The sequence below is a fragment of the Cyanobium sp. ULC082 genome, assembly GCF_977927535.1.
The window spans coordinates 326048-764132 of record NZ_OZ376397.1; the positions used below are offsets into that span (position 1 = coordinate 326048).

A 438085-nucleotide genomic window follows, 5' to 3' on the forward strand; every position below is an offset into this window, starting at 1 on the left:
GCCCGCGCCAGACGCTGGCGGAAATCCAGCACCAGCGGCTGCTTCGCCTCCAGCTCGGCGAGCTGGGCGGCGGCGGCGGCGCGCCGGTCGAAGCGCTCCGCCAGCGCCTCGCGCCCGGATCGGGTGGCGCGGGCCGCCGTGAAGGCCGCATCGGCCTGAGCTCGGGCGGCGGCACTGGCCTCCACCACCGCAGCGATCCGCTCCACCAAAGCTTCCAGGCCAGCCTGATCGGTGGGAACAACAGGTGCTACGGGTGCGGCGAGCGCTGCAGGCTCGCCGAGGGCCCGAGGCGCTGGCACCCCATCAGCCCCATCAGCCTCAGCCACCCCCGCAAACTCAGCCACCCCCGCATACGGCAGCCAGGCGTGGCCGGCCTGGTCGCGTAGCACGGCCTGGGCGTCGTGTTGCTTCTGGACGGCCTGACGCGCGGCTTTGGCCTGGTCGTCGAGCCACCAGCCGGCCCGCTCGTAGAGAACGGTGTCGAAGAGGGTCTTGAGCAGGGCTTCGCGGTCGTCGGCCTTGGCGCGCAGCACTTCGGCGAAGCGGCCCTGGGGTAGCAGGATCACCTGGCGGAACTGGGCGGCGTTGAGGCCCACCAGCTGCTCCACCTCACGGGTCACCTCGGTGATTCGGGCCGCCACCGGCTGCTCCTCGCCGTTGGCGCCCAGCCGCAGCAGCAACGCCTGCGGCGGCTTGTCGGTGACGCCCTGGCCGCGGGCCTTCGGGGCGCTGTGCGCAGGGCTGCGCTCCACCCGGTAGCGGGCCTCGCCGCAGGAGAACGCCAGGCTCACGCGCGGCACGGCGCCAGGAGCGGCGTGATCGGAGCGCAGCCCCTTGACGCTGCGATCGCCCGATACCTCTCCATAGAGGGCGAAGCAGAGGGCATCGAGCAGGAAGGTCTTGCCGGCGCCGGTGGTGCCGTGGATCAGGAACAACCCTTCGGCGGCGAGCGCGTCGAAGTCGATCGCCACCGGATCGGCGTAGGGCCCGAAGGCCTCGATCACCAGCTGATGCGGCTTCAACGCTCCCCTCCCCGCAACGCCTGGGCCAGGGCCGCCTCCAGCAGTTCGGCTTCGGCGTCGCTGGGCGGCCGGCCCTGCTGGTCGGCGAAGAAGGCGGTGGCCAGGGCCAGGGGCGAGCTGGCCTGGCGCACCTGACGGTGGCGTTCGTCGCCACTGGCGCGAACCAGCTCCGGCGGCTCGTGGCGCAGCTCGGCGATGTGGGGGAAGCGGGCCCGCAGGCGGGCCATCGCCTGCAGCGGCAGGGTGTCGTCGGTGAGGATCGCCCGCACGCGGGCGGCTTCGGCAGGGGCGTGGGCGGGATCGTGGCAGAGCGCCTCGATCGGGCCGCGCAGGGTGCGCAGCGGCCGGCCCACCTGCAGCGGAATCACCTGCACCGCCGCCGGTTCGGGCGCGCCGGGGGCGGCGGCCAGCTCCACGATCCGCACCGATTTGATGTGGTCCTGCTCGGAGAACGAATAGGGCAGCGGCGTGCCGGAGTAGGCGATGCGCGGGCCGGCCAGCTGCTGGGAGCGGTGCAGATGGCCGAGCGCCACGTAGTCGAAGCCGGCGAAGGCCTCCACGCTGACGCGATCCACGTTGCCCACCGTGAGCTCCCGCTCCGACTCACAGCTTTCACCGCCGGCCACGAAGGTGTGGGCCACCAGCACGGCGCGGTGGCCGGGCCGCCCGCTCAGATCGGCGCGCAGGCGGGCGAGGGCCAACCGGGTGACCTGCTCATGGCGCAGGCGGCCGGGGTCGCCGGAGAGGGCGGGGCCATCGACCGCCGGCTCCAGGTAGGGCAGCGGGTAGATCGCCACCGGCGCACCGCCGCCCCTGGGGGTGAGCAGCACCGGCTGATCGGCGCGGCGCACGTCGCCGCGGATGGTGATGTTGAAGGCGGAGAGCAGCGGGTCGTACACCGACACCCGCACGTGCGAGTCGTGGTTGCCGGCGATCGCCACCACGGCGGTGCCGCCGGCGCTGAGCCGGGCCAGGGCGTCGTTGAACAGGGTCACCGCTTCGGCGGGGGGGATGGCGCGGTCGTAGAGGTCGCCGGCGATCAGCACCGCTTCAACCTCATGCTCCCGCGCCAGGGCCACGATCCGTGTGATCGCCGCCGCCTGCTCATCGAGCAGCGAGACGCCGTGGAAGCTGCGGCCCAGATGCCAGTCGGAGGTGTGCAGCAAGCGCATCGGGCCAAGGTAGGCAGGAGGAACGCCGCTGGCTGCCGCTGCGCCTGCCCCGCTCAGGGCGCCAGCCGCTCGATCAGCCAGGCGCTGGCCTCTGCCCCAGCGCCGCTGGTGGCCGCCGGTTCGCTGGGCCGGTAGCGGAAGCGATCGTGCAGGCGGTTCTGACGCCCCTGCCAGAACTCGAACTCCACCGGCACCACCCGCAGGCCGCCCCAGGCCGGCGGCAGCGGCACCTCACCACCGGCGAAGCGGCGCGCCATCGCTTCCCACTGGGCTTCCAGCAGCGAGCGGGAGCTGATCACGGCGCTCTGCTGCGACACCCAGGCCCCCAGCCGGCTGCCCACCGGACGCGAGAGGAAATAGGCGAGCGATTCGGCCGTGCTGATCCGCTCGGCCCGGCCGAGCACGATCACCTGCCGCTCCAGCCCGTACCAGGGAAACAGCAGGCTCACCTGGGGATGGGCGGCGATCTCGGTGGCCTTGCGGCTTTCGTAGTGGGTGAAGAACACGAAGCCGCGGACATCGAAGGCCTTGAGCAGCACGGTGCGGGCACTGGGGCGCGCGCCATCGCTGGTGCCCAGCACCATGGCGTTGGCTTCGCTCAGCTCGGCCGCCACCGCCTGATCGAACCAACGGCGGAACTGCGCCACCGGATCGGCGGCCAGATCAGCGCGCCGCAGGGCCTCGCGGCGGTAGTCGCGGCGCAGCTGGGCGGGATCGGTGGGGTGGCCGGGAGGATCGGTGGGATCGGGGGGGTTGCTCATGGCAGCGGATCGCAGCGGCGGTTCACGCCTTCGGGCTCCAGCTTCGGGCCCCGGCGGGGCGAGCTGGGCAGCCGCCGCTAGCGTTGCTGGCATCGGGGCATGGCGAGTCTCACGATCCGCAACCTCGACAACGCCACCAAGGCCCGACTGCGGCTTCAGGCGGCGCGCACGATCCTCAGGCAGGCGGTGGCGGCGTCGCCTGATGTGCCAGCCGGTCCAGGCCTGGGCAGCCGCATTCAGGCCCATTTCGCCTCATGCGGCGGGGTGGAACTCGATCTGCCGGCTCGCGTGTCGATGGCGCAAGCCGCTCGCTTCGCAGAAGAACAGGCTTGATCGTTCTGGGCGCCAACGTGATTGCGGAGCTGATGCGGCCCCGCCCCGAGCCCCTGGTGCTGGCCTGGGCCGATCGCCTGGAGCCCGCGATGGTGGGCCTTCGATCGGGAGGCCGCCCGTTGGTATGGGGAGTTGCTGTGGCAGAGGGAACGCCTGGGCCAGCCGATGAGCACGGCCGATGCGGTGATCGCCGGAATCACCCTGTCCCAGGGCGCCCAACTGGCCACCCGCAACGTGGCGGATTTCGCCGGCATCAGAATCGAGTTGATCAACCCCTGGCCCGCACCTTGAGAGGAGCTGGAGTCATGGTGCTGTTAAGCAACACAAGTCTCCTTTAGGATGCCTCCAGGCAACACTACTGCCATTGACCGCTGCTCATGGCCAAGGCCAGCCCCATCGTTCGACATCCCCCGGCGGCCCTGGAGCAGAGCCTGGAGCGCCTGGGCCGAAACATCCGCACGGCCCGGCTGCGGCGCCGCTGGCGCCTGGAGGATGTGGCCGAGCGCCTGGGTGTCACGCGTTACACGGTGGCCGATGTGGAGCGAGGCAAGCCAGGAACGTCCGTGGCGGCCTATCTGGGTGCGCTCTGGGTGCTGGGGCTGCTTGAGCAGATGGACGGGGTGGCCGATCCGGATCGGGATGAGGAGGGCAAAGCCCTGGAAGGCGCCCGCAGCCCGCAGCAGGCACCCCGCCGCCACCGCCGTCTCGATGACGACTTCTGACCATGGCGGCTGAAGCGGAGTGTTTTGTCTATGTCGTGCTGCCTGGCGACACCCAGTTCGTCACGGCCGGGCGGTTTGCGCTCCAGCAGGATCGCCAGGGCCGCGCGGTCGGAGCCTTCGTCTATGGCCGTCGCTATCGGGAGCGGCCTGAGGCCGTCGAACTCGACCCGGTGGAGCTGAGGCTGGGGGCACGCCCGTTTCAGACTGGCCGTATGGGGGGGTTCTTCGGGGCGCTGCGCGATGCGCTGCCGGATTTCTGGGGCCGGCAGGTTATTGCCCGCCACGGCGGATTGTGCGAACCCAGCGATTTCGAGCTGCTGCTGTTGGGTCCAGATGATCGCGCTGGCGCCCTCGGCTTCGGCCGCAACGTCGAACCGCCGGCACCGCAGCGGCGCTTCAACCGCACGCTCGATCTGGAGCGGATCCAGCAGGAGGCGGACGCGATCCTCACCGATCAACCTCACCGGGCGGGCTCGGCCCACGATCAGGTGGTCGAGCTGCTGCAGGGGGCCGGCACCTCCATGGGCGGAGCCCGACCAAAAACCACCGTGGAGCATGACGGTGCTCTCTGGCTCGCCAAGTTCCCGGCACCAAGAGATCGATGGAATCAGCCGAAGGTGGAGCATGCGCTGCTGCTTCTGGCACGGCAGTGCGGGCTGCAGGTGGCGGAAAGCCGGCTCACCCGGGTGGGGGAGGCCGATGTGCTGTTGGTGAAGCGCTTCGATCGCGACTGGAGCGGTGATGGATACCAGCGTCACCGGATGGTGAGTGCCCTCACCCTGTTGCAGGCGGAGGACAGCACCACGGACCGACAGACGTGGTCGTATCTGCTGTTGGCCGATGAACTTCGGCGCGTCAGCGCCAGCCCGGCTGAGGATCTGAGGGAACTGTTCACCCGCATCTGCTTCAACGCGGCGGTGTCAAACCTCGACGACCACCCCCGCAACCACGCCCTGCTGGCCCGCTCCCGACAGTGGCGCCTCAGCCCCGCCTACGACCTCACGCCCGGCACCATGCGCACGGAGACCCGCCGTGATCTGGCGATGGTCTGTGGCCTGGAGGGCCGCAGGCCCAGCCGCTGGGCCAATCGGGGCACGATCGTGGCGGGAGCAGGCCGCTTCCTGCTGGAGAAGGAGGAAGCGGAAGCGATTGCGGCCCGGGTGTTCACCACCGTGGCGGCGGAGTGGGAACGCCTGCTGCGCAGCGTTGGCGTCAGTCAGGCCGACTGCGAGATCATTCGGAGCGCTTTCCTCTATGGAGGATTGGAGTTGCCCGCCTGATCCCCCAAAACCGCCTCACTCCAGCCAGACTCCATCCAGCGAAGCCCCACCTGATCCCTCGATGCCCGATCAGGACCAGCTGAACGACTTCATCGAAGCCCTGGAAACGCTCGGCAACCCCGCCCTGCTGATCTTCACCAGGCACCTCTGCGATGGGTTCAACGACGAGTTGAAGCCCGAGCCCGGCATGGAGATCGGCAGCACGTTCAAGAATCCCCGAACCCGCAGCCAATCGGGCCACAGGCGAAGCCTCGATCGCGCAGCCAAGAGCTTCGCGCCATCCTTGCTTTGAACAACGCCATGGCATTGGAGAAGGCCGCTGTTGATCAACCCCAGAATCTGCCGTTTCCTGGCATCAGCGAGGAAGTGATTGAACGCGGCTTGATTGACAAGCTGCTAAGCCTGAAATACGACTATCGCCCTGAGATCAAAACCCGCTCCAACCTCGAAGCGAACTTCCGCACAAGATTCGAGGCCCTCAATCGCGTTCAGCTCACCGATGGCGAGTTTGTACGGCTGTTGGATGAGATCATCACGCCTGATGTTTTCATCGCCTCCAGGATCCTGCGAAGCATCAATGCCTTCACGCGTGACGACGGCACGCCGCTGAACTACACATTGGTGAACATCAAGGACTGGTGCAAAAATCACTTCGAGGTGATCAACCAGCTCCGCATCAATACAAACAACAGCCACCACCGCTACGACGTCATCCTTCTCGTCAACGGCGTGCCGGTGGTTCAGATTGAGTTGAAGACCCTCGGCGTGAATCCGCGACGGGCCATGGAGCAGATCGTTGAGTACAAGAACGATTCCGGCAACGGTTACACCAAAACGCTGCTGTGCTTCATGCAGCTCTTCATCGTGAGTAACCGCGATCGCACCTATTACTTCTCCAACAACAATGCTCGGCACTTCGCCTTCAATGCCGACGAGCGCTTCCTGCCCGTCTATGAATTCGCCGGCGAAGACAACAAGAAGATCACCCACCTCGATGATTTCTCCGGGCATTTTCTGAAGAAGTGCGACCTCGGCCGCACCATCAGCCGCTACATGGTGCTCCTCGCCGGTGAGCAGAAGCTGATGATCATGCGGCCCTATCAGGTGTATGCCGTGCAGCACCTGGTGAGCTGCATCGACGACGACAACGGCAACGGCTTCATCTGGCACACCACCGGCAGCGGCAAGACACTCACCTCCTTCAAGGCCTCCACCCTGCTCAAGGAAAACGAGCACATCCACAAATGTGTCTTCGTGGTGGATCGAAAAGACCTCGACCGCCAGACCCGCGAGGAGTTCAACCGCTTCCAGGACGGTTGCGTGGAAGAAAACACCAACACCGGCGCCCTGGTGCGCCGTCTGCGTTCTGAAGACTTTGCCGACAAGGTGATCGTCACCACGATCCAGAAGCTCGGCCTGGCGCTGGATGACAACAGCAAGCGCAACAAGCAGCGCAGCAGCAACGGCCAGAGCACCTACAAAGAGCAGCTCGCCGGCCTGAAGGACAAACGCATCGTCTTCATCTTCGACGAATGCCACCGCTCTCAGTTCGGCGACAACCACCGCGCGATCAAAGCGTTCTTCCCCAGGGCCCAGCTGTTCGGTTTCACCGGCACGCCGATCTTTGAGGCCAATGCCTCCTTGCAGAAGATCGAGAACACGCAGGCCTCGATGCGCACCACGGCAGACCTCTTCGAGAAGCAACTCCACGCCTACACCATCACCCATGCCATCGAGGATGGCAACGTTCTGCGCTTTCACATTGATTACTTCAAGCCCAAGCTCGGGGCCGAAGGCACCTCGCCCAGGCCCGGTGAGGCGCTATCGAAACGGGCCGTCATTGAGGCCATCCTGGCCAAGCACGATGCCGCCACCGCCGGCCGCCGCTTCAATGCGATTCTCGCCACCGCCTCGATCAATGACGCCATCGAGTACCACGGCCTACTCCAGGCCATGCAAGCGGAGAAGGCGTGCAGCGATCCCGGCTTCAAGCCGCTGACCATCGCCTGCGTGTTCTCCCCGCCTGCCGAGGGCGATGCTGATGTGAAGCAGATCCAGGAAGACCTGCCCCAGGAAGAGGCCGACAACGCGGTGGACCCCGAAGGCAAGAAAGCTGCGCTCAAGGCCATCCTCACTGACTACAACCGGCGCTATGGCACCAATCACCGCCTCAGCGAGTTTGATCTCTACTACCAGGATGTGCAGAAGCGCATCAAGGATCAGCAGTGGCCGAATGCCGACTATCCCCCAGCGCAGAAGATCGATATCACGATCGTGGTGGACATGCTGCTCACCGGCTTTGATTCCAAGTTTCTGAACACGCTCTACGTCGACAAGAACCTCAAGCACCACGGCTTGATCCAGGCCTTCTCGCGCACCAACCGCGTGCTCAATGGCACCAAGCCCTACGGCCACATCCTTGACTTCCGCCAGCAGCAAGACGCTGTGGATGCCGCCATCGCTCTTTTCTCCGGCGAAAGATCAAGCGAGCAGGCCCGCGAAATCTGGCTTGTGGAGAAGGCGCCCGTGGTGATTCAGAAGCTGGAGGCCGCCGTGCAGAAGCTCCATGGCTTCATGACCTCCCAGGGCCTGGCCTGCACCCCTTCGGCCGTGGCCAATTTGAAGGGCGATGCCGCCAAGGCGGCCTTCATCACGCACTTCAAGGAGGTGCAGCGGCTGAAAACCCAGCTCGACCAATACACCGACCTCACCGACGCCAATCAAGCCACCATTGAGCAGGTGCTGCCCAAGGACAACCTGCTGGGCTTCAAGGGCCAGTACCTGGAAACCGCCAAACAGCTCAAGGAGGTTCAGGGCAAGGGCGAAGACGAAAGCACCAGCACCAACCCCGTCGACCAACTCGACTTCGAGTTCGTGCTCTTTGCCTCCGCCGTGATTGATTACGACTACATCATGGGCCTGATCGCCGGCTTCTCGGCCAAGGAGCCGGGCAAGTCGAAGATGAGCCGCGAGGAACTCATCGGCCTGATCTGCGCCGATGCCAAGTTCATGAACGAGCGTGAGGCCATCGCCGAGTACATCGGCACACTCAAGGCCGGTGAGGGTTTAAGCGAACAAGCCATCCGCGACGGCTACAGCCGCTTCAAGCTGGAGAAATCGGCCGCCGAGCTCGCCACCATTGCCAGCCAGCACGGCCTCGACACGGCTGCCCTAAAAGCCTTCGTGGACGCCATCCTCGAGCGCATGATCTTCGATGGCGAACAGCTCAGCGACCTCCTGGCCCCGCTCAAGCTCGGCTGGAAAGCCCGCAGCCAGGCCGAACTCGCACTGATGGCCGACCTGCACCCCCTCCTCAACCAACGAGCCGGTGGCCGTGACATCTCAGGGCTTAGTGCGTATGCATGAGCCCCCGCTCACTGAAGCCGTGCTGCTGGAGCGCATCGCCCTGGGCGAACACACCCGCCAGCAGTTCAAGCGCAACGTCAACAACCCGGACGCCCTGGCCACCGAGTTGGCCGCCTTTGCCAACAGCGGGGGCGGCACGCTGCTCATTGGCGTGGACGACGATGGCACCATCGCCGGGCTGAGCACCGACGACATCCGCCACCTCAATCAAATGCTCAGCAACGCCAGCAGCCAGCATGTGCGTCCGCCCATTCACCCCCTCACCGAAAACGTCAAGACCCACGCAGGGCTGGTGATGGTGGTGATCGTGCCCCATGGCTTGGCCAAGCCCTACCTGGACCACCAAGGGCGCATCTGGGTCAAACAAGGCGCTGACAAACGCCATGTGACCGCCCGCGAAGAAATGCAGCGCATGTTTCAGAGTGGCGGCCTGGTCTACGCGGATGTCGTGCCCGTCGCGGGCACCTCCAGTGCAGACCTGGATGAGACCGCTTTTGGCCGTTACCTGGCCCAGCACTACAGCGCAGATCCCGCCCAAGCCGCGCTGTCGTTGGATGCCGTGTTGCAAAACCTGGGTCTGGGCGATGGCCGCGAACTGACCTTGGCTGGCCTCATGCTGTTTGGCCGCAACCCGCTGCGCTGGCGGCCGGCGTTCACGATCAAGGCCGTGGCCTTCTTCGGCAACAGCATTGCCGACAGCCACTACCAAGACAGCCAGGACTTCAGCGGCACCCTGGCTGCCCAGTACGCCGAGGCGCTGGCCTTCATCAAACGGAACCTGCGCCGCGTGCAGGGCGACCAGGGCTTCAACTCACCGGGCATCCTGGAGGTGCCAGAGGTGGCTCTCCAAGAGCTGCTGGTGAATGCCCTCGTGCACCGCGACTACTTCACCAGCGCGTCCATCCGCATTCTGGTGTTTCGCGACCGGATTGAGATCATCAGCCCAGGCCCCTTGCCCGACAGCCTGAGCATTGACGACATACGCCACGGCAAGAGCAATCGCCGCAACCCCACGCTGAGTGAACACGCCTTCCGCTTGCTGCCTTACCGCGGAATGGGCAGCGGCATCCCCCGGGCGCTGGGCGAGTGGCCCCAAATTGAACTGATCAGCGAGGACACCGGCAACCAATTCACCGCCAAGGTGCAGCGCCCCAATGCGACATGGGATGCCGCTGGCGAACAAGCCGAGGCCCCAGCTGCCGACCCAGTCACCGACCCAGTCACCGACCCAGTCCTCCGGCTTCTGCAAACCTTGGCGGATGGGCCATTGGCTCCGTCGGAGATTCAGCAACGGCTTGAGCTGAAACACCGCCCCACCTTCCGGACCAACTACCTGCGCCCGGCATTGGATCGGCATTGGATCGAACCCACCATCCCCGACAAAACCAACAGCCGCCTGCAGCAATACCGACTGACTGCACAAGGAAAGGCCTTGTTGAAATGACCACCCCGCATCAGCACACCGCAAGGCCGCGCGCAGCCACCAACCAAGACTTGCTCGCTGACCTGGAGACGACCATGGCCGAGCTGCAAACACTGCGCGAACTGGCCATCGAAGCACTAACGCCCACTGTGCAAGGCATGGTGCGCGGCGGCAGCCGCGATGTTCAGCGCATCGAGCACACACTCGACCAACTCTTGGACCACGCCTGCTTCCCGGAGGGCTTGGCACTCTTCAAAACTCTCTGCGGCCATTACTGGTCACTAGACCCCCAGGCCACCGCGAGCTATGTCCATGCCTACCGCGAGATGTGGGATGCCGATGACCAGAACCTCATCCACGAGGTGGCGCCATGAACCCCCAAACGCCAAGCCCCGTTCTGACGGCGGAGGCAATGCCCACGCTGGTGCCGAAACTGCGGTTTCCGGAGTTTAGTAATGCGGATAAGTGGCAGGCAGACAAACTCGGAAGTGTGGCAGATTTCGTTAACGAGAAAATCCCGCTCGAACGAATCGAACTCTCAAGCTATGTCAGCACCGAAAACATCCTCGCAGACTATGGCGGCGTGACCCGCGCTTCCAAGCTTCCCTCAACGGGCTCAGTTACTCGATATAGGCCGAATGACACATTGGTTTCCAATATCCGCCCCTATTTAAAAAAGGTCTGGGTCGCGAACAGAGAGGGTGGCGCATCGAATGATGTCATAGTCATTAGAGCTAAGCAGCGATTACTCCCTGAGTACTTCTCCTGCCTGCTTAGGAATGATGCCTTTATCGACTATGTGATGACTGGCGCAAAGGGCGTGAAGATGCCCAGAGGCGATATTGCCTCGATGAAGGAGTACCCTACCTTTTTCCCGCCAAAACCCGAACAACAAAAAATCGCCGAGTGCCTGAGTTCGGTAGACGAGTGGATGGCCGCCCAAGCCCGGAAAGTGGATGCGCTCAAGATCCATAAAAAAGGGCTGATGCAGCAGCTTTTCCCCCGCGAAGGCGAAACCCAACCATGTCGTCGCTTCCCTGAGTTCCGAAATTTTGGGGAGTGGGAGGTGAAGAAGCTCGGAGCCAAAGCGAATAAGGTCGGCAGCGGAATAACACCAACCGGCGGTGACAAGAACTACAAACAGTCTGGGCGGCCATTTGTCCGCAGTCAGAACGTCGGCTGGGGTGTTTTGTTGTTGGACGACGCTGCTTACATTGATGAAGAGACCCACGCCTCTTTCGATTCGAGCGAAATCAAAGTCCGTGACGTTTTGCTAAACATCACGGGAGCCTCAATAGGACGGAGTGCGGTAGCTGATGACAGAATTGCCGGAGGGAACGTAAACCAGCACGTCTGTATCATCCGCACCAAAACCTTCGAACTGAATCCCTTGTTTCTGAATCAGTTTCTCATCTCCCAACGCGGCCAGAAGCAGATCGACAGTTTCCAAGCAGGAGGAAACCGGCAGGGACTCAACTTTGCTCAGATAAGGTCATTCGGGATTCCTCTTCCTCCGGCACTTGCAGAACAACAACGCATCGCCGCCTGCCTGAGCAGCCTCGATGAGCTGATCACTGCCGAAACCCAAAAGCTCGAAGCCCTCAAGACCCACAAGCAAGGGCTGATGCAGCAGCTTTTCCCATCCCCGGTGGAGGTGGAAGCATGAGCGGGCAGTGTTCGTGGGCCATGGTCAGGGATCCCTTGAAAATTCAAGCGCGATCGGGCCATGAGGCAACCGTCAAGCCATCCTTGACAGTTGATGTTGAACCAGGCTGCGGGCCAACGACCGAGAAATCCTCGGTCGTTCAGAAGGAGCAAACATGAGCGAACTGACCCGCTTCCACACAGACATCAAGGCCGGCCCTGAGGCAGCATGATGACGAAAAAGATCATCATCATCGCTGGGCCAAACGGGGCGGTTAAAACGACCTTTGCCCGTTCGTTTCTGCCACAGGAGGCGCAATGTCCTCGCTTCATCAACGCGGACTTGATTGCGGCGGGGCTCTCGCCCTTCGCGCCAGAAGCAGCAGCGCTCAAAGCCGGGCGCCTGATGCTGGCAGAGATCGACGCGTGCGTTCGCAAAGGGGAGAGCTTCGCTTTTGAGACGACACTGGCCGGGCTTGCCTACGTGGGCCGTCTTCATCAATGGCGAGAGGCCGGCTACCACGTCAGCCTCTTCTTTTTGCACCTGCCCGATGCAGAGATGGCCATTGCGCGTGTGGCAGAGCGTGTGCGACAAGGCGGGCACCACATTGAAGAGGGGGTGATTCGCCGCCGGTTTGCGGCCGGCCGGCGCAACCTTGAGCGAGCCTACAAGCCCGTTGTGGACACTTGGGCAGAGTATGACAACGTTGGCGAGGAGCCGACCCTTTTGCAATGGGGAGAAAACCAATGAACGACAACGACATATCCAATGCCAAAGACCCTGACCTGCGAGCCTCCTTAGGTGCCTTGCGGCGGGCGGCCCAACAGGCACGCAAGACAGCCATCCAGACTCAGACGAACCTCGTGATCGTCAAGGATGGTCGTATGCAGCGCATCTCGGCAGATGAACTTCGCCAACAGGCAAAAGCCGAACAGAAGCCGCAGGTATGACCACCACCAACCAAAAGCAACTCGGCACCACTCTTTGGGCAATAGCCGATAAGTTGCGCGGAGCGATGAATGCGGACGACTTCCGCGATTACATGCTGTCGTTCCTGTTTCTGCGCTACCTGTCCGACAACTACGAGCTGGCAGCCCAAAAGGAGCTGGGAAACGATTACCCCCCGCTCGAGCCCGACAGCTATCTGGTGCCACTGAGCATCTGGTATCAATTCAACCCTGAGGATGTGGAAGCTTTCGAAAAGCAGATGCGCCGTAAGATCCATTATGTGATCCAGCCATCACACCTCTGGAAGAGCATTGCCCAGCTGGCACGCACCCAGGATGGTGAACTCCTGAACACTCTTCAGGCAGGCTTCAAATACATTGAAACCGAATCCTTTGAGAGTACCTTTCAAGGCCTCTTCTCAGAGATCAACCTTGCCTCTGACAAGCTGGGGCGCACCTATGCTGACCGCAACGCCAAGCTCTGCAGCGTTATCCAGAAAATTGCCGATGGGCTGGCGGAATTCTCCACCAACATCGATTCGCTCGGTGATGCGTACGAATACCTGATCGGGCAGTTTGCCGCTGGTTCGGGCAAGAAGGCGGGAGAGTTCTACACCCCTCAACAGATTTCAGACATCCTCTCCGGCATCGTCTCCCTCGACAGCCAGGAACCCAGAACTGGAACGAAGCAGCGGTTGGAGAGCGTGATGGATTTCGCCTGTGGCTCCGGCTCCTTGCTCCTCAACATCCGCACGCGGGTGAAAAAGGCGGGTGGCACCATCGGCAAGATCTTTGGCCAGGAAAACAACATCACCACTTACAACCTCGCCCGCATGAACATGCTGCTGCATGGGGTGAAAGACACGGAGTTTGAGATCTTTCATGGCGACACCTTGCTGAACGAATGGGACATGCTGCGCGAGCAGAACCCGGCCAGAAAACCCAGCTTTGATGCCATCGTCGCCAACCCGCCCTTCAGCTACCGCTGGGAGCCGACCGACGCCCTGGCCGATGACGTGCGCTTCAAAAGCCACGGCATGGCCCCGAAATCCGCCGCTGACTTTGCCTTTCTGCTGCACGGCTTTCACTACCTGAAGGATGAAGGCGTGATGGCCATCATCCTGCCCCACGGGGTGCTATTTCGTGGTGGTGCTGAAGAGCGCATCCGCACCAAGCTGCTCAAAGACGGCCACATCGACACCGTGATCGGCCTTCCTGCCAACCTCTTTTATTCAACCGGCATCCCGGTCTGCATTCTTGTGCTCAAGAAGTGCAAGAAGCCCGATGACGTGCTCTTCATCAATGCCGCTGTGCACTTCGTCAAGGGGAAGCGCCAGAACCAATTAACTCAGGAGCACATCAGCAAGATCCTCCACACCTATCAGCAGCGGGAGCCGGAACCTCGCTACTCCCGCCGGGTGGAGATGGCGGAGATTGAAAAGAACGACTTCAACCTGAACATCTCTCGCTACATCAGCACGGCCGTCGCCGAGGAGGAGATCGACCTGCTCAAAGTCAATGCCGAGCTGGCGTCCCTGGAGCAATCGATTCGAGATGCTCGAGACAAACACAATGGGTTCCTTGAGGAATTAGGCCTACCCCCCTTGCTGTGACGGCAAAGCTGAGCCATCCAGATGCCATGACCCCCGCCCGCCCCTTCGCCCTGCGCCTGTTCGTGCCCTCCGGCCAACCCGAGGGCATGCGCATCGTGGAGATAACAAATTGGAGAGGCATCGGCTTCCTGGAGGAGTTGCTGCTCTGTTGCCCGGTGCTGGGATTTCGCGCCTTCGAGCAGGCATCGGGTAAGCCGTCAGCCTCCATCCGCAGGCTGTTTCACCTCAAGGGTCCAGAGGCTTCCGGTCAGGGCTTTGAATCACCCGGTGGTTTCACGGTGCTCGCTGGCGCCAAGGCCCGCCGCGACTTCGCCGATTCCACCATGCCCGCCATGGAACCATCCACCTGGTGCCGATGATCGAAACCGAGGTGCAGATTCAGCGGCAGGGTGAGATCCGTTCCTTCCGTGGCCAGCTGCAGTGAGACGGCGACCTGGAAGCCCAGCGGCTCGATCAGCCCGATGCTCCGGGGTGATCGTCGTTGATTCATCGGTCTGGATCGACTTCTTCAACGGGGTCAGCACTCCTGAAGTGGAGCATCTGGGTCTGGAGTCTGCGACCTAAGCCGTGGGAGCTCCCATCCAGCCCATTGGCGTGAAGCCGCCCGGGCGCGACTCAGCGCGCCAGCAGGCCGATCGGCCCGAGCACCAGGAAGCCGCCGAACAGGGCCAGCAGCAGGGCCAGCTTGGTGGTCCAGTGGGCCGGCAGGCGCCTGAGCACCAGGTAGGTGCCTCCGCTCACCAGCAGGGAGCCGGCGAAGGCCCCCAGCCACCAGCTCGCCGCTGCCATGCCGGCGGGGGCTTCCTGGCCGTGGAGCATGGCGTGCACGGCGACGGCACCGGCGATCAGGGTGCCGCAGAAGCCAAGGGCCGGGGCAGCTCCGGAGCGGTGGCTGCGCAGCACCAGCACCGCCACGGCTGAAATCGCCAGGGCGGCGATCACCTCAGCGGCAGGCAGGCCGCCGCCCATCGCCCCGAAGATGCCGCCGCCGATGGCGCCGGCCAGGGCCCAGAGCAACAGCTGGCCGGAGATGTAGGAGGCGGCGGCGCCCACCCCGATCAGCAGGAGCAGGTGATCGGTGCCCAGCAGGGGATGCAGGAAGCCGGAGCTGAGGCCGCCATGGGCGATGCCGTGGGCCTGGGCCGGCTGGCCTGCCAGGACGATCGCCAGGGCCGAGAGGCAGAGGATCGGAGCCAGGCTGCGGCTGGCGGAAGTGGGGCTGGAAATCATCGAATGACCCGGTCCACGCCGGGATTGAAGGGAACAGGAAACGGCGAGCGTTCTGACTGAGGAGCGCGGACCCGGAGGGGCGCTCAATCACAGCTGCGGGACAGCGCCGGACTCGGTTCCTGGCTGAACCAGGTTCCCCACCGGACTTTCCTCGTTGCCTTTCGGGAGTGACCACCGAAAACCGATCCCAGCCATTCTGCGCTGAAACCGGCACGCTGCCCGGTTGTGTCGTAATGGTCAGACCACAGCGGCGCTCAGGCCAGTCGCAGTCCCTCGATCCCCTGCCAGGCGAGATAGGCGGCGAGCGCCAGGCTCAGGCCGCCCACCACCAGTTCGCCGCGGGCATAGAGGGCCTGCTTGCCCCGTTGCAGCAACGGCAGCATGCTCTGCCGCGCCAGGGCCACGGCCAGGAATGGCAACAGCAGCAGCAGACTGGCCGCCAGCGTGAAGGCGCCGGCCAGCAACAGTTCCTGAGCCCGATCCAGGTCGGCGGCGAGCAGGGCCGAGGCCCCCTTGGCCAGCAGGAACAGGTCGTCGGGGCTGATCACTTCGATCGCGGCGCTGACCCCGATCAGCAGCGGCAGGGGCAGGGCGCAGAAGCGATCCAGCTGGCGGATCCAGCCGGCCGGTTCACTGCCGGCCGCCTTGGTGGGCAGCAGATCGCGGATGCCCAGGGCCAGCAGGGCGCCGGCGCCCATCAGATCCAGGCCGGTGCGGTGGCTGCTGCCCTGCTCCATGCTCAGCAGCAGGCCATGGCCCACGGTGAGCAGCAGCGTCACCATCACGGCGATCGTCACCATCCAGCTGAGCACGAACAGGCCGCCGCGGCGCAGGGGATTCGGCCCCAGCAGCAGCAGCAGCAGCAGGCCGATGTGGATCGGGCTGAGGCTGATGCCACTGCCATAGGCCAGCAGTTCAGCCCAGAGGCGGGGATCGCTCATGCCGCCGGCCCGCTGGTCGGGGCATTCCAGCGCAGCACCACCCGTCGGTCCCGCTCGTGGCCCAGCACGCTGACCGTGCCGGTGTTCAGGGCCAGCAGTCCGCCGCCCCTGGCGCCGAGACCCAGCCAGCTGCCCCCCAGGGCTCTGAGGATGTGCCCATGGGCGAACAGGGCCACCCGGCCGTTCTCCGCCAGGGCCAGGGCCTGCTCGATCACCTGCTGGCAGCGGCGCTCCACCTGCTCGATGCTCTCTCCGCCCTCGCAGCCGTGGGTCCAGACGGTCCAGCCGGGGACCTCCTGGCGGATCTCCGGGGTGGTCAGGCCCTCGTAGGCGCCGTAATCCCATTCCCGCAGCTCCTCGCAGAGGCTGGCGCTCTGGGCCAGCCCGGCCAGCTCGCAGGTCTGGCGGGCCCGTTGCAGCGGACTGCAGAGCACCGCCGCGAAGCGAAGCTCCGCCAGCAGGGGTGCCAGGGCCCTCGCCTCCGCTTCCCCTTCCGGCAGCAGGGCCAGGTCGGTGTTGCCGGTGTGGCGGCCATCGCGGGCCCAGGCGGTGGCGCCGTGCCGCAGCAACCAGAGTTCCGGGGCTGGATTCGAGGACGTCACGGTGGGTGGGCTGGTTTACCGGTTGGATTGAACCATCACACGGCGGCGGCTGGGGTCAGCGGCCGCACCCGGGCGGCGGCGTCGCGCAGGCGACGGCAGATCTGCGGGCAGCCACTCCAGTGCAGGTGCAGCCAGCTGGCGTGCAGGCCGGGCCGGCTCCAGCCTTCCGGCCGGCTCGGCCAGCCCCAGCCTTCGAGCTGCCAGAGCGGCCCGCCGGGCGGGGCCGTGGCTGCCGCCGGATGCGGTTCCAGCTCCCAGCGATGAAATTCATGGCCGCAGACGGTTTCGCCCCGCCGCACCACCAGCCCGTCCGCCAGGGCCGTGGCCTGCCGATAGCCCAGCTGCAGGGCGCCGCGCCGCGCTGAGAACGGCAGCAGACCCGCCATCCGATGGGACACCCCGCTGCCATCCTCCAGCTCCTGGCCCAGCAGCAGCAGCCCGCCGCACTCGGCGTAGATCGGCAGGCCCGCCCCGGCGGCGCGGCGCAGGTCCGCCAGGCTGCGTTTGCTGGCGGCCAGGGCGGCGGCATGGAGCTCCGGAAATCCTCCCGGCAGGATCACCCCCTGACTGCCGGCGGGAAGCGGCTCGTCGGCCAGCGGTTGCCACGGCTGCACGCTCACGCCCAGGCCTTCGAGCAGGGCGCTGGCTTCCGGGTAGCGGAAGTGGAAGGCGGCGTCACTGGCGATCGCCAGGGTGACCGGAGCCGCCGGCCCGGGCCCGGGGCGATCGCCAGCCAGGCACCAGCGGATCGGATCGGGGCTGCTCGCCCCTGGCGGCGGCGGCGGCGCCAGCAGGGGCATCAGCGCCTCCAGATCGAGGTGACGTTCGGCCAGGGCCGCCCACTCCTCCAGGCAGCGGCCCAGGTCTTCGAGTTCATGGGCTGGCAGCAGGCCCAGGTGACGGGAGGGCAGGCTGAGGCTCGGGTGACGCGGCAGCACACCCAGCAGCGGCATGGCGATGGCGGCCAGGGCCTCACTGAGCAGGGCCTGGTGCCGCTCGGTGCTCACCCCGTTCAGCACAACACCGGCCAGCTCCAGGCCGGGTTGATGATCCCGGAAACCCCGCACCAGCGCCGCCACCGAACCGGCCTGGCGGCTGGCCTCCACCACCAGCACCACCGGCAGCCCCAGCAGCTGGGCCAGTTCCGCCGAGCTGCCGGCCAGGCCCGGCCCCCGGCCGTCGAACAGCCCCATCACCCCCTCCACCAGGCAGTGGTCGGCCTGGCTCCCCCACCAGGGGAAGCTGCGCCGCACCCAGCCCTCGCCGCAGAGCAGGGCATCGAGGTTGCGGCAGGGCCTGCCGCTGGTCCGGCTCAGCAGCTGGGGATCGAGATAATCCGGTCCCACCTTGAAGGTCTGGATCGTTTCGCCACGCCGGCGCACCAGGGCGGCAAGGCAGAGGCTGAGCAGGGTCTTGCCGCTGCCGCTGCAGGGTGCCGCAATCAAACAGGCCATGCCGACGCGCCCCTTCCCTGCCCGGTCAGTGCGGCAGCAGCCTGGCCGCCATCGGCGCGGCCGCCGCCAGCAGGGGGCTGGTGGTGTCGTGGCCGCCGGCCAGCAGGCGGGCCATCTCCATCTCCTCGCTTTCGTTGGAGATGCTCACCACCTCCTCGGCCAGCTCCATCGTGGCCACCCCGCCGGCCTCCAGCCGCATGCAGCCGCCCGATTCGGAGCAGAGGATCACGCAGAGCGGCTTGCGGCCTTCCGGGCAACAGATCAGGCGCAGGCCCACCAGGGCGCCGGGATGGCTCTTGGGAACCCCCACCGGCACCGACATCAGCCGGAACTGGACGATCTGGCCATCGCTGCGCTGGAACTCGGCGCCGATTCCCGCCTCGGTGCCATTGGCCGGGATGCGGTAGCTGTTCTGCAGGTGCCAGCCGAGCCGGTCGGCGATCCAGGCCGCCAGCAGCAGGCCCTGCACCGGGTGATCACCCTCCACGTCGATGTCGAGCTGCACCACGTGGGTGAGGGCATCGCGGCGGCCGGGCGGATCGAACACCATCGCCAGCGATTCGGTCCAGCTGCGCTGCCGCAACCAGTTGAGGTCGTTCACCGCCTGGTCGCTGGCGATGCGCTCCACCAGCACATCAAGGCAGCGGCGCGGGTCGCCGATCGAGCTGTCCAGCACCAGCCGCCGCGAGGGCAGGGCCAGGGCGGCGAGCAGGTCGGGGGATTCATCCAGGGAGCCGTTCCACCACACCCAGCAGGGCAGGTCGTCCGCCACCAGCGGATTGAGCATGGCGAGCCCCTGCTCGATCGCGCCCTTGCCGCCCCGCAGCACCACCACGTCGCCGCAGGCCGGCGCGCTGCCGCTGCGTTCCTCCGGCAGCGGGCAGTAGGCGGCCACCAGCGTTTCCAGGGGGTGGTCCTCGCGCAGGGTGGGGGCCAGGGTGATCAGCCGCCGGGGTCGATGGGCGCTGATCGCCTGATCAACGAACTGTCCGCGCAGGTCTTCGGCGGTGTGGCTGCCCGGTTGCTGGCCCAGGGCCCAGGCCAGCTCCGGTGCCATCGGAGCCGTGCAGAGCGGCAGGCCGCATTCCGCCGTGGCGGTACGGGCGGCATCGAAGAGATCCTCGTTGAGCAGGCCGCTGATCGGGCCGTCGATGTGACCGGTGCGGATCAGCTGCTGCTGCAGCCAGGAGGGTTCCCACACCACCAGCGTGAAGGTGGAGGCTCCGGTCGAAGCCTCCAGATCCTTTTCCCAGAGGCGATCCAGATAACCGGACACCTCGTTGGGAGAGAGGGCGAGGGGAGCCTGAAGCGTGAGCTGGGGGGACATCGGGACGGGCGTCGTGAAGGGCGAAGACGAAAAGGCGGGACGGTGGGCTGGGCCGGGAGCGGGGCTGGAGGTGCGGCAGAGGGCAGTGGATCAGGGGCGGCGCCACATCAGCCCGTCATTGGCCAGGAGGCTGTCGGCGGCTCCGGGGCCCCAGGTTCTGGCCTCGTAGGGCTGCACCGGCAGTTGCCAGGGGCTGTCCTCGATCAGCTCCAGCAGCGGCGTGTAGAGCCGCCAGGCCGCCTCCACCTCGTCGGCCCGGGTGTAGAGGGTGGGATCCCCCAGCATGGCGTCGGCCAGCAGGCGAACGTAACCCTCGTCGGAGGGTTCACCGAACGATTCGTCGTAGGAGAAGTGCATGTCCACCGGCCGGCTGCGCATGCCGGAGCCCGGAGCCTTCACATCGAAGACGAAGCCGGCACCTTCATCGGGCTGGATCCGCAGGATCAGCTGGTTGGCGGTGGGGCTGCCACCGGCCGCGTCGAACAGATGCACCGGCGCCTCCCGGAAGGTGAGCACCACCTCGGAGAGCCGCTTCGGCAGCCGCTTGCCGGTGCGCAGGTAGAAGGGCACCCCCTGCCAGCGCCAGTTGTCGATGAACAGCTTCATCGCCAGATAGGTTTCCGTGGTGCTGTTCGGGTTGACCCCAGGCTCCTCCCGGTAGCCCCGCAGCGGGTCGCTGATGCTCCCCCCGGCCGCGTACTGTCCGCGCACACAGCATTTCCACGGCTCCTCCTCATTGGCCAGCCGGGCCGCCTGCAGCACCTTCGCCTTCTCGTTGCGGATCGCTTCGGGATCGAAGCGGCCCGGCGCCTCCATGGTTGTGAGCGCCAGCATCTGGGTGAGGTGGTTCTGCACCATGTCCCGCAGGGCGCCGGAGCTTTCGTAGTAGCCGGCCCGCTCCTCCACCCCCACGGTTTCAGCGGCGGTGATCTGCACGCTGGAGATGAAGTTGCGGTTCCAGATCGGCTCGAAGATCGTGTTGGCGAAGCGCAGCACCAGGATGTTCTGGACCGTTTCCTTGCCCAGGTAGTGGTCGATCCGGAACACCTGGTTCTCCTGGGCGCAGGCCTGAACGATCCGGTTGAGCTGCTCGGCGCTGCCGTAGTCGCGGCCGAACGGCTTCTCGATCACCACCCGACTGCGCTTCGGGTCACTGAGCAGGCCGGCATCCGCCAGGGCCCGGCAGCCGCTGCCGTAGAAGTCGGGCGACACCGAGAGATAGAAGGTGCGGTTGGTGCGGGTGGCCCGCAGCCGGTCGATGACCTCCAGCCGCTGGGCCAGGCGCACCAGGTGCTCGCTCTGCTGCAGATCGACAGGCTCGTAGAACAGCCCGCTGGCGAACTGCTCCCAGGCGGTGGGGTGATCACGGATCGTCGGCGCCAGGGCCGCCGCCATCTTGTTGCGGAACTCCTCGTCGCTCCAGGGACGGCGGGCGCAACCGAGGATGGCGAACTCGCTGGGCAGGCGCCGCTGCCGGAACAGCTCGAACAGGGCGGGAATCAGCTTGCGGTGGGTGAGGTCGCCGCTGGCCCCGAAGATCACCAGACACTGGGGCGAAATCACCCTCTCCTGGCGCAGCCCGACCCGCAACGGATTGGTGAGAGTGGCGTTCATGCGCGAGGGGCCGATGGAGCTGGCCCCACCACGAAAGCGGGGAACCCCCCGCCTGCGGTGTGCGGCCCTCGATTTTGTGGTGGTTTCGGCAAAAAGAACGGCCGCTCAGCGGTGTTCAGTAGGTCTCCACATGCCAGCGCTCGGCCTTCTTGAGCTGCGGGCGCAACTCCGCCCAGTTCAGGCCCTTGGCCGCCGCCGCCGTGGTCATCGCCTCGTCGATGCCGGGCTCCATCCCCCTCAGTCCACACATGTAGACGTGGGTTCTGGGGTCTTCGATCCAGGCGAAGATCTCCTCGCCGTGCTCCGCCACGCGGTCCTGGATGTACATCCGCCCACCGCTGGGATTCTTTTCTTCCCGGCTGATCGCCTTGGTGTAGCGGAAGTTGTCCGGGAACTCGGCGAGGTAGCTCTGCAGGTCGTCTTCGTAGAGCAGGTTGGCCGTGGTGGGCACGCCCATGATCAGCCAGGCCTTGCCCCGGAACTGATAGCCGGGGTTCTTGGCCCGCTCGCCGGGATCGAACATCCGGCGCAGATAGGCGCGCATCGGCGCAATGCCGGTGCCGGTGGCCAGCATGATCACATTGGCCTCCTCATCGGGGGGCAGCAGCATCTCCTTGCCCACCGGGCCGGTGATCTTCACCTTGGCGCCGGGTTCGATGTCGCAGAGGAAGGTGGAGCAGACCCCGTAGATCGTTTCGCCCTCCTTCTCGTACTGGAGCTGGCGGACACACAGGGAGACGGTCTTGTCCTCGAGGTTGTCGCCATGGCGGGTGCTGGCGATCGAATACAGCCGCAGCTTGTTGGGTTTGCCGTTGGCATCGACGCCATCGGGAATGATGCCGATGCTCTGGCCTTCCACGTAGTGGAGATTGCCCTCGGAGAGATCGAAGCTGATGTGGTTCACCCGGCCGATCGCCCCTTCGGCCAGCAGGGAGTAGTTCCCCAGCACCGTGCCCATGTAGGGATCCTTCGGCTTGTAGAGATTGACCGGAGGAGCCTCGTGGCTGGGTGGGGTGCTGGTCACGGTGGGGGTGGTGGCGTCGGTGCTGGAAACGTCAGGGGCGCCGGCGGCTTCAGCGGGGGTTTCGGCAGCTGGCTCGCTGGCCGAGGGCGAAGCGCCGATCGGGGTGACCGAAACAATCCGGCCTCCCTGCTCGTTGATCATCCGCAGGGTGGCCTGCATCTGGGCGAGACTGAGATTGAAGCGTCTCACCGCGGTGCGCTCGGAAGGTCCGCTCAGTCCCTCCACAACGAGGCTGAACATGCGGGCATCGCCCTGGCGAAGCGCTGCGGTTGAGGTGCGCATCGGCCGCTGTATCCCAAAAATGCGTTGCGATCATAGGGAAGGCCGATCTCCGGAGCTCGGCGCCCGTCCCCACCCCAGCAACGAAACACAGGGTTTAGGTTGGGTTGCTGACATTGGGGTGTCGTGGCCCTCACCATGCCTTCCCCGAATTTGGTGATTCACCATTTGGCGCACCCTTCAGGCCTTGACATCGCTCCGGGCCCGGGTCCGGGTCTGGGGCTTCAGGTCTGCGCCCTCGACACCATCCAGCAGGACATGGAGCGGCTGCCCCAGGGGGTGCGGCGGCTGGCGGTCCAGTTGCGCCTGGGCCTCAGCCAGGACCTGATCTGGACGGTGATCACCGACTACGAGAACCTCAGCGGTTTCATCCCCAACCTCGCCTCCTCAAAGCTGCTCTGGCGTCAGGGGAACCAGGTGGGCCTGGAGCAGGTGGGTTGCCAGCAGTTCTGTGGGCTGCGCTTCAGCGCCCGGGTCGAGTTGGTGCTGGTGGAGCAGCGGGACGATGGGGTGCTGCGCTTCCGGATGACCCAGGGTGATTTCCGCCGCTTCGAAGGGGCCTGGACGGTCAGTCGCGATCCCCAGGGTGCCCGGCTGCTCTACGAACTCACCGTGCAGGGACGGCCGGGCATGCCGATCGGCCTGATCGAGCAACGCCTGCGTGAGGATCTCGCCGCCAATCTCCGCGCCGTGCAGCAGGAGGCGATGCAACGCTTTCAGGCCAGCTGATCGCGTTGAATTTGATTGCGTTGATTCTGATCGGGTTGATTCAAATTGGCTTGATTCTGATCGGCTTGATTCAGAGGAATGGCAGGATTCTGAATCAATGAAAAATCTGATCAATCAAAAATCTGATCAAAGAAAAATCTGATCAATGAAAACCCCGAAGCCGTGGGGTTGATCAGACCAGGACAAAGCGTTTCTGAGGGGTCAGAAGATGATTCCTGCCCGACAATCTGCTGTTCGGTTGCATACCCCCAAGGGGATTCGAACCCCTGTCGCCTCCGTGAAAGGGAGGTGTCCTAGGCCTCTAGACGATGGGGGCGAGGCCACGGGGCAAAGCGTTGATAGCCAGGCTTACCGATGGATGGACGCTACGGTTCGGAGTAGCCCTTCGTCAAGGAGGGTTCAGGCCCGGGGCGTGCTGGCCACTCCACATCGGAACGGTGAAATGGAAGCTGGCTCCTTCCCCCGGTTGGGAGACCACCCAGATCCGTCCGCCATGGGCCTCCGCGATCCGGCGGCACACCGAAAGGCCGATCCCGAACCCCGAGGTGGTGGCCGATGTCTGGGGAAGCCGCACGGAATCCAGGAAGATCCGTTCCTGTTCTCCCCTGGGAATGCCCGGGCCGGTGTCGCTGACGCTCACCTGCACCCACTGGCCGGTGCGGTGGAGCATCGAAAGTTCCACCCGCCCCCCGTCCGGGGTGAACTTCAGGGCATTTTCCAGCAGGTTGAGTAACACCTGCCGCATGCGCCGGTGGTCGGCGAACACGTTGGGCAGGTCGGCGGGAATGTCGGCGAGCAGTTGCAGGTCGCGGCTGACCCAGAGTTTTTCCAGCTCCAGCAGGGCCTCGGCGGCCACCGAGCCGAGGTCGAGCCGCTGGGGATTGAACAGGGTTTCCCACTGGGTCGTTCCCACCTCCAGCAGGTCCAGGGAGAGGTGCTCGATGTCATCAAGGCGGCGGTCGAGCACATCCCGGCAGCGGTTGGCGCCGATGTGGCCGAGCTGCAGGCTCTGGAGGGCCAGCTTTGCCGCCGTCAGGGGGGTGCGCAGCTCATGGGCCACCATCCGCAGCAGTCGCTCCTGGATCCCCAGCCGCTCGATCAGGGTGTCGTTTTCCTGGCGAAGCACCAGCAGCTGGTCTTCGAGCTGAAGTTCCCGCTGGCTGCGGCTGCCATCGATTTCCGCCGGCCGCAGGCTCATGCCCAGCCCGCTGACCACCTCCAGCTGCTGCCAGCGGGGCAGCCAGCCCTTCAACTGTTCGAGGATGGTGGTGCCCGCAAACACCTGGCGGGGGGCCGGCAGCAGTTTCACCACTGCTGGTGTGGCCACCAGGCGGTAGAGCTCGAGCAGCTCCGGCCGCAGGGCGGGATCGGCGATCTGGAGCTTCACCTCGAAGCCGTAGTCGCTGCTTTCGAGGAACCGGAGAACCCCCCGCAGATCCGTGGAGGCGAGATGGTGAGGGGCGGCCAGCACCAGCAGCGAGAGGACCCGGCGGGGGGAGGGGAGGGCAACCTCCTGGGCCGTTGTCGCAGAGAGTGATTCCCCCTTGGCGGGCACCGTGTCACGAAATCGAAACCTGATCCCCACCCTATGGGCTGGTCCCGGCCTGCGGAAGGCTCCGCTGGTCCAGCCTCGCCCCTGGCCGATTGATCCCCAGCGAGCGATGGGTCAGCATGGGGTTTGATGAATTCCTGTCCCTTGCGTCTCCTGCCCCGCTGGAGCACCCGCCTGCTGGCGGCCTCGCTGCTGCTTGTTCCGTTCACCCTTCTGCCCCAGGCAGCGCAGGCCGCACCGGCAACGGAAGCCGAGATGTCGCTCTACACCCGCATTGCCGCCGTCAACGTCTGCATCTCCCGCGGAGCGGCCGTGGAGTTCGACAAGGCGGTCGGGATTGCCGGTGAAACGATCGCCCAGGTGATTCAGGGTGTCCACGGCGGCCTGATCAAGCAGGTGGGGACCAAAGCGCTCACGATCGAGGAGCTGCGCCGTGGTTCCGTCAACTCCGCAGTGATCGGTGCTGTTGAGATCTGCCCGAATCAGGTGCCCGCCGATGTGGTGAAGAAGGTGCAGGACGCCATCAAGAAACAGGGCAGCGGCGCCAAACCTCCGGCGAAGTGAAGCCAGCAGCCACTTCTGATCTGTGACCCGGGTCGCATCCGGATGCAGACCGGGGTCGGCCCAGTTGCTGTTCATGCAGGTCCGGCGGTTTTGCTGAGGGCATCCCGAAGGGGATTCCCATCGCTGCAATCGTCATGTCGTTGGCTCGCTCGCTTCGCTTCCAGTCCCCGGTCAGCCTCGCTGCCGGTCTGATCGGCATGGCCCTGGCCATCCCCACGGCCGCCACCGCCCAGCCCTTCTACGGTTCAGGCCCGATCCCGGTCCAGGTGCAGACCATGGAGCGCCGGGTGGTCGGCTACCGCCAGGTGCCGGTCTACGGCCAGGTGCCCGTCGTGCGCACCCAATACGTTCAGTCGCCCGTCTATCAGGCCCCGATCGACCAGGACCGCTACTACCAGGCCAGGAACTTCCCGGCTCCCTACCAGGATTATCCGAATCGCCTGGCCAACCCCGGCTTCCAGCAGGCCCCCACCAGCTGGGAGGAAGCCCAGGCCCTGCAACGCCGCTGCTCGATCGGTCGTCTGGTCGGTGGCGTGCTCGGCGGAGGAATCGGTTATGCCGCCTCCCGCCAGGACGGTCGCACCTGGGCCGTGCCGCTCGGCGCCCTGCTCGGCTCCCAGGTGGGCTGCAACGCCGGCCAGGGTCGGGATCCCCTGCCCTGGTGAGCGTGAGCTGGGGGCCAGGATCGGAGCATCGTTCGTTCCTGGCCCCCATGAGCCTGGCCTCCGGCAACACCGTGCGGCTGGCCGACTACCGGCCCTTCCCCTACCGGCTTGATCGCACCGATCTGACCGTGCGGCTGTTTGATGACCACGCCCTGGTGGACGCCTCCCTCGCCTTTGCACCGGCCCCGGCCCCGGGCGATCCCCTCAGCGCTCCGGCCGGAGCGGAGCCCCTCCTCCTGCGGGGCGCCGCTCTGGAGCTGCTCGATCTGGCGATCGATGGCCTGCCCCTGGCCAGCCAGTCCTTCCGGCAGGACGACGACGGCCTCTGGATTCTGGAGCCGCCGCCTGGGCCGTTCGTGCTGAGCAGCCGGGTGCGGATTCACCCCCAGACCAACACCAGCCTGGAGGGGCTGTATGCCAGCGGCGGGATGTTCACCACCCAGTGCGAGGCGGAAGGGTTCCGGCGGATCAGCTTTCACCCCGACCGCCCCGACCTGCTCAGCCGTTTTCAGGTGCGGATCGAGGCTGACCAGGCCAGCTGCCCGGTGCTGCTCTCCAACGGCAACTGCCTGGAGCAGGGTGCGCTGCCGGGTGGCAGGCACTACGCCATCTGGGATGACCCCTTCCCCAAGCCGAGTTACCTCTTTGCGCTGGTGGCCGGCCGACTGGAGGAGGTGAGCGGCAGCTTCACCACCGCGTCCGGTCGCCCGGTGCGGCTCCGCCTGCACGTGGAGCCCGGTGATCGCCCCTACACCGCCCATGCCATGGAATCCCTGCAGCGCTCGATGGCGTGGGACGAGCGGGTTTATGGACTGGAGTACGACCTCGATGAGTTCAACATCGTGGCGGTGCGCCATTTCAACATGGGCGCGATGGAGAACAAAAGCCTCAACATCTTCAACTCCAAGTTGGTGCTGGCCGATGCGGTCACCGCCACCGACGGTGAGCTTGAGCGGATCGAGAGTGTGATTGCCCATGAGTATTTCCACAACTGGACGGGCAACCGCATCACCTGTCGCGACTGGTTTCAGCTCTCCTTGAAGGAGGGTCTCACCGTTTTTCGCGATCAGATGTTCACGGCTGATCTTCACTCCGCCGCCATCAAGAGGATCGAGGATGTTTCGATGCTCCGCAACACCCAGTTCCGCGAAGATGCAGGCCCCACAGCCCATCCCGTCCAGCCGGATCACTATCAGGCGATCGACAACTTCTACACCACCACCATCTACGAAAAGGGAGCTGAGCTGATCCGCATGCTCCACACGCTGCTGGGTGAGCGCACCTTCATGGCGGGCATGGCGCTCTATGTGCGGCGCCATGACGGCACCGCCGCCACCTGTGAGAACTTCGTGCAGGCGATGGAGGATGCCGCCTCCGAGGCCTCTCGGGCCGGTGCTGCCGGGGCCATGCGCTTCGACTTCGGCCGCTTCCGCCGCTGGTACCACCAGGCAGGAACCCCCGTGCTGCGGATCGAGCGCCACTGGGATGGCGAGGCCGGCGTGCTGGACCTGGTGGTGAGCCAGCAGACGCCCCCCACCCCCGGCCAGCCGCACAAGCAACCGTTGGTGATCCCCCTGGCCCTCGGGCTGCTTGATGCCGCCGGAGCGGAACTGCCGCTCGGCGACCGGGCGCTGCTGGTGATCGACCAGCCCGAGCAGCGGATCCGCTTCGATGGGCTGCCGCCGGCGGCCGAGCCTCCGGCCCTCTCGCTGCTGCGGGGGTTCTCGGCACCGGTGCGGCTGGAGATCAGTCGTCCGCGCCAGGAGCTGCTGCACCTGTTCGCCACCGACCCCGACCCCTTCGCCCGCTGGGACGCCGGCCAGACCCTGCTGCGGCAGGCGGTGCTGGCCAGGGCTGCCGGGCTGGCCGATGCCGCCCTGGAAGCCGGCCTGACGGCAGCGATGGCGGGCATCCTCGAAGACCCCGCTCTGCCCGAGGCGAACCGTGCCTGCCTGCTGGCCCTGCCGGGCATCGCCGAGCTGGAGCAGGCGATGGCGGAACCGGATCCCCCTGCGCTCCACGCCGCCCTGATCGGCCTGGAGCAGGCTTTCGGCACTGTTTTGGCCGCCCCCCTGGCTCTGGCCCTGGAGCGCTGCCGGTCCGAGTGGGAGCGGCCCTGGCCGGCGGGAAGCGGCGAGCGGCTGCTGACCGCCACGGCCTGGAGCTGGCGGGCGGCCGCCGGCGACCGCGCCGTGCTGGCGGCGGCGGTGGCTGCGGTCAGCGGGCCATCGATGACCCTGGCCCGCGCCGGGCTGCGGGCGCTGCAGCCCCTGGATGGCCCCGAGCGTTCAGAGGCGATGGCCGCCTTCTTCCACCGCTGGCAGGAGAAGCCGGTCATCCTCGATGCCTGGTTTGCCCTGGAGGCCAGTGCTCCGTTCGGAGACGGCCTGGAGCGGGTGCAACGTCTGCTGAACCATCCCCGCTTCGACCCGGCCGCGCCCAATTCGATCCGGGCGGTGCTGGGTGGCCTGGCGGGCAACCCGCCGGTGTTCCACGCCATCGATGGGTCGGGCTACCGGTTCATGGCGGATCGGATCGCCTGGCTCGATGGCCGCAATCCGATCACGGCCTCCCGTCTGGCCAAACTGTTCAGCCGGTGGCAGAGCTACGGAGCGGTGCGGGGGGAGCAGATGCGCCTGGCCGCCCTGCAACTCTCCGCCGGTGAGCTGTCAGCCAACACCCGGGAGGTGGTGAATCAGTGCCTCGGACTGGAGCGGCCGGGGTAGGGATCAAGGAAGGTGGCCTCATGCAGGCTGCGGAAGCCTGCCTGGCGGGCGGCCGCTCCCTCCGGCCCGGAATAGGTGCCCCAAAGCCCTTCCCAGTAGAAATAGATCACGCCCAGTCCCTTCTCGGCCGCCAGCTTCACCTTCTGGCTCAGCACCGGCATCGGCGTGGTGCGGCGGCCGAAGCCAGCCAGCAGGCCGATCTGCACCGGCATCCCCCAACGGCGCGCCTTGACCAGGGCCGGTTGGTTGAGATCCCTGGCAAAGCCGGCCACCGAATAGGCGTAGTTCTGCACCACCAGCTCATCAACAAGTTTGCCGAGCGCCCAGATCTCCCAGTCCTGCAGCCAGTGGTTGTAGGCGAAGCGGAACGGCCCCGGGGAAAGGCTCACAACGGCACCGCTCTGGGAACGCTTCATCTCACTGCGCAGCTCCCTGAGCAGGCTGGTGAGCTGCTGACGCCGCCAGGTCATCCATTCCCGGTTGTTGTAATCCTGGGGTGGCTCCCGTCCCTTCTCCTGGCGGAACAGGGCGCGGGTGTAGGGGTCGTAGCCCAGTTCCACCGGCCAGGCGAAGTGATCATCCAGCTGGATCCCATCCACGCCGCAGCGCCGCACGATCTCGCCGATCAGACCGATGAAGCGGGCCCGCACGCCTGGGTGGGCCGGGTTCAGCCAGACGCGCAGGTCCTTCAGTGGCGAGGTCTTGAGGTTGGCGCCATGCATGGCATAGAGCGTTGAACCATCGCTGCGCTGCAGCAGCCACTCCGGGTTGCGGCGCACCACCTCCGCGTCGGCGGGCTCCTTCAGGCCGTACTCAAACCAGGGGATCACCTTCATGCCCCGGCGATGGGCGGAGCGGGTGAGATGGCAGATCGGATCGAAGGAGGGATTGGCCTTCTGCAGGGCCGGCTCGATCGGGGCGAAGCGGCTGCGGTGGAAGGTGGCGCCCCTGCTCCAGACATTGGGGTAGAGCGTGTTGAAGCCGGCGGCGGCCAGCTCGTCCACGGCCTTGTCCAGCCGGCGGGGGTCGTAATACAGGGGGCTGGGGCTGTTGGTCAGCCACACCCCCACCCGATCGCTTGCGGCCAGGGCCGGCCGGGCGCCGATCCCCTGGAGACCGGCGGTCAGCAGGGTGGTGAGCAGGGCGGGCAGGGCCCGCTTCAGCCGCACCCTGAGCGGGAAGGATTCGAGGGGCCGCGGCTTGGCGGCGGGATCCGAAGCGGTGATCGGGTTGATGATCGAGGTGGCGCTCTCGGCCGGAGCGTATCCGGTTCGGGGCGCTGGCGCTAACGGAACATCGAACTCACCGAGCTTTCCTCATGAATGCGCCAGATCGCTTCGCCGAGCATGTTGGCGACCGAGAGAACCTGCAACTGGGGGAAGGCGCTGGACGCTGCGATCGGGATGCTGTTGGTGACCAGCACCTCCTCGAACAGGCCCGGTTCGGCGAGCCGCTCGAACGCCGGGGGTGAGAACACGGCGTGGGTGGCACAGGCCAGCACCCGGCTGGCGCCACGGTCGCGCAGCAGCCTGGCCCCCTGGCAGATCGTGCCGCCGGTGTCGATCATGTCGTCGATCAGGATGGCGGTCTTGCCGGCCACATCGCCGATCACCGTGAGGCTTTCGGCCACGTTGTGCCCGGAGCGGCGCTTGTCGATGATCGCCAGCGGGGCATCGTGCATCCGCTTGGCGAAGGCCCTGGCCCGGGCCACACCGCCCACATCCGGCGAGACCACCACCACTTCGCCGAGCTCGCGGGTGGAGAGGTAGTCCACCAGCACCGGCGAGCCGTAGATGTGGTCGCAGGGAATGTCGAAGTAGCCCTGGATCTGGGAGGAGTGCAGGTCCATCGCCAACACCCGGTCGACGCCTGATTTCACCAGCAGGTTGGCCACCAGCTTGGCGGTGATCGATTCGCGGCCGGCCGTTTTGCGGTCGGCGCGGGCATAGCCGTAGTAAGGGATCACGGCGGTGATCTGCCGGGCCGAAGCACGGCGGCAGGCATCCACCATGATCAGCAGCTCCATCAGGTGATCGTTCACCGGCGCGCAGGTGGGCTGGATCAGGAAGACATCGCAGCCGCGGATCGATTCCTGAATCTGGATGTACAGCTCGCCATCGGCGAAACGCTTGATCACCCGAGGGCCATTGGGGACGCCCAGGTAGGCGCCGATCTCCTGGGCCAGGGCCGGATTGGAGGTGCCGCTGAACAGCCGCAGACGCCGTGTTTCATGGAGAGCATGGCCCTGCTCCACCTGTTCAGCGGTCAAGAAACTGCTCACGGCGAGGGCGATGGAGCACGGCTGTGCATGGATGGTAGAAGCCTGACGCCGCTTGAACAGCAAACAACCATGGGAACTGCTGGTCCGTTGGAGTGCGAGAAGGTCATCGCCCCCGCCCAGCAGCTGGTGCTGGCCGGCGCCGGCTCGGACCCCGCCGCCATCGATGCCGCCGCTCAGCGGCTGGCCAGCCTGCTGGCTCTGCCGCTTGATGGCTGGCCAGGCAGCGGCAGCGCCACGGCTCGGCTGGCCTCACTTCTGGAACGACCCGCCCCCCGCCTGGTTCCCCTGCTGGACGATCCCGGGGCGTGGATCGAACCCGACGGCCGCTGGGCCGATGCCCTGGGGGCCTGGCGGCAGCCCACCCTGCTGCTGCTTGATGCCGCCGCCGTTACCGGAGGCCGCGCCGCCGCCTACAGCGCCCTGCTGGAGGGGGCCGCGGTGCCGCTGGTGGGACTGGTGCAGTGGGGTGGGTCTTTCGATCTCCAGGCCCGCCGCCGCGAGGGTCTCGCCTGGCTCGGTGCCCTGAGCGGGCCCAGCCAGCCGGCAGCTGGCTCCACCGAAGAGGAGCAGGAGCTCGCCCTCGTGCGGACCCTGCGATTGCGTTGGAGGCAGTTGCTCAGCTGAGAGCAGCAGCCGGCCTCATGGCTTCGGCCAGAGCGGCAGCGGGGCCGCAGCCGGGAGCTGGCGCAGGGCCTGGCCTGGCTTGGTGGGCGGGGTGAGCGGCAGCTGATCGAAGCGGATCGCCTCCGGCTTCCGGATCGCCGCGGTCAGCAGGCTCAGGCTTTCCCCTCTGGAAAGGTTGGTCTCCAGCTGGGGCATCAACCGCACCAGCAACTCCGGCAGCCGGGAGCCTTGCTCGGCCCGCGAGATCTGCTGCAGCATCGCCTGCAGAACGGTCTGCTGGCGGATCCGGCGCCCCTGTTCCCCCAGGGAAGGCTCCTTGAAGCGCACCATCTGCTCCACCTGCCTGCCGCTGAATTCCTGCAGGCCGGCCTGCAGGTCCACCGTGAAGTTCTGGGTCTTGTCGGTGGATCGAAGGGGCGTTTCCGGATTCAATTCCACGCCGCCCAGGCCATCGACCAGCTCCCGCAGGGCGCCGCGCGGCACGACCAGATAGCGCTCCGGCTGACCGGATTCGAGCCCCAGAAGTGCCGCGATGGCTGTGCCCGCCAGGGCGGCCCCCCCTTGCCGGTAAAGCGAGCCGAGTGATTGCAGCCCCTTGGCACCCGGCAGCTGCACAGCCAGGTCGGTGGGCAGGTTGAGCAGGCGCAGGGTGCCATCGGGATTGATCCGCGCCAGCAACAGCACATCGCTGTTGGCGGGACCGGAGGGGGCGGCTCCGTTGTTGGCCGCTCCGAGCCGGTCCGCGTCGCTGCCGATCAGCAGCACGGTGATCGGCCGACTGGGGGGTTCGGCCAGTTGGTTGGTGGTCTCGATGGTGGCCTGATCGGGATCCGCCGGCAGCCACAGCAGCTTGACCAGGGCGATCCCACCGGCGAGGCCGAGCGTCGCCACGGCCGCCAGCAGCAGCCTGCGCCCCCGGCCCCTGCCTGCCTTGATCCGGTTCTCCCCGCCGGCCATGGGCGTCGCTGCCGCTGAAGGTGCCCTCCACTCTCGCCCAGCCGCCGCCGTTGTCTGCCCGGCACGGGGATCAGGGCGGCCGATAGGTTGAGCCCGCCGATGCGCCTCCGCGGCAGGATCCGCCCGTGACCCCAGTCCCCCCCCTTCCCCACGAACGGGCCAGGCCGCTCGCCAAGGGAAGCGTCAAGCCGGCCCGGGATCTCTGCAGTGACTGCGGCCTCTGCGACAGCCGCTGGGTGGCCTACGTGCGAAACGCCTGTGCGTTCCTCAACCAGCAGTTCGAGCACCTGGAAACGAAGGCCCATGGCCGCAGCCGCGACCTCGACAACGAGGACGAGCTGTACTTCGGAGTTCATCAGCGCATGACCACGGGACGCCTGGTCGCCCCGATCGATGGCGCCCAGTGGACCGGCATCGTCAGCCGGATCGGCGTACGCGCCCTGGAGAGCGGCCTGGTGGATGCGGTGCTGTGCGTGCAGCAAAGTCCCGACGATCGCTTCACGCCGGTGCCGGTGCTGGCCCGCACCCCAGAGCAGGTGCTGGCGGCGCGGGTGAACAAGCCCACCCTCTCGCCCAATCTGGAGGTGCTGGAGCAACTGCCGGGCAGCGGCATCCGCCGCCTGCTGGCGATCGGGGTGGGCTGCCAGATCCAGGCTCTGCGGGCCGTGCAGGACACCCTGCCGCTCGACGAGCTCTACGTGCTGGGCATGCCCTGCGTCGACAACGTCAGCCGCAGCGGGCTGCAGACCTTTCTGGAGAGCGCCAGCCGCTCACCGGACACGGTGGTGCACTACGAGTTCATGCAGGACTTCCGCATCCATTTCCGCCACAGCGACGGCAGCGAGGAAACCGTGCCGTTCTTCGGGCTCGACACCCCCAATCTCAAGAGCGTCTTTGCCCCCAGCTGCCTGAGCTGCTTCGACTACACCAACGCCGGCGCCGACCTGGTGGTGGGTTACATGGGAGCCACCTTCGGCCGCCAGTGGCTGGTGGTGCGCAATCCGAAGGGTCAGCGGCTGCTCGATCTGGTCGAGGCCGAGCTCGACACCGCCCCGGTCACCAGCCAGGGGGACCGCCGCGCCGCGGTGCAGCAGGGGATCGAGGCCTATGACAAGGCCGTCAGGCTTCCCCTCTGGCTGGCGGAGCTGGTGGGCTTCTTCGTGCAGCGCTTCGGTCCGAAGGGATTGGAATACGGCCGCTTCTCGATCGATTCACACTTCACCCGCAACGCCCTCTGGGTGCGCCGCCATCACCCGGAGCTGGCCGAACGCCACATCCCCGCCTTCGCCAGCAAGATCATCAGCCGTTACCGGCTGCCCACTTCCTGACTTCCACCTCGTGATCCCCACCTCGTGATCTCCTCTGAGCGGCCTCGCCGCTGCGCCGTGCTGCTGCATCCTTCCGCCCTGCCGGGCAGCCCCGGTTGCGGCAGTTTCGGGGCGGCCGCCCACCAGTGGCTGGATCTGTTGGCCGACCAGGGCATCGCTGCCTGGCAGTTGCTGCCGCTGGCGCCCACCGATTCAACCGGTTCGCCCTACAGCTCCCCGAGCGGCTTCGCCCTCAATCCCTGGTTTCTCGATGCCGAGCAGCTGGTGGAGGAGGGCTTTCTGGATCCGGCGGACCTGAGCGGCCTCCCGGCCGGTCGCCGCGACCGCCTCGACCTGGAGGCCTGCCCAGTGCGGGCCGCTGCCCTGGGCAGCCTGCTGCTGCGGCGCTGGGACCATCAGCCGCCGGAGCAGCGGCAGGTCTTCGACGACTGGCGCCGCCAGCAGTCCGGCTGGCTCCGTGACCACAGCCAGTTCATGGTGCTGCGGGCGCTGCACGGGGAGCGCCCCTGGTGGGAGTGGCCCGCCCCCCTGGCCCGCCGCCAGCGCCGCGCCCTGGCTCGTCTGGAGCAAGACCATGCCGCCGCCCTGCTGCGGGAAGCCCTGCTCCAGTGGCACCTGCATCGCCAGTGGCAGGGGCTGCGCGACCACGCCCACCGTTGCGGCGTGCAGCTGATCGGCGATCTTCCCTTCTATGTGGCCCACGACAGCGCCGATGTCTGGGCCCATCGCCGGCTGTTTTCGGTGCGTGGCGATGGTTCGCTCACGGCCCAGAGTGGCGTGCCGCCCGATTACTTCGCGGCCACCGGCCAGCTCTGGGGCACACCGGTGTACCGCTGGTCCTGGCACCGGCTCACCGGCTTCCGCTGGTGGCTGCGGCGGTTGCAGGGGCAGCTGGAGCGGCTGGATCTGCTGCGGCTCGATCACTTCAGGGCCCTGGAGTCTTATTGGCGGGTGCCGGCCGACGCCGAGACGGCGGAGCATGGGGTCTGGCGACGTTCGCCCGGGGTGGCTCTGCTGCGGGCGCTGCGCCGCCGCTGTGGTGGCTCCTTGCCCCTGATCGCCGAAGATCTCGGCGTGATCACCCCGGCCGTGGAAGCCCTGCGGGATCGCTTCGCCTTGCCGGGCATGAAGATCCTCCAGTTCGCCTTCGATGGCAACACCGACAACGCCTACCTGCCTGAGAACTACAAGGGGGATCGCTGGGTGGTGTACACCGGCACCCACGACAACGCCACCTGCCTGGGTTGGTGGCAGAACCTCTCAGAAGATCAGCGCCGCCAGGTGGGGGAGCGGATCGGTCAGATCATCGACGCCCCGGGCTGGCAGCTGCTGGAGCTGGCGCTGGGCAGCAGGGCGGAGCTGGCTGTGGTGCCCCTCCAGGACCTCCTGCATCTCGACGACCGGGCCCGCTTCAACACCCCCGGCACGATCAGCGACAACTGGAGCTGGCGTCTGAGCGAGCCGATCGAAAGCTTGGGCGGAGCGATCGAGGGGCTGGGGGGACTGGCCCGGCGCTATGGCCGTGGGGCAGCCGGTGCCGGTGGGGAGCTGGCGGCGGGAGCAGCTGGGATCCGGAACCTGCCCCTCTGACCCGCCTGGGGGGAAACCGGCTGTCCGTCCCAGAAAACGGCAGGTCCGCTGGGCGCCGGTTCGAGCTGCAACCGGATCGGCGGCTGCATCTGCAGGACCAGCTCGCCGCTGACCCCCTCCAGTTCGCTGCGTTCGCCGGTCTCGCTGCTCAGGCTCACCCGGCTGGGGCTGAGCAGTTGCAGACGCAGGACCCCTGCCGGCAGCGTGTTGCGGGCCTCCCGTTCCCGCAGCCGCTGCATGGCCACCCCTTGCTCGGCCTGTTGCAGGGGCCTCAGATCCGGATAGGCCTTGAGCAGTTCTCCACTCGCGTCGGAGCGGGAGTCCGGCGCGCTGATCGGCAGGGGTGAAACGGGACGCAGGGTCAGCTGGTTGGCGGCAGCCAGCCTCTGCTGCTGAAGATTGATGCCGTAGATCAGGCCGGCGGTCACCACCGCGTAGAGCACCGTGCCCTGCCAGGTGGTGAACACCTCAATCGAGCCCGGGGTGAACCTGGCCAGCAGGGAGGGGCGTCTCGATCCCCAGTCGCTCTCGGGATCCGTTGGCTTCCGGGGCAGGGCCGGCTCCAGGGACCCCGGCGGCAATGCCAGGTGATGTTCGAGCAGCGGCAGCATTGTGCGCAGATAGGCCGCCTCGGGCAACCGGTCGCGCCAGCCCCGCTCAAGGGCCTCCAGAACCGGCGTGCTGATCCGCGTCTCGCTGGCGAGCTGGCGCAGGCTGAGGGCCCGCTCCTCCCGTTGTCGCCGCAACAGCTGCCCGACCCCGAGGAGGGGATCGACCTCCGGCGCGGCCGGGGTGGATGGGTGGCCCCGTTTTCGATCCAGCCAGCTCCTGAGCGGGGCAGAGAGTGTGGAGACGATCCTGGAGCGGGGCATGGTTCTGGGATCGGCTCGGTGCCGTCAGGCCTGATCGGGCCATTCTTGGCCAGCAAGGTGACGCCACTGCCCCTCCGGCAGGGTTCCCAGCTGGATCGGGCCGATCGCCACCCGCTGCAGGTCGAGAACGGGATGCCCCAGGGCTCTGGCCGTGCGCCGGATCTGGCGGTTTCGCCCCTCCCGCATCGTCAGTTCCAGCCAGCAGCCCTCGGCGCTGCGGTCAAGCGGCTGAATTCCCACCGGCAGGGCGGGCTGGCCATCGAGGGGATGCCCCCTCCGCCAGCGCTCCAGGCAGGCCGGGCTCGGCCGGCCGGCCAGCTGGACCCGATAGGTCTTGGTGTGGGCAAAGCGTGGATGGCTGAGCCGCAGGGTGAGGGCGCCGTCATTGGTGAGCAGCAGGGCGCCGCGGCTGTCGGCGTCGAGTCGGCCGACCGGGTGGAGCCCGGTCTGATCGGCGAGTTCCCTGGGCAGGAGGTCGAGCACCGTGGGGCGGCCCTGCGGGTCGTGGCAGGTGCAGAGCACCCCGGCCGGTTTGTTGAGCAGAAGCAGGATCGGAGCTGGCCGGCTGGGGAGCGCCTGGCCATCCAGTTCCACCCTGTCGTGATCGGGATCGGCCCGGTCACCGAGCTGGGCGAGCCTGCCATTGACCCGGACCCGCCCGGCGCTGATCAGCTCCTCGGCGCGGCGCCGGGAGCAGAGACCGGCCGCCGCCAGAAGTTTCTGAACACGCTCTGCCGGCATCCCCCTGGTCCGCGATCTCCCCGCCCTCTGCCGTCTGGACCGGACTGGTCAGAGGATGGTAATTTACGAAACACAAAAGTTTCCTAACTTGCGTACCGGCCCCATGCCTTCTCTCCCGATGGCCGCTTCCGATTCCTCCCATGGAATCCTTCCCAGCGGCGACCTGGTGCGTTCCTACCTGCGGGACATCGGCCGTGTGCCCCTGCTGAGCCATGAGCAGGAGATCACCCTGGGCCGCCAGGTGCAGGAGCTGATGCGTCTGGAGGAAACGGAGCTGGAACTTGAGATGCGCTCCGGTGGGGTGAAGCCCACCCTGGAGGTGCTGGCGGCGGCGCTGGAGCTGCCGGTGCCGGTGCTGAAGCGCAAGCTGATCAACGGCCGCCGGGCCAAGGAGCGGATGGTGGCGGCGAACCTGCGGCTGGTGGTGAGCGTGGCGAAGAAATACACCAAGCGGAACATGGAACTGCTGGACCTGATCCAGGAGGGCACGATCGGCCTGGTGCGGGGTGTGGAGAAGTTCGATCCCACCCGCGGCTACAAGTTCTCCACCTATGCGTATTGGTGGATCCGCCAGGGGATCACCCGGGCGATCGCCGAGAAGAGCCGCACGATCCGGCTGCCGATCCACATCACCGAAACGCTGAACAAGCTGAAGAAAGGCCAGCGGGAACTGAGCCAGGAGCTGGGCCGCACACCCACCCTGAGCGAGCTTGCTGTGGCTGTGGAGCTGCCGGAGGAGGAGGTGAAGGATCTGCTTTGTCGGGCGCGGCAACCGGTGAGCCTGGAAACGAAGGTGGGCGACGGCGAAGACACCGAACTGCTGGATCTGCTGCAGGGGGATGGCACGTTGCCGGAGGAGAACGTGGACAGCGAGTGCCTGCGGGGTGACATGCGGGCGCTGCTGGAGCAACTGCCGGAGCTGCAGCGTGATGTGCTGAAGATGCGCTACGGCATCGACGTGGAAGAGCCGATGAGCCTCACGTCGATTGCCAGAACCCTGGGCATGAGCCGCGACAAGACCCGCAACCTGGAGCGCCGCGCCCTGGACGGCATCCGCTCCCAGTCCCGCCGGCTGGAGGGTTATCTGGTCGCTTAGAAAAACTGATCGAAGTTATCGAAGTCCACGGCCCTGAAGCTGCCGTCCTGCACCTGGCCCATCAGCCGCTCCAGCTGGATCCAGAGGCCACCGGCTGTGAGCAACGACAGTAGAAATGCCACCAGAAGGGCGGTGCCACCCCCGAAGCCGAACACCTGCAGGCTGCCACCGATGAACAGGGTGACCCCCATGATGATGCCGGTGTAAGAGGCCACCGTTTCGGCCGTTCCCAGGGGAAGCAAGGCCAGGCGATCCTGCTTCCAGCCATCCAGCCGGTTCTGCACCAATCTGGAGAAGGTGAGGCCGCAGAGCAGGCTGATCAACAGTCCAACGCCGGCCAGAAAGAACGGCGGCTGGCCCACCGGCACGTATTGCAGCAGGATCTCCTGGGCGTCGAGATCGCCGAAGCCACCGCCCGCCAGCAGGCTGGCGGCCTCGCTCAGATCGATCGGCTCGGAGATCACGGCGAAGGCTGGCAAGGGTTGAAGCAGTGACCCTAGCGATCCTCTGCCTGGACCCCTGCCCCGGCTCAGGCGGCCGGCGCGAGGGGGTTGAGGCGCTGCAGCATGCCGCCTGCCAGCTTGAGGGGCGAGAAGGTGCGCCGCAGCAGCCCGAGCAGCGCCTGAAGATCCTCGGTGTGCAGATGGTTGTCACGCACCAGCATCAGCAGCAGGCGTTGACGCAGCCTCTCGCCGCGGCGCCCGAGCAGCAGCCGCAGCCCCGCACTGGCCACGGGAAGCAGATCGGCATTGGCTTCATCCTGCTCCACCACACTGAGCAGATTTTCCAGCCGCTCCAGCTGGAGCCTGCCCTGGCTGTCGAACAGCACCTCCAGCAGCTTCTCGCGCAGCTCGGCGGTGTCCCCAGCCAGCAGCCGCCTGGCCACGTAGGGGTAGGCGACCCGGATGATCCTGAAGCTCGGATCCAGCCGCAGCGCCAGGCCCTCCTGGCTCACCACCGCCCGGATGATCAGGGCGAAGCGGGCCGGCACCCGGAAGGGGTAGTCGAACATCAGCTCCGAGAAGCGGTCGGTGATCGCCTTGAAGTTGAAGGAGCCCACGTTCTCACCCAGCTGGCCACCGAGCACGGTTTCCAGCGCCGGCACGATCGGCGTGAGGTCGGCGGTTCTGCTCAGAAAGCCCAGCACCTGAAAATCCCTGGCCAGGGCTTCGAAATCACGGTTGATCAGATGCACCACCGCCGCTGTCAGGGTGAGACGGTCGGCGTTGCTGATCGAATCCATCATGCCGAAGTCGACATAGGCGACATGGCCCATCGGACCGGTTTTGCCGGGCAGGGCGAAGAGGTTGCCGGGATGGGGATCGGCATGGAAGTAGCCGAACTCCAGCAGTTGCTGCAGGCCCGCCATCACGCCGGTGCGGATCAGGGCTTCCGGGTCGAGATGGTGGGACTCCAGCTCCTGCCGGTCCTGCAGCTTGATGCCGTTGATCCAGCTGGTGGTGAGCACCCTGCGGCTGGAGAGGAGCCGCTCCACCGTCGGAACCGTGACGGCCGGATTGGTGGCGAACAGGGCGGCGAAGCGATCGGCGTTGTCGGCTTCGCGGCAGTAGTCGATTTCCTCGAACAGGCTGCGGCCGAATTCATCGATGATGTCGCCGAGGCCAAAACCGAGGTTGAGCGGCAGGAAGGGGGCGCCGAGCACGCCGATCAGGCGGATCAGCACCAGATCCCGTCGCAGCAGAAAGGCCAGGTTGGGCCGCTGCACCTTGACGGCCACCCAGTGGCCGCCGGCGATCTCAGCCTTGTAGACCTGGCCGAGGCTGGCTGCTGCCACCGGATAGGAGGGGAAGTGCTCGAAGAGTTGCTCGGCCGGTGCGCCCAGTTCGGCCTCGATCACCGCCAGGGCAACGGCGTGAGGGAAGGGGGGCAGGTTGTCCTGCAGCTGGCTGAGCTGGTCCAGCCAGTCGCGACGCACCAGGTCGGGACGGGTGGAGAGGGCCTGCCCCACCTTGATGAAGCAGGGGCCCAGACCCGAAAGGGTGGTGAGAATGCGTTTCCCCACCCGTTGCTGCACGGCCGGATCCCGGCTGTCCCCCTGCACGGCCAGGAGCACCGCCAGGCCGAGCAGTTGCCACAGCACCTCCACCAACCGGGCGATCAGGATCCAGGGCCGCAGCAGCAGCCAGCGGCGATCGGCCCGGGGGTCGTAGATGGGGCTCGGCTCCGGGGCCAGGGAGGCGAAGCGGGCCGGGGGTGACGAAACGCTTGTGGTGATGGTGGAAACTCCCGGGCAGCCACGGATCTGACCCCAGACTCTAGGAACATTCCCGCCCTGGCCATGCGCCTGCTGCACGCACTGCGCGCCCCGGGGCCTGGCCTGGCCCTGCATCTGCCGGCCCATGGCCGGGGCCGGGGTCTGGCGCCGGGACTGCGTCAGCTGCTGGCCGGCCCCCCGGGCCGCTGGGATCTGCCCGAGCTCCCCTGGATCGGCGGCCCCCTCGAAGCCGATGGCGCCGTGGCTGTGGCCCAGGGCGCTGCGGCGGCCCTCTGCGGCAGTGATCGCTGCTGGTTCGGCGTGAATGGTGCCAGCGGCCTGCTGCAGGCTGGCCTGCTGGCCCTGGCCCCGCCGGGCTCCAGGGTGCTGCTGCCCCGCAATCTGCACCGCAGCCTGTTGCACGGTTGCGTGCTGGCCCAGCTGCGGCCGGTGCTGTTCGATCTCCCCTTCGATGCCGCCACCGGCCTCTGGTTGCCGCCCACAGCGGCCCGGCTGGAGCGGGTCCTCGCCGCCGCCGGTTCTGTGGCTGCCCTGGTGCTGGTTCATCCCACCTACCAGGGCCTGGCCGCTGAACTGGCGGGGCTGATCGAGCTGGCCCACCAGCACGGCCTGCCGGTGCTGGTCGATGAGGCCCACGGCGCCCATTTCGGTGCCGCCGCCCTGCCCCCCGATCTCCTGCCGACTTCCGCGCTGGGCGCCGGCGCCGATCTGGTGGTCCAGTCGTTGCACAAGGCGGCCGGTGGGCTGGGCCAGAGCGCCGCGCTGCTGCTGCAGGGTGGCCGGGTCGCCGTTGCGGAGGTGGAGCGGGCGCTGCTCTGGCTGCAGACCACCAGCCCCAGCGCCCTGCTGCTGGCCTCCGCTGAAGCGGCCATCACCCAGCTCCACAGCCGTGAGGGTGGAGCGCAGCTGGCCCGTGCCCTGCGGATCGGCAGCCAGCTGCGGCGCAGCCTGGCGGCGGCGGGGCTGCCGCTGGTGGCCAACCAGGACCCGCTGCGGCTGGTGTTGCACACCGCGGCGTTGGGCATCAGTGGCCTGCAGGCCGATCAATGGCTGCTCGAGCGGGGCGTGATCGCCGAGCTGCCGGAACCCGGCTGCCTCACCTTCTGCCTGGGGCTGCATCCACCCCTCGGGCTGGGCTGGCGCCTGGGTCGTCGGCTGCAGCAGCTCAACGCCGCCCTCGGTGGCCAACCCCTGCCGGCGTTTCAGCCGCCTCCCCTGCCCCTGGTCGGCGAACCGGAGCTGCCGGTCGGGCAGGCCTGGCGGGCACCCTGCCAGGTCGTTCCCCTGGCCGCTGCAGCCGGCCGGGTGGCGGCGGAGCCGGTCTGCCCCTACCCGCCTGGCATTCCGCTGCTGATCCCCGGAGAGCGGATCGACCCGCCCCGGGCCGACTGGCTCCTGGAGCAGCGGCGTCTCTGGCCTGACCAGATCGCTGATAGCTTGAAGGTTGTGGCCTGAATGGCGCTGCGAATGGGCGCTTCCGGCGAGGACGGCAGTTCCGGGGCAACAGCCGGTGAAGGAACGGGTTCAGATTTCGCCTGGGACTTCGTCACCCCGGGCCTGCCGGATGGCGCCTTCGAGGACGCGCCGGGCTTCAGCCCGACGCCGATGGAGCTGCGGGTGATGCTGCTGGCGCACCTGCGGCCCCGGGCTGATTCGCTCGTCTGGGATGTGGGCGGCGGAACCGGGGCCCTCGCCCTGGAGATTGCCCGGCTGATGCCCGCCGGCGTGGTGCACACCCTCGAGCGGGATCCAGAGGCGATTGAACTGCTGGAGAAAAACCGGCGCCGCTTCGGGATCGCCAACCTGCACATCCACGCCGGGCAGGCTCCCGACGACCTTCACATCCTGCCGGGCCGGCCCGATCGGGTGCTGCTGGAGGTGGGCCGCCCGCTGCCCTCCGTGCTCAACGCCGTCTGGAGTGCGCTTCAACCCGGCGGCCGCCTTGTGATCAGCACGGCGAATCTGGAGGGGCTGGTGGATGCCACCGATACCCTCGGCCAGCTGGAAGCCCTGGATGTGCAGGTTGTGCAGGCGACGGTGCATCGCATGCAGCGGCGTGGCAGCCAGGCCCGCCTGGCGGCGGCCGAACCCCTCTTCCTGATCGCGGCAGAGCGGCACGGGTGAGCGAATCCACCAGAGCGCCAACCTCTCAACCGCGGGTGGTCAGTGGGCTGGCGGCAGGGGCGTTCGGTCTGCTGGTGGTTGGTCTGGGGGGTTGGTGGTTCACCCTGGCGGTCGGGGTGATCGTGCACCTGGCCCTGCTGGAGTTCTTTCGGCTGGCCCAGTTCAAGGGCATCAGGCCTGCCACCAAAACCACCCTGGTGGTCTGCCAGCTGCTGTTGATCGCCACCCAGTGGGCCAGCGGCGGCGGCATGGCGGCGGATCTGGCAGCGGCGGTGCTGCCGGTGTCAGGAGCGGCGATCTGCGCCTGGCTGCTTCTGCAGCCGGTCACCGGCACGATCGCCGACATCGCCGCCTCGATCTTCGGGCTGTTCTATCTCGGTTTTCTGCCCAGCCACTGGCTGCGCTTGCGCGATCTGAGCGCCGGCTCCCTGGCCCCCCACCTGGAGACGGCCGGCTGGGCCGTCAGCCCAGGGATGCTGCTCACCCTGCTGGCCTGCCTGCTGGTGGTCGCCACCGACATCGGCTCCTATGTGATCGGCCGCCGGCTGGGTCGGCATCCGCTCTCGCCGATTTCACCTGGCAAGACCGTGGAAGGGGCCCTGGGGGGGCTGGCCTGCTCCCTGCTGGTCGGTGGGCTCGGTGGGGTTGTGCTGGGCTGGCCCTGGGGCTGGGCGGTGGGCGGGCTGCTCGGTGGGCTGGTGTCGGTGTTCGCCCTGGTGGGTGATCTCACCGAATCGATGATGAAACGGGATGCGGGGGTGAAGGACTCCGGTGATGCCATCCCCGGCCATGGCGGCATCCTCGACCGGATCGACAGCTATCTGTTCACCCCGGCGGTGGTGTTCTATTACGTGACCCTGGTGTTGCCCTTGCTCGGCTGAGCGGCCGGCGGCAGTCAGGGGGTCACCTGTGCTTCGCCGTGCAGCTGGAGCATGCCCCCTTCGAGATTGGCGGTTTCGAGCCGGATGTTCGGATCCATCGGCAGGCGCAGCCTCAGGTCGCCGTCGAGGGAGAGGATGCCGAGGCTGCCGGCGATGGCCTCCGGCCTGGTTTCCAGTTCCATCAGACGGCTTTCCCCTGCCGCCTGGGCTGTGAAGACCAGGGTGTCTCGCACGATCCGCAGGCCCTTCAAAGGGCTCAGACCGAGCAGTTGCTCGCCGAGGAAATCGGCCAGGGCCTGCCAGCGCGGCCGGACCAGGGAGCCGCTGAGGCCGGCGGCGGTGAAGGCCACCTGGCCCCGCACCAGAAACGGGTGATCCAGTCGGATCGGCTCGCCCTTGAGAACCTGACCAAGCCGCAGCTGCAGCGGATCGCTGCGCAGCTGGACCAGCTCGATCTGGAGTTCCTGGTAGACCACGCGCCTGGCCATCAGGGTGATCCCCTCCAGCCGGCCGCGCAGCAGCTGGATGGCCGTGCCGTGCAACTGCAGCTCAAGGCTCTCCACCGCCTCGCACTGGCTGCGGATCCAGACCTGCAGCCCCGCTGCGATCAGTTGCAGCAGCGGGCCGCTTCCCTGGTGGATGGATGTGTCCGCAGGTTCGGAGCCGGCCATGCCAACAGCAGATGCTTGCCGTTCTCCTAACAGAGCCCGCCCAGCCCCCCACGGACAGACAGCTTGCTGAGTGGCCTTTTGCTGGCAGTGCAAGAAAGGGCGTGCTTAGAAAGAATTATCCAGGAAAACGTTTTCAATGAACAACTCCAGCCGCGCGGCCCTGCTATGGGGCGTTCTGCTCACGGCAGCCAGCACCTGTTTCGCCGTCCCGGCCCGTGCCATCGAGCCGGCCGCTGAGGCCGCTCCCGGCCGTGCCGCCCTGTTGAGCCCGGATGGCGCACCGATCGCGGCACTGCCCGCCACCGAACCGGGCATGAATCGGAATGGCACGGTTGCCCAGGCCTTCGGAACGCCTGAGTCGGTGGTCTACGAACAATCCACCGGCTGGTATGTCGGGATCGGTCTCGGCGCCGCCTGGCCCAGCGAGCTGGGCGTCCGCACCAGAAATCTGGACAATCAGGGTTTCGACAACGTCAACGGGGATGTGAGCTTTGGCGGCGGCTTCTCCGGTGATCTGGCCGTCGGCTACGACTTCGGTGCCATCCGGACGGAGCTCAGCTACGGCTACACCCGCGGCAGCGTCAACGATGTGAGCGTCTCGGACAACGGCAACGACTTCAACATCGGCTCCTCAGGCATCATCAACAAGAACGACATCTTCGCCAGCGCCTACTGGGACATCAACACCGGCAGCCGCTGGACTCCCTACCTCGGTGGAGGCATCGGCTATACCAACCTGAGCACCCCGAGGATCAGGCTTTCGGGCAACGGCAACAGCGTCTCCACCGGCAGCGACAACCAGGGCCTGTTCGGCTGGCAGGCCAAGTTGGGCGTGAGCTATGGGGTCAGCAACAACGCTGACGTGTATGTGGAAGGCACCTATTCCGGTGCCTCCGGCTTCGATGGCGACAACCTCCGCTACGACTCCTACAACGATTTCGGCGCCAAGCTCGGATTCCGCTACCGCTTCGGGCAGCCCGCCGCTGTGGTTGTTGTGGAGCCAGCCCCCGCTCCGGAGCCGATCATGCAGCCTGCTCCCGCCCCCGAACCCATCTTCCAGCCGGCTCCTGCACCTGAGCCCATCCGCGGTCTCTGGTGAACCCAGGGCCGCCTTCGGTTCACCAGGAGGCGGCCACTTTGCTGGGCTGATCCAGATGGGGAAGATGTCCGCAATCCCTGAGCTCCTGCACCCGATCGCCGAGCAGGGCCAGGGCCGCTCGCTTCAGCGGTGGCCGCAGGATCCTGTCGTCGGCGCCCCAGAGCACCTGCAGCGGTTGCGGCGGCAAGGGATCACCGCAGCCAGCGAAGCCCCCGCTGCGGGCAAAGCGCCCCAGCGCTTTGCCCCAGCCCGGCGTGCGCAGATGCAGAGAGGCGATCTCTTCTTCGGCCGGTCCCACGCTGGCTGACGGGTTCGCAAAAGCCTGGCGGCAGAGGCCCCGCCGCACCGCAGGCCGGCTCAGAAACCACACACCCAGGGCATCGAGCAGGGGTGGGATCGGCTGCGGACGGCCGGTCAGCCCCGCTGGGGCGAGCAGCAGCAGACGGCCGATCCGCTCCGGACTGCGGCGGGCCAGTTCCAGTGCCACGGCACCACCCATCGAGGCACCGATCAGACCCACGGGCCTTGCATCCAGGCTGGCGATGGCCGTCAGCACGGCATCGAGATGCCCCAGCACCCCGGCCGGGCCATCGGCGCCATCGGGTTGGCGGGGGCTGAATCCGAATCCGAACAGGTCGGGGATGAACAGCTGCGCCCGTTCGGCCAGCAGGGGCGCCAGCCGCCGGAACTCAAGCAGGGAGCTGTCGAAGCCGTGCAGCAGCAGGATCGGTTCCCCCTTGCCCAGCACGGCCACCGGCCAGCGATCCGGCCATCCCGGCAGCTCCCACCACTGCACGGCTGCGGCCAGCGACCGCCCCTGGGGGTCAGCCAGGGAGTGGGCGGCCCAGGCGAGCAGCTCCCGGCCGGAGGCGCCTGCCGCTGCTGGCTCGGGGCTCAAGAAACCGGCTCACGGCTGGCGGAGCGTTCCTCCGGGAGAAGCGCTCCGGCGGTGGTGCTCACCAGGGCGGCCAGCAGATCGGCTTCCGTCACCGGGAAGGGCAGACGGTGCAGGTCGGAGCCGGGCCGGCAGGCAAAGGCGCAGACCGCCTGCAGTTCGCCGAGCGTGGCGCCGGCCAGGCCCAGCTCGTCGAGACGGACCGGCAAGGCAAGGGAGCGGAACAGGCCGATCAGCTGACGCCGCGCCTGGGCGGCGAGCTGGCTGGAGCAGAGCAGTTCCTCCAGCCGCAGCTGCACCAGCACGCCGAAGCCCACCTTCTCGCCATGCAGGGCGCCATGGCTGGCCACCAGCTGGGTGAGGCCGTTATGGACGGCATGGGCGGCGACGGTGCGGCAGCCGGCACCACCGACCCCGCCGATCAGGCCGGCGGTGAGCGCGGCCGCTTCGGCCACCCTGACCCAGGCCTCACTGCCGGGGGAGGCGATCGCTTCCAGCCCATCGAGCAGCAGCTGGTCGCGCAGCACCCTGGCCTGCTGGACCGCCTGCTGGATCAGCCCATCGCTGCTGCCGCCACTGCTCACCGAGGCCTCGTACCACTTGGCCATCGCATCGGCGATGCCGCTGGCGAGGGTGCGGGCCGGAGCCTGGCGCACCAGTTCGTGGTCGAAGATCAGCAGATCTGGGCAGCGCTCCAGGGCCACATCCCCCTGAAAGGCACCGTTTGGTGTGTAGAGGTTGGCCAGAGCCGTCCAGCCGGCACAGGTTGCGGCGCTGCTGGGCACGGTGATGCAGGCCAGGCCGAGGCGGTGGGCGAGCAGTTTGCCGGCGTCCATCACCTTGCCGCCACCGACGGCGATCACGGCATCGACGGCGGCGCCCCGCTCGGCGGCCGCCAGGACCACCGCTGCCAGGCGGGCCAGATCCTCCTCACAACAGTCGTGTTGCAGTTCCGCCTGGAGCGGATCTAGTCCGGCGCCGCGCAGGTCGGCCAGCAGCCTGGCCCGCAGGGCGGCGGTGGCTGCGGAGCGGCCCAGCAGCAGCGGGCGGGCGCAGAGGGCGGCGATCCTGGGCAGGGATTCGGGCCAGGCCCCGGTGCCGCGCCGCACCTGGGCGGGGGCGATGGCGTGCTGGCTGACCGAGCTGCTCATGGCTTGAGGTGAGTGTCTGAATCTTAAAAGTTGCGACGGTCGGCGCGCAGATACCCCAGCGCCGAGCTGAGCGCCAGCAGCAGGGAGGGCCAGAACAGCCACCATCCCAGGCTGTGCAGGGCCTTGGCCACCTCAAGGCCCGCCGGGTTCCACTCGGCGGGCCAGAGCAGCAGCAGCAGGGAGCTGAACTGGAGGATGGTCTTGGCTTTCCCGGCGCGGGAGGCGGGGCCGCCGTCCCCCTGGCCGGACCGCCAGCCTGAGATCAGCAGCTCCCTGGCCAGCAGCAGCCACACCGCCCACAACGGCAGGCTGCCGCTGGAGCCGAGCCAGAGCAGCGGGGCGCTGATCAGGATCTTGTCGGTGAGGGGATCGAGGCGGGCCCCCCAGGCGGAGCCACCGCCGGCCCGACGGGCCAGGACGCCATCGGCCCAGTCGCTGAGGCCGCCGCTCAGCAGCAGGCCCCAGGCCAGCCCGCCCTGTCCGGCCAGCAGGGCCAGCAGCAGGGGCAGGCCGATCAGAGCGCGCGCCACGGTGAGCCCATCGGCGAGGGCCCTCGACCGGCTGGAAGCGACGGGTGGCCCTGCCTGCTGCATCGATCGGAGCGACACGGTCGATCACCGGCTGAGACCGCCAGTCTGATCGGGCAGCGGCGCCGTTCCCCCTGGATCGGCGGCGGAGCTTCTCGAACCGCGCCCCGCTGGCCTAGAACCCTTGCAGCCGCGCCGCGCCGATGACAACCGACTCCCCGTCCGCCGTTCGTGTGACGGATGCGATGACGACCCCCGTGTTCAGTGTCACCCCGGCGACCCCGCTCCAGGAGGCGGTGCAGCTCATGACCGACCACCACATCAGTGGCCTGCCGGTGGTGGATGGCAGCGGCGCCCTGGTCGGGGAACTCACCGAACAGAACCTGATGGTGAAGGAAAGCGGCTTCGATGCCGGCCCCTATGTGATGTTGCTCGATGCGGTGATCTATCTGCGCAACCCGCTCGACTGGGACAGGCAGGTGCACCAGGTGCTCGGCAGCACGGTGGGGGAGCTGATGCAGGAGCATCCCCACAGCTGCGAGGCGGATCTATCGCTGCCTGAGGCGGCCCGGCTGCTGCACGACCGCAGCACCCAGCGCCTGTTCGTGCTTGATGGCGGCAAGCTCGTCGGGGTGCTCACCCGGGGCGATGTGGTGCGTTCCCTGGCCGGCAGCCTCTAGTTCCCGCCCCTGGCCAGGCCACGATCGAACCATCGGCCACCAGCCAGCAGGGCTGGTGCGGATCGCAGGGGTGGCCGCCGGTCAGCTGACCGAAGGCCGGCAGCACCAGCCGTGGGACGGCTGGGTCCAGGCTGAAGCAGGGAAGCCGGAGCCGGTCAGCGCCGGAGCCCACCACCGCCACCGGGTGGAGATGGCCACAGAGATTGAGCCGCTCCACCCCGCCGGCCGGCGCCCGCTCCGGAGCATGGCTGAGCCAGAGCGGCCCCCTGGCGCCGCTGGGCCCGGCAGCCAATCCTTCCAGCCAGCTGCCCCGTTCGTGGTTGCCACCGATCAGGCTGAGCCGGCAGCCGAGCAGCTCCGGCAGGGCCGCCAGTTTCTGGCGCAGCTCAGCGGTGAGCCCCAGTCGGCTGTGGATCAGGTCGCCGAGCAGCACCACCTCGCGGGGACGCCAGTGATGGGCGAGCGCCAGCAGCGCATTGAGGGTGGCCAGATCGCCGTCGCTGGGCAGGGGAATGCCGTGGATCTGGAAGGTCTCCGCCTTGCCCAGATGCAGATCGGCCAGCAGCAGCAGGCCCTGGGCCGGATCCCAGATCGCCTTGGCTGCCAGCAGCTCAAGGCGATGACCGCGCCAGACGAAGGGATGGTGGCTGGGCATCCGATCGCTCAGCCCGTGGCCATCGCCGCCTGGTAGGCGGGGCGAGCCTGGGTGGCGGCGATGCAGCTCTGCACGTTCGGGTAGGGGCTGAGGTCGAGCTGGGGGAAGAAGACCGGCAGGTAGGCGAGATGGGCCTGGACGGCGCAATCCGCCACCCCCCAGGCCGTGCCCAGCAGGGGGGCGCCGCCTGCCAGCCGGTTGTTCAGGGCCGCCATCAAGCGGGGAAACTCCTTCTGGCGCGCCGATTCGACGAACAGGGCCGTGGCCAGCGTGGCGTTGGCGAACAGCACCCACTGCTCCGCCTCGGCCCGCTGGGCCGGGCTGCTGAACTCGTGACCGAAGCGATCGGCGAGGTAAAGGAGGATGGCACCGCTCTCGAACAGGCTGAGGCTGCCGCCATCGGCCGCCACCGCCTCGTCGTCGATCAGGAGAGGCACCTTGCCGAACGGGTTGAGCGCCAGGAACGGCTCCTGACGGTGCTCGCCGGCGGCCATGTCCAGCAGCGTCCACTGGAACGGGATTCCCTTTTCGGCCAGGTACCAGCGGGGCATCGAGGCCCGGCTGCGGGCGCCACCGTAAAGAGTCAGGGTCATCTGTCGATCATCCTGCAGACCGGCTTCAGACTGGCAGAGCCCACCTGCTCACCGGATCGCTCCCAGGTCACTGTGACGGCCATCGAACAGGAGAGACGGTGACAGATTCCGAGCCGCTCCACGTCCCCGAGCGCTTCCAGCGCCTGGCCCCCCACCTGGTCGGCCGGGCCCGGCGGGGCATCGTCGGCAGCAGCCGCTATGCCGCAGGGCTGAGGGAGCGGGTGCGGCAGGCCGCCGCCGACCCGGAGCGCCGGCCGGTGCTGATCGCCGGTGAGCCCGGGCTGGAGAAAGATGATGTGGCCGCCCTGATCCACTTCGGCTCCACCACCCGCCGCCACCTGATGGTGCAGCTGGATGGGGCCCTGCTGCGGGGCGATGGGGCGGAGCTGTTCGGCAGTGCCGGCAGTGATGGCGCCGGCTCGCTGCTCGATGACATCGGCGCCGGCAGCCTGCTGATCAACAAGCTCGACCGCGTCGATGCGGCCCTGCTGCCGGCCCTGCTCAGCCTGGCCCGCAGTGGCGACTGGAGGCCCCCCGGAGCCGGCTCCACGTCCCGCCGCTTCGCCGGCCGGTTGTTCTTCACCACCGAAACGACCCTGCCCGACTTTGATCGCTGCTGCTCGGTGATCCGGGTGCCACCGCTGCGGGTGCGGCGCCAGGACCTGGGCGAGTGGCTGCGCTACCTGCTGCGGCTGCGCAGCCGGGCGCTGGGCTGGTCGGTGTCGCCGGTCGTGGGTGAGGAAGTGATCCGCCGGCTGCAGATCCACGATTTCCCCGGCAATGTGCGGGAACTCGAAGGCCTGGTGGAGCGGGCGCTGCGGCAGGTGCCGGTCCCCAGCCTGCCTGAAGCCGAGCGGAACCCTCCGCTGCAGCTTCCCGAGGAGGTGTTCTGGCTGACGCCACGGCCCCAGCGGCTGCGCTTCGACCTCTGGCGCTGGAAGCCGCCGCTGCGTCAGTGGATGCGTTCGCCGCGGCTCTGGAACAGCCTGCTGTTCGGTCTGGTCAGCTGGGTGTTCGTGCTGGTCAACCTCTGGCTTTGGCTGGGGCCCCAGGACCGGGGCCACAACGGCGGGCTCAACATGTTCTGGGCCTGGTGGTGGCCGCTGATCCTGCTCAGTTATCCCCTGGTGGGGCGGCTCTGGTGCTCGTTCTGCCCGTTCATGGTCTGGGGTGAGATCGTCCAGCGGCTGGCACGGGCGCTCGGCTGGCAACCGGCCAGCTGGCCCCGGGGCAACACCGACGCCTGGGCGGCGCCGGCCCTGGCAGCTGGTTTTGCCGCGATTCTGCTCTGGGAGGAGCTGGCCGATCTGGAGAACAGCGCCCGGCTGAGCAGCGCCCTGCTGCTGCTGATCACGGCGGGCGCGGTGATCGGCTCGCTGCGCTTCGAGAAGCGCTTCTGGTGCCGCTATCTCTGCCCGGTGGGGGGAATGAATGGCCTGTTCGCCAAGCTTTCGATTCTGGAGTTGCGCGCCCAGCAGGGCACCTGCAGCGGTAGCTGCAGCACCTATGCCTGCTTCAAGGGCGGCCCTGCCGAGGGGGAGGGCCTGGCCACGGCCGGCTGCCCGCTCGGCACCCACCCCGCCCATCTGGCCGACAACCGCAATTGCGTGCTCTGCCTCACCTGCGTCCAGGCCTGCCCGCACCGCTCCGTGCAGCTGAGCCTGCGCCCACCCGCCGCCGATCTGCAGCGGGAGATGGCGCCACCCGATGGGGAGGCTGGTCTGATCCTGGTGCTCGCCGGCGGCGTCTGCCTGAAGTTCTGGGATCGGCTGCTGGGGGGTCTGCCCCTGGCCCCCGACAGCCTGCAGGCGGGCCCCTTGCTGCCGCGCCTGGCCTTCGCCGCCCTGGCCCTGGCGCTGCCTTCGGCCCTGGCCCTGCTTGCGCTTCGGATCGGGAGCTGGTTGGCACCGCCGGAGCGGGCTGCCCGGCGTCTGCGCCTCGGGCTCTATGGCGTGCTGCCCCTGCTCTGGGGGCTGTTGCTGGCGCGGCACCTGCCGGTGGGGATGGCGGAAGCGGGCCGGTTGCTGCCGGTCAGCTTCCAGCTGCCGCTGCCCAGCTGGAGCGCTGATCCCCACGTGATCGCCTTCTGCCAGAGCCTTGTGCTGCTGGTCGGTGGAGCGGGTTCCTGGCTGGTGCTGCGCCGCTTGCTCCTGCCAAGCCGCCGGCTGGTCTGGCTGGCCTGCCTGGGAGCCTTGGCGATCGGGGTCGGGGGACGCTGGTTGGTGGGTGTGACGCTCTGAGCGACTGGGATCCGGGCGGCAGCGCAGCTGGAAATGTGTTCGGTTGGCTACCGACAATCGCGGTCCATCAGGCAGGATCAGCACACCCACCGGGAGTTTCCCCGTGAGCCAACGTCGGTTTCAGCGCCAACTGCCCAGCGAAACCCGTCAGTGGATGGAGCGACGCCTGCACGGCCTTGAGCAGGTGGAACGCTTTGAAGATGCCTACGCCCTGCGCATGGAAATGGCGGAGTGGCTGCTCCAGATGGATACCGATCCGCCCTGCGCCAACCTCACGGTTTCCCGCCTGCTGCGCGAGCGTTGTCTGGATCCCCAGCCCCCTGTGGCGGAACAGGGTTGATCACAGCGGCGATAATCCGTCTGAACCGCCCCGTTTCTCGATGACTGTCGCCCTGCTGATTGCCTTGGTCGGCTCACTGGTGTTGATGAGCGTGATCATCAAGCGGCTGGAGAAGGCCTGAACCCCGGCTGTGTGCCGTCGGAGAGATCCGGCGATCAGGATGGGTCCGGCCCCCTCAGGGACCTTGGACCCCTGCTTCGATCCGCTTCCTGCCGGCCTCGGAAAGGGCATAGCCGAGAAAGGCTTTCGCCGCTGGATCGGCTGGCTGGCGATAGGCGTAGTACAGCGGACGCTGGAAGGCGTAGGTGGCTGCTTCCGGCGTGTTCCCGTCGATCGCCAGCACTCTCACGGTCTGCTGGTCAGCCACCTGGCCGTAGGTGGCATAGCCGATTCCGTCGCTTCCCAGCATGCGCAGCATCGGCGTCGTGGCGTCCCGGGCGAGGCTGGTGATGTTGGCGGTTGTGCCGAACGGCCTGCCTTCCAGAACGATCGCCTGGAAGGCGGTGTGGGTGCCGCTGACGCTCGGCCGGTTCAGCACCCGGATCGGCCGATCGACGCCCCCCAGGGTGGTCCAGCTGGTGATTTCGCCCTGGAAGATCTGCTGCACCTGGCGGCGCGAGAGCCCCCGGCGGAACGGGTTGTCCACTCCCACCACCAGGGCGATGCGATCACGGGTCACAGGGATGGCGGCCAGGCCGCGGCCCTGCTCCTCGGCGGTGAGCGGTCTGGAGATCGCCGCCAGGGTGATGCTGCCTCCCAGCAGTGCCTGGATGCCGTTGTCGGATCCGACCGCTGCCGTGCTGACCTCGGTGCCGGGGAAGGCGCTGACGAACCCCAGTTTGAGTGCTTCGTTGATCAGCACCATGCTGGTGGAGCCATCGATGCTGACGGTGGTGCCGGCCGGAACGCTTGCCGGCAGCGGAAAGAGCGCCGCCGGATCGCCCTGGCCGCCGCCGCCTGGTGAAGCCTGGGGAAGTCCGGGCAGGCTGGGGAACGGGGCTCCGGCCTTGAGCAGATTGGCCAGACGCGGCCGGTAGGTCCAGAGCGCCGCCAGTCCGACCAGAAGCAACAGGATGTAAATGATCGGGGGTGGCCCGCTGCGGGTGCTGCCGCCATCGTTGCTGCTCATGGTGGTGGGAGTTCCGGCAGGCGCCGCATCGGGGCAGGGTTCAGGGCACTGAGGCGTTGGGACACTTCCTCATCCAGGCTGAGCTGCTCGAGATCGGCAGCCATTTTCTCCTGGGGATTCTCGGAGAGTTCAGCGAGGGCGGTGCTGGTGAGGTGGCGGCCCTCCACGGCATTTCTGGCGGCCTCGAAGGAGGAGCGGGCAGAGCCGATGTCGAAATCGTTGTTGACCTTGGCAATCGATTCGAGCGCCGCGTTGACTTCAGCCAGATCCTTCATGTTCTGCATGTCGGATTTGTACTGTTCGAGCTTGAGGCGCTCGCGGTTCAATTTGTCCTTGGAGGCCTTCACGAACGCTTCGGCCTGCTGCACCTGCTCGCCGAGGGCGGGCAGCAGCTTCTCGATCTGGATGGCCCGGCCCATCGCCAACCGGGCAGCATCGATCTGATCGGAGTCCCTGGCCAGGCGGGCCTGGTGCTCATAGGTGCTGAGCTCGCGGGTTTTCTCCTGGTACTTGTTCCTGGCCCGCTCGTAGGAACCCACCTGCTGGGCCACGGCCCTGGCCAGCTTCTGCACGGATTCCTGCATCGATTGCAGCGACTCCTCGGCCACGGCCACAGCCACCTTGCCGCCGGATTCAACCGGCAGACCCCAGAGCCAGCGCCAGCTGCCGACGACCACCCGGCCGGCCCGATCGCCCATCAGCCAGTAGATGACCCTACGCACAAGTTGCTGATCAATCCAGATCAGATTAGGCGGGGATGTGGTTTTCAGCCCGCCTGGCCTCCGCCATCAGCCGCTCCAGCCGGCTCAGCACCGATTCGTTGCTCATGCGGTTGTTGAGCCGCTCCGCCAGCAGCGGGAAGGCGAACGGCCCCGGGCGCGGCGTGAGCTCCAGGCGCAGCTCGCTGGAGCGCAGGCGCGTGAGAGCCGCCTGCAGGCGGCCCAGCTCCAGCTGCTCGTCGAGCACCTCGCGGCGGGCCTGGGCCAGCAGCCGATGGCCGGGTTCGTGGCGCTGGAACACGTCGAACAGCAGTGAGGCGCTGATCTGCAGCTGGCCGCCGGTTTTGTTCTGGCCGGGAAAGCCGTTCAGCACCAGGCCGCTCACCTGGGCGATCGCGCGGAAGCGGCGGCGGCAGAGCTCGGAGAGGTTGATCGAAGCCTCGAGATCCTCCTGAAGGCGTTCGATGGCCAGCAGGGTGGGGGCCTCGCTCTCGAACAGCTCGGCGAAGGGATAGCCGCGCGGGGCCAGCAGCTCGAAGCCGTAGTCGTTCACCGACACCGTGATCGTGCCGGGCTGGATCCGGGCCAGGCGACCGGCCCAGAGAAAGCCGAGCCCCTCATGCACAAAGCGACCCTCGAAGGGATAGGCGTAGAGGTGGCTGCCCTCGCGGCTGCGGGTGATCTCCACCAGAAACTCATGGGCGCGCGGCAAGGCCGACAGCTCGTGCTGGCGGCGCAGCAGCGGCTCCAGGGCCCGCAGCTCGGGGGTGTCGAGCCTGGAAGTGCCCTCCTGTTCGTGGCTCCCGCTGCGGTCGCTGGCCGCCAGGGCCCGGGCGCAGCGATCGACCTCCTGACGCAGGTGTGCGCTGAGCAGATCGGAGAGGGCCATCTGGCCGCCCGCCCAGGCCGGTACCAGGCTGCTCTTGCGGCTGCTGGCCTTCACCAGGGCGGTCATCTCGCGCAGGCGTACGAATTCCAGCTGGCGGCCGGCGAAGAAGAACACATCGCCGGGCTTGAGCCGGCTCACGAATCCCTCCTCCACGTGGCCGAGCGTGGCGCCCCGCACCACCTTCACCGTGATCGAGCGGCTGGCGGTGATCGTGCCGATGTTGAGGCGGTGCAGGCGGGCGATGGCGGTCTCACGCACCCGGTAGCGGAACGGAGCGTCTGGAGGGTCCTGTTCTGGCGGAGTGCTTTCAGGCGCCGCCAACGCCTCGCGTTCGAGCTTGCGGTAGCGGGGATAGGCGCCGAGGCAGTCGCCGCCGTGCTCCAGGAAGCGGAGGCACCACTGCCAGTCGTCGTCGCTGAGCTGGCGGTAGCTCCAGGCGCTGCGCACGTTGGCCAGCTCCTGCTCAGGTTCGAAGCCCGGCCCGCAGGCCAGCGTGGTGAGGTGCTGCAACAGCACATCGAGCGGGGCCAGCGGTGGCCGCCGCACCTCCACCAGCCCCGCCGCCAGTCCGCGCCGCATCGCGCTCACCTCCAGCAGCTCCAGCGCGTTGGTGGGCATGAACAGCACCTGGGAGGTGCCGCCGGGGCAATGGGCGGAGCGGCCGGCCCGTTGCAGCAGACGCGCCAGGTTCTTGGCGGAGCCGATCTGCACCACCCGCTCCACCGGCTGGAAATCGACGCCCAGATCGAGCGAACTGGTGCACACCACCCAGCGGATCCCGCCCGCCTTCACCCCCGCTTCGATCGCCTCCCGCTCGGCCCGGTCGATCGAGCCGTGGTGCAGGGCCAGCGCTCCTTCCATCTCCGGGCAGGCATACCGCAGGCATTGATGCCACCGCTCCGACTGGTTGCGGGTGTTGGTGAACAGCAGTGTGGAGATGGCGGGATCGAGCGCCGCCACCAGCTCTTCGTACATGCGCAGGCCCAGGTGGCCGGCCCAGGGGAAGCCATCGATCTGCTCGGGCAGCAGGCTGCGGATCTCGGTGTGGCGGCGCAGCCTGGCGCTGACGATCAACGGCGCTGCGGCCTGCGCCCCCACCGCGGCGCGCGCCGCCTCCTCGAGATTGCCGATCGTGGCGCTGATCGCCCAGGTGCGCAGGGCGGGCCGGTGGCTGCGCAACCAGCTGAGGCAGAGCTCGCACTGGCTGCCGCGCTTGCTGCCCATCAGCTCGTGCCATTCGTCCAGCACCACCGTTTCGAGGCCGCCGAACAGCTCGGCGGCCTTCGGGCTCGCCAGCAGCACCGACAGCGATTCGGGCGTGGTGATCAGGATCTGGGGCGGCTGGCGCAGCTGGCGGCTGCGCTCAGCGCTGGCGGTGTCGCCGTTGCGGATGCCCACCCGCAGCGGCCAGCCCATCGCCTCGATCGGCGCGCGGATCGCCAGGGCCAGATCGCGGCTGAGTGCCCGCAGCGGCGTGAGATAAAGCAGGCGCACGCCCGGCCCGGGGCTTGCCAGCAGGCGGGCGATCGGCCCCATCACGGCGGCATAGGTTTTGCCGGCGCCGGTGGGCACCTGGATCAGGCCGTCGCGGCCCTCCAGGTAGGCCTTCCAGCACTGGCGCTGAAACGGCATCGGCCGCCAGCCCTGCTGGCGGAACCAGTCTTCGATCGGGCGGAGCGGGGCGCCGCTGCGGCTGGCCACGGGTCGCCGCCCGTCAGCTGGAGAGCACCGCCACCACCACGGCGGCGATCGCCAGGATCACGGCGCCGAGCACCACACCGGCGGCGGTGTTGCCCTTGCGGATCTCGTTGCGGTAGTCGATCGGCGAGAGGCGATCGAACAGCAGCAGGCCGCCGTAGATGAGGATGACGCCCAGAAACGTCCAGCCAACCGTCAGCAGCAACTGGAGCAGCGGTTTGACCATGACCCCGTCACACCTTCGCCGTCAGGGTAGGGACTCCCCGGCACCAGGCCGATCGGGCGGTGCGGCCGGTGACACCAGCGTGCGCTGGCCGCTGCTGGGCCTGCTGCTGCCGCTGCTGCCGCTCGCGGTGCTGGCGCTCTCGGCGCTCGAACCACCCCAGCGGCTCCTGCTGGTGACGACGGAGGAGCAACCGGCCCGCAGCGAGACATTCACGTTGCGCGATGGCTGGCTGGGCAGCCCACGGATTGCGCTGGAGGCGGAGCTCCCAGACAACAGCACGGTGGCGCTGGGGGTGCGCCTGCTGGATGCCACAGGCCGCCCGGTGCTGGAGCTGTTCAAGGACGGCTGGCGCGAAAGCGGCGTCTGGGTGGAAGGCGGCGAAAGCGGCAGCTGGCAGGAGCGGGACACAGCGCTGCAGCTGCAGCTGCGCCCCCAGGCCAGCGGACGCTTCCAGCTGGAGGTGACACTCGATGAGCTGCTCGGCGTGAGCGGCTTGCCGCTGCAGGCCCCAGTGACGCTGCGCGGCACGGTGCGCAACCACAGCGTGGACGCCGGCCTGTTGCTGTTCACGGCGGTGGTCAGCCAGGCGATCGTGCTCTGCCTGCTGGCGGCCGTGTACGGCGCGGCGCGCTCGCGACGCCTGCTGCGGGTGGAGGAGGGGGTGGCGGCCGTGCGGCTGCCGCTGGGCGGGCCGGGCCTGCTGAAGCTGGTGGTGCGTGCCCGCTGGGAGCTCCCCGATGGCGCCACACCCGAGCTGCCACCGCCCGCCCTGGCACCCTTCAGCCTCAGCCTCAGCGATGCCACCGGTGAGCGCCGCCTTGATCACCAGGCCACGCTGGCGGTGGTGAAGCACGCCAACGATGGCGACCACTGGCTCACCCTCACCCAGACCCACCACCTGCGCCTGCCGGAACCCGGCAGCTTCCGGCTGCGGGTGACGGTGCCGGAAGCCTTCGGCCCCCAGGACGACCCCTGGGAGATCGAGTGGCTGCAGCTGAGCGTGGAGGATGGGGTGAAGACGGCATTCCGGGTGCCGTTGCTGCCGCTGCGGCCGCGGGGCGCTCCAGCCTGAGATGCTCACAGGGTTGGGAGCCCGCCCGCCATGCCCCGCGAACACGCGGTGATCCTGCTGTTGGCCGTCAGCGCCGTGGGTGTGGGCACCACCGCGGCGATCCTGCAGCCCGCGCTGTTCCGGCTCGGCCAGGAGGGCACGCCGGCCAGCTTCAGCGGTGTGCGCTACGGCGGCAGTTACCGGGCGGGCCGCTGGGTGGCGGCGCCGGATCGCTCACGCAATTGGTCGGGCTTTCAGGGGCGCGGACCGGGCACCGCCAAGTGATCCCCCTCGCTCCCGCCGCCCCGCCGCTGCGCCCCCTGCAGGTGTGGGTGCTGCTGGCGGCGGCGGCGGTGTCCTCCAGCGTGAGCCTGGTGCTGGAGCTGATGCTCGCCACCCAGGCCAGCTACCTGCTGGGTGATCACACTCTCGCCACCGGCATCGTGGTGGGCACCTTCCTGGCGGCGATGGGCCTGGGGGCCTGGCTGAGCCAGTTCCTCGCCTGCGGCCCCAACCCGTTCGCCCGGCTGCTGCGGCTGTTCCTGCTGGTGGAGCTGCTGCTGAGCCCGCTCTGCCTGCTGGCGCCACTGGGGTTGTTCGCCCTGTTCGGCGCCGGTGGGCCGGTGTGGCTGGGGCTGGTGGTGCTCACCGTGCTGGTGGGGGTGTTGGGCGGCATGGAGGTGCCGCTGCTCACCCGCCTGCTGGAAACCCAGCAGCACCTGCGCACAGCGCTGGCGCGGGTGCTGGCGCTCGACTACCTGGGCGCCCTGGTGGGGGCGCTGCTGTTTCCGCTGGTGCTGCTGCCCTGGCTGGGTCTGCTGCCCACCGCCGGCCTGCTGGCGCTGGTGCCGCTGCTCAGCTGCCTGGTGATCTGCCGGGTGTTCCCGCTGGGTCGCCGCTGGCGCTGGCTGGTGGCCGGCGCGCTGCCGCTGGTGGCCCTGGTGGCCTGGGCCGTGCTGCCCCTGGGCGACAGGATCGAAGACAGCCTTTACGACGATCCGGTGGTGGGCCGGCTGCAGAGCCGCCACCAGCGCATCGTGCTGACCCGCCGCCGCGATGACCTGCGCCTGTTCCTCGACGGCAACCTGCAGTTCTCCAGCCTCGACGAATACCGCTACCACGAGGCGCTGGTGCATCCGGTGATGGCCTTTCACCCGCAGCCCCGCCGCGTGCTGCTGCTCGGGGCCGGCGATGGCCTGGCGTTGCGGGAGGTGCTGCGCTGGCCGGGCGTGCAGCGGGTGGATCTGGTGGAGCTGGATCCCGCCATGCTGCAGCTGGCCCGCCGCCACCCCTTCCTGCGGCGCCTCAACCAGGGCAGCCTCGACGACCCACGGGTGCACCTGCACAGCGGCGACGCCTTCGAGCGGGTGCGGCACCTGCCCGGCGCCTACGACGTGGTGATCGCCGATTTCCCTGATCCCGCCACCGCAGCGCTGGCGCGGCTTTATAGCGTCAGCTTCTACGGCCGGCTGCTGGAACTGCTGGCCCCGCACGGGCGGCTGGTGACCCAGGCCTCCACGCCCTTCTTCACGCCGAAGGTGCTGGCCTCGATCCAGGCCACCTTCGAGCAACTTCCGCTCACCACCCGCGCCTACAGCGTGGATGTGCCCAGCTTCGGCCCCTGGGGCTTCGTGATCGCCTACCGCGCGGGCCAGACCTTGATGGCCGCCCCGCTGCCGTTCACGGCCCGCTGGGCCGACGACGCCCAGATCGCTCGCCTGTTCCCCCTGCCACGGGATCTGCGCCTGCCGCCTGGCGAGCGGGTGCAACCGAACCGCCTGCTGCGCCCCGTGCTGGCTGAGTACCAACGCCAGAGCCGCTGGTCGGGGCCGTGAGAGCCGATCGGCGCTGCGTGGGAGCCAGGAGCTGACACTCCTAGGAGTGTCAGGCCTTCCAGTGACCGCCTGAGCAACCACAACACGTTGCCTTCCCCGTTCCGGTACCCGCTGCCCCACGGCCCCACGGCGACGACCCTGCCGGCCGCTCAATCCACACGCCAACGTCCTCTCCTTTGCCCGCAGCAATCGGCCAACGGCAAGATCACCCTCCACCTGCAGCACCATGGCTTCTGTGCAAGCGGCCAGAAGTTGCTGCGTCAAGGCCTGCCGCCGAATGGTCGTCGGAGCTGCTGGGGATCCCAGCAGAACGCTGGCGGCAGATCCAGGACGTCTGCACAATCGCGGTGATTGTGCTCCGCACCGATCGATGAAGGTTCGTCTTATTGCCTGCGGGGATTCAGAGTAGCGGGGAGGGAAGTGTTCTTCTGACTTTGGCAGAAACTAGGAGACACAGGCCGTTGGATCTGGATCGTGATGTTGAACTTCAGGGATAACAGCCGTCTCTTGATCGTTTCTGTAGATGCTGATGTAGACAAGGATGCCAAGCACTACGAACATAAGCTGCGCCGCAACTGATGCCCGGCCAAGCCAGGGGTAGGCATAGCCACCGGCTAGAAACGTCGTGACATCCCACAAACCATGCGCAACCATGGCCGGCCAGATCAGGCCACTGTAACGGCGGAACACATAGAGAATGATGCCGCTTAATGCCGCGAGGATGACTTGGAGTACGCCGATCAGCCCCATACCCATGAAAATGTTAGGTACATGGAAGAGACCGAAACAGATGCCGGTCCAGATCGCGGCTGCCGCTTCTGAGCGTCCTCCCTCACGCAAGCAACGCAGGAAGATGCCGCGGAACAACAGCTCCTCGGCGAAACCGACGCCGACCCCCGTCGCGATGATCGCCAGAAGGAGGGCCGGTGGTACCGAACTCCACGTGATGCCGACCATGCGGAAGGCGATCATCGCCACCCAGGCCAGCATCGAAATCTTCATGATGCCAGTGGCCCTCAGCCGGATGGGATCACGCCACACATGATCCCAGCGACACCAAAACGTCAACGCCAGCAAGACCAAGCCAGCAAGGGCCAGCGGGATGACTGCCGTCTGTACTGCATTGTCAGCGGTCTTGAACCACTGCGGATAGGGAATTCCAGTCTGAAACTGCAGAACACCAGCAAGGCCGCTGTACATGACCCACCCCGAAATCCCGATGGTGAGAGAAGGGCGGATACGCGCTCTGCAGCTGGTCGAGGCACTCTCTAAACCATCGGCCTTTAGGATCATGTCAATGGGGCCACGGAACGGAAGATCAATATAGGTGGATCGGAATGTATCCAGACCGTCTCAAGACGGAAGGATTGACACCGCCTTTGGGAGGCTGTGCCCCCGCGAGCTGAAACTGGGCCTCATTCAATGCATCCAAAGGATCTGAAGTCACTTGCCAGGACAGTCCATGCCCACTGATTAGGCGCAATGTCAGATCCCCCAGAGCCGGCCCGTAACCAAGACGGGGGGGGGGGGATCATGTAAAATCCCATCAAATCATGCATGCGCAATGACACGGCTCAAGATTCTCGCAGCCTCTCTTCTGAGTGTTGCAGCTGTAGCAGTCGCTTCCCCAGCACTGGCCGACACTGTCGATGCTCGCTGCGATGTTTTCCCCGCAGGAGACGACAAAGCCACCTCCTCGGGGCTGTGTACCTTTTCCCAGCGTCAGGGCTTCGTGAGCATTCAGCTCAAGGGCGGCCAGATGATCGAGCTCAAGCCCAACGAGAGCACGCCCAACGCCTTCTTTGATGAGCGTGGTGAGCCTGCCAAGCGCGAGATGCTGGAGGCCAATCGCGGACAGGTTTACCGGCTGGAAAAGCAGTCGATCTTCGTGTTCTGGGATACGGCCCCCTACGCCAAGGGCGCGAGCAGCGGCAGCGGGGCATCCACGGAAAATCCACCAGAGATTGTCCCCCTCCTGTTGGGCATCCATCAGGTGAAGTTTGAAGGAGCCTGTCGGGTCAATTTCAACAAGGCAGGGAACTACTTGAGCAAAACCTCTGCCTGTGACGCGGCCAAGGTCGGTATCGCAGAGGACGCCATTCAGCGCTACTTCCGCGAGCAGGGGGCAAAGACCCATTGATGGCGGCCCCAGCCGCGCGGGCCAGCTTCAGGGCGCCAGTATCGCGCTGGGCTCCACATCAGAACCAGCCCATGCTGCTGCATTGAGGCTGGCAGATGGATGTTTTGCTCACAAAAGCTTCTTGATGCCAGAGACAGATTCAAGCCATCGGCTGGGAGATTTGTATTCCGTTCTGCAGTGTCAAGTGAGCGGAGAGAGCTTTTCCGCTCAATCCTATTGGCCTGAACAGTGGGTGGATCCTTGAGGCATCTATCGTCATCAGCGCCCCAAACCCTTCATGCAAGGGCTGGGTGGGTGGCCATCGGGGTCGGGATCTGGTGGGCTGGGGTGGTGTTGGTTACCTATGGGTGCCGCAATGTGCTTGGCGCACTGGCACTCTTCGCCATTCCGATGGATCTGTCATCTGGGTCGGTGACTGCCAGAAAAGATGACGCCCCTGCCGCCAATCAGACGGCGATCGACAAAGTAGCCGGACCGTTGGCGTTTTCTGGAGGCGGTGGATTGATCCAGACCACCTCCGGTTGATGCCAGCTGCGGGTGCAGCGGCTCCAGCGGCGGGGGTGACACTGCCGGGCCTGCTCATAGACGCGGGAACGGTGGCGGCAGATTTCCTCGGCCTGACCGCTGTGGCGCTGGTGGGGCGTCACGAATCGGATGGCGCTGTGGCGGTGCTGGTGGTTGTACCAGCTCACGAACGTGGCCACCCAGGCGCAGGCGTCGTCCTTGCTTTGGAATGGCCGCCTGGGGTAGTCCGGTCGGTACTTGACCGTTCGGAACAGCGACTCCGAGTAGGGATTGTCGTTGCTGACCCTGGGCCTGGAGAAGGATCTGAGCACCCCCAGCTCCTCCAGCCGGGCTTCCAGGGTGGCAGCGCGCATGGCGTTGCCGTTGTCGGCATGGAGGACCAGCGGCTGGCGGCGGCCCTTACTGATCCGCTCCCGCAGACAGCCACGGCCGACCAGATCAGCGGCGATCTGGGCGTCTTCCCGCTCGGCCACATCCCAGGCCACCACCTTGCGACTCCAGACGTCGATCACCAGATAGAGGTACAGCCACACCCCCCGAACGCTGGTGGGCAGGTAGGTGATGTCCCAGCTCCACAGCTGATTCGGCCCCCTGGCCTGCAGCCGTGGCACCGGACGGGGCTCTTGGGGCGGACGGGCCCGCCCGCGGCGGTGGGCCTGGCCGTGGGCATGGAGCACCCGGTAGAAGCTCCGCTCCGAGCCGATATAGAGGCCCCGATCCGCCAGGACCGGCACGATCTGCCCCGGCGGCAGCGCCGCGAATTCCGTCTGGTTGCAGGTGAGCAGAATTCGCTGGCGCTCCTCCTCACTCAGGCGATGGGCCACATGGCGGGGGCTTCCTCTGCGGCGATCGCTGCCGTCCCCATCACCAGCGAACTGACGCCGCCAGCGCTGCAGGGTGGTGAGCCCCACACCAAGCAAAGCGGCCACCTCACGGGCCCGTGCGCCCGCGGCCATGCCGGCCTCGAGGATCCCCAGGGCCTTGCGGCGATCAGACGGTGAGGTCAGTCGCCCCCGTCCTCTCCCCAGAAGGCCTGGATCTTTTTTGAGGCCATCAGCAGCGCCGCCGCCTCCGCCAGGGCCTTGTCCTTGCGGCGCAGCTCCTGCTGCAGCCGCTTGATCTCCCGCTGATCGGCCTGGTGGCGCTTCTCCAGGTCCTTCTGCTCGGCCATCGTCACCAGCGGCTGTGCGTTGGCATCCTGGGCGGCCTGGCGCCAGCGATCCACCTGCTCGGGGAACAGACCCCGCTCGCGGCAGTAAGCGCCGAGTTCGGTGGCGTTGAACCCAGCAGTCTCCAGGACCACCGTGAACTTGTCAGTTGGGCCCCAACCCTCGGGGTCCTTCTGGGTAGCCGGCACCACCTCCCCCTGCAGACGCCAGGCCTTGCGCCATTTGTAGAGGGTGATCACGTGGATGCCCAGCTCCTGGGCGATCTCCGTCACGCTCTGGCGATGGGGAGGCCCCATCCGCCGGCGGACATCAGCTTTGACAGCCTCGCTGTAAGGGCGCATTGATCGGTTCCATCAGGCCCCCTGGTGGTGGAAATGGTCGAGATGGAGAGGCGTCAACTTTCCTGGCAGAGGGGGGGTCAGTGTGGTTATGGGGAGCCTGGTCGGTGACGGTTGTTGTCTTGGCTGGAGCGGGCAAGCTGGGAGCTCGCATCCTGCAGCGTCAGTGTCCTCAGATTCCTGCTCGGCAGTCAGCAGCACTGTTTCTGATCTCGGTCATTCTCGTGATCTTGCTACGCCCCGAACTGATGCCTGTTTCAGTGGAACCCCAAGACAGCACTCATGGACGGTCGATTGGATGGATTGTTTCTGCATCTGCAGTTGTATCTGGAGCCTGGCTCTCCGTGGGTGCAGTGAAACGTGGCCATCGTCCATGAACCAATGTGATCTGGATGGTGGAGTCTTCTCGATGGGAGAATTTGACTGTATGGTCTGATGATTACTCATCAAGCTGGCTGTAAAATACACAATTGCTGCTGTCCGAATGACAAACCATATCGAGGCAGCCATTCTTTCTTGCCCTTGCTGCAACTGAATCTATGGTATCCGCAATTTCCGATTCATCTCAAACCCTGTCAGCCGCCATCATAGCTCTGCAATCAATTTATCGAGCTCCTAGTCAAGCCGGTTTTGGCAGCGAAGTTTTTACTGATGCGATCAAGCCTGGGGCAGACCTGGAAACTATTGCTCGACACTATTATCAGCACTTTGTCGGGCCGATGTGGGAAGAGTATGGTGAGTCTGCGTGGATGAGTCAATGGAAACAGGTGTATTCCCGTCCTGATGAAGTTCAGCCAGATGTTGTGGCAGAGCTAAAAGCAATCGTGGATCCCCTTGCGTCTCATTTCATGCCGATTTTGCTCATGGCTGAAACGGATGACAAGGACAGAGCACAGCAGTCGCTTGCATCCGTCTTTAATGATCCCCTGATCACTGAGTTGAAAGTCTTCTCAATCGGCGACGGTGCAGCCATGTTCGGCTTGCTCCTGGCTGGCAGCAGCGCTACAGGCGTAACGACCATCCTTGTTTCACTCTTGGATTAGACATTCAGGGCTATCTCTCGTGAATCCATTGCTGGTTAGACTTTGTCAATTCACCATCTTGTCTGTTGCTCTTCTCAGTGGAAGCAGTAATCCAGCCAATGGGGCAACAGTTAATCGTGCCAGCTTTGGCCCAGCATGGAAAGCTGTTGATTGCAAAACTTTTGACGTACCCTCTTCCGTTGCTGAACTTTCGGATTGTGGATACGTTTCTGTCCCTGAACAGCACGGACAGCCGCAAGGGCCCTCCATTCAACTCGGCGTTGTACATACCCGGAGTACGGCCAATGTGCCTGCGCCGGATCCACTGTTCGTCGAACAGGGTGGTCCCGGCGGAACAACCATTGGTGTGTTTGTCAATCTTGCCCTGCCGAGCTATCCCAGCCTGAAAGCTATACTTCAGAGCCGCAACTTAATCTTCATGGAAGAGCGGGGAACGAAGTATGTCATTCCATACCTATCCTGTCCAGAGTTGAATGCTCACAATATTACTGTGGCCAAAAAGCAGAAAGAATATACTGATCCTGACTGGATCAAAGTGTGTCACGAGCGCATGAAGACCCATGGGGTAAATCCCAATGCTTTTAATACCCGCGAGAATGCCGCCGATATCTACTTTGTGGCCGATGCGCTGGGTTATGAGCAATTCAATTTCTATGGGGTTTCTTATGGCACTTTGTTGGGTTAATATGTGATCGCTCAGGCAGACAAGCACAAGTCGCAACTGCGGAGCGTGATCCTTGATGGAGTAGTCAGGCCAGATCTAGATTTTAATCTGGCATCAGGCCATGCAATCAGCTATGCCTTACGGAACGTATTCCATGCTTGTACCCAAGATCAGAAATGCAGTCGGGCTTATCCCAATCTAGAGCGTAACTTTCTTCCCCTTGTGGATCGCCTCAACCAGAAGCCGATCGACCTTGCCCTGACTATTCCTTCCAGTCAGATGAAGATCGCCTCCATGCTCGATGGCAATACCTTCGTCGACGGCATCATGCCCTATCTCTTAACAACGCCCCATGGCGGAGATTTGCCTAAGCAAATTCAGGCGGCAAGCCAAGGAGATTTTACTTGGATTGCCAAGAAACTGTCAGAGGCTTTGGAAAATGACAATGCGAAAGAGATGTACCACTCTGTCCTCTGTGCGCGTACCAAATCGCTGCAAGTCACGCCAGACCAGGTACTTCCAGCTCCCTATCCACAACTGCTGCCAATTGGCATCCGTGAAAGCCAAGCTGTGATTAAAGCCTGTCATCTTCTCCAGATCGAGCTGAAACCACCGTTTGTCCAACAAAATTCTGAGATTCCCACACTTATCTTCAATGGCGCATTTGATCCGGTTACGCCCCAGCCCTATGGGGAAGCCGTTGCCAAGAATCTGAAAACTGCTTATGTGTACACCTTCCCAGGCGTTGGCCATGGAGCGCTCATTGTGCCGGCCAATCTGCCTGCCGCAGCCTGTTCGACTCAAATCGCCGTCAACTTTCTTACCAACCCAAATAAGGAGCCCGATAGCAGCTGTCTCTCCCAGCTTCGTCCGGTTTTCTTGGTCGAATGATTATTTGTCACAGGATTCTACCTTGATCCAACATAGAGTTTGAAGCGAGGGGGGCTTCAACATGTGCAGGAAGTCGCTACGTCTGCAATAGACTCCTGTTTGATCACCTTCCACGAAAGTTACCGCAGCGACACGGTATTGATGTTTTCGCTAAGAATTGGGCCGTCGCCATTAAGCTGCTACGAATCAGAAGCTTTCGCTTGATCCAAGCAGTCTTTCAGGCGGTGGCCCAAAGATCAACTGGCTACTGGTGATGACGTGGCATAACCAGTAGCCCAGTCCCTGCTAATCCTCTGAATTGACCCTGAGATTATTTGCGACGGATCGGGCCAGTGGTCTGTGAATCAGAATCGAACCAGCTATTCTCATTCGTGAGGCGCGGGTCGCCTTGAATCGTGTATGTGATGAAGCCGGTCTTGAACACCAAGGCACCGTCACTGAGTTTGCTGGCAACAGACTTGCCGTCTACCATTACTTTGTTTTTGTTGTCGATGCGAATTGCGGAAACGGTTCGCCCGTCGATGTTCTTTGCAATCCACTGGCCGGCGTAGGGCGATGTGGCAGTGGCAGCGGTACCGAATCCGGCTTTGGCGTTTTCGGCTTTGGTCTTGTTGATATCGCAGCCTTTTAATTCGGTGACTTGGGTACAGCCAGACCGATCAAGCTTCTTGGCATAGGCAGGATCAATGGCATGGGAGGCGAGCGGCAAATACAGCCCGAATGCGGCTAGAGCGGTAGCGGCGGTAACGATGTGCTTGCCTGCTTTCATTTTGGATGCTTCTTTCGATTGGTTTAATGCTATGTAACTAGCATTAAAATAGATATAGCATGGCCAATGCAGCCCCGGTCATAGGTGGTCTTCAATCCCTCACTTCATCGATGACGCGGCAAGATAAAGTGCTTGCCTTGGGCTATCTTCTCACGATTGTATAATTGTTGACCATGACACTGTTGATCCTTGCTTCTTGTTTGGTGCCAAAGTGATGTTCCCGCCACGCTCGCTGGCAATGTCGCCGCCGCATGAATCCTTCTGGACCATGAGCAGGTGGCCGTTGCCAGTTCTTCCGCTGTTTTTGGCAGGGGTCTTAAGCACTCTCGGCGCCCAGGCGATCCCTCCACCGCCGGAGTCCTTCGATGGGGAGACGATCCGCTGTCAGCGCGCCGGCAGTGCTGCCACAGTATTGATCTGTCGGGATGCCGAGCTGACGGCCATCGACGTACAGCTGCGCCAGGCTTTTCGCCGCCTGCGGGACGATGCCTCGCTCAAGCAGCCAGAGCGCGTGGCCCTTATGGAGGATCAGCGCCGCTGGGTGGAAACCATGGACGAATGCTGGCGGGCTCAGGAGAGCCTGCGGACCTGCGTGAAGTCAAGTCAGCAGCAACGTCTGCGGCAGCTGGATTCGTTGGCGATGCCACTGCGGTTGATGCCCAGGAAGCAATGATGGGGAGAAGGGGTGTCATGGTTGACCAGGCCACCAGAATGGTCTGCGCGTTTGCCGCCATCACGAGCCTGATCATCGTTTGTGCTCGCACGTCTGGCTTTCAAGGCAACGATCTTCCATTTCTGGCCTTGGTTGTTGCCCCCTATCTGCTGCTTGGCTTGATGGCTGGATGGGTGAATGAGCGCAGCACTGACGCCAGAGTCCTTTTCATCGTCACACTGGTTCTTTCGCTGGGGGGTACACTCCTTCTGGGTCTTCATGCACCGCCTCCCAGCAAGGTGCCTGAGCCTGGGTTGGCGCAAAGCGTGGTAATGATCGGCGTACCGTTGCTGCAGTCCATGGCCGTAGTCCTGCTCGGCCTGATGCTCCTGCTAAGGCGACTCATGACTTCGTAGAGATGATCTGCAGGTGGCCTGATGTTGTCCACCGCTTTTGAGATTAGCGTTCTCAGCTGCGACATGATCCTCTCGCTGACGCCCAGGTCGTGTCTGGGAATGTCAACGAAGCGAGGGTCAATTACCTGATGGCTAACTACTAGCTTCTGGGCAATTGCTGCGTTCTGTTGTCCTGTGCTTTGGGACACGCATCCAACTTGTTTCCGAATTGTTTGGCGAATCACCTTCGATCACCACATCTTTTTCTCTGAACACGATCTGAGCCCGAATGGACCACGTAATGCCTCGCTATTGCAGCAACTCTGCAGCCCAGCCCTTGCCGCTTTTCATGTCTGCGGGACTGCAAATCACTGGTTGCTAGGAACCATTCAGTCGGCAGGGCTGCACACACCCCAGCAGCCTCGGTTGAGCTCACGGCCCGCTACCCCCTGGTGGTGCTCCTATCCCGGTGACTCAGGATCTTCTTGACCGTTCGGTTGTCACGGCCGCTCTGGTCTGGTCGGCTGGGAAGTGGGTGGCGCCGTTGGATGCAGTCAGGTGCCAGCCATGGGGCACCCCCCGGTGCCAATAGTCCCCACCAGCACCACACCCTTGGCCTCCCGGTGACTTGCTTGATGCTCTCCTTTCTGCATTGGCAGGCGCTGCCGCACTGCCTGCAGGCCATGATCGGTGATGTGGACGGGCGTGGCACTGATCTGGGTGTGTTCCTGCTCATCGCCGATCTGTTGGGGTTGCGCGATGGCGGCTGGACCTTCCGCGCCAACGTTCTGGGCCGAACGGCGGCCCTGCTGCTTCTGGGCTGCTTCGCACTGGCACTGGTGGCGCCGACCTTTGCAGATCGGTTCAGCCAACCCCTGATCCGTCTGGGGAGCCGTCTCTCGCTTCGGTCTGAGCAGTCAGGCAGAGCGGCTTCCGTCGCTGCCTCGGCTCTGCTGGGCTTGGCGATAGTCCTGCTCTTGGCGCACTGCGCCGTGCCGATCCACCACCTGGCTGCGGCATGCTCTCGGATAAACGGGCCTGGCTGAACGTTCCTGACAAAGGCCATCACACCCCGATCTTGACGGTGGGTCTCCCGCGCCTTGATTGCCACACTGGTTACCTCTGGATCAGCCAGCGTGGAGCCCCCCACAATCAGCCGCGCCACAGCTACTGCTAATGGAAGGACGACTTCAAGAAGTGGTGTCTCCGGTCCGGCACCACAGGCTTGGAGCATTCGCCCCCTCCGTCTTGTGGCCACTGCCCTGGCAGCGCTGTTGCTGGTGATTGTTCAGCCAGGACTTTCAGCGGAATCTCCCGGCCCACCAGCGCCTGAGGACAGCCAGCCCATGGCGGGCAGTTTTCGCCTCTCACAGGTGCGCATCCTTGGCGTGCCGGTGATCAACGTGGCGTCGTTGCGCGTGGCGGGCCCTGAGGCCGGACCCGACGCGGCCGAGCGGGCCCGGGTGATCGAGGGGAACCTTGATCTCCTCTACCGGCCAACGCAGCCATGCACGCCAGGAGAGCGAATCTGCGAGCTCCTGCTCGAGCGCTCTGGTGTGGGCGCGGTAGAGGCGGTGTGCGACCCCGATCATCTGGGGCTGCAGGGCGCACCAGAGGCCTTGCAGGTTGTTGTGACGCAGCGGCAGGCCGGTGGGCTGAACCAGCTGGCCGCTGTGGTTCCCGGACGTGCCACGCCCTTCCCACTGCTCACCGTGACTGCGGCCGATGCTCAGCTGAACGGCACGAGCGAGGCGGCGTTGGCGCAGCGCTGGCGCGGCCGGCTGCAACGACGGCTCCGCCGTGCTCGAGAGATCTATGGAGCACAGCAGATCTCAGAGCGACTGTGGGATGCAGCGCGGGTTGTCGTTGTGCTCGCTGCGCTCCTGGTGCTGGCTGTCTGGCTTTGGCGCCGGCTGCAACGCCAGCTGCCGCGGCAGCACCGCCAATGCGTCGAGGGAGCCGATCACTTCGCCGCTGCTCGCTTCCACCTGGCGCAGAGTCTCAGCCGGCTGCTGCTTGCCTCGGTGCTGGTGCTGGGCGTGGCCATCGGTGCCGTGGTGCTGCTGGCCACTCCCGGCCAGGTGGCACCGGCGATCGATGTGCTGTTCCAGCCGTTGGTGGTGCTGTTCAAAGCCCTGGCGATGGTGGTGGTGGCCGCACTGCTGCGGGCGCTGGTGGGGTTGCTGCTGAGTCAGTGGGCCAGCAACGTATTCGTGCCGGTGGCCTTCCAGGCGCGCCGCGACCAGCGCTACCGCAGCCTGCTGAGGGTGCTCAGACGCCTGGTCGACCTGGCCTGCCTGCTGTTGTTCGGCGTGTGGACAGTGGTGGGCATTCCCGTGCTGCGCGATCTTTCCAGCAATGCCCTTCTCGCCAGTGGTGCTGTGCTCGGTGCCCTGGCTCTGGTGTTCCAGGGATTGCTGCGGGATTTCGTGGCCGGGTTGGTGCTGCTGTTCGACGACCGGTACGCCATCGGCGACACCGTGGAGATCGGCGGGCGCCTCGGCGAGGTGATCGATGTGGGGGTGCTGAGTACCGAGCTGCGCTGCCAAGACCAACGGGTGGTGGTGGTGCCGAACAGCGGCTGTGAGCAGAGCGTTAACCACACCAAGCTGCGCTCGGGCGCGGAAGTGTCGTTGCTGTTGTCAAGGGATACGAATCTGGCAAGGGCGCTGGCCGTCATCACCGCCGAGCTGGCTGCCTTCGCAGCCGACCCCACCTGGCAGTCACTTTTGCTGAAGCCGCCCACGCTTCTGGGCGTGGACGCCATGACGGCCGATGGATTGCGAGTGACCGCTCTGCTGATCACCGAAGCAGGCCGGCAGGAGCAGGTACGCCGCGCCCTCTTGGAACGTCTGGCGCAGCGGCTTGAAGCCGTCGCAGCAGGAGAACCAGGCTGAACGCAATCGCGGCGACCGACTGAAACAACCGCACGCCGATCAGGATCACGCGCTTCGCAAGGCCAGGCTCTGGACGCTCCAGATGCCATCTACCCCACTTTGATCTCGCACTGATCCTGGCCGCGACGCTTCTCGAGCTCCTTCTGCTCGGCCATCGACAGCACCGGCTTGGCATTGGCATCCTGGGCTGCCTGCCGCCAGCGGCTCACCTGGTCGGAGAGGAGCCCGCGCTCCCGGCAGTAGGCGCTGAGCTCAGTGGCGTTGAACCCAGCCGTCTCAAGCACCAGAGTGAACTTGTCGGCAGCACTCCAGCCGTCATGGGCCTTCTCGGATGCCGGCACCACCTCTGCCTGCAACCGCCAGATCTTCCTCCATGTGTAGAGGGTGATCACCTGAATGCCCAGCTCTTCTGAAATCCGGGCCACGCTTTGCCGGTGTGGAGGGCTCATCCGCCTTCTCACATCAGCCCACTGCTTCGCAGAAGTCTTCGGCTAGACGGCCTCGCTGTATCCGCGCATTGGTCATCTCCTCAAGCCCCCGGGTGTACGTATGAGAGGGGTGACATCTTTCCTGAAACCGGGGGGGGGTGCCGCTCCAGCACGTTGGCAACAGAGGGCCGTGAGCTGAGCAATGGTGGCCCTGCTCCTGGCCGTCAGGGTGGTGCCGATAGGCTCCCCGCTACCCGCAGCAGTGGTCTGCCTTGCGATCGAGCCGATGACGGTGTGGATCTTCCTGCTGGGGCTGCTGGTGGCAGCCGTTGTGGTGCTGCAGCTGTGGCGCTGGCGCCGTCGCCCGGCTGCCTTGCCCCAGGACCGCACCCTGTTCAGCCTCTGCACCGGCGACATCGTGCAGTTCGAAGGGCGCGACTGGGTGGTGGAAGACCGGCTGCTGTACAGCGATGCAGGCTTCGAGTGGCTGGAGTATCTGCTGCGCGACGGCAACGACGGCCGCTGGTTGAGTGTGTGTGAAGACGACTGGCTGGAGGTGAGCTGGCTGGAGAGTGTCAGCAGCTCGGAGCTGGCACCGGCGTCGTTTGCCGGTTCCGGCGCGGGCCGCTTCCCAGCACGCCTGCAGCTCGATGGTGTCACCTATGCGCTCAAGGAGCAGGGCCAGGCTTCGATCAGCTCCAGCGCGCGGGTGATGAACCGGCGCCAGAGCGGCTGCCGCTACGCCGACTACACCGGCACCGGCGGCCTGGTGCTGTCACTGGAGCAGTGGGACCAGGCCGCCGCCGCTGCCAGTGGCGAGCCCCCCGACCCGCCCGAACTCACCGTGGGCCGCCTGATCGATCCCGCCCTGCTCACCCTGCTGCCCGGCGATGGGCGCTCGGTGTACCGCTGAGGCGAGAGGCAGGGCCGCCAGCAGGTAGCCGTCAGCTGTCATCGAGCAAGGCTTCGGCGGCCGCCAGGGTGTCGGCCTCGGCGGCCGGTTTGTCCTGGCGCCAGCGCAGGATGCGCGGAAAGCGCACGGCCACGCCGCTGCGGTGCCGGCCGGAGCGCTGGAGGCCTTCGAAGCCGAGCGTGAACACCTGCAGTGGCTCCACCGCCCGCACCGGCCCGAAGCGTTCCGTGGTGTGGCGGCGGATCCAGCGATCGAGCGCCGTGATCTCGGCATCATCCAGACCGGAATAGGCCTTGGCGAAGGTCACCAGCTGGCGCGGGCTGGCCTCTGCACCTGCCGCTTCCGGCGTTGCTGTGGTCCACAGCCCGAAGGTGTAATCGGTGAACAGGTTGGCGCGGCGGCCACTGCCCGCCTGGGCGTAGAGCAGCACCGCATCGAGCTCCATCGGCGCGAGCTTGTGCTTCCACCAGTGGCCCCGCTTGCGGCCCGCCAGATAGGGCGAATCCAGCCGTTTGAGCATCAAGCCCTCGGCGCCGGCCTGACGCGCCTGGCTGCGCAGCGACTCCAGCGCCTCCCAGCTCTGGAACGGCAGCTCGTACGAGAGGCGCAGGCGCCCCTTCAGTTCCTCCCCGACGGTTGTCCCCACCGCCGCGCTGAGCTGGCCCAGGGCCTGCAGCCGCGCCGCCAGGGGCTGTTGGCGCAGGTCGCAGCCGCCCTCCTCCAGCAGGTCGTAGGCCACGAAGGCGGCGGGGCAGTCTTGCCGCAGACGGCGGCTGACGCTGCGCCGCCCCAGGCGCCGTTGCAGGGCCGCAAAGCCGAGCGGGCGGTCCGCCTCCGCTTGCCACACGATCACCTCGCCATCAAGCACGGTGCCATCGGGCAAGGCATCGCCCAGGGCCACCAGCTCCGGGAAGCTTTCGTTCACCAGGTCTTCGCCGCGGCTCCAGAGAAAGGTGCTGCCGGCGCGGCGGATCAACTGGCCGCGGATGCCGTCCCATTTCCATTCGGCGCGCCACTGGGCGGGATCGTCCGCCTGCAGACGCTCCGGCTCCAGCGGAGCAGCCAGAAAAAAGGGATAGGGCCGGCTGATCGGCGCGGCCCCATTGCCGGCGGTGGGGCACAGCAGGGCGGTGAAGGCAGCGGCACTGGGCTCGAAGCCACCCATCAGCCGATGGGCCACCTCCGCCTCCTCCAGCTGGCTCATCACGGCCAGGGCGCGCGTGACCAGGCCGGTGGACACGCCCACCCGGAAGCCGCCACTCAGCAGCTTGTTGAAGACGAACACCTGCTGTGGCGGCAGCGCCGCCCAGATCTGCAGCACCGCCTGCGCCTGCTCCTCGTTCGCCAGCGCCGCCAGCGCCGGCAGCCGCTCCGCCATCCACACCGACAGCGGCAGCTCCAGTGGTTCAGCGGCCTGCAGCTCCAGCTGGGGCAACAGCAAGGTGATTGTTTCCGCCGAATCCCCTACCTGGGCGTGGCAGGCCTCGAACAGCCAGTCCGGCAGGGCCGCTGCTCCCTGACAGATCTCCCGCAAGCGCCGCCCGGTGAGCAGCCGCCGGCGCCGCTTGCCGAGCAGCAGCTGCAGGGCCCAGGCCGCATCGGCCGCCGGTGCCTCGCGGAAGTAGGCCGCCAGCGCCGCCACGCGCGCCTTGGTGCCCGTGCTCTGGTCCAGGCACTCATAAAGGTGGCAGAAGGCGTGCATCGGATCGGGTCAATCCGGACGGGGCGGAAGACGGAACAGAACACAGGTTCGGGTTGTCCATAACCTGGCGACTGAAGAGCCCGGTTCATCTTCAGGGTTTCGCTCCGTTCTGCGGGACTCGCTGGCCTGAGCTGAGAGGCAGGCCGATCTGCTTGAACAGTGTGATAGTTGATTTCTTCGGGTCGAAGCGTTGCAAAATTTGATCGTCTGTCTCGTCGAAGGCCTTGCAGTCGAAGGGTGATCTGGGCTGGTCAGCGCTCGCCGAGCAGAGCTGGAGCATCGGCATCCCATCGTCGGGCTCTTGCAGGCCCCAGGTAATCCGCTGACCGCGGAACAGTCCTTCGGGTCGCCGCGTCAGCAGCGGCATGATTACCCTAAGTTCTGCCGCCGCATAGCCCCTGGGGATGCGCACAAGGATTGTGCGACTCACGGAACCCCCAGGATCGATGAATTCGTCGTCAAACAACCGCCCGACGGCCAGCAACCGTCCTGGAAGGCTGATTACGCCGCGTTCGGCGTGCTGCAGCCCGACACGCTGAAGCGCAAGGACAGATTCCTGTTGGAAGCCAGTACTGCCGGGCACCGTCGCTGCAGGGCGAGATTCCCTTGTGATGCTGCTAAGGGACCACACATTGCTCAGGAGATAAACGCGTCGGCTGCTGGAATTGCTTCCCTTCAGATCGAGGGTCATCTCCAGACCTTCGGCTGTGGCGGGGCGATCGGAAACTGGCGTGAGGGAGGCCTCCAGGTTGAGGTGGGCGGGTTGCCAAGAGGGCACCAGGATGTCTTTCCAGACGAAGGTGTAGACCCCCCATGCGGCGGCAATCAGGATGCCACCGGAGCGGATCCATTCGTGCAGTACTTCGGAGCGCATCCATTGAGGCAATCGCAGAGAGGCCCCTGTCGGAGCCGCTCCCCGGCATTCCCTTTTTTGGGACCCCTTTACCCCTCGAGGTGAGCAGATCTGGGTAATCCGGCTTCACTCAGCGAGTTGTGCGGGAGGTGCTGATCGTGCGCGGGCAGGGCTTGCTCGGCCTCGGCTGACACTGGCTATTGATCGCGGCCATGAGGCTGCTGTGAGCCCGATCCGGGGGCGGAAGCTGCTCGATCTGTTGGAGCAGAGCGGGATCGGGGACAGAGCTCTGAGCCAGAGCCGCCATCTCGATGCTGGAGCAGGAGGTGGTGCCCGTGGCCCCAAGCCCGGACAGGAAGGCGTACCCTCTCTGGCTGGCGGTACCCACGGTACTGCTGTAGCGATCGCCGTAGGCCGCGCGAGCTGTGTTCAGCAAAGGTGTGGCATCCCCTGTGGACTGAATATCAGGACTTGCGCCGAGCAAGATCCCTCCCAGGCAGTTCGCCTGGAGAGTTCTAAGGGGCGTGGGCTGAGAGGTGCCTTCATCTGCCGGAAGTAGCCGTTCGGCCAGGGCCATAGCGATCCAGTAAGACACCTCGGAGCTTGCACCAAGCCGGAATGGAATGCGGGTGACGTCGGCGAGGAGATCCCTGTCGAGAAGCACCTCGTCATTCTTTGCACAATATGCAGCTGTTGGAGCCGGCCGGCGAGGTGGTGCCTTGGGGTTGCAAACCCCATCCACTGAGGCGCCTAGAGAAAGCAGACTGACCGCCGGGAATGGCATTGTAGCTGTCATGGGATCGGCCAACCAGGCTTGATGCAACCGCCCGCTTGCTGCGATGATGGCAGACTCCATGTCCATTTCGGCCGCAGAACTGGCGGTAGAAGAGAGGATGAGGGCCACCGTTGCCCAAAGGAGCTGCCGTATGACATTAGGGCTTTGAACCCACGGGCCGACCATGGCATAAAGAAAGCTTCAAGGCTAAGTATGCAGCTCTTCAGACTCCCGCGCGCTTATGACGCAAATATGGATCACCACCCCGTCATGGGCCTCCAATCGCCGATGAGTTGGAATGCTCCCCACACTCGGATGTCGTTGTAGGTGGAGTTTTTGTGGTCGCGAAACTCCGCCTGGGTGTTGCGGAGAGCATCAGCCCGACCCTCTCCAGCCTTTAGGCGGCTGTAAAACCTCTCCATGAAACGTACGATAAGTCCGTCGTCCACTTTCCAAAGGCTGAGGAGGGTGGAGCGGGCGCCCGCCACCGCCAGTGAACGCTGCAATCCATAAACACCTTCTCCGCTGCGCACGTCCCCTTGGCCCGTCTCGCAGGCCGAGAGGGTCACCAGTTCGGTGCCATCCAGATCCATGCCGGTGGCTTCCGCCGCCGTGAGGTAGCCGTCATCGGCCGGATCAGCTTCGGGTTGGTTGGCACCGGCGAACACAAGGCCACTGCGTTGCAGTGGGTCGCCTGCTGTTAGGGCTGTGATTGGCGATCCTGAGTTGCCTACGTCTGCTGCCAGGGCTTGATCGGCCAGGAAAAAGCCATGGGTGGCGATGTGGAGGATGCGCGGTGCCTTCAGCTGCAGCACCAGGGTGGAGGTGGCCTCGGGTCCGCTGATCACGGAATTGAGACGCAGTAGCGGGGCAAGTGCGCGAGCCTCATGCTCTGTGCCCGCCAGGGGCTGCCAAGGGTTGACATGTCGCACGCCTGGCGAGCGTTGTTGGGCGACTTGCTGGCGACCCCTAACAGGGCTCGTGTTGGGAGTGTTGGGCCCTTCGGACGACTTGGTGGTGGCGTTGAAATCTGGGTTGGCGAATAGCATTGCCGGCCCGCCCGTCTTGGCAGGTTGCTGGAGCCGTAGCAGATCTCGTCCAGTAGTAAGCAACCGCAACAACTTCATGTCTCCCAGGATGGGCCCATCGGCTGTCGTCCAGGGCAGCGCCGCGAATGGCAGCCGGTTCAGTTCCCCATCCAGAGACACAAACAGCTCCCGAACCTCCTGCAGTTCTTCCTGCAAAGGCGCCAGCACAAGCCGGCTCACCACCGCTAGTTTCTCCGGGGCCTCCGCTTGGCGCCTGGGATCGGCGCTAGCTGTTAGGGCTGCCGTCACGGCCGCGTCAATCGGCGCCGCTTCCCCTAACGGAATGGCCCGGGTTGAACCGTCGGGTTTGAGCAGAAGGGCGAGGTAGCGGGAAGATCCCCATTGCTCCCTACCAGGGCTGCTGCCGGAATAGGACTCGTACCGCTGAAACTCCACCAGCAGACCTCGAGTTGCCATTGTCTTGAGAGCAGACGCGATCTGAGTGGGCTCCACTAGGGCGGATTGAATTTGAGGCAATTGGTTATAGAGCTGCTGTTCCAGCTCTTCTTTGCGGGCCAGAAGCTGTTGCCGCTCCTCCTCCCTCGCGGCGACGCTGGCCAATTGGACGTTGAGTGCCTTGATCTGTTCAACTAGAGGCTGCAAGGAGCCACTTCTCGACAGCAGGGACTGGCTGCGCTGGAGGTCCTGTAGCAGTCCATGCCGGTTCAACCTGGTAAAAATGGCCTGTTGGGCTCCGGCCTCACCGGCACCTGCCGTGGAGAAGGGGATCTGCCAGCGATTGCCAAAGACCTCCAGCAGCTGCTTGCGCCGGCCTTCTGGCAGTAGCGGCAGCTCCCTCTGCAGGTAGCTCACCTCGGTGCTCACGCTCTCGTGAAGAAGCTGAAGAGCGGCCGGCATTTTGCCGAGTGCTATTGAGAGGGTGGCAAGGTTGTTCAGGGATCTGGCCAGATCGCTTTGGAAGGCGGGGTTGGTCTTCGCTAGTACGCGGTGCATTCCCACCGCTTCCTGCGTGGGCGCCAGCGCCTCTTGTCGGCGGCCCAGGTCGCTGTACTGGATGCCGAGGTTGCTTAGGGAGGTGGCCAGATCACCCAGGAAGGCGGGGTTGGTCTTTGCCAGCTCACGGCCCCCTCTGCCAGGAAAGTTGACGCCTCTCCATCTCGACCATTTCCACCACCAGGGGGCCTGATGGAACCGATCAATGCGCCCTTACAGCGAGGCTGTCAAAGCTGATGTCCGCCGGCGGATGGGGCCTCCCCATCGCCAGAGCGTGACGGAGATCGCCCAGGAGCTGGGCATCCACGTGATCACCCTCTACAAATGGCGCAAGGCCTGGCGTCTGCAGGGGGAGGTGGTGCCGGCTACCCAGAAGGACCCCGAGGGTTGGGGCCCAACTGACAAGTTCACGGTGGTCCTGGAGACTGCTGGGTTCAACGCCACCGAACTCGGCGCTTACTGCCGCGAGCGGGGTCTGTTCCCCGAGCAGGTGGATCGCTGGCGCCAGGCCGCCCAGGATGCCAACGCACAGCCGCTGGTGACGATGGCCGAGCAGAAGGACCTGGAGAAGCGCCACCAGGCCGATCAGCGGGAGATCAAGCGGCTGCAGCAGGAGCTGCGCCGCAAGGACAAGGCCCTGGCGGAGGCGGCGGCGCTGCTGATGGCCTCAAAAAAGATCCAGGCCTTCTGGGGAGAGGACGGGGGCGACTGACCTCACCGTCTGATCGCCGCAAGGCCCTGGGGATCCTCGAGGCCGGCATGGCCGCGGGCGCACGGGCCCGTGAGGTGGCCGCTTTGCTTGGTGTGGGGCTCACCACCCTGCAGCGCTGGCGGCGTCAGTTCGCTGGTGATGGGGACGGCAGCGATCGCCGCAGAGGAAGCCCCCGCCATGTGGCCCATCGCCTGAGTGAGGAGGAGCGCCAGCGAATTCTGCTCACCTGCAACCAGACGGAATTCGCGGCGCTGCCGCCGGGGCAGATCGTGCCGGTCCTGGCGGATCGGGGCCTCTATATCGGCTCGGAGCGGAGCTTCTACCGGGTGCTCCATGCCCACGGCCAGGCCCACCGCCGCGGGCGGGCCCGTCCGCCCCAAGAGCCCCGTCCGGTGCCACGGCTGCAGGCCAGGGGGCCGAATCAGCTGTGGAGCTGGGACATCACCTACCTGCCCACCAGCGTTCGGGGGGTGTGGCTGTACCTCTATCTGGTGATCGACGTCTGGAGTCGCAAGGTGGTGGCCTGGGATGTGGCCGAGCGGGAAGACGCCCAGATCGCCGCTGATCTGGTCGGCCGTGGCTGTCTGCGGGAGCGGATCAGTAAGGGCCGCCGCCAGCCGCTGGTCCTCCATGCCGACAACGGCAACGCCATGCGCGCTGCCACCCTGGAAGCCCGGCTGGAGGAGCTGGGGGTGCTCAGATCCTTCTCCAGGCCCAGGGTCAGCAACGACAATCCCTACTCGGAGTCGCTGTTCCGAACGGTCAAGTACCGACCGGACTACCCCAGGCGGCCATTCCAAAGCAAGGACGACGCCTGCGCCTGGGTGGCCACGTTCGTGAGCTGGTACAACCACCAGCACCGCCACAGCGCCATCCGATTCGTGACGCCCCACCAGCGCCACAGCGGTCAGGCCGAGGAAATCTGCCGCCACCGTTCCCGCGTCTATGAGCAGGCCCGGCAGTGTCACCCCCGCCGCTGGAGCCGCTCCACCCGCAGCTGGCATCAACCGGAGGTGGTCTGGATCAATCCACCGCCTCCAGAAAACGCCAACGGTCCGGCTACTTTGTCGATCGCCGTCTGATTGGCGGCAGGGGCGTCATCTTTTCTGGCAGTCACCGCGGCGGATTCCCACTGCTTGCAGCGTTGGTGAAAACGCTTCCTCGCGGCGGCCCATCTCGCTGAACCGGCCGCCAAGGTTGCTCAGGGAGGTGGCTAGATCGCCCAGAAAAGCGGGATTGGTCTTCGCTAGCTTGTTGTGAATCCCTACTGCTTCCTGCGTGGGGGCTAGCGCCTCCTGCCGGCGACCCAGTTCGCCGTACAGGATGCCGAGGTTGCTCAGGGAGGTGGCCAGATCGCCAAGGAAAGCGAGGTTGGTCTTCGCTATTTCGCGGTGTTTTTCCACCGCTTCCTGCGTGGGCGCTAGAGCCTCCTGTCGGCGGCCCAGCTCGCTGTACAGGATGCCTAGGTTGCTTAGGGAGGTGGCCAGATCACGCAGGTACGAGGGGTTGGTCATTGCCAGCTCGCGCCGGATGCCAACAGCTTCCTGTGTGAGCGCCAACGCCTCCTGTCGGCGGCCAAGCTCGCTGTATTGGATGCCGAGGTTGCTGAGGGAGGTGGCCACATCACCCAGAAAAACCGGGTTGGTCTTTGCCAGCTCTCGGCGGATCCCTATTGCTTCCTGCGTGGCCACCAGCGCCTCCTGGCGGCGGGCCAGATTGCCGTACTGGATGCCGAGGTTGCTGAGGGATCTGGCCAGGTCACCCAGGAAGGCGGGGTTGGTCTTCGCCAGCTCGCGACGGATCTCCACCGCTTCCAGCGTGGGTGCGAGCGCCTCCTGCCGGTGGCCCAGCTCGCTATACCGGCCCCCCAGGTTGTTCAGAGATCCGGCCAGATCGCGCAGGAATTCAGGATTGTTTTTCCCCAGTTCCCGGTAAATCTCCACCGCTTCATGCGTCGGCACAAGGGCTTACTGCTGGCGGCCCAAGTTGCTGAACTGGATTCCTAGATTGTTCAAAGCGTCGGCAAGATAGTTCAGGATTGCGGGGCTGCTGATTGGAAGCTTGCGCAAAATACTCACCGCTTCTTCTGTCTGTGCCAAAGCCTCCTGCCTTTGACCAGCTATCCCGAGAATTACCCCATAATTGATAAGGCTCTGGGCATGAAACAGGTCCACCTTGGGCAGGTTCCCTTGCACCCAACGCAGCACCTGCTGCATCAACCTCACCGCTTCCGTCGCATTGCCCTTTCTAGCGGCTTCCTGTGATGTATCGAACCAGCGCTGTAACTCCGCGGGAATCGCTTTTGCTTTCGTCAGAGGAGTCCCTTGAGCCAGCAAGCTGGCCACTGTCTTTATGCTGGAGGACGTCTCCGCTCGGGCTATGCTGATCTTATTCAGCCAGCCGAACCCCAGCAGTAACACTGTCCATAGTAATGATTGGCGGCGCAATGCAGCACGTCGAGCTTGGTTGGATGGCACGCAGGGCGATTGCATCGGTGATCCTTGCAGTCCCACCCATTGTTACTGACCCAGCGCAGAACCGATGTGCTTTCTTTGGGTCATGATTCTCGGCTTAGAAGGCTGTTGAAGCCCGAGCTCCTCATCGAGACAAATAACTTCCTGTCAGGCATCCAACCCCCGCTCCGCTGCGAAGTCGCCCAGCGGCTCGGCGCTGATGCCTTCCACCTCGCGCAGGTAGCGGGCCAGCACGTCGTCCTGGCCGTGGGTCACATACACCTGGCGGGCCTGGCTCTGGCGCACGGTGCTGAGCAGGCCGTTCCAGTCGGCATGGTCGCTGAGCACGAAGCCGCGCTCGTAGCCGCGCCGCCGCCGGGCACCGCGCACTGCCATCCAGCCGCTCACGAAGCCCGTCTGGGGTGCCTTGAACCGCTTCATCCACACCGAGCGGTGCGCCGACGGTGGCGCCAGCACCAACCGGCCCGCCAACGGCTCGCTGCGGGGCAGCTCACTCACGGGCCGGGTGGGCGGCATGGCGATGCCCTGCTCGCGGTAGGGGGCCATCAGGGTCTGCACGGCGCCGTGCAGCAGCACCTCTTCGCTCAGGCCCAGCTGGTGCAGCTCCGCCAGCAGGCGCTGCGCCTTGCCGAAGGCATAACAGAACAGAATCGAGGGGCGCTCCGGGGCACCCTTCCACCAGGTGGCGATCTCGGCGGCCACCTCCTGGCCCGGCCGCCAGCGGTACACCGGCAGGCCGAAGGTGGCCTCGGTGATCAGCACATCGGCGTGCACCGGCTCGAACGGCACGCAGCTGGGATCGGCATCGCGCTTGTAATCGCCGCTGATCAGCCAGGTTTCACCACCGGCGCTGATCCGCACCTGGGCCGAACCCAGCACGTGGCCGGCGCTGTGAAACGACACGGTGGCCTCACCGAGGCGCAGCTCCTGGCCATAGGCCACGCCGTGCAGCGTGATCGCCTGTCCCAGCCGCTGGCGCAGCACCCCCTCGCTGCTGGCCACCGCCCAGTATTCGCCACTGCCGGGCCGGGCGTGATCGGCGTGGGCGTGGGTGAGCAGGGCGCGCGGCACCGGCCGCCAGGGGTCGATCCAGGCGCCCGCGGCTGGGCAGTAGAGCCCCTGGGGGGTGTGCTGGATCAGGGCGCCCGGCGGCAGCAAGGGTCCTGGCTCAGCGGCTCATCTCCAGCATGCGCTGGATCGGCAGCAGTGCCCGGAGGCGCAGCGCTTCATCGAGCTCGATCGCCGGCTCCAGGTTGGCGAGGCACTGCCACAGCTTTTCGAGCGTGTTCAGCCGCATGTAGGGGCAGGCATTGCAGCTGCAGCCGTCCTGCCCGGGCACCTCATAAAAGGTTTTGTGGGGCAGCTTCAGGCGCATCTGGTGCAGGATGCCCGGCTCGGTGAGCACGATGAAAGCCGTGGCGTCGCTGGTTTCGGCGCGCTGCAGCAGCTTGCTGGTGGAACCGATGAAATCGGCCAGATCCAGCATGTTGGGCAGGCATTCCGGGTGGGCGATCACTTCGGCGCCGGGATGATCGAGCCGCAGCTTCAGCAGCGCCTGCTCACTGAAGGTTTCGTGCACGATGCAGCTGCCCGGCCAGAGGGTGAGTTCACGGCCGCTCTGGCGCGCCACCCAGCGGCCCAGGTTCTGATCCGGCGCGAACAGGATCGGCCGATCGGCCGGCAGCTGCTGCACCAGGCTCACGGCGTTGCTGCTGGTGCAGATCAGGTCGCTCTGCGCCTTCACCGCCGCCGAACAGTTGATGTAGCTCACCACGTAGTGGTGGGGGTGCTGGGCGCGGAAGGCGGCGAAAGCCTCGGCAGGGCAGGCATCGGCCAGGGAACAGCCCGCATCGAGATCGGGCAGCAGCACCGTTTTGCCCGGGTTGAGGATCTTGGCGGTTTCCGCCATGAAGCGAACCCCGCAGAACACGATCACCTCGGCGTCGGTGCTGGCGGCGCGGCGGGAGAGTTCGAGTGAATCGCCGATGAAATCAGCGATGTCCTGGATGTCAGCGTTCTGGTAGTAGTGCGCCAGGATCACGGCGTTACGCTCGCGCCGCAGGGTCTCGATCGCCGCTGCCAGCTGATGGCGTGGTGGTGGGGCCGTTGAACGGGCCGTTGGAATCGAGAGGGTTGGTGGAGCCGCGAAAACCAATCGGGGCCTCAATTGCGGCAGGATGCATCCAGCCTAGGGATTTGTGACGGCCCCGATTCGCCTTGCCATTGCCGGGGATCTGCACGGGCAGTGGGATCGGGAGGACGTGGCCCTGCTGCGCGTCCTGGCTCCTGATGCGGTTCTGGTGGTCGGTGATCTGAGCGATGGCCAGGAGCGGATCGCCGCCAGCCTGGCCAACGTGGAGCAGCCCCTGGCCTGCATTCTCGGCAACCATGACACCGGCAAGGACGACAGCGGCCGCAAGCTGCAGCGCCAGATCGACCTGCTCGGCAACCGCCATTGCGGTTGGCGGCGCTGTGACCTTCGTCCACCCGGTCTGGCCGTGGTGGGGGGGCGCCCGGCCAGTGCCGGTGGCGGTTATCGCCTTTCGATGGGGGTGAAGGCGCTGTGGGGGCCGGTCAGCTCGGAGGAGTCGGCGGGGCGGATCGCCGCCGCGGCGCTCGGGGCGGATCCGCTGATGCCGCTGGTGCTGCTGGCCCATTCCGGTCCGAGCGGACTGGGCAGCGAAGCCCATGACCCCTGCGGCCGCGACTGGAAGTCGCCGGCCCGCGACTGGGGAGACATGGATCTGGCCCTGGCGATCGATCGCATCCAGCGGCAGCGGCCGTTGCCGCTGGTGGCGTTCGGCCACATGCACCACCAGTTGCGGCGCGGCCGGGGTGAGCGGCGCAGCTTCGTGGTGGATCGGCGCGGCACCGCCTATCTCAATGCCGCCTGTGTGCCCCGCCACGGCATGGATGCCCAGGGACGGCAACTGCGCCACTTCTCCTGGGTGGAGCTGGATGGTCACCGGCTCGTGCATGCCAGTCACCGTTGGTACAGCCCCCAGGGGCGCCTGCTCTACGAGCAGACGCTGGTGGAGCAGGCCCAGGCCGTGCCGTGCTGATCTACGCCTGTGTCAGTGGCCACGGCTATGGCCATGGCTCGCGGGTGGCTTCGGTGCTGCTGGCCCTGGCGGCGCGGCAGCCCCACTGGCGGCTGGTGATCTCCTCTTCCCTGTCGGCCGAGTTCCTCTCCGGCGCCTTCGGGGCCGTGCCCTTCGAGCATCGCCGCTGCGGCTGGGATGTGGGCGCCGTCCAGGCCAATGCCCTCGGCATCGACGCCCCCGCCACCCTGCTGGCCCTGGCGGAGCTGGAGCGGCGGCTGCCGGATCAGATCGCCGCCGAGGCCAGCTGGTTGGCGGAGCAGGGCGGCCGGGCCCTGCTGCTGGGGGATGTGCCGCCGGCCGCCGCCAGCCTGGCGGCGGCGGCCGGGCTGCCCCTGGTCTGGATGGGCAACTTCGGCTGGGACGACATCTACGCCCCGATGGGCGGCGCTTTTCTGGCCTGGGCGGACCATTGCCGCTCCCTCTACCGGCGGGGCGACCACCTGATTCGCTGCCCTTTCTCGCTGGCGATGGACTGGGACCTGCCGCAGACCCGGGTCGGGCTGACAGCGGCGGCTCCCCGGCTGGATCCCGACTTGCTGCGCGAGCAGCTCGCCCTGCCGGAGCAACGGCAGCGCTGCGTTCTGGTGAGTTTCGGCGGCATGGGCTTCCCGCTCAGTCCAGGACTGTTCGATCGCTGGCCTCACTGGTGCTTCCTCAGCTCCGACCCCGGTAGCGCCACTGCCCCCAACGTGCGCCTGCTGCCCCCCGGGGTGCGCCCCCTGGAGCTGATGCCCCTGTGCGGGCGGATGATCAGCAAGGCCGGCTACAGCAGTTTCTGCGAGGCGCTCAGCCATGGGCTGGGCATCCATCTGGTGGAGCGCCAGGGTTTTGCCGAGGCGGCCGTGATGGAGTGGGAGCTGCAGCGCTGCGGCCCGCACCGGTTGCTGAGCCAGGCCCAGTTGCTTGCCGGCGACTGGCAGCTCGACCTTCCTCTGCTCCCGGCCAGCGGGGCGGCCCTGGAGCTGGGCGGGGCCGAACGGGCGGCTGAGGCGATTGAGAAGGTCGCGGCCCTGGCGTGCTGAATGGCGCTGCCACCCGGCGGCGCAGCCCTTCTGGTGTGATAGGCAACAGATCTAATCACACCAATCAGTAGTTCTGATCATCGGCAATGATGCCAGGCTGAGCATCAGAAATCCTTGTGACTGGCAGTGATGTGATCCTGGTGTGCCAGTTCTGATAATGAGTGGACGGTTGTGCGACTGTCACTTATCACAAGTTGAACGGGGGGATCTTTTGAGAAATTACCGCTGATTCAAGCCCGCCGCGATGTATCCATCCATCTCTCCGACGAGCCCACCAGTTTTCATTCCTCCTCTCTCTGTCTGTTGAGCTTGCGCGTTGAGCTTGCTCCTTGAGCGGATTGTTTGTTGCCCTGTTCGCTGATCAGTCTGAATTCCTGCTCAACAGGACCTCTGTTCAGCCCGATTTCTCTCGGCTCGGATCATCGGCCCTCGTTGGGTCGGTCTCGATCTTCTTTGCAGCATCCTGCAGCCTACCCGCGCTGAGTTTCTGTTTGGCTCGGGCATCCAGATCAGGCTTCATTCATCCGATTCCTCATTCATCCAGCCCTGATTCTTTTGTCGCCACGGCGACATCAACAGGCTTTTTTGTACGGCATGGTCCACGGGGTTGATCCTCGGGGATTCGGCCCACCGATCCGGCCCAGTGGCCCCTTCGACCCGTCCCTTCCCCCACCAGCAACGGTTTGCGCACCTTTTTCTCCCATTCCCTCAAGCTGCTCCTCCCTGCAGTGCTGTTCGGCCTGATGGGGCCTGCCCAGGCTTCCGTCTGGGACACCATCCGCCGCAACACCACTCCCAACGATTCCCTCGAACCCAACTCCGTCGCCGTGGTGGCGCCCGAGGAAGCGGTGGATCAACCCCGTTCCTTCGCGATCACTCCGGAGCGACGCGCCCTGCTCAACACGATCCGTTTCGCTGAGGGCACCTGGGCCAACGGCCACGATCAGGGTTACTGGATTCTGTTCGGCGGCTCCCTGATGGCCTCCCTGGATCGCCATCCCAACCGGGTGATGCGCACCACGGGCTATGCCAGTGCCGCCGCCGGGGCCTACCAGTTCATGCCTCCCACCTGGGCGATCGCCAGCAACAGGCTGGGTCTTCAGGGGTTCGGCCCGGATGTGCAGGACCAGGCGGCGATCTTCCTGATTCGCCATCGGGGCGCCCTTCACCTGGCCGATCGTGGCGAGATGACACCGGAACTGGCCGCCCGGCTGGCGCCCGAGTGGGCCTCCTTCCCCACCCTGGCCGGCCGCAGCTTCTATGGCCAGCCGGTGAAGCGTTTCGCCGAGCTCAAGCGTTTTTATGAGGCCAACCTGGCCAGCCTGCGGGCTGGCCTGAACAGCCGCCGCGCTGAAATCGCCAGCGCTCCCAAACCCCGCTCCGAGAGCTGCGAGCCCGGTTCCCTGGCCTGTGCCCTTCAGGAGGCCAGCCTCGCCACCCCCTGACCGGCGCCCTCGCCCCAGGCCAGCTCAGCCCTGACCGTCGCCGGCCAGGGGCGGCTTGCCCACCGTTCGCTGGGCCACCAGGTAGGCCAGCACCGCACAGGCCCCGAACCCCAGGCTGTTGCGCAGCACCGGCAGCAGGTCCGAGGTTCGGGTGACCACCGGCCCGAGCCCGAACACCAGGAACAGCATTCCCCAGAGGGGTGAGAGCAGCAGCACCCAGCTCCAGGCCACCCGGTCTCCCTCCTTGCGCGGGTAGGCGGCAAAACCCACGATCAGGCCGCCCAGCACCGAAGTGCAGAAGGTGAGCAGCCACTGTTCCTGGGGCAGGCCAGGCACCACCTGGCAGCCGCCCCGCTCCAGACAGCTTTCCACGGCCGTGAGGGCATCGACGATCGCCCCGTCCTCGCCGTGGTCGCGCACGTAGTACTGGTTGCCGTAGCGGGTCTGCAGCTCCACCCAGAAGGTGCGCGGCATCAGGGCGAACAGGGCATCGCCCACGTTGAAGTTGAGCAGGTTGCCGCCGCGGGGATCAGCCACCAGCACGAGGCTGCGCTCATCGAGCCCCCAGAACTGCTTCACCGCCAGTCCCGGCGTGCGCTCGTACTGGGTGAGAACCCGCAACTTCCAGCCGCTGCTGGCTTCGAAGGCATCCAGCTGGGTTTCCAGGCTGCTTCGCTGGCCGTCGGTGAGGGCCCGGGCCAGGTCGATCACGGGCGTGAGGTGATCGGGCAGCAGCGAGGGGTTGTCGGCAGCCCAGGCCGGGGAGCCCAGCGGCGTGACCAGCAGCAGCAGGCCGGCCACCAGGCCGAGCAGGCTGCCGATGGCGCCGCGGTGGCGGTGCGGTGATCCGGCGGCTTGACCCATGCGGCTGCTTCAGTGACCCTGCATTCTCCCCGACCCAGGGCGCCCACCGTGTCCGTTCCAGGCTGGTTGCAACAGCGCCTCACGGCGGCAGGCGGCCGCGTGCCCTTCGCCCTGTTCATGGAGTGGGCGCTGCATGACCCTGAGCACGGCGCCTATGGGGCGGGGCGGCTGCGGATCGGCACCCAGGCTGATTTCGTCACGGCGCCGTCGCTGGGCAGCGACTTCGCCGCCCTGCTTGCCCCCCAGATCGCCGAGTGGCTGCAGGAGCTGGCCTCGGCTGATCCGGCGGCAACCCTCTCCCTGGTGGAGGCTGGCCCCGGTGAGGGCGATCTGGCCCTCCAGCTGGCCACAGCCCTGGCCACCGGCTGGCCGGCGCTGGCGGCCCGCACCGAGCTGGTGCTGGTGGAACCCAACGCCGGCATGGTGAGGCGCCAGCGCCAGCGACTGCAGGCTTGTCCCCTGCCGATCCGCTGGAGCGGCTTCGATCAGCTGGCGGCCCGGCCCCTGCTGGGCGTGGTGCTGGCCCATGAGGTGCTCGATGCCCTGGCGGTGGAGCGGATCATCCGGGTCGGTGACGCCTGGCACCGCCAGTGCGTGGCTCTGCATCGGGGGATGTTGCGGCTGGAGCCGGGCGAGCCCCTGGAGCCGGCGGCGGTTGCGGCGCTGGAGCCGCTCGGACTGGAACCGGCCGGGGAGCAGCGGCCGGCCGGCTGGTGCACGGAGCTGCATCCGGGCCTGGCCCCCTGGCTGGCGGCCTGCGGCCAGGCGCTCGGGCGGGGGCGCCTGCTGGTGATCGACTACGCCCTGGAGGCCTGGCGCTACTACGCGCCCCAGCGTGCCAATGGCACCCTGATGGCCTACCGGGGCCAGCGGGCCAGCGCCGATCCCCTTGCCGAACCGGGAAGCTGGGACCTCACGGCCCACCTCTGCATCGACAGCCTGCTGGCCGCCGCCGCCGCCGGTGGCTGGAGCTTCCTCGGCCAGCGTCGCCAGGGGGAAGCCCTGCTGGCCCTCGGCTTGGCGGAGCGCCTGCATGGGCTGCAGCACCAGGGCGCGGCCGATCTGGCTGATCTGCTCAGCCGCCGTGAGGCGCTGCTGCGGCTGGTGGATCCGCTGGCCCTCGGTGATTTCCGCTGGCTGGCCTTTGGCCGCGGGACGGCCCACCAGCCCCTGTTTCTGGCCGATCCTGCGCCGGTGAGTGCTGCAACGGGCACAACCACTCCGCCCGCTGCGGCTTAGGACGACCCGACGACGGGTTGGTGGGGAGGTGGGCGATGGCGCCTGAACGGTTTTTTCTCGAACTCGAGCCCCCCGCCGCCGCCGAGCCCCACTGGCCCCATGTGGTGGTGGTGGGTGGCGGCTTCGCCGGGGTGCGGGTCTGCCAGGCCCTGGCCAACCGGCCGGTGCGGGTCACCCTGATCGACAAACGCAACTTCAATCTGTTCCAGCCTCTGCTGTATCAGGTGGCATCGGGGCTGGTCTCGGCGGCCGATGTGGCCTCGCCACTGCGGCAGATGGTCGGCCAGGCGCCGAATGTGCAGGTTCTGCTGGGGGAGGTCGTCGATCTCGATCTGGAGCGACGCGAGCTGCTGTTCAACGGTCACCACTACAGCTACGACCAGCTGGTGCTCGCCTGCGGCTCCGGCAGCGCCTACTTCGGCCACGAGGAATGGCGGCCGCTGGCGCCGCCGATGAAGATCCTCGAGCACGCCCAGGAGATCCGCCGCCGGCTGCTGATGTCCCTGGAGGAGGCCGAGCAGAGCACCGATCCGCAGCGTCGCCGCTTCCTGCAGACCGTGGTGGTGGTGGGGGCCGGACCGGCCGGCTGCGAGCTGGCCGGCTCCCTGATCGAGTTGATGCACAGCGCCATCCGCCGGGATTTCAAGCAACTGCGGGTGGAGGGTTGCCGGGTGGTGCTGGTCGATGCGGTGGAGCGGGTGCTGCCGACCATGCATGCCGAACTGGGGGAGGCGGCGGCGGGGTACCTGGAGCGAAACGGGGTGGAGCTGCGGCTGGGCACCTTGGTGGAGGCAATCGAGCCGGGCAAGGTGCTGCTGAAGGGAGATCAGGAGCCCCGCTTTCTGGAGGCCGCCACGATCTGCTGGACAGCCGGGGTGCGGGCTTCACGGCTGGGCAAGCTGCTGGCGGAGCGCAGCGGCTGCGATGTTGATCGATCCGGCCGGGTGCTGGTGGAAGCCGATTTCTCGGTGCCCGGCCACCCGGAAGTGCGGGTGGTGGGCGATCTCTGCTGCTACAGCCACACCGCCGATGGGGCACCGCTGCCGGGGATGGCCGGGCCGGCGGTGCAGATGGGGGCGTGGGTGGCGAGGGACATCCTGCTCGGCCTCGAAGGCGAGGCCAGCCCACCTTTCCGCTGGCTCGATCTCGGCAGCATGGCGGTGATCGGACCTCTGTATGCGGTGGCCGACCTGCGGGGCGTGCGGGTCACCGGTCTGCTCGGCTGGCTGCTCTGGGGGCTGGCCCACCTGGCCTTCATCCCCGCCACCGAGAACCGCATCACCCTGCTCACCCGCTGGCTGTGGCAGATCGCCACCCGCCAGCGCAGTGCCCTGCTGATCACCGGCCGCCCGAACCAGCACATCGGCGTCGATGTGGGCCTGGCCCGCGCCCCGGTGCGATCAGCCGGGCCGGCGCTGCAGGACCCGGCCCTGGCGGTTGATGAGCCGCTCCGGTAGGCGGCTCCTCTCCACCGGCCGCATCGTGCGCAGGTTGATCGTGGTGTCGACCGTGCGGCCGCTGCTCCAGGTGAGGTCGAGCACGGTGAGGGTCTGAAACGGGGCGGCTCCCCCCTGCAACAGCGCCCGCGGCCCGCTGCCGGCGGCGCCGAGCTGGAAGAGATCAAGCCGCCCCAGCCTGGCTGGGAAGTAGGCGTGCTGGTGGCCGCTGATGTAGGCCGAAACGTCGTGGCGTTCCATCAGCTGGCGCAGGGCATCGGCGCCGTTGAGCACGTTGCCGCCATCGTCGCGGCCCCGGGCCACGGCCTGGAGCGGCAGGTGGCCGAGCACCAGGCGCCTTCGGGCCGAGCGGGCGGCTGGCGAGGCGAGGCTGCGCTCGGCCCAGCGCACCTGCTCGGCCGGCACCAGCGCCGAGGAGGCGTCCCAGACCAGCAGGAACAGGCCGTCCTGCAGGACCGAATAGAAGAATGGAAAGCCGCTGGCATCGAGAAAATCGAGCCCCAGGCTGCTCTGGCGCCGTCGCCAGAAGCGCGCTGCCTCCTGCCGCTCGCGCTCGAATGTGTAGAGGCCGCCGGAGCGGCTGGCCGAGGCGTCGTGGTTGCCCATCGCCGGCGCGAAGGGAAGGCCGGCCCGGCGCAGTGGCGCAAGGATGAGCCGTCCGAACGACTCCCACATGGCGGTGAGCTGGGCGTTGCTGAGGCTGGTTTTCTGGCCGGCCACCATGTCACCGGCGCAGAGCACCAGATCGGCCTGCAGCGAGGGGATCAGGGCCACGGCCCGGCCCACCTCTGGGCTGTAGCTGGTGGATCCGTAGCTGGCGTTGAGGTCGGAGATCAGCACCAGCCGCAGGTCGGCGCGGGGTGGCAGGGTGAAGCCGGATCCGGATCCGAAGGCCGCCCTCCCCAGCCCACCTGTCCCCAGCACACCTGTTCCGATCGCGCCTGTCCCGATCGCCCCGGCTGTGAGGCCCAGGAAGCGGCGTCGGGAGAGCGGCGGCTGCATGGCCAGACCTTACCAACGGTCAGATCAAGGGCAAGGCAAAGGGAGTGCAGCCCTGGTTTCCTAGGCTGAGCGATCGGGGAGGCCGGGGTGTCGCCCACGGTGTTGATCCCGGTGTCGCCCACGGCTGCACCGTTCCCCTTCCTGCTCCCTGCACGACAACCCGATGACCGTCGATCACACCTCCCATGACAACCCGATGATCGACGACACCAGTGCTGAGGGCAAGTTCCAGTACGAACCGGTTGAGCGGTTCGGCGCCAGCATGACGGGTGATCTGCCCTGGAATGGCGCGGCCCTGGCCGGTGTGGAGCTGCTGAACGGGCGGGTGGCCATGCTGGGATTCCTGGCGGCGATCGTCGGGGAGCTGCTCACCGGTGAGGGGATCGTCGGTCAGTTGCGCCTGGCTCTGCTCTGGGTTCTGGGCTGAGCCGTTGCCCGGCCTGAGCCGTCGCCTGGCCTGCTTCACGCTTCGTTACATCGCTTGCCAGACTCGATGGGTTGCTTCTCAGTCCCTCCCTTGTCAACGCTTCTGCTCCTGGAACTGTTCACCGGCTTCATGGCCGCTGGCATGGCTCTCTGGTTCGTCGTTCTCAATCGCCCCTCGCCCCAGCCAGGCCAAGCCGGCTCCAGAGCTGTTCTCAGGGCGGAGCCGGCTGTCGGCAGTGCTGCGGTTCGCCGCCTGATCTCCCGCTACGTGCTCAAACAGGGCTGGGCCGTGAACACCGGTCTGCTGGTGCTGCGCCTGGCGATCGGCGTGCTGATGATTCATCACGGCCAGGAAAAGCTGGCGGATCCCCAGCAGTTCGCCAACACCTACGTGGCCTCCCTGCACCTGCCCTTCCCCCTCTTCTTCGCCTATGCAGCCGGGTTCTCCGAGCTGATCGGCAGCTGGCTGCTGATCCTGGGTCTGTTCACACCGGTCGGCGCCCTGGCGATCACCGGCACCATGACCGTCGCGGCCTACCAGCACATCCTCACCGCCGGTCTGAACATCTATATTCTGGAGCTCGTGGCCCTCTACCTGGGCGGCAGCCTCGCCCTGCTGTTGATCGGCCCCGGTCGTTTCTCCTTTGATGGCGGCATCGTGGCCGGTCTGACCAGCGAGCCGGTGGAGCAGGAGCCGGATGCCGGTGCTGCCCGGCAGGCGGCCCCGATCCTGGTGCGGGTGGCGGCCGAGGGCTCGCTCAACAGCTGAGCTTCTCCACCGCGTTTCACGGCTGAGGATGCTTCAACTGGTGCTTCCCGGCGGTGGGCCCGATGAAAGATTCAGTTTGTTGCGCCAGTCGCTGAGCGGCTTCTGCCAGCCTTCCTCCCAGCGCTGGGCGAACAGGGGCTGAGCCTGACGGCCCATCTCCAGACCGGTGCGAATCGCTTCGACCAGATCAGCCAGCTGCTCAGCTTCGAACAGGGTGGTTGAGAGCAGTGCCTGGGCTGTGAGCAGGCTGGCCAGGGGATAGGGGAACTGGCTGAGGTGGAAGGCCTGCAGACCGATCTCACCGTGCGTCGAGCTGTCGAAGCCGGTGATCAGGTGCCACAGGTCGTGGGTCTGACTCAGCCGCAGCTCGACATACTCGGCGTCGCTGTTCGGCACCATGCCGGCGTGCAGGTTGGGGTCATAGCCGAGGCGGGCAAGCTCAGCGGCATAGGCGTGGCCGAGCGTGTTGCTCGGCAGGGCAGCCAGGGCCTCCAGGTTCTGGGGCCCGGGGATGTAGCGCTCGCGGATCAGGGCCGCGCAGGCGGGATCGTGACCCAGGTGCTCGGCGGCCAGTGCATAGGACGGGGTGGCCAGCAGGGCGTCGGTGAGGGCCCCGACCAGCTCGAGGTCATCGTCGCCACCGGTCATGGCCAGGAAGGTGCCCAGCACACGGAAGGGGGAGGGCTCGGGAGCGGCAGGCCGGGCGGAGCCGACCCCGGCGTTGGGGAGAAAGGCCATCGAAGCAGGTGACGAGAAATGGGGCGGCCGGCGTCGGCCAGAGAACGCGAGGATTGCTCACCTTTATAAAGTATGAGCATCCCTCAGCTTTGTCAAGGGGGATGCGAGGATTGCTCGGATTACCTGGTTGTCCTGGGTCTTCCGCCCTGTCCGCCGGTGTCCACCGGTCTCCCGCCCCCTTCTCCCGTGAGCCTTGCCGGCGGATCTGCCCCGCTCCTGGATCCCGGCTCCGGCCTGCGGCGCCAGCCCCGCCAGGCCCGCAGCCAGGAGCGGCTGCGGCGAATCCTGGCTGCGGCCGAAACGCTGTTCGTGGCCGAGGGGGTCGGCGCCACCACCACCAACGCCATCGCGGCGCAGGCTGGGGTGCCGATCGGTTCGCTGTATCAGTTCTTCCCCGATAAGGGGGCGATCCTGCGCAGCCTTGCCCAGGGCTACGGGGAGCAGCTGCACGACGACCTCAGCCGTTTCGAGCGGGAGGAGGGCGCCTGCCTGGAGCTGGACGCCTACATCGAGGCGCTGGTGGCCCGCACGGCGCGGTTCTTCGACGAGCATCCCGGCTACGCCGCGATCTTCCTCGACGTGCAGAGCGCCACCCCGGATCTGGTGGCGATCGAGGAGGAGGCCGATGCCCGCCTGGTGGCTGAATGGGCGAGGGCACTCCTGGTGCGCAGCACGGCGGAAGGTGGAGAGTTCACGGCCGATGAGGCCGGCCTGATCGCCTATGTGCTGGTGAAGACGATCGGCAACCTGCTCTGGCTTTCGCTCGGCCATGGGCCGGTCCTGCGGGAGCGGCTGGTGCGGGAGGCAACGTTGTTGGCGATCGCTTATCTGCGTCGCCGGATGGCGGCAGGCTGATGGCCAGCTCCGGTCACGATCGCCAGTGGCAGCTCAATCGCCTCAATTTCGAGGGCCATTGGTGTGGCACCAGCCGCTGGTACGAGCGCAACACGGACGGGCGGCTGGATCTGGAGCGTGCTGCCGTTGAGATTCCCGGCACCTGTTATGCGATCAGCTTCTCCGATCCCGACACCGGCCTGTGGGATGGCAGCGGTCTGCGCTTCGCGCCGCAGGGACGCCGCCGCCTGCCGCTCAGCCGCGCCAGCTACAACCAGGCGGGGCAGTGCTGGCAGTTCCGCGGCGTGGCCGGCCAATCGAGCCTGGCGGTGGATGCCGGCCAGCCGCGCTTCGGCCACGAGCTGAACTTCTTCGCTGGGCGGGCCCGCTCGATGCTGGTGCTGCTCTACGAACCCTGCGGCTCGCTCTGGCGTCTCCAGACGCTGGGGGTGGTGCCGTTCCGCTGCAGCCTGGCGGCAGTGGTCGATCCCGAGCGGCCGCCGCGCGGTGATGCTCGGCAGCAACTGGCGGAGCTGGAGGGCTGGCCGGGCCAGATCGAGCGCCTCCTGCCGGGGCAGTGGCCCGCCGAGGATCCAGAGCCGCAGGCGTGCGAACCCTTCCGTGCCGCCACGTTCCGCAACGGCAACCCCGTCGCCGGTTTCGACGACGGACTTCTCTGCTCCCTGCCGGAACTGTTGCCGGCCGGTGCCTTCCAGCTGCAGGTGGGCTGCCGGCTCAGTGAGGGATGCTTTGATCAGCTGAGCCTTGGCTACGACAGCGAGCAACGGCTCACGGCCTGGGAGCGCCGCCGCTTCCAGCGGCCCTGAGCGGCCTGAGGCGGGGCTCGACCGCCTGGATCGGCTGGGAGCCGTGCTGGAGTGGTCGGGAAGCGGATCGACTTGGTCATGACGGAAGCCGGAGAGGCCACAGTGAACCGCGACCTGCTGCGGATTCTCTGCTGTGTCGCCTGGTCGGACGGGGAGCTCTCGGAGCAGGAACAGGAACTCCTCTTGCAGCTGGGAGCCGATCAGGCCCTCGCCGAGCAGGCCCCCGGGCTCGACGTGCTCGACAGACTGATCACCCGGCTCGGCTCCGGGGACGAGCGGCAGCTGGCGGCGAAGCTGGCCTACCAGGTGATCCGGATCAGCCGCCGGGCCGGCGACGGTTCGAGCATCAACCCGCAGGAGAAGGTGGCCTACCGCCGGTTGCTGGATGGCCTGGCCCTCGACGAGACGCAGATCCAGGAGGCCGAATGGGCCGTGGAGCAGGATCTTGGCGGTCAGATGAGCCTGCTCGGCTTCCTGGCCAGCCGCTTCAGGGGGCTGGGTGCCTGGCCCGATGACGCGCTGCTCGACGCACCCGGCGCGCCGAGGCTCTGAGCCTGCTCAGTGCCGGAAGTTCTCCGTGTGGCCAGGATCGTGGGGCAGCTTCGCCGCCAGACTTTCCAGAAAGGTGGTGGCACCGATCAGGTCCTGCAGGAACAGCTCGGCCAGATCCCGACCGAAGCCGTTGCGCACCACCACACGCAACCCTGAGACATCCGTGAGATGGTCGGGCAGGGAGTAAGCGGGCACCTGCCAGCCCCGCTCCCGCAGCTTGGCCGACAGATCGAACACGGTGTAGCGGACCACCTCCGGTTTGAGCCGGAAGAAGAACACCGGCAGCTCCGATCCATCGGAGAGCAACTGAAACGGGCCGATCCGGGCGATCTGCTCAGCCAGGAACATCGCCGTGTCCCGGCAGGCCTGCTGGATCGCTCGGTAGCCCTCGAACCCCAGCCGGATGAAGTTGTAGTACTGGGCGATCACCTGGGCACCGGGCCGGGAGAAGTTGAGCGCGAAGGTCGGCATGTCTCCGCCGAGGTAGTTGACGTGGAAGACCAGGTCGTCCGGCAGGTCGGCCGGGGTGCGCCAGATCACCCAGCCCACCCCGGGATACACCAGGCCGTACTTGTGGCCGGAGGCATTGATCGATCGCACCCTCGGCACCCGGAAGTCCCACTCCAGCTGGGGGTCGAGGAACGGGGCGATGAAGCCGCCCGAGGCCGCGTCCACATGGATCGGCACATCCGGCCCTCCTGAGGCCTGCAGTTGATCGAGGGCCTCGGAGATCTCCTTCACCGGTTCGTAGGAGCCATCGAAGGTGGAGCCGAGGATGGCCACCACGCCGATGCTGTTCTGATCCACCAGCTTGAGTGCCTCTTCGGCGTTGAGCTGCAACCGGCCGGCCTCGATGGGGGCGTAGCGGGGCTCCACATCCCAGTAGCGGCAGAACTTCTCCCAGACCACCTGAACATTGCTGCCCATCACCAGGTTCGGCCGGTCGGTGGGCAGAGCGGCCGCCGCGCGGCGTTGCCGCCACTTCCACTTCAAGGCCAGACCGCCGAGCATCACCGCCTCGCTGGAGCCGGTGGTGGAAGTGCCGGTGGCGTTCTCGTGATCGGGAGAATTCCACAGCGAGGAGAGAATCCTCACGCAGCGGCCCTCGATCGCCGCCGTCTGCGGATACTCATCCTTGTCGATCATGTTCTTGTCCGCCGACTGGGCGAAGAGTGCCGTCGCCTCGGGTTCCATGAACGTGGTCACGAAGGTGGCCAGGTTCTGGCGGGCGTTGCCATCGAGCAGCAGTTCATCGCTGATCAGGCTGGAGGCCACTTTCGGGTCCATGCCGTCGGCAGGCAGGGCGTCCTTCGGGATGCCCCTGGTGGCGCCGGGCCGGGCATACACAGGGGCGTTGATCAGGCGTTCGAAGTCGTTGAACAGGGAGGAATGAAGGGCCATCGGCAGGGTGAGCAGGCAGACCGGCGGGCGGCCTGGCGGGAGCACGTTCCATGCTGGCCTGATGGCATCCGCCTGGTTGAAGACAAGGGCTGCCGGAGAGGCCCCCGGACCAGGTACTGGTGGGTTCCCGGCAGGCGGGACCTCCCCTGGCCGTCGCTCACGCCTCGGCCGCCGGGCGCATCAGCAGGGCGTGGGCGGCCGGCACGTAGAAGAGCGCCAGGGCGGTGGCCCCCACCAGCCCGCCGGACACCGCGATCGCCAGGGGCGGCCAGAAGCCGGTGGGGTCGAGCATCAGCGGCAGGAAGCCGACCACGGTGGTGATCGTGGTGGCGAGCACGTGGCGGGTGGCGTGCAGCACCACGGCGGTGCTGGCGGCCGTATCGCCACGGGCGGCCGCCGGATCGGTGCGCAGGGCGTTGAGCACCACGATCGAATCGTTCACCGCCAGCCCGATCAGGCCGAGCGTGCCCAGGATCGCGGTGAAGCCGAACAGCGAGCCGCTGAGCTGCAGGGCCAGGGCCGCCAGGCCAACAGAGAGCACCGCCACCGAAGCGATCAGGGCCGCCAGCCGGAACGAGCGGAAGGAGAGCACCAGCGTGGCGGTCATCAGCACCATCAGCACGCCTGCCGTGGACAGCAGGCTGCCAACGGCATCGCCGCGGGCGTCGGCTTCGCCGCCGTAGCTGAGCTGCACCGCCGCCGGCAGTTGCCAGCCGTCGTGCTCCAGCTGGCGGCGGAACTCTGCCAGCACGGAACTGGGCAGGGTGCCGGCGGCGAGATAGGCGCGCACGGCGTTGATGCGCTGGCCGTCACGGCGGGTGATCGAGGCCAACTCCGGCTCCAGCTGCAGCGCGGCCAGGGCGTCGAGCGGGATCGTGCCGCCACCGCCGGGCGCCACCAGATCGAGGGCCGCCAGCTGGCCCGGACCGTCGCGCTGCGCGGCGGCCACCTGCACCCGCACCGGCAAGGTGGTGGTGCCTTCCTGGATCGAGCCGCCCACGGCGCCATCAAGGCCGGCCTGCAGCTGGCGGGCGATCGCCCGGTTGTCGAGGCCGGTGCGGCGGGCCTGCTCCTCATCCACCGCCAGGGCCAGCCGCGGCAGGGCCTCGCTCAAGCTGGCGCTGGTGTGGGTCACCGCCTCGATCTGGGCCAGCCGGCGGCGCAGGTCGTCGCCGATCCGGCGCAGTTGCTGCAGATCGGGGCCCTGCAGGCGCAGCTCGATCGGCGCCGCGAACGGTGGCCCCTGCTCCAGCTGCTTCACCAGGACCTGCGCGTCCGGGAAGCGGCGATCGAGGCTCTGCTGCAGGGAGCGGATCGTGTCGCGCAGGCCCTCGGCACTGCGCAGCTGCACCAGGCCCTGGGCGTAGTGGGGGGCGTTCTCCTGGTCGGCGATCACGTTGTAAAAAAACTGCGGCGCGCTTTCGCCCAGAAACCAGTGCACGTCTTCGACGCTGGGGTGGCGGCGGATCAGGCGTCGCGCCTCCAGGGCCAGCGCTTCGGTGCGGGCGATGGCGCTCTGCTGCGGCAGGCGCAGCTCGATCTGGAACTGGTCGCGGTTGGTGGGGGGGAAGAACTGCCGCTCCAGGCTGGCGAAACAGGCGAAGCCCAGCACCGGCAGCACCAGACACAGCGCCACGCCCTGCCAGGGATGGCGCAGCACGCGCTGCAGGCCGGCGCGGTAGGGGCCGGTGAGCGCGGGAATGGCCAGGCCCTGCTCCCACCAGCGAACGTTGGCCCCCAGCGGCTGCCAGCGGTGCAGCCGGGCAGCCACGGCCAGGATCACCGTGAGCGAGAGCAGCAGCGAGCAGGCCAGGGCCAGGATCACCGTGAGGCCGATCGTGCCGATGAATTCGCCTGTGGCCCCAGCGGAGGTGGCGATCGGCACGAAGGAAAGCACGGTGGTGAGCGTGGCGGCAAGCATCGGCACCAGCAGGTAGCGGCTGGTCTGCCGCACCGCCTCCCCGGGTGGTGTGCCGGCCCGCAGGCGTTGCTGCAGCTCTTCCACCACCACGATGGCGTTGTCGATCAGCAGGCCCAGGGCGATCACCAGGCCGGTTGCCGACATCTGATGAAGCGGCACCTCCAGCACCCGCAGGCAGCCGAGCACCATCAGCGCGGTGAGCGGCAGGGCTGCCCCCACCACCAGGGCGGCGCGGCCGCCGAGCATCAGCACCGACACGGCCACCACCAGCAGCGAGCCGGTGACCAGGTTGCTGATCACGCCATCGAGGCGTTCCTGCACGTAGCGGCTCTGGTCGAGCACGATGTGCAAGCCCAGCCCCTCGGGCAGGCTGGCGCGCACCTCCGCCAACCGCTGCCGCGCCTGCTGCGCCCAGTGGTCGATGCGCACGCTCGGGGCCACCGTGGCCGCCACCACCACGGCGGGCTGGCCGTGCACCAGCGCCAGCTGGGCGGCGGGCAGGCGCACCCCGCGGCTCACCTCGGCCACCTGGGCCAGGCGGGCACTGGCGCCATCGGCCCCCACTGTCAACGGGATGGAGCGGATCCGCTCGAGCGAATCGAGGGCGCCATCGAGCTGCAGCAGGAAGTCGCCGCGCTCGCTGCGCACCTGTCCAGCGGCTTCCTTGGCATCGCTGGCGGCGATGCGTTCGGAGAGGTCGCGGGCGGTGAGCCCCAGCCGGGCCAGCTCACGGGCACCGATCTCGACGCGGATCTCCTCCTCGGGTTCACCGCTGATCTCCACCTTGTTGGTGCCGGGGATGGCGCGCAGGCGGGTCTGGAGGTCGTCGGCCAGGCGGGAGAGCAGGCCCAGATCAGCCGGACCGGGCAGCTCCCAGGTGAGACCGACAATCAGGGCGCTGGCACCCACATTGCCGTCACGGAATTCCGGATCCGTGGCCTCTGGCGGCAGCAGGGGGGTGGCGTCGTCGATCTTGCTGCGCACCTTGCTCCAGGCCGGCGCCACCTGGCGCACGCCGTCCTTGAGCACCACCGCAATCACTGAACTGCCGGTGGAAGAGGTGGAGGAGAGTGCGTCCACCTCTTCCAGTTCCAGCAGGGCGTCTTCCAGGGGTTTGGTGATCAGCGCCTCCACCCGCTCCGGCGTGGCCCCCGGCAGGGTGGTGATCACCAGGGCGTTGCGCTGGGTGATCAACGGATCCTCCAGCCGCGGCAGGGTGAGCAGGGAACTGAGCCCCCACACCACCACCAGCAGCACGGTGAGCAGCAGCAGCTGCCGGTTGCGGTTGAACAGGTCGCCCATCAGTTCGCCTCCTGCACCCACACGCCCGGCACCAGGCGCTGGGTGCCGGCGGCGATCACGCGCTCGCCGGGGCGCAGGGTGCCGCGCACCAAGGAGCGCTCGCCGTCGCTGTGCACGATCTCCACCAGGCGGCGGGCCACCTGCTGCCCCTGCGCTGGCGCCTTGCTGTTGTCGGTGGAGCCGGAGCTGCCGCTGATCGCTCTGAGCCCATCAGTGCCGGCCGCAGCCTTCACCACGTACACCGACCACAGCCCCCCTTCGGCCGCCACCAGCGCCGTGGTGGGCAGCCAGAAGCCTTCGCCCCGCTCACTGCGCTGCAGGCTGAGCCGGGCGGTGGCCCCCACCGGCAGGTCGCTCACCGGCAGGCGCAGCACCACGGTGACGGTGCGGCTGGCGGCATCGAGCTCCGGCAGCAGGGCGCTGACGCTGGCGATCAGGCGGCGTTCCCCCACCTGAACCGGATGGTTCTCACCCAGCCGCAGGCCCTGCGCGGCTGAGGGAGGCACCCCCACCCGCAGCTCCTGGGGCGCGGCCTCCACCAGCGTGACCACCGCCTGGCTACCGCTCACCACCACGCCCTCATCGAGCAGCCGTCGGCTCACCGTGCCGGCGAAGGGGGCCACCAGCACGCTGCGGCCCAGATCCACATCGATCTGGCGCAGGCGGGCGCTGACGTCGTCCACCTGGCTCTCGGCCTGAAGCAGGCGGCTGCGCAGGGCGGCGCTGCCATGGATCTGCTGATCGAGATCCTCCCGGGCGATGGCGCCCTGGGCATGCAGCTGGCGGCGCCGTTCGCGCTGCAGCTCGGCCAGGATCAGTTGTTGGCGCACCTCCTCCACGCCGGCCAGCGCCACCCGCCGCTGGGCCGCCGCCTGCTGACGCTGGGCCTGCAGGCGGCGGCGATCGAGGCGGGCCAGCGGCTGCCCCTGGGCCACGCGGTCGCCTTCCTCCACCAGCACCTGCTCGATCGTGCCGGGCAGCTCGAAGCCGAGGCTGCTGCTGCGGCCGGCCACCACCTCACCGGTGTAGGCGCGGCTGGTGAGGAAGCTGCTCACCGGCACGGCCGTCACCACCGCCACCGGCAGGGGGCGGATCGCGGCGGGGCGAGGCCGCAAGCCGGGTGACAGGGCCAGGGCAATGGCGGCGGTGGCGGCCAGTGGCAGGCCCCAACGGACCCAGCGGGGCTCAAGGGACCCGCGCAACGCCTGCCGCAGCGCTGGGACTGGGGCGGCAGGCGGCTGTGCGGGGGCGGAATCCATGGGTGGAATCGGGTGAGCAGCGCTGGCAGGGCAGTTGCTGGCCGGGCAGTGACGGCTGGGCAGGGGTGGCCGGGCGCGTTGCTCCTCCAACTTGCTACACAACAGATTGAGTATGTGCATCAGTGTATGCACAACAAATTGAGTAGGTCAAGCGCCGGCGGTGGCGGCTGGGCCAGGATCAGCTGCCAAGCCGTTGCGACCTTTCCCCTGCCATGGCCCTGGCGCACACGATCCTCACGGTGCTCTGCGAGAAGGAGGCCAGCGGCTACGACATCAGCAAGCAGTTCGAGGAGTCGATGGCCTGCTACTGGACGGCCAGCCAGCAGCAGATCTACCGGGAGCTGGGGAGGATCGAGCAGAACGGCTGGGCCTGCTGCCAGGTGGTGCCGCAGCACGGCAAGCCCGATCGCAAGGTGTATGCGATCACCGAGGCGGGCCGCCAGGAGTTGCGCCAGTGGGCGGCCGAGCCCTCCCTGCCCACCCCGATCCGCGAAGACCTGCTGGTGAAGGTGCTCGGCGGCCCCTACGCCGAGCCCGAGCAGCTGCTGGCGGAAGTGCAACGCCGCCGCGCCGTGCATGCCGCCCAGCTCGCCTCCTATCAGGAGACAGAGGCGTTGGTGCTCAGCCAGGCCGGGCTGCCGCTGCAGGAGCAGTACCGCTATCTCACCTTGCGCCGCGGCATCCTGTTCGAGCAGGAATGGATCCGCTGGTGCGATGAGGTGATCGCCTTTCTGCACCAGCAGCACCCCCCTGCGTCGCCGCCATGAGCGCACCCGCGCCACAGCCGGGCCCTTCCTGCGAACCCAACGGCCTGCCCGCCGTTTCGCCGCCGTGGCTGATCACGGCTCACCGATGATCCCCTTGCAGATGACGCGCTGACAGCGATGGTGATCCGAATGGTGCCGCTGCCTGTGCGAGCGCGTGGCAATCCTCGCTGGCTCGACCAATCTGCGCGGCGCGTTCTTGGCGTTGTGCTCGCTGGTGGCCTGAGCGGAGCGGCGCCCGCCTTGGCCATGAACGCCAACGAGGGGCGCGCGGCGCCTTCCCCCCAGGCAGCCGCCATCCTGCGGATCGTGCGCCAGCGCATGGCTGCCGATCACCTGAGGGCGGTGATCGTGCGCGTCACGATCGACGGCAAGGAGGTGGTCACCGAGGCGATGGGCGAGTCGATCACGGGCGTGCCCGCCACCAGGGACATGCACTTCCGCAACGGGGCTGTGGCCATCTCCTACGTGGCGACGCTGCTGCTGCAACTGGTCGACGAGAACAAGGTGAGCCTCGACGACAAGCTCTCGCGCTGGCTGCCGGACATCCCGAACGCGGATCGCGTCACGCTCGGCCAGCTGGCCTGGATGACCTCCGGCTACCGCGATTACGTGATCGGCAATGAGGCCTTCGACAAGGTTCTGCTCGAGAACCCGTTCCGCCAGTTCGAGGTGCAGGATCTGCTCGCCTACGCGGATCTGCAGACGCTGCTGTACGAACCCGGCACGAGCTGGAACTACGCGCACACGAACTACATCCTGCTCGGCCTGGCGCTCGAAAAAATCACAGGCAAGACGATCCCTGTGCTGATGCAGGAGCGGATCTTCACACCCCTGAAGCTCCGCAACACCCTGGATCCCGGCGGTACGCCCGCAATCGCGCCGCCCGTTCTGCACGCCTTCTCCTCGGAGCGGCGGCAGTCGCTCGGCCTCAAAGCAGGAACGCGTTTCTATGAGGAGTCGACCTACTGGAACCCGTCGTGGACGCTCACACGCGGTGCGGTTCAGACCACCACCATCGACGACATGGCCACATCTGCTGAGGCGATCGGCACAGGACGGCTCCTGTCGCCGGAGAGCCACAGGCTGCAGATCGCTCCGAAGTTGCGGGGCTTCGGCAGGCCGATCGAGGGCTGCGCCACCTGCGCCACGCTCAGCGACTTCTACACCTACGGGATCGGGATCGTGCTCTCGGGCCCCTGGCTGCTGCAGAACCCGCTGTTCTCCGGGCAGGCCGGGGTGATGGCCTACCTGCCGTCGAAGAAGATCGCGATCGCCGTTGCGGTGACCTTCAACGAAGAGGCCTTCGATCCGAGCGGTGCGTACGGGAATTCAGCTGATGACATCTTCCGCGAGATCGGCGCTTACCTGGCGCCGGGTGAAGCTCCGCCCGTGAAGCCTCAAGCCAACACCCACTGAGCCGGGCAGAGGCGGGAACAGTGCGGCACCACAGACCCCTTGGGCCCTGTGCTGGATTTAATCTGCGCCATGCCGGGGACCTGTGACCCACTGCTCGCCACCTGCCTGTGCCTGTCTCCCTGCCCAGCCAGACCTGCGTGCTCGTGGTGGGGGCGGGCCCCACGGGCCTGCTGCTGGCGGGGGAGCTGCAGCGCCGTGGCGTGCCCACCCTGCTGATCGACGCCCGGGCTGAAGCCCTGCACTGGGACCGGGCCACGGTGATCCACCCGCTCTCGCTGGAGATCTTCGAGGCGCTGGGGCTGGTGGATCGGTTGCTCGAAGCCGGCTGCCGGCAGCGGCGGATCCTGATCCATGCCGACGGCCAGCGGCTGGGGGAACTGGATCTGGCCAGCTGCGGCAGCCGCTACGGCTTCAACCTCGGGCTCTCCGAAGAGGTGACCGAAGCGATCCTCACGGAGCATCTCGAGCGCGCGGGGGGCACCGTGCAGCGCGCCTGCCGGCTGGTGGGCCTCCAGCCCAGCGACGACGGGGTGACCGCCACGGTGAGCGGCGGCGAGCGTGAGCAATCCGTGCAGGCCCGCTGGGTGGTGGGCTGCGACGGCCTGCGCAGCACAACCCGCGAGCTGAGCGGCCTCCGCTTCGAGGGCCAGGCCATCACCCGCCCCTGGGCCGTGTTCGATGCGGCGGTGGAGGGCTGGGCCGACAGCCATGAGCTGAACGCGGCCTACCTCGACGCCTCGCCGCTGATCCTCACGGCCCTGCCCGAGCAGCGCTGGCGGGTGTATCTGCGGCCCGCTGATGAGCAGGGCGATCTGGTGGCGGAGGCCACCGCCGTGCTGCAGCGCTATCTGCCGGCGGCCCACTTCAGCGGTGTGGAGAACCCCAGCCGCTTCCACTGCCACAGCCGGGTGGCCAGCGCCTTCCGGGCCGGGCCGGTGTTCGTGGCCGGCGATGCCGCCCACGTGTGCTCGCCCGCCGAGGGTCACGGGATGAACTGCGGGCTGCAGGATGCCGCCAACCTGGCCTGGAAGCTGGCGCTGGTGCACCACGGCGCCGCCGCCCCTGCCCTGCTGGACAGCTACGAGCAGGAGCGGCGTCCGGTGGCGCAGCAGATCTGCCGCTCCGGCGAGGCCACCGAGCAGGCCCACGCCCTGCAGGAAGGCGAGGCGCGCGCCGCCCGCGACCGCTCGATCGCCACCATGCTGGCCAATCCGGTGGCCCGCCAGCAGGAGGTGGTGGCCGAAACCGAGCTGAACGTGAGCTACGCCGACTCGGCGATCAGCGGCGGCAGCGGCCAAGGCGGCCAACCATTCGCTGCCGGTCAGCGGCTGCCCACCACGATCGCGCTGCCGCCCGGGGCGGGAGCTGTCCTGCTGCACCAGCTCACCCACCGGCGCGGCCACACGCTGCTGCTGCTGTCTGGCCCGCAGGCACCGCCGGAGGCACTCGCCAGCCTGCAGGCAGAGCTGGAGGCCGAGCGGGCCAGCGGCATGGTTCCGCCGGCGCTGGTGGAGGCGGTGGTGTCGCTGCGGCTGGAGGAGGCGCCCAGCCTGGGCCTGGGACCCCTCACCCTGCTGGCCGTGCGGCCAGACGGCTTCATCGGCCTGCGGGCTGATGCGGATCACCGCAGCGCGGTGCGGCGGTATGCCGCGTTGGTGCTGGGCTGCTGAGTAGGCCAGCTCACCTGGGGGTGGGGCGCTGCCAGGGCGCGTCAGTCTTCAACTCAATGGTGATTCGACAGTTGCAGCTGGCTGCACGAGCGAGTGAACATCCGAGTGAACATCCAGGCTGGCTCGCCCAACCTGCGAGGCGCGTTCTTGGCAACGGAGCTGTTGCGATCTCCTACGTGGCGACCCTGCTGCTGCAGCTGGTCGACGAGAACAAGGTGAGCCTCAACGACAAGCTCTCGCGCTGGCTGCCGGACATCCCGAACGCGGATCGGGTCACGCTCGGCCAGCTCGCCCGGCTGACCTCCGGCTACCGCGGTGCAATCCAGACCACCAACATCCACGACATGGCGACGTCAGCTGAGGCGATCGGGATGGGGCCTTGGTTGGCGCGGTCATGGCGTGAGATGCCGAGAGAACGCCGCAAAGGACGCCGAAAGAAAAAACAGGAAGTCTGTTGTGGTGAAGGCCGGATGGCCACACTGCCTGGATCAGTCCGCCAGGGAAGATGACGGCGCCGGAGAATCGCCGTGGAGATATGAGCTCCCGGGCTTGAGCAAGCGGCCCGAAAGACGCACCACCAGCTGATCCGCCGTCGTGGCCGATGCGACGATCCTGTGGCCGCCTCCGGCAGGCGTGGCTTCAGGGATTCAGCGACTGGATCCGCTCCTTGCCCTGCATCGAAAAGCGGCTGATGGTGCTGGCGTTGAGATCCAGCTTCATCAGGTCCACCGAGCGGATCTGACTGTTCTCAAAGGTGCGGAAGAGAAAGCGCTTGCGGGCCAGGTCGTTGGCGCTGGTCCACAGGGTGTAGTCGGCGAGCACATTGCCGTGCTCATCCTTGTGGCCTTCACGGGCTGCCCCCTTGGGGATGTCGAAGTTGTTGAGCACATGGAACGCCTCGAGCACGGCGTCGTCGCCCGTCTTGCCCGGCTCGACGGAGGTGGAGAAGGCCACCGCCCGCACGAAGCGAGAGGGGGGCGTGAAATCCCCCGGCAGGCCCAGCATGCCGGCGCCCATGCCAAGGGGCTGCAGCTTCACGCCGCCGACCGTGACGGGAGCGGGGTTGGTGAGCGAAAAGTTCACGTAGTTGCGCAGGTTCGTCATGTGCCAGTCGAAGGACGGCGAATTCGCCATAACTCCCAGGGGATTGTCATGAACCTGAAGCTTGCCGCCGATGTATTCAATGACGATGCTTTTGCCGCTGGCATCATTGACGATGTAGTGAACGGGAGGGGTGAACCCCCAGGCCGGGAAGATCACATCCGCCACCACCACGTTGCCGATGTTGCGCCGCACCTCCTCCACGCTGGCGAAGCTCTCCAGAAGCCAGGAGCCGAGCTCCCAGGGGGCGAGGGTTCTGCCGGCACTGGCGGCGCTGAACTTCTGGAAGCCGGCGCTGCCGGGGAAGTAGAAAGTGCCCACCGCCAGGCCCTTCTCGTTGAGACCATCGAAGATGAAGGGCAGTTTCTCCCCGTTGGCACCGAGGGAGGCATAGCGGGATGTCCAGCGCATTCCCGCTTTGCCGCCGGGTGCGGTGCCGGTGCGCGCGAAGCCACGGGGCACCATGATCACTTCGGATTTGATGTCTGTCGCAAACTCCAGGGTGCGCGCGAAGACCACATCGCCGTTGCGGGCGATCAGCCGGATCCCCGTGCAGGCCTCGGCTGCCTGGGCAGTGAGCAGGGCGGCGACGGCCAGGGCATTCGCGAACAGGGTGCTCAGGCTGTGCTTCATCGGGGGCGTCGGTGCGGGGCAGGTGATGCCTTCAGGCATTGTGGACGCAAGGCTGCCTCCTTGCTGGCGCTGTAACACTGCTCATCGAGCTGATTGCAACCAGCCGTTGGAACCAGGCTGGCCTGGAAAGGCTGGATGCTGCAGAAGATCGGTTTGGAGTACAGCTGCCGCAGCAGATAGAAATCCGCCAGGGAGTAGTTGGCGAAGAAGTGATCGTCCAGCTGAATCCCATCGCCGTGGCGAGCCTCATGCACCAGGTCTTCGATGCGCAGTGAGCGGTACTGCGGAGACTGCACCAACACCACAGGCAGGAGCCCCTGCCGGCGTGCATCGCGTCGGACACCTTGTGGACGTCCAGGAACACCATCCGGTCGTTGCTGGCGCGGATCTGGGTCATGGTCGTGTCCAGCGACCGCTGGGAGGCGTAGTACCAGATCTGGGGCTGTGACAGCCAGGTGCCGTTGGGGGCCACAGTGAACCATCCGCTCTCGCTGGAGATCTTCGAGGCACTGGGGCTGCCGGGTGAACAGAACCGACCAACTCACCAGCCCGGTTGGCTGCTCAGTTCCGATGAGGGTGTGGCCATCCCATCCAGGATCGATTCGCTCATTCCAGGAATCGAGACCAGGTGCAGGGTTTCCTGGATGGTTCGCAAATCGTCTTCCGAGAGGAGCACGGCGTTGCCGCGCTTGCCGGTGATCTGGATCGGCTCATGGGATTGCCCCACCTCGTCGATGAGGGCGTACAGCCGCTTGCGGGCCTCGGTGGCGGAAAGGCTGCTCACTGACCCTCCAGAAGGCGTACGCCAAACCGTACTGCTCTCGGTTCTCGTCCGGGCTGGTTTCGTTGTGGCATCAGCAGGGGGAGAAGATGGCCTCAACGTCAGGGCCAGGCCCAAGGCAGCCCAACACCCGAGAGACCCGTGACGACAACAGTGACGACAACAGTGCCCGCAGGAGTGCCCGCAGCAGTTCTGACAACAACGTTCGCTGAGTTTGCCCAGCGGGCCGACTATTCGCTGCTGGATTCCCTGCAGGCGGACCCTCAGGCCAGCGGCGATGGCCACGATCACCGGCCCCGCCAGGTGTTCTCGGGTCATTACGTGCCGGTGACGCCCACGCCGCTGCCAGCGCCGGAGCTTGTGGCGCACAGCAGCACCCTGTTCCACGAGCTGGGCCTGAGCGAGGCGCTGGCTGGCGACGACCAATTCATCCAGCTGTTTTCCGGCGACATCAGCGTGGCCACAGCGCCGCTGCGACCGTTCGGCTGGGCCACCGGCTATGCCCTCTCGATCTACGGCAGCGAATACACCCAGCAGTGCCCGTTCGGCACCGGCAACGGCTACGGCGATGGCCGGGCCATTTCCGTGTTCGAAGGCGTCTTCAACGGCAAGCGCTGGGAGATGCAACTCAAAGGCGGTGGCCCCACGCCCTACTGCCGCGGCGCCGATGGCCGCGCCGTGCTGCGCTCCAGCGTGCGTGAGTTTCTGGCGCAGGAGTTCATGCACGCCCTGGGGGTGCCCACCTCCCGCTCGCTGACGCTGGTGATGTCCAGGTCTGAAACCGTGCGCCGGCCCTGGTACTCGCCGAACTCCCGCTCGTATGATCCCGACATCCTGGTGGACAACCCAGCGGCGATCACCACCCGGGTGGCGCCATCGTTTCTGCGGGTGGGCCAGCTGGAGCTGTTCGCCCGTCGCGCCCGCAGCGAGGCCCATCCGGGGGCACTGAACGAGCTGCGGATGATCGTTCAGCACCTGATCGAGCGGAACTACCGGCCGGAGATTGATCCGAGTCTGGATTTCAGCGATCAGGTGGTGGAGCTGGCGGAATTGTTTCGCGGGCGGCTCACCGCACTGGTGGCGAACTGGATGCGCGTGGGCTACTGCCAGGGCAATTTCAACAGCGACAACTGCGCCGCCGGTGGCTACACCCTCGACTACGGACCCTTCGGCTTCTGCGAACTGTTCGACCCCAGATTTCAGCCCTGGACCGGCGGCGGCGAGCATTTCTGCTTCTTCAACCAACCGGTGGCCGCTGAAGCCAATTACCAGATGTTCTGGTCCGCCATCAGGCCGCTGCTCGCCGGCAACACGCAGGCCCTGGCAAGGCTGGATCAGATCCAGGGCGGCTTCAGCGAAGCGATGCAGCAGGAGATCGAGGCGATGTGGGCCAGCAAGCTCGGCCTGATCAGCTACAACGCCACGCTGGTGAACGAGCTGCTGGAGCTGATGGTGCTCTCCAAGGTGGATTACACGATCTTCTTCCGCCGGCTCTCTGAGATTCCCGAGCAACTCTCCGCCTTGAAAGAGAGCTTCTACCTGCCGTGTTCGGAAGAGCTTGATGCGCAATGGACGCAGTGGCTGCAACGCTGGCGGGATCGCGTCACGGCAGGTGGCGACACCAAGGCGACATCCGAGGCGATGCAACGGGTGAATCCTGCGATCACCTGGCGCGAATGGCTGATCGCCCCGGCCTATGAACAGGCGGCGCAGGGGGATTTCAGCCTGGTCAGGGAGCTGCAGGAGGTGTTCCGCCATCCCTACGACGCGCTCGGTCCGGAGCTGGCGGCGACCTACGACCGCCTCAAGCCCAGGGACTTCTTCAACGCCGGTGGCGTGTCGCATTACAGCTGCTCATCGTGAGCGATTTCGGCCGATACTGAGCAGATCTCTCTGGCCCCATGAGCCTCGCCCTCGCCCAGCCGCAGCCACCTGGATCTGTTGGTGGAGTTCCAGCCGATCGAACCCGGAGACCTGGTGCGCGCTTGCTTCGGCCTGGAGCAACAACTTGCCTCGATCACAGGCAAGTCGGTGGATCTGGTGATGGCCGATGCCGTGCGCAATCCCTATGTGCGCCGCACGATCGAGGCGTCGAAGCAGCTGATTGATGAAGCGTGATCCTCGGGCCTTTCTCAGCGATCGCATCAGCCTCGACGACTACAGCAAGAGCCGCCTGATTCGCTCCGCTGTTGAGCGGGAGTTCACCATCAATGATCAGCTCGTCTGGGGCGTGATCCAGGGCAATCTGACAGCTCTTTTGGAGCAGTGCACCCAACTGCTCAGTGATCTCAATGGAGCCCGAAGGCCCGCTTCTAGATTGCATTGAAGGAGCTCACCTGGGCTTTGACCGAGCATCTGGAGGTACTCAATCGTGCTCCTGGCGGGAGCTGGAGGCGTTACGGAGGGGGCACTGGTGAGCGCAGCTACCCACGCCTTCCTTGGCCACCCGCGCCGTCTACACCTTCTCCGGCTTTCCCGGCGAACAGGATCACCACCTCTACCTCCACCACGACGGCTACCCGACCGGTGCCGCCTGGCGATTGAGCCAAGCCCTGCAACTCGGGGATGAGCCCTCGGCCTTCCTCCGCTCCTTTCGCAGCACCCAGGCCGCTGCAGAACCGTTGGCCCACCCAGAGCACTGCGGCGATGCCGAGTACCGCTACCACGTGCAGCTGATCAACAGCGCCGATCCCTCGATTCAGGTGCAGTGCTGGCGGCGGCTGCCGGAGGGAAAGAACTGGCACATGCGCTGCAACCCCATGCCGTTGGCCGCGTTCATCCAGCGGTTCCTACCCAGCGAGAGCCCGGCCTGAACGTCGATCAGCTGCAACAGGGATCAGCCGCAACAGGTGGAGCCCGAGGGCTTCATTGAGCCCGGCCAGGTCAACTCCCTCAGGCCGTAGCCGCTGCTTCGGTTGAGCCGATGCGTCTGCCGAGGCGTTCACACCACCCATCAAATCTGACCCACCATCAGCCTTTCGCCCTTGTCGCCCATGTCGCTGGCGGCCTCAGCCCTGATTCAGGATCGCGTCGATCTCGCGACGGATCTCCGGAAAGCGCTGGTAGGCCATCCATACCTCCTCAAAATCCACCACGTCGTAGGCGTGGATCAGCACATCGCGCATCCCTGCCATCGTCCGCCAGGGCACATCAGTGTGAAGCAATCTCAACTCAGGACTGAGACGCTTGGTGGCTTCGCCAAGAATCTCAAGACATCGAATGACGGCATCCTGGAGATAATCCTTCTCCCTGAAGGTCTCGGCATTTTCAATCGGGTAGCCCAGAGCCCGATCGAGAACAGACAGGTTATCGATCAGAGCCTGGCGATCCCGCGCGTCCATCACAGGGGAATGGCTTCGCCTTCCACAGTGGCTTTCAGATCAGGCTTGAGGTTGCGGCGGCGGATCAGATCCACCCGGGTGAGCAGCAGATCCTCCAGAGCGGATTTGAGTTCGGCCCGGTCGAACAGGCTGGCGCCGGCGGGAAGGTCCACGAGCAGATCCACATCACTGCTGGGCACGGCCTGATCCCGCGCCACGGAGCCGAACACCGCCGGATTGCTGGCGCCATGGCGGGCGAGCAGTTCATGGAGCTGTGGGGCCAGTTGTTGCAGCTCCGCGAGACGCATGGTCGCTCCAAGCCTGTTGTGCGCTGTGTGCATACCTGGTGACGCTAAATCGCCACCGCCAGCTCCGGATAGAAGGCCCCCGTGATCGCCCGCTGCAGCCGCCAGCGAATCGCCATCGGCCGCTCGCCTTCGTGGTTCACATAATCGGCAAAGCCCAGGCTCAGGAATGGCAGCGTGACGCCGCCCACGCCGGTTCTCATCTGCTGCGCAGAAGCCTTTGGCTACGCGGCCGGGGAAGGGGTGGGCTTCGTTCAGCAAGCCAAACGCCGCAAACACCTCAGCGAGCGCGGGAGCAGCGGCCGTGGAGCTTCAGGGGCACATGGCTGCGGCCACTACCCCAGAGCTGGGCCAGCAGCATCCGCCACTGACGCTCCGCATACAGATCCAACCCCGCCGGATCAGCTCCAACCGAGCCCTTCCAGGATCGCCGCCAGTCTCCGTTCGCCGGTGCAGTGGGCCAAGAGCCCAATGGCCTGCCCATGGAAGCTTCGCGATGATGGAGCCCATGACCACCACCCCGACACCTCTGGTGACCCGCGAGGCGCTGCTTGCTTTCACGCAGCGGCTGGTGGAGTGCTACGCCCCCGAGAAGGTGATCCTGTTCGGTTCTTTGGCTCGTGGAGTGGCGCGCTGGGATTCGGATGCCGACGTCCTGGTGGTGATGCCGTTTGAGGGACGCCACCTGGCCAAGATCCGTGAAATACGCCGACTCTGCCAGGTGCGATTCCCCCTCGATCTCCTGGTGCGGCGGCCAGAGGAGATTGAGGTTCGCTACCGGGGGGGCGATCCGGTTGTGCGCGAGGCGCTTGACCATGGCGAGCTGCTGCATGGCTGAACCCTGGTCGGCCGTTCCGGAGTGGATTGCCAAGGCCGAGGGCGATTGGGAAGTACTGGAGATCCTCCTGACCAGGAACACACCCGGCTTGCGCGATGCGGTGGTCTTTCACGCCCAGCAATGTGTGGAGAAACTGCTGAAGGCTCGGTTGATCCAGCTCGGGCATACGGTCGACAAGATCCATGACCCGGCCATCCTGTCTCGCCAACTGGAAGCTGTGGATGGACAATGGAGCTGGGATGGTGAGGAACTGGCTGATCTGTCCTCAGGAGCGGTGCTCGCTCGCTATCCGGGTTTTAAACCTCAGCCGAGGAACAGGCAGAACAGGTGGAATTGGCCAGCAATCTGAGGCAGGCCCTGCGGATTCTGCTTGGCTCAGAACAGCGGGAAGAGTGAACAAACTGACTGACGTGGTGGGTGCTCACAGCACCAACGTCATGGCCGGCAGCCACGCCCCCGGAATCGGCCGCTGCAGCCGCCAGCGAATCGCCGCTCTTCAACCAAAACGATCCGCTCGTCTTCGTGGCTCATGGATCCGGCAATGAGCAGGCACAGGAACGGCACGTGGAGCAGCCGCATCTCGAGTGATGGGGAGGACCAGGCCCATTCAGGCGTTGGATGCTTTCAAGTCGCTGGCTAAGGCATTGGGGCGTCATTGCTGAGTACATCCTGCAGAGAGGTTTTAAGGCCAGGGAGGTCATTCTGGATCGCATCCCAGAGAATCAGCTGATCCACGGTTTCGTAGACATGAATGATTCTGTTGCGGGTACCCACGATGCGGCGGAGATCGGGGATGACGTCAAGAACGCTGGGATCGGCATCCAGGGCCCGCTTGAGTGCCTCTCCGATGATTTCGAACTTACGTTCTACTGCTGATTGGATCAAATCATCGTCAAGGTAGTGATCAAGGGTGCAGTTCTCAATGAAGCGCTCAATCGCCTTGATGGCCTCAAAGGCGTCTAGCAGGCGTTTCAGCGCCTCCATTCGCATGTTCAGAGTTCCAGGAGAAGCCGCCGTGACGCGTCCACGTCTTTGCGGAAAAAGGGATTGTGGATCATGGATTCCGTCAGGAGATCCACTGGACGGCCGAAAAGTGCTTCCAATTCATCGGCGAAGGAACAGAAGCGCCGGGCATAGCCCGGTTCTCGTTGGCCCGTCATCTGCACGATGAAGTCCAGGTCACTGCTGGCCGGGTCAAACAGGCCCTTCGCCGCGGAGCCGAACACTTCAAGCCGATCCACGCCGTAGCGATCGCACAGGTGCCTGAGCGGCTCAAGCCGGTCGACCAGCAAGGGCAACAATGGGACAGCCGTGTCCATGGGGTCAGGTTAGTGGAGTCGTGGGTTCCCTCACACCGCCACCGCCAGCTCCGGATAGAAGCCCCCCGGAATCGGCCGCTGCAGCCGCCAGCGAATCGCCATCGGCCGCTCGCCTTCATGGCTCACGTCGTCGGCAAAGCCCAGGCACAGAAACGGCAGTGTGACGCTGCCGCGCTTGTTTTCCTCCCGCACGAACAAGCATCAGGCGACTGCCGCGGGCGCGGTGGTGGATGGTGCGCTGGCCGGTGGCTGAGGCTCTGGCTCTCCCAGTGGAACTCCAGCGGGGAGATGGCGACGTCGTTGGTGCGGGTGGTGGGGGAGAACAACCGCTCGGATTTTTTCAGGGTGATGAAGAACACGTCGCAACGCGTCGCCTCATCAAAGAACACCCCAACTGCTGCGCAGAAGCCTTCGGCTACGCGGCCGGGGAAGGGACGGGCTTCGGTCAATAAGCCAAACGCCGCAAATACCTCGGCGCGGAGGTTGGAGGTAGCCCAGAGCCACAACAGGCCTTCGGCCAGCAGCACGCGGCACTGGCGCTCCGCCTATCCTTATGGCATCTGAGCTTCAGGGCTGAGGAGAAGAAAGCCGGCCTCTGGGTGGGTCGCGAACGCTTCGATCGCCTCGAGATTGTTCAGAAGCAGAGCGGCTGTGGCTGCATTGCCGGCATTGCCGATCGCCAGGCAGATCACTTTTGGGGGAAAACCACGGGACACGCTGAGCCGGAGAAAATCCTCGTCCTTGGTCACCAACAGGACGTCCTCAGAGCGAGCCCGTTCCCAGATCGTCAGATCATCAGCTCCACCGAGGCCAAGCAGCCGAACATGTTGGGGATCTTCGAACCTTCCAGAAAGCAGAGGCAATAGACGCTCGGAGAGGTTTTCGTCGAGCAGCAGCCGCGGGGTCACGCCGCTGTGGAACGGATGACCAGGCGCCGTTCACGGTCGGCGGCATAGGCCAGGCAGGCCAGTACATCCTCGTGGTTGAGCTGCGGAAAATCCCCCAGAAGCTCGGCTTCCGTCATGCCGCTCGCCAACGCGCCAAGCACATCTCCCACCGTGAGACGGGTACCGCGAACGCAGGGCTTGCCGAAACGAACCGCCGAATTGATGGTGATCCGCTCTTGGTGATCCATGAACCAACGCTAAACCGCCACCGCCAGCTCCGGATAGAAGGCCCCCGGAATCGGCCGCTGCAGCCGCCAACGAATCGCCATCGGCCATTCGCCGCCGCAGAAGCTCAGCGTGGCTCGCGAATTTCGACCCAGGGTTCCCCTTCGCCAAGGCTGGCCACAGCCAGCTCAAGGGTGCGCAGCAGCACGGACTGAAGAGCCTGGTTGGAACTGTTCCCCACACGAAGCCAGATGACCTGGGGTGGTGGGCCCTGCTCGAAGAGGAGATGCAGGAAGTCACGATCCTTTGTCATCACCACTGCGCCTGCCGATCTGGCCTGGGCGAAGATCTCACGGTCATCCGCATTCCTGAGGCCGAGCTCTCTGACTGGCACCGCCTGGATCGGAGTGAATTGTGCTGTGATCCAACTCGCGAGGGCTGGTGACAACTGAGCATCAAGCCAGAGAATCACGCCACCAGAACAGGGTGGTTCAACTCGCGGGCGGCGTAGCTGAGGGCCGCATGGAGATCTTCCGGCTCAAGATCAGGAAGCTCGGAGAGGATCTGATCGGGGGAGAGCCCAGCGGCATAAAGATCGAGCACATCACTCACGCGGATCCGCATTCCTCTGATGCAGGGCTTCCCACCGCACTGGGCTGGGTTGTGGGTAATGCGCGAATGAGCCATTGCAACAGGCTAGCGGCTTCAGCCCCCCTCAAACCGCCAGCTCCGGATAGAAGCCCCCCGGAATCGCCCGCTGCAGCCGCCAGCGAATCGTCCTCCTGGCTCAGAGCAGCTCCCGGAACTCCTGAGGTGTGAGGCCGGCGTCACGGGCAATGGCACCCATGGTGATGGCATTCCGATCGCCAAGTTTCTGGAACACCTTCACTGCCTCCTTCTGGCTGATTCCCGGAAGCCTGGGCATTAAACGGCCAACTCCAGCGTTTCCACGCTCTTCACGCCGGCCTCCTCGGCCTCGACCTCAAGCCAAAGGGTGATGGCCTCGCGGATGTTGCTGAGAGCGTCCTCGCGGGTGTTGCCCTGGGAGTGACAGCCAGGCAGGTCGAGGCAACTCACAGCCCAGCCTTCTTCGGTTTCGAGCAGGCGGATGCGGTAGGTCATGGGCCAGCTCCTGGGTATGACCACTCTGGCCGGTCTCACACCGCCACCGCCAGCTCCGGATAGAAGCCACCCGGAATCGGCCGCTGCAGCTGCCAGCGAATCGCCATCGGGAGATCGTTCTCGTTGATGGTGACCCTTTGGTTCGCCTATCTTTGGTAGAAGCGGCTGGATGGATCTACGGCGAGAGCAGCAACTCCTCTGATTACCTGCACGCCGGGAATCCGAAGCGGCAAACCCTGTATTGCAGGCACCCGTATCAGTGTTTCGGATGTGTTGGAGTACCTGGCCAGCGGCATGAGTCAGGATGAAATCCTGGCCGATTTTCCTGACCTGCGGGTGGAGCATATTCAGGCTGTCTTGAGCTATGCGGCAGATCGTGAGAAGCGCCTGAGTGACCTCACGACAGCGTGATTGCTCCGATGGCTGGGCCCCTTCTGTTTGATGAAAATCTCAGCCCTCGTCTGGCATCTGCAATGGCTGGTTTCTTTCCAGGCAGCATCCACATTCGCGATGTGGGCCTAAAGGGTGCACCACCCAAGGTGCTGTGGCTGGTTGTAGGCAACACCAGCACTCAAAACATTTCCAGAATTCTGCTGACCAGGCGGGATGTGATCGTGGCGTTCATCAAGGAACTCAACACTTCACTGCTGACGTTGCGCTGAGGCTGAGTAGCAGAGCAGCTTCGCCGCCCCCTCTCACACCGCCACCGCCAGCCCAGGAGGAGATGCCACTGAGGCGGCCATCAATCGTGCGGGATCAAAGAACTCTGAGGAACTCACTGACGTCGACCGGAGCCTGGCGAAGAAGGCCTGCGAGGGTGCCCACCTTGACCGGTCGATGCAACGCAACCACGCAACCTCGGCTACCGCAGCGCATCACCACGTGGCTTCCGTTCTGCCGGACAGCGCTGAACCCAGGCGTCCAATGCCCGAATAACCTCCCGACCAGAAAGGTGCGGAAGTTCAGGAATGGGCAGGAATGCTGAACATCGTGACCAGTGGCTGGCCCGTCACAGCGAGTGGGAACTCCTCGAGATACAAGGATGTCGCCTCGCGCAGGTTTGCAAGTGCTTCATCAATGGAATCGCCCTGGCTTGCGGTGCCAGTTTCGGGGTTGTAGGCCACATAGCCGCCTTCTTCGGCTGGGCTGAGCACGGCTGTCAGTTCCATGAACCTACGGCTTTCACTCCATCCTGACAGGGCTGGCAGCGGTCGCCAGCTCCTGATAATCGGCCCCCTGAATCCGGTGCTGAAGCCGCCATCCATGAATGCTCACCCGCCATCATCAATTTGCCCACGTGGCTCTCGTAGCTAGCGTCGCCAAGACTCCGCAACGGCTTGGTGACACTGCCTTGCTTGCAGTACTCGCATGCATAGCCCTGGACGGAGTGAAGGAGCGGGATTCAACTTGCGCCGAGGCTGGCGAGAATCTTGCGTGCCAGCGGTTCCTTGATTTCATTGTGCCTGGGAACGGCTTCCTTCACACCAGTGGCTGGATTGATCCAGCCATGCGTAGCCGCAGTTCAAGATCGCGGCGTTTCATCCGATCTGCAAGGGCATGCGCACGGCATCAGCTGGAAGGCCACGGCTGACATCAGCCTCACGATCTTCGAGGAGAAGCTCAATGGCGGCCTGCAGATCATTCCTTGCTTCCTCCAAGGATTCTCCCTGGCCATTGGCGCCGGGAATCTCCAGGCAGATCGCCCAGAAGCCACCCTCCGGAGCAGGCTCGATCACAGCAGTGAGTTCCCCTTTCATCAGACCCGCCCCAACTACACGTTCGAATGATTTTAGGCGCAAAGAAGTTTGTCAACCGCCAGGGTTTGACCACGTGTCTTTTCTCTTGATGCGGTCGTGTCCATTCGACTGTCAGCTCAAACCGCCACCGCCAGCTCCGGGTAGAAGCCTCCCGGAATCGCCCTGTGCAGCCGCCAGCGAATCGCCATCGGCCGCTCGCCTTCGTGGCTCACATAATCCGCAAAGCCGAGGCACAGGAACGGCAGCGTGACGCCGCCGCGCCGGTTCTCCTCTCGCACAAACAACAGCACCCGGCTGCCGCGGGCGCGGTGGTGGATGTATCTCTGCCCGGTGGCGGAGGCTTGGCGGGTGAGGCTCTGGCTCTCCCAGTGGAACTCAGTTCGGGAAATGGCGTAATCGTCGTAGCGGGTGGTGGGGGAGAACAACTGCTCACTTTTCTTCAGGGTGATGAAGAACACGTCGCAACGCGACGCCTCATCAAAGAACACCCCCTCGCGGCCGGGGAAGGGGCGGGCTTCGTTCAATAACCCAAACGCCGCGAACACCTCGGCGCGGGAATAGCGGCCGTGGAGCTTCAGGGGCACCGGCGGGGCTGGCTCGCCTTCGGGCAGAAACGGCCAATCGAGCGGCGCCACCAGATGGGTTGTGCGCTCCAGCAGGAGCCCGAACAGCTCCACCAGCTCGGCGCGGATGGCAGAGGCGGCCCAGAGCCGCACCAGGGCTTCGGCCAGGGGCAGGTGCTGGCGGCCACTGCCCCAGAGCTGGGCCAGCAGCATCCGCCACTGGCGCTCCGCACACAGATCCAACCCCGCCGGATCGGGCGCCAGCGGCCGCTGCAGCTGATCCACCAGCCAGCGCAGGCGCTCGGGGTCGTCGAGATGCAGCAGGCCGCCGGCGATCCCCGCCCCAACCGCTCTTCATCCGCCGTGGGCTCCCGGAGGCCGCCGCCGCCGCCCCCACCCCAGCTCCCGCTGCAGCAACGCCCAACACCCCGCCACCCGATAGAACTCCCCAGCTCCATGCCGAGCCCATCGAGCAGCGCCGCCAGCGAGCAGGCCCCGAGGCGGCGGCATTCGGCGAGCAGCTGGGGCCGGCGGCTGGGCAGCGACTCGCGCAGATTGGAAAGCACCCGCTCCGTGGAGACGCGATCGAGCTGGAGGCTGCAGCCGGCGGGGAGGAAGGGGAAGCCGGCTTCGATCTGCTGGCGCAGCTGGTCGCGGGTGCCGCCGAGCAGGGCGCGGTAGCGAAGGTCGTGGCGGAAGCGGCGGTGGGCCTGGCCGATGAAGTCGAGAACGGTGAGGCAGCTCTTGCCCGGGCAGAGGCGCAGACCGCGGCCGAGCTGCTGCAGGAACACGATCGCGCTCTCGGTGGGCCGCAGGAACAGCACGGTGTCGATCTCGGGGATGTCGAGCCCTTCGTTGAACAGATCCACCGCGAAGAGGATCTGCAGCTCACCGGACCTGAGGCGGCGGATCTGCTCGGCGCGCTCGTCGCGGGAGCTGGAGGCATCGAGGGAAGCGGCGCGCAGGCCGGCGCCTGCGAACTTGCGGGCCATCCAGCCGGCGTGCTCCACGCTCACGCAGAAGCCCAGGGCCCGCATCGTGTGCAGGTTGGTGACCTTGCCTTCGAGTTCGCGCAGGATCAGGCGCAGGCGGGCGTCGTCGGCGGTGTAGAGGTTGGAGAGGGCGCCGCTGTCGTAGCCGTTGCGGCGCCATTCGATGCGCGAGAGGTCGGTGCCGTCGTGGAGGCCGAAGTAGTGGAAGGGCGCCAGCAGGCCCTGATCGAGGGCGCTCCAGAGGCGCAGCTCGGCGGCGGTGTGGCCGCCGAACCAGTGGAGGATGTCGAGCCCGTCGGTGCGTTCGGGGGTGGCGGTGAGGCCGAGCAACACACACGGCGCCAGGTGGGCCAGCCAGCGCTCGTAGCTGGAGGCGGCGGCGTGGTGGAACTCATCGACGATCACCACGGCGAACGTGCCCGGCGCCAGGCCCGCCGGATCGATCCCCGCGAGCGACTGCACCGAGGCGAACACATGGCGCCACTGGCCGGGACGCTGGCCATCCACCAGCAGCTCACCGAAGGAGCCATCGCGCAGCACCTGGCGGAAGGTGGCGAGGCTCTGCTGGAGGATCTCGCGCCGGTGGGCCACGAACAGCAGGCTGGGGTAGCCCGGACCGCCCAGGGCGGTGCACTGGCTGCCGAAATCAGAGGCCAGGCGGGCGTAATCGAGGGCGGCGATCACGGTTTTGCCGGTGCCGGTGGCGGCCACCACCAGGTTGCGCCAGCGGTTGTGGAGGCTGCGCTCGGCGGCGAGCTTTTCGAGGATTTCCTGCTGGTAGGCGTAGGGGCGGATGTCGAAGAAGCTGAGCGGCGATGCGTCGCTGGTGGTTTCGTTCGCTGCGGCGCGATCAAAGCGGCGCTGTTCGATCTCGCTGGCCCGGTAGGGCTCGAATTCGCCCTCCTCCCAGTAGCTCTCAAAGGTGGCCTGGAACTTGGAGAGGATGCCCTCGTTGTCTTGGGCGGAGAGGCGCACGTTCCACTCCAGGCCGTCGTGCAACGCGGCGGTGGAGAGGTTGGAGGAGCCGATGTAGGCGGTGGAAGCGCCCGAGCCGCGGTGGAACAACCAGGCTTTGGCATGCAGGCGGGTGCGGCGGGTGTCGTAGCTGACGCGCACCTCAGCGCCGTGATCCACCAGCCAATCGAGAGCGCGGCGGTCGGTGGCGCCCATGTAGACGGTGGTGAGCACGCGCAGGGGCCGGCCGGAGCGGAGTAGCTCGGCCAATGGCTCCTGCAGCAGACGCAGGCCGGTCCACTTGATGAAGGCGCAGAGCAGGTCGACCTGCTTTGCGGAGGGGATCTCATGGATCAATGCCTGACCTACTGACGGTTCACCGGTGGCGTTCACCAGCAGGGTGCTGTCGGCCAGGGGGATGAGGGGGCGGGTGGTGGCGGCTTGGCCAGGGAGGAGTGCGGTGGCACGGACCTCCGAGAGCAATCGGGCGGAGGGGTGCAGCAGGTCGCCTGCGGAGATGGCGCGTGGTGCCTGGCTCTGGAGCAGGCTCACCATTTGATTCACCAGGGCCAGCTGGTGCTCTGGGGTGAAACCTCCGCTCAGGTGCTCCAGGGCAATTCGAGCCAGGCCCGCCAGGTGACGGGCTAGCTGCCGCGGTGCTTCGTGGCGATCGAGGCCGTCGGTGGCGACCAGGGTTTCCTGCACGTGGCGCAGCTGCTGTTCCAGGCCCTCGGTAAGGAGTTGCTGGTAGAGGCCGGGGGGTGGGGCCTGGTCGGGCATGGGGTGGCCAGGCAGGGATGCAGCCGTACAGAGACTGCGGCGGTACCGAGTTTGCAGATTTTATGCGGATCTGGATAACATGCGCTTGGGGCTATCGGAGGCCAGGGTTGGATTTGTGCTCTTTCAGGCTTCTGCCGATGCCAGCCATACCGCAATCACTATTTTATGTAGAAGGAGTAGAGATATTAGGGGTCTTTATGCAGAACCACTCAATCACGTTGTTCAACAGGTTACAGAGAACTGGCACGTACAGCCACAGTGGGGAACTTGTCCTGGCGCTGGCTACTCGGATGCCTAACCTAGCGAAACCAGCGGACCTATGTGAGAAGCTGCAGGCGCGGCCAGGTAGGCTTGATGTACTTGAGCGCCGCCGACCAGTGCCGCCCCAACAGGGCCCTCAACGACACCAGCAGTCCGAGCCCAACCAAATCCGTCCAATCCCGATAGACTAGGGTTAGGCTCCGCTATTCGAAACTTTCAGTCCATGATCTTGGGCAAGCTGCTCACCGCATCTCCTCACCTGGCCAAGAGGTGCTCCGGATGGAAGGCCGGTGCATTTCAGTTGAGGAGATCGCGGAACACCTCTGGTCAGAAAGCACACCTCCTACACATGGATCTACGTCAACCGCATGCCCTGCCACTGCGTCGGTCGCTTCTGGAGTATCAAAAGGGACGTCGTGGACGATTGTGTGAGGGCCGACGGTGCGGCGACAGAGACAACAGCTGACCAAAATGCCGCAAACCTGTGCGATTGCCCGAACGACCCGAGGAGCAGGAAGAACAAGTAGTGACAGTCTATGCGCCCTCTATCTCTCTGGTCCACCGGCAACCCGGATGGCGATGATGGCGAAGAGCCCAGTGACACGAGCTCAACAGGAACTGAACGCGTCGCGCGAATTACGCGGCCAATCCGAAGGCGCTGGCGGTCTTGAAATCAACGGTGTTTCCGTTCCCCAGCGCCGGCTACTAGGGGCCTACTACACGCCGGCCTACGTGGCGGGCCTGGTCTCAAAGTGGGCAATCATCAACCACACATCTCGTGTTCTCGATCCGAGCTTTGGAGGATGCGCGTTCATGCAGGCGGCCGCATCGCACCTCAAAAGGAAGGGCGGGCGCAACGCAGGTACCCTCGTCTTTGGGGTCGACATAGACGATTCGTGTGTACTACACGTGCGCAAGAGCCCCGACCTGGTCGAGGCCAATGTCATCTTTCGAGACTTTCTTGCCATTCAGCCCAATGAGATACCTGGCGCACCCTTCCACGCGATTGTTGGAAACCCGCCATACGTGCGGCATCATTGGCTAAAGGACGAGCGCCGAGCAGTGGCCCGCCGCATCGCGGAAGATAGCGGACAGCGGCTTCCAGAAACCGCGAGTCTCTGGGCGTACTTCGTACTGCACTCGCTCAAGTTTCTGGAGCAGAGTGGCAGGCTTGCCATGCTGGTGCCAGAAGCGATTCTACAGGCGGACTACGCGGGCTCCGTACGCGCTGCCCTTCAGCAGCACTTTGAGAAGGTGCGGTTGATCCATCTCCGGCAGCGGCTATTTGATGGTACAGACGAACCTGTTGTCGTTATCGCTGCGGAGGGCTTCGGAATCTCAGGTTCTCTTGAAGTGCTGTCAGTCGACACTCTGGATGAGCTAGAAGAAACATTAAGGGGTAATGCACTCGTCAAGCAGGGAACGATTTTGCCGAACGGACGTAGGATCTCGTCGGCCGCTCTCCAGATCCTTACGACGCTCAAGTCGTCGGAGCACACTAGGGCCTTTGGCGACTTGGCAACTCCACACATCGGCATCGTGACCGGCGCGAACAATCACTTCATCCGTTCAGCAGGTGAACTAGCAAGTATCGACATAAGTGCCCGTGCGCGCGTCCCAATTCTTTCTCGTACCAAGTGGCTCAGAGGTTTGGAATTCACTCCCTCAGATCATGAGGCCCTTGCCGATGGAGGAGGGCGAGCGTTTCTCGTTCGACCTACTCCTGCGCAGGAATCGAGCCCTGGTGTACGACGTTGGATCGAAGAAGGTGAGAGGTCTGGCGTCGACAGGCACTACAAGTGCGCCAGCCGCCAGAATTGGTATCGTGTGGAGATGATGGCAAAGCCCGATGCCTTTGTTACGTCGACTCGGCTCGGGCCACCCCTGCTTGTTCTGAACCGAGGCGCTTTCCGCTGCACCAACGCGCTCTACACCGCTACATGGATTTCCACGTGCGACATACCCCCTGAGGTCGTCGCAGTCGGATTCATGACCACCTTCGTAGCTCTCTGGTCAGAGCTGTACGGGCGGCGGTACGGCGGCGGCGTCCTGAAGCTCGACCTGAGGGCTCTGTGTAGGCTTCCTGTTCCGGTAGTGGCTCAAGCGGGCAGCGCCTTCGGACCCATCAATGAAGCGCTGCGAAGCGGGGATGAGGGGGCCGCCCGTGCCCTCGCTGACGATTCCGTTCTGCGTCGCGGGCTTGGACTGTCTCGTCAGGACATCATGTTGATGCGGGATGCACTAACGGAGCTAGTGCGGCAACGGATGCCCAAGGCCAAGGAGTCCTGAGATGGCCAGCTTCACGATTGATACCCATCTCTTTAGGGAACTCGGCGAGCTGCTGGTTGGGCGCGACTCCACGGCCCTCATTGAGTTGATCAAGAACTCCTACGATGCCGACGCTACCGACGTAGTTGTCGAAGGTCATCAACTGAATGACCCCGATCGCGGCCTCATCGTCATTACCGACAACGGCTCGGGGATGACGCCCACGCAGTTCCAGCAGGGGTTTCTGCGTGTCGCGTCCCGGATGAAGGACGACGGTGAGCGGCTTTCGGAGCGGCTCAGGCGACGCTATACAGGTGCGAAAGGGATCGGCCGCCTAGCAGCTCACAAGCTCTCTCGCCTGCTCGTGGTGAATAGCTTCAGCGACTCCGAGAACGCAGGAAACGTGGCTGCTGTCCACGCTCGGATTGACTGGGACGCAATCGAACGCTTGGAGACCCTCGACCAAATCGAGGGCAGTGGCGCAGTCGTTGTTGAGGCCGAGGAAGAGTCGTTTGAAGGGACGACTGGTACGGAACTTCGTTTATCTCGCCTCAGACGGAAGTGGACGCCAGTTGAGCGGGCTCGCTTCTTCTTGGAAGTTCAGTCGTTCGCAGCGCCGTCCTTTCTGACGAAGGCGCTGAGGAAGTCGATCGTTGGCGAGCGCCTGCTGTTCGACGAGCCCCTCGTTCGTCGCTCGGAAGCGAGCGGCCAACAGTTCAACGTCAAGCTAGAAGGAGAGTTCGCTGCTGGCGACGAGTACTGGCGCTTGATAGAGGAACACGCAGCTTGGGTGATCGAAATTCGCGCTCGACCCGGAGAGACGGTCAAATACGAGGTCGCGCCGACAAAACGGACGCTGAAGGAGTTGCCAGAGGCAAGCGCCTACCAAGCGGAGATAGAACATCCTGCGCCTGAGGTTGGCCCATTCTTTGACGCCCGGATCTTTCTACGCGTCGGCAAGCTGGCAGCAAGCGGTGATCAGCGGACCTGGGCGAATGGCTCGAGTGGCGTGCGCGTGTTCATGGAAGGCTTCCGCGTGCTCCCGTACGGCGAGGCTCAGAACGACTGGTTGCGTCTAGATGCTGATTACACACGCCGGTCACGCACCCTCGATACCCTTAAGAGCTGGGACCTGGACGATCTCGGGCCCGACGATGATCAAGACGCCGCCCTCACGGTCTTCCCTAACAACAACTACTTCGGGGGCGTTTTTTTGACCCACGAGTATGCAGCCAACCTCCGTATGCTGGTCAATCGTGAAGGCTTCATTCCGGAAGGTGGATACGACGACCTGGTATTTCTTGTGCGATCCGGTCTCGACCTGTGCACGCGTGTGTATGCTGCTGCATCCTATTCGAAACGAAAGGCGCGTAGCGAAACCCGTAAGCAGGTTGCCGGCCCTGCGGGTGCAGGTGATCTGAATCGCGCGCGGCTAGCTTCGAAGACCACTGCCGAAAGAGCGCCCAGAAGCCCAATTGCGCTCAAGTCAAGCCTCGCGGGCGCAACAGATGCTCTCACCGCCGCTCGCGCGCATCTCGTTGCAAGCGCCGCAGCATCGCCTCCCGGTGAAGCCGCGGAAATCACCGAGAAGATCGATCAATCCCTCGAGGAGATTCAGGCGCAGGCGGAGACGGCCGACGACATGATCTCGGAGCAATCGCTGCTCCGTGTGCTCGCGTCGGTTGGCACCCAGATGTCCGCGTTCGTGCACGAGATCCGGGCGTTGCTGGGCGCAAGCCAAGCAGTAGAACACGCACTCATTGAACTTGCGTCGGATCCGCACCTGACAGGAACCCAAAGGCAGAAGCTCAAGAGAGTCCTGCAGGCGATCGGGGACCTTCGGCGTGGGCTTGAACGCGAGGCGTCGTATCTGACCGACATCGTGACACCGGATGCCCGTCGACGCCGGTCGCGACAGAAGCTCGCGGAGCGCTTCGACGTCGCAGGCCGACTCATTGCTCACACGGCCGAACGACGCGGCATTCGGATCGAGAGCAAGATTCCCGCAGACCTGAAATCCCCGCCGATGTTTCCGGCCGAGCTGACCGCGGTGTTCACAAATCTGCTGAGCAACGCCCTGAAAGCCGCTGGACCAAAGGGCCGGATCGTCGCCTCGGCTGGGATTAACCAGAATGGTAGCGTCCATGTGCTGATCCAGAACACGGGCGTTCGCGTCGACCTTGACCACGCAGAGACGTGGTTCCGTGCGTTCGAATCCACGACTGTGGAGGTCGACCCAGTGCTCGGGCAGGGCATGGGACTTGGTCTCCCAATCACGCGGCTGATGCTCGACGACTACGCCGCTGAGATTGCATTCGTTTCCCCTGACACCGGCTTCGCGACCGCCATCAAGTTCACCTTTCCCGGAGACAAGTAGCGCCATGTCAGAGGACAACCTTCCCCGCATCCTCATCGTCGACGATGGTGAAACTAGCGCCATCGAACTCGGACTCGAAATGCTCGCAACGACGCGAGCGATGCACCCTAGAGATGTACAAGTCTCTAATCTCGAGTGGGCAGATCTTGTGTTGATGGACTTCATCCTCGACAAATGGGCAGAGCGAGACAAGCTAGAGGAGGTTTCGCTCAAACCTCTGAACGGCCTTGCATTGGCGGCGGTGCTGCGCGAGCACGCGGACGCCGCGAACAATGGTGGTTACAACTACACCGCATTTGCTATCCACAGTGGCCACATCGGCGAAATCTCGGCGCGTCTCCACACGACGAACCTCACGCCCTACGTCGTTGCGCGTTTGAACAACTTGGAGTGGGTATTCGACAAGGCGGACGAGTCGAGGTTTGCCCGCTCCGCTGATCTCGCTGACGCGGTCCGCAACGTGTCTGCGTTGTGGTTGGACGTCGAGGAGAGAGGCTTCTCAGCCGCAACTGCGGAGCTTTTGAAGCTCGCCGCGGATGCACCTTGGTCAGAACGTGCCTCGGACGATGTCGTTCTCTGTCAGATCCCGCTTTCGAACTTTTCCGCAGGCACCAACGGACTGCTTTTCTTGCGTTGGCTCCTCCACGGCATCTTGCCGTACCCAACGTTCCTCCTGGCCAGGCACTGGGTCGCAGCGCGCCTGCGTATCAACCCGGGCTCGCTGAGTCAAGTCCTTCAAGGTGGGTCCGAGCTTGCCAACGAGTTGGCGGCCTGTCAGTACCAGGGGGTTCTGGCGGCGTTCGACGGACCGCGTTGGTGGCGTGCCGCCTTAGATCAATACGTCTGGGACTTGCGAGCTCAGGGGATGCGAGAGCCAGCTGCGTTTCATGCGGAGCTTGAGCGGCGAGCCGGAGTTTCTCTTGAGCGCGTTGATGGTATCTCCCCGGCAGTTTGCGTGGATGGTGAACTCAAGCTGCGCGACGGGTTACGCGCGCTCGAATCCGTGGTACGCCTCGTTCCTGATCTCTGGCCAGCCTATGCGGATCCTGCGTACGCAGAGGTGGGTGAGGTTCGTGAGAATGCGGCCCTACGCTCGATCGTGCACCCCCTTGACCGAGAACGCGTGCTGGACTTGGACGAGGAGGAGTGACGTGTGGCGAATCTTCTCTTCCGACAAGCCGAATTAGTCGATGAACTCAAAGCACTGAGGGGTGTAGCTGCGAGGTTCTTGGATCCCACCTCACCCTACCAACTTGAGGAGCTGCTTAGTGACATTCAAGGCCTGCAGGTGCGGCATGGAAGGTATGCTCTCGAGATCCCTGAGTCTCGCCCGCTGAAGACACGCGTGAGCGTGGGCGAGTTTGAGCCACCCACTAAGAGCTCCACACGGCGGGTCTACGGATCGATAACAGGGATTTGGGAGGTAGAGCTGGCTATGCATCCCATTCAAGACTCTCAGCGACAACACAAGAAGGCCACAATTAGACCGCTGATCGGATTTACAGGCATAGCGTCCACGGTGTTCGAGGTGAAGGATGATGCATCCGGTGAGACGCTCGCATGCTGGAAGATGGAACTCGGCGATGCGAATTCCCCCGGCTCCTTCTTCCACACCTTCGCGTCGACCGGACATGGCTTTCCCGTACCCCGGCATCCGAACGTATTCGCGACTCCGATGTCCGCAATCGGCTTTGCGATGGGCGAACTATTTCACGCCGGGTGGGATATGAGCGTCTCGGGATCGGGTGACGCTTCCAACCGCTGGCGGTCGATCGAAGCGAGGCGCCTCAAGGCTCTTCTCGAATGGCAACTCGAGCAGGTAGCGAATACGACATCGAGCCCTTGGTGTGACTTGAAAGCGGCGAAGCCGCCTATGGATCTGTTTCTATGAATGCTTGGCATCGCGGTGTTGCGACTCTTATCCAGCGCGTGGTCACACGAGGCTCCCCTCTGTCGGGGCCTCGATTTTCCAGAGCCCAGCCCCACTTCAGCCGCTCACTTCTCCAGCTCAGTCCCAACCCCCCTTGCGGCTCGTCTAGTGCACAGTGTCGAAGGTCCTTTGAATCACTGGTGCCTGCTTTGTACCACCGGCTGAACAAGTGGCTGAAGCGGACCATCTGCGCTCGCCGCTGATTCATATGTTAGTACAGTAAGTGACTTCCCTCAAACCTCGCCTGCAACAACTCTAGCCGATTCATCAGCCTCTCCAGCTTCCGCTCCTTCCTCTTCTTGACGCTCGGCGCACCATCAAAATGGCTCATTTCGTTGCCCAGGAGATAGTCAACAAAGTCTTTGGGTTCGCAAGGTTTGGCGCCCATCCACTTGTGAAAGTTGCGATGGATGCTGCTGCTGATGGCAATCAAGTTTTCTTCATAGGAAGCAAGGTCAGGTCTTGAATTGGCGTCAAACAGGTGATGTGCCTCCAGCTCAACCGGATTCTGATCGGAAGCTAATGGCTTGTGGCCGGAGACTGCGCAGCCAGAGCCATCTTTGCGTAGGGCCTTCTGACGAACTTTGTCTTTTGCCGCCTTAACCCGGGCCTCATGGCTCTCCAGCTGCTTTCGCTGGGCCTCAAAGCAGTCTTCAGCCACTTCTGCCACGGCTTTCACCCAGGCCTTGCGTGCCTTGCTGATCTTGCCTTTGTCGTTCATCGTCTTCGCCAGCCGCACGATGCCGCGCTGGCTCCAATGGCGTTGATCTTTGCCATCAAAGCTATCGAAATGAACGCCGATCTCTAAACCCTCAGCACCTTCTAGTCCTGCGCTTTCCTCTTGGATCCTTGTGATCGTGCCAGCCATCCCTTTGCCATTGGTGCCCAGAACCCTGACAACTGAGCGTTGCTCCAAAAAGATCAGATCGCCTCGGATTTCGATGGTGCTCCGATCTTGGGTGACTTGGATGATGCGTCGTTTAACGAGGGTGCGTGTCACCCGCGCACGGTGATGGGTGAAGAACTCATGAATCTTGGCGATGATGCTTCCACCTTCCTTCTCCTCCAGATACTTGGCAATCGCCATGACGCCTTCTTCGTAAAAGCGGCGACTACGAGCTTGCCCTGGTTCGTATTCAAAGAACTCTCCTTCGATCAGCTCCCATTCATCGTCGTTGTGGGCATCAAAGAATTTGCAAATCCCATCGAGCTTCTTGGCGCTGATGCCAAGGATTTTGGCTGACTCCTGAAAGGAGAAGGCATCACGCGATCGTTTGGATGTCGTCGTCATCGTCTTGCTCAGAGAAAGGCTAGAAGGGAGTCACGCATTTTCTGGAGTCGCTCCATCACCCGCGGATCGCCGCCCACATCGGGATGGTGTTCTTTGGCCAGCCTGCGGAAGGCCTCTTTGATGTCATCCGCACTGGCTGTCGATGGTTCCAGAGAGAACACATGCCACGGCCTGAAATTCTCCAAGACATCGATACCGTTGATGGATGTCTTGCCTGTTTTGTCCCGCTCGCTGCGGGGAACCCCAACCCACTCGCGATAGAGCTTGAGCCAATCGTCCTTGGTCTTGAGATCAAAGCTGCGGCCAGCCATCGCCAGGTTGAACTCGCTCGACTTGCGTAGCTCTGTGGTGTTCTTGCTGCCAAACACCTTGCAGACAGCCGTTTTGAGCTCAGTCAACGTGAGAACAGGCTCAGGGAAAGGCTTTCCGTTGATGAGCTCTGCAAAAGCCAGCAGGCTTTCGGCATCCGGTGACCCTGCCGAAAGGATCTCCTCGATCCGTGCCAAGACCGCTGGCCTGTCCAGCTTCTTGCGCGTTGGCGTCTTGGTGGCCACGGCTCAGTACTGCTGCTTGCCCTTGATAACCCCCCGAACGCCTCCGCGGGGGGATTTGTCATCACCTGTGCGGCGGGGAATCAGATGCCAGTGCGCATGAAACACCGTCTGCCCCGCTGCCTCGCCTGAGTTCAGCCCCACATTCCAGCCGCTGATCCCGGCATCGTCAGCAGCGAGCTGCTCCCGACGGCGCTTCAGCAGCTCCACCACCGCATTCCACTCCGGCTGGTGCAACTCCAGCCCGTCGGCCACATGGCGCCGGGGGATCACCAGGCTGTGCCCCTCACTCACCGGATAGGCATCGGCGATGCACAGCGCCTGTTCGTTCTCCAGCAGCACCTGGCCGCTGCCCTCCAGCGAGCAGAACACACAACCCTCCTGCCTTTGCTGGTAGCTGGCGAGGAGTCCGCGAAAGTCGGTGCGATCCGTGTCCCGCTTGCCGGCATTGCAGCGGAAGCAGAGGGCCTGGAAGTTGGAGTGGTCGTCGGGTCCTCCCTGGTTTCTGGGGATGATGTGATCCACCTCCAGGGCGCACTGGTGCGGGTGAGCACGCGGTACTTGATGGAGCCACTGATCGGGCTGCGATGGCGGCTGCGGTGGGCGAACACCTCCTCGCCACGCTGGGCGCGGAAGGCATCGAGGCGCTGGCGGCAGAGGGCCAGGAGCTCATCGCGCTCGGCGTCGCTCAGCTCTTCGCCGCCCAATAGGCGGTAGTGGTCGTTGGCGTAGCTGGTCACGCCGTTGGCGGTGAGCACGCGCCCCACCATCCGCTTGACCCGCTGCACGTAGTAGTCGATCTGGGTCACGTCTTCGCCCAGGATCCGCCGGGCGATGTCCTCGGCTGGGGCTGGGCTGTGGCGCCCCAGCAGTTCCATGAGCATCAGCGGTTGGTAGATGTGGCTCATGCGCATCCGCCGCGTCACGTAGTCGCGCAGGCGTTCGTAGGTGGTGGAGGGGGCAGGGGGCATGGAGCGATGGTGGCGGTTGCCGGGCGCTCCGGCCAGGTTGGGTTTTGGGCGGCCCGTCAGGCTGGCGCTCCTGCTGGGATCCCTTCTGGAGTGGGCGCGTGGCGGCTGCAGCCAACCCGGCTCCGGGTGTGGCTGTGCCTCCCCAGTCCGTCTGCCCAGTCAGCAGCAGAATCCCTTCCTCCACTGCAAGACTGGTTCCACTGGAGGCCGGCCATGCAGGAAATTCTTTTCGTGGTCGAGGAAGCGGAGGATGGCTCCTTCCGGGCCAGTGCAGCCGGTGCAGCGATCCACACCGAGGCAGACACCCTCGAGGAGCTTCACCGGGAGATCCGCGATGCGGTCGTCTGCCACTTCGATCCTGGCGAGGCGCCACCCCTGATTCGTCTCCATCACGTGAGGCAGGAACTGCTGGCCCTGTGAGGATTCCGCGGGACGTCAACGGCCAGCTCCTGGCGGAGCGCCTGCAACGCCATGGCTACGCGGTGACCCGACAAACAGGCAGCCACATGCGGCTGAGCCGAAGTTCTGGGGGCCAGCAGCAGCACCTCACGATTCCGGCGCACAAGCCGCTGAGAGTCGGCACCCTGCGCCAGATCCTCAAGGACGTGGCCACGCAGCTTGGCTGCTCGATCGAGGAGCTGATCGCCAGCCTGGACCTATGAGGGCTGGCCTTTGGGGCCGCGCTTCTTTTCGTGGGGATCCTGTCCGCTGACGCTCGATAGCCACTGATCGGCGTGTCTCGCCCATTCGCTTCATGCGTTCAGTGGCATGGGCGCATCCTCGCTGGGGTGTGACGGGGGTGGCACTTGTGGGGGAGAAGCTCCGGCGATCTCCTGGCCCACGAATGCTCCCCCATGCAGACCAAGCGGTTGTCGACAAGGCCAAGATCTGCGACTACCTGCTCTCAAGCGTGCATCCAGTCGGAAGATTCAAGGCCAGGGTGTTCTTCTCCCTCGGCTACACCCTCGAAGCCTGGACAAGACTTCGTGACGACCTACTTCACCATGGGCGGACCGGAGTGGTTGAGCGGATCGAGAGCAGCGCCTACGGGATGAGAGTTGTGATAAGTGCTAGATTAGAAGGACCTAATGGAACTTCAAAGCAGTTCCGTACAATCTGGCTGATTGCCGATCACTCCAATCAGCCAAGGCTCATCACCGCATTTCCGGAGTAAGTCATGTTTGCCTTGCACCAGACAGTAGCTCTCACCCAGGACATTCCCGAGACGGGTCTTCAGTCGGGCGATCTCTGTGCTGTCGTTGCTATTCACGATCCCGAAACCTATGAGGTTGAGTTCGTCGCCGCATCCGGACGCACGCAATCCCTACTTACGCTTTCATCAGCCAGTCTTCGAGCGATTGGTGATCAGGATCTGATCGCTGTGCGTTCATTGGCTACGGTCAATCCCTGAGATTCGACCTCGCTCAGCTCCTCGCTGCCCAGGATCCGTCGGGCGATGTCCTCGGCTGGGGCTGGGCTGTGGCGTCCCAGCAGTTCCAACCGCTGCGCGGAAGCCTTCGGCTACAGGATCAGCGGCTGGTAGATGTGGCTCATGCGCATCCGCCGCGTCAGGTAGTCGCGCAGGCGTTCGTAGGTGAGGGCGGAGGCATGGGGGCCTCCTGGCCGCCTGGGACGGGGGGTGGCACTGGTAGGGGGAAGAACACAGGCAGGCCAGGCCGCCATGTCAGCTCGTGATCGCCTTCGGCCTGCCCCACCGCTTGGCGTGCCTACGTCTGGCGGTGGTAAGGTAGCGGTGTGATCAGGTCGTTTCGTTGCCGAGACACCCAGGCCCTGTTTTCGGGACAGCCGGTGTGGCGCTTTGGGAGCATCGCTCGCACTGCCTTCTGCAAGCTCGCCTTCTGCAAGCTCTCCTTCCGCAAGCTCGCCATTCTTGATGCCGCCGCATGCCTCAACGATCTGCAGATTCCACCAGGCAACCGCCTGGAGCCGCTCCGGGGAGACCGCCATGGCCAGCACAGGGCCTGTCTCTGCAAACAGTGCATCAACGACCAGTTCCGGCTCTGCTTTGTCTGGACGGAAGCCGGGCCAGAGGATGTCGAAATCGTTGACTATCACTGACGTGATGCTCGTTCACCCGGGCGAGGTGCTGCTGGAGGAGTTCCTGCGGCCATTGGGGATCAGCCAGTACCGGTTGGCGCAGGCGATCGATGTGCCCGAGAGCCGCATCAACGCGATTGTGAAGGGCAGGCGCGCTATCACGGCAGACACCGATCTGCGCCTTTGCCGGTTCTTTGGTCTGAGCGAGGGCTTCTGGCTGCGGATGCAAGGGAGCCATGATCTGAAGCTGGCCAAGCAGGCTCTGGAAAGCGTGCTGCCGGCGATCGAGCCCATTCAGCCAATGGCGTGAGCAGGGCTGGTGGCTCGGCGTCGCTCAGCTCCTCACCACCCAACAGGCGGTAGTGGCCGTCGGCGTAGCTGGTCACGCCGTTGACGGTGAGGTGGCGATCTGGGTCACGTCTTCCCCCAGGATCCGGCGGGCGATGTCCTGCGCCGGGGCGGGGCTGGCTGTTGCTTGGCAAATCAGCGGCCCAGCAGTTCCAACCGCTGCGCGGAAGCCTTCGGCTACAGCATCAGCGGCTGGTCGATGGGGCTCATGCGCATCCGCCGCGTCACGTCGTCGCGCAGGCGTTCGTAGGTGGGGGAGGGGTGCATGGGCGCATGGAGCGATGGTGACGGTTGCCGGGCGCTCCGGCCAGGTTGGGTTTTGGGCGGCCCGTCAGGCTGGCGCTCCTGCTGGGATCCCTTCTGGCGTGGGCGAGTGGCGGCTGCAGCCAACCCGGCTCCGACCCGTGCTCGCAGCAACCCAGGGCCAAGGGAAGACGGGCTCCATCCAGTGCTCACGGCAGCTTCAGCCTGCGGGGCAGCACGGGCATCCTCCCGGCAGAATGGCTTTGAGGTCGGAACCCCGATGCGCAGCACCAGCCCACGGACCGAACAGGTGCTCAGCACCCTGCGGCTCCATCGTGGCGACTGGCGAGAGCGCTTCCACGTGGTCGATATTGGCGTCTTCGGTTCCATTGCCCGTGGCGACGCCCGCCCTGACAGCGATGTCGACGTGTGGGTGCGGCTGGATCCGCTGACCCCCTATGCCCTGGTGCACCTCAAGCAGGAGCTGGAAACGTTGCTGAGCACGTCTGTGGATGTGGTGCGGTTGCGCGAGCGCATGAACCCTTCCCTCAAGCAGCGCATCCTTGACGAAGGCCTGCGGCCATGACGGAAGGCGGACCCATCTCAAGTTGATACGGAGGTGGGCCAGGATCTGCTTGACGTGATCTGCATGCAGTTCCTCGCGATCGGTGAGGCTCTCAAGCGTTTTGAACGCCACTGGCCTGGTCGTCTGCAGGCCGAATTCCCATCGGTGGATTGGAAGGGAGCTATGGGGTTTCGCGATGTGATTGCCCATCAGTACTTCGATCTTGACAGTGAGCAGGTGTTGCTGATCTGTGAGCAATCCCTGCCTGAACTGATCGCGGCTGTTCGGGCGTTGCGGCAAAGATAATGATCCGGTGGGCTTCGGGCCCTGGGCGGCCCGTCAGGCAGTCGCTGCTACTGGGATCCCTTCTGGCGTGGGCGCGCCGCGGCTGCAGCCAACCCGGCTCCGGGAGTGGTTGTGCCGCCCCAGTAAGCCCTAAGATGTGTACACATTTGGCGGAAGGAAGGCGTGGCGACCCGTATTGGCATCCGTGAACTCAGGTCCAGGCTGGCCTCCCATCTGGAATCGTCCACGCCGATTCAGGTGACCCGCCATGGCCGCACCATTGGCCTCTACGTGCCCTTGCCCCTGCAAGGCAACCTGAGTGATCGGGACAAGGTGTTGGAGGCTGGCCGGCTGATGCAGGCTGAACTGGAGCGCCTCGGCCTCAGCGAAGACGAGCTCAGTGCCGACTTCAAGGCCTGGCGGAAAGGTCACCGTGACCAGCCAACGGCCTGAGGGTGGAGCGCAAGCGCCTGGTCCTCGACGCGAACATCCTGATTCGCTGAAGCCAACGTGGCCGAGGCGGCCGCCTACGTGAATGATCTCGCCAGAAAGAGAGGTCTCGATGCAGAGATCTGTGCCGATGCTTGGCTCAGCCTGCTGTTGATTGTCCAGGTTGTGGAGAACAGCGTGCTGGGCTCGGCCAAGGAGGAGGCCTTGGCGAGGATCCGCGACAAGGATGAAGGATGACTGGCCTGCCCTGGCGCTGGCGTTGCAATTGGAATGCGCCATCTGGACGGAGGATCAGGACTTCTTCGGCATCGGCATCGCAACCTGGACCACCAGCACGGTGGAGCGTTACCTGGCGAGCTGAGCCCATCGCATTGCACTCCTGCTGGTGCAACTCCAGCCCATCGGCCACATGGCTCCTGGGGATCACCAGGCTGTGGCGGTGAGCAGCACCCGGCCGCTGCCCTCCAGCGCGCAGAACACACAACCCTCCTGCCTGTGCTTGTAGCTGGCGAGGAGTCCGCGAAAGTCGGTGCGATCGGTGTCCCGCTTGCCGGCATTGCAGCGGAAGCAGAGGGCCTGGAAGTTGGAGAGGTCGTCGGGTCCTCCCTGGTTTCTGGGGATGATGTGATCCACCTCCAGGGCGCACTGGTGCGGGATTTGCTGAGCAACATCCCGCGCCGCAGCATTCGTAGCGGCCCCGGGCGCGGAAGGCATCAAGGCGCTGGCGGCAGAGCTGCAGCAGCTCATCGCGCTCGGCGTCGCTCAGCTTCTCGCCGCCCAACAGGCGGTAGTGGTCGTTGGCGTAGCTGGTCACGCCGTTGACGGTGAGGTGTCGATCTGGGTGACGTCTTCCCCCAGAATCCGCCGGGCGATGTCCTGCGCCAGGGCGGGGCTGGCTGTTGCTTGGCAAATCAGCGGCCCAGCAGTTCCATGAGCATCAGCGGCTGGTCGATGGGGCTCATGCGCATCTGCCGCGTCACGTCGTCGCGCAGGCGTTCGTAGGTGGGGGAGGGGACAGGGGGCATGAGGGCATGGGGGCATGGAGCGATGGTGGCGGTTGCCGGGCGCTCCGGCCAGGTTGGGTTTTGGGCGGCCCGTCAGGCTGGCGCTCCTGCTGGGATCCTCTCTGGCGAGGGCGCGTGGCGGCTGCAGCCAACCCGGCTCCGGGTGTGGTTATGCCGCCCCAGTCCCCTTCATCTGCAGAACCAATGGGCAGGCCACGGCAACACTTGGGCCTCATCCAGCGGGGGAACGGACAAGAGCATCCGCTCCAACCCTTGCCCACTCGCGCTGCCATCACGTCCACCACGACGGAGTCCCAGCGTGATGCCCCTGTCGGCCTGCACCATGATCATCTGGATAGACAACGTCTACCTGAAAGGGCTAGGGTTGCTTAACGCCTGCTGTTGATCCGTGGCTGCCACTCCTCGACTCAGCTGGAACTTGCGGGTCACACCCGACGATCAGGCGCTGATCGATCGCGCGGTCCGTACGTCTGGCCTCACCCGAACCGACTTCGTTCTGCAGGCGGCCCGCAATGCCGCCCGTGAGCTGCTGGTGCAGCAGGCCTGGCAGGCCATTTCGCCTGAACAGTTCGACTTGTTTCTTCGCCAGCTCGACGCTCCGCCCACCCCATCGGATCGTCTACAACTCACCATGACGGCACCGAAGCCCTGGCAGCGCTGATGGATCTGCAGGCGCCGCAGCCGCTGGCGCAGCATCACAGCACTGTCGGCTTTGACTGTGGCGATTCCAGCCTTGACCACTGGCTTCAGCAGCGTGCACTGACCAACCAGAAGGGCGGTGCGACGCGCAGCTTCGTGGTCTGCAATGGCGACGACAACGTCAAGGCCTATGTAGCCCTGGCCTCCGGCTCGGTGGCCGTGGCCTCAGCCCCTGGGCGTTTCAGGCGCAACATGCCCGATCCCATTCCAGTGGTGGTGTTGGCGCGGTTGGCGGTCTGTCGCAGTGTCCAGGGACGAGGCATCGCTCGCGCACTGCTCGCCGATGCGTTTGAGCGGGTGCTGCAGGCCAGCACACAGATCGGCGTGCGCGGCATCGTGATTCATGCAGCGTCCACGGAAGCCCGCAGCTTCTATCTCCACATGGGTTTTGATCCCTCACCCATCGACCCCGACACCCTGCTGATCCGTCTCTCGGATGTGGCGGCCTGCAGGTTGTGCTGAGGACGTCGGAGCCGCTCATCGTCCTGGGCACGATGTGGTCCACCTCCAGGGCCCGCTGGTGAGGGATTTGCTGAGCAACAGCCCGCGCCGCAGCATTCGCAGCGTCACGTCGTCGCGCAGGCGTTCGTAGGTGGGGGGGCAGGGGCATCCTCGCTGGGGTGTGACGGGGTGGCACTGGTGGAGCGGAAGCCACCTCGCGATGCTTTGCCCCCTCACCCTCTCGGACACCACTGGCCATCTGCCTACGATGAATCCACGCCAAGCGGTTGTGACTGTGCGCACCTTCTCCGCTGTGATCGAGCGCTGTCCTGACACAGGGCTTCTCGTGGGCCACGTTCCTGGCTTCCCCGGCGCCCACAGCCAGGGACAGACCCTCGATGAACTGCAGGCCAACCTCCAGGAGGTGATCGCCATGCTGCTGGAGGACGGCGAGCCTGTCCTGGAAAGCGATTTCGTCGGCCTGCAGCAGATCGTGGTGCCTGCCTGAGCGTGAGCTCAATCCCGGTTCTCACTCCATCGGAGGTGGCTGACATCCTCCGGACACTGGGCTTCAAGCTCGTCCGTCAGCGGGGCTCCCATCAGCAGTTCCGTGATGCGGGCGGACGCTGCACCACCGTTCCTTCCCACAAAGGTCGCGACATTGCGCCACCGCTGCTGCGTCAGATCGCCAAGGACATCGGCATGACCGTGGAGGAGTTCCTCAGCTATCGCTGAAGCCGGCATCCGCCTCGAGCCTCTGGCAAGCCCCCCACTTGTGTGTCGCGGCTGAGGGCGTTGCATCGGAAGCTGAGTGCCTGAAGGTTGCTGTCGTCGTCCAGGCCGCCTTGCTTCCACCGCTGGGCGGAAGGCCCACCAGGCGCCGCTGCCCAGGATTCGCCGCGCCACCTCCTGCGCTGGCGGGGGGTGCATGGGCGCATCCTCGCTGGGGCGTAACGGAGGTGGCACTTGTGGGGGAAGAACACAGGCAAGCCAGGCCGCCATCTCAGCTCGTGATCGCCTTCGGCCTGCCCCACCGCTTGGCGTGCCTACGTTTGGCGGTGGTAAGGTAGCGGTGTGATCAGGTCGTTTCGTTGCCGAGACACCCAGGCCCTGTTTTCGGGAAAGCCGGTGCGGCGCTTTGGGAGCATCGCTCGCACTGCCTTCTGCAAGCTCGCCTTCCGCAAGCTCGCCATTCTTGATGCCGCCGCATGCCTCAACGATCTGCAGATCCCACCAGGCAACCGCCTGGAGCCACTCAGGGGGAACCGCCATGGCCAGCACCACGATGCTGCCCTGCTCGGGAACCGGCAGGGAGATGACGCCGTACGGGAAGCGCCGGATCAGGGCTCGGCGGGTGCCGTGGTAGCCCGCGGAGCAGGCCTCAGGGTGCTGCGTATGCGCCGGAGGGCCAGGCGCACCTGATCCAGAAAGTGCTGGCCCAGGCCCTGCTCCTGAGCTTCGTACCAGCGAGCCGCAGCCTCGAGATCAAGCCGGGCTTCCGGGCGGAGCCGCAGCACCATGCTCAGAGGGACTGCTCCAGGGCGTTCAGCACCTCATCGGCATCAAGGCCGGGGTTGCCGTCCGCCAGGAAGCTCTCCAGCCGTTGATCGATCAGCTGCCGATCGGCCTCCGTGAGTTCAGGCCCGATCTGCTCAGCGGCGATCGAGTCCCACAGGCTTTGCACCAGCTCCAGCCGTTGCGCCAGGGGCAGGGTCAGCAGGTCATTCACCACATGCCGTGCCGGCAGGGCCGGGGACCAGATCTATTGACGGTAGCGGGGGCTTTCTGGTTGCTTAAGACGCCCGTGCCGCCCTGCTTCCTGGGGATGATGGGGCCAACTCCTCACCCAGTTGCTCACGGAACCCGTCCAGGCGCTGGCGGCAGAGCTACAGCAGCTTGTCGCGCTCGGCGTCGCTCAGTTCGTTGCCACCGATCAGGTCGTAGGCGCCGTTGCCATAGGCGGTGATGCCGTTGCCGGTGAGAACCTTGCCCACCATCGGCTGCCCAGGTTCCGCCGGGCCACGTTCTGCGCTGGGGCGGGGCTGGCTGTTGCTTGGCAGATCTGCGGCCCAGCAGTTCCAGCCGCTGTGCGGAAGCCTTCGGCTACAGCCTGAGCGTTTGGTCGATGGGGCTCATACGCATCCCCCGAGCCGTTTCACAGCCGAGAGCGCTGGTGCCGCCTAACGTGGAGAAGGTGAAAGATCAGCATGGGAGACCAGCTCAGCCGAATCACTCTCAATCCTGAGGTGTGCCACGGGAAACCAACGATCCGTGGGTTGCGTTACCCCGTGGAGATGGTGCTTGACCTGTTGGCTGCCGGCATGAGCACGGCTGAGATCCTGGCTGATTATCCCGATCTCGAAGCCCAAGACGTCACTGCGGCGCTTCAGTACGCGGCACATCTGGCCCGTGTTCAGCGGGTTGAGCTTCTGCCTGCATGAAGATCCTGCTGGATGCCCAGCTGCCTCGAGCCCTCAAGACCCAACTGGAGTCCATGGGCTGCGATGTTCTTCATACCCTTGATCTTCCCGAAGGCAATCGCAGCTCAGACAAAACAATCTCCTCGATCGCCGATCACGACGGACTTGTGGTGTGCAGCAAGGACGCTGATTTCATCCAGAGTCATCTCCTGCGTGGAAGTCCTGCCAGGGGCTTCTGATCGTGACCACTGGCAATATCAGCAACAAGGGTCTGTCTGCCCTGCTGCTTGGTGTATTGCCGGAGTTGATCAAGGGCACCTCGAAAAATCTACGTCGCTCCCTGACAGACTTTGAAATAAGCAATAGAATTGGTTCAGTTCAATACAGCTGAATGGGACAGCGTGGATTCTGGGATGAGGAGAAGCGCATCCACAGGCTTCAGCAGAAGAAGCCTACGTTAGCGACCCTATCCGAGACGATTCCTTGGGAAGCCTTCAGGCCCCTGCTGGAGCAGGGTTACAGCCATGAACGGAAGAGCAATGCTGGCAGGAAACGGATTGATCCGCTCATCCTCTTCAAGATGCTGGTGCTTCAGCAGCTGTTCAACCTCAGCGATGAAGAGCTGGAATTCCAGGTCAATGACAGACGCTCATTCGAGGAATTTGTCGGACTGGGAGTGATGAACACCATTCCTGATGCCACCACGATTGCCTTCTTCCGCGAGCGTCTCCGCAAGGCGGGCGTTATCGATGAGCTCTTTGACCGGTTCGAGGAGCACCTGCGGTCCGAGGGACTGGAGGCCCGTGGAGGGCAGATCATCGATGCGACACTGGTCCCTGTTCCCAAACAGCGAAACTCAAGGGAGGAGAACAAGACCATTAAGGATGGAGCCATCCCAGAGAAGTGGCTGAACAAGCCAAACCGACTGCGCCAAAAGGACACTGACGCCCGCTGGGTCAAGAAGAATGGCATCAGCCATTACGGATACAAGAACAGCATATGCATTGATGCCACTCACGGCTTCATTCGAAGATTTTCCATTACCCCAGCCAACATTCACGACAGCCAGATGCTTACACAGGTGCTAGACCCTGAGAACAGGGATGACTTCGTCTGGGCTGATTCTGGCTACGCCGGCGTGCGGTATGAGGATCTGCTGGATATGGCTGGTTTTGAGAGCAGAATTCATGAAAAGGGCTCACGCTGCCATCCATTGAGCGAAGAAGCCCAGGAGCGCAACAAGGCACGATCTAGTGTGCGGGCAAGGGTTGAGCACGTCTTTGGTGCAATCACAACTTGGATGCGCGGCAAGCTGACGAGGCGGATTGGATTGGCCAGAACGAGAGCTTGGTGGGGACTGCGTAATCTGACTTACAACTTTCTTCGATACCTGCATAGCAACTCAAAGGCAACGCCGGCCTCCTGATCATTCGACAGGGAGATAAACGACTCGACTTAAAGAAATTGATGCCAGTCGTCAGGAGCATCTGCACGTGCAGAGGATTTCCTTGCAGCGTCTCAATATTGCCTCAAAAGTGGCAATATTTCGAGGTTCCCTCAAGCTGTTTGAATCGCATGTTTTGATCGAGCTGTATCAGCGTGCTCTCATCGTCAGGCACTGAGTAGCAGCACATACCCCGGCGCTCATGTCGTCCCCGCCGATCAGGCTGGTGGCGCCGTTGCGGCAGGCGGTGAGCACCATGCGCTGGGGCGGGGCATGGTTGTTATCGGGTGGCCCATCCGGCGGGCACCCCTGCTGGAATCCCCTCTGGCCTGATCGCCTGACGGCGCCACTGCCAAAGAATGACGCGCTTCGATCGCCAGCTCCTGCCAGCCCCTTCGCCCTAGTCCTGTCGGCGGCTGCCAGAGTGACCGGGCTGCGGTGTCCCATGCCTACCCACGGCCCGCCCCTGGCCACCCCGATCGACCTGAACCGCCTCTTGAAGGCCGGCCTCGGGCGCGACCCGGCGGCAGCGGCGCTGCAGGATCTCACCCACTCCATCACCTGGGCCGAGCTCGATCGCCAGGTGGAGCAACTGGCCCGGGCCTACCGGCGGCTCGGCCTGCAACAGGGTGACCGGCTCGCCTCCCTGATCCCCAACCGGGTGGAGCTGGTCGTCCACTACCTGGCCGGGCTGCGCAGCGGTCTGGTGCTCACCCCGCTCAATTACCGCTACGTGCCGCCGGAGATCGACCATGCGCTGACGGTGAGCGGCGCCGCGGCTCTGGTGTTCCACGGCGAACGGCTGGCCGATGTGCAGGCCAGCGCCGTCGCGCCCCGGCTGCCCCTGGGCTGCCATCGGCTTGACGATCCCACCGGCTTAGACGCCCTGCTGGCCGCGGCGCCCGCCGGCGACGACGCCCCGCCGCCCTGGCCGGCGCTGGCCGCGGACGACCCCTGCTTTCTCTACTTCACCTCCGGCAGCACCGGCCGGCCCAAGGGTGTGACCCACAGCCGGGCCAGCTTCGCTGCCGTGCTCACTTCCCTGATCCAGGCCACCGAACTGCGGGCCGGAGAGGAAGTGCTGGCCGGCAGTTCGGTGGCCCACATCGCCTCCTCCGCCCTCGTGCTGGCGGCCCTGGCCGCCGGGGCCTCCGCCGCGATCGCCAGCCGCATCGATGCGGCCACCGTGGAAACCCTCCTGCGGCGCCACCGGCCGGCGCTGCTGTTGATGCTGCCCGCTGCCCTGTTCGAATTGATCCGCGATGAACGGCTCCAGCCGACCCCCTCTGCCAGGAAAGTTGACGCCTCTCCATCTCGACCATTTCCACCACCAGGGGGCCTGATGGAACCGATCAATGCGTCCTTACAGCGAGGCTGTCAAAGCTGATGTCCGCCGGCGGATGGGGCCTCCCCATCGCCAGAGCGTGACGGAGATCGCCCAGGAGCTGGGCATCCACGTGATCACCCTCTACAAATGGCGCAAGGCCTGGCGTCTGCAGGGGGAGGTGGTGCCGGCTACCCAGAAGGACCCCGAGGGTTGGGGCCCAACTGACAAGTTCACGGTGGTCCTGGAGACTGCTGGGTTCAACGCCACCGAACTCGGCGCTTACTGCCGCGAGCGGGGTCTGTTCCCCGAGCAGGTGGATCGCTGGCGCCAGGCCGCCCAGGATGCCAACGCACAGCCGCTGGTGACGATGGCCGAGCAGAAGGACCTGGAGAAGCGCCACCAGGCCGATCAGCGGGAGATCAAGCGGCTGCAGCAGGAGCTGCGCCGCAAGGACAAGGCCCTGGCGGAGGCGGCGGCGCTGCTGATGGCCTCAAAAAGATCCAGGCCTTCTGGGGAGAGGACGGGGCGACTGACCTCACCGTCTGATCGCCGCAAGGCCCTGGGGATCCTCGAGGCCGGCATGGCCGCGGGCGCACGGGCCCGTGAGGTGGCCGCTTTGCTTGGTGTGGGGCTCACCACCCTGCAGCGCTGGCGGCGTCAGTTCGCTGGTGATGGGGACGGCAGCGATCGCCGCAGAGGAAGCCCCCGCCATGTGGCCCATCGCCTGAGTGAGGAGGAGCGCCAGCGAATTCTGCTCACCTGCAACCAGACGGAATTCGCGGCGCTGCCGCCGGGGCAGATCGTGCCGGTCCTGGCGGATCGGGGCCTCTATATCGGCTCGGAGCGGAGCTTCTACCGGGTGCTCCATGCCCACGGCCAGGCCCACCGCCGCGGGCGGGCCCGTCCGCCCCAAGAGCCCCGTCCGGTGCCACGGCTGCAGGCCAGGGGGCCGAATCAGCTGTGGAGCTGGGACATCACCTACCTGCCCACCAGCGTTCGGGGGTGTGGCTGTACCTCTATCTGGTGATCGACGTCTGGAGTCGCAAGGTGGTGGCCTGGGATGTGGCCGAGCGGGAAGACGCCCAGATCGCCGCTGATCTGGTCGGCCGTGGCTGTCTGCGGGAGCGGATCAGTAAGGGCCGCCGCCAGCCGCTGGTCCTCCATGCCGACAACGGCAACGCCATGCGCGCTGCCACCCTGGAAGCCCGGCTGGAGGAGCTGGGGGTGCTCAGATCCTTCTCCAGGCCCAGGGTCAGCAACGACAATCCCTACTCGGAGTCGCTGTTCCGAACGGTCAAGTACCGACCGGACTACCCCAGGCGGCCATTCCAAAGCAAGGACGACGCCTGCGCCTGGGTGGCCACGTTCGTGAGCTGGTACAACCACCAGCACCGCCACAGCGCCATCCGATTCGTGACGCCCCACCAGCGCCACAGCGGTCAGGCCGAGGAAATCTGCCGCCACCGTTCCCGCGTCTATGAGCAGGCCCGGCAGTGTCACCCCCGCCGCTGGAGCCGCTGCACCCGCAGCTGGCATCAACCGGAGGTGGTCTGGATCAATCCACCGCCTCCAGAAAACGCCAACGGTCCGGCTACTTTGTCGATCGCCGTCTGATTGGCGGCAGGGGCGTCATCTTTTCTGGCAGTCACCGCGACGGATCTGGCATCCATCCGCCTCTGCATCAGCGGCGGCGACAAGGTGCCCCACCAGCTGCAGGATGAGTTCCGCCGGGCGGCCGGCTTCGGGATTGACGAATGCTTCGGCATGAGCGAGACCGGTTACGCCACCCTGGCGCCGCCGTCGGGGCCGAACCGGATCGGTTCGGTGGGCCGGCTCTGCCCGGGGTTCCGCGCCAGCCTGCGCGATGAGGACGGCACCGAGGTGGGAGTCGGCGAAGAGGGGCGGCTCTGGATTCAGTCGCCTTCGCTGATGGTGGGCTACTGGGACAACCCCCGGGCCACCGCCGACACGATCGTGGAGGGATGGCTGGACAGCGGCGATGAGATGCGCGTCGACGCCTACGGCTACTTCTGGTTCTGCGGCCGCCGCAAGCAGATCATCGTGCACGACAGCTCCAACATCTGCCCCCAGGAGGTGGAGGAGGCGCTGGCGGAGCATCCGGCGGTGGATCTGGTGGGGGTGATCGGCATCCACGACCCGTTGCATGGCGACAACGTGCGGGCCTACCTGACCCTGCGCCCGGATCAGCCCGTCCCCGGCGAGGCCGAACTGATCGCCTTCGCGCGGGCCCGCGTCGGCTATAAGGCGCCGGAGGAGATCCGCGTGCTGCCCGAGCTGCCCCTCACCCCGGTGGGCAAGACCGATCGCCTGGCCCTGCGCCGCCTGGCGGCGGACATCCTGCACGCCCCCTGAGCTTCTCCCGAGGGGCCTCTTCTTCGCCGACCCCCTCTTCGAACGTTTTGCGATGCGTGCCCTGTCGCACGCCCTCTATGGCGGTGCGGATTTCGGTGAGTGCTTCGTCACGGCGTCGCAGATCGCCCCCGGGGATGCCGACAGCTGGTGTCGCGCCTGGACCGCCACGGCGGATCGCGTCGCTGCCATCGCCGAGGCATGGCTGCGGGCCAGCAACTACTACCGCACCGCCTGGCTGCCGCTCGTCGGTGCGCCCGTGGATCCCCGGCTGGTGGAGGCCGTGGAGATCCCCTACGAGGGCACGAGCCTGCCCGGCTACTTCCACCGCGCCGATGATTCGGGCCGGCCGCGGCCGCTGCTGATCGCCACCAACGGCTACGACGCCACCGTGGACGAGGCGCACTTGGTCCATGCCGTGGCCGCCGTGCGCCGCGGCTACCACTGCCCCACCTTCGATGGCCCCGGCCAGGGCCGTCCCCTCATCCACCAGGGCCTGGTGTTCCGCCCCGACTGGGAGGCTGTGGTGCGTCCAGTGGTGGACTACGCCCTCTCCCGACCCGACGTGGACCCCCAGCGGATCGCGCTGATCGGCTGGAGTTTCGGCGGCTATCTGGCACCCCGCGCCGCCAGCGGCGAGCACCGCCTCGCGGCCTGCATCGCTGACCCTGGCCAGTGGGACCTGCTCGAGGCGCTGCGCCTGCTCCTGCCGCTGCCCCCGGCCGTACGCGAACGCCTGCCCGAGATCGCCCCCGCCGATCTCGAGGCCGTCGAGGCCCAGATGCGCTCCAGCCCCTCGCTGCAGTGGACCGTCCGGCGGGCCCTCTGGGTGCACGGCCTCGATTCCTTCGCCGATTACATCCGGATCGCCGGCAAGTACAGCCTCCGTGGGCGCGCCGAACGGATCCGCTGCCCCACGCTGGTGGCCTGGGCGGAAGGCGATCCGATCGCCCGCTTCGCGGAGCAGCTGCATGACGCCCTGCAGTGCCCCCGCACCCTGGTGCGCTTCACCACCGCCGAGGGCGCCGGCGGCCACTGCGAGGAGACAGCCCGCTCCCTGTTCCACCAGCGCGCCTACGACTGGCTGGAGACTGTGTTCGCCAGCCCCGGTGCTGCTCACCCGTGCCGCTGACGGCACCCTGCGGTTTGTGTACCTCCCGCCCTGGGTGAACGATTTCAGGGGGCCAGGCTGTCCAATCAAACCCATCCACCTCAGCGGTGGGGGTCAGTCGTGTCCGATGCGCTCCCAGACGAGTTCCGCCCGGCGCTCCACCCCCTGAAACATCATCGGCTTCGTGCTCAGCACCAGCACGTCACCGTCAAGCTTCGCGAAGCGCACCTGCGCATTGCCGATCCAGTTCGGATACGAACAAACCTCGATGTGATGCACAACGGCGTCCTGATCTTCGAGCACTTCGAAAGGGCCGGAGTAGGAAAGATAGGAGCTGATCGCATCAGAGCGCTCCGCGGGGGTGCCTCCAAAAACGTCGGGGTTGTGATAAGGCGAACGGTGGCTGGCCATGATCTCCACTGACATGTAGCCGTCGTGGTTGTAGAAGATGAACCCCACGGGATGCTCACCGAGTGGGTCAACGCCCACGCCGTCGTTGCCGACATTCCTCCATGAGCGGAGCCGCCAGGAACCAACCAAGTCGTCGGCTTTCACAACGCGTATCCCAGATTGCTGAGCTGGTGCTGGGGTTGGCCGGTCTCCACCAGAGCCAGCCCATCGAACAGATGGCGGCCGGGTGCGTCGGGGGATGGATCGAACCAGTACTGCTCCACCAGCGTCAGGAACGCCGCCAGTGGCAGGCGGTCCGGTGGCAGGCCCAGGCCACTCAGCATCGCGTTGAGGTTGGCGGCGATGCCATCGCTCGGATGGCCATAGGCGGCGGCGAAGGCCGCCAGGTCGTCGAGCCCGAGAACGCCATCCCCATCGAGGTCGAGCACAGTGAAGAAGCCGCCGGCGGAGCGGGCGATGAAGCCCCGTGCGGCCTCGGGGTCGGCGATGAAGGAGGCGAACACCCGGCCATGGGAGGCGACGAACTCCTCCCGATCCACCTGGCCGTCATGGTTGCCGTCGCGGCGTTCGTTCTCGTGTCGGTAGGTATCGAGCAGCAGCCGCAGCAGATCAGGAAAGGGGGTGGGCCGGCCCTGCCAGCGCGCAGCGAGGCGAGCTGCCACCGGCTCGAAGTCACCGCCCAGGGTGTGGCGGCCGTCACCGTCGCGGTCGTAAAAGGCGAACAGGCGCCGATAGCGCTGGATCAGCTGGGCCGGCAGGGAGGCTGTCGCGGGTTGGGCTGCCGCGTGCTCAGGTGGTTTGGAGCCGCTCGACATCCATGCCGCCAGGTCTCTGATCACCCTACCGGCCCTGACGAGCGGCATCGTGGTGCCTGGTGATGCCTGGTGGTGCCTGACCAGCCGGAAGACCTGATCCGTCTGCGTTTTGTGGGTTTGCCCCCCCTCAAACGGGCAGCCCTCCAGGGATGCTCGCGCCTGATCACGGTGGAGTGATCAATGGATCTTAGCGGCTGCCCTTCAGTGGGTCCCTGGCCACGCTCTCATTGCTCAGGAGAGCGGCATCGCTGGCTGCAAAGAATCTGTCAATAGGTTCAGCCAAATCCTGGCGAGTGAGCTTCTCGGCACGGGAGTTCGTGCTCAAGCACTCTGTCCAGGTGTTGTGAACACTGAATGTCATGAACACGATGGCGTCGATCCGCATTCCTTTCCAAGCGGGATCGTCATGACGCCTGAGGAGGTGCTGGAGGCCTCGCTGAAGGGGCTCACTCCCGGCGAAGTCACCTGCATACCAGTACTGGACAATCCGAATCTCCTGGCACAAGTTGATGGGAGCCAGCGCCAACTCCTTGAGCAGAGCTGGAGCGGCAGCCTGGCGGAGCTCCATCAGGTGGAGCCGCCGTAAAGGCTATCCAATGAACCTTGAGAGTCTGCGGATCAACCTTGTGTTGAGCTGGGTTGTCTCGTGGGGGAAAAGCGCCACGTGGCAGGGAAATCCATTGGCAGAATTGCTCCTTCTCGGTAGAGCGCAACCCCTGGCTGCTCCGGTCTCTGCCAATCTGCAGCCGTCTCAGGAAGCGCTCAGCACCGGGCGGGGCCGATCCTCTCGGCATCGGCTCTCTGAGCGGCTCCGCGCACCAAGGTGGTGAGACACAACAGTCAGTGAGTTGGTTGGCCATGCCGCTTGACGTTTCCCGGTTGCGCCCCTTCTGGTACCCGGTGCTGCCGCTCGATCAGCTGGGCGAGGCGCCGGTGGCGGTGGAGCTGCTGGGGGAAGCCCTGGTGATCTGGCGCGGGGCCGATGGGGCGCCCCACGCCGCTCCCGACCGCTGCCCGCACCGCTCGGCGCGGCTCTCGGGCGGCAGCCTCAGCTCGGAAGGCAACCTGCAGTGCCCGTACCACGGCTGGGAGTTCGCCGCTGACGGCGCCTGCCGGGCGATCCCCCAGCAGCCGGAGCGGCCGATCCCGGAGGCCTGCCGCCTGCACACCTACCAGGCCCAGGCCCGTTATGGCCGGGTGTGGGTGTGCCTGGCGGACCAGCCCCAGCTGCCGCTGCCCAGCTTCCCCGAGGAGCACGACCCGGCCCAGCGGCGCATCGATGGCTTCTGGGAGCGCTGGAACTGCTCCCCGTTCCGGGTGATCGAGAATGGCCTCGACAACTTCCACCACTTCTTCGTGCACCGCGGCCTGCTGGAGGCCACCACGGCCCGGCCCGATCCGATCGAGGGGCCGATCGAAGACACCGCCGATGGCTTCCGTTTCCGTATCCCCCTGCAGGTGCACAACAACACCGTGCTGCAGGACACCCTGGCCAGCGACGCCGGCACGCTGACGGTGGAGCGGCAAGTGAGCTGGATCGCGCCGCTCGGGCTCAGCCTGGAGCTGGAGTGGCCGAACGGCCTGCGCCAGCGCATCGTGCTCCACGCCGTGCCCACGGGCGGGGAGGCCACCCAGATCAGCCGCTTCTACTTCCGCAACGACAGCGAAGAGCAGGTGCCGGCCGCCGCCATGGTGCGCTTCGAGCGGGGCCTGATCGATCAGGACCGGGCGATCCTCACCGCCATGACTGCCGCCCTTGAGCCCTGGCCCAGCGGCGAGCATCTGATCGAGGCGGATCAGCCGATCGCCCTGATGCGCCAGCGGCTGCGGGAGCTGCTTCAGCCGCGCTGAACCAGCAGGTCGCGGGGGTGGGGCTTGGCCCCGAAGGCGATCGGCGTGCCGGTGATCGCCTCCAGGTAGCGGAAGAAGCGGTACACCGGCGCATCGTTGATGCTGGCATTGCCCACCGGAATGCGGCCGCCGCCCAGCAGGGCCGCTTGGCTTTCGATGAAGGGGCGGTCCTCCTCGTTGTTGTGGTTGGAGAGATCGCGCAACGCCTTGAGCGCAGGACCGTTCTCCAGCAGGGAGCGCCAGCGACCGGCGGCGTACAGGGTGCCGCGCAGGGTGGTGCTGCCCTGATCGTCGGGCACGAACAGCACCGCCAGATGCAGGCCCTCATCGAGCTTGTTGAGCCAGAGGTTGGGGGCGCCGCCCACCTTCCAGTAGGCCTGCAGGTTGTTGCGGTACTGCTCATAGGTGACCAGCACCGAGCGCTCGTCGTCGTCGCAGACCATGTGCATGCCGCTGAGGGTTTCCTGGCCCAGCCAGCGCCGCAGCTGATGCACGGTGCGGGCGATGGCGTGCACGTGGAAGCCGTGGGTGTGGTCGATGCCGCTGGTGAGCACCAGGCCCCAGGGGCCTACCGGGTAGCGGTAGTGGAACAGCGGCAGGGCATCGGTGGCCGGATCGAGCAGCTCGCGCTCGAACTCGGCCGGCAGCCGCGCCGCCTGCAGCGCCGCCTCCACCTCCGCCGCCTGCCAGGCGGCGGGATCAGCTGCGGCGAACAGGCGGCGTCCCGCCGGCAGCCAGAGGAAACCAGCCCATTCCCGCAGCGGCAGCGTGACGAGATGCTCGGCGCTACCGGTTTCGCCATGCAGGGTGTGCACGCAGCGGCCGTCCTGATCGAACTCCTGGTAGTGGTAGGGGCAACGCACCACTGAACCCTGCACCCGTGGCGGCGTGCCGGCGCAGGAGAAGGACACCAGCCGGTGGGGGCAGGCATCGATGTGGGCCGATGCGCGCCCATCTGCGCCCCGCACCAGCAGCAGGGGCAAGCCGAACACCCGCAGGCTCAGCGCCGATTCCGGCGCCAGTTCCCCGCTGGCCAGGATCGGCCAGGCCACCAGCCGCTCCGACAGCCAGGGCCGCTCGAGATCGAGAGCTGGGGCTGGTGGCGTGGGCACCGGATCGGGCAAGGGGGCCAACATTTGCTGAACAGAGTGTCGCAGCTTCTGCGGTTCCCCTGGTGGTCAGCGTGCGGGTCGGCCGGAGGTCGGGATCAGCAGGGCGAGCAGCACCAGGCTGGCGGCGAAGAGTGCATTGCCATGCCAGTGCCAGCTCGCCCAGTAGTGCGCCAGCAGCCCCGAGCAGAGCGCGGCGCCCAGGTAGGCGGTGAAGAACAGCCAGGTTCCCAGGCGCGTGCGGGCCTCCGCATCGAGGGAGAACACGGTGGTCTGATGGGCCACGAAGGCGCCCTGCACGCCAAGATCGAGGCAGGCCATGCCCAGCACCAGGGCGAGCAGGGAGCTGGATCCGATGGCCAGCAGCAACAGACCGACCAAGCCCAGCAGGCAGCCCGCCCGCACGATCCGGTCGGGGCCATGGCGGTCGACCAGGCGACCGATCGGCCTGGCGGCGGTGATGCTCACCAGGCCCACCAGGCCGAAGGCGCCGATCGCCGCCGGTGCGAACCGCCAGGGCGGCGCCGCCAGCTGCAGGGCCAGGGCGCTCCAGGTGGCCATGAAGGCCCCGAACAGCAGGGCCTGGCGCAGACACGCTTGCCGCAGGGCCGGGTAGCGGAACCAGAGCTGGAGCAGGGAACGCTGCAGGGCCAGGTAGCCCAGGGGGCGGGGCGGGCGCTGGTGGGGCAGACGGCTGCGGAACAGCATCGCCACCGCCAGCATCAGCACGGCCGACACCGCGTAGATGGTTCGCCAGCCGGCCAGCTCGGCCAGCACGCCGCTGAAGCTGCGCGCCAGCAGCAACCCGCTGAACTGGCCGCTCAACAGGGTGCCGAGCACCTGGCCGCGTCGCGATTCAGGCGTCAGCTCAGCCACGAACGGCGGCAGAAGGTAGGGCACCAGGGCGCAGAGGCCGAGCGCAAAGAAGGCGGGCAGCAGCAGGCTGAACCCCGGGGCCAGCACGATCGCCAGGCAGGCCAGCGCCATGCCGGCGGCCGCACCCACCAGCAGGCGGCGCCGATCCAGCCGGTCGCCCAGGGGCAGCAGTAGCAGCAGGCTCGCGGCCAGCCCCCACTGGGTGGCCGCCGGCACCAGCACGGCGGTGCCGGCGGCCAGGCCGAGCTCGGCGGCGATCGGCGGCAGCAGCGACTGGCTGTAAAAGGGGTTCGCGACGCTCACGCCCACGGCCAGGGCCAGCAGCGCCAGCGGCGGCAGGGGCCCGGGGCTGGATCCGCTTTGCTTCAACCGCTCACTCCACCTCGAGGATCAGCCGATCAAAGCCACGGAAGCGATCACCCACAAAGCGATGGCAGGCCTGCTCCTGACAATGGATGGCGCTGAAGCGTTCCCGCAAGGCCTCGAGCAAGGCCCGGCCCTGCAGACGGGCCAGCTGCCGCCCGAGGCATTGATGCAGCCCTGGCGCGAAGCTCAGATGGGGATTGGGATCGCGCTCGATCCGGAACAGGTGTGGATCGTCGAACACGCGCGGATCACGGTTGGCCGCTCCCACCAGGGCGGTGAGCGAATCACCGGTGGCGATGGTGTGGCCGGCCAGTTCGATCGGCTCGGTGGCGGCACTGGCGTTGAGGGCCTGGGCCGGTGGATCCCAGCGCAGCACCTCCTCCAGCGCCGGCCCCACCAGGGAGCCGTCGCCCCGCAGCCGCTCGAAAGCCTCAGGGTGGCGCGCCATCGCGACGGCCAGGGTGCCCACGAGCAGGCGCAGCGTAAACACACTGGCGCTGTAGAAGTTGCTGGAGATGAACAGCAGCAACTGCTCATCACTGATGTGGATGCCATCGCGGGGATCGACCATCAGGCGGCTGAGCAGATCGTCCTGGGGGTTGGCGCGGCGCTGATGGATCAAGGGCAGGAAGAACTGCCTGTAGAGGGCGATGGCATCGTCGCCGCTGGCGGTCGTCTGCTCGGTCTGCGTCAGACCGCGGGAGCGCACAAAGGAGGGAACATGGCGGAGCACCTCCTGTTGCAGATCGGCGGGAATCCCCAGCAGCTCGCTGGTGACGGCCACCGGCAGCGGATCCGCCAGCAGCGGCACCAGATCGAAGGGTTCGCCCACGGTGATCGACTCCAGCCGCTCGGCAATGAAGCTCCGCGTGAACGCTTCAAGGCTCGGGATGTTGATGGCGCGAAAGGCGTCGTTCACATGGTGACGAACCAGCGCATGGGGGTCGCCATCCATGTAGGGGATGTCGATCTTCTGGTCGTGGAAGATGTGGCCGCTGCCGAAGCGCTCGATCAGCTTGTCGAGATGGAGCTGGCGGCTGCAGCGCGCATCGTGCATGTGCGCCACCGCCTCGGGGTGGCCGAGGATGATCCACATCTGCGGCCCCTCGCACCAATGCACCGGGCTTTCGGCGCCCAGGGCGCCATAGATCGGGTAGGGGTCGGGATGGCCCGGCAGGCAGGGATCGAGCTGAAAGGCGGCGCGGTCGGCGGAGGCCAGGATCATCAGGACGGTGGCAGAGGGCACCATGGCCACCAATCTTGGCGGTGAGCGTTCGGCTGAGCGGTGAGCGTTCGGCCCGGACACCCTGCTCAGCTGTGTTCAGAAGGGTATCGAGTGCCAGGACGATGCCCCAGGCCCAGACTGACCCTGCACGACCTGCCCACCTGATGCCCAACTCCGCACTTCCGCCGATCGCGGGTGATGAAGCCGGGATCCTCGCCTTGATGCAGCAGGCCGGCCCCGTTTTTCTGCCGCGCACAACTCTCAACCTGGCGCAGATCCGCTCAGGCTTCGCCTGCGCCCTGCACATGCACCAGCCCACGATTCCCGCCGGGGCGAATGGCGAGCTGATTTCGCATCTGCAGTACATGGTCGAGCACCCCGGCGAGGGTGACAACCACAACGCCGAACCCTTCGCCCACTGCTACAAGCGTCTTGCTGAGATCATCCCCCAGCTGATTTCAGAGGGCTGCAACCCACGGATCATGCTGGATTATTCCGGCAACCTGCTCTGGGGATTCGAGCAGATGGGCCGTCACGACATACTCGATGCCCTGAAGTCGCTTGCCTGCGATCCCAGCCTGCAACCCCATGTGGAATGGCTCGGCAGCTTCTGGAGCCATGCCGTGGCACCCTCCACGCCGATTCCCGATCTCAGGCTGCAGATCCTGGCCTGGCAACACCATTTCGCGGCCCTCTTCGGGCCTGAGGCACTGCAACGGGTGAAGGGTTTCTCGCCGCCTGAAATGCACCTGCCCAACCACCCCGACACCCTCTATGCCCTGGTGAAGGCTCTGAGGGAGTGCGGCTACCAGTGGCTGCTGGTGCAGGAGCACAGCGTCGAGAACCTCGATGGCTCCAGCCTCAGCCAGGCGCAGAACTACGGCCCCAATCAACTCGTGGCGCGCAACTCCAGCGGTGAGTCGGTGAGGATCACGGCGTTGATCAAAACCCAGGGCTCCGATACCAAGCTGGTGGGCCAGATGCAGCCCTGCTACGAAGCCCTCGGGCTGGGACGCCAGGCGCTGGGAGAGACCACGATCCCCTCGCTCGTGTCGCAGATTGCCGACGGCGAAAATGGCGGGGTGATGATGAATGAATTCCCCTCCGCCTTCATCCAGGCCCATCAGAAAATCGCCGCCCAGGCGAGCGCTTCGGGTGACGACCCAACCACTGATTCAGGCGGCGATTCAGCCACCGTGGCGATCAATGGCACCGAGTATCTGGAGTTGCTGGAAGCCGCCGGGGTCCAAGCAGCCGATTACCCAGCCATTCAGGCGGTTCAGCAACACAAGCTCTGGGAGGCCGTTAGCCGCCAGACCAACGGCAACCCGCCCACCCCGGCGGCCACCGAAGCGGCCATCGCCGCACTCCAGGCCAGCGATCCCCACTTCTCGATGGCGGGTGCCTCCTGGACCAACGACCTCAGCTGGGTGGAGGGCTACGGCAACGTGCTGGAGCCGATGAACCGGCTCAGTGCCCGCTTCCACCAGGTGTTTGATCCCCTGGTGGCGCAGGATCCCGCCATCACCAGAACCCCCCACTACCAGGAAGCCCTGCTCAACCTGCTGCTGCTGGAAACCAGCTGCTTCCGCTACTGGGGCCAGGGCGCCTGGACCGGCTACGCCAGCGAGATTCACAGGCGTGGTGAGGCCGCGATCGGTTAGTCAGCCCAGACGGGATGTCCATACCTGGAGCCTGCTACCGGCTCGGCCAGCTCCAGATCAGACCCTGGACGACATAAAACCCCCCTGCTGCCAGCAGAACCAGGGCACTGACGCGGCTGAGCGTGGATCCATGGCGCAGCAGCAGTCTTGAGGTGCCAAGCAGGCCGGCCCAGAGGCTGGTGGCGGCGATCACGGCGGTGTAACCCAGGGCGTAACTCACCATCGTGACCACCGACAACAGGACTGAGCCGGTGCCGGCCGCAGCGGCGAGCACCGAGAACAGCACCGGACTGGCACAGGGGGAGCTGACCAGAGCGAATCCCATCCCCACCAGGAACGGGCCACCGGCCGGAGGCAGTTCGGGCAGGCGGGGCAGCCGCAGGGGGAGCCAGCCCGCCAGATTCAGGCCCATCACCAGGATGAGCAGTCCCACCCCCAGATGGACCGGGCCGCGGTGGTCAACCACCACGGCTGCGGCGAACGAGGCGACCAGGCCGAACAGGCTCAGCACCACAACGGTGCCGGCCACGAATCCAGCCACCCTGACGAAGGCCTGACGCCGGCTGAGCGGCCCGAGCGTGCCGATGTAACTGAGGTTCAACGGCAGCATCGCCAGCACGCAGGGCGACACGCTGGCCAGCTGCCCACCGGCGAAAGCCGCCAACGGAATCAGAAACGGGGGGGGTGCGCCCCAGGCCTCGAACCGTTCGGCGTAGGCCTGCGACGCCGACAGGATCACCTGATCCAGTTGAGCGCCGATCTGCGGCAGCCAGTGCAAAGCCAGCCCTGCCAGCAGGGTCACCACGGCCAGGAGCACCAGGATCGCCGGTCGTTTCCTGCGCAGGGCAGATCGGCTCATCGCTTGAGCATCGATTGAACCTTGCTGATCGCCTTGCTGTAGGCGCTCGCATCTGTGCTGGCCCGGAAGGTCTGCGCCGTGGTGCCGGTAGCAGGGTCGATCACGGCCACCAGCGAGGTCTGGCTGCGGTTGGCCTCCAGGAAGGCGCCGAGGCCGAGCGCCCGGGCCCGTTCGCGCGAGGCCTTCAAGGTGGCGGCATCAGACACATCGAAGGTCACGAAGGTGGCCTTGCCGGCCTTGCTTTGCTGCAGGGAACGCAGGGTCGGCTCAATCGTGCGGCAGGCCGGGCACCAGCTGGCGTAGATGTCGACCACGACGGGTTTGCCCTGCAGGGAAGGGGCCAGGGCACCTCCCTGCTTCTGGGCCACCCATGCGCCGGGGCCAGATACCCGGGGTGGGGAGGCGAGTGGAACGGAGCCAGGCAGGCCGTTGGGCAGGGAGCTCCCGAGGGTGAGCAGCAGTGCGGTGAGGGGCAAGGACATTGCGGGCGGTGGAGAGGACGAATGCCTGATCTACCGACGAACCCTTTCGCTGGATTGCCTGGGCTCATCCATTCACCGACCCCTGGGCGGCGGCGAGCTTGCGGCGGCCGAAGGCGACCATGGCGAATCCGGTGATGTTCATCCAGAGGCTGTAGATCGCAGCCGGCACAGCCATGTCGATGTTGTTCAGCAGGCCGGCCGTGATCGCGATCGCGAGCGTGCCGTTCTGGATGCCCACCTCGATGGCGATGCTGAGCCGCTGGGCGAGGGGCAGACCCAGCCGCCGGGCCGAGAGGAAGCCGGCCGCCGTTCCCAGCAGGTTCAGCACGACCACTGCCGCGCCCACCTGGGCGATGAAGCCGGGCAGCCTGCCGGCTTCCTTGATCACCAGCAGCAGGATGATCAACGCCAGCAGACCTGCGGCCAGCCGCCCCATCTGCTTCTCCAGCCGCAGCGCTGTGGCGGTGAACCGCTGCCGGATCCCCATGCCGATGACCGTCGGCACCAGGGTGATCAGCACGATTCGCAGCATCGTCGGCAGCACAGGCAGGCTGATCTCTGCGCCGGATCCCATCAGCAACTGCTGGGCCAGATTGGCGAGCACGGGGATCGTGAACACCGTCACCACGCTGCTGATCGCCGTGAGCGTCACCGAGAGGGCCACATCCCCCTTCGCCAGGTAGGTGATCAGGTTGGAGGAGGGGCCGCCGGGGCAGATCGCCACGATCACCAGACCGACCGCCAGCGCCGGCTCCATCGGCCAGAGCCAGGCCAGCAGGCCGCCGATCAGCGGCAGCACCACGATCTGACAGAAACTGCCCAGCGCCACGGCCCGCGGATAGCGGCTGATGCGCCGGAAATCCTCCGGCACCAGGCTCAGCCCCATCCCCAGCATCACGATGGCCAGGGCGACGGGCAGCAGCACCGTCGTCAGCAAGCTGTTCTGCATCGGTGCCCAGGAACGCTGCGGACAAGATCGTATGGATCCTCTCTGCCGGCTGGGCAGGTTCCGCTCCAGGCTTCAGACCCCTGCCGCTACGGCAGGGTGAACCCGCTGGTGTTGAGGTGTTTGAGATCGAGCAGCACCACCGTGAGCCAACCCAGCAGAGCCAGGCCTCCGATTGAAGCGAGCACCACGAGCAGGGCGGCCATCACCGACTTGATGGATCCGCTGGGGTTGGGCATCGGAACGCATCGATGGTGGATCCAGTCTCCTATGCCTCCTGATCCGTGGCCCTTGATCGATGGCCCCTGATCATTCCGCTCCGCCCAGCAGAGCCTGATCACCGCTGAAATCCGGGTTGCCGGTCGGTCGCAGCGCGTAGTCGTTGGCGTAACTGTCGGCCAGGGCGGCATCGAGATCGAAGACGGGCTTCCAGGCCAGCTCCCGCTCCAGCCGGTGCACATCGGTGAGGAAGTGGGCCAGCCGCAGCGGAAAGGCCTTGCGGGCCTTGGGATCCAGCCCGGCCGGATCAAAACTGCGGATCTCCACAGTGGCCGGATCCTTGCCGCAGGCGCGCGCCGCCGCCGCCACCAGGCCGCGAAAGCTGATTCCCTTTCGATCGGTGCAGTTGTAGATCCGGTTGGTGGCCGCTTCCACCTCCAGGCAACGGGCCATGGCGATCGCCAGGTCCCCCACGTGGCCGAGCTGGGTGATCGTGCTGCCATCGCCCGGCAAGGGCACTGGGCAGCCGTGCACGATCCGATCGAAGAACCAGCTCTCCACCGGGTTGTAGTTGCCTGGTCCGATGATGTAGGTGGGCCGGAAGCTGGTGAAGGGGATGCCCTGGCGCCGCAGCCAGCTCTCGGTTTCGAGCTTGCCGGCATGGCGACAGGCTGGATCGGTGGGGGCGTTCTCATCGAGGGGCCACTGCTCGCTGTCGGCGTAGACCCCGGCTGAGCTCACGTAGACGAAGCGATGCTTCGGTTCACCGGTGCGCTCCAGCACCGACTGGCTGTCGGCGAGGGTCCGGCCGCTGCTGTCGATGATCACGTCGAAACGGCGGCCCTGCAGCTGGGCGAGGGCTTCCTCGCTGCTCCGGTCCCCCACCAGGTGTTCCACCCCGGCCGGCAGGGGATTCCGGCCGCGGGTGAACAGGCTGAGCTCGTGGCCGAAGGCCTGCAGTTGCGCCACCAACGGCTTGCCGATGAAGCGGGTGCCACCCATGACCAGGATTTTCAAGACGGGCTCGATCGAACTGGACGCCATTCAAGCGACCGATGCCCGCCGGGCCTCTATCTCCCGACGCGGATGCCGCGGATTGAATCAATCAGCCCAAGCAGATTCAGGAGCCAGGCAATCACTGCGACCACAACAACCATGTTGAGGATCTGCCGGATCTTGCCGTCCATTGGCACGAAGTTATTGATCAGCCAGAGCAGAATGCCAACAACGATGAGTGTTGTGACCAGGGAAAGAAGACTCATGGGAATTCTTTGGTAGTGGGGTTGAATGGATGCAACAGAATGTCATTTTTTCTGGTTGCTTTATCGGACTTTTGTTACCAGCTTTCCGGTTGTCATGATTCGCCGCCGCTTCGGAGGCAACCCCCCGGAATGGGAGGTCACCGGCACCGGCAAGTTCGCAGGTGAGCCTCAGAAACTCCGGTTCCGAAGCTGTTCACTCACCTGCTGAACCAGCAGGTCAATCCGTGTTCTCGGCAGACTTCTTGATGGTCTCGTCCAGTTTTCTGGCAGCTGATCCGGCTTTTGCCTTCAGGTCTTCGGCGGCATTCATCGCCGCTCCCTGGGCCTGTTTGGCCTTGCCTTGGAGCTGATGCCCAGCATCTCCCGTGAGTTCACCGAAGGCGGATTCAAGGCGGCCTTCCGCTTCTTTCGCCTTGGCATCAAAACGATTGGACATGACATGACCGGCGAATGGGATGGAGCGATCTTGTCTTCCTGCCCAGGGGCAGAAAAATGATCTTCCAGGCACTCTCTAGCCAGATCATGGCGATGCGGCCATTGTTCGCTCCCACCGAAGCCAGGCAGAATCCCCACCCCTTCAGCCCAGCCAGCGAGGATGGAGCCCAACCACGGCTCCAGCGGCTTCGCCATGCAGATCATTCCCGCCATCGACCTGCTCGACGGCCACTGCGTGCGTCTCCACCAGGGCGACTACGACCAGGTGACCCGCTTCAACGACGACCCGGTGGCCCAGGCCCTCGACTGGCAGCGGCAGGGGGCCGAGCGGCTCCATCTCGTCGACCTTGATGGCGCCCGCAGCGGCAAGCCGATCAACGATGTGGCGGTGAAGGCGATCACCGCCGCTCTGTCGATTCCGGTGCAGCTGGGCGGTGGCGTGCGCACGGCCGAGCGGGCCGGGGAGCTGCTGGCCTGCGGCCTCGATCGGGTGATCCTCGGCACCGTGGCGATCGAGCAGCCGGAGCTGGTTCGAGAACTGGCTCGTCGCTTCCCCGGCCGCATCCTGGTGGGCATCGATGCCAGAAACGGCAAGGTGGCCACCCGCGGCTGGCTCACCGAGAGCACCGTGGAGGCCACGGACCTGGCAGCCAGCTTCGAGGCCAGTGGCGTGGCAGCGATCATCAGCACCGACATCGCCACCGACGGAACCCTGGCCGGTCCCAACCTGGAGGCGCTGCGGCAGCTGGCGGCAGCCAGCTCGATTCCGCTGATCGCCTCCGGTGGGGTGGGTTCGCTCACCGATCTGCTCGCCCTGCTCGCCCTTGAGCCGCTGGGCGTCGAAGCGGTGATCGTCGGCAGGGCGCTCTACGACGGCAGCGTCGACCTGCGGGAAGCCCTGCAGGCGGTGGGCCCCCAGCGGCTCCAGGATCCACTCCGGCTCAGTGTCGGCTGAGCCGGAACAGGGCCATTCCAGCGGCAGGTGGCCTGATCACTGACCCTGCCGATAGCATGACAATCATCCTTGACCCTGAACGTGGTCGTTTCGCCACCACCCGACACCCTCCAGGTGAATGTCACGGAAGCGTTCAGACGTTGCCGTGATCTCGGGATGCGGCTGAGCCGCCAGCGGAAAATGGTGCTGGAGTTGCTCTGGGCCGAGCGCAACCACCTCAGCGCCCGAGACATTTTTGAGCGGCTCAACAGCCAGGGCCGCAACATCGGTCACACTTCCGTCTACCAGAACCTCGAAGCGCTCCAGTCGGCTGGGGTGATCGAATGCCTGGAGAAGGCCAACGGACGCCTGTATGGGTACCGCAGTGATCCGCACAGCCACCTCACCTGCCTGGAGTCCGGCGACATCCACGATCTCGATGTGGTTCTTCCCAACCAACTCCTCGAGCAGATCGAAGCTCTCACCGGCTTCGCCATCGAGTCGTACACCCTGCAGCTCAGCGGTCGGCGGCGGCCATGAACCTTCCGCAGCACGGCCGGATCCAGGCCTGAGCTGGTCAATTGGTCCAGGCTCGTTACCTTGGCAACATCGGCCAGCCCAGGATCCCCAGCAAAGCCGCCGTGTCCCCCAGTTCCCGATCCAGCCAGGCTCCCCAGCTCCTGCTGTTTGCCGAGCCACTCCTGATGGAGGGTCTGATCCGGCTGCTGGACACCGAGCCACCCGGCTACCGCCTGGCCAGCTCTGTCGATGCCCTGAGCGGCGCCCCCCAGCTGGTGATCTGGGCGCTCTCCGCCCCCCTGGAGCCCGCCAACCTGTTGCGGGAACTTGAGCAGCTCGAGCAGCGCTGGCATCCTGCCCCCCTGCTGTTGTTGTTGCCGGCCACGCCGGGCTGTCGCCGCGACTGGCTGCTGCAGCTGCCGGTGGCAGGCCTGTTGCAGCAGCCCGATCCCGAGCCGCTCCGCGCTGCCGTGGCCACCCTGCTTGCCGGGGGACGGGTGGTGCAGTTGCGTGGCGAAGACGTGCCGGAGGAGAGCGGCGTATCAGCCCTGTCTCAGCCCGGGCTGGCCCAGGGGCTGCTCAGGAATGGCCTCCAGCAGATCGATGCCGAGCTGAGGCTCTGTGATCACTGGCTCGGCCGGCCTTCGCTCCATCCGATCGAGGCTCTCCTGCTGGAGGGCCGGATCCGGGAGCTGGAGGCCGCCCGCGCCCTGTTGCTCTGGCTCTGGGGTCCCCTCAGCCTGGCCTGGGGCGAGCCGGAAAGCGCGGCGCCCGGCGGCTCCACGTTCAGCAGTGGGGAACGGCTGCCTCGTCCACCGGTGAGCGGCAGCACGGCGATCACCCTGCGGCACCGCACCGCCGATGGGATCTGGCAGGTGATCCGCGAGCGGTTGGCCACAGCCAGCGGCAGCGCCATGGCCCCCCAGGCGGAGGGTGCCCTGTTCGCCCTCAAGGGGCTCAGCCCGGAGCGTCGTCGCGATCTTCTTCTGGCCCTGCTTGGCCAGCTCGACCAGTTGCTCACACGGCTGCGGGAGGAGCGCCTGCGTGGTGAAGACCTCCAGGGTCGCTGGGAGCAGCTGCAGCCCGACCTGCGGCGCCACGCCCTCCGCCAGATGGCCGGACCCTACGTTCAGCTGCCCCAGCAGGGGCTGATGCTGCCGGTGGCAGACACCCTCAGCGGCAGCAGCGATCTGGGCCTCGCTGATCCCGAGCTGCCCCCCTGCCTGCCGATGCTCACGGCCCTGCTCACGGCCCAGCCGCTGCTAGTCGATGGTCGGTTGCTGGCGCCGGATGAGCCCCAGGCCTTGCTGCACCTCGAGGCCCTGGTGAGCAACTGGTTGGTCCGCACCGCCGAACTGATCAGCGCCGAGGTGCTCGCCTGTTGTGGCGACTGGCCCGAACTGCGCCGCTATCTGCTGGTTCAGGAGTTGCTGGCCACCCGCAGCCTGGAGCGGCTGCGCAACCAGCTCAATGCCCAGCAGCGCTGGAGTGTCTGGTTCGAGCGGCCGATCCAGCTCTACGAGAGCCGCCGGCTGCTCTATCGCCTCGAAGCGGGGGGGATCCAGCCGCTGCTGCTCACCGAACCCCGGGATCAGGAGCTGCGCCAACTGGGCTGGCTGCAGCAGGTCGTCACCTTGTCACTGGAAACCCGCGATGCCCTCGCCCCCCAGCTTCAGGCCCTGCTGCGTCGGCTCGGCGACCTGTTGGTGGTGGTGCTCACCCAGGTGGTCGGCCGGGCGATCGGGTTGGTGGGCCGCGGCATTCTTCAGGGGATGGGCCGCGGGGTCAGCCGCAGCTGAAGGCCCTACCTGCAGCTGGAGCGTCACAATGGCGCCAGCTCCCCACCCACCGGTTGCGCGTGCCTCCCAGCCCTGCCCCCCACCTGCCCGCTCGCCTGCTCGCTCTGGTGCTGGTGCTGTTGACCGGCCTGCTTCCCGCCAATCCGGCCAGGGCCGCTCTCACCACCAACAGCTACGACGGCAACATCTACGCCCTCTACGCCGGCAACGGGTCCCTGGTGCCGCCCCGCAGCAGCCTGGAGCAGGCCATGGCCGATCACCGCGCCGCCGTGGTGGTGTACTACCTCGATGACAGCGCTGACAGCAAGCAGTTCTCGCCGGTGCTCAACGAACTGCAGCGGCTCTGGGGGCGATCCGTGGAGCTGATCCCTCTCACCACCGATGCCCTGCAGAACCGGCCGGACACCGGCCCCACCGATCCCGCCCATTACTGGACGGGGGAGATTCCCCAGGTGGTGGTGTTCGATCCCAGCGGCGCAGTGATCCTTGAAGGCAAGGGCCAGGTGGACATCGACGCGATCAACGCCGCTCTCACCAAGGCCACCGGCCTGGATCCCACCGCCGGGGCTGGCACCAGCATCACCCGCAGTTTCAATGAACTGAACAGCGAAGTGGTGCCCGCCGGCTGATGTCCATCCCCGCCCCTGGCCTGCGGATCGAAACCGACAGCCTCGGTGCCGTTGAGGTGCCCGCCCGGCACTACTGGGGCGCCCAGACCCAGCGCTCGATCCACTTCTTCCCGTTCGGCGAGCTGATGCCGCTAGAGCTGGTGCACGCCTTCGGCCAGCTCAAGGCGGCCTGCGCCGAGGTGAACCGCGACAGGGGGCGGCTGTCGCCCGAGCTGGCGGCGCTGATCGTGACCGCCGCCGAGGAGGTGGCCACTGGTGCCCTCGATGCGGAATTCCCGCTCAAGGTGTGGCAGACGGGATCGGGCACCCAGACGAACATGAACCTCAACGAGGTGATTGCCAACCGGGCGATCGAGGCCGCCGGTGGGGTGCTGGGCAGCAAGAGCCCGGTGCATCCCAACGACCATGTGAACCTGAGCCAGTCGAGCAACGACACCTTCCCCACCGCCCTGCATCTGGCGGTGGCGATCGAGCTGGAACGGGCGCTGATCCCCGCCATCGAAGCCCTGATCGCCTCGCTGGCCGCCAAGGCCAGCGCCTTTGCCGGCATCATCAAGATCGGCCGCACCCACCTGCAGGACGCGGTGCCGCTCAGCCTCGGCCAGGAGTTCGGGGGCTACGCGGCCCAGCTGGAGCTGGGTCTCGAAGGTCTGTGCCACAGCCTGCCCCAGGTGCGGCAGCTGGCGATCGGTGGCACGGCTGTCGGCACCGGCCTCAATGCCCCGCCGGGCTTCGGGGAGGCGGTGGCCGAACGCCTCAGCGCAAGGATCGGCCTGCCCTTCTGCAGTGCCCCCAACAAGTTCCAGGCCCTGGCTGGCCATGAGCCGCTGGCGGCCACCCACGGAGCGCTCACGGTGCTGGCCGGCAGCCTGTTCAAGATCGCCAACGACATCCGCTGGCTGGGCAGCGGTCCCCGCTGCGGCCTCGGCGAACTGGTGCTGCCCGAGAACGAACCGGGCTCCTCGATCATGCCGGGCAAGGTGAATCCCACCCAGTGCGAGAGCCTCACCCAGGTGGCGGTGCAGGTGATCGCCAACAACACCGCCGTGCAGATGGCGGCCAGCCAGGGCAACTTTGAACTGAACGTGTTCAAGCCCCTGATCGCCCGCAACCTGATCGAAAGCATCGGTCTGCTCACGGGAGCCTGCCGCAGCTTCCGCAGCTTCTGTCTCGATGGCCTGGTCCCCAACCGCGGCCGCATCGAAACCCTGCTCGACCAGAGCCTGATGCTGGTCACGGCGCTCACCCCGGCGATCGGCTACGACCGGGCCTGCGCGATCGCCAGGCACGCCCACGACAACCGGCTCAGCCTGCGGGAAGCGGCCCTCGTGCTCGGCGAGATCAGTGCTGACGACTTCGACCAGTTGGTTCAGCCCGCCACCATGATCTGAGCGGTGGCGCCGTCATTGCCTTTGCCGTGATCTCTCCTGCTCCGATCGCCCCTGCACCGTTCTCCCCATGGCTCTGATCGAACGCTCAACCTGGTACGAACGGCAACTGCGCCGCCGCTCCTCACCCTTCTACCGGCTGCTGGATCGCTCCTTCGGCTTTCGGGTGCTGGTGGCGGGTCTTACCTCGTTCACGCTGCTGGCCCTGGTGAATCGGTTCGAAAACTGCCATGGAGCCGAAGCCGATCAACACTGCCTCACCAGCAGCTTTGCCGAGATCGTCAGCGTCGGCAATGTTGAATCCTTCAGCATCGTGGCAGCCGGGCTGGTTTACATCCTGGAGGCCGGCCGGCGCAAGGAGCGGGAGCACCAGGAGGCGTTTGAACTGATCCTGCGCGCCCGTGAATCCGGTGCGAGGGTGAGCCTTGGCCGGATCCGTGCTGTTGAGGATCTTTCCGCCGCTGGTCTCTTTCAGGACGATTTCGATCTGAGCGGCATCAACCTGGTTGGATTGAAGCTGTCCCGGAGCCGCTGGAGAGGAGCTGATTTCACCGGTTCCGATCTCAAGGCAGCCGATTTCCGGGAAGCTGATCTGCAACGAGCGATTTTTCGGCAGGCGGATCTGAGCGGTGCCGATTGTCGTGATGCCGATCTGCGCGGCGCCCAGCTCGCTCACGCCATTCTCAGAAATGTCGACCTGCGCGGAGCCAACCTGGAGGGGGCCAGCTTCACTGGAGCAGACCTCACAGCTGCCAGGCTGGACCCGGGTCTGGCGATCTCCACCACGCCACAGCCACGGCTGTGAATCACACCAACCAGGCACCGGCCCCAGGCCTTGGAACCGATCGTGTTGGTGCCAGCCACCGGGCTGTTGAGTATAATTCTGTGAGATCCATCTCCATTCTGGCTCGCAGAATTGTTTCAATCAAGAATCCACCAAGCTCTTGGGTGAAGCCGCTCCTGCATGGTGGATTCAAGCTTTACACCCATGTCTGAACGCTCCATGCTCAACCGGAAGACGATGATTCGCAACGGCCTGTTGCTGGGCGGCCTCGCCCTCGGCCTGCTGTCAGCCCCTTCTCCCGGACGGGCAGAAGTGCTCTACAAGCTGGAAACCACCTGCTCGATCAAAGGGGGCGACCCCTTTCCCTGCACCGTGGAGGCCACCGATCAGGGCACGGAAACGATCTACAAGCACACCTGGGCCGGTGGCACCGAATCGTTCCGCGTCACGGACTCACCCATCCGGATGGATCGCTGGCTGGCAGCCACGAAGAAGTGGCAACCCCTGACCCAGGCGGGGGCCCGTTTCTCCACAAACACGGTCTGCTTCAACGGTCTCGACTTCTGCGTGGTCAACCCCAACTACCTCAACAGCGTCAGCCAGAGCAATGCCACGGCCACAGCCCAGCGTGACCTGGTGCGGGTTCATTTCGGAGCCGACGGCAGGGTGGACATCACCTGCTACGACGACGGTTGCGCCCTGATTCAGAAACTTGCCCCGGTGAAGAAATGAAAGTCCTGGCAGGATTCGGCGGCCTGCTGCTGAGCGCTGTGATCGCCCTGCCGGCAGGTGCCGGCCTCACGATTGATCGCAGCTCCTCTGCTTCGGTGGCTGGTGCAACGGAACAGATCGCCCGGGGTGGCGGTGGCGGCAGAGGCGGCGGTGGCGGTGGCAGCCGAGGCGGCGGGGGTGGCGGCAACCGGGGCGGTGGCGGCGGAAATCGGGTGGGCGGCGGAAATCGGGGTGGTGGTGGTGCCCGTGCGAGCACAGGCTTCAGTGGAGGCGTTGGTCTCAACCGCGGCGATTCCCGACCGAGCGGTGGCTGGAGCAACAAAGTGGGCAGCGGTGGGTCACGACCCTCCCTGGATCGCTCCAACGCCGGCAACCGTGCCAATGCCGGCAACCGCGATTTCAGCAGCCGCCCCAACGCCGGCAGCCGCGACTTCAGCAATCGCCCCAATGCCGGCAACCGGAATCTCAGCGGCGCCAATGTCGGCAACCGCGACTTCAACCGGGATGTCAACCGCAACATCAACCGTGACGTTACCCGCAACTTTGATCGGAATCTGAACGTCAATCGCAACTGGGATCGGCGCGTCAACATCAACAACGTCAATGTGCGCCCGGGCTGGGCCCGCGCCGGCTGGGGCGTGGCCCGTCCCTGGAACCACGGCTGGTACGGCGGCTGGTCCACCCCCACCTGGGGCTGGTGGGGAGCCCGTGCCGCGGCCTGGGGTGTGGGAACCCTGGCCACGGCGGCGATCATCAACGACGCCGTCAACAACGCCGTTGACGACAACAGCACCTACATCGTGGTTCCCAATTCGAACTACCAGTTGCTCTACGGCTCTGTGCAGCCCAGCGGCAGTTCCGCGATCAGCTTTGCAACCACCGATGGTGACAGCACCTATGAGCTGACCGCCGACTGTCAGGGTGGCCTGCTCAATGGTCAGGAGCCGCAGAGCGCCGCTGAGGCTGAATTGCTCAATGCCGCCTGCCAGGTGGCCTTCGGCAACGCCTGAGCTCGGCTGGCGACCCACGGAGGCCCTCAGCCTTTCGGCGGGTCGCCACTTTCACTCTGCTGGCCCCTGGGTGTCTGAAGGCACGATGCAGCGAAAGCCCATGTGGCAGGTGGAGGTATCGATGCCCTGGGCCATGCGAGCCGCGGGCCGATAGCGGCGGCAGTAGCTGGGGGCGCAGAGATAGGAGCCACCTTTCACCACCTTGCGTGGCACGGTGCCGTGCTGGCTGCCGGGATCGATGCTGGCCTCACGGGCAGCGGCGGCCTGCGCGCAGCAACCGCCGTTCCCCGCACCTTCTGCCGCCAGTGCGGCGCTGGCGGCATGGCTGCCGTACCAGCTGTCGGTCCATTCCCACACGTTGCCGATGGTGTCGAACAGGCCGTAGCCGTTCGCTGGAAAGACACCCACCGGCGAGGTGCCCGCATAGCCGTCCAGCAGGCTGTTGTGGTGGGGGAAATCGCCCTGGAAGGTGTTCGCCACCGGGCGACCTCCCGGGTGCAGTTCATCCCCCCAGGCATACTCGGCCCCTTCACGCCCGCCCCAGGCGGCCCGCTCCCACTCCACTTCGCTGGGCAACTGCTTGCCACTCCAGGCGGCATAGGCCACGGCATCGGCATGGGCCACATGCACCACGGGATGGTGATCGCGCTGCTTGATCGAGCTGCCCGGCCCCTCCGGATGGCGCCAGTTGGCTCCGGCCACGTACTGCCACCAGCGGTAGTGATCGCCGGTGCCGATCGGCCCGCCCGGCGGCAGGAACACAATCGAGGACGGCACCAGCAACTCCGGCACGGCGCCGGGGTAGGCCGCCGGATCCCCCTCTGCCAGGAAAGTTGACGCCTCTCCATCTCGACCATTTCCACCACCAGGGGGCCTGATGGAACCGATCAATGCGTCCTTACAGCGAGGCTGTCAAAGCTGATGTCCGCCGGCGGATGGGGCCTCCCCATCGCCAGAGCGTGACGGAGATCGCCCAGGAGCTGGGCATCCACGTGATCACCCTCTACAAATGGCGCAAGGCCTGGCGTCTGCAGGGGGAGGTGGTGCCGGCTACCCAGAAGGACCCCGAGGGTTGGGGCCCAACTGACAAGTTCACGGTGGTCCTGGAGACTGCTGGGTTCAACGCCACCGAACTCGGCGCTTACTGCCGCGAGCGGGGTCTGTTCCCCGAGCAGGTGGATCGCTGGCGCCAGGCCGCCCAGGATGCCAACGCACAGCCGCTGGTGACGATGGCCGAGCAGAAGGACCTGGAGAAGCGCCACCAGGCCGATCAGCGGGAGATCAAGCGGCTGCAGCAGGAGCTGCGCCGCAAGGACAAGGCCCTGGCGGAGGCGGCGGCGCTGCTGATGGCCTCAAAAAAGATCCAGGCCTTCTGGGGAGAGGACGGGGGCGACTGACCTCACCGTCTGATCGCCGCAAGGCCCTGGGGATCCTCGAGGCCGGCATGGCCGCGGGCGCACGGGCCCGTGAGGTGGCCGCTTTGCTTGGTGTGGGGCTCACCACCCTGCAGCGCTGGCGGCGTCAGTTCGCTGGTGATGGGGACGGCAGCGATCGCCGCAGAGGAAGCCCCCGCCATGTGGCCCATCGCCTGAGTGAGGAGGAGCGCCAGCGAATTCTGCTCACCTGCAACCAGACGGAATTCGCGGCGCTGCCGCCGGGGCAGATCGTGCCGGTCCTGGCGGATCGGGGCCTCTATATCGGCTCGGAGCGGAGCTTCTACCGGGTGCTCCATGCCCACGGCCAGGCCCACCGCCGCGGGCGGGCCCGTCCGCCCCAAGAGCCCCGTCCGGTGCCACGGCTGCAGGCCAGGGGGCCGAATCAGCTGTGGAGCTGGGACATCACCTACCTGCCCACCAGCGTTCGGGGGGTGTGGCTGTACCTCTATCTGGTGATCGACGTCTGGAGTCGCAAGGTGGTGGCCTGGGATGTGGCCGAGCGGGAAGACGCCCAGATCGCCGCTGATCTGGTCGGCCGTGGCTGTCTGCGGGAGCGGATCAGTAAGGGCCGCCGCCAGCCGCTGGTCCTCCATGCCGACAACGGCAACGCCATGCGCGCTGCCACCCTGGAAGCCCGGCTGGAGGAGCTGGGGGTGCTCAGATCCTTCTCCAGGCCCAGGGTCAGCAACGACAATCCCTACTCGGAGTCGCTGTTCCGAACGGTCAAGTACCGACCGGACTACCCCAGGCGGCCATTCCAAAGCAAGGACGACGCCTGCGCCTGGGTGGCCACGTTCGTGAGCTGGTACAACCACCAGCACCGCCACAGCGCCATCCGATTCGTGACGCCCCACCAGCGCCACAGCGGTCAGGCCGAGGAAATCTGCCGCCACCGTTCCCGCGTCTATGAGCAGGCCCGGCAGTGTCACCCCCGCCGCTGGAGCCGCTGCACCCGCAGCTGGCATCAACCGGAGGTGGTCTGGATCAATCCACCGCCTCCAGAAAACGCCAACGGTCCGGCTACTTTGTCGATCGCCGTCTGATTGGCGGCAGGGGCGTCATCTTTTCTGGCAGTCACCGGATCGGCCGGATGCTCGGCCACGGTGACGTGACCCGTGGCCTTCACGAACTTGCGGAACTGGGCGTTGGTCACCGGTGAACGGTCGATCCAGAACCCCTCCACCGCCACCCGGTGGGCCGGGGCCTCCTCGGGGTAATGAGCATCGGAGCCCATCACGAAGCTGCCCCCCGGTATCCAGACCATCTCCCGGGCCGGGGGACGACCCGGCCCACGCGGGGCGACCGACTTCAAAGCGGCCGGCTGCAGAGGGGATTGGTCGGCGGGAGATCTGGATGCGGACCGGGGCATGACATCGATGTTGGCTCAAGCCGCCAACAGAACAGCAGCAACCGATCCAGATCGAGAAATGGCTTGAAAGCTCTCTTTCTGATCAAGCTTTCTCTGGCAACCAGAATGAGACCTTGGGCCATCTCAGCCGGCTTTTCCTGCGCTCTGGAAGTGCCAATGCAATGGAATCCCTTGGCACTTCCATACAGAACGGTGCATTGAGAGTGATGGGTCTGCTTATGGAAGTTGTCTTCTGCGGTCACATCCAGTCTGCACGGCATCGGGTAACAGGATCAGGGCAAGTGCTTACTTGATCACCATATCCTTGGCCACATTCTTGAGATAGTGGATCGCACTCTCTTTTGTCTTGGGAACGTAGATTCGCAACAGCGCCGTGAAGGGTGAAGCTGTCTCAACGTTGTTCGGGCTGCCCGAAGAATTGAACCAAATCGTGCAAGAACCGTCTGGGTTAGGGATGGCCTCAGAATTCGAAATGGCGGCTTTGTCCCTGGCCAGCCAGCCCTCACTGTTGTACGTGGTGATCGACCAGAAACCACCTCGCTCAGCGTCGATTTCCGGCGGCATGAAGGTGAGGCTCGATGGCGAAGCCTTGCCCTCCTTGATCTCCGTCTGGTTCGCGATCGGAGCGTAGGCGGCATGATCCACCGAGAGACCACCCCATCCGTAGGCGGTGGCATAGAGATGAGCCTGCGGCTCGGTATCCAACACTCCACCTTGGGCCTTGCTGGTATCAGGCAGTTTTCCAGCCTGAACGTCCTTGATCAGCGCCATACGGATCGCCTCCATCTGCTGCTGATCGATCACAATGTTTGGAGTCGTATAGGGAATCGCTGAGGTCGCCTCGATGGCTGCCATCTCCTGAAGTGTGTGGGTGGCAGCCAATCCACCTTGCGCATCCGGAAGCTTTCGGATGCGCATGTTGATGTAAACGTAATTGCCGTAGGTCAGATGGGCGGGTGTAAGAGAGAAAGTTTCGCCGGGATAGACCACGCCAACGATGTAGTTCTGCTGATCGATGATCTCGATGATGTGATAGGTAGTGCTTTTGGGTACGGAGAAGGTCGCTCCACTCCGAACGTCAACGACGGCGCTGGAATAGATGACATCTTGATTTTCCCGAATAACCTGCTGTGTCTTGACGTTGCTGACATCACGTTGGTGCGCCCAGGTGTTGATGCCAGCCTTGGCAAGGCTTCGCTTGATGTTGAAATCTGTCTCCGAGACTTTGTAAGCGGTGTCCGTGACTCCAAAATCGGCCGGTGAAGCGAAGGTTGGGAGTTTTGCCTCTGCATTTTCAATGGCCATCAGATGACCTCGGGCAGCTTGTAGGTTCCGTCCAGAACAGACGGCCCCGGCCGGTACACGCGCATCAGGAAGTTCCAGCCTTCGGTGACGTCCAGCCGATTCGGAACGGCGCCACACAGTTTCTTCGATCCGAAAGACACGGTGAACGTGCCATCGGCATTCAGCTTCACATTCGAGGAATTGACCAGACTGTTCTCACTCTTGATGAAGCCGTCGTTGCCGTAAATCAAAATAGACCAGAAGGCTTTGTTCTCCGGCACGGCGTAGGTGGCTTTGTGGCATACCTTTGGATCATGTCCCCCGCTGTAGTTCAGGTAGGTGGCATCCCATTCGGGGAAGAGCCCCCATGCCGCCGCGGCAGCAATGTGACGGGTCTTTTCATCAGCCTTGCCGCGCGGCCCCTGCATTCCCTTCCAACTGCTGTATTGCGCGGAATCCTTTTCATACTGAGCGGTCAAGGTCTTCAGCGACGGACGGTCCCATTGAAATGTGGGCAGTGGATCGGCGCTGCCAGCCTTGATGATGAACTGATTCTGCAACGTATTGATCAAGGCGATTTCGCCTGGGTCTTTCGGATTGAGCACCTGGATGCGTACTCCAACGCCCAGGTATTTGGTGTCTTTCGGTAGTTCGTGAGTTCCCGCGGTGTAGATCACGAACGGTGTGTAGTGGTCGTTGTCCACGAGGTACACCGAGGCGTAGCGACCTTTTGGCAGTTCTGGGACCGTGATCGTTGCGCCCTTGGACGTATCAACAACGCCCATGGAATAAAGCGTATCGCGATTCATCCTCACGACGTTCTGCTTGTCGAGCGGCGTGGGAGTGCGGAAGTGATAGAAGCGATTGATGCCCCCCGCCATTTTTACGATCTCAGCGAACTGCCGATCTGTTTCCGCTCGGATGTAGGTCTTCGGCGTCACTTTGACGCCAGCGTCAGCGGGACGTTGTTGCGTCATTGTCTGGTTGGGAACAGAGCTTTGAGCCCAGACCGGCTGGGCGACGCTCGCCCCGTACAGCGCGATCAAAACGCCAGCAAGGGTCGTGCCATTCAAGGTGGTGAGATTCATCCTGTTCACTCCTTTCACCTTCATCACCCTAGATCAATGAGCCAGCTCACCCACCGTGGCTATTGACAAGACGACAATAACCGCGAGCGGTCTCAATCCCCCTTGGGCGTGAGCGCCTTCATGGCTTCGTCGATGTTGAAGTCGAGGCTCGCCATGCGCGGTGGATAGTCCTTGAGCGATTGCATCAGCACGCCGACCTGAGCGAAGGCGGGTGCATAGGTCCAGGCGTGGTTCTCCTGCCATTCGTCGAAACCGCGAGAATGCTGCATGCGCTCGAACGGATCAAGTTTCAGGTTGGTCACCAGCGGCGTCAGCATGTTCTGCTGGACGCCGTTGAACCACTTGTCCTGCTTGACGAACAGGAACTTCCAGTCGCCGTAGCGGATGCCGTGGAGCTTGGTTTCTGTGAAGTAGTAGAACTCCTTGCGCTTGGACGTGCCCATGCCGGTGATGAGCTCACTCTGGTCGTAGCCATCCAGGTGGATGTGGGTGTAGGTCTGCTCGCCGGCCTGGTAACTGGTGAGGAGCTTCTCCTTCAGGTTCGGCTCACCGACAGCGGCCATCAGGGTGGGAACCCAGTCCTGCATGGTCATGAACTCACCGGTTGTCGTGCCGGCGGGGATCGTGCCGGACCACTTCACCAGCATCGGCACGCGGAAGCCACCTTCCTTGCCGCCCACACCTTTTTCACCACCGAACGGGGTGTTGCCGCCATCGGGCCAGCTGTTCAGCGCCGGACCGTTGTCGGTGGAGAACATCACGATCGTGTTGTCCGCGACGCCCAGCTCGTCGAGCTGTTTGAGGAGTTCGCCGACTGTGTCGTCGAGTTCCATCATGCCGTCGGCATAGAGGCCATAGCCACTCTTGCCCTCGTACTCAGGCGAGAGGTTGGTGCGGTAGTGCATCCGCGTGGTGTTATGCCACACGAAGAATGGTGTGTCGGCCTCGACGGCGTCGTTGATGAAGCGCTTGGATTCGACAAGGATTTCAGCATCCAAGGTGCGCTGGCGCTGCTGCCCGAACGGGCCTTTGTCTTCAATCGTCTGCGTGCCATCGGCATTCGCCCAGGAGTGAATCACGCCGCGCTGCGCAAACTGCCTGGCCACTTCAGGGTCTTTCGGGAAGTCGTACTGCTCGGTGTATTCCCCGGCATTGAGGTGATACAGAATGCCGAAGAACTCGTCGAAGCCGTGGGCGGTGGGCAGGTGCTCATCGCGGTCGCCCAGGTGGTTCTTGCCGAACTGCCCTGTGGCGTAGCCGAGCGGCTTGAGCAGGCTGGCCAGGGTTGGATCCGCCTTGCTGAGGCCCTGTTCCGCCCCAGGCAGACCGACGGTCGCCAGACCCACCCGGATCGGATGCTGCCCGGTGATGAAGGCCGCGCGTCCCGCCGTGCAGGAGGCCTCGCCGTAGTGATCCATGAAGATCAGGCCTTCTCTGCCGATGCGGTCGATGTTCGGCGTGCTGCCGCCCATCATCCCGCGGTGATAGGCGCTGATGTTCCACATGCCGACGTCGTCGCCCCAGATGATCAGGATATTGGGCTTTCTCGCTTGACTCATCTTGAACTCTTTCGTAGATGGTTGATGGTTTAGGCCCAGCCAATACAAGGTTGCTCCCAGCATCAGCTGGGAGCAACGGTCATCGGAAGCTCAGCTGGCGCCCCCGGCGGAGATCATCTTCTCGAGCACATCGCCGACGGTGAAGCTGGCGGCCTTCTGGCGGGGTGGATACGCCTTGAAGGTAGACAGAAATTCAGCCACGAAGGCCTGCGCCGGGACCAGCATGAAGGCATGGTCGAGCATCCAGTCCCAGTAGGTGTTCGAGGTGACGTCGGCCCGCTCGTAGGGATCGGTGAGCAGGTTGAAGATCTTGGGCACCCGCAGCGCGGTGAAGGGCTCGGCCCACACCTGCAGCGTGCCGGCGGCGCGCTGCTCCATGAACACGAACTTCCAGTTGTCGAAGCGCAGGCCGGTGAGATCGCCGTCGTCGGAGAAGTAGAAGAACTCCACCCGCGGGCTCTTGTCGGTCTTGCCCGTCCAGTAGTCGAGCATGTTGTAGCCATCGAGGTGGATGTGGAAGTTCTTGCTTCCCACCTGATGGCCGTCGAGCAGCTTCTGCTTGATCTCAGGCTCGCCGGCGGCGGCCAGCAGCGTGGGCAGCCAGTCGAGATGGCTGACAACGCCGGTGAACAGGGTGCCCGGCTCGATCTGGCCGGGCCAGCGCACCAGGGCGGGCACCCGGTAGGCCCCCTCCCAGTTGGAGTTCTTCTCGTTGCGGAAGGGGGTCATGCCGGCATCGGGCCAGCTGTTCATGTGCGGGCCGTTGTCGGTGCTGTACATCACGATCGTGTCATCGGCGATGCCCAGCTCATCCACTAGATCCAGCATCTGGCCGATGCAGTTGTCGTGATAGATCATCACGTCGTGGTATTCCGACTGCCACCGCCCTGACTGGCCCACATCCTGGGGCCGCGCATGGGTGCGGAAGTGCATGTGGGTGGTGTTGAACCACACGAAGAAGGGCTCGCCGGAGGCCACCGCCTCGCGGATGAAGCGCTTAGCCTCCACGATGAACTCGTCGTCGGCAGTTTCCATCCGCTTCTTGGTGAGCGGGCCGGTGTTCTCGATCCGCTGGGTGCCGTCTCCGTTGGCCCAGCAGTGCAGCACGCCGCGCGGGGCGAAGCGCTTGCGGAAGTTGGGAAACTCCGGATCGTCTTCTTTGGGGTAGTCGCGAAGTTCGGGTTCTTCCTCGGCGTTGAGGTGATAGAGGTTGCCGAAGAACTCATCGAAGCCGTGCATCGTCGGCAGATGTTCGTCGCGGTCGCCGAAGTGGTTCTTGCCGAACTGGCCGGTGCGGTAGCCCAGCGGCTGGAGCAGCTCGGCGATGGTGGGATCCTCGGCTTGGAAGCCCGCCGCGGCGCCGGGCAGGCCCACCTTGCTGAGGCCTGTGCGGAACACGCTCTGGCCGCTGATGAAGGCGGCGCGGCCGGCGGTGCAGCTCTGCTCGGCGTAGTAGTGGATGAAGCGGCCGCCTTCCTTGGCCACCCGATCGATGTTGGGGGTCTGATACCCCATCAGGCCGTCGCTGTAGCAGCTCAGATTGCTCTGGCCGATGTCGTCGCCCCAGAGGATGAGGATGTTGGGTTGGCCGTTGGGCATGGCGAGGGGAGAGGAGCGAGTGCTTGCTGCCCAGTTTGCCCAGCAAGGCAGAATTGGGGCATTCAAAAAGTGCGGTTTTCAGGCCAGCGGCATGATCCGTTTCGGTTGTGTCGAGGAACTGGCCGCAGCCCTTGCCGGCTTTGGACTCCGCTTTGATCTCATTCAGCTGGAACCAGGCCCGCTCCACGGCGACCTGCTCGCCCTGAGCTTCGGCTCGCAGCAGCTGTTGCGGGTGGGCGCTGCACATCGCCGGTGCCAAGCCGGCGCAGCGACAGCTGTTCAGCTTCGAGCTGGGTCCCGCTCCCCTGAGCGGCCAGCTCCGCTCCCACGGCCAGTCGCTTCCCGCCGATGTGGTGTTCGGCATGGCGACAACCGGGGAGGTGCATCTCACCACAGGCGGCCAGCGGTCGCTGGCTGTGCTGGTGATCGATCCAGCCTCGTTCCAGCAGGTGGCGACGGCCCTGGGTCATGGCCGCTGTGCTGACCAGCTGTGCCGATCCAACTGGTTGCCGATCGAGCCGAGCCGCTATCAGCGGTTGCGCCGCCATCTGCTCCAGCTTTTTGCACTCTCGGAGCTCTCCCCTCCGCTGCGTGGCGATGGACTGGAGCACGTTCATCGGCAGATGGCACTCCAGGCGGATCTGCAGGCGGATCTGCTGCCATTGCTGGTGGAGACCCTGGCTGCTGCCTGCGATGCCGGGCCGCAGCTGCGGCGAGCTCCGGCGCGGATCGAGGTCGTCAAGCGGGCCCAGGACTGGATGGTTCGCCATCCGGATCGGAACACCAGCCTCGATGGGATCTGTCAGGAGCTCCGTGCCAGCCGGCGCACCCTGATTCAGGGTTTTCAGGACCACCTCGGCATGGGCCCGATGGCCTTCCGCAAACTCCAGCGGCTGCACATGGTGCGCCAGGCCCTGCTGGCCGCCGACCCGCAACGGACCACGATCACGGCGGTGGCGGCCCGGTTCGGCTTGCTCAGCGGCGGACATTTCGCCCGGGATTACCGGCTGCTTTTCGGTGAGCGGCCCGGCTTCACCCTGGCGGCCCCTGCGAAGACGCGGCCCCAGTCCCGTCGCATGCTCACCACCGTCCAGCCCCGCGAGCCGGCCTGATCAAGGGCCACGTCGAGCTTGCCGAAGGCGGACAGTCGGTCGTAGGCCACTTCCCGTTCGCCATCATCGTGGTGAACGATCAGGCCCAGCCGCTCGCCCGGACCGGCGGTGGTCCAGCGCAGCATGGCCAGGTCGCCGTCGGAGTTGCCGAAAGCGGCGATCGGACGGCGGCCGATCTGGCGGTGGATGGCAACAGGTTTGCCGTCCCCGTCGTCGATGAAGTCGATCTCCGGCAGGCGCAGCAGCTCCGGCTCTCCTCCGGACTCGCCGTAACGGAGCTGGATCGAGCTGCCGATCACCTGCTCCGGGGGAATGCCATAGGTCTCCTCGGCAAACACCCGCAGAAAATCGACCCCGCCGCCGGAGACGATCCAGGTGCGGAACCCCCTGGATCGCAGCAGCGCCAGCAGTTCAAGCATCGGCTGGTAGATCAGCTGGGTGTAGGGAACCCCCAGCACCGGGTGGCGGGCGGTGTGGATCCACCGGCGCACCAGCAGCGCGAAGTCCTCGGTGCTCATGCCTGCGTGGGTCTGGGCGACCAGCTCCAGCACGCCCCGGCTGCCGAGGGCCATCACGGCCTTCCCATCGCCGGACGCCGCTGCCGCGATCACCGGACTTGCGGCCAGCTCCTGCTGCTGCCGCAGCAGGGCGCGGGCACGATCGATCGCGAAGGCCAGCTGCACGTACATCGGCTGCTCCGACCACAGCGTGCCGTCGTTGTCGAAGACGGCGATGCGTTGCTCCGGCGGAACGTATCCCGATCTTCCCTCCGTGGTGACGGCTTCGAGAAAGGCAAGAATGCGCCGGCGGGCCTCTCCTGCTCGCCAGGAGGGCAATGGATCAGTGGATCCGCCAGGGGCGCCGGTGGTGGGGTTGCTGGACAGCTGGGCAGCGCCGGCGAGAGCCGGCCAAACGGGCAACAGAACGGCCATCTTCAGTGCCAACCGGCGTGACAGGCGGCCAGAGCCGTGGTGAGCCAGCCCGCTCATGCCTGCACCAGGCGGCTTTTCTGCCACTTCAGGAAGGGAATCGACACCAGCACCGTGACCAGCAGATAGGCCAGGACGGCCAGTTTCAGGCCGGGCATGCTGCTGCCGCCGTAGGTGGAGGCGAACAGCAGGGCCAGCCCCGGGTTCCGCATCGAGGTGACCAGCGCCACGGTGGTGCGCTCCTGGGGCGTCGGGCCAGCCAGCAGGAAGCCGATCGCCAGGGCCGCCGCCACCATCACCGCCATGAAGCCGAGCGCCAGGCCGTTGGTGGCCGCGAACGGCAGGAGCAGGGGGCCCACCTTGACCAGCACCACCACGATCAACAGCAGAAACAGCCCATTGGCGATCTTGTCGAGCGGACCCTCCAGCCGCGCCACCCAGCCTGGCCGCCAGCGCCGCAGCAGCAAGCCGGCCAGAAGTGGCAGCACCTGGGCTTTCCCAACCTGCAGGGCCACCTCGCGGGGGCCGATGTTCCAACCATCGATGCCGAACGAGGCCCGGTACAGATCAGCCAACAAAGGGATCGACACGATGGCGGCCACTGCCGCGCAGGCCTGCAGCAACGCTGCCAGCTGGCGATCGCCGCCGCTCTTGCCGGCCTTGCGCAGGGTGAGCGGCGCGCTCGGGGAGGCGGCCATCAGGGCGATGCCGAAACGGGCCGTGGGCGTCAGGGCGAAGCTCAGGGGCAGCTTCAGCAGCAGCAGCGCCACCAGGGGCACCAGCACACAGGAGCCGATCAGCACCCGGATCACCAGGGCCGGCCGGTGGCGGATCTGCGCGAGTGCCTCGCTGCGCAGGCCCAGCCCGAGGGCGAACATGATCGTGAACAGGGTGAGGCTGACGAGCAGGGCGCTGGCCTGGGCCATGGCGATCAGGGGGAGGGGGTTGAAGGGCTGTGCGGCTTAAAACGCCCCGTAGGCCAGCATCGCCAGGGCGACACCACCGATCAGGGTGAGGCTCACCGCCGTGGCGGTGGCGATCGAGCGCTGCTCGCGATACACGAAGGTATCGCCGTTCAGGCGGCGCAGGTCGCGGCGGTGCTGGAGCGTGGCGGCGGCCATCGCCACCATGCCGGTGACCACGAAGGCCATCGAGACCAGCCGCACCCCGATCCCCGCATGCCCGACCACGCCGCCCTGGCTCCGGATCGCGGCCACGATCTTGTCGAGGCCGAAGCCGAAGCTGATCAGCGACAGGCAGGTGCGGATCCAGGCCATCAGGGTGCGCTCCGCCGCGTCGCGGTTGCGCTGCTTGGCCAGCTCGTTGGTCATGTTCATGCGGCCGATTCTCCAGAACCTTGTCCAGAAGCGGATTGCCGCTCCAGCCGGGTCTCGGCCTCCAGCTCCCGTGCCAGAAACACGTTGAGGAAGGTGCGGATCACGGCCACCACCGCCAGCTGAACCAGGTTGGGGCCGGATGGGGTGGTGGTGGTGGCCACGATGTCGGCGCCAAGCTGGAACTCCAGCGCCATCGACAACCAGCTGCCGAAGCAGATCCTGGCGGCGGCCAGGGAGCGGCGCTGGCCCCGGCGCCCTGGCCGCTGGCTGAACTGCTGGGAGACGCAGGCCAGCAGGCCCAGCAGCACGGTGGCAACGGAGAGCGCCTCCAGAACGAAGCGCAGCCCACCGGCCACCTGCAGCAACAGATCTTCGGCGGATTCAATCATCGGCTTGCGGGTGCTGCGGGTGGGTGATCAGGTGGGTCAGCCAGCCCGGCACGCTCAGGGAGGCCACCAGGATGGTGAGCGACGTGCTCAGTCGGCTGGAGAAGGTGCGGGCGGTATCCAGTCCCCCATGCAGGAAGGCGAAGGTGACGAGCACGGCGAACAGCCCGGTGGTGAGGGCGCTGGCCGAGCGCAGCAGATCCTTGGGCTGGCGATCCACCAGGGAGTGCCTGGTGCTGAGGGCGAGGCCGGCCAGGCTGCCGGCTGCGGCGAGAAGCACAACGGAAACCACCCGCGTCGCAAGGTTGGCCTGCGGCTCACTCTCCTGCAGCGCCCTGGCCAGCACGGTGGCATTGCCGAGCAGACAGCCGGCCGCCGAGCCCAGCAGGGCCCACCAGCGCAGTGGGCTGGCCATCCGCCCGGCCAGGGTGGCCCCACCGGCCAGGGTGATCGAGCTCAGCAGGGTGGAGGGAACGGTGTCCAGATGGCTGCTGATCAGATAAGCCGCAGTGAATCCCAGTGCAGCACCGAACAATCGTTCGAGTTGCTCACGCCTGCCTGTGGGCGCGCTTCCTGGAAACCGTTCCGGCATGGCTGCAGCAGAGAGCGGTGGTTCAGGGATCATGCTCGCCGCCTTCCGGCGGATGGCAACCCAGCTGGTCAGAGCAGATTGGCTGCCAGCTCCGCCAGGGCTGAGCGCTCCCCTTTGCGCAGGGTCACGTGGCCGGCCAGCTCCTGGCCCTTGAAGCGTTCCACCAGCCAGGTGAGGCCATTGCTGTCGGCATCCACATAGGGATTGTCGATCTGATAGGGATCACCGGTGAAGACGATCTTGGTGCCTTCTCCCACCCGGGTCACGATCGTTTTCACCTCATGGGGGGTGAGGTTCTGGGCCTCGTCCACCACCATGAACTGGCGTGGAATCGAGCGGCCGCGGATGTAACTGATCGCCTCCACCTCCAGCAGGCCCATCCCCTTGAGATCGGCCCAGTTGTTGCGTGGCGGCCGGCCCTGACGGGGTGCGGCGTTGGCGGGTTCCTCGCTGCCCAGCAGAAAGTCGAGGTTGTCGATGATCGGTTGCATCCAGGGGCCCATTTTTTCCTGCAGGTCACCAGGCAGAAAGCCGATGTCCTTGCCGAGGGGGATCACCGGTCGGGTCACCAGGAGGCGGTCGTAGAGATGCTCGTCTGCCACCTGATTCAGGCCGGCAGCGAGGGCCAGCAGGGTCTTGCCGGTGCCGGCCTTGCCCACCAGGGTCACCAGCTGGATGCTGGGATCCAGCAGCAGATCGAGGGCGAAGGTCTGCTCCCGGTTGCGGGCCATGACCCGCCCCAGCTTGATCCGGCCTCCCTTCTGCAACGGCCTCAGGCTCCCGCCTGCCGCGCTGTAGCGCGCCAGCAGGGTATGGGCGGGGTTGGCTCCATCCACCAGGGTCACGCCTTCGTTCGCCTGCAGCGGTGGCTGGTCGGCGGGGCGCGGGGTGAGCCGTGTCAGGGGCAGACCACCCTCCCGGTGCAACTGTTCGATCTGGGCGGCGCTCACCCACCACTCGGTGAGGCCGGGATAGAGATCGGCGATCGCCACCTTGCCGGTGCTGTAGTCCTGGGCGATCAGCCCCACCGCATCCGCCTTGATCCGCAGGTTGGTGTCCTTGGTCACCAGGATCACCGGGGGATCGCTGCCCATCACTCCGTGGAGGCGTTGCTCAAGGGCCACCGCCAGGATGTTGTTGTCCCCATTGCCGCTCTGGAGTTCCGGCGGCAGCTGGCTGAGGGTCTGGCTGCGACAGAACACCACCTTCAGCCGCCCCCGGTGCGTGGCTTCGATCTCCACCCCCTCGGCCAGATTTCCCTTCTCCCGCAGTCCGTCCAGCAGACGGGAAACCAGGCGGGCGTTGCGTCCTTTCTCGGTGGCGTCCCGTTTGAACCGGTCGATCTCCTCGACCACCTCGATCGGGATCACGACGTTGTTGTCCTCGAATCGGTTCAGGGCGCCCGGGTCATGGAGCAGAACGTTCGTGTCGAGAACGAAGGTCTTCTTCATTCCATCCCAGGGGAGATCTCAGGCCAGAACCTAGGTCCGAGCGTCTGTCAACGCTTACGCTCCCGCTGTTTCCGGCTGCACGGCGTTCGTTTTGCCCTTCCTGTCTTCTCTGCTCTGCTGGCTGCTGATCGCCACCCTGCTGTTCGGCCTCACACTGCTGTGGCTGGAGCTCCGCCATCGGCTCCGGCCCGCCTCACCCCTGCGGCTCGAGGCGGGGGAGTGGACGGTGACCCCCGCGGCAGCGACCGTGGAGGTGGAGCTTGCCATCGCCATCCACAACCCCCATGCCCGCATGGAGGTGATGGTGCCGGAGATCAGTCTCCTGCCCACCCTGCTGGGTCGCGGCGATCTGGATGGTGTTCGGATCAGCAGCCGCGTCGTCGCGGAGCACCCCGATGAGCCGGCCCGCCCGGACGGCTACTGGGCGGCATACATCGTCAAGGGCCATAAAACCACCCGGGCCAAGCTCCACCTGCGCATCCAGGCGGATCCTTCCCTTTCCAGCAGCGGGGAAGCCATCAGCCCCCTCGCCGATCGACTCGACACCCTCTGGCTGGAGATTCTCTGGGTGAACTACGGACCCTTCGGCCGGCTGCAACGTCGCGATGGGGTGCTGATCCCGCTGCGTCGGCCCGAGCCGCTGGATCCGGCCACTGCCCAGTGGCGCAGTGGCGAGGGCTGTCGCGTCCTGCCGGTGCCCACCCATCTGCTCGGCGTGCTCGATGATCCTGCCGAAGTGCTGCGTCGTTATGCCGGCGCCATCCTCCAGGCCGGCGACATCCTCACGATCGGTGAAACGCCCCTGGCGGTGATCCAGGGCCGTTACAACCATCCCGCCATGGTCGAGCCATCCGGCCTGGCCCGGTTGCTCTGTCGCGTCTTTCACCCCACCAGCAGCCTGGCCACCGCCTGCGGTCTGCAGACATTGATCGACGATGTCGGTCCGGCCAGGGTGCTCTGCGCCTGGCTGGCCGGCAGCCTGATGAAGCTGGTCGGCAGCCGTGGGGGCTTCTACCGGCTGGCCGGCGAGCAGGCCCGCCTGATTGATGACATCACCGGCACCACTCCCCCCTACGACCAGACGATCGTGCTCGGCCCGGATCAGCCTGAACGCGCCTGCCGCGATCTGGCGGCCAGCCTCGGTGTTCCCGTCGCCGTGGTCGACGTCAACGATCTGGGCCGGGTCAAGGTGCTGGCTTCGAGCCCGGGCTGTGATCACGCCCTGCTGCAGCGTGCCCTGCGTCCCAACCCGGCCGGGAATGCCAATGAACGCACCCCCCTGGTGGTTGTCAGGCCCGCTTGAGCTGCCGATACAGTTCTGACAGTGGCCGTTCCCTGTGCATCATCCCGCTCCCATTGGTCCCACGGGAGTTGATGCGCTCCCTGAACCGGGCGATCTGAGGATCGAGCCGCTCCAGGGCTGGTGTCTGCCATTGCTCCAGTCGGAAGCCTTCGTCGACCTCCAGCCCCTGCTGCAGCGTTCCCTGCTGCTTCAGCAGCCGGAGCGGTTGCTGAACCGCTGGATCAGCAGGCCACCGCTGGCACCGGAGATTCTGGTGGCCTTCCGCAGACCGCAGCGAATCATCGGCCTGGCCATCGTGCGTCGCCTCAACCGAAGCGGTACATGCTGGGGGATCGATCAGCTGCGCACCTGTCGGCAAGCCCTGGTCCAGCCCGGCAGCCCGACTGTCCGGCAGGTCGAGACGGCCCTGGTCAAGGAGGCCCTCCACCGCCGCCTTGGCGCCACCAGCTGGATCGCCTCCGCGGCCACCGATCGCTGTGATCGGTTGGCCCTGTTGCGTGAACAGGGCTTTCAGCCGCTCCGCAACCAGACCGTCTGGCGCTGGGAGCCAGCTGGCCGCCCCCACCCCGGCAAGGAGGTGGCCGCCGAGCTGGAGCTCTGTCCGTTGAACCGACGCACCGCTGCGCTGCTCTGGCACCTCGAGCAGGCGGCCTGCCCGGCCCAGTTGCGCCAGTTGCTGGATCGCCGCAGTGAGGATCTGCTCGACCAGACCCAGGGCCCCGGCCTGCTCTGGGTCGATCCGACCCGCCAGCAGGCGGTGGCGGGGGTTCGCGGTCTGCGCGCCCACGGTCAGGGCCAGCGGGAACTGGAGCTCACCATCCACCCTGGCTGGTCCCACCTGCTCGGCCCTCCCCTCGAGAGGCTCCTGGTCGAGGCGGCCAGGCAGGCACCCCGCGTCTGGCTCCGCAGTGACACGGCTGATTGCGAACGCTCCCTCTGGTTGCAGGGAATCGGCGCAGTGGCAGAGGGGGAAGAGCTGCTGATGGGCCGCAGCGTCTGGCGGCGCCAGGAGTCCCTGGCCCCCGCCGAATCCTCCCGCTGGCGGCTCGACACGGTGCTGGAAACCTTCAAGCCCCGCCGCCGCCCAGTGCCGACACCCCTGCTGCCGAATCCTGGCCTGCGTCACGGCCCCACCGTGCTGGGCTCGTCGCGGTGAGCTTCGGTTGAGCCCGCGCCAGGCACCCCGGCCCCGATCCGTGCTCACCCTTGATGTGGGGCGGCGACGGATCGGCCTGGCCGGATGCGATCCACTCGGGTTGACGGTGATCCGCCTGCCGGCCCTGCTGCGCCGCAGCCTCGAGGAAGACCTCCAGCAGCTGCTGCCCCTGATCCAGCAGCGCCAGGTCACAGCCCTTGTGGTCGGGCTTCCCCTCGATTCCCGGCAGCGCCCCACCCCCCAGGCCCTCCATTGCCGCCGCTATGGCGAAAGCCTTGCCAGGGCGCTCGATCTGCCCCTGGCCTGGGTGAACGAGTACGGCAGCAGCTGGGAAGCCGGCGAACGGCACGGCCTGCACGGCGACCGCAGCGGCCGCCTCGATTCCGCAGCGGCTGCCCTGCTGCTGCAGCAGTGGTTGAGTGAAGGACCGGAGCCGGGTCCGGTCAGGCTTTCGACCCAGCCGGGCGGCCAGCCGGCCGACGCTGCGACATCCTGAGGGGGATTGCCATGTGCCCATGAGTGCTGAAGGACCTTTGAACGCCGGATCCGGTGACATTCCGACGGTGGTGGTCCGGGATGACATGGGACGCCAGCTTCTCTGCTACCTGGAGCAGCTCATCCCTCTCGATGGCCGGGATTACGCCCTGCTCACCCCCGTTGACACCCCGGTCTGTCTGTTCCGCATGCACGGGGACGACGAGGAGCCTGAGCTGATCGAAACGATCCACACCAGCGAACCGATTCTCTCGGTGGCCGACGTGGTCCTGCAGGAACATGATCTGCTGCTGGTGCGCTCCGCCGTCACCCTCACCGTGAGCGGTGAGCTGGAGGAGCCTGATCTCGATGAATTCGACGACGAGGAGGCGGATGACGAGACCGACACCTACGAACTCCTGGTCAGCTTCATGGTCGACAATGGCGAGTACGGGCTTTATATCCCCCTTGACCCATTCTTTGTGGTCGCCCGCATGCAGGACGGTGACGCCATCGTGGTGGAAGGAGAGGAATTCGAGCGGGTGCAGCCCTTGATCGAGGCTGAACTCGATGATCGGGAGCTGGCTGGGTGAAGCTTCAGCGACTGCTCCAACCCAGCTGGATGCTGGACACCAGCCTGGCCCAGCTGCCTCTGGAGCGTCTGTTCAATGGACAGATCAAGGCGTTGATCCTGGATGTGGATCGCACGCTGCTGCCCCGCCACCGCTCAGAACTGCCCCCGGCGATGGAGCAATGGTTGCGCGAGGCACAGCAGCACCTGCGTCTGCACCTGTTCAGCAACAACCCCTCCCGGCGCCGCATCGGTGCCGTCGCCAACCGGCTCGATCTGCCCTTCACCACCTCGGCGGGAAAGCCCCGCCGCCGTGCCCTCCGCAAGGTGCTGGCCGAGCTGGGTCTGCCCCCCCACCAGGTGGCGATGGTGGGGGACAGGCTGTTCACTGATGTTCTGGCCGGCAATCGGCTGGGGCTGTTCACAGTGCTGGTCAAGCCTGTGGATCCCCAGGGCCTCACCTGCGAGCGGGATCGGCTGCAGCGCGCCGAGCTGAGCCTGGCCCGCTGGATGGGGGCCAGCCTGGGTCGATGAGCTTCCGGCGGGTGATCAAGGTGGGTACCAGCCTGTTGCGTGGCACGGCGGGCCGTGACACCGCCCAGGTGATTGATGGGCTGGCTGAAAGCCTCAGCCGCCAGCGTCGCTGCGGTGAGGCGATCACCCTGGTCACCAGTGGTGCGGTGGGGCTCGGTTGCCATGCCCTGAAGCTGGCCCAGCGGCCCGGCGAAGTGGTGGCGCTGCAGGCCGCCGCCGCCATCGGCCAGGGGAGGCTGATGGGCTTCTATGAAGCCTCCTTCGCCCGCCACGGCGAAACGGTGGCCCAGGTGCTGCTCACCCGCGGCGATCTGGCGTCACGCCGTCGGTATCAGAACGCCTGCCGCACCCTGGAGCAGTTGCTCAGCTGGGGTGTGGTGCCGGTGGTCAACGAGAACGACACCCTGGCCACCGATGAATTGCGCTTCGGCGACAACGACACCCTTTCGGCTCTGGTGGCGGTGGCGATCGGCGCCGATGAGCTGGTGCTGCTCACCGATGTGGATCATCTCTACTCCGGTGATCCCCGCAGCGATGCCACCGCCGAGCCGATCGAGGAGGTGCGTGATCTGATCGAACTCGCCCGGCTCAGCGGCGTCGCCAGCGGCGGTGGCCGCTGGGGCACCGGCGGCATGACCACCAAGCTCACCGCCGCCCGGATCGCCACCTCCAGCGGCGTCCGCGTGCGCCTCGCCGATGGCCGGGACCCGGCGGTGCTCGATGCCCTGCTGGCCGGGGAGCGGCTGGGCACCGTCTTCCAGCCCAGTTCCACTCCCCTGCCGGATCGCAAGGGCTGGCTGGCCCATGCCCTGATTCCCCGCGGCAACCTGATCATCGATGCAGGGGCCGAGCGGGCCCTGCTGGAGCGGGGTGCTTCCCTCCTGGCCGTGGGCATTCAGCGGGTGGAGGGCAGCTTCGGGCGTCGTGATGCCGTGCGTCTGCTCTCGCTGCAGGGTGAGGAGATCGGCCGGGGCCTCACGGCTCTGAGCAGCGATGAACTGAGGAAGGTGCAGGGCCTCAGCAGTGAGGCGGCCCAGCGGGCCCTCGGCCAGCCGAGTGGAGATGCGGTGGTGCACCGCGACCATCTGGTGCTGACCGCAGCAGCGGCGATCCTCCCCTAGGACTGCGGGCCTACGATCCGGCCGCCCCCGGTCCCCGGAGATGCGCTTCAGCGAACTGCTCACCCACCTGAGTGAGGCCAGTGGCGGCAGTCCCGTCCATCTGGCCGACGATCCCGAGCTCGGTGCCTGTGCCGCCGTCGACCAGGCCGGTCCGGGTGCACTGGCCTTCCTCGAGCCGGGCCACAGCCTCGCCGCCCTGCTCCCAGCCTGCGCAGCCTCGGCCCTGCTCCTGCCAGAGGATCCGGCCCTGCAGCAGCTCGCCAGCCAGCGGGGCATGGCCTGGATCGGTCTGCGCAATCCACGCCTCGGCTTCGCGGAGGCCCTCGAAACCCTCCATCCCGCCAGAATCCTGCCGCCCGGTCGCCACCCGAGCGCCGTCGTCGCAGCCGATGCCCGGCTCGGCGCCGATGTTCATCTCGGTGCCCATGTCGTGGTGGGTGAGGGGAGTGTGGTCGGTGCTGGCTGCACCCTCCACCCCGGGGCAGTGCTCTACCCGGATGTTCAGATCGCTGAGGGTTGCGAGATCCACGCCCATGCGGTGCTCCATTCAGGCAGTCGCCTGGGCCGCCACTGCGTCGTCCACTCCAACGCCGTGATCGGCTCCGAAGGCTTCGGTTTCGTTCCCACCGCGGCGGGGTGGCGAAAAATGCCCCAGACCGGGCTGGTGGTGCTGGAAGACGGGGTGGAGGTGGGCTGCGGCAGCACGATCGATCGGCCGTCGGTGGGTGATACCCGCATCGGCGCCGGCACCAAGATCGACAACCTGGTCCATGTGGGCCATGGCGTGGTCACCGGCAAGGGCTGTGCCCTGGCGGCCCAGGTGGGCATCGCCGGTGGAGCCCGCCTCGGCAATGGCGTCATCCTGGCGGGACAGGTGGGGGTGGCCAACCGGGCCAGGATCGGTGACGGCGCGATCGCTTCATCCAAGTCGGGGATCCACGGCGAGGTGGCTGCCGGCGAGGTGGTCAGCGGCTACCCGGCCATCCCGAATCGCCTCTGGCTGCGCTGTTCAGCCGCCTTCAACAAGCTGCCCGAGCTGGCCCGTACGGTGCGCCAGCTCAGCCGGAATGCCGACGGGTCAGGGTGATGGGCAGCGGTAGCCTCCGGCTGCACCATCCGCCACACCCCCCCAGCCATGACCAGCTACCGGATCACCCTCCTGCCCGGTGATGGCATTGGACCGGAGATCACGGCCGTGGCTTGTCAACTGCTCGATGCTGTGAGCGGGCGCTATGGCTTCGAGCTGAACTACAACGCCCATCCGATCGGTGGCGCCGCCATCGATGCCCACGGGGAGCCGCTTCCCGCCAGCACCCTGGAGGCCTGCCGAGAGAGTGATGCGGTGCTGCTGGCCGCCATCGGTGGCCCCCGCTATGACGGGCTGCCGAGGGCCCAGCGGCCGGAGAGCGGCCTGCTGGGGCTGAGATCCGGCCTGGAGCTGTTCGCCAATCTGCGCCCGGTCAAGGTCATCCCGGCCCTGGTCGGCGCCAGCAGCCTCAAGCCCGAGGTGATCGAGGGTGTGGATCTGATGGTGGTGCGGGAACTCACCGGCGGCATCTACTTCGGCACACCGAAGGGGCGGGTGGAGGCCGACGGCCATGTGCGGGCCTTCAACACGATGGCCTACAGCGACTATGAAATCGATCGGATCGCCCGTGTGGCCTTCCAGCTGGCAAGCGAACGCGACAGCAGACTCTGCAGCGTCGACAAGGCGAACGTGCTGGATGTGAGCCAGCTCTGGCGTGACCGGGTCGAGGCGATCAGCACCGAGTACCCATCAGTGGCCCTCAGCCATCTGTACGTCGACAACGCCGCGATGCAACTGGTGCGGGCCCCCAAGCAGTTCGATGTGCTGCTCACCAGCAACCTGTTCGGCGACATCCTCAGCGACGAGGCCGCCATGCTGACCGGCAGCATCGGCCTGCTTCCTTCGGCCTCGCTGGGCTCCAGCGGACCGGGGGTGTTCGAGCCGGTGCATGGTTCGGCGCCGGACATCGCCGGTCAGGACAAGGCCAATCCGCTGGCGATGGTGCTCTCCGGCGCCATGCTGCTGCGGGTGGGCCTGAAGCAGCCGGCCGCCGCCGCCGACCTGGAGGAGGCCGTGGCCCGGGCGCTGGCGGCCGGGCATCGCACCGCCGACCTGGCCGGTCCCGGCGAGACGACTGTGGGCTGCCGGCGGATGGGGGAACTGGTGCTGGCCGCCCTCTGACCGGTGACCTGCGAAACTCGAACTCGCCTTTCCCCTGTCGCCGATGTCCAAGCGTCACCCGATTGTGGCTGTCACCGGGTCTTCCGGCGCCGGGACCAGCACCGTCAAACGCGCCTTCGAGCACATCTTCGAGCGTGAAGGCATCGTTCCGGTGGTGGTGGAGGGCGACAGCTTCCACCGTTTTGAACGGGGACCGATGAAGCAGGAGATGGCCAAGGCCCAGGCAGCGGGTGTCAACTTCTCCCACTTCGGACCGGAAGCGAACGTGTTCGAAAAGCTTCAGGAGGTTTTTCACTCCTATGCCGGAACCGGCCAGGGTGAAAAGCGCTACTACCTGCACAGTCCGGAGGAAGCCGCCCAGCACAACAGCCGCCTCGGCACCAGCCTCGAACCGGGTCAGTTCACCCCCTGGGAGGCGATGCCCCCCGATACCGACCTGCTCTTCTACGAGGGCCTCCACGGTGGCGTGGTCGGTGAGGGCTATGACGTGGCCTCCCTGGTGGATCTGCTGATCGGTGTGGTGCCGATCGCCAACCTGGAGTGGATCCAGAAGATCAGCCGGGATAACGCCGAGCGGGGCTATTCAGCCGATGCGATCGTGGACACGATCCTGCGGCGCATGCCCGACTACATCAACCACATCTGTCCCCAGTTCAGCCGCACGGATATCAACTTCCAGCGCGTGCCCACGGTGGACACCTCCAACCCGTTCATCTGCCGGAACATCCCCTCTCCGGATGAGAGCTTCGTGATCATCCATTTTCGCAAGGGGGCCAGGGAGAAGTGGGGGATCGATTTCTCCTATCTGCTCCGGATGATCCACGACTCCTTCATGTCCAGCCCCACCAGCATCGTCGTCAATGGCGGCAAGATGGGATTCGCCATGGAGATCATCCTCACCCCGATCATCCATCGAATGATCGAGGAGAAGGAAAAAGCGACCTGACCGATTAAGCTCTCACCATCGATCTGTCTTTGGTGAGGCCAATCTCCTTCACCACACCCCCTGAACCCAGCACCCCCTGCTCCGCTCCATCCTTCGTGATCCGCGGAGCCGGTGGCCAGGGCGTCAGCCCCCTGCGCTGGGATCAGATCAACAGTGGAGATGTGCTCAGGAGGGCTCGTCAGATCTATTTTCATTACGTTGAACAGTGCCCGGCCGGCGGGGCCCCGATCGGGATTGTTCTGCAGGGTCACAGCTCCCAGGGTCGGGTGGTCTTCGACACACCGGTGCTTCTGCCCGAGGAGCAATTCATCCCCCTGGATCTGATCCGCAGCCGGGGCGGACGGCCCCGCGGCTTCCGCTCGCCATGACCGATCCAGCCCTGGCCCTGTTGGTCGCCCTTCTGGGTGCCTGCGTCGGCAGCTTTCTCAATGTGGTGGCCTGGCGGCTGCCCCGCCAGGAATCCCTGTTCTTCCCCGCCAGCCGCTGCCCTCGCTGTGGCAGCAGCCTTGCCTGGCATGACAATCTGCCGGTGCTGGGCTGGCTCCGGCGTCGCGGCCGCTGCGGCCACTGCCAGGGGCCGATCGCCGTGCGCTATCCCCTGGTGGAACTGCTCACGGCCGGGCTCTGGGTGGCGGTGCTGCTGGCCAGGCCGGACGCCATGGGACCGGTTTCCCCCTGGCTGCTGCTGCCGGCCGGTTGGCTGCTGGTGAGCTGGTTGATTCCGCTGGTGCTGATCGACTGCGATCACCTCTGGCTGCCGGAACCCCTCTGCCGCTGGGGCCTGCTGCTGGGCCTGGCCATCACCACCACGCTGGGGCTGAGTCAGTCGGCGGGCTTTGCCCGCGCCCAGCTGTTCGATCACCTGCTCGCCGCGGCCATCGGGCTTCTGGCCTTCGAGGGCCTCAGTGCCCTGGCTGAGCGGTTGATCGGCCAACCCGCCCTTGGCCTCGGCGATGCCAAGCTCACCGCCCTGCTGGGGGCCTGGCTGGGCCTGCTCGGCATGGGGTTGGCGGTGAGCTTGGCGGTGCTGGCGGGAGCTCTGGTCGGCGGGGTGGCCAGGCTGTGCGGATGGCTCAAGCCCAGGCAACCCTTTCCATTCGGGCCGTTTCTGGCCTTCGGTGGCCTCGCTGTCTGGCTGGCCGGTGAAGCCTGGTGGCTGCGGCAGCAGGAAGCTTTCTTCAGCGGCTTCAGCCTTTAATGGAGGGATCGCTCCGATCCCGCTGATCATCGATGTCGCTGTTCGACTGGTTCGCCGATCGCCGCAAGACCACACCGGTGGTGCGTGCCGCCCAGGACGTCGAGGACGGCGATGGCCTCTGGAGCAAATGTCCGGAATGTTCCCTGGTGGTCTACCGCAAGGATCTGATCGCCAACGCCAGTGTCTGCAGCGGATGTGGCCATCACCACCGGATTGACAGCGCCGCCCGGCTGCGGCTGATGGCCGATGAGGGCAGTTTCGAGCCGATCGATCGTGAGCTTTCCCCCACGGATCCGCTGGCCTTCAAGGATCGCCGCAGCTACGCCGATCGCATCCTCGACACCCAGGGCAGCACCGGACTGCGGGATGCCGTCGTCACCGGTTTCGGCCGCCTGGATGGGATCCCTCTGGCCCTGGGGGTGATGGATTTCCGCTTCATGGGCGGTTCGATGGGGTCGGTGGTGGGGGAGAAGCTCACCCGACTGATCGAGGCGGCGACGGATCGGCGGGTCCCGGTGGTGATCGTCTGCGCCTCCGGCGGTGCCCGCATGCAGGAGGGGATGCTCAGCCTGATGCAGATGGCCAAGATCTCCGGTGCCCTGCAGCGCCATCGCCAGGCTGAACTCCTCTACATCCCCCTGCTCACCCATCCCACCACCGGCGGGGTGACGGCCAGCTTCGCGATGCTCGGTGATCTGATTCTGGCCGAGCCGAAGGCGCTGATCGGCTTTGCCGGCCGTCGTGTGATCGAGCAGACCCTGCGGGAGAAGCTTCCCGATGGCTTCCAGACCGCCGAGTACCTCCAGGACCACGGTTTCATCGATCTGATCGTGCCTCGCACCCGGCAGAAGACCATCCTGGCCAGCCTGCTCCGTCTGCACGGCTGCGGCTGTCCGGTGGCGGCCTGAGCCATGCACGGACGTCGACCGCTGAGCTGGAGATCCCAGGGCCCAGCAGGCTGGTGGTTCAGGCTGGCCCTGGCCTTTTCCCTGGCGGTCAGCCTTCTGGTGGGAGCGGCCCCGCTCCTGGCTTCCCCCGTCAGCTGGAAGGAGGTTGCCGCCAGTGCAGAGGGCCGGCAGTGGTGGGATGAGGGCAGCCTGCGGCGCAGCCGGGATGGCTACCTGTCGGTCCTGAGCCGCTACAAGCCAGCCGACACCAGCCAGGCGGGAGAGCTTTATGTGATGGAGGTGGATTGTCTCCAGCAGCGCTTCCGCGACACCTCCGTCAATGGTCTGCCCCGCTTCAGGGCGGCCTGGCAGCCCGCCGATGGCGACTCCCTGATCCGTGCCGTGCTGCAAGAGGCCTGTGCGGCCGGCCTTCCCCTGCTGGCCTCCGGATGAACGTGGCCTCAGCAACCTCCCCACCTCTGAAGGTCGCGGTCGCAGGTCTGGGTTTCGGCGCCGCTGTCCATCTGCCCGCCCTGCAGGCCTGCCCGAACACCGAAGCGGTGGCGCTCTGGCATCCCCGCCCGGCCCGGCTGGAGGCCGCCTGCCGATCGTCCGGCTTGCCGGGGTTCAGCGATTTCGAGGCGCTGCTCGCCGATCCGAGCATCGAGGCGGTGGTGATCGCGACCCCACCCGCACCCCGGTTTGCCCTCGCCCGCGCCGCCCTCGCAGCGGGCAAACACCTGATGCTCGAAAAACCCGTCTGCCTCCATGCCGAGCAGATCCTTGATCTGCAACGACTGGCCGTGACGGCCGGCTTGAGCGTGGCGGTTGATTTCGAGTACCGGGCCGTGCCGATGTTCCTGCAGCTCGAAGCGCTGCTCGCGGGCGGGGTGATCGGTGAGCCCTGGCTGGTGAAGCTGGACTGGCTGATGGGCAGCCGTGCCGATGCCGGCCGGCCCTGGAGCTGGTATTCCCAGCGTCAGGAAGGGGGCGGGGTGCTCGGAGCCCTGGGCACCCATGCCTTCGACATGCTGCATTGGCTGATCGGACCGTCCACATCCGTCTCGGCCTCCCTGTCCACCGCCATTGCGAGCAGGCCCCTGGCCGACGGCAGCGGTGGTCAGGGCGTGGTGGATGCCGACGACATCGCCCTGCTGTCGATCGATCTGCAGGCCGGTGCGGCCGGCAGGGTCCCCGCCCAGCTCAGCCTGGCCTCGGTGACGCGGCCAGGGCGGGGCTGCTGGCTCGAGCTGCATGGCAGCAAGGGCGCCCTGGTGCTCGGCAGCGACAACCAGGCCGACTATGTGCATGGCTTCCAGCTCTGGCGCTCGACTGGGACGGCCTCCCTGCAGCCGGTTCCCGTGGATCCCCGTTTTGCGTTCTCCCGCACCTGGGCTGATGGCCGGATTGCTCCGGTGGCCAGGATCCATGCGGCCTGGAGTGCCAGCGTGCGCGAGGGCAGGCCGATGGTGCCGGGTCTCGGAGAGGGCTATCACAGTCAGCGATGCTGCGATCTGGCCCTGGCCGCGGCGGAATCAGGTCAGCGCCAGAGCATCACCTAGAATCCCCCCAACCCGGTTGGGTCTTTGCTCCAACACCGTTGGGTCCCCGATCGTCTGCAGTCCGGCCCAGCCGGTTCCACCGACGCTCCATCCACCACTTCCTCCAGAGGTTTTCACCATGGCCCTCGTTCCGCTTCGGCTGCTGCTCGACCACGCCGCTGAGAACGGCTATGGCATCCCCGCCTTCAACGTCAACAACCTGGAGCAGGTGCAGTCAATCATGGAGGCTGCCTACGAAACCGACAGTCCCGTCATCCTGCAGGCCTCCCGTGGCGCCCGCCAGTACGCCGGAGAAAACTTCCTGCGCCACCTGATCCTGGCCGCTGTCGAAACCTATCCGGGCATTCCGGTGGTGATGCACCAGGACCACGGCAACAGCCCGGCCACCTGCTTCGGTGCCGCCGCCAACGGCTTCACTTCCGTGATGATGGATGGCTCCCTGGAAGCAGACGCCAAGACTCCCGCCAGCTACGACTACAACGTCGCTGTCACCAAGGAAGTGGTGGATGTGGCCCACGCCATCGGCGTGAGTGTGGAAGGGGAGCTCGGTTGCCTGGGATCCCTGGAAACCGGCAAGGGTGAGGCCGAGGACGGCCATGGCTTCGATGGCGCCCTCTCCCGTGACCAGCTGCTCACCGATCCTGCCGAGGCGGCCGATTTCGTGGCCAAGACGAAAGTGGATGCCCTCGCGATCGCGATCGGCACCAGCCACGGCGCCTACAAGTTCACCCGCAAGCCCACCGGCGAAGTGCTGGCCATCTCCAGGATTGCCGAGATCCACAAGGCCATCCCCAACACCCACCTGGTGATGCACGGTTCCAGCTCCGTCCCCCAGGAGTGGCTTGACATGATCAACAAGTACGGCGGCTCGATCCCCGAAACCTACGGGGTGCCGGTGGAAGAGATCCAGAACGGCATCAGGAACGGTGTGCGCAAGATCAACATCGACACCGACAACCGCCTGGCCTTCACCGCTGCCGTCCGGGAGGCCGCTTTCAAGGATCCTGCCAACTTCGACCCCCGCCACTTCAACAAGCCGGCCAGGGCCTACATGAAGCAGGTCTGCCTTGATCGCTATCAGCAATTCTGGTGTGCCGGCCAGGCCAGCAAGATCAAGCAGCAGAACATCAACTTCTACGCCGATCTCTACGCCAAGGGCCTGCTCGACCCCAAAACAGCCGTGGCGGTCTGAGCTCCGAGCCGGGGCCGCAGGCCAGGCCGATCAGTCCGGGGAGAGCGTCAGCTCTCCCCATTTTTTTGGGCCAGGCTCGCAGGACCAGCCTCAAGGGCCGCCGGCTCACGGAATCGCTGCGAAGCCCGGGATCTGGAAGGCCGGGGAACCAGCCACCGAAACGAGCTTCTTCAAGGCCGTGGCCAGGTCCCGTTCCATCACGAAGCGGCGACCATCGGTCACCACCACCCGCACCAGGGTCGGCAGATCATTGCTGCTGGAACGCAGATAGATCGGCTCCACATACAGCAATCCCTCCCCCACCGGCAGGACAAGCAGGTTGCCGCGCACCAGCTGGGAGCCGCCGGCCCGGCCCCAGAGGCCGAACTGAAGACTGATCTGCGGATCCTGGGCGATCAGGGAGGAAATCTGCTCGGGGCCCAGCAGGAGGCGCTGCTGGGGAAAACGCACGAGCAGCAGCTCTCCGTAGTTGGGTGGATCGTTCCGGGCCGCCAGCCAACCGACCAGATTGGAGCGTTTCACCGGCGAGAAGGGCAGCAGCAGGACGAACTCCGGCTTCTGTTCCCCCGGCAGCTGCAGGGTGGCGTGATACGGCTGAACCGGTACGGATTTGGAGTCGTAGATCTCCGAAGGCACCGCCCACTCGTCCTCACTGTTGTAGAAGGTCCGCACGTCGGTCACGTGATAACGCAGCAGCCGCTCCGATTGAATCGCGAACTGGCTGAGCGGCACGCGGATGTGCTGCAACAACGGCTTCGGCATTGCCGCGATCGGTCTGAACAGCTCGGGGAAGGCCCGTTGCCAGGTGCGGAGAATGGGATCGGAAGGGTCGCTCACGTAGAGCCAGAGGCGGCCGTCATGGGCATCCACCACGGCCTTGACCGGATTGCGCAGGTAGCGGATTCCACTGGCATTGGCCTCGCTGTAGGGGTAGCTGCGGCTTGTGGTGAACCCATCGAGCATCCAGTACTGGTGCTGGCCGGGCCGGTGCCCCGGGCTGGTCTTCAGGTCGACGGTGACGAGATATGGCTCGCTTTCGAAGGAGAGGAAGGGGGCCAGGGCCCGGAGCCGCTCCTTCACCTGGCGCCGGATCAGCAGGAGCGATCGGGGAGTGAAGGACCCGCTGAACAGCACCCTGGGCTCGCTGAGGTAGGTGGCCGCCTTGAACCGCTGCCAGGCATTGCCGAGTCGGATGCCCAGCGTCCCTTCGAAGTGGTTCCAGACGTTGAGCTCTCCCGACGGATAGTCGAACTCCTCCACCTGGGTCGGCGCAATGGCGTAGGACGCTGGTGCCGAGCCGTAGTAGAGGCGGGGACGGCCCACCGGGAAAGCCCTTCTGGCACTCGCATCGCTGATCCCCAGGGCGGCGATGCCCTGGACAACAGCGCTGGGCCCGAGATCCTTCACCAGGAAACTGGGCAGCCCATCGGGCCCGAAGACGTTCACAGGTGACACCGTGAAGCCGTAGCCATGGGTGAAGACCAGATGCCGGTTCAGCCAGGTGCGTGAGCCGCTCGGCAAGGCGCTGGTGTCGATTTCCCGCGCCGCGATCAGCACCTGTTGGGACACCGTGTTCTGGTTCGGATCCCCGAGCACATAGCGATCGACCGCCGCTGAGGGAAAGGTGTAATAGAGCCGGAGCTGCTGCAGCTGGCGGTTGGCGGCCAGCAGTGGCCGGCTGTCCCAGAGGCGGATGTTGGCCAGGGTTCCCGGCGCGGCATCGAGATCGGCCTGGGTGAGCTGTTGTTTGGGCTTGAGGGTGAGCTCTTTGACGTTGTTCAGACCGAAGGCCTTTCGGGTGGCGCTGATGCTCCGTTTCAGGTACTCCGTTTCCACCACCAGCTCCCTGGGTTCCACCCAGAGCCGCTGCACCTGTGGCGCCACCAGGAATTCAGCGATCGGCAGCAGCAGGGCGGTTCCCACCAGGGGCAGCAGGGTGAGTTGGCGCAACCAGTGGCGTCGCATCGGCACCACCAGGCCGAACGCCGTCAGCGCCAGCAACACTGAAAGCAGCAGCCGCAACGGCAAGCGCACATGCAGATCAACGAAACCGGCCCCGGAGGCCACCCCACTGCCGTGCACCATCAGATCAAAGGGGGACAGGGCCGCGCTCAGCGCAGCCACAGCCGCCAGAACGGCGATCTGGGGCTTGAGCACCGCTTTCTGGTCGAGGCTGAGCCCGACGAAGTGCAGATCACTCAACGTGCTGCCCTCGGTGAAGGTGAGCCAGAGGCAACCGGCCAGGCCAACGGTCGCCTGGGCGAACAGAACGCTGAGCAACAGCCTCAGGGCCGGCAATTGCAGCACCGTGAAGCTGAGGTCGAACCCTGTGAGCGGGTCGCTGGCATCGAAGGGGACAGCCAGCAGAGCCGGAACCCAGAGGCTCCAGCCGCGGGCCAGGGCCGTGGCCGATCCGGCCAGGGCCGCGGACAGCAGCAACCGCAGGGTGGTGAGGGGCCAGACCATCAGCGGCAGCAGCAGGGCAGCCCCAAGGCCGGCCAGTAGCAGGGGCGGCAGGTCGGCAACAACGGGGAACCCGCTGATCACATCACCGCTGAACGGAGCTGCGATCAATCCCCTCGCCTGCACCCCCAGATAGGCCAGCCCACCCACGAGCATGACCAGCAGGACCGCCAGAATGGCCAGAAGCGAGCCGCTGTCCAGCTGGAGCAGCGCCATGGCAGGCAGGGGTTTCGACCCGGCCCGTTGCCTCAGGATCCAGCAGCGTTTGAGTTGCTGCAGCTGGAGCGGCACTCCCAGCCCCATCACCAGCAGAAAGGCGACCAGCTGGAGCAGCCAGCGGCGCAGCGCCACGGATTCGAAGCCGAACTGGGCGAACCACTCCCATTCGATTCCCAGGCGTGGAACAGCGACCCCCAGCAGGAAGGCCGCGAGGGAGAGGAGTGCCGCGGCCTTGGCCAGCAGCAAGCGGGGCGGAGAACGCAAGGCCACGGCCTGAGGCTAGACAGTGGTTCGGCGAATGGGCCGTCAGCCTGGAATCCAGCAACTACCTTTTATCCAGATCCGCAAGGTCGGGATTTGTCTGGCCGGTTGAACGGCGCTGCTAGCTTGCTGTTCTGCTGCTGTGGGACCGTGACGGCCACCCTCTCCCGCGCCACGTTCACAGGCCTTCGTTGCAAGGAGTGTGGCCACCCCTACCCCGCCAGCGCTCTGCATGTCTGCGAAGACGTCTGCTTCGGACCGCTTGAGGTTGTCTACGACTACGAGGCAATTCGAGCGCGGGTGAGCAGGGCCTCGATCGAGGCTGGCCCCAGCTCAATCTGGCGGTATCGCGAATTCCTGCCGATCGAGGGGGATCCGATCGATGTCGGCACCGGCTTCACCCCCCTGGTGCGGGCCAACCGGCTGGCACGCCGTCTGGGTCTCAAGCACCTCTACATCAAGAACGACGGCGTCAACATGCCGACCCTCTCCTTCAAGGACCGGGTGGTGTCGGTGGCACTCACCAGGGCACGGGAACTGGGATTCACCACGGTGAGTTGCGCCTCCACCGGGAATCTGGCCAATTCCACCGCCGCCATCGCCGCCCATGCCGGGCTCGAATGCTGTGTGTTCATCCCCAGCGATCTGGAGCTCGGCAAGGTGCTGGGCACCTTGATCTACAACCCCACCCTGATGGCGGTGAAGGGCAACTACGACCAGGTGAACCGGCTCTGCTCAGAGGTGGCCAACACCTATGGCTGGGGCTTCGTGAACATCAACCTCAGGCCCTACTACTCGGAGGGCTCCAAAACCCTGGGCTACGAGGTGATCGAGCAGCTCGGCTGGCAACTCCCCGACCACATCGTGGCTCCCCTGGCCTCAGGCTCCCTGTTCACCAAGATCCGCAAGGGATTCGATGATTTCATCAAGGTGGGGCTTGTCGAGGAGAAGTCAGTCCGCTTCAGCGGTGCCCAGGCCGAAGGCTGCTCGCCGATCGCCCAGGCTTTTGCCGCCGGTCGTGATTTCATCACCCCGGTGAAACCCAACACCATTGCCAAATCGATCGCGATCGGCAATCCCGCAGACGGTCCGTACGCCCTGGATCTGGCCCGCCGCAGCGGCGGCACGATCAGCTCGGTCACCGATGAGGAGATCGTGGCCGGCATCCAGCTGCTGGCCGAAACGGAGGGCGTGTTCACCGAAACCGCCGGTGGCACCACGATCGCCGTGCTGAAGAAGCTGGCCGAGCAGGGCACGATTGATCCAGAGGAAACCACCGTGGCCTACATCACCGGCAATGGCCTGAAAACCCTCGAGGCGATCAGCGGGGTGGTGGGTCAGCCCCACACAATCGAACCCCAGCTGGCCAGCTTCAACGCGGCCTGGGAGCGGGCCCAGTCCCTGCAACGGGCCAGCTGGGAGCCGATGGGGGTCTGATCCCTGCCCGGTTCTGCGCTCCGTTCTGCCTTAGCGATCAGGCCGCTGTTGTTTTCACCCCCACCCATCCGCCGATGTCGATTCAGGTTCTGATCCCAACTCCGCTCCAGAAGTTCACCGCCGATCAATCCAGCGTGGATCTGGAAGCCGGCACGGTCGAGGAGATGCTTCAGGCTCTCGACGTTCACTTCCCCGGCATCCTGGCCCGCCTCACCGATGACAACGGCAAGTTGCGGCGCTTCCTGAACGTCTACGTCAACAGCGAGGACATCCGCTTTCTCGATCATCAGGCCACCGTCCTCAGCGATGGCGATGAAGTGAGCATCGTTCCCGCCGTGGCTGGTGGCTGAACCCCACCGGGCCAGTCAGTCTGAGAACACAGCGATCCGGCAATCCTTCCCTCCAGCCCCATAGGCTTTTGTTCTGATCCGGCTGGAACGATGACCCAGGCAACCCGTCCCCCGGCAACCGGCTCCAGCCAGCCGGTCCATGGCAAGGCCCTGCTGTTCGACTATCGCCTGGCGGCCAATCCGGTCCGCCGGGGCCTCACCGAGCCGATTCCGGAAGGTCGCTGGGGGCCCGATCTCCATGCCGCGGGGCCGACGGCCATCATTCCTCTTGATCTCAGCGCCGGGCTGGGTTGCCAGGGGCCGGCCACCAGCCCTGCGCTCTCGGCCAACTTCGTGCGGATCCTCCCGGGGGAAGGCCTCCCGGTGGGTGTCAATGCCACCAGTTCCCTTTTCTTCGTGCTGCGAGGGGAAGGGCGTTGCCACCGCCCGAGCGCTGGCCAGAGCGGTGCATTCGAGCAGGCCTGGGCCACCGGCGACCTGTTCGTGCTGCCGGCCGGAGTTGCTCCCCGGCTTGAAGCCACAGCCGAAAGCGTTCTGTACTGGGTCCATGACGAACCCCTGCTCAGCTTCCTGGGGGTCAGGGCAGAGAGCCCCCGTTTTGTTCCCACCCACTATCCGGCGGCCTGGCTGCGCCAGGAGCTGGAGGCTCTGGCGGCCGATCCCACCAGCGCCCGCAGCAACCGGCTCAGCCTGCTCCTGGCCAACACCGATCTCCCCCTGAGCCGCACCGTCACCCACACCCTCTGGGCCATGTACGGACTGCTCCCGGCCGGCGCGGTTCAGCCGCCACACCGTCACCAGTCCGTGGCGCTCGATCTGGTGATCGACTGTCAGCCGGGCTGCACCACCCTCTCGGGGCCCGATCTCAATCCGGACGGCACGATCCGCAACCCCCTGCGGATGGAATGGGAAGCGGGCGCCGCCTTCGTGACCCCGCCGGGACACTGGCATTCCCACGTCAACGAGAGCGGCCACCCAGCCCTGCTGCTGCCGATCCAGGACGCCGGCCTACACACCTATCTGCGCAGCCTGGACATCCGCTTCAGCAGTGGTCTGGAAGGGGATTGAGCCTGGTGATGGGTCGCCGCCGGCCTTGTTGAGCAGCTGGGAGGCTTCGTAGGCCTCGACGATCTGGCGGAACGCATCGCCACCGAGGGTTTCCTGCTCGATCAGGCGCTCGACGAGGAGATCCAGCAGCTCGCGCCGAGGCCGCAACAGATCGAGGGCCTGATCGAGGGCCTGCTGGGCCAGATCATGCACCTGGGAATCAATCCTGCGGCCGGTGCTTTCGGCGTAGCTCGGGCGGGTGTGGATCAGGTCTCTGCCGAGGAAAACTTCGGCGGCATCGCCTTCGAGTGCCACGGGCCCCAGGCCGGAGAAGCCGTAGCGGGTCACCATCTCACGGCAGATCTGCGTGGCCATCTGCAGGTCTCCGGAGGCCCCCTGGGTGATCTCGCCGGGGCCGAACACCACCAGTTCAGCGGCTCTTCCCCCCATCACCACCACCAGCCTGTCGCGGAGGTAGGCCCGGCTGATCAAGCCGGAATCGAGGATGTCCTCGTCGGGGGTGGTCCGGGCAAATCCACCCACTCCGCCGGAGCGGGGCAGCAGGGTGACCTTGTCGAGCTGATCGCCATGGGGGAGGAGGGTGGTCAGCAGAGCGTGGCCCACTTCGTGGTAGCCGATCAACCGCTTCTTGGCGCTGTCCTGGAGCGGCGCGACGGAAAGCCCCATGGTGATGCGCTCCAGGGCGTCGTTGAGGGCGAGATCGTCGATGCAGCTCATCTGCCGCCGGGCGGTGAGGATGGCTCCCTCGTTGAGCAGGTTGGCCAGGTCGGCGCCTGAAAAACCTGGCGTCCGGGCAGCCCAGGCCGCCAGAGACACCTCCGGCGAAAGGGGACGCGTCCGGGCATGGACGGCCAGGATCGCCTCGCGGCCACGGCGGTCCGGCAGGTCGACGTTGATCTGCCGATCGAATCGACCCGGCCTGGTCAGGGCGACATCCAGCACATCGGAGCGGTTGGTGGCGGCCAGCAGAATCACGCCCGAGTTCTCCTCGAACCCATCCATCTCCGTGAGCAACTGGTTGAGGGTCTGCTCCCGCTCGTCGTTGCCGCCACCGATGCCGGCCCCACGCTGGCGCCCGACCGCGTCGACCTCATCGATGAAAATGATGCAGGGGGCTTTCTCCTTGGCGCGTTTGAAGAGATCACGCACCCGGCTTGCCCCCACGCCAACGAACATCTCGACGAATTCGGAGGCGGCCATTGAGAAAAAAGGCACGCCCGCTTCACCGGCAATCGCCTTGGCCAGCAGGGTTTTGCCCGTGCCGGGCGGACCGACCAGCAGCACCCCCTTGGGAATCTTGGCGCCGATCGAGGTGAACCTCTCCGGCTGCCTCAGGAAGGTGACCACCTCCTGGAGTTCCTCCTTGGCCTCATTGATGCCGGCCACATCCTCGAAGCGCACCGTCATCGCGCCTTCCTCCTGAAGGCGCGGCTGGCTGCGGCCGAAGCCAAGGGCCTTGTTGGCCACCTGGGATGAGCGCTTGATCAGCAGGGTGAGCCCGCCGACCAGCAGAACCACCAGCAGAACGTTCACCAACAGGCCGGCCGATGCATCCTGGGCGCGCTCGTCACGGACGCTGAGCGGCACGTTGGCCTGCTGGGCGGTGCTCAGCAGCAACGAATCATTGGCGAAGACGGCAACGTCCGCCCGGGTTCCATCGGTGAAGGCAACGGAAACCTCCCGCTGACGCGGTGAGAGATCGAGCTCCTTGACCTTGCCGGTGCGGATCAGCTGCAGAAGCTCGCTGTAGGAGGGTGGCGGTGAGCTTTTTTGGCCAAGACCCCCCAGCAGGCTGGGGCGGGAAGGCTCGGCTGCCGGCTGCACCGGGGGGGTCAGCGGGGGTGTGATGGTGGGTTCACCGGAGCTGGCTGAGCTGGAGAGATCGGTGGAAATCGCCGGAACAGGGCCTTGGCCGGATGGCCAGAGCGGATACATGGCAGATGTGCTGCTCACAGGACTGGCACTTCTGTTCAGTTTAACGATTTGACGAAAGGCCTCCCCGAAGCGGATGATCATTGTTTGGATCAGGAAAGGGAATGGCCGCTCCCAAGAAGAAAACCTCGAAGGGGAAGCGCAACCAGCGTCATGCCCACTGGAAAGCCCAGGCCACCGTTGCGGCCAGGAAGGCTCTCTCGCTCGGCAAGGCTGTGCTCAGTGGCCGGGCCCAGGGATTCGTCTATCCGATCGATGACGCCGCCGAAGACGAAGCCAGCTGAGCCCCTGGGCGGCTTGGACAGCTCTCTTCGGCGTTCACTGTTCCCAGTCCGCCCGGATTGCAGACAGACGTACTGATTGCAGGATTCTGGCTGCGTCCGAGGCTGAAGATCTGTCCACAGGGCGGAAATCGGCTTCCTGCCGGCAAGTGGCTGCCGATCATTCCGCCTCAAGCCTCAGGTCGGCGCCCGACGCTCAGGAGCCGAGTTTGAAGCCTTCCAGCACCACGGCGTAAACCAGGCCGATCCTGGCGTTGTCACAGAGCACCCAGCCCAGCGAAGGCTTCCCCTTCACCCAGTGGCTCCGCAGCCGAACCAGCAGCTCGACAAGTACCACCATGGCCAGGACCACCAGCGGCCGCAGGCCCAGTCGGAACAGGACATAGGTGGTGAGATTGTTGCCGGCAAAAAGCCCGACCAGCAGAGCCAGCCAGGCCAGGCTGCGTTCTCGCCAATTGCCGCGCAGCCAGTCGAGCACCAGGTGATTGAGCCGCTCCAGCAACAGCTGGAAGCGGGTGGCCTGGAAGGGCTGGCGGCTCATCGAGGGGACAGACGGGGTTGTGAAGGGAAAACTGGATGGATCGATCACGCTTGCGCGCAGCGTAAGAGGCCTTGATGGGGAGGAACAGCCCAGAATGCTCCGATTCCGGTGAGAACCTGGTGCTGAATCGCCTGCCCGACCAGTGCTGGCAGTTGCCCAGGCCGCTCGACGCCGTCGGAGCGGGCGCTGAAGCCCTTGCCCTCAGCCGGCTGGGCTTGCCGCCGGAGCTGCTGGCCGTGCTGCGGCGGCGCGGCTACGAAAGCGCCGAAGCGATCGATGCCTTGCTGGTTCCGGCAGCAGCGCCTGATCCCGGAACCCATTTCAACGATCTCGGCAAGGCCGTGGACCGCCTCCGCCGCGCCTGCCGTTCGGCCGAGGCGGTGGCCATCTGCGGGGACTACGACGCCGACGGCATGACCAGCACGGCTCTGTTGATGGGGGTGCTGCAACGGCTGGGGGCCAGGCCGGTCGCCGCGATTCCCAGCCGCCAGGACGATGGCTATGGCCTCAATCCCGCCATGGTCAAACGGCTGGCAGGCGATGGAATCTCCCTGTTGGTCACCGTCGACAACGGCATCGCCGCCACGGAGGCTCTCGCCTGTGCCCGCGAACTGCAGGTGGAGGTGATCCTCACCGACCACCACACCCTGCCACCGGAGGAGCCGCCCTATCTGGCCCTGCTGCACCCGGCCCGTACCCCGGCCGATTCGCCGTTTCGCGGTCTGGCCGGTGTCGGCCTGGCCTATGTGCTGGCCGTGGCCCTGGCCGGCAGTTTTGATCGTGCTGACGCCACGGCCATGGCCCTTGATCTGTTCTGCATCGGCACCATCGCTGACATGGCGCCGCTGCTGGGGGTGAACAGACGCTGGCTCCAGGATGGATTGCCACGCCTTCACGGCTCCAGCCTGCCCGGCCTGCAGGCCCTGCAACGGCTCGCCGGTGTCGGGGACACCCCCCTTGATGCCACCGCCGTGGCCTTTCAACTGGCCCCGCGCATCAACGCGGTCGGACGCCTCGGTGATCCCCAGCTGGTCGTCGAGCTGCTCACCACCGATGATCGGGATCGGGCGATGGAGCTGGCCCAGGAGTGTGAAGCGCTCAACCGTCAGCGCCGCGAACTCTGCGATGCGATCGAAGCGGAGGCGGTGGCCCTGGTGGAGGCGGATGGGCCGCAGCGCCCCCCCTTCCTGCTGCTGGCGCAGGGCCACTGGCACCATGGCGTGATCGGTGTGGTGGCCGCCCGGCTGGTGGAACGCTATGGCCTGCCGGTTGCCCTGCTGGCCAGCGAAGGCAACGGGCGCCTGCGCTCTTCGGTGCGTGCACCCCGCGGTTTCGCCGTCGATGCGGCCCTGCGCCATTGCCACCAACTACTGGAACGCCACGGCGGCCACCCCGCCGCCGGTGGATTCACGGTGCGGGCCGAGAAGGTGGCCTCGCTCCACGAAAGTCTCAATGCGCTGGCGGCGGCTTGGCTCTCTGGCCAGGGCAGCGGCATCGCGGTGGAGCCTGAGGCCAGGCTCAGCCTCGATCAGATCAACTGGGCGTTCTGGAAAAGCCTGCAGCGGCTGGAGCCGATGGGAGCCGGTTTCGCCGCGCCGGTGTTCTGGAGTGCCCGCTGCCAGGTGGTGGAGCAGCGGCTGTTGCGTGGCGGCCATCTCCAACTCAAGCTGAGCCAGAACGACACCGGCCACAGGGCCATCGCCTGGCGCTGGCAAGGGGAGGGAATGGTTCCTGAGCTGGTGGATGTGGCCTACCGCCTGCGCAGCAATCACTGGCAGGGGGAGGAGCGGCTCCAGCTTGAAGTGGTGGGCCTGCGACCGAGCGGCTCGGGCGAGGTGGTGCTGCGCCGAAAGCAGCGCACCTACTGGTGTCGCCGGGCGGGACAAGCCGTGAAGATCCGCAATGAAGCCGGCGAGGAAATCAGCTCAGGTGAGATCGGACTCGGCTCTGGGCTGAATTCAGGGATGGAGGGTGGAGCCGAGCGGCATCCCTATCTGAAGGGGCTGTTCGAGGAGGCGGCCCTTGCCCTGGGCCTGGCCGCCTGAGCCTCAGAGGTCAGAGGGCACCACGGCGATAGAAGAGGATGAACACCACAGCCGGACCAGCCAGGGTGATCAACGCCAGAGCCATGAAGTTGGCGATCAGATGGATGTCGATACCCATGGACGGCAAGCTCACGAACGGGACGGTCTGCGGATCAGGTTACGGGAAGCGGCCCCGCTCGCCCGGGTTCCACCCATGCCACTGTGACGGCTTGTCACAGCATCACCGGTGGAGCTGATGGGCTGCGGAAGTGAATGGAGGTGCATCGGCGGCTGCGGAGCCTGCTGTCGATTGGATCCGGAGCGCCGCAGCGAGGCCCTGGAAGCCCTCAGTGCCGATCAGCGCAGTCGCTATCTGGCAATGGTGGGCAGCGATGGCTGGTGCATCCATTTCGACACCGGTGGACGTCGCTGCCGCATTTACGACGATCGCCCCGAGTTCTGCCGGGTCAGCAGCCTGGCTGAGCTGTTTGACGTGCCGATCGAGCAGGCCGATGCTTTCGCGATCGCCTGCTGCAGCCAGCAGATCAGGCAGGAGTTCGGCGGACGCAGCAGGGTGTTGCGGCGGTTCGAGCAGGCCACCGGGCAGCCATGAGCGACGACAGCGCAGCCAAGGGCGAAACGTCCGAACCGATGGAGGCCCCCCCTGCCAAGGGTGAGGCCACCCTGCTTTCGATCATCCTGACCACCTTCACCACGGTGTTCCTGGCCGAACTCGGAGACAAAACCCAGCTCGCCGCCCTGCTGCTGGCTGCCGAGTCGGGCCGGCCCCTGCTGGTGTTCGCCGGGGCGGCCCTTGCCCTGATCTGCTCGAGCCTGGTGGGGGTGTTGCTGGGTCGTTGGCTGGCGGCGCTGCTGCCGCCCCAGCGACTGGAGCGGATCTCCGGTGCGCTGATGGTGGGCCTGGGCCTCTGGCTCGGCGCCCAGGCCAGCGTTGGCCTGCTCAATCCCTGAGTCTGATCCTGATCCTTCGAACCCCCTGGGCCGATGCATCTGCCACTGCTTGCCTCCACCTTCGTCACGGTCTTCCTGGCCGAACTCGGCGACAAGACCCAGCTCACGATCGTGACGATCAGCGGCACCTCCACCAGACCGGTGGCGGTGTTTCTGGGCAGCGCGGGAGCGCTGGTGCTGGCGAGTCTGCTGGGGGCATTCGCGGGTGGATCCCTCTCCAGCCTGATCCCTGCCGATGCTCTCCAGCTCGCCGCCTCGCTCGGTTTTCTGCTGATCGGCGGCAGGTTGATCCTTCGGGCCTCAAGGGAAGATTCGTAAAGTGGTTGGATGGCAACGATGGTCGTGGGTATCGCAACGCGCCCGGGATCCTCGTTTTGGAAAACTCCAGGGTTTTCCTGCCGCTGATCTGACCGCCTGATGGGCGTCCACAGCGCCCCAAACCTCCCTTGAATCCCGCTCCGATGAAGTTCACGGTCGCCGATCTGCTTGACCAGCTCCCCAACGCCGAGGCTCTGCCTCTGGCCAAGCTGGAAAAGGCCCTCGGCCTCACCCTGAAACCGGACAAGCAACTGCTTCACATCGCCCTGGACGGGCTCAGCCGGATCGGTCTGCTTCAGCAGGATGAAACGGGGGTTCAGCGGCGAGAGGATGACAGCCTGATCGAGGCCCGGCTGCGCTGCTCCAGCAAGGGCTTCTGCTTCGCCCTGCGTGAGGATGGGGGCGAAGACATCTACATCCGCGACCACCAGCTCAACCACGCCTGGAATGGCGATCGGGTTCTGGTTCGCATCACCCGCGAGGGGGGCAGGCGGCGTTCACCGGAAGGTGGTGTGCAGTGCATCCTGGAGCGGGCCACCCGCCAGCTGCTTGCCCAGGTGGAGCAGCAGGACGACAGGCTTGTGGCTGTTCCCCTGGACGACCGCCTGCTCACCACGGTGGACTTGCCACCGGAGGATGGATCGTTCCTCGATCCGGCCCGGGAATCGGTCGTTGAGGTGCGTTTGGATCGTTATCCCGTCGCCCAGTTCCCCGCCTGCGGCCATGTCACCCGTCGCCTGCCGATCAATGGCGGCGAAGAGGCCGATCTCGACCTTCTGCTCACCAAGCACGGTCTGCGCAATCCCGACCCGGCCCCCCGGACCACCCTGCGCGCCCCCACGACGAAGGGGCGCACCGATCTCACGGCTCTCCCCACCCTGTTGCTGGCTGGCTGGAGTGGGGTGGCCGCACCGATCCTTCCCGCCCTCTCCATCGAAGCGGGCGAGGTGGGCCCGAGGCTCTGGGTCCATACCCCGGCCGTGGCGGAACGGTTCAGCCCTGGCGGCAGCCTGGATCTCTGGCTGCGGGAAAAATCAGAAGCGCTCTGCTTCGGTCGCCGCTGGCTGCCGCTGCTCAGCGAACCCCTCAGCAAGGCCGCCGGCTTCGAGCAGGGAGTGGCGGCTGAGGCGGTCTCCGTCGCCCTTGATTTCAGTGCCGATGGTCAGCTGATCCACTACCGATTCGCCCTGACCACGATCCAGGCCGATGCCAGCGTCGATGCAACGGTGCTTCAGGCCCTTGCCGACCGCAAGCCGAAGGCCCGGACCGTACCGGCGGCCTTGAAGCCCCTCAAGGATCAGCTGCCGATGCTGGAGCAGCTTCTGGATCTGGCCGCTCAGCTGCGCAGCCACCGCCTGGCCAACGGCTCGATCGACCTGGATCTCCCCCTCCCTGCCCTCGACTGTCTGGGGGATCTGGCCACGCCCGAGCCGGATGAAAGCCGCCGTGGCTGGCTGGTTCAATGGTCGCTTCACCATCCTCTGGGTCTGCTGCGGGAGCTGGTGCTCCCGGCCGGTCGCGCCCTGGGTGAGCATCTGGCAGCCCTGCAGTTGCCAGGTCTGTTCGCCGTCAATCCCGCCGCTGATCCAGCTGAAGTGAATGAGGTCGCCAAGGCCGCCCTGGCCCTGGAGATTCCCCTTGAGCTCGCCGACGACGGCAATGCTCCGGCGGCAGCGGCCCTGGCCGTGGCCTTCGCCGCCACCGATCGCAGCCGCGTGCTGCAGCGTCAGCTCAGCGATGTGCTTCCGATGGTTCAGCTCAGTGAGCAACCCGGGGCCAACAGCCTGGCGGCGACCGAACTGGGTTTTGCTTCCTGGTGCTTTCCCTCGCTCCACTACGCCGATCTCTGGAATCAGCACCTGTTGGTGGTGTTGCTCACGGATGGCAAGGATCGGCCCAGCGTGCGGCACAAGGTCAGGGTGGATCTGGCCTCGGATCTCTGCCACGGCACGATCGACTGGCCCCTGCTCCCACCCAGCCAACTCACAGAGATCGAGGCCTCCCGCAGCAGCGCCCTCATTCAACGGCTCAACAACCGCTCCCGCTTCGTGCTGGAGCTCCAGTCCGACCTGGTCGCGATGGCCCAGGCCCGGACAGCGGAGCCGCTGGTGGGCCAGACCCTCACCGGCGTGATCAGTGGTGTGCAGAGCTACGGCTTCTTCGTGGAGATCCCCCCTTCCCGGGTGGAGGGGCTCGTTCACGTGAGTTCGCTGAAGGACGACTGGTACGAATATCGCTCCCGTCAGAACCGCTTGGTGGGTCGCAAGAATCGCCGCGTTTATCTGCTGGGCGATCAGGTGGAGGTGGAGATCCAGAAAGTGGATGTGTTGCGTCACCAGATCGATCTGGCCATCCTGCTTCCCTCCGATCAGGACGGGCCCGGTGAACCGAGCGAGCCTGATCAGGGGGATCCCGGCGACGGGGAGAGCTGAGCCATGCCACCGCTGGTCCTGGCCGTTTCGGGCGCCTCGGCCATGCCCCTGGCCGAGAGGGCGCTGCAGTTGCTGCTGCTGGAAGGTGAGTCGATTGAACTGATCGTCAGTCGCGGCGCCATCGCCGTATGGCTGGCGGAGCAGGGAGTGCGGATCCCTGTTGACCCGGACAGTCAGGCCCTGTTCTGGCGGGAGCGGACCGGGGCCAGCGGTGGTTCGCTGCGTTGCCACCGCTGGAATGACCAGGCCGCCGCCATCGCCAGTGGCAGCTTTCCCACCCGAGGCATGGTGATCCTGCCGGCCAGCATGGGCACCGTGGGCCGGATCGCCAGCGGCGTCGCCCTCGATCTGGTCGAGCGGGTGGCCGACGTTCATCTCAAGGAAGGCAGGCCCCTGGTGATCGCTCCGCGGGAGATGCCCTGGAACCTCGTGCATCTGCGCAACCTCACCACCCTGGCCGAGGCCGGGGCCAGGATTGCTCCGCCGATTCCTGCCTGGTATCACCGCCCCACCACCCTGCAGGAGATGGTGGATTTTCTGGTGATCCGGGTGTTCGATTGTCTGGGCTATCAACTCGGCCCCCTGGGGCGCTGGCAGGGGCCCGTCGGCCTCTCCACCGCTCCCTGAGGCGGCGGCTCATCCGCTTCGTTCCGTCCCACCCGATCCGTGCTGCAACGCCTCCTGCTCCTGCCCCTGCTGGCACCGCTGCTGCTGGTGCTGCTGATCGCGGCTCTCAATCCGAGCCCGTCGTACGGGATGCGGCTGTTGATCTGGCGCCTGCCCCCCCTGCCACTCGGGGCCTGGATCGCGATGGCAGCCGGGGGTGGTGCCGCCTTCAGCGCCGGTTTCGCTGCCCTGGCGCTCCAGCAGGCTGTCATCCCATTGCGACGAGCACGAGACGAGCAATCGTTTCAGCCGCCGCCACCCCCCACCCGCAGGCAGAGGCCGGCACCGCCTCCAGGCGTGCCGGTGCCGGAGCGGGCTCCCCAGGACCCCCTCCCGACCATCTCGATTCCATTCCGGGTGATCCGGCGGACCGAGGCCGCCGCCCCGAGCCCGACCGGCCCGATCGCTTCAGGCCTGGCCACCCCTGTCGGCGAAGGCTGGGAGGATCTGCTGCGCGAGGAGTGGTGAGGCAGCCGTAAAGTTCCGGCAAGGTACGAGGTTGAGATCTGCGCCCGTGATTGATTCCGCCGGTTCTGCCCCCCAGCCTTCACCAGAGGCCAAGCCCGTAGCCGAGGCCAAGCCCGTAGCCGAGGCCAAGCCCGTAGCAGAGGCCAAGCCCGCACCTGCGGTCAAGCCGGCTCCGGCCGTCAAGGTCAAGCCTCCCGCCCCGGAGGACAAGCCATTTGACGAATTCATTCCCCAGCTGTTTCTGCCGGCCCTGGCCAAGGAGATTCAGGCCTATGGCGGCCCGGTCACGGAGCTGAGCTTCGTTGAGGCGCCGATGCCCGTGGTCTCCACCCCTTGCTGGCAGGTGATCGGCTTGCTTCCCGGTGGCCGACGCTTCTGGCTCTGCTTCACGGCGGCTCAGATCAACGCAGCCAAGACCTTCAGCGTGGCGGAATCCGGATGCGATCCCAGCCTGCTGGAATCCTTCCTGATCGATGAGCGCAAGACCACCCTTGCTCTGCTGGTGTCTCGGGTTGTCTCCCGGCTCAACGGTCAGAAGTGGCTCGGCCCGAACTGAGCCCCGCCGAGCGGGCCGCCACAACCCCGCCGGGCTGCTTCACATCCAGGCGATCCAGCGCTTCATCCTCCTACGATGGAACCACTCCTATGCCGAGAAGTGCCCATGGTGCCTCCGATCGCCGCCCCCAGTGCCCCTGGCACGCTGCGTGAGTCAGGGGCAACCAGCACTGCTGATGGGTCACCGGCCTTCAAGGATCCTGTCAAGGACACGATCCTGACCCCTCGCTTCTACACGACCGACTTCGACGCCATGGCGGCGATGGACCTCCGTCCCAATGAGGTGGAACTGGAGGCGATCTGCGAGGAGTTCCGCAAGGATTACAACCGCCATCACTTTGTCCGCAATGAGGAGTTTGTCGGTGCCGCCGACAAGCTCGATCCGGACACCCGCAAGGTGTTCGTTGAGTTCCTGGAGCAGAGCTGCACCTCCGAGTTCTCCGGATTCCTGCTCTACAAGGAACTGAGCCGCCGCATCAAAACCAAGAATCCATTGCTGGCCGAATGCTTCGCCCATATGGCCAGGGATGAGGCCCGCCATGCCGGTTTCCTCAACAAGTCAATGGGTGATTTCGGTCTGCAGCTCGATCTTGGCTTCCTGACTGCCAACAAAGCGTACACATTCTTTCAGCCGAAATTCATTTTCTACGCCACCTATCTCTCTGAGAAGATCGGTTACTGGCGTTACATTGCCATTTATCGCCATCTTCAGCAACACCCGGAAAGCAAGATCTTCCCGATCTTTAATTTTTTCGAAAATTGGTGCCAAGATGAAAATCGCCATGGCGATTTCTTTGACGCTCTGATGAAGGCTCAGCCAAGCACGGTGCGGGGCTTTCAGGCACGGCTCTGGTGCCGCTTCTTCCTGCTTGCTGTCTTCGCCACAATGTACGTGCGTGATGTGGCTCGCAAGGAGTTCTACGAAGCCCTCGGCCTTGATGCCCGCGAGTACGACAAGCTGGTGATCGCCAAGACGAATGAAACCTCTGCCAGGGTGTTCCCTGTGGTGCTGAACGTGGAGCATCCCAAGTTCTATACCCGCCTGGAGCGAATCGTCACCAACAACAATGCGCTCAACGCAGCGGATCAATCCAGTTCGATTCAAGTGATCAAAGCGATCCGCAAACTTCCCTTCTGGTTGGGCAATGGCCTGGAGATGGCCAAGCTGTTCCTGATGGCACCGATCCGCAGTGAGAATTTTCAGCCGGCCGTGCGCTGAAGCTGAGTTCAGCGTCCATTTTTTCTCCCATTCCTTTCTCTCTGTCGCCAGCTTTGGTCGCTTCCCTGCCGCTTTCCCTTGTCCAGATCGAGCCGTTCGACCTCAGCTGGCGATCGCGGCTTGAAACGGTGCTGGCTGCGGGCCGTGCTGCCGGAGCCACTCTTGTCGAGGTGTTTCTGGAGAGCACCGACCACATCGGTCTGCTTGCTGAGCAGGACACCATCACCAATGTGAGCCCCGCTTTCGGGAAAGGGGCAGGCATCCGGGTGTTTCGCGGTGATCAGGATGGTTTCGTCTCCACCAACGATCTCAGTGATCGCGGCCTGAACTCCGCTCTGGAGCAAGCACTCGGCATGCTTGGCCTGGAGCTCGGCAGTGCTGGTCACGGTGGCTTCGAGGGCCTTGGTGATCTCCGGGACTTCGGCACTGCCAAGAACAGCTGGCTCTCCGGCTGTCCCAGCCTGGGGGACGCCACCGGCCGGTTGCTGGAGGGAACGGGCCTGCTGGAACGCCATGGCAGCCACCTCCAGTCCCGTCGGGGCAGCTATGCCCGCGACTGGCAGGAAGTGATGGTGGCCGCCAGTGACGGCACCTTCGCCCGGGACATCCGCCTGCATCAGTCGGTCGGGCTGAACGCCCTTGCTGCCGACGGTGAGCATCGGGCCAGCCAGGGCCGGCGTTATGGCAGCACGGACCGACCCGACGATCTTCTCCAATGGGATGCGGAAGCGTCGGCCCGTGATCTCTGTGCCAGTGCCGAGGCGATGCTGCGAGCCGACTACGTCGAGGCGGGCAGTTACCCGGTGGTGCTCGCCAACCGCTTCGGTGGTGTGATCTTCCATGAGGCCTGCGGCCATCTGCTTGAAACCACCCAGCTCGAGAGGGGCACCACTCCATTCGCCGACCAGGTGGGCTGCCCGATCGCCCATCCGGCGGTCACCGCCGTCGACGAGGGGCTCAGTACCGGTGCCTTCGGCAGCCTTTCGATGGACGACGAGGGCATGGAGCCTCAGCGCACGGTGTTGATCGAGAACGGCGTGCTCAAGCGCTTCCTCTCCGATCGGGCCGGAGAGTTGCGCACCGGCCATGCCCGCACCGGCAGTGGTCGCCGTCAGAGCCATGCCTTCGCAGCCGCCAGTCGCATGCGCAACACCTTCATCGCCGCTGGTCCCCACAGCCCTGCCGATCTGATCGGTTCGGTGGAGCGTGGGCTCTATTGCAAATCAATGGGTGGCGGCAGCGTCGGCCCCACCGGCCAGTTCAACTTCGCCGTGGAGGAGGGTTACCTGATCGAGAACGGCCAGCTCGGCAAGCCGGTGAAGGGCGCCACCCTGATCGGTGAGGCCAAGGACGTGCTTCCCCGCATCTCGATGTGTGCGAATGACCTGGAACTGGCGGCCGGTTTCTGCGGCTCGGTGAGCGGCAGCATCTTCGTGACGGTGGGCCAGCCCCACATCAAGGTGGATTCGATCACTGTGGGGGGGCGATGACCAGCTCCACCGCTTCCGTGGCGGTCCTGGACGCCAGCCGCCTGGGCCATCAGCTTGAGCAGCTTGCTGCAGGTCTGGGGATCGAGCGCTGGGACCTGGGGGCCGCCTGCAGCACCGACACCTCAGTGCAGGTGGATCGGGGCGAGGCCAAGCAGCTCAAAGGCGCTCAGCGCAGCTCGATCACGGTGCGGGTCTGGAACGGCGACGGCCTGGTCGGCATCACCAGCACCTCCGATCTTTCGCCGGCAGGGCTGGCCAGGGCCCTTGGCATCGCCCACGAAGCCAGTGCCTATGGCAACGCCGATGAAACCCCCTCGTTCTCGCCGCTGGCCACCGCAGCTCTGCAACCGCTCGATCAGCCACTGCTGGAGCCGGTCGGGATTCTCAGCCTGCTGGACACCCTCAAGGAGGCGGAGCGGGTCCTGCTCAGCCGCCACGAGGCGATCAGCACGGTTCCCTACAACGGCCTGGCCCAGCGTTCCAGCGACAGGATCTATCTGAACAGTGCCGGGGCCTGCCGGCAGCAGCGGCTCAGCACCGCCAGTGTCTACCTCTATGCCAGGGCCGAGCAGGCTGGCCGCAAACCGCGCAGCAGCGGCGCCGTGCGGCTTGCCTATGGCGCCAGTCAGCTCGATCTGGCCGGCTGCATCGAGGAGGCCGCCGAGCGGACCATCTCCCACCTCGATTACGCCCCGATCGATACCGGGTATTACACCTGCGTGTTCAGCCCCGAGGCGTTCCTCGATCTGATCGGAGCGTTCAGCAGCCTGTTCAATGCGCGAGCCGTGCTCGATGGGGTGAGCCTGAGCAATCGTGAGTCGCTGGGCGAACAGCTGGCGGTTCCGTTCCTCTCGATCCACGACAACGGCCTCCATCCCGGCAACATCGGTGCCTCCGCCTTCGATGGTGAAGGCACCCCGGTTCAGCGGCTCGCCCTGGTGGATGGCGGCGTCCTCCGCCAGTTCATCCATTCGGAGGCGACGGCCCGGGCCTTTGGCGTCGCTCCGACCGGCCATGCCGGCCTGGGCGCCAAGGTGTCGGTCGGGGCTAACTGGCTTGAGATCGGACCTGGCAGCAGCAGTGGCGGCAGCAGCGGCCTGGATCGGCACAAGGCTGATGGGGTGGTCTGGATCGATTCACTCTCCGCCCTGCATGCCGGTGTCAAGCCCAGCCAGGGCTCGTTCTCCCTGCCTTTCGATGGGTGGCTGATCCAGGGCGGCGAACCCCGCTCGATCGAAGCCGCCACCGTGGCTGGTGACATCCGTACGGTGCTGAACAGCCTGCTCGGTTTCGAGGGCCCCGGCAAGATCACCCCCGATGGGCTCTGCCCCCATGTGTGGGTGGAGGGCCTGTCGATCACCGGCGACGCCTGAGCCACCCGGACGGTTGTTGCCGATGAAGATCCTCTTCTGGGGGACACCCGCCTATGCCGTCCCCAGCCTTGAGGCTCTGGTGGCTGCAGGCCACCAGCTGGTGGGGGTGGTGACCCAGCCGGACCGGCGCCGGGGCCGGGGCAGCGCCCTGGTGCCATCTCCGGTGAAGGAACGGGCCATGGCGCTTGGGCTCTCGGTGGTCACCCCCCAGCGCATCCGCCGCGAACCGGATCTTCAGGACCTCCTTGCCACCTGGGGGGCGGATCTGTCGGTGGTGGTGGCCTTCGGCCAGATCCTGCCCCCGGCGGTGCTGGCCCAACCGCCCCTGGGCTGCTGGAACGGCCATGCTTCCCTTCTGCCCCGCTGGCGCGGAGCAGCCCCGATCCAATGGAGCCTGATCGATGGCGATTCACAGACTGGCGTGGGGATCATGGCGATGGAGGCGGGTCTCGATACGGGCCCTGTCCTGCTGGAACGGCGGCTGACGATCGGCCTGCTGGAGAACGCCCGGCAGTTGACGGGACGGCTCAGCCAGCTCACCGCCGAGCTGCTGGTGGAGGCCATGCCGTTGATCGAACGTGCTGGCCCAGGGCCTGAGCAGGAGCGGCTGCGTCGCCTGGGGGTGTGGCATCAGCCCGAGACGACTCCCCACTACGCCCGATTGCTGAACAAGCAGGACTTCGAGATCGACTGGAGTGCCCAGGCCCTGCCGCTCCACCGCCGGGTGATGGGGCTTTTCCCCGGGGCCTGGTGCCGCTGGCAGGGCCAGCGGCTGAAACTGCTCGCCACCGAACCACTGGTGGCCAGGCTGGGCGAGCAACTCAGCGCCCCGGCGGCGAAGCTTGCCCAGGCCTGGAGCGTGCGGGCTCCTGGAACACCCTGCTCCGCTCACTCCGGCCCGGCTGAACCGGGGACCATCCTGGAGATCGTGCCTGATCTGGGGCTTGTGGTGGCCACCGGTGGCTGCCCGCTCCTGATCTGTGAAGCTCAGCTGGAGGGGAAGGGTGCTTCGAAGCGGCAGGGGTTGATCCAGCAGCTGGGTGCCTCAGTGGGCGACCGTTTCGGCGATGGGCAGCCCGGGCCGGCGCGGCAGGAATCCCATACCGACTGAGCCTCAGCCTGGTGGGATCGGCTCAGCGGCCGGGAGGTTGCCTGGTGCACCTGCGCTGGCCAGCACATCCTGAAGCTCGCAGACCGGGAAACGGTTGATCGCCTTGAGCGCCTGGCGGGCTGTGGCCCTGAGCCGCTCACTGATCGCCTCGGCGTAGGGCACCTGGGCGAGCAGATCCACGGTGCGGCGCAGGATCCGCACCACATCCCCCTCATCCAGGGAGGTGTTGGCAATCAGGTCACTCCAGCTGGTTCCCCTGGCCCAGGCATGGACCAGCCCCATCAGCTCCGGCTCCCACCAGGCCGGCACCACCACGCCGGCGCTTTCCTGCTGCCGCAGCAGTTCCCGCCTCAGGCCGCCGAGATCATGCAGGGCCTCCTCGGCCTTGGCAGGTGCTGGAAAACCGCTCCAGAGATCCGGACGGTTCACCTCGGTGCTGATCGCCTCGAACACGGCCGCCAGTTCGGCTGGGTTGAGCTCATCGAGGTGGCCGCTCATCAACGCCAGGCCCAGCCAGAGCTCGTTGTCGCCGCGCAGGGCCGCCACGGTGCGCCCCACTTCGGTGGGCACAAGGCCGTCGGCTCCATCAAGGGACCCGAAGAAGCGGAGGATCTCGATCAGCGAGAGAAATGTGTCCCAGTGACGGTTGGAGCGGTGATGCAGCAGCCGTTGGCGCTCTTCGATCTCAAGATCGAGCTCCTCCATGCGTCGCCGTTGCTTCTTGAGCTGGCGGCGGTCACCCCAGCGATGGGCTGGATGCAGCTCCAGCTCCTCTTCCAGCGCCCGTACGTGTTCGGCCTGGCCTCTCACTTCGCCGGCCAGGTCGTACTGGGGCGTGACCATGTCATGGCGGCTGGCCATCGAGCCCACCGCCAGGGCCAGGCCGCCACTGAGCTGATCGCCGTGACGCAGTTCGCCGGCGTGGCGCAGCTCGGGCACCTGGAGCTGAGCCACCTGCAGACAGCTCAGCTCGGCGTGCAGGCTCACCACCCCGTGGCAGGGCACCAGGATCCAGACGTTGTCATCGGTGAGGCAGAGCAGCAGCGGAAACTGGCCGGAGCCGGGGAGTTTGGCCACGATCACCGCCGGGGTGACCCGCCCCTTCAGCTGGGGTGCCTTGAGGCTCACAAGCGTGCCTTCACTGGCGAACTGCAGGGCGAGGGTGAGTTCATGGGCCAGGGTTTCCTCGGCCTGTTGCTGGAGGATCCGCAGTAGCCGCCGCTCTTCCCGCAAGCGCTCGCGCTGGTTCTCGTAGACCTCGAAGTCGTCCCAGGGAACATCGGCCGCCGGTCCGCTCAGGGAGTCGAGCTGCTGACGCAGCTCGGTGATCCTGGCTTCGTCGTCGAGCAGATCAAGGGTGGCCAGGTACCGCCCGAAGCTCCGCTCCACCAGTTGCTTGGCCTTGGCCAGCTCATAGCGCTGCAGCAGATTCAGCACCATGCCGTAGCTGGGGGTGAACTGGCTCACCAGCGGATCGGCGGGGCTGGTGGCCAGTTGCCCCGCCTCGCGCACCCCCTCGAAACGGCTCTGCACCGTGACCACATAGCCCTGCACATCCAGCCCGCGCCGACCGGCCCGGCCCGCCATCTGCAGGAACTCGCTGCCCATCAGCGGCCGGTGGCCCCGCTCGGTCCGCTTGGAGAGGGCCGAGATCACCGTGGTGCGTGCCGGCATGTTGATGCCCGCCGCCAGGGTTTCGGTGGCGAAGACCACCTTCACCAGGCCCTGCTGGAACAGTTCCTCGATCAATTCCTTCCAGGCCGGCAGCACGCCGGCGTGGTGGGCGGCGATGCCGCGCAACAGGGCCTCCGCATGGCCTCCGTCGCGCACGGCCTCCGGCGTGGTCGCCACGAAGGCATCCAGCCTGGAGCGGATCACGGCCTGCTCCTGTTCGTTCACCAGGCAGATGCGACCGAGGTCGCGCACCGCTTTGTCACAGGCCCGGCGGCTGAAGATGAAATAGATGGCCGGCAGCATGTCGCGCTCGGCCAGCTGCGCCACCACGAATGGCAGGGGTGCCGCTTCGGGCTGGGGCGGTTTGGGGCTCTTGCCTTTGCGACGGTCGCCCTTCGGGGCCCGCCACACCTTGCAGTTGGGATGCAGCTCGGTGCCCTCCTCGTTGAGCAGGGGGTGGAGACCCTTGGCACTGCAGAAGCTGAAGGCCAGCGGCACCGGACGGTGATCGCTCAGCACCAGGGTGGTGGGCCCGTGAACCCGCTCGATCCAGTCGGTGAGCTGGCCGGCGTTGGCCACCGTGGCCGAGAGAGCCACCAACTGGACAGGCGGTGGACAGTGGATGATCGATTCCTCCCAGACCGTGCCGCGCTGGGAGTCGTTCATGTAGTGGCACTCATCAAGCACCACCGCCTCCACATCAGCCAGGGGATCGTCGCCGCGATCCACCTCCGCGTAGAGCATGTTGCGGAAGATCTCGGTGGTCATCACCACGATCGGGGCGTCCCGGTTGACGCTCAGGTCACCGGTCATCAGGCCGACGTTCTCATTGCCGAACTGCTGGCGGAAATCCCGGAGCTTCTGGTTGGAGAGTGCTTTGAGCGGTGTTGTGTAGAACACCTTCTGGCCATGGGCCAGGGCGCGATGGATGGCGTACTCGCCCACCAGGGTCTTGCCGGAGCCGGTGGGGGCGCTCACCACCACCGAATGCCCCTGGTTGAGCGCGTCGATCGCCTCCAGCTGGAAGGGGTCGAGGGGAAAGGGAAACAGCTGATCCAGAGCCGGCACTGACGCGTCCACCAGCCGATCGGCAGGGGCCTCGTCGGTGGAGAGCGCTGCGGTCTGGCCCGCAGCCGCAGTGGAATCAGTCTCAGTGCCGGCAATCAGCATGCTGGAATCCTATGGGCTGCGTGCCGGTTGGGCAGAGTGAAGGGTGTGAAGGCCACCGAAACGGGTCCGTCCGCAGTGGGGCCGACCGTGGCGGCCTGCTCCACCGCGACCGACTGGGTGGATCTGGATCCCCTCGCCCCCCTCAGCCAGGCCCTTGCCCGGCTTCCAGCCGTGCGGCGGCGTGAGCTGCGCAGCTTCAGTCCTGGCGGCTCCGGCCTGCTCAGGCCTGTGGATCCGCCCGGTGCTGATCTGCTGCTGGATCTGGCCAGCAATGACTACCTCGGCCTCAGCCACCACTCCCAGCTGCGCGAAGCGGCCCAGGCGGCGATCGATGCCGTCGGGGTGGGGGCTGGCGCCTCGCCTCTGATCACCGGCAGCCGCCCGGTCCATGCCGCCCTGGAGGAGCGGTTGGCGGCCTGGCTGGGCCGGCAGCGGGTGCTGCTCTTCCCAAGCGGTTTTCAGGCCAATCTGGCGGCGGTGCTTGCCCTGGCCGATCGCCACAGCCTGGTGCTGGCTGATCGCCTGATTCATCACTCCCTGCTGGCTGGTGTGAGTGCCAGTGGAGCCACCCTGCAACGATTCCGCCACAACGATTGCGCCGACCTGCAGCGACGGCTGCAGATCCAGCGCCAGGCGCAACCGCGCCGCCGCCTGCTGGTGCTCACCGAAAGTCTGTTCAGCATGGAGGGCACAAGCCCCGATCTCCCCGCCATCTCCTCCCTGTGTCGGGCCTACGGGGCTCTGTTGCTGGTGGATGAAGCCCATGCCCTCGGGGTGCTGGGGGCCGGTGGGCGGGGCCTGGCCCATGGCCTGGAGGGGATCAGCCTGATCAGTGGCACCTTCGGCAAGGCCTTCGGCAGCGGCGGCGCCTTCCTGGCCGGCAGTGGGGTCGTTGGTGAGTGGTTGTTGCAGAGTTCCGGCGCCTTTCGCTACTCCACGGCCCTGGCCCCGCCCCTGGCCGCCGCCGCCCTGGCCGCCCTTGAGCTGCTGGAGGCGCAGCCCGGCATGGGGCTGGAGCTTCTCTCGAGGGCGTCGCGCTGGCGTGATGCGCTGGAGCTGGCCGGCTGGAGCCGGCCAGCCGGGCAGGGCCCGATCCTGCCGCTGGTGGTCGGTGACGATGCCCCCGCCCTCGCCCTCCAGGAGCGGCTGGAGGGCAGTGGTCTGCTCAGCGTGGCGATCCGCCCCCCCACCGTTCCCACCGGGCGTGCCTGCCTGCGGCTGGTGCTGCGTCGCAGCCTGCCGCCGGGAAGCCTGGAGCGCCTCCTGCTCGCCCTCGGCCCTCCCCCCAGCGGGACCACGCCATGACCACCCCCACTGCGTACGGCCAGCAGCTGATCGCCATGCATGGCTGGGGTGGGGACAGCCGGGCCTGGCTGCCCTGGCGGGATGCCGCCCAGCGGCGTGGCTGGAACTGGCAGAGCGGCGAGCGGGGCTACGGGCCCCTGCCACCGTTTGAGCCCAGCTGGCCAGAGGGCCGGGGTCCACGTTCGGTGCTGGTTCACTCGCTCGGCCTGCACCTGTTGCCGAGGGCCGTGCTGGAGCAGGCCGATGCGGTGGTGCTGCTGGCCAGCTTCGGCCGCTTCGTCCCGCCAGGTGAGGCCGGCCGAGCCTGGCGGGCTGCTCTGCGGGTGATGCAATCCAGGATCGCCTCCGGTGCTGGCGAACGTGTGCTTCAGGATTTTCTGGCCGCTGCCGCCGCCCCGGATCCAGTTGCCCTGCTGCCGGCAGGGCCCGGCCATGAGCCGTTGGCAGCCTGTTCGCTGGAGCGGTTACGCCACGATCTGCTGCTGCTGGGTCGGACGAGCGGGCTGCCGGCGGGCTTTCCAGCCAGGGCGAGGTTGTTGATCATCGAGGCTGGAGCGGATGGGATCGTGGCGCCGAACGCCCGCCAGCAGCTGTGTCTTGCTCTGCCGAAGGCCGAGCGCTGGTTGATCGAGGCGGCGGGCCACAGCCTGCTGGGCGCCAATCTGGTGGAGCCGGTGCTGAATTGGCTGGAGACCGAGTGATGGGAACGGCGGCCATCCCGGACCAGGTGCGGGCCAGTTTCACGCGCCAGGCCGCCAGCTACGAGCGGGAAGCATCCCTGCAGAGGGGGGTGGCCTGGCGCCTGGCTCGCCTCTGCCGCGCGTTGCCCCTGGTGGAAGGCCCGTGCGCCGATCTGGGGGCGGGAACGGGCCTGCTCAGCCGCGCCATCGCCAAGCAGCGTCCAGGCCTGGAGCTGCTGCGGCTGGATGTCTGTCCCGCCTTGCTCCAACGCGGGCTGGACGCCGATGCCGTCGATCCGGCCAGCCCACCCACCACCCTGAGCTGGGATCTGAACCAGGGTCTGCCACCCGAGCTGGGGCAGGCGGCCCTGCTGGCCTCGAGTTTTGCCCTGCATTGGCTCGAACATCCCGCCGAGCAGCTGGAGCACTGGTGCCGGATGCTTCGCCCGGCCGGCTGGCTGGTCCTGGCCCTGCCCACCGCCGGCAGCTTCCCCCAGTGGCACCAGGCCGCTGCCGGTGCCCAGGTGGCCTGCACCGCCCTGCCCCTGCCCGAGGCCGCTGACCTGATCGGCGTGGCTGAGGGCCATCTCCGTCTTCACCGCCTGCAGCGGCTGCGATTCAGCCGCCGCGCCGCCAGCGGCCTCAGCTTTCTGCGTCGGATCAGCGGGCTCGGGGCCGGTGCCAGCCCAATGCCCGGCCTGGCACCGGGAGAATGGCGGCGGCTGGAAGCCCATTGGGCCAGCCTCCCCGAACGGGAGGGTGGCGGCAAGCTGCTTTCCTGGGAGATGCTGCTTGTCGTTGGCCAGAAGCCAGCGAGATGATTCAGGGCCGATCTCGATGATGCAGCAGCTGGTGGTCTGTGGCACCGACACCGACGTGGGTAAGACGGTGGTGAGTGCCCTGCTGGTGCAGGGCCTGGGGGCGCGTTACTGGAAGCCTGTGCAGTGTGGTCTGGAGGATGGCGGTGACAGCGCCAGGGTGAGCCAACTGCTGGGTGTTGCGGCGGAGCCCACCGCCGCGCGGATCCTGCCCGAGGCCTACCGCTACTCCAACCCGGTGTCTCCCCACTGGGCCGCCGAACTGGAGACCAGCCCGCTGGATCCTGACCGACTGAGCCTCCCCGGCGGGGAAGGCCCCCTGGTGGTGGAAACGGCGGGGGGGCTGCTGGTGCCCCTGCGCCGCGACCTGCTCCAGATCGAGCAGATCCGCCGCTGGGGCCTGCCGGTGCTGTTGGTGGCCCGCAGCGGCCTGGGCACCTTGAATCACACCCTGCTGTCGGTGGAGGCGCTGCGCCAGCGGCGGATTCCCCTGCTCGGTCTTGTACTCAACGGGCCGCTTCACCCCGACAACCCCGCCACCCTGGAGGCCTTCACGGGCGTTCCGGTTCTCGCCTGCCTGCCGCCGCTCCCGGCACTGACAGCTGCGGCCCTCGCCACCTTCTGGCAGGAATCGAATCTGGCTGAACGTCTGGCCGACCGCCTGGCCGATCCACTGGCCCTTAGCCTGGCTCCATGACGCGCTCCAATCTGGTGGTCAGTGCCGTCGTGGCGCTGATCTGCGGCGGAATCCTGGTGGTGTTCACCGATCTTGAGCTGACGCTGGTGCGCTGGGTGAACTGCGGCCCGCTGGCCGCCGAGGCCGCCAGGCTCGAAAAGCGCTGCCGCTGAGCGCCCCCTCCAGATCACCCCTTCCCCTCCCTTGTCCTGGCACCCCAACCTCTGGCATCCCACCACCCAGGTGGCCTGCAGCGATCCCCCTCTGGCGGTGCTGCGCGGTGATGGCGCCCTGCTGGAACTGGCTGATGGGCGCCGGCTGATCGATGCGATCAGCAGCTGGTGGGTCACCCTGCATGGCCATGCTGAACCGAGCATCGCCGCGGCGATCGCTGCCCAGGCTCTGGAGCTGGAGCAGGTGATCTTCGCCAACTTCCGCCACCCCCAGGCCGAGCGGTTGGCGGAGAGCCTCAGCGCCGCCAGTGGCCTGGAGCGGCTGTTCTTTTCCGATGATGGCTCCACCGCCGTTGAGGTGGCCCTCAAGATTGCCTGGCAGTGGTGGCGGAACCAGGCGAGCCCCAGGCGTCAGCTGATCGCCTTCGAGGGCGCTTATCACGGCGACACCTTCGGGGCGATGGCCGTGGGAGAGCGTGGTCTGTTCTCCGCCCCGTTCGAGCCCTTGCTGTGTGCGGTGGCCCGGGCGCCCTGGCCCTCCACCTGGTGGGACGACGGGGCGGTGGATGCCAAGGAAGCGGCGGCCCTGGACCGGCTGGAGGAGCTGCTGACCGTGCCGACCGCCGCCGTGATCCTGGAGCCGGTGGTGCAGGGAGCCAGCGGCATGGCGATCGTGCGGCCCCAGTTTCTGCAGCAGGTGGAGCGGCGGGTTCGCCAGGCCGGGGCACTGCTGATCGCCGACGAGGTGATGACGGGCTTCGGCCGCACCGGCAGCCTCTTCGCCAGCCGGGGTGCAGGCCTTCAACCCGACCTGGTCGCGCTTTCCAAGGGGCTCACCGGCGGCTTCCTGCCGATGGGAGTGACCCTGGCCAGGGAGGCTCTCTATCAGGGCTTCATCAGCGACAACCCCGATCACACCCTCTATCACGGCCACAGCTTCACGGCGAATCCGCTCGGCTGCGCCGCCGCCAACGCCAGCCTGGCTCTGCTGTGTGCCAGTCCCGATCGCTACGAAGGATTCGAAGCGCGCCATCGCCCCCGGCTTGCCCAGCTGGCCCGCCATCCCCTGGTCTGCCGGCCGCGGCTGATCGGCACGATCGCCGCCTTCGACCTTGTCGTGGATTCACCGGGCTACCTGAACAGGGCGGGCCGCAGCCTGCAGCGCCATGCCCTGGCCCACGGTGTGTTCATCAGGCCCCTGGGCCAGGTGGTCTATCTGCTGCCTCCGCTGTGTCTCAGCGAGGCCCAGCTGGATCGGTGCTATCAGGTGATCGCGGCAGGGCTCGACCAGCTCTGAAGCGGCGGAGTCGATCGGCTCAGGGGCCGGCGAGGATGGCGGCTTCCACGTCGGCCCTCGAGAGCCCGTAGGAGAACAACCGCACCGTGGTGCGGCCTTCCTGGTGCCAGCTCACCTTGAGCTCCTCCACCTCGAGCTCGATCAGGGCACTCCAGGCGGTGTGGTGCAGGTCCCAGCGACAGGGATTCGCCTTGTCCCGGGTGGCTCCAAGCACCATGAGCCACTGCTCAAGGGCCGGCAGGGGATGGTTGTAGAGCGGGGTCTGCAAGGAGGGCAGGGCGGTCATCCCCAGGTTCGTGGTCCGAAGGAAGGGCAGTCTGCACCGCGGAGGCCTCCAGCCAGCTGATCGGCGGACTGACCAGCTCCATTCCTCGCCACCAGGCGAGGCTCACCCCGAGCACCAGGCTGAGCACCAGGGCCGTCGCCAGCAGCACCAGGGCGAACCACTCGCCCCCCGAGAGGGCCCTCCGCACCGACTGGGTGCGCTCCACCCGCCGCTTCAGCAGGGGCTTGGCTGGCACCGGCAGGAGCTGGCTGTCGTAGGCCCGGCGGCGCTCCGGATCGCTGAGAGTGAGGTAAGCCAGCTGCAGATGGCGGAACTGCTCCTCGGCCTCGGCCACCGGGAGCTTGGTGGTGTCCGGGTGGTAGAGCTTGCTCAGTGATCGGAAAGCCTGCCGCAGGTCCTGAGCTGTGGCGGAGGGGCCCAGGCGCAGCAATTGGTAGTGATTCGGAGGGGTCGATTCGGTGTCTCTCCCTGCCACCACGCCTGTACCAATACTGCGAGATCCTAGAGAACTCTTCCCTGAGTGCCTGCCTGGATGGCTGCTGAGCCGAACCTCTCGATCGAAGCAGATCTGTCCCACGGACAAGGGGATGGGCTCTGGCCCAGCCTGGGTTGGCAGCCTGCCGCGCAGCAGCTGGCCCAGTTCCTCGCCTTGCAGGAGCTGTTGCGCGATTGGAACCGCCGCCTGAACCTCACACGCCTGGTTGAGGGCGACGACTACTGGATCGCCCAGCTCTATGACAGCCTCTGGCCCTGGCGGGAGCAGCTCCGGGGGGAGCAGGGCCCGCTTTCCCTGATCGACGTCGGCACCGGCGGTGGCTTCCCCGGCCTGGCCCTGGCGATCGCTCTTCCCGCAGCGCGGGTCACCCTGGTGGATTCGGTGGGGCGCAAGGCCGAGGCCGTGCGCGCCATGGCGGCCGGCCTCGGCCTTGAACAGCGCGTCACCGTCCGCTGTGAGCGGGTCGAGACGACCGGTCAGGACCCCTCCTGCCGCGGCCGCTTCGACTGGGCCATGGCCCGGGCGGTGGCGGCGGCGCCGGTGGTGGCGGAGTATCTAGTGCCTCTGTTGCAACCATCCGGGCGGGCCCTGCTCTATCGCGGCCAGTGGGAGCTTGACGATCAGCAGACGCTGACGCGGGCCCTGCTGCCGCTCCAGGCCACCGTCGAGCGGGTGGAACGACGGGAGCTTCCGGCTGGTCGGGGAGTGCGCCATGCCGTTTTGCTCAAGCCAGTGGGGCCATGTCCACTGACCTACCCCAGGCCGGTGGGGGTGCCCGCCAAGCTTCCGCTGGGCAGTGAATGATTGAGTTCGCCTGGCCGCGGCGGGCTCACTCGGCGGCCATCAGCCGCCGGGTTGATGAACCCCCCAGCTGCTGGCGCAGTTCCCGCAGCAGGTCGGGGATCCGCCGCGCCCACGGACTGCCGCCCAGAGCGGCGAGGAGCTCTGCTTCGCTCACTGTCTGATCGAGCGCATCGGCATTGGCGCCGGGGAACCAGTGATCGCCCTGCCCCAGCAGGCTGTAGCGGGCCTGGGCGTAGCTCTGCAGGTCCCAGGCTTCCAGCAGGTTGTGGAGCCAGAGCAGCACGGGCAGATTGATGCCTCCAGGGGTCTGGGACCACTCCGGCAAACCCTCCTGCCAGCTGCTCAGCCAGGTTTCACCGAGCGCCTGGAGCCTGGCCTGCTCGAGTTTCGCCAGAATCGGTGGCAACAGTTCGCTGGCCTGGGGCAGCAGCTGCACCGCCTCCAGGTGCAGATCGAGGTCGGCCGGGTTCGCCGCCCCGACACTGATTGTGTGGATCCCCGGGGCCGTCAGGCAGAACAGATCGTTGAACACGATCGGGTGGAGCGGCGCACAGAGCTCCTGCAGGCGGGTGGAGGGGGTATGGAGATGCCCCCCCTTGTCGGTGGGGCTGATCACAAACACACCCATGTCATGGGCGGCGGCGGCCTCGATCGCCGCCAGGTTGTCCTGGCGGATGAAATACCAGTGGAGATTGATGTAATCGAAGGCATCGGATTCGATCGCCTCCAGGATCAAGGGGAGCGGGGCATGGGTGGAGAAGCCGACATGACCGATGCGGCCCTGCTCCTGCCAGCGGCGCACCACCGCCAGGCATCCACCCGGTCGGAGCGTCTGCTCCAGGTGCTCCGGCAGGTTCAGACCATGAATGGCCAGCAGATCCAGTCGCTCCACCGCCAGTCGCTCGAAGCTGCACTCCAGCTCCGCCTCGAAATCAGCCGGATCCTCCTGGGGAGGAACCTTGCTCTGCAGGATGCGTCGTCGGTCGTTCAGCTGGGGCAGCAGCCAACCGAGCTGCCGCTCGGAACTGCCGTAATGACGGGCGGTTTCGATGTGATTCAGGCCTGAGGCAGCCGCCCGCTCGAGGGTGGCCCGCAGGTTCGCCTGGCTGTCGGTGCTGATCTGATCCGGCGGAAGATCGCTCCAGCTCTGCTGGTAGCGCATGCCGCCCAGGGAGAGAAGAGGCATCGCCAGGCCCGTGCGTCCGAACCGCCGGGTCGGCAGCCTCAAGGGCGGGGCAGGGTTCGCTTCAGCCGTGAGGGACATGGCAGGCCGAGGGGCTGGAGTTCCTGGGTCTTGAGCCGTTCCTGCAGGGCGCCCACCTCTTCGTAGGCCACCCAGTGGATGCAATCGACCGGACAGGTGTCGATGGCCTCCTGGATCGTTTCGGTGCTGTCACCGTCCTGACGGATGGCGCGGGAGCGTCCCCAGAGCGGCTCGACCAGGAAGGTGTTCGCTGCCACGTGGGCGCAGTAGCGGCAGCCGATGCAGACCGCTTCATCCACCCACACCGCCTTTTCCCTCAGGCTGCCACCCAGCAGAGGTTCTGTGCCGCTTGGCCGTGGCCTGGGGTTGGCGGAGACGGAGAAGGCGAGGGAAGGATCCATGCCCCGCTCAGCTGTCCCAGCGGGTCACCACCAGTTCGATGCTGCCGTCATGGTGCTCCGTCTGGGAGCTGACCTGGAATCCTTCCTGGGTGGAGGCCGCCAGGATCGACTGGAGGGCATAGCGCTGGGTGAGCTGGGCCAGGAAGCGTTCGACGGGAACGGGCTGGTTCCAGAGATCCAGATCGGTGACCAGCTCGTAGCTGCCGCTGCTTTCGTTCCAGCGGAAGCCGATGTCGCCGCCGTTGGCCTGGGGCAGGGCCAGTTCGGCGAGGACCGTCTGGCCGCGGTAGCCGCGGACCTGGCGCTCACCCTGCTCGGGCTCATGGCCGAGGTCGCGAAGGGCATCAAGCAGGGCGCCACGGTTGCGCAGTTCCGTTTTGACGATGCTGAAATGGGACATCGGATCCAGGATGAAGGGGGACGGAATCAGGGGCTTTGCTGCTGGAGTGGCAACGCTGGAACCACGAGCCTGGATTCGGACTGGAAGGCTTCCGAGGTGCTGCGACGCTGCTGTACCGAACCGAGCGTGGCTTCGATCCGCTCGGTGAGCTGTTCGCAGCCTGCCCCGAGCACCCCTTCCACCAGTTCTTCGACGCGGCCATCGGGCCGGATGCGAAAACGGATGGTGTGCTGGGACATCAACCAGATCAAGCGTGGAAATGCACTTTAGCCAGCATTTCCTGGGTCCGAGGCCCGTGGCGACCAGCCTGGCTCAGCTGAGCAGTCCCTCCTCCACCAGGGTCTGGATTCTCTCCAGCACGGCGGGGCTTTCCAGTTGCTCCAGGGCCACCCGCGCCTCGTCGCGCACCGTTGTGTCCGTGTCGTGGAGCATCACCAGCACCAGTGCCTCGACCAGATCTTTCTGGCGAGGTTCCACCAGGTGGTCGTAGAGCCGCCCCAGCGACCAGGCACTGTTGCTGCGGACCACCGGCTCGCTGTCGATCCGCAGGCTGATCAGCAACTGGCCCGCCGCCTGGTCGGCCTTGGCCACGCCGGTGCCGCCTGCGTCGGCCAGGGAACCGGCCGCCCAGAGCCGCACCGCCGCCACATCCACCTGAAGGGCTCGGATCAGGGGATTGAGCACCGGGGCCTCGGGATAGTTGCCCAGACTCCAGGCCACCGCCTTGCGCACATAGCCATTGCTGTCGTTCTGCAACAGGCCCAGCAGCGGCTCCACGGCCCGTTGATCGGGGTTGCGTCCGAGCGCGAACACGGCACTCATCCGCACGATCGGGCAGCTGGCCTCCAGCAGGGGGAGCAGCAGTGGAATCGCCCGGGGATCGCGATGCTCACAGAAGATGCGCAGACCCTGCAGGCGATCGTCCTGACGACCAGCACGCAGCAATTCCAGCCCCAGGTCGCACTCGATCGCGATGTCGGCATCGGTGAGCTCGATCGAATCGAGGGCCTCAAGTGGATCGCCGGCCAGTTCTTCGGCCAGCTCGCCGGCCAGCAGCTCGGGATCAAAGCCCAGCTCGGCGGGGCTGGAGGAAAACGGTGGGTTGGCTTCCGCCATGGGTTTCTCCTTGCTCCAGCTCAGTGGTTTCAGCTCGGTGGTTCCAGCTCAGTTGAGCGGTGCTGGCGCCAGCATGTCGCCAGGCAGCCAGAGACGGGCACTCACCACGAACAGAGCAAGGCCGAACAACAGCACGATCGCGGCCGGCAGAAGAGTGGAGCGAAAGAAGGACACGGACCGCCGACGGGATTGAGGTCATTCTGAAGGCATAGGGTTCGCCCAGATGCGTCCCCTCCGTGCCGCCCGATCCCAACCGCGACGCTTCAGCCCCGGCGCGCTTTGATGCCCAGGCCAGGCGGCGGCTGGTGGCCGTCGCGGCCCAGGGGGTGGCCAGCGGCACTCCTTACATGGTGGGCAGCAAACTGCTGCAGGGCTGGTTGACCGCCAGCAACGTGCCGCTCGGCCTGATCGGCCTGCTCGGGCTGGCGGAGCTGCCCTACACCCTGAAGATGTTCTGGGCGCCGCTGCTCGACCGTTGGCCGCTGGCCTGGCCCGATCGACGCCGGGGCTGGCTGCTGGTGCTGCAGCTCACCCTGGTGGCGGTGATCGGGGCGATGGCCCTGCTGCGGCCCAGCACCGACCCGGCCAGCCTGACGCTGATCGGGGTCATGGCTGTGCTGCTGGCGGTGGTGAGTGCCAGCCAGGACATTGCCGTGGATGCCTACCGCACCGACCTGCTGCCGGCCGCTGAACGCGGCGGCGGTGCCGCCGCCGCCTCGCTGGGCTACCGGGGGGCGATGCTGGCGATCGGTGCCGGTGGCTTTGTGCTGGCCGGTCGCTTCGGCTGGCCGCTGGCGTTCCTTGCCGCCGCAGCCCTGATGCTGGCGGTGGTGCCCTTCACCCTGGCGGCGCCGCGGCTCGACCCGATCGTCCATCCGGTGTCGAGCCTGCGCCAGGCGGTGGTAGGGCCTGCCAGGGAGTTTCTCGGCCGCACGGGCGGCGGCCGGGCCCTGCTGATCCTGCTGTTGGTGTTGCTTTACCGCTGGCCTGATGGGCTGTTGGGGCTGATGGCAGTGCCGTTCCTGATCCAGCAGGGGTTTGCGCCGGAGCTGATCGGCACGGTGCAGGCCGGCTGGGGCATCGCCGCCACCATGGCCGGCACGGTGCTGGGGGGCGTGCTGTTCGCGCGGCTGGGTATGAACCGCTCGCTGTGGTTGTTCGCGGTGGCCGGGGCGATCGGCAACCTGAGTTACTGGGCGCTGGCACGCTTCGGCGGCGGGGTGGCGGGATTGTTGGTGGCGGTGAGCCTGGAGAACCTGGCCGGCGGGATGGTGGGAGCGGTGTTCGTGGCTCTGTTGATGAGCTTGTGCAATCCACGTTTCTCCGCCACCCAATACGCCCTGCTCTCCGGGGTCTATGCCCTGAGCCGATCGGTGCTGGCGGCCCCGGCGGGCGTGGTGGCTGAACAAGTGGGCTGGCCGAGCTTTTTCCTGTTCACAGCTGTGGCATCACTGCCGGCCTTCCTGTTGATGCTGCGGCTCACCCCCTGGAGCGGCAGTGGGGTGATCGGCGCGTTTGATCCGGCGCGGGATTCCAGCTGAGGGTTCCATTGGCTGGACGCGGTGTGGCTGACTTGAACCAACGGGCTGGCGTTCTGGTTCGCACTTTGGAAATCCTGATCGCGATAATCACGGCCCCCCGACGCATCTGCGGCGCACAGTTCAGTTCATCGACAATTTTTCGAGGTGACCTATGGATTTTTGCCGTCAGTGGAGGTTGGTCAGGGCCTACTACCAACCAATCACCACCTTTCCCTTGTTTTACATTGCCGATAGCTTCGATAAGAACCCTATTGGCTCAACATAGAGTGATATGCAGATTGAGCGAGAATAGACTTAAAGGTTTTAAGCCTCTCCCCGGCAGGAGGGTTGCCATTGCCAGGCTGCCAATTGATTACCAATCGCGCCCTCAGCTGGACGTGAGTACAGATAACCACGTTCCAGCCTTTGCTTGACGGGCCCGGAAACGGAGCTTGACCGTCTCCATAGTGTGATTCAACTTCAAAACCCAACATCTTGCATACGTCCCACCATGGACGGCCAAAGGCAAAAATGAAGTCTGTGCTGACTTCAGCGAGGGGATCAAAGACAAAGGTTTTAACTACATCACTATCTACTTCTAGCTTTCCACTGATTCTTGGCGAATGCCAAGGAAAAAGCTCTAGATTAAGGATGTTTTCCTTTCTGATTGTCTTCCCATAGAGTCTTTCTGCAAAGTTTCTTAAGCAAACCCAATATTTGCTTTCTTTTCCATGAAGTCGAATCCAGTCTGGATCTTTCCATGGAATTCTATCATAGCAACGACTAAATCCAGAAGTGCGAACACGATTAGTCCAAACACCTTCTCTAGATTGTAAGCCTGGGTACGCAATGCCTGGATTCAGCCCAAGGAAAACGAATTGTATGTGATGTATCTCTCCTCTAATGTCTCCATAAAATGGGTCAGGAAGAGCTGTCTGATCAACTGCCCCAACTCCTTTGCCCGAGTACGCCTTCTTCCATCTTCTGAGCTTGTCCTGCAGGTCAAGGGACTGCAAGCCAATCCAATTCTCAAGATGAGCATCTCCCTTGATCCACTGATGAATGTAATCATCCCAAAAGTCCGCAATCTCAAGACGCTTGGACATATCTTGACTGGCTGTGCCTATGCAAATCTACTTTAACACATGGAATCTTTGCCGCCTTGTATCTAGCGCAATCATGGAAGCTTGCTGTCATAGGGGAAGCTTGAAGAAACCTTCTAGCTACTTTGCTAAATTCATTCAGTGCAATTGAATTTCAACTGGTCACTGCAGTTGAATGGGTCAACGTGCGGGTGGGTCTTGGGGTGAGGAGAAGCGGAAATGCACATATAAGCAAATTATGCCGACATTGACAGCACTCACCGACATATTATGTTCGGTGCTAATAAGGCCACTCTTGAATATGGGCTATACCGATGAGCGCAAGAGCAACGCCGGCAGACAGCGGAGTCGTCTCCTCATCTTGTTCAAAATGCTGGTGTTGCAACAGCGGTTTAACCTTGGCAACGAGCAGTTCAAACTCCAGGTCAACGTTAGGCGCTCCTTTGAGGAGTGTATTCGACTGGGCGTAATGAGTCCCACCATTCCCGATGCCAGCACCTTTCCGTTCTTCGGCTAGTGTCTCCGCAAGGCTGATGTCATCGACGAGCTCGTCGACCGGTTTGAGGAGTGCCTTTGCATTCAGGGATTGGAGACCCACAGTGGGCAAATCATAGATGCCACACTGACTCCTGTCCCCAAACAGCTCAACTCACGATCAGAGAACGAATCTAGCAAGAGCGGTCATGGCATAGATGGATGGGCCAACAAGCCAGAACGATTGCGGTAGAAGATCCTTGGCGCCCGATGCGATGGTCCAAAAAAAATCTGCATTTGCCATTATGGATACTTGATTAGCATCTACATTGATGCCGAACATGATCTCATCTGCACCTAAATGATTGCCACAGTAAGCATTCGCGATCGCCAGATGCTTCCGCAGTTGCTGTATCCTGAGAACAGAGATGACTGCGTCTGAGCTGACTCGTTACGCCGGTGCAAAGTATGAAGATCTCCTGGATCTGGCTGGTTTCGAAAACCGAAATCATGAGAATGGAACCTGCAACAATTCGCGCAGGCACGAGGCTAAGATGTGCAATCCTGCTCGATCACAAGTGGGACCAAGGATTGAGTATGTCTTTGTGACTATCACAGCCTGCATACGTGGCCAACTGACAATTCGAATTGAGTTGGTCAGGACGCAATCAAGGTGGGGACTGCAAGGGCTGACCTGTAGCATTCTGCGCTACTTCTGCTGTGCGTTGAAATCAACTCTGGCAGCATGATCATTCCAAGCCGTAAAGGACAATCATTAGATGGCCGGGATGGTTGTGAAGAGTTGGGGCTTTGTGACCAGCAATTTCTTGTCACTGATAGTTCCCGCCTAGGAATCGGGAAATTTTTAAGGTGACCTTCAGTCTTTCGGCAAAGGCTTAGAGGTGGCTGCAAAGTCCGTTTGTCTCTGGTTGGCGGCAAGGTTGCTCAAGGGCGACTTCGGGGACTGAAATCACCCCGCAGCCACCCGCCTGCGCAGCTGACCGCAGGCGGCATTTTCATCCAGGCCACGGCTGGCGCGCACGCTCACTGCCACATGGCGCAGCTCAAGGGCCGCCTTGAAGGCTGCGACCCGCTCCGCACTTGGACGCTGAAAATCTTCCTCGTCGATCGGGTTGTAGGCGATCAGATTGACGTGGCTCTGGAAGCCGCGCAACAACTGCGCCAGTGCCGCCGCCTGGCGCGGGTGATCGTTGAGTCCGCCCAGCAGGATGTACTCGAAGCTGATCCGCCGGCCGGTGGTGGCCACGTAGTTGCGGCAATCATCGAGCAGCTCGGTGATCGGATAAGCGTGAGCGGTGGGGATCAACTCTTCGCGCAGTCTTTGGTCGGGTGCATGCAGGCTCACGGCCAGGGTGAACTGGGCGCGACCCAGTCGCTCCATGGCCAGGCTGGCCAGCTTCGGCATCTGGCTGGCCACCCCCACCGTGCTCACGGTGATCTGGCGCTGGGCCATGCCCAGATCGGTGCAGAGGCAGTCGATGGCATCAAGAACGGCTTCGGTGTTGAGCAGCGGCTCACCCATGCCCATGAACACCACGTGGCTGGGGCGTTGCTCCATCACCTCACGGATGGCCAGCACCTGGTCGATGATCTCGTGCACCTGGAGGGAACGCTCCAGGCCCCCCTTGCCCGTGGCGCAGAACCGGCAGCCCATCGGGCAGCCCACCTGGCTGGACACACAGACCGTCAGACGATCCCGGCTGGGAATCCCTACCGTTTCGAGGCTGAGACCATCAGCGGTGGAGAGCAGCAACTTGGTGGTGCCATCCCGGGCCACGCTGCGTTTCAACTCTGTGGAACGGCCGATCGGCTCCGCACCCGCGGTCGGCCAGTCCTGGCTCAGTTGTTCGCTCCACAGCTTCGGCAGGCCCTTGATCCGATCAATGCTGCGGGCGCCCTTGGCGTAGATCCCATCGTGCAGCTGGCGGCCCCGGTACCGGGGCTGGCCCTGGGCCACCGCCAGGTTCTCCAGTGCTTCCAGCCGTTGGCCCAGCAGGGGCCGACCACTCAGGGCCACACCAGCAGCCCGTGACCGAGAACTTTTTCGACCGCCAGCAGTGCCAGGAAACCGAGCATGGCGGAGCGGCCATTCAGCCGCTCCGTGTGGGTGTGGAAGCCGAAGCGCGGCAGCCGCCGTTGCGGCACCAGCTTCGGCACCAGTGGTGGCCGTGGTGCCCGTGGTTCAGTGGTCGCCATCAGTCTTCGCTGAGCAGGCCCTCTTCCTGCAACCCTTCAAGGGCAGCAGGATCAGGGATCAACTCCTCTTCCAGCCCCTCTTCGGTCACGGGGCGGGCGAAGGCCGCGAAGGAACTCTTCGAGGCCTCGATCCCCCGCAGACTGCGCACGGCATCGAGCTGGGCTTCCGATGGGTCGTCCAGCACCGCCGTGGCGTTGATGGTGGGAGCCGCAGGCATCTCCACGGTGTAATCAGGGCGCAGGTTGGCCATCCGGCGATAGCCGCCGACTTCCTCATCGAGGATGTCGGGGTGGGGACCGGCCTCGGAGCGGAGTTCCTCCTCGAAGCCACTGAAGCCGGTGCCGGCCGGGATCAGCCGGCCGATGATCACGTTCTCCTTCAGGCCCCGCAACCAGTCGCTCTTGCCTTCGATCGCGGCCTCAGTGAGCACCCGGGTGGTTTCCTGGAAGCTGGCGGCGGAGATGAAGCTGTCGGTGTTGAGTGAGGCCTTGGTGATGCCGAGCAGCACCGGCGTGAACTCAGCTGGGGCTCCTCCTGTGATCGCCATCGCCTGGTTCACCTGCTCCACCTGACGCAACTCGATCAGTTCGCCGGGCAACAGGGTGGTGTCACCGGCATCTTCGATCCGCACTTTGCTGGTCATCTGGCGGACAATCACCTCGATGTGCTTGTCATCGATGGTGACCCCCTGCGACTTGTAGACGTTCTGGACTTCCTGCACCATCCGGAACTGCAACTTGGAGATGGCCTCCTGGGCCGCTTCCATCGAGGGCTTGCGGCTCAGCAGATCCTCGAAATTGCACTCCAGCAACTCGTGGGGATTGATCGGCCCATCGGTGAGCATTTCACCGGCCGTGACCTGTTGACCATCGTTCACCATCACGTTGCGGCCGAGCAGAATCGGATAGTCGGTGGTCACGTCGTCGTGCTCGATCACCGTGACGTTGACGGAATCATCGTCTTCACCGAGCTTGATCGCGACGGTGCCCGGTTTCCGGCAGAGAACGGCGGACTCGCGTGGCCGCCGGGCCTCCAGCAGCTCTTCGATCCGCGGCAGGCCCTGAACGATGTCCCCGGTTTTCTGGCGCTCGAACACCAGCAGGGCGAGGGCATCTCCCCGCTGCACCAGTTCACCATCACGCACATGCAGCACCGAGTCGGGAGAAACCATGTAGGGCCTTCCGAGCCGGATGGTGACGATGCCGTTCTCAATCGCCTCCACCTGGCCGCAGCAGGGTGCCTCGACGCCCTCACTCAGCAGCTCCCCATCCACCAGCCGCTGACCGATCACAACACTGGGCTGACGGTCTCCGATTTCCAGCTGTCTGGTGTCGTTGGCCCGCTCCACGATCATCCGGCGCACCGGTTCGCCTTCCTGGGGATCCGGAAACTGCACCAGGCCGTTCTCCTTGCCGAGAATCTGGGTAGTGGCGACCACATCACCGCTCTTGACCGTGGCGCCATCCTCCACCTGAAGCTCGGTGTGGGTGGAGCCGTGGCTGGCATCAGAGAGGGTGTCACGCCGCACAAGCAGCGTTTCGAGAATCACCAGCTGCAACCGTTCGATCGTTTTGGCCCGCTTGTCGGGCACAGCTTCCACATCGACAGTCATCTGCGGGGTGGTGTCAAACGTGTCGAGAATCAGCTGGGTGCGCAGCAGCTCGATGCCCTCGACTGATTTGATCAACTCTCCGTCTTTGTAGGTGAGACGTTGAACTGCCTTGAGGCCCAGGGAAGGTCCGCCATTCTGTTTGACGCTGCCAAGATCGGGCAGATGCGCCTCATCGGGAATGGCATACTCCTCAACCGGACGAAGCAACAGGGCGCCTCCTTCCGGTGTCTCAACCGCTTCCGCGTAGACCATCTTGTCGATGGTGAGCCCGGGGGCGAGTTCCTCGCCAGGGTTGTGGATCTTGCCATCATCGCTGTAGCGGGCCAGCACCTTGCTGTCGGAAACGAGGTGAAGAGTGCCGGATCGAACGATGATCTCGCGCAGGATGTCGTTCTTCTGGGTGACGGTGACGATACCGGCCGTCTGGGAGAAAATATCCTTGACGACTTCAGTCCCGGCTTCAATCCATTGGCCGTCTTCGATCATCAACAGGGAGATGTCTTTGTTGATTTCGTGGGTTTCCTGGGGAATCCACAACAACGTTCCACCCTTTGACACTTCAAAACCGTTCTTGGCGGAACGGGCCTTCTTGATTGACAGGCCTGGTGCGTATTTGATCATGCCCCCGGTCTGGGTACGGAAGCGGTTGTCAGCCAGCTCAGCGATCACTTCGCCGTTGCCGATCTTGCTCCCAGGCATGGTCTTGAGCAGGTAGCGAATGTTGTCCTTCCCCTCCAGGTGCCAGATTTCACCGGAATGGGTCGATTCACCCACCAGCTTGCAGTCTTTGAGGGTGAGGCTCGCCGTGACAATCTGAACTTCGCGGGAGTCACCGGCTGATTCGCGCAGCCGCACGGCGCCGCCATGCTCGCTGACCAGCCTGCTTTCCGCCAGCACGTCGCCGTTGGTGACGGCGGAATTGGCCTTCACCACCGGCATGGCGTTGGGTGGCAGGTTGTAGACGTCTCCGGCGAACACCCAGAGGCGACCAAGCCGCTGGGCCTTGAGCGTGATGTTGCCCTGGCGGTCGGTGACCTCGCGGGGCTGAATCACCTCCTCATAGCGCACCTGCCCGGCCAGATCGCAGATCACATCCTTGGTGGCCTTCTCCACACTCTTCTTGACGGAGGAGCCGGAGGAAATCTGGGCCAGCACGCTGTCGGCGGGCACCGGTTCTCCATCGGCCACGAACAGGATCGAGCCGGAGGTGATGTCGAGTTTCTGGGCCTTGAGTTTGCCGGCGAACTTCACCTGCAGGGTGAAATCGGTTTCGGCGATCTGGGCTTCGACGCCATGGGGTGTGCGGAAGGGCCGCAGCCGAGCCTTGGCATCGAACTCAACGACACCCTCGACTGTTTTGTGGGACCGCACCACGCCGCTCTCGGCGGTGGACACACCGCCGGTGTGGAAGGTGCGCATCGTGAGCTGGGTGCCGGGCTCGCCGATTGACTGGGCGGCGATGATGCCCACCGCTTCGCCGACATCGACCAGCTGGTTGTGGGCCAGCGCCCAGCCGTAGCACTTGCGGCAAACCGAGCGGGCTGCTTCGCAGGTGAGCGGAGAGCGCACCACCACGGTTTTCACACCGGCCGCTTCAATCTTTGCCGACAGCTCGATATCGATTTCACCATCGCGCTCAACCAGAACCTCCTGGTTCTTGCCACCACCCACAAGCACCGGCTCAGCGGCGAGGCGGCCGACCAGCTTGGCGTAAAAGCGACCTTTCTCATCGGCGTGGATCGGGATTCCCCGGGTTGTGCCGCAGTCGTCTTCGCGCACAATCACATCCTGGGCCACATCCACCAGCCGGCGGGTGAGATAGCCGGAGTCGGCGGTGCGCAGGGCGGTGTCGACCAGGCCTTTGCGGGCTCCGTAGGAGGAAATCACGTATTCGGTGACCGTGAGACCTTCGCGGAAATTGGTGCGGATCGGCAGGTCGATGATTTCGCCCTGGGGGTTGGCCATCAGCCCACGCATCCCCACCAGCTGCCGCACCTGGGACATGTTCCCCCGGGCGCCGGAGTTGGCCATCATCCACACCGAGTTGAGCGGATCGTTCTCGTTGAAGTTCCGGCGAACCGCCGCCACAAGCCGTTCGTTGGTTTCAGTCCAGGTGTCGATCACCTTGGTGTGACGTTCGACTTCGGTGATCTCGCCGAGGCGATAACGTTCTTCTGTGGCGGTGATCTGTTCTTCCGCCTGCTCCAGCAGGGCGGCCTTGTCGCCCGGAATGCGCAGATCGTCGACTGAAATCGAGACTGCTGCCTGGGTGGCGTAATGGAAACCCAGGTCCTTGAGGTCGTCCGCCATCGCTGCGGTGGCCGCCGTGCCGTGGTGCTTGTAGGCCCAGGCCACCAGATTGCGCAGGGATTTCTTGTCGATCTCCCGGTTGCGGAAGCGTGGCGCTTCCTTGCTCAGCGGAGCGATGCGGCCCAGATCAGCGGAGGATTTGGCGGGGGTGGTGGTCATGGCGTCGCGCAGATGAAGAGAGCTGAAAACAAGGAAGCGTGCTGTGCCTGGCGGGCAGAAAATCAGGCGGCGCCTACCGACGCGATGATCGTGGTGTTCATCACAACCCGACCCACCGTGGTGAGGATGTAACGGCTGATCAATCCACCCTCCTCGTCGCGGCGATCGCGGCGGTACTTCCACTGCTCAATGCGGGTGCCATCGCTGAGGGTTTCCTGCTTGATGGGGGCATCGCCTTCGTCGTCGTCGTCGGTTTCGCCACTGAAACGCACCCACACCCATTCGTGGATGGCCAGATGCCGTTCGTCGAAGGCATTGAGAACATCCGGCAGACCGGCGAACGTGCGGCTTCGGTCTCCGAACTCCGGTTTGGCTTCCTTGCGATCCACGGCGGTGAGGTAATAGATGCCCAGCACCATGTCCTGGGACGGTGTGATGATCGGCTCGCCGGTGGCGGGGGAGAGGATGTTGTTGCTGGCCAGCATCAGCATCCGCGCCTCGGTCTGGGCTTCGATCGCCAACGGCACGTGGACGGCCATCTGGTCCCCGTCGAAGTCAGCGTTGAAGGCTGGGCAGACCAGCGGGTGAAGCTGGATGGCGCGACCATCAACAAGCTTTGGTTCAAAGGCCTGGATGCCGAGGCGGTGCAGGGTTGGGGCCCGGTTCAGCAGGATCGGGTGACCTTCGATCACCTCCTGGAGCACCTGCATCACCTCATCATCGGCGCGCTGAATCAGCTTTTTGGCCGCCTTGATGTTGTTGACGATGTTCTGGCGGATCAGGCGGTGGATCACGAACGGCTGGAACAGCTCGATCGCCATCTCCTTGGGCAGACCGCACTGATGCATCTTCAGCTTGGGGCCCACCACGATCACCGACCGGCCGGAGTAGTCGACCCGCTTGCCGAGCAGGTTCTGGCGGAAGCGACCCTGCTTGCCCTCGATGATGTCGCTGAGTGATTTGAGTGGGCGGTTGTTGGCACCCACCACGGTGCGGCCCCGGCGACCGTTGTCGATCAGGGCATCAACGGCCTCCTGCAACATCCGCTTTTCGTTGCGGACGATGATTTCCGGGGCCAGGATCTCCTGCAGCCGCGCCAGGCGGTTGTTGCGGTTGATCACCCGGCGGTAGAGATCGTTGAGGTCGCTGGTGGCGAAGCGGCCACCGTCGAGCTGCACCATCGGCCGCAGATCAGGCGGAATCACCGGGATCGCATCAAGCACCATCCACTCCGGCCGAGCATCGGTGGCGATGAAGTTGTCGATCACCCGCAGGCGCTTGATCAGCTTGGCCCGCTTCTGACCCTTGCTGCCGGCGATGTCTTCGCGGAGTTGCTCGGCGATCTCGGTGAGGTTGAGATCCTCAAGCAATTGCTTGAGCGCCTCGGCACCGATGCCGACCACCGGCTCATTCTCGATTTCCGAATCTTCGGCGTAGATCTGATCCTCGATCTCCAGCCACTCGTCTTCGGTCAGAAGCTGCTTGTAGGTGAGGTCTTTGTGATCACCTTTGTCCAGCACCACATAACAGTTGAAGTAAACGATCTGCTCCACATCCCGCAGGGGCATGTCGAGCAGAATCGCCACATAGCTGGGGATACCCTTCAGATACCAGACGTGCGAAACAGGGGCAGCGAGCTTGATGAAGCCCATCCGGTGACGCCGCACCCGGCTTTCGGTGACCTCAACGCCACAGCGCTCACAGACGATGCCGCGGTGACGCACCCGCTTGTATTTGCCGCAGTGGCATTCCCAGTCTTTGGAGGGACCGAAGATCTTCTCGCAGAACAGCCCGTCCATTTCTGGCTTGAGCGTGCGGTAGTTGATCGTTTCCGGTTTGGTGACCTCGCCGACCACCTGCCCATTGGGAAGCGTGCGCTGACCCCACTGCCGGATCCGCTCGGGTGAAGCGAGCGTGATCTTGACGTAGTCGAAGTGGTTCTCGATGCGGGAGTTGCTGTTGGTCATGAACGGAAGGCGCGCGGACGTCGAGTGAAACGAAAGGAATCAGGCTGGGTGGTCAATCGTCGTCATAGTCCGCCACTCCCAACGACTCATAGGTGGGGCGATTGGGAGTGCTGCGGCGAGGGTTGACGTCCTGCATGAGATCGACTTCGACTCCTTCGTCGGTGTAAACGGCGATATCGAGGCCAAGCGACTGAAGCTCTCGCATCAGCACCTTGAAGGACTCAGGTGTGCCGGGGCGGGGGATCGGTTTGCCCTTGACGATCGCGTTTAACGCCTCGTTGCGGCCTTGCATGTCGTCGGACTTGACGGTGAGCAGCTCCTGCAGGGTGTAGGCGGCTCCATAGGCTTCCAGGGCCCAGACCTCCATTTCACCGAGCCGCTGGCCGCCTTGCTGGGCCTTGCCGCCGAGGGGCTGCTGGGTGACGAGCGAGTAGGGGCCGGTGGAGCGGGCGTGAATCTTGTCGTCGACCAGGTGCACCAGCTTGAGGATGTGGGCATAGCCAACAGTGACCGGCTGGTCGAACGCTTCGCCTGTGCGTCCATCGATCAGTTGAATCTTGCCGGGGTTGTCAGGGTTGTAGACCCAATCCTTGCCAGGCAGGGCAGCGGCTTCCTCCAGATACTTCTGAACCGTGTTCTTCGAGGTTTCATTGCCGTGCATCTCGTCAAACGGCACCACCTTGACGCGGCAGTCGAGGTGGGCGGAAGCCCAACCCATCAGGCACTCGAACACCTGTCCCACGTTCATCCGTGAGGGCACACCGAGCGGGTTCAGCACGATGTCGATCGGGCTGCCGTCGGGCAGGTAGGGCATGTCTTCGCGGGGAAGAATCCGGCTGATGATGCCCTTGTTGCCATGGCGGCCGGCCATCTTGTCGCCTACCTGAATCTTGCGGCGCTGGGCCACATAGACCCTCACCACCATGTTGGCGCCGGGCGGCAGTTCATCGCCCTGCTCCCGGGTGTAGATGCGCACGTCCACCACCCGGCCACGCTCGGTGTTGGGCACCCGCAAGGAGTTGTCACGAACATCGCGGGCCTTTTCGCCGAAGATGGCGCGCAGCAGCTTCTCTTCAGGTGGCTGGTCGGATTCCCCTTTGGGTGTCACCTTGCCAACCAGGATGTCTCCGGATTCAACATAGGCGCCGATCCTGATGATGCCCATCTCATCGAGATTGCCAAGGCTTTCCTCGGCGACATTGGGAATCTCCCGGGTGATCTCTTCAGGGCCAAGCTTGGTCTGACGCGCTTCAATCTCGTATTTCTCGATGTGCACCGAGGTGTAGAGGTCGTCCTGAACGAGCCGTTCGCTCACCAGGATCGCGTCTTCGTAGTTGTAGCCCTCCCAGGGCATGTAGGCGATCAGCACATTCTGACCGAGAGCGATCTCACCCCCCTCGCAGGCAGAACCATTGGCCAGCACCTGACCGGCGATCACCTCTTCACCCTGGCGCACGATCGGGCGCTGATTGAGGCAGGTGTCCTGGTTGGAGCGCTGATACTTCTGCAGATGGTGGATGTGGTCGGTGCCCTGATCGTCGCGGATCACGATTGCCGTGGCGTCCACAAAGGTGACAACACCATTCACCCGGGTAATCGGCACCATGCCGGAATCCCGAGCCACCTGAGTTTCCAGGCCGGTGCCGACCAGGGGACGCTCGGGTCGCAGCAGCGGCACGGCCTGCCGCTGCATGTTCGAGCCCATCAGGGCCCGGTTGGCGTCATCGTGCTCAAGAAAAGGGATCAGGGAGGTGGCCACCGAAATCACCTGCACCGGCGACAACTGGACGTAGTCGACCTGTTCCGGGGGTACTTTCTCAAAGTCCTGGCGATAGCGAACCGGCACCAGCTCCGCCTTGATCCGACCATCCGCATCCGTGGCCACGTCGCCGGGGGCGACGCGGCATTCATCCTCCAGATCGGCGGACAGGTAGATCGGGTCGTCCTTCTTGAAGACGATGCCGTTCTCCACGCGCCAGAACGGGGTTTCGATGAAGCCGTATTCGTTGACGCGGGCATGGGTGGCCAGCGACCCGATCAGGCCGGCATTCGGGCCCTCCGGCGTTTCGATCGGGCAGATCCGGCCGTAGTGGGATGGGTGAATGTCGCGAACAGCGAAGCCGGCCCTCTCCCGGGTGAGACCCCCCGGACCGAGGGCGCTGATCCGCCGCTTGTGGGTGAGTTCGGCCAGGGGATTGGTCTGGTCCATGAACTGGCTCAACTGGCTGGAGCCGAAGAACTCCTTGATGGCCGCCACCAGCGGCTTGGGGTTCACCAGCTGGGCCGGGGTGAGCGATTCGGTTTCACCAACGGTCATCCGTTCCTTGATGATCCGCTCCAGCCGGTTCAGGCCGACGCGAACCTGGTTCTGCAGCAGCTCTCCAACCGAGCGCACCCTTCGGTTGCCGAGGTGGTCAATGTCGTCGAGGGAGGCGCCGCCCACATCGAGCTCGAGATTGATCAGATAATCGATCGTGGAGAGAACATCCTCGGCGGTGAGGGTACGGGTGGCGTCGGGGATGGTGAGGCGCAGTTTCTTGTTGATCTTGTAGCGCCCGACCCTGCCGAGGTCGTAGCGCTTGGGATCGAAGAAACGGCTGTGCAACAACTGCTGGCCGCCGCTGACCGAGGGGGGTTCACCCGGGCGCAGCTTCTTGTAGAGCTCCAGAAGGGCCTGGTCTTCGGAGGCGATGCCCTCGTCGTTGGCTGCTTCGATCGACTTGCGGTAGTACTCAGGGTGACGCAGCTTGTCGAGCACGTCGTTGTCGGAGAGGCCGATTGCCCGCATCAGCACGTGGGCGTTGATCTTGCGGGTCTTGTCGACGCGCACATGCAACAGATCGTTCTTGTCGGTTTCGAACTTGAGCCAGGCACCCCTGTTCGGAATCAGGCTGGCGTTGAAGGTTTTCCTGCCGTTCTTGTCCTGTTCGTCTTTGAAATAGACGCCGGGACTGCGCACGATCTGATTGACAATCACCCGCTCAGCGCCGTTGATGATGAAGGTTCCGCGTTCCGTCATCAGGGGGAGTTCACCGATGAACACCTCCTGCTCCTTGATTTCCCCGGTTTCCTTGTTGACCAACCGGCAGGTGACATACATCTGCGAAGCAAATGTGGCATCACGCCGCTTCGCTTCTTCCACATCGTGACGAGGCCGCTTCAGCCGGTACTCGTTGCCGATGAAGTGGAGTTCGAGCTTGCCGGTGTAGTCGGTGATCGGAGAAAAGCTGTCGAGCTCCTCGATCAGACCCTTTTCCAGGAACCATTTGAAGCTGGCCCGTTGCACCTCCACGAGATCGGGCAGGTAGGTGACGGTCTTGGCAACCTGGATCGCGCTGCTCATGCGTGGACCTGCTGAACGGAAGGGGAAGGTGAGAGGGGGCCCGAAGGCGGAATCATCGGAAGGGGATGGTCCGTCGTGGGCATTGCCGGAGCCAGGATGGCGGTGTTCAGAATTGCCTTGAGCGCAAAGGCCTGGGGATTTTGGCTTGAGCGGCGGCGACGAACGCGATCGGAAAGTGGTGAGCCATCTCCGGCAGGGCAGCCGGAATCACGGGTCCTCGTGTCTGTGGGGAAGACACGAGACCGGGATGTGATCACGCACTCATGGAGCTCGTCTCAAGGCTGCCGACGTCGATGATGGAGCGCGCGCGCTGCCAAACCAATAAAACATCATACACATTGATCGCCAAGCTGGTTGGGAAGGCCAAATAGGCGTACCGCATTCGCGGTGCTGGCAGCGGCGACCTGGCTGAGGGTTTCGCCTCGCAACGCGGCCAGTCGCTCGGCCACCGCCAGCACGAAGGCCGGCTCATTGCGCTTCCCCCGCCGGGGAACCGGGGCAAGAAAGGGGCAGTCGGTTTCGATCAGATAGCGATCAGCGGGTACCAGACGGGCGCAGGCGTGGGTATCCGCAGCGCTGGCGAAGGTGACGGTGCCGCTGAAACTGATCAGGAAACCAAGATCCAGAAATGCCGTCATCTGCTCGGGAGTCCCTCCCCAGCAGTGCATCACCCCACGCGGGCAGTGGCCCTCAGCCTGGAGCTGGCGCAGGGTTTCGAGCATGGGCTGCGCCGCATCCCGGCAGTGGATGATCACCGGCAGGCCAAGCTCCACAGCCAGCGCCAGCTGGGGGAGGAGCATGGCTCTCTGCTCCTCCAGGTTCGCTGCCTTGAAGAGATCAAGGCCCAGCTCGCCGATGGCGACCACGCGGGAGTCCTGACGGGCGGCCTCGCGCAGCACGGCGGGGGTGTCGGCCTGCCAGTGCTGGGGATCGAGTGGGTGGACGCCGACTGAATAGCGCAGCTCGGGGAAACGATCGGCCAGGGCGCGAATCGCCGGGATCTCCCCAGGCTCCACACAGGAGTGGAGCAGGGAAACCACGCCAGCCTGCCGCCAGCGCAGGGCGACCTGATCAAGATCGGCTTCGAAATTTCGGAAGACGACGTGACAGTGGCTGTCGATCAGAGCCGGCAAAGGAGCGAGCTCCGCACCGGTGGGCTGGGCTGGGCTGCTGGGGGCTGCCATCTCCGTGTCCGTGGGGGCCTGAGGCGTTGGCGGCGGTTCAGGCCCGCGTGGAGGCTGGCTCGATCGCCTGCTTGACCACCGCACTGAGGCGGGACTTCTGGTTGGCGCCGGTGTTCCGGTGCAGAACGCCGCGCTTCACGGCCTTGTCGATCTTGCTGAACGCCGCATTCAAACTGGAATGGACGGCTGTCTTGGTGTCGTCACCAGGCTTCTGGGTGTAGTCGGAGACGGCGGTGAGGCAGCGCTTCATCAGCGTGCGCACGGCCGACTTGTAGGAGCGGTTGAGCAGCCAGTTGCGCTCGGCAACCTCGATGCGTTTCTTCGATGACTTGTTATTGGCCACAGGCTGTTTTGGCGCTGAATAGGCGACTCTGAAGCTTACCGCTTCACGTTCCTGCCGCTCAGTCAACGGCCTAGCTTGAGATCCTGGTTCTTTTCCTCAACGCCTTGGCCACGCCCCCCCTGCCGACCGTGCCGATTCTGCGCGATCTCGATGCGGCGGGGCTGCGGCTCGATGCGATTGCCGCGCGCACCAGCGACGGCCAGAGCCAGCTGGCCAGGGAGCAGGTCGATGGGATCCTCGATCGGGTCAGACGCCAGGGTGATCGGGCCCTGCTGGAGCTCACCGAACAGTTCGACGGGGTGCGTCCCGACCCGTTGCGCATTCCTGCCGATGCTCTCGCCACCGCCTGGCAACAGTGCCCGGACCCCCTCCGGGAAGCGCTGAAGCTGGCCCATCGGCGCATCCTCGATTTTCACCAGCGTCAGAAGCCCCAGGACATCAGTGTGGTCGGGGTGCATGGTGAACGGCTGGGTCGCCGCTGGCGGCCGGTTCAACGGGCCGGGCTCTACATCCCCGGCGGCAGAGCTGCTTATCCCAGCACCGTTCTGATGAATGCCGTACCGGCCAAGGTGGCCGGCGTTGGCCGGGTGGTGATCGTGACCCCTCCGGGGGCTGGAGGGATGCCCAATCCCACCGTGCTGGCGGCCGCCCATCTGGCCGGGGTGGACGAGGTCTATCGGGTGGGTGGGGCCCAGGCGATCGGCGCACTGGCCTATGGAACGGCATCGATCCCAGCCGTTGATGTGATCTCAGGTCCGGGCAATCTCTACGTGACCCTGGCCAAGAAGGCTGTCTACGGCAGGGTCGGGATTGATTCCTTAGCCGGTCCCAGCGAAGTTCTGGTGATTGCCGATCACACGGCCGACCCCGACCAGGTGGCCGCAGATCTGCTGGCCCAGGCCGAACACGACCCCCTGGCCGCCGCGATTCTGCTGAGCACCAGCTCGGCCCTTGCCGAGGCGGTGCCGCTCGCCCTTGAGGCCCAGCTGAAATCCCATCCCCGCGCTGCCGTCTGCCGGGCCGCCCTGCAGGACTGGGGCCTGATCGTGGTCTGCCCGAATCTCGAAGCGGCGGCAGGCCTGAGTGACCGCTTCGCCCCTGAGCATCTGGAGTTGCTGGTGGAGCGGCCGGAGCCGATGGCGGAGCGCATTCAGCATGCCGGTGCCATCTTCCTGGGCGGCTGGAGCCCGGAAGCGGTCGGTGACTACCTGGCCGGGCCCAACCACACCTTGCCCACCTCCGGCACCGCCCGCTTCGGCTCAGCTCTCGGCGTGGAAACCTTTCTGCGCAACACCAGCCTGATCCAGTTCAACCGCCGGGCCCTGGAAGCCACCGGCCCCGCCGTACTCACCCTGGCCGAGAGTGAAGGGCTGCACAGCCATGCCGAATCGGTGCGGCTTCGACTCAGCGCTTCTGCAGATCCCGCACCCGCGGTTCACCATCGACGATCTCCCCCACCAGCACCTGGTCGGTGAGGTTGACGAACAGGCCGTTCTCCAGCACACCCGGCAGATTGTTGATCCGGGGCTCCAGGCTGACTGGATCAGCGATTCCATCGGCGAAGCGCAGATCCAGCACCAGGTTTCCCTGGTCGGTGACCACCGGCCCGGCCTTACGAACAGCCATGCGCAGCTGCGCTTCGGCTCCCATCGCCTCCAGTTCCGCCTTCACCTGGCGCCAGGCACCCGGCAGCACTTCCACCGGCAGCAGGAAGTCGAGATTGAGCCGCTCCACCAGCTTCGAGCTGTCCACCACCACCACGAACCGCCTGGCACGGCGAGCCACCAGCTTTTCCTGCACATGGCAGGCACCGCCGCCTTTGATCAGCTGAAAGCCGGGGTCCACCTCGTCGGCGCCGTCAATGGCCAGATCGATCTGCTCGATCGCGTTGAGGCTCTGGAGCGGGATGCCCAGCTCGGCGGCCAGCACCTCCCCCTGGAACGAGGTGGTGACACCGGTGATATCGGAGAGCTCGCCGGAGCGCAGCTTGGCGCCGAGCGCCTGGATCATCAGAGCGGCAGTGGAGCCGGAACCCAGGCCCAGCACCATGCCGTCCTGGATCTGCTCGACGGCGGCGGCGGCCACCGCCTGCTTCATGCGGCCCAGAAGATCAGCCATGGCAAGGCCTGCAAAACGCCGTGACCGTAGCAACAGGCAGATCTCTGCCCCCCCTTCGGCGAGATGGATCAGGCCGGGTGGGGCAAGGCTGCGGGCTTGATGTTGAGCTGCAGTTCCCGCGCTCCCCGCACCACCTTGAGCGGCAGCAGCTCACCAACCTGAGATGCCTCCACCCGCTGCAGCAGGCTGGCTGGATCCTTGACGGGCTGATCGGCAGCGGACACCACCAGATCACCGCGTCGCAGCCCGGCCAGCTCGGCCGGGCTGTCGGGCAACACCCTCTGCACCAGGGCGCCATCCCGCTCCGGCAGCTGCAGCACCGCATCCGGATCGCGGTTGTTGTCACGGGCCCGGCGGGCCGTGAGCGGCACCAGCTGCAGGCCGAGGTACGGATGGACAACCTGCCCACCGAGGCGGAGCTGGTCGGCCACACCCCGGGCCAGGTTGATCGGGATCGCGAATCCGAGCCCGGCGCCGGGTCCGGAGCGCACCAGGGTGTTGATGCCTATCACATCGCCGGCGGCGTTGATCAGCGGGCCGCCGGAGTTGCCGGGGTTGATCGCCGCATCCGTCTGGATCAGATCGAGCCGCTTGTCGGAGAAGCCGAGGCTGTTGATGTTGCGGTGGAGGCTGCTGACAATGCCGAGGGTGACGGTGCGCTCAAGTCCATAGGGACTGCCCAGGGCAATCGCCCAGTCGCCCACTTCAAGGGCTTCGGAATCGCCGAGCGGGGCCGCCTCCAGGCTGCTGAGCTTGGGAATGCGCACCACCGCCAGGTCGGTGACGGGATCGGCGCCCACCACACTGCCGTCCACCTGGCGGCCATCGGCAAGGGTCACCTCGACGAGATCGGCCCGATCAACGACGTGGGCGTTGGTGAGGACAAGGCCGCTGGCATCAATCACCACGCCGGACCCCTGACCCCTCTCCCGGCTGCTGCCGGCCGGATCGCCGAACAGATCCCGCAGCAGGGGATCAAGCAAGGCCGGATCGAAGGCTTCACGGGAAACGCTGCGCTCGGTGTCGATCCGCACCACCGATGCACCGACCCGCCGGGCCGCCTGGGCGACGAAGCTGTGGGTCGGGACCTGCGGCAGAGCTTTGCCGTCGCCGCTGAGCTCGGTTTCGGCCGCCGCCAGGGGCAGAGCCGCCCCGCCGATCAGCAGCACCAGCAGCAGGATCGCCAGCAGGCCATGCCGCACCTGATCCAGGAGACGGAGGGACAGCGAGCGTTCAAGGGGCACGGCAACAGGGCTGAATCGGCTCAAGGCTAGGGGGAATCCAGTTGGCCGTTCAGCGTTCAAGCCCTTTCACCTGGTGAGAAAGCCGACCAGCGCAGCAGTCGCTGTGCCCAGGAGCGATCGGGCCGCAGCTCCAACCAGCGACCGCCGGGGTCCTGCGGCCGGCCAAGCGGGCAGGGTTGTGACGACGGGAAGGCGCAGAGCGTGGAGGGGCAGGCGAACAGCGGCACCTCCGGGCGGCCGGGAAGCTGGCCCTGCCAGTGCTGGTGGACATGGCCGAACAGCACCCCACGCACCAAGGGGCTCGCCGCCAGGAGCTCCAGCAATGGTTCCGGATGCTGGAGAGCGATCGCATCGAGGCTGGGGCTGCCGATCGGCACGGGGGGGTGATGGATGGCCAGCCAGGTGGGGGCGCTCGATCCAGCCAGTTGCCCTCGCAGCCATCGCAACTGGTGATCGTCCAAGCAGCCGGCCGGGCTGCCGGGACGATGGCTGGAGATCAGGATCAGGCGCCAGGGGCCCAGCTGGAGCGCTGCCGGTGCCAGCGCGGCCAGCCCGCCCAGCGCCTGCAGGATCAGCGCCGGGTTGTCGTGATTGCCTGGCAGCAGGGCCAGGGGAATCCTCAGAGGGGTGAGCAGATCACACAGATGGCCATAGCCGGCCAGGCTTTCGTCCTGGCAGAGATCGCCGCTGATCAGCAGCAGGTCCGGTGGCCGCTCCAGCTGGGCGATGGCCTGCTCCAGCCCATGCCGGAGCTGTTCGTAGGGATTGAAACCCCTGTAAACGCCTTGAGGATCTGCCAGCAGGTGGGGATCACTCAGCTGAAGAACGTGCAGGTTCCCGGACACGCCTTCGGGCAGGGCCGGCATCGGGAGCACTTGAAGGGCTTGCAACAGTTGGGATCAGCTCCCTTGTCGAGAGCTTAGGTTGCCCCCACAACGCAGCCACCGTCATGGCCTCGATTCCACCTGGAACCCTGAAACGGTGCGATCTCTGTCGGGTGGAGATCCGCGGGATGGTGGGTGGAAACGACCAGGTGGTGTTCAGTCAGGGGGCACCGGGCACCCGAGCCAAGCTGTGGGCACGGGTCTGTCAGTTCGTCAAGGAGCCGCAGCGCTGCATCAACCAGGAGGCCTCCCTGCGGGGCGAGGTGGGTGTCGACGATTTCTACGGGGAGCCCCCCGGTCTCGGGCCGATCGGTTCGGCCTCCGCTGGTGAGTCCCTGGGTGGGGCGCCGCCGGCCTGAGCCGGATCGCTTCCAGCCCGGCGTGCAAGGTCACCAGTCGGCAGCAACCGGCGCGATCGGCTGCAGACAGGGAATCACCTACGCTGAGCTTGTGCCCGGCGGGCATCACCCGAATTCTTCCTGCTTCAGGACGGATCAGGGGCAGTTCTCTGCAGGAGCCGGTCGGGCTTCTCGAACCGCTCCCCTTCCCGGCGTTGACCCACCCCCTGATCGCTGATCTACGGCAACTGGCTTGCCAGCAGGCCGCTGTCGCCCAGCTCTCTGTGGTGGACGTCCAGATTCAGAGCAACCGCCTCCCCCTCAGCCTGTTGATTCAGGTTCGACGGTCCGATGGTGGTGACGTCAACCTGGATGAATGTGCCCGTTTCAGCGGGGCGATCAGCGAGCGTCTCGACAGCAGCGACCTGTTGAGCGAGCCCTATGTTCTGGAGATCAGCAGCCCGGGCATCGGCGAGGAACTCCTCGATGACCGGGACTTTCGCAGTTTTCGCGGGTTTCCCGTGGAAGTTCGCTTTCTGGATGGGGCTGGTGCCGTCGTCGCCCGCGAAGGCCTGCTGCTGGAGCGGGACGAGCAGTTCGTCTGCCTCAACCTGCACGGACGCACCAGCCGCATTCCCCGCGCCGATGTGCTGGGTGTTCGGCTGACCACTCCCGAGGGCTGATCACGCCCCAGGCCTGAGCAGCCCGTGGGTTCTTTCCTCCCTGCTCAGATCAGCTCCTTTCACCTCACCTCACTCACCCTCCCGTTTCACCCCATGGCCCTTGTTCTTCTCCCTGGATTGCAGAATCTGATCGAGGACATCAGCGATGAGAAGAAGCTGCCCACCCAGGTGGTGGAGGCCGCCCTGCGGGAAGCCTTGCTCAAGGGCTATGAGCGCTACCGCCGCACCCTCTATCTCGGTATCAGTGAAGATCCGTTTGAAGAGGATTATTTCAGCAACTTTGATGTTGGCCTGGACCTCGAGGAGGAGGGCTATCGGGTTCTGGCCAGCAAGATCATCGTGGAAGAGGTGGAAAGTGACGACCACCAGATCGCCCTCGCCGAGGTTCAGCAAGTGGCGGAAGATGCCCAGATCGGCGACACGGTGGTGCTGGATGTCACCCCGGAAAAGGACGACTTTGGCCGCATGGCCGCCTCCACCACAAAACAGGTGTTGGCGCAGAAACTCAGGGATCAGCAACGACGCATGATTCAGGAGGAGTTCGCTGATCTCGAAGACCCCGTACTCACCTCCAGGGTCATTCGCTTTGAACGTCAGTCGATCATCATGGCGGTGAGTTCAGGCCTGGGGCGCCCGGAGGTGGAAGCTGAATTGCCCCGCCGCGACCAGCTCCCCAACGACAACTACCGTGCCAACGCCACCTTCAAGGTCTTTCTCAAGGAAGTGTCCGAGGTGGCGCGCCGCGGTCCCCAGCTGTTCGTCTCGCGGGCCAATGCCGGCCTGGTGGTGTATCTCTTCGAAAATGAAGTTCCCGAGATCCAGGAAGGCTCGGTGCGAATCGTGGCTGTGGCGCGGGAAGCCAACCCACCCTCCCGTTCCGTCGGTCCACGCACCAAGGTGGCTGTTGACAGCGTCGAGCGGGAGGTGGATCCGGTCGGAGCCTGCATCGGCGCCCGTGGCTCCCGCATCCAGCAGGTTGTCAATGAGTTGCGCGGCGAAAAGATCGACGTGATTCGCTGGTCGCCTGATCCTGGCCAGTACATCGCCAACTCGCTCAGTCCGGCCAGGGTGGAGATGGTGCGGCTGGTGGACCGCGAAGGGCATCACGCCCACGTGCTGGTGCCGCCCGATCAACTCAGCCTGGCGATCGGTCGCGAGGGCCAGAATGTGCGGCTGGCGGCCCGTCTCACCGGCTGGAAGATCGATATCAAGAATGCGCTCGAGTACGACCAGGTGGCGGAAGATGCCAAGGCGGCCGAGCTGATCGGCCTTCGCGAGGAGGATGAACGGGAACAGGCCGAGGCCGAAGCGCGGCTTGAGGCGGAGCAGGCGATCCGGGCCGAGGAGGATGCCCGGCTTCGCGAGCTGTATCCCCTGCCGGAAGACGACCTGGAGGAGGAGATGGAGGAGGGGATTGATGCTCCTGCCCCGACCGCCGAGGCACTGGACCGGTGAACCCCGCTCCCACCCTGCGTCGTTGCGTCAGCTGCCGGCAACTGCGGGATCGACGCCTGCTCTGGAGGGTGATCCGCTTGCCGGGACGGGAGGTCGTCCTGGATCACGGCATGGGCCGCTCCGCCTACCTCTGTCCCGCCAGCAGCTGCCTTGCCGATGCCAAACGACACAGGCGGCTGCAGCGAGCCCTGCGCTGTGAGGTGGTTCTCTCCATCTACGCCGCCCTTGATCAGCGCCTGGTGGAGGCACCCATCGCAGCCTCTGAGGCAAGATGAACAGTGGCCGCACCGTGCGTGGGGCTCGGCGGCACCCGTTGCCCCGACCGATTGGAGACCTGAATGACCAGCAGCGGCAAAGTCAGAATTTATGAGCTGTCCCGGGACCTTGGACTCGACAACAAGGACGTGCTTGATGCCGCCGAGAAACTGTCGATTGCCGCCAAGAGCCACAGCAGCTCGATCAGCGACGACGAGGCCAGCCGCATTCGCAGCCTGATCCGACCCAATGGCAGCGGAGCGGCCAGGCCCGTGACCCCACCAAGGCCGGCTCCAGCAATGGCACAGGATCCGAGCAGGGATCCCGGCACAGCGATCCTTTCGGTGAAGAAGGCAGCGGCACCCCCAGCGCCGGCAACCCCAGCGCCGGCTCCACCAGCCCCTCCAGCCGCCGCTGCCCCTGCCCCGTCCCGCCAAGCCCCAGGCCGCGCCGGTAGCCGCCAAGCCCCAGCCAGCCCCCTGTGCTGGTGGTGAAGCCAGCGATTCCGGCCCCGGCCCAACCATCGCCTACGCCGGCTCGCAGCGTTCCGTCGCCGCGCCCCGTCGCCGCGCCCGCTCCGATTCCGAGCAAGCCGGCGCTCGCCGCTCCGGCCCGGCCGGCGCCGGCCGCGCCCGTGCTGATCAAATCACCGCCCCCGGCTCCAGCCCGCAAGCCGGCGGAGCCCCTGCTCACCCCAGCCCGCGGCCAGCCACCAGCCCTCGCCCGGTGCCAAGGGGCAGCGCGCCTCCGCCGCGCCCGGCCCCGCCGCAACGGCCTGGCTCCCCGATCCGCAGCGTCAGCGGCGAGGGACAACCCCAGCTGGTTGGTCGCCCCCAGTCGGGCCAACCCACTGGAACCAGCAGCCGACCGGCGCCCCCTTCGGGTCGCCCAACCTTGAGTCAACGGCCCAGCAGCGCCCCCCAGCGCCCTGCACCGCCGGCCGTTCGTCAGCTCCAGACCCGCAGCCCCCTGGAGCTGGTCGGTAAACCGATCCGCCGCGACGCCGCCGCTCCGGCCGCTCCGATCCGCGCCGGGGCCGGCGCACCGGTGCGGGTCGGAGGCATGCCCCAGGGCATGCGCAAGCCCGTCGCCCCTGGCGAGCTGATGCAGCTCCAGAACCCTTTAAGCCGCTCTCCGGCCGCCCCACCCCGGCGACCCGAGGCCGGAATCGGCACCAGCCCCGATGGGGCACGCCCCACGGCCACGCCTCCCGCGGCTCCGAAGCGGCCGGGCTTCCGCACTCCGCAGCCGGCAACCAGGGCCCGGCGGCCCGAGTGGGATGACACCGCCAAGCTTGAGGCCCTGCGCAGCAAGTCGCCCCAGAAGCAGCGCCAGAAAGTTCACATCATCGGCGATAACGACGATGCGCTCACGGCCGAAACGGGCGGCTACGCGGGTGAGCAGGAGGCGCTGATCCTCCAGGCCAGCCTGGCCAGGCCGGCCAAACCGCGGACCCGGCAGGCGGCCCCCGGCGCCAAGCCGGTGGTGGCGATGCGCAAACGCAAGAAGGAAACCACCCGCCAGCGCCAGCGGCGCCGTGCCATGGAATTGCGGGCTGCCCGCGAGGCCAAGGCCACCCGGCCGGAAATGCTGATCGTTCCGGAGGGGAACCTCACGGTGCAGGAACTCGCCGACCGCTTGGCTGTCGAGAGTTCGGAAATCATCAAATCCCTCTTCTTCAAGGGGATCATCGCCACCGTCACCCAGACCCTCGACCTTTCGGCGATCGAGACGGTTTCCGAGGAGTTCGGTGTTCCCGTTCTCGAAGACGATGTCCAGGAGGCCGCCAAGAAGACGGTCGAGATGATCGAGGAAAGCGATCGTGCCCACCTGATCCGACGGCCACCGGTGGTCACGGTGATGGGCCACGTCGACCACGGCAAGACCAGCCTGCTCGATGCCATCCGCAAGACCCGGGTGGCAGCCGGCGAGGCCGGTGGCATCACCCAGCACATCGGTGCCTACCAGGTGGACATTCCCCACGGTGGTGAACAGCGCCGGATCACCTTCCTTGACACCCCTGGCCACGAGGCGTTCACCGCCATGCGTGCCCGGGGCACCAAGGTCACCGACGTGGCTGTGCTGGTGGTGGCGGCCGACGACGGCGTGCGCCCCCAGACCCTCGAGGCGATCAGCCACGCCCGCGCCGCCCAGGTGCCGATCGTGGTGGCGATCAACAAGATCGACAAGGAGGGAGCCCAGCCCGACCGGGTCAAGCAGGAACTCTCCAATCAGCAGCTCGTTGCTGAAGACTGGGGTGGCGACACGGTGATGGTGCCTGTGAGCGCCATCAAGCGGGAGAACATCGACAAGCTTCTGGAAATGATCCTGCTGGTCTCGGAGGTGGAGGATCTTCAGGCCAATCCGGCCCGGATGGCCAAGGGCACCGTGATCGAGGCCCACCTCGACAAGGCGAAGGGTCCGGTCGCCACGCTGCTGATTCAGAACGGCACGCTTCGGGCCGGCGATGTGCTGGCTGCCGGCCCCGTTCTCGGCAAGGTGCGGGCCATGGTGGATGACACCGGCAAACGGGTGAAGCTGGCAGGTCCGTCCTGCGCCGTTGAGGCCCTTGGCTTCAGTGAGGTGCCCACCGCCGGCGACGAGTTCGAGGTCTATGCCGATGAGAAGGCCGCCCGGGCGGTGGTCGGCGATCGAGCCAACGATGCCAGGGCCACCCGCCTGGCCCAGCAGATGGCCTCCCGCCGGGTTTCCCTGGCCTCGATGTCAGGCAAGGCCAGCGAGGGTGAGCTCAAGGAGCTCAACCTGATTCTCAAGGCCGATGTTCAAGGCAGCGTCGAAGCGATCCTCGGCTCGCTGGAGCAACTGCCCCAGGGCGAGGTTCAGGTGCGTGTGCTGCTTTCGGCCCCAGGCGAGATCACCGAAACCGATGTGGATCTGGCGGCCGCCTCCGGTGCGGTGATCGTCGGGTTCAACACCTCGATGGCCTCAGGAGCGAAGAAGGCCGCCGACGCCACCGGCGTCGATGTGCGCGACTACGACGTGATCTACAAGCTGCTTGAAGACATCCAGCTGGCCATGGAGGGCCTGCTGGAGCCTGAGATGGTCGAGGAGACCCTGGGCGAAGCCGAGGTGCGCGCGGTGTTCAGCATCGGCAAGACGGCGGTTGCCGGCTGCTATGTCACCAGTGGCAAGCTGCAGCGCAACTGCAAGGTGCGCGTGCATCGCGCCAAGCAGGTGGTGTTCGAGGGCGATCTCGACTCCTTGCGCCGCAACAAGGACGACGTCAAGGAGGTGGCCACCGGCTTCGAGTGCGGCATCGGCTGCGATCGGTTCGCCAACTGGCAGGACCGGGACCGCGTCGAGGCCTACAAGCTGGTGACCCAGCGACGCACCCTCAGCACGAGCTGATCCGGTGAACCCCCGCAGCGAACCCCTGCTCTGGGTGCAACTGGTGGGACTGGCCGCCGCTCCACTGGAGCTTCTCCTGCTCTTCCTGATCCTGGCGGGATCGGATGCCGGTCCCTTTCCGTTGCTTGAAAGGTTGCTCTGCTTTGCCCTCGGTGGTCTGGCGCCGGCCGTGCTGCTCTGGCGCCACCCGGCCGATCCATGGTCGCTGCTGCTGCTCAAGACCCCCGTCAAGGGCCGCCGAGAGCTGCAGAACCGGTTGAGCGGCCTGGTCCATCCCTTGCCGCTGAAGTTGGCCCAGGCTGCCGGGGTGGCAGCGCTGCTGCCACTGCTCTGGATCCTCGACAGCCGCGCCGGCCTGGCCGCTGATCTTTCTCCGCTCGCCAACAGCTCAAGGCTGGTGGACCTGCTGCTGGCTGCGTTTCTGCTCAGCCTGGTGGTCTGGCAGTGGCACCAGCTGCTTCAGGCTGGCTGGATGCTGAGGCGTCCTGTGCAGCAGCTGGCCGCAGGCAACCTTCCCCAGGCTGAGCAGACCGGCCATGACCTGCTCAGCCTGGGGTTGCCGTTGCTGTTGCCCGGTTCGCTGCAGCTAATCGCTGCTTCCAGCCCGGTCGCGCCAGAGCAGCAAGCCGAACAGCAGCAGGGCTCCGACCTGGATGAGCAGATCCCCTGAGGCCAGCTCACCGCCAGCCGCCACCCGCAGGGCCATCGTGGCCAGGCCAATGGCCGCCGAGGCGGAGAGAGCGATCCAGAGGGCCCGGCGCAGCCCGCGCCAGGGAGCCTTTGCCTCCTGCAGCAGCCTGGCCCTCAGGGCTGGATCCAGGTTTTTCGGATCAGAAGGAGGCATCGGCGGAACCTGTGCAGAGGATGGCTGAATGCTAATTTCATGGCGGTGCCGGTGTAGCTCAGTGGTAGAGCAACTGATTCGTAATCAGTAGGTCGTCGGTTCAAATCCGATCACCGGCTTTCACACAATTCCAGGTGATTAACTGCCTCCTGGAAACCTCAATAATCGATTTCAAGAGCAAAACTGAGCTCGATCCTGCGCTCATTCTTCTGATTTCTCAAGCTGCTCTTGCTGCCTGCTCTACCGGATCATCAACCGGAACTTGAATCGGATGGTTGATCCGCATCGTCACAGTGAATGGCCACCGGCTGCTTCCGCTGAGTCCGTGCTGCCGTCGGCGACCCTCCGGGAGCTGGACGGCGAGCGGGGAGCCATCTTCAGCCCTTGTCGGCGTTACCGCTATGCCCTCTGGCGCCGCTGGGGGGAGCCAGCTGATGGCGCCGTCGTGGTGGGGCTGAACCCCAGCACGGCCGATGAGCATGCCGACGATCCGACCGTGCGGCGTTGCATCGCTTTTGCCAGGGACTGGGGCTTCAGCGGCCTGACCATGATCAACCTCTTCGCGTTCCGTGCCACACGACCGGCCGATCTGGTCGAAGCGGCCGACCCGGTGGGCCCGGACAACGACCGATGGCTTCAGGCCTGCAGTGCCGGATCCAGGCTGGTCGTTGCCGCCTGGGGACGACGCGGCGGCTGGCTTGAGCGCGACCAGGCGGTCAGGCGGATGCTGCCGCCCCTGCAGGTGCTCGGCCTGGGCAAGACGGCCAGTCCTCTGCATCCTCTCTATCTGCCCCGGACCCGCAGGCCGGTCCCCTGGACCTGAGCCTGAAGCCCGGCTGGCACCACCCCCCAGCCTGGTGTCAAACCAGTCGCCCGGCGATCTCCAGATAGCGATCTTCCAGGGCCCTCACCTCCAGGCCGCTCAGTCCGGCTTGCTCCAGTTGCTCCTGCACTTCCTCCTGGGTGAAGGCCGCGCGCAGGGAGTGGAGATAGTCACGCTCCAGCAGCGGCGGCGCTCCTGCCAGATGGGCAGCCAGCAGGGCCTGCACCGCCGCTTCCGAGTCGGGCCGGCGCAGGTCCTTCACGTAGACCGCCGCCCCCGTCGCCCCCAGTTGCCGCACGGTTTTCCAGAGCACCATCGGGTCGTGGAGATGATGGAGCAGGCTGTTGCTCACCACGGTTGAGAAGCACGCCACCGGCAGATCAGGGCAGGGGAGCCTGGCCAGTTGGAAGGAGAGATTCGGCCAGGCTGGTTCGCTCCGCAGCTTCGCCTCGGCGATCGCCAGCATGGCCTGAGCCCCATCCAGCCCGAGCACGACGCTGGTGGGGTGGCGGGAAGCGAGGCGAAAGCTGATGTTCCCCGGACCACAGCCAAGATCAACGACCCGCTCACCGAGCCCAGCAGGGAACAGGAAGGCGATTCGATCGATCACCGCCTGATCCGTGGCGCTGAAATCCCCGTCGGCGTATTGCCTGGCCTGCTCTGCCCCATCCATCAGCTCGGGTTCGCAGACGCGCAGCACGTTGGGTCAGTGGCGGGTGCTTCATTCCACAGCACCAGAGGGGATGGCGGGCTCTCCTTGCCGTGGAGTGTCAGCACGGCCGGGATTCACCGTGAGCGGCAAGGAGCCAGGCATATGTCTCGGCTTGCCAATCAGCGTCCCGAATGGGGCGATGCCTTCTTAAGGTTTTTTTATGCATTCGCCTTCCCGATTCCCATGGTGTTGATCTGCTGGGATCTGCGTGGTTCCAGGTCTTCAGAAACGGTCCCGCTTCAGCAGGCCAGGGTTCGTCGCCTTCAGCTTGAGCAGCAGGGAGCGGTTGTCTACTGGAGTGAGCGGCTGGCCAACACCTGAGCCGCGCTGCTAAGAGTGCAGGGTTCCCTGATCGGGGCGCGGCGATGCCGTTGCTTTTTTCAACTCGTGCCCGCAAAGCCGCCAGAAAGGCTGCTTCACCCCTGATCGCCTTCGGGTGGCTGGCCCTGGCGGTTGGCTTGACGGGGTGCTGGGGCAGGTCAGATCCCCAGGTTCAGCGGATCGAGCGGCTGGAGCAACGTCTGCAGCAGGTCGAACAGCGCCTGGCCAGCCCTGTCGATCCCAACCCCGCCGACCCCGCCGGCAAGCCACCGGCCGGTGTGGTCAAATCACTCACCTTCCGCATCGGCAGCTCCGATGATCGGCTGAGGATCTACTGGGCTGACGGCACCACCACCAACCTGCCCTGCACCAAGGAACAAGGCACCTGGGCCTGCGGCTGAGATCCGTTTCGTCCACCTTTCTTCACCGCTCCCACCTGATGTCTCGTCGCTTTTCCGCCCCGATCCAGAGTCTTGTCCGTCGCGCCGGCCTTGGCCTGCTGGCTGCGGTTTCGGTTGGGGCTGCTTCGGCATGGGCCCAGGCGGATTTCCCTTTCAACCTGCAACGGGCCACGAACCTGGCCCGGATGAAGGCCGAGAAACTCAATGGCGGTCTGGGCGTCTATCGGACAGCCGCCTGCATGTTCGATCGTGCCGCCGGCAACTGCATCATTGAAACGGGTGAGCAGGGAATCCTGTTCCGTTTTCTCGGCGGTCCCCCCGGTTGGCAGCAGCTGAATCTCGCGGCCACGGTGGAAACGGAGCTGAGGATTTCCCCGGATGGGCGCACGGTTCTGGCTGTCCTCTACAACGGGCCGATCCGGCTCAGCACGCCCTCGGAACCAGGCCAACGCCCACAGCCGTGAGCGCTTCGGCCCAGCTGCCACAGCAGGGCCAGCACTCCCGCTCCGTGACGCTCAGAGCGATCCCCTTCTCGCCATAGGCGGCCTCGTTGATGAACACCGGCCACTGCACCGCTGGGGCACTCTGCGCCTGGCTGATCGTGGTGCCATCCGGGCAGAGAAACAGCGGATCACCGGGAAACAGGGGCTGCCAGTCACGGTGCTGGCGTAGGGGATGCAGGCAGGCGGCCGGTCGGCCATCGCTGTGGCGGGGCAGATCGAGGCTGCCCAGATGGCGGTGAACCACCAGTTCAGCCGGTAGGCGCAGCCGGCCCGCCTGGGCCATGGCCAGCACGCTGAGGGCGGCTTCGACGGCCAGCTGGGTCTGACGGCAGATCGTGGCGGTGATCACGCCCTGGGGCACTGGACCCACCTCGATCACCAGGCCGCAGGGCCAGCGCTCGACCAGGAAGCCACTCTGGGCTGCATCCCCCTCATGCAGATAGATCGGCAGCCCCAGCAGAGCCTGGATTCCGGCCGCCAGGGCCAGATCGGCAGGGCGGCGGCCATAGAGCACCAGGGAGTTTCCCATCGCCGCCGTGGTGCTGTGCAGATCCAGCACCACGGCGCAGGGGGTGGTGCCGGCCGGGCCATGGGCCGCGATCAACTGGCGGGCCTGCTGAATCTCCAGTTCCTCCCTGCCTGGATCGTTCAGGAGTCCGGGGTTGAAGCAACGGTTCAGATCCCGCTGGATGTAGCGGACCCCAGCGGCGAGGGCGGCCGGATTGCCGATCGCCAGTTCCAGGGCCAGACCGCAGCTCTCGGGTGCGGCCGGCTGCTGACGCCAGTGCTCCAGAAGCCAGGCGGCGTTGCGTTCATTGCCATGGGTGGCAGCCACCAGCAGCACCTTTGCGGCTCCCACGGCTTCCACCTGCCCTTCTGCTGCCATCGCCTCCCTGTGCCAGCCGCCCGCTCAGCCTGGCAGGTCTGGTCGATGCCGTATCAGAGTCAGGGCAATCGCTGAATCCGTCATCGCCATCCCACCCCCTGTGGTTGCTGCGGTCAGGCAGGCCTGGCACTGGCAGTGGCTGCAGCTGATGGGCGGCCTGGGGCCCGCCGATGCCGAGGGAAACTACCGCCGCCCGCCGGCAGCCTTCGCCACTCCCCCCGAGTGTCCGGCCAGCGCCGGCCAGCCGGGCCGTCATCTGCTGATCGTCGGTCGCAGTTGCCCCTGGGCCCATCGTGCCTGGCTGGTCTGGACCCTGCGGGAGTTGGAGGGGTCGATCGAGCTGCTGGTGGTGGAGCCGGATCCGAAGGCGGGCCGCTGGCGGTTCGTGGAACCGTTCGAGGGGGCTCTGTCCCTGGTGGATCTGTACCGCCGCTGCGGCAGTGATCCCCGGGCCCGCGCCACGGTGCCGCTTCTCTACGACCGGGTTGATCAGAGGATCGTCGTGAACGAGAGCGCGCGGCTGATCGAACTGCTCAATCGTTGGCCGGCGCCGGCTTCCGCGCCTGATCTTGAGCCGATCGAGCTGGCTGAGCCGATCGACCGCTGGCGCGACCATCTCCAGGGCGCCGTCAACGATGGGGTGTACCGCTGTGGCTTCGCGCGCCATCAGGCGGCCTACGACAGGGCGGAGGCCGAGCTGTTCGCGGCATTTGAAGCGTTGGAGCTGAGCCTCGCCGGTGGCAGCCCCTGGCTCTGCGGTGATCGGCTCAGCCTCGCTGATGTGGTGTTGTTCCCCACCCTGATCCGGTTGGAGTTGGTCTATGCCCCCCTGTTCGGCTGCTCCCGCCGGCCGCTCTGGCAGTTCCCTGCCCTCTGGGACTGGAGGCGGCGTTTCCATCGCCTCCCTGGTGTTGCTGCCACCTGCTTTCCCGCCGCCTGGCGGCGCGACTACTTCGGTTCCCTCTTTCCGCTGCAACCCTCCGGCATTGTTCCGGCCGGTCCTGATCTGGCCACTCTGGTGGAAGGATGCCCTCCTGGGAGCCAGCGATGATGAGGGCGACGACCCCTGGGGCGCTGACCCGATGACCGCTCCGACCACCGGCCCTTTGAACCTCGATCCAGCACCGGGTGATCCGGTGTTCGAAGGGGTCTACGGGCCGTTCACGATCGATGCCACCGATCGTCGCGAGGTGCTGGGTTACCGGCTTGCCCTGCTGGCGGTGGCCCTGGGCGAAGCGGCCCTGCTGTGGCAGTGGCGAAGCATGGCCGGCACCCCCCTCTGGCCCTGGCTGCTTGTGATGGCGGCCGGGCTGGGGCTCGCCCTGCGCTGGATCCACATCTACCTTCGCCCCCTTCACCGCGCCCTGCAGCTCTTCTGGTTGCTGGGCTGCGCCGGCGCTGTGCTGCTTGCCGCCCGGGTGGGGGTTGATGCCATGCTCCCCACCCTGGCGGCCGATTCCCGCTGGATCTGGGCGGTGGGCCCGTTCTTTGCCGCCCTGGCTGGGATCGGCTTCAAGGAGTTCTTCTGCTTCCAGCGGCCCGAGGCGATCGGCGTCACCCTGCTGCTGCCGGCCGCGTTGCTGGGCCGACTGGCTGGTTGGCTGGATGGGCCCACCAGCTTCAGCCTGCTGGCGGTGCAGACGGCCCTGCTGCTGATCCTCTGCCTGCGGAAGTTCCCGATGCCGGCGGCAGCCGATGTGGGGGACAAGAGCGTGTTTGCTTATCTGGAGAGCCAGAGCCGTCCTTCCAACGCGTGAGTTTGATCAGCCTGGTGGGGGTCGGCAAGGACTTCGGCATCCGCACCCTTTTCCACGACCTCACCCTGCACGTCGGCGAGCGCGAGCGGCTCGGTCTGATCGGCCCCAACGGAGCCGGCAAGTCCACCCTGCTCAAGCTGCTGGCTGGCCTTGAAACACCGGGCGAGGGGGAACGGCGCTGCTCGGCGAAGTTGAACGTGGTTCTGGTCAACCAGGACCCTGAGCTCGATCCGCAGCGCACCGTGCTGGAGCAGGTGTTCGAGGGCAGCGGCGAGAAGATGGCCCTGCTGAGGCGCTTCACCGCCGTCAGCGACGCCCTGGCCCACCAGGGCAATCCGGAGGATCCCGATCACGAGGCCCTGCTGAGGGAACTCGGGGAACTGAGCGCCGGCATGGACCGGGCCAATGCCTGGGACCTGGAGCAGCAGTGCCGCGAGGTGCTGGAGCGGCTCGGCATTCACGACACCCAGCGGCGGGTGGAGGAACTCTCCGGTGGATACCGCAAGCGGCTGGCCCTGGCCTCGGCCCTGGTGGCGGAACCGGATGTGCTGCTGCTCGATGAACCGACCAACCACCTTGATGCCATCTGCATCGAATGGCTGCAGGGCTACCTGGCGCGCTACCGCGGTGCCCTGGTCTTGGTGACCCACGACCGCTACTTTCTCGATCGGGTGACGAACCGCATCGTTGAAGTGGATCGGGGTGAGGCCCGCACCTACGCGGGAAACTATGCCGCCTACCTGCAGATCAAGGCTGGCGAGGAAGCCGCTGAAGCGGCCAGTGCCGCTAAATTCAAGGGAGCTCTGCGGCGGGAGCTTGAGTGGCTCAGCCGGGGGCCCCAGGCTCGCAGCACCAAGCAGAAAGCCAGGATTCAGCGCATCGAGGCGATGCGTGAGGCCCCGAGCCGCCAGGCCAGGGGGGAACTCAGCCTGGCCACGGCCAACCGCCGGATCGGCAAGCGTGCGATCACCGCCGAGAACATCACGGTCTGGGCGCCCAGCCCAGAGGCCGGCGTCGACAGCCCACCCCAGGGGCGCCCGTTGCTGCGCAACTTCAGCTACGACTTCAGCCCTGAAGACCGGGTGGGGATCATCGGCCCGAACGGCTCGGGAAAATCCACCCTGCTGGATCTGATCGCCGGGCGGCGCCTGCCCCAGCAAGGTCGCCTGGAGCTTGGCAGCACCGTTCAGCTGGCCTACTTCGACCAGCAGAGCGGCGACCTGGTGGCTGGCAGGGGGATGGAGCGCAAGGTGATCGATTTCGTCAAGGAAGAAGCGGCCAGCCAGATTGATCTGGGGGGGATCCAGGTGAGTGCCTCCCAGCTGCTGGAGCGTTTCCTGTTCCCGCCAGCCCAGCAGCACAGCCCGATCAGCAAGCTCTCCGGTGGCGAGCGGCGGCGGCTGGCGCTCTGCCGGCTGTTGATCCAGGCACCGAACGTGCTGCTGCTCGATGAGCCCACCAACGACCTTGACGTGCACACCCTCACGGTCCTGGAGGATTTCCTCGAGGATTTCCGCGGCTGCGTGGTGGTGGTCTCCCACGACCGCTATTTCCTTGATCGCACCGTGGACCGGCTGTTCAGTTTCGAAGCCGGCGAACTGAAGCGCTTCGAAGGCAACTACAGCGCCTACCTGGAGCGGGACGTCACAGCCAAACCCCCAGCCAGATCCCCGGCAAAGTCCCCCACCAAGCCCCCTGTCAAACCAGCCAGCCAGTTGACGGCCAGCTCTGGGCAGAGCCAGCAGGTGCCGGAGCCCCCTGACCAGGTCTTCCCCGAGCGGGCGCAGCGACGACGAAGCTTCAAGGAGAACCGCGAACTCGCGGAGCTGGAGGACCGCCTGCCCGACTGGGAAGAGCAGCGCCGCCGCCTGGAGAGGGAGCTCGCGGCCGGAACCGGCGGTGACCATGGCCGTCTCGATGCCCTCACCCAGCAGCTGGCCAGCCTGGCGGCCCGCATCCACGAGGGGGAAGAGCGCTGGCTGGAGCTGAGCGACCGGCCTGCTTGATCAGCTCCAGCCCACAAACGCTCGGAATGGTCCATTCGGGTCTTTAGGGTGGCCACGAAAAGCTCCGGTTGATGCAGCCCGGCCTTCCTATGAACTCCATCGACGAGCACATCCTCAAGGATCAGATCGAACTCGAAACGGCCAAGGCCAGCGGCGACAAGGCCAAGTTGGGCCACCTTGAGGACGAACTGAAGTCTCTGCAGGAGTACAAGGAGCATCACCCCGAAGACAGCCACGACCCAAGTGCCCTTGAGGTGTATTGCGATCTCAACCCGGAAGCCCCTGAGTGCCGGGTCTACGACGATTGAACTGGTCTGCTGAACGCCCTTGGCCGGATCCCGGCAGGGCGTTCCGTTCGATCAGCTGATTCCCAGCTCCCTCCAGACAGCTGTCAGCAGCCCATCAAGACCCTGACGGGTTGCCGAGGAAATCAGCAGAAGCCCACCGTGCCAGTGCTGGGCGAGGGCCTCTGCGGCTGCCTTGAGAGCCTCCTCGTCGAGCAGTTCAATCTTGTTGAGCGCCAGCAGCCTGGGCCTGTCCTTCAGGCCATGGCCATAGGCAGCAAGTTCCGCTTCCACCACCACCAGATCGGCCACCACATCGGGGCTGGCTGCATCGATCAGGTGCACGAGCAGCCGGGTCCGCTCAATGTGCCTGAGGAAGTCATGACCAAGCCCCGCTCCGAGGGCGGCGCCGGCGATCAGTCCCGGAATGTCGGCGAACACCGTGCCGTCGCCGCTGGGGCGCCGCACCACGCCGAGGTTGGGAATCAGGGTGGTGAAGGGGTAGTCGGCAATCTTCGGTTTCGCCGCTGAGAGCACACTGATCAGGGTGCTTTTGCCAGCATTGGGCAGGCCGATGATCCCCACCTCAGCCAGCAATTTCAGTTCCAGCTGAATCTGGCGCTCTTCGCCGTCCTTCCCTTCGGTGAATTTTTCAGGTGCCCGGTTGCGGTTGCTGAGGTAGTGGGCGTTGCCGAGGCCGCCCCTTCCGCCTGCCGCCACCCTCAGCCGATCACCGGGCTCGGTGAGATCACCGAGCAACTGATGGCTGTTTTCATCACGGACCTCCGTGCCGCAGGGAACCCGGATCACCAGGTCGTCACCACCGGCTCCTGAACTGCGGTTCGGACCGCCACGACGGCCCTCCGGCGCCGCAAACAGGCGTTTGTACTTGAAATCGAGCAGGGTCTGCAGGTTTGGGTCGGCCTGGAGCCAGACCGCGCCACCATGGCCGCCATCCCCGCCGGATGGCCCACCGGCGGGAACGTACTTTTCACGTCGGAAGGCCACGATGCCGTCGCCGCCGCGGCCTCCCTGGACCGCGATGCGGGCTTGATCGATGAACTGCAAGGGAAAGCTGTGGACGCAGGCCAGGTGAACGGCCAACCCTAGGATCGGGGAGTCTGAGAGCCAGTCTTGGCAGAGGTTCGCTTCGAGCAGGTCTGCAAGACCTTCCCAGCCCGGCGGGGAAGCGCTGCGGTGGAAGTGCTGCGCCATCTCGATCTCACCGTCCAGGACGGCGAGTTCCTGGTGCTGGTGGGACCATCGGGCTGTGGCAAGAGCACGTTGCTGCGCATCCTCGCCGGCCTCGAAACCCCCAGCAGCGGCGCGGTGATCGTCGGGGATCGCCCGGTCACCGACCTGCCACCGTCCCAGCGTGATGTGGCGATGGTGTTTCAGAGCTATGCGCTCTATCCCCACCTGAGCGTGGCTGACAACATCGGTTTCGGTCTGCGCCGCAGCCGCCCCCGCAGCCTGCCCCGGCAACTGCAGGACAGCCTGCACCGACTTGGTCGTCATCTGCCGCCCGGACTGAGGGTGCCCTCGGCGCGTGAAGCGCGCATCGAGGCCCGGATCGCTGCCGTTGCTGATCAGCTGGAGCTTGCTCCCCTGCTCGATCGGCTGCCCAAGGAACTCTCAGGTGGTCAGAAACAACGGGTGGCCCTGGGCCGGGCGATCGCCAGGGAGCCCGCCGTGTTCCTGATGGATGAGCCGCTCAGCAATCTCGATGCCAAGTTACGCACCGGCACCAGGGCCCAGATCGTGGCCCTGCAACGAAACCTCGGCATCACCACCCTCTACGTGACCCACGACCAGGTGGAGGCGATGACGATGGGCCATCGGATCGCGGTGCTCAATGCCGGCCGCCTTCAGCAGCTCGGCACGCCACTGCAGCTCTACAACTGGCCCTCCAATCTCTTCGTCGCCCAGTTCATCGGCAGTCCTTCGATGAATCTGCTGCCGGTGCTTGCCGTCGGCGGTGACCAGATCCAGCTGGGACTGAGGCGCTTTCTGGTGGAAGGACCCAGCGGCCAGGCCCTGATCCGCCACGCGGAGGGCAACCCGGCTGCGCTCACGGGCGGTCTGCGGCCGGAGCACCTCAAGCTGGCTCCCGCCACCAACCGCAACATCCCGGCCGAGGTGACCCACATCGAAGCCCTTGGCAATGAGCAACTGATTTGTTGTCGTCTGCTGGATGGCAGCCACCTGGTCCAGTTGCGCGCCGACCCGTCCCAGCAGGTGGTGCCTGGCCAGACCGTGCATCTGGAGGTGGATCCCTGCGGCTGGCGCTTCTTCGACGCGGCTGGAGAGGCGTTGCCGTTGCCGAGGCCGGCCGCCGTTGCCAGGCAAGAGGCCACGGCGGTGCTGCTCCCGGAGCTGGGTGGAGCGGCCTGAAGTCGCCATTCAGATCGGCCAGATCACGCTGCAGCCCGAGCCGCCATCACCCTGCTCAGCGTCGCTGACCCGCTCCACCCAGGGCACGCTGGAGAGCCACTGACGCAGGCCCCTCTTGAGCTTGCCGGTGCCGATACCATGGATCACCCACAGCGGACCGTTGGAGCCGCGCAGCTGTTCCTCCACGGCCGCTTCGGCTTCGTGCACCCGCAGGCCCCGCACATCCACGGTGTTCCGCTCGGTGCGCACCTGGGGGCCGCTGCCGACTCTGGACTTCTGGCTGTGCACCTGAACCACCGGAACGCTGGGCGCCTCCGGGGGAGCCGCCTTCTCCCCCTGCAGGCTCTCGATGGCTCCCAGCTCCACGTTGAGTCGCAGCACGCCACAGCGCACAGTGAGTTCCCGGCCGTCGGAGCTGATCGCCAGCACCTCCGCCGCCTTGCCCAGCGCCAGCAGCCGGATCCGCTCGCCCACCACCGGCTGCCAGCCTGGATGGTGGCGCCGCTCGGGCTGGGGTCGATGCTGCTCCTGGAGCCGCTTCAACCGCTGACCGGCCTGACGGGTCTGCTCCCCATCCGTCTGGCCCTGGCGCAGGCGGCGGATGATGCGACGCACTTCCTGCTGGCCGTCCCGGATCGAGGCCTCCAGGGTCCGGCGTCGCTCTTCCTGCAATTCGGCTGACTGCTCCTGCTGCTGCTGCCAGCGCAGCAGCAGTTCCTCGTGCAGCAGTTCGGTGCGGGCCAGCAGGATGGCGGCCTCCTCGGCGGCCTCCTGCTGACGCCGACGCTGGTCTTCGAGGCCACGGATCACCTGGTTGAGTTCCCCGTCGCCGCGTGGAACGAGCAGCTCGGCAGCGGCGGCGATCACAGCCGGCTCCAGGGCGAGCTGGCTGGCGATGGCCAGGGCGTTGCTGCGGCCGGGGATGCCCCAGAGCAGTTGGTAGGTGGGTGAGAGTGTCTCCAGATCAAAGCCCACCGAGGCGTTTTCGAAGCGGGAGTCGCCGTACTTGAGCGCCTTCAGTTCGCCGAAATGGGTGGTGGTGATCGTCAGTCGGGCCCGCCCGGCCAGGTGGCGCAGCAGGGCGATCGCCAGGGCGGTGCCCTCGGCTGGATCGGTGCCGGCCCCCAGCTCATCGAGCAGCACCAGGCTGGCGCCGATCGCCGGGGCCTCCCCGGTCGGCAGGGCCGCCAGGATGCGGGCGATCCGGCGGACATGACCGCTGAAGGTGGAGAGGTTCTGCTGCAGCGATTGCTCATCGCCGATGTCGGCGAGGATCAGGCCACACCAGGGCAGCCGCGGCGTCCCCGAGCAGGGAAGGAACAGCCCGGCCCTGGCCATCAGGGCCGCCAGCCCCAGGCTTTTGAGGGTCACCGTCTTGCCGCCGGTGTTGGGACCGGTGATCGCCACCACCCGCAGGTCCTGTCCCACGGAGATCGTGACCGGTACGACGGTGTGCCCAGCCTCGTGGCGTTCCTGCCAGAGCAGCAGGGGGTGCCGCAGCTCCTGGAGCAGAAAGGGGGCGCCCGGATCGGCGGCCAGTTCCGGCCGCACCGAGCCCAGGGCCTGGCCGTAGCGCGCCCGGGCCAGGGCGGCGTCCAGCTCGGACAGCACCCGCTGCAGCACGGCCAGGTCTTCGGCTTCGGCGGCCACCAACGTGCTGAGCTCGGCAAGGATCCGCCGTTCCAGATCGCGCTCCTGTCCCTCCAGATCCCTTATCCGGTTGCCGATCGCAATCACGGTCTGGGGTTCGATGAACATCGTGCTGCCCGATGCGGAGCTGTCATGGGCCAGACCCGGTACCCGGGAGGCGGCGCCGGCCTTCACCGCCAGCACGGGCCGGCCGTTGCGCTCGGCGATCACCGTGTCCTGCAGGAGCGGAGCCAGACGTCGAAGCAGCTCCTGCAACCGCTCACGCCGTTGCTGGCGCGCCCCGGCCAGCTGCAGGCGCAGCCCTCCCAGCTCAGGGCTGGCCCGGTCAGCCACCCGCCCCCCCTCCTCCAGAGCGAACAGCAGCCGCTGCTCCAGCTCCGGCAGGGTGCGCAACTCAGCCACCAGGGCCGTGCAGACCGGCCGCAGTTCGGAATCATCGATCTGGCGCCGCAGGCGCCGTGCCGCCGACAGGGTGGTTGCCAGTTGCAGCAGCGCCTCGCCACTGGCCGTCCCCCCCTTGCCGCAGTGCTGGAGGGTGGCCTCCAGATCAGCGACGCCCTGGAAGCTCAGGCCGCCGTCGATCAGGCCATCCAGCCCGAGCAATTCGGTGGTTTCAGCCAGCCGCCGCTGGCTTTCAGTCCAGCTCGACGGCAGCTCCAGTCGACGACAGAGCCGCCCACCTGCTGTCGTGCTGGCAAACGCGGCCAGCTGGCCCAGCAGCCTCGGCCACTCCAGCAGCTCGAGCGCTTCCGTTTCGATCGCCAGCAACTCGCCTGCCCTCAAGCCAGCCCCTGCACCTGCTCAGGCCCGGTCGCCAGCAGGATCGGAGCGGCACCCACGTTGTAGGGAATGCCACCGGGCGGTTCGTAGAGCATCTCCAGCCAGTTTCCTTCCGGGTCCTGGAGATAGAACGAGGCGGTGCCATCGCGGTGATCGTGCACCGGCCCGACCCGGTGGCCCGAGGCCAGCAGCTGGGCATGCACGGTATCCACCTCCTGACGGTCCGTGAAGTGGAAGGCGAAATGGGGCCCCGCCACCGTGTAGGCGGGGCTGAGCAGCGCCAGGCCATCGCCGCTCTGGGGCGACTGAAGGTAGGACCAGTCTTCGGCTTCCCAGGTGATCCGGAGGCCGAGGGCCTGGTAGAAGGCCTTGGCGCGATCCATGTCCTGAACCCGCAGGGCGACATGGCCCAGACGTTGCACGGCCATCGGGCCTCTTCATCGATGCAGCCATTCTGATCGGAGCAGGGCCGGGCGGCGGCAGTTGCTCCGGCCAGAAGCGCTTCAGCCCTGACGCAGCCAGGCGGCTGCGTCGCAGGCGTGGTAGGTGAGGATCAGGTCGGCGCCGGCCCGCTTGAAGCAGAGCAGGGTTTCCAGCACGATCGCCCGTTCATCGATCCAGCCCCGCTCGGCGGCCGCCTTCACCATCGCGTACTCCCCACTCACGTTGTAAGCGGCGATCGGCAGCTCCGTTTCCTGGCGGAGTCGGTGGATGATGTCGAGATAGGCCAGGCCAGGTTTCACCATCAGGATGTCTGAGCCTTCCTGTTCATCAAGCAGGGCCTCGGTGAGGGCTTCGCGGCCGTTGGCCGGATCCATCTGATAGGTGCTCTTGTCGGTGGGGATCGGTTTGGCGCCGGTGGGGCGTGGGGCGGAATCCAGCGCCTCGCGGAACGGTCCGTAGTAGGCGGAAGCGTATTTGGCGGTGTAGCTGATGATGCCCACCTGCTCGAATCCCTCTTCGTCGAGTGCTTCGCGGATGGCACCCACCCGGCCGTCCATCATGTCGCTGGGTCCGATCAGGTCGGCGCCCGCGCGAGCCTGGGCCACCGCCTGGCGGCAGAGCTGGGCCACCGTCTCGTCGTTGAGCACGATGCCCTCGTCGCTGACGATGCCGTCGTGGCCATCGCAGGAATAGGGATCGAGGGCCACGTCGGTCATCACCGCCATCGCTGGATGCTCCAGCTTGAGGCGACGGATCGCCCTGGGGATCAGCCCCCCCTCGTTGAAGCACTCGGCACCGTCTTCGGTCTTGAGACCATCGGCCACCTTGGGAAACAGCACCACGCAGCGGATGCCGAGATCCCAGGCCCTGCCCACCTCCGCAACCAGGCCATCGAGGCTCCAGCGCTGGGCGCCGGGCATGGCGCCGATCGGTTCGTTGCTGGCCCCTTCGTGGACGAAGAGCGGGTAGATGAAATCAGTCGGACTCAGCTGAAACTCACGCACCATGGCCCTGAGGGCCGGCGTGCGGCGCAGGCGACGAGGACGGTAGGCGAGCTCCATGCAAAAGGAATCACTGGGTCGATCCTAGGGGCCCAGGGTTTCAGGATCACTTCCTGGGCCAGTACTTACAAGCCAGTTCTCATATCATCCAGGCGAGAATGCCCACCACGAAGAATCCCACGAAGGAACTGATCTGGAATACCCTGTCAACCCCTGCGATCCTCAGAACAGCAGCTGGCTTGCTGGTCTCATTGGCGTTCGAGTACACATTGTTTCCCCACAGGAATAGGATGAACAGCACGAGGGAAACGATGTAGGAGTAGGCATAGAGATAATCAAGAAACGTGAGATAGTTCAGGGCAGGCAGCTCGGCCTTGTAGGTCTGCTGGAGAAAGATCAGGGTCAGAAGGGCGGTGGATGGAATGGCCAGCCGAAGGTCGCCCAGCTCCCCATCCAGCAGGGGAGCGAGCATCACGATCAACATCACGATCAGCAGTGGCAGAATCCAGGTAACAAAACTTGAAAAGGAATCACTTCTCATCACAACCTCAAGGCTGAGGCGGGGATAATCCAGGGAGCCCCGATTCAGGCCCCAGGTGGTGCCGTAGGAATGAAGTGACGACACATAACGGGTTGACTCAATGCTAAAACCGTTGATTGAGGCATCCGCCCCAATCGTGCTGTTGCCCGGACCGGTATCGGCAACCAGCAGCACTTTCTTCTGGGAGAGGGAGAACGCATCGGGGACAATCTCAAGCACCACCGGCAGCACCAGACGTTGAAACGGAGAGCGGCACAGATCAATCTTCGAAATGTATAGGCTGGTTGAAAAGCGAAACAGTTGATAGAAGCTGCCGTCTGATAGTGCCACCGGAGCTGCCGTATCCGGCTCGATCAGGGTTGAGGAGGAGTTGACCTGATTGGTGATTTCCACCAGCTGCAGAGGGCTGATTTCTTCTGCCTCCATCACTCTCTGGATGTCCTGCGGCCAGATCAACCAGTAGAGGCCCTCGGCATTGAAGATCCGCTGCCGCAACGAGAGGCTGTGAAGATTCTCGATGAACAGACCGGCCTTCACCGCAACGGCGTTGGCGTTGAGCAGTTCGGTGGCGGGATCCACCAACCTTGACTTCTCCTGAACAAGCACTCCCGGCGGGGCGCTCTGAGGCGGGATCACCGCCTTCAGCGCCACGGAAGCCCCGAACACCAGAAGGGCCAACCACAGCCATAGCCGTTGCCTAGCCAAATCCCGACCACTTCTCACTGCGGGAGTCTGCAGGATCCGTGGATTGGCTGCTGCCTGCTTTCACTCAGAGCCTGGCGGCCTGCATCCAGTCGCTGCGGGGGTCGATGCTGCGAACCAGACGCAGCTTTTCCAGCAACTCCCGTTCGCTCTCACTGAACTGCTCCGGCAGCTTGAGGCAGAGGCTGAGCAGCAGATCGCCACGTCCCTCCTTGAGGGGCCAGCCCTTCCCCTTCAGCCGCAGGCTGCGGCCCAGGGCCACGCCGGCTGGCACCTGCACGGTGGCTTCCCCATCCGGTGTGGCCACCCGCACTTCTCCGCCGAGGGCCAGTTCATCAAGGCTGAGGGGCAGGTCGGCGCGCAACTGATCACCATCGAGCTTCCAGACCGGATGCTCCAGCAGCTTCAAGTTGAGGTAGAGATCGCCGCGACGGCCTGTTCCAGGCTGGAGGTTGCCTTTGCCCTTGAGACGCAGGCGGCTGCCGTTCTTCACCCCGGCAGGCACCCTTACCTGGACCCGCTCGTCGTTCACCGCCAGGGTGCGCTCGCAGCCGCGAAACGCCTCGGCATAACTCAGGTTGATCGTGGCTTCGGCATCAAGGTTGAGGGTTGCCGGGCGGCCAGGGGCTCCGCCGGACCCACCGAACCCGGAGGAGAACCCCCCCGGAAATCCTCCTGAGAACCCGAAACCTCCCGGCGCTCCCCCGAAGCCGGCCGGTCCCCCCTGGCCGGCCTGGCCGCCGAAACGGCCGAGCAGGTCATTGATGAAATCGTCGAAATTGCCGTAGCGGCCGAAATCCACATCAAAGCCTGGGGCGCCACCGCTGCCGCCGCCCATCTGACTCCAGTACTGGCCGAACTGTTCGTAGCGGCGACGCTTCTCCGGATCGGAGAGCACTTCGTAGGCCTCGCTGATCTCCTTGAACTTGGCCTCCGCCGAGGCATCGTCCGGATTCACGTCCGGGTGGTACTGGCGGGCGAGCTTGCGGAACGAGCGCTTGATCGCATCGGCGTCAGCGCTGCGCTCGACACCCAGCACCTTGAAGTAGTCGCGGTAGCCGTTGGCGCTCATCGAGGCAAACCCATCGAGACTCCGGACCGGGAAGCAACGCCTTCAGTTTCCCAGCCAGGTTCACGTTTTGGTGGGTCCGAGCAGGGCGGAAGCCCGAACGGCTGCTTAATCTCGCCCCACTGACAGCCGGTTTCGCGATGGCCAATCCTTTTGTTGCTGGTCAGAGCCGGACGGGCGGCTGGGCCTTGGGCCTGCTGCTCGGCGGGTTGGCCCTGGTCGGCAGCGGCTTGGAAACCCAGGCGGCGAGCCAGCCCCGCCCCGCCGCGGCGAGTGGCCTTGGTCAGGCGGTTTCTCCCTCCACGCCGGAGCAGAAGGCGCTGGTGGAGCATCTGCTCCTGCGGGGAGCTGTGTTCTACGGGGCCTGGTGGTGCCCCCATTGCTTCTATCAGAAGAATCTGTTCGGCACCGAAGCCGGCGAACGGTTGCCCTATGTGGAATGCGACCGTGAGGAGGCGGGTCGCCGGCGCTGCCTGGAGGCCCAGGTGCGGGCGTATCCCACCTGGGAACTGGGCGGGGAGAAGAAGGAGGGGGTTCTCACGGTGGAGGAACTCAAGGCCTGGAGTGGGTTCAAGGCCATCTCCCCCACTCCATGAAGACCCTGCTGTGGCCTTCCTTCATGCCGCAACGGCCGGCGTCTCCGGCAGGCCCAGCTCCTGCCTCCAGTCGCTCAACGGCCTCTCCCAGCCCTCCTCCAGCTTGTAGGTGATCAGACAGGGGGCTGCCAGACCCAGCTCGAAGCCCCGGATCAGGGCCCGCAGCAGGGGTTCGAGTGGCTCATCCTCCTGAAGGGTGCCGAGCAGCCCGCCGAAGATCAACATCACGGCCAGGGGGGAGCGCACCTGGGCGAGGTTGAAGGCCTGCAGGCCCAGCTCGCCGGGACCATCGGTGCCGAAGCCGGTGAGCACATGAATGATGTCGTGGGTCTCCCGCAGCCGATGGGTGATGTAAGCGGCAGGTGAGTGGATCGGGGTCGGATCGACCAGGCTCTCGGGTGTGAGGCCCTGGCTCTGGAGCTGCTGGGCGTAGGTGTGGCCGAGGCTGCCCACCGGCAGGGAAGCGAGCTGGGCCAGGTTGATCGGGGCCGGCCGCCAGTTCGTTTCCACCAGATCTGCCATGCGGGGGTCCGCGAGCAGATGGCGCTGCATCTGGGTAGCGAGTGGGGTGCCCTGAAGGCTGCGAGCCACCGCAAACACGCTGTTGAGTTCACCGGGATTCTTCAGAAACGTCGCCAGCCCCGCCACCATTCGGAGCGACTGGAGACGTTGTTTCAGGTTGAACAACACGACAGAGAATGCGGAAGCACGGTTCGATCCTCACCGATCCGGGGGAGCATGGATCCCGATCAGACGCTTGCTTTGGCTCCTTCCCGCCACAAACTCTGGCTGCTGCTGGCCCTGGCCGTGCTGATGCTCGGGCTGGGCGTGCAGATCGTTTCCGGCCTCGGTGGAACCCAGCGGGATCCGCGCCGGGAGTTGCGCAAGTTCTGAACAAAGATGGGGGCCTTCCAGCCCCCGTGAGTCAATTGGGTGATAAGGCTGACTTACCCCATCTCCCTAAGGAGTCAGGCGGCCACAGGGGCGGGCTGACGGGAGAAAGCAACGATGTTGTTCGCTGTTACGGATTTGCTCTTACCGAGCAGGCTTCAGTCACCCTCCTCTTACCCCGTCGAAACCATTGCAGCCCCTGGATGATCACCCTGAAGAAGAGTGAAGTGGAGCTGAGCGGAATCGAACCGCTGTCCGAAGCACTGGTGTGAGCCACCTAGTCCGCCCAAGGACGGACCTGATCATTGTGCCACCAGAACGGCGTTGGCTGGGCCACCGGGCAGGGTGGTCATTCCCGAACTCTGCCGCCGGCCCCGGTCCAACCCCATGAGTGCCCCGTTCGCCTGCATCGCCGTCGTGCCACCAGGGCTTGAGGAGCTCGGTGCCGCCGAGCTGGACACCCTGGGGGCAGTGGCGGTGCAGCCCCTGCGCCGGGCGGTGGCATTCCGCACCGACAGCGCGGGTCTTTACCGCCTGCATCTGCAGGCCCGGCTGCCGTTTCGGATCCTGCGGGAACTGGATCGCTTCCCGTGCAGCAGCCCAGGCGACCTCTACGCCGGCGTGCAACGGGCCGCTGACTGGGGGTGCTGGCTGCCGCCCCAGCGCAGCTTCCGTGTTGAGGTGAGCGGCACCGCCCCGGGGCTGAACCACAGCCACTTCACCGCCCTTCAGGTGAAGAATGCCCTGGTCGACTGGCAGCGGCAGCGCTGGGGTGAGCGCTCCTCGATCGACCTGGATGATCCCGACCTTTGTCTGCACCTGCATCTGGCCAGCGCTGGACGCGGCAGTGAGGCGGTGCTGAGCGCCGATGGCTCGGCCGGCAGCCTGCACCGCCGCGGCTGGCGGGCCGCCGTCGGTCTGGCTCCGCTCAAGGAAAACCTGGCGGCCGGCCTGATCGGTTTCACGGGCTGGGATGGAACCGTGCCCCTGGCCGATCCTCTCTGCGGCTCCGGCACCCTGCTGATCGAGGCCGCCTGCATGGCCCTGGGCTTTGCACCCGGGCTGGCGGGCCGCGAACTTGCCCTGCGGCGCTGGCCTGATTTCGATGCGGCGCTCTGGGAGCGGGAGTGGGCGGCAGCGGCCGCCCTGGCTCGCGATGCTTCTGCGGCCGGCACTCCGCTCGCGCCGATCATCGGGATGGAACGGGAGGCGCTGGTGTACGCGCAGGCCGTCGCCAATGCAGAAGCGGCCGGTGTGGCCCCCTGGCTGGAGCTGCGCCATGGCGACTGTCGTGACTTCGTACCACCCCCGCAACCAGGTGTTCTCGTCTGCAATCCGCCCTACGGCGAGCGGCTCGGCGCCGGGGAAGATCTGGATCAGCTTTACTTCGATCTCGGTGCCATGGTCAAGGCGCGCTGCTCGGGCTGGACGCTCTGGCTGTTGAGTGGTAACGCAGAGCGCACCGGCGCTCTGCGGATGAAAGCCAGTCGTCGTATTCCGGTGAGCAACGGTGGCATCGATTGCCGTTGGTTGAAATACGAGATCCGTTGACCTGCGGTTAACCCGGCTTGCCAGAACACCGATAAGATGCCAGCGGTTATTCCTTCCCCCATGGACCCCATCTTCACCGAGCTGCGAGATCTGGTGCTCGAAGCGGAAAGGGATCCAGGCACAGATACGGCGGAGGCTGCCATCGCCCTGCTGCGGGGATGGCTCGACACCCACACCGAGGATCTGCTCGCCAAGAAGGGCGTTGGGGAATACAACGGCACGATGATGCAGTGGTTTCATTGGTACACCCCCGCCGATGGACAGCACTGGAGCCGATTGCTCAGCGAAGTTCCCGCCCTGACTGCGCTGGGCATCACCGGCCTCTGGCTGCCGCCTGCCAACAAGGGCATCGGTGGCGCCAATGACGTGGGCTATGGCACCTACGACCTCTTCGACCTCGGCGAGTTCGATCAGAAGGGAACTGTGGCCACCAAGTATGGAACCAAGGCTGAGTTGATGGCTGCCATCCAGGCCTGCCATGACAGCGGCATTCAGGTTTATGCCGATGCCGTGCTGAATCACAAGATGGCAGCTGATTTCGAAGAAGATTTCGACGCCATCCCCTTCAACCCCTCCAATCGTTACGAGGCCATGGGAGAGGCCCGTACGATCCGCTCCTGGACTGGCTTCAATTTTCCTGCCCGTAACGGGCTTCACTCCGGCATGGACTGGCACTGGTGGCATTTTGATGCGGTGGATTATAACAGTTTGGATCCAGGTACAAAAGCAATCTGGCGAATGAAAGACAAAGACTTCGATGGCAATGTGGATCTTGAAAGCGGCAACTATGACTACCTGATGGGTTGCGATCTCGACATCAATCATCCCGAAGTGCGTGTTGAGCTGAAGCACTGGGGCGAATGGATGCTTGATCATGTGGGTGTGGATGGTTTCCGTCTGGATGCGATCAAGCACATCAGTAGTGATTTCTTTGGTGAATGGGTGCAACACCTGGAAGATCACGCCCAGCGGGATCTGTTCGTGGTCGGGGAGTACTGGACCTACAACCTCGCCACCCTCAGTTGGTACGCAGCCAACACCGGCGGCAAGCTCAGCCTCTTTGATGCCCCGCTCCACAACAATTTTCACCAGGCCAGCCGCCGTGGCGAAGCGTTTGATATGCGCACCATCCTGGATGGCACCTTGATGAAGGAGATGCCGCTCCTGGCGGCCACCATCGTTGAGAACCACGACACCCAGCCCCTGCAGGCACTTGAATCGGTGGTGGAAAGCTGGTTCAAACCACTCGCCTACGCGATCATCCTGCTGCGCCGGGAAGGCTATCCCTGCATCTTCCATCCTGATTACTACGGAGCCCACTACATCGACAAAGGCAAGGATGGGAATGTCCATGAGATCTGGATGGATAGTCACCGCAGCATTCTCGACAAGCTGTTGCTTGCTCGGAATCAGTTCGCCTATGGTGATCAGTACGATTATTTTGATCACGTCCACAGGATCGGCTGGACCCGGCTCGGCAGTGTTGAGCATCCCGGCGCTATGGCAGTTCTGCTCAGCGCTGGCCCGGCAGGCAGCCGATGGATGGAAGTGGGGAAAGCGTTCACCGAATTCCGTGATCTCACCGGCCATCGCACCGAGTTGATCACCACCAATGAACACGGCTGGGCCGAGTTTCACTGCCTTGGCGGCTCTGTGTCCGTCTGGGTGGAAGCGGCTGGCCTGCCGCAGAACTGAGCCAAAGCTGAACCGTATTTTTGCCGCCTTTTCGATCCCATGGGTTTCCGCTACCTCGATTCCATTGCCACCCAGGCCAATCTGAAGGAGTTTCTGGAGCTGACAGACCTTGCTGTTGGCGGCGGAGCTGATGCGGGCAATGTTTTCCTGCTTTCGCATCGCCTGCGCAGCTCCAGCCCGATGAAGCTCTGCACCACCCTGCTGAATCGCAATCCCGCCGCCGCCGAGCTGATCAAGCAGCGGCGGCTCTGTGGTCCGTATGACGCTGATGCCCTCAGGAAACTCCCCAGAGGAACTCTGGGCCACACCTATGCCACGGCGCTTGGCTGCCTGGGCTATGACATCAATTTCTTCCCGGAACCAACCTTTTACAACAACCTTGAAACTGACGCCGATTACATCAATTACCGCGTGTTTGCCACCCATGACATCCACCACATCATCAGTGGTTTCAGCCTTGATGGCCGTGGTGAGATCGGTGTGGTGAGTATCAGTGTGGGCCAGTTCAATCACCCAGGCCTTGGCTTCCTTGATCTGGTGATCCTGCTGTTGACCTGGTTGAAATCAGACGTTCCCTTGGATCAGATCGAGGCAGTCGAGCATCAGGCCCGGACAGCCCGATACACCCTCGGGATGATTCTCAGGGGTCTGGAGATGGCTGAGCAGGCCCAACCTCTGTTCCCCGTTCTCTGGGAGGACCGCATGGGGCAGGACCTGGAGGAGCTCCGCAGGGAGCTCGGCATCGTCGCCGTGAAGGAGGGCCCGATGAGCTGGTACAGCAACCCCACGATCACCGCGGCGTTGGCCGCCTGAGGCGAGGCTTTCCGATTCAGCGCCCCAGAATCGCCCGGGTGGTTTTGCTGAGGCCTGCGGTGGTCTGGGGCAGATAGGGACCCTTCATCAGTTGGCCACCGATCCGCAGGAACAGCCCTGCCAGCACGAGATCGCCGGCCACCACAGTCAGCACGGCCCTGATCCAGCCCCAGCCAAAGCCCAGATGCAACCAGAGCACCAGGGCCAGCTGGCCGAGCACGGTGGCCAGCATCAGAAAGGTGAGGCCCCCTCCCAGCAGCAACCCGCCACTGATCAGGCGCCGTTTTTCACTGTCAGCCTCCTGCAAGGCGATCCGTACGTGCAGATCCATCACCGAGCTGACCAGGGCGCTCACCCGGCTCGCTGCCATTCGCGTGGCGCCGCCTCCTCCAGCCCGGTCGCGCTCGTTGCTCATGCCGAGCGCCGCCCCGAAGCCAGCAGCAGGCCGGCAATCATCCCCACTCCTGCCGCCACACCGAGGGCGAGCAGCGGCCGTTCGCGCACCGGCTTCTCGATCCGGGGCCTCAGGCTGCTGTTGAGCTCATCGAGCAGATGCTCCAGTTGTTCTTCCAGCGGCCCGATCTGGTCGGCAAGGTGGCGGGTCTGCTTGGTGGCCACCTGAAGCAGCTCCCCGAGCTGGTGTTGAACCCCGGTGGCGGTGCGACCGGTTTGCTCGGCGATCACAGCGACCACGTCATCGAAGCTGCCACGGGTGGCTTCGAGGGTTTCGCGGGCCACCTGGGGCCACTCACGCTGGATGGTGGGCAACAGGGCCTCGAACCGCTCACGAAAGCGTTCGTGGTTGATGGTGGATGGATCCGGTTCCATGGCGGGCTGGTTCGGCATGTTGATTCACAAGTTAGGGAAGGGGTTGAGCTTCTGGCCACATCCGCTAAATTTGATGTGCTCGGCGCGCGGGCCTGTTGGTTCACATCAATCAGGTCGAGCTCACTCATTTCAAGTCGTTCGGCGGATCGATGGCGATCCAGCTGGAGCCCTCCTTCACGGTCGTCACCGGACCGAACGGCTCCGGCAAGAGCAATATTCTCGATGGGGTTCTGTTCTGCCTGGGTCTGGCCACCAGCCGGGGCATGCGGGCGGAGCGGTTGCCCGACCTGATCAACAGCGCCGTGGTGCGCCAGGGCAAGGCGGCCGAAATGGTCGTCACGGTCCGCTTCGATCTCGCCGACTGGCGACCCGACCCCGCTGAGGAGGGCCTGGAAGCTCCAGCGGAGGGGCCGTGGATCCAGCCCGGTCAGAGGGAGTGGAGCGTGACGCGGCGGCTGCGGCTGGCCCCGGGCGGCACCTACAGCAGTTCGTTCAGCGCCGATGGCGTCGCCTGCAACCTTCAGCAGGTGCAGGGCCAGCTGCGGCGGTTGCGGGTGGACCCGGAGGGCAGCAATGTCGTCATGCAGGGCGATGTCACCCGGATCGTTTCGATGGGTTCCCGCGATCGGCGTGGCCTGATCGATGAACTGGCTGGCGTTGCCCTGTTCGATTCCCGCATCGAGCAGTCCCGCGCCAAGCTCGACGAGGTGCAGGAGCGGCAGGAGCGCTGCCGCATCGTCGAGCAGGAATTGCTGGCCAGTCGCCTGAAGCTCGAGCGTGATTGCGCCAAAGCCCGCACCTACCAGGACCTGCGCCAGCGGCTGCTGGAGGGTCGTCTTCAGCATCAGGTCCTGAGTTTTGAGCTCGCCCAGCGGCAGCACAGCGAGCTGGGCAGTCGTCGCCTGGCTCTCACCCGGCAGCAGGAAACCGATCGGGCCGCCCTGACCGTCGCGGAATCGGCGCTCCAGGAGGGAGCCGCACGACTGGCCTTGCTCCAGGCGGAGGTCAAGGCCCTGGGTGAAGACAGCCTGCTGGCCGTGCAGGCCGAGCTGGCTGGCCTTGAGGCCAGTGGTCGGGAGCTGGCCCGTCAGTCCGAGCGCCATCAGCAGGAGGCCGAGCAGTTTCAGTCGCGGCGCCAGGGGCTCCAGCAGCAGAAGGAGGACTTGCGCTGCCAGCAACTGGCCTCAGGCCGCGAGGGGGATGGGGGCGAGGCGCTGGAGCAGGCCGAACGCGCCTGCCGCAGCGCTGAAGGGGCGGTGGAACTCTCCCGTCGCCGGCTGGGTGAGGTGGCGGGCCGCTCCAGCAGTTGGCTGGAGGAGCAGAAGCAACGCAGCCAGCGTCGCCAGGCCCTGCAGGCCCAGCTCACCCCCCTGCTGGCCGAGCAGCAGCAATGTGGGGAGCGATTGCGGCAGGAGCACGACCGGCTCGTCGAACTCGGCGCTGAGCTGGCCCATGGCGGCAGCACCGACCAGGCGTCTCAGCAGGGACAGCAGGCGTTGCAGGCCGAGGCTCAGGCCCTGGAGCTCCAGCTGCAAGGCGACATCCGGCAGATTCAGGAGCTGAGCGACGCCCTTGCTCTTCAGCAACGCACCCGCACGCGGCTGGAGCAGGAGCAGGTCGGTTTGGAACGGGAGATCGCCCGGATCGAGAGCCGCCGCGACACCTTGCAGGAAAGCCGGGGAACCGGCGCTCTGCGGTTGCTGCTGGAATCAGGACTGGAGGGGATCCACGGCCCGGTCGCCCAGCTCGGTGAGGTGGAGGAGCGACTGCGGCTGGCCCTGGAGGTGGCGGCCGGTGGCCGGCTCTCCCAGGTGGTGGTCGATGACGATCGCATCGCTGCCCGGGCGATTGAGCTGCTCAAGACCCGGCGGGCCGGACGACTCACCTTCCTGCCGCTCAACAAGATCCGGGGCGGTGGCCCTGGCCGGGGCGGGGCCGCCCTGGAGCGGGGTCGGGGAGGACCGGCCGGCCGCGGTGGTGGGCTGGTCGGTCGGGCCGTGGGGCTGATCCGTTTTGAGCCGGTCTATGGGGATGTGTTCGGCCACGTCTTCGGGGACACCCTGGTGTTTGAGGATCTGGCCAGCGCCCGTCGGGAGCTGGGTCGTTGCCGCGCCGTCACCCTCGAAGGCGAACTGCTCGAGCGCAGCGGCGCCATGACCGGCGGCAGCCTGCAGCCCCGCGCCGGTCAGCTCGGTTTCGGCAGCGGTGGCGAACAGGACGAGGCGGAGCCATTGCGGCGGCGGTTGCTGGAGCTCGGCGAAAGCCTGGTGGCCTCGCGGCGGCGGGAAGCTGATCTGGGACGGCAACTGGAGCAGCTGCGCCCTGCGCTGAACCAGCGCCAGCAGCGCCAGGCCGCCCTGGCGGCGGAGCTGGGCGCCGCCCAGCGGTCCCTCGGCCCCCAGTTGGAGCGCCAGCAGCAGCTGCAGCATCGATTGGCTCAGCTCCAGGCCGCCCTGTTGGTTGATCAGGAGCGCCTGGTGGTGCTGGCCAGCCTGATCAATCCCCTGGAGCAGCAACTGGCGGCCCTCGAAGCCGAGGAGGCCGGCGCCCAGTCGTCCGCTGATCGCGGCCGCTGGCAGGGCTTGCAGCAGGATCTTGAAACAGCCGATCTTCGGCTCAGTGAGGCGCGTCTGCACCGCGACGCTCTTCTTTCGGCCCGACGTGAGCGGGCCCTGGCAACCGAGCGATTCGCCGACCAGATGGCTTCCGTTGCCATTGAGGAACAGCGTCTGCAGCAGTCCGTGGCTGCCCTGGCCGAGGCCCACGCGCAGTGGCGACAGCAGCAGCAGCAGGAGCAGGAACGCCGCAAGGGCCTGGAGATCCAGCAGCAGGACCTGCAGGAACGCTTCGGCGAGCGCCGCCGGGCCAGGGATGCAGCCGAAGCCCAGCTCGCTGCCCAGCGCCAGGCTCTCCAGCAGCACGACTGGCAGTTGCAGCGGCTCGGTGAGGAATTGCTGGCCATCGCCGAGCAGGAGCGCAGCCTCATCCTTCGACTTGAGGCGATGGCCCGGGAACTGCCCGACCCGCTGCCTGAGATCCCCGCCTCTGTGCGGGAGCTTGCTCTGGACGGCCTCGACCAGGAGTTGCGCCGCCTCCAGCAGCGCATGGAGGCCCTGGAGCCGGTCAACATGCTGGCCCTCGAGGAGCTTGACCAGCTTGAGCAGCGCATTGCCGAACTTGAAGGGCGCCTTGATGTGCTGAGCAAGGAGCGGGAGGAGTTGCTGCTGCGGATCGAAACCGTGGCGACCCTGCGTCAGGAGGCCTTCCTCGAAGCTTTCCAGGCGGTTGATGGCCATTTCCGCGAGATCTTCGCCGGCCTTTCCGATGGGGAAGGCCACCTCCAGCTGGAGAACCCGGATCAACCCCTGGAGGGTGGCCTCACCCTCGTCGCCCATCCGAAGGGCAAGGAGGTGCGGCGGCTGGCCTCGATGTCCGGTGGAGAGAAGTCGCTGACGGCCCTGAGTTTCCTGTTCGCCCTGCAGCGCTTCCGCCCATCCCCTTTTTATGCCCTCGATGAGGTGGACAGCTTCCTGGATGGTGTCAATGTCGAGCGGCTGGCAGCCCTGATCGCCAGCCAGGCTGACCAGGCTCAGTTTCTGGTGGTCAGTCACCGCCGGCCGATGATCGCCGCCGCCACCCGCACGATCGGCGTGACCCAGGCCCGAGGCTCCCACACCCAGGTGGTCGGCCTGCCCACCGCCGCCTGAGCCGTGGGTCACAATGACCCCAACAACATCCGCTTCGCCGACACCACGCGGGATCAGGCCATTGACCTCCTCCATCCCTCCTTCGACCGATCCAGCCAGGGCCGTACCCAGCGACAGGCTCTGGTTGCGATCCGAGCTGATGGGCACCCAGGTGATCACCCGCGACACCGGCCGGAGGCTCGGGGTGGTCGGCGAGGTGGTCGTGGACATCGACCGTCGCGAAGTGATGGCCCTCGGCCTGCGGGATAACCCACTCACCCGCTTTCTTCCAGGTCTGCCCCGCTGGATGCCGCTCGATCGGATCCGCCAGGTGGGCGATGTGATCCTGGTGGATTCGGTCGATTCACTCACCCAGAGCTTCAATCCCGAGCGCTACAGCAAGGTGATCAACAGCCAGGTGGTCTCGGAATCGGGCGAGCAGCTCGGCCGGGTGCTTGGGTTCAGCTTCGACATCGAGACCGGTGAACTCACCACGCTGGTGCTCGGTGCCCTTGGGGTGCCCCTGCTCGGTGAGGGTGTGCTGAGCACCTGGGAACTCGCGGTCGAGGAGATCGTCAGCAGCGGCCCGGATCGGATCATCGTGTACGAGGGCGCTGAAGAGAAACTCAAGCAGCTCGGCAGCGGCCTGCTCGAAAAGCTCGGCATCGGTGGACCGAGCTGGGAACAGGAGGAACGGGACCGCTTTCGCCAGCCGATGGTCCCCGTCGAGAACCAGCTGACATCGGGCCAGCCCACCGCCCAGGAGCAGCGCCGCATCCAGCCAGCCACCAGTCGCGCCCTCGAGCCCCAGCGCGACGAAGAACTGGAGTACGTCGAACTGGATCGCCGGCGCCAGGAGCCCATGCGCCAACGCCGCTACCTCGATGACCAGGACGATCAGGCTGAACCGGTTCGGGGCGGGCGGGAGCCAGGCCGATCCGGACCAGGAGAGAGCGAAGAGCGCTCAAGGCAGGATCGCCGCTACGAGGACGCTCGCTACGAAGACCGCCGCTACGAAGATCGCCGTTTCGAAGATCTCGATCCGCCGCCGTTCAGGGCCACTCCTGCTGCATCGGAGCGGCCACTGCCAAGGTCCGCCCAGCCACGCTCCCTCCAGCGTCGTCCCCCGCTTGATCGGCAGGAGGAGCCGCTCGATGTCGATCCAGAGCCCTATCAAGAGCCTTATCAAGGGCCCTACGACGGGCCTGAAGCTCAGCCGGCAACCTTTCCCGTTGATCGGCCGGAGCGCTCCGGCTTCGAGGATCCCTGGTGAGTGCCGGCGGCCTCAGGCAGGGTTGAAGTCGAGTGATGCCGAGTTGACGCAATAGCGCAGGCCGGTGGGGGAGGGCCCGTCGGTGAACAGGTGGCCGAGATGGGCTTCGCAGCGGGCACAGCGGATTTCGGTGCGCACCATGCCGTGGCTGCGGTCCTCCACCGTGGTGATCGCGGCCGGATCGACCCCGTCGAAGAAGCTGGGCCAGCCCGTGCCTGACTCGAACTTGGCGGTGGAGCTGAACAGTTCGGAGCCACAGCACACGCAGCGATACTGGCCGGCCTGCTTGTTGTTCCAGTAGATCCCGGTGAAAGCCCGCTCGGTGCCGCCACAGCGGGCCACCTCGTACTGCTCGGGGGTCAGCCTGGAGCGCCAGTCGGGTTCAGCCAGCGGCGGCGCGGCCAGCGTTGGCTCGCTGGGTACGGAATCGGGGCTGGCCATGGAGCGAAGGCAAACGGAGGGGAAATCTCACGCTAAGCCTCAGGCAGCAGTTCCCGCACCATCCCCGCCAAGGCCGCCACGGCCCCCGGCTGACCCCGCAGGCTGCGCAGATCCTCGCGCTGGCCTGCCAGCCGCTCAGGCCGGGACAGCCAGTCGGCGGCCTCTGCGGCGATCTGCTCCGGCCAGATCGAGCCGACCCGCTCCGGCACCACGCTGCGGCCGGCACTGATGTTCGGCCAGGCCAGAAAGCCCCGTTGCCGCATCCGCCAGGCCGTCAGAGCCACGCCGAGCAGCCAGCGCAGCAACGGCAGGCGTGCCACCAGCCCCAGCCAGCCATCCCAGGCCTGCATGACCTGCAGATGCTGGGTGGGCACCAGGACGATCATCGGCACCGCCAGGGCCCCGAGTTCGGCCGTGTTGGCTCCCACCGTGGTGAGCGCCAGGGCGCACTGGCTCAGGGCTGCGTGGGCCGGATGCTGCTCGATCAGCAGGATCGGTGTGCCCAGTCCGGTTCTGATCCAGCGCCGCCCGTCTGCATCGACCGGTGCCAGGTGGGGGATGCCGCTGCCGTAGTGCGCCTGGAGGGGGTTGGCGGGACCGCCATAGCGGAGCAGCTCCGTCACCGAGGTGGTCGGAGCCACCGGCAGAAGGAAGTGGCAGCCGGGCCGCAGGGCTGCCAGACGGTCGGCTGTTTCGAGCAGGAACGGCACGCCGACGCGCAGTTTGGCGCCCTTCGAGCCAGGCAGCAGGGCGACCCAGTCCCCGGCTGGCAGGGGATCCTCCTGACGGGCCGCCGCCGAGAGGTCGGCCATCAGATCTCCCACCACGGTGCAGCGTGACCGCCAACGCGAGGGGAGGCGTCCCGCTGCTTCCGGTCCCATCGCGGCGATCCGGTCGTTCCAGCGAGGCCAGCGGGCCACCCACTCGGCGTAGGTGAGATGGCGGTAGCCCAGCCGGGCCGAGAGCAGCACCGTCCAGAACTGATCCCCGCCCAGAAACACCACCACCCCCCGGGATGGCCAGGGCCCCAGTCGGCGTGGATTCCGGAGCAGCGACCAGAAGCGCCGCGCCGGACTGATGCGCTCGAACAGACCGAGTTGCTCGGCAACCTGGGCCTCGGCGCCGGTGGCATTCGGGCACGGCACCAGGATCAGGTTGAGGCTGGTGCTGGCCTCAGCCACCAGGGGTCGCAAGGGACGTTGACGGTGAAGACATTCGGCCAGCGGCCTGACCCAGGTGGTGAGCTCGCCTGGGCCGTTGCAAACCAGCAGGATCGCGGCGGAGGCTGGCGGCCTGGTCAAGCTGACGGTCTGCTCAAACGGAGTGGCGGGTCAAACGGGGTGGCGAGCCAGACGGAGTGCGGATCAATGGTGCTGATGACTCAGCCAGCTTGAGCAGACCGAAGGACCGGAAAAGAGAAATGCGGATGGCGAGACTTGAACTCGCAAGGCCGAAGCCACACGCCCCTCAAACGTGCGTGTCTACCAATTCCACCACATCCGCGTGGCCTTCAGGAGCGCAGCTCCCTCCGGCTGGCCAATATACCGATCACCCGCCCCGGCCCCCTTCCGCCAGGAACGTTGACGCCGCTCAGGCCCCAGGGTCATCACTGATACAGTCCGCAGCGGCCTGGATTCCGCACGGATGCCCATCGGCAAGCTGCTGATCGCCAACCGTGGCGAAATCGCCCTGCGCATCCTGCGCACCTGCCGCGAGATCGGCATTGCCACGGTGGCCGTCTACAGCACGGTGGATCGCAACGCTCTGCACGTGCAGCTGGCTGACGAGGCCGTCTGCATCGGTGAGGCTCCGAGCAGCAAGAGCTACCTCAACATTCCCAACATCATTGCCGCGGCGATCTCCCGGGGCGCGGATGCCATTCATCCCGGCTACGGCTTCCTGGCCGAGAACGATCGCTTCGCCGAGATCTGTGTGGCCCACGGCCTCACCTTCGTCGGTCCCTCAGCCGAGTCGATCCGGGCCATGGGCGACAAGGCAACGGCCAAGAGCACCATGCAACGGGTGGGAGTGCCGACGATCGCCGGCAGTGAAGGGCTGCTCGAGCAGCCTGCCCATGCCGCTGAGCTGGCCGCCACCATGGGTTACCCGGTGATGATCAAGGCCACCGCCGGCGGTGGTGGCAGGGGCATGCGCCTCGTTCACAGCGCCGATCAGCTTGAGGGACTCTTCAAGGCGGCTCAGGGGGAGGCGGAAGCGGCCTTCGGCAACCCGGGTCTGTACATCGAGAAGTTCATCGACCGCCCTCGCCACATCGAGATCCAGGTGCTGGCCGATCGGCACGGCAACGTGGTTCACCTCGGGGAGCGGGACTGCTCGATCCAGCGACGCCATCAGAAGCTGCTGGAGGAGGCGCCCAGCCCGGCCCTGGATCCGGAGCTGCGCCGTCGCATGGGCGAGGCGGCGATTGCCGCAGCCCGCAGCATCAGCTACGAAGGAGCTGGCACGGTGGAGTTCCTTCTCGACAAGAGCGGCAACTTCTTCTTCATGGAGATGAACACCCGCATCCAGGTGGAGCATCCAGTCACCGAAATGGTGACCGGCATCGATCTGATCGCCGAACAGCTGCGGATCGCCGGGGGCGAACCGCTCAGCCTTCGCCAGGAGGAGATCCAGCTCTGCGGTCATGCGATCGAGTGCCGCATCAATGCCGAGGATCCCCAGCACAATTTCCGCCCGGTGCCGGGCAGGATCACCGGCTGGTTGCCTCCGGGCGGCCCGGGGGTCCGGGTGGACAGCCACGTCTACACCGGCTATGAGATTCCCCCCTTCTACGACTCTCTGATCGGCAAGCTGATCGTCTGGGGAAAGGATCGCGATGCCGCCCTCAAGCGGATGCGCCGAGCCCTCACCGAGTGCGCCATCACCGGGATTCCCACCACGATCGAGTTTCATCTCGCCTTGCTGGAGCGGCCTGAATTCCAGCGGGGCGAGGTGCACACCAGGTTCGTCGAGCAGGAAATGCTCGGCTCCTAGCTTCAGGCCACAGCAGTGCTGCGCAGGGCCAGCTGGCAGAGCAGCCCCTGCTGCCCCACCAGCAGTTCCCGCAGCAGACTGATCAGCCCCACCCAGATCACCGGGGTGACATCGACTCCGCCGATCGGCTGCACCCACCGGCGCGTCAACCCCAGCAAAGGTTCCGTTGGAGCGCCGATCAGCCGCATCACCCCTTGGCTCAGGTCGATCTGGGGATACCAACTCAGCACGATCCGGAACAGGAACAACAGCGTCCAGGCCGCCAGCAGCAGGCCCAGCAGCTGATTCAGGCCGGGCAGGAGGTGCAGCAGTGCGGGATCGGCCGTCACAAAGCCCTAAGCAAGAGAATCTCCAGCGTAGGAAGCGGCGGCCGATGTCTAGGATCGGATCTGGATCTTCAGCGCCATGACCCCATCCCTCGCGAACTTCCTGAGCAGCCTCGGTTGGGGCGCCGTGATCGTGGTGGTTCCGATCACCCTGGCCCTGATCCTGATCAGCCAGACCGATCAGGTCGATCGCAAGCTCTGAAACCCGGCATCGCCAGCCGCTGGCAGCTTCGTGCCAGGTCCCTAAGCTGCAGGGAAGGTTCTCGTCACCGAGACCATCACCAGGCCTTCTGACTGAGGAATTCCAGACGTGGTTAATGCCAGCCTGAACTGGGCGAGCATCGTCGGCATCGTTCTGGCCGTCGGTGGTGCTTTCCTCTATTTCATGAGGAGCTTCAAGCCAGCCCTCGCCCGCGACTACGACGTTTTCTTCGCCGCCATCGGTTTGCTTTGCGGCGGCATCCTGTTCTTCCAGGGCTGGCGCCTCGATCCGATCCTGCAGTTCGGCCAGTTCCTGCTGGCGGGCACCACCGTCTTCTTCGCCTACGAGAGTGTGAGGCTCAGGGGCGTCACCACCGAGCAGGCCCGCCGTTCCTCCTATTTCGACGACGACGAACCGCTTCCCGAGCGTGGCCGGATGGGTGGCAATGACTGGGCTGGTGAGACCGACCGGCTCGATGAACCCCAGCCCCTGAGGCGCCGGATCCGCTCCCGCGAAACCGTTCCCCCCGAAGACGACGACTTCTACCGTCCCCGTCAACCGGCCCGCACCGCGATTCCCGAGCGGGCCGCCAGCCGTCGTCCCGTCGACCCGGGAGACTGGAATGACGACCCGGCAACAGCTTCAGCGCCCAGGCCCGGTTCAAGTCCTGCAGCGACGCCCCGCTCCCGCTTCAGCGCCGGTGGGAGCAGCTCCCCTTCGTCCACAGCCTTCGGTGACCGTCGTCGCGACCGGGATGGCGCCCCGGACACCCGCCGCAGCAGCCGGCCGGCCGCCAGCCCCGATTCCCTGCCTCGCTCCAGCCGGCGCCCATCCGATCCCACCGAGCCTCCCGGCCGATCCGGAGTTCCCCAGGGAACTCCGATCCGATCCGGCAGCAGCACCTCCAGTCGCCTTGATGGCCGGTCCGGCCAGGACGCCAGCAGCGTCGTCAGTGACGCCGATTACGCTCCGATCCGTCCAGCCTCGCCCGGCCGTGCTGCTTCCCCTGGTCAGGCTCCTTCCACTGCCCAGGCGTCCGGGCGGGTCGCCCCCCGCGACAACAGTTCCCGCTTCGACAACTGAGCAGGCATGCCCGGCTGCTGCCGCTGGCCCAGCCTTGGTCAGAGCAGCAGTGCTCACCTCGATCATCGCCATGCCGCTGCTCGCCCTGAGCCTGGCCGGTTGCAGCTCCTGGCTAGGGGTCAGCCGTCGCCCGGCACCACCGTCTGGTTTTGGAATGGAAGGTCGGGAAGATCCGGCCCTGAGCGGCGATGGTCGGCTCCTGGCCAGCCTGGTGGAGCGCAATGGCCGCAGCAGTGTTCTGCTCCAGGAGCGACTGAGCGGCAAGGTGCTGCCCCTGCGCACCCTCAACGGTCAGCAACCCCACAGCTCCCCCTCCCTGAGCTGGAATGGTCGGTACCTGGCCTTGATCGTTCAGCGTGGCGAGCGCCGTCTGGCGATGATCGAAGACCGTGCCACCGGTCGCCCCCACCCGCTGCTCCTGCCGGGAGGACAGGAGCCCCAGCGACTCAGCCTGGCTCCGGATGGTCGTCGCCTTGCCGTTCAACTGACCAGGGACGGGGTTCGGCGGGTGGAACTGTTTGACCTCGGCGGCCAGCTCGAAGCGGATCTGGCGCCTGGACTGCCGATCCAGCCGCGATGAAGCCAGGGCCATTTCTGATCGCCGTTCTGCTGCCGCTCAGCCTGCTCGGTTGCAGCCCGGTCTCGTTGCTTCCACTCGAGCCGATCAACCGGGCCCTTGAGCAGGCCGGCGTCGGTCGTGAACCTTCCCTGAGCGGCGAGTGGCTTGCCATGATCAGTGGCCGGCAGGGCCGTGAGCAGGTGGTGCTGGTGGATCTCCGCCAGAACCGTCCGGTGCCGTTGCCAGGTCTGAACCGCCCCGATGCCAAGCCGATCAGCGTCAGTGTCGATCGGAGCGGCGAGCGTCTCGCCCTGGTGCGTCAGCGGGACGGCCGTACTGAACTGGCCCTCTACCGTCGCTCGATTCAGGGGCTGCAATCGCTGCCGCTGGAGCCAGCCGGTGTGCCGAATCAGGTGAGCCTCAGTGGGGACGGACGACTGCTGGCGGTTCAGGTGAGCCGCGGCGGACTCTGGCAGGTGGATCTTCTTGATCTGCCCTGAGCCGGACTCAGCCAAAGACATAAGGCCCGACGGTTGAAGTGAAATCGACGAACCCCACCGGATGAAGCCCATGCATTCAGCTGATCCTGCCGCTGCTTCCGATCAGCGTGTACCGCGCTATCTGTGGCTGGTTTCACTGGCTCTTTTTATTGTTTTTTTTCTGAGTGCCACCTGGCGGCATTTCACCCTTTCTTCCAGTGCCTTTGATCTCGGAATCTTTGATCAGGCGATTTATCTGATCAGCAGAGGCGAGCCCCCGATATCCTCCTATCTGGGATTTCATATTCTGGGCGACCATGCCTCCTTTATCTTTTACCCTCTGAGTCTGCTCTATAGGCTATTCCCATCGGTGGTCTGGCTGTTCGCAGTGCAGGCGCTGAGCCTGGCAGCCGGTGGACCGATCGTGTATCTGATCGCCAAGGATTATCAGTTGGGCAATGCCGACGCAAAATTGATGGCCTGGATTTACTTCATGTATCCAGTGGTTATCAATGCCAGCGTCTCTGATTTCCATCCAGAAATCATTGCCATTCCTTTTATTTTGATGGCGATTTATGCGCAACGAAGGGGCAGCCTGTGGCTCGTACTTTGTTCTGTAGGTGTGATTCTGGCTTGCAAGCAAGCACTTGCGTTGACCTGCATAGGTCTTGGTGTGTATTTTCTGGCCAAGCGTGACTACAGGATTGGAATTCCTGTTACTGTCATGTCCGCCGCTTACTTCGCCTTCATCGTGATGGTGTTCACGCCGATGCTTGGCGGTGGGGTTGCAAAGCACGATTGGGTGGGAAGATTCTTCAGCTACCTGGGCAACACCAGATCGGAGGTTATTCATACCATTCTGTTTAATCCGTGGGTTTTGATCCGACATCTGCTCTCCATCGAGAATGCATTCTATCTTTTCCTTCTGGTTGTTCCGATTCTGCTCACCAGCCATATCAAGGCCCTGCCTGAGCTGATCGGTGCCACTCCAGCTTTGTTGCTGAATCTTTTCAGTGATCATCCCAATCACAAGGGGCTGATGCTTCACTACAGCTTGGCGATCGTCCCGTTTATCATCCTGTTTGCCATCTCCTCGCGGACCTATGGATTTCCCCGAATCAGGGCCAACCGTTTGATCCTGTGGGCGCTGGTCTGTGTTCTTGCGTTGACAAAATACATCCGGATCATGACTGATCACGCGCCTTTCGAGCGGGTCGCTGAAGCTCAGCAGGTTTTGCAGATGATTCCTCCGGATGCGGCGACCTTGGCTCCCATCAACCTCGCACCACATCTTTCCCATCGGAAGGTGATCGGCAAACGGATTCACAGTGAAGGCGAAGTGTTCATGTCAACGAATTTCATGCGGCATTATGAGTATATTTTGATCAACGGCCGCTCCAGGAAGGATCGGATTCTCAGGGAAAGGCTGGGGGAAGATCAACTGTTTGAACGGATTTACTCCTCATCGGAATTCTTGCTTTTCCGTACGGTCAAGCCCTTGCCATGGTCGCCTTCGCTGATGAAATCAGTGGATGTGTTTTCCTGAAAAGTCCTGCTTCCCTGCGCTCAAGGCACCAGACCCGCCCAATGCAGAAAGGTGTCGCGGCTGAGCACTTCAATCACCAGCACGGCTGTGAAGCCCAGCATGGCGAACCGGCCGTTGATCCGCTCGGCGTAGGCGCTCCAGCCGAAGGGCTGATCCTGGGGGAGCTTGGCTCGAACCTGTTCCGGTTCGCTGCTGGCCGCTGGATCATTGGAGCCGGCAGGGGTTTTCACTGGTTTCATGTTCGGGAGAAGTCATAGCCGGCAGCCGGCAGCAGGTGCCAGCCACCGATGCCGTCGAGTTCAAGCACCGTGTCGTGGAAGGCGGCGAGGGTGGGGCGGTGGCCGACGCTCACAAAGGCGATTTCGCGTTCGGTGAGCAGGGTATAGAGGTGCTTTTCGGTGTTGACATCCAGGGCGCTGGTGGCCTCATCGAGCACCACGAAACGGGGCGAGTTGAGAAGCAGCCTGGCGAAGGCGAGGCGTTGCTGTTCTCCCAGTGAAAGGATTCGCTGCCAATCCTGCTTGATCGAGAGGTCAGGGTAACGGCTCACCAACTCTGCCAGTTTCACCTCCTCGAGCACGTTGCGGAGCTGGGCATCGCTGAATCGCTCTGGCTGCAGGGGATAACAGAGCTGTTCCCTGAGGCTGCCCAGGATCATGTAGGGCTTCTGTGGAATGAACAGCAGTTCGTTCAGGGGAGGGCGCTTGATCTCACCAGCCGCCGGTGGCCAGAGCCCACTGACCAGTCGCAGGAAGGAGGTCTTGCCGCAACCACTGGGTCCAACAACCAGGAGCCGCTGGTTGGCGGCCACCTCCAGGCTGAGGTCATGAATCAGGCGGCGGCTGCTCCGGGGCGGTACCAGGTCGGCATGGATCACCTGAATGCTGTCGTGGGCATCAGCCTCGCTTGCTTCATCGACGCTGAACTTACCTTTGAAGGCTTCCTTGAGGCCTTCGGATTCGGCATTGATTTCATCCACCTTCACCTGAAATCCTTCCAGGCGACTGATGCTGGCGGAGAAGGCGGCCAGTCTGTCGATGTTGTTGACAATGTAGCTGACTGAAAACAGCACCTGGGAGAATGCGATGCTGGCCTGTCCGAACACGCCGAAATCCACCTCCTTGGCGAAGTAGACCGGAGCAATCACCAGCCAGGGGAGGAAGCGGGAGAAATAGTCGTAGGAGCGCTGGATCACCTGGATCAGGGCTTCCCAGATGATCAGTCGGTCGTAGTTGAGGATCGCCCCACCGAGCCGCCGCTCAGCTTCCTTGCCCTCCTGATTTTCACCGCGATAGAACGCGATCGACTCAGCGTTGTCACGGATGTGGACCAGCCCGTAGCGAAAATCCGCTTCCAGCTTGAGTTGCTGATAGTTCAGTGCCACCAGCTTGCGGCTGGCAAACACGATCAAAGCTGTTCCCCCAACGGAATACACCAGCAGAAGCAGCGCGAGATTCACGCTGATTGTCCACAGCACGATCACGAAGCTCACGAAGGTGAGCAGTGCCGCCAGAATCTCGACGGTCACACTCAGACTGGTGCTGGTGAAGCTGGCCGTGTCCTGGGAGATCCGTTGGTCCGGGTTGTCGATCTCTTCGATCGATTCGTCGTTGGGATTGAGGATGTAATAGGCCCGGTTCGAGAGGTATCGGCCCAACAGACGGGTGCTCAGCCACTGACGCCACAGCAGGCCGAGTTTCGGAATCAGGTAGCTCTGGATCGCCCGGATCGGCAGGGCGAGCACCAGGCAGAAGGCGTAGATCGCCACGATCTTCCAGAAGCCGTCCTGGTCGTAGGCCACCAGGGCGTTGTCGACATTCCGGGCGATGAAGCTGATCCCCACGTTGATGCCGTTGATCACCAGGATCAGCAGCGTGATCACCCCCATCAGCAGCCAGGGGAGCCAGCGGCCCTGGCGCAACTTGCTCCGCAGGCTGCCGAACGCCACCAGGCCACCGGCGAACAGGGCCATGATCACCACACCGATCGGACCGCTCCAGAGCGCGGCAACCTGTTCGGGCACCCCGGGGAGAAAGCGGTCACGCAGTTCGGGAATCAGGCTGCCGCTGATCGCCACCGCCGCCGTCAGCAGCAGCAGGGTGAAGCCCACCACCACGACCAGGGTGGAGACAACCAACAGAAGAAACTGCCAGGAGCTGCTCTCCTCCAGGGGCAGGAAATAGGGCTGGGCCAGACGTTGCAGCTTGCCGAGCTGATCGCGGAACCCCTTCAGAACACCCATGAACCGATCCATCTGGCGCCATTGTCGCCGTTGGGCGGCCAGGTGGTGAGTGCTCGGGCTACCCGGGCGGCCAGCTGAGAGGACGGCCACCGATCACGTGCAGGTGCAGATGAAAGACGCTCTGGCCGGCTTCGGCTCCTGTGTTGATCACCGTGCGCCAGGCGCTCAACCCCTCCAGGCGGGCCACCTTGGCGGCCACCAGCAGGAGATGGCCCAGCAGGGCCTGATCGGGTTCGGCGGCGTCGGCCAGGTTGATCAGGGGCTGGCGTGGGATGACCAGCACATGCACGGGCGCCTGGGGTTGGACATCCCGGAAGGCCAGGCAGAGATCGTCGGCATAGACCTGATCGCAGGGAATCTCCCCCTGCAGGATGCGCCCGAAGATCGTTGTGGTCACTGGCTGTGGGGTGGGACAGGCGGGGAACTGGTGATCTGTCCCCGGGCGGTTGGTCTGATGTTGGCACGGTGCAGCAGCGCCACTCTCCGGGGCCTTGAGGCCTCCGAGGTGAGCGTGGAGGTGGACATCGCCCCGGGCTTGCCCGGACTGCAGATCGTCGGCCTGGCTGATGCGGCCGGCCGCGAATCCCGCGAGCGGGTGCGCGCCGCCTTGCGCAACAGCGGCTTCCGCATGCCGCTCACCCGGGTGGTGATCAGCCTGGCGCCCGCCGATCTGCGCAAGGAAGGGCCTGCCTTCGACCTGCCGATCGCCCTCGGCCTGCTGCTCGCCAGTGGTCAGCTGGCCCCGCAGCGGCTGGAAGGGGTCTGGAGTGCCGGAGAGCTGGGCCTCGATGGCAGCCTGCGGCCCGTGCGCGGCGTGCTGGCCCTGGCCCTGGCGGCCCGGCGCGGCGGTGCCAGGGCTCTGGTGGTGCCCGCCGCCAATGGGGCCGAAGCGATGTTGATCGAGGGGCTGGCGGTCTGGCCCGCCGATCGGCTGGCCCAGGTCAGTGAGCTGCTGGTGAACCCCCAGCAGGCCAGCCCCTGTCGCCCGATCACGGCCGCCACCGCTGTCGCACCGCTTGAGCTGGCCGATGTGCGGGGGCAGGCCCATGGCCGTCGAGCCCTTGAGATCGCTGCGGCTGGCAACCATCACCTCCTACTGGTGGGGCCGCCCGGCAGCGGAAAAACGATGCTGGCCAGGCGTCTGGCCGGTTTGCTGCCACCGCTTCTCCACGCCGAAGCCCTCGAAACCACCCAGGTGCACTCGGTGGCGGGTCTGCTCGGGCCGAGCACGGCCCTGCTTCAGCAGCGCCCGTTCCGAACGCCGCACCACAGCTGCACGGGCTCCGCCCTGATCGGTGGCGGTGCGATTCCCAGGCCAGGAGAGCTGTCGCTGGCCCACAACGGCGTGTTGTTTCTCGATGAGTTGACTGAGTTCCGCCGCGAGGTGCTCGATCAGCTCCGTCAACCCCTGGAGGAAGGGGAGGTGTGGATCAGCCGCAGCCGGGACCGCAGCCGCTTCCCCTGCCGGGTGACCCTGGTGGCCGCCACCAACCCCTGCCCCTGCGGCTGGTTCGGGGATCCCCAGCGGGCCTGCCAGTGTGGTGAAGCCCTGCGTCAGCGCTACTGGTCGCGGTTGTCAGGACCCCTGCTGGATCGCATCGATCTGCAGGTGGTGATGCGGCGGCTGGAGGCCGACGATCTGCTGGAGCGGTTCGCTCCTGCTTCGGCAGCTTCGCCGTGCCGTACGGAGGTGGTGGCAGGCAGGGTTGCCGCAGCCCGGCAGCGGATGATGGCGCGCAATCCCGGCGGCTGTGCCAACGCCGTGCTGGCCAGCGGCGCACTGAACAGCTACTGCCGCCTGTCGGCGGATGGACTGGCCCTCTGGCGTCAGGCGATTCAGGCGAGGCGGCTGAGTGCCCGCTCAGCGGAGCGATTGCTGAGAGTGGCACGCAGCATCGCCGATCTGGGCAATCGCGACCAGGTTGACCCTCCCGATCTGGCAGAAGCGCTCACCTATCGATCCTTTGACCGGGTTGACAGATCGGACCCCCCCGAAGCATGAAGCCGCAGATGGTGGGCTCAGCGGATGGAAATCCTGCCGAGGCGGCGTCAGCGCCGACGGCGGCGTTGCTGGGCTTTGCGCTTGTATTTCTCGACGGGGGTTTCGTGGTGGCGCAGGCGCTTGAGGTCGGCAAAGATGCCCGCCTTGGACACCTGACGCTTGAAGCGGCGGAGGGCCGATTCAATTCCTTCGTTTTCGCCGACGGTGACCTGGGTCATGAACCACGCAGAGGGGCTTGAGATTGGTCAATGTAGCAACTGCCCCTCCACAACCCCCTTCATGGAGTTTTGGGAACCGTGCCGCCGGCAGCTGGCGCGACGGTACCTGGAGCTGGCAGCGGCCTGGGCGTCAACACGGGTTGCTCCGGGAGCTTGCTGCTGGGTACCGCCTCCGGCAGGGGCTGCTTGCCTGATTGGACTGGCGAGCCTGAGCTGGGCAACTCTTTGCTGCCGGGCAGGGGCGGCTGGGCAGGGGCCACTGGCTTCACCTGGGTGGAGCCTGCGCCTGTTCCCGTGCTGTTTTCGGCACCGGGCCAGGTCTCGCGATAGATGTAGAGGTGGCCGAGGGCGCGATTGCCGAAATGACGGCGCATCAGCTTCCAGCCCGGTTCGGGCATGAAGAGCAGAAAGCCGGCGTCATGGCCCTGGGTGCGGGCCACCACCATCTCAGGACCGGGTTGGTTGCGGGTGGGCGCCGCCAGCAACAGGTTGTCGTTGCCGCTGCGCACCACGCTGATCCGGTACACCGTGGCCAGATCTTCTCCACCGATCCGCAGGGAATAGCCGTTGGCGTCGAGGTAGCGGCTGCAGATGCCTGTGAAATCAAAGCTGCCCAGCAGCGGATCCACCCGGGCGGGGTTGGCGCCGGAGGTGGCGAAGCAAGGACGCCGGTCGGTGATCTGTTCGTAGATGTTGAGCTGGGCGCGGGTGCCATCGCCGATTGGGGCGGCCACCAGCACAAAGCGTTCCTGCGGCAACTCGCGGGCCCCGAACAGGGCCTGGGCGCCGGCCGGCAGGGGCAGGGTTGTTGCCAGGGCGGAGGCCAGAGAAGCCAACCCTGCCAGGCGGCGCGTGAGACAGGCCGAACGGTTCACAGCACGGAGCAGCAAGGAGGAACCCGATCGTAGAAGTGAGCCCGGGGCCCGTCAGGAGCCCTCGGAAGGCAAGTTGAGACGAATCGCGACCAGCAGGCTGATCAGCGTGCCGGGCAGGCAGGCCGCCAGGATCAGCCGGGTGGTGGAAATGCCCAGATCTGGATCTCCATAGGCCAGTTCGAACACCGAGCCGGTGGCGGCGATCCCGAGCAGGCAGGCCAGGGCCAGGAAGACACCGGCCAGGGGATTCATCGGCATGGCAGTGGTCTCAGCGAAGGGAATGGACGGTGTCGCGAAGGAAGCCGTGCTCCTGAAGCTCTTCATTGAGGCTGAGTTCGTCGGTGACCCGATCAACGAACAGCACCCCATGCAGGTGGTCCATCTCGTGCTGGATGCAACGGGCGAGCAGGCCATCGGCCTTGATCCGTCGCGGCCGGCCCTGTTCGTCGCGGAAGCTCACCTCGATCGCGCTGGGGCGGACCACCGAGAGGTAGACGCCAGGAATGCTGAGACAACCCTCCTCGTAGGTTTCCAGGGAGGCGCTGCTGGAGCCGATCTCCGGGTTCACCAGCACCATCGGCGGCGTTGCGGCGTTTTCGGGATCCAGATCGATCACCAGCAGCTGTTTGTGCACTCCCACCTGGGGAGCCGCCAGGCCGATCCCATGGGCGGAGTACATGCTGCGCAACATGTCGCGGGCGAGTTCACGAACCGTCTCGTCCACCTTGCTGATCCGCCGGGCCGGCTGACGCAGCACCTGATCGCCCAGGGTGTGGATGAGCAGCGGCGGTGGATCCAGCACCACTTTGGGCACCTGGACGCTGCGGCTGCTCTGCTCCGCCTGGCGGGCCATCCTGGCGAAGCTGCTGGCCAAGGCATCACCTGAAACGATGGTGAAATTGTAGAAGCCGTCGGTGGCGGCAAGCCTTTGGGGAAGACACGTCTGGGAGATCCGCTGGCGGCGGTGGCTGCGGTCGGACGCCAGTCCACGGTGAAGGAGCCCCGCTGGCACCAGGGGCGACTGTTCTGGCTGGAGCAGAGACCCCAGCAGCAGGGCCGTACCACCCTGATCTGCCGCACCACCCCGGATGCAGCGGCGATCGAGCTCACCCCGCCGCCCTGGAACCTGCGCAGCCGCGTGCATGGCTTCGGCGGCGGTTCCTATGCCGTCGGGTTGTCAGGCCCAGGAATCACCGTGTTGGTGTTCAGCCATGACGGCGACCGTTGCCTCTGGTGTCTGGAGCTGCCGGCCACCGGACCCCTGGAGCCAGGGCCGGTGCGGCGCCTCTGCGAGCCCGCCGAGCGCGACTTCGCCGGCGGGCTGATCGACGCGCGACGGGGTCGCTGGATCGGGGTGATGGAGGCGGACGGCACCGACCGGCTGGTGGCTGTGCCCCTGGGCGGCGGCGAACCGCTGCCGCTGCATCCGCCCGTCGAGTTCTGTGGTTACGCCGCGCTCAGCCCGTCTGGCGACCAGCTGGCCTGGGTGGAGTGGCAGCAACCGTTCATGCCCTGGGAGCGCGCTCAGCTCAAGATTGGCCGCTTCAACGCCGAAGGGGTTCTGGAGGACGCTCGGCGCATCGCTGGAGCCCTTCCATCCACCGCCACCGACGCGGCGGCCCAGGCCTGCTCAGTGTTCCAGCCGCTCTGGCTGCCCAATGGTGACCTGGTGGTGGCCAACGACCGCAGCGGCTGGTGGAACCTCGAGCGGCTGGTCGGCACTGAGCAGCGTCGTGCTGCCACCGGTCCGCCGGGCACCCATCAGCCGCTCCGCTGGCAGGCGTTGCTGCCGATGCAGGCGGAGTTCGCCATGCCCCAGTGGGTTGAAGGGATGGCTACCACCGCCTGGGATGGGGAGCAACTGGTGGCGGCGGCCTGCGAGGCGGGCCACTGGAGTCTCGGTCGGATCGCCCTGCCGAGCGCCCCGGGCGCTGCCGGGGTCTGGCAACCGATCGAGCTGCCCTTCGATGATCTGGCCTGCCTTCAGGCGGAGAACGGCAGGCTGGTGGCGGTGGCCAGCGGCCCGACCATCGGATCCGGTCTGCTGGAGCTTGATCTGGCCAGTGGTGTTTGGTGCCATACGCCTGCGGCAGGCGGCCCTGGAGGGCCGTTGCCACCGGCGGCGATCAGCGTGCCGGAACCGTTCTGGTTCGCGGGCCATGGCGGGCTGCCCACCCACGCCTGGTACTACCCACCTCAGGGTGGAGCGCACCCAGCTGCCCCACTGCTGGTGAAGGGGCACAGTGGCCCCACTGCGATGGCGCGCACGGGCTTGAACCTGCTGAATCAGTTCTGGACCAGTCGCGGCTGGGGGGTGGTGGATGTGAATTACGGCGGCTCCACTGGCTTCGGCCGGGCTTACCGCGAGCGACTCGATGGCCAGTGGGGTGTGGTGGACGTTGCCGATTGCGCCGCTGCCGCCCAGGCGTTGGTGGCGGCCGGGCAGGCCGATGCCGGGCGGGTGGCGATCGAGGGGGGCAGCGCCGGTGGCTTCACGGTGCTGGCGGCGCTCTGCTTCACCGATGTGTTCCGGGCCGGAGCCTGCCGTTACGGCGTGGCCGACCTGGCTGCTCTGGTCAGCGGCACCCACCGCTTCGAGGCCCGCTATCTCGATGGCCTGGTGGGGCCCTGGCCCTCTGCCAGGCCCCTCTATGACCAGCGATCACCGCTTCACCACGCTGCTGCCATCACCTGCCCGGTGATCTTTTTTCAGGGACTCAAGGACACGGTGGTACCACCGGACCAGACCGAGTGGATGGCCAGGGCGCTGCTCGACAACGGGGTGACGGTGGAGGTGCACCTCTTTCCGGATGAGGGCCACGGCTTCCGCAGCGGGGCGGTGCAGCTGGAGGTGCTGGAGGCCACGGAAGCCTTCTTTCGTCGTCAATTCCAGCTGTGATCACGCTGCCGCAGGGCCTTGGCGCCGCGATCGGCTGGCTGGCGGCGGCCACCGGAATCCTGCTGCTGCTGCTGGCCATCGCCCTGGCGATCGGCGGCCGGCTGGGACTGAAGCGCTGGGGCATCCCGGAGGCCCTGCTGGCCGGAACGCTGGGCCTGCTGGTGGCGCCGTCAGGGGTACTGCCCCTGATCCCGGCAGAGGTGATGACCCTCTGGGACGGGCTGCCACTGCCGCTGCTCACCCTTGTGTTCGCCACCCTGCTGCTCGGCAAACCGCTGCCGAAGCTCTCGGGCCTCTGGCGGCCGTTGTCGGGTCAGGTTCTGCTGGCTCTCACCCTGGCCTTCGGCCAGTACCTGGTGGCAGGGCTGGCGGTGCTGTTCGTGCTTCAGCCCCTGCTGGGGGTGCATCCGCTGATGGCCTGCCTGATCGAGGTGGCCTTCGAGGGGGGGCATGGCTCCGCGGCGGCGATGGGACCGAGCTACGCCAGCCTCGGCTTCGCCAGTGGTGAAGCCCTCGGGCTGGCGATGGCCACGGTGGGTCTGCTGGCTGCCTCGGTGGTTGGTGGGATCGTTGTGGTGCTGGCCCGTCGCCAGCCGGGGCTACTGGGTCAGGGGTCGCCGGCAGCCAGCCAGGCGCCTGCTGCTGAAGCCGGCGGCGCGCCTGAGCCCTTGCTCCCGACGATCCAGCCGCTCGACCCCAGTGCCCCATCAACCGGCCCGGCGACCTGGGCGGTGAACCTGGCCCTGGCCGGCGCGGCGGTGCTGCTGGGTGCGGCTCTGCTGGAAGTCCTGCGCTGGATCGCCCCCCTGCTGGGCGGCGGCTTCATGGCTGTGGTGGAGGCACTGCCGGTGTTTCCGCTGGCGATCGCCGGCTCGCTGCTGGTGCGGCTGCTGCTGGAGAAAACGGGTCAGCAGGGCTTGGCCTCGGCAGCGGTGCAGGGCCAGGTGGGGGCGATTTCGGCGGATCTGCTGATCACAGCCGCCACCGCCTGCCTCGACCTCAGCCTGCTGCGCCACGACTGGATCTCCCTGAGCGTTCTGGCCCTGGCCGGGCTGGGCTGGAATCTGGCGGTGGTGCTGCTGCTGGCTCCCCGCTTTCTGCCGCCCGACTGGTTCGAGCGGGCGATCATCGAATTCGGTCAGGCCACCGGCGTGGCGGCCAGCGGACTGCTGCTGCTGCGCATGGCCGACCCCGACGACCGCAGCGACGCCCTGCCGGCCTTCTCGATCAAGCAGCTGCTGCTGCAGCCGTTCCTGGCCGGTGGCGTGATCACGGTGGTGGCACCCCTGGCGATCGATGGCTGGGGGCTGCCGGCCTGGACCCTTCTGTGTCTGGGGCTGGTGGTGCTGTGGATCGGGCTGGGGCTGCTGCTGGGGCGTCGCTAGTTCCCTCACCGCACCATCGCCGCCACATTCCCCCCATCCACCGTCAGCAGGGCGCCGGTGGTGCGCTCCAGCTTCGTCAGGGCCACGAAGGCGTCGGCCACATCTTCGGCCTGTACCTCCTGGCCCAGCAGGTTGCCGGCCATGTAGGCGGTTTCGCTGATGCCACGGGCTGCCGAGCGGGCCTGGATCATGGCCTCATCAAGCAGGCCGGAGCGGATGCGATCAGCATTGACCCCGTTGGAGCGGATTCCCTCGCCGCCACCCTCCAGGGCGTACTGACGCATCAGGGCCAGCAGGGCCGCCTTGGCGATGCCGTAGGCGCCGAAGCCGGGGCCTGGATTGAGAGCCTGCTTGCTCACGTTGAACAGCAGCTGGCCGCCAAAGCCCTGGGTACGGAACACAGCCACGGCAGCCTGGGCGACGCTCTGGTGGGCGAAGAGGTTGAGCTCGAAGCTGGCGCGCAGGCTGGCTTCGGGCAGATCGGCGATCGTGCCGGTCCAGGCGGCGCCGGCGTTGCTCACCACGATGTCGAGACCACCGAAGTGGCTCGCCACCGCCGCGATGGCCTCGCTCACCTGGGCCGGATCGGTGAGATCGCAGGCCAGCGCGATGGCCTGCCGCCCGCAGGTGGCCGCCACGCTGCCGGCGGCCTCGCCATCGCGATCCAGCACGGCCAGCTCGGCCCCCTGGGCGGCGAAGGCCCTGGCGGTGGCGGCGCCGATCGCCCCCGCTCCGCCGGTGACCAGCACCACCTGGCGGGCCAGGGGCTTCTCGCTGCCCTTGCCGAGCTTGGCCTGCTCCAGGCTCCAGTACTCCATGTCGAAGGTGTCGTCTTCCCCGACCGGTGCAAACGAGCCGAAGGCTTCTGCCGCCAGCAGGGTGCTGGCCCAGGCTTCGGCGATGTCGGCGGTGACGGCGGCGGAGGCGGCACTGGCTCCGAGTCCGATCAGACCGAGGCCGGGGATGGCGAGCACCCGCGGCAGGGGATCCAGCGGTTGCTTGTGGCCGCCCACCCGCCGGTTCTGACGCTCGAAATAGGCGCGATAGCCGTCGGCATAGGCCACCAGGGCCTGATCCACGGCCGCCGTCCAGGCGGGGAGCGCGCTGGGCTGATCGGCCCCTGGGGCTGGCGGCAGCACCAGCGGGAACGCCTTGGTGCGGATCACATGGTCAGGGGTGGCGACGCCACGGCGTGCCCAGTCGGCCAGGCGCCGGTCGTTGACCAGGGCCCGGGCGTGTTCGCCGCCGCGCCGATCGAGCAGCCAGCGGCAGGGGAGATCAGCGGCGCCGGCGGCCCGGCCGAGGGCCCCCCGCAGCACCGGCAGCACAGCCGCCGCAGCGGTGGGGCTCGGCAGGGCCATGGGATGGAACGAGGCTGGTCTGCGGCTCAGGGCCTGCTCGGCTAACCCGACCAGCTCGATCATCCGTCCGTAGCTCTCCCTGGCGGTGGCCCCGAACGAAAACAGACCGTGCTGGAGCAGTACCAGTCCTTCGAGCTCTCCTCCGCGACCGGCGGCCTCGGCGGCGGCGGTTTCATAGGCCTCGGCTGCCGCTTTGGCCAGGGCGAAGCCGGGCATCACGTAGGGCACCAGGGCGACCCGATCACCGAACAGCTCACGGCAGACCTCTGCGGCATCGGGTTGATCCGCCAGGGCCAGCAGGGCGATCGAATGGGTGTGATCAATGAACCGGTGGGGCAGAAAGGCGTGCAGCAGGGCCTCCACCGAGGGGTTGGGAGCCGCGGGGTCGATCAGGTTCTGGCGCTGGGCGGCCACCATGGCCTCATCGCTGAGGGTGTCCAATGCCCGCAGGGCGAGCAGCGGCTCGAGCCGCACGGCGGGGTGGCCGGGGGGCTCGATCGTGGCCAGGTCCCAGCCTGAGCCCTTGACGCACAGCACCGGGATCGCTTCCCCCAACAGACCCGTGACCATGGTTTTCACCGAGGTGTTGCCGCCTCCGTGCAGCACCAGCTCGGGATCAGCCCCCAGAAGGCGGGCCGAGTAGGTGCGCAGGGCCAGGTCCTCGCCCACGCCGTCGGCGCCGTAACGGGCGATCGCGGCGGCAGCATCGGCGTCCGACCAACGGTTGCGGATCGGCATCGGCAGGGGGGGGTTTCTGCCGGCGAGGCTACGGGGCAGGCGATGCGGCCCTCCCGGCTCGCCCTCGACGCCGCAGCTCCAGGCCGAAGGCCCTGCCCAGGGCCACGCCTCCTCGCCAGCGCCAGCGTTCACCCAGGCGCACCAGCTTGAAGCTCACAACACCGCACCACAGCACGGCGGAAAGGGCGTGGGCGACCTGGGGATCCATGCGTCCAACTCTTGCCTGTGATCGGGTCCTGGTCAGTCTCCACGAATCCCAGCCCCGGTCCCTGCCCTGGCCCCAGGCCTGGCCGCCTGGCCAGAATGGTTGCTCTGCAGATCGAAGCCCAGGTGATCCTGCCAACCGGGCTGTGCAGCCAGCCCCCGCTCGGGGCGGGCAGCTCGTACCTCGAGCTGAGGGATGTGGAGGCCTGGCTTGGGCCCCGCCCGGTGTTCTCCAACCTCAGCCTGCGGCTCCAGCTGGGCGAGCACACGGTGCTGCTCGGGCCCAACGGATCGGGCAAGAGTTCCCTGCTCAGGCTGCTGTGCCGTGAGCTCTACCCGGTGGTGAAGCCAGGCTCGCTGCTGAGGATCTTCGGCAGCGAAACGGTGAACCTCTGGCAGCTGCGCCGCCGCATCGGCCTTGTTTCCTCCGATCTCCAGTCCGGCTATGGAGTCGATGTGAACGCTGCCGATGTGGTGCTCTCCGGTTTCTTCGGATCGGTGGGGATCGGCCGCTGCCATCAGCCCAGCACCGCCATGCACGCCCGGGTGGCGGCATTGATGGCCCAGCTGGGACTCGCTGATCTTGCCCGGCGTCCCTACCGGCAGCTCTCCGATGGTCAGCGGCGACGCCTGGTGCTGGCCCGGGCCCTGGTGCACGACCCCGAACTGCTGGTTCTCGATGAACCCACCAATGGCCTGGATGTTCAGGCGAAACATCAGCTGCTGTCGATCCTGCGGGATCTGGCCCGCTCCGGCACCACCCTGCTCCTGGCCACCCACCAGATCGAGGCGATCGTGCCCGAGATCAGTCGAGCCGTTCTGATCCGCCAGGGGGAGGTGGTGGGCGACGGGCCCGCTGACACGCTGCTGCGGGATGGACCGCTCAGCGCCCTGTTCGACACTCCGCTGCAGGTGGTGATGGCGAATGGCTACCGCCAGGTGCTGCCGGCGGAATGAGTTGGCTCTGCGGTGAGGAGCATCCACGTACATTGACCACCGACTCCACGGCCAGCCATGCGACCTCTGCCGCTGAATCTTGGCCCCGGCAGCGACCTGCGCCTCAGCCTTGAGCAGCTGGCGATCGACCAGAACGCCTCGGGATTCGTGCTGGGTGTGGTGGGCAACCTTTCGCGAGCGGCCTTCCAGTGCCCCGGGGGTGGCGCCCCCACCGTTCTCTCGGGGGATCTGGAGATCATCACCCTGCAAGGCACGGTGTCCCCCCAGGGTGTTCATCTGCACCTGAGCCTCTCCGATGGCGACTGCCAGGTGTGGGGCGGCCACCTCGAGCCGGGCACCCTGGTTTTGAAGGGTGCGGAGCTGCTGGTCGGCTTTCTCCAGACGGCTCAGCCAGCGGCACCAACCCTGGCTTCGCCAGAGAGACCAGTCCAGTCATCGTCTGTTCAGCCCCGCCAGGCCCATCCCCACCGCCGTCATCCCCGGATCGAGGTTGCTGTTCTGAGTGGATGTCCCTGGTCGGCGAGGGCCCTGCGGATGCTGCGCACCCTTGGCATTCCCCATCAGGTGCAGTGGGTGAACGGCGAGGCCGAGCGTCTCGGAGTGGAACAGCGCAGCGGCAGCAACACCTTGCCGCAGATGTTCATCGATGGGCAACCGATCGGTGGTTACAATGAATTGGCTGAGCTGCAGGGCCGTGGCGATCTGGCCCTGCTGCGCTGAAGGGGCGGATAATCAATTTGCTTGATACGAAGAACCGACGGAATGAATCTCCGGCCCTTCCCGTTGCAGAGCAGGCTCTTCCATGGCACCAATGACATGGTGGTTGAAGATTATGAACTCGTTGCTTCATCTCGCGAGCAGGGAACTCCTCCTGAGGTGAATGAGTGATCGCAACTCCCCGTGTCTCAGTGATTGCACAGTGCTACAATCACGAACGGTTTGTGATAGAATGCCTGAATAGTATTAAGGCTCAGAAATATCATGATTATGAGTTGATTGTTGTTGATGATTGCTCGACAGACAAGTCCCCTGCTCTGATCAGAGACTGGATTGGACGCAATCAACCGCTTGATCCTCATTTTATCTCACTAGAGGAAAACGTGGGTGTCTGCAAAGCTCTGAACCGAGCCATGCGGGTCGCCAAGGGCGAATACATTACTCATGTCGCCACGGATGATATATGGTCTCATCACTTCTTGGATCGTTTGGTCGAACGATTTGATCGACTCTCCAATTCCTATGGAGCCATTTTTTCAGATGCTGTCTGTATTGACGAGTCTGGCAGCCTCTTGCATCCCTCATTCATTGAGTTGTATCATCAGAAAAGTGGTGCTGATCCACGCTTCATGTTTCTGAATTCAGATGAATTCACTAGATGCACTGGTGGAAACATCTTCGACATTCTTTGTTACTATAATTTCATTCCGGCAAGTGGGATCATGCTCCGGTCTTCTGTTCTCGAGATTGTTGGCTACTACGATGAGTCCCTTGCCTATGAAGACTGGGATATGTGGTTGCGAATTGCTGAACGGTTTCGCTTTGATTGGGTATCGGAACCGCTGCTTAGCTATCGAATCGTTGCCAATTCATTGCATCAAACATTGCACGTTAAGGATGGATCATTAAACTCCGATGCACAGGCTACAAACTGCAAAATGGCACTGCGCTTGGTGAGGTCAAAGAAAATGACCAACTCGGCTCGTAGAATGTGGATCCATACGCTCTGCAACAGTGCATCTGTATTGTACAAAATGAACGATGCACGTGCCCCAGCATTCCTGCGCCAATCGGCATTCCTGTCTTTCAGGCCTCGTCACTGTCTCCTTGCTCTTGCTGCAACATTTGGTTTCTCGTTTCGAAGGCTCAGCTTTCTGAGTAGATCTGCTTCTACGAAGTCCATGGCTGTTGAATGAAATAAGGCGTCCTTCGTTACCTAGATATGATCTGCAATCGTTATCTCTACCCAGAGTTCTGATGCCAGATCTGGGAATTGATCGCCAAGGTTTTCGTAAGCATAAAGATGCTCTATTGTGAGAATACCTGTTTCTAGGGCCAGATCCATTCGCGCATGATCAAATGGCTTCATAAAAATACCGCCATGATTTTTGATCTGGAATCCGGCACCCATCAGTTCGGCATGAAGTGATTTTTTGTCATAAACGATACGCTGTTGAAGCACTTTCCCACGGGCACTGAGTTCAGAGGGTGCATCCAATAATCCCATTTCCACTGCCGTGCGCCGATGTAGAGAGTGGGCATTGGAGACGTCAATCTGAACAGTGGTTGATGGTGTGCAGAGCGAATGGATGCCAGCAAGAAATGACTGTGGATCTGAAACTTCCTGTAAAACCCCACTGGCAATAATCAGGTCAAATGGATGATTAGCGTGGGTTTCTTTAAGAATATTCAGTGCCGACTCTAAAAAGTCTTGAATAACGACAACACAGCCATGCACATTCTCCAGAGCAAGTTTTTTGGCTGACTCTGCAAACATCGATGCCGGCTCCACGATATACCAAGAGGAAACTGGTGGATAATCTATGAATAAAGGCTCTAGACCGCAGCCAATTTCAAGAACGTGTTTGGCTTGATTGGCAGCACAACGTTTGAGTACTGAACGACGCCTGAAGGCAACCTGATGCCGTTCAAAGCCATAGTCAAGAGCATAGGCACTCGCATATGAGTTGATGTCTCGACTCACCATATGCCCAACCTCTTACTCCAAGTTGTTCTTTGACCGGGCCTGAATCCAAGCCTAGTCTTGAATGTAATCAGCCCCTCATTACGAACCCCGAGCCTGGTCGCAATCCCAAAGTCAAGGAGCCTGCAGGATCTGTGCTGAGCCTCGGCATAAATGGAACTGATCAGTAGTTGCTGAACAGACATCTTATCCCCTTCTGGGCTGTGTCCGGTGTAAGAGATCGACAGGATATCTGAGGAAATCTGTAACGTGACTGAGGCGCCGATCATCTCATCTTCAAGGAAGGCACCTGTCCAGATGATCGAACCTGGTATCAGGGTTATCATGTCGTTGAAGGCCTTCTCAGTCATGGTCATCGGCAGGCCTCGCCGTTGCTTGTAGTCGCTAAGAACCCTGTAAGCACTCTTGTGTTCCGCTGATAAAAGATCTCTGGTAGTAATGCCTTTGCGAATCGCCCGGCCAACTCCGTATTTCTTGTCAGGCTTCATTCTGTCCTGAAGAGCTTCTGCGTTTACTGGGGTGGAAAAGTTCAGATCAGTGCAAACCAAGATGTAGCCTCGGGACTTCAGAACACCTGTGGTCAAGGTCTCCTGCCAAGGAGAATAATCCTCAGGGGGTAAAATGATTGTCAGCGAACTGCCATCTTCAGCCAGAACAGATTCTTCTAGCTTTGCATAGCACTGATCCACAACGAAGGGGTTTATGGGCCTGAACCACTGAATTCCCCCAAAGGTACCGCGACCAGGGCTCTGCCACAAACCTTGTGACATCTCGATGGCGAATCCCATCCCCCAGATGCTGTTCGATTTATCATCACGGACCGTGATGAAAAGACCCCGGCGGCCTGCATTGATGCTGTGTAGATGAAAGAACCTTGGATCGTGAAATAAATAAGGCTTGGCGTGTTCCGCTGGCGGTGGTAGTGGGCCTACTTCGAGCCAGAAGGAGGTACTCTCTGCTTGGAGGCCAGATAGGTCAGTCATGGTGTTCACATATTGGCAGGCCCAAACAACCAGTTCTGCTCTGAAATCATTCTGCTCGGCTCATGACGTTGAAATCATCGAGATTTCGAACGTAACAAGGAGCGGCTTCCTGATAGGAGTGATCTGCAACCACCAAGTAACATGTTCCGTCTTGTAGTGCCTCAATTTCTGTCCAGGTGTGAGACGGAATGATCAAGTAAGTTGTTGGATCGGTGAGTGTATGACTGCCCTTATGATGTCTTGTCAGTGTACTTATTCTCAAGGAGCCTCGCAGGCAACAGATGGCCTCGTTTACGAGGGTGTTTGCGTGTCCACCGCGGCGCTTCCCTTTGGCCATGTCTACCACGGTGAAGATTCGCTCGATGCAAAATGGCAACAGCTCACTGGCTTCTAATACAGACAACATTCCCTCTCCACTGTCACCAAAAATGCCGGGAATCTTGATGAGATTGACTTCGTGCTTTGAACTCGGCATGAGTTGAGACTTGGTTGGATGAGTTATCTGAAGGCCCAAATGTTAAAGATAGAAATAGAAAGTTTTTTGATCTTGCCTGTGACAATCATTTCAGCGAAATTGATTAGATGCTTGTCTGATGTTGTAAAATCGCTTCGGATTTTACTATGGATTTGTTAGGAGGTCAAGAGTGTTTCTTTTCTGCCCTGCTCTCCAGGCTGTTTCGTGCTCATCTCTCTGCAACGTAGCCCTGTGTTCTGCTGATCATGCTGATCCCGTTTCTTGATTTCAGAGCCTTGCATCGGGAGATCCGTCCTGAATTGGATGAGGCTTATCACAGGGTTATGGAGAAGGGCTGGTTTGTGCTGGCTGAAGAGTTGGCCGCGTTTGAGGATTCGTTTGCTTCCTACTGTTCGGCTGGATATTGCATCGGTGTTGGCAGTGGCCTCGATGCCCTCAGACTTATTCTGGAGGCATGGGGAATTGGTTCTGGAGATGAAGTGATTGTTCCAGCCAATACCTTCATTGCCAGCTGGCTGGCTGTCTCCAGCCTGGGTGCTTCGCCAGTTCCTGTTGATGTTGACCCACAGACGTACAATCTCGACATCAGTAGACTGCGTGCTTCACTCACATCCAGGACACGGGCGATCATGCCGGTCCATCTTTATGGACAACCGGCTGATCTTCTTGGAATTAATTTGCTTGCCCACGAATTTGGACTCAAGGTAATAGAGGATGCCGCTCAGGCTCATGGTGCCCGGCAGGGTGGCAGGCCTGTGGGTTCCCTTGGTGATGCGGCTGCATTCAGTTTCTATCCCGGCAAGAACCTCGGCGCACTTGGCGATGCTGGAGCGATCATCACAAGCGACAGAGGGCTTGCTGATCAGATTCGCTGCCTTCGCAACTATGGATCTCACGTCAAGCACCATCACGATTTAGCTGGATGCAATTCCCGGCTGGACGAGCTTCAGGCTGCCTTCTTGCGTGTGAAGCTGGCGCGGCTTGAGGGCTGGAATTCTCGACGTCGAGAAATTGCTACTCGCTACGGGAGTGAGTTGGCCCAGACCTCCCTTGTTTTGCCTGGAGTTTTGCCTGGGGTCGAGCCTGTCTGGCATCTTTATGTCGTTCAGCATCCCGAACGGGATCGCCTCCGTACTGTTCTCGCCTCTTTGGGCGTAGAAACCCAGATCCATTATCCAATTCCGCCTTATCGGCAACCAGCCTTCGCTGAGCTTCGTTTGGCAGCCGAGGAGTTTCCTGTCAGCAACCAACTTGCAGCGATGGCACTTAGTCTGCCATTATCGCCGGCAATGTCCGAGGCGCAGGTTTCATTCGTGATCTCAGCCTGCACTCAAGCGTGCCAACAACTCTGACTTCTGTACCCTTGTATGGAGCCTGTATTGATTTTGCAATGAATGTTGTGAAGATTGATCTGCTTGTTCGCTGATCGGGGTGATTGCCATCCTCATCGCAATTGCCAATGTCCATTCCTACAGCTATGCTCTCGTGAGTTGAGACAAGTATGATTCAAATGTTGTGGATGGAAAGACGCGTTGGAATCGTTGGCCGAGTGCTTTTCAAGCTCAGGAGGCCAGTTCCTTGATTGTTTCGAATCCGTCCGGAGGCGATTGGGCTGTCATCAAAGTCAACTCCCGGTAGCCTCCACATTCAGTCGACGGCACAGCCGCTGATTCACTCCTTGTATGCTCATTCACTTGGCCACTCTGATCCCTGATCGGACCCGCAGGTGGTGAGCTGGGATTAGATGAACACCCGTCAACTCCGGGGCCCACCAACAGCTAGCTTTTTGCCCATGCCGATCATTCGTGCGGAGGGCCTCTCCAAGACCTATCGGGTCGCTGACAAGCAGCCTGGGCTGCTGGGCACCCTGCGCCATTTCGTCGCCCGTCGCCATCGCGATGTGGTGGCGGTGAGCGGGGTGAGCTTCACGATCGAGCCTGGCGAGATCGTGGGATTTCTGGGCCCCAACGGCGCCGGCAAGACCACCACCCTGAAGATGCTCAGCGGCCTGATCCACCCCAGTGCCGGCACGGTGGAGGTGGCCGGCTGTGTCCCCTTTCGTCGCCAGGGTCGCTTTCTGCATCAGATCTCCCTGGTGATGGGCCAGAAGCAGCAGCTGATCTGGGACCTGCCACCACTCGATTCATTGCGGGTCAATGCCGCCGTCTACGGCATCGATGACGCCGAGGCCCAGCGCCGCATCGCCGAGCTGGCTGAGATGCTCGAGCTCGGCGTCGAGCTCACCCGCCCGGTGCGCAAGCTCTCGCTCGGGGAACGGATGAAGGCGGAGCTGCTGGCGGCCCTGCTGCATCGTCCGTCGGTGTTGTTTCTGGATGAGCCCACCCTGGGGCTGGATGTGAATGCCCAGGCCCGGGTGCGCCGCTTCCTCGCGGACATCAACCGCCGCACCGGCACCACCGTGTTGCTCACCAGCCATTACATGGGCGATATCACCGCCCTCTGCCCTCGGGTGCTGTTGATCCACCAGGGTCAGCTCTTCTTCGACGGCCGTCTTGATGCGCTCACCGAGCGGCTCACCCCCTGCCGTGAGGTGCGGCTTGAGCTGGCCGAACCGCCACAGGCCGCCGCCTTCGCCTCCTTCGGTGCACTTGATTCCCTGGAGGGACGCAAGGTGCGTCTGCTGATCCCCCAGGAGCAGCTCACCGATGCCGTCGCCCGTCTGCTGGCCAGATTTACGGTGCTGGACCTGGAAGTGAGCGAACCGCCGATTGAAGAGTTGATCGGCCGGTTGTTCCAGCTGGGAGTCGTGGGATGAGCCGTCACCATCTCCCGCTCCGCTCCATTCGGCATGTCCTGCGTCTCGCTCGGGTGCTGCTCTCCAGTCAGTACGCCCTGATGCTGGAGTTCCGAGCCGAGATCGTGCTCTGGGCTCTCTCCGGGGTGTTGCCCTTGATCATGCTCGGCCTCTGGAGCGGCTCCGGTGTGGTGCCGATCGCGGGTTTCACCTCCCAGCGGTTGGTGCACTATTTTCTGGCCGCCTTCGTGGTCCGTCAGTTCACGATCGTCTGGGTCATCCATGCTTTCGAGGAAGACGCTCTGCAGGGCCGCCTGTCGCCGGCCTTGCTACAGCCGCTGCACCCTTTCTGGCGCTACCTGGCGGCCCATGTCTCCGAGCAGGTCACCAGGATGCCGTTCGTGCTGGCGATTGTGGCGATGGTGGCCCTGCTGCATCCGGCGGCCCTGTGGTGGCCGCCGCCAGCCGCTTTCCTGCTGGCGTTTCTGGCCACCCAGCTGGCCTTCCTGGTGCGTTTCGCCATCCAGAGTGCCCTCACCATGCTCTGTTTCTGGAGCGAGCGGGCCGCGGCCCTGGAGCGCCTGCTGTTGATTCCCTATCTCTTTCTCTCCGGCCTGGTGGCTCCCCTTGAGGCTTTCCCCGAGCCGATTCGCGATTTCGCCCTGCACACCCCTTTCCCCTGGATGGTCTGGTTCCCGGCCCAGCTGCTCAGCGGCGGTGCCGTACCCGTGCTCCAGGGCTTCGGTGTTCTGGCCGGCTGGGGACTGGTGTTCGTGCCGATCGCCGCCCTGCTCTGGCGTGCCGGCCTGCGTCGCTATTCGGCGATGGGAGCCTGATGGCCGCTTCCGTCGTCGTCCGGGCCCGTCGCTACCTGCTGATTCTGGGGCGGTTCTGGTCGGCCTCCCTGGCGGCGGAGCTGGAGTATCAGGCCAACGTGGTGATCGAGCTGCTGGCGGTGATCGCCAACCTGGCAGGCAGCCTTTTCACCCTCTCGCTCTTTTACGGCCACGGCCACGATCTGGGGGGCTGGAGCTGGGACGCCGCCCTGGTGGTGCTCGGCCTTTACACCCTGCTGGATGGACTGACCACCACCCTGCTGCAGCCCAACCTCAGCACGATCGTCACCCACGTGCGCACCGGCACCCTGGATTTCGTGCTGCTCAAGCCCGTCGACAGCCAGTTCTGGCTCTCGACTCGCACCATCTCCCCCTGGGGTCTGCCGGGACTGATCGCCGGGACGGTGCTGGCGATGGTGGCCGCCGTGCGTGCCGGTGCCCGCCTTGATCCACTCAGCCTGAGCACCGCCGCCCTGTTGCTGATCGCCAGTGCCCTGATCCTCTACAGCCTCTGGTTCGTGCTGGCGGCCACCAGCATCTGGTTCGTCAAGGTCTGGAACGCCACCGAGGTGTTGCGCTCAGCCCTGGTGGCCGGTCGCTATCCAGTCAGCGCCTACCCTGCCGGCCTGCGGCTGTTCTTCACGGTGGTGTTGCCGGTGGCATTCCTCACCACCGTGCCCGCCGAAGCCATCCTGGGCCGCGCTTCGCTGGCTTGGCTTCTGCTCAGCCTGGCGGTGGCGGCCCTCAGCCTGCTGATCAGCCGCCGCTTCTGGAGCTTCGCCCTGCGGTTCTACACATCGGCGTCGAGCTGAGCCGGACGGGCAGGGCACGTTTCGATCACGCCATTCTTCTCGAGATAAGCGATCACCTGAGCCACGGATTCCTCCAGGCTCTGCCGTCCGGTCGGCACCTCGAGCTCGGCTGCTTCCGGAGCTTCATAGGGGCTGGAGATGCCTGTGAAATCCTTGATCAGTCCGGCACGGGCCTTGGCATAGAGGCCCTTGGGGTCGCGGCCCTCACAGACATCGAGATCGGCGGCGCAGTGAATTTCGATGAAATCCTCCGGCTCCACCAGGGAGCGGGCCTTGCGGCGATCAGCCCGAAACGGGGAGACGAAAGCGGTGAGCACGATCACGCCCGCATCGAGAAACAGCTTGGCCACTTCGCCGATCCGGCGGATGTTCTCCTCCCGGTCGGCATCGGAGAAGCCGAGGTCGTGGCACAGCCCGTGTCGCACGTTGTCGCCATCGAGCACATAGGTGGCCAGGCCGCGGGCGAAAAGCTCGGCGTTGAGGGCATTGGCAAGGGTGCTCTTGCCGCTGCCGGACAGGCCCGTGAGCCAGAGGATGGCGCTGCGGTGGCCCCGTTGTCCGGCCCGGCTGGCCCGGTCGATCGAGGCCTGATGCCAGACGATGTTGGTTGCGGCTCCGGAGTTGGAGGCGGCTCCGGTGGGAAGGGCGGTCATCAGAGGGGGAAAAAGGGATCGATGCCTGCCATCGCGGCAGCCGCTGCCTGGCAGAGGTCCTGGTGGGCAGCACCATGGCTGGCGATCAGGCAACCGGCCTGCCTGGAGTCGCCGGTGTTGTAAAGCAAGGGGCGGCCATCCGCATGGGTGAAGAATCCCCCCGCTGCCAGCAGCACCGCTTCCGGTGCGGCCATGTCCCAGTCCTTCGGTGCGGTGCGCCCTGACAGGGAGATGTAGAGATCGGTTTCGCCGCGCAGGATGGCGCCGATTTTGCCGCCGACGCTGCCGCGGGCGATGCCGTCTGCCACCCCCAGGCTGCTCAGCAACTGATCGAGGCGATCGTCGCGGTGGCTGCGGCTGGTGACCGGGATCAGCTCAGCCATGGCCCGGCGTGGGCTGAAGCGCACCGGTCGGCGATCGCCCGACGGGGATTCACACCAGGCCTTTGAGGATTCCCCGTCCACCAGCCCGAACCAGAGCTCGTCGAGCTCCGGCAGCACCACAACGCCGATCACCGGACGCTGCTGATGGATCAGGGCCAGGTGAACCGCATACTCGCCGGTGCCCTGTAGAAAATCCTTGGTTCCATCCAGCGGATCGAGGATCCAGAGCCAGTCGGCACCGATCGGCTCACCCTCGGTCCACTGGCAGGCCGTTTCCTCGCTCAGCAGGGTCCAGGCGGCGGTGGGGAAGGCTCGGCCGAGCCCGGCAAGCAAGTGATCGTTCACCGCCAGATCAGCAGCTGAAACAGGCCCTTTGGGATCATCCTCGACAGAGAGCACGGCCGGATAGCCGAAGGGGGGCTGTTCGCCGCGGGCGTAGGCCCGCAGAATCGCCACAGCTTCCCAGGCCAGCTGCCGCACGACGGCCAGAACCGTTTCGATCTCAAGGCCGGCCGGCAGCAGATCAGCCGGCTTCACGCAACACCTCCACCACGCTGCGGAAGGCGAACCATTCCGGGATGTCCTCACCACCGCGCAGCATCTTGCGGAACTGGGTGCCGCTCAGTTTGCGGATGTGCAGGCCGCGTGCTTCGGCATGCTCGGCGGTGACATAGCCCTCCTCCTCGGTGTAGACGAGGTTGAGCGACGGCACCGTTTCCATCCCCAGCTCACTGGCGTGATCGCGGGCGAAATCCTGGGCCTGGTAGGGGCCATAGAAATCATCACCACTGAGAGACGATTTGCAGCCGGCCATGTCTCGGCCGATGATGAAGTGGGTGCAGCCGTAGTTCTTGCGAATGATCATGTGCTGGAGGGCCTCCCGCGGGCCGGCCATGTGCATCGCATAGGGGAGATACGCCCAGCGAATGCGCGGATTGGCCACTTCAGCGGCCAGGCGCTCATAGGTCTGGAAGCGGACGGGTCCGGCGATGTCATCCTCCTGGGTGGGTCCGCAGGTGGGATGAACCAGCACCACCGCTTCGGAGCTCACGTTGGTGGCGTGGAGGGCCCGGGTGAACAGCTCGTAGTGGGCCCGGTGGATCGGGTTGCGGCACTGGAAGGCCACCACGTCCTGGTCGCTCGGCAGATCGGCTCTCACCTGGGCCGGGGTCCGGCAGGGGAAGGGGCGACTGGGCAGCTCGAGGCCCTGTAAGGCGCCGCCGAGATAGAAGCGGCCCCGCTCCGCGCAGATCATCCGCACGGCGGGATGTTCGATCGAGGTGGTGCCATAGCAGCCTGCCGCCTCCCGCACCTTGTCGGGCTCCCAGCGACTCTCCACAGTGAGCACCGCCAGATCCTGGCCCTTGTAGGTGAGCAGCAGCCGGTCGCCGACGGCGATGCTCCCGTCGTCGGTGTCCATCACGATCGGCAGACCGAACAACAGGCCGGAGCCGGTGCGGTGCCCGGCCACCACAGCGTGGTAGTCGTCTTCGTGCATGAAGCCGAGCAGGGGGGAGAAACCCCCCACCATCAGCAGCTCCACATCGCAGGCATTGCGGTCGGAGCACTCCAGCGTTCGATCGACCGCGGCCTTGACGGCATCGCGCTGGCCTGAGGGAACCTGCAGATCAACCAGCCTGCCTCCGTGGGCGGCAATCAGACCGCGCCTGGACCGATCGGCAATGGGAGGGTCGGAGAGCATCAAGTCCTGGCAAGGGAAAGGCGCCATTCAGCTCAATGGCCAAGCGATGCTACGGCGATAGGTGGAGCTGTTCAATCCAGCCGTGCGCTTTTCTGTAGTGGGTCCTCTCTGTTCTGGATCCGTCGCAGCCAGTCCAGGTGGGCAAGGCTCCACGCCACCGTGGCGGCCAGGCCTGCCTCAAACCGATGGCGTGGCCGCCAGCCGAGTTCCCGCTGGATCCTGCCGGCGTCGATGGCGTAGCGACGGTCGTGGCCGGGTCGGTCGGTGACTGGCGTGATCAGGCGGGAGTGGGGCAGGCCAGCTGGCTGGAGCTCATCCATCAAGCCGCAGATCGCTTCCACCACCTGGGTGTTGCTGCGTTCAGCATGGCCGCCGACGCAATAGCTTTCGCCAACGTCTCCCTGGCATGCCGCCAGCAGCAGGGCCTCGACGTGGTCGTCGACATACAGCCAGTCACGCACATTGGCCCCATCGCCATAGAGCGGGATCGGCTGCCCAGAGGCTGCTTTGAGGATCACCACGGGGATCAGTTTCTCCGGGAACTGCCACGGCCCGTAGTTGTTGCTGCAGTTGGTGAGCACCACCGGCAGGCCGTAGGTGTGGTGCCAGGCCTTCACAAGGTGATCACTGGCGGCCTTGCTGGCGGAATAGGGCGAGCGTGGGTCGTAGGCGGAGGCCTCCGAAAACAGCCCATCCGGCCCGAGCGAACCGAAGACCTCATCGGTGCTGATGTGATGCAAGCGGAACTGGTTCCTGCGCTCCTCTGAGAGCCCCTCCCAGTGGGAACGCACCGCCTGGAGCAGATGAAACGTGCCTTGCACGTTGCTGGCGATGAAGGCGCCGGGCCCCTCGATCGAACGATCCACGTGGCTTTCGGCTGCAAGGTGCAGGATCAGATCAGGATCGGCCAGGCTCACCGCCTCCTCCACGGCAGCGGCATCGGTGAGATCCACGGCCAGCAATCGATGCCGGCCTTCCCCGGCCTCTCCAAGCTGAGACAGGGTGGCCTCGATGCTGGTGAGATCACTGGCGTAGCCCATCTTGTCGAGATTGAACACCGTGACACTGGATGCCTGCAGCAACCGGCGCACCACGGCGCCACCGATGAAGCCGGCGCCCCCCGTGACCAGAATCCGGCTTCGGCCGGCCAGAAGGGTGGTCAGATCCATTGGTTCATTCAGTGGCAATGTCATCGCAGGGGGTGGCGGGAGGACGCTCTAGGCAGCGACCTGGTGATCGCTGGCAGCAGTGGCGATCCGCTCCAGAACCTCCGCCAGGGCTTCGCCCCAGTGGCGGGGTTGCTGATCGAGCGCTGCGCGGCTGGTCACGCAGTCGAGCAGGGAGTAGCTCGGGCGCTTCGCTGGTGTGGGGTAGTCGGTGCCACTCAGGGGCCTCACCTCAGCGGCTTGTTCCAGCAGCCCGGCCGATGTCCCCAGAGATCCGATTGCGATCGCGAAGTCGTACCAGCTGGCGGCACCGGCATCACTCCAGTGCAGCCAGCCCCCCACCTCCTGGTGGATCACAGCCCAGCAGGCGGCCGCCAGGCCGATCGTGCTGGTGGGACAGCCCACCTGATCGGCGACAACGCCAAGGGGCTGGCCCGCGGCCGCCTGGCGGCGGTGCAGCTCAAGCATCGTCCGGCAGAAATTCTTCCCGACCGGCCCGTACACCCAGCTGGTGCGCAGGATCGTGGCGCGCTCAGGTCCGAGTCGGTCGATCACAGCCCTTTCCCCCGCGGCCTTGCTGCGGCCGTACGCCCCGAGTGGATTGGTGGGCTGCTCGGGGCGATAGGGATGGCCCTGGGCGCCATCGAAGACGAAGTCAGTGCTGATCTGCAGCAGGCGGCCTCCACTCTGGGCAAGGGACTGGGCAAAGGCCTCGGGGGCGAGGGCATTCACCGCATGGGCCAGTTCCGGTTCGCTTTCGGCCCGATCCACCGCCGTGTAGGCGCCGGCATTGAGCACCCAGTCGGGCCTGTGCTGGTCGACGAACCGACGACAGGCATCGGAATCGGCCAGGTCGAGCTCGTCCCGGCCGGTGGCGATCAACTGCCAGTTTCCGGGGGCAGCCCTCAGCAGCGCCTGGCCAAGCTGGCCATCTTTGCCGGTGACCACCACCTTCATGGGAACAGCTCGGCGGTGGCGAATCCAGCTGCATTCGCATCTTTCTCCGATTGAATCGGGCTGGCCAGATCCAGGGCCGCCAGGGGCCAGTCAATCGCCAGGGTTGCGTCGTTCCAGAGGATCGAGCGCTCGCAAGTGCGGTTCCAGAGGCCACTGGCCTTGTAGAGAACTTCGGCTGATTCACTCAGGGCGAGGAAGCCGTGGGCAAAGCCGGGCGGCACCCAGAGGATGCGCCGATTCTCCGCACTCAGGCGTTCCCCGATCGATTGCCCGAAGCTGGGTGAGGAGCGACGAAGATCAACGATCACATCATGGATCTCACCAGCAACGCAGCGCACCAGTTTTCCCTGCGGTGCCGGCGGAAGCTGGTAGTGGAGCCCCCGCAGAACGCCACGGCAGGAGAGGGAGTGATTGTCCTGGAGGAAAATTGGCGCCTCCGCTTCGCTGACGCCAAGGGCGGCTGCAAAAGCCCTGGCATTCCAGCTTTCGAAAAAGAATCCCCGTTGATCGCTGAACAGGTTTGGGGTGAGCAGCAGGGGGCCTTCGATCGAAAACGACTGAACCTCCATCACTGGACTCCTGCTGCCACCGAGTGATCGATCAATCCGGTTGATCGTTCCGCCAGCAGGCGGAGCAGGTAATGGCCGTAGCCGCTTTTCTTGAGCGGCTGGGACAGCCTCTCCAGTTGTTGGTCGTCGATCCAGCCCTGACGCCAGGCCACCTCTTCCGGGCAACCAACCTTCAGACCCTGACGATGCTCAAGGGTGCGGATGTAACTGGCAGCGTCATGGAGTGAATCCGGGGTTCCGGTATCCAGCCAGGCCATGCCGCGGCCCATCAGCTCCACGTGCAGCAATCCTTCACTGAGGAATTGTTGATTCAGATCCGTGATTTCGAGTTCGCCGCGGGCCGAGGGGATCACCTGTCTGGCCCGCGCGACAACGGTTTCGTCATAGAAATAAAGGCCGGTGACGGCATAGTGGGACCTGGGTCTGGAGGGCTTCTCTTCAAGGCTCAGCACCTTCCCATTGCCAGAAAATTCAACGACTCCGTACCGCTGAGGGTCGCTGACTCTGTAGGCGAACACAGTGGCTCCAATGTCTTTGGCATTCGAGGCCTGCAGTTGCTGGGCCAGCTCATGGCCATGGAAAAGGTTGTCCCCCAGCACCAGGGCAGCCGAGGCCTGATTCAGAAACGATTCACCGATCAGAAAGGACTGGGCCAGTCCATCCGGGCTGGGCTGGATGGCGTACTGAATCTCCATGCCCCAGCAGCTTCCGTCGCCAAGAAGGCGCTCGAAGGCCCCACGATCCACTGGCGTGGTGATGATCAGAACCTCGCGAATCCCGGCCAGCATCAAGGTGCAGAGCGGGTAGTAGATCATCGGCTTGTCATACACCGGCATCAGCTGCTTGCTGACGGCGGTGGTGAGCGGGGCAAGCCTCGTTCCACTTCCACCCGCCAGGATCAATCCCTTGCGCCTGCTGATCTGTTCGGGTTGCAGCCCCATCGCAGCAATCGATCAAGCTTGAATGGCGATGACCTTAAGCTGGCCGGATGGCAGCCCGTCTGGTGATCGGTCCGGTGAATGTGGATCCTAGCGTTCGTGAACGGGTCGACACCGAAACCCTGCAGCGGCTGGTGGCTCGCCATCGCAGGGGCGACTGGGGCCAGGTGGATGCGCGCGATGCACGCGCCAATGTGCGCGCCGCCTACCTGCAGCAGGGCCGCTTGCGCAGTGTCTACCGGGTCGGCCGTGACCTGCAGGTCTGGGTGATCACCACCAACCTCGGCTCCGACAGTCTTCACACCCTGGTGCTGATCCCGCAAGACGACTGACCGGCTGCTTCGCCCCATGCTTTCGCCTTCTCCGTTCCATCCCTTGACGAGCTCCCAACCGATCCAGAGCGTCTCCGGCAGTGCCGCAGCAGCAGCTTTGCAGCCTTCTTCAGGGCAGGATCCTCTCGCCCGGATCGTTGGCCAGTTCGATCTGGAGGGACAGATCCTCTCGATCGAGCCGCTCGGCAACGGCAATGTGAATGACACCTACCGCGTCACGCTGCAGGCTGCCCAAGCGTCGTCCTACGTGCTGCAGCGGCTCAACACCCAGGTCTTCCCCGAGCCCAGGCTCGTCATCGGCAACATGCTGGCCTTCAGTGAGCATGTGGTCGCCCAGCTGCAGAAGGGCTGCCCCCTTCTAGACGGTCGCCGTTGGGAGGTGCCCATTCTGGTGCCTTCCCGTGTATCCGGTCGGCACTGGGTGGAGCTGGATGGCTGTTTCTGGCGAATGATCAGCTTCCTCGAAGCAGCCACCTGCCTTGAAACCGTCCCTGATTGTGCCCAGGCCAGGGAGGTGGGCCATGGACTGGGCCTTTTCCACGCCTTGATCAGTGACCTGCCGGTGACGGCCCTGGCCGACACCCTGGTGGGATTTCATATCACCCCCGAGTACCTGGAGCAGTTTCACCAGGTCCTGGGTCGTCATCGGATGCCGCCCTGTCCGGACCTGGCGTACTGCCTGTCCTTCGTGCAGGAACGGGAAGGTTCTGTGACAGTGCTGGAAGACGCCAAGGCGGCAAACATCCTTCCCCTTCGTCCGATCCATGGGGACCCGAAGATCAACAACGTGATGCTGGATGGCCAGACCGGCCATGCCATGGCGCTGGTTGATCTCGATACGATCAAGCCAGGCCTTGTTCATTACGACATTGGTGATTGCCTGCGCTCCTGTTGCAACCCGCTAGGAGAAGAAACCACTGACTGGCAGTCGGTTCATTTTGACTGCCTGCTCTGCGAAGCGGTACTCCAGGGCTATGGAGCTGTAGCAAAAAGCTTTCTGACCGACTCGGACTACGACTATCTGTTTGCAGCGATTCGGTTGATTGCATTTGAGCTGGGTCTTCGCTTTCTCACTGACTATCTCGCCGGCGATCAGTATTTCAAAACCACCCATCCGCGCCACAATCTCGATCGCGCTCTGGTCCAGTTCCGGCTCACCGAGAGCATCGAAGCCCAGGAGGCTGTGATCAGCTCGATCATCGAGGCGATGCGATGAGCAGCGCTGCGGGCAGGCTGAGGCCATTCGAGGCTGATGCTGCTCTGCAGGCCTTCACCCTGCAGTTCGACCTGGGGCGCCGGGGCGCTCAGCTGGACATTCATTACCAGCTTCTCGGCCCGATCGAGGCGTTGGTTCTGCCGGCTGTGGCGTCGCCGCCGAGGCGCCTGGATGATCTCTGGCAACAGACCTGCTTCGAGTGTTTTGTTGCGATCGAAGCCCAGCCTGCCTACTGGGAGTTGAACCTTTCTCCCTCATGTGACTGGAATCTGTATCGCCTCTCCGCCTATCGCCAGGAACTGGAGCCGGAGAAGGCCTGCCATGCGTTGACCCCTTCAAGCCTCAGGTCTGACAACGCCTACTCGCTTGATGTCAGCCTTGATCTGGCTCCTTTCATCCCCGGTGATCAGACTCTTGAGATCGCAGTGGCGGCTGTCATCATGCAGCGCAGCGGCGAGCTGAGTCACTGGTCGCTGGCCCATCCAGCTCCGGCTCCCGATTTCCATCACCGCAATGGTTTTCTGCTGCGGCTTTGAAGCGATTGGATCAGGATTTCCCCTGTCAGCTGGCACCCAGGCCGAGCAACACAGCCCGGGCGGCATTGATGGCCTGCATGGTCCCGTGCTGACCGCCACGGTCAGGGTGGTGCTCTGCGGCCGCCTGTTTCCAGGCGCGGCTCACGTCAGTGGCGCTCAATCGCCCGGCCAGGGCCAGTCCCAGATGCTGGCGGGCCTTGAGGGCCTCAAGGTCCGGGCTTCTTCCAAGGGGTGAGCGGTCTGAGGCACCCAGGCCCGTCCCCCGCCGCTTGCGGCCCTTGCTGCCTGGTTTCGCAGCCGCTGAGCTGACGCCGAATCCAACCGATGGCCGCTCCGGAGCACCCGCTTCGGCGGAATCGTCAGGGGGTTGGGCAGGCGGCCGCTGCAGGACCAGTTGATCGGGGCGGGTCTGAAGTGCTTGGGGCATCGGCCGTAGCGCGGGGAAAGGAGTTGCTTCTCCAGCAATCGGGGGGAAACAGCCAGTGGAAAGGCCCCGGGTGAACCACCACCCAGGGCCCTTGCCCGAAGGCACCATCACCGTGAAATGCTGGTCCACTGTCAGTATGAATGCTGGCCTACCCCCAGCTGTCGGTGCTTTCTCGCTTTCCACGCCTGCTGGTCGGTGCAGCCTGGCTTGCCATGGGCCTGGCCACTGTTCTTCCGGTTGGCTCCGCCCGCGCCGCTGAGCTGGCCCAGCGGGTCACTCCAGAAGCCCTCGCTGCCGCCCTGACGCGCCTCGATGGCCTGGCCGGATCGATGCAGCGCAGCACCGGCGTGCCGGGCATGGCGATCGCGGTGGTGCACAACGATCAACTGGTGTTTCTGCGCGGCTACGGCGTGCGCATGGCCGGGCAGGCAGGCGTGATCGATCCCGACACGATGTTCCAGTTGGCCTCCCTCTCCAAGCCAGTGGCCAGCACCGTGGGGGCGGCTCTGGTGGGGGATGGGGTGGTGGGCTGGGACGACCCCGTGCAGCGCAGCCTGCCTGAGGCCCGCATCGGTCCTGCCGGCACGGCGCCGGATGTGACCCTGCGCGATCTGCTCTCACACCGCAGCGGCCTGCCCGACCATGCCGGCGACGACCTGGAGGATCTCGGCTTCGATCGCAGCACGATCCTGTCGCGCTTGCGCTTTCTGCCCACGGCCAATCGCTTCCGCGCCGCTTACGCCTACACCAACTTCGGCTTCACCGCCGCAGCGGAGGCGGCGGCCCGTGCCAGCGGCAACGCCTGGGAGGTGCTCTCCCGTGAGCGGCTCTACAAGCCTCTGGGCATGACGCGCACCACCTCAAGCCATGCCGCGTTGATCGCCGAGCCCAACCGCGCCCGGCTGCACGTGCCCACTCCCCAGGGCTGGGTGGCGCGCTTCGATCGTGATGCCGATGCGGAATCTCCCGCCGGCGGGGTGAGCGCCTCGGCGCGTGACATGGGCAGCTGGCTGCGGTTGCAGCTCAACAGCGGCCGCTTCGAAGCCAAGCCCGTGCTCCAGGCCGCTGCCCTGGCCGAAACCCATCGCCCGCAGGTGATCAGCATTCCGCCGGCGGATCCCGCCACGGAGGCGGCCAGCCTCTATGGCCTCGGCTGGAATGTGGGCCGGCACGGGGCTGGGCTGGTGCAGCTTTCCCACTCCGGCGCCTTCTTCCTCGGTGCCGCCACCGCCGTGTATCTGCTGCCGGCCGAGCGGCTCGACATCGTGGTGCTCACCAACGGTCAACCGGTGGGGCTGCCGGAAGCGGTGGCGCTCAGCTTTCTGGATCTGGCGGTGGAAGGAGAGGTCAGCCGTGACTACCTCCCGCTGCTGCAGGGGGTCTTCAAGGGCATGCTCGAGCAGGACTACCCCGCTGTGGTGGCTCCCGCCGTGGCTGAACCATCCCTGCCCCTGGAGCGCTACGAGGGCCGTTACGCCAACGCCTACTTCGGGCCGCTCGAGATCCGCCGCCGCGGTGACGCGCTCGAACTGCTGATCGGTCCAGAGCCCCAGCGCTTCGCGCTCACGCCGGTGAGCGGCAACACCTTCTCGTACCAGCCGCGCGGCGAGAACGCCTTCGGCCCGGCGGCGGTCAGTTTTGAAGCCGGGGTCGGCGGAACGCTCACACGCGTGCGCGTCGGCAATCTCGATCGCAACGGGCTGGGCCTGTTCACGCGGCGCTGAAGCTCCACTGTTGACCCATGGCGTTCGCCGGCGTGTGCCTGAGTGGAGGGGGTCAGCGGCTGGCTTCCGCTCAGAGCGCGCCGGCCAGCAACTGGCGGATCAGAACCGGATCCACGTCGTTGCGGATCACCACCTGGCCGATGCCGGTGGGCAGCACGAAGCGCAGCTGGCCCTGGTTCACCTTCTTGTCGCTCTGCAGGGTCTGCAGGGCCGCCTCCACATCCAGCGGTGGCAGGGCCAGCGGCAGGCCGGCCTTGGCGATCACCGCCCGCTGGCGCTCCTGGTCGGCTGGCTGCCACAGGCCCATGGCCAGAGCCAGGCGCCCGACAGCCTCCATGCCCAGTGCCACCGCCTCGCCGTGGATCACGGTGCCGTAGCCGCAGAGCGTTTCCACCACATGGCCCAGGGTGTGGCCGTAGTTGAGGATCGCCCGCAGGCCACCCTCCCGTTCATCGGCCGCCACCACCCGGGCCTTGGCCGCCGCTGAGCGCTGCAGCAGGCGCTGCAGCCGGGCCGGGCCGATCGCTTCGAGGCTGGAGAGATCCGCCGCCGCTTCCAGATCAGCGAACAGGATCGGATCACCGATCACCCCGTACTTGATCACTTCCGCCATGCCGGCGCGGAACTCCCGCTCCGGCAGCGTGACCAGCGTGGCGGGATCCACCAGCACCAGCTCCGGTTGATGAAAGGCGCCGATCAGGTTCTTGCCGCCGGGATGGTTCACGCCGGTCTTGCCGCCGATCGCCGCATCCACCATCGCCAGCAGCGTGGTGGGCACCTGCACCACCGGAATCCCCCGCAGCCAGGTGGCGGCGGCGAAGCCGGCCATGTCGCCCACCACCCCACCACCGAGGGCCACCAGCAGCGACCGCCGCTCCAGCCGCTGCGCGAAGGCTGCGTCATGGATCTGGGCCACGGTGGCGGGGGTCTTGTGCTCTTCTCCTGCGGCGATCACCAGGCGGGTGGAGCGGAAACCCTGCCGCTGCAGGCTGGCCAGGGCCCGCTCGCCGTAGTGGCGATCCACTTCCGGGTTGGTGACCAGCAGCACCTGGGTGCCGGCCGGAAAGCCACGCTCCTCCAGCAGGGCGCCCAGCGCCTCCAGTGCCCCGTCGCCGATCCGCACCGTGTAGGGGTTGCTGGCCAGGGCCACATCGATCGTGCGCATCGGCGGCCGTTCCACGGCGGCCTGGGCGGCGGGGTGCTCGGATCTGTAGCTGGTGGGCTGGCTGGGTGTCATCGCAATGACCCGTGCACGGGAGTGGGTCGGATCGAGCTGAAGGTAAGGCGCGGCTCTCTGCGGCCGTGCTCAGGTGTCGCTGTTCAGCAGGCTCAGCAGGGCACTGCCGTAGCGCTCCAGCTTGGCAGCGCCGATGCCGCTGATCGCCGCCAATTCTGCGATCTGGTGCGGCCGCCGCGCGGCCAACTCCACCAGGGTGCGGTCATGGAACACCACGTAGGGAGGCACCGCCTGCTCGCGCGCCTGGTCCCGTCGCCAGTCCTTGAGCCGTTGCAGCAGCTCAGGATCGGCGTTCTGCCCGTCTGCTCCTGCCCCGGCAGCGGCTGCGGCCCCGCCCATTGCGCCGCTTCGCGCCCTTGAGCGCCTCTCCTGGCGTGGGGGCGGCAGCGGCAGTTCCAGTCGCTGTTCCCCGCGCAGCAGCGGCCGCACCTGGGGCTCGGGTCCCCAGCGCAGCCCTCCGTGCCCATCGGGCACCGGCTCCAACAGGCCGCCAGCGGTGAGTTGGCGGAGCAGGGTGCGCCACTGGCCGCGGTCGAGCTCCTTGCCGATGCCGTACACGCTCAGTTCGTGGTGCCCCAGGGCCCGCAGCCGCGCCGTGTCGGCCCCCAGCAGCACATCCACCACATGGGCGGCGCCGAAGCGCTGACCGGTGCGGTACACCGCCGAGAGGGCCTTCTGGGCCTGGATCGTCACATCGGTGTGCTCCTGGGGCTCCAGGCAGCGGTCGCAGTTGCCGCAGGGCTGCTCCAGGCTTTCGCCGAAATGGGCCAGCAGCACCTGACGGCGGCAGCCGGGCGCCTCGCTGAAGCCGATCAGGGCCTCCAGTTTTCCGTGCTCGATCCGCTTCTGGGCCGGCTCGGCCTCGGAATCGTCGATGAAACGCCGCAGCTGCGGCAGATCGCCGGCGCCGTGAACCATCCAGGCGGTGGCCGCCAGGCCGTCACGGCCGGCCCGGCCGGTTTCCTGGTAATAGGCCTCCAGGCTCTTGGGCAGATCCACGTGGGCCACGAAGCGCACGTCCGGCTTGTCGATGCCCATGCCGAAGGCGATCGTGGCCACCACGATCACGCCGCTGTCGCGCCGGAAACGGCTGAGGGCGGCGCTGCGCTGCTGCGCCTCCAGACCGGCGTGATAGGCGATGGCGTCATGGCCGGCGGCACGCAGGTCGGCGGCGAAGCGATCCACCCGGGCGCGGGAGCGGGCATACACGATGCCGGCATCGCCGCGGTGCGCTTCGAGGAAGGTCAGCAGCTGGGCCTTGGCGTCGTCTTTGTCGCGCAGCAGATAGCGGATGTTGGGGCGATCAAAGCTGGCGGTGAACACCCGCCCCTGCTCCAGCGCCAGCCTCGCCACGATCTCGTCGCGGGTGCGCGGGTCGGCGGTGGCGGTGAGCGCCAGCCGCGGCACCTGGGGAAAGCGAGCCGCCAGTTCCGCCAGCTGCAGGTATTCCGGCCGGAAATCATGCCCCCACTGCGACACGCAATGGGCTTCGTCGATGGCGAACAGGGCCAGGGGGCGCTCCGCCAACTGATCGAGCAGATCGCCGGCCAGCAGCCGCTCCGGCGAGACATACAGCAGATCCAGGCTCTGGGCCTGCAGGGCGCGCCAGATCGCGCTGCTCTCCTCGGCCACCAGCGCCGAATGGAGCGCCGCCGCTCGCACCCCCGCTTGGCGCAGGGCTTCCACCTGGTCTTCCATCAGGGCGATCAGCGGCGAGATCACCACCGCCAGCCCGGGGCGGCACAGCGCCGGGATCTGATAGCAAAGCGACTTGCCGCCGCCGGTGGGCATCAGCACCAGGGCTGAGCCACCGTCGATCACGTGCTCCACGATCGCCTGCTGCGGGCCGCGGAAGGCGGAGTAGCCGAACACCCGACGAAGCAGGTCGAGTGGATCAGGCCATGGCTTGTCAGCGGTCACGGTCAACGGGTGCGTCGGCCTGGGCTCGAGCTGCTGCGGCCCCCCCACAATGGCCTGATGCTGAGAGCTTCCAATTCCTCCCCGAGCCGCACTGCCTGGGGGTTTCTGCTGCCTGCCCTCACCCTGCTGGGGGTTTCGGTGCTGCTGCCGGCGATCATGGCTCTGGTGATCAGCTTCACAGAAACGGGCCTTGACATGGCGGAGCCGCTGCGGTTCGTCGGGCTTGCCAACATCCGGCGACTTCTGGCCGATCCGATGTTCTTCCAGGTTCTCGGCACCACCTTCCTCTATCTCATCGGTGTCGTGCCGCCGATCGTGCTCGGTTCGCTGGCCCTGGCCGTGCTGGTGAACCGGAGCCTGCCCGGTATCCATTGGTTGCGGGCGGCCTTCTACACGCCGGTGCTGGTTTCGATCGTGGTGGCGGCGATCGCCTTCCGCTGGCTCTATGCGGAGAACGGGCTGATCAACGGCTGGCTCTCGGCGCTGCTTGGCCCCTCCTTCCTGCCGATCGGCTTCCTCACCAATCCCCTTCTGGCCCTGCCCGCCGTGATGCTCGTGACGCTCTGGAAGGGGCTCGGTTATTACATGGTGATTTTTCTGGCCGGTCTGCAGGGCATTTCTCCCGAGCTCTATGAGGCTGCAGCCCTCGATGGCAGCGTGGGGTGGCGGCGTCATCTCGACATCACCCTGCCCCTGCTGCGTCCCTATCTCACCCTGGTGGCCGTGATCTCGTCGATCGCGGCCACCAAGGTGTTCGAGGAGGTGTTCTTGATGACCCAGGGTGGTCCCGCCGAGTCGACCCGCACCCTCGTCTATTACGTCTACGACCAGGCCTTCTCCGAGCTTGACATCAGTTATGCCTGCACGGTGGGTCTGGCGTTGTTCCTGATCGTGCTGTTGTTCTCCCTGGTGCGCTTCCTGGCGGCCGGCGAGCGCGGCCTGGGCTGAAGGGCCCCGCCGGTGAGCCGGGCAGGGAGAATGTCAAGCTTCTCTGCTGCCCCTGGTGTTGATTGGCATGGGGTTGGATCGGGCGATCGGCGGCAGCATCGGCGTTGTGGGAGGCGGCCAGCTGGCCTTGATGCTGGCTGAGGCGGCCAGCCAGGCCAACGTGCAGCTGCACGTGCAGACCCCCCTGGCCGATGATCCGGCCACCAGGCTCGCCACCAGCGTGGTGCTCGCTCCCCTCGATGACCTGGCTGCCACCCGGGAGCTGGCGCAGCGCAGCGAAGCAATCAGCTTTGAGAACGAGTGGGTGGATCTTGATGCCCTCAAGGTCCTCGAGACCGAAGGGGTCGTGTTTCTGCCGAAGATCGAGGCGCTCAGGCCGCTGGTGTGCAAACGGGCTCAGCGGGAGTTGCTCTATCGGCTCAACCTGCCCTCCCCTCAGTGGATTGCCCTTGAGGAACTGTTGCCGCCGCCCCTTCTGCCGAGTGGATCTCCGCTGGTCGGAGTGGCCTCTCCTGGGCCAGCCACCCAGCCGGCCAGCAGCCTTCCCGATGGCTTCAGCTTTCCTGTGATGGCGAAAGCCTCCACCGGCGGCTACGACGGGCGGGGAACGCGGCTGATTCACGACCAGGAGGAGCTGAACGACCTGTTGGAGAGGGTCATTCCGACCGAATGGTTGCTGGAGGAATTCGTTCGTTTCGAGCAGGAGCTGGCGATGGTGGCCTGTCGGGACCGCCATGGTTCAGTTGCCTGCTTCCCCCTGGTTCAGACCCATCAGCACCAGCAGATCTGCGACTGGGTCATCGCCCCCGCCGCCGTCAGCCAGGCGGTGGAAGCCAGGGCCCGCAATGTGGCTGCTTCGTTGCTCACCTCCCTCGACTACGTCGGGGTGCTCTCGATCGAGTTTTTCTTCGGGCCCGCCGGCCTGCAGATCAATGAGCTCGCCCCCCGTACCCACAACTCCGGCCACTACACGATCGAAGCGACCCACACCAGTCAGTTCGCCCAGCAACTGAGGATCGTCTGCGGGCAGCCGCTCGGTGAAACCGGCCTGAAGCGACCCGGTGCCCTGATGGTGAATCTGCTCGGCTACGGGGGCTCGGATCACACCTATGAGGACCAGCGTCAGGTGCTCGCCGCCTTGCCTGGTGCCACCGTGCACTGGTACGGCAAGTCAGCCTCGCTGCCGGGCCGCAAGCTGGGCCATCTCACCATTCCCCTCAACGAAAACGACCCGCAACGCCGGGCCGCCGAAGCCCGGTCTCTGTTGGAGGAGGTGCGACGGGTCTGGCCGTTGCCGCTGGAAAGTGGTTTAAGCTGATTTCGAGCTGCTGTGTTGGTGACTGCCTTTCACAGTTTTCTGATCTGACTCCCTCTTCGACGTGGGAGATCTGTCGCCACGGTGACGTATACCGGCCCTGTTGCCGGAAATGAAGCCCGGCTTTGATCTCTCCTCTGGTTTATCCAGGTCGAAACCTGGGGCAAGACGGCATGGCGGTTCACCCCTTTCCATTCACTGCAAGGCCAGTTTCTGCAAGGCCAGTTTCTGCAAGGCCTGTCACTGCAAGGCCTGTCACTGCAAGGCCTGGACGATCCACTGGTTGATCAGCCCAGACTGGGTCAGGCCAGTAAGTTGTCCAGTTCGCTCTGGAGGCGATCCCGCCCCCAGCAGGTGATCACGAACACCTCCTGGGCCGAACTGCCACGTCTGGCCAGCATTTTGAAGCCGCCTGTGATCGGTGTGGAGATCTTCAGGCGCAGCTGCGGACTTCGCCCCTTCACCCGGCAGATCACCGCCGGTGTGACTGTATCGATCCCTTCCAGGTTGGCGAGGGCCCTGAGCAGTGGGATCAGGCCTTCCAGGTAGGTGCTGTGGGTGATCACCACACGGCCCATCACCACACTCCATCCAGATCGAAGTTTAGGCAGATCTGCTCAGGCCCGCTCCAGGGGCGCCATGGTGAGCCCGCCTCCGCCCAGTTGCTGGTGATACAGCTCGGCCTGCTCCTGAGGACCGGACCAGACCACCGCCGATCCCGAGCCATCAATCTGGTGGGCCAGCTCCCAGGCCCGATCGGAGCCCATGCCCGGCAGAACCTTCACCAGCATCGCGACCACGTGCTGGAAGGTGTTGAAGTCGTCGTCAAGAACCACCACCTTGAAATGGGGGTAGGCAAGCCGCTGTCGCAGGCGTTCCTGGGTTGGCGAAGGGCGGGTGGGGCTGGCTGTTGCCATGGGCGATTCGCAGCTCTCCAAGCCTAGGTAAGCTCAGAAAGTCAGAGCTGCTGAAGCCGTCATGTTGATCACCCTGGGTTGGGCCTCTCTGGCCGCGCTGTTCAGTTTCTCGATCGCCATGGTGGTGTGGGGCCGCAACGGTGACGGCAGCATCAATTTCTGAGCGGTTTCGCCTTCGCGTTGGTCATTCTGAGCTGCCCGCATGCCTGAGACCTTGATCAGCGGCACCTCGGTTCTTGCTGTGGTGGCCTCTGCTCTGCTGGTGTTCGTCAGTGGAGGTGTCGTGTATCTCTCCGCGATCGAGTGGCGTGATCGCCGCCGCCGTGCCAAACCAGCCCCGAAGCGCCGTTGAGCTTTCCCTTGACCGCCCTGGCCGGGAAATGGAACTGGCGGTGGCCGTTCTCCTGGCAGGCCCTGTTGCCGGTCACCACCGTTGTCGTGGCGTCGTTGATCCTGGTGCCAGCCGTTCAGCTGCGCCGCTTCCCCCGCTCCAATGCCGCGGGCCTGGAGCGGCTGCTGACCGCATCGGCCCTGATTCAGAGTTTCGCCGCCGATCCAGGCCGCGAAGCTCCCCCCCTCTGGCAGCGCCGACTCGGCCGTGAGAGCGCCGCCCGGCTCTGGATCCGCCAGCGCGGTTCCTGGTGGCAGTTCTGGGGTCGTCATGGCGATGGGGCCGAAGCCTTTCTGGCCCTTCCGGCTCGCGCTTTCGGCCTAGGCGATTCGGGTGCCCTGCCGCCCAACGGCCTGCGCCTCGATGATCTGGTGGTGATCGCCCCTGATCCCCTGTCCCGCCAGCTGCTGCAGGAGGATCTGCGCCGCAACCTGCGGACGCCCAGGGGACTGCAGGAACGCTGTGTCCAGCGCCTGCGCAGTGGCCAGTCGGTGGCCTGGAGCCGGACGGCCCTCGCCCAGCTGGCAGGCCCCCTCTCGCCCTTGTTGCAGCGCTATCAGCAGGGATGCCTGGAGCTGGGCAGTGATGGAGCCGGCCTGGTCTGGCAGGGTGAGTCGAGTGCCACCGAAGACCTGGCTGGACCTTCGCCGGCCCTGCCGCCGCAGCCGCTGCTGCCGAGCCGGCGGCCTGCCTTGCCCGCTTCCCTGTTGCTGGAGGTGAAGGGTGAAAGGCTCGATCTGTTGTTCCAGACACTGTTCACCCGCCAGTTGATCCGCCAGCCACTGGTTGAGCGCTACGGCCTGATGCCACCGCTGTCGGATCGGCTGGGGAGCCTGCCGTTCGAGCTGCGCCTGCGCCGCCTGGCCAGCGGGCCGTTTCAGGCCTCTCTGGAGCTCCAGCTCGCCGTGGGCAAGGATCGCCCCGCCTGGGACGCCTGGCTGCTGTCGCTGCGGACCAACCTCGAAGGCCAGGGCCTGACGCTTCAGGCGCCTGGTGCCGGCGTTTCGTCAGTGCCGGGCAGCAGCACCTGGCAGCGTCAGGACGACAGTGTCGTCGGGGGCTGGCGCTGGATCCGCCCGGTGGCAGGGTTGCCCGCCGAGCTTCAGTTCTTCCTCGGGCCTGTCCCCGTCGGGACAGTCGGATCAGCGGCCGGCGTGCATTCACCGGATGGGGTTGCGATCAGCCTTCAGGCCCGGCCTGCCGACCTGGCAGCCATCTCGCTGCTGCCTCCCGGATTGCCGGTGGTGGTCAGACAGGCCGAGCAACTGGAATGGCTCAGCGTATCGCCCGCCTCCAAGCCAGCCGGTCTTTCGCCCCTGTCCTGGCTCACGGGCTCCTTGAAGCTGGCCCAGCCGTCAGCTGGTGGCGGTGGGCGCCGATGACGGCTTGCTGGAGTCGCCACCGGGGGCCGCTTCCGGCGCCGGTGCCGTTGACCTGCTGACCTCCAGGCTGGCGGCGGCCTCCTCTTTCTGGCGCTCACGACGCCGACGATCAGCGGCCACGGTTTCTTCCATCAGCTCAACGGCCTGGGCCATTTTGGCCAGATTGCTGACATAAAGGCTGAGGTCTTTGTCGAGCCTTTCCTTGAGCAGCCCCATCGAGGCGCCGATCTCGTGGGAGGCCTGCTGAAGGGCCTGGGGTTCGAGCGCCTCGGCGCCCTGGGCCTGCTGCAGCAGGCTCAGCAGGCCAACGGCGAAGAGCCTGGAGTAGTGGAAATCGGCCCGTTTCACCTGGGCCAGCACGCCGGCAATCGGCTCTGGGGCGCCTTCACCCTGGGACTCCAGCCAGTGCCTGACCTCCTCCAGGCTGTGGCTGCCCACGGCGTGCAGGGCCCTTTCCCGTTCGCTGCGAATCCCGGCGGCATCGAAGCCTGAGGAGGCGCAGAGTGCCACGAACAACGGCTCCTTCTGCTGCTCGGGACGGTAGCCCCTGGCAAAACTGTCGAACACCTGGGTGAGGCCCACGGCGAAGAGCGGATCGCTGCGGAAGCCCTTCTGGTGGCTGAGCAGATGGAGCTCCACCAGCAACTCATCCACCAGGCGCCGATAGAGGGGGCCGATCACATGGGGGAAGGACTGGTGGAAGGCGCGCTTGCTGTCAGCGACGGTGAGACTGACGCCCACTCTTGTTTCTCATGGTTCCTGGACCATAGCGCCGACCCCTGCCTGCCGTTCCGGCAGATTCCCCCCCCTCACGGACAGGCTCTGGCCGACCACTCTGCTCGGTAGAGTGGCTGAACTGCTGAAGGTCTGCCGATGATACCGTTCGTGATTGAGGATTCCGGCCGGGGAGAACGTGCCTTCGATATCTATTCGCGTCTGTTGCGCGAGCGGATCATTTTCCTTGGCGAACCCGTCACCTCGGAGTCGGCCAATCGGGTTGTGGCTCAGCTGCTTTTTCTGGAGGCAGAGGATCCTGAAAAGGACATCTTTCTGTACGTCAATTCGCCCGGTGGCTCCGTCTACGACGGCCTCGGCATCTTCGACACGATGCAGCACATCAAACCGGATGTGCAGACGGTCTGCGTGGGTCTGGCGGCCAGCATGGGGGCCTTTCTGCTCACGGCTGGGGCCAAAGGCAAGCGCAGCAGCCTGCATCACTCCCGGATCATGATCCACCAGCCACTCGGCGGAGCACGCGGGCAGGCCAGCGATATCCGCATTCAGGCGGATGAAATTCTTTTCCTCAAAGACAAGCTCAACCATGAGCTTGCCGATCGGACCGGTCAGCCTCTTGAGCGGATCCAGCAGGACACGGACCGGGATTTCTTCATGTCACCGGCGGAAGCTGTGGCCTATGGCCTGATCGACAAGGTGATTGAAAACCGGCCGATCCGCCCAGTGGATTGAATCCATGGGGCCAGAAGGATTCTTACAGCTTCAATTCAGGCTTTTGAATTGGGATCGAGCAGGTTGCCCTTGCTGCCTTTGAGTTCCTTCCAGAGTTGGCGGATCTCGGCGTAGGCATCGTCTTGGCTGATCTTGCCGTTTCCCTGGAGGGCCACGATCAATCCAACCCGCTCAGCGAACTGCTCAAGGTTCTGATGGAAGGCCACCCGTTCGGGTGACCAGTCATCGCCGTGATAGCGGCTGAATGACTCCATCGGAGACTGGATATTGCTCAAGACCTTGCCACTGTGAAATGGAATGCTAAATGAAGCGGAATCGAAAATGGTTTGGCTTTGGTTAAGGGCAGCCACTCCTGCTTCGGTCAGGCTGCTGAAAACGGTCTTCCCAGCTCAGCTCACTTCAACCAGCGGAGAGTAGCGTTCCTTGTCGGGGATTTCGGTGAATTCAGACACCACCCGGCGGAACTCATCGCCATCGAGGGATTCTTTCTCGATCAGCAACTCAACCAACCGGTCCATGCAGGCACGGTTGCTGGCCACCAGGTCGATCGTGTCGCGATAGCAGGTGTCCACGATCGAGCGGATCTGTTCGTCGATTCGTTTTGAAATGGCATCGGAGACATCGCTGCGCGTCATCAGATCCCGGCCCAGGAACACTTCCTGGCTGCCGCCTTCCAGGGAAACGGGCCCAAGTTCGCTCATTCCGAAACGGGTGACCATCTGGCGTGCCATGCCAGCCACCTGTTGGATATCGCCGCCTGCTCCTGTTGTCACCTCGGCATGGCCGAACACGACGGCTTCGGCTGCTCTGCCGCCGAGCGCACCCATGATGCGGGAGCGGAGCTGGACCCGGCTGACCAGCATCTGCTCTTCATCGGGAGCAAACCAGGTGAGCCCCTGGGCCTGGCCGCGAGGAATCAGGGTGACCTTCTGAACGGGGTCATGGTGCTTGACAAGGGTGCCGACCAGGGCATGGCCCACTTCGTGGTAAGCGATCAGGCGCTTGCTGCGGCCATCGGTGAGGGGCTTGCCTTCCATGCCGGCGATCACCCGATCGACGGCATCATCAATCTCGGCAAGGCTGGTGGCTTCCTTGCGGCGACGGGCCGTGAGAATGGCGGCCTCATTCAGCAGGTTGGCCAGATCGGCGCCTGTGAAGCCAGGTGTGCGTCGGGCAATCGCTTCAAGCGAAACGTCTTCGGCGAGCTTCTTGTTCCGGGCATGGACATTGAGAATGGACAGCCGGCCCCGGATATCGGGTGGATCGACCGAGACCTGACGATCGAACCGTCCCGGCCGCAGCAGCGCGGAATCGAGCACGTCAGCCCGGTTCGTGGCGGCAATGATGATGATGCCTGTGTTTCCCTCAAAGCCGTCCATCTCGGTGAGCAGCTGATTGAGGGTCTGCTCACGCTCATCATTGCCACCACCGATTCCAGCTCCCCGTTGACGTCCGACGGCATCGATTTCATCGATGAAGATCAGGCAAGGGCTGTTCTCCTTGGCCCGCTTGAACAGATCGCGGACTCTTGAGGCGCCCACACCCACGAACATCTCAACAAACTCCGAGCCTGAGAGAGAGAAGAAGGGAACACCCGCTTCGCCGGCGATCGCCTTGGCCAGCAGGGTTTTGCCTGTTCCGGGAGGACCGATCAGCAGAACACCACGGGGAATCTTGGCCCCAACGGATGTGAATCGCTCCGGTTGCTTGAGGAAGGTGACCACCTCCTCAAGATCTTCCTTGGCCTCCTCGACACCAGCCACATCATCGAACTTGACACCGGTTTCGGCTTCCATGGCGAAGCGTGCCTTGGTTTTGCCGAACTGCATCGCCTGGCCCGGGCCACCGGGCATCGAAGAGGAACGGCGGGCCAGAAAGATCAGTGAACCGATCAGCAGGAGGGGGAACAGCAGATTGCCGAGAATTCCCAGTGCTGGGCCACCTGTGCGAGGGGGATGAATGTCGAAGCTGATGCCGCGCTCCTTGAGATTGTTGATCAGTTCAGGGGCCAGGCCGGGCAGATCGACCCTGAGCCGCTGGACGCGGTTGTCGAGATCAGGATCCACGGCTTCGACCACGGCTGTGCGGCCTCCGTCGTAAACGTCAACGGCGGTGACGCGACCGGCTTCCACGTAGTCAAGGAAGCGGCCGTAACTCATCCGCGCCACGGCTGTGTTGCGGGGACCAGCAGCGCTGGAGCTGGCTGGCTGCGGAGAAAAGCGCGTTCCCCCTCCGTTGCCAAGCACCTGCCAGGCGAGAAACAGAGCCACGCCGATCGGCAGAAACCAGAGAGCGATCAGCCGCCAGCGCTGCTTCATGGTGCCTCTAAATGTTTAAGAACTGTAAAGGGCCGTCCGCTCACTCGTGGCTGGGCCAGACGAGGGCATCGGTCTTTCAGTCTCCCACGGGCGCCGCTGTCTCAGGAAGAGCTGTCGCCGCTCAGGCAGGGCTCGCGATCGTCTGACTCCACCAGGAGATCGCTGCTGGCGAGGGTCTCGATCAGCTCCGGGCCGCCGAGACCATGGGTCCAGACTTCGACCACGGAGCCGAGTGGTGCTTCGAAACTGAGCATTTCAAAGGGGAAGACCACCCGCTCCAGATAAAACTCCTTGGGGCCGCAACAACGCACGATCACCATGCGGTCGCTGGTATTGCGGAAACCGCAGGGGAGCCTCGCCACGGGTCACATCACTTCAGGGAACTCTCATAAAGCCACCCCTGGGGCTTGAAGTTGGTCTCCGTTACCACCAATCAGCCGATTTAAGGTTTTCTTGGGTGTTCAGAGGCTGCGCAGGGCCACGATCGGATCCAGCCGAGAGGCACGGCGGGCCGGCACCACGCCAAAGAACAGGCCGATTCCGCCCGAGAGCCCCACGGTGAACGCCACACTGCTGAATTCGATCGCCGCAGGCAGCGGTGTGAAGCGGGCCACGGCAGCCACGGCCCCCAGCCCCACGGCACTGCCGATCAGGCCACCCAGGCTGGCCAGCACCAGCGATTCCACCAGGAACTGGAGCAGCACGTCGCCACTGCGGGCTCCCAGGGCCTTGCGCAGGCCGATTTCCTGGGTGCGCTCGCTGACCGACACCAACATGATGTTCATGATGCCGATGCCGCCCACCAGCAGGGACACACCACCGATGGCCGCGAGCATCAAGGTGAGTCCGCCGGTGATCGTGCCCACGATCGAAAGGGCATCCTGCTGGGAACGCACCGCGAAGTCGTCTTCGCGAAGGATCCGATGCCGTTGGCGCAGCAGGTTGGTGATCTGGAACTTGGCGGCTCCGGTGCTGGCCTCATCAAGCGCCTCGACGCTGATGAAGGTGAGGCTGATGCCGAAGCTGGTTCGCCCTCCCAGGCGACTCACCATCGTGGAGAGCGGGATGTAAGCGGCTTCATCCTGGTTGCTGCCGAACGCGGCCCCTTTCGGGGCGGTGATGCCGATCACCTCGAAAGACTGGTCCCTGATCCGCAGCGTCTGCCCGATCGCGGCGCCAGTCGGAATCAGCTTGTCGCGCAGATCCGGTCCGATCACGGCCACGTTGCGGGCGGAGTCGAGGTCCTGCTGGCTGAAGAACCGGCCCTGGGCGATCTCGAACCGCCGGACGGGAAGAAACTCCGGTGTGATGCCGGAAACAGAGGAATTGGCGCTGTTCGCCCCCACCTGAACCACTTCATTGAGGGTGATCTGGGGAGCCACGCGCCGCACACTCGGGACCTGTTCGGCGATCGCCTCGGCATCGCTCAGCACCAGGGTGCGGGGACTGTTGATTCCCTGGCGCCGGGTGTCGTTGTTGCCGGGCACCACGAACAGGACGTTGGCACCGAGCGTGTTGAGCTGACCTTCCGCCAGGTTCTGGGCTCCCCTGCCGACCCCCACCAGGGTGATCACGGAGGCATTGCCGATCACGATGCCAAGCATGGTGAGCAGGCTGCGCAGCCGGTTGGCCCTCAGGGTGCTGAGGGCCATGGTGACCGTTTCACTGAGCGGAAGCTTGGAGGCCACGGTGCGGGTTCAGAGCAGGGTGCCCAGCCGTTTGGACTGGGTGTGGTTGCGGGCGCCGCGATGGACCAAGCCCTCCCGCAGCTCCAGGGTGACGAACTCACCATGGCGCAGATCGGTGGTGGCGTTGGAGACCCCCACGATCACCGGAACCCCGAGCCGCTGGGAAATCACCGCCGCATGGCTCTCACTGCCGTCTTCTTCGGCGATCACCCCCCTGGCCTTGCGGATCGCGCTGAGATAAGCGGCTGTGGTTTCCCGGACCACCAGGATCTCACCGCTCACCAGGCGGGCGGCCTCTTCCGGGTTGGTGGCCACGCGCACCCTGCCGCTGACCGAACCACTGCCGATTCCCAGCCCCCGGCCGAGCACCGCTGAGACGATTCCCACCTTGACAAGATCGGTGGAGCCGCTGACCCCGGCGAGCGTGCCGGCGGTCTGGACCACCAGATCCCCCTCCTTGAGCAGCCCCTGTTCCTGGGCGATGCCCATCGCCAGGGTGAAGGTGCTGGAGGTGGAGTCCTGGTCATCGATCAGCAGGGGATTGACGCCCCAGACCATCTGGAGCTGGCGGGCCACCTTCACGTCACTGGTGATCGCCAGGATGGTGGTGGAAGGCCTGAACTTGCTGACGTTCCTGGCCGTGGCTCCGCTCTTGGTGAGCGGCAGGATCGCCGCGGCCTGCAGTTGCCTGGCAATCGTGCTCACGGCCTGGCTGATGGCATTGGGGATCGTGGAGGCCATGTGGCTGTCCACGGCGCGACGAGGGTAATCGCGCTCGATGCGGCAGGCGATCCTGGCCATCGTGGCCACGGCTTCCACGGGGAAGTCCCCTACGGCGGTTTCGTTGGAGAGCATCACCGCATCGGTGCCATCGAGAATGGCGTTGGCCACGTCGCTCACCTCGGCGCGGGTGGGGCGCGGACAGCTGGCCATGCTGTCGAGCATCTGGGTGGCCGTGATGATCGGGATGCCGAGCGTGTTGGCCTTGCGGATCAGTTCCTTCTGGAGCAGCGGCACCTCTTCGGCCGGCATCTCGACGCCGAGATCGCCCCGGGCCACCATGACCCCGTCACAGAGGGGGAGAATCGCATCGATCTGATCGATTGCCTCGAATTTCTCGATCTTGGCGATCACCGGGGTGGTGTGGCCATGGCCGCTGATCAGCTCGCGGATCTCCTCCATGTCGGAGGGGTTGCGAACAAAGCTGAGGGCAACCCAGTCGACCCCCTGCTGGAGGCCGAAGATCAGGTCCTGGCGGTCCTTGTCGGTGAGGGCGCGGATCGAGAGCTGCACATCGGGGAAATTCACCCCTTTGTTATTGGAGAGCACGCCTCCCACCACAACCGTGCAGTGCAGAGTCTGCTGGGGTCCATCAACCCGGTCGACGACCATCTCCACGCGGCCGTCATCGAGCAGGATGCGGTTCCCGGCCAGCACCTCGTCAGCAAGCTTGTCGTAAGTGACCGTGGCGATCGACCGGTCACAGGGCACGTCGCGGGAGGTCAGCTGGAAGCTTTCACCGTTGGCCAGGGTGATCGGACCACCGATGAATCGGCCCAGGCGGATCTTGGGCCCCTGCAGATCCTGAAGGATCCCGACGTGGATGCCGAGCTCGTGGGCGACCTGCCGAATCGTGGCGATCCGGGCGGCGTGCTCGGAGTGATCGCCATGGGAGAAGTTGAGGCGGAAGGTGGTGGCACCGGCGCGGATCAACTGGCGCAGCCTCTCCGGTGATTCGGTGGCAGGACCGATGGTGGCCACGATCTTGGTGCGACGCGAGAGATCGGGCTTGGCCATCGAAGCAGCCGAGGGTTGAGCGGAAACTACCATCCGGTCCTGCCTTCGCGCCGCCACAACGGACCCGATGAACCTGAACGACTATCAGCTCAAGGCCCGTTCAACCGCCCGCTATCCCCAGGTGGGAGCCAATCCGATCTATCCCACCCTTGGACTGTGTGGTGAAGCCGGTGAGGTGGCGGACAAGGTCAAGAAAGTTCTGAGGGATCGCGGCGGTCACTTCGATGCGGAGGTGGGGGAGGCGATCAAGCTCGAACTCGGCGATGTGCTCTGGTACGTCGCCCAGTTGGCCAGTGAGCTCGGCTTTGATCTCGAGACGATCGCCACGGCCAATCTCGCCAAGCTGGCGAGCCGCGCCGAGCGGGATGTGATCGGGGGCAGTGGCGACCGCCGCTGAACTGCCAGCATGGTTGCATGGGCCGTCATTTTCTTGCCGCCGTTCTGCTCGGCCTGCTGATCCTGCTGCTGCCGGCGCCGCCGGCTGGGGCCACTGATCTGGTTGTCAGCGAGGTGAGCCTGGAGCCCTGTCCCACGGGGGATGCCGGAGCCCAGCCGGAGCTGCGCCGCCCCACCGGTGCCAGTTGCTACGCCCTGCGCGGGGTGGTGATCAACGCCGGCTCACGCCCGGTTGTCGACACCGATGTGTTCGCTGTGATCCTCGACGCGAGCGGCGAACCGGTGCTGCAGAACCGCTCCCGGGTGGGCTCGATCGGTGATGTGCCCCCAGGACGTTCCAGCTTTGCCCTGAGGCTGGCGGTGCCGGCCGGAACCCCTGGCCCGTTCAGCGTCAGCAAAGCGAAGGCGAGGGGCTTCAACGCTCCGGTGCGGGTGCGGGCCGGCATGGATGACGAGCTGCTGCCGCTTGAGCAACAGCTGGCCGAAGCCGGCTGAGGCTTCGGGGACCTGCCCGCCGAAGCCCCACTCAGTAGCCGAAGCTTCCCCCCATCAGTGAACCGCTCAGGCTGCCGAGCAGCCCCTGGGCGAGGATGAGCGCCAGGAAGGCGATGATCGCCGAGAGGTCAATCCCACCCAGCGGTGGGATCAGACCGCGGAAGGCATTGAGATAAGGATCGGTGATCGAGCTGACCGTGGAGAGCACCGGGTTGCTCCAGTCCAGGTTCGGGAACCAGCTCAACAGCACCCTCACCAGCAGGACCAGGCTGTAGATGCTGAGGGTCTGGGCCAGAACGGCAAGGATCGAGCTGAGGATGGTCACGGGTCTGCCGGAAATCTGAATCGATTCCCGACTCTATGCAGCCTGGCTCCCTTTGCCACCAGCCAGGGCCCGCTCCGCCAGCTCCGCCTTGACGGCAAAGGTGCGATGGAACTTTTCGCTCAGGCTGATCCAGTAGGAGCGTCCCTCACTCTGGCGGCGACGTTCGATGAAGTTCTGGGCCAGCAATTCCTTGATGTGGTCATAGGCCCCGGAGCCGCGCAGCTCAACGAGCTCCGACTGAAGCAGGCGTTTCTTCAGGGCGATGGTGGCCAGGGTGCGCAGGGTGGCGGTGGAAAGTTCAACCGGCAGCAGGTTCTGCACGAGATCGCCGAGGCTCTCACGCAGCTGCAGGCTGTAGCGCAGACCGTCCTGACGAATTTCCAGGGCCGTGTCGCGGTGCGCGTAGTCGGCCATCAGGGTGATCAGAGCCAGTTCCACGTCTTCTCGGCCAACCTGCCCTGGTTGATCGCGGGCGGCGATCTCGGTCAGTTCGCCCAGATCCAGCGGCCGACCCTTGAGATAGAGGATCGCCTCCAGCCGCGCCGCCAGGGAAACGCTGCCGCCCGACGTTCCAGCGCCGGTTCGATCGGGCCAGGAGGGCGGCTCAGGCGAGGCGGGAGCAGGAGCATGGCTCGACATGGCCGGTGACCCCATGGCTTCCCGGCAAGGTACCGCAGCCGTTCCGGCTCAGGCCAGAGCGGGCAGTGGGCTGTGGGCCGCCCCGAGGAACAGCCGGTAGGCGGGGTTGGCGGATTCATCCCAGTGGCGATAGCCCAGGCCGTCGAGAAAGTCCTGCCAGGCCTGGCGATCCTCGGCCGCGACCTGCACCCCGACCACGATCCGCCCCACGTCACCACCCTGGTTGCGGTAGTGGAAGATGCTGATCGTCCAGTTGGGATGCAGGGCGGTCAGGAAGGTCATCAAGGCGCCGGGTCGTTCTGGAAACTCGAAGCGATAGAGCAACTCCAGGCCGCTGCCGGTCTGCTGCGGTGCTGCGCCAAGGGGCAGCCGGCCCCCCACCATGTGGCGCAGGTGGAGCTTGGCCAGTTCGTTGCCGCTGAGGTCGAGGCAGGGAAAACCCGCGGCCCTGAGCTGCTCGATCAGGCTTTCCGTGTCGTCGCGACCACTGATCTGCACCCCTAAAAAGATATGGGCCACGTTGGGGTCGGCCATCCGGTAGCTGAACTCGGTGAGGCTGCGCTGGCCCAGCTGCTCGCAGAGCCGGCGCAGGCTGCCGGTGCGCTCGGGAATCTCCACGGCGAGCATCGCTTCGCGCTCCTCGCCCAGTTCGGCCCGTTCAGCCACGAACCGCAGACGGGCGAAGTTCATGTTGGCGCCGCAGGCCACCGCCACCAGGGTGCGCCCCTTCAGGCTGCGCCGCTGCACGTCGACTTTCATTCCGGCCACCGCGAGGGCACCGGCCGGCTCCAGGATCGAACGGGTGTCCTCGAAAACGTCCTTGATCGCCGCGCAGATCTCATCGGTGCCCACGGTCACCATGGCATCGACATAGCGCTGGGCCAGGGCGAACGTGTGCACCCCCACCTGGCGGACGGCCACGCCATCGGCGAACAATCCCACTTCCGGCAGGCTGACCCGCTCCCCCGCAGCCAGGGAGCGGGTCATCGCGTCAGCGTCCACCGGCTCCACCCCGATGATCTCCACCTCGGGCCAGACATTCTTGACGTAGGCGGCGATGCCGGCGATCAGACCGCCACCACCGACGGCCACATAGATCACGTCAGGCGGCGGCGAGGCCTGGCGCAGGATCTCCAGACCGATCGTGCCCTGGCCGGCGATCACGTCCGGATCGTCGAAGGGGTGGATGAAGGTCATGCCGCCGCTGGCTTCAAGGCGGCGGGCCTCGTCGTGGGCCTCGTCATAGGTGTCACCGTGCAGCACCACCTCGGCGCCGCGGGCCGCCACGGCCCGCACCTTCATCTCCGGGGTGGTGAGTGGCATCACGATCACCGCCCGGCAGCCGAGCTTGCCGGCGGCCAGGGCAACGCCCTGGGCATGGTTGCCGGCACTGGCAGCGATCACGCCCCGGGCCAGTTCGGCGGGCGAGAGCTGCACCATGCGGTTGTAGGCCCCCCGCAGCTTGAACGAGAACACCGACTGCAGATCCTCCCGTTTGAGCAACACAGAGTTGCCCAGACGCTGCGAGAGGTTGGGGGCGAGTTCAAGCGGCGACTCGATCGCCACGTCGTAGACCCTGGCCCGCAGGATGCGCTGCAGATAATCGTCCATCGGATCAGTGTGGCAACAGGTGCAGCGGCTCAGTCTTGGCCGGGCCCGCACCTTTCGATGGAAGCCGTAGATTGATCATCAAAGAACGGGGCGGGGCATGCACCTCAGTGAGCTGAGCCATCCCAACCAATTGCATGGCTTGAGCATCGGCGAACTCGAGGTCGTCGCCCGCGAGATCCGTGAAAAGCATCTGGAGGTGGTTTCCACCAGTGGCGGTCACCTGGGTCCGGGTCTGGGGGTGGTGGAGCTCACCCTGGCTCTCTATCAGACCCTCGACCTCGACACCGACCGGGTTGTCTGGGACGTCGGCCATCAGGCCTACCCCCACAAGCTGATCACCGGCCGCTACAGCCAGTTCCATACGCTTCGTCAGCAGGGCGGGGTGGCTGGTTACCTGAAGCGCAGCGAGAGCCGCTTCGACCATTTCGGCGCCGGCCATGCCTCCACCAGCATTTCGGCGGCCCTCGGCATGGCTCTGGCCCGCGACCGCCGCGGTGAAGACTTCCGCTGCGTGGCGGTGATCGGCGACGGTGCCCTCACCGGTGGAATGGCCCTGGAGGCGATCAATCACGCCGGCCACCTGCCGAAAACCCGCTTGCTGGTGGTGTTGAACGACAACGACATGTCGATCTCACCCCCTGTGGGGGCCCTGTCCACCTACCTCAACCGCATGCGGTTGAGCCCCCCCCTCCAGTTCCTCTCCGGCAGTGCCGAAGAGGCCGTCAAGCATCTGCCATTCCTGCACGGTGAGCTTCCGGCGGAACTCAAAACCCTCAAGGAGAGCATGAAGCGTCTCTCGGTGCCCAAGGTGGGTGCGGTGTTCGAGGAGCTGGGCTTCACGTACATGGGTCCGGTGGACGGCCATGACATCGCCGACATGGTGCGCACCTTCCAGGCGGCCCATCGCTGTGAGGGCCCTGTGCTCGTGCATGTGGCCACCACAAAGGGCAAGGGTTATCCCTATGCCGAAGCGGATCAGGTGGGTTACCACGCCCAGTCGGCCTTTGACCTCAAGACCGGCAAGGCCTTCCCCTCCAGCAAGCCGAAACCACCCAGTTACAGCAAGGTGTTCGGCCAGACCCTGGTGAAGCTCTGTGAGCACGATCCCACCGTGGTCGGGATCACGGCGGCCATGGCCACCGGCACCGGCCTGGATCTGCTCGAAAAGGCCCTGCCGCACCAGTATTTCGATGTGGGCATCGCTGAGCAGCACGCCGTCACGATGGCGGCGGGCATGGCCACGGCTGGGCTCAAGCCTGTGGTGGCGATCTACAGCACGTTTCTGCAGCGTGCCTTCGATCAGCTCATTCACGATGTGGGCATCCAGAATCTTGCCGTCACCTTCGTGCTTGACCGGGCCGGCATCGTCGGTGCCGATGGCCCCACCCACCAGGGCCAGTACGACATCAGCTACCTCAGGGCCATTCCCAATTTCACGGTGATGGCTCCCAAGGACGAGGCCGAGCTCCAGAGGATGCTGGTCACCTCGATCGGCCACAGCGGACCTTGTGCGATTCGTTTCCCCCGTGGCGAAGGCGAAGGCGTGCCCCTGGCCGAGGAAGGCTGGGAACCTCTTGAGATCGGCCGGGGAGAGCAGCTCGCCGACGGCGATGACGTGTTGATCGTGGCCTATGGGGCCATGGTGTCTCCGGCGATGGCCACCGCCGGCCTGCTGCAGGAAGAGGGTGTCAGGGCGGCGGTGGTGAACGCCCGCTTCCTGCGGCCACTTGATGAGTCACTGATCGTGCCCCTGGCCCGTCGCATCGGTCGGGTGGTGACGATGGAAGAGGGTGCCCTGCCGGGCGGCTTCGGCTCTGCTGTTGTCGAAGCCCTCAATGACCACGATGTTCTTGTTCCGGTGCTGCGGATCGGCATTCCCGATCAACTGGTGGATCACGCCAGCCCTGCCCAGAGCAAGCTCTCCCTGGCTCTCACCCCTGGTCAGATGGCAGACCGCATCCGTCAGCGTTTTGCCCTTGGCCTCCAGCGCCAGCCGCTGGTCGTCTGATCGGCGCCTGGTGGGATTCGACCCACAGAGCAACCGCCCATAAAAATGGACCGAGGCGCGTGCCCCGGTCCAGTCCAACAGGTTGCGGAGATTCAGAGCACGCCGCGGGAGGCGAGGCCCTGGATGGCACCGATGCCGAAAATGTGACCAAGGCTGGTGGTGCCCAGCACCGCGCCGATGCCGAAGCCCCCGAAGAAGGAAGGATTGGGCATGGCGGCACCCTCGGATGGGTATTTGATAGTGGCCTTACCGATCGCGATGGCAATCACGTTGCAGACGATCATCACCAGGGCCACCTTCGGTGACCAGGCGATCGTGGCGGGGGCCAGAGCCAGAAGCGGAGCGATCATCATGGATCAGTAACCAACGACCCATCTTCCGGGGGAACATCCCTGCCATCACCACTCCTTAAGACTTGTTCACCGGAGGGCCGGCTTGCTCATCGGGCGACGAGCGCGTTGCGACGCAGCTCCGCCACCACACCATTGCGCTTGAGTTCGCTGATGCGCAGATCGATCCGCTCAACGATCCCCTCCGGCAGCCCTGGCGCCAGGGCGAACGCCTGGGATTCGGTTCTGATGCCGCGCAGCACCCGATCGAGGCGGGCACCCGCCAACTGCCCGCTGAGGTACTCCAGCTGGAGTTCGTCGGCCAGCATCGCGTCGGCCTGATCGTTGAGCAGCAGGCGCCCCCCCTGCTGGATCGTCTGGAGGGGGAGGATTCGCACCGGTGGGCTGGCGCCTGCCCGGTTGAGCTTCTTGAGCAGTTCCTCGCTGACGCTGCCTCGTCTGGCCGCCACCCGCAGGCCGGCGAGATCGTCAATGGAGCGGATCGCCTCCTTGCCGCCGAACTGGGGCTGCCGCACCACATTGAGGGTCACGAAGCTGACCAGCAGCGATGCCGAGACAATGCGGATCAGGTAACTCACCAGCACCAGGCTGTGGCCGCGGGTGGTCTGGGCGACGGTGTTGGTGCCAGGCCCGGTCGCCAGGATCTGGAACAGCCTGGCGAACGAACGCCGTTGCCCGTCGCGTTCGGTGCTGGGCTGGCGGCCAAGGCCTTCGATTCGCCAGAGGGCGATGCTCACCACAGCTGTTGCCGCCAGGAAGCCGCCAAGCAGGCGAAGCAGATCGGGGCTGAACAGGGAGAGCAGGATGGCGCGGCCCACGTCGATCCGGCTGCGCTGCACCAGCACCGCCTGACCACCTTCCTGGAAGGGGAGCGTGAAGCGAACCCGCTGCAACCGCTCCGGCGAAACGTTCAGGCAGCCGACGGCAAGGTCGATCTCTCCGCTCTGCACGGCCTGAAGCAGGGCCCTGGTGTCGGGCTGGGCCTTGATCACATAGGGCAGGGCTTCCTCGGTGGCGATCCGGCTCCACAGATCCACCGCCAGGCCACGCCAGATGCCCCCCTCCCGAAAGCTGCAGGGCTGGGATCCATCGGTCACCCCCACCCGCAGCACCGGCAGGGATTCGGCCTGGGCAGGCAAGCCCATCGCCGCCACGGCCACGCTGAGCAGGAGATGGCTCAACAGCGAGCGCAGAAAGAGGCTCATCGGCTCAGGGATCCGGCTGGTCGGGAGTGTCGGCGCCGTGGCCTGGGGGCTGACGGAAACCGAGCAGGATCATCAGGTTGCCGATGGTGAGGAACGCTTCGGCGCCACCATGGAGGCCATCCACATCGGCGAGTTGTCGGCCGAACTGCTGCTGGGCGATCACCGCCGCCACGATCGTGACGGCGACGAACACCAAGGTGAACTGGAACCCCCGCAGGGCGAGCTTGGGCATCCGCCCGCTGCGGCCGGCCCAGCGCAGAAAGGCCAGGTAGGGCAGCAGCGAAAGCACGAACAACGGACCGGGGTCCAGGGTGGCCAGAGGCTCCAGCAGCCAACCACCGGTGCTGGCGATGATCCCGCTCATGCTCCTTTCTCCCCCTCTGCCGGCAGCAGATTCCAGGCGGCGGCGGCCAGGGCGCCGTTGCCGATCAGGGTGGTGAACGCCTGCAGCACCACCAGCCCCTTGAGCTGGTCGGGGTTGTCGAACAGATGCCAGGTGCAGGCCGCCATCGCGCTGATCAGGGCAGGCAGCATCGCCAGGGCGATCCAGCGCCATTCCCTCTCCCGGCGCCGCTCCCCCCAGTGCACCACTGCCACGATCGCCAGGCTCCACTCAATCACCGAAGCGATGTGGATCCACCAGGTGGGCAGTGAGAGGGCGTGCATGGCTGGCGGTGCCCTGGGTGATCCGTAATGTACGGATCCCACGTCCAGATCACTGCGTTCCCCCTGGCCCAGCAGCGCTAGCAATGAGGTGGAAGCACGAGAGCTGGGCAATGACGATCAACGTTTCCTCACGTCAGGCCGAGCTGATCGTTGCTGATGGTCTCTGCCCGGCGATTGCCACCTTGTTGCCGGCCGGGCTTCATCCGGTGGAGGCCCTGGGAGCTGAACCCGAGCCCCTCCAGGCGATTGGGGATGTATTGCAGCAGCATCCTGGCGTGCAGACCCTGCATCTGGTGGCCCACGGGGCTCCTGGTGGTTTCTGGATCGGTGGCCGCTGGATTGATCGGCGGGCCCTGAGCGCCAACGCCGAAATATTGGGCCACTGGGGCGTGGAGCGGATCGCCCTGTGGTGCTGTGACACCGGGGCAGACAGGGAGTTTGTGACCCTGCTGGCGGAACTCACCGGGGCTGATGTGTTGGACAGTGCCACGTCATTGGTGGGCGGAGCGCCTGAGGTCAGCTGGCGACTGGGGGATGGGGCTGGCGCGATGGCAGCGCCGTTTCAATCTGCGCAGATTGGCAGCTGGCCCTATCGGCTTGGCGTGGCGGTGACGCCCATACCCATCGCCTCACCGGGGCGGACAAACCAGGAAAATCGCAATCTCTATGCCTTTGCGGCGCTCAAGGTCGATGGTTCCGTCGTCACATGGGGAAACCCCCTCTACGGCGGCGACAGCCTTGCAGTTGCCACCCATCTCTCCTCAGGTGTTACCCAGATTTTCTCAACCGCCAGCGCCTTTGCGGCACTCAAGGCCGATGGCTCCGTCGTCACCTGGGGAAAGTCCCGCAATGGAGGCAACAGCAGTGGGGTGGCTTCACAGCTCTCCTCTGGTGTCGCCCAGATTTCCTCCACTGAAAATGCCTTTGCGGCTCTCAAGGCCGATGGCTCCGTCCTCACCTGGGGATTCGTCGTAAAGGGATTCCCCTCCAGTGGCGACAGCAGTGGCGTAGCGGCAAAGCTCTCCTCGGGTGTCACCCAGGTCTTCTCCAGCCAATATGCCTTCGCGGCACTCAAGGCTGATGGTTCCGTCGTCACTTGGGGTTGGGGTGGCGGCGGCGGCGACAGCAGTGCGGTGGCCGCCCAGCTCTCCTCTGGTGTCGCTCAGATCATCTCCAGCTCCTATGCCTTCGCGGCACTCAAGGCTGATGGCTCTGTTGTCACCTGGGGAGGTTTCGTCGGCAACAGCATTGCGGTGGCTCCTCAGCTCTCCTCCGGGGTTACTCAGATCTTTGCCACCGGGTTTGCCTTCGCGGCACTCAAGGCCGATGGCTCCGTCGTCACTTGGGGTAGCAGCGGTGGTTGGGGTAGCGGCGGTGGCGACAGCAGTGCGGTGGCCGCCCAGCTCTCCTCTGGTGTCACTAAAATATATTCAAACAGCGTCGCCTTTGCGGCACTCAAGGCCGATGGCTCCGTCGTCACTTGGGGTAGCAACGGTGGCGACAGTAGTGCGGTGGCCGCCCAGCTTTCTTCTGGTGTCACCCAGATCTTCTCAACCAGTGGCGCCTTCGCGGCACTCAAGGCCGATGGCTCCGTTGTCACCTGGGGAGACGCATCCGACGGAGGCGACAGTAGTGCGGTGACCGCCCAGCTCTCCTCTGGTGTCACCCAGATCTTCTCAACCAGCGGCGCCTTCGCGGCACTCAAGGCCAATGGTTCCGTCGTCACCTGGGGAGACGCCTCCGACGGAGGCGACAGCAGTGGTGTGGCTGCCCAGCTTTCCTCTGGTGTCACCCAGATCTTCTCAACCAGTGGCGCCTTCGCGGCACTCAAGGCCAATGGTTCCGTCGTCACCTGGGGAAGCAGCACCGAGGGAGGCAATAGCAATGGTGTGGCTGCCCAGCTCTCATTCGGTGTGGTGGGGTTTGCCAATCCGTTTACTGATGATCGGCTGCTCTTGCCAACCTCCAGCGCAATAATCACATCAGTCAGCGACAACTTCGGCGCCTTTCAAGGGCAGGTGGCCAATGGTGCTGCTAACGATGACAGAACTCCAACCATTTCCGGCACCCTCTCAGCGCCCCTGGCGGAGGGTGAAACTGTGCATATCTTCAATGGGCCCGCTTTCCTTGGCATTGCCACGGTCGACAACACCTCGACGTACTGGAGTTACACACCCACCCTGCCGGCCAGTCCTGATGAAAACTATTCGCTGACCGCACGGGTCTCGAATGCCTCCGGCGATCTCGGTGTTGGCTACGCACCGCGCACCTTCACACTCGACACCATTGCACCGACGAAAACAGCAGCCATCACCGATGTCAGCGACGACGCCGGATTGATCCAGGGCACAGTTGCTGCTGCTGGCAGCACCGATGACCTCACGCCCACCATCACAGGCACCCTCTCATCCCCCCTGGCGGCGGGTGAAACCCTGCGCCTTTTCAATGGGGCCGCTCTCCTTGGCTTCGCCACGGTCGACAACACCGCCAAGACCTGGGCCTACACACCCACCCTGTCTTCCACAGCTAGTACAAGTTATTCTCTCACTGCCCGCGTGGCAGATGCAGCGGGCAATCTAGGTGTCACCTCAGCAGCCCGCACCTTCAGACTTGACAGCACCGCAGTGATCAGCACGGTCACCGACAACGTCGGCCGGATTCGAGGTCAGGTCGCACCTGGAGGCTTCACTGATGACACCACGCCAACCATCAGCGGAATGCTCTCAGCTCCCCTGGCCGCTGGCGCAACACTCCAACTGTTCAATGGCGCCACCCTCCTTGGCAGTGCCGTCGTTAACAACTACTGGAAAACCTGGTCGTTCATTCCGACCCTTCCTGCCACGCCAGGTGCCACGTATTCGATCAAGGCACACGTCGTCGATCCTGCAGGCAATCGCGGGCCCGCATCAGCGGCCCGCAGCTTCACGCTGACCACCACCACGCCACTGACCACCGCAGTGATCACCAGTGTTGGTGACAACGTGGGTGCGATCCAGGGCCCTGTGGCGCCTGGTGGCTTCACCGACGACACCACACCAACGATCAGCGGCACGGTCTCGGCTCCCCTAGCCGCTGGCGAAAGCCTTCTCATCTTCAGGGGAAACACCTTGCTTGGCAGCGCCACGGTTGATAACGCCGCCAAAACCTGGACCTACGCGCCCACGCTGCCGGTCAGCCCTTATGGCGGCTATGCGCTCACCGCACGGGTCTCGAATGGAGCCGGCGTCCTCGGTGTTGCTACTTCGACAAGCACGTTCATCCTTGACACCACCGCCCCATCACTTAAATCTTCCTTGCCACTGGACGGGGCCATCGGTGTGGATCCTGCCGCCAACATCACCCTCAGATGGTCGGAGCCGATTCACCTTGGCAGCGGCCTGATCCAGCTGCGTTCCGGCTCAGCCACCGGGCCGATCATCGAAAGCTTCGATGCGGCCAGCAGCAGCCGGCTCAGCAACAGTGGTGCCGGCCTCAGAATCGACCCCAGCAGCAACCTGGCGCCCAACACCCAGTACGTCCTGTCCATCCCTGCCGGTGCCTTGCTTGATCGGGCCGGCAACCCCTACGCCGGCACCAGCAGCTATGGCTTCCGTACCGCCAATGTCGTTTCCGGCACGGCCGTGAGTGACACCCTCCTGTTCGCATCCACCGTCGATCGCATCACCGGCCTCGCAGGTGCCGACACCTTCAGGCTTTCCTCCCTCAGCGATGCCCTGCTTCCAGCCAGCGCCACCACCCCCATCGATCGGATCACCGATTTCGCCACCGGTCTCGACAGCATCGATGCGCCCGTGGCCCGCAACCTGGCCACGGCACTGAACCCCACCGCATTCGGCGCCGTATCGGACCTAAGCGCTGCCGCCATCGGTGCGGTGCTCACCCCGGCCAGCTTCCCTGCGCTCACCACCACCTCAGTCGGTGGTGCCGCCACGTTCACCTTCGGGACCCGCACTTTCCTCGCCATCAACGATGGCATTGCCGGTTTCTCCGCCACCAGCGATTCCATCCTGGAGATCACCGGTTTCAGCGGCAACCTGAATCAGCTCAAGATCTTCTGATCTGCCTCGCCAGAGCTTTCATGCCCGGGTGATCGTGACAACAGCCACCAGCCGGCAGCAGGTTGAAAGGTGCGATGCTTCGCCACAGCAGATCCAGGCGTTTTGGCTGTCCAGCCGGTGTTGGCGAGGAAAGTGCTGCTCTGCGGCTACTACGGCGAGCACAACCTTGGCGATGACGCCCTGCTCGAGGCGCTGCTGCTGCAGTTGCCCGAGGGTGTCGATCCCCTCGTCACGGCTCATGACCAGGCCGAAGTGGAGCAGCGCTTCGGTGTCAGCACCTGTCCGCGGCGCCGGCTCAAGACGGTGTTGCAGGCCCTGGCCGGCTGCGATGCCCTGGTGCTCGGCGGAGGCAGCCTGCTGCAGGACGCCACCAGCTTCCGAAGCCTGCTGTACTACGCCGCCCTGATCGTGAGCGCAGGTCTGCAGGGCAAGCCAGTGCTGCTCTGGGGACAGGGTCTGGGCCCGTTGCAGCGCCGCTCCAGCCGCTGGCTCGTCTCGCGTCTATTGCCCGTAGCGCGAGCGATCAGTTGGCGGGATCCACAGTCGGCTGCACTGGCGGCAGGTTGGGGCACCGAGGCACCGGTCGGAAGCGATCCGGTCTGGTCACTACCGCCAATGGCCTGGCAGGGGTCTGGAGGGGCGATCGTGCTGTGCTGGCGCTCCAGTTCCCTTTTGAAGCCGGCCGGTTGGAGATTGCTGCTGGCCGCCATCGATGGGCTGGCCGCTCGCCTCGATCGCCCCGTGCTCTGGCTGCCGTTCCATCGCGAGCAGGACCATGGACTGCTTGCTGAGCTGATCCAACAGGGGCTGCTGCCGCCATCGCTGGTCGCCCGCAGCCAGGAATGGCCGGTTGAGCGCCCTGAGCAGGCGATGGCCTGCTTTGCCAGGGCAGGGCTGGTGGTGGCGATGCGCCTGCATGGATTGATCCTGGCGGCCCTCTCCGGGGCTCCCTGTGCGGCCCTGAGCTACGACCCCAAGGTGCGTGTTGCCGCGCAATCGATCGGCTGCCCCTGCACAGATCTGGATGGGATCGAACGCCAGTGGCCTGATGCGGCCGATCTGGCGGCAGGCTGGCACGATGCCGTCGATCGTCCGCCTCAGGCTGGAAGGATCGAGAAGATCCGTCAGCAGACCCAGGTGCACCGTGCCTTGCTGCAGACCCACCTCAGCTGACCACAACGCACCGACGGTGCTGCCTGCAAACCGATGAATCGCGTCAAGCTACAGATCCTGCTCAGCGTGCTGATCCCACTCGGAGCGATCGCCTGGTGGCTGGCCAGCCTGGGATTCTTCGATTCGCCTTAGCGGTTGTGAGTGGCCAACTGTTCAGTTGCTGGAAACATCGGCCATGGCAACGGGAATGCGGGGCACCGGGAAGCCGTTGCTGCCGAGCACATCGACGATCATGCGGTTCGTGTCGAAATAAACCTGCCAGTAGTGGTCGGTGTGGGTGTAGGGCCGCACGGCAAGTTTCGGGCCCCGTTCGGTGAATTCGAGCACTTCCACATCGCCGGTCATGCCCTCGTATTGATTCGGAATCCGCTGGAGGCCCTCCTTCAGCAGTGCCACGGCCCGCCCCACATCAGCGCTGTTGTCGAGCTGGGCGACAAGTTCGACCCGACGAAAGGGGTGAACGGAGTAATTCTGAATCGTTTCGCTGAAGAGCTTTCCGTTCGGAATGATGTTGCGGACGTTGTCCGGGGCGAGAACGGAGCTCACAAACATGCCGATCTCCTCCACGGTGCCGGTCACCCCTGCGGCCGTGATGAAGTCCCCCACACTGAACGGCCTGAACACCTGCAGGAAGACGCCTGCGGCGAAGTTGCCGAGCATGCCGCTCCAGGCCGCGCCGATCGCCACACCGGCACCGGCCAGGAGTGCGGCGAAGCTGGCCGTTTCGATCCCGAAGAAACCGAGGATCGCCACCACCAGGATCACCCGCAACACCGCCGCGAGGATGTTGAGCAGATAGGAAACCACCGTGGCATCGAGGCTGCTGTGGCGCAGGGAGCTGCGCAGCAGACGCACGGCCAGGGAGATCAGCCAGCCACCCGCAATCCAGAGGGCGACAGCCCCGACGAGCTTGAACAGAAACGGAACGACGATGCTGGTGATCAGCGCGATGCTGGTGGGCACAAAAAACAAACCAGAAACTGCTGACACCCTGAAGGGTGCCAGGGGCAGGAGTCAACGAAATGTCGAGGTCTGTTGATGGTTCCCTGAAGGGCCCTGGCGGTCTGCCGACCCCCGCTCAGCTGCTCTGGGACGGCTGCTGGAGGCTTTGCCGACGCTTGAGCTCTCTCAGCAGCTCCTGGCTGTGGCCGTTGGGGCGCACTGCCACCCATCGGGCCCGCAGGATTCCATCGGGATCGATCAGAAAGCTGTGGCGCTGGGAATAGGGCGGCAGCCAGGAGCCGTAGCGCTGGCTCACCGTCCCGGCGGGGTCGGAAAGGAGTGGATAGCTCAGGCCTTCACTGTCGCAGAAGGAGGCATGGTCGCTGAGATCATCGGCGCTGATCCCGACCACGTCAGCGTTGAGGGCATGAAAGCGGGCCAGGTCGTTCTGGAAACCGCGTGCCTCGATCGTGCAGCCGCCGGTGAAATCCTTGGGGTAGAAGTAAAGAGCCAGCCAGCGGCCCCGGAAGTCGGCGAGCGCAAGCTCTTTCGGGGCGTCTGCACCGGCTGTGAAGGCAGGCAGAAGAAAATCCGGGGCCGGTTGCTCCAGCTCTGGCAAAACCCCTCCGATGGCCAGGGCCTCAGAAGGTCGCCATATGGAAGCAGCCACGAGAACCGTGGCACCTGTCAGCAGCGAACGACGATTCACGGCTACAGAAACGGCCTGATCAGATCTTGGCGAGGTTGATGCCCAGTTCGCGGGCGTAGGCGCCAAGACCTTTCTTCTGGATGGTGCGAAGGGTGCTGGTGGCCACACGCAGCTTCAGCCAGCGGTTGCCTTCGGCCCACCACAGGCGCCGCTCCTGCAGGTTCACCTGCTGGAGCTTTTTGGTGCGCACGTGGGAATGGCTGACGGCCATGCCGTTGTTGGCACGCTTACCGGTGAGTTGGCAGACCCGGGACATGACGTTCAGCCGTTGAAAATGACAAACGGGCTGAGCCCGAGGTAACGAACTTAGCAAACAGGAGGCGGGGCCTCAAAGCCCCCGCGCCATCAGCCGTCCCATCAGGTCGGAGCTGCGTTGCTGGAAGCCGGCCAGCTCATTGGGCTCCAGGCCCCCCACCGAGAGGCGGGCCAGCTCGTAGATGTGACGACCGAGGTCGTCGGCCAGCTGCTGACTGGGGGAGCTGCCGGCCCCCGTGATCACAGAGCCGGCGGAGAGCTTCAGCAGGCCCTCCACCAGGGGATGGCGGCGGTTGATCAGCAGCACGTGGTGATCGGGCAGGCCAGGAAGCCGTTGCTCCATCAGCGCGCCCATGTCGTTGATGCGTCGCATCTGCTCCGGCAGCAGGATCAGGGCGGCCGGCGCGACATCCCCTTTGAGGGCCTGCACCTGGATGGTCACCTTGTCGTTGGCGAGGGCTGCTTTGAACAGGCTTCGCAACTGCTCGGAGCTGTCCTTCCCCTGAGCATCGATCAGCTCGCTCTCCTTCTCCTGGAGGCTGTCGTCGAGTTCGGCATCAACGCGGCGGAAGGTGAGCTCCTCGTGGCGCGCTTCCAGCCAGGGAATGAACTGGGCATCGATCAGCGAATCGGCCAGCAGCACCTCAGCGCCCTGGCCCCGCCAGAGCGAGAGAGCACCAGCCTGACCAGCCTCATCGGTGCAATAAAGAATGCGCTTGTCGTTTTCGGCCGCCAGGCGATTTCGGTAGGCGGAGAGGGTGGTGAAGGTTTTCCCCTCAACGGCGATCGGCTCGGGCTCGGCGGCTGCGGCTGTGGTGCCGAACAGCACCAGATCGGCCACCTGCTCGGCGAACTTGTCATCTTCCATGGCGCCGATCTTGATGAAGGGGGCGATGCCCTCCCAGATCTCGGCATACCGCTGGGGGTCGTCTTTCTGGAGCTGCTTGAGCCGGTCTCCCACCTTCTTGGCCACAAAGCCACCGATCGAGCGCACGCGGCGGTCGGTCTGGAGGGCGGAGCGGCTCACGTTGAGGGGGATGTCGGGCGAGTCGATCACGCCACGCAGGGGCAGCAGGTAGCGGGGCACCACCTCCTTGATCGAATCAGAAACAAACACCTGATTGCAATAGAGGCGGATCTCACCCTTCTCCCAATCGCCCCGGCCGGTGAGTTTTGGGAAGTAGAGGATGCCCTGCAGGGTGTAGGGGTAGTCGGTGTTGAGGTGCACCCAGAGCAGCGGATCACCCTGGAACGGGTAGAGATAGCGGTAGAGCTCGATGTAGTCGTTGTCGGTGAGATCGCGGGCACTCTGGCGCCAGGGTGCCTGGCGTTTGTTCACCGTTTCGCCTTCCAGCTGCACGTCCACCGGCAGGAAGTCGCAGTAGGTGGTGATCAGCGAGCGGATGCGGGAGGGCTCGATATATTCCAGTTCCTCCTCCTGCAGGTGCAGGATCACATCGGTGCCGGGCTCGGCGCTCTCGCCCGATTCGAGGCTGAAGTTGGGGGAGCCGTCGCAGCTCCAGCGCACGGCCTCGGAGCCGGCGCGGGCACTGAGACTTACCAGCTCAACCTTGGCTGCCACCATGAAGCTGGAGTAGAAGCCAAGGCCGAAGTGGCCGATGATGGCATCGTCTTCGCGCTTGTATTTCTCCAGAAACTCTTCGGCGCTGGAGAAGGCCACCTGGTTGATGTAGCGCTTCACTTCATCGGCCGTCATGCCGATGCCGTTGTCGCTGATGGTGAGCGTTTTTGCTTCCCTGTTGATACGGATCTGAATCCTGCCTTCCTCACCCTCGCTGCAATCACCCGCCATCGCGGCCATGCGGCGCTTGCTGATCGCATCGACACCGTTGCTGACCAGCTCCCGCAGAAACACCTCATGGCCGGAATACACGGCCTTCTTGATGATCGGAAAAATGTTTTCGGTGTGGATCTGAATCTGGCCTTGTTCCAGCACCGTCATGGCAAATGAAGGATGAATCTTGTCTTGCTGACCTTAGTGAAAGGCTGTGGAGCTGATCAAGGGCCCCGGAGGAGGGGTGACCGAACCACGGGCGCGCTGGCCTGAGCCAGGCTCGCTTCAGAGGCTGCTGCTGAGCAGCATCGGCCCGGTGGGCGAACGGCCGATCGGATCGGTTTCCAGGCTCACGCTCACGCTGGTGGCCAGGCTGGTGGGCATCGGTGGGATCAACATCGCCACATGGCCCTGCTCCGTGGGCACGAAGGAGACGCAGCCCATCAGCTCGCCATCAACCCTGGCCCAGAGCCGATAGAAGTGTCGGGGTGGGGCTGGCGGCAGATTGTTCAACATCAGCACGTTGTGGGTCGGGTTGCCCGTCACCATCACCTCCCCGTTCGTCGGGAGGCCGGCGGTGGTGGTTTCCAGCGGCAGGCGCCTCGGCGCGGTGGCGCTGCTTGGCCAGGCTGAGCGGATCTCACCCTGAGCCTGGCTGCTGAGTTGGTTCTGAAGCTGGGCCAGTTGCCGGCTGGTCTGCTGCTGCACGAGGCCAAGGCCGATCACGGCGACGCCCAGCAGGGCTGTGAACCCCCAGACGAAGGGCCTGGCCGGGCTGGACTGCCGATCCCGCTGCTCAAGCAGCCGGTGGCGGAGGCGCAGCGGTGGCGTCGCCGCCGGCAAGGCCAGGGGGAGCAGTTCCAGGGTGGTCTGGAATTCGCCGAGGCGATCGCGCAACTCAGGCCTGTGAAGCAGCAATGACGAGAGCTGCTCCCGTTCGGCTGCATCCAGGTCACCGAGGGCATGGCCAGCCAGCAGGGCGTCGCTTGAGCTCTCCGGGTTGCTGTCGTGGGGGTGGGGGTTCATGGGGTGCTCCGGAAATCGATCAGCAGCTCCCGCAGGCGGATCAGGCCCTGTCGGGAGCGGGTCTTGACGGTGCCGAGGGGCTGTTGCAACCGCTCCGCGATGGCCGACTGGCTCAGGCCTTCGTAGTAAGCCATCTCCAGTACCTCGCGTTGATTGGTCGGAATCGCCGCGAGGGCCGTGCGAACCCTGCCGGCCAGATCTTCGGCCTCCGCACTGGCCTGGGGGCCGGGCCCAGCACGGGGGAACAACTGCTGTGACCAGCGTTGCAGCAGCTGCCAGCGGTTCTTGCGCTGGTTGATCCGGTTGATTGCCATCGAGCGGGTCAACATCAACAGATAGGCCAGCACCGGTCCGCGGGAAGGTTCGTAGCGGTCCTGTTGCCAGTAGCGCAGAAAGACGTCGTGACAGAGATCTTCCGCCTCCTGGCTTGAGCAGCAAAGCCGCAGGGCCAGGCGATACACCGGCCCTGAGCAGGCGTCATAGAGGCCGGCCAGATCGTCATGGGGTGGCTGGTGTGCCATCAGCGCCTTGTCCAACGCTGCCCGGATCGGAGAATCAGCCATCGATGGTCGGAGTCCCATGCAGGCCGTCGCGGCGGCACCGTCAGGAGATGTACCGGCGAAGGACCGGATCGGATCGCTTGGCACGGTGGCTGATCAGGATCCCGGCCAGCAGGATCACCACCCCCGCCATGGTTGCCATGCCGAGGGGCTCCCCCAGCAGCAGAGCCGCGCTGGCGATCGCCACCACGAGCGTCAGGGAACCCCAGATCGACACGGTCGCCACGCTGCAGTGGCGATAGGCCAGCGCCAGGGCCCGGCTGCTCCCGAGCGAGAGGGTGAGGCCGTAGATCAGGATCACTCCCACGACCCAGCGCAGGTTGAGCAGGTGGAAGTGGCCGGGTCCGAACAGCACCAGAGCGATGATTCCGAACAGCAGCGCCGAGATCGTTGAGGGAATGCCCACCGTGACCACGGCCGGCCAGTGCCGGGTGGCGATGCTGCGACCGGTCACGGCGGTGGAGCTGAAGGCCAGCACTCCCACCAGGGCCCAGCCGTAGCCGCTCAGCTGATCGCCATGTCCACCCGCCGCCGCCATCGCCGCCCCTGGCAGCAACAGCCCAGTGGCGATCAGGCTGAGACTGAGCCAGAAACCCCGCGGCAGGGTTTCAGCAAGAAACTGACGGGCCAGCAGGGCTGAGACCGGCAGAACCAGTGCAAACAGCAGGGTCTGGCTGATCACCGACAGGGATTCGAGGGCGAAGTAGTAGGCGATCGGGCCGATGAACAGCCCCAGCCCGGCATCGATGAACAGCAGCTTTCGATCCGCCACGTTCAACAGGGCCATCCCAGGCCCGATGGAGGCCCTTCCCGGGATCAGGGAGGCCAGTCCGATCACCAGCTGGGCCACGAAAAAGACGTTGCAGAAGCTGATCGGGTTTTCACCGTTCACCGTGTGGGCGGCTCCATAGGTCTGCAGGGCTTTGAGCACCGTTGCATCAAGTCCCTTGAGCAACACGTACAGGCCGAGGGGCAGAACGCTCCGCCAGGCCGGATCCTTGAGCACCAATCCGATCGGTTCGTTCATCGGTAGAGGGAATGTTCTCAGTCTGCATTCGTCATGACGGCTCTCAAGACAACCCTGATCAGCGCCCTGGCTCTGGCCATGATCGGCGGCTCCGCAGTTCCCGTTCAGGCCCAGAGCATGATGAAGGACGACAAGATGATGGCCCCGGCTGGTGCCACCGCCAAGCACAGCTTCCGCAAGGCCGAAGCGCCGGTCAGCGGCAGCTTCATGGTCAAGAAGGAAGGCGGCAAGCAGCTGCTGGTGCTCAGCAGTGATTTCAAGACCAATGACATGGCTCCCGACCTGAAGGTGATCTTCAGTCCGTCGGCCACCCCCCTGGCGAGCACCAAGGCCCCCGGCTATCCACTTAAGGCCGGCACCTACACGATTCTGGCCTCGCTGAAGTCTGCCGCCGGCGCCCAGAGCTATGTGATTCCTGCCTCGATCGACCTGGGCAAGCAGGGATCGGTGCTGATCTGGTGCAAGAAGTTCAACGCCACGATGGCCTGGGCCCCGCTGAAGCCCTGAGCCATGCAATCCGTCGACTGGCTCTGGCTGCTCCACCCGGCCCTGGCGGTGGTGCTGGTTTACCCCTTGCTGGGAATGGTGCTGCGCCTGGCGCAGCAGACCCGGGACCGCCGCCTCACCCAGGCCAAGCATCCGCCCACGGTGGGCCGGGATCACGCCGATCTGGGCAAGTGGCTGGCGGCTGCGGTGGTGGCGATCGTGCTGCTCGCCGAAGCTGTGGTGATCGTCACCAAGCATCCCCTCTCCTCCTTCGAGGGGGGAGCCTCCAGGCTGGCGCTGCTTCTTTTGGTGCTGATCGGATCCGGGGTCGCCCTGGCGGCTCTCTGGAGGGTGAAGCGAGCCGCCTATCGGGCCAGTTTTGCCCTGCTCTGCTGGGCAGGTGTGATCGGTCTTGGCCTGCAGCCGGAGGTGTTCCGGCTCAGCGACAACCCCTTTGATCCCGCCTTCTGGCAATCGCACTTCTGGGGCGGTATCGGCCTCGCCGGCCTGATGCTGTTCTCGGTGGCCTGCCGGCCCGAGATCCACAAGCACCTGCGCTGGCGCCGGCTGCATATCAGTGCCAACGTCCTGGCCGCCTTGATCTTCCTGGCCCAGGGGATCAGCGGCCCCAGGGATCTGCTGGAAATCCCGCTCAGCTGGCAGAAGGCCACGATCTACGCCTGCGATTTCCAGGCAAAAACCTGCCCAGCCCAGGCACCGGGATCCCCGCCCCCCTGATCTCCCTCGCACCTCAACGCCATGGTGCTGCTGCTGCTGGCCTTCCTGGCCGGGGGGCTGACCATTCTCAGTCCCTGCATTCTTCCGGTCCTGCCGTTCGTCTTCAGCCGCGCCGGCCAGCCATTTTTCCGCAGCGGCCTGCCCCTGCTGGCGGGGATGGCCCTCAGTTTCACCGCCGTGGCTTTGCTGGCAGTGCTTGGTGGCAGCTGGGCTGTGCGCGCCAACCTGCTCGGCCGAACGGCGGCACTCGTGCTTCTGGGCTGCTTCGGACTGGCCCTGGTGGCGCCAAGATTTGCCGAGCGAATCTGTCAACCCTTGGTGCGTCTGGGGGGCCGGCTTGCGCTTCGCCAGGAGCGGGGGGGCGGATCCGGCACGGGGCCTGCCCCTTCGGTTCTGCTGGGCGTGGCGACCGGCCTGCTCTGGGCGCCCTGCGCCGGGCCGATTCTTGGCCTGGTCCTAACCGGCGCGGCACTGCAGGGAGCCACCCCCCAGACGGTTCTGCTGTTACTGGCCTACGCCCTTGGAGCCGTCACTTCCCTGGCGCTTGTCCTGCTGGCCGGCGGTCGTCTCGCTCTGGCCTTGAAGGGGGCCGTGCCTGCTGCCGTCTGGTGGCGCCGTGGCCTTGGTGGCGCCGTTTTGCTCAGCGTGGGGGCCATCGCCCTGGGGCTTGATCAGGCCTCCCTGGCCCGGTTCGCCCTGGCGGATACCAACGCCCTGGAGAAAACCCTGCTCCGGCATGGGCCAACCAGGCCACCAGGGGGTTCGGCTGTGATCGCAGCGAGCAACCTGCCTGTTCTGGGCACACTGCCCCCCTTCCCAAAGGGGGCGGTGTGGCTGCATTCTCCACCGCTCAGCCGTGATCAGCTCTGGGGCAAGGTGGTGCTGATTGATATCTGGACCTATTCCTGCATCAACTGCGTGCGCACTCTTCCCCATGTGCGGGCCTGGGCTCAGAAGTACAGGAACCACGGTCTGGTGGTGATCGGGGTGCATTCGCCGGAGTTTGCCTTCGAGCGTGACCTCGCCAATGTGCGCAAGGCCAGCGGCAGACTGGGGGTGACCTTCCCGGTGGTGATCGACAACGACTTCACGATCTGGAAGGCCTTCAACAACACCTACTGGCCGGCTTTTTACTTCATCGACCATCAGGGACGCATCCGCGCCAGCCACTTCGGAGAAGGTTCCTATGCCAAGTCGGAGCAGACGATTCAGCAGCTGCTGCGCGAAGCGGGCTTCCGCAATGTGCCCACTGGTCTGGTCAGGCCCTGAAGCACCATGAGCATCGCCCCGTTGCTTCCCCCGATCCTCCGGTCGATGGTCCGGCGGCATCGACTCAGTCTCGGAATCCAGCGCAGTCCGTGGAGGAGCCTCTGGCGCCAGCCGGTTTCGATGGCCTTACGGATGCCATGGCCGGTGTTCTTCCTCGCCATGACCTGCCTCTACATCGCCGAGGTGGTGATTTTCGCGCTGGCCTTTCAACTGGATGCCAGCCATCTCGATGGAGATGGGGCCATGGGCCTGCCTGCCAGCGCGGTGTTTTCGCTTCAGAACCTGTTCAGTGCCAGTTTTCAATCCGCCAGGGTCACCTCGATCTACACCCTGGCCCTGGCTGCGTTGCAGCGGATCGCCGGGTTGCTCACCAACGCCATGGTGACGGGACTGTTTTTTCTGCGCTTCACCAAGGTGGATGCCCCACTTCAGTTCAGCCGGAATCTGTGTCTGAGCTGGTTGCCGGGCGGCCATCTCAGCTGCCGTTTTGTGACCGCAGATCCCACCTATTGGTTGAAGGTTTCCTACGCGATGGTGTTGTTTCTCGATGAGGAAATAGAACCCGGAATCGTGCAGCGCCGCCTCCATCCGCTGCCCTTGCTCAACAGCAGCACACCACAGCTGCACCTCACCGCCGTGCTCAGCCACCCGCTCACGGTGGAAAGCCCGCTGGTTCGCTATGGAGTGGAGGCGATCCACCGCGCCAGCGGGGCGATTCTGGTGCTGGTGGAGGGAACCGATGAGGTAACCGGATCCCCCTTGCTGCAGCTTCACAACTACCGGATCGAGGACATTCTCGAAGGCCAGGTGTTCGCCGATCTGGTTTCAGAAGACGCCAGCGGGCTGCGCAGGGTGGATCTCGACGCCCTGCATCGCACCCGAGCGATCGCAACTTCTCATGTCCCGGACGATCAGGAACCGTGAGCCGCAGCGGTGAGCAACACCGCTGCGGCTTCCCGGGCTTCTGTGGCGGCGCGGGGATCGCGCTCGAGGAACGACAGCACGAGTGCGCCTTCGAGCAGGAGATGCAGCTGACGGGCCAGACGAGAGGGATCAGCGATCCCGAGTTCGTTGCATTGCTCCTCCAACAGCGCTCGGCAACCTGCCTTGAACGTCTCCGCGGCCTGGCGGGGGCGATCGGTGGCCTCGGGGTACTCGCTGGCTGCCTTGATGAACAGACAACCGTGGAAATCGGGGGAGCGGACCCAGTCCGCCAGCCAGTCGAACACCGCCAGGATCCGGCCTTGGCTCCCTCCCGCGGCGTTCGCCAGCCGGGCGGTGAGCGCCGAGCTGATCTGTCCGGCCAGGCGCTCCAGCACGGCGGCGATCAGCTCCTCCTTTGAGCCGAACTGCTTGTAGAGCGTCATTTTGGCCACCCCGGCCTCGGCCAGCAGGGTGTCGATGCCCACGGCTCTGTAGCCCTGACGCGAGAAGAGATCCTGGGCGGTGCTCAGCAGGGCCTCGCGCTTGGCGGAAGCCCGGTTGGCGGTGGCGCTGCCGGTCATGGCGCTCCTGTCGTGAACGAAGCCTAGACAGTAGACAGAACAGTCTGCTATCTATGAAGAGACAGACTGATCTGTCTGATTCTTGTCGTTCTGTGCGGTGGGCCCCCTTTTCCTTTACGGGGCTCCACCTGCGCCATTGCCCCCCATCGCACCTCACTGCCATGCTTCGTCTCCACGGCCACGAACTCTCCGGCAACAGCTACAAGGTGCGCCTGCTGCTCGAACTTCTCGGGGCTCCCTACGAATGGGTGCGCGTCGATCTGATGCAGGGCGAGCACAAGTCCAAGCCCTTTCTGGCGCTCAACCCCTTCGGCCAGGTGCCCGTTCTGGAAACGGACGACACCATCCTTTCCGATGCCCAGGCGATCCTCTTCTACCTGGCGGCCCTCCAGGGCGACGGCCAATGGCTCCCCAGTGAGCCTCTTGCGCAGGCCAGGGTGGTGCGCTGGCTCTCCACGGCCGCCGGGGAGGTCAGACAGGGCCCCGAGAGCGCCCGTCTGCACCACCTCTTCGGGGTCACCAGCCTTCCGATCGAGCGCGCCAAGGAAAAGGCCGCCTTCATCCTCGACCAGCTGGAGCGCCACCTGAGCGATCGACTCTGGCTGGAGCTGGATCGCCCCACCATCGCCGACATCGCCGTTTTCCCCTACGTGGCCTTAGCGGGGGATGGGGGTATCGATCTGGCTCCCTATCCCAACGTTCGTGACTGGATCGGACGGATCAAAGCGTTGCCGGGCTACATCCCGATGGTGGGCCTTACGGCCTGAGCGGAGCATCCACCGATGACCCAGCACTACCTGCATCGCCATCTCACCCCCGCCGTGGGGGAGGCCCAGCGCCAGGCCTACGGGCAGAGCCAGGCGGTACCACCGGCCCCCGAGTCCGATCGGCTCGGGGCGAAGGAAACCGCCTTCATCCAAGCTCGCGACAGCTTCTACCTGGCCAGCCTCACCGAGACGGGCGCGCCCTACCTCCAGCACCGCGGTGGCCCGGTGGGCTTTCTGAAGGTGCTGGATGACCACACCCTTGGTTTCGCCGATTACGGCGGCAACCGGCAGCTGCTCACCACGGGACACCTCCGCCGCGATCCGCGAGTGGCTCTGTTCCTGATGGATTACGGCGCCAGGCGGAGACTGAAGATTGACGGCGAGGCCGCGGTCGTTTCACTCGACGGCGATTCATCTCTGCGGCAACGGCTGTGGCTGGATGAGTCAGAGGCCGGTGAACCTGAGCGCCTCTTCCGCATCAAGGTGGAGGCCTTCGACTGGAACTGCCCGCAATTCATCACCCCCCGTTACACGGCGGCGGAGCTGGAGGCACGGGAACGGCCGTTGAGGGAACGCATCGCGGTCCTTGAGCACGAAAGGCTCCAGGCTCAGCATCCCGTTCGCGAACCTTCGTCGCAGCAACCCGAACGTTGAAGGAACCGCTGATGGGATTTCACGTCCCCCGCTGGATGTGTCGGCAGAATCCCTGGCCTGAGGCCCAGGCGCTCAACCGGGCATCCAGCCACCGAATTGCAGCTCCAGTGCTTTGAGCGGAGCCAGCAACTCCTGGAAGGACTGCTGCGAAACGGGATCAGGCAGCACCACCTCTTGACCGGTAAGGATCGCCTCCAGGGAGGCTTTGGCCACATCGATCGGGGCGACCTTCTCCACGGGCAGACCCTCGGCCATCGCCGTATCCACGGGCCCTGGGTAGACCCCGACCACCAGGGTGCCCTGGGCGGCCAGTTCAGCACGGATTCCCTGGGTCAACGAATGGAGGGCGGCCTTGGAGGCGCTATAGGAGCTGAACAGCGGTGCATTGGCGACAGCAACCACAGACATCATGTTGACGATCGCGCCGCCGCCGTTCGCCTTCAGGACCGGCGCGAAGTTTCTCACCATCGACAGCGTGCCGAAGTAGTTCGTTTCCATTTCCCAGCGGGCCGTCTGGACACTGGAGGGGGTGAACAAACCGCCGGAGCCGAGCACCCCAGCGTTGTTGATCAGTACGGAGATGTCTCCAGCGATGGCGGCGACGTTCTGAACCTGATCGATCTGAGTGATATCGAGGGCAAGCGGCAGGATGCGCTCCGGGGCAAGGGCCACAAGCTCCTGCAGGCTCTCCAGGGAGCGTGCTGTGGCATAGATGCGGCGCACGCCGCCCTGGAGCAGGGCCTCGACGAAGGCACGTCCGATGCCGCGGTTGGCACCGGTGACGAGGGCGCTGGTGTTCGAAAGCTCCATGGATCGCTTGGCTGAGTGGTCAGACCAAAGCGTGTTCCATTCCCATGGATTTGAGAAGAGGGCCAATGAGACTAGGATTAATTCCATTGGCGAATGATTGAACCGTGGATCGGCTGACCCTGCTCCAGGTCTTCGTTCGGGTGGTGGAGCTGGGGAGCTTTTCGGCCGCCTCCAGGGAGCTGGGCACGTCCCAGCCCACCGTGAGCAAGCAGATCGCCAGCTTGGAGCGCAACCTCGACGTGCAACTGCTGCGCCGCTCCACCCGTCGGTTGAGCCTGACCCCAGAAGGGGAGCGATTCTTCGCCCATTGCCAACCAGCCCTGGATGCGCTGGCAGCGGCAACGGCCAGCGTCGGTCAACGGAACCGCCTGGAAGGCTGCTTGCGGGTGTCGTGTCCGGTGGCCTTCGGCCAGCAAGTGGTCATGCCATTTGTGCGCTCGTTCATGGAGCGCCATCCAGGGATTCAATTGGATCTGAGGCTCAGCGACGCCTTCATCGATCTGGTGGAAGAGGCTGTGGATGTGGCGATTCGGATCGGAGAGATCAGCGACCCATCCTTGATCGCCCATCCCATCGGCATCACACGACGGGTCACCGTGGCGGCCTCCGCCTATTTCGAAGCGCGGCCCGTTCCTCAGACCCCGGACGACCTCCTTGACCACAATTGCCTGATCTTCTGCCGTCTCTCGACGCTGAATGACTGGCATTTTGACCATCCCCTCCAGGGGCCCCTAGGGGTGAGCGTCGGGGGGAACTTCCGAACCGACAACTCCTCCGTGATCAAGGAGGCCGCTCTGGCCGGCATGGGGATTGCGGTCTGTCCCGTCTGGCTTGTTGCCGAGGAGATCGAATCCGATCGGCTGCAGGTTGTTCTTGAGGCCTACCAGCCCAAACCATTACCGATCCATGCGCTGCACCGACGGGATCGCTTCGTTCCTAGCCGGGTTCATGCCTTCATCGATGAAATCAGCCATCACTTCAAAGAGCATCCATGGATCTCCAGCGATCCACTTCGACCAGGCAAGGACGTCATGCCTCCTCGATCAAGAAGATGTGCTCACAAGAAGCTGCTTGGCACTGCTGGCTAAGCTTATCATTATGAACTGTGAACGGTGTGCAGACCCACCAGGTGGCGCAGGAGGCTGGTCGTCATGATGGCGACAACATCGACAGAGCTGAATGCTTGAGAAGCTGCACGTTAACCTTTGCAGCTAAGCAGATGGGCCGATGACATCCGAGGCATGCGCTCGGACTCTGACAACTTGATGGTGACGATGGAGATCAGCACGCACCGTTACCCGTCGGGCCGTAGCTGCCCGTGACCGGCGCCTGCAACTCCGACCTCATTAAGCAACTGCAGTCCTACGTCAGGCACTTCTGCCACTGGACGTTGGTTGAGAGCTCCTCAGGCTTTCGCTTTCCCGTAGATACAAGGTTCTCCTAAGGAGTGGGCTCGGTGTTCAGCCGCGCTGCCTCCTTGCGTACGTTGGAGTGTTGGCCGGGAATCAGTTCTCTGCTCCTTAAGATGGTTCCATCTCGTGCCAGTGGCACATTGAATGGCTGGTCAATGCCGGGGGGATCAGCAGGCTGTGCAGATCTGGCGACGGTCGGGCCGTGTGAGCTGCATTTGGCACACTTGAGCCACTGAGGTCAACTATGCAATGGATCGCCTGTCCCCCAACCCCGCTGGCCTGGATCGAGTTCCGCGAGCTGCTGCTGCAGTTGCTTTATTCCCCTGCCTTGCTGTTGCCGCTTGTGGCGCTCGCTGCCGCTCTGCTCGCCTGGCGTCTACGGCTCTCCAGGGCCCGTCTGCTGGCGTTCGTACTTTTGCTGCCTCTCGCGATCAGCACGATCTACAGCCCTGAAGCCACCACGCTGCTCGAGGCCTGGCTGCATCAGCAAATGCCTGCTCCCGGTGCGCCCACCACCGCTGTTCCGGTGGTGGTGTTGGTGGGACGCGGCTCCGACATGGCTGCTGCCACCACGGCCGCCGCCGCCGAACGCTTCGGCCAGGGTGTGGTGTCTGCCGTTTACGTCTCCGGTGACGACCGCAGCACCGCCGAACGGCTGTTGCAGCTCGGCATTGAGCCCTCCCGCATCGCCGGCGATTCCTGCGCCCGCACCACCTGGGAGAACGCCACTCTCACTAACCGCTGGTTGCGTCAGCACCATCCCGGTGCCCCCGTGCTGCTGATCACAGATTCCTGGCAGCTACCCCGCGCCGCCCGAGCTTTTGAGCAACAAGGCCTGCAGGTTATCCCGATTGCCGCCGATCCAACCCTCTCGCCATCCCAGCACAACCGCCTCGCACTGCGCGAAACCGCTGCCACCTTGCTCTACAGCCTTCAGGGTCGGATGTGATTCAGCTTCTTGGCATTGTCCAAGTGAACTCATTCATACTGCGGAAGCCTTGGCAGGAGCAATTGGAGCAGCCTGATATCAACGTGGGCACCGTCGTGGTGCTCATGGCTCGTTGGCCCGCCATCGAAGCGGTGGCGGTTTTTGGTTGGAGGTGCAAGCTGGGGCGGCACATCGAACAGAAGGAGAAGGCCGTTGTTCGCTGAGAAGCATGACCGTATCCAGACTCATCTGAAGCGATCTGAATCAGATCAGCGGTGATCAGGCCTCTGCAAAAGATGCAGGGGATGGTGATTGGCCTGGGGATTCGATCCTCAGCTCAACAGCCATTGCCACGTAATCCTTCCAGCTCAGAGCCCCGCGAACCACTCATATCCCTGATCTTCCCAGGTGCCGCGCCGATCCTCCAGTGTGGCGATCAGCTTCAGCCCCGTCACCCACTTACTGAGCTTGTAACCCAGCTTGATCGGCGTGGCGATCCGCAGCGGTGCCCCGTTCGCCGCCGGCAACGGTGCTCCGTTCATGCCGGTGGCCAGCAGGGTCTGGGGGTGAAGAGCCGAGGCGATGTCCCAGGTGCTGAAGTATTGATCCGCCGATTCGATCGCCAGATACCCGCCCAACGGCGAGACCCCCGCCAAAGCCAGCACATCAGCGAGCCGCACCCCCGACCAGGAAACAATCGCGGCCCAACCCTCCACGCAGACGTGCCGGATGGTGATCTCCTGTTGGGGCAGAGCTGCCAGGGCGGCAAGATCGAGGCTCAGAGGACGGTGCACCAGTCCCCCCACCCGCAGCCGATAGCGCTCGGGGTCGAGCTGGGGGACGCCGTTGAAACTGTTCACCAGCAGGGCCGCGGGATCCACCTGATCGCGCCGAAACTCCGGCACCTGGCCCTTCCCCTGCAGCAACGCCTCGATACGCTCATTGAGTGGTTGGGTGGCCTTCCCCACCTGCTCGCTGAAGCCATTGAGGGCGCAGCCGCCCAGCAGCAACGAGGAGCCGCCACTCACCCCCAGGCCGAGCAGCTGGCGACGGTTCAGGCGCCATCGATCGGACAGCGGCGAGGATGCACTCATCAGAGGGCCATCGAGCGCCACAGCCGCAGGCCGCCGATCCGCCAAGACAGCACCATGTGGGCAGCGATCAGCAGCACCATGGCAGGGACCGTGGCGAAGTGAGCCACCCGCAGGGTGTGCCAGCTGGTGGCGCCGAAGAGCTCGCCAAAGCTGAACAATCCCGCCAACCACCAGAACTGGGCCGGCTTGTACATCGCCAGGCCCGTGATCAGCCCGAAGGCCAGCAGGATCACCATCAGCGTGTAGGTGAGCCGGTGGGCCGAAAGCCTTCGCTTGCCGGTGTTCTGGCTGGCCTTCAGGGTGCTGAGATCGGCGCGGTCGGCCAGCTTTCGGTGGCGGAGTTTCATCAACAGCGCGATCCAGAGGCCGAGATTGAGGGCGTAGAGGCCCATGAAGCCGAAATGCCAGTCGCGGCCGCCGGCCAGCCAGCCGCCCAGGGTGAACAGTTCCGGCATGCTGACGCCGCCCCGTCCCCCGAAGACGGGATTGGCGTTGTAGATCTGCAGCCCGCTGGCCGCCATCACCGCCAGCACCAGCAGGTTGAGGCTGTGGAAGCCTCGCGTCCAGATCGGTGCGTGCCGGATCCCAGCTGGCCGTGGGGGCGCTGTCGCGTTGGTGTCGTCCATGGCAGGCGCGAGTCTGCTGATCTGTACAGCCAACCCTCAACAATGGATGGCATCTGTTGCTGCCCGTCATTCAGGCAGCGTTGCCTCTGGACTCCGCCCTTGTTGCCTCACCGGCGCTCTTGATCGCCCTGGGGGCGGTGGCCTTTCTTTATGCCTCCGTCGGCCATGCCGGTGCCTCCGGGTACATCGCCGTGCTGTCGCTCGCCGGGCTGCCTTCTGCCGAGATTCGTGCGATCGCTCTGGTGCTCAATGTGCTGGTGGCCGGCCTGGGCACCGTCCAGTTCGTCAGTGCCGGCCATCTCCGCCGCGATGTCCTGCTGCCTCTGGCTCTGGCCTCCGTTCCCGCCGCCTTGATCGGCGGTGCGATCAGCTTGCCGGTGCTGCTGCTGCAGCGCCTGATTGGCCTTGTTCTGCTGTTCTCCGCCTGGCGGCTCACGGCGCCGGCGGTGGCGGTGGTTCCGGGCTCGCTGCGGCTGCCGCCGCCGCGGCAGCGCGCCCTCACCGGAGCCGGCCTGGGGCTGCTGGCCGGGCTGACCGGAACAGGCGGTGGAATCTTTCTGACACCCTGGATGATCCTGCGTTCCTGGTTGCTGCCCCGCCAGGCCGCCGCCGTATCGGTGGCCTTCATCCTGGTGAACTCGATCGCCGGGGCGAGTGGCCTTGCCCTGCGCCAGGGGTTTGCTGCCTTCCCGGCAGCCGCGGCCCTGGCTCCGGTGGCGGCGGTGGTGCTGGTGTGCGGGGGCATCGGTGCCTACCTGGGCAGCCGTCGGCTCCCCCAGACCTGGATTCGGCGGCTGCTGAGCCTGGTTCTGCTGCTGGCAGCCTGGAAATTGCTCGACATCGGCGCCTGGTGGAGCGTTCGCCCCTAGCCGCCCGTGGCAGTAGGAATCAGCTGCGCCGCTGCTCTGCCGGCCGTTCCTCCGGCACGATCGCGCCCTCCACCGGGCACACCTGAAGGCAGATGCCGCAATCGATGCAGGTGTCGAAATCGATCCAGTAGAAGCCCGTCCCCTTGCTGTTGGCTCCGCTGCCGGGATGGATGCAGGCGACCGGACAGGCATCGACGCAATCAGCCACCCCTTCGCAGACGTCGGTGAGGATCGTGTGGGCCATGGGTCGAAGGGAGCAACCGATCGATCCTAGAAATGTTCAGCCCAGCCACTCAACCCCCCGGTTGCCCCTGGCGAGCGCCACCGCCTCAGCTGCCTGCAGGTCGCCGCAGGGATAGGGGTGCAGCTCCGCGGTCTGGCCGGAGCGATGGATGGTTTCCAGCCGCTCCAGGGCCTCTGGCAGCTGGCTTGTCTGCCGGTAGGCCAGCAGCAGCGGGGTGGTGAGATCTGAGCCGCCTTCGAGCGGATCGAGCAGATCCCGGATGTCTTCGATGCTGAATCCGAAGCCCACCCCGGCCGCGTCGGTGGAATCGGCGCAGAACCTGGCCACCAGGGCGTCGTAGCGGCCGCCGCTGGCAATCTCCACCGGAGCCGCCGCTCCCTGGCAGACCAGCTTCAGCACCAGACCGTCGTAGTAGTCGAACTGAGGTTGGAAGCTGGGATCCAGCTGGATCCTCACGCCCAGCCGCGCGGCGGTTGTCTCAACCATCGCGAGGGTGGTGGCCAGCTCCTGCATCAGGCTGCTGCTGCCGAGCTGTTGTTCCAGTTGATCGATCACCCGGGCCGGCTCACCCCTGAGCCGCAGCAGGGCCTGCAACTGGGCCATCTGATCATCCGGCAGGGACAACGCCGCCAGCGCCAGGGGATCGAAGTCAGTGAGCGCCTGGCGGCAGGGGGTGCGCTGTTCAGCCGGCACCCGGCCGAGCAGCGCACTGAGCAGCCCGTGGTGTCCCAGCAGCAGCAGGGGCTGATGGCTGGGCTGCAGGCCCAGGGTTTCGGTGCAGGCGAGCAGGAGTCTCAGCAGTTCCGCATCCGCCGCCGAGGAACGCACGCCCAGCAGTTCCACGCCGCTCTGCAATCGCTCACTGATCCGCTGTCCGCCACCGTCCCCGGTGAAGGTGCGGAAGGTGGCCCCCTCCGCCCACAACCGCAGGGGACGGGCTCGGGCGGCCAGCCGGGTGGAGGCGGCTCTGGCGATCGGGGCCGTCAATTCGGGGCGCAGACCGAGCGGCTCTTCAGCCGCCAGTCGCACCACGTCGCTCTGGGCTTTGCCGCCGCGGGCCTGGAGCGTGTCAAGGCGCTCGATGGCCGGTGGAGCCACCTCCTGGTAGCCCCAGAGCCGATAAACATCGGCAAGCTGCTGGCAGAGGCGTCGGTTGCTCTCCACCTGGCCAGGATTCAGATCCCTGGCGCCGGCGGCGGGTTGCAGGGCCATGGCTGAAGGCGCGGCGGTGATGGATGGGGTCGGCCAGGATCCTATGGACGGCTGGAGCGCTGCTCAGCCGTCCAGCTCCGGGGCGCCGAAACTGGCTCCCGGCATCGGCTGGCACCGGGCCAGCCCATCGATCAGGCTGCGGTGGATTCCAGGCGCTGAGGCAATCAGGCGGCCCTCTGTCAGGACCAGCGGTCCTCCGTCGTAGCGGCTCACCACCCCCCCGGCCTCTTCGACCAGCACCACTCCAGCGGCGAGATCCCAGGGAGACAGACCCCTCTCCCAGTAGCCGTCCAGGCGGCCGGCCGCCACGAAGGCCAGGTCCACCGCTGCGGCACCATCCCGCCGCACTCCCTGGCTGCGATGGGTGAACCAGCAGAACTCGCTGTAATTCGTGTCCAGCTGGGTCTGGCGGTCGTAGGCGAAGCCGGTGACCAGCAGCGAATTGGCCAGGTCGCGGGCGCCGCTCACCGCCAGGCGATCTGCGTTGCACCAGGCCCCGAGGCCAGCTGCCGCCCAGTAGCTCTCTCCCAGGGCCGGAACCTCGATCGCCCCCAGCAACGGCAGCCCGCGCCAGGTGAGCCCCACCGATGTGGCGAAGCATGGATAGGAGTGGGCGTAATTGGTTGTGCCATCGAGTGGATCGACGCACCACTGCAGATCGGAGCCCGTGCTGTGTTGCCCACTTTCCTCAGCCAGCACACCGAGCGTTGGGGTGTCCCTGGCCAGCACGGCCAGCACGGCCTCTTCCGCCGCCAGATCGGCCTCGGTGACCAGGTCTCCCGCCCGACCCTTCTCGCGGATCTGGGTGAGTTTGCCGTGATGGAACCGCAGGGCCGCGGCACCGGCGGCGGCGGCGGCGCGGGCAACGCCAGAGAGCTTCTCCAGCTCAGCGGCTCCAAGCCCGGCACCAGCCAGGGCCTGAGCAGAAAGCGATGCAGTGCTCGGCGTGGGCGGTTCAGTCATCCGGGTCATTCCTCTTCGATCGGCAGGCCGGGCCGCACCCGGCCCTTGCCGAAGAAGCGGCCGAACTGAAGCTCATAGACCTCGTCTTCATCCTGGGTTTCCACCTCCAGCGGCCCCGTGGCCCGGGCGACGCAGAGCAGGCCGTAGCCCCGGCTGCGCAGCTCCCTTGAGAGGCCAAGAGCCTCGGACTGGTCGATCTGTCCGGAGATCACCCGCACGGCACAGGCTGTGCAGCAGCCATTGCGGCAGCTGAACGGCAATGGCTCGCCCTGTTGCTCGAAGCTGCGCAGGATGTACTCGCCCTCCGGCACGTCCAGCTTGATCACCCGGTTTTGCTGGCGCCAGTGCACCGTGATCGGAACCTGATGGGGCATCACGAGGGGGCAGAGGGAAGATCGCTGACTGCTACATTGCCACGTGCCTTCGCATCACCGATGGAGAGGTGGCCGAGTGGTCGATGGCGCAGCACTGGAAATGCTGTATAGGGGCAACTCTATCGAGGGTTCGAATCCCTCCCTCTCCGTGATCCCAACAAAAAGCCGGCTTCACAAGCCGGCTTTTCTTTGGCCTGATTGAAGCCGTTCAAGCTCAACCGAATCGTCCGGTGACGTAATCCTGGGTGGCCTGCTGGGTTGGGGCGTTGAAGATCTTTTCGGTATCATTGAATTCCACCAGATAGCCCACCTTGCCGCTGCCACCTTCAACGGCTTCCGCATTGAAGAAGGCGGTCTGATCCGAGACACGAACCGCCTGCTGCATGTTGTGGGTCACGATCACGATTGAGAAGGTTTTCTTCAATTCGTGCATCAGTTCTTCGATTTTGAGGGTGGAGATAGGATCCAGCGCAGAGCAGGGCTCGTCCATCAGGATCACCTCCGGTTCAATCGCGATCGCCCTGGCGATGCAGAGACGCTGCTGTTGCCCGCCCGAGAGTGAATTGCCACTCTGCTTGAGCTTGTCCTTGGTTTCATCCCAGATGAAGGCTTTGCGCAGAGAGTTCTCCACCAGTTCGTCCATGTCGCCGGTGAAGCCATTGATGCGGGCTCCGAAGGCAATGTTTTCGTAAATCGACTTGGGGAAAGGATTCGGTTGCTGGAACACCATGCCGATCCGCCGCCGCACTTCCACCGGGTCCACTTCAGGGGCGTAGATGTCCTGACCGTCGAAGACCACTCGACCCCTGAGGCTGCATCCTTCGATCAGGTCGTTCATGCGGTTCAAGCCTCGCAACACCGTTGACTTCCCGCAGCCCGACGGGCCGATGAAAGCTGTCACCTTGCCGCGAGGGATGTCCATGTAGACATCCCGGACAGCCTCGAAGCTGCCGTAGCTGATCGTCACCTTTTCAAGGGCCAGGCAGGTATGCCCGGTGGTGGAGGTGTTGGCGTGCTGCAAAGCGGAAGTGGTCATGACGAAAGTGGAGGAACGTGGGGGGCGAAGGCTGAAGACCTGGGCAGGCTTGTGACAATCAGTTGGCGAAGCGTCGCAGCCAGCGGGCCAGCAGATTGGCCGCCAGGATCAGGACCACCAGCACAAAGGAGGCGGCCCACGCCAGCTCGTTCTGGGCTTCGAACGGCATGATCGCGAAGTTGAAGATCAACACCGACATGGTGGCGATCGGATTGAAGACTCCCTCCGGCCAGAATGGTGAGAAGAGTGCTGTGAAGATCAAAGGGGCTGTTTCCCCCGCCGCCCTTGCGATCGCCAGCACGATGCCGGTGGCAATCGGGGTGAAGGCGCTCGGCAGCGTGATCCGGATGATCGTCACGAACTTGGAGGCTCCCACTCCGATGGCGCCCATGCTGAGGGCCTTGGGAACAAGCCTCAGCCCCTCATCGGTTGTTTTGATCACGGTTGGCAGCATCAGCACAGCCAGGGCGATGCCCCCCGCCGCCGCGGTGTAGGACTGGCCGAAGAACACCCGGGTGGCCACGATCGCCCCGTAGACGAAGACCCCGCAGATGATCGAGGGCACGCCGGCCAGGATGTCGTTGCCGACCCTGATCAGATTGGCAAACCAGCCACCTCGTGAATATTCAGCCAGGTAAATTCCGCCACCAACTCCAACCGGGATGGCGATCAGCGCGGCCACCATGGTGACCACGAAAGTGCCGATGATCGCATTGCCGATTCCGCCGCCTTCCAGGCCCGGTGCAGGTGGAAGCTGGGTGAACAGGTTGAAGCTGATCAGCCGGCCACCCTGCAGCAATACATAGATCAGAACGAGCAGAAGTGGGAGAACGACAATGACACTGAATCCAGCCGAAACAAGCGTGAATAACTTGTCTAGTTTGTTGCGTTGTAGAGACGGGTTGAAACGCAGGGATGCAGGTTTCTGTGTTGCTGTGAGGATTGTCATCGTTTTCAATAACGCAGGCTGAGCTTCTTGACAACCCATTGGGCCATGAGATTGACCGCAAAAGTCAGAACCATCAAAATCAGTGCGGCATAGAGCAAGGCGGAAACCTGAATGCCGTCCGCTTCTCCGAATTGATTGGCCAGCATCGCTGAAATCGTGTTGCCGGGAGCCAGCAGGGACCAGCTGAAGTTGGTGGAGTTTCCGATGATCATCGTGACAGCCATGGTTTCGCCCATCGCCCGTCCGAGTGCCAGCATCACCCCACCCACTATCGCCGAGATGGCGGCGGGGAGGATCACATTGAAGATGGCGATCCAGCGGGTGCTGCCAACCCCGTAGGCCCCCTGTCGCAGGGCGATCGGAACCTGATTCAGGGCATCTCTGGAAATGGCCGTGATGATCGGCAGGATCATCACCACCAGAATCAGAACGGCAGGTGCCATGCCGGGTCCTTGCGGCTCGGTGCTGAACAGGGGAAACCAGCCGAGCGCAGAGTTGAGAAAGGTGAGGAAGGGGCGCAGGAACGGCTCCATCACGAAAATGGCCCACAATCCGAGTACCACCGATGGAATCGCCGCCAGCAGTTCCACCATCACACCGATGACCTCCCGCCAGCGCAGAGGAATGAGGTTCTCAGTGATGAAGATCGCGGTGCCAACCCCGAGTGGCACGGCAATCGCGAGGGCCAGCAGGGACGACACCAGCGTGCCGTAGATCGCCGTGAAGGCCCCGTATTCACCCGTGACCGGGTTCCAGCTGGAAGTGGCCAGAAACTTGAGGCCGAAGGCTTTGATCGCCTCTTGGGCGCCCTGGAAAACAGTGAGAAAAATCGCCACCAGCACAATGGCCACCATCGAGGCCAGGGCAATGGTGAGGTAACGGAATCCACCATCAACCAACTTTTCGGAGGCGGGCCGTCGACGGAGTGTGAACAACTCCTTGGTTGGCTCGGTGCTCATGGCCATTCTGCAATCGGATTCATCGACAGCCCCGGAACACATTCCAATTCCGATATCAATTTAGGTGTAGCCCGCTGTTTCATCCACTAAGAAAGCGTTAACTCCCGCCAGCCATGCCCGCTTTGATCGGCCCACTCCGGCTCGGCGCCTCGCCGGGAGCGTTTCAGCCCGGGCCTGCCTTCGTCCGAAGGAGACGGTAGTTTGGGTCTTCGGTTTGGGGGTCCATGGGGCGGATCGTTGGCATCGACCTGGGCACCACCAATTCGGTGGTGGCGGTACTGGAGGCTGGTCGGCCCCAGGTGATCGCCAATGCCGAAGGGGCCCGTACCACAGCGTCTGTGGTGGGGTACACCCGGGATCAGGAGTTGTTGGTGGGTCAGCTGGCCCGCCGGCAGCTGGTGCTGAACCCTCGCAACACATTCGCCAACCTCAAGCGCTTCGTCGGCCGCAGCTGGGAGGAGCTCGAGGAGAGCAGCCTGGTGGTTCCCTACACGGTTCGGGCCAACGACCAGGGCAACGTGCGCGTCGTCTGTCCGGTCACCGAACGGGAGTACGCGCCGGAAGAGCTGCTGGCCAGCATCCTGCGCAAGCTGGTGGATGACGCCTCCACCTACCTGGGTGAACCGGTCGAGGCTGCGGTGATCACGGTGCCTGCCTATTTCAATGATGCCCAGCGTCAGGCCACCCGTGATGCCGGCCGTCTGGCTGGCCTGTCGGTGGAGCGGATCCTCAACGAACCCACGGCAGCGGCTCTCGCCTACGGCTTCGATCGCAGCGCCGTCAAGCGTGTGCTGGTCTTCGATCTCGGCGGGGGCACCTTCGATGTTTCGGTCCTGCGCATCGCCAATGGTGTCTTCGATGTGAAAGCCACCAGCGGCGACACCCAGCTGGGTGGCAACGACTGGGATCGCCGCATCGTCGACTGGCTGGCTGATGCCTTCGAGCAGGAGCATGGCCTCGACCTTCGCCGGGATCGGCAGGCTCTCCAGCGGCTCACCGAAGCGGCCGAGAAGGCCAAACAGGAACTCTCCGGCGTCCAGGCCACTCCGATCTCCCTGCCTTTCATCGCCACCGGGCCTGACGGACCGCTTCACATCGAATGCAGCCTCCAGCGTCGCGAGTTCGAGGCCCTCTGCCCCGATCTGCTCGATCGCTTGCTGAGGCCGGTGCAGCGTGCCCTGCGGGACGCTTCCCTGGCTGCCGAGGACATCGACGATGTGGTCCTGGTGGGGGGCGGCACCCGGATGCCGATGGTTCAGGAAATGGTGCGCACCCTGATTCCCAGGGAGCCTTGTCAGTCGGTCAACCCCGATGAGGTGGTGGCCATCGGTGCAGCCGTTCAGGCCGGCATCCTCACCGGCGAACTGCGGGATCTGATGCTCAATGACGTCATCCCGCTCTCTCTTGGTCTGGAGACGATCGGGGGGGTGATGAAGGTGCTGATTCCACGCAACACCCCGATTCCCGTGCGCAGATCCGATGTGTTCAGCACCTCGGAAGCGAATCAGTCGGCCGTCGAGGTGCATGTGCTGCAGGGCGAGCGCCAGATGGGCACTGACAACAAATCGCTGGGCCGGTTCCGCCTCTCCGGCATCCCTCCGGCGCCGCGGGGTGTGCCCCAGGTTCAGGTTTCCTTCGACATCGACGCCAATGGCCTCCTGCAGGTTTCGGCCACCGACCGCACCACTGGCCGCCAGCAGAGCGTTTCGATCCAGGGCGGCTCCAACCTCAGCGAGGAGGAAATCAACCGACTGCTTGAGGAGGCTTCGCGCCAGGCGGTGGACGATCGGCGCAAGCGAGCCGAAGTGGATCGCCGTAACCGGGCCCAGACCCTGGCGGCGCAGGCCGAACGGCGGCTTCGTGATGCTGCCCTGGAGCTGGGACCCTATGGAGCTGAGCGCCAGCAGCGTTCCGTTGAACTCGCCCTGCGGGATGTTCAGGCCCTGCTCGGCGGCGAAGACTCGGTGGAATTGGATCTAGCTGTGAGCCAGCTTCAGGAAGCCCTCTATGGTCTGAACCGCCGGCTGATCAGCGAACGCAAGGCAGAGGCGGGACCCCTGCAGGGGCTGAAGAACACGCTGGGCTCCCTCAAGGATGATCTGTTCTCCGACGACGACTGGGACGACGACTGGGATCGTCCCGGTGGGCGCGGCCGCTCCGGCCGTGATCCCTGGGAACAGCCGGTGATGAGCCGCGGCGGCTACCAACCCCCCCGCCGCCCCCGCCCCCACACCCGTCCCAGCCGGGATCCCCCGGCCGCAGCCCGCGACCCGTGACCCGCAGCGCGCCTCCCCGGTGGCCACCGATTACTGGACGGTTCTGGGCCTTGCCCCCGGTGCTGATGCCGCCAGCCTGAAGCGGGCCTTCCGTGAGCAGGCCCGGCGTTGGCACCCTGATCTCAACGGCAACGATCCTGTTGCCGAGGAACGCTTCAAGGCGGTCAACGAGGCCTATGCGGTGCTCGGTGATCCGAAGCGGCGGGCCCGCTGGGAAGGCGGTCTCGATCCGATCGGCTCCCGCGGCGAGTCTGCCGACCCGTTCGCCTCCGGATTTCCGGATTTCCAGACCTACCTTGACGCCCTGTTTGGTCGCCGCCAGGCCCGTCGTGATCAGGCTGCCGAGCCCGGTGATGATCCGGATGCCGATCTGGGCGCTGCTGATCGCCCCCTCGATCCCCCGGCCCGGTCTGCCGTTGACCAGGCCGGGAGAGCCGATTCCCCCCGCTGGCCCGAGACGGCGACCGTCACCCACGCCCCTGCGCCCCCGCCACCCGTGCAGGCTGGCGCCGATCTCGAAACCGTTGTGGAGCTCACTCCCGATCAAGCCGTTTCGGGAACCCGGCTTGAGCTGGAGTTGCCTGGTGGCACCGTGGTGGAGTGCTGGAGTCCGCCCCTGGCCGGGGATGGCTGGCGCCTGCGCCTAGCGGGTGTGGCTCCCGGAGGTGGTGATCATTTTCTGCAGTTGCGGGTTCGCACCGCCGAGGGCCTCAGCATCGAGGGCCTGCGGGTGCTCTACAAGCTGGATCTCTCTCCGCCGGAGGCCGCCCTCGGCTGCAAGGTGGTGGTGCCCACCCTCCAGGGTCCTGTCCAGTTGCGGGTGCCGCCGGGATCCTCCAGCGGCAGGCTGTTACGGCTGCGCGGTCGGGGGCTGGTCCAGTCGGAGCAGCGGGGCGATCAATTGGTGGAGATCCGGATCACGGTGCCCGAGCAGCTCGATGAAGCGGAAGAAGCCCTCTACCGCCGGCTGGCGCAACTCTCGGATCAGGACCTCGTCGATCCGTAGCGGCCCGATCGGTGAGACACTGGCCGCCGCGGTGGTGATCGCTTCGATGGCTGTTCATGTTCTGCTCTTCGATGCCGGCAGCGACAATGAAGGCATCCATTCCCTTGAGCTCAACGGCCACACCGTCGTTCTGCTGTTCGAGCAACAGGACGATGCCGAGCGCTACGCCGGCCTGCTCGAAGCCCAGGATTTTCCTGTTCCCACCGTCGAGGCACTCGCCCGTGAGGAGATTGAGCTGTTCTGCGTGCAGGCCGGCTATGAGGCCCGTTTCGTGCCGGCTGGCTTCCTGCCCCAGTCAGCCGAAGAGCGTCTGTTGATCGCACCGCCCGAGCGCAACATGGATGTGGGCCATTGGCAGAGCGGTGGCGTTCCCGCCGAAGAGGAGCAACCCGCTGAGGGTGAGGCCGAGCGGGATGCCATGGAGGCCTTCCGCCGCCGTCTGGAGGGCTTGCTGTGACCTGCGTCGACCGTGGCCATCTGCTAACAGAGCAGGCCAACCCCGCCAGCGCCAGCCTCGACCAGCTCAGCTCCAGCGAACTGGTGGATCTCTTCTGCCGGGAAGATGAGAAGGCGCTGCTGGCCATGGAGGCGGCGGCACCGGCCCTGGCCGAGGCGGTTGAGGCGATCAGCGCTCGCCTGCGCTCCGGCGGGCGGCTCTTCTACCTCGGTGCCGGCACCTCCGGACGCCTCGGCGTGCTTGATGCGGCCGAGTGTCCTCCCACCTTCTGCACCCCACCGGAGCTTGTTCAAGGCGTGCTCGCCGGTGGCGCACCGGCCCTGTTGCGCAGTTCCGAAGGGCTCGAAGACTTACGCGAAGCCGGCCGCCATGATCTGATCGAACGAGGTTTCTCTCCCGGCGACGCCCTGGTGGGCATCGCCGCCGGCGGCACCACCCCCTATGTGCTCGGCGGCCTGGAGCATGCCCGCGCCATCGGTGCCCTGGCGATCGCCATGGCCTGTGTGCCGAGCGAGCAGGCGCCGATGCCCTGCGCCATCGACATCCGGCTGGTCACCGGGGCGGAACTGCTCACCGGCTCCACCCGTCTGAAGGCCGGCACGGCCACCAAAATGGCCCTCAACATCATCTCCACCGGGGTGATGGTGCGGCTGGGCAAGGTGTACGGCAACCGCATGGTGGATGTGGCCGTCACCAACAGCAAGCTGGAAGATCGCGCCCTGCGCATCCTCAAGGACCTGGCCGGGGTGGAGCGGGAGCAGGGTCCGGCGCTGCTGGCCGCCGCCGGCGGCTCGGTCAAGCGGGCCCTGGTGATGGCCGCCGCCGGGCTGAGCGCCGAGCAGGCCGATGAGGCCCTGGGCGCCCACGACGGCCAGGTGAGGCAGGCGCTGGAAGCGGCCGGGGTGAGCTTGCCCCAGGCTCAGCCTGCTCCGTCGGCCCCGGCTCCTTCGTAGGGGCCCCAGTAGGGGCTGGTGAGCAGATCCAGCTTTCGGCGTGTGGCACCCGGCACCTGCTCCTTCGGTGTCATCAGGGCACTGCGCAAGGCGGTGTGTGCAGGGCTGGCCGGTCGCTGGGCGGCCACCCTCTGGGCGGCCAGGGCCACGATCTGCTGGGCCAGCAGGGCATTGGCCTTCAGATTCTCGATCACCAGATCCACTGTCACCGAAGCATGTTCGGCGTGCCAGCAGTCGTAGTCCGTGACCATGGCGAGGGTGGAATAGGCGATTTCCGCTTCCCTCGCCAGCCGGGCCTCGCTGTGGTTGGTCATGCCGATCACCGAGCAGCCCCAGCTGCGGTAGAGGTTGGATTCGGCCCGGGTGGAGAAAGCCGGCCCCTCCATGCAGAGATAGGTGCCGCTGCGGTGCATCTGGCGGCCCACGGGCATCAGGCTGTCAGCCACATCGGCCAGCAGGCGGCTGAGGGTCGGGCAGAACGGATCGGCGATTCCCACATGGGCCACCGCACCCTCGCCGAAGAAGCTCAGGGGTCGTTGGTGGGTGCGGTCGATGAACTGATCCGGCACCAGCATGTCGAGCGGCCGCAGCGGTTCCTGCAGGGAACCGACGGCCGAACAGGACAGGATCCAGCGCACTCCGAGGGAGCGCAGTGCCCAGATGTTGGCCCGGTAAGGCACGTCGGTGGGGGAGTGGGTGTGGTGACGGCCGTGACGAGCTAGGAAGACCACCTCCAGATCGCCGATGCGGCCCAGCCGCAACCGGTCGGAGGGGGGACCGAAAGGCGTTTCGACCGCGATCTCCTCTACCGCTTCGAGGCCGTCCATGGCGTAGAGCCCGCTGCCACCGAGCACCCCGAGGCGGGCCGTGCTCAGATCAGGACCGGCCTTGGCGGGGCTGGCGATGGTATCGCTCATGACGGGGTGCGGCGCCAGGGCGGGCGCTGGAATCGGGGACCGTTCTACCCGAGAGTGGATACAGTCCGCCTTTGACTGAACCCGCCGTGACCCAAGCCCTGATGGAAACCGACGCCGGCACCGTGGAGCTGGAGCTGTTCGATACCGAAGCCCCCGCCACCGTGGCCAACTTTGTGAAACTGGCTGAGGCCGGCTTCTATGACGGGCTTTCTTTTCATCGGGTGATTGACGGCTTCATGGCCCAGGGGGGATGCCCCAACACCCGCGCCGGGGCGGGAGGAGCCCCCGGCACCGGCGGGCCTGGCTACAAGATCCCCTGTGAGATCAACAGCCATAAGCATCAGGCCGGCACCCTGTCGATGGCCCACGCCGGCAAGAACACCGGTGGGAGCCAGTTCTTTCTTTGCCATGACGCCCAACCCCACCTCGATGGGGTCCACACCGTCTTTGGTCAGGCGGCCAATGTGGATGTAGTGCTGGCCATCAGGAAGGGGACCAAGATCAACAAGCTGACGATCCTCCCCTGAGGGTTCCCATCTCTGGAGTCTGGCCCGGGTGTCTTCACTGCCAGCGCAGAAAGGCCCCTGGTTGCAGCGGCAACGAGGGGTGGCTCTGGTGCAACTCAACCAGGGGCCGCAGCTCCGGCTCCAGAGTGGCGCTCGGATGGCCGCTGCGCCGACTGTCGGGGGTGAGCAGCAGGCACACGGCCCGGGTGCCGGGCCATGCGGCCATCCGGGCCAGCAGCTCGCTGAGCTCGGTGGCTGCCAGCTCAGCGCCGGCGACAGGGGAGAGCAGAAAGGCGATTTCCGGCTGATCCAGCAGCGCCAGCAGCCTTGGATGTTCCTCCCGCTGGAGTGCCAGCGGCCGCTGGGAGGCCCATTCCCGCAGGCTTTCCCAGTGGCCTGGATCGCCGCCCTGCTGAAGCTCCTGGCCCTGCCAGGCGAGCACGGCACTCAGACCCGACTCCCGTTGCAGCTCTGCTGATCCAGAGGTGGCCTGAAGCAAGTGGCCCAGCTTGAGCCGCTTGGTGTCGAGGTAGGCGGCATTGTGCAGACCGGCATCCATCTCAAGCGGCACCCGATCCTCCACCTGGAGCCCGTAGCCCCCCAGTCCGGCGATCTTGCGCGGGTTGTTGGTGATCAGCCGCAGGCGCCGGACTCCGAGGTCGCTGAGGATCTGGGCGCCGACGCCGTAATTGCGCAGGTCGGCCGGGAAGCCGAGCCGTTCATTGGCCTCGACGGTGTCAAGGCCGCCATCCTGGAGGCTGTAGGCCTTGAGTTTGTTGATCAGGCCGATGCCGCGGCCCTCCTGGCGCAGGTAGACCACCACCCCTTCCCCAGCCGCTTCGATCATGCGCAGGGCCGCTTCCAGCTGGGGCCGGCAATCGCAGCGGAGCGAGCCGAAGGCATCGCCGGTGAGGCATTCGGAGTGCACCCGCACCAGCACAGCTCCACTGGCCAGTTCGGGCTTGCCTTTGACGATCGCCACATGTTCGCTGCCATCGAGGTCGTTGCGATAGCCGATCGCCCGAAAGCTCCCGAAGGCACTCGGCAGATCCGCCTCGGCTTGGCGCCGCACGAACCGCTCGGTGTCGAGCCGATAGCTGATCAGATCGGCGATGTTCAGCAGGCGCAGGCCATGGCGGCTGGCGTAATCGGCAAGCTGGGGCAGCCGGGCCATCGAGCCATCGGCGTTCTGGATCTCGCAGATCACCCCGGCGGGATAGAGGCCGGCCAGCCGGGAGAGATCCACGGCTGCTTCGGTGTGGCCAGCCCGCTTCAACACACCACCAGAGCGGGCCCGGAGCGGAAAGATGTGGCCGGGTCGGCGCAGATCGGCGGGGCGGCTGTGGGGATGGATGGCCACCTGGATCGTCCGGGCGCGATCATCAGCTGAAATTCCCGTGCTCACACCGTTTTCAGGGCCAGCATCCACACTCACGGTGAAGGCCGTCTGATTGCTGTCGGTGTTGCGATCCACCATCAGCGGCAGTTCAAGCGCATCGAGACGCTCCCCTTCCATCGCCAGGCAGATCAGGCCCCGGGCTTCGGTGGCCATGAAGTTGATCTGTTCGGGGGTCGCGAACTGGGCGGCGCAGATCAGATCTCCTTCGTTCTCCCGGTTCTCGTCGTCTACCACCACAACCATCTCGCCGTTGCGAATCGCTGCGAGTCCGTCGGTGACGCGATCGAATCGAATTGTTTGCTCCAGCCGGTCGCCGCCAGGGCCGCTGGATTCGCCGGAGCGGGAGTTGACGGGAGCTGGACCCAGTTCAGATCGGGCTTTCAGTGGAGTTCGGGCCTGGGGTGGCGCAGCATGAATTAGTTATAGGGCCGGGCGCAGAGGCACCGGTACGATCTCAGCTTCTGTGCTGAGGGTATGTCCAGATCCAGCGCAGCCCAGCGGGTGGCCGTGATCGGCGCCACTGGCTATGGCGGGCTTCAGACCCTCCGCCTGCTCCAGGGGCACCCACACCTGCAGGTCAGCTTTCTCGGCGGCGAGCGCAGCGCTGGGAAGCGCTGGAGCGAGTTGACACCCTTCCTGCCGTTGCAGGGGGATCCGCTGGTGGAGCCCCTCGACCCGGCGGCGATCGCCACAGCAGCCGACCTGGTGGTGCTGAGCCTGCCGAGCGGCCTGGCCTCCACGATCGTGCCCGACCTGCTGGAGCGGGGCCTCAGGGTGGTGGATCTCTCCGCCGACTACCGCTACCGCTCCCTGGCGGACTGGAAGCGGGTGTATTCCACCGAAGCCGTTCTGTACCCGCGCCAGGATGAGCGGCTCTGCCAGGAGGCCGTCTACGGACTTCCGGAGTGGGAGGAAGCCAGGATCCGGCAGGCACGGCTCGTGGCGGCACCCGGGTGCTTCCCCACCGCTGCCCTGCTTCCCCTGCTGCCTTTTCTGAAGCAAGGCTTGATCGAGCCGGCCGGGATCATCATCGACGCCAAGACCGGCTGCTCCGGCGGTGGTCGCGCCGCCAAGGAGCATCTGCTGCTGGCAGAGGCCAGCGAGGCTGTGTCCCCCTACGGCGTGGTCGGTCACCGCCACACCAGCGAGATCGAACAGGCCGCCAGCGCCGTGGCCGGCCATCCGATCGAACTTCAGTTCACCCCCCATCTGATGCCGATGGTGCGTGGTCTGCTGGCCACGGTGTATGCGCGGCTCCGCGATCCCGGCCTCACGGCCGAGGATTGCACCACCCTGCTGCGGGCCGCCTACCGGAACAGGCCCTGCCTGGAGGTGCTGCCTGTCGGCACCTATCCCTCCACCAAATGGGTGCGGCAGACGAACAGGGCCCTGCTCTCGGTTCAGGTGGATCAGCGCACCGGCCAGCTGATCGTGATGAGCGCGATCGACAATCTGATCAAGGGTCAGGCGGGTCAGGGCATTCAATCTCTCAACCTGATGGCCGGCCTGCCGCCTGACACAGGCCTGCCCCTGCTTCCCTTCTATCCCTGAGAGCTGGGAGAGCCCGGAGGTGCAGCCAGCCGCTGGGCAGCCAGCGCCACAGCCAGGGGGAGAATGCGGTGTTCCTGGCGATGGATCCGCTTACCCAGGCTGGTGCGATCGTCACCGGCAAGAACGGGCACGGCCGCCTGAACCAGAATCGGTCCGGCGTCCACGGCCTCGGTCACCAGGTGGGCGGTGCAGCCCGTCAGGGCGACGCCTGCCGCCAGGGCCTGGCCGATCGCGTCGAGGCCGGGAAAGCTCGGCAGCAGGGAAGGATGGATGTTGATCAGCCGGCCGGCGAAGGCATCGATCAGCACCGGGCTGACGATCCGCATCCAGCCGGCCATCACCACCAGATCGACCCGGGCCGCCTCGAAGGCCGCGAGGATTTCCCGGTCGAGGTTGCGGCGCTGCGGGTGCAGGCGGTGATCGATCAGCTGGCAGGGCACGTCCCGTTGTTCAGCGCGGCGCTGGGCGCCGCAACCAGGGTTGTTCACCACCAGCAAGGCCACCGTGGCATTCAAGGGTCCATCGCGGCAGCTGCTCAGCAGGGCTTCGAAGTTGGAGCCATGGCCGGAAGCCAGCACCCCCAGCCGCAGAAAGGGGTGAAGGATCGGCCAGGGCTGTGGCAATGGCCACTGGACGGACGGAAAGCCGTCGCTAGTGTCGGGCGCAGCAGGCAACGGGTTCATGTCGCACCTCTCCATCCTGCCGACGGTTGTCCGGGATCTGGAGTCGCTGGCGGCCACCCTTGGTGATCTTGGCTTCGAACCGGTGATCGGCGGAATGATCAGCGGTTTCGCCGGGGAGGCGATCCCCGTGGACATTCAGGTGGTGGTTTCGGCTGACCAGCGGCTCGGCTGGCAACGGCAGGCCGATGGATCTCTCGCCCTGGTCGGTGATCTGCAGCGGCTGAGCCGATCCGAGCCCTTGCAGGCCCTGATCGGCGGGCTGACCCGCCGCTATGCACTGCGTCTGGCCCTGCGGGAGGCCATGGAGCAGATCCCGTCCGCCACACTCCACCTTGCCGGCTGAGCCCATTGGCGCTGGTTGAGCTCTCGCTGGATCTGAGATCCACCAGCCAGCACCTCGTTCTGGTCCGGATGCGGTTTCTCCCGCGCCAGCGCAGGGTCGTTCTGCGTCTGCCTGACTGGACGCCGGGCTCCTATCTGCTCCGCTCCTACGTTCGGAACCTGGAAGGACTGCAGGTATGCCAGGAATGTCCTGGGGGTCAACTCCAGCCGGTTGTCGCCGAGCGGATCGATCCATCGGGCTGGCAGCTCAACCTGGCGGAACTCCATCCTGTTGAGCTTCGCTATGCCCTGCTGGCCACCGAGCTGAGTGTGCGGGCCTGCCATCTTGATGGCGACCACGGCTTTCTGGCCCTGGCGGCCGTGGCACTGCAGGTGGAAGGGGAGCGCTGGACAGCCCACCAGCTCCGCCTGGATCTGCCCACTGGCTGGCAGGCTTTCGTTCCCTTGCCCTTTGTGGCCGGCCAGGGCTGGTCTGCCCCGAACTACGACGCCTTGATCGATGCGCCGGTGGAGGCGGGCCCCCATCATTGCCACGCCTTTTCTGTGGCTGATGTTCCCCATCGCTGGGTCAGCTGGGAGGACGGCTGCGCTGGGGGCACCTGGTTGCTGCATCGCTTCCCATCGCTGCTCGAGGATGTGGCCTCGGTCTGCCAGGCCTGCTGCCGCCTGATGGGTGAAGCGGGACCGGCTGCCCCCGATTATCTGTTCGTGCTTCATCTGCTCGATCAGGGTTATGGCGGGCTGGAGCATGATCGTTGCTCCATTCTTCAGTTCGGCCGCCAGGCCCTTGCCAGGCCTGATGGGTATCGAAAACTGTTGCAACTTGTCGCTCACGAGTATCTGCATCAGTGGAATGTGCGGCGGCTCCGGCCCGCTGAACTTTCGCCGATCGACTACAACAAGGCCGTGATCATCCCCACCCTCTGGTTCGCTGAGGGGGTAACCAGTTACTTCGATCAGTTCCTGCCCCTGAGCGTCGGCATCAGCACCGAAGCGCAGCTCTTCGAGGATCTCGGCGCTGAATTGAGTCGCTATCGGCTCACCCCCGGGCGCCTCAGCGGCCAGACGCTTCGCCAGAGCGGCCAGGAGGCCTGGGTCAAGCTCTACCGCCGCGATGCCGACAGCGACGACTCCCAGATCAGCTACTACCTGAAGGGAGCCGTGGTGGCCCTGGCTCTGGATCTCGTTCTCAGACGCAGTGGCTCCTCTCTGGTGCAGGTGCTGCGGGATCTGTGGCAACGGCTGGGTCGATGCGGCCGCGGCTACAGCGAAGCCACCCTGCTCGATGCCTTCACCCAGAGGTCCGTCGAGCTTGGCGAGCTGCTGCCGGGTTGGCTCGACAGCTTCGACGAGCCGGATCTCGATGGCTATCTCTCAGACGTCGGGCTGCGGCTCGAGGCGGTGCTCAGCCCCGCACCGTTCACAGGCATGGGCTGCAGGGTGGAACCGCATGGTCTGGCTGTTCAGCGGGTGCAGCGCCACAGCCCGGCCCAGCGGGCTGGTCTGAGCGTGGGCGATGAGTTGCTGGCCATCGATACGCGGCGCCTGCGCCAGCCCGAAGATCTGGCTGCCCTGCTGGTGGCTGAGCGTCCCCAGAGTCTTACGGTGAGTCGGCGTGGCTGCCTCCGCCAGCTCACCCTGCTCAGTGAAGCGCCGACCGTGGACCGTTGGACTCTGGTGCCTGATCCGGCAGCATCGGCTGAAACCCTGGCCAGGCGTTCGGCCTGGCTGGGCTTGATTCCATGTTGAACCTGCTGCGTCAGGTGCGGCGGCGCCTCCAGCCCAGATCTCTTCAGCGCACTGGATCCGTTGCGCTGGGCCTGGCTGCCCTGGTTGGAATCGGCGGCCTGGGTTGGGTGGCGCGGGATGTCACCGCCGGTCAGGGTTCAACCGGACGGCCCTCCCTGCTGCAGCTGCTGGACCAGGTGAGTCCGGCCACGCCCCCGGCTGCTGAACCACCCCGCCAGGCTCCTCCGTCCCCACCAGTCCGTGCGGCCTGGATCAGTCCCCTGCGTCGGCAGTGCACTGTGGCGGACACGCAGCTCAGCCAGTCGCTGCAGCGTCAGCTGGCTGGCCTTTCAGGCAGCATGCGCCGCCTTCGCATCGACCCCACCAACTACGGCGAGCGCTTCAGGGGTGATGCGTTCGGCAATCCGCTTGATCCCACTCCCCGGATCGTCGTGCTGCACGAAACGGTCTATGGGATGGAATCCGCCGTCCAGACATTCCTGACCCCGCATCCAAGGGATCAGGATCAGGTGAGTTACCACATGCTGGTCGGTCTGGATGGCGAAGTGGTCGAAGCGCTCGATCCCTCCAGGCGTGCCTTCGGTGCCGGCAATTCGGCCTTCAATGGTCAGTGGGTGGTGACCAATCCGAAGGTGGGGGGCTCGGTGAACAACTTCGCCCTCCACGTCAGCCTGGAAACCCCGATCGATGGCGAGGACAACGACTCAGGCCACAGTGGTTACACCAGGGCCCAGTACGACGCCCTGGCCGTGGTTCTGGCTGACTGGATGCGCCGCTTCAAGATTCCGCCCACCAGCATCACCACCCATCGCCAGGTGGACATCGGTGGCGAACGATCCGATCCCCGCAGTTTTGACTGGCAGGCACTCCAGCTCCGGCTGGCCGCCCTCGGCCTGCTCTGTTGATTGCCTGCTTTGATGATTTTCCGGCGATGAAAGCTCAGATCACAGGAGAGAGAATGGGCTTGCGGATGGAATAGATCAGGGCATGCAGGGAAGGGTCCTGCATATAACTCAGAATGCGGGCCGGGTAGTCGAGCTTGCCATTGTGGAGATAGGCGAGGGTGGCCAGGGCCTTGGCATCCCGGGGGCTGGAGCTGGCATCCAGGGGTCGGTCGGTGGGCAGCGCCAGCGCCCTGGAGAGGCGAGCGAACTTGCCGACCAGCAGAACCACATTCCGCTCAGGATCCAGCAGTTGCTGACGGGCGGCGGAGAGCTCAGCCTCGCTGGCATCCGGCCGCAACAAGCCCTGGTGAACCAGCTCGCCCACCGACAACTGGGCGGGGCCATGGGTCTTGAACAGGCCTGACTCGACAGCCAGCGGCAGATCTTCTCCCGGTTTGGCGTGCTGGAGCTCATCGAACAGAACGGCAGCCACCAGCATGGGATTGACGCCCTGGAGTCGCGATTCCCGCAGGATGATCGGCTGGAGCTGCTCGAGCCGATTGACGGTACGGGCCCTCAGTGGGGTGAGCTGATCGAGCCCCAGGGTGAGGAGCTGGGCCAGTTCCGGCTGGGGGCCGTGCACCCCGAAACGCCGTTGGAGCTCCTTCAGTTCCTCCGCCGTGAAATCCACCGGGTTGGAGCGCTGTCCTTCGGTGCTGAGTACGGCCGGATCGCTGGTGTCACTGTTGATGGTGGAGCTGAAGCCTGGATCGATCCGAAAATGGCCGTCTCCAGCGAGCAATGGCTGGGTGCCGCTGACCAGGCTGACCAGGCCCAGGGAAACCGTCGCGATGAATCCTTTTGACATCCACCATCTGGTAGGGGATGAAAAAGAGAAGACGCGAGGCGTCACGGGGTTTAAGTGTAAGAAAATTTCACTGAATTTAGCCTGGCCCTCCGGGGATGGAAAGGTCGGGGGCCGTTTGTGGTGCTGTCCATCACCACCGTTTTCCGGCAATGATTCCAGGACCAGGTGAGCCAGCTCACCTGGTCGCTTTCATTCGAAGCCCAGCACCGATAGGTTCAGCCGGAATCCCGATGCGAGATCCTGGGCTGATGACGCTTGTCGACTTCAACCCACATCAGCCGGAAACGCTGTGGGAACGCTTCCTGGGCCTGCTCTGGCACGATGATTCCCTGGGAATCTGGCTGGACGTCAGCCGGATGGCCCTGAACCGTTCCCATTTCGATGCGCTGGCCCCAGGCTTTGCGCGTGCCTTTGAGGCGATGGCAGCCCTTGAAGCGGGGGCGATCGCCAACCCGGATGAACAGAGGCGCGTCGGTCATTACTGGCTGCGCGCTCCGCAGCTCTGTCCGGATCCAGGGGAAGCCGCCTTGATCGAGGCCGAAATCGGGCGGATCGAGCAGTTCGGTGCCCAGGTGCTCAACCAGGAGCTGCTGACACCAGGTGGTCACCCCTTCACGGACGTGCTCTGGATCGGTATTGGCGGCTCCGGGCTCGGACCGTTGCTGATCCTGCGCGCTCTGCAGCAGGAGGGGGTGGGCCTGCCCTTCCACTTCTTCGACAACGTCGATCCGCAGGGTCTCAGCCGAACCCTGGAGTCCCTGGGCCAGCGGTTGCTCACCACCCTGGTGGTTGTGGTCAGCAAATCAGGCGGCACCCCCGAGCCCCGGATCGGCATGGAGCAGGCACGCTGCCGGCTTGAGGGCCTGGGTGGGAGCTGGTCCGCCCAGGCCGTCGCCATCACGATGGCCGGCAGTCCACTGGATCGCCGCGCCGAAGCCGAGCAGTGGCTGGCCCGTTTCGACATGTTCGACTGGGTGGGAGGGCGCACCAGCATCACCAGTGCCGTCGGTCTGCTGCCGGCTGCCCTGATCGGAGCTGATCTGCGTGCTTTCCTGGCCGGCGCCGCCGCCATGGACGAGGCCACCCGCCACACCGAGCCGAGAGCCAACCCGGCCGCCCTGATGGCGGCAAGCTGGCATGCCGCCGGGGGCGGTCGGGGTCAGCGCGACATGGTGGTTCTCCCCTACCGCGACCGGCTGGAGGTGTTCAGCCGCTACCTCCAGCAGCTGGTGATGGAGTCGCTCGGCAAGCGGCTCGACCGTGACGGCGAGGTGGTGCACCAGGGCATCGCCGTCTATGGCAACAAGGGCTCCACCGACCAGCACGCCTACGTCCAGCAGCTGCGCGATGGAATCGACAACTTCTTCGCCACCTTCATCGAGGTGCTGGCCGATCCCGCCGACATCAGCGCGGTGGATGGCGAATGCCCGGGCGATTTCCTGTCCGGTTTTCTGCAGGGCACACGCGCAGCCCTCAGCGAAGGGGGACGTCAATCGATCAGCCTCACCCTGCGCCGCTTCGACGCCCGCAGCCTGGGTGCCCTGATTGCCTTGTTCGAGCGGTCTGTGGGGCTCTATGCCGAATTGGTGAACATCAACGCCTATGACCAGCCGGGAGTGGAAGCCGGCAAGAAGGCCGCTGCTGTGATTCTCGATCTGCAGGGGCGGATCGAAACCCTGCTTGCCGATGGCGAGGGGCGCAGCCTGGCCGAGCTTCACTCTGAGCTGGGCAGCGAAAGCCCGGAGGCGATCTTCTGGATTCTTCGCCATCTCTGCGGCAATCCAAGGGGCTATGCCGCCGCAGGATCCTGGGCTGAGCCTGCCACCCTGGTGTTCCAGAAACAATGATCCGATCGAGAGCAGCCGTTGCCTGGGCGGCCGGTGAACCTCTGGAGGTCACCACGGTCGATGTGGAGCCACCGCGGGCCGGTGAGGTGCTGCTGCGGGTGGTGGCCAGTGGGGTCTGTCACACCGATGCCTACACCCTCTCCGGCGACGATCCTGAAGGCCTGTTCCCGGTGATTCTTGGCCACGAGGGAGGTGCGGTCGTTGAAGCTCTCGGCGCTGGGGTGACCTCGCTGGCCGTGGGTGACCATGTCATCCCGCTCTACACGCCGGAATGCCGGGCCTGCGCCTATTGCCTTTCCGGCAAAACCAATCTCTGCCAGGCGATCCGGGGGACCCAGGGCAGGGGCTTGATGCCGGATGGCAGCACCCGGTTCTCCAGGAACGGCCAGCCGATTTTCCATTACATGGGAACGTCGACGTTCTCCGAATACACCGTGGTGCCGGAGATCGCGTTGGCCCGCATCAACCCACAGGCCCCGCTCGAGAAGGTCTGTCTGCTCGGTTGCGGCGTGACCACCGGCATCGGCGCGGTGCTCAATACCGCCAAGGTGGAACCAGGCGCCACGGTGGCGGTGTTCGGCCTGGGCGGCATCGGCCTGGCGGTGATCATCGGGGCGGTGATGGCCAGGGCCAGCCGCATCATCTGCATCGATACCAACCCTGGGAAATTCGCCATCGCCCAGCAGTTGGGTGCCACCGAATGCATCAATCCGCGAGATTGCGATCGCCCGATCCAGGAGGTGATCATTCAGCGCACCGATGGAGGCGTTGATTATTCCTTCGAGTGCATCGGCAATGTGGCGGTGATGCGGGCGGCTCTGGAGTGTTGCCACAAAGGCTGGGGTGAATCGACGATCATCGGCGTGGCAGGCGCAGGCCAGGAAATCTCCACCCGGCCGTTTCAGTTGGTCACCGGCCGGGTCTGGCGTGGTTCCGCCTTCGGTGGGGTCCGTGGACGCACCGAATTGCCTGGATTCGTCGAGCGGTTTCAGAGCGGCGAGATCCCCCTGGATCGCTTCATCACCCACACGATGGGGCTCGGTGAGATCAACCATGCCTTCGATCTGATGCGGGAAGGCAAGAGCATCCGCTCGGTGATCCACTTCGCTGCCTGACGACCATCGTGCTGCATCTGCTCAGTGAAAACCGCTGTTTCGGCGGTGTCCATCGCCGGTATGGTCACCAGTCGAAGCAACTGGACTGCCCCATGGAGCTGGCGGTGTTTCTGCCGCCGCAGCTGGCCGAGGCCGCCCCGCTGCCGGCCCTCTACTGGCTCTCCGGACTCACCTGCACAGACCAGAACTTCATGCAGAAGGCGGGAGCCTTCCGCCTGGCCGCCCAGCTGGGCCTGGCCGTGGTGGCCCCCGACACCAGCCCGCGCGGCGCCGGGATTCCCACCGACCCCGATGGGAACTGGGACTTCGGCCTGGGTGCTGGGTTCTATCTCGATGCCACCGAGCTCCCCTGGTCGGCCCATTACCGCATGCACGCCTACGTGGTGGAGGAGCTGCCGACCCTGCTCGAGGCCGAGCTGCCCCTCTCTGAGCGCCGGAGCATCAGCGGCCACTCGATGGGGGGCCATGGCGCCCTGGTCTGTGCCCTGCGCAACCCGGGCCGCTACCTGTCGGTCTCCGCCTTTTCCCCGATTGCCCACCCCGCCACCAGCCCCTGGGGTGAGAAGACCTTCAGCCGCTTTCTCGGCCCCGACCGCGGCGCCTGGGAGGCTTGGGACGCCTGTTGCCTGATCGCCCGGGCCAGCGAGCATCTGCCGCTGCTGGTGGATCAGGGCACCGCCGACAGCTTTCTGGAGCGAGAACTACGCCCCCTGGACCTGGAGCGTGCCGCCACCGCCGCTGGCTACCCGCTGCGGCTGCGTCTTCAGCAGGGCTACGACCACAGCTACTTCTTCATCGCCAGCTTCATCGAGGATCATCTGCGTCATCACGCCGAGGCACTGTTCGCCGAGGAACTGCTCAGGGAACCAGGTTGACGAGCTTCCCCGGCACCACGATCACCCGTCTGGGCGGCTGGCCGTCCAGCCATTTCCGGGCGATCTCACTGCCGAGCGCCAGCTTCTCCAGGGTGGCTGCATCGGCATCGGCCGGCACATCCAGGTTGCCCCTCACCTTTCCTTTCACCTGAATCACCAGGGGAATGGTGGTTTGCACCAGGGCCGTGGCATCGGCCGCCGGCCAGCACTGGCGATGCACGCTGCCCACCCCACCCAGCCGCTGCCAGAGCTCTTCGGAGATGTGGGGAGCAAAGGGGGATAGCAGCACCAGCAGGTTGCCCAGAGCTTCGAGGGCCACGGCCTCACTGGCCGTCTCCAGCAGGCTGGCCATGGCGTTGCTGAGCTTCATCAGCTCGGCGACTGCGGTATTGAACTGGTAATTGCCGTCGGCCAGATCGTCGCTGATCGCCGCAATCGCGGTATGGACGGCACGGCGCAGGGCGAGGTCGGCAGGAGAGAGCTCAGCGCCGCCTGGGGTTGCCTGTCGTACGGGGCTGGCTGCCTGGGGCTCCAGGCTCAACCCCCGTTCAAGCGCGGCTTCCAGCATTCGCCAGATCCGCTGAAGGAAGCGGAACTGGCCTTCCACATCGGCGTCATCCCACTCAAGATCCTTCTCCGGTGGAGCCTTGAACAGGATGAACATCCGGGCGGTGTCGGCGCCGTAGCGCTCGATCACTCCGCCGGGCTCCACGCCGTTGTGCTTCGACTTCGACATCTTTTCGAAGAACACGTCGAGTCGCTCGCCGTTGATCGGATCGCGCGGATCGGCGGGATCCTTCACATCGGCTGGGGCGATGTACTTGCCGGAATGGGGATTCTTGTAGGTGATTCCCTGCACCATGCCCTGGGTGAGCAGGCGTCTGAACGGTTCGTCGAAGCTGAGCAATTCACGATCGCGCAGCACCTTGGTGAAGAACCGGGAATAGAGCAGATGGAGGATGGCGTGCTCAATGCCGCCCACGTACTGGTCGACCGGCAACCAGCGATCGGCCGACTCCCGTGTGAACGGCAGGGTGGAGTTGTGGGGATCAGCGAAGCGCAGGTAATACCAGGATGAACAGATGAAGGTGTCCATCGTGTCTGTTTCCCGCCGCGCCGGCTTGCCGCAACAGGGGCAGGCCACGTTCACCCAGTCGTCCAGCTGGGCGAGGGGTGAGGCCCCCTTGCCGCTGAAGGCCAGGTTGCGGGGCAGCTCCACGGGCAACTGCTCCGCCGGCACAGGCACGACACCGCAACGCTCACAATGAATCACCGGAATCGGGCAGCCCCAGTAGCGCTGTCTGGAGATCAGCCAGTCGCGCAGGCGAAACTGCACCCGGCTCTCCCCCCAGCCTTCGCGCTCGGCCAGATCCACGATCGCCTGCCTGGCTTGCCTGGAGGCCAGGCCATCGAAGGGGCCGGAATGGATCAGCACCCCTGGCTCGGTCCAGGCGCCTCCGGCGTAGGCCTGCTCATCAGCTCCTTCCGGCACGATCACCTGCCGCACCGGCAACTCGTACTGACGCGCAAAGACGAAATCCCGGTGGTCGTGGGCGGGAACGCCCATCACGGCGCCGGTGCCGTAGTCGGAGAGCACGTAATCGGCGATCCAGAGCGGAATCGACTCACCGGTGAACGGGTTGCGGGCGAAGCTGCCAAGGGCCACGCCACGTTTCGGCCGGTCTTCGGCGATCCGTTCCTGCTCGCTCTGGCGGCTCACCACGGTGGCGAAAGCCTCGACGTGCTCCTGGCGATCGGGTGCCGTGAGCGAAGCGACCAGCGGATGGTCCGGTGCCAGCACCAGATAGGTCACGCCGTAGACGGTGTCCGGGCGCGTGGTGAACACCGCGATCGTGGCCGCTGTGGCCTGGCCGCTTGCATCGAGCACCGGAAAGAACAGTTCGGCCCCCACCGATCTGCCGATCCAGTTGGCCTGCATGGTGCGCACCCGTTCCGGCCAGCCCTCCAGCTGCGCCAGGTCATCGAGCAGGACATCGGCGTAATCGGTGATGCGCAGGAACCACTGGCGCAGCTTCCGCTTCTCGACGATCGCGCCGGAACGCCAGGAGCGTCCATCGGCGTCGACCTGCTCGTTGGCCAGCACGGTCTGGTCGAGCGGATCCCAGTTGACGGTCGCTTTCTTCTGGTACGCCAGGCCGGCTTCGAGGAACTGGAGAAAGAGCCACTGGCTCCAGCGGTAATAGTCGGTATGGCAGGTGGCCAGCTCCCGATTCCAATCGATCGACAGACCGAGGCGTTGCAGTTGCCCGCGCATCTGCTCGATGTTGCGGTCGGTCCAGTCCCCCGGGTCGATGCCCCGCTCAATCGCGGCATTCTCCGCCGGCAGGCCGAAGGCATCCCAGCCCATCGGCTGCAGCACCTGCCGGCCGCGCAGGCGCTGCAGCCGGGCGATCACATCGGTGATCACGTAGTTGCGCACATGACCCATGTGCAGGTTTCCCGATGGGTAGGGAAACATCGAGAGGGCATAGAACGTTTCCTGCCCGGGTTGCGGCTCCGGGGTGGCATCGAGGCGATCGGCCAGCCAGCGGGATTGCCAGCGGGCTTCGATCTCGGCGGGGTCGTAACGCACGGGCATGGGTTGAGCCTCGGCCGCCTCAATCAGCGATTTGATCTGGCGTTCGATCGTGTCACATCCGGCCTTCAGGCCAGGGAGCGGATCACGGCGATCGCCTTGCGGCCCAGCAGGATCACCGGCGTGTTCGGCTCAGGCTGAAGGGCGAGGAATTCAGGGTCCTGCCAGTGGAGGGAGCCCCCCAGGCGGGTGCCATCGATCAGCTGGATGTGCAGGGGCGTGGCTTCACGAATCCAGCTCTGAAGCTGCCGCACTCCGGGAAGACTGGGATCGATGCTGGAGCTCTCCATAGGATCAGCGTATGTGGATGCGGCGAACACGATGCTGGCCTTCAGCAAGTACCAGGGTCTTGGCAACGATTTTCTGTTGCTCGATGGCCGTGATGGAACCGTCGTCGATGACGCCTGCGGACTGAATCCCGGCATGGTGCGTCGGCTCTGTGACCGGCGCTTCGGTATCGGTGCCGATGGCGTGATTCTTGCCCTGCCGCCGGAAGCCGGGGGGGAGTTGCGCATGCGGATCTTCAACGCCGATGGCAGTGAGGCGGAAATGTGTGGCAACGGCATCCGCTGTCTGGCCCGCTTCCTGGCCGACAGCGACGGCGATGGCGACGGCCGTCGCTGGCAGGTGGAAACCCTGGCGGGCCGGATCGTTCCCCAGTTGCTCCAGGCTGGAGAGGTTCAGGTGGACATGGGGGAGCCCCTGCTTGAACCGGCCGCGGTGCCCACCACCCTGGACCCCGGTCCCGCCGGCCTGCCCCAGGGAGAACTCGAAGCGGATGGGGTCCGTTTCGCCGTGGCGGCGGTGGGCATGGGCAACCCCCATCTGGTCATTCCGGTGGCCTCGATCGAGGACGTGGAACTGGAACGGTTCGGCCCACTGCTGGAAGTGGATCCCGCCTTCCCGGCGCGCACCAACGTCCATTTTGTTGAAGTGCTGGCCCCGGATCATCTGCTGATGAAGGTCTGGGAGCGGGGGGCAGGTCCCACTCTGGCCTGCGGCACCGGCGCCTGTGCGGTGCTGGTGGCCTGCCACCGCCTGGGTCTGTGCGGGCCGGATGCCCGCATCGATCTGCCCGGAGGCAGCCTGCGGATCCACTGGGATCCACTCAGTTCCCACGTGTTCATGGACGGTCCAGCCGAACCGGTTTTCGACGGTGTGCTGGCTCCCCGGCTGCTGGATTCGACACCTGCAACAGCTTCGAAGGCAACGTCCACAGCGGAGAGCCAGCCCCCGGCGCCGTCACCGCCAGCACTGGATTGCTCGGTTGTCTGCGTCCAGGGCTGCATTCGCCCGGAGGATTGTCCCAGTGCCGAGGCCCGGGCCCGGGTGACAGCCCTGCTCAGCAGCCGCTCTCTTGATGATCTGGTCGCCCTGGCGATGGGATCGATCGAGAACCGCAGCCGGGCCCGACAGGAGCGTGATGACCCTTCCGGGGCCTGAAGGCTCGATCTATCTCGACGCCTGCGCCAGCTCGCCGCCGGCCGCGTCGGTGCTGGAGGTGATGGCGGCGGCCCAGGCCACCGCCTGGGCGAACCCGTCCAGCCTGCATGGCTACGGCCTGGCGGCGGCCAATCTCCTCGAGCGCAGCCGGCAGGCGATCGCCTCCAGCCTCTCGGCCCACGACGATCAGGTGGTGTTCTGCTCCGGTGGCACCGAAGCGGCCCATCTCGCCCTCGCCGGTGCGGCAGCCGGGCTGGCACCAGGGCGGCTGGTGATTTCGGCGGTCGAGCATCCGGCTGTCGACGCCGCTGCCCACAGCCTGGTTCGGCAGGGATGGACGGTGGTCCCCTGTCCTGTTGATGTCGTCGGCAGGGTGAAAATCGAAGCTCTCGAAGCCCTGCTGAAGCCCCCCACCCGCCTGGTATCGGTGATCTGGGGCCAGAGCGAAGTGGGCACCCTGCAGCCGATCGAGCGGATCGGCTCGATGTGCAGGCAGGCCGGAGTGATTTTCCACACCGATGCGGTTCAGGTGGTTGGGCATCAGCTGATCGATTTTTCGGCCCTGCCCGTGGATCTGCTCAGTTTCACGGCCCACAAGCTGCAGGGCCCCCGCGGTATCGGCGTTCTGCTTGCCAGGCGCGACCTGTCCCTCCAGCCCCTGCTGCAGGGGGGTGGTCAGGAGGGCGGTCTGCGGGCAGGCACGGAATCGGTGGTGCTGGCGGCGGGCTTGGCGGAAGCCCTGGCGCTCTGCCAGCGGCGGCTGCTCGAGAACGGCGGCCTCGATCCCCTCCAGATTCAGCGGGAGCAGCTGGGCCGTGCCCTGCAGCGGATCCCCGGAGTTGCGATCAGCGGCTGTCCCCGTCACCGGTTGCCCCACCACCTCAGCCTGCTGGTGGATGACGGCGCCGGTCAGCCGCTGCCCGGCCGGCGCCTTGTTCAGGCTCTCTGGCGCCAGGGATTTGCGGTCAGCAGTGGCACGGCCTGTCATCAGGGTCAGGCCGGCGCCAGTCCGGTGCTGGCCGCGATGGGCCTGGCGCCGGCGGCGGCGGCTTCCGGCCTGCGGATCAGCCTCGGCCCCTGGCTCCGTGGTTCGGATCTGGCTGGGGTTCCCCAGGCTCTTGCCGCTGCCCAGGCGGAGGTGGCGGCTGAGCGGCGCTCCGACCGGAGCACGGATTGACTGGTGGGTGCACCCGGTAGGGTCTGCTTTCTGGCTTCACCACTGGCGTGCTCCCTTCCGATCTGCGCAGCGCCGAAGCCCAGGCCGTGGCATCCCTTCAGGCGGCGCTGGGCGCCAGGCCCACCGGTCGCTGGACCGCGGAGTTCCGTTTCGAGGGACTCAAGATCCTGCCCCTGGCCTTGCGCCTGGCCACATCGCTGAAGGAGAAGGGGCTGGAGCCACGGCTGCTTTTCCCGGATGCGGGGGCCACCGCCCTGGCCAAGCGGGATGCCCCAGACCTGGCCCCAGGCATCGCCAGCCTGGGCGATCAGCTGCGCCTTCAGGCCGAGCCTGGTGAGGGCTCAGCCGCGCTGCCGTTGCTCCTGGTGGCGCCGGGGCTGAGTGATTACGAACAGGTGGAACGCATCCACAAGGCCCATGCCGGGCCGATGCTGATGCTGAACGGCAATCTCGAGGATGCCGCAGTGGGGATCGGCAGCGTGGCCCGGAAGCGGCGGAAGGGCTTTCTGGCCACCTGGAGTTGCGCCTACGCCCTGATTCCCCTGGCTGAGGCGGCCCTGTTGCGATGCTTTCCGGAGCCCTGGACCCTCTACCGCCGTGATGCCGATGGCTACCGGCCCGTGGCCAGCTTCGAGCAGAAACCGGATGCCGAGCAACAGGCCCTGGCCCTGAACCCTGATCAGGCTCCTTCCGTGGCTGATGGCCTGCAGGCGCTTGATCGCTTCCTCGACAGCCTCAGTAACTGAGTGCGGATCCGCAGACTCCCGTTGCTTCCGTGTTCGCTGGCAAGGGGTGGTGGAGCCTGGATTCGCTCCTTAAGCTTGCGTGTCTGGAGAAATCTGATGGCCCCTGAGCCCACCCCGTCCCAACGGAGCTGGAGCCTGATCGATCTCGGCGCAGCCGTCGCCGTCGTGCTTGCCCTTGGCGGTGTGATCTGGAGCCCGAAGCTGAGCGGGGCGATCGCCCAGGCCACCGGGGCGATGCAACCGGTTCTGGTCACGGTCGATGTGCGCGGCGCCTCCGTTGCCGATCCGGCCGCCCTGATCGCGGCAGCCCGCGCTGAAGGCAAGGTGAGCATCGTGATCCGCAATGAGCCGCACGGCACGGTCAAGATCAGCGAGCTCCTGCCCCTGCAACGCCGCCTGGTGGCGGTTCAACCCAACGGCAGTGTTGTCACCGCCGTCGATCCGAACCAGGCGGTCTTCGGCACTCTGGACGCCCGTTTTGTCCTTGAGGGACAGGGACGCAAGACCGGCGGTGGCGTTGTGTTCGGCAACCAGAACCTCAAGATCGGTGCCCCGGTGGAACTGGAAGGTGCCCAATACCGCTTCGGCGGCACCGTCAGCGCCCTTCGTCTGGAGAAGTCCTGAGATGACCTGCTTCACCGACCGCAGCATCAGCCTCGCCCTGGGACTCTCGCTGGGCCTGCTGCCCACCGGATCCCTGCTGGCGATGCCTGTCGCCAGCCTGCCCACCGCACCGCCGCGGATCGGCCTGCCCCAGCTGCAGGGACAGGTCAGCTGTCCCGCCCTGCAATCCAGGGTGGTGAGAATCCTCGGTGGCGAGGCCGGCGTCTGGAGCGTCTCGATCGCTGATGGCAACGGCCGCCTGCTGGCCGACGTCAACGGTCTGCGGCCGCGGGTGCCTGCTTCGAACCAGAAGCTGATCAGCACCGCTTTCGCCCTCGATCGGCTTGGCCCCGACTACCGCCTCAGGACGAAGCTCTGGCGCCTGCCGGATGGCACCCTGCGGCTCACCGGCGAAGGGGATCCTGATCTGGCCCTGCCCCAGCTGCAGCGTTTCGCCAAGCTGGCCCTTGGATCAGGGGGTGGTCCAGGTCAACCGTCCAGTCTGGTCAGGCTTGAGCTGGCTGAAGAACCCGCCCAGGCCTGGTGGCCATCGGGTTGGCACCCGGGGGATCGCTCCGAAGCCTATGGGGCTCCGATCACCCGATTGGCCGTCACCAGCAATGCGATCGAGATGGCGGTGGCCAATCCACCTGGGCGCTTGCAGCGGCTGCTTGGACGGGAACTCAGCCGCCAGGGAGGCGATCCCAGCAAGCTCGTGGTTGTCTCGGCCCAGTCGCCACTGCCCCAGGGAGCCCTCCTGCTCCATGAGGAGCCTTCGGCGCCGATGCACAATCTGCTCAGCCTGGCCAACTCGGAAAGCCACAACTTCACCGCCGAGGTCCTGTTGCGTCAGGCGGCTGGCAGCTGGAATCTCACCACTAGCCGCGGAGCCGGCCTCCAGTGGCTGAGCCAGCAGGGTCTGCCGATGCAGGGCGTTGTGCTGATGGATGGCAGCGGCCTCGACCGCTCCAATCGACTCACCAGCCGCTTCCTGGCGGGCCTGCTGCTGCGCATGGCAGCCCATCCCTATGCCACCAACTACCTGGCTTCGATGTCGGTGGCGGGCAAGCGTGGAACCTTGCGCAACCTCTACAAGGGCACCAGCCTCGATGGCCGTCTCCATGCCAAGACCGGCACTCTCACCGGCGTGCGCAGCATCAGTGGAATTCTGGAAACCAGCGATGGTCCCCGTTACGTGAGCCTGATCTCGAACGGGGCAGGTTCGCCGAACACCACGATCGGAGAGGTGCTGCGTCAGGTGCAGATCGTCAGCCTCTGCCAGCCACCTGCTTGAGTCGGGACGCCGCCCGGCGGGCCCGGCTCATCGGCGCTTCGCCGCGCCCGCTGCCAGCGCTTTCTGTTCCAGGTGCATCGCTGATCTGAAGCCGGCCCAGTTCCCGGCGACCGGCCAGCACCACTTTGCTCAGTTCGCCTAGGCGGCTTTCCAGTTCCCCGAGCACCTGCTCGGCGTAGTGGTTGGCCCCGTCCTGAACGGCCCCGGATTCCTGGCGGCTGCGGCTGATCAGGGCCTCGCATTGCTGCTGGGTCTGCTGACGGAACTGCAGGGCATCGTTGTGAAGCCGCTCCGCTTCGGCCTGGCTCTCCCTCTGGATTCGCAGACCCTCCTGGCGAATCTGCTCCAGCTCCTGGAGACTCTGCTGGCGGCCGCGTTCATGCTGCTCACCGAGCTGCCGCTTCAGCTCCGCGGACTCCTGGTCGAGTTGCTGCCGGCGCTGCATGGCCTCCTGCTCCAGCTGTTGGCGCCTGGCACTGAATTGCTGCTCCATCTGGGCCAGCCGTGACTGGTGTTCCTGCTCCGCCTGAGCCACCTGCTGCCGGGCGGTGAGCATCATCTGCTCACACTGCTGCCGGGCCTGCTCGCGCAGCTCGCCCACCTGGCGCTCCGCTTCCTGGCGGATCGACACGGAGTTGATCAGCTGTTCCCGCTCTCGCCTGGCCTGGGCAAGAATCTCCTCGGCCTGCTGCTGGGTCTTGGCGATGAAACTCTCCCTCTGGGCGAGCAGGTCTCTGGCCTGCTCCAGCTCACCGGGAAGGGCCTCCCGCACCGCATCGAGCACTTCGATGGCATCCTGCTCATTGACCAGTCGGCCCCCGCTGAACGGAATACGGCTGCCCTCCAGCACGATCTCCTCCAGTTGATCGAGTTGGTCGAGCACGCTGATCCGGGCTTCAGCCATGGGGGTGGAGCGGTGATTTCCGATTAAAGAGCCTGGCGAGATCATCCGCCACTCCGATCGGCACCATGTGACGAACGTCGCCGCCGAACCGCGCCACCTCCTTCACCACGCTGCTGCTCAGAAAGCTGTGGTGGGCGGCGGTGGCAAGGAAGAGCGTTTCCACCTCGGCCGCCAGGGTGCGATTGGTGTGGGCGATCTGCAGCTCGAACTCGAAGTCGGTCATCGCCCGCAGGCCGCGCAGGATCACGGCGGCACCGCTGCGACGGGCGAACTCCACGGTGAGCCCATCGAAACTGCCCACCTCGACAGCCTTGAGGTGAGCCGTGGCGGCCTGGATCTGCTCCAGCCGTTGCGCCAGTGGAAAGCTGGGCTGTTTACCCGGGTTCTGCAGCACCGCCACCACCAGGCCATCGAAGAGGCGGCTGGCGCGTTCGATCAGGTCGAGGTGTCCCAGGGTCAGGGGGTCGAAGCTGCCGGGATAGAGGGCCTTCATGGGCAGGGCAGGGCGGAGCGCTTGGGTGAGGTTGCCTAGAGTTGATCCTCTCCTGCCTCCGGTCTCGATGGTCCCCGCTGCCGATCCGATCGCCTCAGCCGACTTCAGCCTGGATGCTGCGGCCAAGAAAACTCTCCTGCGCAAGATTCCCCATGGCCTGTTCATCTGTGGTGTGGCCGAAGGCGATCTGGTCAACGGGTTCACCGCCAGCTGGGTCACCCAGGGCTCGTTCGAGCCCCCCCTGGTGGTGATGGCGGTGCGGGCCGACTCGACCAGTAACGGCATGATCCAGCGCAGCGGCCGCTTTTCGCTCAACGTGCTGGCGGCGGATCAGAAGGACCTGGCGGCGCTGTTCTTCAAGCCCCAGCAGGGCATCGGTGGTCGCTTTGACGCCGCCCCCTTCCAGCTCGGCCCCCTCGGCTTGCCGATCCTGGCTGACGCCCTCGGTGCCGTGGAGTGTCAGCTGGTGGGACAGGTGGCCCACGGCGACCACACCGTTTTTGTCGGCGAAGTGAAGACCGCCGTGTTGCATCGGGACGGAGCCGCCCTTGAGCTGGGCCCGACCGGCTGGCAGTACGGCGGTTGAGCACCGTCCCGCCGCTGCTGAAGGACCCCCAGCGGCTCCAGCGGCGGCTTCGGGAATTGCCGCCTGAGCCTGGCTGCTATCTGCTGCGGGACAGCGACGACCGCATCCTGTATATCGGCAAGTCGAAGAGCCTGCGCAGTCGGGTGCGCAGTTACTTCCAGTCTTCCCATGACCTGAGCCCGCGGATCGGCCTGATGGTCCGTCAGGTCTGTGAGATCGAATTCATCGTCACCGACAGCGAAGCCGAGGCCCTGGCCCTGGAGTCGAACCTGATCAAGGCCCACCAGCCGCACTTCAACGTGCTGCTCAAGGACGACAAGAAATATCCCTATCTCTGCATCACCTGGAGCGAGGCCTATCCCCGCATCTTCATCACCCGAAGGCGTCGGCTGCGCAGTCCGCTCGACCGGTTCTACGGCCCCTACGTGGATGTGGGGCTGTTGCGCCGCACCCTTTTTCTGGTCAAGCGGGTGTTCCCCCTGCGCCAGAGGCCCCAGCCGCTCTACCGCGATCGCACCTGCCTGAACTTCGACATCGGCCGTTGTCCAGGGGTGTGCCAGGAGAAGGTGACCCCCGAGGCCTACCAGCAGATTCTGCGCAAGGTGGCCATGGTGTTCCAGGGGCGGAGCGACGAGCTGGTGCAGCTGCTGACGGCCCAGATGGAGAAGTTGGCCGGTCGACTCGATTTCGAGCAGGCGGCCCGGATCCGTGACCAGCTCCAGGGCCTCGAGCAGCTCACCGCTGACCAGAAGATGACCCTGCCGGATGCGTCGGTTTCCCGGGACGTGCTGGCCCTGGCCGCCGACCAGCGGGTGGCGGCGGTGCAGCTGTTTCAGATGCGGGCCGGCAAGCTGGTCGGCCGGCTCGGCTACACCGCCGATGCCACGATCGCGGCACCCGGCGAGATTCTTCAGCGCGTGCTCGAAGAGCATTACAGCCAGGTGGAACCCGTGGAGATTCCGCCCGAGGTGCTGGTCCAGCATCCGCTGCCCCGTCAGGCACTGGTGGAGGAATGGTTGAGTGAGCGACGGGGTCGCCGGGTCAGGCTGCTCCATCCCCAGCGGCAACAGAAGGCGGAGCTGATCGAGCTGGTGGAGCGCAATGCCGGCTTCGAGCTGGCCCGCGCCCAGCGCAGCGCCGAGCAGCACCAGCTGGCCACGGAGGATCTGGCCCAGCTGCTTGATCTGCCCCAGCCGCCCCGCCGGGTCGAGGGTTACGACATCAGCCACATCCAGGGCAGCGACGCGGTGGCTTCCCAGGTGGTGTTCGTTGATGGCCTGCCGGCCAAGCAGCACTATCGCAAGTACCGCATTCAGAGCAGCAGCATCCGTGCCGGCCATTCCGACGACTTCATGGCCATGGCCGAGATCATGCGACGGCGCTTCCGGCGCTGGTCCCAGGCCAAGGCGGCAGGCGCTGACCTCACCGCGCTGCGCCGGACGGCTGACACCGCCCTCCACACCGATGGGCTCAATGACTGGCCCGATCTGGTCATGATCGATGGCGGCAAAGGGCAGCTCTCAGCTGTGATGGAGGCCCTGCGGGAACTGGATCTGCACGAGGAACTGGTGGTCTGCTCGCTGGCCAAGCAGCGGGAGGAGGTTTTCCTGCCTGGCGCCAGTGAACCGCTCGAGAGCGAACCGGACCAGCTGGGGGTGCTGCTGCTGCGGAGGTTGCGTGATGAGGCCCACCGCTTCGCCGTCGGCTTCCATCGCCAGCAGCGTGGCGAGCGGATGAAACGCTCCCGCCTCTCTGACATTCCTGGGCTCGGACCGAAGCGGGTGAAGGAGCTACTGGGCCATTTCCGTTCGATCGACGCCATCCAGCTGGCCAGTCCAGCGCAGATCAGCGCCGCGCCGGGAGTGGGCCCAGCCCTGGCCCGGCAGATCTGGGCCTATTTCCATCCAGAGGAGGATGGCCCGGCGGATCCGCCCCCAGCTGTCGCTCAGACCCCGATCCAGCCAGCCACGGCGGAATCCGTGCTCTTAGTTTGAGGAGCCCCAGCTTCTTGCCGTGATGATGGCCCTGGCCCTGCCACCGGAGGCCTACCTCTGGTTCAAGACCCTTCACATCGTCGGGGTGGTGGTGTGGTTCGCAGGGCTGTTCTATCTGGTCCGGTTGTTCATCTATCACGTCGAGGCGGAGAGCCTCGAGGAGCCGGTTCGCAGCGCTTTCCAGACCCAGTACGCCCTGATGGAGCGACGCCTGGCCAACATCATCACCACTCCGGGCATGGTGGTGGCCGTGCTGATGGCCGTGGGCCTGCTGATCGCTCAGCCTCTGTGGTTGAAACAGGGCTGGATGCACGTCAAGCTGGCCGTGGTGCTGGTTCTGCTGGCCTATCACGGCTTCTGTTACCGGTTGATGGCCCAGTTGCGGCAAGGAAACTGCCAGTGGAGTGGCCGCCAGTTGCGGGCCCTCAATGAGCTTCCCACCTTGATTCTGGTGCTTGTGGTGATGCTGGTGGTGTTCAAGGGCCAGTTCCCAACCGGTGGGGCCACCTGGTTTCTGGTGGCACTGGTGGTGGCGATGGCTGGCTCGATCCAGTTCTATGCACGCTGGCGCCGACTTCACGCCACACCGTCCAGCCTGGAATCGGAGGCCCTGGCCAATGGTGGTTGACCATCCCCTGGCCAGGGTTCTGGAAGCTGTCGATTCGAGCAGTTGTCCGGAGCGGCTCAACTTCCACTGCCACACGCTCTGCAGCGACGGCAGCCTGGCTCCCGAAGAGCTGGCCGAGCAGGCGATCCTGCTGGGGCTTGATCACTTCGCGGTCACCGATCACCACAGCGCCAGGGCCTTCCTGCCGGTGCAGCGCCATCTGGATCGTCAGCAGCGGCAGGGCCGCCGCGTGCCCCGCCTCTGGAGCGGTGTGGAAATCAGTTGTCTGCTGGAGGGCTGCCTGGTGCACGTGCTCGGCCTTGGCTTCGAGCACGACCATCCCGCCCTGGCGCCCTATCTGGAGGGTCGTGCCGTGGTCGGTCCGGCTCTCCAGGCCGGCGCTGTCTGTCGGGCGATTCAAACCTCGGGCGGCCTGGCCCTGCTGGCCCATCCGGCTCGTTATCGCCTGCCCCACCAGCCTTTGATCACGGCCGCCGCCGCCCTGGGTTTCGATGGGGCCGAAGCCTTCTATGACTACGAGCAGAAGGCACGCTGGCAAGCCAGTCCAGGCATCTGTCATTCGATCGCCGCCCAGCTGAGCCGCCTCGGTCTGCTGAGCAGTTGCGGTACTGATACCCATGGTCTGCAGCTCCAGGGTCGCTAAGCTTGAAAGCAGGTTTCGGTTTCCTAACCATGGGTCTGCTTGATCGTCTGCTCGGCACCGGTGCCAACAGCGGAGACTTCTCCTCAAAGAAGCCCAAAGCTGAGCCAGCCGCCAAGAAGGACACCGCCAGCTTCTTCCTGGATGCCGATGCTTCCGGCACCCTCGGCAACGTCGATTACATGCGGCGTCCTTACACGATTCGCCACACCTTTCCCGGCAACGCCGACAGCCCCGGTCAGAAGGAGATCATTCAGCAGGTTGATTCCATGGAGGCGAGGGTCGAGTCCGCTTCGGCCGCGTTGACCACACCGGCTGCCGGCAAAGCGGCCAAGGGTCTCAACAGTGGCGTGCCCAAACCGGTGAAGAAAACGTTTGCAGAAAAGCTCAGCTCCTCCGAGCTCAGCCGCCGCCTGAGAGGATCCACGGCCACTGGAGTGAACTCCCAGGCCGGCGAGATCAGCCCCCGCACGGCCAGCAGCGGATCACCCGATGCCCAGTCCCAGGTTGCTCAACAATCAGGAAAACCAGGCACGATCGATCCGTTCAAGTCGATGGCCCGCGACATCATCAGCTGAGCGGCAGGGGTTTTTGGCGGCCAGGCGATCGGGCTGCCCCTGGTGGAAGGCATTCAGGCCTCCACCAGGGATTCGCTGCTCAACACCAGTTGCTTCAGGTGATTCAGCTGGTCTGGGTCAGCACCTTCCCACAGCCCCCGGTGATGGGCTTCGAGCAGGCGTTCGGCCATGTCCCGCAGGGCCCAGGGATTGGATCTGCGCAGCATCTGGAGGGTTGATTCGCTCTGAAGCCAGGTCTGGCAGATCGCCCCATAACTCCAGTCCGGTACCCGGCCGGTGCTGGCGTCGTAGGCAAACAGGTAGTCGAGGCTGGCTGCCATCTCGAAAGCCCCCTTGTAGCCGTGGGCCTTCATCCCCTCGATCCAGCGCGGATTGAGCACGCGGGAGCGCAGCACCTTGTCGAGCTCCCGCTCCAGCCGATGCAGGCGGGGACGTTGATGGCGGGAATGGTCACCGAACCAGAGCTCCGGGGCCGTGCCACGCACCCGCTCGGTGGCGGCGCTGAGGCCGCCCTGAAATTGGTAGTAGTCATCGGAGTCGAGCAGGTCATGTTCCCTGTTGTCCTGGTTGTGCAGCACAACCTGCACCTGGCGGAGCCGCTCCTCCAGTCCGCTCCGGTCGGCGATCGCCTCGCAGCCTCCCTGGCTCAGGTTTTCGTAGCGCCAGCCGCTCCACTGCAGGAAGGCCTCCCCCAGGTCGCTGCGGTCTTCCCACTGACCACTGTCGATCAGACCCTGCAGGCCAGCCCCATAGGCGCCTGGGGCTGAGCCGTAGACCCTGGCGGAATGTCCCTCCCGCCTGGCACTGGCGGCCAGGGGATTGTCCTGCTCGGATTCGTCCAGGGCCGCCAGCATCGCCGTGGCCTGATTCATCCAGCCGACCAGCTGGGGGAAAGCGTCCCGGAACAGGCCGGAGATTCGCAGGGTCACGTCGACCCGCGGTCGCCCCAGCAGGCTCAGTGGAATCACCTCCAGTCCCACCATGCGTCGGGTCGGGCCATCCCAGACGGGGCGCACCCCCATCAGGGCCAGGGCCTGGCCGATGTCTTCACCGCCGTTGCGCATGGTGGCCGTCCCCCAGACCGAGAGAGCAAGGTGGCTCAGGTCTTCGCCCTGCTCCTGCAGATGGAGATCGAGCAACAGTTCGGCGCTGCGCCGGCCCAGGTCCCAGGCGGCTTCCGTGGGCAAACCACGCAGATCGACGCTGTAGAAGTTCCGGCCGGTCGGGAGCAGGTCCGGCCGGCCACGGGTCGGAGCGCCCGAGGGACCGGCGGCAATCCGCTCGCCGGAGACGCCGGCCAGGAAGGAACGGCGTTCCGCTTCACCGCAGGCCAGCAGGTTCGGCAGCAGGGTGAGGCAAACCCGCTCCAGCACTGAGGCGGTGATCGGGCCGGGAAGATCCGGCAGGTCGGAGGGAACCATGCCCTCCAGCAGGGCGCTGACCAGGCTCAGGGCAAGCCGTTCCAGGATCGCAACCCCATCGCCGGCGCAGCGCAGAGCGGCCTCCGGGGCGCCGTCGGCAGTCCCACCGGGGAGTGGTGTCAGCTTCCGTTGGTCTGCGGGGCTGAGCGGAGCCTGGTCCGAATCAGACCAGGGATCGAGGTCGAGGTCCAGATCCAGGCCGATGGCCTGGGTCAGGCCAGGGCCAGCGGCCAGCGGGGGTCGGGCCAGGCACAGCAGCAGTTCCGCCAGCGGTGCGGCAGCGGGCAAGGCGCCGAAGGTGTGCAGCCCCGTGCGGATCTGGGCTTCCTTGAGCTCGCACAGATAACCATCCGCCGCCTCCAGCCTCGCCTCGAGGTTGCTGAGCTGTGAGTTGTCCGCTGGCGGCAGGGCAATCGCTTCGAGTTGCTCCACCAGCCGCCGCCGCAGAGGCTCCAGCCGTGCCGAACCGAGCTGGCGGGCTTCCCAGTATTCGTCGAGCAGCACTTCGAGCTGCAGAAGCGGACCATGCAGTCCTGCCCGGGCCAGGGGCGGGGTGAGGTGATCGAGAATCACGGCCTGGGCGCGGCGTTTGGCCTGGGAGCCTTCCCCAGGGTCATTGACGATGAAGGGATACAGGTGGGGCATCGGCCCCAGCGCCCATTCCGGGAAGCAGTGGTCGGAGAGACCAAGCCCCTTGCCGGGCAGCCATTCGAGGTTGCCGTGTTTGCCGACGTGCACCATCAGCTGGCAACCGGCCGACTGTCGCAGCCAGAGGTACTGGGCCAGGTAGGCGTGGGTGGGGGGCAGATCAGGGGAGTGGTAGTGAAGGCCTGGGTCGCGGTCATAGCCGCGCTCCGGCTGGATCAGCACCACCACCGACCCAAAGCGAAGGCCCCGGATGGGAAACCCCGGGCCGGCCGCTGTGGCCTCCAGGCCTTCATCCCCGCCTGGGGAACCCCAGTGGGCCTCCAGCTGGGCCCTGCCAGCGGCCGGCAGCGTGTGATACCAGGCCAGATAGCTGGCCAGTGGCAGATGATCGAGGGCGGGCCTGTGGCTGCTCTCCGGGTCATTGGTGCGGCCGGCCAGCAGCCGCTCGATCAGAGCGTCGCCTCCAGCGGGCAGGGGCCCGGTACCGAGATCGTGTCCGCTCTCCTGCAGCCAGCCCAGCATCAGGGCAGTGCTGGCCGGGGTATCGAGGCCGACACCATTGGCGACGCGGCTGTTGCGGGTGGGGTAGTTGGCCAGCACCAGAGCCAGCCGTCGCCGACTGGCCGGGGTCCGGCGCAGCTCCACCCAGCCCTTCACCAGCTGGGCGATCCAGTCGAGTCGTTCGGGGTCCGGCCGGTAGTGGTGGATCGCGGTGGTGAGCTGATCGTCGGCCCGAACAAGCTCCTTGAAGGCTCCGACGCGGCTCGTGATCCGGCCATCCAGTTCGGGCAGAGCCACCTGAAGGCTGAGGTCGAGGGGATTGAGGCCGATGCTGCTCTGCTGCCAGTGCTGACGGCTCTGGGTGCTGCAGAGCAGTTGCACCACCGGCACGTTCAGGGATTCCCACAGCGGCGCCCCCAGCCCGGCCTCCTCGAACTGAACCGAGGCGAAGGAGGTGGCGCAGAGCACCGCCTCGACGCTTTCGCGCCGCAGCAGGTCGCTCACCCCCCGCTGCACGCCGAGATCCCGCAGCCCACTCACCCAGAGGGCCCTGGGACAGAGCCCCAGGTTGCGCAGGGCAATCAGGCTGGCTTCCACCAGCCCGGTGTCGCCCGCCTGGTACTGGGCTCGATACAACACCAGTCCGACCCGCGGCCCCGGTTCATCCCGCCAGTCATGGGGAAGAGGATCGGCCAGGGGCACGAGCTGCGGCGGCTGAACGGGTTCGGCGTTGATCAGGCAGTGCAGGCTGGTGAGCACCCGGCGCAGGTTCTCCTCTCCCCCCTCCCGCAGGCAATGGGCGATCGCGGTGGTCAGTGCTGCGCAAACCGTGCCCAGGCTGGCCAGGGACTCTTCTTCTTCAGCCGTGCCGGCAACCACCAGCAACTGTCGCCCGGCCGCTGCTTCCGCCCAGGCCCGCCATCGCTCCAGTCCGTAGCTCCAGTGTCCCCGGCCGCCCAGCAGGCGGATCAGCACCAGTCGGGTCTCCCCCATGCTGGTGGCCAGGTAGTGATCGATGGCTGCCGGGTGCTGCAGAGCAGCCAGGTTCAGGCCCCGCACCTGCGTGCCGGGCAGATCAGGCTCCCGCGCCAACAGATCGGCCAGGGCCTGCAGATCGCTGTCGGCACTGGTCAACCACAAGAGCGGAGCCGATGGTTGCTCGACCAGAAGTGATCCTTCGACCGGATCCGATTGGCCGGGAATGGAGGCAAGCCGGTGCATCACCCCATCTTCGGCCCTGGCGGTGAGAAGATCGGCCGGGGCCTCTGGTCGCCACTACCTGCCTCGCCGCCACACCACGCCGTTCCGCATGCACCAGTTCCTTCCCTATGCCTGGTTCGGTGGCCGCTGTGTGCCGTTCGCTGAAGCCACGATCTCGGTGGCCACCCATGCGCTGCACTACGGCACCGGAGCGTTCGGTGGCATGAGGGCCCTGCCCAACCCCACCGATCCGGGCGAGATCCTTCTGTTCCGGGCGGATCGCCATGCCCGCCGCCTCAGCCAGAGCGCCCGGCTGCTGCTCACCGATCTGCCCGAGAGCACGATCCATGGGGCGATCGAGCAATTCCTCCAGGCCAATCGACCGACAACTCCGATCTATCTTCGTCCATTTGTTTATACCAGCGACCTGGGTATCGCCCCCCGTCTGCATGACATTGAGACCGATTTTCTGATCTATGGCATCGAGCTCGGCGATTATCTCTCTCCCGATGGAGTGAGCTGCCGTTTCAGCAGCTGGTGCCGCCAGGAGGATCGCTCCTTGCCCCTGCGCGGCAAGATCAGTGGCGCCTACATCACCAGCTCCCTGGCCAAGACCGAAGCCGTGCAGAGCGGTTTCGATGAGGCGTTGCTGCTCAACAGCCGCGGCAAGGTGAGCGAGGCCAGTGGGATGAACCTGTTCATCGTTCGTGATGGTGTGCTGATCACCCCGAGCGTTGATCAGGACATCCTTGAAGGAATCACCCGGGCCAGCATCCTGGAACTGGCCCGCGACATCGGCATTCCCACCCTTGAGCGCGCCGTCGACAAGACCGAGCTGCTGGTGGCTGATGAGGTGTTTCTCAGTGGCACCGCCGCCCGGGTCACGCCGGTGCGGCGGATCGAAAGCACCGATCTGCCGAGCGAACGTCCCGTGATGGCGCTGTTGCGGGATCGGCTCACCGCCATCACCCAGGGTTTCGATCCCGCCTATGACCACTGGGTCAGCCGTGTTCGATTGCTGGCCTGAGGCTCCACATCTTCCGGGTTTGACCGGTGATGATGGCCCCACTACAGCGGGAACGGGGTTGATGGGAACAGTGGTTGAGCGGGCGGCCGAACCGACGGTGCGGACGATGAGTTTTCTCGAGCGTCTCCATTCCCCGGAGCGGCCCGTACTGGTGTTCGACGGAGCCACAGGCACCTCCCTGCAGCAGATGGATCTCAGCGCCGAGGACTTCGGCGGGGCGGCTCTGGAGGGCTGCAACGAGAACCTGGTGTTCACCCGCCCGGATGCTGTCCAGGCGGTGCATCGCCTCTTCCTTGAGGCTGGCTGCGATGTGATCGAGACCGACACCTTCGGCGCGGCCTCGATCGTGCTCGTGGAATACGAGCTTCAGGATCAGGCCTTCGCCATCAACAAGCGAGCGGCTGAGCTTGCCAAGCAGGTGGCCAGCGAATACAGCACGCCGGAGAAGCCCCGTTATGTGGCCGGTTCGATCGGACCGACCACCAAGTTGCCCACGCTTGGGCACATCAGCTTCGATGAGATGAAGGCGGCATTCCAGGAGCAGGCGGAGGGATTGCTGGCTGGTGATGTTGATCTGTTCATCGTTGAAACCTGCCAGGACGTGCTCCAGATCAAGGCGGCGCTGCAGGGGATCGAAGCGGCCTTCAGTGTCAGCGGTGAACGGCGTCCACTGATGGTTTCCGTGACGGTGGAGGCCACCGGCACGATGCTGGTGGGCTCCGACATCGCTGCGGTGGTGGCGATCCTGGAGCCGTTTGCGATCGATATCCTTGGTCTCAACTGCGCCACTGGACCTGAACAGATGAAGGAGCATGTTCGCTATCTCAGTGAGCACAGCCCCTTTGTGGTGAGCTGCATTCCCAATGCCGGCCTGCCTGAGAATGTGGGCGGTGTGGCCCACTACCGCCTCACCCCGGTGGAGATGAAGATGCAATTGATGCACTTCGTCGAGGATCTCGGCGTGCAGGTGATCGGTGGTTGCTGCGGTACCACCCCGGCCCACATCGGAGCCCTGGCTGAGCTGGCCAGCGAGCTTCACCCCAAGCCGCGCCAGGTGCGCCTTCCAGGCGAACAGATCAGCCGGCTGGCCCTCAACACCGAGCCGGCGGCGGCATCGATCTATGGCATCACTCCGTACCACCAGGACAACTCATTCCTGATCATCGGTGAGCGCCTCAATGCCAGCGGCTCCAAGAAGGTTCGAGAGTTGCTCAATGACGAAGACTGGGACGGTCTTGTCGCCCTGGCCAGGGGTCAGGTGAAGGAAAATGCCCATGTTCTTGATGTCAACGTCGATTATGTCGGCCGTGATGGCGAAAAGGACATGCACGATCTGGTCAGTCGGTTGGTCACGAATGTGAACCTGCCGCTGATGCTCGATTCCACCGAGTGGCAGAAGATGGAGGCCGGCCTCAAGGTGGCTGGTGGGAAATGCATCCTCAACTCCACCAACTATGAGGATGGCGATGAACGCTTCTTCAAGGTTCTGGAGCTTGCACGTCGCTACGGCGCGGGTGTGGTGATCGGCACCATCGACGAGGAGGGGATGGCGCGCACGGCTGAACGGAAGTTTGCGATCGCCCAGCGGGCCTACCGCGATGCGGTGGAGTTCGGCATTCCGGCCCACGAGATCTTCTACGACGCCCTTGCCCTGCCGATCTCAACTGGCATCGAGGAAGACCGCCGCAATGGCGCGGCCACGATCGAGGCGATTCGCCAGATTCGCTCCCAGCTGCCGGGAGTGCATGTGGTGCTCGGTGTGAGCAACATCAGTTTCGGCCTTTCCCCGGCCACCCGGATTGTGCTGAATTCCGTTTTTCTGCACGAATGCTGTCTGGCTGGAATGGACGCTGCCATCGTCAGCCCGGCCAAGATTCTCCCTCTCGCCAAGATCAATCCAGAAACCCAGCAGGTCTGCCTCGACCTGATCAATGATGCGCGCCGCTTCGATGGTGATGTCTGCAGTTATGACCCCCTGGCTGAACTCACCAAACTGTTCGAAGGTGTCAGCGCCAGGGAGGCGCGGGAATCCGGTCCCTCCCTCGCCGACCTGCCGGTGGAGCAGCGGCTCAGTCAGCACATCATCGATGGCGAGCGGATCGGCCTGGAGCCTGCCCTTTCAGAGGCCCTCACCACCTATCCTCCCCTCCAGATCATCAACACGTTTCTGCTGGATGGCATGAAAACAGTGGGTGAACTGTTCGGCTCAGGCCAGATGCAGCTGCCCTTCGTTCTTCAGAGCGCCGAAACGATGAAGGCGGCTGTTGCGTTCCTGGAGCCCCACATGGAGAAAGTGGAGGGGGAGCGGCGAGCCAAGGCCAAGTTCCTGATTGCCACCGTGAAGGGCGACGTTCACGATATCGGCAAGAATCTTGTTGACATCATCTTAACAAATAATGGCTATGAAGTGATCAACCTTGGCATCAAACAGCCTGTTGATGCAATCATCGATGCCCAGCGCATTCACCAGGCTGATTGCATTGCCATGAGTGGATTGCTGGTCAAGTCGACGGCCTTCATGAAAGATAATCTCCAGGCCTTCAATGAAGCCGGTATTGCCGTTCCCGTGATTCTGGGGGGGGCCGCCCTCACGCCTCGCTTTGTTAACAAGGATTGCCGCAGCGTCTACAGGGGCCAGGTGATCTACGGCCGGGATGCTTTCTCCGACCTGCGGTTCATGGATGCTCTGGCCGAGGCGAAGGAAGGCGGACACTGGGACGACATCAAAGGGTTTCTCGATGGCATTCCACCCGGTCTGGGCCTGAGCGCCGAGGCGGATTCCGCCGAGGCCGAGCCGTCTGCCGCCCAGCCGGCAGAGCCCATCCAGGTTGCCGTCGATCTCCCCCCAGCCAGCCAGGAGCGCTCCGAGGCGGTTCCGGAGCAGGAGGCGATCACCCCACCCTTCCTGGGCAGTTGCCTGCTGGATGAAACCGAGATACCGCTGGCCGAGGTTTTTGCCTACCTCGATCGCAATGCCCTGTTCGCGGGCCAGTGGCAGTTACGCAAGGGCCAGGATCAGAGCCGTGAGGAGCATGACCGGATGCTGGCCGAGAAAGCCGAGCCGGTGCTGGCGGAGTGGATCAAGCGCTGCCATCAGGAGGGATTGCTGACACCGAGGGTGGCCTACGGCTACTTCCCCTGTGGGCGCGACGGCAACAGTGTGGTGGTCTTCGATCCGAGCGATTCCCGTTCCGAACTCGGACGTTTCGTTCTGCCCCGCCAGCGGGCCGGCAACCGCTACTGCATTGCCGACTTCTATCGCGACCTCGATGGTGGCCTACCCACCGATGTGCTGCCGATGCAGGCCGTCACGATGGGGGAGGTTGCCACCCGTTTCGCCAAAACCCTCTTTGCCGCCGATCGCTACACCGACTACCTCTATTTCCACGGTCTGGCGGTTCAGATGGCCGAAGCCCTGGCTGAATGGGTTCACGCCCGCATCCGCCGGGAGCTTGGCTTCGGTGACCAGGAACCCGCTGAGTTGAGGGAGGTGCTGGCCCAGCGTTACCGCGGCAGCCGGTATTCGTTCGGCTATCCGGCTTGCCCGAATGTGGCGGATTCGCGTCAGCAACTGCTCTGGCTGGAGGCCCACCGCATTGGCCTGACCATGGATGAAAGCGACCAGCTCGAACCGGAACAGAGCACCACGGCACTGGTGGCCCTGCATCCCCAGGCCCGCTATTTCAGCGCCTGAGCCGGTGGCAGGCTGGGGGAGTCCGTTCTCCCAGTCCGATGCTTCCAAACCCTTCCGCCCCCCTCGCCGGGCCTGATGGCGTCGATGCTGCCATCGCCGCCGGCCTCGACCTGGATGGCTCGCCGATCCCAGTCGCGATGCTGGCTCTCTACGAGGAGGTGATTGCCCTGGAAGCACAGAGGGCCCGCAGTGGGGTGAAGAAATCCATGCGCAACCGGGTCGTCAAGACCGGTGCCAAGCATTTCGATCAGGCGAGCCTTGATCAGCGCCTCCAGGCCGCAGGTTGGGAAGGTCTGAAGGAAAAGGAGATCGCCTTTTTCTATGGCTGATCCCCGCCGGCAGCAGATCCGCTCTGGCGCTACAGCTCCTCAAGGCTGTCGATCACCGACTGCTGAAACGCCTGCAGATCAGTGGAATCACTCAGGTCAACGCCTTCCCCAGCTGCGTTCTGGCTGAGTTCCTGAAAATGGAAAGCCCCTTCCCCATGGGCGAGGAACTCCATGGCGGAGGCTTCACCGCTCTCCTTGAAGGCGTCGAAGAGGGCAGTGAATGCGGCGTCTTCGGTGAAATCCCAGCTCATGAAGGGGTCAAGGCAGTCGGAGGGGTGGAGCGGTCCAGCTTCTTCTTAGCAGCTCCGCTCCATGAGCTTTAACGCCTGCCCCCCCGAATCCGTCAACCTTCTGTGCCCGGATCAGCCCACAGTTCCGTCACAATTCAGGCTTGATGCTCTCTGCCGCCGTGGCCACTCCTGCCATTCCAGCTCCCGGGCGTTCCGTCGCCGACCAGCCGCGCAATGTTCTCGGTGAGCCCCTGGAGATCTGCGGTTGCGAGCCGCTGACCGGATGGCATCGGGACGGTTCCTGCCGCACCGATGGCAGCGATCTGGGCCGGCACACGGTCTGTTGCGTGATCAGCCAGGTGTTTCTGAGCTACAGCAGCTCCCAGGGCAATGACCTCTCCACACCGATGCCCGCCTACGGCTTCCCCGGTCTCAAGGCCGGCGACCACTGGTGCGTCTGTGCCGCCCGCTGGCTTGAGGCCCACCAGGACGGGGTGGCTCCAGCGGTGAGGCTGGAGGCCACCGAGCACACCACCCTGGAGATCATTCCGCTCGAACTGCTCAGGCAGGCGGCCCATCGGGCCTGATCCCTGCCTCCCTGGCCTCACCAGGGGATCACCGATCCATCCCAGGCCAGGAAGCGCCCACTCTGCTCAGGATTCTGGGCTTCGAGCACATCCAGCAGCTGGCGGGCACTGCGGGCCGGACTGAACAAGCGTTCCGGTGAGACGGAGGCCTGAAACGGAGCCGAAAGAGGGGTTGCGGTGGTGCCTGGGTGCAGCAGGGTGAGGCAGGCCAGGGGCAACCGACGGCGCCATTCCAGCGCCAGACAGCGCAGCATCTGGTTCTGGGCGGCCTTGGCTCCCCGATAGGCGTACCAACCTCCGAGCCGGTTGTCAGAGATGCTGCCGACCCGGGCAGAGAGGCTGGCGAACATCACCGGTTCTGCGCGAGCCAGCAGGGGCTCCAGGGCCTGGGCCAGCAGCAACGGACCGAAGGCGTTGACGGCAAAGGAGCGCTCAAGGGCGAGGCGGCTGACCTGCTGCAGGCGTTTCTCGGGCTGCAGGTTGGCCCCATGCAACAGCCCCGCAGTGTTGAACACGAGTCGCAACGACCCTGCCATGGGCTTGAGGGCCAGCGCCAGTCCGGCCAGGCTGTCATCGTCACCGAGCTCCAGGGCCAGCACCCGCTCCGGGGGGATGGTCCCGCCGTGCTCCGGCCAACGACCTGAACGATTCGTTGCCCAGAGCGTCAGCCATGGAGCCCGCGCCGACAGCTCGCCCAGGAGGGCCCGACCGATGCCGCCACAGCCCACCACCAGGGCATGGCCCCGCCACTTACGCAGCGACTCAACCGATCGCTGCCCGGGGTCCGGGCCCGGAATCGGCTCGGGTGGCACCATCAGTGAATCAGCGATCCGGAATGCCGCATGATGGCTCGATGGCAGTGCGGATAGGGGTTCTGGGTCAGGGAGCTTGGGGCAGGACCCTGGCTGCTCTGCTCCAGCGCCAGGGTCACAGGGTGGAGGTCTGGTCGCGGCGACTGCAGACGGATCCTCTCTCCCTGCTCCAGCAGCAGGATCTGATCATCTCTGCCGTGGCGATGGCCGGTGTGCCTTCCCTGGCCAGGCAGCTGGCGCCAGCCTGGCCGAGTGGCCTCCCCCTGCTGAGTGGCAGCAAAGGCATCGACATCGACCAGCTCTGCACAGCTTCCCAGCTCTGGGAGCGGAGCATCCCGGAGCTTGATTGCGTGGTGCTGAGCGGCCCGAATCTGGCCGACGAACTCGACCGGGGGCTGCCGGCGGCCAGCGTGCTGGCTTCGCGCCACCAGGCCCTGGCCAGCCGGTTGCAGCAGGAACTGAGCAGCGATTCGTTTCGGCTTTACACGAATGCCGATCCGATCGGCACGGAGCTGGCGGCCGCCCTCAAGAACGTCATGGCCGTGGCGGCGGGAATCTGCGACGGCCTCAGTCTCGGTGCCAATGCCAAGGCCTCCCTGCTCACCCGTGGCCTGGCGGAAATGGGTCGTCTGACTGCAGCCATGGGCGGGGACCCGACCACGCTGTTCGGGCTGGCCGGGCTCGGTGATCTGCTCGCCACAGCCAACAGTTCGTTGAGCCGCAACTACCGCTTCGGCCTGCTGATGGCGGAGGGAATGCCGGCCGAGCAGGCCCTGCGGCGCATCGGGGCCACGGTGGAAGGGACGATGACCGCCGAGGCTGCCCTTGCCCTGGCGCAGCGGGGTGGCTGGAGCCTGCCGATCTGCGAGCAGGTCGTGGCCCTGATTCAGGGACGTTCCGGCCCGCAGGCCGTGGTGCGGGCCCTGATGGAACGGGATCTCAGACAGGAAAAGACGTGAACGCGTCGCTTCCGAGCCTGCAGATCCAGGCCTTCGCCGAGCGCCCCCTGCAGGGAAACGGCGCGGCGGTGGTGCTGCTGGATCGGCCGGCCGATCCCGACTGGATGCAGGCGGTGGCCGCCATGTTCCAGCAGTCGGAGACGGCCTTTCTGCTGCCCTGGACCGATCAACAACCCGAGAGGCTGGCTCGGCCCGGCTGGGCGCTGCGCTGGTTCACGCCGAGCTGCGAGGTGCCGCTCTGTGGCCACGCCACCCTGGCGGCCACCCTGGCGCTGGAGCACTGGGGCGGCCTCCTGCCAGGGGAAGCCACCAGCCTGCTGACCAGAAGCGGCCCCCTGGCGGTGTCCGTCGGCGCCGCCGGCACGGGCACGGCGGAGCTGGTGCTGCCCTGCTCCGCTCTCGAGCCCTGCTCCCTGCCCCAGCAGCTGGGGCCGCTCCTGGGGGGGGAGCCGCTTGATACCTGGCAAACCAGCCTTGGCTACTGGGTTGCGCTGCTCCCTGCCAGCGCCGATCTGATCGGCCTGGATGGCCTGGGGCTCGCCCAGTCCCTGGGCCCGGAGCTGAGTCGGGGTCTGGTGTTGATGCAGCCCACCAGCAGTTCAGGGGAAGGCCCGATTGTTCTGGGTGAACCGGCCGATTATCAGCTGCGATTCTTCGCCCCCGGCCTGGGGATCAGCGAGGACCCCGTCACCGGATCGGCCCATGCCCTGGTGGCGCCGTGGTGGTGCGAGCGCCTCGGCCGCCCTCGTGTGGTGGGGTGGCAGGCTTCGAAACAGGGCGGAGGCATGCTCTGCGAACCGCTGTCTTCCGGCATGATCCACCTGACGGGTGCGGGGCAACTGGTTTGGGATGGCGTCCTGATGACTGGCTGCGTCGAGGGCACGCCTGGCGAATGGCGGCGTTGCCTCGACGGCGGCTGAACACCCTGCTGTTCAGTGCTCCCCTGAGTGTCGTGGCGCTCGGGCTCGGTTTCATGGCCCAGTCGCTCACCCCAGCTCCTCCCCAACCGGACCGGCGGGTGCTGGATGCCCTGCTGCCGGCGGTGAGTGATCCGATCAGCAGCCAGGCCACTGACGAATCGAGCCTGGACTCGATCCAGGCCCGCCGCGCCGATGCACTCCCGCCGGCGGCCCCCCGGCTGCCGCAGGAGGAGGCCACGCTCGTGGAGCCTGCCGCCGGGCAGCCCGTTGCGCTGGAGATCCGGGTGGCCCTGCTGAGCCAGGCCGGTCAGCCCACGCTCTCGGCCACCGGAGCCTGGACCCTGCGTGATGGCAACGGTGAACTCCTGCAACGGGGCCAGGCCGGCAGCCCCGTCGATCTTGCCGCTGTGGCTGGACCGGCGAATGGTCTCTGGCTTGAGACTTCGCCCTCAGAGCACCTGCTGGTCAACGGCAGGGCCTACGAGGGTCGGATGCGTCTGTTGCGGGAGTCTGGCGGGATCACGCCGGTGAATCACCTGCCGCTGGAGCGCTACCTGATGTCGGTGGTGGGAGCCGAAATGCCCAGTTCCTGGTCGATCGAAGCGCTCAAGGCCCAGGCCGTGGCCGCCCGTTCCTACGCCCTGGCCCACCTGGCCAGGCCAGCCGATCCCCATTTCCATCTTGGTGACACCACCCGCTGGCAGGCCTATCGAGGCCTGGCGTCGGTTTCCTCCCGCACGTCCGAGGCGGTGAAGCGCACCACCGGTCTGATCCTCAGCTACCAGGGAGGCATCGTGGAAAGCCTCTATGCCGCCAACAGCCAGATCACCCTGGAGGCCCACGGCCATCTCGGCGCCAGCATGAGCCAGGAAGGAGCGCAGCAGCTCGCCTTGCAGGGGCTCCGCTACAACCAGATCCTGGGCCGCTACTACCAGGGGGCCTCCCTGGCAAGGCTGCAGATCGGTGCCAGGAACTGAAGGACGGATCTGGAGGGCGGCCCTGGAGCGCAGCGCCCAGGCCCGTCGGGACGGCAGCCTGGTCCCCCTGGTCACCAGCCTGATCAAGCCCGATGGCTGGGAGCCCTTTCAGCTCCGTCAGCTCTGCTCCGCCACCCCCAAGCACCTGCTGGAGCCAGGTCCCCGTGCCAATCCATTCCTGCCCTGGGAAACCTCCCTTGAGGTGCAGCGGCTCGGTGATTCTCATCTGCTGCTTCTGAACAAGTACCCGGTGCAGCCCGGTCATCTGCTGCTGATCACCCAGAGCTGGGCTCCCCAGGCCGGTTGGCTGGACGCTTCGGACTGGTCTTCGATGGTTGCAGTGGCCGCCGACACCAGCGGACTCTGGTTCTTCAACAGTTGCGCTGAAGCCGGTGCGAGTCAGCCGCACCGCCATCTCCAGCTGCTGCCCCGCCATCGGGGTGAGCCGGCCTGCCCCCTCGAACCGGCGCTCAGAGCCCAGCTGGAGGCCCGGGCCCAACCCTGGCCCTGGCCCTACCGCCTCAGCCGCAGGCGGCCCCACGAGGATCAGCATGCCCTCGCTGCCCACTACCACCGCCAGGCGTCAGCCCTCGGCCTGGGAGACCCCCGCACCTCCGACCGCCCCCTTCACCCGTACAACCTGCTCATCAGTGATGACTGGTTCCTGATGATCCGGCGGCGGCGTGAGCGGGTGGCGGGATTCAGTGTCAACGCCCTTGGTTTTGCCGGCTATCTCCTGCTGACCAGGCGGGCCGAGCTGTCCTGGCTCAGGCAGCACGGACCTTGGGCCCTGCTGGAGGAGGTTGCCGCCACGGTTCCGTGATTCCACGGTTGCCAGGGGATGGATGACGGGCTCTTTCTGGAAAAGGAGCAGCGCTTGCCGCGCTCCGAACGCCTTTCTTGAGCTCTCTTCTTTTCATCCATGCCGATCCGCTCCACCGCCGCTCCAGTCCAGCGCGCCTCGCTCCGTCGTGACCAGGTCAACCGCCGCAACCAGCGGGTGGCCAGCTATCACGAACTGGTCAGGCCGATTGCCCTGCACTACAGCGCCCTCAGCCCGGAGTACCCGGACGATCTGATCCAGGTGGGACTGCTGGGTCTGATCCGGGCTGCCGAACTCTTTGTTCCCAGCCTGGGTACACCGTTTTCGGCCTTTGCCCGCCATCACATCCGTGGAGCGATCCTTCACTATCTCCGTGATCAGGCGGCTCCGATCCGGGTGCCGCGGCGGCAACAGGAGCTCGAAGACAAGCTGCGCCAGGTGATCCGCAGCCGCCAAAGCCTCGGACAACCCCCGGCCAGCCCTGAGGAGATCCGGGACGCTCTCGGGCTCGGCATCGAGCAATGGGAGCGTTTCCAACGCTTGCGGGGATTGGCCCGGCCCCTGTCCCTTGAGCTTCAGAGCCAGGAGCCTGCCGCACCGGAGTTGGTCCCTTCTGCTGCCGAGGAGGCAGGAGCAGCCATGGCCGTGCTGGCGCAGCTGGCTCCGGGTCCTCAGGCGGTGGTCAGGCAGGTGGTGCTTGAGGGCCACAGCCTTCGGCGCGTGGCCAAGGCCCTGAACGTGAGCCCGATGACGGTGCATCGCCAGCTGAACCGCGCCCTGACTCAGCTTCGCGACCAACTGGATTGTGGTGAGCGGGTCGTCAGTTCTGGCCTGAAGTCGCGTCGCGGTTCATCTGCTGTTCAAGCGTGTTGATCGCTGCTGTGACAGCGGCAAGCTGGCGCTCGGCGCCATCTCGCCAGAACGTGAGCATGCGCAGCTTGCGTTCCTGGTAGGTGCGACGCCGGCTTTGTGGATCGCTGTTGTCGCCGGGACAGCAACCGAAGGACGGGAACATGGGACGATGGCGCACAGCCAGATGGTTCTAGCCACTGCGTCTACCCGGTGGAGAGGGATGCTCTCAACACCTGCGTTACAGTTGTCTGTCTTGAGACCAGCATCAATCGTCAGGGCGCGCCCGTTGGTTCCGAAGAACGTTTGCAGTCTTCTCTCTTGTCAGTTCGCTTGAGTCAACTCACAAGATGCCGTGCCAGGCATGGTTTCTCGTTCCCAGCCGCCCTCGGCCTGATCGGCTGCGTCGTCCTGGTCACAGCACCGGCCCAGGCCTATGTGGCCCTGATGGCCGGGCAGTCGGCCCGTCCCCTGAACGGTGTGTTCAACACGGTGCCTGTGCTGCATTCGAACCAGCCGGAGGAAGTGTTCGGGCCCGGAATCCTGATCGACACGGCACCGGGCTCGGCCTACTCCCAGGAAACCGGCCAGCGCCTGGAGAATGCCACGTTCACTTTCAACGGTGAGTTCGGCCTTCACGCCCACCACAAGTATTTCCCTGAAGACGCCAGCCGCCTTGGCGGTCGCTATGTGCGCGGCAAGCTCACGATCGCCACGATCGTCACCAACCCAGGCAATCGGCCGGTCACCCTGCAGCTGGATCGTGGAGCTGTGCGCAACAGCTTCGAAGCTCCCTACCTGGCCAATCACCTGATGGGCGTGAAGCCGCTCGGTCCACGGCCTTGGAACACGGGGCCCGGCGATGCCACGGCCGTGATCATGCTCCGCAACCAGCGGGACCCGAAACTGCCCGAATTCTTCGTGATTCCAGCTCGGAGCCGGGCTGTTCTGTTCCATACCCGTCTGCCCGCCCGCGGCATTGCCAATGGTCTGCTGCGGGGTCGCAGTGATGGCCCCTTTCAGATGGCCGTGGTCGCCGCCGAAGATCCCCAGACCGATGCCGATCTGATCGCGGTTCTCGACCGCGGTGTCCTGGCTCCTGGCCGCATCTATCTCCGCATGCTGCCGGACATCAAGAGTGGCCGCGTCTTCTCCAGGGTTGGGGGTGTCGCCCTTGGTGATGCCTATGAAGCCAGCCTGAGTCACGATCTCAGCCAGGGCCCGCTGCATGTGCCCTTCACCAGCACCAACCGCACCACCTTCGGCACCCGGGAGGTTCAGGTCAATGCGCTGGCCAGCCGGATGCTGGATTCCTCCCTCGACAATGTCGGCACCTACGGCGTTCGCTTCGATGTGACCCTCAATCTCAAAGGCAGCGGGCCCTACGACCTGGTGCTCAGCCATCCGACCGCCAACGGCAGGCAGTTCACCTCATTCCGCGGCTCAATCGGCATTCAGACCCTGGAGGGTTACCGGGAGGTGCACGTCGGAATGCAGTCGGGCGAGAGCCTTTCCCTTACCTCTCTGTCGCTCAATCCCGGCGTCTACAACCCTGTGAAGATCAGCCTGGTGTATCCGGCGGATGCCACACCCGGCCACCTGCTCAGCGTTGTCCCTGCCGGACAGCTCGCCCAGTTGAGAGAACGCGAACGGCTGGTGGCCCAGGCTCGGGCGGCGGCGGCCGCTGCTGCTGCCAGGCCGAAGCCGCCTCCGGTCGCACCTCCTTCCGTTGCCAGCTCCCCAGATGGCACCAGGCAGACTGCCCCGCGCACGCAACCCCCGGCTTCGAAACCCCCGGCAGCGAAACCGCGGGCCGCAGGAGCTTCTCCCATTCTCAGGCCCACAGGCCGTGACATCCAGCCCCCCAAGCGCCCGGCTGTTCGCCCCCCGCTGATGCCGGCCTGGATCCAGCCATTGCCGCCGATTCCCCTTCCCCTGCTTAACCGCACCGCGCCGGGCAGCACCAGTGCTGAGATCACCCAGGTGCAGAATCGCTACGAAGAGGCCGCCGAAGCTCAGCAACGCTTTCTCAACAGGTTGATGGGGCGCTAGCCCTCCGTCGGTGTGCCGTGGTGAATGAGCCGGAGAACCAGAACCGCAGGCGGTTGAGCATCGATCTGCCGGTCGCCTGGGTGGAGGAGATCGACCGCTACCGCCGGGAGTGGGGATATCGCAGCCGTGGTCCGGTTCTGGAGCGCCTGCTTGATCAGTTGTTCAAAAGCGAGGAGGAACTGGCTGAACAGGGAGCAGCCAGCCTCCACGAGCCCCTGGAACTGGATGAACGTGGCGCCCTGGTGCTGGCTGCCAACACCCACCAGGCTGAGCTGGTGTTCGATGACGGTTTCCCCGACCTGGCTGAGGATGGCCCGCTCCTGCCCCATCCAACGAGCCGGTCAGCCTCGATCGATTCGAAGCCGAGCTCTGATCAACGACGGCGCAGCGTCGGCATCGATCTTCCCGGTTTCGTGCGTCAGAGATCGGATCGGCTGCGCCAGAGCCTCCATCCGGCCCGATCACCCGCCGAGCAGGAGCGGGAACCCCTGCCCCAGCTGGCTCCGGTCAATCTGGAGGAGGCTCTGGCGGCTGCAGGCGACCATTGGCTCTCGCTCTATGGCACCGAAGCGAATGCGGCGGTTCTGGAGGCCGCCATGGTCTGGTTGGGTCAGGAGATCTGGCCCCAGTCGGACCAATCCGACGGCCGTCCGTTCACCTGGTCGTTGGCGGAGCGATGGATTCTTGGTGTCGTGCCGAGCTGGCCGCTCGGACCGCCGAGCTTTGCCCGGGTCATCGTCGTGGCTGGTCTGCTGGAGGATCCGTTCAGCACAGGAACCCTCACCCTGCGGCTGCCGACCCTGATCCGTCGTTTCGTGCACCGGTTCCGCCGTCAGCACCGGGGCACCTCCTTCCAGACCCTGGAACACACGATGACCCTGCATGGGGCCCTGCGTCAGTTGCAGCTCCCAACCGATCACGGCCAACGGTTCACCCTGGACCAGATTCGGGAGGCCTACCGCGAGCAGGCCCTCAGCCATCACCCCGATGCAGGTGGCAGTGCCGATGCAATGCGGCGGCTGAATGAGGCCTACCAGCTGCTTAAGGAGCTGTATCGAAAACCTTCTCAAGTGGCTCAGTGATCCCAGGCGAGACCATTACTGAGTCTAGTGATGCGTCAAGACTGTGTTTGCTGAGATAAGCAGGTTCTCCAGCCCGATACGCCTGGATCCGTAGAGCAAACCTGGCCTGAGATCCTGTCCAGCCCTCTGCCAGCAGCCTGTCCAATGGCTTGGACACCGCCCAGATTTCAGTCATAGCAATCCTAGATAGCTCTGCGTACCTGCTACATAAGCAGGTACGCAAACCAGGATCCGGTTGGGTCGAGCCGGGGGCAGAGCGTTTCGTCCCCGTAGTCGAGACTTGAGCGATTTTTCCCCGAACCATCCAGTCGATTTCAAACGGCGCGCCTCAAGGGGGAAGCTCATGTTGTGTTGGTGAAATCATCAAAAAACAACGATTCCAGCGGAGAGATCGTTCACATGCAGCAGGGCGGGGATCAACTGCGCTGCTAATCGCCAGCTGCCTGATTGCTTCAACTCGACTGGCTCAACTGATACCTATTCCGAGACTCGCAGCGAGACCCACTCAAGACACTTGCAAGTTCCCTTCGAGACTCTTGCGAGACCCATTCAGGTTCGAGTGAGACTGACTCAGGGTTCTCCAAGGCCCATGAATCTCGTTATAGTCTTTCGATGAGTCCAATTAAGGGTCTCTGATCAGCCAAGCGAGACAACATCTACCGGCTCGACTGGCATGGCCAGGCGAAAAGCCGTGCGCCGTCCTGGCATCAGACCTGATGCAAGAACTTGCTTCAGGTCTTCCGTCAGATCACAGTTGCAGCTGTCCAGGCTGAGAATCGGTGTTGGTCCAGCAGTCTGTCGCTTGTGCGATAGCCAAGACGCTGTTTGGAGCCTTCAGCCGGGTTCGCCTGAATCGATCAGGCGGTGGTCTGCATCCCCTGGATCAGAAAATCGAAATAGGGTGATGCCACAGCGGCATCGCTGGAGCCAAGCAGAACCAGGCTCGCCTCCTTCAGGCAGCGCATGCTCTGAACCATGCCGGCCATCGGCACTCCGAGGCTGTTGTACATCTCGCGGGCGCCGACCAGGCCGATCTCCTGGATTTTTTCGGTGCTGCCGGCCATCACGCCGTAGGTGACCAGCCTGAGATACCAGCTGAAATCACGCAGACACTGGGCCCGTTGGCGCTGGCCATAGGCATTGCCGCCCTGGGCGACGTACTCCGGCTTGAGGGAAAACAGCTGCCGAGCCGATTCGTCGACGATCTTGCGTTCGTTCTCGCTGAGGGCACGGGCAATCCTGATGCGCTGGCTGCCACCCGAGAGAAACTGCGCCATCACGCGCAGTTCACCGCCACTGGGGTAGCGGAGTTGATCATCGGCTTGCAGGATCAGATCCCGGACAACGCTCATTCCGTCCACCATGCACGGCTTGATCCTATCGAGGCAATGCCCTTTGGCCGCTGCTGGCCCGCCATGTGTAACGGCCCTTTGCATCTAGGGTCAGGAACGCCCTTCCGGACTGCCGAGCGTTCCCAATGGGGTCATCCATGCCAGCGATCGGCTCCGAGCTGGAGCTCCTGGTCACCGGTCTCAACCATGAGGGCCACGGGGTGGCTCGTGTGGGTGGGCCTGGCCCTGAGCCTCAGGAGCTGGTGGTCTTCGTCGCAGGCGTCCTGCCTGGCGAGCAGGTTCGCGCCAGGGTCCGGCACCATGGCCAGCGGCACCTGATCGCCGAACTGATCGAGCGGCGCAGCAGCTCCCCGGATCGCCGCAAGCCCCCCTGCATCCTGGCTGGCAACTGCGGCGGCTGCAGCGTCCAGCATCTGGACGACCCTGCCCAGGCCCTCTGGAAACAGGATCTGCTCCAGGAAACCCTTCGCCGGATCGGCGGGTTGCAGCTGCCGGTGGAGCCGATCCTGGCCGCCCACTCGCCACTGGGCTACCGGAACCGCGCTGTGATCCCACTGGAGCGCACATCGGAAGGTCTGCTGCGGGCGGGGTTCTACCGCAGCGGCACCCACAGGATCGTGAACATGAACCGCTGCCCGGTGCTTGATCCCCGCATCGATCGCCTGATCACTCCCCTCAAGCACGACCTCGAGGTCAGCGACTGGCCTGTGGATGTCAATCTGCGCGAGGGGGGCGGGCTGCGTCACCTTGCCCTGCGGCTGGGACATCACACCGGCGAGGTGCTGCTCACCTTGATCAGCAGCCACGACGACCTGCCCGACCTGCAGGCGCAGGCCGAGATCTGGATGGATCGCTGGCCGGAGCTGGTGGGGGTTTGCCTGAATCTTCAGCCCCGGGCGACCAACACCCTGATGGGACCATCCACCAGCTGCATAGCCGGCAGACCCTGGTTGATCGAACGGTTCGGTGGGCTTCAGTACCAGATCGGGCCCGACACTTTCTTTCAGGTCAACACCCCCCAGGCCGAACAGCTTCTGCCCCTGCTCGATGCTGCTCTGCAACCGTCTCAGGCGGCCAGAATTGTTGACGCCTTCTGTGGCATCGGCACCTTCAGCCTGCCTCTGGCGGCAGCTGGAGCCCAGGTGCTAGGCCTTGAGCAGCACGCTGGCAGCATCGCCCAGGCTCGCATCAACGCCAGCCTCAATGGCCTGGCCGGCGTGGAGCTGGAAACGGCCGATGTGGCCGTCGCCCTGCCTGAGGCCCTGCGCCATGCCGATGCCCTGCTGCTTGACCCACCGCGCAAGGGGCTGCCTGCGAGCGTCTGCGAGGCGATTCGAGCAGCTCCTCCCCAGCGGCTGGCCTATCTGAGCTGCAACCCGGCCAGCCTGGCCAGGGATCTCGCCAGGCTCTGCGCTGAAGGATCCCTGCGGCTGCTCAGCGTGCAACCGTTCGATTTCTTTCCCCAGACCAGCCATGTTGAGGCTCTGGCCGTCCTGGAGCGGAGCTGAGCTGAGCCGCCCAGACCAGCTGCCTTCAGCTTCTCAGCTGGGCACCGAACTGGCGGTCGAGGGCGGCGCGGATCGCGGCATGGCATTGCTCCACATCGGCGTCGGTGAGGGTTCGGCGCGGATCCCTGTAGCGCAGCCGAAAGGACTGGCTGACAGCTCCGGCGGCTATCTGGTCTCCCCCGTAACGATCCACCAGCTCGGCCGACTCCAGCAGCGGTCTGCCTGCCTTGCGGATCGTGGCCAGCAAGGCCGCCGCCGTGACGTCATGGGGCACCACCAGGGCCAGATCCCGCTCCGAGGCAGGCACTGTGGCGAAAACCGAGAAGCTCGGCTGCCAGCGGTTGCGGCGGGTGGCGGCTGTGAGCAGCGCCTCAAGCGGCGCCTGAAACAGGTAGGTGGCCTCAGGCAGATCGAGGCGCTCAGCCTGGGCGGGATGGAGCTGGCCGAACCAGCCGATCACCCGTCCCTCCAGCACCAGCTCCGCTGCCCGGCCCGGATGGAGCAGCGGATGGCTGCTGAGGGGTCGGTCCTCACAGGGAATGGCCAGGCTGGCCAGAGCCAGCTGAAGCACGCCGCGGGCTTCGAAGTAGTCGGGATGCCGTGGCTTGCCGCCACTGCTCCAGAGCTCGGCGCGGCGCTCTCCGCAGATCAGCCCGGCCAGCTCAGGGCGCTCCTGCGGCACGGCGGATCCTGGGATCAGCTCGAAGACAGTGCCGATCTCGAAGCCCCAGAATCCAGGCTGGGAGGCCTGGAGATTGCGGCGGGCCGCCTGGAGCAACTCTTCGATCAGGCTGTCGCGCAGGTGGCTGTAATCGGCCAGCAGGGGATTGGCGAGCGGGGCCCGGGGCGCCGTGGCCAGTGCCGAATCACCGGAAACAAGAGACAGGGTGCACAGTTCCTGCAGGCCGGCGGTGCAGAGGGTCTGACGCAGGCGACGCTCCGCCCGCTGGGATGGCTCCAGGCCACCGGGGCGGATCGGATCGGGAAGGTGGCAGGCGAACTGGTCGTAGCCGACCAGGCGAGCCACCTCTTCAATCAGATCCACCTCCCGGCGCAGGTCCATGGCCCGCGAGGGGGGCACCGTTACCAGCCAGCCATTCGCTTCGGGTTCCAGCTGGCAGCCCAGGGCTGAGAGGGTCTGCTGGATACGTTGGTCATCGAGGTCGCCTTCCTGGCCATCCACCAGCACCGGCCCGAGCAGTTGGTGCAGCGCGTCGCGGCGCAGCAGCAGGGGCGGCTGCGACTCCGCTGGACTCTGATGCAGCCAACGCCCGATCAGTTGTGCCCCGGTGAGTTCCTGAAGCAGGCTGACGGCCCGATCCGCCGCCGCCAGCGTGACCTGGCGCGGCAATCCCTTCTCGAAACGCAGGCTGGCGTCGGTCCGAAGCCCGACGCTGCGGGCGCTGCGTCGCACGGCCTGGGGGGCGAAGACAGCCGCCTCCAGCCAGATCGTCCTGGTGTCTTCCTGGACGCAGCTGTTTGCGCCCCCGATCACCCCGGCCAGGGCAACGGCCTGGCCGGCGTAGGTCACCAGCAGGGCTTCAGGGCTGAGCTGATGGCTGACGCCGTCGAGCCCGGTGAACGGTTCTGCCTCAGTGGCGCCGCGCAGGCCGATGCGCTGTGGTGAGGCCTCGCTCCCGCCCGCAGCGGTCGGCTCCAGACCAGCCAGCCGGTCTGCGTCAAACGCATGCAGCGGTTGACCGGTTTCCAGCATCACCAGGTTGGTGACATCGACCACGTTGTTGATCGGCCGCAGACCGGCACGCTCCAGGCGTCGCTGCAGCCAGGGCGGTGAAGGCTCCACCCTCACAGAACGGAGGGCGGTGAGGCTGAACAGGCCGCCAGCCTCGATCGCCTCCCGATCAGCCGGGGGAGGATCGAGTGGTTGCGCTCCGATCGCCTCCGGCAGCTCGCCGAGCTTCAGGGGAGCGCCGGTGAGGGCGGCCACTTCCCTGGCGATGCCCAGCATCGAGAGACCATCAGGTCGGTTGGCGGTGATCGCCAGCTCCAGGATCTGATCATCGAGGCCGAGGGCCCCAGCCACAGGTGTCCCGGGCGGTGGCACCTCCTGCAGCAGCTCATCGAGCACCGCAATGCCGGCAGAACTGCCACTGAGGCCAAGCTCCTGGAGGGAGCAGATCATGCCGCTGCTGGCCACTCCGCGCAGCTCGGCGGGCTTGATCGTGAGATCGACGGCCGGTAGGTGGCTGCCCACCAGGGCCACCGGCACATGAATCCCGGATCGCACATTGGCGGCACCACAGACGATCTGCAGCGGGGCTTCAGCCCCGACCTCGACCTGGCAGACACTGAGCTTGTCGGCGTTCGGGTGCGGCTGGCGGTCTGTGACCAGGCCCACCACCACGCCGGCGGCCCGGGCGGCCAGATCCTCGATCCCCTCCACTTCGAAGCCGGCGATCGAAAGACGCTCGGCGAGATCGGCCACCGGCGTGTCGCAGGCCACGAGCTCCCTGAGCCATTGGAGCGAGACCCGCATCGTTTCTCAAGACCCGTCAGCCTGGCGATCCTAAGGAGGGTGGGGTGGGAGGCCGGAGCGTTAGGATAGTTCGTTGTCAGTTCGCCTCGCATCAGCGGAGCACGTCCTTTCATGGCCAAGAACAAGGGCGTCCGGCTCGTGATCACCCTCGAGTGCACGGAATGCCGGTCCAATCCCGCCAAGCGTTCTCCCGGGGTGTCCCGTTACACCTCCCAGAAGAACCGTCGCAACACCACAGAGCGGCTTGAGTTGAAGAAGTTCTGCCCGCATTGCAACAAGAGCACGATCCACAAGGAGATCAAGTGAGTTCCAGCCTGGCTGTCCGCTGACGGGCAGGCTGCCGCGTTGCCATTCCCTTCTTCCAGCTGCCGTTCTCCCAATCCATGTCCAGTTCCTTTTTCAAGAAGCGCCTTTCGCCGATCAAACCAGGCGACCCGATCGACTACAAGGACGTCGATCTGCTCAAGAAATTCATCACCGAGCGTGGCAAGATCCTGCCGCGTCGGCTCACGGGTCTCACTGCGAAGCAACAACGTGATCTCACCAATTCGGTGAAGCGGGCGCGCATCCTGGCCCTGCTGCCGTTCGTGAATCCGGAAGGCTGAGCCCGGCCTTGTCCCTCCAACCGGGCGACCTGGTCGGTCTGATCGGCCCCAAGGGGCCTGAGCTTGGCCTCGTTGAGAGCCTGAATGGTTCCAGGGCGGCCCTTCTGGTCGGTTGGGAAGGACGCGCCCAGCACCTTCCCCAGCGTCAGCTCGATCTGCTTGCCCATCACCGGGGAGCGGAAGCACCAGCCACCCGTCTGGGCCAACCCCCCTGGCGGCTGGTGGAAGCGGAGTTGCCCGCTCAGCGGCCTTCGGCGAGGGATTTCGGCGCCGCCTGGTTGCTGCTCGGGGAAACCAGCTGTGAACTCGAAGATTTTGTGGCGCTGATCGCCACCACCGACACCCCGACGGCCCGGGCCGCCTGCTGGCTGGCCCTGCAGGATCCCGGCCAGCCGTTCTTCCGCTGGCGCCATGGCCTGGTGCAACCCCGCTCCCTGCGGGATCTGCGCCAGTTGCGCCATGAACGGCGCCTGGGCCGTCTGGCCGAGCAGCGCCAGCAGGCCTGGTCGGAGCTGTTGCGCCAACGTCAACCGATTGATCCGGCCGGTCTGGCCCCGGCTCAGCGGCTGCAGCTGGAGCAGCTGCTGGGCTTCGCTTCCGGCGTCAGTGACACCCCTTTACCGCTGGAGTTGCGCCGTGCCCTGCAGCAGGCCCATTGCGAGGCTCAGGCCGGGCCGATTCGCCACCTGCTGGTGGATCTGGGCCAGTGGGAACGCCATGGCTTGCCCTCCCTGCGCCAGACCGTCTGGGAACGGGGCTTCGAGCCTGCCCTGCTGGCCGAGGCCGAACGCCTGGTGGCTGCTGCTGCCCAGGAGCGGCCAGGCGATCGGGATCGGCTTGATCTCACTGCGCTGCGCACCTACAGCCTCGATGACGCCGACACCGCCGAGATCGATGACGCCCTGTCCCTAGAGACGGTTGGTGACGGTCGCCGCCGGCTCTGGGTGCACATCGCCGATCCAGGCCGCCTGATCGCTGCCGATTCCCCTCTGGATCTGGAAGCCAGGCAACGGGCCTCCAGCCTTTACCTGGCCGCCAGGGTGGTGCCGATGTTTCCGCTCAGCCTGGCGGCCGGACCGTTCAGCCTGCGCCAGGGCCAGCGCTGCGCCGCCTGGAGCACGGCGATTGAACTTGATTCGGATGGGGCCGTGCACTCCGCTTCGATCCAGCGGAGCTGGGTTCGGCCCACCTACCGGCTCACCTACGCCGATGGTGACGAGTTGATCGAGCTGGCTCCACCGCAGGAAGCCGATCTGGCCGAGTTGCATGGTCTGCTGCTGCTCCGGCGTGGCTGGCGGGAGCGGCAGGGGGCCCTGTCGATGGAGCAACCGGAAGGGCGGATCCGTTGCCGCGACGAGCGGGCCGAGCTTGAGGTCACGGAGCTCTCGGCTGCCCGCGCCCTGGTCGCTGAAGCGATGATCCTCAATGGCGCCGTGGTGGCCGACTACGGGGTACGGCATGGTCTGGCCCTGCCCTATCGCAGCCAGCCCGCCTCCGAGCTGCCTCCGGCCTCCGAGCTGAACGCCCTGCCTGCCGGCCCGGTGCGCCATGCGGCCCTGCGTCGCTGCCTCAGCCGCGGCAGCAGCGGCGTGCGCCCAGCTCCCCATTTCAGCCTCGGGCTGGGCGCCTATGTGCAGGCCACATCGCCGATCCGGCGCTACGGCGATCTTCTCGTGCAACGCCAGCTGGCCGCCCTGGCGGACGAGGGGGGCACCCCCCTCGACGAGCAGGGCCTGGCCGAACTGCTGGAGGGCCTCGATCCGGTCGTGCGCGAGGGCATCCAGATCAGCCGTGAAGATCAGCGCCACTGGCAGCAGGTGTGGTTCGAGCAACAGCGCGCAGAATGCTGGGACGGCCTCTTCCTTCGCTGGCTTCGCCCCCAGGACCGGCTGGGACTGGTGCATCTGGAGTCCCTGGCCCTGGATCAGGCGGTGCTGTGCCCTGAGACCAGCAGCCCCGGTGATCCGCTCGTGGTCCGTGTTTCGGCAGTTGATTCCCTGGCCGATCTGCTGCGGCTGGAGGCAAGCCTGGCCTCGAGCCGTGGCAGGTGAAGGAGGCTCCAGCTGCCGCCGAGCCGATCAGGGCAGCAGCCTGCTGGCCCGCAGCCATGGTCCCCAGGGGTTGGCGACGGCCACCAACGCCAGCTGACAGCCATCATCCTGCTGCTGCAGCCAGCGATGCAGACCGGGCTCCAGGGTGATCAGCGGCCAGTCCTGGCCCTCCGTTTGCAAGCGATAGCTGCAACTGCCATCCACCTTGAGGGTGCCTCTGAACTCCTGTTGATGGGGCTCAGCCGGGGCCTCCGCTGGACTCGGCGGCCTCGCCTCGCTCCAGCAACCCGTGGTTTCCAGCCTGGCCGGGCCATCCAGGGCCGCCAACTGGCGCAACCGCCACTCGGGATGGTGCCAGGCGGTATCCCAGATCGGCACGGGGCCGGCCGGAGCCTGGCGATCATGAATCAGCTCCTCCTGGATCCGCCGCACCGGCAGGTCGGCCAGGGCCAGGCCCCCCTGCACCGCCAGCGCCGCCGCCGCACCGGCCGCCTGGCCGATGTTCAGGATCAAGGGCTGAAGCCTGGTGGCGCCGTTGGCCATGTGGCTGCTGCTGAAGCCCTTGTCGGCTGCCAGCAGGTTGTCGACATCTCCACTGACCAGAGCGCCGTAGGGAATGCAGAAGGGAGTGCCGCTCCAGCGTCCGCCCCAGCGACAGCTTTTCGGGGCAAGCGGCCAGTCGTCGCCGGGATAGTGGTGATCATTGGCGTAGTTCCCCACAGCGATGGATTGCACCGTCCCATCGATCCCCAGGGGCAGGGGTGCGATCCGTTCCCCGGCAGCGCCGGGCAGCAGATCCTGCTCCCTGACAACGGTGTGGCCCACCATTCGCCGTCCTTCGCGCCAATAGGGCATCAGGGCCAGGGGTGATCGGCCCTGCAGATCCCCATGGCCCTGCTCCGGGAACACCCCGGTGGCCTCCAGCCAGCCGGCTGAGGCTTGCTGAAGAGCTGCGGCGAAGGCGAGGCTGTGGGCCTGCATCCGGGCAAACAGATCGTTCTCGGCAGCGGGGTCGCCGCTGAAGGCGGCATCGAGATTGCCGTGCCAGTCGTTGCCGTGCAGGGGCCAGTTCAGCATCACCAGGCCGCCCGGCAGGCGCCCGTAGGTGAGGGTGCGCTCCAGGCCGAAGGCTTCACTGGCCCGCTCGAACGGGGCCGTGGGGGGGGAGCCGGGAGGGCATGATCCGTTGCCAAGCTGCCCCATCACCACCCAGGTCGGTGACTGCACCGGCTGCTGAAGGAAGAACGGTTCCCGCTCCAGCCGCTGCCGGGGGGGCGCACTCGGCTCCTCCCAACTCTCCCGGGCTTCCCAGCCCAGCCGGAAGGGCACGGCCGCCAGGGGGAACAGGTCGCCCCGGTCGCTGCCATCGATCAACACATGGAGCCGGATCCGCAGGGCCTGGCCGCCGCGTTCGATGGCCAGGGCGAGGAGCCGTGAGCCCTGGCGATCCACCCCGTTCAAGGCACAGCCGCTCCACCAGCGCAGGCGGGGTTCAGCTCTCACCCAGCGGCGCAGGATCGCTTCGGCGCTGGCGGGCCGCCAGCCGAAGCAGCTCACCCAGTTCTGATCCAGCCCTTCGGGCTCCTGCCGCTGCAGTTCCCGCAGCAGGGCTCCCCAGATGCCCGTCTGCCAGGGGGTGAGTTCATTGCCATCGGGGCAGCAGACGCCGGCGGCGCTCACCATTCCCCCCAGCCAGGGCCCCGGGGTGAGCAGCAGGGTGTCCGTGCCACTGCGAGCCGCCTGCAGGGCGGCTGCCACGCCGCCACTGCCGCCGCCCCACACCACAACGGCGGCATCGTCGTCGATCCTGTTGATGGGTACCACCTGCTCGATCGGGCCGATTCTGAACGGCGAGCGACGCTGGGTAAGATCCAGCCCCGGCGCAGGGCCCGCTCTGGCGGCGCAGCGGGCCCTTCATAACCGTCGATGACCTACACGCTCACCACACCGCTCTATTACGTCAACGACAAGCCGCACCTCGGCAGTGCCTACACCACCCTGGCCTGTGATGCCCTGGCCCGTTACCAGCGACTGATCGGCGAGCGGGTGGTGCTGGTCACCGGCTGCGATGAGCACGGCCTCAAGATTCAGCGGACCGCCGAGGCCGCCGGCCTCACCCCCCAGGCCCATTGCGATGCCGTGAGTGCTCAGTACCAGGATCTCTGGAAGCGCTGGCGGATCAGCAACGACCGCTTCATCCGCACCACTGATCCCCGGCACCACAGTCTGGTCGAGCAGTTCTTCCGACGGGTCGAGGCCGCCGGGGATGTGGTCGAGGGCCGTCAGCAGGGTTGGTACTGCGTGGCCTGTGAAGAGTTCAAGGACGACGCCCACGAAGCTGACGATCCGGAATGTCCGATCCACCGCCGACCCCTGGAGTGGCGCGATGAACGGAACCTGTTTTTCCGGTTGTCGCGGTATCAGGGAGCGATCGAGGCGCTGATCGCTCAGCCCGGCTTCATCTCCCCTGCCAGTCGTCGCCGTGAGGTGGAGAACTTCGTCGGCCAGGGCCTGCGTGACTTCTCGATCTCGCGGCTCAATCTTCCCTGGGGAATCCCGGTGCCCGGCCATCCCGATCACACCTTCTATGTGTGGTTCGACGCCCTGCTCGGCTATCTCACCGCCCTGCTCGAACCGGGCGATCCGCCCGATCTGGAGCTGGCGGTCAGTCGCGGCTGGCCAGCCCGCGTGCATGTGATCGGCAAGGACATCCTGCGCTTCCACGCCGTCTACTGGCCGGCCATGCTGCTCTCGGCGGGCCTGGAGCCGCCGCGCCAGGTGTTCGGCCATGGCTTTCTCACCCGGGAAGGCCAGAAAATGGGCAAGTCGCTGGGAAATGTGCTCGATCCCGCCGTCTTGCTTGATCAGTTCGGTGCCGATGCGGTGCGCTGGTATCTGCTCCGTGACATCGCCTTCGGCGAGGACGGCGACTTTCAGCAGCAGCGCTTCCTCGATCTGGTCAACAATGACCTCGCCAACACGATCGGCAACCTGCTCAACCGCACCTCCTCGATGGCTCGCCGCTGGTTCCAGGAGAGTGTTCCTCCCACCGTGGAGGGCCGCTCCCCGGGGCATCCACTGGCGCTGGCGGCGGCCGAGGCCCGCCAGCTTGTCCTGGAGGGGATGGCACGCCTTGATTTCCGTCAGGCGGCCGAAGCCGCTCTGCAGCTGGCGATCGCCGCCAATGGCTTCCTCAACACCCAGACCCCCTGGAGCCGCATCAAACAGGAGGAGGAACGCCAGTCGGTGGCAGACGATCTCTATGCCGTGCTGGAAGCCAGCCGCCAGGTGGCCCTGCTGCTGGCGCCTCTGCTGCCCGACCTCTCCGCGCGGATGATGCTTCAACTGCAGCAGCAGCCCCTGGAGAGCGGGGTGATGGCGGATCCCGCCGCTGCAGCCACCTGGCTGGATCAGCTCCGCTGGGGAGGCTTGCTGAGCGGTCTGGAATTGCCGCAGCCGGAGCCGGTGATGGCGCGGCTGGAGCCGATCCCGTCACCATGAGCCGTCTGCTGTTGATCCTGCTGACCAGCTTGCTGGGCAGCCTTCCCCTGCTGAGCTGCAGCCGGACCCCGGCCGCCAAACCCAGCCCGCCCCAGCCCTTCGTGTTCCGCAGCCTCGATCTGCGCCAGCAGGATGCCAGGGGTCGCCCCAGCTGGGAGCTGATCAGCCCCCTGGCCCGCTACGACCTGCAGGGCCGCCGGGCGACGGTGCAGCAGCCCCGCGGGGTGATTTATGCCGGCGGCAAACCCAGCTACCGGATCGAGGCGAAGCGCGGAACCGTGCTGAACGACGGCGAGCTGATCACCCTGGAGGGCGCGGTGCGGATTCAGGTGCTGGGGCCCAAGCCCTCGGTGATCTCCGGCGACCGGGTGCGCTGGACCCCGAAGGCGCAACGGATCTCCATCGACCAGCGACCGATGCTCGTGGACCGTTCGTCGCGCCTGACAGCCAGAACAGCCCTGTTTCTGATCGACCAGAGCAAACTGGAACTCCGGGGTGACACGCGGCTGATCAGCCAGAAACTCGACCTCAGGGTCGCCCGGGCCGACTGGTTCGCCAACACAGGTGTCCTGCTGGCCGCCGGTCCGGTTCTGGGCACAAGGCGCCTGGGCAAGGGGCCTGCTCAGACCCTCACCGCCTCCGCCCTCGAGGGCAACACCCGGGATGAAGTTCTCGACGCGCTCGCGCCGGTGCGCTTCACCGATCCCGCCCAGAACACCGTTGTCGATGCCCAGCGGGTTCGCTGGACCAGCTCCACCCAGCGGCTCAGCACCCTGCAGCCATTTTTCGGTCGCAGCGGCAAGCTCCAGGTGCGGGGTGAGTCCCTGGAAGTTCAGCTGGATCAGCAGTGGGCCCTGATCCCCACCGGCTGTGATCTGCGCCAGCCGGGTGAGAAGCTGCTGGCCCGGGAGTGTGTCTACAACTGGGACACCCGTTGGCTCATGGCCCGTGGTGGTGTGGTTCTGACCAGGGATGCCAATCAGCAGATCACCCGCAGCACCGAGGCGCTCGGCAGGGTGGGAGGTGATGGCCTCGCCACCTTCAGCACGCCTGGCGGCAGGGTGAATTCCCAGCTGCGGATTCCTCCGGCCTCGGATCGTTCCCCGGACCAGCCTGAACGCTCCAGGCCTCCAGTGGTGTTCTGAGCTTCTCGGCCCACCCCTCGATCCAGGCTTCATCAGCGCGGCTGAAGCACCGCGGCGACCATCCCCCCAGCACCAGCCAGCCGCCACCGCTGATCGGCTGCACCAGCACGGCGGGGGTTCCGGCCGGCAATCCGCTGAATTCAGCAGCACCGGGATAGAGCTTCAACGTCACCAGCGACACAGCCTTGCCGCCCTGCCGGGCGCGCTGGCAGATCGCTCCCGGCTCGAAGGGCTGGGCGCCGAGCACCCCACGCCGCAGGATCGATTGCCCCTGCCAGTGCAGCACCAGGCTGGCCGCCGGGGTTGCGGTCAACAGCATGCGGCTGCCCCAGCTGAGCTCGGCGGCCAGCTCTGCCGGCAAGCCGGCGATCAGCTCCAAACCCTGCGGTCCCCCCAGTTCCACCCGATCAGGGGCGGTCGGGGTGGCACGGGTCCAGAGCAGGGCCACCAGCATCAGGCCCACGGCCATCAGGCTTGCCAGCACGGCGGCGCGTTCCAGGGGGGGGCTCAGTTCCGGAGCGCTGCACTGATTGATCAGGCACAGCACCAGACCGAGCAGGCCTGCCCCCAGGCAGAGGCGGGCCGCAGCGGGCAGACCGGTCACGGCAATCCGGAGGGGGTTCGTGGGAACGCTGACACAAGCAGTGCCGGAGTGGTGCCATCCGTGAGAGGTTGACTCGATTGCATGCCCGCCGAGGGAGCGCCCGAATGAATGCCAGCAAGGCGTTTGCCGCCATCGCACTGGCTGCGGTGGCCTCCGATGGAGCAATGGGCCGGGAGGAGGCCAAGGCGCTGCGGGGCCAGCTTGATCACCGCACCCCATTTGCCGGGCTTTCTGATCAGATCATCGGCGCCATGTTCGACGACCTGCTGCTGATCCTCCGCAATCAGGGACTGGACCAGCTGGTGGCCGAGGCCATCCCGGCCCTCGACGCTGATCAGCGCGAAACGGCCCTGGCGGTGGCCGCCCAGCTCGTGCACAGCGACCGGCTGGTGGAGCCGGCTGAGCAGGCCTTTCTGGATCGCCTTTCCAACCAGCTGGCTCTACCGGATGGACGGGCCAGCCAGATTCTCGAGGTGATTGAAATCCTGCACCGCGACAGCCTGGCTGGCTGAGGGCAAACTGAATACAGTTCTGTTCTGTAGGCAGCGAACCGTGCGTCCGTTCCCACCGTTCTCCCGTTTGCTGGGCATCCTCGCGGCGCTGATGATCCAGCTCCTGCCACTCCAGCCTGCTCTAGCGGCCTCCGCCAGGGATTTTCCAGCCCAGGCCCCCCTGAACCACGTCACCGATGCGGCCAGCCTGTTCAGCCGCGCCACGGCTGCCGAGCTGGAAAAGCGGTTGGCCGCGTTTGAGGCGAGCCATGTGCAGGCCAGGCTGGTCACGGTCGGACGACTCGACTACGGCCTGGAGCTCGACAGCCTCGGCGCTGATCTGATCCAGCGCTGGAACAGCATCTCCACGACGGGAGAGCCTTCCCTGCTGCTGCTGATCGATGGCCAGACCAACACCGCAGCGGTGAAGGCATCGCCCGACCTGCTGGAGCAACTCCCCGCCAGCCTGCTGCGCAGCACGGCTGACACCACCATGGACATCCCCCTGCGGATGGGCTCGCGCTACCGCCAGGCTTCGATCGATGCCCTGAATCGCCTGGAGCAGGTGCTCAGCGGCGCCGATGATCCAGGCCCGCCTCTGGAGCTGGAGCAGCCCGTGGTTGTCACCAGCATCCCGACCCAGGCCGAAACCGCTGCGGGAAGTGGCTTCACCTGGGTGGTGATCCTCCTGGTGGTGGGGACGATTGTGCCGATGCTCACCTGGTGGGTGTTTTCCCGCTGACCGCCGATGACCCTGCGTGATTGGATTGGAACGTTCGGTAAGGCGCGATCCACTGATCTGAGCCTTGATCTGGAGCGGGCCTATGAGGCGGCACTGCTGATCCAGGGCCTGGAGCTGGAGTATTACAACGATCGCCCCGTGCGGCCGGAGGTGAATCTCAGCCTGCCGCGCTCGGTCCAGGCCCAGATGTTGCGGCGCTTCCGCACCGCTCTGCAGATCTGCAGCCAGTTCATCGACGACCTTGAAGGACGGGAGCATGAGCTCGACAGCCAGGAGCGGCGCCAGCTGCAGTTGATCGAATCGGTGGAAGCCCGCTATAGCAACCGTTCCCCCCTGCCGGCCCTGAGCCGCTCCCCAGAACTGCTGCCCCGCAGCCTGATCGGCGTGGTTGAAAGGGTTCGCCGTCAGCTCGACCCGGAGGCTGAGGCCTCGGTGGTGGCCGGCTTCCGCCGCCGCCGCGACACCACCCTGGTGTCCCTGCGGATACTGCTGCTGCTGATTCTGGTGCCGTTGCTGATCCAGCAGGCCAGCCGCACCTTTTTGATCTCCCCCCTGGTCAACCGGCTGGCACCAGATGTGCCCTTCCTCAGCTACACCAAGCCCCAGCTCGAGGAGGAGGCGGTGGAGCGGCTGCGGATCTACCGGGCCGAAATCGAGTTCGACGCCCTGCTCAAGGGCGATCAGCTGCCCACCCCCGAAGCGCTGCATCTGGCCCTGGCCGCCAGGGCTGAGCAACTCAAAGAGGAGGCGGATGGTCAGAGCACCCGGGCCATCAAGAACGTGCTCTCCGATGGCTTTGCCCTGCTTGGCTTCGCCTTGATCTGCGTGTTGGGCCGAGATGACATCCGGGTTCTGAGGGGTTTCCTCGACGAGCAGATCTATGGTTTGAGCGACAGTGCCAAGGCGTTCGCCATCATCCTGTTCACCGATATCTTTGTTGGGTTTCACAGCCCTGAAGGTTGGACTGTGTTGCTCGATGGAATATCAAACCACCTCGGACTCCCGCAGCGAGAAAACTTTGTTCTGTTGTTCATCGCCACATTCCCGGTGATTCTTGCCACCATCTTCAAGTATTGGATCTTCCGCTATCTCAACCGCGTCTCTCCATCCTCGGTGGCCACGCTGCGCAACATGAATGGCGGTGGCTGAACCTGGCCTCACCCTGGTGACGGGCCCCGGTCGCGGTGGCAAGAGCCGCTGGGCCGAGCACCTCGCCGCCAGCAGCAGCCTGCCGGTGATCTATCTCGCCACCGGCCCACTCCGGGAAGGGGATCAGGGCTGGCAGCAGCGCCTCAGCCTGCACCGGCAGCGCCGCCCCGCGAGCTGGCC

At 65.4% G+C, this 438085-nt stretch carries 454 protein-coding genes, 4 tRNA genes, 1 other RNA gene, 5 pseudogenes and 1 riboswitch (2 of these 465 cut by a window edge); of the genes and pseudogenes, 256 read left to right on the top strand and 208 right to left on the bottom strand.

Annotated elements, in window-relative coordinates; all coding sequences use genetic code 11:
- The 3 genes in view from ACXMDY_RS01770 to pdxH are tightly spaced (at most 53 nt apart) and all read right to left on the bottom strand, a layout consistent with a single transcriptional unit that may run on beyond the window.
- Positions 1-1022: the start of an AAA family ATPase gene (locus ACXMDY_RS01770; RefSeq protein ID WP_457767277.1), read on the bottom strand. Its footprint begins 2074 nt before the window's first position; only the first 1022 of its 3096 coding nucleotides appear in the window; it begins with the start codon at positions 1020-1022; the stop codon falls past the left edge of the window.
- Complete coding sequence (locus ACXMDY_RS01775; RefSeq protein WP_259701397.1) at positions 1019-2194, bottom strand: exonuclease SbcCD subunit D; 1176 nt, start codon at positions 2192-2194, stop codon at positions 1019-1021. Before ACXMDY_RS01775 ends, ACXMDY_RS01770 begins: the two co-directional genes overlap by 4 nt.
- A 53-nt stretch (positions 2195-2247) precedes the next feature.
- Positions 2248-2955 carry a pyridoxamine 5'-phosphate oxidase gene (gene pdxH, locus ACXMDY_RS01780; RefSeq protein ID WP_259701398.1) on the bottom strand — a complete coding sequence of 236 codons (708 nt, stop codon included), beginning with the start codon at positions 2953-2955 and terminating at the stop codon, positions 2248-2250.
- A gap of 99 nt (positions 2956-3054) precedes the next feature.
- Between pdxH and ACXMDY_RS01785 the strand changes: the two genes are divergently transcribed.
- The 13 genes from ACXMDY_RS01785 to ACXMDY_RS01845 all read left to right on the top strand — a co-directional run bounded on the left by ACXMDY_RS01785 (position 3055) and on the right by ACXMDY_RS01845 (position 14643).
- Entirely contained in the window at positions 3055-3288 is a 234-nt protein-coding gene (locus ACXMDY_RS01785) for a FitA-like ribbon-helix-helix domain-containing protein (RefSeq protein ID WP_259701399.1), read from the top strand.
- Positions 3289-3453: 165 nt separating this feature from the next.
- A complete protein-coding gene (locus tag ACXMDY_RS01790) occupies positions 3454-3579 on the top strand; it encodes a PIN domain-containing protein (RefSeq protein WP_259701400.1) in 126 nt (41 codons plus the stop codon).
- An 86-nt stretch (positions 3580-3665) separates the two neighbouring features.
- Complete coding sequence (locus ACXMDY_RS01795) at positions 3666-4010, top strand: helix-turn-helix domain-containing protein (protein ID WP_259701401.1); 345 nt, start codon at positions 3666-3668, stop codon at positions 4008-4010.
- A 2-nt stretch (positions 4011-4012) separates the two neighbouring features.
- Complete coding sequence (locus tag ACXMDY_RS01800; RefSeq protein WP_259701402.1) at positions 4013-5290, top strand: type II toxin-antitoxin system HipA family toxin; 1278 nt, start codon at positions 4013-4015, stop codon at positions 5288-5290.
- Between the two features lie 61 nt (positions 5291-5351).
- On the top strand, positions 5352-5582 hold the full coding sequence (locus ACXMDY_RS01805; protein ID WP_259701403.1) for a hypothetical protein: 231 nt from the start codon (positions 5352-5354) through the stop codon (positions 5580-5582).
- A gap of 8 nt (positions 5583-5590) precedes the next feature.
- Positions 5591-8656 carry a type I restriction endonuclease subunit R gene (locus tag ACXMDY_RS01810; RefSeq protein ID WP_259701404.1) on the top strand — a complete coding sequence of 1022 codons (3066 nt, stop codon included), beginning with the start codon at positions 5591-5593 and terminating at the stop codon, positions 8654-8656.
- Positions 8657-8675: 19 nt separating this feature from the next.
- Positions 8676-10100: a Fic family protein gene (locus ACXMDY_RS01815; protein WP_259701405.1), complete on the top strand. Its 1425-nt coding sequence runs from the start codon at positions 8676-8678 to the stop codon at positions 10098-10100.
- Positions 10097-10453: a hypothetical protein gene (locus ACXMDY_RS01820; protein WP_259701406.1), complete on the top strand. Its 357-nt coding sequence runs from the start codon at positions 10097-10099 to the stop codon at positions 10451-10453. Before ACXMDY_RS01815 ends, ACXMDY_RS01820 begins: the two co-directional genes overlap by 4 nt.
- On the top strand, positions 10450-11745 hold the full coding sequence (locus ACXMDY_RS01825; protein WP_259701407.1) for a restriction endonuclease subunit S: 1296 nt from the start codon (positions 10450-10452) through the stop codon (positions 11743-11745). The genes ACXMDY_RS01820 and ACXMDY_RS01825 overlap by 4 nt, the downstream gene beginning before the upstream one ends.
- Before the next feature lie 210 nt (positions 11746-11955).
- The gene (locus ACXMDY_RS01830; protein ID WP_259701408.1) at positions 11956-12474 is read left to right on the top strand and encodes a Zeta toxin family protein; all 519 of its coding nucleotides are present in this window, start codon (positions 11956-11958) and stop codon (positions 12472-12474) included.
- Entirely contained in the window at positions 12471-12674 is a 204-nt protein-coding gene (locus ACXMDY_RS01835; RefSeq protein WP_259701409.1) for a hypothetical protein, read from the top strand. Before ACXMDY_RS01830 ends, ACXMDY_RS01835 begins: the two co-directional genes overlap by 4 nt.
- Positions 12671-14284 (top strand): type I restriction-modification system subunit M, encoded by a 1614-nt coding sequence (locus ACXMDY_RS01840; RefSeq protein WP_259701410.1) that lies wholly within the window; start codon positions 12671-12673, stop codon positions 14282-14284. The genes ACXMDY_RS01835 and ACXMDY_RS01840 overlap by 4 nt, the downstream gene beginning before the upstream one ends.
- Positions 14285-14310: 26 nt before the next feature.
- Positions 14311-14643, top strand: coding sequence for a hypothetical protein (locus ACXMDY_RS01845; RefSeq protein ID WP_259701411.1), 333 nt, complete (start codon positions 14311-14313; stop codon positions 14641-14643).
- A 256-nt stretch (positions 14644-14899) separates the two neighbouring features.
- On the opposite strand, the gene ACXMDY_RS01850 is transcribed toward ACXMDY_RS01845, so the two are convergent.
- From ACXMDY_RS01850 to ACXMDY_RS01880, 7 genes are all read right to left on the bottom strand, one after another.
- Complete coding sequence (locus ACXMDY_RS01850; RefSeq protein ID WP_259701412.1) at positions 14900-15514, bottom strand: HupE/UreJ family protein; 615 nt, start codon at positions 15512-15514, stop codon at positions 14900-14902.
- 25 nt (positions 15515-15539) lie between these two features.
- Positions 15540-15715: riboswitch (cobalamin riboswitch) on the bottom strand.
- A 53-nt stretch (positions 15716-15768) separates the two neighbouring features.
- Positions 15769-16455 (bottom strand): GAP family protein, encoded by a 687-nt coding sequence (locus ACXMDY_RS01855; RefSeq protein ID WP_259701413.1) that lies wholly within the window; start codon positions 16453-16455, stop codon positions 15769-15771.
- Complete coding sequence (locus tag ACXMDY_RS01860; protein WP_259701414.1) at positions 16452-17057, bottom strand: histidine phosphatase family protein; 606 nt, start codon at positions 17055-17057, stop codon at positions 16452-16454. The genes ACXMDY_RS01855 and ACXMDY_RS01860 overlap by 4 nt, the downstream gene beginning before the upstream one ends.
- 35 nt (positions 17058-17092) lie before the next feature.
- On the bottom strand, positions 17093-18511 hold the full coding sequence (locus tag ACXMDY_RS01865; protein WP_259701415.1) for a cobyrinate a,c-diamide synthase: 1419 nt from the start codon (positions 18509-18511) through the stop codon (positions 17093-17095).
- Positions 18512-18536: 25 nt separating this feature from the next.
- Entirely contained in the window at positions 18537-19838 is a 1302-nt protein-coding gene (locus ACXMDY_RS01870) for a glucose-6-phosphate dehydrogenase assembly protein OpcA (RefSeq protein WP_259701416.1), read from the bottom strand.
- Positions 19839-19928: 90 nt separating this feature from the next.
- Positions 19929-21452 carry a glucose-6-phosphate dehydrogenase gene (zwf, locus tag ACXMDY_RS01875; RefSeq protein ID WP_259701417.1) on the bottom strand — a complete coding sequence of 508 codons (1524 nt, stop codon included), beginning with the start codon at positions 21450-21452 and terminating at the stop codon, positions 19929-19931.
- A gap of 115 nt (positions 21453-21567) precedes the next feature.
- Entirely contained in the window at positions 21568-22758 is a 1191-nt protein-coding gene (locus tag ACXMDY_RS01880; protein ID WP_259701418.1) for a phycobilisome linker polypeptide, read from the bottom strand.
- Between the two features lie 255 nt (positions 22759-23013).
- Between ACXMDY_RS01880 and ACXMDY_RS01885 the strand changes: the two genes are divergently transcribed.
- Positions 23014-23484: an SRPBCC family protein gene (locus tag ACXMDY_RS01885; RefSeq protein WP_259701452.1), complete on the top strand. Its 471-nt coding sequence runs from the start codon at positions 23014-23016 to the stop codon at positions 23482-23484.
- A 243-nt stretch (positions 23485-23727) separates the two neighbouring features.
- Here ACXMDY_RS01885 and ACXMDY_RS01890 read toward each other — a convergent pair.
- Positions 23728-23800: transfer RNA gene (locus tag ACXMDY_RS01890), tRNA-Glu, on the bottom strand.
- Between the two features lie 72 nt (positions 23801-23872).
- Positions 23873-25039, bottom strand: a complete 1167-nt coding sequence (locus ACXMDY_RS01895) for a histidine kinase (RefSeq protein ID WP_259701419.1) — start codon at positions 25037-25039, stop codon at positions 23873-23875.
- Positions 25040-25165: 126 nt separating this feature from the next.
- Between ACXMDY_RS01895 and ACXMDY_RS01900 the strand changes: the two genes are divergently transcribed.
- The 3 genes from ACXMDY_RS01900 (at position 25166) to pepN (ending at position 28991) form a co-directional block, all read left to right on the top strand.
- Positions 25166-25600, top strand: coding sequence for a cAMP phosphodiesterase (locus ACXMDY_RS01900; protein ID WP_259701420.1), 435 nt, complete (start codon positions 25166-25168; stop codon positions 25598-25600).
- A gap of 134 nt (positions 25601-25734) precedes the next feature.
- Positions 25735-26265, top strand: a complete 531-nt coding sequence (locus ACXMDY_RS01905; protein ID WP_259701421.1) for a hypothetical protein — start codon at positions 25735-25737, stop codon at positions 26263-26265.
- 47 nt (positions 26266-26312) lie between these two features.
- A complete protein-coding gene (pepN, locus tag ACXMDY_RS01910) occupies positions 26313-28991 on the top strand; it encodes an aminopeptidase N (RefSeq protein ID WP_259701422.1) in 2679 nt (892 codons plus the stop codon).
- Here the strand turns inward: pepN and ACXMDY_RS01915 are convergent.
- Positions 28961-30154, bottom strand: a complete 1194-nt coding sequence (locus tag ACXMDY_RS01915) for a glycoside hydrolase family 10 protein (RefSeq protein ID WP_399243769.1) — start codon at positions 30152-30154, stop codon at positions 28961-28963. The genes pepN and ACXMDY_RS01915 overlap by 31 nt on opposite strands.
- 122 nt (positions 30155-30276) lie before the next feature.
- Positions 30277-31272 (bottom strand): ribose-phosphate pyrophosphokinase, encoded by a 996-nt coding sequence (locus ACXMDY_RS01920; protein WP_259701423.1) that lies wholly within the window; start codon positions 31270-31272, stop codon positions 30277-30279.
- Positions 31273-31341: 69 nt separating this feature from the next.
- Between ACXMDY_RS01920 and ACXMDY_RS01925 the strand changes: the two genes are divergently transcribed.
- Positions 31342-31896 (top strand): hypothetical protein, encoded by a 555-nt coding sequence (locus ACXMDY_RS01925; protein WP_259701424.1) that lies wholly within the window; start codon positions 31342-31344, stop codon positions 31894-31896.
- Between the two features lie 15 nt (positions 31897-31911).
- On the opposite strand, the gene ACXMDY_RS01930 is transcribed toward ACXMDY_RS01925, so the two are convergent.
- Positions 31912-32853, bottom strand: coding sequence for an LCP family protein (locus ACXMDY_RS01930; RefSeq protein ID WP_259701425.1), 942 nt, complete (start codon positions 32851-32853; stop codon positions 31912-31914).
- Between the two features lie 125 nt (positions 32854-32978).
- Between ACXMDY_RS01930 and ACXMDY_RS01935 the strand changes: the two genes are divergently transcribed.
- Both ACXMDY_RS01935 and malQ read left to right on the top strand, forming a co-directional pair.
- On the top strand, positions 32979-34181 hold the full coding sequence (locus ACXMDY_RS01935; RefSeq protein ID WP_259701426.1) for a Coenzyme F420 hydrogenase/dehydrogenase, beta subunit C-terminal domain: 1203 nt from the start codon (positions 32979-32981) through the stop codon (positions 34179-34181).
- 24 nt (positions 34182-34205) lie between these two features.
- Positions 34206-35771, top strand: a complete 1566-nt coding sequence (gene malQ / locus ACXMDY_RS01940) for a 4-alpha-glucanotransferase (protein WP_259701427.1) — start codon at positions 34206-34208, stop codon at positions 35769-35771.
- On the opposite strand, the gene ACXMDY_RS01945 is transcribed toward malQ, so the two are convergent.
- Both ACXMDY_RS01945 and ACXMDY_RS01950 read right to left on the bottom strand, forming a co-directional pair.
- Positions 35696-36643, bottom strand: a complete 948-nt coding sequence (locus ACXMDY_RS01945; protein ID WP_259701428.1) for a helix-turn-helix domain-containing protein — start codon at positions 36641-36643, stop codon at positions 35696-35698. The two genes, malQ and ACXMDY_RS01945, sit on opposite strands and share 76 nt — an antisense overlap.
- A gap of 24 nt (positions 36644-36667) precedes the next feature.
- Positions 36668-37384, bottom strand: a complete 717-nt coding sequence (locus ACXMDY_RS01950) for a pseudouridine synthase (protein WP_259701429.1) — start codon at positions 37382-37384, stop codon at positions 36668-36670.
- Between the two features lie 103 nt (positions 37385-37487).
- Here ACXMDY_RS01950 and ACXMDY_RS01955 point away from each other — a divergent pair, with 103 nt between their 5' ends.
- Positions 37488-38480, top strand: coding sequence for an RpoD/SigA family RNA polymerase sigma factor (locus tag ACXMDY_RS01955; RefSeq protein ID WP_311133929.1), 993 nt, complete (start codon positions 37488-37490; stop codon positions 38478-38480).
- Here the strand turns inward: ACXMDY_RS01955 and ACXMDY_RS01960 are convergent.
- Together ACXMDY_RS01960 and ACXMDY_RS01965 are read right to left on the bottom strand one after the other, a co-directional pair.
- Positions 38477-38959 carry a hypothetical protein gene (locus tag ACXMDY_RS01960; protein ID WP_399243761.1) on the bottom strand — a complete coding sequence of 161 codons (483 nt, stop codon included), beginning with the start codon at positions 38957-38959 and terminating at the stop codon, positions 38477-38479. The two genes, ACXMDY_RS01955 and ACXMDY_RS01960, sit on opposite strands and share 4 nt — an antisense overlap.
- 50 nt (positions 38960-39009) lie before the next feature.
- Entirely contained in the window at positions 39010-40674 is a 1665-nt protein-coding gene (locus ACXMDY_RS01965) for an ABC1 kinase family protein (RefSeq protein WP_259726980.1), read from the bottom strand.
- 105 nt (positions 40675-40779) lie between these two features.
- Between ACXMDY_RS01965 and ACXMDY_RS01970 the strand changes: the two genes are divergently transcribed.
- The 3 genes from ACXMDY_RS01970 to ACXMDY_RS01980 are packed head-to-tail and all read left to right on the top strand — an operon-like array spanning position 40780 to position 43721.
- On the top strand, positions 40780-42171 hold the full coding sequence (locus ACXMDY_RS01970; protein ID WP_259701432.1) for an aminotransferase class I/II-fold pyridoxal phosphate-dependent enzyme: 1392 nt from the start codon (positions 40780-40782) through the stop codon (positions 42169-42171).
- A gap of 12 nt (positions 42172-42183) precedes the next feature.
- Positions 42184-42840: a precorrin-6Y C5,15-methyltransferase subunit CbiT gene (cbiT, locus tag ACXMDY_RS01975; RefSeq protein ID WP_259701433.1), complete on the top strand. Its 657-nt coding sequence runs from the start codon at positions 42184-42186 to the stop codon at positions 42838-42840.
- Positions 42837-43721 (top strand): phosphatidate cytidylyltransferase, encoded by an 885-nt coding sequence (locus tag ACXMDY_RS01980; RefSeq protein ID WP_259701434.1) that lies wholly within the window; start codon positions 42837-42839, stop codon positions 43719-43721. Before cbiT ends, ACXMDY_RS01980 begins: the two co-directional genes overlap by 4 nt.
- Before the next feature lie 14 nt (positions 43722-43735).
- Here the strand turns inward: ACXMDY_RS01980 and ACXMDY_RS01985 are convergent, their stop codons facing one another.
- Entirely contained in the window at positions 43736-44392 is a 657-nt protein-coding gene (locus ACXMDY_RS01985; RefSeq protein WP_259701435.1) for an LmeA family phospholipid-binding protein, read from the bottom strand.
- A 136-nt stretch (positions 44393-44528) separates the two neighbouring features.
- On the opposite strand from ACXMDY_RS01985, the gene ACXMDY_RS01990 reads away from it, so the two are divergent.
- A complete protein-coding gene (locus ACXMDY_RS01990) occupies positions 44529-45491 on the top strand; it encodes an outer membrane beta-barrel protein (protein WP_259701436.1) in 963 nt (320 codons plus the stop codon).
- Positions 45492-45510: 19 nt separating this feature from the next.
- Here the strand turns inward: ACXMDY_RS01990 and ACXMDY_RS01995 are convergent, their stop codons facing one another.
- Genes ACXMDY_RS01995 through ACXMDY_RS02005 form a run of 3 tightly spaced genes read right to left on the bottom strand, consistent with a single transcriptional unit; the run spans position 45511 to position 48130 of the window.
- Positions 45511-46347, bottom strand: coding sequence for an alpha/beta fold hydrolase (locus tag ACXMDY_RS01995; protein WP_259701455.1), 837 nt, complete (start codon positions 46345-46347; stop codon positions 45511-45513).
- 38 nt (positions 46348-46385) lie between these two features.
- Positions 46386-47537 (bottom strand): iron-containing alcohol dehydrogenase, encoded by a 1152-nt coding sequence (locus tag ACXMDY_RS02000; RefSeq protein ID WP_259701437.1) that lies wholly within the window; start codon positions 47535-47537, stop codon positions 46386-46388.
- A gap of 23 nt (positions 47538-47560) precedes the next feature.
- Positions 47561-48130, bottom strand: a complete 570-nt coding sequence (locus ACXMDY_RS02005; protein WP_259701438.1) for a CDP-alcohol phosphatidyltransferase family protein — start codon at positions 48128-48130, stop codon at positions 47561-47563.
- 179 nt (positions 48131-48309) lie between these two features.
- On the opposite strand from ACXMDY_RS02005, the gene ACXMDY_RS02010 reads away from it, so the two are divergent.
- Positions 48310-48744 carry a CBS domain-containing protein gene (locus ACXMDY_RS02010; protein ID WP_259701456.1) on the top strand — a complete coding sequence of 145 codons (435 nt, stop codon included), beginning with the start codon at positions 48310-48312 and terminating at the stop codon, positions 48742-48744.
- On the opposite strand, the gene pdeM is transcribed toward ACXMDY_RS02010, so the two are convergent.
- Both pdeM and ACXMDY_RS02020 read right to left on the bottom strand, forming a co-directional pair.
- Entirely contained in the window at positions 48701-49399 is a 699-nt protein-coding gene (gene pdeM / locus ACXMDY_RS02015; protein ID WP_259701439.1) for a ligase-associated DNA damage response endonuclease PdeM, read from the bottom strand. The genes ACXMDY_RS02010 and pdeM overlap by 44 nt on opposite strands.
- Before the next feature lie 8 nt (positions 49400-49407).
- Positions 49408-49992: a glutathione S-transferase family protein gene (locus ACXMDY_RS02020; RefSeq protein ID WP_259701440.1), complete on the bottom strand. Its 585-nt coding sequence runs from the start codon at positions 49990-49992 to the stop codon at positions 49408-49410.
- A gap of 98 nt (positions 49993-50090) precedes the next feature.
- On the opposite strand from ACXMDY_RS02020, the gene ACXMDY_RS02025 reads away from it, so the two are divergent.
- Together ACXMDY_RS02025 and ACXMDY_RS02030 are read left to right on the top strand one after the other, a co-directional pair.
- The gene (locus tag ACXMDY_RS02025; protein ID WP_259701441.1) at positions 50091-52232 is read left to right on the top strand and encodes a 4Fe-4S binding protein; all 2142 of its coding nucleotides are present in this window, start codon (positions 50091-50093) and stop codon (positions 52230-52232) included.
- A gap of 103 nt (positions 52233-52335) precedes the next feature.
- On the top strand, positions 52336-52572 hold the full coding sequence (locus ACXMDY_RS02030) for a hypothetical protein (protein ID WP_259701442.1): 237 nt from the start codon (positions 52336-52338) through the stop codon (positions 52570-52572).
- Between the two features lie 175 nt (positions 52573-52747).
- Here ACXMDY_RS02030 and ACXMDY_RS02035 read toward each other — a convergent pair whose 3' ends face one another.
- From ACXMDY_RS02035 to ACXMDY_RS02050, 4 genes are all read right to left on the bottom strand, one after another.
- The gene (locus ACXMDY_RS02035; RefSeq protein WP_259701443.1) at positions 52748-53701 is read right to left on the bottom strand and encodes a substrate-binding domain-containing protein; all 954 of its coding nucleotides are present in this window, start codon (positions 53699-53701) and stop codon (positions 52748-52750) included.
- Entirely contained in the window at positions 53698-54423 is a 726-nt protein-coding gene (locus ACXMDY_RS02040) for a PspA/IM30 family protein (RefSeq protein ID WP_259701444.1), read from the bottom strand. The genes ACXMDY_RS02035 and ACXMDY_RS02040 overlap by 4 nt, the downstream gene beginning before the upstream one ends.
- 25 nt (positions 54424-54448) lie before the next feature.
- Positions 54449-56941, bottom strand: a complete 2493-nt coding sequence (locus ACXMDY_RS02045) for a ligase-associated DNA damage response DEXH box helicase (protein WP_399243772.1) — start codon at positions 56939-56941, stop codon at positions 54449-54451.
- An 82-nt stretch (positions 56942-57023) separates the two neighbouring features.
- Positions 57024-57233 (bottom strand): DUF350 domain-containing protein, encoded by a 210-nt coding sequence (locus ACXMDY_RS02050; RefSeq protein WP_259701446.1) that lies wholly within the window; start codon positions 57231-57233, stop codon positions 57024-57026.
- On the opposite strand from ACXMDY_RS02050, the gene ACXMDY_RS02055 reads away from it, so the two are divergent.
- The 3 genes from ACXMDY_RS02055 to ACXMDY_RS02065 are packed head-to-tail and all read left to right on the top strand — an operon-like array spanning position 57232 to position 60119.
- Complete coding sequence (locus tag ACXMDY_RS02055; protein WP_259701447.1) at positions 57232-58305, top strand: hypothetical protein; 1074 nt, start codon at positions 57232-57234, stop codon at positions 58303-58305. The two genes, ACXMDY_RS02050 and ACXMDY_RS02055, sit on opposite strands and share 2 nt — an antisense overlap.
- Positions 58306-58335: 30 nt before the next feature.
- The gene (locus ACXMDY_RS02060; RefSeq protein WP_259701448.1) at positions 58336-58569 is read left to right on the top strand and encodes a hypothetical protein; all 234 of its coding nucleotides are present in this window, start codon (positions 58336-58338) and stop codon (positions 58567-58569) included.
- Positions 58566-60119 carry a polyamine aminopropyltransferase gene (locus tag ACXMDY_RS02065; protein ID WP_259701449.1) on the top strand — a complete coding sequence of 518 codons (1554 nt, stop codon included), beginning with the start codon at positions 58566-58568 and terminating at the stop codon, positions 60117-60119. Before ACXMDY_RS02060 ends, ACXMDY_RS02065 begins: the two co-directional genes overlap by 4 nt.
- Before the next feature lie 444 nt (positions 60120-60563).
- Here the strand turns inward: ACXMDY_RS02065 and ACXMDY_RS02070 are convergent, their stop codons facing one another.
- The gene (locus ACXMDY_RS02070) at positions 60564-61319 is read right to left on the bottom strand and encodes a CPBP family intramembrane glutamic endopeptidase (RefSeq protein WP_259701450.1); all 756 of its coding nucleotides are present in this window, start codon (positions 61317-61319) and stop codon (positions 60564-60566) included.
- Between the two features lie 364 nt (positions 61320-61683).
- Here ACXMDY_RS02070 and ACXMDY_RS02075 point away from each other — a divergent pair, with 364 nt between their 5' ends.
- Positions 61684-62259: a hypothetical protein gene (locus tag ACXMDY_RS02075; RefSeq protein ID WP_259701451.1), complete on the top strand. Its 576-nt coding sequence runs from the start codon at positions 61684-61686 to the stop codon at positions 62257-62259.
- Between the two features lie 446 nt (positions 62260-62705).
- Here ACXMDY_RS02075 and ACXMDY_RS02080 read toward each other — a convergent pair.
- A pseudogene (locus ACXMDY_RS02080) lies at positions 62706-64294 on the bottom strand (IS3 family transposase).
- Between the two features lie 536 nt (positions 64295-64830).
- Between ACXMDY_RS02080 and ACXMDY_RS02085 the strand changes: the two are divergent.
- From ACXMDY_RS02085 to ACXMDY_RS02095, 3 genes are all read left to right on the top strand, one after another.
- Positions 64831-65334: a hypothetical protein gene (locus ACXMDY_RS02085; protein ID WP_457767278.1), complete on the top strand. Its 504-nt coding sequence runs from the start codon at positions 64831-64833 to the stop codon at positions 65332-65334.
- A 58-nt stretch (positions 65335-65392) separates the two neighbouring features.
- Positions 65393-66019: a hypothetical protein gene (locus ACXMDY_RS02090; RefSeq protein ID WP_457767279.1), complete on the top strand. Its 627-nt coding sequence runs from the start codon at positions 65393-65395 to the stop codon at positions 66017-66019.
- A 201-nt stretch (positions 66020-66220) separates the two neighbouring features.
- Positions 66221-66889, top strand: a complete 669-nt coding sequence (locus ACXMDY_RS02095; protein ID WP_457767280.1) for an alpha/beta hydrolase — start codon at positions 66221-66223, stop codon at positions 66887-66889.
- A gap of 310 nt (positions 66890-67199) precedes the next feature.
- Here ACXMDY_RS02095 and ACXMDY_RS02100 read toward each other — a convergent pair whose 3' ends face one another.
- On the bottom strand, positions 67200-67658 hold the full coding sequence (locus ACXMDY_RS02100) for a hypothetical protein (RefSeq protein WP_457767281.1): 459 nt from the start codon (positions 67656-67658) through the stop codon (positions 67200-67202).
- A gap of 196 nt (positions 67659-67854) precedes the next feature.
- Here ACXMDY_RS02100 and ACXMDY_RS02105 point away from each other — a divergent pair, with 196 nt between their 5' ends.
- The 4 genes from ACXMDY_RS02105 (at position 67855) to ACXMDY_RS02120 (ending at position 71602) form a co-directional block, all read left to right on the top strand.
- Positions 67855-68331 carry a lysozyme inhibitor LprI family protein gene (locus tag ACXMDY_RS02105; RefSeq protein WP_457767282.1) on the top strand — a complete coding sequence of 159 codons (477 nt, stop codon included), beginning with the start codon at positions 67855-67857 and terminating at the stop codon, positions 68329-68331.
- A gap of 17 nt (positions 68332-68348) precedes the next feature.
- Entirely contained in the window at positions 68349-68726 is a 378-nt protein-coding gene (locus tag ACXMDY_RS02110; RefSeq protein WP_457767283.1) for a hypothetical protein, read from the top strand.
- Between the two features lie 614 nt (positions 68727-69340).
- Complete coding sequence (locus ACXMDY_RS02115; RefSeq protein WP_457767284.1) at positions 69341-69751, top strand: hypothetical protein; 411 nt, start codon at positions 69341-69343, stop codon at positions 69749-69751.
- Between the two features lie 300 nt (positions 69752-70051).
- A complete protein-coding gene (locus ACXMDY_RS02120; RefSeq protein WP_457767285.1) occupies positions 70052-71602 on the top strand; it encodes a mechanosensitive ion channel family protein in 1551 nt (516 codons plus the stop codon).
- Positions 71603-71691: 89 nt separating this feature from the next.
- Here the strand turns inward: ACXMDY_RS02120 and ACXMDY_RS02125 are convergent, their stop codons facing one another.
- A complete protein-coding gene (locus ACXMDY_RS02125; protein ID WP_457767286.1) occupies positions 71692-72051 on the bottom strand; it encodes a hypothetical protein in 360 nt (119 codons plus the stop codon).
- Positions 72052-72232: 181 nt separating this feature from the next.
- Here ACXMDY_RS02125 and ACXMDY_RS02130 point away from each other — a divergent pair, with 181 nt between their 5' ends.
- Positions 72233-72943 carry a DUF4178 domain-containing protein gene (locus tag ACXMDY_RS02130; protein ID WP_457767287.1) on the top strand — a complete coding sequence of 237 codons (711 nt, stop codon included), beginning with the start codon at positions 72233-72235 and terminating at the stop codon, positions 72941-72943.
- Positions 72944-72974: 31 nt separating this feature from the next.
- On the opposite strand, the gene ACXMDY_RS02135 is transcribed toward ACXMDY_RS02130, so the two are convergent.
- The 4 genes and pseudogenes from ACXMDY_RS02135 to ACXMDY_RS02150 form a co-directional block, all read right to left on the bottom strand.
- Positions 72975-74645, bottom strand: coding sequence for an ATP-dependent DNA ligase (locus ACXMDY_RS02135; protein ID WP_457767288.1), 1671 nt, complete (start codon positions 74643-74645; stop codon positions 72975-72977).
- 91 nt (positions 74646-74736) lie between these two features.
- The gene (locus ACXMDY_RS02140) at positions 74737-75519 is read right to left on the bottom strand and encodes a hypothetical protein (protein ID WP_457767289.1); all 783 of its coding nucleotides are present in this window, start codon (positions 75517-75519) and stop codon (positions 74737-74739) included.
- A 1011-nt stretch (positions 75520-76530) separates the two neighbouring features.
- Complete coding sequence (locus ACXMDY_RS02145) at positions 76531-78186, bottom strand: CHAT domain-containing protein (RefSeq protein WP_457767290.1); 1656 nt, start codon at positions 78184-78186, stop codon at positions 76531-76533.
- 6 nt (positions 78187-78192) lie between these two features.
- Positions 78193-78522: pseudogene (locus ACXMDY_RS02150) on the bottom strand (tetratricopeptide repeat protein); the annotation flags it as partial.
- Between ACXMDY_RS02150 and ACXMDY_RS02155 the strand changes: the two are divergent.
- Positions 78521-80109, top strand: a pseudogene (locus ACXMDY_RS02155) (IS3 family transposase). The pseudogenes ACXMDY_RS02150 and ACXMDY_RS02155 sit on opposite strands and share 2 nt — an antisense overlap.
- Positions 80110-80124: 15 nt before the next feature.
- Here the strand turns inward: ACXMDY_RS02155 and ACXMDY_RS02160 are convergent.
- The 4 genes from ACXMDY_RS02160 to nadA form a co-directional block, all read right to left on the bottom strand.
- A complete protein-coding gene (locus ACXMDY_RS02160) occupies positions 80125-80970 on the bottom strand; it encodes a tetratricopeptide repeat protein (RefSeq protein ID WP_457767291.1) in 846 nt (281 codons plus the stop codon).
- 24 nt (positions 80971-80994) lie between these two features.
- Complete coding sequence (locus ACXMDY_RS02165; RefSeq protein ID WP_457767292.1) at positions 80995-81519, bottom strand: hypothetical protein; 525 nt, start codon at positions 81517-81519, stop codon at positions 80995-80997.
- Between the two features lie 129 nt (positions 81520-81648).
- Positions 81649-82641, bottom strand: a complete 993-nt coding sequence (locus tag ACXMDY_RS02170) for a ligase-associated DNA damage response exonuclease (protein WP_457767575.1) — start codon at positions 82639-82641, stop codon at positions 81649-81651.
- Positions 82642-82669: 28 nt separating this feature from the next.
- Positions 82670-83626 carry a quinolinate synthase NadA gene (gene nadA, locus ACXMDY_RS02175; protein ID WP_457767576.1) on the bottom strand — a complete coding sequence of 319 codons (957 nt, stop codon included), beginning with the start codon at positions 83624-83626 and terminating at the stop codon, positions 82670-82672.
- A gap of 73 nt (positions 83627-83699) precedes the next feature.
- Here nadA and ACXMDY_RS02180 point away from each other — a divergent pair, with 73 nt between their 5' ends.
- From ACXMDY_RS02180 to ACXMDY_RS02190, 3 genes are all read left to right on the top strand, one after another.
- On the top strand, positions 83700-84563 hold the full coding sequence (locus tag ACXMDY_RS02180; RefSeq protein ID WP_457767293.1) for a TIGR04168 family protein: 864 nt from the start codon (positions 83700-83702) through the stop codon (positions 84561-84563).
- The gene (locus ACXMDY_RS02185) at positions 84557-85627 is read left to right on the top strand and encodes a hypothetical protein (RefSeq protein ID WP_457767294.1); all 1071 of its coding nucleotides are present in this window, start codon (positions 84557-84559) and stop codon (positions 85625-85627) included. The genes ACXMDY_RS02180 and ACXMDY_RS02185 overlap by 7 nt, the downstream gene beginning before the upstream one ends.
- A gap of 683 nt (positions 85628-86310) precedes the next feature.
- Positions 86311-87072, top strand: coding sequence for a glycoside hydrolase family 24 protein (locus ACXMDY_RS02190; RefSeq protein ID WP_259727451.1), 762 nt, complete (start codon positions 86311-86313; stop codon positions 87070-87072).
- A 24-nt stretch (positions 87073-87096) separates the two neighbouring features.
- Here ACXMDY_RS02190 and ACXMDY_RS02195 read toward each other — a convergent pair whose 3' ends face one another.
- Positions 87097-87936: a TPM domain-containing protein gene (locus ACXMDY_RS02195; RefSeq protein ID WP_259727452.1), complete on the bottom strand. Its 840-nt coding sequence runs from the start codon at positions 87934-87936 to the stop codon at positions 87097-87099.
- Between the two features lie 48 nt (positions 87937-87984).
- Here ACXMDY_RS02195 and ACXMDY_RS02200 point away from each other — a divergent pair, with 48 nt between their 5' ends.
- On the top strand, positions 87985-89175 hold the full coding sequence (locus ACXMDY_RS02200) for a class I SAM-dependent methyltransferase (protein ID WP_457767295.1): 1191 nt from the start codon (positions 87985-87987) through the stop codon (positions 89173-89175).
- Positions 89176-89210: 35 nt separating this feature from the next.
- Positions 89211-90632, top strand: a complete 1422-nt coding sequence (locus tag ACXMDY_RS02205) for an NAD(P)/FAD-dependent oxidoreductase (RefSeq protein WP_457767296.1) — start codon at positions 89211-89213, stop codon at positions 90630-90632.
- Here the strand turns inward: ACXMDY_RS02205 and ACXMDY_RS02210 are convergent.
- Positions 90576-91634, bottom strand: a complete 1059-nt coding sequence (locus ACXMDY_RS02210) for a metallophosphoesterase family protein (protein ID WP_457767297.1) — start codon at positions 91632-91634, stop codon at positions 90576-90578. The genes ACXMDY_RS02205 and ACXMDY_RS02210 overlap by 57 nt on opposite strands.
- 196 nt (positions 91635-91830) lie before the next feature.
- Between ACXMDY_RS02210 and ACXMDY_RS02215 the strand changes: the two genes are divergently transcribed.
- Both ACXMDY_RS02215 and ACXMDY_RS02220 read left to right on the top strand, forming a co-directional pair.
- Positions 91831-92061, top strand: a complete 231-nt coding sequence (locus ACXMDY_RS02215) for a chlorophyll a/b-binding protein (protein WP_259727639.1) — start codon at positions 91831-91833, stop codon at positions 92059-92061.
- A 90-nt stretch (positions 92062-92151) separates the two neighbouring features.
- On the top strand, positions 92152-92829 hold the full coding sequence (locus tag ACXMDY_RS02220) for a DoxX family protein (RefSeq protein WP_457767298.1): 678 nt from the start codon (positions 92152-92154) through the stop codon (positions 92827-92829).
- A 33-nt stretch (positions 92830-92862) separates the two neighbouring features.
- Here the strand turns inward: ACXMDY_RS02220 and ACXMDY_RS02225 are convergent, their stop codons facing one another.
- Positions 92863-93567 carry a Coq4 family protein gene (locus ACXMDY_RS02225; RefSeq protein ID WP_457767299.1) on the bottom strand — a complete coding sequence of 235 codons (705 nt, stop codon included), beginning with the start codon at positions 93565-93567 and terminating at the stop codon, positions 92863-92865.
- Positions 93568-93753: 186 nt separating this feature from the next.
- Between ACXMDY_RS02225 and ACXMDY_RS02230 the strand changes: the two genes are divergently transcribed.
- The 3 genes from ACXMDY_RS02230 to ACXMDY_RS02240 all read left to right on the top strand — a co-directional run bounded on the left by ACXMDY_RS02230 (position 93754) and on the right by ACXMDY_RS02240 (position 95780).
- Positions 93754-94422 carry a TetR/AcrR family transcriptional regulator gene (locus ACXMDY_RS02230; protein WP_457767300.1) on the top strand — a complete coding sequence of 223 codons (669 nt, stop codon included), beginning with the start codon at positions 93754-93756 and terminating at the stop codon, positions 94420-94422.
- Positions 94422-95228, top strand: a complete 807-nt coding sequence (locus tag ACXMDY_RS02235; protein ID WP_457767301.1) for a hypothetical protein — start codon at positions 94422-94424, stop codon at positions 95226-95228. Before ACXMDY_RS02230 ends, ACXMDY_RS02235 begins: the two co-directional genes overlap by 1 nt.
- 78 nt (positions 95229-95306) lie before the next feature.
- Positions 95307-95780, top strand: a complete 474-nt coding sequence (locus ACXMDY_RS02240; RefSeq protein ID WP_457767302.1) for a hypothetical protein — start codon at positions 95307-95309, stop codon at positions 95778-95780.
- 6 nt (positions 95781-95786) lie between these two features.
- Here ACXMDY_RS02240 and ACXMDY_RS02245 read toward each other — a convergent pair whose 3' ends face one another.
- The 3 genes from ACXMDY_RS02245 to ACXMDY_RS02255 form a co-directional block, all read right to left on the bottom strand.
- Positions 95787-97226, bottom strand: a complete 1440-nt coding sequence (locus tag ACXMDY_RS02245; RefSeq protein ID WP_259727460.1) for a glutamate decarboxylase — start codon at positions 97224-97226, stop codon at positions 95787-95789.
- 112 nt (positions 97227-97338) lie between these two features.
- Positions 97339-100404, bottom strand: a complete 3066-nt coding sequence (locus ACXMDY_RS02250) for an efflux RND transporter permease subunit (RefSeq protein WP_457767303.1) — start codon at positions 100402-100404, stop codon at positions 97339-97341.
- Positions 100404-101663: an efflux RND transporter periplasmic adaptor subunit gene (locus ACXMDY_RS02255; protein WP_457767304.1), complete on the bottom strand. Its 1260-nt coding sequence runs from the start codon at positions 101661-101663 to the stop codon at positions 100404-100406. The genes ACXMDY_RS02250 and ACXMDY_RS02255 overlap by 1 nt, the downstream gene beginning before the upstream one ends.
- A gap of 212 nt (positions 101664-101875) precedes the next feature.
- Here ACXMDY_RS02255 and ACXMDY_RS02260 point away from each other — a divergent pair, with 212 nt between their 5' ends.
- The 4 genes from ACXMDY_RS02260 to ACXMDY_RS02275 all read left to right on the top strand — a co-directional run bounded on the left by ACXMDY_RS02260 (position 101876) and on the right by ACXMDY_RS02275 (position 106025).
- The gene (locus tag ACXMDY_RS02260; RefSeq protein ID WP_259727463.1) at positions 101876-102430 is read left to right on the top strand and encodes a PadR family transcriptional regulator; all 555 of its coding nucleotides are present in this window, start codon (positions 101876-101878) and stop codon (positions 102428-102430) included.
- Between the two features lie 129 nt (positions 102431-102559).
- Entirely contained in the window at positions 102560-103846 is a 1287-nt protein-coding gene (locus ACXMDY_RS02265; RefSeq protein ID WP_457767305.1) for a serine hydrolase domain-containing protein, read from the top strand.
- Between the two features lie 107 nt (positions 103847-103953).
- Complete coding sequence (locus tag ACXMDY_RS02270) at positions 103954-105516, top strand: FAD-dependent monooxygenase (RefSeq protein WP_457767306.1); 1563 nt, start codon at positions 103954-103956, stop codon at positions 105514-105516.
- Positions 105517-105572: 56 nt separating this feature from the next.
- Entirely contained in the window at positions 105573-106025 is a 453-nt protein-coding gene (locus ACXMDY_RS02275; protein ID WP_457767307.1) for a serine hydrolase, read from the top strand.
- A 130-nt stretch (positions 106026-106155) separates the two neighbouring features.
- Here the strand turns inward: ACXMDY_RS02275 and ACXMDY_RS02280 are convergent, their stop codons facing one another.
- The 3 genes from ACXMDY_RS02280 to ACXMDY_RS02290 all read right to left on the bottom strand — a co-directional run bounded on the left by ACXMDY_RS02280 (position 106156) and on the right by ACXMDY_RS02290 (position 108034).
- Positions 106156-107250, bottom strand: a complete 1095-nt coding sequence (locus tag ACXMDY_RS02280; RefSeq protein WP_457767308.1) for a linear amide C-N hydrolase — start codon at positions 107248-107250, stop codon at positions 106156-106158.
- A complete protein-coding gene (locus ACXMDY_RS02285) occupies positions 107247-107549 on the bottom strand; it encodes a hypothetical protein (RefSeq protein WP_457767309.1) in 303 nt (100 codons plus the stop codon). Before ACXMDY_RS02285 ends, ACXMDY_RS02280 begins: the two co-directional genes overlap by 4 nt.
- Before the next feature lie 242 nt (positions 107550-107791).
- Positions 107792-108034, bottom strand: coding sequence for a type II toxin-antitoxin system Phd/YefM family antitoxin (locus ACXMDY_RS02290; protein WP_457767310.1), 243 nt, complete (start codon positions 108032-108034; stop codon positions 107792-107794).
- 174 nt (positions 108035-108208) lie between these two features.
- Here ACXMDY_RS02290 and ACXMDY_RS02295 point away from each other — a divergent pair, with 174 nt between their 5' ends.
- The 4 genes from ACXMDY_RS02295 (at position 108209) to ACXMDY_RS02310 (ending at position 110844) form a co-directional block, all read left to right on the top strand.
- On the top strand, positions 108209-109894 hold the full coding sequence (locus tag ACXMDY_RS02295; RefSeq protein ID WP_457767311.1) for a protein adenylyltransferase SelO: 1686 nt from the start codon (positions 108209-108211) through the stop codon (positions 109892-109894).
- A gap of 78 nt (positions 109895-109972) precedes the next feature.
- Positions 109973-110149, top strand: coding sequence for a hypothetical protein (locus tag ACXMDY_RS02300; RefSeq protein ID WP_457767312.1), 177 nt, complete (start codon positions 109973-109975; stop codon positions 110147-110149).
- Positions 110139-110357 carry a hypothetical protein gene (locus ACXMDY_RS02305; protein WP_259727472.1) on the top strand — a complete coding sequence of 73 codons (219 nt, stop codon included), beginning with the start codon at positions 110139-110141 and terminating at the stop codon, positions 110355-110357. Before ACXMDY_RS02300 ends, ACXMDY_RS02305 begins: the two co-directional genes overlap by 11 nt.
- Positions 110358-110469: 112 nt before the next feature.
- On the top strand, positions 110470-110844 hold the full coding sequence (locus ACXMDY_RS02310) for a hypothetical protein (RefSeq protein WP_457767313.1): 375 nt from the start codon (positions 110470-110472) through the stop codon (positions 110842-110844).
- 195 nt (positions 110845-111039) lie between these two features.
- Here ACXMDY_RS02310 and ACXMDY_RS02315 read toward each other — a convergent pair whose 3' ends face one another.
- Genes ACXMDY_RS02315 through ACXMDY_RS02325 form a run of 3 tightly spaced genes read right to left on the bottom strand, consistent with a single transcriptional unit; the run spans position 111040 to position 111859 of the window.
- Positions 111040-111372 (bottom strand): HepT-like ribonuclease domain-containing protein, encoded by a 333-nt coding sequence (locus tag ACXMDY_RS02315; RefSeq protein ID WP_457767314.1) that lies wholly within the window; start codon positions 111370-111372, stop codon positions 111040-111042.
- Positions 111372-111659 carry a nucleotidyltransferase family protein gene (locus ACXMDY_RS02320; protein WP_259727475.1) on the bottom strand — a complete coding sequence of 96 codons (288 nt, stop codon included), beginning with the start codon at positions 111657-111659 and terminating at the stop codon, positions 111372-111374. The genes ACXMDY_RS02315 and ACXMDY_RS02320 overlap by 1 nt, the downstream gene beginning before the upstream one ends.
- Before the next feature lie 44 nt (positions 111660-111703).
- Positions 111704-111859 (bottom strand): hypothetical protein, encoded by a 156-nt coding sequence (locus ACXMDY_RS02325; RefSeq protein WP_457767315.1) that lies wholly within the window; start codon positions 111857-111859, stop codon positions 111704-111706.
- A 305-nt stretch (positions 111860-112164) separates the two neighbouring features.
- Between ACXMDY_RS02325 and ACXMDY_RS02330 the strand changes: the two genes are divergently transcribed.
- Entirely contained in the window at positions 112165-112494 is a 330-nt protein-coding gene (locus tag ACXMDY_RS02330) for a nucleotidyltransferase domain-containing protein (protein WP_457767316.1), read from the top strand.
- The gene (locus ACXMDY_RS02335) at positions 112487-112843 is read left to right on the top strand and encodes a HEPN domain-containing protein (protein ID WP_457767317.1); all 357 of its coding nucleotides are present in this window, start codon (positions 112487-112489) and stop codon (positions 112841-112843) included. The genes ACXMDY_RS02330 and ACXMDY_RS02335 overlap by 8 nt, the downstream gene beginning before the upstream one ends.
- 287 nt (positions 112844-113130) lie before the next feature.
- Here ACXMDY_RS02335 and ACXMDY_RS02340 read toward each other — a convergent pair whose 3' ends face one another.
- The 9 genes from ACXMDY_RS02340 to ACXMDY_RS02380 all read right to left on the bottom strand — a co-directional run bounded on the left by ACXMDY_RS02340 (position 113131) and on the right by ACXMDY_RS02380 (position 116047).
- The gene (locus ACXMDY_RS02340) at positions 113131-113478 is read right to left on the bottom strand and encodes a HepT-like ribonuclease domain-containing protein (RefSeq protein WP_457767318.1); all 348 of its coding nucleotides are present in this window, start codon (positions 113476-113478) and stop codon (positions 113131-113133) included.
- An 8-nt stretch (positions 113479-113486) separates the two neighbouring features.
- Positions 113487-113813 (bottom strand): nucleotidyltransferase family protein, encoded by a 327-nt coding sequence (locus tag ACXMDY_RS02345; protein ID WP_457767319.1) that lies wholly within the window; start codon positions 113811-113813, stop codon positions 113487-113489.
- 30 nt (positions 113814-113843) lie between these two features.
- Complete coding sequence (locus tag ACXMDY_RS02350) at positions 113844-114005, bottom strand: hypothetical protein (protein WP_457767320.1); 162 nt, start codon at positions 114003-114005, stop codon at positions 113844-113846.
- Positions 114006-114364: 359 nt separating this feature from the next.
- Positions 114365-114721 (bottom strand): DUF5615 family PIN-like protein, encoded by a 357-nt coding sequence (locus ACXMDY_RS02355; protein WP_457767321.1) that lies wholly within the window; start codon positions 114719-114721, stop codon positions 114365-114367.
- Positions 114718-114948, bottom strand: coding sequence for a DUF433 domain-containing protein (locus ACXMDY_RS02360; RefSeq protein WP_457767322.1), 231 nt, complete (start codon positions 114946-114948; stop codon positions 114718-114720). Before ACXMDY_RS02360 ends, ACXMDY_RS02355 begins: the two co-directional genes overlap by 4 nt.
- 104 nt (positions 114949-115052) lie before the next feature.
- Positions 115053-115397 (bottom strand): DUF5615 family PIN-like protein, encoded by a 345-nt coding sequence (locus ACXMDY_RS02365; protein WP_457767323.1) that lies wholly within the window; start codon positions 115395-115397, stop codon positions 115053-115055.
- On the bottom strand, positions 115394-115612 hold the full coding sequence (locus ACXMDY_RS02370) for a DUF433 domain-containing protein (protein WP_457767324.1): 219 nt from the start codon (positions 115610-115612) through the stop codon (positions 115394-115396). Before ACXMDY_RS02370 ends, ACXMDY_RS02365 begins: the two co-directional genes overlap by 4 nt.
- Before the next feature lie 100 nt (positions 115613-115712).
- Entirely contained in the window at positions 115713-115850 is a 138-nt protein-coding gene (locus ACXMDY_RS02375) for a hypothetical protein (protein ID WP_457767325.1), read from the bottom strand.
- Positions 115850-116047, bottom strand: a complete 198-nt coding sequence (locus tag ACXMDY_RS02380; protein WP_457767326.1) for a type II toxin-antitoxin system HicB family antitoxin — start codon at positions 116045-116047, stop codon at positions 115850-115852. Before ACXMDY_RS02380 ends, ACXMDY_RS02375 begins: the two co-directional genes overlap by 1 nt.
- 201 nt (positions 116048-116248) lie before the next feature.
- On the opposite strand from ACXMDY_RS02380, the gene ACXMDY_RS02385 reads away from it, so the two are divergent.
- A complete protein-coding gene (locus ACXMDY_RS02385; RefSeq protein ID WP_457767577.1) occupies positions 116249-116458 on the top strand; it encodes a DUF433 domain-containing protein in 210 nt (69 codons plus the stop codon).
- A gap of 8 nt (positions 116459-116466) precedes the next feature.
- On the top strand, positions 116467-116709 hold the full coding sequence (locus ACXMDY_RS02390) for a DUF5615 family PIN-like protein (protein WP_457767327.1): 243 nt from the start codon (positions 116467-116469) through the stop codon (positions 116707-116709).
- A 94-nt stretch (positions 116710-116803) separates the two neighbouring features.
- Here ACXMDY_RS02390 and ACXMDY_RS02395 read toward each other — a convergent pair whose 3' ends face one another.
- Complete coding sequence (locus tag ACXMDY_RS02395; RefSeq protein ID WP_457767578.1) at positions 116804-117091, bottom strand: type II toxin-antitoxin system HicA family toxin; 288 nt, start codon at positions 117089-117091, stop codon at positions 116804-116806.
- Entirely contained in the window at positions 117010-117216 is a 207-nt protein-coding gene (locus tag ACXMDY_RS02400) for a type II toxin-antitoxin system HicB family antitoxin (protein ID WP_457767328.1), read from the bottom strand. Before ACXMDY_RS02400 ends, ACXMDY_RS02395 begins: the two co-directional genes overlap by 82 nt.
- Positions 117217-117534: 318 nt before the next feature.
- Here ACXMDY_RS02400 and ACXMDY_RS02405 point away from each other — a divergent pair, with 318 nt between their 5' ends.
- Positions 117535-117834 carry a hypothetical protein gene (locus tag ACXMDY_RS02405; protein WP_457767329.1) on the top strand — a complete coding sequence of 100 codons (300 nt, stop codon included), beginning with the start codon at positions 117535-117537 and terminating at the stop codon, positions 117832-117834.
- A gap of 86 nt (positions 117835-117920) precedes the next feature.
- Here ACXMDY_RS02405 and ACXMDY_RS02410 read toward each other — a convergent pair whose 3' ends face one another.
- The gene (locus ACXMDY_RS02410; protein ID WP_457767330.1) at positions 117921-118439 is read right to left on the bottom strand and encodes a DUF3427 domain-containing protein; all 519 of its coding nucleotides are present in this window, start codon (positions 118437-118439) and stop codon (positions 117921-117923) included.
- On the bottom strand, positions 118379-121093 hold the full coding sequence (locus ACXMDY_RS02415) for a DEAD/DEAH box helicase family protein (protein WP_457767331.1): 2715 nt from the start codon (positions 121091-121093) through the stop codon (positions 118379-118381). The genes ACXMDY_RS02410 and ACXMDY_RS02415 overlap by 61 nt, the downstream gene beginning before the upstream one ends.
- Positions 121094-121927: 834 nt before the next feature.
- Here ACXMDY_RS02415 and ACXMDY_RS02420 point away from each other — a divergent pair.
- The 4 genes from ACXMDY_RS02420 to ACXMDY_RS02435 all read left to right on the top strand — a co-directional run bounded on the left by ACXMDY_RS02420 (position 121928) and on the right by ACXMDY_RS02435 (position 127890).
- Positions 121928-123643, top strand: a complete 1716-nt coding sequence (locus ACXMDY_RS02420) for an HsdM family class I SAM-dependent methyltransferase (RefSeq protein ID WP_457767332.1) — start codon at positions 121928-121930, stop codon at positions 123641-123643.
- Between the two features lies 1 nt (position 123644).
- Positions 123645-125999: a sensor histidine kinase gene (locus tag ACXMDY_RS02425; protein WP_457767333.1), complete on the top strand. Its 2355-nt coding sequence runs from the start codon at positions 123645-123647 to the stop codon at positions 125997-125999.
- Between the two features lie 4 nt (positions 126000-126003).
- The gene (locus ACXMDY_RS02430; RefSeq protein ID WP_457767334.1) at positions 126004-127149 is read left to right on the top strand and encodes a hypothetical protein; all 1146 of its coding nucleotides are present in this window, start codon (positions 126004-126006) and stop codon (positions 127147-127149) included.
- Between the two features lie 369 nt (positions 127150-127518).
- Positions 127519-127890 carry a hypothetical protein gene (locus tag ACXMDY_RS02435; RefSeq protein WP_457767335.1) on the top strand — a complete coding sequence of 124 codons (372 nt, stop codon included), beginning with the start codon at positions 127519-127521 and terminating at the stop codon, positions 127888-127890.
- Between the two features lie 250 nt (positions 127891-128140).
- Here the strand turns inward: ACXMDY_RS02435 and ACXMDY_RS02440 are convergent, their stop codons facing one another.
- The 3 genes from ACXMDY_RS02440 to ACXMDY_RS02450 are packed head-to-tail and all read right to left on the bottom strand — an operon-like array spanning position 128141 to position 130296.
- Positions 128141-129220, bottom strand: coding sequence for a hypothetical protein (locus tag ACXMDY_RS02440; RefSeq protein ID WP_457767336.1), 1080 nt, complete (start codon positions 129218-129220; stop codon positions 128141-128143).
- 8 nt (positions 129221-129228) lie between these two features.
- A complete protein-coding gene (locus ACXMDY_RS02445) occupies positions 129229-129774 on the bottom strand; it encodes a DnaJ domain-containing protein (RefSeq protein ID WP_457767337.1) in 546 nt (181 codons plus the stop codon).
- A 3-nt stretch (positions 129775-129777) separates the two neighbouring features.
- Positions 129778-130296 carry an HIT domain-containing protein gene (locus tag ACXMDY_RS02450; RefSeq protein ID WP_457767338.1) on the bottom strand — a complete coding sequence of 173 codons (519 nt, stop codon included), beginning with the start codon at positions 130294-130296 and terminating at the stop codon, positions 129778-129780.
- Between the two features lie 62 nt (positions 130297-130358).
- Between ACXMDY_RS02450 and ACXMDY_RS02455 the strand changes: the two genes are divergently transcribed.
- The 5 genes from ACXMDY_RS02455 (at position 130359) to ACXMDY_RS02475 (ending at position 132153) form a co-directional block, all read left to right on the top strand.
- Positions 130359-130481: a hypothetical protein gene (locus tag ACXMDY_RS02455; RefSeq protein ID WP_457767339.1), complete on the top strand. Its 123-nt coding sequence runs from the start codon at positions 130359-130361 to the stop codon at positions 130479-130481.
- Between the two features lie 474 nt (positions 130482-130955).
- A complete protein-coding gene (locus ACXMDY_RS02460) occupies positions 130956-131162 on the top strand; it encodes a 2-oxoisovalerate dehydrogenase (protein ID WP_457767340.1) in 207 nt (68 codons plus the stop codon).
- On the top strand, positions 131159-131404 hold the full coding sequence (locus tag ACXMDY_RS02465) for a type II toxin-antitoxin system HicA family toxin (protein ID WP_457767341.1): 246 nt from the start codon (positions 131159-131161) through the stop codon (positions 131402-131404). The genes ACXMDY_RS02460 and ACXMDY_RS02465 overlap by 4 nt, the downstream gene beginning before the upstream one ends.
- A 182-nt stretch (positions 131405-131586) precedes the next feature.
- Positions 131587-131916, top strand: a complete 330-nt coding sequence (locus ACXMDY_RS02470; protein ID WP_457767342.1) for a DUF6883 domain-containing protein — start codon at positions 131587-131589, stop codon at positions 131914-131916.
- A 3-nt stretch (positions 131917-131919) separates the two neighbouring features.
- On the top strand, positions 131920-132153 hold the full coding sequence (locus ACXMDY_RS02475) for a DUF4926 domain-containing protein (protein WP_457767343.1): 234 nt from the start codon (positions 131920-131922) through the stop codon (positions 132151-132153).
- 110 nt (positions 132154-132263) lie between these two features.
- Here ACXMDY_RS02475 and ACXMDY_RS02480 read toward each other — a convergent pair whose 3' ends face one another.
- Complete coding sequence (locus ACXMDY_RS02480; protein ID WP_457767344.1) at positions 132264-132425, bottom strand: hypothetical protein; 162 nt, start codon at positions 132423-132425, stop codon at positions 132264-132266.
- A 126-nt stretch (positions 132426-132551) separates the two neighbouring features.
- Here ACXMDY_RS02480 and ACXMDY_RS02485 point away from each other — a divergent pair, with 126 nt between their 5' ends.
- Together ACXMDY_RS02485 and ACXMDY_RS02490 are read left to right on the top strand one after the other, a co-directional pair.
- Positions 132552-132821 carry a type II toxin-antitoxin system RelE/ParE family toxin gene (locus ACXMDY_RS02485; RefSeq protein WP_457767345.1) on the top strand — a complete coding sequence of 90 codons (270 nt, stop codon included), beginning with the start codon at positions 132552-132554 and terminating at the stop codon, positions 132819-132821.
- Positions 132796-133110 (top strand): HigA family addiction module antitoxin, encoded by a 315-nt coding sequence (locus ACXMDY_RS02490; RefSeq protein WP_259727508.1) that lies wholly within the window; start codon positions 132796-132798, stop codon positions 133108-133110. The genes ACXMDY_RS02485 and ACXMDY_RS02490 overlap by 26 nt, the downstream gene beginning before the upstream one ends.
- Before the next feature lie 215 nt (positions 133111-133325).
- On the opposite strand, the gene ACXMDY_RS02495 is transcribed toward ACXMDY_RS02490, so the two are convergent.
- Positions 133326-133538 carry a hypothetical protein gene (locus ACXMDY_RS02495; protein WP_457767346.1) on the bottom strand — a complete coding sequence of 71 codons (213 nt, stop codon included), beginning with the start codon at positions 133536-133538 and terminating at the stop codon, positions 133326-133328.
- Between the two features lie 133 nt (positions 133539-133671).
- Between ACXMDY_RS02495 and ACXMDY_RS02500 the strand changes: the two genes are divergently transcribed.
- The 5 genes from ACXMDY_RS02500 (at position 133672) to ACXMDY_RS02520 (ending at position 135052) form a co-directional block, all read left to right on the top strand.
- Positions 133672-133977: a nucleotidyltransferase family protein gene (locus tag ACXMDY_RS02500; protein ID WP_457767347.1), complete on the top strand. Its 306-nt coding sequence runs from the start codon at positions 133672-133674 to the stop codon at positions 133975-133977.
- A 33-nt stretch (positions 133978-134010) separates the two neighbouring features.
- Entirely contained in the window at positions 134011-134262 is a 252-nt protein-coding gene (locus tag ACXMDY_RS02505; protein ID WP_457767348.1) for a HepT-like ribonuclease domain-containing protein, read from the top strand.
- Between the two features lie 162 nt (positions 134263-134424).
- Positions 134425-134694, top strand: a complete 270-nt coding sequence (locus tag ACXMDY_RS02510) for a prevent-host-death protein (RefSeq protein ID WP_457767349.1) — start codon at positions 134425-134427, stop codon at positions 134692-134694.
- A 57-nt stretch (positions 134695-134751) separates the two neighbouring features.
- On the top strand, positions 134752-134928 hold the full coding sequence (locus tag ACXMDY_RS02515; RefSeq protein WP_457767350.1) for a PIN domain-containing protein: 177 nt from the start codon (positions 134752-134754) through the stop codon (positions 134926-134928).
- On the top strand, positions 134918-135052 hold the full coding sequence (locus ACXMDY_RS02520; RefSeq protein ID WP_457767351.1) for a PIN domain-containing protein: 135 nt from the start codon (positions 134918-134920) through the stop codon (positions 135050-135052). The genes ACXMDY_RS02515 and ACXMDY_RS02520 overlap by 11 nt, the downstream gene beginning before the upstream one ends.
- A 62-nt stretch (positions 135053-135114) precedes the next feature.
- Here the strand turns inward: ACXMDY_RS02520 and ACXMDY_RS02525 are convergent, their stop codons facing one another.
- On the bottom strand, positions 135115-135324 hold the full coding sequence (locus ACXMDY_RS02525; RefSeq protein WP_457767352.1) for an HNH endonuclease: 210 nt from the start codon (positions 135322-135324) through the stop codon (positions 135115-135117).
- Positions 135325-136104: 780 nt separating this feature from the next.
- Between ACXMDY_RS02525 and ACXMDY_RS02530 the strand changes: the two genes are divergently transcribed.
- The 5 genes from ACXMDY_RS02530 (at position 136105) to ACXMDY_RS02550 (ending at position 138278) form a co-directional block, all read left to right on the top strand.
- Positions 136105-136377 carry a type II toxin-antitoxin system TacA family antitoxin gene (locus tag ACXMDY_RS02530; protein ID WP_457767353.1) on the top strand — a complete coding sequence of 91 codons (273 nt, stop codon included), beginning with the start codon at positions 136105-136107 and terminating at the stop codon, positions 136375-136377.
- Positions 136377-136877: a GNAT family N-acetyltransferase gene (locus ACXMDY_RS02535; protein WP_457767354.1), complete on the top strand. Its 501-nt coding sequence runs from the start codon at positions 136377-136379 to the stop codon at positions 136875-136877. Before ACXMDY_RS02530 ends, ACXMDY_RS02535 begins: the two co-directional genes overlap by 1 nt.
- Before the next feature lie 247 nt (positions 136878-137124).
- On the top strand, positions 137125-137364 hold the full coding sequence (locus ACXMDY_RS02540; protein ID WP_457767355.1) for a type II toxin-antitoxin system HicB family antitoxin: 240 nt from the start codon (positions 137125-137127) through the stop codon (positions 137362-137364).
- A gap of 35 nt (positions 137365-137399) precedes the next feature.
- Entirely contained in the window at positions 137400-137591 is a 192-nt protein-coding gene (locus ACXMDY_RS02545) for a type II toxin-antitoxin system HicA family toxin (RefSeq protein ID WP_259727506.1), read from the top strand.
- 393 nt (positions 137592-137984) lie between these two features.
- Positions 137985-138278: a type II toxin-antitoxin system RelE/ParE family toxin gene (locus tag ACXMDY_RS02550; RefSeq protein WP_457767356.1), complete on the top strand. Its 294-nt coding sequence runs from the start codon at positions 137985-137987 to the stop codon at positions 138276-138278.
- Positions 138279-138378: 100 nt separating this feature from the next.
- On the opposite strand, the gene ACXMDY_RS02555 is transcribed toward ACXMDY_RS02550, so the two are convergent.
- Entirely contained in the window at positions 138379-138585 is a 207-nt protein-coding gene (locus ACXMDY_RS02555) for an addiction module protein (protein WP_457767357.1), read from the bottom strand.
- 478 nt (positions 138586-139063) lie between these two features.
- Here ACXMDY_RS02555 and ACXMDY_RS02560 point away from each other — a divergent pair, with 478 nt between their 5' ends.
- The 7 genes from ACXMDY_RS02560 (at position 139064) to ACXMDY_RS02590 (ending at position 145549) form a co-directional block, all read left to right on the top strand.
- Positions 139064-139297 (top strand): DUF433 domain-containing protein, encoded by a 234-nt coding sequence (locus tag ACXMDY_RS02560; RefSeq protein WP_259727524.1) that lies wholly within the window; start codon positions 139064-139066, stop codon positions 139295-139297.
- Positions 139294-139515, top strand: a complete 222-nt coding sequence (locus tag ACXMDY_RS02565; RefSeq protein ID WP_457767359.1) for a DUF5615 family PIN-like protein — start codon at positions 139294-139296, stop codon at positions 139513-139515. Before ACXMDY_RS02560 ends, ACXMDY_RS02565 begins: the two co-directional genes overlap by 4 nt.
- Positions 139516-139667: 152 nt before the next feature.
- Complete coding sequence (locus ACXMDY_RS02570; RefSeq protein ID WP_457767360.1) at positions 139668-140702, top strand: IS5 family transposase; 1035 nt, start codon at positions 139668-139670, stop codon at positions 140700-140702.
- 463 nt (positions 140703-141165) lie between these two features.
- Complete coding sequence (locus ACXMDY_RS02575) at positions 141166-142107, top strand: AMP-binding protein (protein WP_457767361.1); 942 nt, start codon at positions 141166-141168, stop codon at positions 142105-142107.
- A protein-coding gene (locus ACXMDY_RS02580) for an IS3 family transposase (protein ID WP_457767362.1) occupies positions 142076-143661 on the top strand; the annotation gives its coding sequence in 2 pieces (ribosomal slippage) (positions 142076-143051 and positions 143051-143661; 1587 coding nt in all). The genes ACXMDY_RS02575 and ACXMDY_RS02580 overlap by 32 nt, the downstream gene beginning before the upstream one ends.
- A complete protein-coding gene (locus ACXMDY_RS02585; RefSeq protein WP_259701649.1) occupies positions 143662-144420 on the top strand; it encodes a class I adenylate-forming enzyme family protein in 759 nt (252 codons plus the stop codon). It abuts the gene before it with no gap.
- 52 nt (positions 144421-144472) lie between these two features.
- The gene (locus tag ACXMDY_RS02590; protein ID WP_259701648.1) at positions 144473-145549 is read left to right on the top strand and encodes an alpha/beta hydrolase family protein; all 1077 of its coding nucleotides are present in this window, start codon (positions 144473-144475) and stop codon (positions 145547-145549) included.
- Positions 145550-145642: 93 nt separating this feature from the next.
- On the opposite strand, the gene ACXMDY_RS02595 is transcribed toward ACXMDY_RS02590, so the two are convergent.
- Together ACXMDY_RS02595 and ACXMDY_RS02600 are read right to left on the bottom strand one after the other, a co-directional pair.
- On the bottom strand, positions 145643-146083 hold the full coding sequence (locus ACXMDY_RS02595) for a lipocalin-like domain-containing protein (RefSeq protein WP_259701647.1): 441 nt from the start codon (positions 146081-146083) through the stop codon (positions 145643-145645).
- Complete coding sequence (locus ACXMDY_RS02600) at positions 146080-146754, bottom strand: EF-hand domain-containing protein (RefSeq protein WP_259701646.1); 675 nt, start codon at positions 146752-146754, stop codon at positions 146080-146082. Before ACXMDY_RS02600 ends, ACXMDY_RS02595 begins: the two co-directional genes overlap by 4 nt.
- Before the next feature lie 406 nt (positions 146755-147160).
- On the opposite strand from ACXMDY_RS02600, the gene ACXMDY_RS02605 reads away from it, so the two are divergent.
- Complete coding sequence (locus ACXMDY_RS02605) at positions 147161-147340, top strand: hypothetical protein (RefSeq protein ID WP_259701645.1); 180 nt, start codon at positions 147161-147163, stop codon at positions 147338-147340.
- A 272-nt stretch (positions 147341-147612) separates the two neighbouring features.
- Positions 147613-148605: an aromatic ring-hydroxylating dioxygenase subunit alpha gene (locus ACXMDY_RS02610; RefSeq protein ID WP_259701644.1), complete on the top strand. Its 993-nt coding sequence runs from the start codon at positions 147613-147615 to the stop codon at positions 148603-148605.
- On the opposite strand, the gene ACXMDY_RS02615 is transcribed toward ACXMDY_RS02610, so the two are convergent.
- The 3 genes from ACXMDY_RS02615 to ACXMDY_RS02625 form a co-directional block, all read right to left on the bottom strand.
- Entirely contained in the window at positions 148593-149717 is a 1125-nt protein-coding gene (locus ACXMDY_RS02615) for a Rieske 2Fe-2S domain-containing protein (protein ID WP_457767363.1), read from the bottom strand. The genes ACXMDY_RS02610 and ACXMDY_RS02615 overlap by 13 nt on opposite strands.
- Positions 149718-149783: 66 nt before the next feature.
- On the bottom strand, positions 149784-150959 hold the full coding sequence (locus ACXMDY_RS02620) for an MFS transporter (protein WP_457767364.1): 1176 nt from the start codon (positions 150957-150959) through the stop codon (positions 149784-149786).
- A gap of 4 nt (positions 150960-150963) precedes the next feature.
- Positions 150964-152205: a cytochrome P450 gene (locus ACXMDY_RS02625; RefSeq protein ID WP_259701641.1), complete on the bottom strand. Its 1242-nt coding sequence runs from the start codon at positions 152203-152205 to the stop codon at positions 150964-150966.
- 140 nt (positions 152206-152345) lie between these two features.
- On the opposite strand from ACXMDY_RS02625, the gene ACXMDY_RS02630 reads away from it, so the two are divergent.
- Positions 152346-153845 (top strand): polysaccharide deacetylase family protein, encoded by a 1500-nt coding sequence (locus ACXMDY_RS02630; protein ID WP_259701640.1) that lies wholly within the window; start codon positions 152346-152348, stop codon positions 153843-153845.
- Between the two features lie 34 nt (positions 153846-153879).
- Here ACXMDY_RS02630 and ACXMDY_RS02635 read toward each other — a convergent pair whose 3' ends face one another.
- From ACXMDY_RS02635 to ACXMDY_RS02665, 7 genes are all read right to left on the bottom strand, one after another.
- The gene (locus ACXMDY_RS02635; protein WP_259701639.1) at positions 153880-154704 is read right to left on the bottom strand and encodes a cytochrome c biogenesis protein CcdA; all 825 of its coding nucleotides are present in this window, start codon (positions 154702-154704) and stop codon (positions 153880-153882) included.
- Positions 154701-155186: a thioredoxin domain-containing protein gene (locus ACXMDY_RS02640; RefSeq protein WP_457767365.1), complete on the bottom strand. Its 486-nt coding sequence runs from the start codon at positions 155184-155186 to the stop codon at positions 154701-154703. The genes ACXMDY_RS02635 and ACXMDY_RS02640 overlap by 4 nt, the downstream gene beginning before the upstream one ends.
- Positions 155187-155250: 64 nt before the next feature.
- Positions 155251-156135 carry a bile acid:sodium symporter family protein gene (locus ACXMDY_RS02645; protein ID WP_259701637.1) on the bottom strand — a complete coding sequence of 295 codons (885 nt, stop codon included), beginning with the start codon at positions 156133-156135 and terminating at the stop codon, positions 155251-155253.
- A gap of 86 nt (positions 156136-156221) precedes the next feature.
- On the bottom strand, positions 156222-156371 hold the full coding sequence (locus tag ACXMDY_RS02650; protein ID WP_259701636.1) for a hypothetical protein: 150 nt from the start codon (positions 156369-156371) through the stop codon (positions 156222-156224).
- Positions 156372-156441: 70 nt separating this feature from the next.
- On the bottom strand, positions 156442-157368 hold the full coding sequence (locus ACXMDY_RS02655; RefSeq protein ID WP_259701635.1) for an NAD-dependent epimerase/dehydratase family protein: 927 nt from the start codon (positions 157366-157368) through the stop codon (positions 156442-156444).
- Positions 157369-157421: 53 nt separating this feature from the next.
- On the bottom strand, positions 157422-157613 hold the full coding sequence (locus tag ACXMDY_RS02660; RefSeq protein ID WP_259701634.1) for a Thivi_2564 family membrane protein: 192 nt from the start codon (positions 157611-157613) through the stop codon (positions 157422-157424).
- Positions 157614-157830: 217 nt separating this feature from the next.
- Positions 157831-158049, bottom strand: a complete 219-nt coding sequence (locus ACXMDY_RS02665) for a CsbD family protein (RefSeq protein ID WP_259701633.1) — start codon at positions 158047-158049, stop codon at positions 157831-157833.
- Between the two features lie 192 nt (positions 158050-158241).
- Between ACXMDY_RS02665 and hisA the strand changes: the two genes are divergently transcribed.
- From hisA to ACXMDY_RS02705, 8 genes are all read left to right on the top strand, one after another.
- Entirely contained in the window at positions 158242-159003 is a 762-nt protein-coding gene (gene hisA / locus ACXMDY_RS02670; RefSeq protein WP_259701652.1) for a 1-(5-phosphoribosyl)-5-[(5-phosphoribosylamino)methylideneamino]imidazole-4-carboxamide isomerase, read from the top strand.
- A 156-nt stretch (positions 159004-159159) separates the two neighbouring features.
- Positions 159160-159522: a Fur family transcriptional regulator gene (locus ACXMDY_RS02675; protein ID WP_259701651.1), complete on the top strand. Its 363-nt coding sequence runs from the start codon at positions 159160-159162 to the stop codon at positions 159520-159522.
- Between the two features lie 101 nt (positions 159523-159623).
- Positions 159624-161300, top strand: a complete 1677-nt coding sequence (locus tag ACXMDY_RS02680; RefSeq protein ID WP_311133931.1) for a DUF3685 domain-containing protein — start codon at positions 159624-159626, stop codon at positions 161298-161300.
- Positions 161301-161353: 53 nt separating this feature from the next.
- Positions 161354-161929 carry a thylakoid membrane photosystem I accumulation factor gene (locus ACXMDY_RS02685; RefSeq protein ID WP_259701632.1) on the top strand — a complete coding sequence of 192 codons (576 nt, stop codon included), beginning with the start codon at positions 161354-161356 and terminating at the stop codon, positions 161927-161929.
- A complete protein-coding gene (fumC, locus tag ACXMDY_RS02690; RefSeq protein WP_259701631.1) occupies positions 161929-163320 on the top strand; it encodes a class II fumarate hydratase in 1392 nt (463 codons plus the stop codon). Before ACXMDY_RS02685 ends, fumC begins: the two co-directional genes overlap by 1 nt.
- 67 nt (positions 163321-163387) lie before the next feature.
- Complete coding sequence (locus ACXMDY_RS02695; protein ID WP_259701630.1) at positions 163388-164122, top strand: pentapeptide repeat-containing protein; 735 nt, start codon at positions 163388-163390, stop codon at positions 164120-164122.
- A 183-nt stretch (positions 164123-164305) separates the two neighbouring features.
- Positions 164306-164833 (top strand): hypothetical protein, encoded by a 528-nt coding sequence (locus ACXMDY_RS02700; RefSeq protein WP_259701629.1) that lies wholly within the window; start codon positions 164306-164308, stop codon positions 164831-164833.
- Entirely contained in the window at positions 164830-165843 is a 1014-nt protein-coding gene (locus tag ACXMDY_RS02705) for a hypothetical protein (RefSeq protein WP_259701628.1), read from the top strand. The genes ACXMDY_RS02700 and ACXMDY_RS02705 overlap by 4 nt, the downstream gene beginning before the upstream one ends.
- A 51-nt stretch (positions 165844-165894) precedes the next feature.
- Here the strand turns inward: ACXMDY_RS02705 and ACXMDY_RS02710 are convergent, their stop codons facing one another.
- A complete protein-coding gene (locus ACXMDY_RS02710; protein WP_259701627.1) occupies positions 165895-166734 on the bottom strand; it encodes a formylglycine-generating enzyme family protein in 840 nt (279 codons plus the stop codon).
- On the opposite strand from ACXMDY_RS02710, the pseudogene ACXMDY_RS02715 reads away from it, so the two are divergent.
- Positions 166734-168322: pseudogene (locus tag ACXMDY_RS02715) on the top strand (IS3 family transposase). The gene ACXMDY_RS02710 and the pseudogene ACXMDY_RS02715 sit on opposite strands and share 1 nt — an antisense overlap.
- Here the strand turns inward: ACXMDY_RS02715 and ACXMDY_RS02720 are convergent.
- The 5 genes from ACXMDY_RS02720 to ACXMDY_RS02740 all read right to left on the bottom strand — a co-directional run bounded on the left by ACXMDY_RS02720 (position 168244) and on the right by ACXMDY_RS02740 (position 174178).
- Positions 168244-168648, bottom strand: coding sequence for a formylglycine-generating enzyme family protein (locus tag ACXMDY_RS02720; protein WP_457767366.1), 405 nt, complete (start codon positions 168646-168648; stop codon positions 168244-168246). The pseudogene ACXMDY_RS02715 and the gene ACXMDY_RS02720 sit on opposite strands and share 79 nt — an antisense overlap.
- Positions 168649-168933: 285 nt before the next feature.
- On the bottom strand, positions 168934-169953 hold the full coding sequence (locus ACXMDY_RS02725) for a DUF1254 domain-containing protein (protein ID WP_259703039.1): 1020 nt from the start codon (positions 169951-169953) through the stop codon (positions 168934-168936).
- Positions 169953-171020, bottom strand: coding sequence for a DUF1254 domain-containing protein (locus ACXMDY_RS02730; protein WP_259703040.1), 1068 nt, complete (start codon positions 171018-171020; stop codon positions 169953-169955). The genes ACXMDY_RS02725 and ACXMDY_RS02730 overlap by 1 nt, the downstream gene beginning before the upstream one ends.
- A 92-nt stretch (positions 171021-171112) precedes the next feature.
- Entirely contained in the window at positions 171113-172642 is a 1530-nt protein-coding gene (locus tag ACXMDY_RS02735) for an arylsulfatase (protein WP_259703041.1), read from the bottom strand.
- A 27-nt stretch (positions 172643-172669) separates the two neighbouring features.
- Complete coding sequence (locus ACXMDY_RS02740; protein ID WP_259703042.1) at positions 172670-174178, bottom strand: arylsulfatase; 1509 nt, start codon at positions 174176-174178, stop codon at positions 172670-172672.
- Between the two features lie 362 nt (positions 174179-174540).
- On the opposite strand from ACXMDY_RS02740, the gene ACXMDY_RS02745 reads away from it, so the two are divergent.
- On the top strand, positions 174541-175290 hold the full coding sequence (locus ACXMDY_RS02745; RefSeq protein WP_259703043.1) for a helix-turn-helix domain-containing protein: 750 nt from the start codon (positions 174541-174543) through the stop codon (positions 175288-175290).
- Here ACXMDY_RS02745 and ACXMDY_RS02750 read toward each other — a convergent pair.
- From ACXMDY_RS02750 to ACXMDY_RS02775, 6 genes are all read right to left on the bottom strand, one after another.
- Positions 175179-176210 carry an HAD family hydrolase gene (locus ACXMDY_RS02750; RefSeq protein WP_259703044.1) on the bottom strand — a complete coding sequence of 344 codons (1032 nt, stop codon included), beginning with the start codon at positions 176208-176210 and terminating at the stop codon, positions 175179-175181. The two genes, ACXMDY_RS02745 and ACXMDY_RS02750, sit on opposite strands and share 112 nt — an antisense overlap.
- A 65-nt stretch (positions 176211-176275) precedes the next feature.
- On the bottom strand, positions 176276-177145 hold the full coding sequence (locus ACXMDY_RS02755; RefSeq protein ID WP_259703045.1) for a bile acid:sodium symporter: 870 nt from the start codon (positions 177143-177145) through the stop codon (positions 176276-176278).
- Positions 177146-177181: 36 nt separating this feature from the next.
- On the bottom strand, positions 177182-177556 hold the full coding sequence (locus tag ACXMDY_RS02760) for a YidH family protein (protein WP_259703046.1): 375 nt from the start codon (positions 177554-177556) through the stop codon (positions 177182-177184).
- Positions 177553-177945, bottom strand: coding sequence for a DUF1622 domain-containing protein (locus ACXMDY_RS02765; RefSeq protein ID WP_259703047.1), 393 nt, complete (start codon positions 177943-177945; stop codon positions 177553-177555). The genes ACXMDY_RS02760 and ACXMDY_RS02765 overlap by 4 nt, the downstream gene beginning before the upstream one ends.
- Complete coding sequence (locus tag ACXMDY_RS02770) at positions 177938-178534, bottom strand: hypothetical protein (RefSeq protein WP_259703048.1); 597 nt, start codon at positions 178532-178534, stop codon at positions 177938-177940. Before ACXMDY_RS02770 ends, ACXMDY_RS02765 begins: the two co-directional genes overlap by 8 nt.
- A gap of 68 nt (positions 178535-178602) precedes the next feature.
- On the bottom strand, positions 178603-179985 hold the full coding sequence (locus tag ACXMDY_RS02775) for a PhoH family protein (RefSeq protein ID WP_259703049.1): 1383 nt from the start codon (positions 179983-179985) through the stop codon (positions 178603-178605).
- A gap of 91 nt (positions 179986-180076) precedes the next feature.
- Here ACXMDY_RS02775 and ACXMDY_RS02780 point away from each other — a divergent pair, with 91 nt between their 5' ends.
- The 15 genes from ACXMDY_RS02780 (at position 180077) to fba (ending at position 193138) form a co-directional block, all read left to right on the top strand.
- Positions 180077-181288: a F420-0:Gamma-glutamyl ligase gene (locus ACXMDY_RS02780; RefSeq protein WP_259703050.1), complete on the top strand. Its 1212-nt coding sequence runs from the start codon at positions 180077-180079 to the stop codon at positions 181286-181288.
- Between the two features lie 34 nt (positions 181289-181322).
- The gene (locus tag ACXMDY_RS02785) at positions 181323-182444 is read left to right on the top strand and encodes a hypothetical protein (protein WP_259703051.1); all 1122 of its coding nucleotides are present in this window, start codon (positions 181323-181325) and stop codon (positions 182442-182444) included.
- A 7-nt stretch (positions 182445-182451) separates the two neighbouring features.
- On the top strand, positions 182452-182940 hold the full coding sequence (gene ruvX / locus ACXMDY_RS02790) for a Holliday junction resolvase RuvX (protein ID WP_259703052.1): 489 nt from the start codon (positions 182452-182454) through the stop codon (positions 182938-182940).
- 19 nt (positions 182941-182959) lie between these two features.
- On the top strand, positions 182960-183511 hold the full coding sequence (locus ACXMDY_RS02795) for a DUF3727 domain-containing protein (protein WP_259703053.1): 552 nt from the start codon (positions 182960-182962) through the stop codon (positions 183509-183511).
- A gap of 29 nt (positions 183512-183540) precedes the next feature.
- Complete coding sequence (locus tag ACXMDY_RS02800) at positions 183541-184023, top strand: YqeG family HAD IIIA-type phosphatase (RefSeq protein WP_399235479.1); 483 nt, start codon at positions 183541-183543, stop codon at positions 184021-184023.
- Complete coding sequence (gene proB / locus ACXMDY_RS02805) at positions 184020-185144, top strand: glutamate 5-kinase (RefSeq protein ID WP_259703055.1); 1125 nt, start codon at positions 184020-184022, stop codon at positions 185142-185144. The genes ACXMDY_RS02800 and proB overlap by 4 nt, the downstream gene beginning before the upstream one ends.
- A 40-nt stretch (positions 185145-185184) precedes the next feature.
- Positions 185185-186231 (top strand): UDP-3-O-(3-hydroxymyristoyl)glucosamine N-acyltransferase, encoded by a 1047-nt coding sequence (lpxD, locus tag ACXMDY_RS02810; RefSeq protein ID WP_259703056.1) that lies wholly within the window; start codon positions 185185-185187, stop codon positions 186229-186231.
- A gap of 48 nt (positions 186232-186279) precedes the next feature.
- On the top strand, positions 186280-187353 hold the full coding sequence (leuB, locus tag ACXMDY_RS02815; RefSeq protein ID WP_259703057.1) for a 3-isopropylmalate dehydrogenase: 1074 nt from the start codon (positions 186280-186282) through the stop codon (positions 187351-187353).
- A gap of 43 nt (positions 187354-187396) precedes the next feature.
- Positions 187397-188299 carry a phosphoribulokinase gene (locus tag ACXMDY_RS02820; protein WP_259703058.1) on the top strand — a complete coding sequence of 301 codons (903 nt, stop codon included), beginning with the start codon at positions 187397-187399 and terminating at the stop codon, positions 188297-188299.
- Between the two features lie 32 nt (positions 188300-188331).
- Complete coding sequence (locus ACXMDY_RS02825) at positions 188332-188667, top strand: hypothetical protein (protein WP_259703059.1); 336 nt, start codon at positions 188332-188334, stop codon at positions 188665-188667.
- Positions 188664-189497, top strand: coding sequence for a prepilin peptidase (locus ACXMDY_RS02830; RefSeq protein ID WP_259703060.1), 834 nt, complete (start codon positions 188664-188666; stop codon positions 189495-189497). Before ACXMDY_RS02825 ends, ACXMDY_RS02830 begins: the two co-directional genes overlap by 4 nt.
- A 32-nt stretch (positions 189498-189529) precedes the next feature.
- Positions 189530-190405: an acetyl-CoA carboxylase, carboxyltransferase subunit beta gene (gene accD, locus ACXMDY_RS02835; protein WP_259703061.1), complete on the top strand. Its 876-nt coding sequence runs from the start codon at positions 189530-189532 to the stop codon at positions 190403-190405.
- Between the two features lie 3 nt (positions 190406-190408).
- The gene (locus tag ACXMDY_RS02840; protein WP_259703062.1) at positions 190409-190837 is read left to right on the top strand and encodes a hypothetical protein; all 429 of its coding nucleotides are present in this window, start codon (positions 190409-190411) and stop codon (positions 190835-190837) included.
- Entirely contained in the window at positions 190834-191946 is a 1113-nt protein-coding gene (locus tag ACXMDY_RS02845; protein ID WP_259703063.1) for a Gfo/Idh/MocA family protein, read from the top strand. Before ACXMDY_RS02840 ends, ACXMDY_RS02845 begins: the two co-directional genes overlap by 4 nt.
- A 118-nt stretch (positions 191947-192064) precedes the next feature.
- Positions 192065-193138 carry a class II fructose-bisphosphate aldolase gene (gene fba, locus ACXMDY_RS02850; RefSeq protein ID WP_259703064.1) on the top strand — a complete coding sequence of 358 codons (1074 nt, stop codon included), beginning with the start codon at positions 192065-192067 and terminating at the stop codon, positions 193136-193138.
- Between the two features lie 105 nt (positions 193139-193243).
- Here the strand turns inward: fba and ACXMDY_RS02855 are convergent, their stop codons facing one another.
- Entirely contained in the window at positions 193244-196090 is a 2847-nt protein-coding gene (locus tag ACXMDY_RS02855) for a UPF0182 family protein (protein WP_259703065.1), read from the bottom strand.
- Positions 196091-196231: 141 nt separating this feature from the next.
- Between ACXMDY_RS02855 and thrC the strand changes: the two genes are divergently transcribed.
- The 3 genes from thrC (at position 196232) to ACXMDY_RS02870 (ending at position 198936) form a co-directional block, all read left to right on the top strand.
- A complete protein-coding gene (thrC, locus tag ACXMDY_RS02860; RefSeq protein ID WP_259703066.1) occupies positions 196232-197518 on the top strand; it encodes a threonine synthase in 1287 nt (428 codons plus the stop codon).
- 74 nt (positions 197519-197592) lie between these two features.
- Positions 197593-197868, top strand: coding sequence for a MoaD/ThiS family protein (locus ACXMDY_RS02865; protein ID WP_259703067.1), 276 nt, complete (start codon positions 197593-197595; stop codon positions 197866-197868).
- 90 nt (positions 197869-197958) lie between these two features.
- Entirely contained in the window at positions 197959-198936 is a 978-nt protein-coding gene (locus ACXMDY_RS02870; RefSeq protein ID WP_259703068.1) for a cupin domain-containing protein, read from the top strand.
- Here ACXMDY_RS02870 and ftsH (ACXMDY_RS02875) read toward each other — a convergent pair.
- Positions 198877-200871 carry an ATP-dependent zinc metalloprotease FtsH gene (gene ftsH, locus ACXMDY_RS02875; RefSeq protein WP_259703069.1) on the bottom strand — a complete coding sequence of 665 codons (1995 nt, stop codon included), beginning with the start codon at positions 200869-200871 and terminating at the stop codon, positions 198877-198879. The genes ACXMDY_RS02870 and ftsH (ACXMDY_RS02875) overlap by 60 nt on opposite strands.
- Before the next feature lie 101 nt (positions 200872-200972).
- Between ftsH (ACXMDY_RS02875) and rpmF the strand changes: the two genes are divergently transcribed.
- Complete coding sequence (gene rpmF / locus ACXMDY_RS02880; protein ID WP_259703070.1) at positions 200973-201152, top strand: 50S ribosomal protein L32; 180 nt, start codon at positions 200973-200975, stop codon at positions 201150-201152.
- Positions 201153-201345: 193 nt separating this feature from the next.
- Here the strand turns inward: rpmF and ACXMDY_RS02885 are convergent, their stop codons facing one another.
- On the bottom strand, positions 201346-201690 hold the full coding sequence (locus ACXMDY_RS02885) for a DUF565 domain-containing protein (protein ID WP_259703071.1): 345 nt from the start codon (positions 201688-201690) through the stop codon (positions 201346-201348).
- Positions 201691-201764: 74 nt separating this feature from the next.
- On the opposite strand from ACXMDY_RS02885, the gene recJ reads away from it, so the two are divergent.
- Positions 201765-203735 carry a single-stranded-DNA-specific exonuclease RecJ gene (recJ, locus tag ACXMDY_RS02890; protein ID WP_399244454.1) on the top strand — a complete coding sequence of 657 codons (1971 nt, stop codon included), beginning with the start codon at positions 201765-201767 and terminating at the stop codon, positions 203733-203735.
- 10 nt (positions 203736-203745) lie between these two features.
- Here the strand turns inward: recJ and psb30 are convergent, their stop codons facing one another.
- Entirely contained in the window at positions 203746-203868 is a 123-nt protein-coding gene (gene psb30, locus ACXMDY_RS02895; protein WP_259703073.1) for a photosystem II reaction center protein Ycf12/Psb30, read from the bottom strand.
- A gap of 102 nt (positions 203869-203970) precedes the next feature.
- On the opposite strand from psb30, the gene ACXMDY_RS02900 reads away from it, so the two are divergent.
- The 11 genes from ACXMDY_RS02900 to ACXMDY_RS02950 all read left to right on the top strand — a co-directional run bounded on the left by ACXMDY_RS02900 (position 203971) and on the right by ACXMDY_RS02950 (position 214318).
- Positions 203971-204327 carry a YkgJ family cysteine cluster protein gene (locus tag ACXMDY_RS02900; RefSeq protein ID WP_259703299.1) on the top strand — a complete coding sequence of 119 codons (357 nt, stop codon included), beginning with the start codon at positions 203971-203973 and terminating at the stop codon, positions 204325-204327.
- A 38-nt stretch (positions 204328-204365) separates the two neighbouring features.
- The gene (locus tag ACXMDY_RS02905) at positions 204366-204686 is read left to right on the top strand and encodes a TMEM165/GDT1 family protein (protein ID WP_259703300.1); all 321 of its coding nucleotides are present in this window, start codon (positions 204366-204368) and stop codon (positions 204684-204686) included.
- Positions 204687-204719: 33 nt separating this feature from the next.
- Positions 204720-205004: a TMEM165/GDT1 family protein gene (locus tag ACXMDY_RS02910; RefSeq protein WP_259703074.1), complete on the top strand. Its 285-nt coding sequence runs from the start codon at positions 204720-204722 to the stop codon at positions 205002-205004.
- Between the two features lie 143 nt (positions 205005-205147).
- The gene (locus ACXMDY_RS02915; RefSeq protein WP_259703075.1) at positions 205148-207436 is read left to right on the top strand and encodes an RNB domain-containing ribonuclease; all 2289 of its coding nucleotides are present in this window, start codon (positions 205148-205150) and stop codon (positions 207434-207436) included.
- A 3-nt stretch (positions 207437-207439) separates the two neighbouring features.
- Positions 207440-208063: a flavin prenyltransferase UbiX gene (locus ACXMDY_RS02920; protein WP_259703076.1), complete on the top strand. Its 624-nt coding sequence runs from the start codon at positions 207440-207442 to the stop codon at positions 208061-208063.
- A gap of 39 nt (positions 208064-208102) precedes the next feature.
- Positions 208103-208570, top strand: a complete 468-nt coding sequence (locus ACXMDY_RS02925) for a hypothetical protein (RefSeq protein ID WP_259703077.1) — start codon at positions 208103-208105, stop codon at positions 208568-208570.
- A 46-nt stretch (positions 208571-208616) separates the two neighbouring features.
- A complete protein-coding gene (locus ACXMDY_RS02930; RefSeq protein ID WP_259703078.1) occupies positions 208617-209126 on the top strand; it encodes a DUF2996 domain-containing protein in 510 nt (169 codons plus the stop codon).
- Between the two features lie 105 nt (positions 209127-209231).
- Positions 209232-210344 carry a magnesium-protoporphyrin IX monomethyl ester (oxidative) cyclase gene (gene acsF, locus ACXMDY_RS02935; RefSeq protein WP_259703079.1) on the top strand — a complete coding sequence of 371 codons (1113 nt, stop codon included), beginning with the start codon at positions 209232-209234 and terminating at the stop codon, positions 210342-210344.
- Between the two features lie 86 nt (positions 210345-210430).
- Complete coding sequence (locus tag ACXMDY_RS02940) at positions 210431-211834, top strand: TldD/PmbA family protein (protein ID WP_399241778.1); 1404 nt, start codon at positions 210431-210433, stop codon at positions 211832-211834.
- The gene (locus ACXMDY_RS02945) at positions 211831-213207 is read left to right on the top strand and encodes a TldD/PmbA family protein (RefSeq protein WP_259703080.1); all 1377 of its coding nucleotides are present in this window, start codon (positions 211831-211833) and stop codon (positions 213205-213207) included. Before ACXMDY_RS02940 ends, ACXMDY_RS02945 begins: the two co-directional genes overlap by 4 nt.
- Before the next feature lie 22 nt (positions 213208-213229).
- Positions 213230-214318 (top strand): methionyl-tRNA formyltransferase, encoded by a 1089-nt coding sequence (locus tag ACXMDY_RS02950; protein WP_259703081.1) that lies wholly within the window; start codon positions 213230-213232, stop codon positions 214316-214318.
- A gap of 3 nt (positions 214319-214321) precedes the next feature.
- On the opposite strand, the gene ACXMDY_RS02955 is transcribed toward ACXMDY_RS02950, so the two are convergent.
- The gene (locus ACXMDY_RS02955; RefSeq protein WP_259703082.1) at positions 214322-217162 is read right to left on the bottom strand and encodes a DEAD/DEAH box helicase; all 2841 of its coding nucleotides are present in this window, start codon (positions 217160-217162) and stop codon (positions 214322-214324) included.
- Positions 217163-217279: 117 nt separating this feature from the next.
- On the opposite strand from ACXMDY_RS02955, the gene ACXMDY_RS02960 reads away from it, so the two are divergent.
- From ACXMDY_RS02960 to bioA, 6 genes are read left to right on the top strand one after another with little or no spacing between them, the layout of a single operon-like run.
- The gene (locus ACXMDY_RS02960) at positions 217280-218467 is read left to right on the top strand and encodes an aminotransferase class I/II-fold pyridoxal phosphate-dependent enzyme (protein ID WP_259703302.1); all 1188 of its coding nucleotides are present in this window, start codon (positions 217280-217282) and stop codon (positions 218465-218467) included.
- Positions 218464-219168 (top strand): alpha/beta hydrolase, encoded by a 705-nt coding sequence (locus ACXMDY_RS02965; RefSeq protein WP_259703083.1) that lies wholly within the window; start codon positions 218464-218466, stop codon positions 219166-219168. Before ACXMDY_RS02960 ends, ACXMDY_RS02965 begins: the two co-directional genes overlap by 4 nt.
- The gene (locus ACXMDY_RS02970) at positions 219150-219968 is read left to right on the top strand and encodes a methyltransferase (protein WP_259703084.1); all 819 of its coding nucleotides are present in this window, start codon (positions 219150-219152) and stop codon (positions 219966-219968) included. The genes ACXMDY_RS02965 and ACXMDY_RS02970 overlap by 19 nt, the downstream gene beginning before the upstream one ends.
- A 19-nt stretch (positions 219969-219987) precedes the next feature.
- Positions 219988-220662 carry a dethiobiotin synthase gene (gene bioD / locus ACXMDY_RS02975; protein WP_259703303.1) on the top strand — a complete coding sequence of 225 codons (675 nt, stop codon included), beginning with the start codon at positions 219988-219990 and terminating at the stop codon, positions 220660-220662.
- Positions 220659-220814, top strand: coding sequence for a hypothetical protein (locus ACXMDY_RS02980; RefSeq protein WP_259703085.1), 156 nt, complete (start codon positions 220659-220661; stop codon positions 220812-220814). The genes bioD and ACXMDY_RS02980 overlap by 4 nt, the downstream gene beginning before the upstream one ends.
- Before the next feature lie 31 nt (positions 220815-220845).
- A complete protein-coding gene (bioA, locus tag ACXMDY_RS02985; protein WP_259703086.1) occupies positions 220846-222111 on the top strand; it encodes an adenosylmethionine--8-amino-7-oxononanoate transaminase in 1266 nt (421 codons plus the stop codon).
- A 19-nt stretch (positions 222112-222130) separates the two neighbouring features.
- On the opposite strand, the gene ACXMDY_RS02990 is transcribed toward bioA, so the two are convergent.
- Positions 222131-222397: a DUF3143 domain-containing protein gene (locus tag ACXMDY_RS02990; RefSeq protein WP_259703087.1), complete on the bottom strand. Its 267-nt coding sequence runs from the start codon at positions 222395-222397 to the stop codon at positions 222131-222133.
- Complete coding sequence (locus tag ACXMDY_RS02995) at positions 222339-222875, bottom strand: J domain-containing protein (protein WP_259703088.1); 537 nt, start codon at positions 222873-222875, stop codon at positions 222339-222341. Before ACXMDY_RS02995 ends, ACXMDY_RS02990 begins: the two co-directional genes overlap by 59 nt.
- A 54-nt stretch (positions 222876-222929) precedes the next feature.
- Here ACXMDY_RS02995 and rsmG point away from each other — a divergent pair, with 54 nt between their 5' ends.
- Positions 222930-223697, top strand: a complete 768-nt coding sequence (rsmG, locus tag ACXMDY_RS03000) for a 16S rRNA (guanine(527)-N(7))-methyltransferase RsmG (RefSeq protein WP_259703089.1) — start codon at positions 222930-222932, stop codon at positions 223695-223697.
- Positions 223698-223722: 25 nt separating this feature from the next.
- Here the strand turns inward: rsmG and ACXMDY_RS03005 are convergent, their stop codons facing one another.
- The 6 genes from ACXMDY_RS03005 to ACXMDY_RS03030 all read right to left on the bottom strand — a co-directional run bounded on the left by ACXMDY_RS03005 (position 223723) and on the right by ACXMDY_RS03030 (position 226992).
- Entirely contained in the window at positions 223723-224961 is a 1239-nt protein-coding gene (locus ACXMDY_RS03005) for an aldo/keto reductase (RefSeq protein WP_259727581.1), read from the bottom strand.
- Complete coding sequence (locus ACXMDY_RS03010; protein WP_259703090.1) at positions 224922-225302, bottom strand: ferredoxin; 381 nt, start codon at positions 225300-225302, stop codon at positions 224922-224924. The genes ACXMDY_RS03005 and ACXMDY_RS03010 overlap by 40 nt, the downstream gene beginning before the upstream one ends.
- Before the next feature lie 7 nt (positions 225303-225309).
- Entirely contained in the window at positions 225310-225702 is a 393-nt protein-coding gene (locus ACXMDY_RS03015; protein ID WP_259703091.1) for a DUF1257 domain-containing protein, read from the bottom strand.
- A gap of 26 nt (positions 225703-225728) precedes the next feature.
- Positions 225729-225941, bottom strand: a complete 213-nt coding sequence (locus ACXMDY_RS03020) for a DUF2997 domain-containing protein (RefSeq protein ID WP_259703092.1) — start codon at positions 225939-225941, stop codon at positions 225729-225731.
- Between the two features lie 73 nt (positions 225942-226014).
- Positions 226015-226818 (bottom strand): HEAT repeat domain-containing protein, encoded by an 804-nt coding sequence (locus tag ACXMDY_RS03025; RefSeq protein ID WP_259703093.1) that lies wholly within the window; start codon positions 226816-226818, stop codon positions 226015-226017.
- A gap of 48 nt (positions 226819-226866) precedes the next feature.
- Complete coding sequence (locus ACXMDY_RS03030; protein ID WP_259703094.1) at positions 226867-226992, bottom strand: hypothetical protein; 126 nt, start codon at positions 226990-226992, stop codon at positions 226867-226869.
- A gap of 62 nt (positions 226993-227054) precedes the next feature.
- Between ACXMDY_RS03030 and ACXMDY_RS03035 the strand changes: the two genes are divergently transcribed.
- Positions 227055-228359 (top strand): AmpG family muropeptide MFS transporter, encoded by a 1305-nt coding sequence (locus tag ACXMDY_RS03035; protein ID WP_259703095.1) that lies wholly within the window; start codon positions 227055-227057, stop codon positions 228357-228359.
- A 248-nt stretch (positions 228360-228607) separates the two neighbouring features.
- Here the strand turns inward: ACXMDY_RS03035 and brig1 are convergent, their stop codons facing one another.
- Entirely contained in the window at positions 228608-229444 is an 837-nt protein-coding gene (gene brig1 / locus ACXMDY_RS03040; RefSeq protein ID WP_259703096.1) for an anti-phage DNA glycosylase Brig1, read from the bottom strand.
- Between the two features lie 367 nt (positions 229445-229811).
- On the opposite strand from brig1, the gene ACXMDY_RS03045 reads away from it, so the two are divergent.
- Positions 229812-229958 carry a hypothetical protein gene (locus ACXMDY_RS03045; RefSeq protein WP_259703305.1) on the top strand — a complete coding sequence of 49 codons (147 nt, stop codon included), beginning with the start codon at positions 229812-229814 and terminating at the stop codon, positions 229956-229958.
- Between the two features lie 927 nt (positions 229959-230885).
- Here ACXMDY_RS03045 and rlmN read toward each other — a convergent pair.
- From rlmN to rpsT, 7 genes are all read right to left on the bottom strand, one after another.
- A complete protein-coding gene (rlmN, locus tag ACXMDY_RS03050) occupies positions 230886-231947 on the bottom strand; it encodes a 23S rRNA (adenine(2503)-C(2))-methyltransferase RlmN (RefSeq protein ID WP_259703306.1) in 1062 nt (353 codons plus the stop codon).
- Positions 231944-232132, bottom strand: a complete 189-nt coding sequence (locus tag ACXMDY_RS03055) for a high light inducible protein (protein WP_259703097.1) — start codon at positions 232130-232132, stop codon at positions 231944-231946. Before ACXMDY_RS03055 ends, rlmN begins: the two co-directional genes overlap by 4 nt.
- Entirely contained in the window at positions 232132-236214 is a 4083-nt protein-coding gene (locus tag ACXMDY_RS03060) for a DNA-directed RNA polymerase subunit beta' (protein WP_259703098.1), read from the bottom strand. Before ACXMDY_RS03060 ends, ACXMDY_RS03055 begins: the two co-directional genes overlap by 1 nt.
- A 62-nt stretch (positions 236215-236276) precedes the next feature.
- Positions 236277-238181 (bottom strand): DNA-directed RNA polymerase subunit gamma, encoded by a 1905-nt coding sequence (locus ACXMDY_RS03065; protein WP_259703099.1) that lies wholly within the window; start codon positions 238179-238181, stop codon positions 236277-236279.
- Between the two features lie 52 nt (positions 238182-238233).
- Positions 238234-241524, bottom strand: coding sequence for a DNA-directed RNA polymerase subunit beta (gene rpoB / locus ACXMDY_RS03070; RefSeq protein WP_259703100.1), 3291 nt, complete (start codon positions 241522-241524; stop codon positions 238234-238236).
- A 329-nt stretch (positions 241525-241853) separates the two neighbouring features.
- Positions 241854-242708 (bottom strand): TatD family hydrolase, encoded by an 855-nt coding sequence (locus ACXMDY_RS03075; RefSeq protein WP_259703101.1) that lies wholly within the window; start codon positions 242706-242708, stop codon positions 241854-241856.
- A gap of 37 nt (positions 242709-242745) precedes the next feature.
- A complete protein-coding gene (rpsT, locus tag ACXMDY_RS03080) occupies positions 242746-243051 on the bottom strand; it encodes a 30S ribosomal protein S20 (protein ID WP_259703307.1) in 306 nt (101 codons plus the stop codon).
- Positions 243052-243155: 104 nt separating this feature from the next.
- Between rpsT and hisD the strand changes: the two genes are divergently transcribed.
- A complete protein-coding gene (gene hisD / locus ACXMDY_RS03085; RefSeq protein ID WP_259703102.1) occupies positions 243156-244526 on the top strand; it encodes a histidinol dehydrogenase in 1371 nt (456 codons plus the stop codon).
- On the opposite strand, the gene rpiA is transcribed toward hisD, so the two are convergent.
- From rpiA to ACXMDY_RS03100, 3 genes are all read right to left on the bottom strand, one after another.
- Complete coding sequence (rpiA, locus tag ACXMDY_RS03090; RefSeq protein ID WP_259703103.1) at positions 244456-245169, bottom strand: ribose-5-phosphate isomerase RpiA; 714 nt, start codon at positions 245167-245169, stop codon at positions 244456-244458. The two genes, hisD and rpiA, sit on opposite strands and share 71 nt — an antisense overlap.
- A 68-nt stretch (positions 245170-245237) precedes the next feature.
- Positions 245238-246395 (bottom strand): trypsin-like peptidase domain-containing protein, encoded by a 1158-nt coding sequence (locus ACXMDY_RS03095; protein WP_399244549.1) that lies wholly within the window; start codon positions 246393-246395, stop codon positions 245238-245240.
- A gap of 74 nt (positions 246396-246469) precedes the next feature.
- Positions 246470-247279 (bottom strand): metallophosphoesterase, encoded by an 810-nt coding sequence (locus tag ACXMDY_RS03100; protein WP_259703105.1) that lies wholly within the window; start codon positions 247277-247279, stop codon positions 246470-246472.
- Positions 247280-247362: 83 nt separating this feature from the next.
- Here ACXMDY_RS03100 and ACXMDY_RS03105 point away from each other — a divergent pair, with 83 nt between their 5' ends.
- From ACXMDY_RS03105 to ACXMDY_RS03125, 5 genes and pseudogenes are all read left to right on the top strand, one after another.
- The gene (locus ACXMDY_RS03105; RefSeq protein ID WP_259703106.1) at positions 247363-247656 is read left to right on the top strand and encodes a hypothetical protein; all 294 of its coding nucleotides are present in this window, start codon (positions 247363-247365) and stop codon (positions 247654-247656) included.
- Between the two features lie 194 nt (positions 247657-247850).
- Positions 247851-248318 (top strand): LSm family protein, encoded by a 468-nt coding sequence (locus ACXMDY_RS03110; protein WP_259703107.1) that lies wholly within the window; start codon positions 247851-247853, stop codon positions 248316-248318.
- 93 nt (positions 248319-248411) lie between these two features.
- Positions 248412-249773, top strand: a complete 1362-nt coding sequence (nusA, locus tag ACXMDY_RS03115) for a transcription termination factor NusA (RefSeq protein WP_259703108.1) — start codon at positions 248412-248414, stop codon at positions 249771-249773.
- Positions 249770-250048, top strand: a complete 279-nt coding sequence (locus ACXMDY_RS03120) for a YlxR family protein (RefSeq protein ID WP_259703109.1) — start codon at positions 249770-249772, stop codon at positions 250046-250048. Before nusA ends, ACXMDY_RS03120 begins: the two co-directional genes overlap by 4 nt.
- A gap of 63 nt (positions 250049-250111) precedes the next feature.
- Positions 250112-250201, top strand: a pseudogene (locus tag ACXMDY_RS03125) (hypothetical protein); the annotation flags it as partial.
- Positions 250202-250232: 31 nt separating this feature from the next.
- Here ACXMDY_RS03125 and ACXMDY_RS03130 read toward each other — a convergent pair.
- Positions 250233-250721: a hypothetical protein gene (locus tag ACXMDY_RS03130; RefSeq protein ID WP_457767590.1), complete on the bottom strand. Its 489-nt coding sequence runs from the start codon at positions 250719-250721 to the stop codon at positions 250233-250235.
- Between the two features lie 201 nt (positions 250722-250922).
- On the opposite strand from ACXMDY_RS03130, the gene infB reads away from it, so the two are divergent.
- Positions 250923-253397 carry a translation initiation factor IF-2 gene (gene infB / locus ACXMDY_RS03135; RefSeq protein ID WP_457767367.1) on the top strand — a complete coding sequence of 825 codons (2475 nt, stop codon included), beginning with the start codon at positions 250923-250925 and terminating at the stop codon, positions 253395-253397.
- 4 nt (positions 253398-253401) lie between these two features.
- Entirely contained in the window at positions 253402-254067 is a 666-nt protein-coding gene (locus tag ACXMDY_RS03140) for a low-complexity tail membrane protein (protein ID WP_259703111.1), read from the top strand.
- Here ACXMDY_RS03140 and ACXMDY_RS03145 read toward each other — a convergent pair.
- Entirely contained in the window at positions 253984-254241 is a 258-nt protein-coding gene (locus tag ACXMDY_RS03145) for a DUF3493 domain-containing protein (protein WP_259703112.1), read from the bottom strand. The genes ACXMDY_RS03140 and ACXMDY_RS03145 overlap by 84 nt on opposite strands.
- Before the next feature lie 47 nt (positions 254242-254288).
- Here ACXMDY_RS03145 and ACXMDY_RS03150 point away from each other — a divergent pair.
- Positions 254289-254360: transfer RNA gene (locus tag ACXMDY_RS03150), tRNA-Thr, on the top strand.
- A gap of 206 nt (positions 254361-254566) precedes the next feature.
- Positions 254567-255064 carry a DUF1643 domain-containing protein gene (locus tag ACXMDY_RS03155; protein WP_259703113.1) on the top strand — a complete coding sequence of 166 codons (498 nt, stop codon included), beginning with the start codon at positions 254567-254569 and terminating at the stop codon, positions 255062-255064.
- A gap of 37 nt (positions 255065-255101) precedes the next feature.
- Here ACXMDY_RS03155 and ACXMDY_RS03160 read toward each other — a convergent pair whose 3' ends face one another.
- On the bottom strand, positions 255102-255764 hold the full coding sequence (locus ACXMDY_RS03160) for a class I SAM-dependent methyltransferase (protein WP_259703114.1): 663 nt from the start codon (positions 255762-255764) through the stop codon (positions 255102-255104).
- A gap of 195 nt (positions 255765-255959) precedes the next feature.
- Between ACXMDY_RS03160 and ACXMDY_RS03165 the strand changes: the two genes are divergently transcribed.
- Genes ACXMDY_RS03165 through ACXMDY_RS03175 form a run of 3 tightly spaced genes read left to right on the top strand, consistent with a single transcriptional unit; the run spans position 255960 to position 256962 of the window.
- Complete coding sequence (locus ACXMDY_RS03165) at positions 255960-256097, top strand: hypothetical protein (protein ID WP_259703115.1); 138 nt, start codon at positions 255960-255962, stop codon at positions 256095-256097.
- Between the two features lie 44 nt (positions 256098-256141).
- The gene (locus ACXMDY_RS03170) at positions 256142-256498 is read left to right on the top strand and encodes a carbohydrate porin (RefSeq protein WP_259703116.1); all 357 of its coding nucleotides are present in this window, start codon (positions 256142-256144) and stop codon (positions 256496-256498) included.
- Between the two features lie 38 nt (positions 256499-256536).
- Positions 256537-256962: a hypothetical protein gene (locus ACXMDY_RS03175; RefSeq protein WP_259703117.1), complete on the top strand. Its 426-nt coding sequence runs from the start codon at positions 256537-256539 to the stop codon at positions 256960-256962.
- Here ACXMDY_RS03175 and ACXMDY_RS03180 read toward each other — a convergent pair.
- Positions 256922-257887 (bottom strand): aspartoacylase, encoded by a 966-nt coding sequence (locus ACXMDY_RS03180; RefSeq protein WP_259703118.1) that lies wholly within the window; start codon positions 257885-257887, stop codon positions 256922-256924. The two genes, ACXMDY_RS03175 and ACXMDY_RS03180, sit on opposite strands and share 41 nt — an antisense overlap.
- 82 nt (positions 257888-257969) lie before the next feature.
- Between ACXMDY_RS03180 and ACXMDY_RS03185 the strand changes: the two genes are divergently transcribed.
- The 4 genes from ACXMDY_RS03185 (at position 257970) to ACXMDY_RS03200 (ending at position 261958) form a co-directional block, all read left to right on the top strand.
- On the top strand, positions 257970-258938 hold the full coding sequence (locus tag ACXMDY_RS03185; RefSeq protein ID WP_259703308.1) for a glutathione S-transferase C-terminal domain-containing protein: 969 nt from the start codon (positions 257970-257972) through the stop codon (positions 258936-258938).
- Between the two features lie 31 nt (positions 258939-258969).
- The gene (locus ACXMDY_RS03190) at positions 258970-259644 is read left to right on the top strand and encodes a DUF2301 domain-containing membrane protein (protein WP_259703119.1); all 675 of its coding nucleotides are present in this window, start codon (positions 258970-258972) and stop codon (positions 259642-259644) included.
- On the top strand, positions 259641-261650 hold the full coding sequence (gene abc-f / locus ACXMDY_RS03195) for a ribosomal protection-like ABC-F family protein (protein WP_259703120.1): 2010 nt from the start codon (positions 259641-259643) through the stop codon (positions 261648-261650). The genes ACXMDY_RS03190 and abc-f overlap by 4 nt, the downstream gene beginning before the upstream one ends.
- 89 nt (positions 261651-261739) lie before the next feature.
- Positions 261740-261958: a Calvin cycle protein CP12 gene (locus ACXMDY_RS03200; RefSeq protein ID WP_259703121.1), complete on the top strand. Its 219-nt coding sequence runs from the start codon at positions 261740-261742 to the stop codon at positions 261956-261958.
- Between the two features lie 51 nt (positions 261959-262009).
- Here ACXMDY_RS03200 and cgtA read toward each other — a convergent pair whose 3' ends face one another.
- Positions 262010-263002, bottom strand: a complete 993-nt coding sequence (gene cgtA, locus ACXMDY_RS03205) for an Obg family GTPase CgtA (protein ID WP_259703309.1) — start codon at positions 263000-263002, stop codon at positions 262010-262012.
- A 66-nt stretch (positions 263003-263068) separates the two neighbouring features.
- On the opposite strand from cgtA, the gene ACXMDY_RS03210 reads away from it, so the two are divergent.
- Positions 263069-264328 (top strand): ABC transporter ATP-binding protein, encoded by a 1260-nt coding sequence (locus ACXMDY_RS03210; RefSeq protein ID WP_311133957.1) that lies wholly within the window; start codon positions 263069-263071, stop codon positions 264326-264328.
- Positions 264329-264337: 9 nt separating this feature from the next.
- Here ACXMDY_RS03210 and ACXMDY_RS03215 read toward each other — a convergent pair whose 3' ends face one another.
- The 5 genes from ACXMDY_RS03215 to ACXMDY_RS03235 all read right to left on the bottom strand — a co-directional run bounded on the left by ACXMDY_RS03215 (position 264338) and on the right by ACXMDY_RS03235 (position 270518).
- The gene (locus tag ACXMDY_RS03215) at positions 264338-266746 is read right to left on the bottom strand and encodes an endonuclease MutS2 (protein ID WP_457767579.1); all 2409 of its coding nucleotides are present in this window, start codon (positions 266744-266746) and stop codon (positions 264338-264340) included.
- Between the two features lie 11 nt (positions 266747-266757).
- Positions 266758-267186 carry a VOC family protein gene (locus ACXMDY_RS03220; RefSeq protein WP_259703123.1) on the bottom strand — a complete coding sequence of 143 codons (429 nt, stop codon included), beginning with the start codon at positions 267184-267186 and terminating at the stop codon, positions 266758-266760.
- Between the two features lie 75 nt (positions 267187-267261).
- Complete coding sequence (gene hemB, locus ACXMDY_RS03225; protein ID WP_259703124.1) at positions 267262-268263, bottom strand: porphobilinogen synthase; 1002 nt, start codon at positions 268261-268263, stop codon at positions 267262-267264.
- A gap of 79 nt (positions 268264-268342) precedes the next feature.
- A complete protein-coding gene (locus ACXMDY_RS03230) occupies positions 268343-269422 on the bottom strand; it encodes a ligand-gated ion channel (RefSeq protein ID WP_259703125.1) in 1080 nt (359 codons plus the stop codon).
- A 91-nt stretch (positions 269423-269513) separates the two neighbouring features.
- On the bottom strand, positions 269514-270518 hold the full coding sequence (locus ACXMDY_RS03235) for a J domain-containing protein (protein ID WP_259703126.1): 1005 nt from the start codon (positions 270516-270518) through the stop codon (positions 269514-269516).
- Positions 270519-270655: 137 nt separating this feature from the next.
- On the opposite strand from ACXMDY_RS03235, the gene ACXMDY_RS03240 reads away from it, so the two are divergent.
- Entirely contained in the window at positions 270656-271111 is a 456-nt protein-coding gene (locus ACXMDY_RS03240) for a thioredoxin (RefSeq protein WP_259703127.1), read from the top strand.
- Positions 271112-271132: 21 nt separating this feature from the next.
- Here ACXMDY_RS03240 and ACXMDY_RS03245 read toward each other — a convergent pair whose 3' ends face one another.
- Positions 271133-271801 carry a Coq4 family protein gene (locus ACXMDY_RS03245; RefSeq protein WP_259703128.1) on the bottom strand — a complete coding sequence of 223 codons (669 nt, stop codon included), beginning with the start codon at positions 271799-271801 and terminating at the stop codon, positions 271133-271135.
- Positions 271802-271849: 48 nt separating this feature from the next.
- Here ACXMDY_RS03245 and ACXMDY_RS03250 point away from each other — a divergent pair, with 48 nt between their 5' ends.
- The 4 genes from ACXMDY_RS03250 (at position 271850) to ACXMDY_RS03265 (ending at position 276061) form a co-directional block, all read left to right on the top strand.
- On the top strand, positions 271850-272005 hold the full coding sequence (locus ACXMDY_RS03250) for a hypothetical protein (RefSeq protein WP_259703129.1): 156 nt from the start codon (positions 271850-271852) through the stop codon (positions 272003-272005).
- A gap of 384 nt (positions 272006-272389) precedes the next feature.
- Complete coding sequence (locus tag ACXMDY_RS03255) at positions 272390-273553, top strand: THUMP domain-containing class I SAM-dependent RNA methyltransferase (protein ID WP_259703130.1); 1164 nt, start codon at positions 272390-272392, stop codon at positions 273551-273553.
- Between the two features lie 60 nt (positions 273554-273613).
- On the top strand, positions 273614-275248 hold the full coding sequence (locus ACXMDY_RS03260) for an alpha-amylase (RefSeq protein WP_259703131.1): 1635 nt from the start codon (positions 273614-273616) through the stop codon (positions 275246-275248).
- Positions 275249-275287: 39 nt separating this feature from the next.
- A complete protein-coding gene (locus ACXMDY_RS03265) occupies positions 275288-276061 on the top strand; it encodes a Coq4 family protein (protein WP_259703132.1) in 774 nt (257 codons plus the stop codon).
- A 16-nt stretch (positions 276062-276077) separates the two neighbouring features.
- Here ACXMDY_RS03265 and ACXMDY_RS03270 read toward each other — a convergent pair whose 3' ends face one another.
- Together ACXMDY_RS03270 and ACXMDY_RS03275 are read right to left on the bottom strand one after the other, a co-directional pair.
- Positions 276078-276476, bottom strand: coding sequence for a phage holin family protein (locus ACXMDY_RS03270; protein WP_259703133.1), 399 nt, complete (start codon positions 276474-276476; stop codon positions 276078-276080).
- On the bottom strand, positions 276473-276907 hold the full coding sequence (locus ACXMDY_RS03275; protein ID WP_259727606.1) for a DUF883 C-terminal domain-containing protein: 435 nt from the start codon (positions 276905-276907) through the stop codon (positions 276473-276475). The genes ACXMDY_RS03270 and ACXMDY_RS03275 overlap by 4 nt, the downstream gene beginning before the upstream one ends.
- A gap of 77 nt (positions 276908-276984) precedes the next feature.
- Here ACXMDY_RS03275 and smc point away from each other — a divergent pair, with 77 nt between their 5' ends.
- Both smc and ACXMDY_RS03285 read left to right on the top strand, forming a co-directional pair.
- The gene (gene smc / locus ACXMDY_RS03280; protein WP_457767368.1) at positions 276985-280596 is read left to right on the top strand and encodes a chromosome segregation protein SMC; all 3612 of its coding nucleotides are present in this window, start codon (positions 276985-276987) and stop codon (positions 280594-280596) included.
- A 61-nt stretch (positions 280597-280657) separates the two neighbouring features.
- The gene (locus tag ACXMDY_RS03285; RefSeq protein ID WP_259703136.1) at positions 280658-281848 is read left to right on the top strand and encodes a PRC-barrel domain-containing protein; all 1191 of its coding nucleotides are present in this window, start codon (positions 280658-280660) and stop codon (positions 281846-281848) included.
- A 12-nt stretch (positions 281849-281860) separates the two neighbouring features.
- Here ACXMDY_RS03285 and msrB read toward each other — a convergent pair whose 3' ends face one another.
- The 3 genes from msrB to ACXMDY_RS03300 all read right to left on the bottom strand — a co-directional run bounded on the left by msrB (position 281861) and on the right by ACXMDY_RS03300 (position 283792).
- Positions 281861-282289, bottom strand: coding sequence for a peptide-methionine (R)-S-oxide reductase MsrB (msrB, locus tag ACXMDY_RS03290; protein WP_259703137.1), 429 nt, complete (start codon positions 282287-282289; stop codon positions 281861-281863).
- 32 nt (positions 282290-282321) lie between these two features.
- On the bottom strand, positions 282322-283590 hold the full coding sequence (locus ACXMDY_RS03295) for a glycosyltransferase family protein (RefSeq protein WP_259703138.1): 1269 nt from the start codon (positions 283588-283590) through the stop codon (positions 282322-282324).
- 120 nt (positions 283591-283710) lie between these two features.
- Positions 283711-283792 (bottom strand) — tRNA-Leu (locus ACXMDY_RS03300).
- 141 nt (positions 283793-283933) lie between these two features.
- Here ACXMDY_RS03300 and accC point away from each other — a divergent pair.
- Positions 283934-285283 carry an acetyl-CoA carboxylase biotin carboxylase subunit gene (gene accC, locus ACXMDY_RS03305; protein ID WP_259703139.1) on the top strand — a complete coding sequence of 450 codons (1350 nt, stop codon included), beginning with the start codon at positions 283934-283936 and terminating at the stop codon, positions 285281-285283.
- 2 nt (positions 285284-285285) lie between these two features.
- On the opposite strand, the gene ACXMDY_RS03310 is transcribed toward accC, so the two are convergent.
- Positions 285286-285612: a YggT family protein gene (locus ACXMDY_RS03310; protein ID WP_259703140.1), complete on the bottom strand. Its 327-nt coding sequence runs from the start codon at positions 285610-285612 to the stop codon at positions 285286-285288.
- A 76-nt stretch (positions 285613-285688) separates the two neighbouring features.
- Here ACXMDY_RS03310 and psbX point away from each other — a divergent pair, with 76 nt between their 5' ends.
- The 5 genes from psbX to ACXMDY_RS03335 all read left to right on the top strand — a co-directional run bounded on the left by psbX (position 285689) and on the right by ACXMDY_RS03335 (position 289478).
- Positions 285689-285811, top strand: a complete 123-nt coding sequence (psbX, locus tag ACXMDY_RS03315; protein WP_259703141.1) for a photosystem II reaction center X protein — start codon at positions 285689-285691, stop codon at positions 285809-285811.
- 108 nt (positions 285812-285919) lie between these two features.
- Positions 285920-286894: a Ycf66 family protein gene (locus tag ACXMDY_RS03320; protein WP_259703142.1), complete on the top strand. Its 975-nt coding sequence runs from the start codon at positions 285920-285922 to the stop codon at positions 286892-286894.
- 34 nt (positions 286895-286928) lie between these two features.
- Complete coding sequence (locus tag ACXMDY_RS03325) at positions 286929-287474, top strand: TolB family protein (RefSeq protein ID WP_399244481.1); 546 nt, start codon at positions 286929-286931, stop codon at positions 287472-287474.
- The gene (locus tag ACXMDY_RS03330) at positions 287471-287953 is read left to right on the top strand and encodes a TolB family protein (protein WP_259703143.1); all 483 of its coding nucleotides are present in this window, start codon (positions 287471-287473) and stop codon (positions 287951-287953) included. Before ACXMDY_RS03325 ends, ACXMDY_RS03330 begins: the two co-directional genes overlap by 4 nt.
- 70 nt (positions 287954-288023) lie before the next feature.
- Positions 288024-289478, top strand: a complete 1455-nt coding sequence (locus tag ACXMDY_RS03335; RefSeq protein WP_259703144.1) for a DUF2079 domain-containing protein — start codon at positions 288024-288026, stop codon at positions 289476-289478.
- Between the two features lie 20 nt (positions 289479-289498).
- Here ACXMDY_RS03335 and ACXMDY_RS03340 read toward each other — a convergent pair whose 3' ends face one another.
- From ACXMDY_RS03340 to ACXMDY_RS03350, 3 genes are read right to left on the bottom strand one after another with little or no spacing between them, the layout of a single operon-like run.
- On the bottom strand, positions 289499-289717 hold the full coding sequence (locus ACXMDY_RS03340) for a chlorophyll a/b-binding protein (RefSeq protein WP_259703145.1): 219 nt from the start codon (positions 289715-289717) through the stop codon (positions 289499-289501).
- Positions 289714-291720: an ABC transporter ATP-binding protein/permease gene (locus ACXMDY_RS03345; RefSeq protein ID WP_259703146.1), complete on the bottom strand. Its 2007-nt coding sequence runs from the start codon at positions 291718-291720 to the stop codon at positions 289714-289716. Before ACXMDY_RS03345 ends, ACXMDY_RS03340 begins: the two co-directional genes overlap by 4 nt.
- Before the next feature lie 58 nt (positions 291721-291778).
- The gene (locus ACXMDY_RS03350) at positions 291779-292117 is read right to left on the bottom strand and encodes a histidine triad nucleotide-binding protein (protein ID WP_259703147.1); all 339 of its coding nucleotides are present in this window, start codon (positions 292115-292117) and stop codon (positions 291779-291781) included.
- A gap of 57 nt (positions 292118-292174) precedes the next feature.
- Here ACXMDY_RS03350 and ACXMDY_RS03355 point away from each other — a divergent pair, with 57 nt between their 5' ends.
- A complete protein-coding gene (locus ACXMDY_RS03355; protein ID WP_259703148.1) occupies positions 292175-293722 on the top strand; it encodes a YifB family Mg chelatase-like AAA ATPase in 1548 nt (515 codons plus the stop codon).
- Positions 293723-293769: 47 nt separating this feature from the next.
- Here the strand turns inward: ACXMDY_RS03355 and rpsU are convergent, their stop codons facing one another.
- The 4 genes from rpsU to def are packed head-to-tail and all read right to left on the bottom strand — an operon-like array spanning position 293770 to position 295689.
- The gene (gene rpsU, locus ACXMDY_RS03360) at positions 293770-293940 is read right to left on the bottom strand and encodes a 30S ribosomal protein S21 (protein ID WP_010304532.1); all 171 of its coding nucleotides are present in this window, start codon (positions 293938-293940) and stop codon (positions 293770-293772) included.
- A 59-nt stretch (positions 293941-293999) separates the two neighbouring features.
- A complete protein-coding gene (locus tag ACXMDY_RS03365; RefSeq protein WP_259727617.1) occupies positions 294000-294830 on the bottom strand; it encodes a DUF3747 domain-containing protein in 831 nt (276 codons plus the stop codon).
- 36 nt (positions 294831-294866) lie between these two features.
- A complete protein-coding gene (locus ACXMDY_RS03370) occupies positions 294867-295073 on the bottom strand; it encodes a hypothetical protein (RefSeq protein WP_259703150.1) in 207 nt (68 codons plus the stop codon).
- Between the two features lie 10 nt (positions 295074-295083).
- Positions 295084-295689 carry a peptide deformylase gene (def, locus tag ACXMDY_RS03375; RefSeq protein WP_259703151.1) on the bottom strand — a complete coding sequence of 202 codons (606 nt, stop codon included), beginning with the start codon at positions 295687-295689 and terminating at the stop codon, positions 295084-295086.
- Positions 295690-295779: 90 nt separating this feature from the next.
- On the opposite strand from def, the gene ACXMDY_RS03380 reads away from it, so the two are divergent.
- Together ACXMDY_RS03380 and ACXMDY_RS03385 are read left to right on the top strand one after the other, a co-directional pair.
- Entirely contained in the window at positions 295780-297714 is a 1935-nt protein-coding gene (locus ACXMDY_RS03380; protein ID WP_457767369.1) for an alpha/beta hydrolase family protein, read from the top strand.
- The gene (locus ACXMDY_RS03385) at positions 297711-299099 is read left to right on the top strand and encodes a sodium/glutamate symporter (protein ID WP_399244487.1); all 1389 of its coding nucleotides are present in this window, start codon (positions 297711-297713) and stop codon (positions 299097-299099) included. The genes ACXMDY_RS03380 and ACXMDY_RS03385 overlap by 4 nt, the downstream gene beginning before the upstream one ends.
- 5 nt (positions 299100-299104) lie before the next feature.
- Here the strand turns inward: ACXMDY_RS03385 and ACXMDY_RS03390 are convergent, their stop codons facing one another.
- Positions 299105-301198: a bifunctional aldolase/short-chain dehydrogenase gene (locus ACXMDY_RS03390; protein WP_259703153.1), complete on the bottom strand. Its 2094-nt coding sequence runs from the start codon at positions 301196-301198 to the stop codon at positions 299105-299107.
- A gap of 28 nt (positions 301199-301226) precedes the next feature.
- On the bottom strand, positions 301227-301406 hold the full coding sequence (locus tag ACXMDY_RS03395) for a hypothetical protein (RefSeq protein WP_259703154.1): 180 nt from the start codon (positions 301404-301406) through the stop codon (positions 301227-301229).
- A gap of 95 nt (positions 301407-301501) precedes the next feature.
- On the opposite strand from ACXMDY_RS03395, the gene ACXMDY_RS03400 reads away from it, so the two are divergent.
- The 3 genes from ACXMDY_RS03400 (at position 301502) to ACXMDY_RS03410 (ending at position 304272) form a co-directional block, all read left to right on the top strand.
- Entirely contained in the window at positions 301502-302359 is an 858-nt protein-coding gene (locus ACXMDY_RS03400) for an ABC transporter ATP-binding protein (RefSeq protein WP_259703155.1), read from the top strand.
- A gap of 57 nt (positions 302360-302416) precedes the next feature.
- A complete protein-coding gene (locus ACXMDY_RS03405; RefSeq protein WP_259703156.1) occupies positions 302417-303079 on the top strand; it encodes a PCC domain-containing protein in 663 nt (220 codons plus the stop codon).
- A 164-nt stretch (positions 303080-303243) separates the two neighbouring features.
- Positions 303244-304272 carry a glycosyltransferase gene (locus ACXMDY_RS03410; RefSeq protein WP_259703157.1) on the top strand — a complete coding sequence of 343 codons (1029 nt, stop codon included), beginning with the start codon at positions 303244-303246 and terminating at the stop codon, positions 304270-304272.
- Between the two features lie 20 nt (positions 304273-304292).
- Here ACXMDY_RS03410 and ACXMDY_RS03415 read toward each other — a convergent pair whose 3' ends face one another.
- Genes ACXMDY_RS03415 through ACXMDY_RS03425 form a run of 3 tightly spaced genes read right to left on the bottom strand, consistent with a single transcriptional unit; the run spans position 304293 to position 306518 of the window.
- Positions 304293-305063 (bottom strand): class I SAM-dependent methyltransferase, encoded by a 771-nt coding sequence (locus ACXMDY_RS03415; protein WP_457767370.1) that lies wholly within the window; start codon positions 305061-305063, stop codon positions 304293-304295.
- Positions 305057-306043: a GNAT family N-acetyltransferase gene (locus ACXMDY_RS03420; RefSeq protein WP_259703159.1), complete on the bottom strand. Its 987-nt coding sequence runs from the start codon at positions 306041-306043 to the stop codon at positions 305057-305059. Before ACXMDY_RS03420 ends, ACXMDY_RS03415 begins: the two co-directional genes overlap by 7 nt.
- Before the next feature lie 46 nt (positions 306044-306089).
- A complete protein-coding gene (locus ACXMDY_RS03425; protein WP_259703160.1) occupies positions 306090-306518 on the bottom strand; it encodes a sugar 3,4-ketoisomerase in 429 nt (142 codons plus the stop codon).
- A 245-nt stretch (positions 306519-306763) separates the two neighbouring features.
- Here ACXMDY_RS03425 and ACXMDY_RS03430 point away from each other — a divergent pair, with 245 nt between their 5' ends.
- From ACXMDY_RS03430 to ACXMDY_RS03445, 4 genes are all read left to right on the top strand, one after another.
- Positions 306764-307870, top strand: coding sequence for a DegT/DnrJ/EryC1/StrS family aminotransferase (locus ACXMDY_RS03430; protein WP_259703161.1), 1107 nt, complete (start codon positions 306764-306766; stop codon positions 307868-307870).
- A 440-nt stretch (positions 307871-308310) separates the two neighbouring features.
- Positions 308311-309294 carry an ATP-binding cassette domain-containing protein gene (locus tag ACXMDY_RS03435; RefSeq protein WP_399244496.1) on the top strand — a complete coding sequence of 328 codons (984 nt, stop codon included), beginning with the start codon at positions 308311-308313 and terminating at the stop codon, positions 309292-309294.
- Positions 309291-310109 carry an ABC transporter permease gene (locus ACXMDY_RS03440; protein WP_259703162.1) on the top strand — a complete coding sequence of 273 codons (819 nt, stop codon included), beginning with the start codon at positions 309291-309293 and terminating at the stop codon, positions 310107-310109. Before ACXMDY_RS03435 ends, ACXMDY_RS03440 begins: the two co-directional genes overlap by 4 nt.
- Positions 310109-310921, top strand: coding sequence for an ABC transporter permease (locus tag ACXMDY_RS03445; protein ID WP_259703163.1), 813 nt, complete (start codon positions 310109-310111; stop codon positions 310919-310921). Before ACXMDY_RS03440 ends, ACXMDY_RS03445 begins: the two co-directional genes overlap by 1 nt.
- On the opposite strand, the gene cysC is transcribed toward ACXMDY_RS03445, so the two are convergent.
- The 7 genes from cysC to rfbA form a co-directional block, all read right to left on the bottom strand.
- Positions 310900-311574, bottom strand: a complete 675-nt coding sequence (gene cysC / locus ACXMDY_RS03450; protein WP_259703164.1) for an adenylyl-sulfate kinase — start codon at positions 311572-311574, stop codon at positions 310900-310902. The two genes, ACXMDY_RS03445 and cysC, sit on opposite strands and share 22 nt — an antisense overlap.
- Positions 311574-312494 carry a 3'(2'),5'-bisphosphate nucleotidase CysQ family protein gene (locus ACXMDY_RS03455; RefSeq protein WP_259703165.1) on the bottom strand — a complete coding sequence of 307 codons (921 nt, stop codon included), beginning with the start codon at positions 312492-312494 and terminating at the stop codon, positions 311574-311576. The genes cysC and ACXMDY_RS03455 overlap by 1 nt, the downstream gene beginning before the upstream one ends.
- Complete coding sequence (gene sat / locus ACXMDY_RS03460) at positions 312481-313659, bottom strand: sulfate adenylyltransferase (protein WP_259703166.1); 1179 nt, start codon at positions 313657-313659, stop codon at positions 312481-312483. Before sat ends, ACXMDY_RS03455 begins: the two co-directional genes overlap by 14 nt.
- A gap of 71 nt (positions 313660-313730) precedes the next feature.
- Complete coding sequence (gene rfbB / locus ACXMDY_RS03465) at positions 313731-314828, bottom strand: dTDP-glucose 4,6-dehydratase (RefSeq protein ID WP_457767371.1); 1098 nt, start codon at positions 314826-314828, stop codon at positions 313731-313733.
- Positions 314829-314876: 48 nt separating this feature from the next.
- Entirely contained in the window at positions 314877-315782 is a 906-nt protein-coding gene (rfbD, locus tag ACXMDY_RS03470; protein ID WP_259703168.1) for a dTDP-4-dehydrorhamnose reductase, read from the bottom strand.
- Positions 315779-316351 (bottom strand): dTDP-4-dehydrorhamnose 3,5-epimerase, encoded by a 573-nt coding sequence (rfbC, locus tag ACXMDY_RS03475; protein ID WP_259703169.1) that lies wholly within the window; start codon positions 316349-316351, stop codon positions 315779-315781. Before rfbC ends, rfbD begins: the two co-directional genes overlap by 4 nt.
- The gene (gene rfbA, locus ACXMDY_RS03480) at positions 316351-317292 is read right to left on the bottom strand and encodes a glucose-1-phosphate thymidylyltransferase RfbA (RefSeq protein ID WP_259703170.1); all 942 of its coding nucleotides are present in this window, start codon (positions 317290-317292) and stop codon (positions 316351-316353) included. Before rfbA ends, rfbC begins: the two co-directional genes overlap by 1 nt.
- 47 nt (positions 317293-317339) lie before the next feature.
- On the opposite strand from rfbA, the gene ACXMDY_RS03485 reads away from it, so the two are divergent.
- Genes ACXMDY_RS03485 through ACXMDY_RS03495 form a run of 3 tightly spaced genes read left to right on the top strand, consistent with a single transcriptional unit; the run spans position 317340 to position 319373 of the window.
- Complete coding sequence (locus ACXMDY_RS03485) at positions 317340-317621, top strand: hypothetical protein (protein WP_259703171.1); 282 nt, start codon at positions 317340-317342, stop codon at positions 317619-317621.
- A 43-nt stretch (positions 317622-317664) separates the two neighbouring features.
- On the top strand, positions 317665-318837 hold the full coding sequence (locus ACXMDY_RS03490; RefSeq protein WP_259703172.1) for a phosphotransferase enzyme family protein: 1173 nt from the start codon (positions 317665-317667) through the stop codon (positions 318835-318837).
- Positions 318834-319373 (top strand): DOMON-like domain-containing protein, encoded by a 540-nt coding sequence (locus tag ACXMDY_RS03495; RefSeq protein WP_259703173.1) that lies wholly within the window; start codon positions 318834-318836, stop codon positions 319371-319373. Before ACXMDY_RS03490 ends, ACXMDY_RS03495 begins: the two co-directional genes overlap by 4 nt.
- 25 nt (positions 319374-319398) lie before the next feature.
- Here the strand turns inward: ACXMDY_RS03495 and ACXMDY_RS03500 are convergent, their stop codons facing one another.
- Complete coding sequence (locus ACXMDY_RS03500) at positions 319399-319800, bottom strand: molecular chaperone DnaJ (protein ID WP_259703174.1); 402 nt, start codon at positions 319798-319800, stop codon at positions 319399-319401.
- Between the two features lie 140 nt (positions 319801-319940).
- Here ACXMDY_RS03500 and ACXMDY_RS03505 point away from each other — a divergent pair, with 140 nt between their 5' ends.
- Positions 319941-321524: a serine hydrolase gene (locus ACXMDY_RS03505; RefSeq protein ID WP_457767372.1), complete on the top strand. Its 1584-nt coding sequence runs from the start codon at positions 319941-319943 to the stop codon at positions 321522-321524.
- Between the two features lie 70 nt (positions 321525-321594).
- Here ACXMDY_RS03505 and aroB read toward each other — a convergent pair whose 3' ends face one another.
- Positions 321595-322689 carry a 3-dehydroquinate synthase gene (gene aroB / locus ACXMDY_RS03510; protein ID WP_259703314.1) on the bottom strand — a complete coding sequence of 365 codons (1095 nt, stop codon included), beginning with the start codon at positions 322687-322689 and terminating at the stop codon, positions 321595-321597.
- Between the two features lie 141 nt (positions 322690-322830).
- Complete coding sequence (recQ, locus tag ACXMDY_RS03515; protein ID WP_259703315.1) at positions 322831-324681, bottom strand: DNA helicase RecQ; 1851 nt, start codon at positions 324679-324681, stop codon at positions 322831-322833.
- A 57-nt stretch (positions 324682-324738) separates the two neighbouring features.
- Between recQ and ACXMDY_RS03520 the strand changes: the two genes are divergently transcribed.
- The 3 genes from ACXMDY_RS03520 (at position 324739) to ssrS (ending at position 327131) form a co-directional block, all read left to right on the top strand.
- On the top strand, positions 324739-325629 hold the full coding sequence (locus ACXMDY_RS03520) for a carbohydrate ABC transporter permease (RefSeq protein ID WP_259703176.1): 891 nt from the start codon (positions 324739-324741) through the stop codon (positions 325627-325629).
- 67 nt (positions 325630-325696) lie between these two features.
- The gene (locus ACXMDY_RS03525) at positions 325697-326947 is read left to right on the top strand and encodes a 5-(carboxyamino)imidazole ribonucleotide synthase (RefSeq protein ID WP_259703177.1); all 1251 of its coding nucleotides are present in this window, start codon (positions 325697-325699) and stop codon (positions 326945-326947) included.
- Position 326948: 1 nt separating this feature from the next.
- Positions 326949-327131: non-coding RNA, 6S RNA (ssrS, locus tag ACXMDY_RS03530), on the top strand.
- 115 nt (positions 327132-327246) lie between these two features.
- Here ssrS and ACXMDY_RS03535 read toward each other — a convergent pair.
- Together ACXMDY_RS03535 and clpS are read right to left on the bottom strand one after the other, a co-directional pair.
- Positions 327247-327522: a DUF2103 domain-containing protein gene (locus ACXMDY_RS03535; RefSeq protein WP_259703178.1), complete on the bottom strand. Its 276-nt coding sequence runs from the start codon at positions 327520-327522 to the stop codon at positions 327247-327249.
- 39 nt (positions 327523-327561) lie between these two features.
- The gene (gene clpS, locus ACXMDY_RS03540; RefSeq protein ID WP_259703179.1) at positions 327562-327861 is read right to left on the bottom strand and encodes an ATP-dependent Clp protease adapter ClpS; all 300 of its coding nucleotides are present in this window, start codon (positions 327859-327861) and stop codon (positions 327562-327564) included.
- Between the two features lie 61 nt (positions 327862-327922).
- Here clpS and petN point away from each other — a divergent pair, with 61 nt between their 5' ends.
- Genes petN through ACXMDY_RS03555 form a run of 3 tightly spaced genes read left to right on the top strand, consistent with a single transcriptional unit; the run spans position 327923 to position 329634 of the window.
- Positions 327923-328024: a cytochrome b6-f complex subunit PetN gene (gene petN, locus ACXMDY_RS03545; RefSeq protein WP_071801536.1), complete on the top strand. Its 102-nt coding sequence runs from the start codon at positions 327923-327925 to the stop codon at positions 328022-328024.
- Positions 328025-328063: 39 nt separating this feature from the next.
- Entirely contained in the window at positions 328064-328213 is a 150-nt protein-coding gene (locus ACXMDY_RS03550) for a hypothetical protein (protein ID WP_259703180.1), read from the top strand.
- Positions 328210-329634, top strand: a complete 1425-nt coding sequence (locus ACXMDY_RS03555) for a hypothetical protein (protein WP_259703181.1) — start codon at positions 328210-328212, stop codon at positions 329632-329634. The genes ACXMDY_RS03550 and ACXMDY_RS03555 overlap by 4 nt, the downstream gene beginning before the upstream one ends.
- Here the strand turns inward: ACXMDY_RS03555 and psb29 are convergent.
- Entirely contained in the window at positions 329608-330375 is a 768-nt protein-coding gene (psb29, locus tag ACXMDY_RS03560) for a photosystem II biogenesis protein Psp29 (protein WP_259703182.1), read from the bottom strand. The two genes, ACXMDY_RS03555 and psb29, sit on opposite strands and share 27 nt — an antisense overlap.
- Positions 330376-330507: 132 nt before the next feature.
- Here psb29 and clpP point away from each other — a divergent pair, with 132 nt between their 5' ends.
- Entirely contained in the window at positions 330508-331101 is a 594-nt protein-coding gene (clpP, locus tag ACXMDY_RS03565) for an ATP-dependent Clp endopeptidase proteolytic subunit ClpP (RefSeq protein WP_259703183.1), read from the top strand.
- A 35-nt stretch (positions 331102-331136) separates the two neighbouring features.
- On the opposite strand, the gene ACXMDY_RS03570 is transcribed toward clpP, so the two are convergent.
- The 5 genes from ACXMDY_RS03570 to pyk all read right to left on the bottom strand — a co-directional run bounded on the left by ACXMDY_RS03570 (position 331137) and on the right by pyk (position 336904).
- Complete coding sequence (locus ACXMDY_RS03570; protein ID WP_457767373.1) at positions 331137-331355, bottom strand: DUF7219 family protein; 219 nt, start codon at positions 331353-331355, stop codon at positions 331137-331139.
- 135 nt (positions 331356-331490) lie between these two features.
- Positions 331491-333419: an ATP-dependent zinc metalloprotease FtsH gene (gene ftsH / locus ACXMDY_RS03575; RefSeq protein WP_259703185.1), complete on the bottom strand. Its 1929-nt coding sequence runs from the start codon at positions 333417-333419 to the stop codon at positions 331491-331493.
- A 101-nt stretch (positions 333420-333520) separates the two neighbouring features.
- On the bottom strand, positions 333521-333781 hold the full coding sequence (locus tag ACXMDY_RS03580; RefSeq protein ID WP_259703186.1) for a DUF1830 domain-containing protein: 261 nt from the start codon (positions 333779-333781) through the stop codon (positions 333521-333523).
- A gap of 99 nt (positions 333782-333880) precedes the next feature.
- Positions 333881-335107 (bottom strand): ABC transporter permease, encoded by a 1227-nt coding sequence (locus ACXMDY_RS03585; protein ID WP_259703187.1) that lies wholly within the window; start codon positions 335105-335107, stop codon positions 333881-333883.
- A 9-nt stretch (positions 335108-335116) separates the two neighbouring features.
- A complete protein-coding gene (pyk, locus tag ACXMDY_RS03590; protein WP_259703188.1) occupies positions 335117-336904 on the bottom strand; it encodes a pyruvate kinase in 1788 nt (595 codons plus the stop codon).
- A gap of 67 nt (positions 336905-336971) precedes the next feature.
- Here pyk and ACXMDY_RS03595 point away from each other — a divergent pair, with 67 nt between their 5' ends.
- The gene (locus ACXMDY_RS03595) at positions 336972-337301 is read left to right on the top strand and encodes a nucleoside triphosphate pyrophosphohydrolase family protein (RefSeq protein ID WP_259703189.1); all 330 of its coding nucleotides are present in this window, start codon (positions 336972-336974) and stop codon (positions 337299-337301) included.
- A gap of 17 nt (positions 337302-337318) precedes the next feature.
- Positions 337319-337795 (top strand): hypothetical protein, encoded by a 477-nt coding sequence (locus ACXMDY_RS03600; protein WP_259703190.1) that lies wholly within the window; start codon positions 337319-337321, stop codon positions 337793-337795.
- Between the two features lie 31 nt (positions 337796-337826).
- Here the strand turns inward: ACXMDY_RS03600 and ACXMDY_RS03605 are convergent, their stop codons facing one another.
- From ACXMDY_RS03605 to ilvA, 3 genes are read right to left on the bottom strand one after another with little or no spacing between them, the layout of a single operon-like run.
- Positions 337827-338120 (bottom strand): YggT family protein, encoded by a 294-nt coding sequence (locus ACXMDY_RS03605; RefSeq protein WP_259703191.1) that lies wholly within the window; start codon positions 338118-338120, stop codon positions 337827-337829.
- A gap of 33 nt (positions 338121-338153) precedes the next feature.
- On the bottom strand, positions 338154-338759 hold the full coding sequence (scpB, locus tag ACXMDY_RS03610; RefSeq protein ID WP_259703192.1) for an SMC-Scp complex subunit ScpB: 606 nt from the start codon (positions 338757-338759) through the stop codon (positions 338154-338156).
- 48 nt (positions 338760-338807) lie between these two features.
- The gene (gene ilvA / locus ACXMDY_RS03615) at positions 338808-340370 is read right to left on the bottom strand and encodes a threonine ammonia-lyase, biosynthetic (protein ID WP_259703193.1); all 1563 of its coding nucleotides are present in this window, start codon (positions 340368-340370) and stop codon (positions 338808-338810) included.
- A gap of 97 nt (positions 340371-340467) precedes the next feature.
- Between ilvA and dxs the strand changes: the two genes are divergently transcribed.
- A complete protein-coding gene (gene dxs, locus ACXMDY_RS03620) occupies positions 340468-342378 on the top strand; it encodes a 1-deoxy-D-xylulose-5-phosphate synthase (protein ID WP_259703194.1) in 1911 nt (636 codons plus the stop codon).
- A gap of 92 nt (positions 342379-342470) precedes the next feature.
- Here the strand turns inward: dxs and psaK are convergent, their stop codons facing one another.
- The 4 genes from psaK to ACXMDY_RS03640 form a co-directional block, all read right to left on the bottom strand.
- Positions 342471-342728: a photosystem I reaction center subunit PsaK gene (gene psaK, locus ACXMDY_RS03625; protein WP_259703316.1), complete on the bottom strand. Its 258-nt coding sequence runs from the start codon at positions 342726-342728 to the stop codon at positions 342471-342473.
- Between the two features lie 89 nt (positions 342729-342817).
- Complete coding sequence (locus ACXMDY_RS03630; protein ID WP_259703195.1) at positions 342818-343933, bottom strand: substrate-binding periplasmic protein; 1116 nt, start codon at positions 343931-343933, stop codon at positions 342818-342820.
- A 4-nt stretch (positions 343934-343937) separates the two neighbouring features.
- A complete protein-coding gene (locus tag ACXMDY_RS03635) occupies positions 343938-344297 on the bottom strand; it encodes a DUF3593 domain-containing protein (protein ID WP_259703196.1) in 360 nt (119 codons plus the stop codon).
- Positions 344294-344599: a DUF2499 domain-containing protein gene (locus tag ACXMDY_RS03640; protein WP_259703197.1), complete on the bottom strand. Its 306-nt coding sequence runs from the start codon at positions 344597-344599 to the stop codon at positions 344294-344296. Before ACXMDY_RS03640 ends, ACXMDY_RS03635 begins: the two co-directional genes overlap by 4 nt.
- A 110-nt stretch (positions 344600-344709) precedes the next feature.
- Here ACXMDY_RS03640 and ACXMDY_RS03645 point away from each other — a divergent pair, with 110 nt between their 5' ends.
- A complete protein-coding gene (locus ACXMDY_RS03645; protein ID WP_457767374.1) occupies positions 344710-348657 on the top strand; it encodes an Ig-like domain-containing protein in 3948 nt (1315 codons plus the stop codon).
- Positions 348658-348774: 117 nt separating this feature from the next.
- Entirely contained in the window at positions 348775-349830 is a 1056-nt protein-coding gene (gene csaB, locus ACXMDY_RS03650; protein ID WP_311133958.1) for a polysaccharide pyruvyl transferase CsaB, read from the top strand.
- Between the two features lie 153 nt (positions 349831-349983).
- Here the strand turns inward: csaB and ACXMDY_RS03655 are convergent, their stop codons facing one another.
- The 7 genes from ACXMDY_RS03655 to ACXMDY_RS03685 all read right to left on the bottom strand — a co-directional run bounded on the left by ACXMDY_RS03655 (position 349984) and on the right by ACXMDY_RS03685 (position 356144).
- Positions 349984-350793 carry a mechanosensitive ion channel family protein gene (locus ACXMDY_RS03655; protein ID WP_259703199.1) on the bottom strand — a complete coding sequence of 270 codons (810 nt, stop codon included), beginning with the start codon at positions 350791-350793 and terminating at the stop codon, positions 349984-349986.
- A 115-nt stretch (positions 350794-350908) separates the two neighbouring features.
- The gene (locus ACXMDY_RS03660) at positions 350909-351481 is read right to left on the bottom strand and encodes a peroxiredoxin (protein ID WP_259703200.1); all 573 of its coding nucleotides are present in this window, start codon (positions 351479-351481) and stop codon (positions 350909-350911) included.
- A gap of 19 nt (positions 351482-351500) precedes the next feature.
- Entirely contained in the window at positions 351501-351737 is a 237-nt protein-coding gene (rpmB, locus tag ACXMDY_RS03665; protein ID WP_259703201.1) for a 50S ribosomal protein L28, read from the bottom strand.
- A gap of 72 nt (positions 351738-351809) precedes the next feature.
- The gene (gene htpG, locus ACXMDY_RS03670; RefSeq protein WP_259703202.1) at positions 351810-353699 is read right to left on the bottom strand and encodes a molecular chaperone HtpG; all 1890 of its coding nucleotides are present in this window, start codon (positions 353697-353699) and stop codon (positions 351810-351812) included.
- 117 nt (positions 353700-353816) lie between these two features.
- Complete coding sequence (locus tag ACXMDY_RS03675) at positions 353817-354557, bottom strand: anti-sigma factor (protein WP_259703203.1); 741 nt, start codon at positions 354555-354557, stop codon at positions 353817-353819.
- Positions 354554-355120 carry a sigma-70 family RNA polymerase sigma factor gene (locus ACXMDY_RS03680; protein WP_259703204.1) on the bottom strand — a complete coding sequence of 189 codons (567 nt, stop codon included), beginning with the start codon at positions 355118-355120 and terminating at the stop codon, positions 354554-354556. The genes ACXMDY_RS03675 and ACXMDY_RS03680 overlap by 4 nt, the downstream gene beginning before the upstream one ends.
- Before the next feature lie 40 nt (positions 355121-355160).
- A complete protein-coding gene (locus ACXMDY_RS03685) occupies positions 355161-356144 on the bottom strand; it encodes a DMT family transporter (RefSeq protein ID WP_259703205.1) in 984 nt (327 codons plus the stop codon).
- Between the two features lie 33 nt (positions 356145-356177).
- On the opposite strand from ACXMDY_RS03685, the gene ACXMDY_RS03690 reads away from it, so the two are divergent.
- From ACXMDY_RS03690 to ACXMDY_RS03705, 4 genes are all read left to right on the top strand, one after another.
- Positions 356178-356651: a DM13 domain-containing protein gene (locus tag ACXMDY_RS03690; RefSeq protein WP_259728267.1), complete on the top strand. Its 474-nt coding sequence runs from the start codon at positions 356178-356180 to the stop codon at positions 356649-356651.
- Between the two features lie 3 nt (positions 356652-356654).
- Entirely contained in the window at positions 356655-357368 is a 714-nt protein-coding gene (locus ACXMDY_RS03695; protein WP_259703207.1) for a DUF4079 domain-containing protein, read from the top strand.
- Positions 357369-357389: 21 nt separating this feature from the next.
- Positions 357390-358637 carry a cytochrome c biogenesis protein DipZ gene (locus ACXMDY_RS03700; RefSeq protein ID WP_259703208.1) on the top strand — a complete coding sequence of 416 codons (1248 nt, stop codon included), beginning with the start codon at positions 357390-357392 and terminating at the stop codon, positions 358635-358637.
- A 120-nt stretch (positions 358638-358757) separates the two neighbouring features.
- Positions 358758-359561, top strand: a complete 804-nt coding sequence (locus tag ACXMDY_RS03705) for a hypothetical protein (RefSeq protein WP_259703209.1) — start codon at positions 358758-358760, stop codon at positions 359559-359561.
- On the opposite strand, the gene ACXMDY_RS03710 is transcribed toward ACXMDY_RS03705, so the two are convergent.
- Complete coding sequence (locus ACXMDY_RS03710; protein ID WP_259703210.1) at positions 359549-360142, bottom strand: TetR/AcrR family transcriptional regulator; 594 nt, start codon at positions 360140-360142, stop codon at positions 359549-359551. The genes ACXMDY_RS03705 and ACXMDY_RS03710 overlap by 13 nt on opposite strands.
- Positions 360143-360303: 161 nt before the next feature.
- Here ACXMDY_RS03710 and ACXMDY_RS03715 point away from each other — a divergent pair, with 161 nt between their 5' ends.
- Entirely contained in the window at positions 360304-360909 is a 606-nt protein-coding gene (locus ACXMDY_RS03715; protein ID WP_259703211.1) for a glutathione S-transferase family protein, read from the top strand.
- A gap of 15 nt (positions 360910-360924) precedes the next feature.
- The gene (locus ACXMDY_RS03720) at positions 360925-361563 is read left to right on the top strand and encodes a pyridoxamine 5'-phosphate oxidase family protein (protein WP_259703212.1); all 639 of its coding nucleotides are present in this window, start codon (positions 360925-360927) and stop codon (positions 361561-361563) included.
- Between the two features lie 72 nt (positions 361564-361635).
- On the opposite strand, the gene ACXMDY_RS03725 is transcribed toward ACXMDY_RS03720, so the two are convergent.
- Positions 361636-362373: an SDR family oxidoreductase gene (locus ACXMDY_RS03725; RefSeq protein WP_259703213.1), complete on the bottom strand. Its 738-nt coding sequence runs from the start codon at positions 362371-362373 to the stop codon at positions 361636-361638.
- 104 nt (positions 362374-362477) lie between these two features.
- On the opposite strand from ACXMDY_RS03725, the gene ACXMDY_RS03730 reads away from it, so the two are divergent.
- From ACXMDY_RS03730 to ACXMDY_RS03740, 3 genes are all read left to right on the top strand, one after another.
- Positions 362478-363461, top strand: a complete 984-nt coding sequence (locus ACXMDY_RS03730; protein WP_259703214.1) for a LysR family transcriptional regulator — start codon at positions 362478-362480, stop codon at positions 363459-363461.
- Between the two features lie 568 nt (positions 363462-364029).
- Complete coding sequence (locus ACXMDY_RS03735; RefSeq protein WP_259703215.1) at positions 364030-364734, top strand: YdcF family protein; 705 nt, start codon at positions 364030-364032, stop codon at positions 364732-364734.
- On the top strand, positions 364731-364937 hold the full coding sequence (locus ACXMDY_RS03740; protein ID WP_259728260.1) for a hypothetical protein: 207 nt from the start codon (positions 364731-364733) through the stop codon (positions 364935-364937). The genes ACXMDY_RS03735 and ACXMDY_RS03740 overlap by 4 nt, the downstream gene beginning before the upstream one ends.
- Before the next feature lie 144 nt (positions 364938-365081).
- Here the strand turns inward: ACXMDY_RS03740 and ACXMDY_RS03745 are convergent, their stop codons facing one another.
- Positions 365082-365807, bottom strand: coding sequence for a molybdopterin-dependent oxidoreductase (locus tag ACXMDY_RS03745; protein ID WP_259703216.1), 726 nt, complete (start codon positions 365805-365807; stop codon positions 365082-365084).
- Complete coding sequence (locus ACXMDY_RS03750) at positions 365807-366433, bottom strand: cytochrome b/b6 domain-containing protein (RefSeq protein WP_259703217.1); 627 nt, start codon at positions 366431-366433, stop codon at positions 365807-365809. Before ACXMDY_RS03750 ends, ACXMDY_RS03745 begins: the two co-directional genes overlap by 1 nt.
- 80 nt (positions 366434-366513) lie before the next feature.
- Between ACXMDY_RS03750 and ACXMDY_RS03755 the strand changes: the two genes are divergently transcribed.
- Positions 366514-367302: a sulfite exporter TauE/SafE family protein gene (locus tag ACXMDY_RS03755; protein ID WP_259703218.1), complete on the top strand. Its 789-nt coding sequence runs from the start codon at positions 366514-366516 to the stop codon at positions 367300-367302.
- Positions 367303-367321: 19 nt separating this feature from the next.
- Here ACXMDY_RS03755 and ACXMDY_RS03760 read toward each other — a convergent pair whose 3' ends face one another.
- The 4 genes from ACXMDY_RS03760 to ACXMDY_RS03775 all read right to left on the bottom strand — a co-directional run bounded on the left by ACXMDY_RS03760 (position 367322) and on the right by ACXMDY_RS03775 (position 370095).
- On the bottom strand, positions 367322-367546 hold the full coding sequence (locus ACXMDY_RS03760) for an indolepyruvate ferredoxin oxidoreductase subunit alpha (RefSeq protein WP_259703219.1): 225 nt from the start codon (positions 367544-367546) through the stop codon (positions 367322-367324).
- Between the two features lie 36 nt (positions 367547-367582).
- Positions 367583-368758, bottom strand: a complete 1176-nt coding sequence (locus tag ACXMDY_RS03765; RefSeq protein ID WP_259703220.1) for an ATP phosphoribosyltransferase regulatory subunit — start codon at positions 368756-368758, stop codon at positions 367583-367585.
- Between the two features lie 63 nt (positions 368759-368821).
- The gene (locus ACXMDY_RS03770) at positions 368822-369721 is read right to left on the bottom strand and encodes an inositol monophosphatase family protein (protein WP_259703221.1); all 900 of its coding nucleotides are present in this window, start codon (positions 369719-369721) and stop codon (positions 368822-368824) included.
- Between the two features lie 5 nt (positions 369722-369726).
- Entirely contained in the window at positions 369727-370095 is a 369-nt protein-coding gene (locus ACXMDY_RS03775; RefSeq protein ID WP_259703222.1) for a 2Fe-2S iron-sulfur cluster-binding protein, read from the bottom strand.
- Between the two features lie 62 nt (positions 370096-370157).
- Here ACXMDY_RS03775 and ACXMDY_RS03780 point away from each other — a divergent pair.
- Positions 370158-370244: transfer RNA gene (locus tag ACXMDY_RS03780), tRNA-Ser, on the top strand.
- Between the two features lie 65 nt (positions 370245-370309).
- Here ACXMDY_RS03780 and pstB read toward each other — a convergent pair.
- Genes pstB through pstC form a run of 3 tightly spaced genes read right to left on the bottom strand, consistent with a single transcriptional unit; the run spans position 370310 to position 373039 of the window.
- A complete protein-coding gene (gene pstB, locus ACXMDY_RS03785; RefSeq protein WP_259703223.1) occupies positions 370310-371131 on the bottom strand; it encodes a phosphate ABC transporter ATP-binding protein PstB in 822 nt (273 codons plus the stop codon).
- Between the two features lie 58 nt (positions 371132-371189).
- Entirely contained in the window at positions 371190-372080 is an 891-nt protein-coding gene (gene pstA / locus ACXMDY_RS03790; protein WP_259703224.1) for a phosphate ABC transporter permease PstA, read from the bottom strand.
- Between the two features lie 5 nt (positions 372081-372085).
- The gene (gene pstC / locus ACXMDY_RS03795; protein ID WP_259703225.1) at positions 372086-373039 is read right to left on the bottom strand and encodes a phosphate ABC transporter permease subunit PstC; all 954 of its coding nucleotides are present in this window, start codon (positions 373037-373039) and stop codon (positions 372086-372088) included.
- A gap of 224 nt (positions 373040-373263) precedes the next feature.
- Here pstC and dnaK point away from each other — a divergent pair, with 224 nt between their 5' ends.
- From dnaK to murQ, 4 genes are read left to right on the top strand one after another with little or no spacing between them, the layout of a single operon-like run.
- Positions 373264-375315 (top strand): molecular chaperone DnaK, encoded by a 2052-nt coding sequence (gene dnaK / locus ACXMDY_RS03800; RefSeq protein ID WP_457767375.1) that lies wholly within the window; start codon positions 373264-373266, stop codon positions 375313-375315.
- Between the two features lie 19 nt (positions 375316-375334).
- The gene (locus tag ACXMDY_RS03805) at positions 375335-376321 is read left to right on the top strand and encodes a DnaJ C-terminal domain-containing protein (protein ID WP_457767376.1); all 987 of its coding nucleotides are present in this window, start codon (positions 375335-375337) and stop codon (positions 376319-376321) included.
- 46 nt (positions 376322-376367) lie between these two features.
- A complete protein-coding gene (locus ACXMDY_RS03810) occupies positions 376368-376778 on the top strand; it encodes a DUF3110 domain-containing protein (protein WP_259703228.1) in 411 nt (136 codons plus the stop codon).
- Complete coding sequence (murQ, locus tag ACXMDY_RS03815) at positions 376775-377731, top strand: N-acetylmuramic acid 6-phosphate etherase (protein WP_259703229.1); 957 nt, start codon at positions 376775-376777, stop codon at positions 377729-377731. The genes ACXMDY_RS03810 and murQ overlap by 4 nt, the downstream gene beginning before the upstream one ends.
- On the opposite strand, the gene mtnP is transcribed toward murQ, so the two are convergent.
- Positions 377698-378648, bottom strand: a complete 951-nt coding sequence (gene mtnP, locus ACXMDY_RS03820) for an S-methyl-5'-thioadenosine phosphorylase (RefSeq protein WP_259703230.1) — start codon at positions 378646-378648, stop codon at positions 377698-377700. The two genes, murQ and mtnP, sit on opposite strands and share 34 nt — an antisense overlap.
- Positions 378649-378734: 86 nt before the next feature.
- On the opposite strand from mtnP, the gene ACXMDY_RS03825 reads away from it, so the two are divergent.
- Positions 378735-379175, top strand: coding sequence for a peptidylprolyl isomerase (locus tag ACXMDY_RS03825; RefSeq protein WP_259703231.1), 441 nt, complete (start codon positions 378735-378737; stop codon positions 379173-379175).
- Between the two features lie 34 nt (positions 379176-379209).
- Here the strand turns inward: ACXMDY_RS03825 and ribBA are convergent, their stop codons facing one another.
- Complete coding sequence (gene ribBA, locus ACXMDY_RS03830) at positions 379210-380796, bottom strand: bifunctional 3,4-dihydroxy-2-butanone-4-phosphate synthase/GTP cyclohydrolase II (RefSeq protein WP_399241921.1); 1587 nt, start codon at positions 380794-380796, stop codon at positions 379210-379212.
- Positions 380797-381027: 231 nt separating this feature from the next.
- Between ribBA and argC the strand changes: the two genes are divergently transcribed.
- The gene (argC, locus tag ACXMDY_RS03835; protein ID WP_259703232.1) at positions 381028-382104 is read left to right on the top strand and encodes an N-acetyl-gamma-glutamyl-phosphate reductase; all 1077 of its coding nucleotides are present in this window, start codon (positions 381028-381030) and stop codon (positions 382102-382104) included.
- On the opposite strand, the gene purN is transcribed toward argC, so the two are convergent.
- Positions 382095-382787 carry a phosphoribosylglycinamide formyltransferase gene (gene purN, locus ACXMDY_RS03840; protein WP_259703233.1) on the bottom strand — a complete coding sequence of 231 codons (693 nt, stop codon included), beginning with the start codon at positions 382785-382787 and terminating at the stop codon, positions 382095-382097. The two genes, argC and purN, sit on opposite strands and share 10 nt — an antisense overlap.
- Between purN and ACXMDY_RS03845 the strand changes: the two genes are divergently transcribed.
- Genes ACXMDY_RS03845 through ACXMDY_RS03855 form a run of 3 tightly spaced genes read left to right on the top strand, consistent with a single transcriptional unit; the run spans position 382786 to position 385783 of the window.
- Positions 382786-383130, top strand: coding sequence for a DUF1257 domain-containing protein (locus tag ACXMDY_RS03845; RefSeq protein WP_259703234.1), 345 nt, complete (start codon positions 382786-382788; stop codon positions 383128-383130). The genes purN and ACXMDY_RS03845 overlap by 2 nt on opposite strands.
- A gap of 5 nt (positions 383131-383135) precedes the next feature.
- Positions 383136-384878: a M61 family metallopeptidase gene (locus ACXMDY_RS03850; RefSeq protein WP_259703235.1), complete on the top strand. Its 1743-nt coding sequence runs from the start codon at positions 383136-383138 to the stop codon at positions 384876-384878.
- Positions 384872-385783 carry an N-acetylmuramoyl-L-alanine amidase gene (locus tag ACXMDY_RS03855; RefSeq protein WP_259703236.1) on the top strand — a complete coding sequence of 304 codons (912 nt, stop codon included), beginning with the start codon at positions 384872-384874 and terminating at the stop codon, positions 385781-385783. The genes ACXMDY_RS03850 and ACXMDY_RS03855 overlap by 7 nt, the downstream gene beginning before the upstream one ends.
- 34 nt (positions 385784-385817) lie before the next feature.
- Here ACXMDY_RS03855 and ACXMDY_RS03860 read toward each other — a convergent pair whose 3' ends face one another.
- On the bottom strand, positions 385818-386630 hold the full coding sequence (locus tag ACXMDY_RS03860; RefSeq protein ID WP_259703237.1) for a helicase DnaB: 813 nt from the start codon (positions 386628-386630) through the stop codon (positions 385818-385820).
- A 248-nt stretch (positions 386631-386878) separates the two neighbouring features.
- Here ACXMDY_RS03860 and ACXMDY_RS03865 point away from each other — a divergent pair, with 248 nt between their 5' ends.
- Genes ACXMDY_RS03865 through fghA form a run of 3 tightly spaced genes read left to right on the top strand, consistent with a single transcriptional unit; the run spans position 386879 to position 390467 of the window.
- Positions 386879-388477 carry a glucose-6-phosphate isomerase gene (locus ACXMDY_RS03865; RefSeq protein ID WP_259703238.1) on the top strand — a complete coding sequence of 533 codons (1599 nt, stop codon included), beginning with the start codon at positions 386879-386881 and terminating at the stop codon, positions 388475-388477.
- On the top strand, positions 388477-389592 hold the full coding sequence (locus ACXMDY_RS03870; protein ID WP_259703319.1) for an S-(hydroxymethyl)glutathione dehydrogenase/class III alcohol dehydrogenase: 1116 nt from the start codon (positions 388477-388479) through the stop codon (positions 389590-389592). Before ACXMDY_RS03865 ends, ACXMDY_RS03870 begins: the two co-directional genes overlap by 1 nt.
- A gap of 11 nt (positions 389593-389603) precedes the next feature.
- Positions 389604-390467: an S-formylglutathione hydrolase gene (gene fghA, locus ACXMDY_RS03875; RefSeq protein ID WP_259703320.1), complete on the top strand. Its 864-nt coding sequence runs from the start codon at positions 389604-389606 to the stop codon at positions 390465-390467.
- Here the strand turns inward: fghA and leuS are convergent.
- Together leuS and ACXMDY_RS03885 are read right to left on the bottom strand one after the other, a co-directional pair.
- A complete protein-coding gene (gene leuS, locus ACXMDY_RS03880) occupies positions 390451-393066 on the bottom strand; it encodes a leucine--tRNA ligase (RefSeq protein WP_259703239.1) in 2616 nt (871 codons plus the stop codon). The two genes, fghA and leuS, sit on opposite strands and share 17 nt — an antisense overlap.
- A gap of 65 nt (positions 393067-393131) precedes the next feature.
- On the bottom strand, positions 393132-393353 hold the full coding sequence (locus ACXMDY_RS03885) for an Hfq-related RNA-binding protein (RefSeq protein WP_259703240.1): 222 nt from the start codon (positions 393351-393353) through the stop codon (positions 393132-393134).
- 31 nt (positions 393354-393384) lie between these two features.
- Between ACXMDY_RS03885 and dapF the strand changes: the two genes are divergently transcribed.
- The 5 genes from dapF to dacB all read left to right on the top strand — a co-directional run bounded on the left by dapF (position 393385) and on the right by dacB (position 398326).
- A complete protein-coding gene (gene dapF / locus ACXMDY_RS03890) occupies positions 393385-394506 on the top strand; it encodes a diaminopimelate epimerase (protein ID WP_259703241.1) in 1122 nt (373 codons plus the stop codon).
- A complete protein-coding gene (locus ACXMDY_RS03895; RefSeq protein ID WP_259703242.1) occupies positions 394487-395683 on the top strand; it encodes a cysteine desulfurase family protein in 1197 nt (398 codons plus the stop codon). The genes dapF and ACXMDY_RS03895 overlap by 20 nt, the downstream gene beginning before the upstream one ends.
- Before the next feature lie 47 nt (positions 395684-395730).
- Positions 395731-396429, top strand: a complete 699-nt coding sequence (locus tag ACXMDY_RS03900) for a DUF1995 family protein (protein WP_259703243.1) — start codon at positions 395731-395733, stop codon at positions 396427-396429.
- 96 nt (positions 396430-396525) lie between these two features.
- Complete coding sequence (locus ACXMDY_RS03905; protein WP_259703244.1) at positions 396526-397053, top strand: DUF4330 domain-containing protein; 528 nt, start codon at positions 396526-396528, stop codon at positions 397051-397053.
- Position 397054: 1 nt separating this feature from the next.
- Positions 397055-398326, top strand: coding sequence for a D-alanyl-D-alanine carboxypeptidase/D-alanyl-D-alanine endopeptidase (gene dacB / locus ACXMDY_RS03910; protein WP_259703245.1), 1272 nt, complete (start codon positions 397055-397057; stop codon positions 398324-398326).
- Here the strand turns inward: dacB and ACXMDY_RS03915 are convergent.
- Both ACXMDY_RS03915 and coaD read right to left on the bottom strand, forming a co-directional pair.
- The gene (locus ACXMDY_RS03915) at positions 398301-399230 is read right to left on the bottom strand and encodes a coiled-coil domain-containing protein (RefSeq protein ID WP_259703246.1); all 930 of its coding nucleotides are present in this window, start codon (positions 399228-399230) and stop codon (positions 398301-398303) included. The genes dacB and ACXMDY_RS03915 overlap by 26 nt on opposite strands.
- A complete protein-coding gene (coaD, locus tag ACXMDY_RS03920; RefSeq protein WP_259703247.1) occupies positions 399223-399723 on the bottom strand; it encodes a pantetheine-phosphate adenylyltransferase in 501 nt (166 codons plus the stop codon). Before coaD ends, ACXMDY_RS03915 begins: the two co-directional genes overlap by 8 nt.
- A 67-nt stretch (positions 399724-399790) precedes the next feature.
- Between coaD and ACXMDY_RS03925 the strand changes: the two genes are divergently transcribed.
- The 5 genes from ACXMDY_RS03925 to ACXMDY_RS03945 are packed head-to-tail and all read left to right on the top strand — an operon-like array spanning position 399791 to position 404149.
- Positions 399791-400309 (top strand): flavin reductase family protein, encoded by a 519-nt coding sequence (locus ACXMDY_RS03925; RefSeq protein ID WP_259703248.1) that lies wholly within the window; start codon positions 399791-399793, stop codon positions 400307-400309.
- A complete protein-coding gene (gene uvrC / locus ACXMDY_RS03930; RefSeq protein WP_259703249.1) occupies positions 400306-402303 on the top strand; it encodes an excinuclease ABC subunit UvrC in 1998 nt (665 codons plus the stop codon). The genes ACXMDY_RS03925 and uvrC overlap by 4 nt, the downstream gene beginning before the upstream one ends.
- Positions 402304-402328: 25 nt before the next feature.
- Positions 402329-402931 carry a protoporphyrinogen oxidase HemJ gene (gene hemJ / locus ACXMDY_RS03935; protein ID WP_259703321.1) on the top strand — a complete coding sequence of 201 codons (603 nt, stop codon included), beginning with the start codon at positions 402329-402331 and terminating at the stop codon, positions 402929-402931.
- The gene (locus ACXMDY_RS03940) at positions 402921-403574 is read left to right on the top strand and encodes a PHP domain-containing protein (protein ID WP_259703250.1); all 654 of its coding nucleotides are present in this window, start codon (positions 402921-402923) and stop codon (positions 403572-403574) included. The genes hemJ and ACXMDY_RS03940 overlap by 11 nt, the downstream gene beginning before the upstream one ends.
- A 29-nt stretch (positions 403575-403603) precedes the next feature.
- The gene (locus ACXMDY_RS03945; protein ID WP_259703251.1) at positions 403604-404149 is read left to right on the top strand and encodes a hypothetical protein; all 546 of its coding nucleotides are present in this window, start codon (positions 403604-403606) and stop codon (positions 404147-404149) included.
- Between the two features lie 53 nt (positions 404150-404202).
- Here the strand turns inward: ACXMDY_RS03945 and cobN are convergent, their stop codons facing one another.
- On the bottom strand, positions 404203-407940 hold the full coding sequence (cobN, locus tag ACXMDY_RS03950; RefSeq protein ID WP_259703252.1) for a cobaltochelatase subunit CobN: 3738 nt from the start codon (positions 407938-407940) through the stop codon (positions 404203-404205).
- 88 nt (positions 407941-408028) lie between these two features.
- On the opposite strand from cobN, the gene ACXMDY_RS03955 reads away from it, so the two are divergent.
- The 3 genes from ACXMDY_RS03955 to ACXMDY_RS03965 all read left to right on the top strand — a co-directional run bounded on the left by ACXMDY_RS03955 (position 408029) and on the right by ACXMDY_RS03965 (position 412969).
- Positions 408029-408946: a branched-chain amino acid transaminase gene (locus ACXMDY_RS03955; protein WP_259703322.1), complete on the top strand. Its 918-nt coding sequence runs from the start codon at positions 408029-408031 to the stop codon at positions 408944-408946.
- 61 nt (positions 408947-409007) lie between these two features.
- On the top strand, positions 409008-412640 hold the full coding sequence (metH, locus tag ACXMDY_RS03960) for a methionine synthase (protein WP_259703253.1): 3633 nt from the start codon (positions 409008-409010) through the stop codon (positions 412638-412640).
- Positions 412641-412678: 38 nt separating this feature from the next.
- Entirely contained in the window at positions 412679-412969 is a 291-nt protein-coding gene (locus ACXMDY_RS03965) for a small RNA NsiR4-regulated ssr1528 family protein (protein ID WP_259703254.1), read from the top strand.
- Between the two features lie 29 nt (positions 412970-412998).
- Here the strand turns inward: ACXMDY_RS03965 and ACXMDY_RS03970 are convergent, their stop codons facing one another.
- Entirely contained in the window at positions 412999-413220 is a 222-nt protein-coding gene (locus ACXMDY_RS03970) for a hypothetical protein (RefSeq protein WP_259703255.1), read from the bottom strand.
- A gap of 143 nt (positions 413221-413363) precedes the next feature.
- On the opposite strand from ACXMDY_RS03970, the gene ACXMDY_RS03975 reads away from it, so the two are divergent.
- Entirely contained in the window at positions 413364-413786 is a 423-nt protein-coding gene (locus ACXMDY_RS03975; RefSeq protein ID WP_259731514.1) for a DUF2237 family protein, read from the top strand.
- Positions 413787-413803: 17 nt separating this feature from the next.
- Here ACXMDY_RS03975 and ACXMDY_RS03980 read toward each other — a convergent pair whose 3' ends face one another.
- The gene (locus ACXMDY_RS03980; RefSeq protein ID WP_259703257.1) at positions 413804-414601 is read right to left on the bottom strand and encodes an SDR family NAD(P)-dependent oxidoreductase; all 798 of its coding nucleotides are present in this window, start codon (positions 414599-414601) and stop codon (positions 413804-413806) included.
- A gap of 38 nt (positions 414602-414639) precedes the next feature.
- Between ACXMDY_RS03980 and ACXMDY_RS03985 the strand changes: the two genes are divergently transcribed.
- From ACXMDY_RS03985 to ACXMDY_RS04015, 7 genes are all read left to right on the top strand, one after another.
- A complete protein-coding gene (locus ACXMDY_RS03985) occupies positions 414640-415557 on the top strand; it encodes an NAD(P)H-dependent glycerol-3-phosphate dehydrogenase (protein ID WP_259703258.1) in 918 nt (305 codons plus the stop codon).
- Positions 415554-416477 carry a PhzF family phenazine biosynthesis protein gene (locus ACXMDY_RS03990; protein WP_259703259.1) on the top strand — a complete coding sequence of 308 codons (924 nt, stop codon included), beginning with the start codon at positions 415554-415556 and terminating at the stop codon, positions 416475-416477. Before ACXMDY_RS03985 ends, ACXMDY_RS03990 begins: the two co-directional genes overlap by 4 nt.
- The gene (locus ACXMDY_RS03995; protein WP_259703260.1) at positions 416450-417454 is read left to right on the top strand and encodes a SpoIID/LytB domain-containing protein; all 1005 of its coding nucleotides are present in this window, start codon (positions 416450-416452) and stop codon (positions 417452-417454) included. The genes ACXMDY_RS03990 and ACXMDY_RS03995 overlap by 28 nt, the downstream gene beginning before the upstream one ends.
- Entirely contained in the window at positions 417441-418277 is an 837-nt protein-coding gene (locus ACXMDY_RS04000; RefSeq protein ID WP_259703261.1) for an ATP adenylyltransferase family protein, read from the top strand. The genes ACXMDY_RS03995 and ACXMDY_RS04000 overlap by 14 nt, the downstream gene beginning before the upstream one ends.
- 99 nt (positions 418278-418376) lie before the next feature.
- Positions 418377-419150, top strand: a complete 774-nt coding sequence (locus ACXMDY_RS04005) for a sigma-70 family RNA polymerase sigma factor (protein ID WP_259703262.1) — start codon at positions 418377-418379, stop codon at positions 419148-419150.
- Positions 419151-419573: 423 nt separating this feature from the next.
- Positions 419574-421178: a DUF3370 domain-containing protein gene (locus ACXMDY_RS04010; RefSeq protein ID WP_259703323.1), complete on the top strand. Its 1605-nt coding sequence runs from the start codon at positions 419574-419576 to the stop codon at positions 421176-421178.
- Positions 421179-421195: 17 nt separating this feature from the next.
- Positions 421196-422260 (top strand): J domain-containing protein, encoded by a 1065-nt coding sequence (locus ACXMDY_RS04015; protein ID WP_259703264.1) that lies wholly within the window; start codon positions 421196-421198, stop codon positions 422258-422260.
- An 857-nt stretch (positions 422261-423117) separates the two neighbouring features.
- Here ACXMDY_RS04015 and ACXMDY_RS04020 read toward each other — a convergent pair.
- A complete protein-coding gene (locus ACXMDY_RS04020) occupies positions 423118-423612 on the bottom strand; it encodes an allophycocyanin subunit alpha-B (RefSeq protein ID WP_259703265.1) in 495 nt (164 codons plus the stop codon).
- 137 nt (positions 423613-423749) lie between these two features.
- Between ACXMDY_RS04020 and rlmD the strand changes: the two genes are divergently transcribed.
- The gene (gene rlmD / locus ACXMDY_RS04025; RefSeq protein WP_259703266.1) at positions 423750-425120 is read left to right on the top strand and encodes a 23S rRNA (uracil(1939)-C(5))-methyltransferase RlmD; all 1371 of its coding nucleotides are present in this window, start codon (positions 423750-423752) and stop codon (positions 425118-425120) included.
- Between the two features lie 25 nt (positions 425121-425145).
- On the opposite strand, the gene pheT is transcribed toward rlmD, so the two are convergent.
- Positions 425146-427617 (bottom strand): phenylalanine--tRNA ligase subunit beta, encoded by a 2472-nt coding sequence (pheT, locus tag ACXMDY_RS04030; protein WP_259703267.1) that lies wholly within the window; start codon positions 427615-427617, stop codon positions 425146-425148.
- Between the two features lie 111 nt (positions 427618-427728).
- On the opposite strand from pheT, the gene rpmG reads away from it, so the two are divergent.
- The 3 genes from rpmG (at position 427729) to ACXMDY_RS04045 (ending at position 430273) form a co-directional block, all read left to right on the top strand.
- Positions 427729-427923 (top strand): 50S ribosomal protein L33, encoded by a 195-nt coding sequence (gene rpmG / locus ACXMDY_RS04035; RefSeq protein WP_255089032.1) that lies wholly within the window; start codon positions 427729-427731, stop codon positions 427921-427923.
- Positions 427924-428000: 77 nt separating this feature from the next.
- Positions 428001-428222, top strand: coding sequence for a 30S ribosomal protein S18 (rpsR, locus tag ACXMDY_RS04040; RefSeq protein WP_255089033.1), 222 nt, complete (start codon positions 428001-428003; stop codon positions 428220-428222).
- A gap of 8 nt (positions 428223-428230) precedes the next feature.
- Positions 428231-430273: an RNB domain-containing ribonuclease gene (locus ACXMDY_RS04045; protein ID WP_259703268.1), complete on the top strand. Its 2043-nt coding sequence runs from the start codon at positions 428231-428233 to the stop codon at positions 430271-430273.
- Between the two features lie 27 nt (positions 430274-430300).
- On the opposite strand, the gene ACXMDY_RS04050 is transcribed toward ACXMDY_RS04045, so the two are convergent.
- A complete protein-coding gene (locus tag ACXMDY_RS04050; RefSeq protein WP_399241957.1) occupies positions 430301-432088 on the bottom strand; it encodes an FAD-dependent oxidoreductase in 1788 nt (595 codons plus the stop codon).
- Positions 432089-432199: 111 nt separating this feature from the next.
- Here ACXMDY_RS04050 and metG point away from each other — a divergent pair, with 111 nt between their 5' ends.
- A complete protein-coding gene (gene metG, locus ACXMDY_RS04055) occupies positions 432200-433774 on the top strand; it encodes a methionine--tRNA ligase (RefSeq protein WP_259703270.1) in 1575 nt (524 codons plus the stop codon).
- A complete protein-coding gene (gene lptC, locus ACXMDY_RS04060; protein WP_259703271.1) occupies positions 433771-434919 on the top strand; it encodes an LPS export ABC transporter periplasmic protein LptC in 1149 nt (382 codons plus the stop codon). Before metG ends, lptC begins: the two co-directional genes overlap by 4 nt.
- On the opposite strand, the gene ACXMDY_RS04065 is transcribed toward lptC, so the two are convergent.
- Entirely contained in the window at positions 434816-435523 is a 708-nt protein-coding gene (locus tag ACXMDY_RS04065) for a cofactor assembly of complex C subunit B (RefSeq protein ID WP_311133751.1), read from the bottom strand. The genes lptC and ACXMDY_RS04065 overlap by 104 nt on opposite strands.
- Before the next feature lie 104 nt (positions 435524-435627).
- On the opposite strand from ACXMDY_RS04065, the gene ACXMDY_RS04070 reads away from it, so the two are divergent.
- The 4 genes in view from ACXMDY_RS04070 to cobU are tightly spaced (at most 40 nt apart) and all read left to right on the top strand, a layout consistent with a single transcriptional unit that may run on beyond the window.
- Positions 435628-436035, top strand: coding sequence for a tellurite resistance TerB family protein (locus ACXMDY_RS04070; RefSeq protein ID WP_259703272.1), 408 nt, complete (start codon positions 435628-435630; stop codon positions 436033-436035).
- 40 nt (positions 436036-436075) lie between these two features.
- A complete protein-coding gene (gene psb32 / locus ACXMDY_RS04075) occupies positions 436076-436756 on the top strand; it encodes a photosystem II repair protein Psb32 (RefSeq protein WP_259703273.1) in 681 nt (226 codons plus the stop codon).
- A 6-nt stretch (positions 436757-436762) separates the two neighbouring features.
- Entirely contained in the window at positions 436763-437905 is a 1143-nt protein-coding gene (gene pxcA, locus ACXMDY_RS04080; RefSeq protein WP_259703274.1) for a proton extrusion protein PcxA, read from the top strand.
- A protein-coding gene (gene cobU / locus ACXMDY_RS04085) for a bifunctional adenosylcobinamide kinase/adenosylcobinamide-phosphate guanylyltransferase (RefSeq protein ID WP_399241940.1) crosses the window boundary here: on the top strand, positions 437898-438085 show its 5' end (the start). Its footprint extends 361 nt past the window's final position; only the first 188 of its 549 coding nucleotides appear in the window; it begins with the start codon at positions 437898-437900; its stop codon lies beyond the right edge, outside the window. Before pxcA ends, cobU begins: the two co-directional genes overlap by 8 nt.

What these genes read in the sequence shown, in the direction of transcription:
- ACXMDY_RS02430 (WP_457767334.1), top strand. Translation starts at nt 126,004, where the DNA reads ATGTCAGAGGACAACCTTCCCCGCATCCTCATCGTCGACGATGGTGAA.
- ACXMDY_RS03105 (WP_259703106.1), top strand. Translation starts at nt 247,363, where the DNA reads ATGGCCTCGATTCCACCTGGAACCCTGAAACGGTGCGATCTCTGTCGG.
- ACXMDY_RS02635 (WP_259701639.1), bottom strand. Translation starts at nt 154,704, where the DNA reads ATGAGCCGATCTGCCCTGCGCAGGAAACGACCGGCGATCCTGGTGCTC.
- ACXMDY_RS02575 (WP_457767361.1), top strand. Translation starts at nt 141,166, where the DNA reads ATGCCTACCCACGGCCCGCCCCTGGCCACCCCGATCGACCTGAACCGC.
- ACXMDY_RS02760 (WP_259703046.1), bottom strand. Translation starts at nt 177,556, where the DNA reads ATGAACATGACCAACGAGCTGGCCAAGCAGCGCAACCGCGACGCGGCG.
- cysC (WP_259703164.1), bottom strand. Translation starts at nt 311,574, where the DNA reads ATGACCGCCCTTCCCACCGGAGCCGCCTCCAACTCCGGAGCCGCAACC.
- ACXMDY_RS02630 (WP_259701640.1), top strand. Translation starts at nt 152,346, where the DNA reads ATGCCCAACTCCGCACTTCCGCCGATCGCGGGTGATGAAGCCGGGATC.
- ACXMDY_RS02100 (WP_457767281.1), bottom strand. Translation starts at nt 67,658, where the DNA reads ATGAAAGCAGGCAAGCACATCGTTACCGCCGCTACCGCTCTAGCCGCA.
- ACXMDY_RS03145 (WP_259703112.1), bottom strand. Translation starts at nt 254,241, where the DNA reads ATGCCTCCTTCTGATCCGAAAAACCTGGATCCAGCCCTGAGGGCCAGG.
- hemJ (WP_259703321.1), top strand. Translation starts at nt 402,329, where the DNA reads ATGGCCCTGGCCCTGCCACCGGAGGCCTACCTCTGGTTCAAGACCCTT.
- ACXMDY_RS03505 (WP_457767372.1), top strand. Translation starts at nt 319,941, where the DNA reads ATGCTGGCCTACCCCCAGCTGTCGGTGCTTTCTCGCTTTCCACGCCTG.
- ACXMDY_RS02060 (WP_259701448.1), top strand. Translation starts at nt 58,336, where the DNA reads ATGCCCCGCGAACACGCGGTGATCCTGCTGTTGGCCGTCAGCGCCGTG.
- ACXMDY_RS02675 (WP_259701651.1), top strand. Translation starts at nt 159,160, where the DNA reads ATGCGGCTGAGCCGCCAGCGGAAAATGGTGCTGGAGTTGCTCTGGGCC.
- ACXMDY_RS03250 (WP_259703129.1), top strand. Translation starts at nt 271,850, where the DNA reads ATGGATCCCGATCAGACGCTTGCTTTGGCTCCTTCCCGCCACAAACTC.
- ACXMDY_RS01850 (WP_259701412.1), bottom strand. Translation starts at nt 15,514, where the DNA reads ATGATTTCCAGCCCCACTTCCGCCAGCCGCAGCCTGGCTCCGATCCTC.
- pdxH (WP_259701398.1), bottom strand. Translation starts at nt 2,955, where the DNA reads ATGAGCAACCCCCCCGATCCCACCGATCCTCCCGGCCACCCCACCGAT.
- ACXMDY_RS01880 (WP_259701418.1), bottom strand. Translation starts at nt 22,758, where the DNA reads ATGCGCACCTCAACCGCAGCGCTTCGCCAGGGCGATGCCCGCATGTTC.
- accD (WP_259703061.1), top strand. Translation starts at nt 189,530, where the DNA reads ATGTCGCTGTTCGACTGGTTCGCCGATCGCCGCAAGACCACACCGGTG.
- ACXMDY_RS02400 (WP_457767328.1), bottom strand. Translation starts at nt 117,216, where the DNA reads ATGGAACTGACAGCCGTGCTCAGCCCAGCCGAAGAAGGCGGCTATGTG.
- ACXMDY_RS02605 (WP_259701645.1), top strand. Translation starts at nt 147,161, where the DNA reads ATGACGCCTGAGGAGGTGCTGGAGGCCTCGCTGAAGGGGCTCACTCCC.
- ACXMDY_RS03955 (WP_259703322.1), top strand. Translation starts at nt 408,029, where the DNA reads ATGCACCAGTTCCTTCCCTATGCCTGGTTCGGTGGCCGCTGTGTGCCG.
- ACXMDY_RS03970 (WP_259703255.1), bottom strand. Translation starts at nt 413,220, where the DNA reads ATGAGCTGGGATTTCACCGAAGACGCCGCATTCACTGCCCTCTTCGAC.
- ACXMDY_RS02740 (WP_259703042.1), bottom strand. Translation starts at nt 174,178, where the DNA reads ATGCCCAACGGCCAACCCAACATCCTCATCCTCTGGGGCGACGACATC.
- ACXMDY_RS04020 (WP_259703265.1), bottom strand. Translation starts at nt 423,612, where the DNA reads ATGAGCGTTGTCCGGGATCTGATCCTGCAAGCCGATGATCAACTCCGC.
- pstB (WP_259703223.1), bottom strand. Translation starts at nt 371,131, where the DNA reads ATGACCACTTCCGCTTTGCAGCACGCCAACACCTCCACCACCGGGCAT.
- mtnP (WP_259703230.1), bottom strand. Translation starts at nt 378,648, where the DNA reads ATGAGCGATACCATCGCCAGCCCCGCCAAGGCCGGTCCTGATCTGAGC.
- ACXMDY_RS03395 (WP_259703154.1), bottom strand. Translation starts at nt 301,406, where the DNA reads ATGGATCCCCAGGTCGCCCACGCCCTTTCCGCCGTGCTGTGGTGCGGT.
- ACXMDY_RS03995 (WP_259703260.1), top strand. Translation starts at nt 416,450, where the DNA reads ATGGCGGCGTTGCCTCGACGGCGGCTGAACACCCTGCTGTTCAGTGCT.
- ACXMDY_RS03855 (WP_259703236.1), top strand. Translation starts at nt 384,872, where the DNA reads ATGTTGAACCTGCTGCGTCAGGTGCGGCGGCGCCTCCAGCCCAGATCT.
- ACXMDY_RS02420 (WP_457767332.1), top strand. Translation starts at nt 121,928, where the DNA reads ATGGCGATGATGGCGAAGAGCCCAGTGACACGAGCTCAACAGGAACTG.
- ACXMDY_RS02475 (WP_457767343.1), top strand. Translation starts at nt 131,920, where the DNA reads ATGTTTGCCTTGCACCAGACAGTAGCTCTCACCCAGGACATTCCCGAG.
- ACXMDY_RS03445 (WP_259703163.1), top strand. Translation starts at nt 310,109, where the DNA reads ATGGCCGCTTCCGTCGTCGTCCGGGCCCGTCGCTACCTGCTGATTCTG.
- ACXMDY_RS03765 (WP_259703220.1), bottom strand. Translation starts at nt 368,758, where the DNA reads ATGGCCCTGCAACCCGCCGCCGGCGCCAGGGATCTGAATCCTGGCCAG.
- ACXMDY_RS03405 (WP_259703156.1), top strand. Translation starts at nt 302,417, where the DNA reads ATGCGACCTCTGCCGCTGAATCTTGGCCCCGGCAGCGACCTGCGCCTC.
- ACXMDY_RS02885 (WP_259703071.1), bottom strand. Translation starts at nt 201,690, where the DNA reads ATGAGCCGCCAGCCCTTCCAGGCCACCCGCTTCCAGCTGTTGCTGGAG.
- ACXMDY_RS02045 (WP_399243772.1), bottom strand. Translation starts at nt 56,941, where the DNA reads ATGCCGTTTCAGCGCCAGTGCTGGAAGGCCTACCTGGAGGGCCGCGAC.
- ACXMDY_RS02360 (WP_457767322.1), bottom strand. Translation starts at nt 114,948, where the DNA reads ATGGATCACCAAGAGCGGATCACCATCAATTCGGCGGTTCGTTTCGGC.
- ACXMDY_RS01835 (WP_259701409.1), top strand. Translation starts at nt 12,471, where the DNA reads ATGAACGACAACGACATATCCAATGCCAAAGACCCTGACCTGCGAGCC.
- ACXMDY_RS02470 (WP_457767342.1), top strand. Translation starts at nt 131,587, where the DNA reads ATGCTCCCCCATGCAGACCAAGCGGTTGTCGACAAGGCCAAGATCTGC.
- ACXMDY_RS02305 (WP_259727472.1), top strand. Translation starts at nt 110,139, where the DNA reads ATGAAGCGTGATCCTCGGGCCTTTCTCAGCGATCGCATCAGCCTCGAC.
- ACXMDY_RS03265 (WP_259703132.1), top strand. Translation starts at nt 275,288, where the DNA reads ATGGGTTTCCGCTACCTCGATTCCATTGCCACCCAGGCCAATCTGAAG.
- ACXMDY_RS04010 (WP_259703323.1), top strand. Translation starts at nt 419,574, where the DNA reads ATGGCCGGGCAGTCGGCCCGTCCCCTGAACGGTGTGTTCAACACGGTG.
- ACXMDY_RS03980 (WP_259703257.1), bottom strand. Translation starts at nt 414,601, where the DNA reads ATGGTGCCACCCGAGCCGATTCCGGGCCCGGACCCCGGGCAGCGATCG.
- ACXMDY_RS02965 (WP_259703083.1), top strand. Translation starts at nt 218,464, where the DNA reads ATGACCACCCCCACTGCGTACGGCCAGCAGCTGATCGCCATGCATGGC.
- ACXMDY_RS02460 (WP_457767340.1), top strand. Translation starts at nt 130,956, where the DNA reads ATGCAGGAAATTCTTTTCGTGGTCGAGGAAGCGGAGGATGGCTCCTTC.
- ACXMDY_RS02945 (WP_259703080.1), top strand. Translation starts at nt 211,831, where the DNA reads ATGACCAGCTCCACCGCTTCCGTGGCGGTCCTGGACGCCAGCCGCCTG.
- ACXMDY_RS03675 (WP_259703203.1), bottom strand. Translation starts at nt 354,557, where the DNA reads ATGAACCCCCACCCCCACGACAGCAACCCGGAGAGCTCAAGCGACGCC.
- ACXMDY_RS02280 (WP_457767308.1), bottom strand. Translation starts at nt 107,250, where the DNA reads ATGAAGCACAGCCTGAGCACCCTGTTCGCGAATGCCCTGGCCGTCGCC.
- ACXMDY_RS02840 (WP_259703062.1), top strand. Translation starts at nt 190,409, where the DNA reads ATGCACGGACGTCGACCGCTGAGCTGGAGATCCCAGGGCCCAGCAGGC.
- ACXMDY_RS02905 (WP_259703300.1), top strand. Translation starts at nt 204,366, where the DNA reads ATGGAGGCCCCCCCTGCCAAGGGTGAGGCCACCCTGCTTTCGATCATC.
- ACXMDY_RS02375 (WP_457767325.1), bottom strand. Translation starts at nt 115,850, where the DNA reads ATGCCCAGGCTTCCGGGAATCAGCCAGAAGGAGGCAGTGAAGGTGTTC.
- ACXMDY_RS01785 (WP_259701399.1), top strand. Translation starts at nt 3,055, where the DNA reads ATGGCGAGTCTCACGATCCGCAACCTCGACAACGCCACCAAGGCCCGA.
- ACXMDY_RS03340 (WP_259703145.1), bottom strand. Translation starts at nt 289,717, where the DNA reads ATGAAACCAGTGAAAACCCCTGCCGGCTCCAATGATCCAGCGGCCAGC.
- ACXMDY_RS02730 (WP_259703040.1), bottom strand. Translation starts at nt 171,020, where the DNA reads ATGAATCTCACCACCTTGAATGGCACGACCCTTGCTGGCGTTTTGATC.
- ACXMDY_RS02325 (WP_457767315.1), bottom strand. Translation starts at nt 111,859, where the DNA reads ATGAGAACCGGCGTGGGCGGCGTCACGCTGCCATTCCTGAGCCTGGGC.
- clpS (WP_259703179.1), bottom strand. Translation starts at nt 327,861, where the DNA reads ATGGCAACAGCCAGCCCCACCCGCCCTTCGCCAACCCAGGAACGCCTG.
- ACXMDY_RS02255 (WP_457767304.1), bottom strand. Translation starts at nt 101,663, where the DNA reads ATGGATTCCGCCCCCGCACAGCCGCCTGCCGCCCCAGTCCCAGCGCTG.
- nusA (WP_259703108.1), top strand. Translation starts at nt 248,412, where the DNA reads ATGGCCCTTGTTCTTCTCCCTGGATTGCAGAATCTGATCGAGGACATC.
- rpsR (WP_255089033.1), top strand. Translation starts at nt 428,001, where the DNA reads ATGTCCAGTTCCTTTTTCAAGAAGCGCCTTTCGCCGATCAAACCAGGC.
- pheT (WP_259703267.1), bottom strand. Translation starts at nt 427,617, where the DNA reads ATGCGGGTCTCGCTCCAATGGCTCAGGGAGCTCGTGGCCTGCGACACG.
- ACXMDY_RS02660 (WP_259701634.1), bottom strand. Translation starts at nt 157,613, where the DNA reads ATGAGTCTTCTTTCCCTGGTCACAACACTCATCGTTGTTGGCATTCTG.
- ACXMDY_RS03630 (WP_259703195.1), bottom strand. Translation starts at nt 343,933, where the DNA reads ATGAGCCTCTTTCTGCGCTCGCTGTTGAGCCATCTCCTGCTCAGCGTG.
- ACXMDY_RS03435 (WP_399244496.1), top strand. Translation starts at nt 308,311, where the DNA reads ATGCCGATCATTCGTGCGGAGGGCCTCTCCAAGACCTATCGGGTCGCT.
- ACXMDY_RS02830 (WP_259703060.1), top strand. Translation starts at nt 188,664, where the DNA reads ATGACCGATCCAGCCCTGGCCCTGTTGGTCGCCCTTCTGGGTGCCTGC.
- ACXMDY_RS03430 (WP_259703161.1), top strand. Translation starts at nt 306,764, where the DNA reads ATGCTGATCCCGTTTCTTGATTTCAGAGCCTTGCATCGGGAGATCCGT.
- pxcA (WP_259703274.1), top strand. Translation starts at nt 436,763, where the DNA reads ATGACCCTGCGTGATTGGATTGGAACGTTCGGTAAGGCGCGATCCACT.
- ACXMDY_RS03010 (WP_259703090.1), bottom strand. Translation starts at nt 225,302, where the DNA reads ATGGATCCTTCCCTCGCCTTCTCCGTCTCCGCCAACCCCAGGCCACGG.
- purN (WP_259703233.1), bottom strand. Translation starts at nt 382,787, where the DNA reads ATGAACCCGTTGCCTGCTGCGCCCGACACTAGCGACGGCTTTCCGTCC.
- ACXMDY_RS03985 (WP_259703258.1), top strand. Translation starts at nt 414,640, where the DNA reads ATGGCAGTGCGGATAGGGGTTCTGGGTCAGGGAGCTTGGGGCAGGACC.
- ACXMDY_RS03190 (WP_259703119.1), top strand. Translation starts at nt 258,970, where the DNA reads ATGACCGCTCCGACCACCGGCCCTTTGAACCTCGATCCAGCACCGGGT.
- ACXMDY_RS02235 (WP_457767301.1), top strand. Translation starts at nt 94,422, where the DNA reads ATGGCCAGCTCCGGTCACGATCGCCAGTGGCAGCTCAATCGCCTCAAT.
- ACXMDY_RS01870 (WP_259701416.1), bottom strand. Translation starts at nt 19,838, where the DNA reads ATGTCCCCCCAGCTCACGCTTCAGGCTCCCCTCGCCCTCTCTCCCAAC.
- acsF (WP_259703079.1), top strand. Translation starts at nt 209,232, where the DNA reads ATGGTGCCTCCGATCGCCGCCCCCAGTGCCCCTGGCACGCTGCGTGAG.
- ACXMDY_RS02490 (WP_259727508.1), top strand. Translation starts at nt 132,796, where the DNA reads ATGTCGAAATCGTTGACTATCACTGACGTGATGCTCGTTCACCCGGGC.
- ACXMDY_RS03915 (WP_259703246.1), bottom strand. Translation starts at nt 399,230, where the DNA reads ATGGCTGAAGCCCGGATCAGCGTGCTCGACCAACTCGATCAACTGGAG.
- ACXMDY_RS02775 (WP_259703049.1), bottom strand. Translation starts at nt 179,985, where the DNA reads ATGAAGAAGACCTTCGTTCTCGACACGAACGTTCTGCTCCATGACCCG.
- ACXMDY_RS03065 (WP_259703099.1), bottom strand. Translation starts at nt 238,181, where the DNA reads ATGACCAACAGCAACTCCCGCATCGAGAACCACTTCGACTACGTCAAG.
- pyk (WP_259703188.1), bottom strand. Translation starts at nt 336,904, where the DNA reads ATGGCCAAGCCCGATCTCTCGCGTCGCACCAAGATCGTGGCCACCATC.
- hemB (WP_259703124.1), bottom strand. Translation starts at nt 268,263, where the DNA reads ATGGAGCTCGCCTACCGTCCTCGTCGCCTGCGCCGCACGCCGGCCCTC.
- ACXMDY_RS02915 (WP_259703075.1), top strand. Translation starts at nt 205,148, where the DNA reads ATGAAGTTCACGGTCGCCGATCTGCTTGACCAGCTCCCCAACGCCGAG.
- ACXMDY_RS02125 (WP_457767286.1), bottom strand. Translation starts at nt 72,051, where the DNA reads ATGAGCCCTCCACACCGGCAAAGCGTGGCCCGGATTTCAGAAGAGCTG.
- ACXMDY_RS03400 (WP_259703155.1), top strand. Translation starts at nt 301,502, where the DNA reads ATGGTTGCTCTGCAGATCGAAGCCCAGGTGATCCTGCCAACCGGGCTG.
- ACXMDY_RS02865 (WP_259703067.1), top strand. Translation starts at nt 197,593, where the DNA reads ATGTCGATTCAGGTTCTGATCCCAACTCCGCTCCAGAAGTTCACCGCC.
- lptC (WP_259703271.1), top strand. Translation starts at nt 433,771, where the DNA reads ATGAGCCGTCTGCTGTTGATCCTGCTGACCAGCTTGCTGGGCAGCCTT.
- ACXMDY_RS01955 (WP_311133929.1), top strand. Translation starts at nt 37,488, where the DNA reads ATGCCTTCTCTCCCGATGGCCGCTTCCGATTCCTCCCATGGAATCCTT.
- ACXMDY_RS02315 (WP_457767314.1), bottom strand. Translation starts at nt 111,372, where the DNA reads ATGGACGCGCGGGATCGCCAGGCTCTGATCGATAACCTGTCTGTTCTC.
- ACXMDY_RS02820 (WP_259703058.1), top strand. Translation starts at nt 187,397, where the DNA reads ATGTCCAAGCGTCACCCGATTGTGGCTGTCACCGGGTCTTCCGGCGCC.
- ACXMDY_RS02210 (WP_457767297.1), bottom strand. Translation starts at nt 91,634, where the DNA reads ATGCAGCCGCCGCTCTCCCGACGCCGCTTCCTGGGCCTCACAGCCGGG.
- ACXMDY_RS02335 (WP_457767317.1), top strand. Translation starts at nt 112,487, where the DNA reads ATGGCTGAACCCTGGTCGGCCGTTCCGGAGTGGATTGCCAAGGCCGAG.
- ACXMDY_RS02560 (WP_259727524.1), top strand. Translation starts at nt 139,064, where the DNA reads ATGGGAGACCAGCTCAGCCGAATCACTCTCAATCCTGAGGTGTGCCAC.
- ACXMDY_RS03420 (WP_259703159.1), bottom strand. Translation starts at nt 306,043, where the DNA reads ATGACTGACCTATCTGGCCTCCAAGCAGAGAGTACCTCCTTCTGGCTC.
- ACXMDY_RS02735 (WP_259703041.1), bottom strand. Translation starts at nt 172,642, where the DNA reads ATGCTGGGAGCAACCTTGTATTGGCTGGGCCTAAACCATCAACCATCT.
- scpB (WP_259703192.1), bottom strand. Translation starts at nt 338,759, where the DNA reads ATGTCGAGCCATGCTCCTGCTCCCGCCTCGCCTGAGCCGCCCTCCTGG.
- ribBA (WP_399241921.1), bottom strand. Translation starts at nt 380,796, where the DNA reads ATGGTTGTGGTGGTAGACGACGAGAACCGGGAGAACGAAGGAGATCTG.
- psaK (WP_259703316.1), bottom strand. Translation starts at nt 342,728, where the DNA reads ATGATCGCTCCGCTTCTGGCTCTGGCCCCCGCCACGATCGCCTGGTCA.
- ACXMDY_RS02070 (WP_259701450.1), bottom strand. Translation starts at nt 61,319, where the DNA reads ATGTACAGCGGCCTTGCTGGTGTTCTGCAGTTTCAGACTGGAATTCCC.
- ACXMDY_RS02020 (WP_259701440.1), bottom strand. Translation starts at nt 49,992, where the DNA reads ATGACCCTGACTCTTTACGGTGGCGCCCGCAGCCGGGCCTCGATGCCC.
- rfbD (WP_259703168.1), bottom strand. Translation starts at nt 315,782, where the DNA reads ATGAAGGTGGTGGTCACCGGCAAAGATGGCCAGCTTGGCCAGGCGCTG.
- leuB (WP_259703057.1), top strand. Translation starts at nt 186,280, where the DNA reads ATGACCAGCTACCGGATCACCCTCCTGCCCGGTGATGGCATTGGACCG.
- ACXMDY_RS02765 (WP_259703047.1), bottom strand. Translation starts at nt 177,945, where the DNA reads ATGATTGAATCCGCCGAAGATCTGTTGCTGCAGGTGGCCGGTGGGCTG.
- ACXMDY_RS04005 (WP_259703262.1), top strand. Translation starts at nt 418,377, where the DNA reads ATGCCGATCCGCTCCACCGCCGCTCCAGTCCAGCGCGCCTCGCTCCGT.
- ilvA (WP_259703193.1), bottom strand. Translation starts at nt 340,370, where the DNA reads ATGGACGATTATCTGCAGCGCATCCTGCGGGCCAGGGTCTACGACGTG.
- ACXMDY_RS01985 (WP_259701435.1), bottom strand. Translation starts at nt 44,392, where the DNA reads ATGGCCGGCTCCGAACCTGCGGACACATCCATCCACCAGGGAAGCGGC.
- ACXMDY_RS02260 (WP_259727463.1), top strand. Translation starts at nt 101,876, where the DNA reads ATGGCCCTGGCGCACACGATCCTCACGGTGCTCTGCGAGAAGGAGGCC.
- ACXMDY_RS02590 (WP_259701648.1), top strand. Translation starts at nt 144,473, where the DNA reads ATGCGTGCCCTGTCGCACGCCCTCTATGGCGGTGCGGATTTCGGTGAG.
- coaD (WP_259703247.1), bottom strand. Translation starts at nt 399,723, where the DNA reads ATGAAGGCCCTCTATCCCGGCAGCTTCGACCCCCTGACCCTGGGACAC.
- ACXMDY_RS02345 (WP_457767319.1), bottom strand. Translation starts at nt 113,813, where the DNA reads ATGGACACGGCTGTCCCATTGTTGCCCTTGCTGGTCGACCGGCTTGAG.
- rpiA (WP_259703103.1), bottom strand. Translation starts at nt 245,169, where the DNA reads ATGGCTGATCTTCTGGGCCGCATGAAGCAGGCGGTGGCCGCCGCCGCC.
- ACXMDY_RS03685 (WP_259703205.1), bottom strand. Translation starts at nt 356,144, where the DNA reads ATGAACGAACCGATCGGATTGGTGCTCAAGGATCCGGCCTGGCGGAGC.
- ACXMDY_RS03165 (WP_259703115.1), top strand. Translation starts at nt 255,960, where the DNA reads ATGGTGTTGATCTGCTGGGATCTGCGTGGTTCCAGGTCTTCAGAAACG.
- ACXMDY_RS02055 (WP_259701447.1), top strand. Translation starts at nt 57,232, where the DNA reads ATGACCCCGTCACACCTTCGCCGTCAGGGTAGGGACTCCCCGGCACCA.
- hisA (WP_259701652.1), top strand. Translation starts at nt 158,242, where the DNA reads ATGCAGATCATTCCCGCCATCGACCTGCTCGACGGCCACTGCGTGCGT.
- ACXMDY_RS02990 (WP_259703087.1), bottom strand. Translation starts at nt 222,397, where the DNA reads ATGACCGCCCTGCCCTCCTTGCAGACCCCGCTCTACAACCATCCCCTG.
- ACXMDY_RS03220 (WP_259703123.1), bottom strand. Translation starts at nt 267,186, where the DNA reads ATGGCCGTGCAACGTCTGGGCCATGTCGCCCTGCGGGTTCAGGACATG.
- ACXMDY_RS02725 (WP_259703039.1), bottom strand. Translation starts at nt 169,953, where the DNA reads ATGGCCATTGAAAATGCAGAGGCAAAACTCCCAACCTTCGCTTCACCG.
- lpxD (WP_259703056.1), top strand. Translation starts at nt 185,185, where the DNA reads ATGCGCTTCAGCGAACTGCTCACCCACCTGAGTGAGGCCAGTGGCGGC.
- ACXMDY_RS02000 (WP_259701437.1), bottom strand. Translation starts at nt 47,537, where the DNA reads ATGAGCAGCTCGGTCAGCCAGCACGCCATCGCCCCCGCCCAGGTGCGG.
- ACXMDY_RS02500 (WP_457767347.1), top strand. Translation starts at nt 133,672, where the DNA reads ATGCGCAGCACCAGCCCACGGACCGAACAGGTGCTCAGCACCCTGCGG.
- ACXMDY_RS02440 (WP_457767336.1), bottom strand. Translation starts at nt 129,220, where the DNA reads ATGACGACGACATCCAAACGATCGCGTGATGCCTTCTCCTTTCAGGAG.
- ACXMDY_RS02570 (WP_457767360.1), top strand. Translation starts at nt 139,668, where the DNA reads ATGGGACAGCGTGGATTCTGGGATGAGGAGAAGCGCATCCACAGGCTT.
- ACXMDY_RS02610 (WP_259701644.1), top strand. Translation starts at nt 147,613, where the DNA reads ATGCCGCTTGACGTTTCCCGGTTGCGCCCCTTCTGGTACCCGGTGCTG.
- ACXMDY_RS02705 (WP_259701628.1), top strand. Translation starts at nt 164,830, where the DNA reads ATGAAAGTCCTGGCAGGATTCGGCGGCCTGCTGCTGAGCGCTGTGATC.
- brig1 (WP_259703096.1), bottom strand. Translation starts at nt 229,444, where the DNA reads ATGTCCAAGCGTCTTGAGATTGCGGACTTTTGGGATGATTACATTCAT.
- ACXMDY_RS02110 (WP_457767283.1), top strand. Translation starts at nt 68,349, where the DNA reads ATGGTTGACCAGGCCACCAGAATGGTCTGCGCGTTTGCCGCCATCACG.
- ACXMDY_RS02205 (WP_457767296.1), top strand. Translation starts at nt 89,211, where the DNA reads ATGGCGCCTGAACGGTTTTTTCTCGAACTCGAGCCCCCCGCCGCCGCC.
- ACXMDY_RS03025 (WP_259703093.1), bottom strand. Translation starts at nt 226,818, where the DNA reads ATGGCGGAAGCCAACCCACCGTTTTCCTCCAGCCCCGCCGAGCTGGGC.
- ACXMDY_RS02640 (WP_457767365.1), bottom strand. Translation starts at nt 155,186, where the DNA reads ATGTCCTTGCCCCTCACCGCACTGCTGCTCACCCTCGGGAGCTCCCTG.
- ACXMDY_RS02700 (WP_259701629.1), top strand. Translation starts at nt 164,306, where the DNA reads ATGTCTGAACGCTCCATGCTCAACCGGAAGACGATGATTCGCAACGGC.
- dxs (WP_259703194.1), top strand. Translation starts at nt 340,468, where the DNA reads ATGCACCTCAGTGAGCTGAGCCATCCCAACCAATTGCATGGCTTGAGC.
- rpmB (WP_259703201.1), bottom strand. Translation starts at nt 351,737, where the DNA reads ATGTCCCGGGTCTGCCAACTCACCGGTAAGCGTGCCAACAACGGCATG.
- ACXMDY_RS03695 (WP_259703207.1), top strand. Translation starts at nt 356,655, where the DNA reads ATGCAATCCGTCGACTGGCTCTGGCTGCTCCACCCGGCCCTGGCGGTG.
- ACXMDY_RS02755 (WP_259703045.1), bottom strand. Translation starts at nt 177,145, where the DNA reads ATGGCCCAGGCCAGCGCCCTGCTCGTCAGCCTCACCCTGTTCACGATC.
- ACXMDY_RS01805 (WP_259701403.1), top strand. Translation starts at nt 5,352, where the DNA reads ATGCCCGATCAGGACCAGCTGAACGACTTCATCGAAGCCCTGGAAACG.
- ACXMDY_RS01950 (WP_259701429.1), bottom strand. Translation starts at nt 37,384, where the DNA reads ATGCCGGCAGAGCGTGTTCAGAAACTTCTGGCGGCGGCCGGTCTCTGC.
- rpmF (WP_259703070.1), top strand. Translation starts at nt 200,973, where the DNA reads ATGGCCGCTCCCAAGAAGAAAACCTCGAAGGGGAAGCGCAACCAGCGT.
- ACXMDY_RS02720 (WP_457767366.1), bottom strand. Translation starts at nt 168,648, where the DNA reads ATGCCCCGGTCCGCATCCAGATCTCCCGCCGACCAATCCCCTCTGCAG.
- ACXMDY_RS02225 (WP_457767299.1), bottom strand. Translation starts at nt 93,567, where the DNA reads ATGGCCTTTCTCCCCAACGCCGGGGTCGGCTCCGCCCGGCCTGCCGCT.
- ACXMDY_RS02800 (WP_399235479.1), top strand. Translation starts at nt 183,541, where the DNA reads ATGCTGGACACCAGCCTGGCCCAGCTGCCTCTGGAGCGTCTGTTCAAT.
- ACXMDY_RS03330 (WP_259703143.1), top strand. Translation starts at nt 287,471, where the DNA reads ATGAAGCCAGGGCCATTTCTGATCGCCGTTCTGCTGCCGCTCAGCCTG.
- rsmG (WP_259703089.1), top strand. Translation starts at nt 222,930, where the DNA reads ATGGCTGCTGAGCCGAACCTCTCGATCGAAGCAGATCTGTCCCACGGA.
- ACXMDY_RS03390 (WP_259703153.1), bottom strand. Translation starts at nt 301,198, where the DNA reads ATGCCGATCCGCAACCGTTGGTCGGACGCCGATGCTGCCGCCGCGATC.
- ACXMDY_RS02320 (WP_259727475.1), bottom strand. Translation starts at nt 111,659, where the DNA reads ATGCGTCTCGCGGAGCTGCAACAACTGGCCCCACAGCTCCATGAACTG.
- ACXMDY_RS02035 (WP_259701443.1), bottom strand. Translation starts at nt 53,701, where the DNA reads ATGAGCAGCAACGATGGCGGCAGCACCCGCAGCGGGCCACCCCCGATC.
- msrB (WP_259703137.1), bottom strand. Translation starts at nt 282,289, where the DNA reads ATGGCCAGCCCCGATTCCGTACCCAGCGAGCCAACGCTGGCCGCGCCG.
- ACXMDY_RS01845 (WP_259701411.1), top strand. Translation starts at nt 14,311, where the DNA reads ATGACCCCCGCCCGCCCCTTCGCCCTGCGCCTGTTCGTGCCCTCCGGC.
- ACXMDY_RS01810 (WP_259701404.1), top strand. Translation starts at nt 5,591, where the DNA reads ATGGCATTGGAGAAGGCCGCTGTTGATCAACCCCAGAATCTGCCGTTT.
- ACXMDY_RS02370 (WP_457767324.1), bottom strand. Translation starts at nt 115,612, where the DNA reads ATGGCTCATTCGCGCATTACCCACAACCCAGCCCAGTGCGGTGGGAAG.
- ACXMDY_RS03100 (WP_259703105.1), bottom strand. Translation starts at nt 247,279, where the DNA reads ATGCCGGCCCTGCCCGAAGGCGTGTCCGGGAACCTGCACGTTCTTCAG.
- ACXMDY_RS02330 (WP_457767316.1), top strand. Translation starts at nt 112,165, where the DNA reads ATGACCACCACCCCGACACCTCTGGTGACCCGCGAGGCGCTGCTTGCT.
- dnaK (WP_457767375.1), top strand. Translation starts at nt 373,264, where the DNA reads ATGGGGCGGATCGTTGGCATCGACCTGGGCACCACCAATTCGGTGGTG.
- ACXMDY_RS01930 (WP_259701425.1), bottom strand. Translation starts at nt 32,853, where the DNA reads ATGGCCGGCGGGGAGAACCGGATCAAGGCAGGCAGGGGCCGGGGGCGC.
- ACXMDY_RS03550 (WP_259703180.1), top strand. Translation starts at nt 328,064, where the DNA reads ATGCCTGAGACCTTGATCAGCGGCACCTCGGTTCTTGCTGTGGTGGCC.
- ACXMDY_RS03020 (WP_259703092.1), bottom strand. Translation starts at nt 225,941, where the DNA reads ATGTCCCAGCACACCATCCGTTTTCGCATCCGGCCCGATGGCCGCGTC.
- recJ (WP_399244454.1), top strand. Translation starts at nt 201,765, where the DNA reads ATGGGGAGGAACAGCCCAGAATGCTCCGATTCCGGTGAGAACCTGGTG.
- pstA (WP_259703224.1), bottom strand. Translation starts at nt 372,080, where the DNA reads ATGACAATCCTCACAGCAACACAGAAACCTGCATCCCTGCGTTTCAAC.
- ftsH (WP_259703069.1), bottom strand. Translation starts at nt 200,871, where the DNA reads ATGTATCCGCTCTGGCCATCCGGCCAAGGCCCTGTTCCGGCGATTTCC.
- rpoB (WP_259703100.1), bottom strand. Translation starts at nt 241,524, where the DNA reads ATGAGCAGCGCGATCCAGGTTGCCAAGACCGTCACCTACCTGCCCGAT.
- ACXMDY_RS02650 (WP_259701636.1), bottom strand. Translation starts at nt 156,371, where the DNA reads ATGCCCAACCCCAGCGGATCCATCAAGTCGGTGATGGCCGCCCTGCTC.
- ACXMDY_RS01855 (WP_259701413.1), bottom strand. Translation starts at nt 16,455, where the DNA reads ATGAGCGATCCCCGCCTCTGGGCTGAACTGCTGGCCTATGGCAGTGGC.
- ACXMDY_RS02415 (WP_457767331.1), bottom strand. Translation starts at nt 121,093, where the DNA reads ATGCCCGACCAGGCCCCACCCCCCGGCCTCTACCAGCAACTCCTTACC.
- ACXMDY_RS01795 (WP_259701401.1), top strand. Translation starts at nt 3,666, where the DNA reads ATGGCCAAGGCCAGCCCCATCGTTCGACATCCCCCGGCGGCCCTGGAG.
- metG (WP_259703270.1), top strand. Translation starts at nt 432,200, where the DNA reads ATGACCTACACGCTCACCACACCGCTCTATTACGTCAACGACAAGCCG.
- ACXMDY_RS02845 (WP_259703063.1), top strand. Translation starts at nt 190,834, where the DNA reads ATGAACGTGGCCTCAGCAACCTCCCCACCTCTGAAGGTCGCGGTCGCA.
- ACXMDY_RS03715 (WP_259703211.1), top strand. Translation starts at nt 360,304, where the DNA reads ATGCTTCGTCTCCACGGCCACGAACTCTCCGGCAACAGCTACAAGGTG.
- ACXMDY_RS02115 (WP_457767284.1), top strand. Translation starts at nt 69,341, where the DNA reads ATGCTCTCCTTTCTGCATTGGCAGGCGCTGCCGCACTGCCTGCAGGCC.
- ACXMDY_RS03045 (WP_259703305.1), top strand. Translation starts at nt 229,812, where the DNA reads ATGCTGGTGTTGCAACAGCGGTTTAACCTTGGCAACGAGCAGTTCAAA.
- psbX (WP_259703141.1), top strand. Translation starts at nt 285,689, where the DNA reads ATGACCCCATCCCTCGCGAACTTCCTGAGCAGCCTCGGTTGGGGCGCC.
- metH (WP_259703253.1), top strand. Translation starts at nt 409,008, where the DNA reads ATGGGAACAGTGGTTGAGCGGGCGGCCGAACCGACGGTGCGGACGATG.
- ACXMDY_RS03425 (WP_259703160.1), bottom strand. Translation starts at nt 306,518, where the DNA reads ATGCCGAGTTCAAAGCACGAAGTCAATCTCATCAAGATTCCCGGCATT.
- ACXMDY_RS01790 (WP_259701400.1), top strand. Translation starts at nt 3,454, where the DNA reads ATGAGCACGGCCGATGCGGTGATCGCCGGAATCACCCTGTCCCAGGGC.
- ACXMDY_RS03810 (WP_259703228.1), top strand. Translation starts at nt 376,368, where the DNA reads ATGGCTGTTCATGTTCTGCTCTTCGATGCCGGCAGCGACAATGAAGGC.
- ACXMDY_RS03735 (WP_259703215.1), top strand. Translation starts at nt 364,030, where the DNA reads ATGCAATGGATCGCCTGTCCCCCAACCCCGCTGGCCTGGATCGAGTTC.
- ACXMDY_RS03595 (WP_259703189.1), top strand. Translation starts at nt 336,972, where the DNA reads ATGAACCTGAACGACTATCAGCTCAAGGCCCGTTCAACCGCCCGCTAT.
- pepN (WP_259701422.1), top strand. Translation starts at nt 26,313, where the DNA reads ATGAGCCTGGCCTCCGGCAACACCGTGCGGCTGGCCGACTACCGGCCC.
- ACXMDY_RS02275 (WP_457767307.1), top strand. Translation starts at nt 105,573, where the DNA reads ATGGTGATTCGACAGTTGCAGCTGGCTGCACGAGCGAGTGAACATCCG.
- ACXMDY_RS03235 (WP_259703126.1), bottom strand. Translation starts at nt 270,518, where the DNA reads ATGAGCGCCAACGGCTACCGCGACTACTTCAAGGTGCTGGGTGTCGAG.
- ACXMDY_RS02005 (WP_259701438.1), bottom strand. Translation starts at nt 48,130, where the DNA reads ATGCAGCAGGCAGGGCCACCCGTCGCTTCCAGCCGGTCGAGGGCCCTC.
- ACXMDY_RS03535 (WP_259703178.1), bottom strand. Translation starts at nt 327,522, where the DNA reads ATGGGCCGTGTGGTGATCACCCACAGCACCTACCTGGAAGGCCTGATC.
- ACXMDY_RS03500 (WP_259703174.1), bottom strand. Translation starts at nt 319,800, where the DNA reads ATGCCCCAAGCACTTCAGACCCGCCCCGATCAACTGGTCCTGCAGCGG.
- ACXMDY_RS02075 (WP_259701451.1), top strand. Translation starts at nt 61,684, where the DNA reads ATGACACGGCTCAAGATTCTCGCAGCCTCTCTTCTGAGTGTTGCAGCT.
- ACXMDY_RS03690 (WP_259728267.1), top strand. Translation starts at nt 356,178, where the DNA reads ATGACGGCTCTCAAGACAACCCTGATCAGCGCCCTGGCTCTGGCCATG.
- ACXMDY_RS02695 (WP_259701630.1), top strand. Translation starts at nt 163,388, where the DNA reads ATGGCTCTGATCGAACGCTCAACCTGGTACGAACGGCAACTGCGCCGC.
- ACXMDY_RS03770 (WP_259703221.1), bottom strand. Translation starts at nt 369,721, where the DNA reads ATGACTGAACCGCCCACGCCGAGCACTGCATCGCTTTCTGCTCAGGCC.
- ACXMDY_RS03345 (WP_259703146.1), bottom strand. Translation starts at nt 291,720, where the DNA reads ATGGGTGTTCTGAAGGGGTTCCGCGATCAGCTCGGCAAGCTGCAACGT.
- ACXMDY_RS03525 (WP_259703177.1), top strand. Translation starts at nt 325,697, where the DNA reads ATGGGGTTGGATCGGGCGATCGGCGGCAGCATCGGCGTTGTGGGAGGC.
- rpmG (WP_255089032.1), top strand. Translation starts at nt 427,729, where the DNA reads ATGGCCAAGAACAAGGGCGTCCGGCTCGTGATCACCCTCGAGTGCACG.
- rfbC (WP_259703169.1), bottom strand. Translation starts at nt 316,351, where the DNA reads ATGGAGGTTCAGTCGTTTTCGATCGAAGGCCCCCTGCTGCTCACCCCA.
- ACXMDY_RS03240 (WP_259703127.1), top strand. Translation starts at nt 270,656, where the DNA reads ATGGCCAATCCTTTTGTTGCTGGTCAGAGCCGGACGGGCGGCTGGGCC.
- ACXMDY_RS01900 (WP_259701420.1), top strand. Translation starts at nt 25,166, where the DNA reads ATGAATTCCTGTCCCTTGCGTCTCCTGCCCCGCTGGAGCACCCGCCTG.
- ftsH (WP_259703185.1), bottom strand. Translation starts at nt 333,419, where the DNA reads ATGAAGCAGCGCTGGCGGCTGATCGCTCTCTGGTTTCTGCCGATCGGC.
- ACXMDY_RS02010 (WP_259701456.1), top strand. Translation starts at nt 48,310, where the DNA reads ATGACGACCCCCGTGTTCAGTGTCACCCCGGCGACCCCGCTCCAGGAG.
- ACXMDY_RS03600 (WP_259703190.1), top strand. Translation starts at nt 337,319, where the DNA reads ATGGGCCGTCATTTTCTTGCCGCCGTTCTGCTCGGCCTGCTGATCCTG.
- ACXMDY_RS03270 (WP_259703133.1), bottom strand. Translation starts at nt 276,476, where the DNA reads ATGAGCAACGAGCGCGACCGGGCTGGAGGAGGCGGCGCCACGCGAATG.
- fumC (WP_259701631.1), top strand. Translation starts at nt 161,929, where the DNA reads ATGTCCATCCCCGCCCCTGGCCTGCGGATCGAAACCGACAGCCTCGGT.
- ACXMDY_RS03860 (WP_259703237.1), bottom strand. Translation starts at nt 386,630, where the DNA reads ATGTCAAAAGGATTCATCGCGACGGTTTCCCTGGGCCTGGTCAGCCTG.
- ACXMDY_RS03965 (WP_259703254.1), top strand. Translation starts at nt 412,679, where the DNA reads ATGCTTCCAAACCCTTCCGCCCCCCTCGCCGGGCCTGATGGCGTCGAT.
- ACXMDY_RS02565 (WP_457767359.1), top strand. Translation starts at nt 139,294, where the DNA reads ATGAAGATCCTGCTGGATGCCCAGCTGCCTCGAGCCCTCAAGACCCAA.
- ACXMDY_RS01970 (WP_259701432.1), top strand. Translation starts at nt 40,780, where the DNA reads ATGCGCCTGCTGCACGCACTGCGCGCCCCGGGGCCTGGCCTGGCCCTG.
- ACXMDY_RS03700 (WP_259703208.1), top strand. Translation starts at nt 357,390, where the DNA reads ATGGTGCTGCTGCTGCTGGCCTTCCTGGCCGGGGGGCTGACCATTCTC.
- ACXMDY_RS03775 (WP_259703222.1), bottom strand. Translation starts at nt 370,095, where the DNA reads ATGCCCCATCAGGTTCCGATCACGGTGCACTGGCGCCAGCAAAACCGG.
- ACXMDY_RS01775 (WP_259701397.1), bottom strand. Translation starts at nt 2,194, where the DNA reads ATGCGCTTGCTGCACACCTCCGACTGGCATCTGGGCCGCAGCTTCCAC.
- ACXMDY_RS03075 (WP_259703101.1), bottom strand. Translation starts at nt 242,708, where the DNA reads ATGGCAGCCCCCAGCAGCCCAGCCCAGCCCACCGGTGCGGAGCTCGCT.
- ACXMDY_RS03015 (WP_259703091.1), bottom strand. Translation starts at nt 225,702, where the DNA reads ATGTCCCATTTCAGCATCGTCAAAACGGAACTGCGCAACCGTGGCGCC.
- ACXMDY_RS03705 (WP_259703209.1), top strand. Translation starts at nt 358,758, where the DNA reads ATGGCCTTACGGATGCCATGGCCGGTGTTCTTCCTCGCCATGACCTGC.
- ACXMDY_RS02120 (WP_457767285.1), top strand. Translation starts at nt 70,052, where the DNA reads ATGGCGGGCAGTTTTCGCCTCTCACAGGTGCGCATCCTTGGCGTGCCG.
- argC (WP_259703232.1), top strand. Translation starts at nt 381,028, where the DNA reads ATGTCCAGATCCAGCGCAGCCCAGCGGGTGGCCGTGATCGGCGCCACT.
- ACXMDY_RS02665 (WP_259701633.1), bottom strand. Translation starts at nt 158,049, where the DNA reads ATGTCCAATCGTTTTGATGCCAAGGCGAAAGAAGCGGAAGGCCGCCTT.
- ACXMDY_RS02540 (WP_457767355.1), top strand. Translation starts at nt 137,125, where the DNA reads ATGAATCCACGCCAAGCGGTTGTGACTGTGCGCACCTTCTCCGCTGTG.
- ACXMDY_RS02745 (WP_259703043.1), top strand. Translation starts at nt 174,541, where the DNA reads ATGGCGACAACCGGGGAGGTGCATCTCACCACAGGCGGCCAGCGGTCG.
- fba (WP_259703064.1), top strand. Translation starts at nt 192,065, where the DNA reads ATGGCCCTCGTTCCGCTTCGGCTGCTGCTCGACCACGCCGCTGAGAAC.
- ACXMDY_RS03635 (WP_259703196.1), bottom strand. Translation starts at nt 344,297, where the DNA reads ATGAGCGGGATCATCGCCAGCACCGGTGGTTGGCTGCTGGAGCCTCTG.
- ACXMDY_RS02140 (WP_457767289.1), bottom strand. Translation starts at nt 75,519, where the DNA reads ATGCGCTCCGAAGTACTGCACGAATGGATCCGCTCCGGTGGCATCCTG.
- pdeM (WP_259701439.1), bottom strand. Translation starts at nt 49,399, where the DNA reads ATGCCCAGCCACCATCCCTTCGTCTGGCGCGGTCATCGCCTTGAGCTG.
- ACXMDY_RS03255 (WP_259703130.1), top strand. Translation starts at nt 272,390, where the DNA reads ATGAGTGCCCCGTTCGCCTGCATCGCCGTCGTGCCACCAGGGCTTGAG.
- ACXMDY_RS04070 (WP_259703272.1), top strand. Translation starts at nt 435,628, where the DNA reads ATGAATGCCAGCAAGGCGTTTGCCGCCATCGCACTGGCTGCGGTGGCC.
- ACXMDY_RS02265 (WP_457767305.1), top strand. Translation starts at nt 102,560, where the DNA reads ATGGTGCCGCTGCCTGTGCGAGCGCGTGGCAATCCTCGCTGGCTCGAC.
- rfbB (WP_457767371.1), bottom strand. Translation starts at nt 314,828, where the DNA reads ATGGATCTGACCACCCTTCTGGCCGGCCGAAGCCGGATTCTGGTCACG.
- ACXMDY_RS03495 (WP_259703173.1), top strand. Translation starts at nt 318,834, where the DNA reads ATGAGCAGCGCTGCGGGCAGGCTGAGGCCATTCGAGGCTGATGCTGCT.
- ACXMDY_RS03640 (WP_259703197.1), bottom strand. Translation starts at nt 344,599, where the DNA reads ATGCACGCCCTCTCACTGCCCACCTGGTGGATCCACATCGCTTCGGTG.
- ACXMDY_RS02870 (WP_259703068.1), top strand. Translation starts at nt 197,959, where the DNA reads ATGACCCAGGCAACCCGTCCCCCGGCAACCGGCTCCAGCCAGCCGGTC.
- ACXMDY_RS02050 (WP_259701446.1), bottom strand. Translation starts at nt 57,233, where the DNA reads ATGGTCAAACCGCTGCTCCAGTTGCTGCTGACGGTTGGCTGGACGTTT.
- dacB (WP_259703245.1), top strand. Translation starts at nt 397,055, where the DNA reads ATGACCTGCTTCACCGACCGCAGCATCAGCCTCGCCCTGGGACTCTCG.
- ACXMDY_RS01865 (WP_259701415.1), bottom strand. Translation starts at nt 18,511, where the DNA reads ATGGCCTGTTTGATTGCGGCACCCTGCAGCGGCAGCGGCAAGACCCTG.
- ACXMDY_RS01840 (WP_259701410.1), top strand. Translation starts at nt 12,671, where the DNA reads ATGACCACCACCAACCAAAAGCAACTCGGCACCACTCTTTGGGCAATA.
- ACXMDY_RS03355 (WP_259703148.1), top strand. Translation starts at nt 292,175, where the DNA reads ATGTTGGCACGGTGCAGCAGCGCCACTCTCCGGGGCCTTGAGGCCTCC.
- ACXMDY_RS03725 (WP_259703213.1), bottom strand. Translation starts at nt 362,373, where the DNA reads ATGGAGCTTTCGAACACCAGCGCCCTCGTCACCGGTGCCAACCGCGGC.
- bioD (WP_259703303.1), top strand. Translation starts at nt 219,988, where the DNA reads ATGCAGCAGCTGGTGGTCTGTGGCACCGACACCGACGTGGGTAAGACG.
- ACXMDY_RS03260 (WP_259703131.1), top strand. Translation starts at nt 273,614, where the DNA reads ATGGACCCCATCTTCACCGAGCTGCGAGATCTGGTGCTCGAAGCGGAA.
- ACXMDY_RS03845 (WP_259703234.1), top strand. Translation starts at nt 382,786, where the DNA reads ATGTCGCACCTCTCCATCCTGCCGACGGTTGTCCGGGATCTGGAGTCG.
- ACXMDY_RS02135 (WP_457767288.1), bottom strand. Translation starts at nt 74,645, where the DNA reads ATGCACGCCTTCTGCCACCTTTATGAGTGCCTGGACCAGAGCACGGGC.
- rfbA (WP_259703170.1), bottom strand. Translation starts at nt 317,292, where the DNA reads ATGGGGCTGCAACCCGAACAGATCAGCAGGCGCAAGGGATTGATCCTG.
- ACXMDY_RS02520 (WP_457767351.1), top strand. Translation starts at nt 134,918, where the DNA reads ATGAAGGATGACTGGCCTGCCCTGGCGCTGGCGTTGCAATTGGAATGC.
- ACXMDY_RS01825 (WP_259701407.1), top strand. Translation starts at nt 10,450, where the DNA reads ATGAACCCCCAAACGCCAAGCCCCGTTCTGACGGCGGAGGCAATGCCC.
- rpsU (WP_010304532.1), bottom strand. Translation starts at nt 293,940, where the DNA reads ATGACCCAGGTCACCGTCGGCGAAAACGAAGGAATTGAATCGGCCCTC.
- ACXMDY_RS03485 (WP_259703171.1), top strand. Translation starts at nt 317,340, where the DNA reads ATGGCAGCCCGTCTGGTGATCGGTCCGGTGAATGTGGATCCTAGCGTT.
- ACXMDY_RS02955 (WP_259703082.1), bottom strand. Translation starts at nt 217,162, where the DNA reads ATGCTGATTGCCGGCACTGAGACTGATTCCACTGCGGCTGCGGGCCAG.
- ACXMDY_RS03645 (WP_457767374.1), top strand. Translation starts at nt 344,710, where the DNA reads ATGACGATCAACGTTTCCTCACGTCAGGCCGAGCTGATCGTTGCTGAT.
- ACXMDY_RS03055 (WP_259703097.1), bottom strand. Translation starts at nt 232,132, where the DNA reads ATGGCGACCACTGAACCACGGGCACCACGGCCACCACTGGTGCCGAAG.
- ACXMDY_RS03895 (WP_259703242.1), top strand. Translation starts at nt 394,487, where the DNA reads ATGACCCTTCCGGGGCCTGAAGGCTCGATCTATCTCGACGCCTGCGCC.
- ACXMDY_RS02340 (WP_457767318.1), bottom strand. Translation starts at nt 113,478, where the DNA reads ATGGAGGCGCTGAAACGCCTGCTAGACGCCTTTGAGGCCATCAAGGCG.
- ACXMDY_RS01820 (WP_259701406.1), top strand. Translation starts at nt 10,097, where the DNA reads ATGACCACCCCGCATCAGCACACCGCAAGGCCGCGCGCAGCCACCAAC.
- ACXMDY_RS03275 (WP_259727606.1), bottom strand. Translation starts at nt 276,907, where the DNA reads ATGCCGAACCAGCCCGCCATGGAACCGGATCCATCCACCATCAACCAC.
- ACXMDY_RS03940 (WP_259703250.1), top strand. Translation starts at nt 402,921, where the DNA reads ATGGTGGTTGACCATCCCCTGGCCAGGGTTCTGGAAGCTGTCGATTCG.
- ACXMDY_RS03415 (WP_457767370.1), bottom strand. Translation starts at nt 305,063, where the DNA reads ATGGTGAGTCGAGACATCAACTCATATGCGAGTGCCTATGCTCTTGAC.
- ACXMDY_RS01925 (WP_259701424.1), top strand. Translation starts at nt 31,342, where the DNA reads ATGGGAACTGCTGGTCCGTTGGAGTGCGAGAAGGTCATCGCCCCCGCC.
- ACXMDY_RS02380 (WP_457767326.1), bottom strand. Translation starts at nt 116,047, where the DNA reads ATGACCTACCGCATCCGCCTGCTCGAAACCGAAGAAGGCTGGGCTGTG.
- ACXMDY_RS03570 (WP_457767373.1), bottom strand. Translation starts at nt 331,355, where the DNA reads ATGGAGTCATTCAGCCGCTATCACGGCGATGACTGGTCACCCGAACGG.
- ACXMDY_RS02425 (WP_457767333.1), top strand. Translation starts at nt 123,645, where the DNA reads ATGGCCAGCTTCACGATTGATACCCATCTCTTTAGGGAACTCGGCGAG.
- ACXMDY_RS02130 (WP_457767287.1), top strand. Translation starts at nt 72,233, where the DNA reads ATGGTGGCCCTGCTCCTGGCCGTCAGGGTGGTGCCGATAGGCTCCCCG.
- ACXMDY_RS03945 (WP_259703251.1), top strand. Translation starts at nt 403,604, where the DNA reads ATGGGTCTGCTTGATCGTCTGCTCGGCACCGGTGCCAACAGCGGAGAC.
- ACXMDY_RS03885 (WP_259703240.1), bottom strand. Translation starts at nt 393,353, where the DNA reads ATGGAGAGCTCCAGCATCGATCCCAGTCTTCCCGGAGTGCGGCAGCTT.
- ACXMDY_RS03745 (WP_259703216.1), bottom strand. Translation starts at nt 365,807, where the DNA reads ATGAGTGCATCCTCGCCGCTGTCCGATCGATGGCGCCTGAACCGTCGC.
- ACXMDY_RS03520 (WP_259703176.1), top strand. Translation starts at nt 324,739, where the DNA reads ATGCTGAGAGCTTCCAATTCCTCCCCGAGCCGCACTGCCTGGGGGTTT.
- ACXMDY_RS02390 (WP_457767327.1), top strand. Translation starts at nt 116,467, where the DNA reads ATGGCTGGGCCCCTTCTGTTTGATGAAAATCTCAGCCCTCGTCTGGCA.
- ACXMDY_RS01990 (WP_259701436.1), top strand. Translation starts at nt 44,529, where the DNA reads ATGAACAACTCCAGCCGCGCGGCCCTGCTATGGGGCGTTCTGCTCACG.
- zwf (WP_259701417.1), bottom strand. Translation starts at nt 21,452, where the DNA reads ATGAACGCCACTCTCACCAATCCGTTGCGGGTCGGGCTGCGCCAGGAG.
- ACXMDY_RS03060 (WP_259703098.1), bottom strand. Translation starts at nt 236,214, where the DNA reads ATGACCACCACCCCCGCCAAATCCTCCGCTGATCTGGGCCGCATCGCT.
- ACXMDY_RS03865 (WP_259703238.1), top strand. Translation starts at nt 386,879, where the DNA reads ATGACGCTTGTCGACTTCAACCCACATCAGCCGGAAACGCTGTGGGAA.
- ACXMDY_RS03440 (WP_259703162.1), top strand. Translation starts at nt 309,291, where the DNA reads ATGAGCCGTCACCATCTCCCGCTCCGCTCCATTCGGCATGTCCTGCGT.
- rlmD (WP_259703266.1), top strand. Translation starts at nt 423,750, where the DNA reads ATGCCAGCGATCGGCTCCGAGCTGGAGCTCCTGGTCACCGGTCTCAAC.
- ACXMDY_RS02950 (WP_259703081.1), top strand. Translation starts at nt 213,230, where the DNA reads ATGAAGATCCTCTTCTGGGGGACACCCGCCTATGCCGTCCCCAGCCTT.
- htpG (WP_259703202.1), bottom strand. Translation starts at nt 353,699, where the DNA reads ATGACGGTGCTGGAACAAGGCCAGATTCAGATCCACACCGAAAACATT.
- ACXMDY_RS03370 (WP_259703150.1), bottom strand. Translation starts at nt 295,073, where the DNA reads ATGCCGATGAATCCCCTGGCCGGTGTCTTCCTGGCCCTGGCCTGCCTG.
- pstC (WP_259703225.1), bottom strand. Translation starts at nt 373,039, where the DNA reads ATGAGCACCGAGCCAACCAAGGAGTTGTTCACACTCCGTCGACGGCCC.
- ACXMDY_RS02770 (WP_259703048.1), bottom strand. Translation starts at nt 178,534, where the DNA reads ATGCCGGAACGGTTTCCAGGAAGCGCGCCCACAGGCAGGCGTGAGCAA.
- ACXMDY_RS01830 (WP_259701408.1), top strand. Translation starts at nt 11,956, where the DNA reads ATGACGAAAAAGATCATCATCATCGCTGGGCCAAACGGGGCGGTTAAA.
- ACXMDY_RS01800 (WP_259701402.1), top strand. Translation starts at nt 4,013, where the DNA reads ATGGCGGCTGAAGCGGAGTGTTTTGTCTATGTCGTGCTGCCTGGCGAC.
- ACXMDY_RS03200 (WP_259703121.1), top strand. Translation starts at nt 261,740, where the DNA reads ATGAACTCCATCGACGAGCACATCCTCAAGGATCAGATCGAACTCGAA.
- ACXMDY_RS03720 (WP_259703212.1), top strand. Translation starts at nt 360,925, where the DNA reads ATGACCCAGCACTACCTGCATCGCCATCTCACCCCCGCCGTGGGGGAG.
- ACXMDY_RS01885 (WP_259701452.1), top strand. Translation starts at nt 23,014, where the DNA reads ATGGAGCGGCTGCCCCAGGGGGTGCGGCGGCTGGCGGTCCAGTTGCGC.
- petN (WP_071801536.1), top strand. Translation starts at nt 327,923, where the DNA reads ATGTTGATCACCCTGGGTTGGGCCTCTCTGGCCGCGCTGTTCAGTTTC.
- ACXMDY_RS03925 (WP_259703248.1), top strand. Translation starts at nt 399,791, where the DNA reads ATGGTCCCCGCTGCCGATCCGATCGCCTCAGCCGACTTCAGCCTGGAT.
- ACXMDY_RS03170 (WP_259703116.1), top strand. Translation starts at nt 256,142, where the DNA reads ATGCCGTTGCTTTTTTCAACTCGTGCCCGCAAAGCCGCCAGAAAGGCT.
- proB (WP_259703055.1), top strand. Translation starts at nt 184,020, where the DNA reads ATGAGCTTCCGGCGGGTGATCAAGGTGGGTACCAGCCTGTTGCGTGGC.
- sat (WP_259703166.1), bottom strand. Translation starts at nt 313,659, where the DNA reads ATGCTCTCCGACCCTCCCATTGCCGATCGGTCCAGGCGCGGTCTGATT.
- ACXMDY_RS01905 (WP_259701421.1), top strand. Translation starts at nt 25,735, where the DNA reads ATGTCGTTGGCTCGCTCGCTTCGCTTCCAGTCCCCGGTCAGCCTCGCT.
- ACXMDY_RS01945 (WP_259701428.1), bottom strand. Translation starts at nt 36,643, where the DNA reads ATGCCCCGCTCCAGGATCGTCTCCACACTCTCTGCCCCGCTCAGGAGC.
- ACXMDY_RS02535 (WP_457767354.1), top strand. Translation starts at nt 136,377, where the DNA reads ATGGATCTGCAGGCGCCGCAGCCGCTGGCGCAGCATCACAGCACTGTC.
- ACXMDY_RS03680 (WP_259703204.1), bottom strand. Translation starts at nt 355,120, where the DNA reads ATGGCTGATTCTCCGATCCGGGCAGCGTTGGACAAGGCGCTGATGGCA.
- ACXMDY_RS02455 (WP_457767339.1), top strand. Translation starts at nt 130,359, where the DNA reads ATGGCGGCTGCGGTGGGCGAACACCTCCTCGCCACGCTGGGCGCGGAA.
- ACXMDY_RS02240 (WP_457767302.1), top strand. Translation starts at nt 95,307, where the DNA reads ATGACGGAAGCCGGAGAGGCCACAGTGAACCGCGACCTGCTGCGGATT.
- ACXMDY_RS02795 (WP_259703053.1), top strand. Translation starts at nt 182,960, where the DNA reads ATGAGTGCTGAAGGACCTTTGAACGCCGGATCCGGTGACATTCCGACG.
- ACXMDY_RS03335 (WP_259703144.1), top strand. Translation starts at nt 288,024, where the DNA reads ATGCATTCAGCTGATCCTGCCGCTGCTTCCGATCAGCGTGTACCGCGC.
- ACXMDY_RS03975 (WP_259731514.1), top strand. Translation starts at nt 413,364, where the DNA reads ATGCTCTCTGCCGCCGTGGCCACTCCTGCCATTCCAGCTCCCGGGCGT.
- ACXMDY_RS02165 (WP_457767292.1), bottom strand. Translation starts at nt 81,519, where the DNA reads ATGCAATCGCCCTGCGTGCCATCCAACCAAGCTCGACGTGCTGCATTG.
- ACXMDY_RS03750 (WP_259703217.1), bottom strand. Translation starts at nt 366,433, where the DNA reads ATGGACGACACCAACGCGACAGCGCCCCCACGGCCAGCTGGGATCCGG.
- ACXMDY_RS03905 (WP_259703244.1), top strand. Translation starts at nt 396,526, where the DNA reads ATGGCCCCTGAGCCCACCCCGTCCCAACGGAGCTGGAGCCTGATCGAT.
- ACXMDY_RS02625 (WP_259701641.1), bottom strand. Translation starts at nt 152,205, where the DNA reads ATGGTGCCCTCTGCCACCGTCCTGATGATCCTGGCCTCCGCCGACCGC.
- leuS (WP_259703239.1), bottom strand. Translation starts at nt 393,066, where the DNA reads ATGCCCGTGCGTTACGACCCCGCCGAGATCGAAGCCCGCTGGCAATCC.
- ACXMDY_RS03005 (WP_259727581.1), bottom strand. Translation starts at nt 224,961, where the DNA reads ATGTCCCTCACGGCTGAAGCGAACCCTGCCCCGCCCTTGAGGCTGCCG.
- ACXMDY_RS03180 (WP_259703118.1), bottom strand. Translation starts at nt 257,887, where the DNA reads ATGGCAGCAGAAGGGCAGGTGGAAGCCGTGGGAGCCGCAAAGGTGCTG.
- ACXMDY_RS02920 (WP_259703076.1), top strand. Translation starts at nt 207,440, where the DNA reads ATGCCACCGCTGGTCCTGGCCGTTTCGGGCGCCTCGGCCATGCCCCTG.
- aroB (WP_259703314.1), bottom strand. Translation starts at nt 322,689, where the DNA reads ATGCGCACGATCGATGTGGCCCTGGCCAGCAACCCCTACACGGTGCGG.
- accC (WP_259703139.1), top strand. Translation starts at nt 283,934, where the DNA reads ATGCCCATCGGCAAGCTGCTGATCGCCAACCGTGGCGAAATCGCCCTG.
- ACXMDY_RS02900 (WP_259703299.1), top strand. Translation starts at nt 203,971, where the DNA reads ATGGGCTGCGGAAGTGAATGGAGGTGCATCGGCGGCTGCGGAGCCTGC.
- ACXMDY_RS03760 (WP_259703219.1), bottom strand. Translation starts at nt 367,546, where the DNA reads ATGGCCCACACGATCCTCACCGACGTCTGCGAAGGGGTGGCTGATTGC.
- ACXMDY_RS02600 (WP_259701646.1), bottom strand. Translation starts at nt 146,754, where the DNA reads ATGTCGAGCGGCTCCAAACCACCTGAGCACGCGGCAGCCCAACCCGCG.
- ACXMDY_RS02645 (WP_259701637.1), bottom strand. Translation starts at nt 156,135, where the DNA reads ATGCAGAACAGCTTGCTGACGACGGTGCTGCTGCCCGTCGCCCTGGCC.
- ACXMDY_RS02215 (WP_259727639.1), top strand. Translation starts at nt 91,831, where the DNA reads ATGATCGACGACACCAGTGCTGAGGGCAAGTTCCAGTACGAACCGGTT.
- ACXMDY_RS02910 (WP_259703074.1), top strand. Translation starts at nt 204,720, where the DNA reads ATGCATCTGCCACTGCTTGCCTCCACCTTCGTCACGGTCTTCCTGGCC.
- cobN (WP_259703252.1), bottom strand. Translation starts at nt 407,940, where the DNA reads ATGCACCGGCTTGCCTCCATTCCCGGCCAATCGGATCCGGTCGAAGGA.
- clpP (WP_259703183.1), top strand. Translation starts at nt 330,508, where the DNA reads ATGATACCGTTCGTGATTGAGGATTCCGGCCGGGGAGAACGTGCCTTC.
- ACXMDY_RS02480 (WP_457767344.1), bottom strand. Translation starts at nt 132,425, where the DNA reads ATGGCGGCCTGGCCTGCCTGTGTTCTTCCCCCTACCAGTGCCACCCCC.
- ACXMDY_RS02250 (WP_457767303.1), bottom strand. Translation starts at nt 100,404, where the DNA reads ATGGGCGACCTGTTCAACCGCAACCGGCAGCTGCTGCTGCTCACCGTG.
- dapF (WP_259703241.1), top strand. Translation starts at nt 393,385, where the DNA reads ATGCTGGCCTTCAGCAAGTACCAGGGTCTTGGCAACGATTTTCTGTTG.
- ACXMDY_RS03710 (WP_259703210.1), bottom strand. Translation starts at nt 360,142, where the DNA reads ATGACCGGCAGCGCCACCGCCAACCGGGCTTCCGCCAAGCGCGAGGCC.
- ACXMDY_RS02195 (WP_259727452.1), bottom strand. Translation starts at nt 87,936, where the DNA reads ATGGGTCAAGCCGCCGGATCACCGCACCGCCACCGCGGCGCCATCGGC.
- ACXMDY_RS02085 (WP_457767278.1), top strand. Translation starts at nt 64,831, where the DNA reads ATGGTATCCGCAATTTCCGATTCATCTCAAACCCTGTCAGCCGCCATC.
- ACXMDY_RS03175 (WP_259703117.1), top strand. Translation starts at nt 256,537, where the DNA reads ATGTCTCGTCGCTTTTCCGCCCCGATCCAGAGTCTTGTCCGTCGCGCC.
- ACXMDY_RS02980 (WP_259703085.1), top strand. Translation starts at nt 220,659, where the DNA reads ATGACGCGCTCCAATCTGGTGGTCAGTGCCGTCGTGGCGCTGATCTGC.
- cbiT (WP_259701433.1), top strand. Translation starts at nt 42,184, where the DNA reads ATGGGCGCTTCCGGCGAGGACGGCAGTTCCGGGGCAACAGCCGGTGAA.